Origin of the sequence: Bacillus sp. YBsi01 (assembly GCF_038406745.1) — a bacterium.
In the GTDB taxonomy this organism is placed as follows: Bacteria; Bacillota; Bacilli; order Bacillales; family Bacillaceae; genus Bacillus; species Bacillus siamensis.
Map to the genome: position 1 here is coordinate 3,202,672 of NZ_CP151679.1, position 461,373 is coordinate 3,664,044.

Annotated in this window: 418 protein-coding genes, 11 tRNA genes, 3 rRNA genes, 25 pseudogenes, 4 riboswitches and 1 other annotated feature (1 of these 462 only partly in view); of the genes and pseudogenes, 318 read left to right on the top strand and 139 right to left on the bottom strand. The window is 46.1% G+C overall.

Annotated features, from left to right (window positions below):
• Nucleotides 1–1,856, bottom strand: the 5' portion of a protein-coding gene (locus AADZ70_RS16230; RefSeq protein WP_016936888.1) for a glycoside hydrolase domain-containing protein. Its footprint begins 319 nt before the window's first position; the window shows 1,856 of its 2,175 coding nt (coding positions 1–1,856); its start codon is at nt 1,854–1,856; its stop codon lies beyond the left edge, outside the window.
• Nucleotides 1,857–2,188: 332 nt separating this feature from the next.
• Nucleotides 2,189–2,491, bottom strand: a complete 303-nt coding sequence (locus tag AADZ70_RS16235) for a contact-dependent growth inhibition system immunity protein (RefSeq protein WP_045926325.1) — start codon at nt 2,489–2,491, stop codon at nt 2,189–2,191.
• A gap of 298 nt (nt 2,492–2,789) precedes the next feature.
• On the opposite strand from AADZ70_RS16235, the gene AADZ70_RS16240 reads away from it, so the two are divergent.
• The 8 genes from AADZ70_RS16240 to AADZ70_RS16275 all read left to right on the top strand — a co-directional run bounded on the left by AADZ70_RS16240 (nt 2,790) and on the right by AADZ70_RS16275 (nt 9,329).
• Nucleotides 2,790–3,260, top strand: coding sequence for a helix-turn-helix domain-containing protein (locus AADZ70_RS16240; RefSeq protein WP_049627823.1), 471 nt, complete (start codon nt 2,790–2,792; stop codon nt 3,258–3,260).
• Between the two features lie 72 nt (nt 3,261–3,332).
• Nucleotides 3,333–4,400: an iron-containing alcohol dehydrogenase family protein gene (locus tag AADZ70_RS16245; RefSeq protein ID WP_188154708.1), complete on the top strand. Its 1,068-nt coding sequence runs from the start codon at nt 3,333–3,335 to the stop codon at nt 4,398–4,400.
• A gap of 82 nt (nt 4,401–4,482) precedes the next feature.
• Entirely contained in the window at nt 4,483–5,637 is a 1,155-nt protein-coding gene (gene purT / locus AADZ70_RS16250; protein WP_188154709.1) for a phosphoribosylglycinamide formyltransferase 2, read from the top strand.
• 478 nt (nt 5,638–6,115) lie between these two features.
• On the top strand, nt 6,116–6,649 hold the full coding sequence (gene pssA / locus AADZ70_RS16255) for a CDP-diacylglycerol--serine O-phosphatidyltransferase (RefSeq protein WP_016936881.1): 534 nt from the start codon (nt 6,116–6,118) through the stop codon (nt 6,647–6,649).
• Nucleotides 6,640–7,128, top strand: a complete 489-nt coding sequence (locus AADZ70_RS16260; protein ID WP_016936880.1) for a DedA family protein — start codon at nt 6,640–6,642, stop codon at nt 7,126–7,128. The genes pssA and AADZ70_RS16260 overlap by 10 nt, the downstream gene beginning before the upstream one ends.
• Nucleotides 7,121–7,936, top strand: a complete 816-nt coding sequence (locus AADZ70_RS16265; RefSeq protein WP_342007324.1) for a phosphatidylserine decarboxylase — start codon at nt 7,121–7,123, stop codon at nt 7,934–7,936. Before AADZ70_RS16260 ends, AADZ70_RS16265 begins: the two co-directional genes overlap by 8 nt.
• Before the next feature lie 42 nt (nt 7,937–7,978).
• A complete protein-coding gene (locus tag AADZ70_RS16270) occupies nt 7,979–8,254 on the top strand; it encodes a hypothetical protein (RefSeq protein WP_099744527.1) in 276 nt (91 codons plus the stop codon).
• Nucleotides 8,255–8,360: 106 nt separating this feature from the next.
• Nucleotides 8,361–9,329 carry a rhodanese-related sulfurtransferase gene (locus AADZ70_RS16275; protein WP_016936877.1) on the top strand — a complete coding sequence of 323 codons (969 nt, stop codon included), beginning with the start codon at nt 8,361–8,363 and terminating at the stop codon, nt 9,327–9,329.
• 36 nt (nt 9,330–9,365) lie between these two features.
• Here AADZ70_RS16275 and gltP read toward each other — a convergent pair whose 3' ends face one another.
• A complete protein-coding gene (gene gltP / locus AADZ70_RS16280) occupies nt 9,366–10,616 on the bottom strand; it encodes a glutamate-aspartate/proton symporter GltP (protein WP_342007325.1) in 1,251 nt (416 codons plus the stop codon).
• Nucleotides 10,617–10,985: 369 nt separating this feature from the next.
• On the opposite strand from gltP, the gene AADZ70_RS16285 reads away from it, so the two are divergent.
• On the top strand, nt 10,986–12,053 hold the full coding sequence (locus AADZ70_RS16285; protein WP_016936875.1) for a branched-chain amino acid aminotransferase: 1,068 nt from the start codon (nt 10,986–10,988) through the stop codon (nt 12,051–12,053).
• Nucleotides 12,054–12,093: 40 nt separating this feature from the next.
• Here the strand turns inward: AADZ70_RS16285 and AADZ70_RS16290 are convergent, their stop codons facing one another.
• The 4 genes from AADZ70_RS16290 to AADZ70_RS16305 all read right to left on the bottom strand — a co-directional run bounded on the left by AADZ70_RS16290 (nt 12,094) and on the right by AADZ70_RS16305 (nt 17,118).
• Complete coding sequence (locus AADZ70_RS16290; RefSeq protein ID WP_342007326.1) at nt 12,094–13,497, bottom strand: amino acid permease; 1,404 nt, start codon at nt 13,495–13,497, stop codon at nt 12,094–12,096.
• Between the two features lie 113 nt (nt 13,498–13,610).
• Nucleotides 13,611–14,558: a homocysteine S-methyltransferase gene (mmuM, locus tag AADZ70_RS16295; RefSeq protein WP_342007327.1), complete on the bottom strand. Its 948-nt coding sequence runs from the start codon at nt 14,556–14,558 to the stop codon at nt 13,611–13,613.
• Between the two features lie 115 nt (nt 14,559–14,673).
• Nucleotides 14,674–16,110, bottom strand: a complete 1,437-nt coding sequence (locus tag AADZ70_RS16300) for an alanine/glycine:cation symporter family protein (RefSeq protein WP_016936872.1) — start codon at nt 16,108–16,110, stop codon at nt 14,674–14,676.
• Between the two features lie 24 nt (nt 16,111–16,134).
• Nucleotides 16,135–17,118 (bottom strand): glutaminase, encoded by a 984-nt coding sequence (locus AADZ70_RS16305; protein ID WP_064777987.1) that lies wholly within the window; start codon nt 17,116–17,118, stop codon nt 16,135–16,137.
• 244 nt (nt 17,119–17,362) lie between these two features.
• On the opposite strand from AADZ70_RS16305, the gene AADZ70_RS16310 reads away from it, so the two are divergent.
• The 4 genes from AADZ70_RS16310 (at nt 17,363) to AADZ70_RS16325 (ending at nt 21,368) form a co-directional block, all read left to right on the top strand.
• Nucleotides 17,363–18,655 carry a sensor histidine kinase gene (locus AADZ70_RS16310; protein ID WP_342007328.1) on the top strand — a complete coding sequence of 431 codons (1,293 nt, stop codon included), beginning with the start codon at nt 17,363–17,365 and terminating at the stop codon, nt 18,653–18,655.
• Nucleotides 18,655–19,602 (top strand): DNA-binding domain-containing protein, encoded by a 948-nt coding sequence (locus AADZ70_RS16315; RefSeq protein ID WP_049627830.1) that lies wholly within the window; start codon nt 18,655–18,657, stop codon nt 19,600–19,602. The genes AADZ70_RS16310 and AADZ70_RS16315 overlap by 1 nt, the downstream gene beginning before the upstream one ends.
• 294 nt (nt 19,603–19,896) lie before the next feature.
• Nucleotides 19,897–20,817 (top strand): macrolide 2'-phosphotransferase, encoded by a 921-nt coding sequence (locus AADZ70_RS16320; protein WP_342007329.1) that lies wholly within the window; start codon nt 19,897–19,899, stop codon nt 20,815–20,817.
• A gap of 48 nt (nt 20,818–20,865) precedes the next feature.
• Nucleotides 20,866–21,115 (top strand) — a binding site (T-box leader).
• Nucleotides 21,116–21,203: 88 nt separating this feature from the next.
• Nucleotides 21,204–21,368, top strand: coding sequence for a tryptophan RNA-binding attenuator protein inhibitory protein (locus AADZ70_RS16325; protein ID WP_016936867.1), 165 nt, complete (start codon nt 21,204–21,206; stop codon nt 21,366–21,368).
• Nucleotides 21,369–21,736: 368 nt separating this feature from the next.
• Here AADZ70_RS16325 and AADZ70_RS16330 read toward each other — a convergent pair whose 3' ends face one another.
• A complete protein-coding gene (locus AADZ70_RS16330) occupies nt 21,737–22,630 on the bottom strand; it encodes a cation diffusion facilitator family transporter (protein WP_198698325.1) in 894 nt (297 codons plus the stop codon).
• Nucleotides 22,631–23,059: 429 nt separating this feature from the next.
• Here AADZ70_RS16330 and AADZ70_RS16335 point away from each other — a divergent pair, with 429 nt between their 5' ends.
• The 4 genes from AADZ70_RS16335 (at nt 23,060) to AADZ70_RS16350 (ending at nt 25,682) form a co-directional block, all read left to right on the top strand.
• Nucleotides 23,060–23,680: a nitroreductase family protein gene (locus AADZ70_RS16335; protein WP_045926311.1), complete on the top strand. Its 621-nt coding sequence runs from the start codon at nt 23,060–23,062 to the stop codon at nt 23,678–23,680.
• 24 nt (nt 23,681–23,704) lie between these two features.
• Complete coding sequence (locus tag AADZ70_RS16340) at nt 23,705–24,643, top strand: ring-cleaving dioxygenase (RefSeq protein ID WP_045926310.1); 939 nt, start codon at nt 23,705–23,707, stop codon at nt 24,641–24,643.
• A 131-nt stretch (nt 24,644–24,774) separates the two neighbouring features.
• The gene (locus tag AADZ70_RS16345) at nt 24,775–25,164 is read left to right on the top strand and encodes a DoxX family protein (protein ID WP_045926309.1); all 390 of its coding nucleotides are present in this window, start codon (nt 24,775–24,777) and stop codon (nt 25,162–25,164) included.
• 179 nt (nt 25,165–25,343) lie between these two features.
• Nucleotides 25,344–25,682: a thioredoxin family protein gene (locus tag AADZ70_RS16350; protein ID WP_045926308.1), complete on the top strand. Its 339-nt coding sequence runs from the start codon at nt 25,344–25,346 to the stop codon at nt 25,680–25,682.
• 64 nt (nt 25,683–25,746) lie between these two features.
• Here AADZ70_RS16350 and AADZ70_RS16355 read toward each other — a convergent pair whose 3' ends face one another.
• A complete protein-coding gene (locus AADZ70_RS16355) occupies nt 25,747–26,130 on the bottom strand; it encodes a DUF2512 family protein (RefSeq protein WP_016936861.1) in 384 nt (127 codons plus the stop codon).
• Between the two features lie 151 nt (nt 26,131–26,281).
• Here AADZ70_RS16355 and AADZ70_RS16360 point away from each other — a divergent pair, with 151 nt between their 5' ends.
• The 4 genes from AADZ70_RS16360 (at nt 26,282) to tatC (AADZ70_RS16375) (ending at nt 29,723) form a co-directional block, all read left to right on the top strand.
• Nucleotides 26,282–26,710, top strand: coding sequence for a cell wall hydrolase (locus tag AADZ70_RS16360; protein WP_029575244.1), 429 nt, complete (start codon nt 26,282–26,284; stop codon nt 26,708–26,710).
• A gap of 261 nt (nt 26,711–26,971) precedes the next feature.
• Nucleotides 26,972–28,723, top strand: coding sequence for an alkaline phosphatase (locus AADZ70_RS16365; protein ID WP_342007330.1), 1,752 nt, complete (start codon nt 26,972–26,974; stop codon nt 28,721–28,723).
• 12 nt (nt 28,724–28,735) lie between these two features.
• Nucleotides 28,736–28,933, top strand: a complete 198-nt coding sequence (locus AADZ70_RS16370; protein WP_003156681.1) for a twin-arginine translocase TatA/TatE family subunit — start codon at nt 28,736–28,738, stop codon at nt 28,931–28,933.
• A 61-nt stretch (nt 28,934–28,994) separates the two neighbouring features.
• On the top strand, nt 28,995–29,723 hold the full coding sequence (gene tatC / locus AADZ70_RS16375; protein ID WP_049627833.1) for a twin-arginine translocase subunit TatC: 729 nt from the start codon (nt 28,995–28,997) through the stop codon (nt 29,721–29,723).
• Here tatC (AADZ70_RS16375) and pcp read toward each other — a convergent pair.
• Complete coding sequence (gene pcp, locus AADZ70_RS16380; protein WP_045926304.1) at nt 29,720–30,367, bottom strand: pyroglutamyl-peptidase I; 648 nt, start codon at nt 30,365–30,367, stop codon at nt 29,720–29,722. The two genes, tatC (AADZ70_RS16375) and pcp, sit on opposite strands and share 4 nt — an antisense overlap.
• Nucleotides 30,368–30,438: 71 nt before the next feature.
• Here pcp and AADZ70_RS16385 point away from each other — a divergent pair, with 71 nt between their 5' ends.
• Nucleotides 30,439–31,566: an aminotransferase class V-fold PLP-dependent enzyme gene (locus AADZ70_RS16385; protein WP_342007331.1), complete on the top strand. Its 1,128-nt coding sequence runs from the start codon at nt 30,439–30,441 to the stop codon at nt 31,564–31,566.
• Between the two features lie 34 nt (nt 31,567–31,600).
• Here AADZ70_RS16385 and lmr(B) read toward each other — a convergent pair whose 3' ends face one another.
• Together lmr(B) and AADZ70_RS16395 are read right to left on the bottom strand one after the other, a co-directional pair.
• A complete protein-coding gene (gene lmr(B), locus AADZ70_RS16390) occupies nt 31,601–33,040 on the bottom strand; it encodes a lincomycin efflux MFS transporter Lmr(B) (RefSeq protein ID WP_032864767.1) in 1,440 nt (479 codons plus the stop codon).
• Nucleotides 33,041–33,077: 37 nt separating this feature from the next.
• The gene (locus tag AADZ70_RS16395) at nt 33,078–33,644 is read right to left on the bottom strand and encodes a TetR/AcrR family transcriptional regulator (RefSeq protein ID WP_016936853.1); all 567 of its coding nucleotides are present in this window, start codon (nt 33,642–33,644) and stop codon (nt 33,078–33,080) included.
• Nucleotides 33,645–33,820: 176 nt separating this feature from the next.
• Between AADZ70_RS16395 and AADZ70_RS16400 the strand changes: the two genes are divergently transcribed.
• The 4 genes from AADZ70_RS16400 to AADZ70_RS16415 all read left to right on the top strand — a co-directional run bounded on the left by AADZ70_RS16400 (nt 33,821) and on the right by AADZ70_RS16415 (nt 38,045).
• On the top strand, nt 33,821–34,936 hold the full coding sequence (locus AADZ70_RS16400; protein ID WP_342007332.1) for a type II asparaginase: 1,116 nt from the start codon (nt 33,821–33,823) through the stop codon (nt 34,934–34,936).
• A gap of 195 nt (nt 34,937–35,131) precedes the next feature.
• On the top strand, nt 35,132–35,776 hold the full coding sequence (locus AADZ70_RS16405; protein WP_016936851.1) for a triacylglycerol lipase: 645 nt from the start codon (nt 35,132–35,134) through the stop codon (nt 35,774–35,776).
• Nucleotides 35,777–35,912: 136 nt separating this feature from the next.
• The gene (locus AADZ70_RS16410; protein WP_016936850.1) at nt 35,913–36,983 is read left to right on the top strand and encodes a helix-turn-helix domain-containing protein; all 1,071 of its coding nucleotides are present in this window, start codon (nt 35,913–35,915) and stop codon (nt 36,981–36,983) included.
• A gap of 129 nt (nt 36,984–37,112) precedes the next feature.
• Nucleotides 37,113–38,045 (top strand): aldo/keto reductase, encoded by a 933-nt coding sequence (locus AADZ70_RS16415; protein WP_188154720.1) that lies wholly within the window; start codon nt 37,113–37,115, stop codon nt 38,043–38,045.
• Between the two features lie 43 nt (nt 38,046–38,088).
• Here the strand turns inward: AADZ70_RS16415 and AADZ70_RS16420 are convergent, their stop codons facing one another.
• Entirely contained in the window at nt 38,089–39,084 is a 996-nt protein-coding gene (locus AADZ70_RS16420) for a DUF5105 domain-containing protein (RefSeq protein ID WP_342007333.1), read from the bottom strand.
• Between the two features lie 128 nt (nt 39,085–39,212).
• Here AADZ70_RS16420 and AADZ70_RS16425 point away from each other — a divergent pair, with 128 nt between their 5' ends.
• Nucleotides 39,213–40,613: a YcdB/YcdC domain-containing protein gene (locus AADZ70_RS16425; RefSeq protein ID WP_342007334.1), complete on the top strand. Its 1,401-nt coding sequence runs from the start codon at nt 39,213–39,215 to the stop codon at nt 40,611–40,613.
• Between the two features lie 200 nt (nt 40,614–40,813).
• Nucleotides 40,814–42,172, top strand: a complete 1,359-nt coding sequence (locus AADZ70_RS16430; protein ID WP_099744974.1) for a YcdB/YcdC domain-containing protein — start codon at nt 40,814–40,816, stop codon at nt 42,170–42,172.
• On the opposite strand, the gene AADZ70_RS16435 is transcribed toward AADZ70_RS16430, so the two are convergent.
• Nucleotides 42,169–42,672, bottom strand: a complete 504-nt coding sequence (locus AADZ70_RS16435; protein WP_016936845.1) for a M15 family metallopeptidase — start codon at nt 42,670–42,672, stop codon at nt 42,169–42,171. The genes AADZ70_RS16430 and AADZ70_RS16435 overlap by 4 nt on opposite strands.
• Nucleotides 42,673–42,782: 110 nt before the next feature.
• Between AADZ70_RS16435 and AADZ70_RS16440 the strand changes: the two genes are divergently transcribed.
• From AADZ70_RS16440 to AADZ70_RS16465, 6 genes are all read left to right on the top strand, one after another.
• Nucleotides 42,783–43,904: a tetratricopeptide repeat protein gene (locus tag AADZ70_RS16440; RefSeq protein ID WP_016936844.1), complete on the top strand. Its 1,122-nt coding sequence runs from the start codon at nt 42,783–42,785 to the stop codon at nt 43,902–43,904.
• Nucleotides 43,905–44,017: 113 nt separating this feature from the next.
• Entirely contained in the window at nt 44,018–44,797 is a 780-nt protein-coding gene (locus AADZ70_RS16445; protein WP_188154723.1) for a glucose 1-dehydrogenase, read from the top strand.
• 82 nt (nt 44,798–44,879) lie between these two features.
• Entirely contained in the window at nt 44,880–46,562 is a 1,683-nt protein-coding gene (locus AADZ70_RS16450; protein WP_342007335.1) for an alpha-glucosidase, read from the top strand.
• Between the two features lie 181 nt (nt 46,563–46,743).
• Nucleotides 46,744–47,697: a metal ABC transporter substrate-binding protein gene (locus AADZ70_RS16455; protein WP_064777970.1), complete on the top strand. Its 954-nt coding sequence runs from the start codon at nt 46,744–46,746 to the stop codon at nt 47,695–47,697.
• A 54-nt stretch (nt 47,698–47,751) separates the two neighbouring features.
• A complete protein-coding gene (locus tag AADZ70_RS16460; RefSeq protein WP_045926293.1) occupies nt 47,752–48,447 on the top strand; it encodes a metal ABC transporter ATP-binding protein in 696 nt (231 codons plus the stop codon).
• On the top strand, nt 48,405–49,244 hold the full coding sequence (locus AADZ70_RS16465; protein ID WP_016936837.1) for a metal ABC transporter permease: 840 nt from the start codon (nt 48,405–48,407) through the stop codon (nt 49,242–49,244). Before AADZ70_RS16460 ends, AADZ70_RS16465 begins: the two co-directional genes overlap by 43 nt.
• 44 nt (nt 49,245–49,288) lie before the next feature.
• Here the strand turns inward: AADZ70_RS16465 and AADZ70_RS16470 are convergent, their stop codons facing one another.
• On the bottom strand, nt 49,289–50,284 hold the full coding sequence (locus tag AADZ70_RS16470) for an LLM class flavin-dependent oxidoreductase (RefSeq protein WP_045926292.1): 996 nt from the start codon (nt 50,282–50,284) through the stop codon (nt 49,289–49,291).
• A gap of 275 nt (nt 50,285–50,559) precedes the next feature.
• Between AADZ70_RS16470 and AADZ70_RS16475 the strand changes: the two genes are divergently transcribed.
• From AADZ70_RS16475 to AADZ70_RS16520, 10 genes are all read left to right on the top strand, one after another.
• Nucleotides 50,560–51,156, top strand: a complete 597-nt coding sequence (locus AADZ70_RS16475; protein WP_003156649.1) for a TerD family protein — start codon at nt 50,560–50,562, stop codon at nt 51,154–51,156.
• 23 nt (nt 51,157–51,179) lie between these two features.
• A complete protein-coding gene (locus tag AADZ70_RS16480) occupies nt 51,180–51,761 on the top strand; it encodes a TerD family protein (protein ID WP_016936834.1) in 582 nt (193 codons plus the stop codon).
• Nucleotides 51,762–51,793: 32 nt separating this feature from the next.
• Nucleotides 51,794–52,372, top strand: coding sequence for a TerD family protein (locus AADZ70_RS16485; protein WP_003156645.1), 579 nt, complete (start codon nt 51,794–51,796; stop codon nt 52,370–52,372).
• Nucleotides 52,373–52,410: 38 nt separating this feature from the next.
• The gene (locus AADZ70_RS16490) at nt 52,411–53,184 is read left to right on the top strand and encodes a TerC family protein (protein ID WP_003156644.1); all 774 of its coding nucleotides are present in this window, start codon (nt 52,411–52,413) and stop codon (nt 53,182–53,184) included.
• A 73-nt stretch (nt 53,185–53,257) separates the two neighbouring features.
• Entirely contained in the window at nt 53,258–54,880 is a 1,623-nt protein-coding gene (locus tag AADZ70_RS16495) for a YceG family protein (protein ID WP_342007336.1), read from the top strand.
• Nucleotides 54,881–54,886: 6 nt separating this feature from the next.
• Nucleotides 54,887–55,975: a toxic anion resistance protein gene (locus AADZ70_RS16500; protein ID WP_064777966.1), complete on the top strand. Its 1,089-nt coding sequence runs from the start codon at nt 54,887–54,889 to the stop codon at nt 55,973–55,975.
• A gap of 114 nt (nt 55,976–56,089) precedes the next feature.
• Nucleotides 56,090–57,292 (top strand): MFS transporter, encoded by a 1,203-nt coding sequence (locus AADZ70_RS16505; protein WP_342007337.1) that lies wholly within the window; start codon nt 56,090–56,092, stop codon nt 57,290–57,292.
• A gap of 366 nt (nt 57,293–57,658) precedes the next feature.
• Nucleotides 57,659–58,915, top strand: a complete 1,257-nt coding sequence (gene opuAA / locus AADZ70_RS16510) for a glycine/proline betaine ABC transporter ATP-binding protein OpuAA (RefSeq protein WP_016936830.1) — start codon at nt 57,659–57,661, stop codon at nt 58,913–58,915.
• Complete coding sequence (opuAB, locus tag AADZ70_RS16515; protein ID WP_003156639.1) at nt 58,916–59,764, top strand: glycine/proline betaine ABC transporter permease subunit OpuAB; 849 nt, start codon at nt 58,916–58,918, stop codon at nt 59,762–59,764.
• Nucleotides 59,764–60,645: a glycine betaine ABC transporter substrate-binding protein gene (locus AADZ70_RS16520; RefSeq protein WP_045926289.1), complete on the top strand. Its 882-nt coding sequence runs from the start codon at nt 59,764–59,766 to the stop codon at nt 60,643–60,645. The genes opuAB and AADZ70_RS16520 overlap by 1 nt, the downstream gene beginning before the upstream one ends.
• Nucleotides 60,646–60,679: 34 nt before the next feature.
• Here the strand turns inward: AADZ70_RS16520 and AADZ70_RS16525 are convergent, their stop codons facing one another.
• Nucleotides 60,680–61,801 carry a M20 peptidase aminoacylase family protein gene (locus AADZ70_RS16525; protein ID WP_342007338.1) on the bottom strand — a complete coding sequence of 374 codons (1,122 nt, stop codon included), beginning with the start codon at nt 61,799–61,801 and terminating at the stop codon, nt 60,680–60,682.
• A gap of 133 nt (nt 61,802–61,934) precedes the next feature.
• Between AADZ70_RS16525 and AADZ70_RS16530 the strand changes: the two genes are divergently transcribed.
• The 4 genes from AADZ70_RS16530 to AADZ70_RS16545 all read left to right on the top strand — a co-directional run bounded on the left by AADZ70_RS16530 (nt 61,935) and on the right by AADZ70_RS16545 (nt 67,336).
• The gene (locus tag AADZ70_RS16530; RefSeq protein WP_016936827.1) at nt 61,935–63,368 is read left to right on the top strand and encodes a YfcC family protein; all 1,434 of its coding nucleotides are present in this window, start codon (nt 61,935–61,937) and stop codon (nt 63,366–63,368) included.
• Between the two features lie 92 nt (nt 63,369–63,460).
• A complete protein-coding gene (locus AADZ70_RS16535; RefSeq protein ID WP_016936826.1) occupies nt 63,461–63,949 on the top strand; it encodes a DUF6773 family protein in 489 nt (162 codons plus the stop codon).
• Between the two features lie 215 nt (nt 63,950–64,164).
• Entirely contained in the window at nt 64,165–66,144 is a 1,980-nt protein-coding gene (locus AADZ70_RS16540) for a starch-binding protein (protein WP_342007339.1), read from the top strand.
• Nucleotides 66,145–66,382: 238 nt separating this feature from the next.
• Nucleotides 66,383–67,336 (top strand): L-lactate dehydrogenase, encoded by a 954-nt coding sequence (locus AADZ70_RS16545; RefSeq protein ID WP_049627853.1) that lies wholly within the window; start codon nt 66,383–66,385, stop codon nt 67,334–67,336.
• Between the two features lie 41 nt (nt 67,337–67,377).
• Here the strand turns inward: AADZ70_RS16545 and AADZ70_RS16550 are convergent, their stop codons facing one another.
• Complete coding sequence (locus tag AADZ70_RS16550) at nt 67,378–68,910, bottom strand: MDR family MFS transporter (RefSeq protein WP_099744964.1); 1,533 nt, start codon at nt 68,908–68,910, stop codon at nt 67,378–67,380.
• A gap of 113 nt (nt 68,911–69,023) precedes the next feature.
• Between AADZ70_RS16550 and AADZ70_RS16555 the strand changes: the two genes are divergently transcribed.
• From AADZ70_RS16555 to AADZ70_RS16565, 3 genes are all read left to right on the top strand, one after another.
• Nucleotides 69,024–69,485 carry a MarR family transcriptional regulator gene (locus AADZ70_RS16555; protein ID WP_099744963.1) on the top strand — a complete coding sequence of 154 codons (462 nt, stop codon included), beginning with the start codon at nt 69,024–69,026 and terminating at the stop codon, nt 69,483–69,485.
• Nucleotides 69,486–69,548: 63 nt separating this feature from the next.
• Nucleotides 69,549–70,178, top strand: a complete 630-nt coding sequence (locus AADZ70_RS16560; protein WP_014469715.1) for a LysE family translocator — start codon at nt 69,549–69,551, stop codon at nt 70,176–70,178.
• A 67-nt stretch (nt 70,179–70,245) separates the two neighbouring features.
• Nucleotides 70,246–71,001: a YqcI/YcgG family protein gene (locus tag AADZ70_RS16565; RefSeq protein WP_047476161.1), complete on the top strand. Its 756-nt coding sequence runs from the start codon at nt 70,246–70,248 to the stop codon at nt 70,999–71,001.
• On the opposite strand, the gene AADZ70_RS16570 is transcribed toward AADZ70_RS16565, so the two are convergent.
• On the bottom strand, nt 70,996–72,324 hold the full coding sequence (locus AADZ70_RS16570; protein ID WP_342007340.1) for an amino acid permease: 1,329 nt from the start codon (nt 72,322–72,324) through the stop codon (nt 70,996–70,998). The two genes, AADZ70_RS16565 and AADZ70_RS16570, sit on opposite strands and share 6 nt — an antisense overlap.
• 123 nt (nt 72,325–72,447) lie before the next feature.
• Here AADZ70_RS16570 and AADZ70_RS16575 point away from each other — a divergent pair, with 123 nt between their 5' ends.
• Both AADZ70_RS16575 and nadE read left to right on the top strand, forming a co-directional pair.
• Nucleotides 72,448–73,044: a DUF1989 domain-containing protein gene (locus AADZ70_RS16575; protein ID WP_011996295.1), complete on the top strand. Its 597-nt coding sequence runs from the start codon at nt 72,448–72,450 to the stop codon at nt 73,042–73,044.
• Between the two features lie 134 nt (nt 73,045–73,178).
• A complete protein-coding gene (nadE, locus tag AADZ70_RS16580; RefSeq protein WP_342007341.1) occupies nt 73,179–73,997 on the top strand; it encodes an ammonia-dependent NAD(+) synthetase in 819 nt (272 codons plus the stop codon).
• A 36-nt stretch (nt 73,998–74,033) separates the two neighbouring features.
• Here the strand turns inward: nadE and AADZ70_RS16585 are convergent, their stop codons facing one another.
• Nucleotides 74,034–74,825, bottom strand: a complete 792-nt coding sequence (locus tag AADZ70_RS16585) for a sugar phosphate isomerase/epimerase family protein (RefSeq protein WP_342007342.1) — start codon at nt 74,823–74,825, stop codon at nt 74,034–74,036.
• 214 nt (nt 74,826–75,039) lie between these two features.
• Here AADZ70_RS16585 and AADZ70_RS16590 point away from each other — a divergent pair, with 214 nt between their 5' ends.
• From AADZ70_RS16590 to AADZ70_RS16630, 9 genes are all read left to right on the top strand, one after another.
• Nucleotides 75,040–76,350 carry an MFS transporter gene (locus AADZ70_RS16590; protein ID WP_342007343.1) on the top strand — a complete coding sequence of 437 codons (1,311 nt, stop codon included), beginning with the start codon at nt 75,040–75,042 and terminating at the stop codon, nt 76,348–76,350.
• 94 nt (nt 76,351–76,444) lie between these two features.
• The gene (locus AADZ70_RS16595) at nt 76,445–77,005 is read left to right on the top strand and encodes a shikimate kinase (protein ID WP_003156609.1); all 561 of its coding nucleotides are present in this window, start codon (nt 76,445–76,447) and stop codon (nt 77,003–77,005) included.
• A gap of 176 nt (nt 77,006–77,181) precedes the next feature.
• The gene (gene cah / locus AADZ70_RS16600; RefSeq protein WP_016936815.1) at nt 77,182–78,138 is read left to right on the top strand and encodes a cephalosporin C deacetylase; all 957 of its coding nucleotides are present in this window, start codon (nt 77,182–77,184) and stop codon (nt 78,136–78,138) included.
• 65 nt (nt 78,139–78,203) lie between these two features.
• On the top strand, nt 78,204–78,989 hold the full coding sequence (locus AADZ70_RS16605) for a nucleotidyltransferase domain-containing protein (protein WP_342007344.1): 786 nt from the start codon (nt 78,204–78,206) through the stop codon (nt 78,987–78,989).
• Between the two features lie 187 nt (nt 78,990–79,176).
• Nucleotides 79,177–80,088, top strand: a complete 912-nt coding sequence (locus tag AADZ70_RS16610; protein WP_099744976.1) for a proline dehydrogenase — start codon at nt 79,177–79,179, stop codon at nt 80,086–80,088.
• A gap of 17 nt (nt 80,089–80,105) precedes the next feature.
• A complete protein-coding gene (gene pruA, locus AADZ70_RS16615; RefSeq protein ID WP_064777953.1) occupies nt 80,106–81,653 on the top strand; it encodes an L-glutamate gamma-semialdehyde dehydrogenase in 1,548 nt (515 codons plus the stop codon).
• Nucleotides 81,654–81,777: 124 nt separating this feature from the next.
• Nucleotides 81,778–83,199: a sodium/proline symporter PutP gene (putP, locus tag AADZ70_RS16620; protein WP_231595073.1), complete on the top strand. Its 1,422-nt coding sequence runs from the start codon at nt 81,778–81,780 to the stop codon at nt 83,197–83,199.
• 157 nt (nt 83,200–83,356) lie between these two features.
• Nucleotides 83,357–84,592 carry a PucR family transcriptional regulator gene (locus tag AADZ70_RS16625; RefSeq protein WP_188154732.1) on the top strand — a complete coding sequence of 412 codons (1,236 nt, stop codon included), beginning with the start codon at nt 83,357–83,359 and terminating at the stop codon, nt 84,590–84,592.
• Nucleotides 84,593–84,797: 205 nt separating this feature from the next.
• The gene (locus tag AADZ70_RS16630; RefSeq protein ID WP_047476174.1) at nt 84,798–85,808 is read left to right on the top strand and encodes an NAD(P)/FAD-dependent oxidoreductase; all 1,011 of its coding nucleotides are present in this window, start codon (nt 84,798–84,800) and stop codon (nt 85,806–85,808) included.
• Nucleotides 85,809–85,842: 34 nt separating this feature from the next.
• Here AADZ70_RS16630 and cobA read toward each other — a convergent pair whose 3' ends face one another.
• The 4 genes and pseudogenes from cobA to AADZ70_RS16650 all read right to left on the bottom strand — a co-directional run.
• Nucleotides 85,843–87,282 carry a uroporphyrinogen-III C-methyltransferase gene (gene cobA, locus AADZ70_RS16635; protein WP_342007345.1) on the bottom strand — a complete coding sequence of 480 codons (1,440 nt, stop codon included), beginning with the start codon at nt 87,280–87,282 and terminating at the stop codon, nt 85,843–85,845.
• Nucleotides 87,283–87,329: 47 nt separating this feature from the next.
• Nucleotides 87,330–87,650: a nitrite reductase small subunit NirD gene (gene nirD, locus AADZ70_RS16640; protein ID WP_342007346.1), complete on the bottom strand. Its 321-nt coding sequence runs from the start codon at nt 87,648–87,650 to the stop codon at nt 87,330–87,332.
• A 20-nt stretch (nt 87,651–87,670) separates the two neighbouring features.
• On the bottom strand, nt 87,671–90,088 hold the full coding sequence (gene nasD, locus AADZ70_RS16645) for an NADPH-nitrite reductase (protein WP_342007347.1): 2,418 nt from the start codon (nt 90,086–90,088) through the stop codon (nt 87,671–87,673).
• A 109-nt stretch (nt 90,089–90,197) separates the two neighbouring features.
• Nucleotides 90,198–90,345 (bottom strand): annotated as a pseudogene (locus AADZ70_RS16650) (hypothetical protein); the annotation flags it as partial.
• Nucleotides 90,346–90,483: 138 nt separating this feature from the next.
• Here AADZ70_RS16650 and AADZ70_RS16655 point away from each other — a divergent pair.
• The 5 genes and pseudogenes from AADZ70_RS16655 to AADZ70_RS16675 form a co-directional block, all read left to right on the top strand.
• Nucleotides 90,484–91,686, top strand: a complete 1,203-nt coding sequence (locus AADZ70_RS16655; RefSeq protein WP_342007348.1) for a GTP-binding protein — start codon at nt 90,484–90,486, stop codon at nt 91,684–91,686.
• A 63-nt stretch (nt 91,687–91,749) separates the two neighbouring features.
• The gene (locus AADZ70_RS16660; RefSeq protein WP_029575240.1) at nt 91,750–92,886 is read left to right on the top strand and encodes a zinc-dependent alcohol dehydrogenase; all 1,137 of its coding nucleotides are present in this window, start codon (nt 91,750–91,752) and stop codon (nt 92,884–92,886) included.
• Nucleotides 92,887–92,902: 16 nt separating this feature from the next.
• Nucleotides 92,903–93,337: an RDD family protein gene (locus tag AADZ70_RS16665; RefSeq protein WP_016936803.1), complete on the top strand. Its 435-nt coding sequence runs from the start codon at nt 92,903–92,905 to the stop codon at nt 93,335–93,337.
• Nucleotides 93,338–93,409: 72 nt separating this feature from the next.
• Nucleotides 93,410–93,733, top strand: coding sequence for a YckD family protein (locus AADZ70_RS16670; protein WP_188154736.1), 324 nt, complete (start codon nt 93,410–93,412; stop codon nt 93,731–93,733).
• A 135-nt stretch (nt 93,734–93,868) separates the two neighbouring features.
• A pseudogene (locus tag AADZ70_RS16675) lies at nt 93,869–94,105 on the top strand (family 1 glycosylhydrolase); the annotation flags it as partial.
• A gap of 153 nt (nt 94,106–94,258) precedes the next feature.
• On the opposite strand, the gene comJ reads toward AADZ70_RS16675, so the two are convergent.
• From comJ to hxlA, 4 genes are all read right to left on the bottom strand, one after another.
• On the bottom strand, nt 94,259–94,657 hold the full coding sequence (gene comJ, locus AADZ70_RS16680) for a competence protein ComJ (protein ID WP_047476185.1): 399 nt from the start codon (nt 94,655–94,657) through the stop codon (nt 94,259–94,261).
• Nucleotides 94,658–94,678: 21 nt separating this feature from the next.
• A complete protein-coding gene (locus tag AADZ70_RS16685; protein ID WP_016936798.1) occupies nt 94,679–95,116 on the bottom strand; it encodes a NucA/NucB deoxyribonuclease domain-containing protein in 438 nt (145 codons plus the stop codon).
• A 356-nt stretch (nt 95,117–95,472) separates the two neighbouring features.
• A complete protein-coding gene (gene hxlB, locus AADZ70_RS16690) occupies nt 95,473–96,030 on the bottom strand; it encodes a 6-phospho-3-hexuloisomerase (protein WP_342007349.1) in 558 nt (185 codons plus the stop codon).
• Nucleotides 96,027–96,662, bottom strand: a complete 636-nt coding sequence (hxlA, locus tag AADZ70_RS16695; RefSeq protein ID WP_016936796.1) for a 3-hexulose-6-phosphate synthase — start codon at nt 96,660–96,662, stop codon at nt 96,027–96,029. Before hxlA ends, hxlB begins: the two co-directional genes overlap by 4 nt.
• 232 nt (nt 96,663–96,894) lie before the next feature.
• On the opposite strand from hxlA, the gene AADZ70_RS16700 reads away from it, so the two are divergent.
• From AADZ70_RS16700 to AADZ70_RS16735, 8 genes and pseudogenes are all read left to right on the top strand, one after another.
• Nucleotides 96,895–97,257 (top strand): helix-turn-helix domain-containing protein, encoded by a 363-nt coding sequence (locus AADZ70_RS16700; RefSeq protein WP_016936795.1) that lies wholly within the window; start codon nt 96,895–96,897, stop codon nt 97,255–97,257.
• A 591-nt stretch (nt 97,258–97,848) separates the two neighbouring features.
• Complete coding sequence (gene srfAA, locus AADZ70_RS16705; protein ID WP_342007350.1) at nt 97,849–108,603, top strand: surfactin non-ribosomal peptide synthetase SrfAA; 10,755 nt, start codon at nt 97,849–97,851, stop codon at nt 108,601–108,603.
• 75 nt (nt 108,604–108,678) lie between these two features.
• Nucleotides 108,679–111,669 (top strand): annotated as a pseudogene (srfAB, locus tag AADZ70_RS16710) (surfactin non-ribosomal peptide synthetase SrfAB); the annotation flags it as partial.
• A 64-nt stretch (nt 111,670–111,733) separates the two neighbouring features.
• Entirely contained in the window at nt 111,734–111,898 is a 165-nt protein-coding gene (comS, locus tag AADZ70_RS16715; RefSeq protein WP_277814035.1) for a competence protein ComS, read from the top strand.
• Nucleotides 111,844–119,385 (top strand): annotated as a pseudogene (gene srfAB, locus AADZ70_RS16720) (surfactin non-ribosomal peptide synthetase SrfAB); the annotation flags it as partial. The gene comS and the pseudogene srfAB (AADZ70_RS16720), both read left to right, overlap by 55 nt.
• Before the next feature lie 34 nt (nt 119,386–119,419).
• Nucleotides 119,420–123,256 (top strand): surfactin non-ribosomal peptide synthetase SrfAC, encoded by a 3,837-nt coding sequence (gene srfAC, locus AADZ70_RS16725; RefSeq protein WP_342007351.1) that lies wholly within the window; start codon nt 119,420–119,422, stop codon nt 123,254–123,256.
• Nucleotides 123,257–123,274: 18 nt separating this feature from the next.
• Nucleotides 123,275–124,006 carry a surfactin biosynthesis thioesterase SrfAD gene (srfAD, locus tag AADZ70_RS16730; protein ID WP_016937291.1) on the top strand — a complete coding sequence of 244 codons (732 nt, stop codon included), beginning with the start codon at nt 123,275–123,277 and terminating at the stop codon, nt 124,004–124,006.
• A 121-nt stretch (nt 124,007–124,127) separates the two neighbouring features.
• Nucleotides 124,128–125,438 (top strand): aminotransferase class I/II-fold pyridoxal phosphate-dependent enzyme, encoded by a 1,311-nt coding sequence (locus tag AADZ70_RS16735; protein ID WP_016937289.1) that lies wholly within the window; start codon nt 124,128–124,130, stop codon nt 125,436–125,438.
• A 35-nt stretch (nt 125,439–125,473) separates the two neighbouring features.
• On the opposite strand, the gene AADZ70_RS16740 is transcribed toward AADZ70_RS16735, so the two are convergent.
• The 6 genes from AADZ70_RS16740 to AADZ70_RS16765 form a co-directional block, all read right to left on the bottom strand.
• Nucleotides 125,474–126,148, bottom strand: coding sequence for a 4'-phosphopantetheinyl transferase superfamily protein (locus tag AADZ70_RS16740; RefSeq protein ID WP_047476200.1), 675 nt, complete (start codon nt 126,146–126,148; stop codon nt 125,474–125,476).
• A 98-nt stretch (nt 126,149–126,246) separates the two neighbouring features.
• Nucleotides 126,247–126,876 (bottom strand): YitT family protein, encoded by a 630-nt coding sequence (locus AADZ70_RS16745; protein ID WP_016937287.1) that lies wholly within the window; start codon nt 126,874–126,876, stop codon nt 126,247–126,249.
• Nucleotides 126,877–126,975: 99 nt separating this feature from the next.
• Nucleotides 126,976–127,719 (bottom strand): cystine ABC transporter ATP-binding protein TcyC, encoded by a 744-nt coding sequence (gene tcyC / locus AADZ70_RS16750; RefSeq protein ID WP_060963627.1) that lies wholly within the window; start codon nt 127,717–127,719, stop codon nt 126,976–126,978.
• A 12-nt stretch (nt 127,720–127,731) separates the two neighbouring features.
• Nucleotides 127,732–128,436, bottom strand: coding sequence for an amino acid ABC transporter permease (locus AADZ70_RS16755; RefSeq protein WP_016937285.1), 705 nt, complete (start codon nt 128,434–128,436; stop codon nt 127,732–127,734).
• Nucleotides 128,423–129,220 (bottom strand): cystine ABC transporter substrate-binding lipoprotein TcyA, encoded by a 798-nt coding sequence (tcyA, locus tag AADZ70_RS16760; RefSeq protein ID WP_016937284.1) that lies wholly within the window; start codon nt 129,218–129,220, stop codon nt 128,423–128,425. The genes AADZ70_RS16755 and tcyA overlap by 14 nt, the downstream gene beginning before the upstream one ends.
• A 129-nt stretch (nt 129,221–129,349) precedes the next feature.
• Entirely contained in the window at nt 129,350–130,222 is an 873-nt protein-coding gene (locus tag AADZ70_RS16765) for a LysR family transcriptional regulator (protein ID WP_045926264.1), read from the bottom strand.
• A gap of 90 nt (nt 130,223–130,312) precedes the next feature.
• Between AADZ70_RS16765 and AADZ70_RS16770 the strand changes: the two are divergent.
• From AADZ70_RS16770 to AADZ70_RS16785, 4 genes and pseudogenes are all read left to right on the top strand, one after another.
• Nucleotides 130,313–130,926, top strand: a pseudogene (locus AADZ70_RS16770) (non-oxidative hydroxyarylic acid decarboxylases subunit B).
• 2 nt (nt 130,927–130,928) lie between these two features.
• Entirely contained in the window at nt 130,929–132,350 is a 1,422-nt protein-coding gene (bsdC, locus tag AADZ70_RS16775; RefSeq protein ID WP_016937282.1) for a phenolic acid decarboxylase BsdC, read from the top strand.
• Between the two features lie 17 nt (nt 132,351–132,367).
• Nucleotides 132,368–132,595, top strand: coding sequence for a non-oxidative hydroxyarylic acid decarboxylases subunit D (locus tag AADZ70_RS16780; RefSeq protein WP_016937281.1), 228 nt, complete (start codon nt 132,368–132,370; stop codon nt 132,593–132,595).
• A complete protein-coding gene (locus tag AADZ70_RS16785) occupies nt 132,595–133,056 on the top strand; it encodes a hypothetical protein (RefSeq protein WP_016937280.1) in 462 nt (153 codons plus the stop codon). The genes AADZ70_RS16780 and AADZ70_RS16785 overlap by 1 nt, the downstream gene beginning before the upstream one ends.
• Nucleotides 133,057–133,100: 44 nt before the next feature.
• On the opposite strand, the gene AADZ70_RS16790 is transcribed toward AADZ70_RS16785, so the two are convergent.
• Nucleotides 133,101–134,579: a peptide MFS transporter gene (locus AADZ70_RS16790; RefSeq protein WP_095242023.1), complete on the bottom strand. Its 1,479-nt coding sequence runs from the start codon at nt 134,577–134,579 to the stop codon at nt 133,101–133,103.
• 277 nt (nt 134,580–134,856) lie between these two features.
• Between AADZ70_RS16790 and AADZ70_RS16795 the strand changes: the two genes are divergently transcribed.
• The gene (locus tag AADZ70_RS16795) at nt 134,857–136,602 is read left to right on the top strand and encodes a right-handed parallel beta-helix repeat-containing protein (protein WP_342007352.1); all 1,746 of its coding nucleotides are present in this window, start codon (nt 134,857–134,859) and stop codon (nt 136,600–136,602) included.
• Nucleotides 136,603–136,694: 92 nt separating this feature from the next.
• On the opposite strand, the gene AADZ70_RS16800 is transcribed toward AADZ70_RS16795, so the two are convergent.
• Nucleotides 136,695–136,916, bottom strand: coding sequence for a hypothetical protein (locus tag AADZ70_RS16800; RefSeq protein WP_047476210.1), 222 nt, complete (start codon nt 136,914–136,916; stop codon nt 136,695–136,697).
• 121 nt (nt 136,917–137,037) lie between these two features.
• Between AADZ70_RS16800 and gerKA the strand changes: the two genes are divergently transcribed.
• The 10 genes from gerKA to AADZ70_RS16850 all read left to right on the top strand — a co-directional run bounded on the left by gerKA (nt 137,038) and on the right by AADZ70_RS16850 (nt 147,824).
• On the top strand, nt 137,038–138,678 hold the full coding sequence (gerKA, locus tag AADZ70_RS16805) for a spore germination protein GerKA (RefSeq protein WP_327815956.1): 1,641 nt from the start codon (nt 137,038–137,040) through the stop codon (nt 138,676–138,678).
• Complete coding sequence (locus tag AADZ70_RS16810) at nt 138,665–139,891, top strand: Ger(x)C family spore germination protein (RefSeq protein WP_045926259.1); 1,227 nt, start codon at nt 138,665–138,667, stop codon at nt 139,889–139,891. The genes gerKA and AADZ70_RS16810 overlap by 14 nt, the downstream gene beginning before the upstream one ends.
• Nucleotides 139,892–139,915: 24 nt before the next feature.
• Complete coding sequence (locus tag AADZ70_RS16815) at nt 139,916–141,034, top strand: GerAB/ArcD/ProY family transporter (RefSeq protein WP_327815953.1); 1,119 nt, start codon at nt 139,916–139,918, stop codon at nt 141,032–141,034.
• A 170-nt stretch (nt 141,035–141,204) separates the two neighbouring features.
• Nucleotides 141,205–142,527, top strand: coding sequence for an LLM class flavin-dependent oxidoreductase (locus AADZ70_RS16820; RefSeq protein WP_342007353.1), 1,323 nt, complete (start codon nt 141,205–141,207; stop codon nt 142,525–142,527).
• Between the two features lie 13 nt (nt 142,528–142,540).
• The gene (locus AADZ70_RS16825) at nt 142,541–143,032 is read left to right on the top strand and encodes a GNAT family N-acetyltransferase (protein WP_016937272.1); all 492 of its coding nucleotides are present in this window, start codon (nt 142,541–142,543) and stop codon (nt 143,030–143,032) included.
• A 28-nt stretch (nt 143,033–143,060) separates the two neighbouring features.
• Complete coding sequence (locus AADZ70_RS16830; protein ID WP_047476220.1) at nt 143,061–143,852, top strand: amino acid ABC transporter substrate-binding protein; 792 nt, start codon at nt 143,061–143,063, stop codon at nt 143,850–143,852.
• A gap of 22 nt (nt 143,853–143,874) precedes the next feature.
• The gene (locus AADZ70_RS16835; protein WP_016937270.1) at nt 143,875–144,549 is read left to right on the top strand and encodes an amino acid ABC transporter permease; all 675 of its coding nucleotides are present in this window, start codon (nt 143,875–143,877) and stop codon (nt 144,547–144,549) included.
• Nucleotides 144,550–144,562: 13 nt separating this feature from the next.
• The gene (locus AADZ70_RS16840) at nt 144,563–145,312 is read left to right on the top strand and encodes an amino acid ABC transporter ATP-binding protein (RefSeq protein WP_269774566.1); all 750 of its coding nucleotides are present in this window, start codon (nt 144,563–144,565) and stop codon (nt 145,310–145,312) included.
• A 17-nt stretch (nt 145,313–145,329) separates the two neighbouring features.
• A complete protein-coding gene (locus AADZ70_RS16845; protein WP_342007354.1) occupies nt 145,330–146,481 on the top strand; it encodes a M20 peptidase aminoacylase family protein in 1,152 nt (383 codons plus the stop codon).
• The gene (locus tag AADZ70_RS16850; RefSeq protein WP_342007355.1) at nt 146,478–147,824 is read left to right on the top strand and encodes an MmgE/PrpD family protein; all 1,347 of its coding nucleotides are present in this window, start codon (nt 146,478–146,480) and stop codon (nt 147,822–147,824) included. Before AADZ70_RS16845 ends, AADZ70_RS16850 begins: the two co-directional genes overlap by 4 nt.
• Before the next feature lie 102 nt (nt 147,825–147,926).
• Here AADZ70_RS16850 and AADZ70_RS16855 read toward each other — a convergent pair whose 3' ends face one another.
• Nucleotides 147,927–148,610: an ABC transporter ATP-binding protein gene (locus AADZ70_RS16855; protein WP_064778214.1), complete on the bottom strand. Its 684-nt coding sequence runs from the start codon at nt 148,608–148,610 to the stop codon at nt 147,927–147,929.
• Nucleotides 148,611–148,624: 14 nt separating this feature from the next.
• On the bottom strand, nt 148,625–150,061 hold the full coding sequence (locus AADZ70_RS16860; RefSeq protein ID WP_045926252.1) for an ABC transporter permease: 1,437 nt from the start codon (nt 150,059–150,061) through the stop codon (nt 148,625–148,627).
• Between the two features lie 212 nt (nt 150,062–150,273).
• Here AADZ70_RS16860 and AADZ70_RS16865 point away from each other — a divergent pair, with 212 nt between their 5' ends.
• The 4 genes from AADZ70_RS16865 to AADZ70_RS16880 all read left to right on the top strand — a co-directional run bounded on the left by AADZ70_RS16865 (nt 150,274) and on the right by AADZ70_RS16880 (nt 153,782).
• Nucleotides 150,274–150,957 carry a response regulator transcription factor gene (locus AADZ70_RS16865; RefSeq protein WP_016937264.1) on the top strand — a complete coding sequence of 228 codons (684 nt, stop codon included), beginning with the start codon at nt 150,274–150,276 and terminating at the stop codon, nt 150,955–150,957.
• On the top strand, nt 150,944–152,377 hold the full coding sequence (locus AADZ70_RS16870) for a HAMP domain-containing sensor histidine kinase (protein WP_197083934.1): 1,434 nt from the start codon (nt 150,944–150,946) through the stop codon (nt 152,375–152,377). Before AADZ70_RS16865 ends, AADZ70_RS16870 begins: the two co-directional genes overlap by 14 nt.
• 153 nt (nt 152,378–152,530) lie before the next feature.
• Nucleotides 152,531–153,679: a tetratricopeptide repeat protein gene (locus AADZ70_RS16875; protein WP_045926250.1), complete on the top strand. Its 1,149-nt coding sequence runs from the start codon at nt 152,531–152,533 to the stop codon at nt 153,677–153,679.
• Nucleotides 153,663–153,782 carry a PhrC/PhrF family phosphatase-inhibitory pheromone gene (locus AADZ70_RS16880; RefSeq protein ID WP_016937261.1) on the top strand — a complete coding sequence of 40 codons (120 nt, stop codon included), beginning with the start codon at nt 153,663–153,665 and terminating at the stop codon, nt 153,780–153,782. Before AADZ70_RS16875 ends, AADZ70_RS16880 begins: the two co-directional genes overlap by 17 nt.
• Nucleotides 153,783–153,925: 143 nt before the next feature.
• On the opposite strand, the gene AADZ70_RS16885 is transcribed toward AADZ70_RS16880, so the two are convergent.
• Nucleotides 153,926–154,024 carry a YjcZ family sporulation protein gene (locus AADZ70_RS16885; RefSeq protein ID WP_016937260.1) on the bottom strand — a complete coding sequence of 33 codons (99 nt, stop codon included), beginning with the start codon at nt 154,022–154,024 and terminating at the stop codon, nt 153,926–153,928.
• Between the two features lie 95 nt (nt 154,025–154,119).
• The gene (locus tag AADZ70_RS16890) at nt 154,120–155,484 is read right to left on the bottom strand and encodes an aspartate kinase (RefSeq protein WP_064778211.1); all 1,365 of its coding nucleotides are present in this window, start codon (nt 155,482–155,484) and stop codon (nt 154,120–154,122) included.
• 414 nt (nt 155,485–155,898) lie between these two features.
• Between AADZ70_RS16890 and AADZ70_RS16895 the strand changes: the two genes are divergently transcribed.
• Genes AADZ70_RS16895 through AADZ70_RS16910 form a run of 4 tightly spaced genes read left to right on the top strand, consistent with a single transcriptional unit; the run spans nt 155,899 to nt 159,507 of the window.
• On the top strand, nt 155,899–156,852 hold the full coding sequence (locus AADZ70_RS16895) for an ABC transporter permease (RefSeq protein WP_016937258.1): 954 nt from the start codon (nt 155,899–155,901) through the stop codon (nt 156,850–156,852).
• A complete protein-coding gene (locus AADZ70_RS16900; RefSeq protein ID WP_016937257.1) occupies nt 156,842–157,789 on the top strand; it encodes an iron chelate uptake ABC transporter family permease subunit in 948 nt (315 codons plus the stop codon). Before AADZ70_RS16895 ends, AADZ70_RS16900 begins: the two co-directional genes overlap by 11 nt.
• Entirely contained in the window at nt 157,783–158,541 is a 759-nt protein-coding gene (locus AADZ70_RS16905) for an ABC transporter ATP-binding protein (protein WP_016937256.1), read from the top strand. The genes AADZ70_RS16900 and AADZ70_RS16905 overlap by 7 nt, the downstream gene beginning before the upstream one ends.
• 21 nt (nt 158,542–158,562) lie before the next feature.
• Nucleotides 158,563–159,507 (top strand): siderophore ABC transporter substrate-binding protein, encoded by a 945-nt coding sequence (locus tag AADZ70_RS16910; RefSeq protein WP_016937255.1) that lies wholly within the window; start codon nt 158,563–158,565, stop codon nt 159,505–159,507.
• Between the two features lie 41 nt (nt 159,508–159,548).
• On the opposite strand, the gene AADZ70_RS16915 is transcribed toward AADZ70_RS16910, so the two are convergent.
• From AADZ70_RS16915 to AADZ70_RS16925, 3 genes and pseudogenes are all read right to left on the bottom strand, one after another.
• Nucleotides 159,549–160,973: an MDR family MFS transporter gene (locus AADZ70_RS16915; RefSeq protein ID WP_342007356.1), complete on the bottom strand. Its 1,425-nt coding sequence runs from the start codon at nt 160,971–160,973 to the stop codon at nt 159,549–159,551.
• A gap of 17 nt (nt 160,974–160,990) precedes the next feature.
• Nucleotides 160,991–161,866, bottom strand: a complete 876-nt coding sequence (locus tag AADZ70_RS16920; RefSeq protein WP_064778208.1) for a TetR/AcrR family transcriptional regulator — start codon at nt 161,864–161,866, stop codon at nt 160,991–160,993.
• Between the two features lie 160 nt (nt 161,867–162,026).
• Nucleotides 162,027–162,632, bottom strand: a pseudogene (locus AADZ70_RS16925) (NADPH-dependent oxidoreductase); the annotation flags it as partial.
• An 861-nt stretch (nt 162,633–163,493) separates the two neighbouring features.
• Here AADZ70_RS16925 and AADZ70_RS16930 point away from each other — a divergent pair.
• On the top strand, nt 163,494–163,808 hold the full coding sequence (locus tag AADZ70_RS16930; protein WP_003156322.1) for a helix-turn-helix transcriptional regulator: 315 nt from the start codon (nt 163,494–163,496) through the stop codon (nt 163,806–163,808).
• 26 nt (nt 163,809–163,834) lie between these two features.
• Here AADZ70_RS16930 and AADZ70_RS16935 read toward each other — a convergent pair whose 3' ends face one another.
• A complete protein-coding gene (locus tag AADZ70_RS16935) occupies nt 163,835–165,244 on the bottom strand; it encodes a PLP-dependent aminotransferase family protein (protein ID WP_342007357.1) in 1,410 nt (469 codons plus the stop codon).
• Between the two features lie 108 nt (nt 165,245–165,352).
• Here AADZ70_RS16935 and gabT point away from each other — a divergent pair, with 108 nt between their 5' ends.
• The 4 genes from gabT (at nt 165,353) to gdh (ending at nt 169,980) form a co-directional block, all read left to right on the top strand.
• Entirely contained in the window at nt 165,353–166,660 is a 1,308-nt protein-coding gene (gabT, locus tag AADZ70_RS16940) for a 4-aminobutyrate--2-oxoglutarate transaminase (protein WP_342007358.1), read from the top strand.
• Between the two features lie 105 nt (nt 166,661–166,765).
• Complete coding sequence (gene gabD, locus AADZ70_RS16945) at nt 166,766–168,154, top strand: succinate-semialdehyde dehydrogenase (RefSeq protein ID WP_016937248.1); 1,389 nt, start codon at nt 166,766–166,768, stop codon at nt 168,152–168,154.
• Between the two features lie 155 nt (nt 168,155–168,309).
• Nucleotides 168,310–169,173: a RhaT/GlcU family sugar-proton symporter gene (locus AADZ70_RS16950; protein ID WP_016937246.1), complete on the top strand. Its 864-nt coding sequence runs from the start codon at nt 168,310–168,312 to the stop codon at nt 169,171–169,173.
• A 21-nt stretch (nt 169,174–169,194) separates the two neighbouring features.
• Entirely contained in the window at nt 169,195–169,980 is a 786-nt protein-coding gene (gdh, locus tag AADZ70_RS16955; protein WP_016937245.1) for a glucose 1-dehydrogenase, read from the top strand.
• A gap of 45 nt (nt 169,981–170,025) precedes the next feature.
• Here the strand turns inward: gdh and AADZ70_RS16960 are convergent, their stop codons facing one another.
• The 3 genes from AADZ70_RS16960 to AADZ70_RS16970 are packed head-to-tail and all read right to left on the bottom strand — an operon-like array spanning nt 170,026 to nt 172,880.
• Complete coding sequence (locus tag AADZ70_RS16960; protein ID WP_016937244.1) at nt 170,026–170,637, bottom strand: DUF1775 domain-containing protein; 612 nt, start codon at nt 170,635–170,637, stop codon at nt 170,026–170,028.
• A 12-nt stretch (nt 170,638–170,649) separates the two neighbouring features.
• A complete protein-coding gene (locus AADZ70_RS16965; RefSeq protein ID WP_029575272.1) occupies nt 170,650–172,275 on the bottom strand; it encodes a copper resistance CopC/CopD family protein in 1,626 nt (541 codons plus the stop codon).
• Between the two features lie 32 nt (nt 172,276–172,307).
• Complete coding sequence (locus AADZ70_RS16970) at nt 172,308–172,880, bottom strand: DeoR family transcriptional regulator (RefSeq protein ID WP_016937242.1); 573 nt, start codon at nt 172,878–172,880, stop codon at nt 172,308–172,310.
• Nucleotides 172,881–173,056: 176 nt separating this feature from the next.
• Here AADZ70_RS16970 and AADZ70_RS16975 point away from each other — a divergent pair, with 176 nt between their 5' ends.
• The 5 genes from AADZ70_RS16975 to AADZ70_RS16995 all read left to right on the top strand — a co-directional run bounded on the left by AADZ70_RS16975 (nt 173,057) and on the right by AADZ70_RS16995 (nt 177,059).
• Nucleotides 173,057–173,398, top strand: a complete 342-nt coding sequence (locus tag AADZ70_RS16975) for a hypothetical protein (protein WP_016937241.1) — start codon at nt 173,057–173,059, stop codon at nt 173,396–173,398.
• A gap of 182 nt (nt 173,399–173,580) precedes the next feature.
• Nucleotides 173,581–175,014, top strand: a complete 1,434-nt coding sequence (locus tag AADZ70_RS16980) for a PTS mannitol transporter subunit IICB (RefSeq protein WP_342007359.1) — start codon at nt 173,581–173,583, stop codon at nt 175,012–175,014.
• Nucleotides 175,015–175,039: 25 nt separating this feature from the next.
• Nucleotides 175,040–175,471 carry a PTS sugar transporter subunit IIA gene (locus AADZ70_RS16985; RefSeq protein ID WP_012116817.1) on the top strand — a complete coding sequence of 144 codons (432 nt, stop codon included), beginning with the start codon at nt 175,040–175,042 and terminating at the stop codon, nt 175,469–175,471.
• Nucleotide 175,472: 1 nt separating this feature from the next.
• Nucleotides 175,473–176,594, top strand: a complete 1,122-nt coding sequence (locus tag AADZ70_RS16990; RefSeq protein ID WP_342007360.1) for a mannitol-1-phosphate 5-dehydrogenase — start codon at nt 175,473–175,475, stop codon at nt 176,592–176,594.
• 69 nt (nt 176,595–176,663) lie between these two features.
• Nucleotides 176,664–177,059 carry a 3-hydroxyacyl-ACP dehydratase FabZ family protein gene (locus AADZ70_RS16995; RefSeq protein WP_016937238.1) on the top strand — a complete coding sequence of 132 codons (396 nt, stop codon included), beginning with the start codon at nt 176,664–176,666 and terminating at the stop codon, nt 177,057–177,059.
• 38 nt (nt 177,060–177,097) lie between these two features.
• Here the strand turns inward: AADZ70_RS16995 and AADZ70_RS17000 are convergent, their stop codons facing one another.
• Nucleotides 177,098–177,262 carry a hypothetical protein gene (locus AADZ70_RS17000; RefSeq protein ID WP_003156294.1) on the bottom strand — a complete coding sequence of 55 codons (165 nt, stop codon included), beginning with the start codon at nt 177,260–177,262 and terminating at the stop codon, nt 177,098–177,100.
• A 127-nt stretch (nt 177,263–177,389) separates the two neighbouring features.
• Here AADZ70_RS17000 and AADZ70_RS17005 point away from each other — a divergent pair, with 127 nt between their 5' ends.
• The 9 genes from AADZ70_RS17005 to AADZ70_RS17045 all read left to right on the top strand — a co-directional run bounded on the left by AADZ70_RS17005 (nt 177,390) and on the right by AADZ70_RS17045 (nt 184,797).
• Nucleotides 177,390–178,139: a Cof-type HAD-IIB family hydrolase gene (locus tag AADZ70_RS17005; protein WP_342007361.1), complete on the top strand. Its 750-nt coding sequence runs from the start codon at nt 177,390–177,392 to the stop codon at nt 178,137–178,139.
• Nucleotides 178,140–178,339: 200 nt separating this feature from the next.
• Entirely contained in the window at nt 178,340–179,104 is a 765-nt protein-coding gene (locus AADZ70_RS17010) for a 5-oxoprolinase subunit PxpA (protein ID WP_342007362.1), read from the top strand.
• Nucleotides 179,105–179,126: 22 nt separating this feature from the next.
• Nucleotides 179,127–180,341, top strand: coding sequence for an NRAMP family divalent metal transporter (locus AADZ70_RS17015; RefSeq protein ID WP_342007363.1), 1,215 nt, complete (start codon nt 179,127–179,129; stop codon nt 180,339–180,341).
• A gap of 25 nt (nt 180,342–180,366) precedes the next feature.
• Nucleotides 180,367–181,140, top strand: a complete 774-nt coding sequence (locus tag AADZ70_RS17020) for a putative hydro-lyase (RefSeq protein ID WP_342008070.1) — start codon at nt 180,367–180,369, stop codon at nt 181,138–181,140.
• Nucleotides 181,141–181,169: 29 nt separating this feature from the next.
• A complete protein-coding gene (gene pxpB / locus AADZ70_RS17025) occupies nt 181,170–181,901 on the top strand; it encodes a 5-oxoprolinase subunit PxpB (RefSeq protein ID WP_342007364.1) in 732 nt (243 codons plus the stop codon).
• A gap of 2 nt (nt 181,902–181,903) precedes the next feature.
• Nucleotides 181,904–182,911 (top strand): biotin-dependent carboxyltransferase family protein, encoded by a 1,008-nt coding sequence (locus tag AADZ70_RS17030; protein WP_342008071.1) that lies wholly within the window; start codon nt 181,904–181,906, stop codon nt 182,909–182,911.
• 18 nt (nt 182,912–182,929) lie between these two features.
• The gene (locus AADZ70_RS17035; protein WP_342007365.1) at nt 182,930–183,679 is read left to right on the top strand and encodes an IclR family transcriptional regulator; all 750 of its coding nucleotides are present in this window, start codon (nt 182,930–182,932) and stop codon (nt 183,677–183,679) included.
• A 64-nt stretch (nt 183,680–183,743) separates the two neighbouring features.
• On the top strand, nt 183,744–184,385 hold the full coding sequence (locus AADZ70_RS17040) for a GDSL-type esterase/lipase family protein (RefSeq protein ID WP_342007366.1): 642 nt from the start codon (nt 183,744–183,746) through the stop codon (nt 184,383–184,385).
• Between the two features lie 166 nt (nt 184,386–184,551).
• A complete protein-coding gene (locus AADZ70_RS17045; protein WP_047476264.1) occupies nt 184,552–184,797 on the top strand; it encodes a YczI family protein in 246 nt (81 codons plus the stop codon).
• Here AADZ70_RS17045 and AADZ70_RS17050 read toward each other — a convergent pair.
• Nucleotides 184,768–185,088: an antibiotic biosynthesis monooxygenase gene (locus tag AADZ70_RS17050; protein ID WP_016937227.1), complete on the bottom strand. Its 321-nt coding sequence runs from the start codon at nt 185,086–185,088 to the stop codon at nt 184,768–184,770. The two genes, AADZ70_RS17045 and AADZ70_RS17050, sit on opposite strands and share 30 nt — an antisense overlap.
• Before the next feature lie 155 nt (nt 185,089–185,243).
• On the opposite strand from AADZ70_RS17050, the gene AADZ70_RS17055 reads away from it, so the two are divergent.
• The 9 genes and pseudogenes from AADZ70_RS17055 (at nt 185,244) to AADZ70_RS17095 (ending at nt 196,366) form a co-directional block, all read left to right on the top strand.
• Nucleotides 185,244–187,247, top strand: coding sequence for a penicillin-binding transpeptidase domain-containing protein (locus AADZ70_RS17055; protein WP_342007367.1), 2,004 nt, complete (start codon nt 185,244–185,246; stop codon nt 187,245–187,247).
• A gap of 114 nt (nt 187,248–187,361) precedes the next feature.
• A complete protein-coding gene (locus AADZ70_RS17060; protein ID WP_049627901.1) occupies nt 187,362–188,264 on the top strand; it encodes an aldo/keto reductase family oxidoreductase in 903 nt (300 codons plus the stop codon).
• 297 nt (nt 188,265–188,561) lie between these two features.
• Nucleotides 188,562–190,646, top strand: coding sequence for a transcription antiterminator (locus AADZ70_RS17065; protein ID WP_327815897.1), 2,085 nt, complete (start codon nt 188,562–188,564; stop codon nt 190,644–190,646).
• A 221-nt stretch (nt 190,647–190,867) separates the two neighbouring features.
• The gene (locus AADZ70_RS17070) at nt 190,868–192,382 is read left to right on the top strand and encodes a class I adenylate-forming enzyme family protein (protein ID WP_342007368.1); all 1,515 of its coding nucleotides are present in this window, start codon (nt 190,868–190,870) and stop codon (nt 192,380–192,382) included.
• A 158-nt stretch (nt 192,383–192,540) separates the two neighbouring features.
• Nucleotides 192,541–193,402, top strand: a pseudogene (locus AADZ70_RS17075) (SDR family oxidoreductase).
• A gap of 12 nt (nt 193,403–193,414) precedes the next feature.
• Nucleotides 193,415–193,918 (top strand): D-lyxose/D-mannose family sugar isomerase, encoded by a 504-nt coding sequence (locus AADZ70_RS17080; protein ID WP_342007369.1) that lies wholly within the window; start codon nt 193,415–193,417, stop codon nt 193,916–193,918.
• An 87-nt stretch (nt 193,919–194,005) separates the two neighbouring features.
• Nucleotides 194,006–194,629 (top strand): GNAT family protein, encoded by a 624-nt coding sequence (locus tag AADZ70_RS17085; RefSeq protein WP_342007370.1) that lies wholly within the window; start codon nt 194,006–194,008, stop codon nt 194,627–194,629.
• A gap of 6 nt (nt 194,630–194,635) precedes the next feature.
• Entirely contained in the window at nt 194,636–195,058 is a 423-nt protein-coding gene (locus AADZ70_RS17090) for a pyridoxamine 5'-phosphate oxidase family protein (protein ID WP_045926226.1), read from the top strand.
• Between the two features lie 498 nt (nt 195,059–195,556).
• Entirely contained in the window at nt 195,557–196,366 is an 810-nt protein-coding gene (locus tag AADZ70_RS17095) for a lipid II flippase Amj family protein (RefSeq protein ID WP_064778194.1), read from the top strand.
• A 38-nt stretch (nt 196,367–196,404) separates the two neighbouring features.
• Here AADZ70_RS17095 and AADZ70_RS17100 read toward each other — a convergent pair whose 3' ends face one another.
• Nucleotides 196,405–196,695, bottom strand: coding sequence for a DUF3817 domain-containing protein (locus AADZ70_RS17100; protein ID WP_013351048.1), 291 nt, complete (start codon nt 196,693–196,695; stop codon nt 196,405–196,407).
• 176 nt (nt 196,696–196,871) lie between these two features.
• Between AADZ70_RS17100 and AADZ70_RS17105 the strand changes: the two genes are divergently transcribed.
• From AADZ70_RS17105 to AADZ70_RS17150, 10 genes are all read left to right on the top strand, one after another.
• On the top strand, nt 196,872–197,306 hold the full coding sequence (locus AADZ70_RS17105; protein ID WP_045926223.1) for an Lrp/AsnC family transcriptional regulator: 435 nt from the start codon (nt 196,872–196,874) through the stop codon (nt 197,304–197,306).
• 64 nt (nt 197,307–197,370) lie between these two features.
• Nucleotides 197,371–199,557, top strand: a complete 2,187-nt coding sequence (locus AADZ70_RS17110; RefSeq protein WP_049627906.1) for a DNA topoisomerase III — start codon at nt 197,371–197,373, stop codon at nt 199,555–199,557.
• Nucleotides 199,558–199,791: 234 nt separating this feature from the next.
• Nucleotides 199,792–200,877, top strand: coding sequence for a lipoprotein YdaJ (locus AADZ70_RS17115; protein ID WP_342007371.1), 1,086 nt, complete (start codon nt 199,792–199,794; stop codon nt 200,875–200,877).
• Nucleotides 200,858–201,706 (top strand): diguanylate cyclase, encoded by an 849-nt coding sequence (locus AADZ70_RS17120; RefSeq protein ID WP_342007372.1) that lies wholly within the window; start codon nt 200,858–200,860, stop codon nt 201,704–201,706. Before AADZ70_RS17115 ends, AADZ70_RS17120 begins: the two co-directional genes overlap by 20 nt.
• Nucleotides 201,696–203,423, top strand: coding sequence for a DUF2334 domain-containing protein (locus tag AADZ70_RS17125; RefSeq protein WP_342007373.1), 1,728 nt, complete (start codon nt 201,696–201,698; stop codon nt 203,421–203,423). The genes AADZ70_RS17120 and AADZ70_RS17125 overlap by 11 nt, the downstream gene beginning before the upstream one ends.
• A complete protein-coding gene (locus AADZ70_RS17130) occupies nt 203,416–204,678 on the top strand; it encodes a glycosyltransferase (RefSeq protein WP_016937212.1) in 1,263 nt (420 codons plus the stop codon). Before AADZ70_RS17125 ends, AADZ70_RS17130 begins: the two co-directional genes overlap by 8 nt.
• Nucleotides 204,679–204,683: 5 nt before the next feature.
• Nucleotides 204,684–206,798, top strand: a complete 2,115-nt coding sequence (locus tag AADZ70_RS17135; protein ID WP_342007374.1) for a cellulose biosynthesis cyclic di-GMP-binding regulatory protein BcsB — start codon at nt 204,684–204,686, stop codon at nt 206,796–206,798.
• Between the two features lie 134 nt (nt 206,799–206,932).
• Nucleotides 206,933–207,078: riboswitch (cyclic di-AMP (ydaO/yuaA leader) on the top strand.
• A 156-nt stretch (nt 207,079–207,234) separates the two neighbouring features.
• The gene (locus AADZ70_RS17140) at nt 207,235–209,055 is read left to right on the top strand and encodes an APC family permease (protein ID WP_049627912.1); all 1,821 of its coding nucleotides are present in this window, start codon (nt 207,235–207,237) and stop codon (nt 209,053–209,055) included.
• A 53-nt stretch (nt 209,056–209,108) separates the two neighbouring features.
• Nucleotides 209,109–209,555 carry an NUDIX hydrolase gene (locus AADZ70_RS17145; protein ID WP_342007375.1) on the top strand — a complete coding sequence of 149 codons (447 nt, stop codon included), beginning with the start codon at nt 209,109–209,111 and terminating at the stop codon, nt 209,553–209,555.
• A 58-nt stretch (nt 209,556–209,613) separates the two neighbouring features.
• Nucleotides 209,614–211,335, top strand: coding sequence for a pyruvate oxidase (locus AADZ70_RS17150; RefSeq protein ID WP_326351757.1), 1,722 nt, complete (start codon nt 209,614–209,616; stop codon nt 211,333–211,335).
• A 120-nt stretch (nt 211,336–211,455) separates the two neighbouring features.
• Here the strand turns inward: AADZ70_RS17150 and AADZ70_RS17155 are convergent, their stop codons facing one another.
• Entirely contained in the window at nt 211,456–211,893 is a 438-nt protein-coding gene (locus tag AADZ70_RS17155) for a GNAT family N-acetyltransferase (RefSeq protein WP_342007376.1), read from the bottom strand.
• A 247-nt stretch (nt 211,894–212,140) separates the two neighbouring features.
• On the opposite strand from AADZ70_RS17155, the pseudogene AADZ70_RS17160 reads away from it, so the two are divergent.
• Both AADZ70_RS17160 and AADZ70_RS17165 read left to right on the top strand, forming a co-directional pair.
• Nucleotides 212,141–212,347 (top strand): annotated as a pseudogene (locus AADZ70_RS17160) (ArpU family phage packaging/lysis transcriptional regulator); the annotation flags it as partial.
• A 177-nt stretch (nt 212,348–212,524) separates the two neighbouring features.
• Nucleotides 212,525–212,686, top strand: coding sequence for a hypothetical protein (locus tag AADZ70_RS17165; protein ID WP_014304372.1), 162 nt, complete (start codon nt 212,525–212,527; stop codon nt 212,684–212,686).
• A 737-nt stretch (nt 212,687–213,423) separates the two neighbouring features.
• Here the strand turns inward: AADZ70_RS17165 and AADZ70_RS17170 are convergent.
• The 4 genes from AADZ70_RS17170 to AADZ70_RS17185 form a co-directional block, all read right to left on the bottom strand.
• Nucleotides 213,424–213,981, bottom strand: a complete 558-nt coding sequence (locus AADZ70_RS17170) for a hypothetical protein (protein WP_342007377.1) — start codon at nt 213,979–213,981, stop codon at nt 213,424–213,426.
• 72 nt (nt 213,982–214,053) lie between these two features.
• On the bottom strand, nt 214,054–214,305 hold the full coding sequence (locus AADZ70_RS17175) for a hypothetical protein (protein ID WP_232904843.1): 252 nt from the start codon (nt 214,303–214,305) through the stop codon (nt 214,054–214,056).
• A gap of 548 nt (nt 214,306–214,853) precedes the next feature.
• Nucleotides 214,854–215,120 carry a hypothetical protein gene (locus tag AADZ70_RS17180; protein WP_029575267.1) on the bottom strand — a complete coding sequence of 89 codons (267 nt, stop codon included), beginning with the start codon at nt 215,118–215,120 and terminating at the stop codon, nt 214,854–214,856.
• Between the two features lie 107 nt (nt 215,121–215,227).
• Nucleotides 215,228–216,505, bottom strand: coding sequence for an Nramp family divalent metal transporter (locus AADZ70_RS17185; RefSeq protein WP_156187160.1), 1,278 nt, complete (start codon nt 216,503–216,505; stop codon nt 215,228–215,230).
• A 636-nt stretch (nt 216,506–217,141) separates the two neighbouring features.
• Between AADZ70_RS17185 and AADZ70_RS17190 the strand changes: the two genes are divergently transcribed.
• The gene (locus AADZ70_RS17190; protein ID WP_342007378.1) at nt 217,142–217,495 is read left to right on the top strand and encodes an SH3 domain-containing protein; all 354 of its coding nucleotides are present in this window, start codon (nt 217,142–217,144) and stop codon (nt 217,493–217,495) included.
• 58 nt (nt 217,496–217,553) lie between these two features.
• Here AADZ70_RS17190 and AADZ70_RS17195 read toward each other — a convergent pair.
• From AADZ70_RS17195 to AADZ70_RS17205, 3 genes and pseudogenes are all read right to left on the bottom strand, one after another.
• Nucleotides 217,554–217,769: pseudogene (locus AADZ70_RS17195) on the bottom strand (DUF2188 domain-containing protein); the annotation flags it as partial.
• Nucleotides 217,770–217,826: 57 nt separating this feature from the next.
• Nucleotides 217,827–218,234 carry a DUF5360 family protein gene (locus AADZ70_RS17200; RefSeq protein ID WP_342007379.1) on the bottom strand — a complete coding sequence of 136 codons (408 nt, stop codon included), beginning with the start codon at nt 218,232–218,234 and terminating at the stop codon, nt 217,827–217,829.
• A complete protein-coding gene (locus AADZ70_RS17205) occupies nt 218,231–218,596 on the bottom strand; it encodes a multidrug efflux SMR transporter (protein WP_016937196.1) in 366 nt (121 codons plus the stop codon). The genes AADZ70_RS17200 and AADZ70_RS17205 overlap by 4 nt, the downstream gene beginning before the upstream one ends.
• Before the next feature lie 162 nt (nt 218,597–218,758).
• On the opposite strand from AADZ70_RS17205, the gene AADZ70_RS17210 reads away from it, so the two are divergent.
• The 4 genes from AADZ70_RS17210 (at nt 218,759) to AADZ70_RS17225 (ending at nt 220,865) form a co-directional block, all read left to right on the top strand.
• A complete protein-coding gene (locus AADZ70_RS17210) occupies nt 218,759–219,565 on the top strand; it encodes an EcsC family protein (protein ID WP_342007380.1) in 807 nt (268 codons plus the stop codon).
• Between the two features lie 100 nt (nt 219,566–219,665).
• Nucleotides 219,666–220,037: a glucose starvation-inducible protein GsiB gene (gene gsiB / locus AADZ70_RS17215; protein WP_003156229.1), complete on the top strand. Its 372-nt coding sequence runs from the start codon at nt 219,666–219,668 to the stop codon at nt 220,035–220,037.
• Between the two features lie 133 nt (nt 220,038–220,170).
• Nucleotides 220,171–220,512: a cupin domain-containing protein gene (locus AADZ70_RS17220; protein ID WP_045927189.1), complete on the top strand. Its 342-nt coding sequence runs from the start codon at nt 220,171–220,173 to the stop codon at nt 220,510–220,512.
• Nucleotides 220,506–220,865, top strand: coding sequence for a YdbC family protein (locus AADZ70_RS17225; protein ID WP_342007381.1), 360 nt, complete (start codon nt 220,506–220,508; stop codon nt 220,863–220,865). Before AADZ70_RS17220 ends, AADZ70_RS17225 begins: the two co-directional genes overlap by 7 nt.
• A 24-nt stretch (nt 220,866–220,889) precedes the next feature.
• Here the strand turns inward: AADZ70_RS17225 and AADZ70_RS17230 are convergent, their stop codons facing one another.
• Together AADZ70_RS17230 and AADZ70_RS17235 are read right to left on the bottom strand one after the other, a co-directional pair.
• Nucleotides 220,890–221,711: a manganese catalase family protein gene (locus AADZ70_RS17230; protein WP_016937192.1), complete on the bottom strand. Its 822-nt coding sequence runs from the start codon at nt 221,709–221,711 to the stop codon at nt 220,890–220,892.
• 82 nt (nt 221,712–221,793) lie between these two features.
• Entirely contained in the window at nt 221,794–222,846 is a 1,053-nt protein-coding gene (locus AADZ70_RS17235; RefSeq protein WP_342007382.1) for a TRAP transporter substrate-binding protein, read from the bottom strand.
• Nucleotides 222,847–222,926: 80 nt separating this feature from the next.
• Here AADZ70_RS17235 and AADZ70_RS17240 point away from each other — a divergent pair, with 80 nt between their 5' ends.
• The 8 genes from AADZ70_RS17240 (at nt 222,927) to AADZ70_RS17275 (ending at nt 231,271) form a co-directional block, all read left to right on the top strand.
• Nucleotides 222,927–224,549: a sensor histidine kinase gene (locus AADZ70_RS17240; RefSeq protein WP_016937190.1), complete on the top strand. Its 1,623-nt coding sequence runs from the start codon at nt 222,927–222,929 to the stop codon at nt 224,547–224,549.
• Complete coding sequence (locus AADZ70_RS17245) at nt 224,524–225,195, top strand: response regulator (RefSeq protein ID WP_095242084.1); 672 nt, start codon at nt 224,524–224,526, stop codon at nt 225,193–225,195. The genes AADZ70_RS17240 and AADZ70_RS17245 overlap by 26 nt, the downstream gene beginning before the upstream one ends.
• Before the next feature lie 108 nt (nt 225,196–225,303).
• Entirely contained in the window at nt 225,304–226,560 is a 1,257-nt protein-coding gene (gene dctP, locus AADZ70_RS17250) for a C4-dicarboxylate transporter DctP (protein ID WP_012116859.1), read from the top strand.
• A 185-nt stretch (nt 226,561–226,745) separates the two neighbouring features.
• Nucleotides 226,746–227,795, top strand: coding sequence for an AI-2E family transporter (locus AADZ70_RS17255; protein WP_016937187.1), 1,050 nt, complete (start codon nt 226,746–226,748; stop codon nt 227,793–227,795).
• A gap of 99 nt (nt 227,796–227,894) precedes the next feature.
• A complete protein-coding gene (locus tag AADZ70_RS17260) occupies nt 227,895–228,821 on the top strand; it encodes an ABC transporter ATP-binding protein (protein ID WP_342007383.1) in 927 nt (308 codons plus the stop codon).
• Nucleotides 228,822–228,840: 19 nt separating this feature from the next.
• Nucleotides 228,841–229,581, top strand: a complete 741-nt coding sequence (locus tag AADZ70_RS17265; RefSeq protein WP_095242095.1) for an ABC transporter permease — start codon at nt 228,841–228,843, stop codon at nt 229,579–229,581.
• 94 nt (nt 229,582–229,675) lie between these two features.
• Complete coding sequence (locus AADZ70_RS17270; protein WP_003156210.1) at nt 229,676–230,011, top strand: hypothetical protein; 336 nt, start codon at nt 229,676–229,678, stop codon at nt 230,009–230,011.
• Between the two features lie 114 nt (nt 230,012–230,125).
• Nucleotides 230,126–231,271, top strand: coding sequence for an acyl-CoA dehydrogenase family protein (locus AADZ70_RS17275; RefSeq protein WP_095242087.1), 1,146 nt, complete (start codon nt 230,126–230,128; stop codon nt 231,269–231,271).
• 25 nt (nt 231,272–231,296) lie between these two features.
• On the opposite strand, the gene fbpB is transcribed toward AADZ70_RS17275, so the two are convergent.
• On the bottom strand, nt 231,297–231,443 hold the full coding sequence (fbpB, locus tag AADZ70_RS17280; protein WP_016937183.1) for a Fur-regulated basic protein FbpB: 147 nt from the start codon (nt 231,441–231,443) through the stop codon (nt 231,297–231,299).
• A gap of 10 nt (nt 231,444–231,453) precedes the next feature.
• Nucleotides 231,454–231,610 (bottom strand): annotated as a pseudogene (locus AADZ70_RS17285) (Fur-regulated basic protein FbpA); the annotation flags it as partial.
• Between the two features lie 216 nt (nt 231,611–231,826).
• Here AADZ70_RS17285 and AADZ70_RS17290 point away from each other — a divergent pair.
• Nucleotides 231,827–232,720, top strand: a complete 894-nt coding sequence (locus tag AADZ70_RS17290) for a cation diffusion facilitator family transporter (protein ID WP_016937181.1) — start codon at nt 231,827–231,829, stop codon at nt 232,718–232,720.
• Here the strand turns inward: AADZ70_RS17290 and AADZ70_RS17295 are convergent.
• Complete coding sequence (locus tag AADZ70_RS17295) at nt 232,717–233,034, bottom strand: thioredoxin family protein (protein WP_016937180.1); 318 nt, start codon at nt 233,032–233,034, stop codon at nt 232,717–232,719. The genes AADZ70_RS17290 and AADZ70_RS17295 overlap by 4 nt on opposite strands.
• A gap of 153 nt (nt 233,035–233,187) precedes the next feature.
• Between AADZ70_RS17295 and AADZ70_RS17300 the strand changes: the two genes are divergently transcribed.
• The 5 genes from AADZ70_RS17300 to AADZ70_RS17320 all read left to right on the top strand — a co-directional run bounded on the left by AADZ70_RS17300 (nt 233,188) and on the right by AADZ70_RS17320 (nt 239,589).
• A complete protein-coding gene (locus AADZ70_RS17300; RefSeq protein ID WP_013351087.1) occupies nt 233,188–234,273 on the top strand; it encodes a D-alanine--D-alanine ligase in 1,086 nt (361 codons plus the stop codon).
• A gap of 77 nt (nt 234,274–234,350) precedes the next feature.
• On the top strand, nt 234,351–235,721 hold the full coding sequence (gene murF, locus AADZ70_RS17305) for a UDP-N-acetylmuramoyl-tripeptide--D-alanyl-D-alanine ligase (protein WP_264819677.1): 1,371 nt from the start codon (nt 234,351–234,353) through the stop codon (nt 235,719–235,721).
• A gap of 329 nt (nt 235,722–236,050) precedes the next feature.
• A complete protein-coding gene (cshA, locus tag AADZ70_RS17310) occupies nt 236,051–237,538 on the top strand; it encodes an ATP-dependent RNA helicase CshA (RefSeq protein ID WP_047476319.1) in 1,488 nt (495 codons plus the stop codon).
• 115 nt (nt 237,539–237,653) lie between these two features.
• Nucleotides 237,654–238,133, top strand: a complete 480-nt coding sequence (locus AADZ70_RS17315; protein WP_029575265.1) for a PH domain-containing protein — start codon at nt 237,654–237,656, stop codon at nt 238,131–238,133.
• Entirely contained in the window at nt 238,123–239,589 is a 1,467-nt protein-coding gene (locus tag AADZ70_RS17320; RefSeq protein WP_342007384.1) for a PH domain-containing protein, read from the top strand. Before AADZ70_RS17315 ends, AADZ70_RS17320 begins: the two co-directional genes overlap by 11 nt.
• On the opposite strand, the gene AADZ70_RS17325 is transcribed toward AADZ70_RS17320, so the two are convergent.
• Complete coding sequence (locus tag AADZ70_RS17325) at nt 239,586–240,185, bottom strand: rhomboid family intramembrane serine protease (protein ID WP_342007385.1); 600 nt, start codon at nt 240,183–240,185, stop codon at nt 239,586–239,588. The genes AADZ70_RS17320 and AADZ70_RS17325 overlap by 4 nt on opposite strands.
• Nucleotides 240,186–240,277: 92 nt before the next feature.
• On the opposite strand from AADZ70_RS17325, the gene acpS reads away from it, so the two are divergent.
• The 14 genes from acpS (at nt 240,278) to AADZ70_RS17395 (ending at nt 251,053) form a co-directional block, all read left to right on the top strand.
• The gene (gene acpS, locus AADZ70_RS17330) at nt 240,278–240,643 is read left to right on the top strand and encodes a holo-ACP synthase (RefSeq protein ID WP_342007386.1); all 366 of its coding nucleotides are present in this window, start codon (nt 240,278–240,280) and stop codon (nt 240,641–240,643) included.
• A 164-nt stretch (nt 240,644–240,807) separates the two neighbouring features.
• Nucleotides 240,808–241,815 (top strand): outer membrane lipoprotein carrier protein LolA, encoded by a 1,008-nt coding sequence (locus AADZ70_RS17335; RefSeq protein ID WP_016937172.1) that lies wholly within the window; start codon nt 240,808–240,810, stop codon nt 241,813–241,815.
• Between the two features lie 116 nt (nt 241,816–241,931).
• The gene (gene alr / locus AADZ70_RS17340) at nt 241,932–243,101 is read left to right on the top strand and encodes an alanine racemase (protein ID WP_016937171.1); all 1,170 of its coding nucleotides are present in this window, start codon (nt 241,932–241,934) and stop codon (nt 243,099–243,101) included.
• Between the two features lie 119 nt (nt 243,102–243,220).
• Nucleotides 243,221–243,502 (top strand): type II toxin-antitoxin system antitoxin EndoAI, encoded by a 282-nt coding sequence (gene endB, locus AADZ70_RS17345; RefSeq protein WP_003156188.1) that lies wholly within the window; start codon nt 243,221–243,223, stop codon nt 243,500–243,502.
• A gap of 5 nt (nt 243,503–243,507) precedes the next feature.
• Nucleotides 243,508–243,858, top strand: a complete 351-nt coding sequence (gene ndoA, locus AADZ70_RS17350; RefSeq protein WP_003156187.1) for a type II toxin-antitoxin system endoribonuclease NdoA — start codon at nt 243,508–243,510, stop codon at nt 243,856–243,858.
• 120 nt (nt 243,859–243,978) lie between these two features.
• Complete coding sequence (locus tag AADZ70_RS17355) at nt 243,979–244,800, top strand: STAS domain-containing protein (protein ID WP_003156182.1); 822 nt, start codon at nt 243,979–243,981, stop codon at nt 244,798–244,800.
• A gap of 4 nt (nt 244,801–244,804) precedes the next feature.
• On the top strand, nt 244,805–245,170 hold the full coding sequence (gene rsbS / locus AADZ70_RS17360) for an RsbT antagonist protein RsbS (protein WP_003156180.1): 366 nt from the start codon (nt 244,805–244,807) through the stop codon (nt 245,168–245,170).
• Between the two features lie 2 nt (nt 245,171–245,172).
• Nucleotides 245,173–245,574 (top strand): anti-sigma regulatory factor, encoded by a 402-nt coding sequence (locus AADZ70_RS17365; RefSeq protein WP_003156178.1) that lies wholly within the window; start codon nt 245,173–245,175, stop codon nt 245,572–245,574.
• 11 nt (nt 245,575–245,585) lie between these two features.
• Nucleotides 245,586–246,593 (top strand): PP2C family protein-serine/threonine phosphatase, encoded by a 1,008-nt coding sequence (locus tag AADZ70_RS17370; protein WP_016937170.1) that lies wholly within the window; start codon nt 245,586–245,588, stop codon nt 246,591–246,593.
• 63 nt (nt 246,594–246,656) lie between these two features.
• Nucleotides 246,657–246,986 carry an anti-sigma factor antagonist gene (locus tag AADZ70_RS17375; RefSeq protein WP_016937169.1) on the top strand — a complete coding sequence of 110 codons (330 nt, stop codon included), beginning with the start codon at nt 246,657–246,659 and terminating at the stop codon, nt 246,984–246,986.
• Nucleotides 246,983–247,465: an anti-sigma B factor RsbW gene (gene rsbW / locus AADZ70_RS17380; protein ID WP_003156173.1), complete on the top strand. Its 483-nt coding sequence runs from the start codon at nt 246,983–246,985 to the stop codon at nt 247,463–247,465. Before AADZ70_RS17375 ends, rsbW begins: the two co-directional genes overlap by 4 nt.
• Complete coding sequence (gene sigB / locus AADZ70_RS17385; protein WP_016937168.1) at nt 247,431–248,219, top strand: RNA polymerase sigma factor SigB; 789 nt, start codon at nt 247,431–247,433, stop codon at nt 248,217–248,219. The genes rsbW and sigB overlap by 35 nt, the downstream gene beginning before the upstream one ends.
• On the top strand, nt 248,219–248,821 hold the full coding sequence (locus tag AADZ70_RS17390; RefSeq protein ID WP_049627930.1) for a PP2C family serine/threonine-protein phosphatase: 603 nt from the start codon (nt 248,219–248,221) through the stop codon (nt 248,819–248,821). Before sigB ends, AADZ70_RS17390 begins: the two co-directional genes overlap by 1 nt.
• Before the next feature lie 72 nt (nt 248,822–248,893).
• Complete coding sequence (locus tag AADZ70_RS17395; protein ID WP_342007387.1) at nt 248,894–251,053, top strand: Tex family protein; 2,160 nt, start codon at nt 248,894–248,896, stop codon at nt 251,051–251,053.
• Nucleotides 251,054–251,062: 9 nt separating this feature from the next.
• On the opposite strand, the gene cmpA is transcribed toward AADZ70_RS17395, so the two are convergent.
• A complete protein-coding gene (gene cmpA, locus AADZ70_RS17400; protein ID WP_003156164.1) occupies nt 251,063–251,176 on the bottom strand; it encodes a cortex morphogenetic protein CmpA in 114 nt (37 codons plus the stop codon).
• 98 nt (nt 251,177–251,274) lie between these two features.
• Here cmpA and AADZ70_RS17405 point away from each other — a divergent pair, with 98 nt between their 5' ends.
• From AADZ70_RS17405 to AADZ70_RS17440, 8 genes are all read left to right on the top strand, one after another.
• Entirely contained in the window at nt 251,275–251,724 is a 450-nt protein-coding gene (locus tag AADZ70_RS17405) for a SprT family protein (protein ID WP_049627932.1), read from the top strand.
• A gap of 134 nt (nt 251,725–251,858) precedes the next feature.
• Nucleotides 251,859–251,933 (top strand) — tRNA-Asn (locus tag AADZ70_RS17410).
• Nucleotides 251,934–251,936: 3 nt separating this feature from the next.
• A tRNA-Ser gene (locus AADZ70_RS17415) sits at nt 251,937–252,027 on the top strand.
• A 19-nt stretch (nt 252,028–252,046) separates the two neighbouring features.
• Nucleotides 252,047–252,121 (top strand) — tRNA-Glu (locus tag AADZ70_RS17420).
• Nucleotides 252,122–252,132: 11 nt separating this feature from the next.
• Nucleotides 252,133–252,207: transfer RNA gene (locus tag AADZ70_RS17425), tRNA-Gln, on the top strand.
• A 33-nt stretch (nt 252,208–252,240) separates the two neighbouring features.
• A tRNA-Lys gene (locus tag AADZ70_RS17430) sits at nt 252,241–252,316 on the top strand.
• An 8-nt stretch (nt 252,317–252,324) separates the two neighbouring features.
• Nucleotides 252,325–252,406, top strand: a tRNA-Leu gene (locus tag AADZ70_RS17435).
• Between the two features lie 62 nt (nt 252,407–252,468).
• Nucleotides 252,469–252,552: transfer RNA gene (locus AADZ70_RS17440), tRNA-Leu, on the top strand.
• Between the two features lie 95 nt (nt 252,553–252,647).
• On the opposite strand, the gene AADZ70_RS17445 is transcribed toward AADZ70_RS17440, so the two are convergent.
• Nucleotides 252,648–252,917 (bottom strand): tyrosine-type recombinase/integrase, encoded by a 270-nt coding sequence (locus AADZ70_RS17445; RefSeq protein WP_342007388.1) that lies wholly within the window; start codon nt 252,915–252,917, stop codon nt 252,648–252,650.
• Nucleotides 252,918–253,214: 297 nt separating this feature from the next.
• Between AADZ70_RS17445 and AADZ70_RS17450 the strand changes: the two are divergent.
• The 3 genes and pseudogenes from AADZ70_RS17450 to AADZ70_RS17460 form a co-directional block, all read left to right on the top strand.
• A pseudogene (locus AADZ70_RS17450) lies at nt 253,215–253,396 on the top strand (IS1595 family transposase); the annotation flags it as partial.
• Nucleotides 253,397–253,509: 113 nt separating this feature from the next.
• Complete coding sequence (locus tag AADZ70_RS17455; RefSeq protein ID WP_064778176.1) at nt 253,510–253,977, top strand: GNAT family N-acetyltransferase; 468 nt, start codon at nt 253,510–253,512, stop codon at nt 253,975–253,977.
• A gap of 340 nt (nt 253,978–254,317) precedes the next feature.
• Nucleotides 254,318–255,492: pseudogene (locus AADZ70_RS17460) on the top strand (Rap family tetratricopeptide repeat protein).
• 281 nt (nt 255,493–255,773) lie between these two features.
• On the opposite strand, the pseudogene AADZ70_RS17465 reads toward AADZ70_RS17460, so the two are convergent.
• The 5 genes and pseudogenes from AADZ70_RS17465 to AADZ70_RS17485 form a co-directional block, all read right to left on the bottom strand.
• A pseudogene (locus tag AADZ70_RS17465) lies at nt 255,774–256,223 on the bottom strand (SMI1/KNR4 family protein).
• A gap of 8 nt (nt 256,224–256,231) precedes the next feature.
• A complete protein-coding gene (locus AADZ70_RS17470) occupies nt 256,232–256,750 on the bottom strand; it encodes a hypothetical protein (protein WP_342007389.1) in 519 nt (172 codons plus the stop codon).
• 10 nt (nt 256,751–256,760) lie between these two features.
• Nucleotides 256,761–258,482 (bottom strand): T7SS effector LXG polymorphic toxin, encoded by a 1,722-nt coding sequence (locus AADZ70_RS17475; RefSeq protein WP_016937155.1) that lies wholly within the window; start codon nt 258,480–258,482, stop codon nt 256,761–256,763.
• 892 nt (nt 258,483–259,374) lie between these two features.
• Nucleotides 259,375–259,824 (bottom strand): hypothetical protein, encoded by a 450-nt coding sequence (locus AADZ70_RS17480; protein WP_198698396.1) that lies wholly within the window; start codon nt 259,822–259,824, stop codon nt 259,375–259,377.
• An 877-nt stretch (nt 259,825–260,701) separates the two neighbouring features.
• Nucleotides 260,702–261,205, bottom strand: a complete 504-nt coding sequence (locus tag AADZ70_RS17485) for an Rrf2 family transcriptional regulator (protein ID WP_342007390.1) — start codon at nt 261,203–261,205, stop codon at nt 260,702–260,704.
• 196 nt (nt 261,206–261,401) lie between these two features.
• On the opposite strand from AADZ70_RS17485, the gene AADZ70_RS17490 reads away from it, so the two are divergent.
• The 4 genes and pseudogenes from AADZ70_RS17490 to AADZ70_RS17505 all read left to right on the top strand — a co-directional run bounded on the left by AADZ70_RS17490 (nt 261,402) and on the right by AADZ70_RS17505 (nt 263,042).
• Complete coding sequence (locus AADZ70_RS17490) at nt 261,402–262,043, top strand: NAD(P)H-dependent oxidoreductase (protein WP_016937153.1); 642 nt, start codon at nt 261,402–261,404, stop codon at nt 262,041–262,043.
• 71 nt (nt 262,044–262,114) lie between these two features.
• A pseudogene (locus tag AADZ70_RS17495) lies at nt 262,115–262,243 on the top strand (tetratricopeptide repeat protein); the annotation flags it as partial.
• The gene (locus AADZ70_RS17500) at nt 262,200–262,319 is read left to right on the top strand and encodes a phosphatase (protein WP_342007391.1); all 120 of its coding nucleotides are present in this window, start codon (nt 262,200–262,202) and stop codon (nt 262,317–262,319) included. The pseudogene AADZ70_RS17495 and the gene AADZ70_RS17500, both read left to right, overlap by 44 nt.
• 198 nt (nt 262,320–262,517) lie before the next feature.
• A complete protein-coding gene (locus AADZ70_RS17505; protein ID WP_064778173.1) occupies nt 262,518–263,042 on the top strand; it encodes an NAD(P)H-dependent oxidoreductase in 525 nt (174 codons plus the stop codon).
• 448 nt (nt 263,043–263,490) lie between these two features.
• Here the strand turns inward: AADZ70_RS17505 and AADZ70_RS17510 are convergent, their stop codons facing one another.
• From AADZ70_RS17510 to AADZ70_RS17520, 3 genes are all read right to left on the bottom strand, one after another.
• Entirely contained in the window at nt 263,491–263,748 is a 258-nt protein-coding gene (locus tag AADZ70_RS17510; RefSeq protein WP_342007392.1) for a MarR family transcriptional regulator, read from the bottom strand.
• Nucleotides 263,749–263,895: 147 nt separating this feature from the next.
• A complete protein-coding gene (locus tag AADZ70_RS17515) occupies nt 263,896–264,843 on the bottom strand; it encodes an alpha/beta hydrolase (RefSeq protein WP_342007393.1) in 948 nt (315 codons plus the stop codon).
• Between the two features lie 75 nt (nt 264,844–264,918).
• Nucleotides 264,919–265,338: an organic hydroperoxide resistance protein gene (locus tag AADZ70_RS17520; RefSeq protein ID WP_029575264.1), complete on the bottom strand. Its 420-nt coding sequence runs from the start codon at nt 265,336–265,338 to the stop codon at nt 264,919–264,921.
• A 432-nt stretch (nt 265,339–265,770) separates the two neighbouring features.
• On the opposite strand from AADZ70_RS17520, the gene AADZ70_RS17525 reads away from it, so the two are divergent.
• Both AADZ70_RS17525 and AADZ70_RS17530 read left to right on the top strand, forming a co-directional pair.
• Nucleotides 265,771–266,211: a MarR family transcriptional regulator gene (locus AADZ70_RS17525; RefSeq protein ID WP_016937147.1), complete on the top strand. Its 441-nt coding sequence runs from the start codon at nt 265,771–265,773 to the stop codon at nt 266,209–266,211.
• Nucleotides 266,212–266,421: 210 nt separating this feature from the next.
• Nucleotides 266,422–266,589 (top strand): annotated as a pseudogene (locus AADZ70_RS17530) (cystatin-like fold lipoprotein); the annotation flags it as partial.
• A 109-nt stretch (nt 266,590–266,698) separates the two neighbouring features.
• On the opposite strand, the gene AADZ70_RS17535 reads toward AADZ70_RS17530, so the two are convergent.
• Complete coding sequence (locus AADZ70_RS17535; RefSeq protein WP_264819699.1) at nt 266,699–267,142, bottom strand: Rrf2 family transcriptional regulator; 444 nt, start codon at nt 267,140–267,142, stop codon at nt 266,699–266,701.
• Nucleotides 267,143–267,341: 199 nt separating this feature from the next.
• Here AADZ70_RS17535 and AADZ70_RS17540 point away from each other — a divergent pair, with 199 nt between their 5' ends.
• Nucleotides 267,342–267,980 (top strand): NAD(P)-dependent oxidoreductase, encoded by a 639-nt coding sequence (locus AADZ70_RS17540; protein WP_099744887.1) that lies wholly within the window; start codon nt 267,342–267,344, stop codon nt 267,978–267,980.
• 184 nt (nt 267,981–268,164) lie between these two features.
• Here the strand turns inward: AADZ70_RS17540 and AADZ70_RS17545 are convergent, their stop codons facing one another.
• Nucleotides 268,165–269,193: a fatty acid desaturase gene (locus tag AADZ70_RS17545; protein ID WP_342007394.1), complete on the bottom strand. Its 1,029-nt coding sequence runs from the start codon at nt 269,191–269,193 to the stop codon at nt 268,165–268,167.
• A 670-nt stretch (nt 269,194–269,863) separates the two neighbouring features.
• Here AADZ70_RS17545 and cspC point away from each other — a divergent pair.
• Nucleotides 269,864–270,067: a cold shock protein CspC gene (cspC, locus tag AADZ70_RS17550; RefSeq protein WP_003156143.1), complete on the top strand. Its 204-nt coding sequence runs from the start codon at nt 269,864–269,866 to the stop codon at nt 270,065–270,067.
• Nucleotides 270,068–270,687: 620 nt separating this feature from the next.
• Here cspC and AADZ70_RS17555 read toward each other — a convergent pair.
• Both AADZ70_RS17555 and AADZ70_RS17560 read right to left on the bottom strand, forming a co-directional pair.
• Entirely contained in the window at nt 270,688–271,149 is a 462-nt protein-coding gene (locus AADZ70_RS17555; RefSeq protein WP_016937143.1) for a CarD family transcriptional regulator, read from the bottom strand.
• 393 nt (nt 271,150–271,542) lie between these two features.
• Nucleotides 271,543–271,682 (bottom strand): annotated as a pseudogene (locus AADZ70_RS17560) (T7SS effector LXG polymorphic toxin); the annotation flags it as partial.
• A 742-nt stretch (nt 271,683–272,424) separates the two neighbouring features.
• Here AADZ70_RS17560 and AADZ70_RS17565 point away from each other — a divergent pair.
• From AADZ70_RS17565 to AADZ70_RS17580, 4 genes and pseudogenes are all read left to right on the top strand, one after another.
• Nucleotides 272,425–273,195, top strand: a complete 771-nt coding sequence (locus AADZ70_RS17565; protein ID WP_342007395.1) for a TSUP family transporter — start codon at nt 272,425–272,427, stop codon at nt 273,193–273,195.
• 464 nt (nt 273,196–273,659) lie between these two features.
• Nucleotides 273,660–274,045: pseudogene (locus AADZ70_RS17570) on the top strand (BCCT family transporter); the annotation flags it as partial.
• Between the two features lie 35 nt (nt 274,046–274,080).
• The gene (locus tag AADZ70_RS17575; protein WP_342007396.1) at nt 274,081–275,484 is read left to right on the top strand and encodes an MFS transporter; all 1,404 of its coding nucleotides are present in this window, start codon (nt 274,081–274,083) and stop codon (nt 275,482–275,484) included.
• Between the two features lie 241 nt (nt 275,485–275,725).
• Nucleotides 275,726–276,688, top strand: a pseudogene (locus tag AADZ70_RS17580) (PLP-dependent aminotransferase family protein); the annotation flags it as partial.
• A 358-nt stretch (nt 276,689–277,046) separates the two neighbouring features.
• Here the strand turns inward: AADZ70_RS17580 and AADZ70_RS17585 are convergent.
• Nucleotides 277,047–277,616, bottom strand: a complete 570-nt coding sequence (locus AADZ70_RS17585; protein WP_342007397.1) for a DUF2812 domain-containing protein — start codon at nt 277,614–277,616, stop codon at nt 277,047–277,049.
• Nucleotides 277,603–277,920 carry a helix-turn-helix transcriptional regulator gene (locus tag AADZ70_RS17590; RefSeq protein WP_015416893.1) on the bottom strand — a complete coding sequence of 106 codons (318 nt, stop codon included), beginning with the start codon at nt 277,918–277,920 and terminating at the stop codon, nt 277,603–277,605. Before AADZ70_RS17590 ends, AADZ70_RS17585 begins: the two co-directional genes overlap by 14 nt.
• Before the next feature lie 306 nt (nt 277,921–278,226).
• On the opposite strand from AADZ70_RS17590, the gene AADZ70_RS17595 reads away from it, so the two are divergent.
• Both AADZ70_RS17595 and AADZ70_RS17600 read left to right on the top strand, forming a co-directional pair.
• Nucleotides 278,227–279,132 carry a helix-turn-helix domain-containing GNAT family N-acetyltransferase gene (locus AADZ70_RS17595; protein WP_342007398.1) on the top strand — a complete coding sequence of 302 codons (906 nt, stop codon included), beginning with the start codon at nt 278,227–278,229 and terminating at the stop codon, nt 279,130–279,132.
• Between the two features lie 21 nt (nt 279,133–279,153).
• On the top strand, nt 279,154–280,416 hold the full coding sequence (locus tag AADZ70_RS17600) for an MFS transporter (RefSeq protein ID WP_342007399.1): 1,263 nt from the start codon (nt 279,154–279,156) through the stop codon (nt 280,414–280,416).
• Nucleotides 280,417–280,481: 65 nt separating this feature from the next.
• Here AADZ70_RS17600 and cotR read toward each other — a convergent pair whose 3' ends face one another.
• Nucleotides 280,482–281,444, bottom strand: coding sequence for a sporulation hydrolase CotR (cotR, locus tag AADZ70_RS17605; RefSeq protein WP_016937134.1), 963 nt, complete (start codon nt 281,442–281,444; stop codon nt 280,482–280,484).
• Nucleotides 281,445–281,622: 178 nt separating this feature from the next.
• Between cotR and AADZ70_RS17610 the strand changes: the two are divergent.
• The 5 genes and pseudogenes from AADZ70_RS17610 (at nt 281,623) to AADZ70_RS17630 (ending at nt 285,105) form a co-directional block, all read left to right on the top strand.
• Nucleotides 281,623–282,059, top strand: a pseudogene (locus tag AADZ70_RS17610) (DinB family protein).
• 65 nt (nt 282,060–282,124) lie between these two features.
• Complete coding sequence (locus AADZ70_RS17615; protein ID WP_342007400.1) at nt 282,125–282,490, top strand: cupin domain-containing protein; 366 nt, start codon at nt 282,125–282,127, stop codon at nt 282,488–282,490.
• Nucleotides 282,491–282,628: 138 nt separating this feature from the next.
• Nucleotides 282,629–282,814: a hypothetical protein gene (locus tag AADZ70_RS17620; protein WP_016937132.1), complete on the top strand. Its 186-nt coding sequence runs from the start codon at nt 282,629–282,631 to the stop codon at nt 282,812–282,814.
• Nucleotides 282,815–283,081: 267 nt separating this feature from the next.
• Nucleotides 283,082–283,414, top strand: coding sequence for a hypothetical protein (locus tag AADZ70_RS17625; protein ID WP_342007401.1), 333 nt, complete (start codon nt 283,082–283,084; stop codon nt 283,412–283,414).
• 344 nt (nt 283,415–283,758) lie between these two features.
• Nucleotides 283,759–285,105, top strand: coding sequence for an FAD-binding oxidoreductase (locus tag AADZ70_RS17630; RefSeq protein WP_045925201.1), 1,347 nt, complete (start codon nt 283,759–283,761; stop codon nt 285,103–285,105).
• A gap of 77 nt (nt 285,106–285,182) precedes the next feature.
• Here AADZ70_RS17630 and AADZ70_RS17635 read toward each other — a convergent pair whose 3' ends face one another.
• A complete protein-coding gene (locus tag AADZ70_RS17635; RefSeq protein WP_342007402.1) occupies nt 285,183–285,605 on the bottom strand; it encodes a VOC family protein in 423 nt (140 codons plus the stop codon).
• Nucleotides 285,606–285,811: 206 nt separating this feature from the next.
• Between AADZ70_RS17635 and AADZ70_RS17640 the strand changes: the two genes are divergently transcribed.
• From AADZ70_RS17640 to satA, 4 genes are all read left to right on the top strand, one after another.
• Nucleotides 285,812–286,753, top strand: a complete 942-nt coding sequence (locus AADZ70_RS17640; RefSeq protein ID WP_099744877.1) for a cation diffusion facilitator family transporter — start codon at nt 285,812–285,814, stop codon at nt 286,751–286,753.
• A gap of 63 nt (nt 286,754–286,816) precedes the next feature.
• Nucleotides 286,817–287,854: an NAD(P)/FAD-dependent oxidoreductase gene (locus tag AADZ70_RS17645; protein ID WP_342007403.1), complete on the top strand. Its 1,038-nt coding sequence runs from the start codon at nt 286,817–286,819 to the stop codon at nt 287,852–287,854.
• A 422-nt stretch (nt 287,855–288,276) separates the two neighbouring features.
• Nucleotides 288,277–288,837 (top strand): cupin domain-containing protein, encoded by a 561-nt coding sequence (locus AADZ70_RS17650; protein WP_342007404.1) that lies wholly within the window; start codon nt 288,277–288,279, stop codon nt 288,835–288,837.
• A gap of 342 nt (nt 288,838–289,179) precedes the next feature.
• Nucleotides 289,180–289,701: a streptothricin N-acetyltransferase SatA gene (gene satA, locus AADZ70_RS17655; RefSeq protein WP_342007405.1), complete on the top strand. Its 522-nt coding sequence runs from the start codon at nt 289,180–289,182 to the stop codon at nt 289,699–289,701.
• A 116-nt stretch (nt 289,702–289,817) separates the two neighbouring features.
• Here satA and AADZ70_RS17660 read toward each other — a convergent pair whose 3' ends face one another.
• Complete coding sequence (locus AADZ70_RS17660; protein ID WP_342007406.1) at nt 289,818–290,348, bottom strand: DinB family protein; 531 nt, start codon at nt 290,346–290,348, stop codon at nt 289,818–289,820.
• A 191-nt stretch (nt 290,349–290,539) separates the two neighbouring features.
• On the opposite strand from AADZ70_RS17660, the gene AADZ70_RS17665 reads away from it, so the two are divergent.
• The gene (locus tag AADZ70_RS17665; protein ID WP_045926967.1) at nt 290,540–290,926 is read left to right on the top strand and encodes a hypothetical protein; all 387 of its coding nucleotides are present in this window, start codon (nt 290,540–290,542) and stop codon (nt 290,924–290,926) included.
• Nucleotides 290,927–291,290: 364 nt separating this feature from the next.
• Entirely contained in the window at nt 291,291–292,253 is a 963-nt protein-coding gene (locus AADZ70_RS17670) for an arsenic resistance protein (RefSeq protein ID WP_342007407.1), read from the top strand.
• Between the two features lie 72 nt (nt 292,254–292,325).
• On the opposite strand, the gene AADZ70_RS17675 is transcribed toward AADZ70_RS17670, so the two are convergent.
• Nucleotides 292,326–293,375, bottom strand: coding sequence for an NAD(P)-dependent alcohol dehydrogenase (locus AADZ70_RS17675; protein WP_342007408.1), 1,050 nt, complete (start codon nt 293,373–293,375; stop codon nt 292,326–292,328).
• Nucleotides 293,376–293,534: 159 nt separating this feature from the next.
• On the opposite strand from AADZ70_RS17675, the gene AADZ70_RS17680 reads away from it, so the two are divergent.
• Together AADZ70_RS17680 and AADZ70_RS17685 are read left to right on the top strand one after the other, a co-directional pair.
• A complete protein-coding gene (locus AADZ70_RS17680) occupies nt 293,535–293,939 on the top strand; it encodes a MerR family transcriptional regulator (RefSeq protein ID WP_045926964.1) in 405 nt (134 codons plus the stop codon).
• Nucleotides 293,940–294,162: 223 nt separating this feature from the next.
• Nucleotides 294,163–295,452, top strand: a complete 1,290-nt coding sequence (locus AADZ70_RS17685) for a Na+/H+ antiporter NhaC family protein (protein WP_016937119.1) — start codon at nt 294,163–294,165, stop codon at nt 295,450–295,452.
• Between the two features lie 30 nt (nt 295,453–295,482).
• On the opposite strand, the gene AADZ70_RS17690 is transcribed toward AADZ70_RS17685, so the two are convergent.
• Nucleotides 295,483–296,865 (bottom strand): PLP-dependent aminotransferase family protein, encoded by a 1,383-nt coding sequence (locus AADZ70_RS17690; protein WP_045926963.1) that lies wholly within the window; start codon nt 296,863–296,865, stop codon nt 295,483–295,485.
• A gap of 117 nt (nt 296,866–296,982) precedes the next feature.
• On the opposite strand from AADZ70_RS17690, the gene AADZ70_RS17695 reads away from it, so the two are divergent.
• Entirely contained in the window at nt 296,983–297,603 is a 621-nt protein-coding gene (locus AADZ70_RS17695; RefSeq protein WP_342007409.1) for an FMN-binding negative transcriptional regulator, read from the top strand.
• Nucleotides 297,604–297,651: 48 nt separating this feature from the next.
• Here AADZ70_RS17695 and AADZ70_RS17700 read toward each other — a convergent pair whose 3' ends face one another.
• Nucleotides 297,652–298,014 (bottom strand): hypothetical protein, encoded by a 363-nt coding sequence (locus AADZ70_RS17700; protein ID WP_016937116.1) that lies wholly within the window; start codon nt 298,012–298,014, stop codon nt 297,652–297,654.
• 203 nt (nt 298,015–298,217) lie between these two features.
• Here AADZ70_RS17700 and AADZ70_RS17705 point away from each other — a divergent pair, with 203 nt between their 5' ends.
• The 4 genes from AADZ70_RS17705 to AADZ70_RS17720 all read left to right on the top strand — a co-directional run bounded on the left by AADZ70_RS17705 (nt 298,218) and on the right by AADZ70_RS17720 (nt 301,308).
• Nucleotides 298,218–298,826 (top strand): rRNA adenine N-6-methyltransferase family protein, encoded by a 609-nt coding sequence (locus tag AADZ70_RS17705; RefSeq protein ID WP_016937114.1) that lies wholly within the window; start codon nt 298,218–298,220, stop codon nt 298,824–298,826.
• Entirely contained in the window at nt 298,798–299,484 is a 687-nt protein-coding gene (locus AADZ70_RS17710; RefSeq protein ID WP_016937113.1) for a response regulator transcription factor, read from the top strand. Before AADZ70_RS17705 ends, AADZ70_RS17710 begins: the two co-directional genes overlap by 29 nt.
• Nucleotides 299,481–300,554 (top strand): HAMP domain-containing sensor histidine kinase, encoded by a 1,074-nt coding sequence (locus AADZ70_RS17715; protein WP_342007410.1) that lies wholly within the window; start codon nt 299,481–299,483, stop codon nt 300,552–300,554. Before AADZ70_RS17710 ends, AADZ70_RS17715 begins: the two co-directional genes overlap by 4 nt.
• A 118-nt stretch (nt 300,555–300,672) precedes the next feature.
• Entirely contained in the window at nt 300,673–301,308 is a 636-nt protein-coding gene (locus AADZ70_RS17720) for a VTT domain-containing protein (RefSeq protein WP_316936483.1), read from the top strand.
• An 89-nt stretch (nt 301,309–301,397) separates the two neighbouring features.
• Here the strand turns inward: AADZ70_RS17720 and AADZ70_RS17725 are convergent, their stop codons facing one another.
• Nucleotides 301,398–302,588: an MFS transporter gene (locus tag AADZ70_RS17725; RefSeq protein ID WP_342007411.1), complete on the bottom strand. Its 1,191-nt coding sequence runs from the start codon at nt 302,586–302,588 to the stop codon at nt 301,398–301,400.
• 243 nt (nt 302,589–302,831) lie between these two features.
• On the opposite strand from AADZ70_RS17725, the gene AADZ70_RS17730 reads away from it, so the two are divergent.
• Nucleotides 302,832–303,410, top strand: a complete 579-nt coding sequence (locus tag AADZ70_RS17730; protein ID WP_116746243.1) for a TetR/AcrR family transcriptional regulator — start codon at nt 302,832–302,834, stop codon at nt 303,408–303,410.
• A 41-nt stretch (nt 303,411–303,451) separates the two neighbouring features.
• Here AADZ70_RS17730 and AADZ70_RS17735 read toward each other — a convergent pair.
• The 6 genes and pseudogenes from AADZ70_RS17735 to AADZ70_RS17760 form a co-directional block, all read right to left on the bottom strand.
• A pseudogene (locus AADZ70_RS17735) lies at nt 303,452–303,607 on the bottom strand (EamA/RhaT family transporter); the annotation flags it as partial.
• A 90-nt stretch (nt 303,608–303,697) separates the two neighbouring features.
• Nucleotides 303,698–303,997: a spore coat protein gene (locus tag AADZ70_RS17740; RefSeq protein ID WP_016937108.1), complete on the bottom strand. Its 300-nt coding sequence runs from the start codon at nt 303,995–303,997 to the stop codon at nt 303,698–303,700.
• Nucleotides 303,998–304,011: 14 nt separating this feature from the next.
• Complete coding sequence (locus AADZ70_RS17745) at nt 304,012–304,209, bottom strand: hypothetical protein (protein ID WP_003156073.1); 198 nt, start codon at nt 304,207–304,209, stop codon at nt 304,012–304,014.
• An 18-nt stretch (nt 304,210–304,227) separates the two neighbouring features.
• Nucleotides 304,228–305,364 carry a zinc-dependent alcohol dehydrogenase gene (locus AADZ70_RS17750; RefSeq protein ID WP_095242151.1) on the bottom strand — a complete coding sequence of 379 codons (1,137 nt, stop codon included), beginning with the start codon at nt 305,362–305,364 and terminating at the stop codon, nt 304,228–304,230.
• Between the two features lie 18 nt (nt 305,365–305,382).
• Nucleotides 305,383–305,751, bottom strand: a complete 369-nt coding sequence (locus tag AADZ70_RS17755; protein ID WP_016937105.1) for a spore coat protein — start codon at nt 305,749–305,751, stop codon at nt 305,383–305,385.
• Between the two features lie 17 nt (nt 305,752–305,768).
• Nucleotides 305,769–306,014 carry a hypothetical protein gene (locus AADZ70_RS17760; RefSeq protein WP_016937104.1) on the bottom strand — a complete coding sequence of 82 codons (246 nt, stop codon included), beginning with the start codon at nt 306,012–306,014 and terminating at the stop codon, nt 305,769–305,771.
• A 383-nt stretch (nt 306,015–306,397) separates the two neighbouring features.
• On the opposite strand from AADZ70_RS17760, the gene AADZ70_RS17765 reads away from it, so the two are divergent.
• From AADZ70_RS17765 to AADZ70_RS17775, 3 genes are all read left to right on the top strand, one after another.
• The gene (locus tag AADZ70_RS17765) at nt 306,398–307,615 is read left to right on the top strand and encodes a sensor histidine kinase (protein WP_047478293.1); all 1,218 of its coding nucleotides are present in this window, start codon (nt 306,398–306,400) and stop codon (nt 307,613–307,615) included.
• Entirely contained in the window at nt 307,608–308,243 is a 636-nt protein-coding gene (locus AADZ70_RS17770) for a response regulator transcription factor (protein ID WP_198698411.1), read from the top strand. Before AADZ70_RS17765 ends, AADZ70_RS17770 begins: the two co-directional genes overlap by 8 nt.
• Nucleotides 308,244–308,341: 98 nt before the next feature.
• On the top strand, nt 308,342–310,495 hold the full coding sequence (locus AADZ70_RS17775; RefSeq protein WP_342007412.1) for an MMPL family transporter: 2,154 nt from the start codon (nt 308,342–308,344) through the stop codon (nt 310,493–310,495).
• 33 nt (nt 310,496–310,528) lie between these two features.
• Here the strand turns inward: AADZ70_RS17775 and AADZ70_RS17780 are convergent, their stop codons facing one another.
• The 4 genes from AADZ70_RS17780 to AADZ70_RS17795 form a co-directional block, all read right to left on the bottom strand.
• Complete coding sequence (locus AADZ70_RS17780; protein WP_016937100.1) at nt 310,529–311,251, bottom strand: gamma-glutamyl-gamma-aminobutyrate hydrolase family protein; 723 nt, start codon at nt 311,249–311,251, stop codon at nt 310,529–310,531.
• Between the two features lie 141 nt (nt 311,252–311,392).
• Nucleotides 311,393–313,021: an ABC-F type ribosomal protection protein gene (abc-f, locus tag AADZ70_RS17785; protein WP_342007413.1), complete on the bottom strand. Its 1,629-nt coding sequence runs from the start codon at nt 313,019–313,021 to the stop codon at nt 311,393–311,395.
• Nucleotides 313,022–313,297: 276 nt separating this feature from the next.
• Nucleotides 313,298–313,825: a GNAT family N-acetyltransferase gene (locus AADZ70_RS17790; RefSeq protein WP_342007414.1), complete on the bottom strand. Its 528-nt coding sequence runs from the start codon at nt 313,823–313,825 to the stop codon at nt 313,298–313,300.
• A gap of 112 nt (nt 313,826–313,937) precedes the next feature.
• Nucleotides 313,938–314,795, bottom strand: coding sequence for a YitT family protein (locus tag AADZ70_RS17795; RefSeq protein WP_003156057.1), 858 nt, complete (start codon nt 314,793–314,795; stop codon nt 313,938–313,940).
• 302 nt (nt 314,796–315,097) lie between these two features.
• Here AADZ70_RS17795 and AADZ70_RS17800 point away from each other — a divergent pair, with 302 nt between their 5' ends.
• Together AADZ70_RS17800 and AADZ70_RS17805 are read left to right on the top strand one after the other, a co-directional pair.
• Nucleotides 315,098–316,210, top strand: a complete 1,113-nt coding sequence (locus AADZ70_RS17800) for a glycerol dehydrogenase (protein ID WP_047478279.1) — start codon at nt 315,098–315,100, stop codon at nt 316,208–316,210.
• A gap of 155 nt (nt 316,211–316,365) precedes the next feature.
• The gene (locus AADZ70_RS17805; protein WP_045926951.1) at nt 316,366–317,577 is read left to right on the top strand and encodes a Bcr/CflA family efflux MFS transporter; all 1,212 of its coding nucleotides are present in this window, start codon (nt 316,366–316,368) and stop codon (nt 317,575–317,577) included.
• Nucleotides 317,578–317,604: 27 nt separating this feature from the next.
• Here the strand turns inward: AADZ70_RS17805 and fabF are convergent, their stop codons facing one another.
• Nucleotides 317,605–318,840 carry a beta-ketoacyl-ACP synthase II gene (gene fabF, locus AADZ70_RS17810; RefSeq protein ID WP_342007415.1) on the bottom strand — a complete coding sequence of 412 codons (1,236 nt, stop codon included), beginning with the start codon at nt 318,838–318,840 and terminating at the stop codon, nt 317,605–317,607.
• Between the two features lie 108 nt (nt 318,841–318,948).
• Between fabF and AADZ70_RS17815 the strand changes: the two genes are divergently transcribed.
• Entirely contained in the window at nt 318,949–319,788 is an 840-nt protein-coding gene (locus tag AADZ70_RS17815; protein WP_342007416.1) for a helix-turn-helix transcriptional regulator, read from the top strand.
• A 39-nt stretch (nt 319,789–319,827) separates the two neighbouring features.
• Here the strand turns inward: AADZ70_RS17815 and AADZ70_RS17820 are convergent, their stop codons facing one another.
• Nucleotides 319,828–320,571 (bottom strand): sulfite exporter TauE/SafE family protein, encoded by a 744-nt coding sequence (locus AADZ70_RS17820; RefSeq protein WP_342007417.1) that lies wholly within the window; start codon nt 320,569–320,571, stop codon nt 319,828–319,830.
• A 145-nt stretch (nt 320,572–320,716) separates the two neighbouring features.
• Nucleotides 320,717–321,187 carry a GNAT family N-acetyltransferase gene (locus AADZ70_RS17825; protein WP_342007418.1) on the bottom strand — a complete coding sequence of 157 codons (471 nt, stop codon included), beginning with the start codon at nt 321,185–321,187 and terminating at the stop codon, nt 320,717–320,719.
• 252 nt (nt 321,188–321,439) lie between these two features.
• On the opposite strand from AADZ70_RS17825, the gene AADZ70_RS17830 reads away from it, so the two are divergent.
• Nucleotides 321,440–322,057 (top strand): NUDIX hydrolase, encoded by a 618-nt coding sequence (locus tag AADZ70_RS17830; RefSeq protein WP_342007419.1) that lies wholly within the window; start codon nt 321,440–321,442, stop codon nt 322,055–322,057.
• Between the two features lie 130 nt (nt 322,058–322,187).
• On the opposite strand, the gene AADZ70_RS17835 is transcribed toward AADZ70_RS17830, so the two are convergent.
• Nucleotides 322,188–323,093: an alpha/beta hydrolase gene (locus tag AADZ70_RS17835; RefSeq protein WP_099744150.1), complete on the bottom strand. Its 906-nt coding sequence runs from the start codon at nt 323,091–323,093 to the stop codon at nt 322,188–322,190.
• Nucleotides 323,094–323,114: 21 nt separating this feature from the next.
• On the bottom strand, nt 323,115–324,170 hold the full coding sequence (locus AADZ70_RS17840) for a tartrate dehydrogenase (RefSeq protein ID WP_016937090.1): 1,056 nt from the start codon (nt 324,168–324,170) through the stop codon (nt 323,115–323,117).
• A 180-nt stretch (nt 324,171–324,350) separates the two neighbouring features.
• On the opposite strand from AADZ70_RS17840, the gene AADZ70_RS17845 reads away from it, so the two are divergent.
• Together AADZ70_RS17845 and AADZ70_RS17850 are read left to right on the top strand one after the other, a co-directional pair.
• A complete protein-coding gene (locus tag AADZ70_RS17845; RefSeq protein WP_029575258.1) occupies nt 324,351–325,037 on the top strand; it encodes a GntR family transcriptional regulator in 687 nt (228 codons plus the stop codon).
• Between the two features lie 139 nt (nt 325,038–325,176).
• Nucleotides 325,177–326,364, top strand: coding sequence for a macrolide family glycosyltransferase (locus AADZ70_RS17850; protein WP_016937089.1), 1,188 nt, complete (start codon nt 325,177–325,179; stop codon nt 326,362–326,364).
• A 58-nt stretch (nt 326,365–326,422) separates the two neighbouring features.
• Here the strand turns inward: AADZ70_RS17850 and AADZ70_RS17855 are convergent, their stop codons facing one another.
• Nucleotides 326,423–326,677: a hypothetical protein gene (locus tag AADZ70_RS17855; RefSeq protein ID WP_016937088.1), complete on the bottom strand. Its 255-nt coding sequence runs from the start codon at nt 326,675–326,677 to the stop codon at nt 326,423–326,425.
• Nucleotides 326,678–326,909: 232 nt separating this feature from the next.
• Here AADZ70_RS17855 and AADZ70_RS17860 point away from each other — a divergent pair, with 232 nt between their 5' ends.
• Together AADZ70_RS17860 and AADZ70_RS17865 are read left to right on the top strand one after the other, a co-directional pair.
• A complete protein-coding gene (locus tag AADZ70_RS17860; protein ID WP_342007420.1) occupies nt 326,910–327,179 on the top strand; it encodes a hypothetical protein in 270 nt (89 codons plus the stop codon).
• 138 nt (nt 327,180–327,317) lie between these two features.
• Nucleotides 327,318–328,676, top strand: a complete 1,359-nt coding sequence (locus AADZ70_RS17865) for a serine hydrolase (protein WP_342007421.1) — start codon at nt 327,318–327,320, stop codon at nt 328,674–328,676.
• Between the two features lie 50 nt (nt 328,677–328,726).
• On the opposite strand, the gene AADZ70_RS17870 is transcribed toward AADZ70_RS17865, so the two are convergent.
• Nucleotides 328,727–328,900: a hypothetical protein gene (locus AADZ70_RS17870; RefSeq protein WP_016937085.1), complete on the bottom strand. Its 174-nt coding sequence runs from the start codon at nt 328,898–328,900 to the stop codon at nt 328,727–328,729.
• A 203-nt stretch (nt 328,901–329,103) separates the two neighbouring features.
• Between AADZ70_RS17870 and AADZ70_RS17875 the strand changes: the two genes are divergently transcribed.
• On the top strand, nt 329,104–329,670 hold the full coding sequence (locus AADZ70_RS17875) for a YdhK family protein (protein ID WP_029575257.1): 567 nt from the start codon (nt 329,104–329,106) through the stop codon (nt 329,668–329,670).
• A 53-nt stretch (nt 329,671–329,723) separates the two neighbouring features.
• Here the strand turns inward: AADZ70_RS17875 and AADZ70_RS17880 are convergent, their stop codons facing one another.
• Nucleotides 329,724–330,884, bottom strand: a complete 1,161-nt coding sequence (locus tag AADZ70_RS17880) for an MFS transporter (protein ID WP_016937083.1) — start codon at nt 330,882–330,884, stop codon at nt 329,724–329,726.
• A 55-nt stretch (nt 330,885–330,939) separates the two neighbouring features.
• A riboswitch (purine riboswitch) is annotated at nt 330,940–331,039 on the bottom strand.
• Between the two features lie 357 nt (nt 331,040–331,396).
• Here AADZ70_RS17880 and AADZ70_RS17885 point away from each other — a divergent pair.
• Both AADZ70_RS17885 and AADZ70_RS17890 read left to right on the top strand, forming a co-directional pair.
• Nucleotides 331,397–332,083, top strand: coding sequence for a FadR/GntR family transcriptional regulator (locus AADZ70_RS17885; protein WP_016937082.1), 687 nt, complete (start codon nt 331,397–331,399; stop codon nt 332,081–332,083).
• Nucleotides 332,073–333,287: an MFS transporter gene (locus tag AADZ70_RS17890; RefSeq protein ID WP_188154809.1), complete on the top strand. Its 1,215-nt coding sequence runs from the start codon at nt 332,073–332,075 to the stop codon at nt 333,285–333,287. The genes AADZ70_RS17885 and AADZ70_RS17890 overlap by 11 nt, the downstream gene beginning before the upstream one ends.
• Nucleotides 333,288–333,346: 59 nt before the next feature.
• Here AADZ70_RS17890 and AADZ70_RS17895 read toward each other — a convergent pair whose 3' ends face one another.
• The 6 genes from AADZ70_RS17895 to AADZ70_RS17920 all read right to left on the bottom strand — a co-directional run bounded on the left by AADZ70_RS17895 (nt 333,347) and on the right by AADZ70_RS17920 (nt 337,988).
• Nucleotides 333,347–333,661 carry a multidrug efflux SMR transporter gene (locus tag AADZ70_RS17895; protein ID WP_007409295.1) on the bottom strand — a complete coding sequence of 105 codons (315 nt, stop codon included), beginning with the start codon at nt 333,659–333,661 and terminating at the stop codon, nt 333,347–333,349.
• Nucleotides 333,661–333,990 carry a multidrug efflux SMR transporter gene (locus AADZ70_RS17900; protein WP_016937080.1) on the bottom strand — a complete coding sequence of 110 codons (330 nt, stop codon included), beginning with the start codon at nt 333,988–333,990 and terminating at the stop codon, nt 333,661–333,663. The genes AADZ70_RS17895 and AADZ70_RS17900 overlap by 1 nt, the downstream gene beginning before the upstream one ends.
• A gap of 71 nt (nt 333,991–334,061) precedes the next feature.
• Nucleotides 334,062–334,643, bottom strand: a complete 582-nt coding sequence (locus tag AADZ70_RS17905) for a TetR family transcriptional regulator (RefSeq protein WP_016937079.1) — start codon at nt 334,641–334,643, stop codon at nt 334,062–334,064.
• Between the two features lie 107 nt (nt 334,644–334,750).
• Nucleotides 334,751–336,313, bottom strand: a complete 1,563-nt coding sequence (locus AADZ70_RS17910; RefSeq protein ID WP_342007422.1) for an APC family permease — start codon at nt 336,311–336,313, stop codon at nt 334,751–334,753.
• A 249-nt stretch (nt 336,314–336,562) separates the two neighbouring features.
• Nucleotides 336,563–337,408, bottom strand: coding sequence for a manganese catalase family protein (locus tag AADZ70_RS17915; RefSeq protein ID WP_342007423.1), 846 nt, complete (start codon nt 337,406–337,408; stop codon nt 336,563–336,565).
• Between the two features lie 112 nt (nt 337,409–337,520).
• Nucleotides 337,521–337,988 carry an SRPBCC domain-containing protein gene (locus tag AADZ70_RS17920; protein ID WP_016937076.1) on the bottom strand — a complete coding sequence of 156 codons (468 nt, stop codon included), beginning with the start codon at nt 337,986–337,988 and terminating at the stop codon, nt 337,521–337,523.
• A gap of 126 nt (nt 337,989–338,114) precedes the next feature.
• Between AADZ70_RS17920 and AADZ70_RS17925 the strand changes: the two genes are divergently transcribed.
• From AADZ70_RS17925 to tsaD, 14 genes are all read left to right on the top strand, one after another.
• The gene (locus AADZ70_RS17925) at nt 338,115–339,116 is read left to right on the top strand and encodes an acryloyl-CoA reductase (protein WP_342007424.1); all 1,002 of its coding nucleotides are present in this window, start codon (nt 338,115–338,117) and stop codon (nt 339,114–339,116) included.
• A gap of 427 nt (nt 339,117–339,543) precedes the next feature.
• Nucleotides 339,544–340,962 (top strand): sugar porter family MFS transporter, encoded by a 1,419-nt coding sequence (locus AADZ70_RS17930; RefSeq protein ID WP_016937074.1) that lies wholly within the window; start codon nt 339,544–339,546, stop codon nt 340,960–340,962.
• A 306-nt stretch (nt 340,963–341,268) separates the two neighbouring features.
• Nucleotides 341,269–341,345 (top strand) — tRNA-Arg (locus tag AADZ70_RS17935).
• A 9-nt stretch (nt 341,346–341,354) separates the two neighbouring features.
• Nucleotides 341,355–341,428, top strand: a tRNA-Gly gene (locus tag AADZ70_RS17940).
• 162 nt (nt 341,429–341,590) lie between these two features.
• Nucleotides 341,591–343,140, top strand: a 16S ribosomal RNA gene (locus tag AADZ70_RS17945).
• A 174-nt stretch (nt 343,141–343,314) separates the two neighbouring features.
• Nucleotides 343,315–346,243: ribosomal RNA gene (locus AADZ70_RS17950) — 23S ribosomal RNA — on the top strand.
• A 51-nt stretch (nt 346,244–346,294) separates the two neighbouring features.
• A 5S ribosomal RNA gene (gene rrf / locus AADZ70_RS17955) occupies nt 346,295–346,410 on the top strand.
• Together the 16S, 23S and 5S rRNA genes with 4 tRNA genes alongside form the textbook arrangement of a ribosomal RNA operon.
• Nucleotides 346,411–346,429: 19 nt before the next feature.
• A tRNA-Met gene (locus AADZ70_RS17960) sits at nt 346,430–346,506 on the top strand.
• 12 nt (nt 346,507–346,518) lie between these two features.
• A tRNA-Asp gene (locus AADZ70_RS17965) sits at nt 346,519–346,595 on the top strand.
• A 181-nt stretch (nt 346,596–346,776) separates the two neighbouring features.
• Nucleotides 346,777–347,754, top strand: a complete 978-nt coding sequence (gene thiL / locus AADZ70_RS17970) for a thiamine-phosphate kinase (protein WP_342007425.1) — start codon at nt 346,777–346,779, stop codon at nt 347,752–347,754.
• Nucleotides 347,755–347,769: 15 nt separating this feature from the next.
• Nucleotides 347,770–348,246, top strand: a complete 477-nt coding sequence (gene tsaE, locus AADZ70_RS17975; protein ID WP_045926870.1) for a tRNA (adenosine(37)-N6)-threonylcarbamoyltransferase complex ATPase subunit type 1 TsaE — start codon at nt 347,770–347,772, stop codon at nt 348,244–348,246.
• Nucleotides 348,227–348,916, top strand: a complete 690-nt coding sequence (gene tsaB / locus AADZ70_RS17980) for a tRNA (adenosine(37)-N6)-threonylcarbamoyltransferase complex dimerization subunit type 1 TsaB (RefSeq protein ID WP_342007426.1) — start codon at nt 348,227–348,229, stop codon at nt 348,914–348,916. The genes tsaE and tsaB overlap by 20 nt, the downstream gene beginning before the upstream one ends.
• A gap of 10 nt (nt 348,917–348,926) precedes the next feature.
• The gene (gene rimI, locus AADZ70_RS17985) at nt 348,927–349,382 is read left to right on the top strand and encodes a ribosomal protein S18-alanine N-acetyltransferase (protein ID WP_342007427.1); all 456 of its coding nucleotides are present in this window, start codon (nt 348,927–348,929) and stop codon (nt 349,380–349,382) included.
• Entirely contained in the window at nt 349,375–350,415 is a 1,041-nt protein-coding gene (tsaD, locus tag AADZ70_RS17990; protein ID WP_016937066.1) for a tRNA (adenosine(37)-N6)-threonylcarbamoyltransferase complex transferase subunit TsaD, read from the top strand. The genes rimI and tsaD overlap by 8 nt, the downstream gene beginning before the upstream one ends.
• A 223-nt stretch (nt 350,416–350,638) precedes the next feature.
• On the opposite strand, the gene AADZ70_RS17995 is transcribed toward tsaD, so the two are convergent.
• A complete protein-coding gene (locus AADZ70_RS17995; protein WP_342007428.1) occupies nt 350,639–352,567 on the bottom strand; it encodes an ABC-F family ATP-binding cassette domain-containing protein in 1,929 nt (642 codons plus the stop codon).
• Between the two features lie 139 nt (nt 352,568–352,706).
• Here AADZ70_RS17995 and moaC point away from each other — a divergent pair, with 139 nt between their 5' ends.
• From moaC to tatC (AADZ70_RS18015), 4 genes are read left to right on the top strand one after another with little or no spacing between them, the layout of a single operon-like run.
• Nucleotides 352,707–353,219, top strand: coding sequence for a cyclic pyranopterin monophosphate synthase MoaC (gene moaC, locus AADZ70_RS18000; RefSeq protein ID WP_003155986.1), 513 nt, complete (start codon nt 352,707–352,709; stop codon nt 353,217–353,219).
• Nucleotides 353,216–353,863 (top strand): redox-sensing transcriptional repressor Rex, encoded by a 648-nt coding sequence (locus AADZ70_RS18005; protein ID WP_016937064.1) that lies wholly within the window; start codon nt 353,216–353,218, stop codon nt 353,861–353,863. Before moaC ends, AADZ70_RS18005 begins: the two co-directional genes overlap by 4 nt.
• An 18-nt stretch (nt 353,864–353,881) precedes the next feature.
• Entirely contained in the window at nt 353,882–354,052 is a 171-nt protein-coding gene (locus tag AADZ70_RS18010; protein ID WP_003155981.1) for a twin-arginine translocase TatA/TatE family subunit, read from the top strand.
• A 6-nt stretch (nt 354,053–354,058) separates the two neighbouring features.
• A complete protein-coding gene (tatC, locus tag AADZ70_RS18015; RefSeq protein ID WP_095241917.1) occupies nt 354,059–354,820 on the top strand; it encodes a twin-arginine translocase subunit TatC in 762 nt (253 codons plus the stop codon).
• 38 nt (nt 354,821–354,858) lie between these two features.
• Here the strand turns inward: tatC (AADZ70_RS18015) and AADZ70_RS18020 are convergent, their stop codons facing one another.
• Both AADZ70_RS18020 and AADZ70_RS18025 read right to left on the bottom strand, forming a co-directional pair.
• On the bottom strand, nt 354,859–355,050 hold the full coding sequence (locus AADZ70_RS18020; RefSeq protein WP_003155975.1) for a YdiK family protein: 192 nt from the start codon (nt 355,048–355,050) through the stop codon (nt 354,859–354,861).
• On the bottom strand, nt 355,047–355,781 hold the full coding sequence (locus AADZ70_RS18025) for a type II CAAX endopeptidase family protein (protein WP_060963432.1): 735 nt from the start codon (nt 355,779–355,781) through the stop codon (nt 355,047–355,049). The genes AADZ70_RS18020 and AADZ70_RS18025 overlap by 4 nt, the downstream gene beginning before the upstream one ends.
• 236 nt (nt 355,782–356,017) lie before the next feature.
• Here AADZ70_RS18025 and groES point away from each other — a divergent pair, with 236 nt between their 5' ends.
• Nucleotides 356,018–356,302 carry a co-chaperone GroES gene (gene groES, locus AADZ70_RS18030; protein ID WP_003155970.1) on the top strand — a complete coding sequence of 95 codons (285 nt, stop codon included), beginning with the start codon at nt 356,018–356,020 and terminating at the stop codon, nt 356,300–356,302.
• Nucleotides 356,303–356,343: 41 nt separating this feature from the next.
• Nucleotides 356,344–357,981 carry a chaperonin GroEL gene (groL, locus tag AADZ70_RS18035; protein ID WP_095241919.1) on the top strand — a complete coding sequence of 546 codons (1,638 nt, stop codon included), beginning with the start codon at nt 356,344–356,346 and terminating at the stop codon, nt 357,979–357,981.
• 103 nt (nt 357,982–358,084) lie between these two features.
• Here groL and AADZ70_RS18040 read toward each other — a convergent pair.
• The 3 genes and pseudogenes from AADZ70_RS18040 to AADZ70_RS18050 form a co-directional block, all read right to left on the bottom strand.
• Nucleotides 358,085–358,388: pseudogene (locus tag AADZ70_RS18040) on the bottom strand (tyrosine-type recombinase/integrase); the annotation flags it as partial.
• A gap of 974 nt (nt 358,389–359,362) precedes the next feature.
• Complete coding sequence (locus AADZ70_RS18045) at nt 359,363–359,749, bottom strand: PLAT/LH2 domain-containing protein (protein WP_016937061.1); 387 nt, start codon at nt 359,747–359,749, stop codon at nt 359,363–359,365.
• A gap of 2 nt (nt 359,750–359,751) precedes the next feature.
• Nucleotides 359,752–360,165: a PLAT/LH2 domain-containing protein gene (locus tag AADZ70_RS18050; RefSeq protein WP_016937060.1), complete on the bottom strand. Its 414-nt coding sequence runs from the start codon at nt 360,163–360,165 to the stop codon at nt 359,752–359,754.
• A 224-nt stretch (nt 360,166–360,389) separates the two neighbouring features.
• On the opposite strand from AADZ70_RS18050, the gene AADZ70_RS18055 reads away from it, so the two are divergent.
• Complete coding sequence (locus tag AADZ70_RS18055; RefSeq protein ID WP_016937059.1) at nt 360,390–360,962, top strand: hypothetical protein; 573 nt, start codon at nt 360,390–360,392, stop codon at nt 360,960–360,962.
• A gap of 482 nt (nt 360,963–361,444) precedes the next feature.
• Nucleotides 361,445–361,834 (top strand): hypothetical protein, encoded by a 390-nt coding sequence (locus AADZ70_RS18060; RefSeq protein ID WP_016937058.1) that lies wholly within the window; start codon nt 361,445–361,447, stop codon nt 361,832–361,834.
• Nucleotides 361,835–362,031: 197 nt separating this feature from the next.
• Here AADZ70_RS18060 and AADZ70_RS18065 read toward each other — a convergent pair whose 3' ends face one another.
• Nucleotides 362,032–364,509, bottom strand: a complete 2,478-nt coding sequence (locus AADZ70_RS18065; RefSeq protein WP_342007429.1) for an NB-ARC domain-containing protein — start codon at nt 364,507–364,509, stop codon at nt 362,032–362,034.
• Nucleotides 364,510–364,709: 200 nt separating this feature from the next.
• Between AADZ70_RS18065 and gutB the strand changes: the two genes are divergently transcribed.
• From gutB to AADZ70_RS18105, 8 genes are all read left to right on the top strand, one after another.
• Nucleotides 364,710–365,771, top strand: coding sequence for a sorbitol dehydrogenase (gene gutB / locus AADZ70_RS18070; RefSeq protein WP_342007430.1), 1,062 nt, complete (start codon nt 364,710–364,712; stop codon nt 365,769–365,771).
• A 74-nt stretch (nt 365,772–365,845) separates the two neighbouring features.
• A complete protein-coding gene (locus AADZ70_RS18075) occupies nt 365,846–367,222 on the top strand; it encodes an MFS transporter (RefSeq protein WP_342007431.1) in 1,377 nt (458 codons plus the stop codon).
• A 101-nt stretch (nt 367,223–367,323) separates the two neighbouring features.
• The gene (locus tag AADZ70_RS18080; RefSeq protein ID WP_342007432.1) at nt 367,324–368,286 is read left to right on the top strand and encodes a carbohydrate kinase; all 963 of its coding nucleotides are present in this window, start codon (nt 367,324–367,326) and stop codon (nt 368,284–368,286) included.
• A 233-nt stretch (nt 368,287–368,519) separates the two neighbouring features.
• Entirely contained in the window at nt 368,520–368,834 is a 315-nt protein-coding gene (locus AADZ70_RS18085; RefSeq protein ID WP_342007433.1) for a DUF4306 domain-containing protein, read from the top strand.
• Between the two features lie 118 nt (nt 368,835–368,952).
• Nucleotides 368,953–369,639: a PspA/IM30 family protein gene (locus AADZ70_RS18090; RefSeq protein WP_016937052.1), complete on the top strand. Its 687-nt coding sequence runs from the start codon at nt 368,953–368,955 to the stop codon at nt 369,637–369,639.
• Nucleotides 369,640–369,689: 50 nt separating this feature from the next.
• Nucleotides 369,690–370,715 (top strand): TFIIB-type zinc ribbon-containing protein, encoded by a 1,026-nt coding sequence (locus AADZ70_RS18095; RefSeq protein ID WP_025649882.1) that lies wholly within the window; start codon nt 369,690–369,692, stop codon nt 370,713–370,715.
• Complete coding sequence (locus AADZ70_RS18100; protein ID WP_342007434.1) at nt 370,715–371,476, top strand: TPM domain-containing protein; 762 nt, start codon at nt 370,715–370,717, stop codon at nt 371,474–371,476. The genes AADZ70_RS18095 and AADZ70_RS18100 overlap by 1 nt, the downstream gene beginning before the upstream one ends.
• 26 nt (nt 371,477–371,502) lie before the next feature.
• Nucleotides 371,503–372,507, top strand: a complete 1,005-nt coding sequence (locus AADZ70_RS18105; protein ID WP_016937049.1) for an SPFH domain-containing protein — start codon at nt 371,503–371,505, stop codon at nt 372,505–372,507.
• 39 nt (nt 372,508–372,546) lie between these two features.
• On the opposite strand, the gene AADZ70_RS18110 is transcribed toward AADZ70_RS18105, so the two are convergent.
• The 4 genes from AADZ70_RS18110 to AADZ70_RS18125 all read right to left on the bottom strand — a co-directional run bounded on the left by AADZ70_RS18110 (nt 372,547) and on the right by AADZ70_RS18125 (nt 377,330).
• Nucleotides 372,547–374,478 carry an acyltransferase family protein gene (locus AADZ70_RS18110; protein ID WP_045926859.1) on the bottom strand — a complete coding sequence of 644 codons (1,932 nt, stop codon included), beginning with the start codon at nt 374,476–374,478 and terminating at the stop codon, nt 372,547–372,549.
• A gap of 265 nt (nt 374,479–374,743) precedes the next feature.
• On the bottom strand, nt 374,744–375,604 hold the full coding sequence (rsiV, locus tag AADZ70_RS18115) for an anti-sigma-V factor RsiV (protein ID WP_045926858.1): 861 nt from the start codon (nt 375,602–375,604) through the stop codon (nt 374,744–374,746).
• Nucleotides 375,604–376,101 carry an RNA polymerase sigma factor gene (locus tag AADZ70_RS18120; RefSeq protein ID WP_342007435.1) on the bottom strand — a complete coding sequence of 166 codons (498 nt, stop codon included), beginning with the start codon at nt 376,099–376,101 and terminating at the stop codon, nt 375,604–375,606. The genes rsiV and AADZ70_RS18120 overlap by 1 nt, the downstream gene beginning before the upstream one ends.
• Before the next feature lie 188 nt (nt 376,102–376,289).
• Nucleotides 376,290–377,330 (bottom strand): 2,3-butanediol dehydrogenase, encoded by a 1,041-nt coding sequence (locus AADZ70_RS18125; RefSeq protein WP_007408876.1) that lies wholly within the window; start codon nt 377,328–377,330, stop codon nt 376,290–376,292.
• 360 nt (nt 377,331–377,690) lie between these two features.
• Between AADZ70_RS18125 and AADZ70_RS18130 the strand changes: the two genes are divergently transcribed.
• Both AADZ70_RS18130 and AADZ70_RS18135 read left to right on the top strand, forming a co-directional pair.
• Nucleotides 377,691–378,059, top strand: coding sequence for an RlpA-like double-psi beta-barrel domain-containing protein (locus tag AADZ70_RS18130; RefSeq protein WP_016937044.1), 369 nt, complete (start codon nt 377,691–377,693; stop codon nt 378,057–378,059).
• Between the two features lie 65 nt (nt 378,060–378,124).
• The gene (locus AADZ70_RS18135) at nt 378,125–379,168 is read left to right on the top strand and encodes a hypothetical protein (RefSeq protein ID WP_342007436.1); all 1,044 of its coding nucleotides are present in this window, start codon (nt 378,125–378,127) and stop codon (nt 379,166–379,168) included.
• 33 nt (nt 379,169–379,201) lie between these two features.
• Here AADZ70_RS18135 and AADZ70_RS18140 read toward each other — a convergent pair whose 3' ends face one another.
• The 4 genes from AADZ70_RS18140 to gabP all read right to left on the bottom strand — a co-directional run bounded on the left by AADZ70_RS18140 (nt 379,202) and on the right by gabP (nt 382,913).
• Nucleotides 379,202–379,360 carry a hypothetical protein gene (locus AADZ70_RS18140; RefSeq protein ID WP_047476356.1) on the bottom strand — a complete coding sequence of 53 codons (159 nt, stop codon included), beginning with the start codon at nt 379,358–379,360 and terminating at the stop codon, nt 379,202–379,204.
• 98 nt (nt 379,361–379,458) lie between these two features.
• Nucleotides 379,459–379,674, bottom strand: coding sequence for a cold-shock protein (locus AADZ70_RS18145; protein ID WP_029575254.1), 216 nt, complete (start codon nt 379,672–379,674; stop codon nt 379,459–379,461).
• Between the two features lie 206 nt (nt 379,675–379,880).
• Nucleotides 379,881–381,419, bottom strand: coding sequence for an outer spore coat copper-dependent laccase CotA (gene cotA, locus AADZ70_RS18150; protein WP_016937040.1), 1,539 nt, complete (start codon nt 381,417–381,419; stop codon nt 379,881–379,883).
• 108 nt (nt 381,420–381,527) lie between these two features.
• Nucleotides 381,528–382,913, bottom strand: a complete 1,386-nt coding sequence (gene gabP / locus AADZ70_RS18155) for a GABA permease (protein ID WP_326351634.1) — start codon at nt 382,911–382,913, stop codon at nt 381,528–381,530.
• Nucleotides 382,914–383,123: 210 nt separating this feature from the next.
• On the opposite strand from gabP, the pseudogene AADZ70_RS18160 reads away from it, so the two are divergent.
• The 13 genes and pseudogenes from AADZ70_RS18160 to guaA form a co-directional block, all read left to right on the top strand.
• Nucleotides 383,124–383,525, top strand: a pseudogene (locus AADZ70_RS18160) (cation transporter); the annotation flags it as partial.
• A gap of 224 nt (nt 383,526–383,749) precedes the next feature.
• Entirely contained in the window at nt 383,750–384,793 is a 1,044-nt protein-coding gene (locus tag AADZ70_RS18165; RefSeq protein ID WP_016937038.1) for an amino acid--tRNA ligase-related protein, read from the top strand.
• A gap of 85 nt (nt 384,794–384,878) precedes the next feature.
• Nucleotides 384,879–386,141 carry an ATP-grasp domain-containing protein gene (locus AADZ70_RS18170; RefSeq protein WP_016937037.1) on the top strand — a complete coding sequence of 421 codons (1,263 nt, stop codon included), beginning with the start codon at nt 384,879–384,881 and terminating at the stop codon, nt 386,139–386,141.
• Nucleotides 386,128–387,375 carry an MFS transporter gene (locus tag AADZ70_RS18175; RefSeq protein WP_176465409.1) on the top strand — a complete coding sequence of 416 codons (1,248 nt, stop codon included), beginning with the start codon at nt 386,128–386,130 and terminating at the stop codon, nt 387,373–387,375. The genes AADZ70_RS18170 and AADZ70_RS18175 overlap by 14 nt, the downstream gene beginning before the upstream one ends.
• A 26-nt stretch (nt 387,376–387,401) precedes the next feature.
• Nucleotides 387,402–388,646, top strand: coding sequence for an ATP-grasp domain-containing protein (locus AADZ70_RS18180; protein WP_064778055.1), 1,245 nt, complete (start codon nt 387,402–387,404; stop codon nt 388,644–388,646).
• A 63-nt stretch (nt 388,647–388,709) separates the two neighbouring features.
• A complete protein-coding gene (locus tag AADZ70_RS18185; RefSeq protein ID WP_064778054.1) occupies nt 388,710–389,735 on the top strand; it encodes a TauD/TfdA family dioxygenase in 1,026 nt (341 codons plus the stop codon).
• A gap of 135 nt (nt 389,736–389,870) precedes the next feature.
• Complete coding sequence (locus AADZ70_RS18190) at nt 389,871–390,590, top strand: aspartate/glutamate racemase family protein (protein ID WP_342007437.1); 720 nt, start codon at nt 389,871–389,873, stop codon at nt 390,588–390,590.
• Nucleotides 390,583–392,067 carry an ABC transporter substrate-binding protein gene (locus AADZ70_RS18195; RefSeq protein WP_342008072.1) on the top strand — a complete coding sequence of 495 codons (1,485 nt, stop codon included), beginning with the start codon at nt 390,583–390,585 and terminating at the stop codon, nt 392,065–392,067. The genes AADZ70_RS18190 and AADZ70_RS18195 overlap by 8 nt, the downstream gene beginning before the upstream one ends.
• Nucleotides 392,068–392,104: 37 nt before the next feature.
• Nucleotides 392,105–392,430 (top strand): annotated as a pseudogene (locus AADZ70_RS18200) (cation transporter dimerization domain-containing protein); the annotation flags it as partial.
• Between the two features lie 138 nt (nt 392,431–392,568).
• Entirely contained in the window at nt 392,569–393,531 is a 963-nt protein-coding gene (locus tag AADZ70_RS18205; protein WP_342007438.1) for a MoxR family ATPase, read from the top strand.
• On the top strand, nt 393,531–394,715 hold the full coding sequence (locus AADZ70_RS18210; protein WP_342007439.1) for a DUF58 domain-containing protein: 1,185 nt from the start codon (nt 393,531–393,533) through the stop codon (nt 394,713–394,715). Before AADZ70_RS18205 ends, AADZ70_RS18210 begins: the two co-directional genes overlap by 1 nt.
• Before the next feature lie 18 nt (nt 394,716–394,733).
• Nucleotides 394,734–396,941 (top strand): transglutaminase domain-containing protein, encoded by a 2,208-nt coding sequence (locus AADZ70_RS18215; RefSeq protein WP_342007440.1) that lies wholly within the window; start codon nt 394,734–394,736, stop codon nt 396,939–396,941.
• Nucleotides 396,942–397,104: 163 nt separating this feature from the next.
• The gene (gene guaA, locus AADZ70_RS18220) at nt 397,105–398,646 is read left to right on the top strand and encodes a glutamine-hydrolyzing GMP synthase (RefSeq protein WP_007408887.1); all 1,542 of its coding nucleotides are present in this window, start codon (nt 397,105–397,107) and stop codon (nt 398,644–398,646) included.
• A 196-nt stretch (nt 398,647–398,842) separates the two neighbouring features.
• On the opposite strand, the gene AADZ70_RS18225 is transcribed toward guaA, so the two are convergent.
• Nucleotides 398,843–399,610, bottom strand: coding sequence for a GNAT family N-acetyltransferase (locus AADZ70_RS18225; RefSeq protein WP_342007441.1), 768 nt, complete (start codon nt 399,608–399,610; stop codon nt 398,843–398,845).
• A gap of 330 nt (nt 399,611–399,940) precedes the next feature.
• Here AADZ70_RS18225 and AADZ70_RS18230 point away from each other — a divergent pair, with 330 nt between their 5' ends.
• The 19 genes from AADZ70_RS18230 (at nt 399,941) to purD (ending at nt 418,839) form a co-directional block, all read left to right on the top strand.
• Nucleotides 399,941–400,474 carry a sigma-70 family RNA polymerase sigma factor gene (locus AADZ70_RS18230; RefSeq protein ID WP_342007442.1) on the top strand — a complete coding sequence of 178 codons (534 nt, stop codon included), beginning with the start codon at nt 399,941–399,943 and terminating at the stop codon, nt 400,472–400,474.
• On the top strand, nt 400,456–401,895 hold the full coding sequence (locus AADZ70_RS18235; protein ID WP_342007443.1) for a DUF4179 domain-containing protein: 1,440 nt from the start codon (nt 400,456–400,458) through the stop codon (nt 401,893–401,895). The genes AADZ70_RS18230 and AADZ70_RS18235 overlap by 19 nt, the downstream gene beginning before the upstream one ends.
• Before the next feature lie 122 nt (nt 401,896–402,017).
• Nucleotides 402,018–402,119, top strand: a riboswitch (purine riboswitch).
• Between the two features lie 131 nt (nt 402,120–402,250).
• Nucleotides 402,251–403,573: an NCS2 family permease gene (locus AADZ70_RS18240; protein WP_003155780.1), complete on the top strand. Its 1,323-nt coding sequence runs from the start codon at nt 402,251–402,253 to the stop codon at nt 403,571–403,573.
• A 197-nt stretch (nt 403,574–403,770) separates the two neighbouring features.
• Entirely contained in the window at nt 403,771–404,553 is a 783-nt protein-coding gene (locus AADZ70_RS18245) for a hypothetical protein (RefSeq protein WP_342007444.1), read from the top strand.
• Between the two features lie 137 nt (nt 404,554–404,690).
• The gene (locus AADZ70_RS18250) at nt 404,691–404,864 is read left to right on the top strand and encodes a Fur-regulated basic protein FbpA (RefSeq protein ID WP_188154839.1); all 174 of its coding nucleotides are present in this window, start codon (nt 404,691–404,693) and stop codon (nt 404,862–404,864) included.
• 117 nt (nt 404,865–404,981) lie between these two features.
• On the top strand, nt 404,982–405,536 hold the full coding sequence (locus tag AADZ70_RS18255; RefSeq protein WP_016937019.1) for a DUF5698 domain-containing protein: 555 nt from the start codon (nt 404,982–404,984) through the stop codon (nt 405,534–405,536).
• Entirely contained in the window at nt 405,533–405,730 is a 198-nt protein-coding gene (locus tag AADZ70_RS18260; RefSeq protein WP_003155772.1) for an NETI motif-containing protein, read from the top strand. Before AADZ70_RS18255 ends, AADZ70_RS18260 begins: the two co-directional genes overlap by 4 nt.
• A 78-nt stretch (nt 405,731–405,808) precedes the next feature.
• A riboswitch (purine riboswitch) is annotated at nt 405,809–405,910 on the top strand.
• A 132-nt stretch (nt 405,911–406,042) separates the two neighbouring features.
• Nucleotides 406,043–406,531: a 5-(carboxyamino)imidazole ribonucleotide mutase gene (gene purE, locus AADZ70_RS18265; RefSeq protein WP_003155768.1), complete on the top strand. Its 489-nt coding sequence runs from the start codon at nt 406,043–406,045 to the stop codon at nt 406,529–406,531.
• The gene (purK, locus tag AADZ70_RS18270) at nt 406,485–407,666 is read left to right on the top strand and encodes a 5-(carboxyamino)imidazole ribonucleotide synthase (protein ID WP_049628022.1); all 1,182 of its coding nucleotides are present in this window, start codon (nt 406,485–406,487) and stop codon (nt 407,664–407,666) included. Before purE ends, purK begins: the two co-directional genes overlap by 47 nt.
• Entirely contained in the window at nt 407,666–408,958 is a 1,293-nt protein-coding gene (purB, locus tag AADZ70_RS18275; RefSeq protein WP_007408896.1) for an adenylosuccinate lyase, read from the top strand. Before purK ends, purB begins: the two co-directional genes overlap by 1 nt.
• A 75-nt stretch (nt 408,959–409,033) precedes the next feature.
• Complete coding sequence (gene purC, locus AADZ70_RS18280) at nt 409,034–409,753, top strand: phosphoribosylaminoimidazolesuccinocarboxamide synthase (RefSeq protein ID WP_049628024.1); 720 nt, start codon at nt 409,034–409,036, stop codon at nt 409,751–409,753.
• On the top strand, nt 409,753–410,007 hold the full coding sequence (gene purS / locus AADZ70_RS18285) for a phosphoribosylformylglycinamidine synthase subunit PurS (protein ID WP_003155758.1): 255 nt from the start codon (nt 409,753–409,755) through the stop codon (nt 410,005–410,007). Before purC ends, purS begins: the two co-directional genes overlap by 1 nt.
• Entirely contained in the window at nt 410,004–410,687 is a 684-nt protein-coding gene (purQ, locus tag AADZ70_RS18290) for a phosphoribosylformylglycinamidine synthase subunit PurQ (RefSeq protein WP_016937015.1), read from the top strand. Before purS ends, purQ begins: the two co-directional genes overlap by 4 nt.
• Nucleotides 410,671–412,899 carry a phosphoribosylformylglycinamidine synthase subunit PurL gene (purL, locus tag AADZ70_RS18295; RefSeq protein ID WP_342007445.1) on the top strand — a complete coding sequence of 743 codons (2,229 nt, stop codon included), beginning with the start codon at nt 410,671–410,673 and terminating at the stop codon, nt 412,897–412,899. Before purQ ends, purL begins: the two co-directional genes overlap by 17 nt.
• Nucleotides 412,875–414,305 (top strand): amidophosphoribosyltransferase, encoded by a 1,431-nt coding sequence (purF, locus tag AADZ70_RS18300; protein ID WP_016937013.1) that lies wholly within the window; start codon nt 412,875–412,877, stop codon nt 414,303–414,305. Before purL ends, purF begins: the two co-directional genes overlap by 25 nt.
• A 90-nt stretch (nt 414,306–414,395) precedes the next feature.
• Nucleotides 414,396–415,436, top strand: coding sequence for a phosphoribosylformylglycinamidine cyclo-ligase (purM, locus tag AADZ70_RS18305; protein WP_016937012.1), 1,041 nt, complete (start codon nt 414,396–414,398; stop codon nt 415,434–415,436).
• Entirely contained in the window at nt 415,433–416,020 is a 588-nt protein-coding gene (purN, locus tag AADZ70_RS18310; RefSeq protein WP_049628026.1) for a phosphoribosylglycinamide formyltransferase, read from the top strand. Before purM ends, purN begins: the two co-directional genes overlap by 4 nt.
• Nucleotides 416,017–417,555 carry a bifunctional phosphoribosylaminoimidazolecarboxamide formyltransferase/IMP cyclohydrolase gene (gene purH, locus AADZ70_RS18315; RefSeq protein WP_316101377.1) on the top strand — a complete coding sequence of 513 codons (1,539 nt, stop codon included), beginning with the start codon at nt 416,017–416,019 and terminating at the stop codon, nt 417,553–417,555. Before purN ends, purH begins: the two co-directional genes overlap by 4 nt.
• Before the next feature lie 15 nt (nt 417,556–417,570).
• A complete protein-coding gene (purD, locus tag AADZ70_RS18320; RefSeq protein WP_264819795.1) occupies nt 417,571–418,839 on the top strand; it encodes a phosphoribosylamine--glycine ligase in 1,269 nt (422 codons plus the stop codon).
• 112 nt (nt 418,840–418,951) lie between these two features.
• Here purD and AADZ70_RS18325 read toward each other — a convergent pair whose 3' ends face one another.
• Nucleotides 418,952–419,182: a DUF2892 domain-containing protein gene (locus AADZ70_RS18325; protein WP_003155749.1), complete on the bottom strand. Its 231-nt coding sequence runs from the start codon at nt 419,180–419,182 to the stop codon at nt 418,952–418,954.
• A gap of 122 nt (nt 419,183–419,304) precedes the next feature.
• On the opposite strand from AADZ70_RS18325, the gene AADZ70_RS18330 reads away from it, so the two are divergent.
• From AADZ70_RS18330 to AADZ70_RS18340, 3 genes are read left to right on the top strand one after another with little or no spacing between them, the layout of a single operon-like run.
• Entirely contained in the window at nt 419,305–421,047 is a 1,743-nt protein-coding gene (locus AADZ70_RS18330) for an adenine deaminase (protein WP_095241964.1), read from the top strand.
• A gap of 24 nt (nt 421,048–421,071) precedes the next feature.
• Entirely contained in the window at nt 421,072–422,082 is a 1,011-nt protein-coding gene (locus AADZ70_RS18335) for a DUF3048 domain-containing protein (protein WP_198698485.1), read from the top strand.
• Nucleotides 422,069–422,380 carry a YerC/YecD family TrpR-related protein gene (locus tag AADZ70_RS18340; protein ID WP_003155745.1) on the top strand — a complete coding sequence of 104 codons (312 nt, stop codon included), beginning with the start codon at nt 422,069–422,071 and terminating at the stop codon, nt 422,378–422,380. The genes AADZ70_RS18335 and AADZ70_RS18340 overlap by 14 nt, the downstream gene beginning before the upstream one ends.
• Before the next feature lie 34 nt (nt 422,381–422,414).
• On the opposite strand, the gene AADZ70_RS18345 is transcribed toward AADZ70_RS18340, so the two are convergent.
• Nucleotides 422,415–423,989, bottom strand: a complete 1,575-nt coding sequence (locus tag AADZ70_RS18345) for an FMN-binding glutamate synthase family protein (RefSeq protein WP_342007446.1) — start codon at nt 423,987–423,989, stop codon at nt 422,415–422,417.
• 195 nt (nt 423,990–424,184) lie between these two features.
• Here AADZ70_RS18345 and AADZ70_RS18350 point away from each other — a divergent pair, with 195 nt between their 5' ends.
• The 5 genes from AADZ70_RS18350 (at nt 424,185) to AADZ70_RS18370 (ending at nt 431,624) form a co-directional block, all read left to right on the top strand.
• Nucleotides 424,185–424,874, top strand: coding sequence for a heptaprenylglyceryl phosphate synthase (locus AADZ70_RS18350; protein WP_045926641.1), 690 nt, complete (start codon nt 424,185–424,187; stop codon nt 424,872–424,874).
• Between the two features lie 57 nt (nt 424,875–424,931).
• A complete protein-coding gene (pcrA, locus tag AADZ70_RS18355) occupies nt 424,932–427,151 on the top strand; it encodes a DNA helicase PcrA (RefSeq protein WP_269773896.1) in 2,220 nt (739 codons plus the stop codon).
• A gap of 23 nt (nt 427,152–427,174) precedes the next feature.
• Nucleotides 427,175–429,181, top strand: coding sequence for an NAD-dependent DNA ligase LigA (ligA, locus tag AADZ70_RS18360; RefSeq protein ID WP_016937003.1), 2,007 nt, complete (start codon nt 427,175–427,177; stop codon nt 429,179–429,181).
• A gap of 15 nt (nt 429,182–429,196) precedes the next feature.
• A complete protein-coding gene (locus AADZ70_RS18365; RefSeq protein ID WP_016937002.1) occupies nt 429,197–430,393 on the top strand; it encodes a CamS family sex pheromone protein in 1,197 nt (398 codons plus the stop codon).
• 235 nt (nt 430,394–430,628) lie between these two features.
• Nucleotides 430,629–431,624, top strand: coding sequence for a phosphotransferase enzyme family protein (locus tag AADZ70_RS18370; RefSeq protein ID WP_342007447.1), 996 nt, complete (start codon nt 430,629–430,631; stop codon nt 431,622–431,624).
• Between the two features lie 37 nt (nt 431,625–431,661).
• On the opposite strand, the gene AADZ70_RS18375 is transcribed toward AADZ70_RS18370, so the two are convergent.
• On the bottom strand, nt 431,662–432,294 hold the full coding sequence (locus AADZ70_RS18375) for an MgtC/SapB family protein (protein ID WP_342008073.1): 633 nt from the start codon (nt 432,292–432,294) through the stop codon (nt 431,662–431,664).
• A gap of 180 nt (nt 432,295–432,474) precedes the next feature.
• Complete coding sequence (putP, locus tag AADZ70_RS18380; RefSeq protein ID WP_016936999.1) at nt 432,475–433,953, bottom strand: sodium/proline symporter PutP; 1,479 nt, start codon at nt 433,951–433,953, stop codon at nt 432,475–432,477.
• 421 nt (nt 433,954–434,374) lie between these two features.
• Between putP (AADZ70_RS18380) and gatC the strand changes: the two genes are divergently transcribed.
• Genes gatC through gatB form a run of 3 tightly spaced genes read left to right on the top strand, consistent with a single transcriptional unit; the run spans nt 434,375 to nt 437,581 of the window.
• Nucleotides 434,375–434,665 (top strand): Asp-tRNA(Asn)/Glu-tRNA(Gln) amidotransferase subunit GatC, encoded by a 291-nt coding sequence (gene gatC / locus AADZ70_RS18385; protein ID WP_003155732.1) that lies wholly within the window; start codon nt 434,375–434,377, stop codon nt 434,663–434,665.
• A 14-nt stretch (nt 434,666–434,679) separates the two neighbouring features.
• Nucleotides 434,680–436,137 carry an Asp-tRNA(Asn)/Glu-tRNA(Gln) amidotransferase subunit GatA gene (gene gatA / locus AADZ70_RS18390; RefSeq protein ID WP_016936998.1) on the top strand — a complete coding sequence of 486 codons (1,458 nt, stop codon included), beginning with the start codon at nt 434,680–434,682 and terminating at the stop codon, nt 436,135–436,137.
• A gap of 13 nt (nt 436,138–436,150) precedes the next feature.
• Complete coding sequence (gene gatB, locus AADZ70_RS18395; protein WP_016936997.1) at nt 436,151–437,581, top strand: Asp-tRNA(Asn)/Glu-tRNA(Gln) amidotransferase subunit GatB; 1,431 nt, start codon at nt 436,151–436,153, stop codon at nt 437,579–437,581.
• Between the two features lie 62 nt (nt 437,582–437,643).
• Here gatB and AADZ70_RS18400 read toward each other — a convergent pair whose 3' ends face one another.
• Nucleotides 437,644–438,492, bottom strand: coding sequence for a TetR/AcrR family transcriptional regulator (locus AADZ70_RS18400; RefSeq protein WP_099744449.1), 849 nt, complete (start codon nt 438,490–438,492; stop codon nt 437,644–437,646).
• Nucleotides 438,493–438,621: 129 nt separating this feature from the next.
• Here AADZ70_RS18400 and AADZ70_RS18405 point away from each other — a divergent pair, with 129 nt between their 5' ends.
• The 7 genes from AADZ70_RS18405 to AADZ70_RS18435 all read left to right on the top strand — a co-directional run bounded on the left by AADZ70_RS18405 (nt 438,622) and on the right by AADZ70_RS18435 (nt 452,338).
• Nucleotides 438,622–441,765: an efflux RND transporter permease subunit gene (locus AADZ70_RS18405; RefSeq protein WP_045926648.1), complete on the top strand. Its 3,144-nt coding sequence runs from the start codon at nt 438,622–438,624 to the stop codon at nt 441,763–441,765.
• Between the two features lie 152 nt (nt 441,766–441,917).
• Nucleotides 441,918–442,829 carry a diacylglycerol kinase gene (locus AADZ70_RS18410; protein WP_045926649.1) on the top strand — a complete coding sequence of 304 codons (912 nt, stop codon included), beginning with the start codon at nt 441,918–441,920 and terminating at the stop codon, nt 442,827–442,829.
• A gap of 159 nt (nt 442,830–442,988) precedes the next feature.
• Complete coding sequence (rlmD, locus tag AADZ70_RS18415) at nt 442,989–444,368, top strand: 23S rRNA (uracil(1939)-C(5))-methyltransferase RlmD (protein ID WP_342007448.1); 1,380 nt, start codon at nt 442,989–442,991, stop codon at nt 444,366–444,368.
• Nucleotides 444,369–445,268: 900 nt separating this feature from the next.
• Complete coding sequence (locus tag AADZ70_RS18420) at nt 445,269–447,281, top strand: class I SAM-dependent DNA methyltransferase (RefSeq protein WP_342007449.1); 2,013 nt, start codon at nt 445,269–445,271, stop codon at nt 447,279–447,281.
• Nucleotides 447,278–448,612 carry a restriction endonuclease subunit S gene (locus AADZ70_RS18425; protein ID WP_049628041.1) on the top strand — a complete coding sequence of 445 codons (1,335 nt, stop codon included), beginning with the start codon at nt 447,278–447,280 and terminating at the stop codon, nt 448,610–448,612. Before AADZ70_RS18420 ends, AADZ70_RS18425 begins: the two co-directional genes overlap by 4 nt.
• A gap of 6 nt (nt 448,613–448,618) precedes the next feature.
• Nucleotides 448,619–451,609 (top strand): type I restriction endonuclease, encoded by a 2,991-nt coding sequence (locus AADZ70_RS18430; RefSeq protein ID WP_342007450.1) that lies wholly within the window; start codon nt 448,619–448,621, stop codon nt 451,607–451,609.
• Between the two features lie 210 nt (nt 451,610–451,819).
• A complete protein-coding gene (locus tag AADZ70_RS18435; protein WP_342007451.1) occupies nt 451,820–452,338 on the top strand; it encodes a DUF1643 domain-containing protein in 519 nt (172 codons plus the stop codon).
• 81 nt (nt 452,339–452,419) lie between these two features.
• Here AADZ70_RS18435 and AADZ70_RS18440 read toward each other — a convergent pair whose 3' ends face one another.
• From AADZ70_RS18440 to AADZ70_RS18475, 8 genes and pseudogenes are all read right to left on the bottom strand, one after another.
• Complete coding sequence (locus AADZ70_RS18440; protein ID WP_342008074.1) at nt 452,420–452,875, bottom strand: TIGR01741 family protein; 456 nt, start codon at nt 452,873–452,875, stop codon at nt 452,420–452,422.
• Between the two features lie 91 nt (nt 452,876–452,966).
• Nucleotides 452,967–453,325 (bottom strand): annotated as a pseudogene (locus AADZ70_RS18445) (immunity protein YezG family protein).
• The gene (locus AADZ70_RS18450; protein ID WP_342007452.1) at nt 453,315–453,788 is read right to left on the bottom strand and encodes an antitoxin YezG family protein; all 474 of its coding nucleotides are present in this window, start codon (nt 453,786–453,788) and stop codon (nt 453,315–453,317) included. Before AADZ70_RS18450 ends, AADZ70_RS18445 begins: the two are co-directional and overlap by 11 nt.
• 33 nt (nt 453,789–453,821) lie before the next feature.
• Nucleotides 453,822–454,283: an antitoxin YezG family protein gene (locus AADZ70_RS18455; RefSeq protein ID WP_342007453.1), complete on the bottom strand. Its 462-nt coding sequence runs from the start codon at nt 454,281–454,283 to the stop codon at nt 453,822–453,824.
• Nucleotides 454,284–454,299: 16 nt separating this feature from the next.
• Nucleotides 454,300–454,788, bottom strand: coding sequence for an immunity protein YezG family protein (locus AADZ70_RS18460; protein ID WP_342007454.1), 489 nt, complete (start codon nt 454,786–454,788; stop codon nt 454,300–454,302).
• 83 nt (nt 454,789–454,871) lie between these two features.
• Nucleotides 454,872–455,348 carry an antitoxin YezG family protein gene (locus AADZ70_RS18465; RefSeq protein WP_342007455.1) on the bottom strand — a complete coding sequence of 159 codons (477 nt, stop codon included), beginning with the start codon at nt 455,346–455,348 and terminating at the stop codon, nt 454,872–454,874.
• Between the two features lie 197 nt (nt 455,349–455,545).
• Nucleotides 455,546–455,752 (bottom strand): bacteriocin immunity protein, encoded by a 207-nt coding sequence (locus tag AADZ70_RS18470; protein WP_014417133.1) that lies wholly within the window; start codon nt 455,750–455,752, stop codon nt 455,546–455,548.
• Nucleotides 455,753–455,774: 22 nt separating this feature from the next.
• Complete coding sequence (locus tag AADZ70_RS18475; RefSeq protein ID WP_342007456.1) at nt 455,775–457,643, bottom strand: T7SS effector LXG polymorphic toxin; 1,869 nt, start codon at nt 457,641–457,643, stop codon at nt 455,775–455,777.
• Between the two features lie 299 nt (nt 457,644–457,942).
• On the opposite strand from AADZ70_RS18475, the gene AADZ70_RS18480 reads away from it, so the two are divergent.
• From AADZ70_RS18480 to AADZ70_RS18510, 7 genes and pseudogenes are all read left to right on the top strand, one after another.
• Nucleotides 457,943–458,662, top strand: a complete 720-nt coding sequence (locus AADZ70_RS18480; protein ID WP_014469866.1) for a YebC/PmpR family DNA-binding transcriptional regulator — start codon at nt 457,943–457,945, stop codon at nt 458,660–458,662.
• 341 nt (nt 458,663–459,003) lie between these two features.
• Nucleotides 459,004–459,084, top strand: a pseudogene (locus AADZ70_RS18485) (spore coat protein); the annotation flags it as partial.
• Nucleotides 459,085–459,279: 195 nt separating this feature from the next.
• Complete coding sequence (cotJA, locus tag AADZ70_RS18490; protein ID WP_003155704.1) at nt 459,280–459,528, top strand: spore coat-associated protein CotJA; 249 nt, start codon at nt 459,280–459,282, stop codon at nt 459,526–459,528.
• On the top strand, nt 459,512–459,775 hold the full coding sequence (cotJB, locus tag AADZ70_RS18495; RefSeq protein WP_007408934.1) for a spore coat protein CotJB: 264 nt from the start codon (nt 459,512–459,514) through the stop codon (nt 459,773–459,775). The genes cotJA and cotJB overlap by 17 nt, the downstream gene beginning before the upstream one ends.
• Before the next feature lie 14 nt (nt 459,776–459,789).
• Nucleotides 459,790–460,359, top strand: coding sequence for a spore coat protein CotJC (gene cotJC, locus AADZ70_RS18500; RefSeq protein WP_013351314.1), 570 nt, complete (start codon nt 459,790–459,792; stop codon nt 460,357–460,359).
• 88 nt (nt 460,360–460,447) lie between these two features.
• Entirely contained in the window at nt 460,448–460,981 is a 534-nt protein-coding gene (locus tag AADZ70_RS18505; RefSeq protein WP_045927135.1) for a GNAT family N-acetyltransferase, read from the top strand.
• 30 nt (nt 460,982–461,011) lie between these two features.
• A complete protein-coding gene (locus AADZ70_RS18510; RefSeq protein WP_045927134.1) occupies nt 461,012–461,290 on the top strand; it encodes a YesK-like family protein in 279 nt (92 codons plus the stop codon).
• Nucleotides 461,291–461,373: the final 83 nt, after the last annotated feature.

Consider the following 461,373-nt stretch of genomic DNA (forward strand, 5'->3'; position numbering starts at 1 on the left):
CCGTTGCGGACTGACAAGCTCAGACTGTTAAGCAGGTTTTGATAGGAATCAATTTGTGATGCTGTAAAAGAGACTTGTGAATCTCCCATCAGACCGGTAATATAAGCTCCCGGTTTGCCATTTGTAATGGTAACTGTGTTGGGAGAACCTTCACTCGGCACTGTTGCCAAAAGTGAAGTTGATAAAAGAATATCCATTTCAGGTGATGCATAAATGGTTTCAGTCTTGTCGAATTCAAACATGGCATTCGCAAGATTCGGTACATTTTCTAAAGCGGGAATGGTTGTTAAAATGTCCGTCAGTGTACGCAGTCTTGCGTCATACACAGGATCAGAAGGCGGATGGACGCTGCTTACACCTGAGTCTTTTCCGGAGTAACCGTCTTTGTCAATGGCGACTTTTCCCGCTCCGCTTCCGATCGTTCCTTCATAAAATTGATCAAAAGCCCAGTTTTTCGGCATCGGGTATCCGAGGTTGCCGCTGAATCCGGTCGACATGTTAGCTGTAAAGCTATATTTGGTCAGACCTGCTTCTGACGTCCGGATACAAATGTTTCTCGGTCCGTATACCCCGATTTCATATTTCGGCGCAGTTGAAAACGCCTGCATTTTCATAAAAGCTGACTTGATTTCTTGAAAGTAAGGGATGATTTTATCTGTGACTTCATAATCATACGCATCGAAATCGACGGCAAAGTAGATGGTCGTGCCTGACGGAAAACCTAATCTTCGGGCGGCTGATGCAGCGCTGTACGCATCTCTCGTTCCTTGATCTTTTACAAAATAAGAAGATTCATAGCCGCCGTCCTGATAAATCGGAAAAACGCTTAAGCCGGCATCGAAAATAGTGGAAAGCTCTTTTGACGTCAAGGCTTTCGATGTCAGTCCGCTGCTTGTCCGCACATTCCCGGTCAAATATCTTCCCACGATTTTATAACCATTCTCACGCAAAGTTTTAGCCGTATCTGCCGTTATAATTGCAGCAGTGTCACAAGCCGAAGCAGCCCGCGTTGTGTCGCCTGAGCTTGATAATAAAGCTTTAATCGTCGGCATGTCCGCATAACCTGTTTGCGGCAGGCACATAAACTCTTGGAAAGCTTTCACTGCCGATACAACGCCGACGCCGTATTTTCCGTCGAATTCACCGGGGTCAAATGATTTCCCATTACAGTAAAGCGCGTATTGAACAATCAAAACAAAGCCTGTCCGTGAATCGCCGGGAGTCAGGGTAGGACATAAGCTGGTCGTTCCGTTCCCGAAAAATCCATTGGCGACGCTTGTGCTCATGCCTTCTTCTTTTTGGAGGGCATAAATGAGAGCCTTGTTTGTATCGCGGGCATATAAGCCGTCACAAGGCATCAAGCCGATGTAGTCATTGTAATCCCGGTTCAGGTTCTGCTGGATTTGGCGGATTTTTTTGTCTCCTCCCGCTACTAACCGAAATGCGCTCATATCCAGCAAGGCTTTCATAATGAGTGCCGTGACGATGCCGTCTTGCTTAGTGAGCCCGGCCGCTTTTTGAAACTCTTTTACAGCGCTTTCGGTATTTTCATAGAAAACGCCAGAAAATCCGCCCGGGTTAAATCCTTTACACCATAGCGCCCCTTGCAGAATGTAATTCATGTTTGTCGGCTTAGAATCGGGAGCCTGCTTTTTCAACGGTTTAAATAATCTTTGTGTCGTCGGTCCGAAGTTATCGGCAGGTTCAGAAATACCAAGCTCGATTTGAAGCGCCCGTGTCAGACCGTAAATGGTATCCCATCCCGTTTTTCCGTTTTCCGGCACTTTGTTGTACCCGTGTCTGCCTTTGTACGTCTCATTCAGCCATTGCTGTGTTTCCAGGACCATTTCGTCCATTGGAATCCCTCCATTACATGTAGTGTGCGTTCATTCATAGGTGGCAAACGTATGACAGCTTGTCCGCGCCTCTGAAACTTTGGAACGTCAGGACGGGCATAGGAGACATCTTCAAAAAAGGCAGCAAGCGATCCTGCATCAATGGGAATCGCTTGCTTTATTTACACGTTTTCAGTATTCTGCTTTGGATTTGGTTTCATTTCTGACCTATTAAATCCGCATAAAATGAGTGCCCCCGCAAGTAGCGATCCGAGTCTTTTTCCTGAAGAAATATCACAGATGGAGATTTTCATGCGCCATTCTGCTCTCATCTGAATTCGATTTCACATTGCTTATCGATTTAAGTATAGTTCAATTTTTTTTGTTACTTGTTTTAACCATTCCAAAGGTGATATTTCGTAGTAAGGAAAGTAAACTCCATCGGCACATTCATCTATGAGAGTATTTTTTTCTTCAATTGTCCAATCACTATTGATAAAGTTTCTCAGAAGAGGAACCAGAGATATTAAGTATTGTCTTGATTCTTCATTCAGCAATTCTTCGTATGCGGATTCCATTGAATCATAATCCTGATGAAAGTAACAAGATAAAAAATTGCTTACTTCCTCTAAACTCTCATTCTTTACCTTTTCCATTTTATCCACCTCTATTTAACCGGATAGCCAGTCAGTATAAAACTGCCATCTGTTTTTCTTTTTAATACAATTTTAGCGTTTGTCATTTCTATAATACGAGTTGACCCTTACAGTGTCCTTTCGCCTGATTTTCTCCGACCGTATTTTACCATGAGGATGCCAATTTCTGTTCGTGAATTGAGAAAAAGAGGAAAAGGGTACTTTTTTACCGCTTCTTTTGATTCATTTAAAAATGTACCGATATAAAAAAGGCGTCCCGCGGTGTAAAATGGCTATATTGATAAATATGGAGGTTGAGATGGATCAAGATTATATGACTGAGCTTGTCTCGGTCCAGCTGAAGAAAATCCGGTCGGAGAGAGGCTATACGCAAGAGAAAATGGCGGATGTGATCGGTCTTTCCAAAAAGGCGCTGGTGCAGATTGAGAAAGGGCGGGCGCTTGCGGAATGGCCGCATGTTGTGGCGGTTTGCGCGCTTTTCAGATCAAGTGAAACACTGCAATCCGTATTAGGAGATGATCCGCTGGAGGTCATTGAAGCGGTTGCCCATCGCACAATTGACAGGCCGAAGGGGAAGACGATGGGCGGCAAGGTGTGGTGGAAAACCATCGAGAAAAAAGGTGAGTTCCGCTTGCAGCAGCATTTGATTTCCCACCATTACCGCATCCTGGATTCTTATGATGATCTGTGGTTCAGCAGTTTTGAAAAGGCAGAGGCTTTGGAGCGGCTTGATGAGCTGTTTGTGGAGGCGGAGGAAGCGAAGCGCTGACGCACCTCCGGTTGATGTATTTTCTGATAAGTGAGAAAATATATATAAATTCCAGCCAGAGGAGAGATTCGAATGAAGCCTGAAGATATCGTGCGAAGCGGCCCGAATCAATATATATGTAAGGAAGGAATCGCAAAAGAGCTTCCGGGGCTGCTGGAGACATTCAGAAAACCCGTGATTGTGACCGGAATCAAATCCTATCAGGCGTTCTCCGATTACAGCGGCGGTTCTTCCTGGGATGTGATTCAGCATAAAGGATACTGTTCACCTGAGGCGGTGCGTAAGGTCTGTGAGCAGGCGAAAGATGCGGATGTGATCATCGGTATCGGAGGCGGCACGATGTTGGATTTGGCAAAAGCGGCGGCAGACCGGCTTGATATTGAGACTGTGATGGTTCCTTCCATCGCGGGAACGTGTGCGGCAAGTACGCCGTTAAGTGTCATGTATGATGAGAGCGGCAATTTTATCAGAGTGGATTATCATAAGCGTTCAAGCTATTTGACGCTTGTTGATCCGCTGTTTTTGCTTTCCTCTCCCATTGAATATATGAAAAGCGGGATCGGTGATACGCTGGCGAAATGGTATGAGGCCGAAGCGGTCATCAGAAATACGGGGACGGCGCCGCTGATGGCTCAGGCGGGGCTGAGGCAGGCGGAATATATTCGTGATCTGTTATTGCGTTACAGTGAAGCAGCCGTCGTAAGCATGGAGAAAGGCGAGCTGTCAGTACCGTTCATCCAGACGGCGGAAACGATTATTATGCTCGCGGGAACGGTCGGCGGCTATGGGGGCCGTTTGTGCAGGATGGCAGGGGCGCATGCGGTGCACAACGGACTCAGCTTTATTCAGGAGACACATCAGGTGCTGCACGGTCAGAAGGTTGCTTACGGCATATTGGTGCAGCTTGCGCTTGAAAATCGGAGACATGAGATTGAAGAGCTGCTTCCGTTTTACCGCCGGCTCGGATTTCCCGTCAGTCTCCAAGATCTCGGCATCCGTGACATGCATGAGGAAGCCAAGCGCCGCATCTCTTCTCACGCCTGCCGGGCGGAAGAATCGTTATGCTTAATGGGGCAATATGGCGAGAAGGACGTGTCAGCGGCGATTGAATCGCTCGAATCAGCGCAAAAGACAGGATAGAGCTTGGTTATCTGTCTTGTCTTTATTTTTTGAATATTTCCGTTATAATGAGGGAGGTATAGAAAGGGAGGGGCCAAAGGACATGTATCAGGCGAAAAAGATGTTGTTATTGGGATCAGGCGAGCTGGGGAAAGAAGTCGTCATTGAAGCGCAGCGGCTCGGGGTTGTCACTGTAGCCGTTGACAGCTATGAGCATGCCCCTGCCATGCAGACCGCGCACAAAAGCTATGTCATCGATATGCTCGATAAAGCGCAGGTCAGAGAAGTCATTGAAAAAGAAAAACCGGACTTGATCGTACCGGAAGTGGAAGCCATTGCGACGGATGAGCTGCTGAAGCTTGAGGAAGAAGGCTTTCACGTCATCCCGAATGCGCGTGCGGCGAAGCTGACGATGGACCGTGAAGGCATCAGACGGCTTGCGGCAGAGAAGCTGCACCTTCCGACTGCCGGCTATGAATTCGCGAATACATATGAAGAATTTAAAGAAGCGGCGGAAACAATCGGCTTTCCGTGCGTGGTGAAGCCGCTGATGAGCTCTTCCGGAAAAGGGCAAAGCGTGTGCCGCTCGGCTTCCGGGCTGGAAAGCTGCTGGAATATGGCGATGGAAGGCGGCCGGGTGAAAAACGGCCGGGTCATCGTTGAGGAATTCATTCCGTTTGAATCCGAAATCACTCTTTTGACAGTGCGCGCGGCGAACGGTACATCCTTTTGCGCACCGATCGGACATGAACAAAAAGACGGTGACTATATTGAATCGTGGCAGCCTCATCATATGACAGAACAGCAGATTGAAGAGGCGAAACACATTGCGAAAAGCATAACGGACTCACTCGGCGGATACGGTTTATTCGGGGTTGAGCTTTTCCTTACTAAAGATAAGGTATATTTCAGCGAAGTGTCTCCCCGTCCGCATGATACGGGCCTCGTCACACTTGTGACGCAAAATTTGTCAGAGTTCGCGCTGCATGTCCGTGCGATAATGGGATTCCCGATTCCGGAAATCACACTGCTGTCGCCGGGGGCAAGCCGTCCGCTGAAGGCGCCAAAAGAGCTTGCTGATTACGCGGTTGAAGGTGTGGAGAAGGCCTTGGCGGTAAAAAGCACTCAGGTCCGCATATTCGGAAAACCTGTCACGAAAGCCGGACGCCGGATGGCGGTTGCGCTTTCTGCAGCCGAGACGGTTGAAGAGGCGAGAGAAAGAGCGGCCGAAGCACTCAGTCATTTATCTGTTACATAAACCTATCTTAAGAGGCGTTTTTACCGTAATGGTAAGGCGCCTTTTTTGTGTGGGCAGACTATATACTGGAAAACGGGGTTGTGAGATAATGTATGAGGCCGTTTTGTGCCGGCTTTTTCATTCATGAAACTTTTTATGTCCGCAATCGTTATATGTAATGTTCTCATTTAACGGAGAAGGAAATAACTATACATCATACGGCTTTTCATTCGTGAAGCGCGGACAGACCGTATCATCGGCATGGAATATTTAAGCAGGGTAATCCGGAATAGAGATAACGCCGATTGCTTACCTTAATATGAACGGCGAAAAAACAAAAATCACCAGATTAGATTGTTCAAATAACACCAAATGCTGTATAATAAAAGAATTTGAATGATAGCATTGAAAGAATTTCATTTTATGTTTCCGTAAAATGGAGTCTTTATGCATACGCAGTCCGATTTGATATGGTTTTAATTGGAGGTTTGTGTAAACTGTGAATTATATACCTAGTATGATCACAATTGGAAATTTTATTTGCGGGCTTCTATCGATTCATTCCCTTTTGTATCATAATATTCACTCCGCGGTGATCTTTATTTTCATCGGGATGTTTCTCGATTTTTTTGACGGTTTGGCCGCCCGTAAGCTGAACGCGGTATCGGAGATGGGAAGGGAGCTTGACTCTTTTGCTGATCTCGTGACGTTCGGCGTGGCGCCGTCTATGCTTGCTTACACTGTTTCACTATATACGATTCCGTTCATCGGAATTTTAATCGCGCTTTCCTACAGCATCTGCGGAATGATCCGGCTCTCGAGATTTAATATCGGACAAAGCAAGCTGCCGACGTTTATCGGGATGCCGATTCCGTTTGCGGGGATGTGTCTTGTCATTTTGAGCTTCATCAATAACGCTTTTCTTCTGGGGGCAGGAACGATTGCGCTCGGTTATTTAATGGTCAGCAATATTAAATTTCCCCACTTTAAAAAACAGGCGCCTGAAAACCTGGAGAGCAGAAGATGGAATTAGTTCAGCAATTAATTTCCGATTACGGATATATCGCGATTTTTCTCATGCTGACACTTGGTATTATCGGATTGCCTATTCCGGATGAAGTCATGATGACGCTTGTGGGCTACTTCGCCCATATAAAAGTGCTGAATTATGAGCTCTCCATTCTGATCAGCTTTATCGGAGCTCTCCTGGGGATGATTATCAGCTACTTCATCGGCAGAAAAGCCGGCCGGCCGTTTATTAATAAGTTCGGAAAATGGGTCGGCCTGAAGGAAAAGAGGATGGAGAAAGTAGACAGGTGGATGAAAAAGTACGGGCCGTACACCATTATTTTGGGTTATTTCATCCCAGGCATCAGACACGTGACCTGCTACTTTTCCGGAATCGGCAGAATGGATTTCAAAACCTACTTATGCTTCGCCGCCATCGGAGCGTTTTTATGGTGTTTTATTTTTATTACTATAGGAAAATTCATAGGAGTAATCAATGTTTAATACTGCTGCTAAAGTTCTTTATCGTTCATTGATTGAACTGACTAATAATCGATTGACGTCCCATCTCATTAAAAACTTCTGTGAATCGAAACTGAGCAAGCCGATGATTCCGCTGTTTTCCAAACACTATCGCATCAACTGGAATGAAACGGAACGGACAGCCTCTGACTTTGATTCACTGACGTCATTTTTCATTCGTGATATTAATTTGAATCTCCGCCCCGTGGCAAAAGAGAAGAACGCCATCGTCAGTCCTGTGGACGGCGTCGTTCAGACGGTGGGCATGATTAATCCGAATCAAACCTTCATGGTAAAAGGGAAGGATTATTCGTTCGCTGAACTGACGGGGTTTAAAAGCGCCGATCACAAATACAACGGCGGCCGTTTTGCCGTGCTTTATCTGAGCCCGAGACATTACCACCGCTTCCATTCCCCCATCAGCTGCACGTATCAGAAGCTGGCCGAGCTGGGGAAACGCTCCTATCCCGTCAATACGATGGGATTGAAGTACGGGAAAGACGTGCTCTCAAAAAATTACCGTTATGTGTACGAGCTCACCCGTGGTGACCAGCAGATGCTCATGATTCCGGTAGGTGCGATGAATATTAATTCCATCGTTCAGACAAACACCGGAAACAGGCTTGAAACGGGTGAAGAGCTGGGCTATTTTTCATTTGGATCGACCGTTATTTTAGTATTTGAGAAGGATATGTTTACCCCTTCGGATAACCTCATTGAAGGCCGGGAATTACAGGTCGGCCAGATCATCGGTTATGCGGAGTCACAGGAGGAGGCGTCCGCTTTATAAAAGCTGCTCCTCTTTTTTATATGGTGTAAGGAAGTGAACAATATGGAAGAAAAGGATTTGGCAAAGCTGATAGAGCAATACCGGCTTACAGGCAATCAGCAAGCTCTGGAAGCCGCGTGGGATGTCTGCTGGCCTGTCATCGAATCGCTCATTTCGGAACTGGGTGAAGCCAGCGCCGATATCCTGCGGGAAAAAGGCCGTGATCGTTTTCCGTTTATCATCGGCAAGTATCAGACTGCCGCCGGCCTTTCACTTGAAACTTTTTTGCGCAATACGTATCGGTTTTATTTTCAGCAGGTAATAAAAGGAGAAGCATGACTGGAAGAAAGAGTCCGGACGGAAATGTTCATCTTTCGCCCGTTTTCCTGTATGATATAGTAGAGTGTGCGTGATCATTAATATAATTGAACAGGGTGTATAAATCATGGAAAAACAATATAGAGTTTTACTTTATTATAAATATGTAAAGATTGATGAGCCTGAAGAATTCACGGCTCAGCATTTGAAGTTTTGTAAGGAGCTCGGTCTGTTAGGCCGTATTTTGATTTCTGAGGAAGGCATTAACGGTACGGTGTCCGGAACGGTTGAACAGACGGATCAATACATGAATGCGCTGAAAGCTGATCCGCGATTTGCCGACATGCCGATCAAAATTGATGAGACTGACGGACATGCGTTCCGCAAAATGTTTGTCCGCCATAAAAAAGAGCTGGTGACGCTTCGTCTCGAAGATGATGTTGATCCGAATACCACGACAGGCAAACACTTGAAACCGAAAGACTTTTATGAGCAAATGCAGGATCCTGACACGATCGTGATTGACGCCAGAAACGACTATGAGTATGACCTCGGTCATTTCCGCGGAGCGGTCAGACCTGATATTGAGGCGTTCCGTGAGCTGCCGGACTGGATTGAAGAGCACAAAGACATGCTCGAAGGCAAAAAAATCCTCACGTACTGCACAGGCGGCGTACGCTGTGAGAAATTTTCCGGCTGGCTGCTGAAGCAGGGCTTTGAAGACGTGTCCCAGCTTGACGGCGGTATCGTCACTTACGGTAAAGATCCTGAAGTCCAAGGCAAACTGTGGGACGGACAGTGCTACGTATTTGACGAAAGAATCAGCGTACCGGTCAACCGCGTAGAGCATGTCATTATCGGAAAAGATTATTTCACGGGCGAGCCTTGCGAGCGTTATGTGAACTGCGCAAATCCGGCATGTAATAAAAAAATGATCTGCACACCTGAGAATGAATACAAGTACATGCGCAGCTGCAGTCACGAATGCCGTACAAACGAACGCAATATGTATGTGAAAGAGCACGAAATGACTCAAGAAGAAATCAATGAACGCCTTGCTTTGATTGAAAAAGAAGATCATGCGGCGATTGATTAATAGAAAAGACCACCAATGAGGTGGTCTTTTTTGTGTTTACATACTTTCTGTCCGGGCGGTCTGGTCCGCCGTGACGGACCCTTTATATGTGAAGGCTTTTTCCCACTTGGATACGACGATACAGGCGACCGCATGGCCGGGCACGTTGACGCCGGTTCTCGCCATGTCCATGACGCGGTCGACACCGGCAATGATGGCGACGCCTTCCGCGGGGAGACCGACGGCATTCGCTGTCGCCAGAAGCACGACGAGTGAGCCTGACGGGACGGCGGCAATGCCTTTGCTTGTCATGACGAGCACAAGCATCATCAGAAGCTGCTGAGAAAGCGGCATCTCCACATGAAAAGCCTGCGCCAGAAAAATACATGACACCGATAAATAGAGACTGGAGCCGTCACAATTCAGCGATAAGCCTGACGGAACCACAAAGGAGACGACCCGCTTCGGGCAGCCGTATTTCTCCATCCGATCCATCAGCTGAGGCAGAATGGTTTCTGTGCTTGTCGTGGAAAAAGCAATCAAAAACAGATCCCAAATCATTTTCAGCACTTCAAAGTACTTGATTTTAAAGATAAGCCCGACAATCGGAAACAGAATGAAGAGTATCAAAAACAGCCCGAGAAACACAGTGCCGATCAGCTTCAGCATCGGGAGCAAAAGCGCGATTCCGAATTGTCCGACTGAGGCGGCCATAAGGGCAAGAACGCCGATCGGAGCGGTGACCATCACCATTTGCGTCAGCTTGAACATAATATTTGCCGTTGATTCAAAGAAATTCATGACAGGTGCGGAGGCTTTGCCGATGCCGGCTGCGGCAACACCGAATAGGATCGCGAAAAAGATGACGGCGAGAAGATCGTTTTTCGCCATAACGTCAATGATATTAACGGGGATAATATCAAGAAGCATTTGTTTCAGGTCGACTACTTTTTCCGTATAGCCGGAAAGCTCGTGAATGTCTTTTTTAGCAAGGTGAGAGAGGTTAAGGCCGACTCCCGGCTTCAGCACGTTTGCCAATAGGAGGCCGAGCCCCAGAACAAGTGTCGTAATGACTTCAAACCAAATAATCGTTTTGATGCCGAGACTGCCCATCTTTTTCATACTGCCGCTTCCGGCGGCTCCGATGACAATGGTCGAGAACACGATCGGCACGACAATCATTTTAATCAGGCGGATAAATCCGTCTCCCACGGGCCGCAGCGCCATCCCGAAATCCGGGAAGAAATGGCCGATCAGTGCTCCGATGACTAAGGCGATCAAAATCTGAAATGCGATAAATTTTTTCAAGCGAATCCCCCTTTTACTTGCGCATTTCTTACGTAATTCGTGAAGCAGGCGGCAACCACCTTCCTCTCCGCCATAAATTTGTCACAAAATTGACTTTGCGAAAGAGAGGATTTCTTTACATTATGTAAGCGCAATCATTTAATATGACAGAAAGTCCTCATTGAAAAAAATGAAGGAGAATAAAATAAAGTCAGATTTTCGCTTGAAAATATCAAAAATTTTGATAATTATCCTCTTATAAGTGGTATATTTGATATGATACGGTCAACTGCATCCTTATATATCTGTGCATACACGATTCAGGCAGAGAAAACAGGCAGCTTATAAAAGACTGAAAATTTAAACAATTACAAGAAAGGTGTGCTTTTGTTGAATCAACTGATTGAAAGACGTAAGGTCACAGCTAGAAAAGAAAAACCGGATTCCGCTTCATTGGGATTTGGCAAGTACTTCACTGATTACATGTTTGTCTTGGATTACGAAGAAGAAAGAGGCTGGCATGATCCGAGAATCACACCATATGAACCGGTTCATCTTGATCCGTCCGCATCCGTTTTCCATTACGGGCAGGCCGTATTTGAAGGGCTGAAGGCTTACAGATCAGAAGACGGACGGGCATTGATGTTCCGTCCTGACCAAAATATAAAGCGGCTGAATAAATCGCTGCGGCGGATGAGCATGCCGCCTCTCGATGAGAAGCTTGCGCTGGAAGCATTGGTACAATTGGTGGAGCTGGAGCAGGAATGGATTCCGAAAGAAAAAGGAACTTCTTTATATATCCGTCCGTTTGTGATTGCGACCGAGCCTTCTTTAGGCGTCCGGCCTTCCAAGCGGTACAAATTCATGGTTGTCCTGACGCCGGTCGGTTCGTATTACGGCGATCAGCTGAAACCGATCCGTATTTATGTCGAGGATGAGTATGTGCGCGCCGTCACCGGCGGAGTGGGCGATGTTAAAACGTCCGGAAACTATGCGGCCAGCTTACAGGCTCAGCGGAAAGCCGAAGAACTGGGTTATGATCAGGTGCTTTGGCTCGACGGAGTGGAAAAGAAATATGCTGAAGAGGTAGGCAGTATGAATATCTTTTTCATTATAAACGGAGAGGCTGTAACGCCGGCGCTAAACGGAAGCATCCTCGGGGGCATCACCCGCGCATCTGTGATAGAGCTGTTAAAAAGCTGGGGCATCCGCGTCAGGGAAGAACGGGTTGCCATTGATGACATCTATCATGCCGCGATGAGAGGCGAGGTGTCAGAAGTATTCGGTACGGGAACCGCAGCTGTCATCTCACCGGTCGGCGAGCTGCACATTCACGGAGAAACAATTGAGCTGAATAACGGCTTGATCGGTGAAGTGTCAGAAAGGCTCTATGAAACCATTACCGGCATCCAGGTCGGGAAGGTGCCGGATTCGTTCAGATGGGTGGTTGAAGTATAAACAAAAAAAAGAACCCTTGCGCGGCAGGGTTCTTTTTTGTTTATTGAGATTTTGCGGCTTGAACACGGGTGCGGCTGTTCCGGTTTTTTAAGTAATAAACGCTGTAACAGACGGCCATAAAGGCAATTCCGCAATAAAGGGCGATGGCCTGGTTCGGATCAAAAGCAATGCCGATACAGGAGGCAAGGCAAAGGATAAAGGCCGCTATCGGCACGGCCGGATATCCCGGTGTCCTGTATGTTAAGTCTGAAAGCTGACGGCCTTCTTTAAGAAACCGCCTTCTGAACAAAAATTGCGATGCGGCAATGCTCATCCACACCGCCACTACCGCAAATCCTGAGACAGAGACGAGAACAAGATACACTGTATCCGCTGCAAACACGCTTGACAGCAGTGACAGAATGCCGCCGATCATACTGAAAATCAGGGCGTTAAAAGGGATGCCTTTAGACGTCAGCCTGGCAAAGGCGGGATGAAGCTCACCTTCTTTAGACAGGGACCACAGCATTCGTGATGAGGCGTACAGCCCCGAATTCGCCGCAGACAGAAGCGCCGTCAAAATGACGAAATTCATCAGATCGGCCGCATACGGCACGCCGATTCTGTCGAATACCGTGACGAACGGGCTTTCAATCACACCCGCTTCTTGGATGGAGATCATGCCCGACAGCACAAAAATCGTTCCGATAAAGAAAAGCGCCAGCCGCCAGACTGTAGTCTTAATGGCGCGCGGAACGGTTTTTTCCGGATCAGCGCTTTCCCCGGCGGCAATTCCGATCAATTCCGTCCCTGAAAAGGCGAAGTTTACTGACAGCATCGTCATCAGTATCGGAAAAAAACCATTTGGAAAAAGACTGCCGCCATCCGTAAAGTTCGACAGCATAGGTGCCGCCTCACCGCTTTTCATCGGGACGATGCCGAACATCGCCGCTCCGCCCAATAAGATAAACAGCAGGATGGCTAAGACTTTAATGCTTGAGAACCAAAACTCCGATTCAGCAAAAAATTTCACGGAGAAGGCGTTTAATAAAAAGATGAAAAGAGCGAATACGGCACTCCACATCCAAACCGAAGTATGCGGGAACCAGCGCTGCATGAAGAGCCCGGCCGCCGTGAATTCAGAGCCCAGCGCCACCGCCCACGTCAGCCAGTACAGCCATGCGACCGTAAAGCCCGTCGCGGGCCCGATATAGGTTTTCGCATAGGTGTGGAATGCGCCCGTCACCGGCATGGCCACTGACAGTTCACCGAGGCAAAGCATGACAAGATAGACGATGCCCGCGCCCAAAAGGTATGCAAAAATGGTACCCGCCGGACCCGCCTGATGAATGGTATACCCCGAGCTTAAAAACAGCCCCGTTCCGATTACACCTCCGAGTGAGAGCATAAAGAGGTGCCTGCTTTTCATACTTCTCTGAAAATTCGTCTCGTTCTTGTTGTTCATTGTTTTCCAACTTTCTGCGAGAGCCGTTCTAATAAAAAATCTCATGCCGGCGAACGGCACGAGATTCCGGCGAACCGGCTTTTTGATTAGAATATACAAACTATTCCGATTAGTCAAGTTGTTTTTATGGTTTTGGCCCAAGCGGCAATGGCCTGAATATCCGCGGGTTTCGTCCGGCAGCAGCCTCCGATCAGGCTTGCGCCGTTTTCGTACCAGCTTTGCGCGCTCTTTCCGAAATGTTTTGCGCACGCTTCACCTTTCCAGGTTTTTGTTTTCGGGTCATATTGTTCGCCTGAGTTCGGATAGACGATAATCGGCTTGGACGCTGCCCGTTTGATTTCTTTTATCAGCGGCGGAATATGTTCGATCGGTGTGCAGTTGATGCCGATCGCCGCGATCTGGCTGCAGGAGCCGAGCAGGGCCGCGCATTCGGAAATAGGCGTGCCTTCGCTGATATGCCGTCCGTCCTTGGCGCTGAAGCTCATCCACGCATAAGTGCCGGGGAATTCCTCCAGCAGCCTTATGATCGCTTTTGCCTCTGACAGGCACGGAATGGTCTCGCACGCCAAAAGATCGGCTCCGGATTCTATAAGGGCTTTCATCCGGGGGCGGTGAAAGCTGATCAGCTCATCCTCCGTCAGTCCGTAATGCCCGCGATATTCAGAGCCATCGGCAAGGCTCGCGCCGTAAGGTCCGATAGAAGCGGCGATCAAAGGTTTGGGACGGTCTGAACGGTTTTCTTCATGCGCCCAAAATTCATCGCGAGCTTGGACGGCGAGCTCAACTGATGTCTGAATCAGGCGGATCGCATCGGTTTCTGAGATGCCGCGTGCCGCAAATCCTTCAATCGTCGATTGATAGCTGGCGGTGATCGCGCAATCAGCGCCGGCGGCAAAATATTCTGCATGCACCTGTTTGATCAGTTCGGGTCTCTCCAAAAGAATTTTGGCCGACCACAGATCGTCATGTAAATCACAGCCCATCCGCTCAAGCTCGGTTGCCATCGCTCCGTCTATGATCATAACCGGGTATTCATCTAATATGTGTGTAATGGGGTTCATAGGCATTCCTTTCTGACTATACTGAAAATATATAAAAAGGGTAATGGACGCTTTCCTCTTTGTCAATGAATCGGCAGAAAAAAGATGTTCAGGACGCTGCCCGAACACCTTTTGTTTAGGAAATATGTTTGCCTTTCGCACTTTTCGCGATGTCTGAATACTCCCAGCAGTCGATCCCGTCATCATCAGGGAGCACATCTCTGTAAAAGACGGGGTCCTTTCCGGCTTTCTTTTGCCGGGCATAATCGCTCAAAGCGGCAAACGCTTTTTTCGACAGAAGGAAAATCGCAATTAAATTCACGACCACCATTAAGCCCATGAACAAGTCAGCCATATCCCACACAAGCTGGACTTTGGAAATGCACCCGAACAGAACCATTCCGAGTACACAGATGCGGTAAATGAACAGCCATTTTTTGTTCTGGCTTAAAAATCCGATATTGGTTTCTCCGTAATAATAGTTGCCCATCAGAGCGCTGAAGCCGAACAAAAGCATTAAGACGGCAAGGAAACCTGATGCCCACGCGCCGATATGGTCGCTCAAGGCAGCCTGAGAAAGCGCGATGCCGCTCAGTCCCGGCTGGTGATAAGCGTCTGAAAATAAAATGATAAGTGCCGTGCTTGTACAAATGACGAGCGTATCCGTCAGGACGCCGAATGCCTGAATGAGCCCCTGTTTCACCGGATGGCTCGTCGTAGCTGTCGCCGCCGCGTTCGGAGCGCTTCCCATTCCCGCTTCATTTGAGAAAATTCCGCGTCTCACACCTTGCATCAAAGCCGCACCTAAAGCGCCGCCCGCTGCCTGATCAATACCGAACGCATTTTTTACGATAAGCGACAGAACGCCGGGCAATTGGGTGATGTTCGTCAGAATGACAAAGAAAGCGACGCCGATATATAAAACGGCTAAGACGACTACGATGTATTCCGCCATTTTCGCAATTCGTTTGACGCCGCCGAAAATCACGCCGCCGAAAACCAAGATTAAAATAATGCCCAATGTAAGCCGGCTGGTGCCGAATGCGTTTTGAAAGGCGACGCTGATCGTATTGGACTGAACGGAATTAAAGACGACTCCGAATGACAGCGTGATTAAAACGGCGAACAGCGCGCCCATCCAGCGTTTCTTCAGGCCTTTTTCCATGTAATAGGCCGGGCCGCCGCGGAATCCGTTTTGATCTTTTACTTTATAAATTTGGGCCAGCGTGCTTTCAACAAAGCTTGAAGCCGAACCGATGACTGCGATAATCCACATCCAGAAAATAGCGCCCGGGCCGCCGAGTGCGATCGCAATGGCGATTCCGGTAATATTCCCGGTTCCGACACGCGCCGCCATGCTGATGCAAAATGCCTGAAACGGGGAAATGCTGTTTTTTGACCGGGCGGCTGCGCCTTCTTTCAAAACCCGGATCATTTCCCTCAGCATGCGGACTTGCAGACCCTTTGATCTGAACGTAAAAAACAGTCCCAGAGAAAGAAGCAGTACGATTAATAGTTTTGACCACAAAAAATCATTTGCCGAGCCGATTACATTTTCAAGGAATTCCTGCATCCAATCACCTCTTGGTTCGTTTGATTAAAAAATACTGAGCTCCCACTCCTGTGCGATATGTTTCAGCAGCATGCCGCCGGTCAGGCTGTTGCCATATTCATCAATGGCCGGACCGTAAATGCCGATGCCGCAGCCGTTATGAAAAGGCTGTTCTCTTCTGGCGCTTGGGGGAACCAATGCCATAATGCCGCCGGATACCCCGCTTTTGGCCGGGACGCCGACGAAAGCCGCATATTTGCCTGACGCATTGTACATCCCGCACGTCAGCATCAGGGCTTTGGCGAGTTTTGCGACATCTTTCGGAATGACCTGTTCCCGGCGGATCGGATGGTAGCCGTCATGCGCAAGAATCAATCCGATCAAAGCGATGTCCTCGGTTGTCCCCTCCATGGCGCATTGCTTTAAATACACTTCAAGCGTTTCTTCGACATCCGCCTCGAGAAAGTTCGTTTCTTTTAAATAGTAGGCGAGCGCTCTGTTTCGGTGTGCGGTCTGCCATTCAGAGCGGAAGACCTCCTCGTGTATGTGAGGCCGTTTTCCTATCAATTTTTCAAAAACGGAAAAGAGATATTCCAATTTCTCATGCGCCGTTTCACCGGGTAGAAGCGAGGCGACGGTAATGGCGCCGGCATTGATCATCGGGTTGAAGGGCTTCCCGGGTTTATGGATTTCAAGCCGGATGATAGAATTAAACGCATCACCTGTCGGCTCCACGTCGACACGATCGAGCACATAAGGTATGCCTCTGGACATGCAGGCGGCAATAAAGCTGATGACTTTTGAGATGCTCTGCAATGTGAACGGCACATTCCATTCACCGGCATGAATCATTGAGCCATCCGGCTCTAATATGCAAATGCCCAGCTGAGAGTCGTTGATTTCTCCGAGGGCGGGGATATAATTTGCGCTTTTTCCATTGACGGAAAACGGTCGGTAATGTTCGACCCAATCTTGTAAAAGTGAAGCCAGTTCCTCTTTTTCAAGGCGCTCTCTGACCATATCTTTCATAACATTCCTCCTCTATTACAAGCCTGTCCGCAAGCGGAAATCGGTCTTGGAAAACGTTTTCAAATATAGCGTGTTCCATGTTAATGTATAATGACATCTACAGAATCATATAAAATACGACAAAATCATTCTTAAAATAAGCCGATAGATTTATAAATCAGCAGGAGCGTCCCGCCATACGGGTCTAAAGAAATTTGCGGACTCACTCGGTCTTATTCAAAATAGATAGAAGAAGGAAGTGATTGTGATCAGGCTCGACTATTTACTAAAAAAAGACGGCTATTTATTCGCTCTTATGCTGATCACCGTGCCGCTGGCGGGGGAACTGAAATTTTACCCCCTGAATGAGGTGTACCGGATCAGCTTCGGCGCCCCGGCTTTTTTCTTTTTTCTGCTGCTGCTGCGGCATGTGCCGGCAGTATTGTCAGGGCTGTTGACAGGTGCAGCCGTTGTGGCATTCCGGATCGGCCTGTCGTGCTGGGGAGGAGAGCATGCCGGCTTTACGGAGGCTTTTTTCAGCCAATATCCCAGTTTCTTTTTTTACTTTACATATGCCTGCTTGTTTTATGTGCTGAGGGTCAGGTTCTTTCGGGATCGGCCGCTCATGATCGGATTCCTCGGCTTTCTTATTGAAATCGCTTCCGACACCGTTGAAATGGCGGTTCAGTTTTCAGGAGGCCGGCTGATTATGATGCCGGACAAACTGGCAGATATTGCGGTCATCGCCATTTCTCACACATTTATTGTGCTGAGTTTTTTCAACGTGATGAAGCTGCACGAATCCCAGGTCAGGGAAAAGCAAACGAGAAAGCAGCACGAGCACATGCTGATGATTGTGTCTAACTTATACGAAGAAACGATTCATTTGAAAAAAACGCTGAAAACGACGGAGCATGTGACGAAAGAATCCTATCAGCTGTATCGGGAAATGAGCGGGAACGACCGGGAGCTCGGAAGCCGAATGCTGCGCCTTGCGGGAGAAATCCATGAAGTGAAAAAAGACAATCAGCGGATATTCGCCGGCCTGTCGAAGCTGATTTCAAATGAGAGATTCCGGGATTACATGGATGCCGCCGCTCTGATCGGAATTGTCATCCGAATCAATGAAAAATACGCCGAATCTTTAGGCAAGGATATTCAGTTCCGGAGCGTGATTGAAGGAGATCATCCCGATTATCACGTCTTTACCGTCCTGTCGATCTTGAATAACCTGACCGCCAATGCCGTAGAGGCCATGGGGGACAGAGGTGAGATCCGCCTCACGCTGCGCAGGGCGGAGGGGGAGATGGCCGAATTTCAGGCGGAAGATGACGGTCCCGGCATTCCGGAAAAAATCGGAGAGGTAATCTATGATCCCGGATTTACGTCCAAATACGATGAATTCGGCACACCTTCAACGGGCATCGGGCTTTCATACGTGAAGGAAATCGTAACCGAACTTGAAGGCGGCATCTCCTTTCACAACAAGCCAAAAGGCGTCATATTTACGATTAAGCTGCCGGTGAGGCATTTAATTGCAGAAAGGGTGAGTTCATAATGCGCTTTTTTATAGCTGATGATGACCGGGCGATCCGTTCCATTTTAAGACAGATCATTGAAGATGAGGACTTAGGCGAAGTCGTCGGCGAGGCGGAGGACGGAAGCCAGATTGAAGGGCATTATCTCCATTTTAAACAAGTCGATATTTTATTAATTGACCTGCTGATGCCGGGGCGGGACGGGATTGAGACGATACGGCATCTTCAGGATTCGTACACCGGAAAAACGGTGATGATATCCCAGGTGGAAGCGAAGGAAATGGTGGGAGAAGCCTATTCTCTCGGTATTGAATATTTTATCCACAAACCGATCAACAAAATTGAAATCATCACCGTGCTCCGAAAAGTGAAAGAGCGGATCGAACTGGAAACCTCGATCGGCGACATCCAAAATTCGCTAAGACGGCTTGTTCAGCGCAATGAACCGCAGCAAAGCCGCTCTTTTAAATCCTGCGAAAAATCCGTGAAAGAGACCGGGAAATTTCTGTTATCAGAACTAGGGATTGTGGGAGAAAGCGGCGCGCACGACCTGATGGCCGTGCTGCATTTTTTATTTGAGGATGAGCAGGCGCAAAAAAGCGTTCCGTCGCTGAAGCGTGTGTTTACAAACGTCGCGCTGCGGAAACTGGGACCGGCGGCGTCGGAAGCAGACATCAGCAGGGAGACAAAAGCCTCCGAACAGCGGATCAGAAGAGCGATCATTCATTCGTTAAACCATTTCGCCTCATTGGGCACAACTGATTTTTCAAACCCCAAATTTGAATATTACGCCTCGAAATTCTTTGATTTCCCTGCTGTCAGCAAGAGAATGAAAGAAATGCAGGCGAAAGAAACCGTTCCGCTTTCTCCGGTTAAAGTGAATATGAAAAAATTTATTCACGTCTTCTTTTTGGAGGCGAAAGATTTACGCGAAGGATCGAAGTTTGTCAGCGGAGGGAGCAGGTAAGCTGATAAATGGGGTTTACTTATATAAGGTCTTTGTGTAAAATAATGTTAACTAAGAAGGAACGGAGGGATCCTGATGGCTGATCAAATTCCGGTTTTCGCACTAATGAAATAGTGTCAAAGTCTCTGCCTTGAGTGCGGAGGAAACCGGGATTGTCTGCCTGAATAAGGAACCTGACATAATAGTGAGGGGGCGGCGATTATGCCGCCCTCTTTTTGGCGTCTTCACATATCTCTTTCTCCTCCGCCTCAGGCGAAGCTCTGTGTCAGTAAATAAGGGAAATGGGGAAACAAGATGACAAAACAAAGGGAAATAGAATCCGTTCTGAACATCGCAAAGGAAAATGGCTTACGGTTAAAATATGAAGGGGCGGACATAAATGAAACGGGTATGGACTTCCAAGTCGTATTTGCTGAAGATGACAGCGGCGTGACATGGGTGCTCCGAAAGCCGCGCCGTCCCGATGTTATCGAAAGAGCGGCTGCAGAAAGCGATGTTCTCGCGTTTCTCCGCAGCCATGCCGCGGTATCAGTGCCCGATTGGCGGGTTCATACACCGGAACTGATCGCTTATCCGAAACTGGACGGAAAACCCGCTGCCGCAATTGATCTGGATAAGAAACAGTATGTCTGGAACATGGAACACGAGCCGCCTTCAGACGGTTTTGTCGGCTCGCTTGCCGCGGCATTAGCCGAGCTGCACGGAGCAGACCCGGATGCGGCCTCCAGATCCGGAATCGAAATCATAAAACCGGATGACGTCAGGCAAAGGGCGGCGGAATCAATGGATCATATAAAAAAAGAAATCGGGGTCTCAGAACAGCTTTGGCAAAGATGGCAAACATGGATTAATGACAGCTCGTACTGGCCTGATTTTTCCGCGCTGATCCATGGAGACTTGCATCCTCCGCATATTTTGATCGGCGAAAATCAGCGTGTGACGGGTCTCCTCGATTGGACGGAGGCAAAGGTTGCCGATCCGGCCAAGGATTTTGTTCTTTATCAAATGATATTAGGAGAAAAAGAAACGAAACGTTTGATGAAGAGCTACGAGGCTGAAGGCGGACGCGTCTGGCCGAAAATGCAGGAGCATGTAACAGAATGGCAGGCCGCCTATCCTGTGGAAACAGCGAAGTTCGCGCTTCAAACGGGGCAAGAAGAACATATGCAAATGGCGCGGGAAATGCTCGGCCTGTCCGATTCGAAAGGTTATTGACTTCGGCCGGAAGACAGCGTATGATACATTTTAAAATCATAGAACGGATGAACAATGCTGAGGAAGAGTAAGTACGCATCAGCGCGCGGGGTTCAGAGAGTCGGTGGCCGCTGTGAACCGATCCCCGTCCGGTGCCGAATGGGCTTCTGAATTGCTGCGCTGAAATGACAGTAGGCGGTGCCGGGATTCTTTCCCCGTTATCAAGAAAGGGGTATTGAAACCGTGTGTTTCTGTACTTTTTGAGTGAAGGCTTTACAGCCGTTAATAAAGGTGGCACCGCGAAAACCTCGTCCTTTGATGGACGGGGTTTTTTTGTATCGTTAAGGAGGTGATGGCCATGGAAAGTGACTGGAGACGGACAAACAATCAAAAAAGGAGGGATATTCATGGTGATCGCCACCGACGATCTTGAACTCACCTGTCCGCATTGTGAAGGAACCGGGGCGGAGAAGGAAGGCGCGCCCTGCCCGAAGTGCGGCGCGAAGGGAGTCATTTTGACGGCTCAGGGAAACACGCTGCTGTATTTTATCAAAAAGCATCTTGATCAGTGAAATCAAACGAAAAAGGCCGTTATCCGGCCTTCAGGCTGTCGAGAAAATCTCGACAGTCTTTATTTTTCCCTTAAAATATCCTGTCATAAAATAAAAGAAAGACTGAAAAGAACGGTGTCTTTCTCATGTTCCACACAAGAAATTCATTCGTTCTGCTTGACCAACTCGTCGAAGAGGATCATTTGCTTCGAAAAATTGATATAAAACATAATCTTTTTCATCGTTGAAAAGTTGCCACATACCCAGCTAAGCAAGGCCAGGCATGCGGGAGTGCTTTTTCTGCACCTGAAATCAAATGAATATGGAAAGAAACAGCACAAAAGAAAAAAGCTTGTAGAGAAACATCATTTTCTCTACAAGCTGCTTTTTCATTCTTCAAAATAAGGATTCACATGAATGAGCACTTCTTCAACATCTGAAAAGTGTCTTTTGATTTCATTTCGGATTTCGCGGGCTATATCGTGTCCCTGCTTAATCGTCAAATCATGATCCAAAGATAACCGGACATCAAGCAATTTATAGTGTCCGTGTTCTCTCGCTCTGATTTTATCGAGCCGTTTGACTTGAGGACAATGCAAAATAACCGCTTTATATTCCTCTATCAGCTCGGGATCGACACTTTTTTCCATGAGAACGTCAACAGACGGCCTGATTAATTCCATTGAAATCTTAAAAATGAGGTATGCCACGATGACACTGGCAATTGCATCGGCGTACAACAGATAGGACCATCCGCGTGTGTTCCCGATAATCGCCAATAGGACGCCGATAAAAGCGGCAAGAGAGGCAACGATATCGCCTTTATGATCGTATGCAATCGCTATAATCGCTTTACTGTTCCATTTTTCTCCTTGTTTGATCGAATAACGATATAAGATCTGCTTAGCCGCGTAGGATATCAGAGCCGCAAACAATGCGCTGTATTGCGGAACGCTTGGACCTTCAACAAAGGACGAAATCGCTTCTATTAGAATATACACGGAAACGAGCACTAATATGATTCCTACAATTGCTTCGCTGATGACCTCAGCTTTGCCATGCCCGAAAGGATGGTCTTGATCGGGCGGCTTATTAGAAATGCCGATGACGGCCAGGACAGCAATCGAAGCCACGACATCCGCTGCAGAGTGTATACCGTCGGCAAAAACGGCTTCACTATTGCCTATCAGTCCAAAAAAGATCTTTCCTGCCATTAAGATCAGATTGGCTATCAATGCAATCAAAGCGACCTTTTTGCTTATTTGTTCTCTTTCACTTGTCATTTTGTCCTCCTATAAAACTGCGCAAAAAAAGAGGAGCGCTTTTGATTCGCTCTCCGTATCCTTTCTTGTGTAATCACTTTGCTTATCATACCAATTCAGTTTCGAGTGGGTCTATAGCAAGGTTTTTTCCTGTTTACTAATAAATAAGGTGACAGAAAAAAAGTTGGAGCAGGGCTAAACAGTACATAGACAAAATGGCGCTGAATTTAAAAATGAACTGTTGACATTTAAGTATTTATCCTTTATTATTATCTCGAAGTCAAGATATTTTAATTCAAGATAATTTAATTAGAGTGCAGGATAAGAACCTGCCGATCGTTTGAATCACGAAAAGATCACTGAAAAGAACGTTTCGTTTTTTGTTCATATGTTATTTGATTTTTTATACGATGATATCTCGAATTCGAGATAAAAGGGAGTGCGAGAGAAATGGCTGAATTTGTACAGCTGGTGAATGAAAGAAGATCTGCAAGCAACTTTCTACCAGATCATCCAATCACAAGAGATGAACTCAACGAAATGTTTGAATTGGTTGCGTTGGCTCCATCAGCTTTTAATTTGCAGCATACAAAATATGTGACGGTTCTTGACCCGGATGTAAAAGAAAAGCTGAAGCAGGCCGCAAACGGACAATATAAAGTGTTTAGCTCATCAGCGGTTCTTTTGGTTTTAGGGGATAAGCAGGCATATCAGCAAGCGGCTGACATCTATGAAGGGTTGAAGATGCTGGGGGTATTAAATAAACAAGAGTATGATCACATGGTTCAAGACACCGTTTCGTTTTATGAAAACAGGGGAGAACCATTTAAGAGAGATGAGGCGATAAGAAATGCTTCACTTTCTGCGATGATGTTTATGCTGAGTGCTAAGGAAAAAGGCTGGGACACCTGTCCGATGATCGGGTTTGATGCTGAAGCCGTGAAAGAGATTTTGAATATAGATGATCAATTTGAGGTTGTCATGATGATTACAATCGGGAAAGAAAAAACAGAAAGCAGAAGGCCGCGCGGCTACCGAAAGCCTGTGAATGAGTTTGTGGAGTATATTTAACTATTTGTAAAGGGGCAGATAAAAATGGCTAAAAAAACGCTGGGAATCCATCATATTACAGCAATTGTCGGTCATCCTCAAGAGAATGCTGATTTCTACGCTGGAGTGCTGGGGCTGCGATTGGTCAAGCAAACGGTCAATTTTGATGATCCGGCTACGTATCACCTTTATTTTGGGGATGAAGGCGGGAAGCCGGGAACAATCATCACATTCTTTCCGTGGGCGGGCGCCCGTCAAGGCATCATTGGAGACGGACAGGTCGGCGTGACATCTTACGTCGTGCCGAGAGGTGCCATGGCATTTTGGGAAAAGAGACTTGAAAAGTTCAACGTGCCATACACCAAAATCGAGCGTTTTGGAGAACAATATATAGAATTTGATGACCCGCATGGCCTGCATTTAGAAATCGTGGAAAGAGAAGCAGGGGACGCCAATACGTGGACTTTCGGAGATGTAACCCCGGATGTTGCCATTAAAGGCTTTGGCGGTGCAACCCTGTTATCAGCACAGCCTGAAAAAACAGGTGAATTGTTAGAAAACATCATGGGGCTTGAGCGAGTCGGCAAAGAAGGAGACTTCGTTCGTTATCGTTCTGCCGGTGATATCGGAAATGTGATTGATCTGAAATTAACGCCTATCGGCCGCGGACAAATGGGTGTCGGCACGGTCCATCACATCGCTTGGCGGGCTCAGGATGATGAAGATCAATTAGATTGGCAAAGATTCATTGCTGCGCACGGATATGGTGTAACTCCTGTTCAGGATAGAAACTATTTTAATGCGGTTTACTTCAGAGAACATGGGGAAATCTTATTTGAGATCGCAACTGATCCGCCGGGCTTTGCCCATGATGAGTCACAAGAAACAATGGGCGGGAAATTGATGCTCCCTGAGCAGTATGAACCGCACCGGGCACAAATTGAACAAGGGCTGCTGCCGTTTGAAGTAAGGGAACTAGATTAGTCTTAATGACTGCTGACGCATGAAGAAAAAGAAAGAGACATACATTTAACAGATGTTTGCTGGAAGCGGCTGTTGGTAAACAAGCTGCATTGCAGCACATCATATAATATGAAAAATAAGGAGAGATAAAAATGGAAGATGTAGGACTATTACTTATTCGAATCATGATTGGTGTGGTGTTTCTGTTTTATGGATCACAAAAATTATTCGGCTGGTTTGGCGGATACGGGATTAAAGGAACCGGACAATGGTTCGAGTCAATTGGAGTTAAACCAGGCAATGCCGCGGCCGCTTTATCAGGTCTCGGGGAACTCGCAAGCGGAATTTTATTTATTTTAGGTGTATTCCTCCCGCTTGGAGCTGCTATCATAACAATCATCATGTTAGGTGCCATCGTAAAAGTCCATGGAGCGAAAGGGTTTGCGAACGGTGCCGGCGGCTTTGAATATAACTTGGTGCTGATTGCAGTTTCCATCGGAGTTGCACTCATCGGTTCAGGAGCTTACGCTTTGCATTTTTAATATAAGGATCTAAGAACAGTTACTGAAAAGCGGTAACTGTTCTTTTATTTTTCAAGCACAACGTTAAGGTGCTCTGAATAGCAAAAAAGCGGATATGTTCAATATAAATGTGTATAGTGAATGTACGAGTATTGATGGGCTTGGTCATGAAAGACGAGCCGATTTGAAGGAGGGTTTTGATGAAAGAGCTGACAGACTTACATTCATTAGATTCTATCGAGAATTTTATTAAACAGCATCAATTCAGTTTTATCTACATTTCAAGACCCGCCTGTACAGTATGTCACGCTGTTCTGCCGCAGCTCAGAAAGGTATTGGATCAGTTTCCGAATATCAAATTGGGGCATATCAATGCTGACGAGGCAGAAGAGGTTGCCGGCAGATTTTCAGTCTTCACTGTCCCCGTGCTTCTTTTGTTCATTGATGGGACTGAGTTTCTGAGAGAAGCCCGCTTTGTTCATTTTGAACAGCTTGAAGAAAGGCTGAAAAGGGTTTATCAGTTATATCAAGATGTATAAAGCGTTTATACCTTTACAAATAAAAAGCCCCCTTTAAGGGGGCTGTTATCCGGCCTTTTTTGCGTTATTCGGACCGAGGCTCTAAAAATCGGGACCCGCCCAAGTCTTTTCTCATCAGATAAATATGGAAAAAATATTCTCCGACCGCGATGATGATGGCGGAAATAAGAGCGGCAAACGCCAGTCTTCCTCCTGAAATGCCCATGGACAGCGGCATTCCCATCAGCCAGACAACAAGAAACGCGATTCCGAAATCAGCGGACGCCGCCGTGATATTATTCCATCTCGGCAGCACGTACAGATCGCCCGTAAAGTAGGAAACAGCTCCCAACACAATGGTCATCAGCAACACGTCGCCGAATGTAAAGCGAAAACCTAAGCCGAGTACGAGATACAGAATGATGATGGTCATGATGCCTTTAATGGCAAGCGCTTTAATATGTTCCATGCGAATTCCTCCTTATGGAAATCATGTTAGTATGTTTCCTCATCCCGTGAAATATAAACCTTTTTTTGTGAACATTTGTTTTCTGGCTTTTGGCTGTCATCACTGGGCCGCGGCTGAATATGATGAAGGGAGAAAAACGGGAGGTGTCATGATGGCAGTCGTAAAAGCGTCGAGCGCCGATGTCGATCTAATGGCAAGGCTGCTCAGGGCGGAAGCGGAAGGCGAAGGAAAGCAGGGAATGCTTTTGGTCGGCAATGTAGGAATCAATCGGGTGCGGGCGAATTGTTCTGATTTTAAAGGCCTGCGCACCATCAGGCAGATGGTGTTTCAGCCGCACGCGTTTGAAGCGGTGACTCACGGATATTTTTACCAAAGGCCGCGCGAATCTGAGCGGAGGCTTGCCCGACGTAATATTAGCGGAGAACGGTTTTGGCCGGCTAAATTCAGCCTGTGGTATTTTAAGCCGCCGGGAAACTGCCCGCCGACATGGTACAATCAGCCGTTTGTCGCCAGATTCAAATCCCACTGCTTCTATCAGCCGACAGGGGAAACGTGCGAAAACGTGTACAATACATTTTAATCCCGGAGCACCGTTCTCAGAATGAACGGTGTTTTTGAATTTCTTGTGAAGAAAAATAGGAACAAAGTGCGCTTGACGGGTGAAAAGCCAAACAGAAACAGAGGGGGTTTTCTCCCGGACGGGAAAGATTTGTCGAAACAATGTGAAAAATGTCTCCCGCCGTTCACTTTCCCCCCTTACAAATCCTTCACACTTCTTCATAACGGTTTAACATTTCTTTTCTATAATGGGGGCGATCAATGAGACGAAAGGGGAACTGACATGACACATGACGGCCGTTTAGATGAATGGATCAAGGAATTGGAGAACAAAAGCTTTCAAAACAATACGTTTGACCGCCGCGCATTTATACAGGGCGCCGGGAAAATCGCAGGCCTTTCCCTCGGGCTGGCGATCGCGCAATCCATCGGCGCGTTTGAAGTGAATGCCGCTCCGACATTTTCAAACTATCCGTTCACCCTCGGCGTGGCCTCCGGTGATCCGCTGTCTGACAGCGTTATTCTCTGGACACGTCTTGCCCCGGACCCGCTGAATGGGGGAGGAATGCCGAATCAGGCCGTTCCGGTTAAATGGGAAATCGCCACTGATGAACATTTCCGCCATGTCGTCAAACGCGGAACGGAAATGGCTAAACCGAATCTCGGACACTCCGTCCATGTTGAAGCGGACGGGCTTAAGCCCAATAAAGTGTACTATTACCGGTTTAAAAGCGGGCATGAGCTCAGCCCCGTCGGCCGGACGAAAACGCTGCCCGCTCCCGGCGCTGACGTATCCGCCATGACGTTTGCGTTTGCCTCATGCCAGCAGTATGAACACGGCTATTATACGGCATATAAACATATGGCGAAGGAAAAGCTTGATCTCGTATTCCATCTCGGAGATTACATTTATGAATACGGGCCGAACGAATATGTGGCAAAGACGGGGAATGTCAGGACGCACAGCAGCGCCGAAGTATACACGCTGTCAGATTACCGCAACCGTCACGCCCAATACCGCTCAGATGCCAATCTGAAAGCCGCCCACGCCGCATTTCCGTGGGTCGTGACTTGGGACGATCATGAGGTGGAGAACAATTATGCCAATGTCATTCCCGAAAAAGGCCAATCAGTTGAAGCGTTTGTGCTCAGAAGGGCTGCGGCTTATCAGGCTTATTATGAACACATGCCGCTCAGACGCATGTCGCTCCCGAACGGCCCTGATATGCGGCTGTACAGGCAATTTTCTTATGGCAATTTAGCGTCGTTCAATGTGCTTGATACAAGACAGTACAGAGATGATCAGGCCAACGGCGACGGGAACAAACCGCCTTCTGATGAGTGGAGAGATCCGAAGCGCACATTGATGGGGACAGAGCAGGAGCAATGGCTCTTCGACAACTTAGCCGCTTCAAAAGCGAAGTGGAATGTGCTGGCCCAGCAAATCTTTTTCGCGCAATGGAATTTCGGAACAACCGACAAGCCGATATTCAGCATGGATTCATGGGACGGCTACCCGGTGCAGCGGGAGCGGGTCATCAATTTTATAAAAAGCCAAAACCTGAACAATGTCATCGTGCTGACGGGTGATGTTCATGCAAACTGGGCGTCAAACCTGCATACCGATTTTAATCAAACGAATTCAAAGATCTTCGGAGCCGAATTCGTCGGGACTTCTATCACATCGGGAGGAAACGGGGCGGATAAACGGGCGGATACGGATCAAATCTTAAAACAAAACCCGCATATTAAGTTTTTTAACGACTACCGGGGCTATGTCCGCTGTACGGTGACGCCTGCCCAATGGAGGGCGGATTACAGAGTGGTGCCTTATGTGACGGAGCCGGGGGCTGAGGTTTCCACGCGGGCTTCATTCATTTATCAAAAAGACCAGACGGGGATTCGGAAGGTCTCACAGGCAGCGGTTGCAGGCGGATTAAAGCAGTCAAATGAGGTGGAAGAGGATCGTTTCTTCGCTCATAACAGTGCGCATGAAAAGCAAATGAGAAAGAAACGGGCCAAAATTTCACAATAAGGGGGCATACTTATGTTTTCAAATATCGGCATTCCCGGGTTAATCTTAATTTTTGTCATCGCTTTGATCATTTTCGGGCCTTCAAAGCTTCCGGAAATCGGCCGTGCCGCCGGCCGCACGCTGCTTGAATTTAAAAGCGCCGCAAAAACACTGGTCTCAAATGAAGAGCCGGACAAGCAGACGGCTGAGAAAGACAAAACGGCAGGCTGAATCCTGACACGGGGGCAGAGATCCGTTTCTGCCCCTTCTTTGATATAAGGAGGATGTACGATTGGATAAAAAAGAAACCCACTTGATCGGGCATTTAGAGGAAGTCCGGCAGCGTCTCATTAAAACCGTTATCGCCTTTCTCGTGTTTTTTATCGGCGCATGCTGGTTTGTGCAGGATATTTATGACTGGCTGATCAAGGATTTGCATGGAAGGCTGGCCGTTTTAGGGCCGAGCGAGATTTTATGGGTGTATATGATGATTGCGGGAATATGCGCCATTACGGCAGCGATTCCGGTTGCGGCCTTTCAGCTCTGGCGTTTTACGGCGCCGGCTTTGACCCCGTTTGAACGCCGCGCCGCTTTGCTTTACATTCCGGGGCTTTCGGTTTTGTTTATTATCGGAATTTCCTTCGGGTATTTTGTACTGTTTCCGATTGTGCTCGGATTTTTAACACAATTATCCGCCGGCCATTTTGACATAGTATTTACGGCGGACAAGTATTTTACTTTTATGCTTAACATGACATTGCCGTTCGGGTTTTTGTTTGAAATGCCTCTGGCCGTCATGTTTCTGACGCGGATCGGGATTGTGAACCCATCCCGGCTGGCAAAGGCGAGGAAGCTTTCGTATTTCGTGCTGATCGTCGTCTCGGTGCTGATTACGCCGCCGGATTTTATGTCTGACTTTCTCGTCATGATTCCGCTGCTCGTCCTCTATGAAATCAGTGTGACGCTGTCCCGTATCGTTTACCGAAAGAAGAAATGGGCCGAGGCGGCGTCTGCCGCTTAGTGAAGCTCGCCTCCGCCGGTTTCAATATCGTCCTCATGCGCCGCGGCGGTCACCGCGGCGATTTTGAGCGCTTTAGTGATGTGATCCAGGCTGAGGCTCGGCGCGGACTTCTGCAAGGTTTGCTCCGGAATGTAAGGGATGTGAATAAACCCGCCCCGGATGTGCGGATGATGGCGGCTGATTTCATCCATCAGCCCGTAAAAGAGATGATTGCATACAAACGTCCCCGCCGTGTAGGATACAGCCGCGGGAATGCCTTCCTTTTTTATTTCTTCAACGATCCGTTTGATCGGAAGGCCGGTCCAGTAGGCCGCGGGACCGCTTTGAGAAATGTCTTCCCCGACAGGCTGATTCCCTTCGTTATCCGGTATGCGCGCCTCATTCAGGTTGATCGCGACCCGTTCCGGCGTGACCTGCATTCTGCCGCCTGCCTGTCCGGCACAGATGATAATGTCGGGCTGATGTTTCTTGATTGCCTCCCGCAGCACGGCAAGGGACTTATAAAAAACGGTCGGCACTTGTTCAGATACGATAGCAGCGGGGCCTTCAGCGGCACCGTCCAGCCGTTTGACCGCTTCCCATGAAGGATTGACCGTTTCCCCGCCGAAGGGGTCAAAGCCTGTCAGCAATACTTTTTTCTCCATCAAAAACCCTCCTTTTCTTTTTACCATACTCTATAATGGACATATATTCCTGCCGAAGGGGGAAACATGCCTTGAATTCGTCTTTGGTGCCATACCGATCTTTATTTCCGGCGCTCCGCACACATACGATGCTCGCCAGCTGCGCCCAAAGCGCTCTTGCCCGGCCGGTTTCAAAAGCGATCAATGACTACCAGGAAAGCCTGCTTCAGAACGGCGGAAACTGGGATGAAGCCATGGGCCGCACGGAGCAGGCAAGGTGTGAATTTGCGAAATTAATCGGCGCTAAGCCTGAAGAAATCGCCATTTTACCTTCAGTAACGGCTGCCGCCTCTGCCGTCGTCTCAGCTTTACCGGATTGCCGAAAGAAGCAGGCGGTGTATACGGAATTGGATTTTCCGGCAATCGCCCACATTCTGAAGGCGCAGACTGGGATGGAGCTTTCAGTCATCCCGTCTGAAGAAGGAATGATCCCGTTAGAGCGTTATGAGACGTATATCACGGAGCAGACGCGTATCACCTGTGTTCCGCATGTGTCCTATACATCCGGTTTTGTCCAGGATATGAAGCGCATTGCCGAGATATCCGCAAAGAAGGGATCGCTTCTTTTTGTCGATGCTTATCAATCGGCTGGGCACATCCCGATTGATGTAAAAGAATGGGGAGTTGATATGCTCGCCGCGGGCGCGAGGAAGTATATGCTCGGCATACCGGGAATAGCGTTTCTCTATGTCAGAAAGGAACTTGCCGAACGGCTGAAGCCGAAGGTCACCGGGTGGTTCGGACAGCAGCGGGAGTCGATGCTGGATTTGACCCGTTTTTCTTATGCGGACGGAGCCAAACGCTTTGAAACCGGAACTCCGGCATTTATCAGCATATATGCGGCACAGGCGGCTTTATCCCTTTTAAACGATGTCGGCACAGACCGCATTCATCGGGAAGTAAAAAAACTCAGCGCATTTGCGTATGAATACGCTTCTGAAAAAGGACTGACTCTCACAGGCCCCCCGTCTGCCGATGACAGACCCGGCATGATTTCTATACGGGATGAAAAAGCGGCGGAGACCGCTGCGCTTTTGAAGCGAAAAAACATCATATGCGCACCCAGCGGACAACTCATCCGGCTGGCGCCTCATTTCTATAACACGGCCGATGACCTTATCTGTGCGATTGATGAATTGGCTGAAGCGCTCATGATATAAAAAACAGCAGACCCGCGGGGAGTCTGCTGTTTTCTTATGAGTGATTCACTTTGACCCGTTTCATAAAGAAAGCGCTGATCAGACCGATAACGGCGACAATCATCGCGAAGATAAAGGCGTGCTGGACGCCCGCAATCAGCGCGTGAGAGTATGCGGAAGGATCATTCGGGTTTTTCGCGGTGCTCATATAATTCTTCTGGCCGGCAGCCATGATGCTGACTGCCACCGCAGTGCCGATTGCGCCGGCCATCTGCTGGAGCGTATTCATAATGGCTGTTCCGTCCGGATAAAATTCCGGCGGCAGCTGATTTAAGCCGTTCGTTTGCGCCGGCATCATGATCATGGAAATTCCGATCATCAGGCATGTATGAAGCGCGACAATCAGAAGCGCCGTTGAAGCGCCGTTAATGTTTGAGAAAAACGAAAGCACGGTGGCCGTGATGACAAACCCGGGAATGACAAGCCACTTCGGTCCGTATTTATCAAACAGACGTCCCGTTATCGGAGACATAAATCCGTTTAAAATACCGCCCGGAAGCAGGATGAGTCCGGACGTAAATGCCGTCAGCAGCAATCCGCTTTGTAAATACATAGGCAAGAGAAGCATTGTTGATAAGATAACCATCATACAGATAAATACAATCACGACACCGAGAATAAACATCGGATAGCGGAAAGCGCGCAGATTCATCATCGGCTGCTTCATTTTCAGCTGCCTGATGGAGAATAAAATGAGCGCGATCGCACCGACAGTAAGCGAACCGATAACCGTCGGGCTTGACCAGCCGCCTGATCCTTCGCCCGCATTGCTGAAACCGAAGACGATGCCGCCGAATCCGATCGTAGACAGAATAATGGAAAGCACGTCAATTTTCGGCTTTGTAATGTCGGATACATTCTGCATGTAGGCGATGCCGAATAAAAGAGCCAAGACGAGAAACGGCAGGGAGATCCAGAAAATCCAATGCCAGTTCAAGTGTTCTAACACAAGCCCTGAAAACGTCGGACCGATCGCAGGAGCGAACATGATGACAAGCCCGATCGTCCCCATCGCCGCTCCGCGCTTATGCGGCGGGAAGATGACGAGGATCGTATTAAACATCAGCGGCAGCAGCAGTCCGGTTCCTAAAGCCTGCACGATTCTTGCCGCCAAAAGAAACGGAAAGCTCGGTGCAAGCGCTGCAATCAGCGTGCCGATAATGGAAAAAGCGAGTGAAACGATAAACAGCTGTCTCGTCGTAAACCATTGCAAAAGCAGACCTGAAACCGGGACAAGAATACCGAGAACGAGCAGATAGCCCGTCGTCAGCCACTGGACGGTCGCGGGAGTGATATGCAGCTCCTTCATCAGGTCGGTCAGGGCAATATTCAGCGCCGTTTCACTGAACATGCCGATAAATCCTGCCATCAGCAAAGAAATCATGATCGGCATAACTTTATATTGTTTGGAAGGCTGAGCGTTTTCCAAAAACATTCTCCTCTCTTTCTATACGTAACATGTCTCTTGTATTTTATGTCTTCAGCAGGTTGGGGATTTGTTTGGAAATATGGATGATCGGCATTTTGTCTTTTTTTGCTAAAGACAAAATGATGCCGCCTTCTATCATGGCATTTAAAACAGTGCTGATTTCCGCCGCTTTCTCATCGGAAAAACCGGCTGATCTCAATTTGCCGGCGAACAGATTCTCCCATTCCTGATAAGCGCATTGACAGGCCTGCTGGAGCTTTTCGCTCGTTAAAGCCGTCTCAGCAGCCAGTAAACCGACAGGAAACCCTTCAAAATTCTCCGGACATGTGAATTGGCTTGATAAGTCCTGTAAAAACGCTTGAATGCTTTCCGCAGGGTCAGGATAGGCATCAAGGCTTTCTTTTATTTTCATACGGATATAATGGCTCATTTCTTTGACAGCCTCAATGGCGAGCTGCTCTTTGCCGTCCGGAAAATGATAGTAAAGAGAACCTTTCGGCGCGCCGCTTTCTTTAATGATCTGATTCAGTCCCGTGCCGTAATACCCCTGAAGCTGAAACAGCCTGGTTGCCGCAGCGAGGATTTTTTCACGAGAATCTCCATAACTCATAATGTTCCCACCTTACTGATTGATGACAAATTTAACATATAGTGACTGGTCTATTATCTTGATTTCCCATGACGGTGTCAAGGATTTTTACAGTTATTTTCTTCGGAAGATTGCCTGACAAGCGCGTTGACCGATGAGAGGGAAATCTTCATAAATAAAGAAAAGGAGAGAAAAGAATGAAAAAACAATTCATGCCATTCATTACATTTATCACGGCTCTATTCTTCATAGCGGCCGGCTGCTCCCAATCTCCTCAGGCGAAAGAAACACCGCACCAGATGGCAGCCGCAGCCTCAGCAAAAAAAGACGGACTGCCGAATATTAAAATTCTTGCCACCGGCGGCACAATTGCAGGCGCTGCTCCTTCAAAGACGTCCGCCACGGAGTACACCGCAGGGGCAATCGGAGTTGATGCCCTGATTCAGGCCGTTCCTGAGATGAAGGAGATCGCGCATGTCAGCGGAGAACAGATTGTGAATATCGGCAGCCAGAATATGAATAACGAGACCCTGCTGAAACTTTCAAAACGGGTAAACAAGCTGCTCAAGTCTGATGATACAGACGGCATTGTCATTACACATGGAACAGATACACTTGAGGAAACCGCCTATTTTCTCAATCTGACGGTCAAAAGTGACAAACCCGTCGTGGTCGCCGGGTCAATGAGGCCGTCCACGGCGATCGGAGCTGACGGGCCGTCCAACTTATATAACGCGGTAAAAACCGCGGCTGCGCCTGATGCGAAAGGCAAGGGGACGCTTGTCGTATTAAATGACAGAATTGCTTCGGCGCGATATGTGACAAAAACCAATACAACCGCGACCGACACATTCAAATCGGAAGAAATGGGTTATATCGGTACGATTGCTGATGACATCTATTTTAATAACATCATGACCCGAAAGCATACGAAAGATACAGATTTCCAGATCGATAAACTTGATAAACTGCCGCAGGTCGATATTATATACGGCTATCAAAATGACGGAAGCTATCTCTTTGAAGCCGCCGCAAAATCAGGAGCGCAAGGCATTATTTTTGCAGGCCCCGGAAACGGCTCAATGTCTGATGCGGCGCTGAAAGGCGCCGTAAAGTCGGTCAAAAGCGGGCTGGCGGTCGTCCGCTCCACAAGGACGGGAAACGGGGCGGTAACACCTAATCGAGAGTATGAAAAAGACCATCTGACAGCTTCAAACTCTCTCAACCCTCAAAAAGCGCGGATTCTGCTGATGCTCGCGCTGACAAAAACGCATGACCCTAAGCGGATTCAAACCTATTTCAATGAGTACTAGGAGAAGAGAACCAGGTGTTCTCTCCTTTTTTTGTTTGCCGTATTAAAGTATAAGTGTGCTTTCGGGAAAGGGGCGTCTTCCTCATTTTTCCGCCTCTTTTTCAATTGTTGAAAACAGGAAAAAATACTCTATTTTTTCCTTTTCTTCTCTAATAGAATGAAAATTGCAAAAAATTACATAACAGGAGGAAAGTTCATGAAACAAATCAAAAGCAAAATCCTAGCGATTCTTACAGTCTGCATGCTGTCCGTCATTTCCGTATTTGCCTTCCAGCCGACCGTATCGAAAGCCTCCTCAGAGCATAACCCGGTTGTCATGGTCCACGGAATCGGCGGGGCGTCCTTTAATTTCGCGGGAATCAAAACGTACTTGGCATCCCAAGGCTGGTCAAGAAATGAGATGTACGCCATTGATTTTCTGGACAAAACCGGAAACAACAGACACAATGCACCGAGACTGTCAAATTACGTGAAAAAAGTGCTCAGCGAAACAGGCGCGAAAAAAGTCGATATCGTCGCGCACAGCATGGGCGGCGCCAACACGCTCTATTACATTAAAAATCTTGACGGCGGGGACAAAATCGCAAACGTCGTCACACTCGGCGGAGCGAACGGTCTTGTGACCAACAGAGCGCTTCCGGGAACTGATCCGAACCAAAAGATTTTGTATACATCGATTTACAGCTCAGCGGACTTAATCGTCATGAACCCGCTGTCACGGCTGATCGGCGGGAAAAACGTGCAGATTCACGGTGTCGGGCACATCGGACTTTTAATGAACAGCCAAGTAAACGGGCTGATTAAAGAAGGTCTGAACGGCGGCGGACAAAATACAAATTAACCGTTTCAAAGCCCCGGAGAAAGAGAATCTCCCGGGGCCTTTTTTTCTTCCAAATTCTTTTTTAGCCGTAAACCAAGCCCTCTGAAGTTATTTTTGTTAAAATAATAAAGTTATATCAGAATTCGGAGGGTTTATTGTGGGAAAAGTGAAAAGAAATGCCCCTTGCCCATGCGGCAGCGGGAAGAAATATAAAAAATGCTGCGGAAGTAAAGCAGCTGCCATTCCGGCAGACATCGCGGCAAAAGAAGCGAAACAGATTCAGGAAAGCCTAATGGAGTACGCCTTTACAGCACATAGAGACGGCATATCATCATTTATTAACCAGCACGAGTTCATTGCGGAGCTGGACAGACAGACAAAAGACATCGGAGTCTTCAACCTCGGCATCTGGGGCATTTTCTTCCGACCGCTGGCAGGCGGCAAGACGATTTTTGAAGAATACCTTCAGAAAAAAGCCGGCGGCATCAACCGTCCGAAAACACGAGAAATCGTTGAATCATGGAAAAGCATGACACCAGCGGTTATGGTGCTTGAAGATGTGAAAGAAGGAATGATTCACTTTGAAGATGTGATGACGAAAAAACAATTCAAAGTGGAAATGGACGTCAGCCAGCAGGATCTTCCGCCGGAGGGAAGCCTGATTCTCGGCTATCCGATCCACGAAGCGGAAAAAGCGGAGTTCTTCATGCAATTTACGATCTTCCCTGTGAAGCGGACTGAAGCTTTGATCAGCAAAGTGAAAAAAGCGGCGGCCCCGGCCCTTGCGGAAGGAAAATCGCCTGAGCGCTTTATGGAGGAAAACTTCGACACTGTGCTGGCCGCTCTTTTAGGAACTGCGGAAGAGCCTGAGCAGGCTGCTGAAGAAAAACAGACAGAGTGGGCCAACGACATGGAGAAGGAAACGGCAGACGCCATTGAAAAAGGCCTGAGCGGGGATGAATACCCGGCTGAGCTGGTTCCGGCCGTTATTGATCTGTGGAAAACGTTCTGTGTCAAAAAAGCACCGACGATCAGAAAGCCGGAAGCTTTCGCGGCGGCGGTCGAATATTATGTGAACAGCATTTCTCTGAACGGCGCGTCCGTTTCTCAAGCGAAGCTGGCGAAGAAGTACGGCGTCAGCGCCTCAACGATTTCCAGCCGCTATAAGGAAATCGAGGGTGCTCTCACGGATGAAGCCGAACGCTTCGCCGCAGCTCTGACATCTTAATACACGGCAAAAAAACCTTGAAGGGCAAACGCTTTTCAAGGTTTTTTCTGTAGATAGGCTCTCAGGCAGGATAATTCTTACCGTCTATCTAATACTAAACAGAGGTATAAAAGGAAGGGGACCTGAGCCATGGAGGAAACACGTACGCTGGGCAGGACGGATTTACGGGTAAAGCGTATCGGTTTTGGCGCAAATGCGGTCGGAGGACATAATCTGTTTCCTAATCTCAATGATGAAACGGGAAAAGAACTCATCCGCACAGCATTGGATGGCGGCGTCAATTTTATTGATACGGCGTTTATATACGGTTTGGGGCGGTCAGAAGAGTTAATCGGTGAAGTTGTCGCAGAGCGCGGCGTGCGGGACAGCCTCGTCATTGCCTCAAAGGGCGCGCCCAAAGAAGTCAACGGGCAGATCGAACTGGACAACAGCCGTGAATTTCTTCGAAGTGAGGCGGAAAAAAGCCTGAAGCGGCTGAAAACAGATGTGATTGATCTGTACTACGTTCACTTCCCTGACGGAAAAACACCGCTGTCCGAGGTGGCGGGTACGTTAAAAGAACTGAAGGACGAAGGGAAAATCAGAGCAATCGGCGCGTCCAATCTCAGCTTCGGACAACTGCAGGAGTTTAACGCGGACGGCTATTTAGAGGTTTTTCAGTCGGAATATTCACTGATTCAGCGTGAGGCGGAGCGCGATCTGCTGCCTTACTGTGAAAAGAACGGCATTTCCTTTATTCCTTATTTTCCGCTTGCTTCCGGCTTGCTGACGGGAAAGTTTACAAAAGACACAGTCTTTGAGGACAGCCGAAAGAACAGGCCGCCGTTTCAGGGAGAAGCTTTTCACCAAAACCTGGAGAGAGTGGATAAGATGCGGGCCGTTGCTGAAGAAAAAGGCGTGCAGACAGCGCATATCGCACTCGCGTGGCTTCTGTCACAGCCTGCGGTGGATGCGATCATTCCCGGAGCCAAACGCCCCGGCCAGCTGAAACACAATCTGGACGCGCTTGATGTGCAGTTAACCGAGGACGAAGTTCAATATATCAGTGATATCTTTAAGTGAAAATAAAAAAAGGAAATAGCCTGCGCTATTTCCTTTCTTGTTGTCAGGACGTTTTCAAAAACGCTTCCGTCAATCCTTCCAGATCGGCATCTGTATCCAGATACCACTGGCCGCGGGAGTTTTTCTTCATTTCAATTTCTTTTGTCACTGAAGAAGAAGCCGGTTTCAGGCGCATAAACTCTTCTGGGTAGACAGAAAGCAGGTGGCTGACAATTTCGTTTTCATCAGCATCGGGGTGCTTTCCGGCATAGTCTTGCACGCGGTCTTGCAGCCGGCCCGCAAGCGGAGACATATCAAGCGGCGTCACATTGGCTTCAAGGACGGCTTTTTTGCCTGACATGGATTTGGTATGCACCTTGAGCTCTGTATTATCCCGCAGCGCTGATGACATGGCGTCAATAATAGCGGAAATGGCTTTTGAATCCGCCTGCTCCTGTGAAATGCCTGCTGAAGCGATAAAGCTGGCTTTCGCTGATTCCTGATAGGCGGCGGCCGTCATTTTTTCATTTACACCGGTCAGGCGGGTGAAATCTTTATTGTGCTTGCCGTACAGCATCACATCAATGTATGCGGATAATGCGTCCGCCGGTTCAGGTTTTGCTTTTGAGGCTGTGCCTTTGACTTTCAGTTTATAAGATAAAGGCTTCGCGTCTTTTGTCTGCGGCTGATATACCAATTCATATGATTTGCCTTCGTCAGCCGTGAAGTACAGGTTGCCCGTCACTGTCTTGCCCGCATGAAGCGTGCCGCTCTGCATCTGGTCTTCCTTATCGGCCGCCGCTGTTTTCGCGTCATCCTGGTAAAGCGAGAAGTCGCTGCTTTTGACGGTAAGCGGGTCTTTGCCCGTATTTTTGACAGTGACCGTTACTTTAAGCGCGGCCGGATGTTCGGTATCGTCTGAAGCGGCCCACGCCGTATCTTTTATATTCACTTTCGCCGTGCCGCTTTCCTGGCCGCTGCTCGTTTCGCTGCTGCATGCGGCAGTAAATGCCGTGAGAAGCAAAATGAAAAACACGGCGCTCATTTTTTTGATGGACATCTGGTTAACCCCCTGTTGTTGTAATGGTTGATTCAATAGTCATGAATAAAGGCAGGTTAATTATACTAGATTTGTTTAAAAGAGTCTTGGTAATCATTAATCTTTTTGGAAGAAAAGGAAGTGTTATGATGAAAAAAGAAGAATTGAAACAGCTGGCTCTCAGAATCGGAAACGTACCTGCAGGCTACGAGAGTAAGGTGGAAGAATACCAGGAAGATGAGGTTCTGTTTTGGTGGGAAGACAAGAATGATCCGGAAGCCGGCATCATGGTCGAATTGGACGGGGACGGAAAACCGAAATCCTTATCCCGTCCGGCTTTTCGGACTGATCTGCCGCCTCTTTCGGAATCGGACATAGAAGAACGGATGCGGGCGTTTGCAGAAACCCACCGTCCGGGGGCATTGGCTGAGTTCGAATGGGAGAAAAAAAGCTCCGTAAATGATGGTGATGTAAGATATTCCTATGTTCAGATGGCTGACGGTCTGCCGCTTCCGATGACCGGTTTTTACATCGACCTGGCTGTGACAGGGGAGGTAACCGGCTTTTCTTATTATGGGAGGGCGGATGAGCTGTTAAGACCCGGGACAATTGCGGACAAGCAGGATGCATTGGCTCACTTTGTCAAACAAATAGAAGCAGAGCTATTGTTCACCGTACTGCATCAGTCCGTCTATGTGCAGGGGGATGACAAGCCCCATCTCGTCTATGAAATCGTGTCTCCGACGCGGCCGATATCGGCTGACCTGAAGGAAGAGAATAAAGAAATAGAAGAGTATGAAGAGCTGGAAGACGACACGCGTCCGTATGTCCCGATTTCACACCCTGCACCTGAAGCGGAAAAGATGAGCATCAATGACATGATCGGGCTGCATGACGGTTTTTATAAAGAGAGGGAAAGCGATCTTGGAGAGGGCAGTATCGGCATAGCGTGGCGTTCTGAAAAAACAAAATCCGTACGGGAAGATAAAAGCATAGAAAGTCTGTTCAAAGAGCGGAGTGAACATGTATTGAAAACAAGGTATGATAAAGAATCGGGCCGGCTCACCGGGGTGATGTCATTTATACAAAGTGAAGGCGAACCGGAGTTTTCCGAGGAAGAATGCCATCACATGGCCATCCGCTTTTTATTTGCCATGTTTCCGGAAGCGGATCAGTATTTCCGGGTTCAATATGATGAGCCGGATGATGAAGGAGAAAACGTGGGACTTACATATAAGGCTTGTTCGGGCGGCGTTGATTTGCGATTCGGAGAGGGGAGAATCTGTGTCAGCAAAATGACGGGTCTTGTCACTGTATATATGCCGCCGGAAATTGATCCGAAAGAGCTTGATCATATCGATCCGGTTCCTTCATTGACAATGGAAGAGGCGAAGGACGCGATCCGCCGGAATATCAAAGCCGCGCTCGCTTGGGATCGCTGTTACGATGACGACAGCTGCCGAAAAGTGTACAGGCTCGTATACAAGCCGGTTTTCCCGCGGTTTATTGAGGCTCATACGGGAGAAGCGATTATGAGTTTAATAGGCTGAAGGGCATAGGCATTCGTCCCGGGGCTTTCGCGGGAAGTGTGCCATTTGTATGAAAAACAGCCGCTCTGAATACGGCTGTTTTCCCTCTTTGCTAAAAATAGACACATAAAAGGCACTTTCTTCCCTTTAAAAGGATAAGGACGTTTTTATATAATAAAAAACAGTTCTTTTTTATACACTCTTCTGAAAGGATGACCCCATTGCTGAAAGAACATCTGAGAAAAAAAGCGCTGGAGATCGGGAACATACCGCCGCACTATGAGCTTGAAATAGAAGATTTTGATGAAAAACAAAAAACGAGAGCCTATTATATATGGAAAGATCGCAACCATCCGGACAAAACGGTAACGATTGAGCTGGGCGGCGACGGATCTTTGCTTGCATATTCGCGCAATGACCGTCCGGATTCAGACATTCAGCTGTCAGATGCCGAATTAAAGCTGACGGCTCTTCGGTTTGCGGCCAGACACCGCCCGCTAACTTTTATGAACTTCACTTTTCAGGCGAGGGAAGAACGCAATGGGTGCATCCGTTTTAACTATACAAAAAAAGTGTTCGGCAGGCCGCTTCCCGATTCGGGTTTTTTCGTTGATGTAACCGAGAGCGGCTTCGTCGTGCAGTTTATCTATTATGGGGATAGGGGTGAAGCGCCCGTCCCGGAAACATTCGTCGATCAGGAGAAAGTGATCTCGCATTATATGAGCGGGCTGTCATTCAGTCTCGTCTATGACGTTGTCAATTTTGAGAAAACGCCGCGTCTCGTCTATGAACCGATCCTGCCGGCCTACAGCTATCCTGCCGGAGAAGATGAAATCGTTCCGGATCAGCCGCTTTGCGAAGACAGAAACGAACCGGCAAAACCGCTTCCCGCGCTTAAATATAAAGGGGAAGCCAGTATCTATGAATTGATGGGGTTTACCGCGGATATGATTCAGACACGCCGCCGCGGCCTCGGAGATGAGATCGGAACGACATGGCGGAAAGGGTCAGTTCCGGAACGGAAAGATTTGAGTATAGAAAGCTATTTTGAAAGCAGCAACAAAAATACAATGAAGATGAAAACGGACAAAAAGACAGGGAAAATGACGGCCTTTAAATCTTTTATTGAGCATGCGGGCCCGGCCGTTTATTCAGCAGAAGAGTGTGAGGAAGTCGCACTTCAGTTTTTATACAAGCTTTATCCGAGAGCGGACGAGTTTTTTAAAATGAATCCGCTGAAAACGGACGGCAGGGGACGGTTCCGCTTCCATTTTTCCGTATGGTATCGGGATATTCCGCTCCGTTTCGGCGCTGCGAGGATCATTGTCAGTCCCGTAACCGGGCTTGTGGAAGCTTACATGGCGCCTGATATTGATCCGGAGCAGCTGGAGCGGATCAATCCGGTGCCGGCCGTTACCCTTGAAGAAGCAAAGGCCGCTTTTTTATCTGATTTCCATCTGCAGCTGGAATGGCAGCGCGATTTTACGCCGTCCGGCAGTGAAGGGTATAAGCTTGTGTACAGGCCTGTATATCCTCCGTATATTGATGCGCAAAAGCGAAAAAAGAAAAGGTTTTATTAGCCAGGGATCATTTGTAAATGAGGATAATCTTTAAAGCCTCTCCAATCGCCTCCCCAATCAAAACCGAGCGTTTTGGCAATCGATACGACCTCAAGCCAATCGGGCGTGCCGTTTCGGTTTCCGTCGTACGTCATATCCCAAATCAGGCTGCCATCCTTTTTCTGCAGGGCGAAGTCGATGGCAAGGCCGTAATTGTGGTATGATTCTCCGCCTTTTGCGTAGGTGACGATGTTTCCTTTTTTTGAACGTCCTTGACGGTACAATTCGTTTTGTTCCTCAATTGATCTGAAACCCTCTGTGATAACGACGGTGATGCCTTTTTTCAGTGCGGCCGTCTGCAATAACTGCGCATTCTGTTTAACGAGCGGATGAAGATCGCTTGGTATATCTCTTTCCTGTAATGCCGTTTGCAGCCTCAGTTCTTTCTGCACATAGGAAAAACATAGGTCTGCGGAAAAGAAGAGGATGAAAAGCAGCGCTATTCTGGCTGGTAATCTCATGGCGGAATACTCTCTTTCTTTAATTGGTTAAAATCTTTGTTTGCTCACTGTTATAAATTTGCTATGATAAAATATAACATAATTAGTAGCCGGAGGAAGGAGGCAAATCTATGAAATCCAAGATTCCATCTGAAGAAGTAGCCGTAAAGATGAATGAATGGTATAAGCTGATCCGCGCGTTTGAAGCCGATAAAGCTGAAGCGCTGAAGCGGGAGATTCAATATGAACTCGAAGATATGGAAGAGAACCAGGACTTATTATTGTATTTTTCATTGATGGAATTTCGGCACCGCATCATGCTGGATAAATTAAAACCCATGAAAGACTGCGACGGCCGGCCTCCGTTCTCTGAAATGCTCACTGAGATTGAGATGAACCAGCAAAAGCTGACCGGTTTACTGGAATACTATTTTTACTATTTCAGAGGAATGTATGAATTTAAGCAGAAAAACTTCATCTCAGCGATTTCTCATTACAAACGGGCTGAGGAAAAGCTTGAATATGTGGAAGATGACATAGAGAAAGCCGAGTTTTTGTATAAAATTTCTGAAGTGTACTATCATATCAAGCAGACTTTCTTTTCGATGAATTACGCGGGACAGGCGCTTGATATTTACAAGAAATATGAATTATACGGAATGAGAAGGGTGCAGTGCAAGTTTATCATTGCCGGAAATTTGATGGACGCCCAGCAGCATAAAAAAGCGCTGGAATACCTCGAATGCGCCTTGGAGCACGCGGAGCGGCTTGATGATCAATATATGATAGCTGCGGCCTATTATAATATCGGGCACTGTATGTACAGTCTGGGTGACTTTTGCAAGGCGGCCGATGACTTTGAACGTGCGGCTGCCGGCTTTGAAGCGCACAGCTTCCAACAGGTCATTCAGGCTGTTTTTTCACTCACACATATATACTTTAAAATGGAAAAATACAGTGAAGCCGCCGCCAGCTGCGCACGGGGCATGAAAAGCGCGGCGGAGTGGGAAGATGAGATCTATATGACAAAATTCCGTCTGATTAAAGAGCTTTATCAGGGGGAAGGCGGGCAGGACTCGCTCAAAGAGTATTTTGATATTCTGGAATCTAAGGAACTGTTGGCTGACACGGAGGAGCTGCTTCAGGATGCGGCCCATTTCTTTCATAAACGGGGGAACTACAAAGCGGCATCTTATTTTTTCAGCCGGCTTGTCGGCGTGCAAAAAAGGCTGCAGATGAACAACTACGCATAATGAAAATGAACGGTGGAGCTTCGGTCTCATCGTTCTTTTTATGATTCCTTCTGTTTTCAGCCGATCAAAACCGGGTACATGCCCTGTATCAACATCAGGGAGGAAAAGAGACAATGTATCAGGATTTACAGGAAAAAACGGCGATTGTAACAGGTTCTTCGAAAGGAATCGGAAAAGCCATTGCCGAACGCTTCGGCAAGGAGCGGATGAATGTGGTTGTAAACTACCTCGGTGATGCTGCCGGAGCAGATGAAACAGCGGCCATGATTGAGAAAGCGGGAGGCAGAGCCGTCACCGTAAAAGCCGATGTATCCTCAGAGAATGAGATTCAGGCGCTGTTTGATGCCGCACAGGAGCATTTCGGCGGAGTGGACGTGATGGTCAACAATTCCGGCTTTAACGGTGCCGAAGCGATGCCCCATGAAATGAGCCTGGAGGATTGGCAAAAGGTCATCGACGTCAACGTGACCGGCACCTTTTTGGGGGCGAAAGCGGCCCTTAAACATATGCTCGATCGCGGGAAAAAAGGAACGGTCTTAAACATATCGAGCGTCCATCAGCAAATACCCCGCCCTGAAAACGTGCAGTACTCAGCATCCAAAGGCGGGATCAAAATGATGACGGAAACGATGGCGCTCAATTATGCATCCAAAGGCATCCGGGTCAATGCCATCGCTCCCGGCACGATCGCCACGGAGTCTAATAAGGACCTGGAAGATGAAACACATAAACAGGCCCAGCTGAAAAAAATTCCGATGAACGCCTTCGGAAAACCGGAAGAAGTCGCAGCCGCCGCCGCATGGATGGTGTCGGAGGAAGCAAGTTACGTGACCGGAACGACACTTTTCGTCGACGGAGGCATGACGCTTTATCCGTCTCAGCTGGAAAGATAAAAGAGGAGGGGAAACCTTCTCTTTTTTGTTTAGGTAAGGATCATAAAGGAAATGGTTCTCTAAAAAACAGGAGGACTCCAAGATGCCGAATGACTGGTGGAAAGACGCCGTTGTCTACCAAATCTACCCGCGGAGCTTTCAAGACACGAACGGTGACGGCATAGGCGACTTGCGGGGAATTATCGCGCGTCTCGATTATATAAAAGAGCTTGGCGCCGATGTGATATGGATCTGCCCGATTTACCCGTCGCCAAACGTTGACAACGGCTACGATGTGACAGATCACCAAGCGATTATGGAATCATACGGAACGATGGAGGATTTTCACGATCTATTGAGGGAATGCCGCAGCCGAGGATTAAAGCTTGTGATGGACTTCGTCTTAAATCATACATCCACAGAGCATCCTTGGTTCAAAGAGGCGGAAATGAATCCCGACAGCAAATACCGCGATTATTATATTTGGCGGCCGGGCACCGCGGACGGCCCGCCGACCGATTGGGTGTCGGCTTACGGACAATCCGTCTGGCAGTACGAAGAACATACGGGCGAATATTATCTGCATATGAACGCCGTCAAACAAGCCGATCTGAATTGGGAAAATCCCGAAATGCGGCAATCCGTGTACGAGATGATGAGATTCTGGCTCGATAAAGGCGTGGACGGCTTGCGTATAGACCAGCTCCATTTTCTGTCCAAAAAAGAATACTTGCCGCCGTATGAAGATTATATCGCTCGCCGGGCCGATCCGAAGCCTTTCCGGCCAAACGGAGCACGGATACATGATTATTTAAAAGAAATGACGAAAGAGGTATTTTCCAAATATGACGTAATGTCGGTCGGCGAGGCCGGATCAGTGACGCCTGAGGAGGGGCTCGATTATACGGGAACCGATGAGCATGAGCTGAATATGATTTTTCATTTTCAGCATATGGAGCTTGACCAGAAGCCGGGCCAAGAGCATTGGGATGTAAAGCCGCTTGAGCTGACCGATTTGAAGAAAGTGCTTACAGACTGGCAGAAAACACTTGAACATCAGGGCTGGAATACGCTGTATTGGTGCAATCATGACCAGCCCCGGATCGTATCCCGCTTCGGAGACGAAGGCAAATACCGAAAGGCATCAGCCAAAATGCTTGCCGCCCTGCTTTATTTCATGAAAGGCACGCCGTACATTTATCAGGGAGAAGAACTCGGCATGACAAACGCCCTGTTTGACAGAATTGAGGATTATCAGGATATTCAGACCGTCAATATGTATCACAAAAGGGTATTTGAAATGGGCCGTGACAGAGAAGAAGTCATGGCGTCCATTATGGCGAAAAGCCGTGACCATGCCCGTACACCGATGCAGTGGGACGGCAGCAAGAATGCCGGATTTACAAAGGGAGAACCGTGGCTGAAAGTCAATCCCAATTACAAAACCGTCAATGCAGCCGAGGCTCAGGATGATCCCGATTCTGTATTGAACTTTTACAAAAAACTGATCCGCCTGCGAAAACAGTATGCTGATGTCATAAAAGGCAGCTACACGCTGCTGCTTCCTGATGACCCGCAGCTGTTTGTGTATGAAAGACAGGCAAACGGACAAAAACTCATCTCCATCAGCAACGTATCGAAAGAAGAAGCCGTTTTTTATTGGCCGGATGGCTCCAAACCTGAAAGCGCCGAGCTTCTTCTCAGCAACTATGAAAATGGCGGCGGCGCGGAATCCCGCATCACATTCCGCCCTTATGAAACAAGAGTCTATCTGCTGGCCTGCTAAGAGTCAGACCCCCCCTGTCCTTACCTGACGGGGGCTTTATAGGTAAATCGGATATCAATTTAGAAAAAATACCTTGCAAAACGTAATTACTTCGTTTTATTATGGTAAAGGTAACAAATGAGCGAGAAAGTACGATTCGGAAATCGTCATCATTCTGATTTGCAGAACAGGGGGAAACGGCTTGTTTAAAAAATGGAGCGGAATCATCGTCATTGCGGCATGCTTTTTAATCGCGGCGGGCTGCGGCAATTCATCTTCAAAAGGTTCGTCAGGTTCTTCGAAAAACGGCAAACTGCACGTCGTGACGACCTTTTATCCTATGTACGAATTCACAAAACAAATTGTAAAAGACAAAGGCGATGTAGACATTCTCATCCCGTCTTCGGTCGAACCCCATGATTGGGAGCCGACGCCGAAGGATATCGCCGGCATTCAAAACGCCGATCTTTTCGTATACAACAGCGAATATATGGAGACATGGGTTCCGTCAGCGGAAAAAAGCATGAGCTCTGATCATGCGAAGTTTGTAAAGGCGTCAAAAGGGATTGACCTGCTCAAAGGCTCGGATGAAGAGGAAGAAGAGCATGAACACGGCGGTCATGACCACAGCATGGACCCTCACGTCTGGCTGAGCCCGGTTCTTGCGCAAAAAGAGGTCAAAACCATTACGGAGCAGATCGTAAAACAGGACCCGAAGAATAAGGCATACTATGAGAAAAATAGTAAAGAATATATTGCAAAACTGAAGGATCTTGATAAACTATACCGTACAACATTAAATAAAGCGGCGAAAAAAGAATTGATCACACAGCATGCGGCGTTCAGCTATCTCGCTAAAGAGTACGGCTTGAAACAGGTCGCGATTGCGGGCCTTTCTCCTGAAGAAGAGCCGAGTGCGGCCAAACTGGCAGATCTCAAAACGTTTGCCAAACAGCATGATGTGAAGATCATCTACTTTGAAGAAGTCGCATCGCCTAAAGTTGCAGATACACTTGCCGGTGAAATCGGCGCGAAAACGGAAGTGCTCAATACACTGGAAGGTTTAAGCCAAAAAGAACGGGATAAAGGCATCGGATATATCGACATTATGGAGAAAAACCTCGATGCACTGAAAGATTCGCTATTGGTTAAATAACATAGTGTGCGCCGCAGGGTGCACACTATTTCTATGCGGGAAAGGAAGGTCAGCATGAATCTCGTTACATTAAAAGATATCGTTTTTGGTTATTCGCATACACCGGTGCTTGACGGCGTGTCGCTGGAAATCAAAAGCGGCGAATTCGTCGGCATTACAGGGCCGAACGGCGCGTCAAAATCGACGCTCATGAAAGTCATGCTCGGCATGCTCAGACCTTGGGAAGGAACGGCCGAGATCAGTAAAAAAAACGCAGCCGGAAACCGCCTGACAATCGGCTATGTTCCGCAGCAGATTTCTTCATTTAACGCGGGGTTCCCGAGCACGGTTCTTGAGCTTGTGCAATCCGGCCGTTATACGAAGGGAAAATGGTTTAAACGATTGAACGAAACGGATCATCACGAAGTAGAAAACGCGCTGAAGATGGTGGAGATGTGGGATTTCCGCAATCGGAAAATCGGCGACTTATCCGGCGGACAGAAGCAGAAAATCTGCATTGCGAGAATGCTTGCGAGCAATCCGGATCTGCTGATGCTTGATGAGCCGACAACAGCGGTTGACTATGAAAGCAGACAGGGCTTCTACGAATTTATGCACCATCAGGTGAAAAATCACAACCGCACCGTCGTCATGGTGACACACGAACAAAACGAAGTACAGCAGTATTTGGATAAAGTCATACGGCTTGAGAGGGGGGAAAAAGGCGGATGGAAATGTTTGACTTGGAATTCATGCGACGAGCTTTTCTAGCGGGAAGCATGATCGGAATTATGGCGCCGATATTAGGCGTATATCTCGTGCTGAGAAGACAGGCGCTGATGGCGGATACGCTGTCTCATATTTCATTGTCGGGCGTCGCCATCGGTTTTTTTCTCAGTACCAATATTACGGCGGCGAGCATCGTTGTCGTCACGATCGGGGCCATCGGCATCGAATATATGCGGCGGGCATACCGTACATATTCTGAGGTATCCATCGCAATCTTAATGGCGGCCGGGCTGTCGTTTGCGATGTTTCTGATCAGCCTGTCAAAAGGCGGCGCGTCGATGAGCATCGATCAATATTTATTTGGATCGCTTGTGACGGTCAGCCAGCAGCAAGTCTATATTATCGGCGGAATTACCCTGCTGATCCTGCTTTATTTCATTATTTTAAACAGACCGCTCTATCTGCTTACCTTTGACGAAGCGACGGCGAAGACATCCGGCATTAACACCAATCTTCTGTCAATGTCTTTCAGCATCGTGACGGGGCTTGCGATTTCGGTCATTATTCCGATTATCGGCGTGCTGCTTGTTTCCGCGCTCCTCGTATTGCCCGCGGCTTTTGCGATCCGTATCGCCAAAGGATTTAAATGGGTGTTTACGGCAGCCATTGCCATATCTCTGTTCAGTGTGTTCACGGGGCTGACGTCTTCATACCAGCTCGGAACGCCTCCGGGGCCGTCAATCACTTTACTGTTAATCATTCTGCTTCTGCTCGGCTTTACGCTGCAGGGGATTTGGAATGCGTTTAAAAAAGGAAAAGAACGAAAAAACCGCCGTTAAGCGGTGCAGCAGGCTCATCTGCTGCTCCGTTTGGCGGCTTTTTTTTACAGAAATAAATCAGCGAGACGTTCATATGACTCTTTTTTTGCTTCGAAATCAAAGACGTTGCACAGCACCATCATCTCTTTTGTCTGATAACGTTCGGAAAGTTCAAGCAGACGGCGTTTGACTGCGGCGGGAGAGCCGATCACCATCCGCTTCCTGTTTTCTTCAATCTGCTTACGGTCCTCCGGCGAATACGGGTAAGCCTTTGCTTCTTCCACACTCGGCACGCGGCTGTCGGCACCTTTCCCGACACGAAGCAGCCATAAATCCTGGCTTAACGCGAGTTCTTCCGCTTTCTCATCCGTAGCCGCGCATATGACGAAAATGGCACAGAGCGAGGCGGGAGCGGAGAAATGGGCGGAGGCCCGGAAATGGTCCCGATAGATCTGAAAAGCTTTTTCCCCGCGTTCCGGATTAATGAAATGGCCGAAGACATAGCCCGCACCCTGAAGAGCGGCGCGCCTGGCGCTGTTTTCCCCGAGGCCGAGCACCCAAAGCTGCGGGGCTGTTTCAATCAAAGGCGCTGTTTTTATTCCGGCATAAGCATGGTCCGAGGGAACGGAATCTGTCAAAAAGGATGACAAATCCTGAAGCTGCCTGTTGAACTCGGTCATGCTTTTCTTTACCCCGTCTGTGAGGGCGAGCCGGATTTTCGTCGTGCCGCCCGGTGAGCGTCCGACCCCAAGATCAATCCGGTTCGGATGGAGCGCCTCAAGCTGGCGGAATGTTTCCGCGACTTTATAGGGGCTGTACTGCGGCAGCAGAACGCCGCCTGAGCCGACCCGGATAGTCGTTGTGGCTGCGGCGGTATGAGCGATCATAATTTCCGGCGAAACGCTTGCGAGCCCTCTTGTGCCGTGATGCTCGGCAAACCAGTACCGCTTATAGCCCCATCCTTCGCTGAGGCGGGCGAGCTCCGCGGAATGGCGGAGCGTCTCGTGCGGCCCTTTTCCTTTGGATACTGGCGCCTGATCAAGTATGCTTAAATCAATCACTCGTCTGCCCCTTTCCTGACATGTTTTGATACAAGGATAGGAAAAATGTTCAGTCCCCGTCAATTTCTTTGTTTTTTCTATTCTCTCCGGAACGAAGGAGAATATAGGAAGTGATTTTTCGCCGATTTTCGTCAAAAATTCTTATGTTTTATGAAACTTTGATATAATAAAAGACGTATATCTTAATAAATACCGGGATTCATGTCCCGACATTTTGTGAAAATGCGCACTTGCGGCGTGCTTAGCGGCACCCTTACAGAATAGGAGTGAATCATATGGCGATCTCTTTACAAAAAGGCCAGCGGATTGATTTAACAAAAGGAAAAGCCGGCCTGTCAAAACTGCTGGTCGGACTCGGCTGGGACCCTGTATCATCCGGAGGCTTTTTCGGAAAACTGTTCGGCGGAGGCGGTGCTAATATCGACTGTGACGCTTCCGTACTGATGCTTGAAAATGATAAAATGACAGACAGTAAAAACGTCATCTATTTCGGCAATCTGAAAAGCCGATGCGGCGGTGTCGTACACACGGGTGACAACCTGACGGGAGAAGGCGACGGCGATGATGAACAAATTCTCATCGATTTGGCGAAAGTGCCCGCTCAGATTAATAAACTTGTGTTTGTCGTCAATATTTACGACTGCGTCAGACGAAAACAGGACTTCGGCATGATTCAAAACGCGTTCATCCGCGTCGTTGATCAGGCTAACCGAGAAGAACTGGTGACTTACAATTTAAGAGATAACTATTCAGGCAGAACGAGCCTGATCGCGGCTGAAATCTACCGCGAGGACGGCGAGTGGAAATTCGCTGCGGTAGGTGAAGGCACAAACGATACGAAAATCGGCGATATCGTTAACCGATACGCCTAAACGAAAAAAAGGAGAGTGCACACATGGCAATTTCATTGGCAAAAGGACAAAAAGTAGATTTGACTAAAACAAATCCGGGGCTTACTAAAGTCGTTGTCGGCCTTGGCTGGGATACAAACAAATACGACGGCGGACATGATTTTGATTTAGATTCCAGCGTCTTTCTATTAAATGAAGCAGGAAGATGCGCGTCGCCCGATGATTTCATTTTCTACAATCAGCTTGAAGGCGGAAACGGCTCTGTCGCACATTCAGGCGACAACCTGACAGGCCAGGGCGAGGGGGATGACGAAAGCGTAAGAGTCAACCTGAGCGCAGTGCCTGCCGCTATTGATAAAATTTCATTTGTCATCACGATTCATGAAGCGGAAGCGCGCGGCCAAAACTTCGGACAAGTTTCCAACGCGTTTGTACGCATTGTCAATGAAGAAACAAATGAAGAGCTGATCCGCTATGATCTGGCTGAAGATTTCTCAATTGAAACAGCCATTATCGCAGGGGAGCTTTACAGACATAACGGCGAATGGAAATTTTCCGCGATCGGATCAGGCTATCAAGGCGGACTGGCCCGTATTGCGACAGATTACGGTCTGCAAATCGGCTGAACCATATCAAACACAGAAGGGAGAGACGGCACATGGCTATTCAATTGGCGAAAGGACAGCGTGTTGATCTGACAAAAACGAACCCCGGCCTTACAAAAGCGGTGATCGGCTTAGGCTGGGATACGAACAAGTACTCCGGAGGGCATGACTTTGACCTTGACGCGTCGGCTTTTCTGGTCGATGCCCATGACAACTGTGTAAATGATCTTGATTTTGTTTTCTACAATAACCTGGAACACCCGAGCGGCGGCGTCATCCATACGGGAGACAACCGGACGGGCGAGGGCGAGGGAGACGATGAACAAATTATCGTCGACTTCTCAAAAATACCCGCAAATATTGAAAAGATCGGTATTACCGTCACGATTCATGATGCGGAAGCGCGCGGCCAAAATTTCGGACAAGTTTCCAACGCGTTCGTGCGCGTCGTCGATGAAAACAGCCAGAATGAACTGCTTCGTTTCGATTTAGGGGAAGACTTCTCGATTGAAACGGCGGTTGTCGTTTGTGAGCTTTACCGCCATGGGGCTGAGTGGAAATTTAACGCCATCGGCAGCGGGTTTTCCGGCGGTCTGGCATCACTTTGCCGGAATTACGGCTTGCAGGTGTAAGCAGGAAATTACCGTTTTACTAAATAGGAGGAAAAAACTTGGATTTTCTACATCATATTATGTCGACCTACGCTTCCTTTTTTGATTGGAAAATGTGGGGTGAGGTGCTGACTGACCCTGTATCATGGGGGCTGATCGGTTCTCTGGTTCTGCTGGAAGGGCTGCTGTCGGCCGACAATGCGTTAGTGCTTGCGGTTATGGTAAGGCATCTGCCGGAAAAACAGCGGAAGAAAGCATTAACGTACGGATTGTTCGGAGCATATATTTTCCGTTTTATCTTTATCGGAATCGGAATGCTGCTCATTAAGTTCTGGTGGATCAAAGTGCTTGGCGCGCTGTACCTGGCTTGGCTCGTCATTAAGCATTTCTGGATCGGAGAAGGTGATGACGATACGGAAGGCATGAAGAAAAATTCATGGATGGTCCGTACGTTCGGGATTTTCTGGGCCACTGTCGTTTCAGTGGAACTGATGGACCTTGCTTTCTCTGTGGACAGCATTTTGGCCGCGTTTGCGGTATCGGAAAAAGTGTGGGTGCTTTTGATCGGCGGTATGCTCGGTATTCTCATGATGCGTACAGTCGCAAAAGTATTCCTTGTTTTAATTGATAAAATCCCTGAGCTTGAAAACACAGCTTTCGTGCTGATCGGGATTATCGCCGTGAAAATGGCGGCGAGCGCTTTTGATTATGAAATGCCGCACGTGGTGTTCTTCGGAATCATCATCGCTGCGTTTGTGGTGACGTTTATCATCCACTATTTCAACAAACAAAAGCAGGTTCAGGAGCAGACGGCTGCATCTAAAGAAGAATAAAACCAAAAAAGGAGGGAGAGTTGATTTCCTTCCTTTTTTGTACCGATTATCATGAAGAGAAAGGAGGAAGATCATGAGGCAGGAAGAATTGGTGATCCGAAAAGCCGAGCCGGAAAACGATGACTGGGAAACGTTTCTGATGCAGCCGCTTCCGGAACGCCCCGGTTACGAGCGGGAAAACGGGCTGGCGTTTACCCGTCTAGCCGTCCGGATTCTAGGCACTCCTTATGATGAGACGGAGTACTACAATAAGCTTTTCGAGCTGTCTTCTCATGAAAACATTCATGTGTTGAGCGAGACACTGGATAAGACCATCGCGCCGGAAACGTTTCAGGCGCTGCAGCACATTCATTCGGTCAATCAAAAGGAAAAAGGCCTTTCTGTTTCCAGATTTGTCGCGTTTCTTGATGGGGGCAGGCTGCTTGCCAAACATGCTGATCCGCTTATGCACCGCCGGCTGAGAACCGCGTTTATGAGGCTTTTGGAAACCTTTGCAGGCCGGCATGAAAACGGGCTGAATCATCCCGATTTCAGGCGGGTGCTCTTAGATGTGTCAAAGTTTTCGCTGAACCACCTGAATCCATGGCTCGAACAAGCCGATATAGAGCGTGAGATGCCGAAGGTGGTGTGGTATGGAGACGCGACCAAAAGCCAGCTCTATTTTCTCTATTATCTTATGCTGATCGGCTGTGATGTCCTATTGTTTCATCCGGCTGCGGAAGATCCGTTCAGCTTGATTGATCCGGATGAGGAGCTCAGTCTTGTGATAAAGCTCCCCGCAACAGGCGGCCTTCAGCCTTTTCCGAAAGAAAAGCCGGACAGAACGTCCACGACGGCCTATCGGTCAACGAAAGAAATTGAGCATGTGCTGAACCATGAGGAATCCATGATGTATAAGCCCTGGCAGTTTCGGGAGCACACCCCGCAGTCCGTAACCTTAAAAACGACGTATGATGAGTTATTTCTCATTGCGAAGGAGCGGGCGTTTATCCGGCCGCAATTTAAAGCGGACAGGGAGCGGGTGGCCGTTCCGAACCTTTTTGCGAAGGTGATGGGGGTTTCCAAAGATACGAAGGAATATTGGAACAGACTCCATACCGCCGCGGACTACCAGGAGACACATATGATCCGCAGTTTTCCGTTTACGGAAGAGCTGAAAGCCAACTACCAGTATCACTACAGTCAGGTTTTGAACGAAGAAGGAACGATTGACGCGGACAGGCTGAAAAGGAGCAACATCTGGCAGTACAAGCATCTGCCTTCAGGTGTGCAGAGCGCGATCGCCAATGTGATTTCTGACATGTGCAGAAACCCCGGACTGAAGGCTTTGCCCGGGGAGCAGGCAAGGGATGCCGCTATCTATTTGTTCCGCCAGGCGACGAACCTGCCCGCCTCGCTGCTGCAATTGATTCAGACGTTTGATTACGCCCAAACCGTTCCGAAACTCGTTTTATATCATACCGAACAAAATGGCGAACTCACACGTTCTGATGCTGCCGCTCTTTTGTTTTTAAATAAATTCGGCGTTGATATCATCTTGTATAATCCGCCGGGGCATCAAGACATTGAGCATTATATAGAAGAAAGCCAATTCGATGTCCATTGGCTGGAGGACATGGTGTTTCGGCAGGAATATAAAGAGCCGTCACTCGTAAGAAAGCTGTTTAGAACCATTACGCAAAAGCAGGGAGAGTAAATAAACATGACAGAAAATCAAAATCCGCTTGTTCTTGATAAAAATGAAGAGATTTCTGAACAAAAAGCAGATGACATCAGAGTGCAGCTGCGCCAAGACCCTGAGGTGCAGCGCATTGCGCAGCAGATTGACGTGAAAAACCAAATGGAACTGCTGGAGTACGGAAAAGAACCGGCAGTTGAGATCTCGAAGTTTTCCGACCGCATCTTAAATATGATGAAAACAACAAGTGTCACAGATTCAGGCACAATGCTGACGCAACTCGGGAAAATCATGGACCGTTTCGACAAAAATGATTTCGATGAACCAAAAGGATTCCTCGCTAAAATGTTCAAACGCGGCAACAGCATGATTGAAAAGATTTTTCAGAAGTACCGCACCCTGGGCGGAGAAATTGAAAAAATCCATGTTGAAATTTCGAAATACAAAGATGAAATGGCAAAGACGAACCATACACTTGAAGAGATGTACGAAAACAACATTAACTACTACATGGAGCTTGAAAAATATGTCGTTGCCGGGCAGATGAAGCTTGAGGAAATGCAGGCGCTTATTCCTTCTTATGAAGAAAAAGCGGCCGGCGGGAACCAGCTTGCGCAAATGCAGCTCGATACGCTGCGCGACGGGCTTCAAGCGCTTGAGGAACGTGTGTATGATTTAGATATGGCGCGGATGGTGGCGCTGCAAACGGCACCGCAGATCCGCCTCCTTCAGCGCGGGAACACGAAGCTCATCGGGAAAATCAATTCCGCATTCGTCATTACGATTCCGATTTTCAAAAACGGCATCATTCAGGCTGTCACCGTCAAACGCCAAAAGCTTGTGGCTGATTCAATGAGCGAACTGGACCGACGCACGAATGAAATGCTGAAGCGCAACGCTGAAAATATTTCAAACCAAAGCGTGGAGATCGCCCGTATGGCAGGCCGTCCGAGCATTGACATTGAAACGATCGAAACGTCTTGGAATACGATTGTCAGCGGTATGCAGGAAACAAAACAGATCGAGGAAGAGAACAGACGTATCAGAGAAGACGGAGCGAAACGGATTCAACAGCTCCAGGATAATATTAAAAACGCAGTCTTAAAGAACTAACTCACACCCCGCTTGCTTACGGCAAGCGGGATTTTTTTGTGAAAAAGATAATGACAATGTGTAAAGACAGATGTAAACTTATACGGTAATCATTTTCGATTTGAGGTGCTGCTTATGAACAAACAACCTGCCGTTACTCCGCGCAAACTTCTGGCCATCGCCGGAATGGGCTGGCTGTTTGATGCAATGGATGTCGGAATTTTATCGTTTATTATCGCCGCGCTTCACGCTGATTGGAATTTAACGCCTGATCAAATGAAATGGATCGGAAGCGTCAATTCCATCGGTATGGCAGCGGGCGCCTTTGTATTCGGAATGCTGGCTGACAGGATCAGCCGGAAAAAAGTGTTTATGATCACGCTGTTGCTCTTTTCTGTCGGAAGCGGCATATCCGCTTTCGCAACGGGATTGACGGTTTTTCTCATATTGCGTTTTCTGGTCGGAATGGGGCTTGGCGGGGAGCTGCCTGTCGCCTCGACGCTCGTGTCAGAAGCGTCCGCCCCTGAAAAGCGGGGGAGGATCATCGTGCTGCTTGAGAGCTTTTGGGCGGCGGGCTGGCTTCTTGCGGCGGTTATTTCTTACTTTGTCATACCGGCATTCGGGTGGCAGACCGCGCTGCTCTTAACGGCGCTGGCGGCGTTTTATGCGCTGTATTTGCGGAGAAGCCTTCCGGAATCACCCGCGCATCAGGCTTTATCGCAGAAAAAAAGTATACGCGGCCAGGCGGGAAGTGTCTGGGTGAAACCGTATATCCGGCCGACGGTGCTGCTGTCTGTCGTTTGGTTCTGCGTCGTCTTTTCCTATTACGGCATGTTTTTGTGGCTGCCGAGCGTGATGCTGATGAAAGGCTTCAGCATGATTGAGAGCTTTGAATACGTGCTGCTGATGACACTTGCTCAGCTTCCGGGCTATTTTTCCGCTGCATGGCTGATCGAAAAAGCGGGGCGGAAGACCATCTTAGTCATCTATTTGCTCGGAACGGCGGGCAGCGCTTATTTCTTCGGTGCCGCAGATTCATTGGGTATGTTATTGGCGGCCGGCATGCTGCTGTCCTTCTTCAATCTCGGCGCGTGGGGCGTGCTTTACGCCTATACACCGGAGCAGTATCCTGCGGCGATCCGTGCGACCGGCTCCGGGACAACGGCGGCCGTCGGCAGAATCGGCGGTATTTTCGGCCCGCTTCTCGTCGGATCTCTTGCAGCCCGGAACGTTTCGTTTACAGCTATTTTTGCCGTCTTTTGTGCGGCCATTCTGATTGCCGTCATCACCATTCTTATTCTCGGTAAAGAAACGAAACAGACTGAGCTTGCGCAATGAGCACCCTTTTGGGGTGCTTTTTTTTTGGAGACCTATATTTTTCCTTAATATTCCTTATTTTTAGGATGAGGAAACTCCTTTAACTAGGACAATGTCGCAAAGAAATTCTTGTAATTGTAAAAAAGGATAGGAAATCAGTTTGCATCAGATTCGATGGAAACGTTCTCAAGCCTGATAAAAGCCCGGTTTCCTTTGTAATTTATCCTCATTAAGGAGGATTAGAGAGTATTTAGAAGCATACCAGAGGAAAATCAGACACATGGATGTTTTTAAAGTAATGATACAAAATAACAGGGATTATGATGTTTGTTTGACTTATTACAAACGTGTTACGGTATTAAGGATTGCTTATTATGGAGGGAAAATATGAGTGTAGATGAGAAACCAATTAAGATAAAAGTCGAAAATGTATCTAAGGTTTTCGGAAAACAGACAAAAAAAGCCATTCAGATGCTGTCCAGCGGAAAAAACAAAAAAGAGATCCTGAAAGCGACCGGATCAACCGTTGGTGTCAATCAAGCAAACTTTGATGTTTATGATGGGGAGATATTTGTCATCATGGGTCTATCGGGGAGCGGTAAATCAACTTTAGTTCGGCTGTTAAACCGGCTTATTGAACCGACTGCCGGGAATATCTATATTGATGGTGACATGATAACAAATATGTCAAAAGACCAGCTCCGGGAAGTGCGCCGGAAAAAAATCAGCATGGTCTTTCAAAAATTTGCGCTGTTTCCGCACAGAACGATTCTTGAAAATACGGAATACGGTTTGGAGCTTCAAGGCGTTGACAAAAAAGAGCGTGAGCAAAAAGCGCTTGATTCGCTTAAGCTTGTCGGTCTTGAAGGCTTTGAACACCAATTCCCCGATCAGCTCAGCGGAGGAATGCAGCAGCGTGTCGGCCTTGCCCGCGCATTAACGAATGATCCTGACATTCTTCTGATGGATGAAGCTTTCAGTGCGCTTGATCCGCTGATCCGTAAAGATATGCAGGATGAGCTTTTAGACCTTCATGACTCTGTCGGCAAAACGATCATCTTCATCACGCATGACCTTGATGAAGCATTGCGCATCGGCGACAGAATCGTGCTGATGAAAGACGGAAATATCGTTCAGATCGGGACACCTGAAGAAATTCTGATGAGCCCGTCCAATGAATACGTTGAAAAATTCGTTGAAGATGTAGATTTATCAAAAGTTCTGACAGCGGGCCATATCATGAAGCGCGCTGAAACTGTGCGGATTGACAAAGGGCCTCGTGTAGCGCTGCAGCTGATGAAGAACTTGGGTATTTCTTCTATTTACGCCGTTGATAAACAGAAACAGCTTCTCGGCGTCATTCATGCGGCGGATGCGAAAAAAGCGGTGGAATCCGACTTATCGCTTCAGGATATTTTAAATACTGAATTTACGACTGTGCACGAAAGCACCTACTTGACGGAAATTTTCGATGTCGTGTCTGATGCGAATATTCCGATCGCCGTCACGGACGATAAGGACCGCATGAAAGGCATTGTCGTAAAAGGTGCATTAATCGGCGCGCTTTCAGGTAATAACGATTATATAAATGTTGAAGATTCTGCTGAACAAGCTCAGGATTCTTCTGTTCAGGGGGTGAAGTAAATGGACAGATTGCCTAGAATTCCGTTAGCAGATATCGTTGACCGGTTTGTTGACTGGCTTACCATGACGTTCGGAGGTTTCTTTGACGGAATTTCAAACGGTTTGGCCGCTTTCGTAAACGCGATTGTGAGCGGATTGGGTTTCATCCCGTCTATTTTATTGACTGTTATTTTTGCAGCTCTCGCTTGGTGGATCAGTACGAGAGGAATTGCACTCTTTACGTTAATCGGATTCCTTGTTATTGATTATTTGGGTTATTGGTCGCCGATGCTGCAAACGCTGGCGCTTGTCGTTACATCTGTTTTGATTTCCATTATTATCGGGGTTCCGATCGGCATATGGGCGTCTCAGAAAGAAACGGTCCGCCGCATTGTCACACCGATTCTGGATTTAATGCAGACCATGCCGGCTTTCGTATACCTGCTGCCTGCCATTTTCTTCTTTAATATCGGGGTTGTGCCAGGCGTTGTGGCATCTGTTATTTTCGCGATGCCTCCGACGATCCGCATGACGGTTCTCGGTATTAAACAAGTTCCGGCTGATCTGATTGAAGCGACGGAAGCATTCGGTTCAACGACGTCTCAGCGTCTGTTCAAGGTTCAGCTTCCGCTTGCCACCAAAACCATTCTTGCCGGTATTAACCAAAGCATCATGCTTGCTTTGTCAATGGTCGTTATCGCGGCCATGGTCGGAGCGCCGGGTCTCGGTTCTGAAGTATACAGCGCCGTGACACAATTGAAAACCGGCGTCGGAGTGGAAGCGGGTATCGCGATCGTCATCGTAGCGATTACACTCGACCGTATCACGCAAAACATTAAAGTGAAGAAAAAGAGCAGGGGGAATGCCTGATGCTTAAGAAAATCATCGGTGTCGGCGTTACCGCTGCGCTGGCTCTTTCTTTGGCTGCCTGCGGTTCGCAGACTGATGGTCAGGCAACGGCTGCGGATCAGGTGAACAAAACCATTATCGGCATTGATCCGGGCTCGGGAATCATGGCCCTGACGGATGAGGCCGTTAACGATTACGGATTGAAAGACTGGAATGTCGTCACAGCATCAAGCGCCGCCATGACGGCGACATTGAAAAAGTCATATGACCGGAAAAAGCCGATCATTGTAACGGGCTGGACGCCGCACTGGATGTTCTCCAGATATAAGCTGAAGTTCCTTGATGATCCGAAAAAAACGTACGGAACTGCCGAGCAGATTCATACGATTACAAGAACCGGATTCAGTAAGGAACAGCCTAACGCGGCCAAGGTTCTCAGCCAGTTCAACTGGACGCAGGACGATATGGGAGAAGTCATGATTGCCGTTGAAGAAGGCGAAAAGCCGGCCAAAGCCGCTGCTGAATATGTGAAAAAACATAAAGATCAAGTAGCTCAATGGACAAAAGGCGCTCATAAAGTAAAAGGTGATAAAATCAACCTGGCTTATGTGGCGTGGGACAGTGAAATCGCAAGTACGAACGTGGTCGGAAAAGTATTTCAAGACCTCGGCTATGACGTGAAGCTGACGCAAGTGGAGGCAGGCCCGATGTGGACTGCGATTGCGACAGGCAGCGCGGATGCGTCACTGTCTGCTTGGCTTCCGAACACTCATAAAGCATATGCGTCTAAATATAAAGGCAAATATGAAGATGTGGGAACGAGTCTGACAGGCGTCAAGATGGGTCTGGTCGTTCCTCAGTATATGAAAAACGTCAATTCAATTGAAGATTTGAAGAAATAACGAAGAAAAGCAGCCCTGTAACGGGCTGCTTTTTTTATGCTTCAAACGATGCGAGGACGGCGGCTGTTAATATCTCAACACCTGTAAAGATGGCGCTTCGATCAAATGTCATATGAGGATGGTGAAGCCCCGGCTGAAGCCCGCACCCAAGGCCGAGCATCGTCGTTTTCAAGTTCGGCACCTTCAGTCCGTAGAAATGAAAATCCTCTCCTCCGGTTGTCACGAGAGGCTCATCCACATGTTCTTCTCCGAGAATGCTGCTTATCGCAAACGCCATGATGGCTTCCGCTTCTTTGTTTCGCTCGGCTGCCGGGAGGCTGTGTTCTTTTTGCAGTTCGATTTTTGCGCCGAATGCGGCAGCCGCCGCCTCGCAGGCTCTTTCGGTTTCGGCGGTTAATTTCTCCATGGCGGCATTGGTTTGCGCGCGGAGATCAAGGCTGAAGGAGGCTTTTCCCGGGATGACATTGGAACTCTCTCCGCCTGCCTGAAGCTTTGTCATCTTCACCGAATGCGGAATGCCGGGATCGAGATGAATGAAGCTGAGTTTCTGCACGAGAAGGGCGGCGATTTCAATACTGTTAAGCCCGAGATGCGGTCTCGCGCCGTGGGCTTCTTCTCCGATAATCAGGCCTTCAATATGCTGGCTTGAGCCATGCAGAATGGAGGGGGCGCATCGGCCGTTTGCCGTTTCCTGTACGGGGCGTACGTGCACACCGTATAAGTAGTCAACATCATCAAGCACGCCTTTTTCAATCATTTTCAGCGCCCCGCCGCCTTTTTCTTCTGCCGGCTGAAAAATAAAGCGGATGGTTCCCTTCGGAAGCGTCGGCTGACTCTTTAAAAGCATCATCGTGCCGAGCGCCATCGTCATATGTGAATCATGTCCGCATGAATGGTTCGCCTGAAAAACACCGTCCACTTCCTGCCACAGCGCGTCAATATCCGCCCGGACAGCCACAACGGGGGAGCCCTCTCCGATTTCGCCGACAACTCCGGTACAATCATCAAACGTACGGGTCCGGCAGCCGGCTGCTTTCAGTTTTTCAGCCAGATATTCAGTCGTTTGATATTCTTTCCAGCTTACTTCGGGATGGGCGTGCAGGTGGTTAAAAATATCCATAATGACTTGTTTGTCATGCTCTGTGAGTCTGTTCATGCCGTAAGTCCTCCTTCAAAAGCTGTCTGTTTTTTATTTTTGATATTGAAAACAGGCAATCGGTCTGTATATAATATAGCACATATCTGTATTTTCTGAATAGTTTATAAATTTGAAGCGGGATGGTGATGTTATGGCTGTGCCGAAGACCGAACCTGTATTGAAAAAGAAAAAAATGTTTGTCATGCCCGATGCTTATGTGCTGCTGTTCATTGTCGCTTTACTTTGCGCGATAGCGTCGTACATCGTTCCCGCTGGAGAATTCGACAGGGTGACAAAGGGCAGTGTGACGTCTGCCGTCCCTGGAAGTTATCATTCTCTGGATCAGTCCCCTGTCAGCCCGATCGCCTTTTTTACCGCGATTCAGGAAGGGATGACAAGTTCCGCACCGATTATCTTTCTGATCCTGTTTACGGGCGGCACCATTGCGATTTTAGAGAAAACGGGCGCCATCAATGGATTGATTAATAACGTGATCAGTACATTCCGCACAAAACAGCTGCTGTTTATTGCGATTGTCGGATCTCTATTTTCGATTCTCGGCACAACCGGCATCGTCGTCAATTCCGTGATCGGTTTTATTCCGATCGGCCTGATCGTCGCCCGTTCGCTGAAATGGGATGCCGTGGCCGGAGCAGCCGTCATTTATATCGGCTGTTATGCGGGGTTTAACGCGACGATTCTATCACCTTCACCGCTCGGGTTATCACAAAGCATCGCGGAGCTGCCGATGTTTTCCGGCATCGGCCTGAGGATTGCCGTCTACATTTGTTTTCTGCTATCATCTATTTTATATATTTATCGGTATACGAGAAGACTCAGAAAAGCAAAGGACGCCAGTCTGCTGGGGAACGATTGGTTTCCGGCGGCAGGCTCAATCCGGCAGGTTTCTGATCAGGAGGACAAGCATGTCCCGTTTACTGTCCGCCATAAGCTGATTCTGGCTGTTGCGGCTTTGTCGCTTGCCGGCTTTTTGTACGGTGCGCTAACCCTTGGCTGGTCTGATTCAGAAATGGCCGCCGTGTTCATTTTCATCTCGATCGTCTCCGGACTGATTGCAGGGATGGCGGCAAATGATATCGCAAAAACGTTTATCACAGGCTGCCAGGGTCTCGTTTACGGCGCGCTGATCGTCGGAATGGCGAGAAGCATTTCCGTTATCCTGGAACACGGAAAGCTGCTTGATACGGTAGTCAATGGACTTGCGTCACTGCTCCACGGTTTCAGCCCGATGGCAGGCGCAATCGGAATGTATATTTCCAGTGCTCTGCTTCATTTTCTGATTTCATCAGGATCGGGGGAGGCGGTTGTATTTATACCGATTTTGGCTCCGCTTGCCGATCTGATGGGCATCACGAGACAGGTGGCGGTTGAAGCGGTCATGCTCGGAGAAGGCGTTGTAAACTGTGTCAATCCGACATCGGGCGTATTGATGGCCGTACTGGCCGCAAGCGGTATTCCGTACGTAAAGTGGCTGCGCTTTATGGTTCCGCTGGCGCTGATCTGGTTTGTGATCGGCCTGGTGTTTATCTGCATAGGCGTTTTGATCAAATGGGGTCCCTATTAAACGTTTTTGTCAATGATATTTCGGTTTATCATTATGAATCGGCAAGATATAATGGGAGTTGTAAGCCATTCTTAAAAGTACGGGAGGAAGTCATGAATCAGCATCGGAACCGACTTTCAAACGTGAATGGAAAGAGTGAGAGTGTGAAAGAGAAAGAACGAATGATTTGGTCAGAAGTCGGAATGCTTGTGGGCACATTGTCTTTGCTTGATATCATCGTACGCGGGCTTGTCCTGAACTGTCCGTTTAGGGAATGGGCCGGAAGCTTGGCGGTTTTCTTCATTATAATTGTTTATTATTGTATCAGAGCAGGAGCGGCGGGAATGCTCATGCCGAGAATAGACACCAAGGAAGAACTGCGAAAACGAGTGAAGCAGCAGCGGATCGATTCAATTGCGGTTGCTTTTGCGGCAGCTGCGCTTACGATGTACGACAGGGGGCTGCCCCATACATTCTTTGCTTGGCTGAAAATGATCTTTCTTTTTATCGTCTGCGGAGGCGTTCTGTTTTTGCTTCGGTATGTCATTGTGAAGCTGTCTTACAGAAGAGCGATAAAAGAAGTGAAAAAGAAATCATCTTGATAGGTGGTTTCTTTTTTTGTTGATCTGATAGGAATATAGATTTGATTTCACTCTGACACGTTGCTTTGATAGAGAGTGTGTGATAAGTTGAAATGAAAGCGTTAACAAAATTCTCCAGTCTTCACAACATTCGAAAGGAGGAAGCTGAAGAAAGGGTAAGAGGAATTTTTGACTCCGCAGTCAGTCTTCAAAAAATCAAATAAGGAGTGTCAAAAATGTTTGAAAAACGATTCAAAACCTCTTTACTGCCGTTATTCGCCGGATTTTTATTGCTGTTTCATTTGGTTTTGTCAGGGCCTGCGGCTGCAAACGCTGAAACCGCTGACAAATCAAATGAGGTGACCGCATCTTCAGTCAAAAGCGGAACCATCCTTCATGCCTGGAATTGGTCATTCAATACGTTAACACAAAATATGAAAGATATTCGTGATGCAGGCTATGCAGCCATTCAGACGTCTCCGATTAACCAAGTAAAGGAAGGGAACCAAGGAGATAAGAGCATGAGGAATTGGTACTGGCTGTATCAGCCGACATCGTACCAAATCGGCAACCGTTACTTAGGAACTGAACAAGAATTTAAGGACATGTGCGCAGCCGCAGAAAAATATGGCGTAAAAGTCATTGTCGATGCGGTCATCAATCATACGACCAGTGATTATGGCGCGATTTCTGACGAGATTAAGCGTATTCCAAACTGGACCCATGGAAACACACAAATTAAAAATTGGTCGGACAGATGGGATGTCACTCAAAATTCACTATTGGGGCTGTATGATTGGAATACTCAAAATACTGAGGTGCAAACCTATCTGAAACGCTTCTTGGAAAGAGCATTGAATGACGGAGCGGACGGATTCCGTTATGATGCCGCCAAGCATATAGAGCTTCCGGATGACGGGAATTACGGCAGCCGATTTTGGCCGAATATCACAAATACAGCGGCGGAATTCCAATACGGAGAAATCCTGCAAGACAGCGCGTCCAGAGATACTGCTTATGCGAATTATATGAATGTGACCGCTTCAAATTATGGGCATTCCATCAGGTCCGCCTTGAAGAACCGCAATCTGAGTGTGTCGAATATTTCCCATTATGCATCTGATGTGTCTGCGGACAAGTTGGTCACATGGGTGGAATCACATGATACGTATGCCAATGATGAGGAAGAGTCTACATGGATGAGCGATGACGATATCCGTTTAGGCTGGGCAGTGATCGGTTCCCGCTCAGGAAGTACACCTCTTTTCTTTTCCAGACCTGAGGGCGGAGGAAATGGTGTAAGATTTCCCGGAAAAAGTCAAATAGGCGATCGCGGGAGTGCCTTATTTAAAGATCAGGCGATCACTGCGGTCAATCAATTTCACAACGAAATGGCCGGGCAGCCTGAGGAACTCTCAAATCCGAATGGCAACAATCAAATCTTTATGAATCAGCGCGGCTCAAAAGGCGTTGTGCTGGCAAATGCAGGATCGTCTGCCGTTGCCGTCAATACGTCAACGAAATTACCTGACGGCAGGTATGATAATAGAGCCGGCACCGGTTCATTTCAAGTGACGAACGGTAAACTGACAGGCACGATCAATGCCAGATCCGTTGCTGTTCTTTATCCTGACGATATCGGAAATGCGCCTCATGTCTTCCTTGAGAATTATCAAACGGGGACAGTCCATTCTTTCAACGATCAGCTGACGGTCACCCTGCGTGCAAATGCGAAAACAACAAAAGCCGTTTATCAGATCAATAATGGGCAGCAGACGGTGTTTAAGGACGGGGACCGATTGACGATCGGAAAAGGAGATCCAATCGGCACGGCATACGACATCAAGTTAACCGGAACGAACAGCGAGGGTGCAGCAAGAACCCAAGAATACACGTTTGTCAAAAAAGACCCGTCTCAAGCCAACATCATTGGCTATCAGAATCCGGACCATTGGGGCCAGGTAAATGCTTATATCTATAAACATGATGGAGGCAGGGCCATAGAATTAACCGGATCGTGGCCGGGGAAAGCCATGACTAAGAATGCAGATGGAATTTACACGCTGACGCTGCCTGAGAATGCGGATACGGCCGACGCCAAAGTGATTTTTAACAATGGCAGCGCCCAAGTGCCCGGACAGAACCAGCCCGGCTTTGATTATGTGCAGAATGGTTTGTATAACAATTCTGGTTTGAATGGCTATCTTCGGCATTAATGAATAGAGAAATCAGGATTTCTCAGAATGCCTGACTAAGCGCCGCCTTCAATGATTTAATCAAGCTGAAAAGATGACAGAATCCTAAAACCCAACCGTTTTAGGATTCTGTCAAAAATCTGGGGGGTTTTCAAGACAAAACTTTTCTCTTGCAAAAGTTTGTGAAATAGTGCACAATATAAATGTGAAATACTTCACAATAAAACAGACACCACGAAACACTGGAGGATAAGCATACATGATGAACGAACGAGTGAACAAAGTAGCATTAATCGGAGCAGGTTTTGTTGGAAGCAGTTATGCATTTGCGTTAATTAACCAAGGGATCACAGATGAGCTTGTGATCATTGATCTAAATAAAGAAAAAGCCATGGGAGATGTCATGGATTTAAATCACGGAAAGGCATTTGCGCCTCATCCGGTGAAAACGTCTTACGGAACGTATGAAGATTGCAAGGATGCCGATATCGTGTGCATCTGTGCCGGAGCCAACCAAAAGCCGGGCGAAACGAGACTTGAGCTGGTCGAAAAAAATCTCGCCATTTTCAAAGGCATTGTCGGTGAAGTCATGGCAAGCGGATTTGACGGCATCTTCCTCGTTGCCACAAACCCGGTCGACATTCTCACTTATGCGACATGGAAATTCAGCGGTCTGCCGAAAGAACGCGTCATCGGCAGCGGCACGACACTGGATTCTGCGAGATTCCGTTATATGCTGAGTGAATATTTCGGAGCCGCTCCGCAAAACGTACACGCCCACATTATCGGCGAGCACGGCGATACCGAGCTTCCTGTATGGAGTCACGCCAATATCGGCGGAGTGCCGGTGCAGCAATTGCTGGAGAAAAATGCAGCTTACAAACAGGACGAGCTGGATCAGATCGTGGACGATGTGAAAAACGCCGCCTATCATATTATTGAGAAAAAAGGCGCGACATATTACGGAGTGGCGATGAGCCTCGCCCGCATCACAAAAGCGATTTTGCGTAATGAAAACAGTATTTTAACCGTCAGCACATATCTGGACGGGCAATACGGTGTAAACGACGTCTTTATCGGCATTCCGGCCGTCGTCAATCGGAACGGCATCGCCGGTGTGACGGAACTTGAACTGAACGAAACAGAACAGCGTCAATTCAGCCATAGCGCAAACGTGCTGAAAGACATTCTCGCTCCGCATTTCGCGGAGTAAACAAAAAAGCAGTACATGGCAAATGCCATGTACTGCTTTTTTTAATTCGCTTTTTTCGCCATTTCCTGAGAGGTTTTTACTCTCGCTTTTCCCATAAACAAAATGGTGATGGCTGCGATGACGATCGGCGCCAGAGCAAGCGTGAATACATACGTGATGCTCTGCGACATTGCGTCAATAATGCGATCCAGAATGTGCGGCGGAATATGAGCGCGCGTGCCGGCCTGGAAAATGTCCTGAGGATTTCCGATGTTCTGCATCGCGCCGCCCGCTCCTTTCATGCCGCTGAATGAATCGGTCATCTTGTTGGTAAACACATTCGTCTGGATGGTTCCGAAAATCGTCACACCGAGCGTCATGCCGAATGATCTCAAAAACGAGTTTGTTGAGTTGGCGCTCCCGCGGTAGCGCGGCTCGAGATCGTTCATGGACGCGGCCGGCAGCAGTGAAAAGTTGAAGCCGACGCCGAATCCTGAGATCAGCATGAATACCGTCAGCATCGTGCGCGCCGTATCCGGAGTCATATTGGAAAGCAGCAGCATTCCGATAAAGAAAGCGACCACGGAGATCAGCATCAAATTACGGAACCGTACTTTCGTCTGGAAAATTCCGCCGATCATACTTCCGATAACAGAACCGATCATCATCGGCGTCAAAATAAAGCCCGCGCTTGTCGCGGTGCTGCCGTACACAGCCTGAACGAAAATCGGGATAAATACCGCTAAAATCACAAATGTGGCTCCGTAAAGGAACGCCAGAATCTGTGCCGTAGCAAATAAACGGTTTTTAAACATCCAAAAAGAAATAATCGGTTCTTCCGCTTTTCTTTCTACAATGAAAAAGGCGATAAAGAACACGGCGAACACAGCGAACAGACCGATGATCTGAACGGAGTCCCAATCATACGTTTTTCCGCCGAGCTCAAGAGCGAACATCAGACCGACAATGGAAACCACCAGCGTAATCGCGCCGGCCCAGTCGATTTTCTGTTTCTTGTGCTCAAGTGATTCTTTATAATAACGAAGAATGAAAAATAACGATAGAATGCCGATGGGCACGTTGATGTAAAATACCCAGTGCCAGCTGATGGAGTCGGTAATAAGCGCGCCTAAAAGCGGCCCGAGAACGCTGGACAGGCCGAAAACGGCGCCGAACATCCCCGACATTTTTCCGCGTTTTTCCGGCGGAAATAAATCAAAAATGATGGTGAAAGCGATCGGCATCAGCGCGCCTCCGCCGATTCCCTGAATGACGCGGTAAATAATGAGCTGGTCCATTGTTTGGGCGATTCCGCATAATGCCGATCCGATTAAGAAAAGAATGAGACCGAATAAAAAGAAACGTTTCCGCCCGTACATATCGGACAGTTTGCCGTAAATCGGCATACCGGCCATTACGGCTACCATGTATGATGCCGTCACCCATGCGAACTTATCGAAACTTCCGAGGTCCGCCACGATATTTCCCATCGCGGTGGCAACGATTGTATTGTCCATAGCCGACATTAAAATGCCCAGCAAAAGGCCGATGACGACAAACTTCGTCGAGGCGTCCTTCGCGGCTGTTTGTTCCATGCTTTTTCCTCCTATACTTACTTTTGATCATCAAATTTGCTATGATCATAATAGATTTGCCGAAAATTATCTTGATCGTCAAGATAAATTGATTTTATAGGGAGGCCTGTCAGTTGTCAACAAGAAATACCAGAAGCGAGACGGAGGAAACCACGATACAGTTATTCCGGAAGATGGCCACAAGGACGATCCTGTTTCATCAGGCGGCCGCTCAATCTCTCGGTCTGTTTCCGACCGATTTGAAATCAGCTGATATTTTAAATGAAGCAGGCCCGATGACCGCGGGGGAGCTTGGGAAAAAAACCGGCCTCAGCACAGGTTCGGTAACGGCGCTCATTGACCGGCTCGAAAAAGCGGGATATGTCATGAGGAAAAAAGATCCTGAAGATAAACGGCGGGTGATCATTGTGCCGCTGACAGCCGGAAAAGCGAACGTGAAACAATTGTTCAGCTCCTTATCCCAGTCCACCATCAGCCTTTGCCGGCAATATAAAGAAGAAGAACTGCACCTGATATTCGATTTTCTCAAAAAAGTGACAGACATAATGGAAGATGAGCTTGAGAAATTAAAATAATATATCATAGCCCGGCCCATTCATGAATAATTTGTACAAGTTGCATGAATGAGGGGGAAGCCAATGAACATCTTTTTAAGCTACATCGTTCTCGGGCTGTCATTGTCAGCACCTGTCGGCCCGGTCAATGCGGCGCAAATTGACAAAGGCATCAAGAACGGCTTTTGGCATGCATGGATTTTCGGTCTTGGCGCCATGGCGGCAGACGGGCTGTATATGATTCTGATCTATTTCGGGCTGTCTCAATTTTTGACGGCGCCTTTCGTGAAAACGTTTTTGTGGCTTTTCGGTTTTTTCGTGCTGACCTACACGGGCGTCGAAACGTTAAAAAATATAAGGGAAGCCATGAACGTCAGAAGCGGAAAAGGAAAACCGGCTTTTTACAAAACATTCGGTGCGGGATTTTTTATTTCTCTTTCCAATCCGCTGAGCATTTTATTCTGGCTCGGCATATACGGCAGCATTCTCGCCAAAACCGCTGAATCCTTCGATGCAAACCAGCTTTTGATTTACAGCTCCGGCATTCTTCTCGGCATTTTGATCTGGGATTTCTGCATGGCGATTGCCGCAAGCACTTTCAGAAATCTTCTCCACGAAAAAGCGCTTCGCTGGCTGACGGGAGCGGCAGGTGTGTCTTTGATCGTTTTTGGTTTTTATTTCGGATGGCAGGGGATTCAAATGCTCATCTCATAAATAGAAGGACTGTCACCCATCGCCTATCCCCATCATAACGTATCATGACGATACTGGAGGTGGGACGATGGCCAGCGGGCTGTACACAAAAAGTTGCCTTGAGGAAAAGTTATTGGATCTGCCAAATTGGCAGAGAATCGCTTTTGAGCTTCTATCAGAAAAAGTAGGCGATGAAGCGGATACGTTTCCGTGCATACCCGGACGTCAGGGATTTCTGACAGATCAGCTTCGGATATCCTTTGCGGGTGATCCCCGTGAGCAGGGGACCCCGGAGGAAGTGGGGATGCTGCTGTCTGAATACGGAAAAATCTCAAGGGAAACCGGAAGATACGCGTCGCTGCTTGTGATTTTTGATACGCCTGAGGATTTAGCTGAGCATTATTCCATTGAGGCGTATGAAGAGATGTTCTGGTCTTTTTTAAACCGGCTGAGCGGCTGTGACCCGAAAGACTGGCCGGAAGATATGCCGGAAGATCCTGAACATTATAAATGGGAGTTCTGCTTTGACGGCGAGCCGTATTTTATTCTGTGCGCAACGCCTGCGCATGAAGCGAGACAAAGCAGAAGCTTCCCGTTTTTTATGCTGGCGTTTCAGCCGAGATGGGTTTTCGAAGGGTTAAATGATTCAACCGCGTTCGGACGCAATATGAGCCGGCTGATCAGAAAACGTTTAGAGGCATACGACGAAGCCCCTCTTCATCCCCGATTGGGGTGGTACGGAGGAAAAGACAATTTAGAATGGAAGCAATATTTCCTCCGTGATGATGAGACGCAAGTGTCAAAATGTCCTTTTTCCTATTTGAAAAGATTGTTTAAGCTATGATCCGGCAGGGCTGTGTCCCTGCTTTTTTTGTACGATCCATGTCACGATCGCAATGACGGCGAGAAAACAAAGGCTGACCAGAAAACCGGGCCGGCTCGATTTCTCAAACAGCGTCCCGGAGACGGCGGCCGCAATCAGCACCAGGGCGATAAAAATCTGTGCCGTTCCCGATTTTGTCGGTTCGATCAGTTTCTTGCCTGAGAACAAAATGAACACCCATGTATACAGAAGCATCAGGCCTGCCGCGGTGGTCATGTGTTCATATATATTTTTCGGCAGCACCAAAGACAGGATGATGGAGACGATGAGTCCGGCGAATGTCAATCCGAGCGCAGGCCAGCAGATTTTTTTATTTTCCTTCAATCTGAAGCATTTCGGCGCATCTCCGTCATCAGCCATCGTACAAAGCAATGTCGTCACGGCAAACAGCGAGGCGACGAGCGTAGAAAACCCCGCAATAATAAAAATCCCGTTAAAAATATCAAGAATGATATCTAAATGAAAGCCTTTCAGAGATGTAATAAACGGGCTGTCCTGTTCGGTGAATTTACCCAGCGGTACTAACAATAACGCCAGGCCGAGAGAAATGACGTAAATCACCGCAAGAACGATAAGCATCAGTCTGCCTGATTTTGAGGCTTCCTCCGGCTTTTTCAAATGTACGGTCATCAGCCCCAAGACTTCAATTCCCCCGAAAGCGTAAAACGCATAAATCAGCCCCGTCCACAAACCCATCGCTCCGTGCGGGAACAAATCCTTTGATTCATTCGGCACCTGGACATCCGGTTTATGAGAAAATATACCGCACAGCGCCAAAATGGCGATGACGATAAACATAAAAATGGCCGCCGTCTTGACAACAGCGAGCACATTCTCCGTTTTTTGAAAAACGGACAGCCCCGTAAAAATAATTAAAAGACCGAGCACCGCATAGATGGAGGCGAGGATCCACAGCGGCATATTCGGAAACCAATGCTTCGTAAACAGCGAGATGGCTGTCAGCTGGCTTCCCGTAATCAGCATTTCAGACGACCAGTACACCCAGCCGTTGCTGAAACCGGCCCAAGAGCCGAAAGCCTTTCTCGCATAAGCGCAAAAAGACCCTTTTTCGGGCTGCTTAGCCGAAAGCTTCGCGAGCTGCTCAAAGACAAAATAGGTGCCGAGCCCGGCAATAAGAAATGAGATCAGCGCGGAATATCCGCTTTTGACAATAGCGATACTGGACCCGAGAAAAAAGCCCGTCCCGATCGTGCAGCCGACGCCGATTAAAGAGAGCTGCCACCAAGCGAGATTTCCTTTAGGCTGGTCCTGTGATTTACCCATGTAATTCAACCCCTTTATCAAAGCTTAGATTGCGGCCGGCAGAACGGGAATATACATCCAATAAATTGCTTTACATGAAACAAACGACCGGGGTTCATAATAGAAGAAAAAAGGAGCAGTCTGATGACACAGCAATTTATCGTACCGCCGAAAAAAGGGCTCGGCCTGAAGGTTCACAAAGGGCAGATTATAAAAGTAGTCGATGTGGAAGGGCAGCAGGTGGCTGATTTTACGGCGTATCATGCCAAAGACTTTTATGAGCATCTTGATCAGGGCGCGACGATTGATGCCAATCAGTCCATTCATGTAAAAACAGGCGATCATATTTATTCAAATTTATATAAGCCGATGCTGACGCTGATTGAAGATACTGTCGGCAAGCATGACCTGCTGCTTCCAGCCTGCCGCCCGGATATGAACAGGCTTTTATACGGAAAGCATAAAGACGAGCTCCAGGATACGTGCTATGACAATATGAGCGGGGCGCTTGAACCATTCGGGGTGCCGCGGCCGCATATGCATTACCCGTTTGCCATCTTTATGAATACGGTGCTTGATGAGAAGGGGAACTTGTCAGTCGAAACGCCTCTGTCTGACGCGGGTGATTACGTACGGCTTCGTGCGGAAATGGATCTCGTCGTCGCGTTTTCATCCTGTCCGATCGAAAAAGGAAAATGCAACGGAGACAGCATTACGGCGCTGCGGGTGGAAATCAGCTGATCCCGGTGTATTTGATTCACTTAAAAACTGCACCTGTGCTATATTTAACAGAGAGTCGTACATAGTGGCATGATTCATTTTCAGCATGAACGGGAAATGAATCATAAAGAAACAATGCAGGAGGAGTGATTGGGATGAGCATCCAGAAACAAATTATGAATGATCTCCATGTAAAACCCTCAATTGATCCGAAACAAGAAATTGAGGACAGAGTGAACTTTCTGAAACAATATTTGAAAAAAACAGGTGCCAAAGGCTTTGTGCTCGGCATCAGCGGGGGGCAGGATTCCACGCTTGCGGGACGCCTCGCCCAATTGGCGGCTGAAAGCATCAGAGAGGATGGCGGAGACGCGGAGTTTATCGCCGTCCGTCTTCCGCACGGCGCACAGCAGGATGAGGATGACGCCCAATTGGCACTTAAATTCATTAAGCCTGATAAATCATGGACGTTTGATATTAAGTCCGCTGTCAGCGCGTTCGCCGATCAGTACAAAAAAGAAACGGGCGATCAGCTGACTGATTTTAACAAAGGAAATGTAAAAGCCAGAATGAGAATGATCGCGCAATATGCCATCGGCGGACAAGAGGGGCTGCTTGTCATCGGTACCGACCATGCGGCTGAAGCGGTGACCGGTTTCTTCACGAAATACGGTGACGGCGGAGCTGACCTGCTGCCGCTGACCGGATTAACGAAACGACAGGGCAGACGTTTATTAGAAGAGCTCGGCGCACCGGAACGTCTGTATTTGAAATTACCGACGGCCGATCTGCTCGATGAAAAGCCGCAGCAGACGGACGAGACAGAGCTCGGCATCACATACAATGACATTGATGATTATTTAGAAGGCAAGGACGTTTCTTCCGAAGTGATTGAGGCGCTGGAAAAACGCTATCTCAGTACGGAACATAAGCGTCAAGTGCCAGCATCAATGTTTGATGATTGGTGGAAATAAAAATAAAAAAACCTCCCTTTTGAAAGGGAGGTTTTTTTATTTCTTATGAAAGCAGTGCCTGATCTCATTCAGAGATTCTTTCATATGCGCTTCAGCATGACGACCGAAGTATTCGAGTGACACGAATCCGCCGTATTGCCTGTTCAACAGTTCTTTCAGAAAGGGTTCCTGCCGTAAATCGCCTTGCAGAACAGACACCGGCCTGCTGAGATACCAGTTGTCAAAATTCCAGTGATAGTTTTTCAGGTGGATATGGCTGACGGTATGATACAGTTTTTCTAAAGCGGGCATTTGATCCACGTGATTGACGTGAAGGTTGGAGCCGTCAAAAATAATGCGGACCCGCGGATGTCCGACATCCTCTAAAAATGCCAGCGCCGCTTCCGGTGTATCCGCGTACGTATCGTAATGAATCTCAAGCCCGATATCGACTTCATAGTCATCTGCGAGCCATGCCGCCTGCTGAAATTGATCAACCGCGCTCTGCCACTTTTCCGGTGACGTCCGGCGCGAAGCCAGGTTGCCCGCAAAGACCCTGATCAGGGGACTGTGAAGCTGCCGTGCCGCGCTTAATGCCCTTTGAACATCCTTTAACGCCTGCCTTTCATCCTGAGTGGCAAAGTCAGTGTACAAGCTGACAGCGGGCACCTCGAAGCCTTCCTCCTGAAGCTGTTGATCAAGCCTGTCGAGCGGGCCGATTTCTTTTATATATTGTTGGGCGTGGCCGTACCACAGTTCGATTCCGTCAAAGGAGTGCTCTTTTGCGAAAGAAATGACATCGAGAATATGCTTTTTTTTAAACCCTGTCGTGCAAAAGCTCAGTTTCATCGGTAATCCTCCCGTTAACTGTCTATCCTATATGTGTTTTTTCCCCGGATAAGCTGCGGATAAACAGACGAAAAGGGTAAACACTTTTTTTATGGAAGCGGTGCATCCGGTCAGTATTGAACACAAATTGTTTAGCGCTTTTTTGCGTCAAAGTATTAAATAATTGCTCGAAGTGTTGTACAATTAATTTCATTCGAGTAAGGGGGAGAAGCCATTGAAAAATGAAACGGAGCTGACGGACTTCAGGCCCGTCCGCAATAAACCGACTCGCGCTCGTTATGTGATACTGATTCTTTTGTTTTTTATCACTGCGATTAATTATATAGACCGTGCAAGTGTATCCATCGCCGCCCCGTCCATTCAGACTTCGCTGAACATAAGCCCCGCTCTTTTGGGCGTCGTATTTTCCGCATTCAGCTGGACCTATACGGGTATGCAGATTCCCGGCGGGCTCATTTTGGACAAATTCGGGTCAAAACGGACGTACGGAGTTTCTTTATTTGTCTGGTCGGTTTTCACCGGAGTGCAAGCTTTTGCGGCCAGTTTCGGATTTTTATTCGGCTGCCGCCTGATTATCGGACTGGCTGAATCGCCTGCCTTTCCCGCAAACAACCGGATTGTCACGACATGGTTTCCGAGGAGGGAACGCGCCTTTGCGACTGGGGTTTACACAGCGGGGGAATATGTCGGGCTGGCATTCGCCACACCGGTTTTATTTTGGGTGTTAACGGCATTCGACTGGCGAGCCGTCTTTATTTCCTCAGGGCTGCTCGGGCTTGTTTTCTCCGTTTTCTGGTTTAAGAAGTATCAGGAGCCGAACCGGTATCGAAAAGTGAACCGGGAAGAGCTTGAATATATTAAAGAAGGCGGCGGGCTGACAGAGGTGTCTGAATCAGCCGGCAGGATCACGTGGCGGGATTTCGTCCAGCTTCTTAAATACCGCAAGCTTGTCGGCTTGTATATCGGCCAATTCGCCGTAGCGTCCACGCTGTTCTTCTTTTTGACATGGTTTCCGACTTATCTGGCGGAGGCAAAGCACATGGCTTTCTTAAAAGTCGGCTTCGCCGCATCAATCCCGTATATCGCCGCCTTTTTCGGCGTATTGTTCGGCGGATTTTGGTCTGACGGCATGATGAAGCGGGGCGTATCGGTGAACGTTGCCCGAAAGACGCCCGTTATCCTCGGTCTTCTGCTGACGGGCTCCATCGTGCTCGCGAATGTTACGGACTCTTCCCCGGCGGTTTTGGTGATCTTATCCATTGCTTCTTTTGCGCAGGGCATGTCCAATATTTCCTGGACGATGCTGAGTGAAGTGGCGCCAAGCGAGACAATCGGATTGGCAGGGGGCGTGTTTAACTTTTTCGCCAATATGGCCGGTATTATTACGCCGCTTATCATCGGGTTTATCGTCTCTGCGACCGGTTCATACAACGGAGCGATTCTGTTTGTCGGCGCTGTCGCCTTTATCGGGGCGTTTTCTTATATTTTCATTGTCGGAAAGGTGGAACGCATTACGCTCCGGTAGATCGAAAAACTCATCGCATTATCTCTATATTTCAATATGGAGTTATCATATAATAAACATAACTTTTTCATTCCTTAGGAGGATTTCGCCGAAGATGAACGCAAAACGTGCCATTCCCGTAAGAGAAAGAAATATCGTACTGATCGGATTCATGGGTGTCGGTAAGACAACAATCGGCCAGCTGGTCGCTAAAAAATTATACAGAGACTTTATTGATATTGATTTGCAGATTGAGAAAGATTTCAACATGTCCATCCCGGAAATGTTTGAGAAAAAGGGTGAAGCCTTTTTCCGTCAGACTGAAAAGGACTATATATTAGATATTTGCCGCAATACGAAATTCAAGATCGTGTCTCTTGGGGGCGGTTCGTTTAAACAAGAGGAAATCAGACAATGCTGCCTGGAAAACTGTCTCGTGCTCCATCTTGATTTATCATGGGAGAATTGGAAGCAGCGGGCTGACCTGCTGATTGAAAGCCGTCCCGTGCTGCATAACCGTTCAATGGATGAAATGCAGCAGCTCTTTAACGAGCGCCAAAGCATCTATGATAAACATAATTCAAAAGTGGCAACGGATAATCTGGAACCTGAAGAAATTGCCGATTATATCGTTGAAACGTTAAAAATCGGCTGGGACCTGTATCAGCCGATGTAAAAGAGCTGTGCCGCTGTGAGCGCACAGCTCTTTTTTGTTTTCTGTTAAACAAACGTTTGATAAAAAGTGAAAGCGTCCGCCGATCATTTATAAAAATTTTTAGAAAATAAGTGTAAAATCGTGTTAAGATAGAGTCAGAAAATTAAATCTTATAAAACAAAGGAGAATAATCGGATATGCAATTATACGACTTGCCGCTTGACCAACTGCAGACCTATAAACCAAATAAAACCGCTCCTCATGACTTTGCGGATTTTTGGGCATCATCATTACATGAGCTTGCAAAGGAAGAGGCAAAGCCTGATTTGACGCCTGAAAGCTATCCGGCTGACGGCGTGAAAGTATTCCGGCTGAAATACCGAAGCTTCGGCAAGGCGGAAATTGAGGGATGGTACGCCGTTCCCGACCGAAAAGGCCCGCATCCGGCCATCGTGAAATACCACGGTTACAACGCAAGCTATGACGGGGACATACATGACATCGTCAATTGGGCGCTTCACGGATATGCCGCGTTCGGGATGCTTGTCCGCGGCCAGCACAGCAGCACAGATACAAGCGTCTCACCGCACGGACACGTTCCCGGCTGGATGACGAAAGGGATTTTAGACAAAGATACATATTATTACCGCGGTGTGTACTTAGACGCAGTAAGGGCTCTTGAAGTCATCAGCAGCTTTGATGAAGTGGATGAAACGAGAATCGCCGTCATCGGGGGGAGCCAGGGAGGCGGGCTTTCCATCGCCGCGGCGGCGCTTTCCGACATTCCGAGAGCGGTTGCGGCTGATTATCCGTACTTAAGCAATTTTGAGCGGGCGATTGACGTCGCACTTGATGAGCCGTATCTTGAGATTAACTCCTTTTTCAGAAAAAACGGCAGCCCTGAAACGGAGAAAGCCGCGATGAATACACTGGCCTATTTTGATATCATGAATCTGGCGGACCGCGTAAAGGTGCCGGTTCTCATGTCCATCGGGCTGATTGACCGGGTGACTCCGCCGTCGACGGTATTTGCCGCTTACAATCATCTGGAAACGGAAAAAGAATTGAAGGTTTACCGGTATTTCGGCCATGAATATATACCTTCTTTCCATACGGAGAAGCTGGCCTTTCTGAAAGCGCATCTGAAAGGCTGACAGCAGTGAAAAGCCCAAGTACTTGGGCTTTTTTCATGAATGATGACGGAAAAGGACGGATACAAATGAAACAAAGGATCATCGAAGAATTAAAACGAATTGAGGCAAAGCACGACGTTAAGGTGCTCTACGCCGTAGAATCGGGAAGCCGCGCATGGGGATTTCCGTCAAGCGAAAGCGACTACGATGTACGGTTTCTCTATGTGCCGAAAAAAGAATGGTACTTTTCCATTGAACCGCATAGGGATGTCATAGAGGAGCCGATCCATGACATGCTTGACATCAGCGGCTGGGAACTGAGAAAAGCCCTGCGGCTCTTTAAAAAATCAAATCCGCCTCTTTTGGAATGGCTTTCTTCTGAGATGATCTATTATGAGGCTTTCACAGCGGCTGAAAAGCTCCGAAAACTGAAAACCCGCGCCTTTTCGCCCGAAGCATGCCTCTATCATTATCTCAATATGGCAAAGCGGAATGAAAAAACGGAATTGCGGGGCAGTGCAGTGAAGATTAAAAAGTATTTTTATGTCCTGCGGCCTCTCCTTGCCTGCAAGTGGATTGAAACGTTCGGCACCGTACCGCCGATGTCATTTCCAGTAATGGCAGATGCCCTATTGACGGATGAAGCACTCATTTCTGAAATCAGCACACTGCTTACAAGGAAAAAAAGCGGACAGGAACTGGCTCCGGAACCCGGAAATACGATTATTCATGCCTTTATAGAAGAGGAAATAGAACGCATCGGACAGTATGCCAAAACGGTCAAAACACCGAAACCGGATATAACGGACGAACTGAATCAGCTTTTGATTCAGACCGTCGAAGAGGCTTGGGAAGAAAAAGGCGGGAATTGACGATTTCTGTCATTTCCGCCCGCCTTTTTTCGGCATGATCCGCCTGCTCTCTAAGAAGCTGATTGTGGAAAAACCACAAAAATTTATCAGAATCTTTGTATTTTTAGAATATTGTGAGAGGATGTTTTGTCCATTTACAATAGACTCATACAAATACTTCTTAGATTGCGGGGTGTTAAGGTTGGAAGTGATTACAAGAGATTTTTTCTTATTTTTATCCAAGAGCAGCTTTCTCAATAAGATGGCGCGAGGCTGGGGAAGCCGTGTGGCAGCCGGCAAAATCATCGGAGGAATGGATATCCGCAGTTCTATCCCGACAATCCGACATTTGAACAGCCAAGGGCTGTCAGTTACTGTCGATCATTTGGGTGAATTTGTCAACAGCGGTGATGTCGCGAAAGAACGCACCGAGGAGTGCATGCAGACCATCGCTTTAATCGCTGATGAACAGCTGAATTCCCAAGTGTCATTAAAAATGACGTCTTTAGGTCTTGATATAGATCTCGATCTCGTCTATGAAAATATGACGAAAATCCTCCAGACGGCGGAAAAACATAAAGTCATGGTGACGATTGACATGGAGGATGAGACGAGATGCCAGAAAACGCTGGATATCTTTAAAGACTTCCGAAGCCGGTATGAATACGTAAGCACCGTGGTGCAGGCTTATCTGTACAGAACGGAGAAGGACCTTGATGATCTTGACCCGCTGAATCCGTTTCTGCGCCTTGTCAAAGGAGCCTATAAAGAATCGGAAAAGGTGGCCTATCCTGAAAAAAGCGATGTAGATGAAAATTATAAAAAACTCATCCGCAAACAGCTTTTAAAAGGACATTATACGGCAATTGCCACGCATGACGACAAGATGATCGAGTTTACAAAGCAGCTTGTCAAAGAGCACGGCATTCCAAACGACCGCTTTGAGTTTCAGATGCTGTACGGTATGCGCTCGCAAACCCAGCTCAGCCTAGTGGAAGAAGGATACAACATGAGAGTCTACCTGCCTTACGGCGATGATTGGTACGGCTATTTCATGAGACGGCTCGCTGAACGCCCCTCAAATATCGCATTCGCCTTTAAAGGGATGACTAAGAAGTAAAAAAGGGAGAGATGACAATGACTACACCTTATAAACACGAACCATTCACGAATTTCCAAGATCAATCGAACGTTGAAGAATTCAAGAAAGCGCTTGCGAAGGTAAGCGAGTATCTGGGAAAAGATTATCCTCTTGTCATTAACGGTGAAAGAGTGGAAACAGAAGCGAAAATCGTTTCAATCAACCCGGCTGATAAAGAAGAAGTCGTCGGTAGAGTGTCAAAAGCTTCTCAAGAGCACGCTGAGCAAGCGATTGAAGCGGCTGCGAAAGCGTTCGAAGAGTGGAGATACACATCTCCTGAAGAAAGAGCGGCTGTCCTGTTCCGCGCGGCTGCCAAAGTCCGCAGAAGAAAACATGAATTCTCCGCTTTGCTTGTAAAAGAAGCAGGAAAGCCTTGGAACGAGGCGGATGCTGATACAGCTGAAGCGATCGACTTTATGGAATACTACGCGCGTCAGATGGTTGAATTGGCAAAAGGCAAGCCGGTCAACAGCCGCGAAGGCGAGAAGAACCAATATGTCTACACACCGACAGGCGTAACGGTCGTCATTCCGCCATGGAACTTCCTCTTTGCAATTATGGCAGGTACGACGGTGGCACCGATCGTAACGGGCAACACGGTCGTTCTAAAACCGGCCAGCGCGACACCGGTCATCGCGGCGAAATTCGTAGAAGTGCTTGAAGAATCAGGCCTTCCGAAGGGCGTTGTCAACTTTGTGCCGGGAAGCGGGGCGGAAGTAGGAGACTATCTCGTCGATCACCCGAAAACAAGCATCATTACATTTACGGGATCACGCGAAGTCGGTACGAGAATTTTTGAACGCGCGGCAAAAGTGCAGCCGGGACAGCAGCATCTGAAACGCGTCATTGCAGAAATGGGCGGTAAAGATACGGTTGTCGTTGACGAAGATGCGGACATTGAATTGGCGGCTCAATCCATCTTTACATCAGCATTCGGCTTCGCGGGACAAAAATGTTCTGCAGGTTCCCGCGCGGTTGTGCATGAAAAAGTATACGATGCCGTCTTGGAGCGCGTCATCGAAATCACTGAATCAAAAGTGACGGCAAGCCCTGACAGCGCTGACGTGTATATGGGGCCTGTCATCGACCAAGGCTCTTACGATAAAATCATGAGCTACATTGAAATCGGAAAAGAAGAAGGCCGTTTAGTAAGCGGCGGCACCGGAGATGATTCAAAAGGCTACTTTATCAAGCCGACGATCTTCGCTGACCTTGATCCGAAAGCCAGACTCATGCAGGAAGAAATTTTCGGGCCGGTCGTCGGGTTTTCTAAAGTATCAAACTTTGATGAAGCGCTGGAAGTGGCAAACAACACTGAATACGGTTTGACAGGAGCGGTCATTACAAATAACCGCAAACATATTGAACGGGCGAAACAGGAATTCCATGTCGGCAACCTGTACTTCAACCGCAACTGTACGGGAGCGATTGTCGGATACCATCCGTTCGGAGGCTTTAAAATGTCCGGCACTGATTCAAAAGCGGGCGGCCCGGATTATTTGGCCCTCCACATGCAGGCGAAAACAATCAGTGAAATGTTTTAAGAGGGACTGAATGGGCATCCTCCTCGCGGGGGGTGTCCATTTCACCATAAACATATAAAGCGGAGGAGGAAATGCCATAGCAAACATTCAGTTGATTATATCCATTTGTATTTATATGGCGGGCATGCTGTTTATCGGTTATTTCGCCTACAGACGGACGTCAAATCTGACGGATTACATGCTCGGGGGGCGTTCTTTAGGTCCTGCCGTCACAGCGCTCAGCGCGGGAGCGGCGGATATGAGCGGATGGCTCTTGATGGGGCTTCCAGGCGCCATGTTCTCGACGGGATTAAGCGGCGCTTGGATTGTCATCGGCCTTGTGCTCGGAGCATGGGCGAACTGGCTTTTCGTGGCGCCGAGACTGAGAACGTATACTGAAAAAGCGGGGAATTCCATCACCATTCCGGGTTTCCTTGAAAATCGTTTCGGTGATCATACGAAGCTTCTCAGACTATTTTCGGGTCTTGTCATTCTCGTCTTTTTCACATTTTACGTATCATCCGGCATGGTGTCAGGAGGCGTCCTATTCAACAGCATTTTAGGGTTGGACTATCACACCGGCCTGTGGGTTGTGACAGGCGTCGTTGTCGCCTACACCTTGTTCGGGGGCTTTTTGGCGGTAAGCTGGACCGACTTTGTCCAAGGGATCATCATGTTTGCGGCGCTTATTCTCGTGCCGATTGTGACGATTTTTCATACGGGCGGCCCGGGAGAAACCGTTGCCGATATCCGTTCCGTCAACCCGGAACTGTTTAACATGTTCAAAGGAACGACCGTCCTTGGCATTATTTCTTTATTTGCGTGGGGGCTCGGCTATTTCGGGCAGCCGCATATTATTGTGCGCTTTATGGCGATCACATCTGTGAAAGAAATCAAACGCGCCAGACGGATCGGCATGGGATGGATGATTTTGTCTGCACTAGGCGCGCTGTTTACGGGTCTTGCGGGAATCGCGTATTACCATCAGCACGGACTGAAGCTGGCTGATCCGGAAACCATTTTTATTCAGCTCGGCAACATTCTGTTCCACCCGATTATTACGGGATTTCTCATTTCTGCGATTTTAGCGGCCATTATGAGTACGATTTCGTCTCAGCTGCTCGTTACGTCCAGTTCTTTAGTAGAGGATTTGTATAAGTCCATGTTCAGACGTTCGGCTTCTGATAAGGAACTCGTATTTCTGGGGAGAATGGCAGTGCTTGCGGTGTCAATCATCGCCTTGGTGCTCGCCTGGGAGAAAAACAACACGATACTAGGTCTTGTCAGCTATGCATGGGCGGGATTCGGCGCGTCATTCGGGCCGGTCGTACTGCTCAGTTTATTTTGGAAACGGATGACGAAATGGGGGGCACTCGCCGGCATGATTGCGGGAGCGATTACCGTAATCATTTGGGCGAATGCCGGTCTTTCAGACTTTTTGTACGAAATCATTCCGGGGTTTGCTGTAAGCCTTGCCGCTGTATTTGTCGTCAGCTTATTGACACAGGCTCCGTCAAAAGATGTCACAGATCAGTTTCATGAGTACCGTGATACACTTTCTCAATAAAAGCAAGGAACGAGAGGAAGAAGGGACCGCCCTTTTTCCTCTTTTCACGATACAGAATTCCCGATTATGCCGTTTTGGGAATATATGAATTTTTTTCTATACAAAAAGTCACCCCTCAGAGTATGATAAAGATAAAAAGAGCATAGGAGAAATAGGTATGGAAGAGCTTTTAGAGAGAGTTTTTTCATTTACGGACATTGATAAATTAATTGATTTCATCAGTTACGAATTGCAGAAGCCCGTCATTTTGGAAAGTGCGGATTTCTTTTTGCTTGCCTATAATTCTTATTACATTAATCACTTCGACTCCGCCAACCAGCAGACGATATTTTCAAAAAAATGCCCCGTGCAGATTTTTGAGAGGTTTCTGAAGGACGGGGTGATCGAAAAACTGAAAACCGTTCCTGAACCGTTCCGTGTTGAAAAAATAGACAGTATCGGGCTGAATCAGAGAGTGGTCGTAAGCGCAAAACATAAAGGGGAAGTGATGGGCTACATCTGGATTCAGGAGCTCGACCGCGATTTGACGGAGGAGGAGCTCGACTTTTTATATGAAACCTCATTCCATGTCGGAAAAATCATCTATAAAACGAACCGGCTGAAACAGGAAAAGGAAGAGAGAGCGGAAGACCTGGTGAAACGGGCAATCTTTCAGCAATTCTCCTCTGAAAAGGAGTTCAGGCGGGAGGCGGAAAAGATGAACGCCGTGCTGCCGTCGGTTTTCTCGGTGGTTGTCCTGCATGCCGCAAATGGGGATGGGGAGGCAGTCGAAGATTTGAAGGAAAATATCAAATCGTACTTGAATTTGCGGGATAAAGTCAGTCACGTCTTAACCATTGATTCCAATATTGTCATCGTCGTCGCAAGCTTCTCGCAAAAAAGCTCCGGCACTTCGGCAGCATCTGAATTCATCCACAAACTGCTGACTCATTTTCACTTTCAGAAGATCCCCACTCCCATCTATATCGGAATCGGCAATGAATACAGCAGCATCCTGAAGCTCGGGAAAAGTTATATAGAAGCCCTTGAAGTCATAAAGGCCGCAGAAATTACCGGAAACCAGGAAAATATCCCGTACGAATACAGCAAACTCGGGATATACCGCTATCTTGAAAGTATCGAAGAAAAAAACGCCTCACTGGAATATGTAAACCATGATTTAGCTTTATTAAAAGCCAAGGATAGAGAAAGCAGCACCGAACTGCTGAAAACGTTAGAAATCTATCTCCTCAATAACTGCAAAACAAAACCAGCCGCAGAACAGCTTTTTATTCATCAAAACACATTGAACTACCGTATCAAACAGATTCTTGACATGACATCAATTAATTTAAACGACTTCAGGACAAGGTGCCAGCTGTATCTTGATATCATGCTGATGAAAAAGAAATAAAAAAGAAACCAGTCGCCGTACTGGTTTCAGCTTTAATACCCTCCTCAACTTCAACATCTCATTGGGCCGTGCTTCTTGAATCTCCATCCTTTTCCGCAAGATGAGAACTGAACAAACACTGTTTTCCGATGTATGGTATACTTTTATTGATATTGATTCTCAATTAAAAATGTTTGAAGTATAGATATAAACGGGAGGCAGAATAATGGCGGAAAATCATGAGGTGTATGACGTCACGATTATAGGCGGGGGCCCGATCGGCCTGTTTACGGCTTTTTATTGCGGGATGCGCGAGCTGAAAACGAAAGTGATTGAATTTTTGCCGCGGCTCGGGGGGAAAGTGTCTATGTTTTTCCCGGAAAAAATTATCCGTGATATCGGCGGAATTCCGGGGATCGCCGGGGAACAGCTGATTAAGCAGCTGAAGGAGCAGGCGGCGACATTTGAGCCGGATATCGTGTTGAATCAGCGGGTGACCGGATTTGAGCGGCTGAATGACGGGACCATTGTGCTGGAAAGTTCCGAAGGGGAAAAGCACTATACACGCACCGTGATTTTGGCTGTCGGCATGGGAACGCTTGAGGTCAATGAGCTCAACAGCGCGGATGCGAGCCGTTATTCAGGGAAAAACCTTCATTATAAAGTGGAGAAGCTGGATGCGTTTGAAGGTAAGCATATCGTGATCTCCGGAGGGGGAGATACCGCGGTTGACTGGGCGAATGAGCTGGAACCGATTGCGGCGTCTGTTACCGTCTTGCACCGCCGTGAGGAGTTCGGCGGTTTAGAAAGCAGCGTGGCGAAAATGAAGCGGTCTTCCGTGCGGGTGTTTGCGCCGTATCGTCTGAAGCATCTCAACGGCACCGGGGAACGGATCGAGAGCGTAACCGTTTGTCATACCGAGTCTGGCCATTCTGAAGACATCAAGGTTGATGAGCTCATTATCAATCACGGGTTTAAAATTGATCTCGGCCCGATGAAGGATTGGGGGCTTGAGATAGAAGAAGGCCGGATTAAAGCCGACAGACATATGCGGACGAATCTTCCGGGCGTGTTTGTTGCAGGTGACGCCGCCCATTATGAAAGCAAGCTCAGATTGATTGCCGGCGGTTTCACGGAGGGACCGACCGCCGTGAACAGCGCCAAAGCCTATTTGGACCCGCAGGCGGATCAGATGGCGATGTATTCGACTCATCATAAGAAATTGGTGACACAATAAAAAAGGGAATGGCCCCCGATGTTGAGCCGGGGGGTCAGCTGTGAACGAGCATGTCTTTCATTTCATTTTGTATAAACGCAAATAACTGTTCCTGATTTTTCACGGCGGTAAATCCGTAACCGGCGGGTATGTCTTCACCGATGCAGATGACGGGAGGGCGGTTTGCTGTCGGATTCGGTGATATACCGATCTGTTTTCCGGCGCTGAGCAAATGCTGAGCGGATTCTTTGCCCGGACAGATAATCATTTGCAGAGGAGACTCACTGATTGTGCGTTCGATCATCGAAGTGAACCGCTCATCTGCGATATGTTCATGAGTGATATAAAACGGGCATGATACTGAGTCTGGCATGTTTTCTGCCGCTTGACGGCTTCCGACAATGAGCGAATGCGGAGAATCACCTTGATGGCCGGATAGGCGGAAGCCCCGTTTTGTCAGTTCCGCCTTTGCCGCTTCAGTCGCTGCATTCAGGCTTGCTGTCACCCGGCGGATGTCAATCTGCTTGAGAGCCAGTGTGTCAAAGAATTCACAGACCGCATGGCGTGATGTGAAAAAGATCTGTTCAAAAGTGCTGATCCGCTTCAGGATGTTTTCGTTTGCGGGCATTTTTTTAACAATCCGCTTTGGCCATTCGATAACATCTGCGCCATACTCGCGCAGCCTGCCTATCAATGTATGTTCATCATCGCCATGAGTGACCACCATGATATGCCGCCCGATGAACGGTTTACTTTCAAACCAGCTGTATGTTTGAAGATTTACGATATCTCCGATGACGATAATGGCGGGGTTGGTGATGTTTTGGCTTTGTACTTTTTCATGGATATCCTGAAGCGTTCCTTTTACGCTGCGCTGCCGCCCCCATGTTCCCCATTGAATGACGAGTACGGGGACGGAGGGGAATTTCCCGTGCTCCATAAGCTGCCGGCATATAAATGACAGATTTTTAACCCCCATGTAAAACACAAGCGTTTGAACGCTTCGGGCCAGCGCTTTCCAATCGAGATTCGGCCTGCCTTGTAATGATGTATCATGAGCGGTGATCATGGCGAAGGACGAAGCGCAATCACGATGGGTGACGGGGACTCCCGCATACAGCGGCGCCGCGATTCCCGAGGTGATGCCGGGCACCATCTCGTAGCGGATGCCGTGCCGATGAAGCGCCTCCGCTTCTTCGCCGACTCTGCCGAACACGCTTGGATCTCCGCCTTTCAAGCGGACTACGGTGAAGCCTTCCGCCGCTTTTTCAATCAGCAGGGCATTTATCTCCGACTGTTTCATAAAATGGCGGTCGGGCAGTTTTCCGCAATAAATGAACCGGCAGTCTGGAGAGGCATATTCAAGAAACGTTGGGTTTGCAAGCCGGTCATACAAAATGATATCCGCTTTCTCCAGAACCTGTTTCCCTTTTACTGTCATCAGCCCCGGGTCTCCAGGTCCGGCACCGACAAAATATACAATTCCGTTTCTCATGATGACGTCATCCCTTCATCTGTTTAAAAAGTGATCCGACCCTTTGATCAATACAGGAGGTATACATTCTCTCCTTCGATCAGTGTTTCGTATGTTTTAATACAGCCATGATCCGGCTCTTGGACTTTTCCGTCTTCTAAGGAAATTTTCCAGTCATGCATCGGGCAGAAGACGTATTCTCCGCTGACGATGCCTTCAGCCAGGACGCCCCCTTTATGAGGGCAGCGGTTTTCGACGGCGCGGACGCTTCCGTCAGAAAGCTTAAATACAGCAAGCTCTTTCTCTTCTATATATACGGTTTTTCCTAACTCCTCAGGAAATTCGTTTAGCCTGCCTAAGCAAACCCTTGTCATATCTTTGTTAACCATGTCCGTTCCTCCTTACTGTTTTATGAAGTCGTGACGACATTTTCAAATAAATCTTTAGAAGCTTTTTTATCTTTAAGGAAATATTGCCACGGATCTTTGTGAACAGAGAGTGTTTCATTCATTCTGCCGTTGAGCTCCTGCCGTTTTTCCGGATCGTTCAACACAGATTGGACATGGGATAAACCGATGCGCTCAAGCCATGCGGATGTGCGCTCCAGATAGTTAGCCGTTTCTCTGTAGTACTGAAGGTAAGCGCCCGCGTATTCTAAGACTTCTTCATTCGTTTTCACTTTCATCAGCAAATCACCGGCTCGCAAATGAGTTCCGCCGTTCCCGCCGGCATAAAGCTCCCAGCCTCCGTCGATGCCGACAACACCAAGGTCTTTAATGCCGGACTCCGCACAGTTCCGCGGGCAGGCAGACACGGCCATTTTGACCTTATGAGGCGTATTGAGCCCTTCGAATTTTTTCTCAAGCGCAATGCCCAGTGCCATGGAGTCCTGCGTGCCGAAGCGGCAGAATTGTTCGCCTACGCACGTTTTTACCGTGCGGAGTGTTTTTCCGTACGCGTAGCCTGAAGGCATATCAAGCTCGGCCCATACTTTCGGCAGGTCTTCTTTTTTGACGCCGATGAGATCGATTCGCTGGCCGCCTGTCATTTTAACGAGCGGGATTTCATATTTGTCGACGACATCGGCGATCTTGCGGAGATCCTGAGAGTTGGTCACGCCGCCGTACATCCGGGGCACGACTGAGTATGTTCCGTCTTTTTGAATATTGGCGTGCATCCGTTCGTTCACAAAGCGGGATGTTCTGTCATCCTCGTATGTAGACGGATTGATCATGCCTAAGTAGTAGTTGAGGGCAGGCCGGCATTTGAAGCAGCCCTCCGGCGTTTTCCAGCCGAGCACGTTCATGATTTCTCTCGTATGTGATAGCCCTTTGGCTTTGATTTCTTCTACGACTTCATCTCTCGAAAGCGAGGTGCAGCCGCAAATCGCTTCTTTTTGCGCGGATGCGTCAAATTCTGAGCCCAGTGTATATTGAAGAATGTCTTCCACGAGCGGTTTACAGCCTCCGCAGGAACGGGATGCCCCAGTGCATGCTTTGATTTCGTCCGTTGATGTGCAGCCTTTTTCCTGAATGGCTTGAATAATCGCGCCTTTTGATACACCGTTGCAGCCGCAGATGATTTCATCGCCGCTCATCGCCGCGGTCATGCTTGCGCCTGCTTCCTGGTCAAGAGGCTGTAAGATGGATATCTTGGAAGTTTCGGAGATATCGGCTTCTTTTTGAATCATTGAAAACAGGCGGCTGCCCTCGCTGCTGTCTCCGAATAAAACAGCGCCGACAATTTGATTGCCTCTCAGGACGATTTTTTTATAGATGCCGTCCTGCTCATCGAAAACTTTAATCGCTTTTTTCTCCTCTGATTCGTTAAAGTCACCGGCAGAGAATACCTCGACGCCTGATACCTTTAATTGAGTGGAGAGAACGGAGCCTTCATACGGTTTTGTTTCAATGCCGCAAATATGTTTGGCCAGCACTTTTGCCTGTTCATAGAGCGGCGCCACAAGACCGTATGCGATTCCGCGGTGCTCGGCACATTCACCGACAGCGTAAATGTGCGGGATTTCAGTCTGCATATAATCGTTCACAATGATTCCGCGGTTAACCGGAATGCCGCTTTCCGCGCCAAGCTGTGTATTCGGGCGGATGCCGACCGCCATGACGACTAAATCAGCTTCGATGCTTGTGCCGTCTTTAAAGCGTACGCCTTCGACACGGTCAGTACCGACAATTTCTTCGGTTTGCTTTTCAAGTAAAAAGGTCATGCCTTGTTTTTCTAATTCGTTTTGCAGCAGGCGCCCTGCAGTTGGATCAAGCTGGCGTTCCATCAGGTATGGAGAGAGGTGGATGACAGACACGTCCATTCCGAGATTCAGCAGCCCGCGAGCGGCTTCCAAACCAAGCAGTCCTCCGCCGATGACGGCTGCTTTTTTATATTGTTTTGACGCGGCGAGCATCGTGTCGGTATCTTTTATGTCCCGGAATGCCGTGACGCCTTTTTTATCCGCGCCCGGAATCGGAAGGATAAAAGGGACAGAGCCTGTCGCCAGGATGAGTTCATCATAGGGCTGGATTCTGTCTGCATCTGTAATGACGGTTTTGCTATCCTGGTCCACTTTGATGACTGTTTCACCGGTATGCAGCTGAATGCTGTTTTCTTTGTACCAGTCCCAATCGTTTAATGTAATATCTTTAATATCTGTATCGCCTTGAAGCACTTTTGACAGAAGGATTCGGTTATAGTTGGGATGAGGTTCGGCCCCGAATATTGTAATCTCAAATTCGTCTTTTGAAACACGCAGTATTTCTTCAATCGCTCTTACCCCGGCCATTCCATTTCCAACAAGGACTAGCTGTTTTTTTCCCATCAGATGATCCGCTCCTTACCTGTGTTTTCTTTAGCGTAGCACAGCGAAAACAGATATTTAAGATACATGTTATGAGATGTAACAAAAAATACTAAAAAATCTAAAAATTTTATGAAAAATATATTGGTCTGATACGTGCAGCGCACATCTTTTAAACCGGTCATTTTACAGTCCGGATCCAAAGCTTCACCAATTAAATCGTTGACGTTTTGCGTGTCAGACCAATGGATGGGGACAAACAGTGTATGATGTCTGACTTTTACTTGATTTTAAATAGAGAATGCATCAGAATAAATAGTAACGATTACGATTTAATACACTGTACATATTATTTGAACAGAGACAGTCACAGATAATAAATCGTAATCATTCTATTTTGTTGGGAGGCTATTTTTATGGGAAAAATTCCGGTTACAGTATTGAGCGGCTATCTTGGTGCTGGAAAGACGACAGTTTTGAATCATATTTTACAAAACCGCAACGGTTTAAAAATTGCTGTCATCGTTAATGACATGAGCGAAGTAAACATAGACGCGGGCCTGGTGAAACAGGGAGGGGGCTTATCACGGACAGACGAAAAACTCGTAGAATTATCGAACGGCTGTATCTGCTGCACGCTGCGTGAGGATCTATTAGTCGAAGTTGAGAAACTCGCCAAAGACGGCAGATTTGATTATATCGTGATTGAATCAACAGGGATCAGTGAACCGATTCCCGTTGCCCAGACATTTTCTTATATAGATGAAGAAATGGGTATTGATCTGACAACATTCTGCAGGCTGGACACAATGGTTACCGTGGTAGATGCAAACCGATTCTGGCATGACTTCCAGTCCGGTGACAGACTCCTTGACCGGAAAGAAGCTGCGGGAGAAGAGGATGAACGGGAGATTGCCGACCTATTAATTGATCAAATTGAGTTTTGTGATGTGCTTATTTTAAATAAGTGCGACATGGTGGGCGAAAAAGAGCTTGAACAGCTTGAAACAGTTCTTCACGCATTACAGCCCCGTGCCAAGCTGATCCGATCCGTCCGCGGAGAAGTGCCTGCCGAATGCATTTTGAATACCGGTTTATTTGAGTTTGAAGAAGCGAGTTCATCAGCAGGATGGATAAAGGAGCTGACGGCAGGCCATGAAGCGCACACTCCGGAAACAGAAGAGTATGGAATCACTTCGTTTGTGTATTCACGGCGTCTGCCGTTTCATACCGTTCGTTTTGACAGCTGGCTGCATCACTCAATGCCTGACAGCATTGTGCGCGCAAAGGGAATTGCCTGGTGCGCAACCCACAACAGCTTCGCGCTGCTGATGTCTCAGGCGGGTCCGGCGGTCTCAGTTGAGCCTGTCTCTTATTGGGTGGCGGCGATGCCGAAACTTGAGCAGGAGCAGATCAAACAGCAGGAACCGGAGATTCTGGAGGATTGGGACGCTCAATTTGGAGACCGTCATACGAATCTGGTATTTATCGGGATTGATTTAGATGAAGCAGCCATTACAAAGGAATTAGATCAGTGTCTGCTCACGCCGTCTGAGTTCGATTCTGACTGGTCTCAATTTGAAGATCCTTTTCAATGGGACATTCAGCGGGCTGAATAACATACCAGCCAAGTTTAGAAGCATGTGAGAAGGGAAGGAGTGATGAAAAAGGAGCTGAACAATGTGAAAGCACTGACATACCAAGGAAAAGAACATATGGAAGTGAAAGAAGTCCCTGCACCCGTCATTCAAGATGAGAGGGATGTCATCGTTCGAATCACCGCAACCGGAATTTGCGGTTCAGACCTTCATTTATATAAAAACGGAATACCCGCTGATCCGGGTTACATCGTTGGACACGAGCCAATGGGAATTGTTGAAGAAACGGGCAGTCAAGTGAAAAAGCTGAAAAAAGGCGACCGGGTCGTGATTCCTTTTAACATCGGCTGCGGAGAATGTCATTATTGCAAGCACCAGATGGAAAGCCAGTGTGATGAATCAAATCCCAATCCTCATACAGATGCCGGCGGCTTATTCGGTTTCTCGGAGTTTAACGGTAATTATCCCGGCGGGCAGGCTGAATATTTACGAGTGCCCTATGCTGATTTCTCTTCTTTTCTGGTTCCGGCAGACAGCGAGCTAGAAGATGAACAGGTACTGCTTCTGTCAGATGTCATGCCGACCGCCTTTTGGAGCGTCCAGCACAGCGGAGTGAAAAAAGGAGACACAGTCGTTATTCTGGGCTCAGGTCCGATCGGTTTAATGGCGCAAAAATTCGCTTGGAAAAAAGGCGCAAAGCGGGTCATCGCAGTCGATCAAGTCCCGCACCGCCTTGAACATGCGAGACGCATAAACGGAGCAGAGACCTTCAATTTTTCAGAGCATGAAGAGATCGGGAAACTGCTGCATGAACAAACGTCAGGGGGCGCGGATGTTGTGATTGATTGTGTCGGAATGGACGGCACGCCGCTTTCAAAAGAAAAAGAAAAGCAAAAACCGAATCAGTTCGGAACCATCAGTCCGATTCTGACAGCGTCAGAAGCCGTTAAGAAGTTCGGTACTGTTCAGCTCACAGGCGCATATATTTCCGAAGCGGACGGTTTTCCGATCGGTGATTTTTTCACGCGCAACGTTTCTCTAAAAATGGGCCAGGCACCCGTTATCCATCTGATGCCGATGCTGTATCAAATGGTCGAACAAAATGAAATTGATCCGACGGATATTATTACGCACAAAATGAGTCTTGCGGAAGCCCCTGCTGCATATGATATATTTGACAAAAAAGAAGATGGCAACATTAAAGTGATTTTGAAGCCATAGAGCGAGGGGAAACACAATGAATATTTACAGACCGGCGGGATTTTGGATCAGATTGGGAGCCGCAGTACTCGACTATTTAATTATTTCAGTGCCTTTGGCGATTATTTATATGCTGGCAACGGGAAAAGATCCGGAGGAGAGCGCAATGATCAGCATCATTTTGACTCTTTATTCTATCTTGCTTCCTGTATACTGGAACGGTTATGTTATCGGCAAAAAGATCTGCGGTATCCGCATCGTCAAAAAAGACGGCACTCAGGTAGGCTTTCTCACTATGATTTTAAGAGTGCTTGTGGGCGCCTTAATTTATGGTGTGACGTTAGGAATCGGTGTGATCGTGAGCGCATTTATGGTCGGAATGAGAGAAGACAAACGGTCGATCCATGATTTTGTGGCAGGAACGTATGTTACATACGCATTGCCGGACGAATCGATTGAAAAGAGCGAATAATTTCGCTCTTTTTTTTGCATAAAAACTGGATGGAGGCACAACATATAACAAACGCTAAAGGAGGAAAAAGTCATGAAAAAAGCTGCGTTATCATTGGCTGCGTTTTTCATTACGGCAATGGTTTTCATAATGCCGGCACATGCAACTGAAACAAAAATGCCTTCAACAATGTCACTTACGGTACAGCAGAAAAAAGAAATTGAATCTCTTGAAAAGGAAATACTCGAAAAACGTAAACATGTCATTTCCAAATATGTTGAATACGGTGTCCTGCCGAAAGAAAAAGCAGAGCATATTAAACAGCATATGGACAGGCACTTTAACATGATGAAACAAAATGGCTTTATCCCCAAGCCTCCCCCTCATAAATTGGAGAAGCGGCATCATCATTCTTAAGCATCCGGCAAGATGGGTGCTTTTTTTTGTTTTAGCGGGATTGCTCTGGAACGCGTTTCATCACCTATGATATCAAATCAGACGCATCAGGAGGATGAAACACATGATACATGAAAAAACGGGTTTTTCCCGGATATATTTCTATGGGGATCGGCATCAACTGCCTATCGGGTTGCAGGGAGCCTGGAATACAGACGGTAAGGGTCCCTAGTCTGGGACCATTTCACAAAAATATCAGGTAAAACGTTTAAAGGCTCAAACGGCGATACAGCAGCCGGCCATTATGAACGTTATAAAGAAGATGTCGCCTTGATGGCAGAAATGGGTTTGAAAGCTTACGGCTTTTCTGTCAGCTGGCCGAGGATTTTTCCAAGCTTCGATTATTCACCGGCTTATCCGCTTACAAGTCACCCTGAAGACAAAATTGCATTTGAAGTTTTTACTGGTATCGGAACGTGATCGAAACAAACGGTAAGAGTTTATAAGAGTTCCCTGAGAGAAATATGTTTCTCTCAGGGAACTCTTTTACATTGCGGCCGCATCGATAATATACGTATCTGCATGCAAATCGGATAATTCGGCAGGCACTGAATAACAAGTAAGGCTGTATCGGCCTTTCGGAAGATCGAAGAAAAGCCGTTTTGACATCACGCTTTCAATCTCAATTCCATCTTTTACAGCTTCAAAGGAAACAGCCGCTTTTTTCTCATAGGATGGTACCGGTTCATTTGTATTAAGCCTGAGGACAATAAATGCCTTCGTATTTCTCCTTGCTTCAAATGAAACAGCTCCGTCAGCCTCCGCAAATCCTTTTTCAATGGCTTCATCCGTCCAATCGATAACAGGCGGTTCGGAATCTTTTTGGAAGATTGTAAATTGATGATAAGAAATGATAAGTTCTTGCGGTTTCCATGATTTAATCAATGCGCTGCTCCTCCTGTTTCGTTACTTGATTTTAAATAATACTCTCGTTCCGTCTGGATCATTGGTAAGCTGGTGTCCGACCCAAGAGCCGGCCCCGCGGTTGTCTGCCGGAGAAATATATTCTACGGAGGCATTGTTTCCGCCCTGTTTACAAACCGCCATGGGCCATTCATCTCTATCGTACCCCGTTTTTACAGGCACATGTTTAAGAGATTGCTCACGCCGCTTATGTACTCCGTCTCTGTCAATGGTGCATATGCTGGGATGTCCTTCTTTTATCGCGCCCTTAATATGCTTTGCTGTTTCCGGATATCGATCGGACGGAAATAGGATTACTTTGTCGTAATCGCTTTTCTGAACGGTCTGCTCGTTATCTGAGAAAATATCACCCTTGATCAGGGCCGCAACTGCTCCGGCAATGATGATAAGAACAAGCAGCAGTGCTTTTAATGTTTTCAAGAGTATCAATCACCTCCAGTTTTAAATTGCTGTAAAGCTGGTCCAAGAATAAAGCAGAATCGGCCCGCTGTAAAGCTGTTAAAAAATATTTTTCAACCTTAATTCAACTGAATATCTGTAAAACCGTCTGCACAAATCAGTTTTATCCAATAAAAAATCGGTCAGAAAGTCTTTTTCGCAGTTTCTCTATTCAGAAATGAATGATTGCGGCCGTCTGAATAATTGGCTATTATAGCGATAAGCTCACCGGCAAGGTATCTTCGTCAGCGAGTTTCCGGGTGAAGACTTGGCCGGGTGTAATCGAGCGCCGCAGGACGATAAAAAGACGGCCATCTGATAAGAAGGCCGCCAGTATATCATTCCAGATTTGCATGATTTGCAAACATGTCTGCCGAATTCAGTTCTTTTTTCTCCATGATTTTTAGAATAACCGCATCGTAAAACAGCAGGAGAGTCTGTTCAAATAAAGAGCCCATCGGCTGAATCGTCTTTCTGTCTCCGCCGGTCTCATCCTTAGGAGAGCCGGGAATTGTTATCGTGAGATCCGCAAGTCTGCCGAGACTCGAGTCAGGATTAATCGTTAATGCAGTGATGGTGCCATTAAGGCTTTTGGCTTTTTCAGCGGTATGAAGCAGGCTTTTTGTTTCGCCTGAGCCTGAGCCGATGATGACGAGACCGCCTTCTTTGAGGGGAGGGGCAAGCGTCTCACCGACGATGTAAGCGTTCAGCCCGATATGCATCATCCTCATGGCGAACGCTTTAGCCATAAAACCAGAACGGCCCGCTCCGGACGTGAAGGTCTGATCTGCAGCTAAAATCTGATCCGCAAGCTTGTCAGCTTCATTGTCGGCTATTAACGCTGCGGTACGGGATAATTCATTTATGATTTCATGTAAGTATTCCGTCGTTTTCATGATCCTTGTGTGATCAGCTGTTTCATTTTAGAAGCAGTATCCGCTTTATTGTCAGCTCCCGTAATGCCTCCGCCGACAATGATTAAATCTGGGTTTTGTTTGATGGCTTCAGGAAGCGTATCAAGTTTAATGCCTCCGGCAATTGCGGTTTTAGCGCTCTTGACTGCTTTTTTAATCGCCGTCAGTTCCTCGAATGAATTTTTTCCTTCTGCTTGAAGATCATAACCTGTGTGGACACAAATATAATCAACACCGAGTTGGTCAATTTCTTTTGCCCGTGTTTCAAGGTCTTTTACGTTGATCATATCGACGAGGATTTTTTTCTGTTGTTTTTTTGCTTCGGCAACCGCTCCTTTGATCGTCGAATCATCTGTCGCCCCTAAAACGGTGATGATGTCGGCGCCTGCTTCTGCCGCTTTCATAATCTCGTAACCGCCTGCATCCATGATTTTAAGATCGGCAAGCACTTTCAGGTGAGGAAAGGCTGTTTTCATTTCCTGCACGGCTTTCAGTCCTTCATTAATGACGACGGGAGTGCCGATTTCTACAACATCTATATATTGTTCGACCTCTTTCACAAGTTCAATTGCTTCAGGGATATTCACTAAGTCTAATGCCAGCTGTAATTCCACTGTATATTCACTCCTCTTCTTAATGTATCTACATTCTATAGAGTGCCCTGCATGTTGAAAAGTACGCACTTTAAAGTCTAATAGTTACTTTGAGGATACTGTCCCCCGCAGGCAATGTGTTTTGTCTCAGCAAAACTGCGTGGTAGTATAAATGGATGAAAGCTCTGTGAAAAAGTAAGCAAGTGTTTATAGATGATCAACGTACGAAAAGTAAGAGGAAGGAGAATAGCCCGTGAGCCGAATGGATAAGAAAACGTTTAATTGCGAAAAGGAATTGACGCTTGCCGTGATAGGCGGGAAGTGGAAAATGCTGATTATGTGGCACCTGGGAAAAGAAGGGACAAAACGATTTAATGAGCTGAAAGCTTTAATTCCTGATATTACGCACAAAATTCTTGTGAATCAGCTCAGGGAGCTGGAGCAGGATCTGATCGTTCATAGGGAAGTTTACCCTGTTGTTCCCCCGAAAGTGGAGTACTCATTAACGGAGCAAGGAGAGACCCTTATGCCGATTTTGGATGCTATGTATAAGTGGGGAAAAGAATATATGGAATTAATCAACATTGATAAAACTGCAATAAAGGAATCTTTTTGAAGCGCTCTATGGAAAATAGGGCGCTTTTTTTTGCGCGGTTTAATGAAATCATATTGCGAACGATTAAATCTCCTGTTTCGGTTCTTGCGCTGTTTTTTCCCCATCAGCTAATATATGAAAACTATTTTCATTCTGCCATAACTGGATATTCGAAAGATTTATACTATAGTTTAAAGATTTTTAATTTTACATAAATAATATTTTTAAAAATAAATTGCGGGATGCCGCAAAATACCCTCTGGAATTGTCGGAATTTTTTTCGGTGTGCCGCATGAAACTTTTCACCCATTTTTCGGTGATAAAAACAATAATTTCATATAAAGTGAACGTAAGTAGATATATAGTAATTCATGAAGAAATAGGTAAACCCTGTTGCTTACAAACATTGGATTCTTGTCTTGATTTCTCATAAATTTGAGCCGAATTTCGGACTGTGCGGGTGAATGGATTGCGGATTTCGGCGGTGGTTAAATCGGGATCGTTTTGGAGGTAAGTGGTTCTTTTGGCTTGATAATGAGTTAGGGACATTGAGGGAGGCTGTTTCTAAGGGAGAATTGACAAATTTATCTTAAAAAGGGGAGGCGCACACATATGGAAATAACTTTTTATCCTTTAACAAATGCACAAAAACGTATCTGGTATACAGAAAAATTCTATCCGAACACAAGTATTTCAAATCTTGCGGGTTTCGGAAAGCTCAATTCTGAGGACGGCGTACAAGCTCATATCGTTGAGAAAGCGATACAGGAATTCGTCCGTCGCCATGAGTCGATGAGAATCCGTCTTCGGCTTGATGATGAGGGAGAGCCCGTTCAATATGTGAGCGAATACCATCCGCTGACGATCGAGCATACAGACATCAGGCAAGCCGGCTGCTCTGCGGAAGAGCTGTCAAAATGGGGACGTGACGAGGCAAGCAAACCTCTGGCGTTATATGATCAGGATTTATTCCGTTTTTCCGTGTACACCATCAGCGAAAATGAGGTATGGTTCTACGTTAATGTGCATCACGTTATTTCAGACGGAATTTCCATGACGATTCTGGGCAATACGATTACTGATATTTATTTGGAGCTTTCGGGCGGAGCAAGTGAGAACGAGGCGGAGATTCCTTCCTTCATCGAGCATGTGCTGACAGAGCAGGAATATGTGCAGTCGAAGCGGTTTAAAAAGGATCGGGATTTTTGGAACGGACAGTTTGAGACCGTACCGGAGCTTGTGTCTTTAAAACGGAGCCAGGCAGATGCGGGTCTTGATGCGAAACGGTTTTCTCAAGAAATTCCTCATGACCTGTACGGCCGGATTCAAACATTTTGCGGGGAGCATAAAGTCAGCGTTCTTTCCTTGTTCCAGTCAGCTCTGATCGCTTATCTCTACAAAGTGACAGGCCGGGATGACGTCGTCACGGGTACGTTTATGGGAAACCGGACGAATGCGAAAGAAAAGCAGATGCTCGGGATGTTCGTATCCACGGTGCCTGTCCGGACAAGTGTTGACGGAAGCCAGCCGTTCTTGGAATTCGTCAAAGGCCGGATGAAGGATCTGATGAAAATTCTCCGCCACCAAAAGTATCCGTATAACCTGCTTGTCAATGATTTGCGTGCTTCAAAAAGTTCGCTGAGCAGATTGTTTACGGTGGCTTTGGAGTATCAAGTGATGCAGTGGCAGAAAAAAGAGAATCTGTCCTTCCTGACAGACCCGATCTTCAGCGGAAGCGGAACAAATGATATATCGATTCACGTGAAGGAACGATGGGACACTGGGAAATTGACGATTGATTTTGACTATCGCAGTGACATATTTAAGGCGGACGAAATTGCTTCTGTTTCTGAACGTTTGATCACGCTGATTGAAGATGCGATATCATCTCCTGACCGTGTAATTGATGAGCTCGCTCTTCTTTCAGAATCGGAGAAAGAGCTGCTTCTGAAGCGTGCCTCCGGCAATCCGGTCGCTTATCGCAAGGAGATGACGATTCCGGCGCTGTTTGAAGAGAAAGCGAAGGCACTGTCTGACAAACCCGCGGTGGTATATGAAGGCCGGACATTGTCCTATCACACATTGCATGAACAGTCAGGCCGTATCGCCGGACGCCTTCTTAAAGCCGGGATATCAGCCGATTCTCCTGTCGCTGTGCTGCTTGGCCGATCTGACCGTGTTATTGCGGCAATATTGGGAATTTTGAAAGCGGGCGGCGCCTATGTGCCGATTGATCCTGACTTTCCGGCGGATCGGATTCAGTACATCTTGGAGGACAGCGGAGCGAAGGCTGTTCTGACAGAGGCGGGAATACAGGCGCCTGAAACGAATGCCGAACAGATTGATTTTGATGAGGCCGTTCAATATGAGACAGCCGCTGACGGTGTCTGCACACAATCAGACCGGCTGGCTTACATTATCTATACGTCCGGTACAACTGGGCGGCCGAAAGGCGTGATGATTGAACACCGGCAAGTTCATCACCTGGTTCAATCACTGCAGCAGGAGATTTATCAGTGCGGTGAACAGACATTAAGAATGGCGCTTTTGGCCCCGTTTCATTTTGATGCGTCCGTTAAACAGATTTTCGCCTCGCTTCTTTTAGGTCAGACGCTTTATATCGTGCCGAAAACAACTGTTACAAACGGCTCGGCACTGCTGGACTATTATCGTCAAAACCGGATTGAAGCCACTGACGGAACGCCTGCTCATCTGCAGATGATGGTTGCGGCGGGAGATGTCAGCGGAATTGAACTGCGCCACATGCTCATTGGGGGAGAAGGCCTGTCCGCCGCTGTTGCTGAACAGCTGATGGCGCTCTTTCATCAATCGGGCAAAGCGCCGCGGCTGACAAATGTCTACGGGCCGACGGAAACGTGCGTAGATGCGTCCGTGCATGAGGTGTCACAAGATAACGGAATGAATCAGCAGGCGGCGTACGTTCCGATCGGAAAACCGCTCGGCAACGCCCGGCTGTATATATTGGATAAGCACAAACGGCTTCAGCCTGACGGTACGGCTGGTGAGCTGTATATCGCGGGAGACGGTGTAGGCCGCGGCTATTTAAATCTTCCGGATTTGACCGCAGAGAAGTTTTTGCAGGATCCGTTCAACGAGAGCGGCCGCATGTACCGCACGGGTGATATGGCGCGCTGGCTGCCGGACGGAACAATTGAATATATCGGCCGAGAAGACGATCAAGTGAAAGTCCGCGGCTACCGTATTGAGCTGGGAGAAATTGAAACGGTGCTCAGAAAAGCTCCGGGCGCGGCGGAGGCCGTCGTGCTGGCACGGCCGGATCAGCAGGGCAGCTTAGATGTTTGCGCATATATCGTTCAAGAAAAAGGAACCGAGTTTCATCCTGCCGAGTACCGGGAGTATGTGTCCAAACACCTTCCTGATTACATGGTGCCCGCTTACTTTACAAAAACGGATAAAATTCCGCTTACGCCGAGCGGGAAGGCAGACCGCAAAAAGCTGTTTGCACTTGATGTGCAGGCTGTCAGTTCGTCAGAGTATGCGGCGCCGAGAAATGAGACGGAGAAAACGCTCGCCGTCATCTGGCAGGAAGTCCTCGGAATGGACAAGGTGGGTATTTATGACCATTTCTTCGAGTCTGGCGGTCATTCCTTAAAGGCAATGACGCTTTTGACGAAAATTCATAAGCAAATGGGCGTGGAAATCCCGCTGCAATATTTGTTTGAGCATCCGACAATCGCGGCGCTTGCCGATTATGCGGTAAGCCGAAACGAAGGGCCGGATTACAGTGCGATTAAGCCGGCTGAGCAGCAGGCGAGCTATCCGCTTTCGCTCGCCCAGCAGCGCATCTACATCGCGAGTCAATTTGAAGATGCGGGGGTCGGGTATAACATGCCGGCAGCAGCCGTTATCGAAGGCGCTTTAGACCGTGAAAAACTTGAGCGTGCATTTTCTGTCTTAATCAGCAGGCATGAAGCGCTCAGAACATCGTTTCAATCAGAGGACGGCACGCCGAGACAGGTGATTCACGAGCATGTTCCGTTTCATATCGAAATGATCGAAGCGAGCGGGAGAACGAATGAACAGGTAATGAAGGATTTTGTGCGCCGTTTTGAGCTGGCGGAGGCGCCTTTGTTCAGAATCGGCCTGCAAACGCTCGGTCACAATCGCCATATGCTGCTGTTTGATATGCATCACCTGATTTCAGACGGAGTATCAATTTCCATCATGCTGAAGGAACTGGCAGAGATCTATAGCGGAAAACAGCTGCCTGACTTGCATATTCAATATAAAGATTACGCCGTCTGGCAAGCGGAACGGGCGGAAGAAGGCTACAAGAAAGAGCGGGCGTATTGGAAAGAAGTCTTTAGCGGCGAACTGCCGGTGCTTCAGCTGCTCCCTGATTACCCGCGGCCGCAGGTGCAAAGCTTTGAGGGTGACCGCGTATCAGTCAAGCTGCCGAAAGAGCTGCGGGACCGGCTGCAGAAGCTCGCCGGGAAAAACGGAGCCACCCTTTATATGGTGCTGTTATCGGCATATTATACGCTGCTTTCTAAGTATTCAGGACAGGAAGACATCATCGTGGGAACACCATCGGCGGGAAGAAATCATTCCGATACCGAGGGACTGATCGGGATGTTTGTCAACACGCTTGCGCTGCGAAGCTCCGTGAAGCAGGATCAGACATTTACAGACTTGTTAGGTCATGTTCGCAAGCAGGTGCTGGACGCGTTTTCTCACCAGGACTATCCGTTTGAGTGGCTGACCGAGGAGCTGAATGTGCCCCGGGATATGAGCAGGCATCCGATATTTGATACGATGTTCAGTCTGCAAAATGCTTCGAACGGAATTCCGGAAATCGGCAATCTTACGCTGTCTCTTCATGAAACCAACTTCAATATCGCCAAATTCGATCTGACAATGCAGGCCCGGGAAACAGCGGAAGGCATTGCGCTCGATTTGGATTATTGCACGAAGCTGTTTAAGCGTTCGACGGCGGATCGCCTGCTTGCGCACTATGTCCGCCTGCTGGAGAGTGCGGCAGCTCAGCCGGATGCGAAAATCAGAGAATATGATCTGCTTTCTGAACGGGAGGCTTTGAATCAATTACAGCGGTTCAATCCGGAACGCACAGTGTACCCGAAAGAGCAAACGATCGTGCAGATCTTTGAAGAACAGGCCCGAAAGAACCCTGACCGGACGGCTCTTCAGTTCGAAGGGGAAACCCTGTCGTATCAGCAGCTGAATGAACGCGCCAACAGGCTTGCGCGGCATATTCTTTCGGTCGGAGGCGGCGGGAAAACCGCGGCTGTTTTATGTGAACGGTCAATGGACATGATTGTTTCCATTATGGCTGTGTTAAAAGCGGGGTCTGCCTATGTGCCGATTGATCCTGAGCATCCGGTTCAGCGGATTCAGCATTTCTTCCGCGACAGCGGGGCGAATGTGCTCCTGACTCAGCAAAGCCTCAAGCCGCTTGCGGAAAAGGCCGGTTTTCAAGGCGTCATTGTGCTTGCTGATGATGAGGAAAGCTATGAAAAGGACTCTCATAATCCAGCATTGCCGTTTGACTCCAAGACGATTGCCAATCTCACTTATACATCAGGAACGACGGGAACGCCGAAAGGAAACATCGTCACACATGCCAACATTTTGCGGACGGTAAAGAACACGAACTATTTGACCGTTTCTGAAGAAGATACTGTGCTCGGACTGTCAAACTACGTCTTTGACGCCTTTATGTTTGATATGTTCGGTTCGCTGTTAAACGGTGCAAAGCTTGTGATCGTCCCGAAAGATACGGTGCTGGACATGACCCGTTTGTCCCGCGTGATCAAACGGGAGAATGTAAGCATTCTGATGATTACGACGGCCCTGTTCCACCTGCTTGTTGATATGGAGCCGTCCTGTCTGACGACGCTTCGGAAAATCATGTTCGGGGGCGAAAGGGCGTCTGTTGAGCATGTCAAAAAGGCGCTTGCGGCAGTCGGAAAAGGAAAGCTGCTTCATATGTACGGTCCGTCTGAGAGCACGGTGTTTGCGACATACCATCCGGTGGATGTGATTGAAGAGGATACGCTCTCTGTTCCGATCGGAAAACCGGTCAGCAATACGGAAATCTTCATCATGGACACGGCCGGACGAATGCAGCCGGCAGGTATCCCGGGCGAGCTGTGCGTCAGCGGGGAAGGTCTCGTGGAAGGCTATTACAACCGTCCTGAACTGACGGAAGAAAAATTTGTAAAGCATCCGTTTAAGGAAGGGGAACGGATGTATAAAACGGGCGACTTGGCCAGATGGCTGCCGAATGGCGATATTGAGTTTATCGGACGTATCGACCATCAGGTGAAAATCCGCGGCCAGCGGATTGAGCTTGGTGAAATTGAGCACCAGATCCAAAGCCATGACCAGATTCAGGAATGCATCGTGCTCGCTGTGGACCAGGGAGCGGGTGACAAACTTCTTTGCGCGTATTTTGTCGGCCTCCGAGAAATCTCTTCCCAGGAGCTGAGGGAGCATACGGCGAAGGATCTTCCGGCTTATATGATTCCGGCCGTCTTTATTCAAATGGATGAACTGCCTCTTACAGGAAACGGGAAGATCGACAGACGGGCGCTGCCGATGCCTGATGTGACTGCAGCGAATGCTGTGTCATATACGGCGCCGCGCAATGAAACAGAACAAAAACTGGCGGATATTTGGGCTGAGGTGCTGCAAATGGAGCGGGTCGGCGTGCACGATCAGTTCTTTGAGATCGGAGGCCATTCGTTAGCGGGAATGAAACTGCTTGCTCTCATCCAGAAGACCTTCAGCGTGCAGCTTACATTAAAGGATCTGTTCACTTCTCCGACGGTTGCGGGACTGACGCAGCTGATTGAAGGCGCTGAGCGGAAGACGGCTGAAAGCATCGTACCGGCGGCTGTGCAGGAAACGTATCCGGTTTCTTCACCGCAGAAGCGGATGTTCGTGCTTCAGCAGCTGGAAGGCGCTGAAACAAGCTATAACATGCCGTCTGTGCTCCGCTTAAAAGGGAAGCTAGATGCAGAAAAGCTGAAATCTGTCATGAAACAGCTGACAGAACGCCATGAAGCCTTCAGAACGACGTTTGACATAAAGGATGGAGAAACGGTTCAGCGTATATGGGCCGAAGCTGATATTGACATGGAATATTACGAAGCCTCTGAGGAAGACGCAGGACAAATTATTCAGAGCTTTATCCGGCCGTTCCGCCTGGATCAGCTTCCTCTCGTCAGAACGGGGCTGGTTAAGCTGGCTGAACATGATCACCTTCTGCTGTTTGACATGCACCATATCATTTCAGACGGCGCTTCAGTCGGCGTGCTGATAGATGAACTGTCCCGCCTGTATGGCGGCGAAACGCTTGAGCCGCCGCGGATTCATTATAAAGACTATGCGGTATGGCAGCAGAAATTTATTCAATCAGAGCAATACCGCAAGCAGGAGGAGCATTGGCTTCGGGAGCTTGACGGCGAGCTTCCGGTATTGACGCTGCCGGCTGATTACAGCCGTCCGGCTGTGCAAACCTTTGAAGGAGACAAGCTGGTCTTTTCACTGACTGAAGAACAGACGTCGGCTCTTCGCAGTCTTGCGAAACAAACGGATTCTACCATGTACATGGTGCTGCTGGCGTCATACAGCGCTTTTCTCTCAAAATTGAGCGGACAGCATGACATCATTGTCGGCTCTCCGGTTGCGGGACGGTCACATGCGGATCTCGCTAACGTCATCGGTGTGTTTGTGAATACACTCGCGCTTCGGTCGTATCCGGAAGCGGACAAAACGTTCACAGATTATCTTGAAGAAGTAAAACAAACCGCTTTACGTGCATTTGATGCGCAGGATTATCCGCTTGAGGACCTTCTGCAAAAGATTGAGGTGCAGCGTGATACGAGCCGAAATCCGCTGTTCGATGCGGTATTCTCCATGCAAAACGCAAATGCTGAAGATCTGGTCATGGAAGGAATTGAGCTGAAGCACCATCCGTTTGACAGAAAAACAGCCAAGTTTGATCTGACGATGACGGCTGATGACACAGACGGAGGCTTAACGTTTGTGCTTGAATATAACACTGCGCTGTTTAAACCGGAAACGGCAGAGACGTGGAAGCATTATTGGCTTCATCTGTTAGAAGCCGCTGCGGAAAATCCGGCAGCGAAGCTTTCTGAGCTTTCATTGGTGAATGAAACAGAAAAACAAGCCCTTCTTGACGCATGGAAAGGAAAAACACTTTCTGTGCCGCGGGACAAAACGGTTCACCGTCTCTTTGAAGAAACGGCCGCCCGCCACACAGACCGTCCGGCTGTGGCTTACAACGGCGCGAAATGGACGTACGGCGAGCTGAACGCAAGGGCGAACCGGATCGCGCGCATTCTCATGGACTGCGGCGTTACGGCTGACGAACGTGTCGGCATTTTGACGAAACCGTCCTTGGAAATGGCTGCGGGCGTACTCGGCGTCCTGAAAGCGGGCGCGGCATTTGTGCCGATTGACCCGGATTACCCGAAAGAGCGGATCAGCTACATTCTGCAGGACAGCGGCGCCAAGCTGCTTCTCACACAGGAAGCGCTCGACGTGCCGGAAAGCTACACAGGAGATACGATCCTGCTTGACGGCCGCCGCTCTATTCTGAGCCTGCCGCTTGATGAAAACGATGAAGCGAACCCGCAGACGGAAACAACGGCGGATCATCTCGCTTATATGATTTACACGTCAGGAACGACCGGACAGCCGAAGGGGGTCATGGTCGAACACCACGCGCTGGTGAACCTGTGCTTCTGGCATCACGACGCATTCGCCATGACGGCGGAGGATAAAAGCGCCAAATACGCGGGCTTCGGTTTTGACGCTTCCATCTGGGAGATGTTCCCGGCATGGACCATCGGCGCGGAGCTTCATGTCATTGATGAAGCGATCCGGCTGGATATCACCCGCTTAAATCACTATTTCGAAGAGCACGGCGTGACGATCACTTTCCTGCCGACGCAGCTGGCCGAACAATTTATGGAGCTGGAAAATACCTCTCTCCGCATGCTTCTCGTCGGAGGCGACAAGCTGAAGCGGGCGGTGAAGCAGCCGTACACGATCGTCAACAACTACGGCCCGACGGAGAACACCGTCGTCGCGACAAGCGGCGTCATCAATCCGGAGGAAGGATCGCTTTCGATCGGACGGGCGATTGCCAATACGAGAGCGTATATTCTCGGTGATGGCGATCAGGTGCAGCCGGAAGGCATTGCCGGTGAATTGTGCGTGGCAGGCCGCGGACTTGCGCGCGGATACCTGAACCGTGAGGAAGAAACGGCGAAGCGGTTTACCGCAGATCCGTTTGTGCCAGGCGAGCGCATGTACCGGACCGGGGACCTCGTCAAATGGAACGCGCAGTGCGGTATCGAATACATCGGCCGCATCGACCAGCAGGTCAAAGTGCGCGGCTACCGGATCGAGCTTTCAGAAATTGAAGTCCGCCTCGCGCAGCTTGCGGACGTTCATGACGCGGCGGTGACGGCGGTGGAAGACAAAGCGGGCAATACCGCGCTTTGCGCCTATGTCGCACCTCAGCAGGATGATATCGAAGCGCTCAAAGCCGCGCTGAAAAACACGCTTCCGGACTACATGGTCCCTGCGTTCTGGGTGGAGATGGACGAGCTTCCGGTCACCGCAAACGGCAAGATTGACAAAAAAGCCCTGCCGGCGCCGGACATTGAAGCGGGAAGCGCGGCGTACAAAGCGCCGGAAACAGAGATGGAGACGCTGCTTTCTGACATTTGGCAGGAAGTACTCGGACTGGATCAGATCGGCGTAAGCGATAATTTCTTCACGCTCGGCGGCGACTCGATCAAAGGCATTCAAATGGCGAGCCGCCTGAATCAGCACGGCTACAAGCTGGAGATGAAAGACCTCTTCCAGCACCCGACCATTGAAGAGCTCGTCTCTTACGTGGAGCGGACGGAAGGCAAGCAGGCCGACCAGGGACCTGTCGAAGGCGAAGCGGAATTAACGCCGATCCAGCGCTGGTTCTTTGAGAAAAACTTTACGGACAAACACCACTGGAACCAATCCGTCATGCTTCACGCAAAAGACGGCTTTGATCCGGTTCTGGCGGAAAGAACCCTGCAAGCATTGATGGAACACCATGATGCACTCCGTATGGTTTACCGTGAGCAAAAGCCATATTACAGAGGGATTGAGGAGGCGTCTGTTGAACTGAACGTCTTTGAGTTGAACGGACTCAGCGAAGATCATGAAGACCGTATCGAACGGGAAGCAGACCGTCTTCAAAGCAGTATTTCACTGGAAACAGGATCTCTGCTGAAGGCCGGGCTCTTCCGGGCGGAAGACGGAGACCACCTTCTCCTTGCGATCCATCACTTAGTCGTAGACGGTGTATCTTGGCGGATTTTACTGGAGGACTTCACCTCCGTTTATACACAGCTCAAGCAAGGCAATGACCCGGCGCTGCCGCCGAAAACACATTCATTCGCCGAATTTGCCGAGAGAATCAAAGAATACGCAAATACGAAGGCGTTTCTGAAAGAAGTTGATTACTGGAAAGAGCTTGAGGAGAAAGAGGTATGCACTCAGCTCCCGAAAGACAGGCAGTCTGGGGATCAACGCATGAGACATACAAGAACGGTCAGCTTCTCTCTGACGGCTGAACAAACTGAACAGCTGACCACAAACGTCCATGAAGCCTACCACACAGAAATGAATGATATTCTGCTGACGGCGCTCGGACTGGCGCTGAAGGAGTGGACGGGTGAAGACACGATCGGCGTTCATTTGGAAGGCCACGGACGTGAAGACATTCTTGACGGCTTGAATATCACCCGGACGGTCGGATGGTTTACGAGCATGTATCCGATGATCCTTGAGATGAAACACGCCGACGACCTTTCATATCAGCTGAAACAAATGAAAGAAGACATCAGGCATATCCCGAACAAAGGAGTCGGCTACGGCATTCTGCGTTATGTAACGGCGCCTGAGCATAAAGAGAATCTTTCGTTTGAGATTGATCCGGATATCAGTTTTAACTACTTAGGCCAGTTTAATGAGATGTCGGATTCCGGCTTATTTACAAGATCCGATATGCCGTCCGGACAATCGCTGAGCCCGGACACAGAGAAGCCGAATGCGCTTGATATTGTCGGATTTATAGAAAATGGGCAGATGACGATGACGTTTGCCTATCATTCTCTCGAATTTCATGAAAAAACCATCCAATCGTTCAGTGACAGCTTTAAAGGGCACCTCCTGAAAATCATAGATCATTGCCTGGCTCAAGACGGTCCTGAACTTACGCCTAGTGATCTTGGTGATGATGATCTGACGCTTGATGAACTTGATAAATTAATGGAAATTCTCTAACAGAAAAGACAGAGGTGACATATGAGCAAAAAATCGATTCAAAAGGTGTATGCACTCACACCGATGCAGGAGGGAATGCTGTATCATGCGCTGCTTGATCCGCATTCTTCCTCCTACTTCACACAATTAGAGCTTAGGATTCACGGAAGTTTTCAGCTCGAGCTTTTTGAAAAAAGCGTCAATGAGCTGATCCGGACATATGACATCCTGCGAACGGTATTCGTGCACCAGCAGCTTCAAAAACCGCGCCAAGTCGTATTGGCCGAACGGAAGACGAAAGTGCACTATGAAGATATCAGTCAATTAGATGAAGCTCGTCAAACCGAATATATTGAACGCTATAAACGCGACGTGCAGCAGCAGGGCTTTCATCTGGCGAAGGATATTCTTTTTAAAGCGGCGGTATTCAGACTCAGTGAGAAGGAGCTTTATCTCGTCTGGAGCAATCATCATATCGTCATGGACGGCTGGAGTATGGGCGTTTTGATGAAAAGCCTGTTTCAAAACTATGAAGCGCTTCGTGCCGGCCGGCCCGCCGGAGGAAGCCAGGGCAAACCTTACTCTGACTATATCAAATGGCTCGGAGGCCGGGATTATGATGAGGCGGAACAATATTGGAGCAGCCGCTTAGCGGATTTCGAACAGCCAAGCCTGCTCCCGGGCCGTCTGGCAGCGGAAAAGAAAGACTATCAAAATGAAGAATATTCTTTTGTCTGGGATGAAGAGCTGGTTTCGCAGATTCAGCAGACCGCCAACCGGCATCAAGTCACGGGGCCTAACCTGTTTCAAGCGGTGTGGGGCGCAGTGCTCAGCAAATACAACTATACAGACGATGTGGTGTTCGGCACTGTTGTATCAGGCCGTCCTTCAGAAATCAACGGCATAGAAACAATGGCCGGGCTGTTCATCAATACGATCCCTGTCAGAATCAAGATTGACAAAGAAGCAACCTTTTCTGACGTGATGACGGCAGTTCAGAAAAACGCCGTGGAAGCCGAGCGCTATGATTATGTGCCGCTCTATGACATTCAAAAGCGCTCTGCTCTGGACGGCAGCCTTTTGAATCATTTGGTCGCCTTTGAAAACTATCCGCTGGACAAAGAGCTGGAAAACGGGGGCATGGAGGAAAGACTCGGCTTTTCCATTAAAGTTGAACATGCTTTTGAGCAGACGAGCTTTGATTTCAATCTCATCGTGTATCCGGGAAAAACGTGGACTGTCAAAATCAAATACAACGGAGCGGCTTTTGCTCATGATGCCATCGAACGAACGGCGCACCATCTGACCCGCATGATGAAAGCGGCGGTCGGAACGCCTGACGCGCCCGTGCGGGATCTCGGCCTTGTTTCAGGCGAAGAAGAGCGGCAGATTGTTGACATATTCAATGATACGAAAACGGCGCTTCCGGAAGAGGAGGCCGTTCACCGTTTGTTTGAAGCACAGGCAAACCGGACGCCCGCAAGCATCGCGATAAAAGAAGAGGGGCGCGAATGGACGTACCGTGAAGTGAACGAAGCGGCCAACCGCCTGGCGAGACATCTTGTGAAGAACGGGCTGGAAAAAGGCCGGACCGCCGCTATTATGAACGACCGGTCTGCGGAAACCGTTATCGGCATGCTTGCCGTCCTAAAAGCAGGCGGCGCATATGTGCCGATTGATCCTGCTTTTCCGGAGGACCGTCTCCGCTTTATGGCGGAAGACAGTTCGATTCAGATCGTGCTGACAGTTCAGGACTATCTGGAGCAAGCGGGCGCATTGCAAGTCCCGGTCATCATGCTGGATGAAAGCGCGGATGAAACGGTAAGCGGAGCAAACTTGAGTCTCCCTGCCGGCGGAAACGACTTGGCGTATATTATGTATACATCCGGATCGACCGGCAAACCGAAAGGCGTCATGATTGAACACAGAAATATCATCAGGCTCGTCAAACATTCGAATTATGTGCCGGTTCATGAAGAAGACCGCATGGCGCAAACGGGAGCCGTCAGCTTTGATGCCGGAACCTTCGAAGTCTTCGGTGCATTGCTGAACGGAGCTGCGCTTTATCCTGTAAAAAAAGAGACGCTGCTTGACGCCGGACAATTCGCCCAATTTCTGAAAGAGCATCGGATCACGACTATGTGGCTGACGTCTCCGCTGTTTAACCAGCTTGCCCAAAAGGATGCCGGCATGTTTAACACGCTCCGGCACCTTATCATCGGCGGTGATGCGCTTGTGCCGCATATCGTCAGCAAGGTGAGAAAGGCGTCACCGGAGCTGTCTCTTTGGAACGGCTACGGCCCGACGGAGAATACGACGTTTTCGACGAGTTTTCTCATTGATCAGGACTACGACGGCTCGGTCCCGATCGGGAAGCCGATCGGAAATTCCACTGCGTACATTATGGACGAAAACCGCAACCTCCAGCCGATCGGCGCTCCCGGTGAGCTGTGCGTCGGCGGAAGCGGAGTGGCAAGAGGCTATGTGAATCTGCCTGAACTAACGGAGAAGCAATTTGTCCGCGATCCGTTCAGACCGGATGAAATGATATACCGGACGGGAGACTTGGCGAAGTGGCTTCCGGACGGCACGATCGAGTTTCTCGGCAGAATTGACAATCAAGTAAAGGTCCGCGGTTTCAGAATCGAGCTCGGCGAAATCGAGGCGAAAATCAGCCAGGTGCAGAATGTGACGGAATCTGCAGCTGTGATCCGGAAAAATAAAGCGGATGAAAATGAAATCTGCGCTTACTTTACCGCAGACCGGGATCTTTCACCGGAAGACCTGCGCAAAACACTTTCGGAATCACTTCCTGAATACATGATTCCCGCGCACTTCATACAGATGAGTCAGTTTCCGCTGACGGCGAACGGAAAAATTGATAAAAAGGCGCTGCCTGAACCGCAGACTGAAGCCGTTCAAAAAGAATACGAAGCGCCGAAAACGGAAGCGGAGCAGAAACTCGCGGACATTTGGGAAGGCATTCTCGGCGTAAAAGCGGGTGTGACTGACAATTTCTTCACGATTGGCGGACATTCTTTAAAAGCCATGATGATGACCGCTAAAATTCAGGAGCACTTTCAAAAAGAAGTGCCGATCAAAGTGTTATTTGAAAAGCCGACCATTCAGGAGCTTGCGCATTATTTGGAGCATGAGAGTGAGGAGGAGCAGCAGTTTGAACCGATCCGGCAAGCACCTCATCAGAAGCATTATCCTGTTTCCTCAGCACAGCGCAGGATGTATATCCTTAATCAGCTCGGACAGGCCAGCACGAGCTACAACGTCCCTGCTGTACTTCTGCTGGAAGGATCAGTAGACAAAAACCGCCTTGAAGAGGCCATGCAGGCATTAATCAACCGTCATGAGACACTTCGTACATCGTTTGACATGGCGGATGGAGAAGTCGTGCAGACCATTCATGAAAATGTGAGCTTTCAGCTGGAAACCGCCGAGGGCCGGGAAGAAGATGCGGAAGAGCTGACAAAAGCCTTTATCAGACCGTTTGCGCTCAACCGTGCGCCGCTCGTCCGTTCGAAGCTGATCCGGCTTGAAGCTGACCGTCATCTTCTGTTGATTGACATGCATCACATTATTACGGACGGAAGCTCTATGGGCATTTTCATCGGTGATCTGGCAAAGCTTTATCAAGGCACGGAGCTTGCGCTGCCAAAGATTCATTATAAGGATTTTTCAGTCTGGCAGCGTGAAAAAGCAAATCTGGATCAGCACGAGGCCTACTGGCTCGAAACGTTCAAAGGCGATCTGCCGGTGTTGGATCTGCCGCTTGATTTCCCGCGTCCTGCCGAGCGCAGTTTTGAAGGGGAACGCGTCATCTTCGGGCTTGATAAACAGGTGACGGCGCAGATTAAGACATTGCTGGCTGATACGGATACGACGATGTACATGTTCTTGTTAGCCGCTTTTCAAGTGCTGCTGTCCAAATATTCAGGGCAGGAAGACATCATAGTCGGATCTCCGGCAGCCGGAAGACAGCATCCTGATCTCCAAGAGGTGCCGGGCATGTTTGTCAACACAGTCGCGCTTCGGTCGCATCCTGCCGGCAAAAAAACGTTCAAGCAATTCCTGGACGAAGTGAAGACGGCGAGTCTTCAAGCTTTCGAGCATCAAAGCTATCCGCTTGAAGAATTAATTGAAAAACTGCCGTTAACGAGGGACACAAGCCGGAGTCCGCTGTTCAGCGTGTTATTTAATATGCAGAACATGGAGATCCCGTCTCTGCGGCTCGGAGATTTGGAGATTTCTTCTTACTCCATGCATCATCATGTCGCTAAATTTGATCTTTCCTTAGAAGCGGCTGAGCGCGGAGAAGAGGTCGGATTGAGCTTTGATTACGCGAAAGCCTTATTTGCGGACGAAACCATCCGCCGCTGGAGCGCTCATTTTGTCAATCTGATTAAAGCCTGCGCTGAAAATCCGGATATTCAGCTGGCCGAAGCAAGCCTGTTATCTGAACCTGAGCGGGAAGCGCTCCTCTCTGATGAAAAACGTACGGAAGCGGATCTCCCTGATGGCACTTTTGTTTCGCTGTTTGAACGGCAAGCGCAAAAAACGCCTGATCTCACGGCGGTTGCAGGCGGAACAAGTCTGACATATCGTGAGCTTGATGAACGCTCGAACCGGTTTGCGCGCCATCTTCAGGCCTGCGGAGCGGGCAGTGAGGACATCGTGGCTATTATGATGGATCGTTCGGCCGACTTGATTACCGCGATTCTCGGCGTCATGAAAGCCGGAGCGGCATTTCTCCCGATTGATCCGGAGACTCCTGAAGAGAGAATCCGCTATTCTCTTGAAGACAGCGGAACGAAGCTTCTGGTCGTCAATGAGAGAAACATGACCGCGGCGGCCGTTTATAAAGGAAAAACGGTCGTAATGGAAGGCGGAGAATGGCGGAACGAAAGCGCCGATCGGCTCGAAACGAATCCTGACGCCGACCAGCTTGCATATATCATTTATACCTCGGGAACAACGGGCAAACCGAAAGGCGTCCAGCTGGAGCACCGCAATCTAGTCAATTATGTCACGTGGTTCAGCCGTGAAGCCGGTTTGACCGAAGCTGACAAATCCGTGCTGCTGTCTTCTTACGCATTTGATCTCGGATATACGGCCATATTCCCGATTCTTCAGGCGGGCGGCGAGCTGCACATTGTGCCGAAAGAGACGTACACTTCGCCTGAACAGCTTGGTGAATATATACAGAAAAACGGCATTACGTATATGAAACTGACGCCGTCGTTGTTCCATATGATCGTCAATACTGCCCGTTTTACGGCAGAACGCCGTTTCAGCCCGCTTCGTTTAGTGGTGCTCGGCGGTGAAAAAATCATCACGTCCGATGTCCGCAAGTTTCATGACGTATACGCCCATACTGACTTCATCAATCACTACGGGCCGACAGAAACGACGATCGGCGCCATTGCCGGACGGATCAATATGGGACGGCTTGATCAATATGAGCAGCGTCCCGTCATCGGCCGCCCGATCGCAAATACCGGCGCCCTGGTGCTGGACGGATCAATGCAGCTCGTTCCTCCGGGCGCAAGCGGCGAGCTTTATATTACCGGGAAGGGGCTTGCCAGAGGATATCTTCACCGTCCGCAGCTGACGGCGGAGAAATTTCTCTCAAATCCTTTTTCACCGGACAGCCTGATGTACAAAACGGGAGATGTCGTCCGCAGGCTTTCTGACGGGACGATTGAATTTATCGGCCGCGCCGATGATCAGGTGAAAATCCGGGGCTACCGTATCGAATTAAAAGAGGTTGAAACTGTGCTGTTAAGCGTAAACGGCATTCAGGAGGCGGTCGTTCTCGCAGTCAGCGAAGGCGGACTGCCGGAACTGTGCGCGTACTATAAAGCCGACAGCGAGCTGAAAGGCTCTGAGCTTCGCAAACAGCTTTCCGAAACACTGCCGTCTCATATGCTTCCGGCCTATTTCGTGCAAGTAGACCGCATTCCGCTCACAGCCAACGGAAAAACAGATAAAAACGCCCTTCCGAAACCGGGCGCAAGCCAGACGGCGCAAACGGCTTCAGCCTTGCCGGAAACGGAATTGGAGGAAAAGCTGTGCCACATTTGGAAAAAGACTCTCGGTACGGATACGCTCGGCATCGACGATAATTTCTTCGATTACGGCGGGCACTCTTTAAAAGGCATGATGCTCCTTGCCAATATTCAGGCTGAACTGGACAAAACGGTTCCGTTAAAAGCGCTGTTCGAACAGCCGACGGTCCGTCAGCTTGCCGCATATATCGAGAATTCAGCGGTATCTGAGAAATATCGGATGATCTCACCGGCAGACAGCGCTGACGCATACCCTTTATCATCCGCCCAAAAACGGATGTACGTTCTGAACCAGCTTGACCGGGACACAATCAGCTACAATATGCCGTCTGTTCTTCTGATGGAGGGAGAAGTCGATATTTCAAGGCTTCAGGAAGCGCTCAATCAGATGATCAATCGTCACGAATCTTTGCGGACGTCCTTTATCGATCAAAATGGCCTGCCGATGCAGCGGATCACAGAACAGGCTGACATCGAACTTCACATCTTTGAAGCAGCGGATGAAGAGAAAGCCGATCTTATCATTCGGGCATTCATCAAGCCGTTTGATTTGAGTGAGGCTCCGCTCATTCGGGCCGCTCTTGTCAGACTGAATGAACAGAAACACCTCCTGCTGCTGGATATGCATCATATTATTGCCGACGGCGTGTCCAGAAGCATGCTGGTCAAAGAGCTCGCTCATCTTTACAAAGGCGGAAGTCTGCCGGCGCCGAGCCTGCATTATAAAGACTTCGCCGTCTGGCAGAATGAACCCGAGCAGGCCGAACGGATGAAAGAGCATGAGCAATATTGGCTCTCCGCGTTCTCCGGTGAGCTTCCTGAACTGAACTTGCCGACCGATTTTCCGCGTCCTCCGGTTCAAAGCTTTAAAGGACAGTCCGTCCGCTTCAGAGCGGGGCGTGAAACGGAAAAAGCGGTGCGTGAATTAATGGAGCAATCGGGAGCGACTCTTCATATGGTGCTTCATGCCGCGTTCCATGTTTTCTTAGGCAAAATCACGGGGCAGCGCGATATCATTATCGGCTCGGTAACTGCCGGAAGAACGAGCGCCGAAGTTCAGGAAATGCCGGGGATGTTTGTCAATACGCTTGCGCTTCGCAATGAAACGCGCAAAGAGCAGACCTTCGCCGGGCTGCTCGAACAGGTGAAACAAACCAATCTCGACGCGCTGGCGCATCAGGATTATCCGTTTGAAGATCTGATCGGAAAGCTTGACCTGCCGAGAGATATGAGCCGAAATCCATTGTTCCAAGTCATGGTGACGACAGAAGATCCGGATAAAGAAACACTGGAACTGGAGAAGCTGCGCATCACTCCGTATGAGTCGAACCAAGGCACGGCGAAATTCGATCTGACACTCGGCGGCTTTACGGATCAAGAAGGCCTCGGTCTTCAGTTTGAATATGCGACTGATCTGTTTAAAAAAGAAACAATTGAAAAGTGGAGCGCCGGGTTCCTGCGGATTCTGAAGCAAGCGGCAGAAAACCCGGACAGAAAGCTGCCGGAGATTTCCCTGATCAGCGATGCTGAAAAACAAGCCCTCCTTGACGCTTGGAAAGGAAAAACACTCTCCGTGCCGCGGGACAAAACGGTTCACCGTCTCTTTGAAGAAACGGCCGCCCGCTATGCAAACCGTCCGGCTGTGGCATACAACGGCGCGAAATGGACGTACGGCGAGCTGAACGCAAGGGCGAACCGCATCGCGCGCATTCTCATGGACTGCGGCGTTACGGCTGACGAACGTGTCGGCATTTTGACGAAACCGTCCTTGGAAATGGCCGCGGGCGTACTCGGCGTCTTGAAAGCGGGCGCGGCATTTGTGCCGATTGACCCGGATTACCCGAAAGAGCGGATCAGCTACATTCTGCAGGACAGCGGCGCTAAGCTGCTTCTCACGCAGGAAGCGCTCGACGTGCCGGAAAGCTACAAAGGAGACACGATCCTGCTTGACGGCAGCCGCTCCATTCTGAGCCTGCCGCTTGATGAAAACGATGAAGCGAACCCGCAGACGGAAACCACGGCGGATCATCTCGCTTATATGATTTACACGTCAGGAACGACCGGACAGCCGAAGGGTGTCATGGTCGAACACCACGCGCTGGTGAACCTGTGTTTCTGGCATCACGACGCATTCGCCATGACGGCCGAGGATAAAAGCGCCAAATACGCTGGCTTCGGTTTTGACGCCTCCATCTGGGAGATGTTCCCGACATGGACCATCGGTGCTGAGCTTCATGTCATTGACGAAGCGATCCGGCTGGATATCACCCGCTTAAATCACTATTTCGAAGAGCACGGCGTGACCATCACCTTCCTGCCGACACAGCTGGCCGAACAATTTATGGAGCTGGAAAATACCTCTCTCCGCATGCTTCTCGTCGGAGGCGACAAGCTGAAGCGGGCGGTGAAACAGCCGTACACGATCGTCAACAACTACGGCCCGACGGAGAACACCGTCGTCGCGACAAGCGGCGTCATCAATCCGGAGGAAGGATCGCTTTCGATCGGACGGGCGATTGCCAATACGAGAGCGTATATTCTCGGTGACGGCGATCAGGTGCAGCCGGAAGGCATTGCCGGTGAATTGTGCGTGGCAGGCCGCGGACTTGCGCGCGGATACCTGAACCGTGAGGAAGAAACGGCGAAGCGGTTTACCGCAGATCCGTTTGTGCCAGGCGAGCGCATGTACCGGACCGGGGACCTCGTCAAATGGAACGCGCAGTGCGGCATCGAATACATCGGCCGCATCGACCAGCAGGTCAAAGTGCGCGGCTACCGGATCGAGCTTTCAGAAATCGAAGTCCGCCTCGCCCAGCTTGCGGACGTTCATGACGCGGCGGTGACGGCGGTGGAAGACAAAGCGGGCAATACCGCCCTTTGCGCCTATGTCGCACCTCAGCAGGATGATACCGAAGCGCTCAAAGCCGCGCTGAAAGACACGCTTCCGGACTACATGGTCCCGGCGTTCTGGGTGGAGATGGACGAGCTTCCGGTCACCGCAAACGGCAAGATTGACAAAAAAGCCCTGCCGGCGCCGGACATTGAAGCGGGAAGCGCCGCGTACAAAGCGCCGGAAACGGAGATGGAGACGCTGCTTTCTGACATTTGGCAGGAAGTGCTCGGACTGGATCAGATCGGCGTAAGCGATAATTTCTTCACGCTCGGCGGCGACTCGATCAAAGGCATTCAAATGGCGAGCCGCCTGAACCAGCACGGCTACAAGCTGGAGATGAAAGACCTCTTCCAGCACCCGACCATCGAAGAGCTCGTCTCTTACGTGGAGCGGACGGAAGGCAAGCAGGCCGACCAGGGACCTGTCGAAGGCGAAGCAGAATTAACGCCGATCCAGCGCTGGTTCTTTGAGAAAAACTTTACGAACAAACACCATTGGAACCAATCCGTCATGCTTCACGCAAAAGACGGCTTTGATCCGGTTCTGGTGGAAAGAACCCTGCAAGCATTGATGGAACACCATGATGCACTGCGGATGGTTTATCGTGAAGAAAGGGAAGGCATCATTCAGACATACCTCCCTGTCAGTGAATGCAAGGCAAGCTTTGAAATCGTTGATCTGTACGGAACAGACGAAGACATGCTGAAAAGCCAGATTCAGCGGCTTGCCGATCAGCTTCAGGGCAGTCTTGATCTGAAGAACGGCCCGCTGTTAAAAGCAGAGCAATATCGGACAGAACAAGGCGATCATCTGTTAATTGCGGTTCACCATCTCGTCGTGGACGGGGTTTCATGGAGAATTTTGCTTGAGGATTTCGCTTCAGGTTATAAACAGGCGCAGCAGCAAAACAGCATCGTCCTTCCGCAGAAAACCCACTCCTTTAAGGATTGGGCAGAGGCGCTGAGCACGTTTGCGCAATCAGAAGAGCTGAAGAAGCAGGCGGATTATTGGGCGCAGGCAGATGCAGAAGAACTCCAGCCGCTGCCGAAAGACCATGAGCCGACAAAACGGCTCGTCAAACATACGGCGGCCGTGAAATGTGAACTAACCGAGGAAGAAACGGCGCAGCTGCTTACAGATGTTCATCATCCGTACGGAACGGAAATCAACGACATTCTGCTTAGCGCGCTCGGCTTAACAATCGGTGAATGGACGGAAAACGGTAAAGTCGGCATCAACTTAGAAGGGCACGGCCGGGAAGAAATCATACCGAATGTCAATATTTCACGGACGGTCGGCTGGTTTACGGCTCAATATCCGTTGATTCTGCAGATCAGCAAAGAAGACGGCGTCTCTTCCGTCATTAAAACGGTAAAAGAGACGGTGCGGCGCGTTCCTGATAAAGGCGTAGGATACGGGATTCTCCGGTATCTGTCATCCGATGAAACAGAAAAAGGCGTCACGCCTGAAATCAGTTTTAACTACCTAGGGCAGTTTGACAATGAAGTGAAAACTGAATGGTTTGAACCGTCACCATATGATATGGGGCGTCAAGTCAGCGAAGAGTCAGAAGCGTTATACGCACTGAGCTTCAGCGGGATGGTTACAGGCGGCCGCTTCGTCATTTCCTGCTCATACAATCAGGAAGAATATGAAAGAAGCACAGTCGAAGCACAGATGCAGCGGTTTAAAGACAACCTCTTAATGATCATCCGCCATTGCACGGCCAAAGAAGAGAAAGAATTTACGCCGAGCGACTTCAGCGCGCAGGATCTTGAGATGGATGAAATGGGAGACATCTTTGACATGCTTGAGGAGAATTTAACGTGATAAAAACAGTTAACAGAAGGGGGGAGCGGAGCAGATGAGCCAGTTCAAAAAAGATCAAGTTCAGGACATGTATTATTTGTCGCCGATGCAGGAGGGAATGCTGTTTCATACTCTCCTGAATCCCGGCCAAAGCTTTTATATCGAACAAATGACAATGAAAGTAAAAGGCAGCTTGAATATCAAATGCCTTGAAGAAAGCATGAATGTGATCATGGACCGGTACGATGTATTTCGTACCGTGTTCATTCACGAAAAAGTAAAAAGGCCGGTCCAAGTCGTATTGAAAAAACGGCAGTTTCAGATAGAAGAAATCGATCTGGCACACTTACCGGGCAGCGAGCAAGCAGCCAAAATCAATGAATACAAAGAACAGGATAAGATCAAGGGGTTTGATTTGACGCGGGATATCCCAATGCGTGCGGCTATTTTTAAAAAAGCTGAAGAAAGCTTTGAATGGGTGTGGAGCTATCATCACATGATTTTGGACGGCTGGTGCTTTGGCATCGTCGTGCAGGATCTGTTTAAGGTATACAATGCCCTGCGCGAACAAAAGCCATACAGCCTGCCGCCGGTCAAACCATATAAGGACTATATCAAGTGGCTTGAAAAGCAGGATAAACAAGCATCACTGCATTACTGGCGCGAGTACTTAGAGGAATTTGAAGGACAAACGACATTTGCGGAGCAAAGAAAGAAACAAAAGGACGGCTATGAGCCGAAAGAGCTGCTCTTCTCACTGCCGGAGGCGGACACAAAGGCGTTTAACGAGCTTGCAAAATCACAGCATACCACTTTGAGTACGGCGCTGCAGGCAGTGTGGAGTGTATTAATCAGCCGCTACCAGCAGTCCGGCGATTTGATCTTCGGCACAGTCGTTTCCGGGCGTCCCGCAGAAATCAAAGGCGTTGAACATATGGTCGGGCTGTTTATCAATGTTGTCCCGAGGCGGGTGAAACTGTCTGAGGATACCACATTTAACGGATTGCTCAAGCAGCTGCAGGAACAATCGCTGCAGTCTGAGCCGCATCAATACGTGCCGCTCTATGACATCCAAAGCCAGGCCGATCAGCCAAAGCTGATTGACCACATCATTGTGTTTGAAAATTATCCGCTTCAGGATGCAAAAAATGAAGAAAACAATGAAAACGGCTTTGAAATGGAGGATGTCCATGTTTTTGAGAAGTCGAATTATGATCTCAACCTGATGGCTTCCCCGGGAGACGAGATGCTGATCAAGCTTGCCTATAATGAGAATGTGTTTGATGAGGCATTTATCCAGCGCTTAAAATCACAGCTTCTCACAGCGATTCAGCAGCTCATCCAGAAGCCGGATCAGCCTGTTCATACGATCAGTCTTGTTGATGAAAAGGAAAGAGAGTTTCTGCTTACAGGCTTAAACCCGCCTGCTCAAAACCATCAGGCGAAGCCTCTGACGGATTGGTTCAAAGAGGCGGTGAATGTTCATCCTGATGCGCCGGCGCTTACGTATTCCGGCCAGACTCTTTCCTATCGCGAATTAGATGAGGAAGCGAACCGCCTTGCACGCCGTTTGCAAAAGCAAGGTGCGGGTAAAGGCTCCGTTGTCGCGTTGTACACGAAGCGCTCGCTTGAACTGGTGATCGGCATTCTCGGCGTATTAAAAGCAGGAGCGGCTTATCTCCCGGTTGATCCGAAGCTGCCGGAGGACCGAATCTCGTATATGCTGACTGACAGTGCGGCAGCCTGTCTGCTGACACATCAGGAGATGAAAGAAAAAGCGGATCAGCTGCCGTATCCAGGAACAACACTCTTCATTGATGATCCTGCACGGTTCGAAGAGCAGGCAAGCGACCCTGCAGCCGCAATTGAACCCGATGATCCGGCATATATTATGTATACGTCCGGCACAACCGGAAAGCCGAAGGGCAATATCACCACTCATGCCAATATTCAAGGATTGGTCAAGCATGTAGACTACATGGCATTTTCTGAAAAAGATACGTTCTTATCCGTTTCGAATTACGCCTTTGACGCATTTACCTTTGATTTCTACGCATCAATACTGAATGCGGCACGGCTCATTATCGCAGATGAACAGACACTGCTTGATACAGAACGGCTGACTGACCTGATCCGGCAGGAGAATGTCAATGTCATGTTTGCGACGACCGCACTTTTCAACCTTCTCACCGATGCGGGAGAGGATTGGCTGAGGGGGCTTCGCTGCGTGTTATTCGGAGGTGAGCGCGCGTCTGTGCCTCACGTCAGAAAAGCGCTTAAGATCATGGGGCCGGGCAAGCTCATTAATTGCTACGGGCCGACTGAGGGAACAGTGTTTGCGACAGCTCACGTCGTGCATGATTTACCGGATTCCATCTCTTCATTGCCGATCGGAAAGCCGATCAGCAATGCCAGTGTTTATATTCTTAACGAGCAAAATCAGCTTCAGCCATTCGGAGCTGTCGGTGAACTGTGCATCAGCGGAATGGGTGTATCAAAAGGGTATCTGAACCGTCATGATCTGACGGAGCAAATGTTTATCCCAAACCCGTTCAAGCCGGGAGAAACGCTTTACCGCACAGGGGATTTGGCACGCTGGCTGCCGGATGGAACGATTGAATACGCCGGCCGAATTGACGATCAGGTCAAAATACGCGGGCACCGGATCGAGCTTGAAGAAATTGAAAAGCAGCTGCAGGAATACCCGGGTGTGAAAGATGCGGTTGTTGTTGTTGACCGCCATGAGTCTGGAGATGCATCAATCAACGCCTACCTCGTGAACCGGGCGCAACTTTCAGCTGAAGACGTAAAAGGGCACCTGAAAAAACAGCTTCCTGCTTACATGGTGCCGCAAACCTTTACTTTCTTAGAGGAGCTTCCTTTAACGACAAACGGGAAGGTCAATAAACGGATGCTGCCAAAACCGGATTCCGCTCAGCTGGCGAAAGAATGGATCGGGCCCCGAAATGCGACGGAAGAAACGATTGCACACATCTGGTCCGAAATTCTTGGCAGACAGCAGATAGGCATTCATGATGATTTCTTTGCACTCGGCGGGCACTCTTTAAAAGCGATGACGGCTGCGTCCCGTATTAAAAAAGAGCTCGGTACGGATATCCCGGTGAAGCTGTTGTTCGAAGCGCCGACAATCGCAGGCATTGCCGATTATCTGATTCACGGTGAAGAAAAAGGGATGAAAGACCTCACCATCATGAATAAAAATCAGTCTGACACACTGTTTGCGTTCCCGCCTGTTCTCGGTTACGGGCTGATGTACCAGCCGCTGGCAAAACATCTGTCCGGCTATAGAATCTGCGCGTTCGATTTTATCGAGGAAGACAGCCGTATCGAACGCTACACAGAGCTGATCAATCAGCTGCAGCCGGAAGGCCCGGTCAAGCTGTTCGGATACTCGGCAGGATGCACGCTCGCCTTTGAAACCGCCAAACGGCTTGAAGCCCAAGGACGTAAAGTGGAGCGGCTGATCATGGTCGATTCCTATAAAAAACAAGGCGTCAGCGACTTGGAAGGCCGCACCGTAGAAAGTGATGTCGAGGCGCTGATGAAGGTAAACAGGGACAATGAAGCACTGAATAACGAAGCCGTCCAAGAAGGGCTCGCCAAAAAAACAAATGCATTTTATTCTTATTTCGTGCATGCCGTCAGCACCGGCACCGTCAATGCGGACATAGATCTATTAACGTCAGCACCGGACTTTGCGATGCCGCCGTGGCTCGCTTCGTGGGAGGAAGCTACGGCAGGTGAATACCGTGTGAAAAAAGGCTGCGGCACTCACGCAGAAATGCTTCAGGGTGAATGTCTCGAAAGGAATGCGGCATTTTTGCTCGAATTCCTAAGAAATGAACATCTGAAGCTGACAACTTCACGATAGAAAAGGAGGAAGCCGCTAATGGTCCAGCTCTTTAAATCGTTCGATACCACAGAAAAAACGCAGCTCATCTGTTTTCCGTTCGCAGGAGGCTATTCAGCATCATTCCGCCCGCTCCACACCTATCTCCAAGGTGAATGTGAGATGCTTGCCGCGGAACCGCCTGGACACGGGACAAATCAAATGTCCGCCGTTGAGGATTTTGAACAGCTCGTCAGCTTGTACAAGCAGGAGCTGAATCTCCGTCCTGACCGTCCGTTTGTGCTGTTCGGGCACAGTATGGGAGGCATGGTCGCTTTCAGGCTGGCGCAAAAGCTGGAGCGGGAAGGCATTTACCCTGAGGCCGTGATCATCTCAGCCATTCAGCCGCCGCATGCGGAAAGAAAAAAGGTTTCTCATCTTGATGATGAAAAATTTCTCGCCCATATTATCGAGCTTGGCGGAATGCCGCAGGAGTTAGTGGAAAATAAGGAGGTCATGTCATTTTTCCTGCCTTCTTTCAGATCCGACTACCGCGCGCTTGAAAGCTTCCGGCCGTCTGATCTTCATACCATTCAATCACCCGTCCATATTTTTAACGGGCGGAAGGATAAAAAATGTATCAAAGATGCGGACGGATGGAAAAAATGGGCCGCAAATCCCGTATTTCACGAGTTTTCGGACGGCCACATGTTCATATTAAGTGAAACTGCAAAAGTGGCGGAACGAATCTATGAGATTATTAACAGGAGCACTGCAGGCCAATTGTTATAGGTTATGACAGACAGCATTCGCTGTCTGTTTTTTGTAACAAAATCTGCCCGATCGTTTTCTCATTTATCAAAAATTTTATGTTATGATTTGATGGAATATAATTTTGAAGGGATTGTCGTACATGAATGATGCAGCAAAAGAGCTGAACAGAACATTATCTGAAGAAAACCCGCACGTGCTTCATATGCTTTCTGATTTGGGCAAAGATTTGTTTTATCCGAAAGGGGTGCTGACGCAATCAGCGGAAGCGAAAGCCAAGGCCGGAAAGTATAATGCCACGATCGGAATCGCCACCTCACAAGGGGAGTCCATGCACTTTTCCCATATTCAAGAGACATTGTCCGCCTATAACCCCGATGATATCTACGATTATGCTCCGCCGCAGGGAAAAGAGCCGCTCAGACAGGAATGGCTGAAAAAAATGCGTCTCGAAAATCCTTCATTAGCCGGCAAAGACATCAGCACGCCGATCGTGACAAACGCTTTGACACACGGGCTGAGCATTGCCGCCGACTTGTTCGTCAATGAAGGGGATACGCTCCTTCTCCCTGATAAATATTGGGGGAATTACAACTTCATTTTCGGTGTCCGGCGCAAGGCATCTATTGAGACGTACCCGCTCTTTCAGCACGATGGGCGTTTTAATGCGGCAGGGCTGTCTGAGCTGCTGAAAAAGCAGGAAGAGAAGGCGATTGTCGTGCTGAATTTCCCGAATAATCCGACAGGCTATACGCCGGGAGAAGAGGAAGCGTCAGAAATCGTCAGCGTGATCTTGGAAGCGGCGGAGGCCGGCAAAGAGATTGTCGTGCTCGTAGACGATGCGTATTACAATCTGTTTTACGATGAAACGGCCATTCAGGAATCCATCTTCAGCAAACTCGCCCAAGTGCACGACCGGGTGCTTTGCGTGAAAATAGACGGTGCGACGAAGGAAAATTACGCGTGGGGCTTCCGCGTCGGTTTTATTACGTACAGCACCAAAAGCGAAAAAGCGCTGCGCGTGCTCGAGGAAAAAACAAAAGGGATTATCAGAGGGACAATTTCAAGCGCCCCGCATCCTTCCCAAACGTTTATGCTGCGGGCAATGCAGTCACCGGAATACGAGAAAGAAAAATCGCTGAAATATAACATTATGAAAAAACGGGCTGACAAAGTAAAAGCCGTTCTTGCAGAAAACAAGCACTATGAAGACGTATGGACGCCTTATCCGTTTAACTCGGGCTATTTCATGTGTGTCCGGCTGAAAGATATAAACGCCGGCGAATTGAGAGTCTCATTGCTTGAAAAAAGAGGAATCGGGACGATATCCATCAATGAGACGGATTTGCGAATCGCATTTTCATGCGTCGAAGAAGAACACATCGCGGATCTGTTCGAAGAAATTTATCAAGAAGCAAAGCAGCTGCAGAAACAGGCGGAAATATCAGGCTGACAAAAAAGGAGGGGGACACCCTCCTTTTTCTATTTTTACCGCAGCTCTTCATACGTTTTCATCTCAATTCCGTCACAAAAATTGGGATGAGCGGCACAAACGGCAAGCTTATATTCCTCGTCCGCATCATATGTGCGGATGAAACAAGGCTCATGTCCGTCCGGAAGCTCAATGGACACATGGCCGTCGTCTTTGAGGCGGACGCTGAATGAATCAAGCGGCAGGGAAAGCCCTTTTCCGGCCTGTTTGATAAAGCTTTCTTTCATCGACCACAGATGGTAAAAATAATCGGTCTGCCGGTCAGGGTGTTTTGCTTGCAGATCACTGTATTCCGTCGGCGAAAAAAACCGTTTGGCGATATCAATCGTGCCGGGCTTCATTTTTTCGATATCAATGCCGATCGGTTTTGAATCAATGGCACACACGACCCAGCGCCCGGAGTGGGAAATGTTAAAGTGCATGTCCGGAAGCGCGGGGATATACGGTTTTCCGTATTCCTGGACGCTGAATGAAATCGCGGCCGGATCAAGTCCGTAAGCCTTCCCCGCGGCGGTGCGGATCAGCATATCGCCGATCAAGGTGCGGTGAGCATCCTCCTTATGGTAAAAGCGCCGGCATTTTTCCCGCTTATTGGCGGACACGGCCGCCATCATCCGATCTTCTTCTTCCGGAGAAAGCGGCCGGTCCATATATACTCCGTAAATCTTCATGTCCAGATCCTCCGTCTGCAAATATTGTCAAAACCATCCTATCATATCAGACGCAAGCTGTCCGAAAATAAAAAAACAAAACCATTTCGGCTTTGTTTTTAATGAACGGACGTTGCCCGCCCGGAGATCGCATATGTTAACAGTTTAGAGGACTGCGGCAAAGAAAAGCGCAGAATCAGCCCCGTCAAAACCGCCGTAATAATCGTTCCGGCTCCGATCGGTCCGCCCATCGTCCAGGCCGCGGCCAGAACCGTCAGCTCAATGCCGTTCCGCACCCATTGCACGTTCCAGCCCGTTTTTTCAGATATCAGCATCATCAGAGAGTCCCGGGGGCCCGCACCGAGCCCGGCTGATACGTAAACCCCGACGCCGCAGCCGATCAGCAGCAATCCGAAAGAGAAAAACACGGCTGCTAAGGAAAAAGCGTGCGCCTCAGGAAGCAGAAACGAAAAGAAATCAATAAACATTCCCATCAGCACCATATTCAAGATGGCGCCGATTTTCGGGAGCGTCCTCGTGAACAGGCAGGTTAAAACGACGATCACCGCGCCGACCAAGATGGACCATTGGCCGACGGAAAGCCCGAAATGCTGAAAAAGCCCATAATGAAAGGCATCCCAAGGGCTGATGCCGAGAGCTTTTCCTTTAATGGTTAAAGATACCCCGAAAGACAAAATCAACAGACCGGCAAAATAAAACGTCCAGCGCATCACGAATTCCCGCTTCAAAGAGGTCCCTTCTTTCATAACATTTCATTAATTGTCATTGTAGCATAAACGCCGAAAAAAAGAAGAAGCGAAATCAGTGTTTCGCTTCTTCTCCGGCTCCTACAAAGGATTCAGTATACGATTTAAGAACCGCTGCGTACGTTCTTCTTTCGGCGCGGAAAAAATTTGGGCCGGCGGTCCTTGTTCCACAATGACGCCGCCGTCAATGAAGATGACCTCATCGGCCACTTCCTGCGCGAATTTGATTTCATGCGTGACGACAACCATCGTCCACCCTTCGTTCGCCAAATCCTTAATGACTTTAAGCACCTCGCCGACCAGCTCCGGATCAAGCGCTGACGTCGGTTCGTCAAACAGCATCAGCTCGGGCTGAATCGCAAGCGCGCGGGCGATGCCGACACGCTGCTGCTGACCGCCGGAAAGCTGGAACGGGTATAAGTTCATTTTGTCTTTCAGCCCGACTTTTTCAAGAAGCTCCATCGCTTCTTTTCTGACTTGCTCCTTGTCGCGCTTTTGCACTTGAATGGGTCCTTCCATGACGTTTTCAAGCGCCGTGCGGTGAGGAAACAGATGATACGCCTGAAAGACCATGCCTGATTTGCGGCGGAGGCGGAGGATATCAGCCTGCTTCACTTTTTTAGAGAAATCTATAGAAAAATCGGAGAATGCCAGCTCGCCGCGGTTGGGGATCTCAAGCGCGTTCAGACAGCGCAGAAGCGTCGTTTTTCCTGAACCGGACGGTCCCAGAATGGCGATGACTTTCCCTTTTTCTATCTCCATATCTATCGTTTTTAAAATTTCATTCTGGCCGAATGATTTATTCAATCCTTTGACGGAAAGCATATCGAAACCTCCTTATTTGGCCACATAACGGTCGAGACGCCGTTCGATCACATGCTGTACGATAGACAGCAAGAAGCAGATGATCCAATAAATAAAGGCGGCTTCAATATAGATGACCAAGATTTGATCAAGGTTTTGCGCACCGATCTCCTGCGCTTTTCTGAACAGCTCCGCGACGAGAATCTGTGACGCGAGAGATGTATCCTTAATCAGGCTGATAAATGTATTTGATAATGGCGGAATGGACACGCGAAACGCCTGCGGCAGGATCACGCGGAACAATGTCTTGCGATAGGTCATGCCGATCGTATAACCGGCTTCCCATTGCCCTTTCGGCACGGATGAAATAGATGCCCGGATGATTTCAGAAGCATAGGCGCCCACATTTAATGAAAATGCGATGACTGCGCTTGGGAAAGGGTCCAGCGTAATATTAAAGGTCGGGAACAGATAAAAAATGATGAACAATTGAACGAGAAGAGGAGTGCCGCGCACTGCTGATACGTATACGCTGAACACCCATCTCAATGGTTTCATATTTGACATTCTGGCGAGCGCCGTAATCAGCGCGATGATCATTCCGAAAATAAAGGAAAGAATAGTAAGGGGAATCGAGTAATAGATTCCCCCGGAAAGAATCGGCCAGAATGACTGCTGCACCAGGTCCCAAGGAATGGCTGCCGCAATCACCGGCTCGGGCATGTTACTTAGAAACATCTTCGCCGAACCATTTTTTAGCTATTTTAGAAAGAGTCCCGTCCTCTTTCATGTCTTTTAACGCTTTGTTGACGTGAGTCACAAGTTCGCCGCTTCCTTTTCGGAATGCGAAATATGTCTGTTGCGGCTGGCCTGCTTCAAACGCGATTTTCACGTTTTTATTGCCGGACGTTTTTAAGTAGTTCAGTACGGCAAGTTTATCGTTGTAAGTCAGATCAGCGCGGCCCTGCTGAATGAGCTGAAGGGATTGCGCCATGCCTTCAACGCCTTCAACTTTCGCTCCGGCATCTTTCGCTAATTTATTGTAATTGCTTGTTAATGATTGAGCCGCTGTTTTTCCTTTGACATCAGCTTCTTTCGCAATCGTGCTGTCTTTTTTCGTCACGACGACAGCATTTGACGTTGTGTATTTATCAGAAAAATCATATTGGTTCTCACGGCCTGTTTTGCCGACTTGGTTGGCGACGACGTCAAACCGTTTCGAGTTTAAACCGGCAAACATGCTGTCCCATTGCGTTTCTTTGAAGTCAGCTTTCAGACCGAGACGTTTCGCGACTTCTTGAATCACTTCCACATCATATCCGGTCAGTTTATCAGTCTTTTTATCATGGAAGGTAAACGGTTCGTACGTTCCTTCTGTACCGACGGTCAGTACGCCTTTTTTCTTGACAGAAGCCCAAAGATCGCTGTCTTTTGACTTAGATCCGCTGCCCTGTGAGTTTCCGCAGGCTGCAAGCACCGCGATGCTGACCATCATGAATAAAGCGAACAATGCTTTTTTCATCTTCTTTATTCCCCACTTTTCTGAGTAGTTTTATTGAGAAAAAATAGCTCCCAATTGTAAAGGATAACTTTTTTTTAGTATGAGTCAAGTAATTGGTTTTCATGAGTGTGAAATCTCCGTGTTTCACGATCAAAATAATTCCAAAAACTGTCTGACCGGCTTCGGGAGATAGCTGTCTTTTCTCCAGATGACGGCCGGCGTCATGACAAACGGGTTGTCCTCGATGATAACCGTTTTGACATGCGAACGCATATGGACGGGAATCATCGTCAAAGGCAGAATCGTGGCGCCGAATCCTGATGATACGAGGCTCAAGAGCGTCGCGGAATCATGGCATTCACAGACAACCCGTAGGTCAAGATCGTACTGTTCACAAACATGGAGGACTTGATCATACACACCCCTTCCATTGACGGTGCGCAAAAGGATCAGAGGCAAAGAGGCGATATCATTCAGCTTAATCGTTTCACCGCACAGACGTTTCGTATGCTCGGACAGCACCAAGACGCACGGAATGTCTTCAAGTTCCTTCGATTCAATGCCATCGTTTTTAATTAAGGTGGTGGTGACGGCGGCGTCAATCTGTCTGGATTCCAATAGCTCCAGCAGTGAGACGGGTTCATCTTCCCAAATGTTAAAGGTGAGATGCGGATACCGTTCTTTCATCTGTGACACTTTTTCAAGCATGAGCGCGGCACAGTAAATGGTTGACCCTACGGCAAGCGTGCCGGCCACTTCCTCCTTCAGCTCTTGTACCTCGATAATGGCGTCCTCAAACTTATGAAGAATCTCTTTTGCTCTTTTCAAAAAGACATTTCCTTCATATGTAAGGGTCATTTGTTTCTTTTTATTGCGGTCAAACAGGATGACGCCCAATTCATCTTCCAGCTGTTTCAGCTGTCTGCTTAACGGCGGCTGCGCCATATGAAGCTTTTTGGCGGCCGTCGTGATTTTCTGCTCTTGGGCGATGGTGACGAAATAACGCAATTGCCTGATATCCATGAACAACGCTCCTTTATTTTATACCTTTAAAGTATGATACATAGATTTAACGAATATTTTTCATATGGATATATCAGGAGTATGATGGTTTTGACACCATATTTCAAGCGTAAAGGAGGGTCAATATGAAGCTCGTCATCGGAATGACCGGGGCTACGGGGGCCATATTCGGGATCAGGCTTTTAGAATATTTAAAAGCCGCGGAGATCGAAACCCATCTTGTCGTGTCACCTTGGGCAAATGTCACCATCACACATGAAACCGATTATACGTTAAAAGATGTCGAGAAACTGGCGTCCTATACGTATTCTCACAAAGACCAGGCGGCGGCGATTTCAAGCGGCTCGTTTGAAACGGACGGGATGATCATCGCTCCGTGCAGCATGAAATCACTTGCAAGCATCCGCACCGGAATGGCTGACAATCTGCTGACAAGAGCGGCAGACGTCATCCTGAAAGAGAGGAAAAAACTTGTGCTGCTGACAAGAGAAACGCCGCTCAGCCAAATTCATTTAGAAAATATGCTAGCGCTTACAAAAATGGGTTCCGTCATTCTTCCGCCGATGCCGGCCTTTTACAACAAGCCGGCTGACATGGACGAATTGATCGACCACATCGTGTTCCGGACGCTCGACCAGTTTGGGATCCGTCTGCCGGAAGCGAAACGGTGGTACGGAATTGAAAAACAAAAAGGAGGAATCTGATAATGGCCTATCAGGATTTTAGGGAATTTCTCGCCGCTCTTGAAAAAGAAGGGCAGCTGCTGACAGTCAACGAAGAGGTAAAACCGGAGCCGGATCTGGGCGCCGCCGCGCGTGCAGCCAGCAACCTCGGGGATAAAACCCCCGCGCTTTTGTTTAACAATATTTACGGACATCACCATGCGCAGGTCGCCCTGAATGTCATCGGCTCATGGCCGAATCACGCGATGATGCTGGGCATGCCGAAAGATACGCCTGTAAAAGAACAATTCTTTGAGTTCGCCAAACGGTACGATTCATTCCCGGTAGCGGTCAAACGTGAAGAAACCGCGCCGTTTCATGAAAATGAAATTACTGAGGACATCAACCTTTTTGACATCCTTCCGCTATTCAGAATCAACCAGGGGGACGGCGGGTATTACTTGGATAAAGCGTGCGTCATTTCCCGCGATCTTGAAGATCCGGACAATTTCGGCAAGCAGAATGTCGGCATTTACAGAATGCAGGTGAAGGGAAAAGACCGCCTCGGCATTCAGCCGGTGCCTCAGCATGATATTGCGATTCATCTTCGCCAGGCTGAAGAACGCGGCGTCAATCTTCCTGTTACAATCGCGCTCGGCTGTGAGCCGGTGATTACGACGGCCGCGTCAACTCCGCTGCTATACGATCAATCCGAGTATGAAATGGCCGGCGCGATTCAAGGGGAGCCCTACAGAATCGTCAAATCTAAGCTGTCCGATTTAGACATTCCTTGGGGCGCCGAAGTTGTTCTGGAAGGAGAGATCCTTGCGGGAGAACGGGAATACGAAGGCCCTTTCGGTGAGTTCACGGGCCATTATTCAGGCGGCCGCAGCATGCCGGTCATCAAAATCAAACGGGTATATCATAGAAACAATCCGATCTTTGAACATTTATACTTAGGCATGCCGTGGACGGAGTGCGATTATATGATCGGCATTAATACGTGCGTGCCGCTTTACCAGCAGCTGAAGGAAGCCTACCCGAACGAAATCGTCGCCGTCAACGCGATGTATACGCACGGCCTGATCGCCATCATTTCAACGAAAACACGCTACGGCGGCTTTGCCAAGGCGGTCGGCATGCGCGCCCTGACGACGCCGCACGGACTCGGCTACTGCAAAATGGTCATTGTCGTGGATGAGGATGTCGATCCGTTTAACCTCCCGCAAGTCATGTGGGCGCTCTCAACGAAAATGCATCCGAAACACGACGCAGTCATCATTCCTGACCTGTCCGTCCTTCCGCTTGACCCGGGATCCGATCCGGCTGGGATGACACACAAAATGATTCTTGACGCCACGACGCCTGTCGCGCCGGAAACAAGAGGCCATTATTCGCAGCCGCTTGATTCTCCGCTGACAACGAAAGAGTGGGAACAAAAACTGATGGACTTAATGAATCAATAAGAAAGGATGAGTTTGCTATGAAAACATGCCCGCGCTGTGAATCGAAAAAAGGAGAAACCGTCAGCCAATCGCCGGTCAAAGGCGCTTGGGAAATATACCAATGCCAAACCTGCTTTTTCACATGGAGATCCTGTGAACCGGAAAGCATCACCAATCCGGCGGCATTCAACCCAGCATTTAAAATTGATCCGAAAGAAACGGAGACGGCCACACATGTTCCCGCTGTCCCGGAAAGAAAAGCGTAATGCTGACGGAGCACTTGCCGGCGGCGCTTTACACGCTTTTAGACGGAACGGAGCTTGAAAAAAAACAGCACGACGCATTTGTGCTGCAATCCGTGACAAAAGAAGGCCGTCCGCACGCGGCCATGATCAGCGCCGGTGAAATAGTGGCTGTAAGCCGCACAAATCTCCGGCTCGCCTTATGGAAAAACACGACGACCGTAAACAGCCTGCTGCATTCGGGACAAGCTCTTTTCATCGCTTGGCACGGAGGAGCCGCATATTACGTGACATTGGAATGTGCGGCGCTTCCGCCGCTGAAAGAGGCGAAATACGAAAGGGAGCGGTTCAGCTGCCGCGTGATCACCGTCAAGGAAGATCGGGCGAAATACGCGGATCTGACATCCGGACCGGTCATCCGTCTTCACGAGCCGGAAGGTGTCCTGAAGAGGTGGAGCGAAACGCTTGAGGAATTAAAACGATAGACGCACAAAAAAAAGCCTGCGGACGGTTCCGCAGGCTTTTTTAGTTATTGTACGCCTTTCATCGCCCGTTTAATAACAGGAGAAAGAAGTACTAAAATAATACCGAGAATGATCGAAATAAGACCGATTGAGCCGAAGTAGGCCGCTTCAGAAACCTTATCAAACAAACCGACTACTTTTGCGTTCAAGGCTTGACCGCAGGCGTTTGTTAAGAACCACATGCTCATGGTCTGCGCTGAGAAGGCGGCAGGCGCGAGCTTCGTTGTGACGGATAAACCGACCGGTGAAAGACAAAGCTCGCCAAGCACAACCAAAAGGAAGCTGAGAACAAGCCAAAGCGGGCTCACAAGCTCGCCGCTTCCGCCCATAACCGGAAGCACCATGACTAAAAATGACAGTCCGGCAAGAATAATGCCGATCGCGAATTTAATCGGTGTTGAAGGCTGGCGTTTGCCGAGCTTCAGCCAGATCCAAGCGAACACCGGTGCGAAAATGACGATGAATAATGGGTTCAGAGACTGGAACCATGATGACTCAAGATGTATGCCCGCAAAAGAAAGTCTCGTGCGCTGATCGGCATATAAAGCAAGAATCGTCGCGCCCTGTTCCTGAATCGCCCAGAACATAACCGCCGCAATAAACAGCGGAATATAAGCTGCAAGCCGTGATTTTTCCGTTTTTGTCGCTTTTTTGCTCATGAACATCACAATAAAGTAAACAACCGGAATGGCAATGCCGAGGATACTGACGATGTCAATCACACGCTGGATCGTCAGCCAGCCGGTTTGAATCAGAACGATGATAATCGCTGCTGCGATGATTATTCCGATTCCCGTTCCGATCACTGATGATTTAGAAATCGGATTCGGTACATTGGAGCCTGCTTTGCCGAGGTATTTCTTTCTCGTAAGAGCGAAAACAATCAGTCCGAGGAACATACCGGCCGCGGCGCATCCGAAGCCTAAGTGGTAGTTGTACTTCTGTCCGAGTGTTCCGACAATTAGCGGCGCAAGCAATCCGCCGAGGTTGATCCCCATGTAAAAGATACTGAAACCTGAGTCGCGGCGCTCGTCTTCCTTCGTATATAAAGCTCCGACAACGCTGGATACGTTTGGTTTAAGCAGGCCGGTTCCGATAATGATCAGAGTCATGCTGGTAAAAAACGCCGCCGTGCTGCCAGGGAAGGCAAGAGCGATGTGCCCGAACATAATTAAAATTCCGCCGTAAAAAACGGTGTTTGCCGTACCGAATACCCGGTCGGCCAGCCACCCGCCGATGACGCTCGACATGTATACGAGAGATCCGTATATGGACATGATGGCAACTGCGGTGGTTTTATCAAATCCGAGACCGCCATGAGCGACTTCCGTGTATAAATAGTAAAGCAGTATAGCTCTCATACCATAGTAGGAGAAACGCTCCCAAAATTCAGTAAAAAACAGTGTGAACAGGCCGCGGGGATGACCGAAAAAGCCTCGTTGCGGCACAGTTTCTGTTATAGATTCCTTTTCAATAGATGCCACCTGAGCCAACCCTTTCTTAAAAAAGTGTATTACAAAAATCATATTCTTATATAATACTTGTGTCAATATAATTTATACTGAATTCAAAAAATTCCAGAATGAAAAGATATTAAAACGTTGAATATAGATGGATTTTCCTAATTCCAATGGCTTATTTTGTCATATAATCTGACTAAACTATCTATATAAACTTTTTTAATAAAATTTAAAGTATGTACAGGCGGAGCGGATTATGACGGAATAGGATGAAATAAGAGAGGAAGGAGGAGATTATTACTTGCCGAATCGTATTTTAGATATAACGGATTGCGGTGTGGCAGCAGACGGGACTGCCGATGTGACGGCCGCCATCAATCAATGCCTGGCCAAGGCCGTCAGCGAGGGCAGTCATACGGTGTTTTTTCCGCCCGGAACATATAAAATCAACGGCACGCTTGGCGGTGACAAAAGCCAGCCGTTTAGGAACGCGGGAATTAATGTGCCGAGCCATCTCTCCATCATCATGGATCCGGAATGCACGATTAAAGTGTCGCCGAACAGCTCCTGGGGTTATTCGGCTTTCTATATAGGCAGGCGGGAAAATGTCACCATCACCGGCGGCCGCATCATCGGGGAACGGGATGAACACACGTATACCAATGTTCCATTACGGTCGACTCATGAATGGGGGTTTGGCATCTGTATTGAAGGCAGCAGCAATGTGCTGATCGAAAATGTGAAAATATCGAATTTTACGGGAGACGGCATTATTGTCAGCCCGCTGGGTTTAAAAACAAACAGTGATTACGAAACATCAGAACGTGTGACCATCCGCCGCTGTGAGATCAGGCAGTCAAGACGGAACAACATTTCAATCACCGGCTGCAATACCATCACGGTGGAAGAATGCGTGATCGAAGACGCCGGGCAAGGGAACGGAACGGCTCCGAAATTCGGAATCGACATTGAATCGTACGGAGAAGGCGATGTTGATTATGAAGAGGCTCTTCACATCACCATCCGAAACAACTTCTTTTACGGAAACGCCGCAAGCTCAGTCACCAACTTTAACGGATATCATGTGTTAATTGAAGGAAATCATTCCGACAACACAATCAGCTACGGATACAGCGCACATACCGTCATTTCCGGGAATGTTCTCTTTTGGTCAAACGGCGGCTCAAGGACCGGAATCGCCGGACAAGGTGTCTCCCAAGGGCAGGACAGCAGCAATGCCGTCATTTCCAACAATCTGATTACCGGTTTTTCCACGGGAATAGATGTAAGAGGAAAAAGCGTCCTCGTCACTCACAACAAAATCAATCAATTTGAAAATGCGGGTATTTCCGTCTATCAGGCGGAAGATGTGACCGTTGACGGCAATATCATTGAAAACGGACGTTCCGAAACGAGACGAAGCACGGGGATGCGGGCGACGCTCTCGGACAACGCCGTCTTTATGAATAACACACTGAATCAGGTAACAGACGGAATCAGCATGTCAGCCGGCAATATCACCGTAAAACAGAATGTGCTGAAATCATTCAGCCGGGGCATATGGGTCACAGGCGGAAATGCCGTCATTGAAGGAAATACGCTCATCCCGAATGCGTTTCAGGGCGCCGCGGAGTCCTATGCCGTATCTGTTACAAATGACGCCAGGGCTGTCATCAAGGGAAATCTCTTCAAAAGCTACAAAAACTACCCCATTTTCAGTTCAACAACCTCAGGAACCTCTGTCATCGGCAACCGCTTTGAATCATCACCGCTTATCGTTACCGTGTATCTGAACTCAGGCACGCATGAAGTCATAGACAATACGATCACGATCAACCGAACGGCGGGCAGCCCGATCGGCATTTATTTGAACGGTGCCTCCAATTCCCTCATTTCGGGCAATACCATCAACAACCTTTCCGCCGCTTCTGCTTCCGCCATCCAAACCAGTTCCTCGGCAAGCACCAAAATCATCGGCAATCGCATTATCAAAGGCGTCATTGTGAAACACACGACAGATACGGAAATCGGAAATATCGTCATCTGAAAACAATCCCCGCCGGAAAAATAAAAAGAACACATGAACTCCGACAAAGGGAGGGATGTGTTCTTTTTTGACACCATACAGACGTGCGCCTGTCAGGCATCTTTTTTACCTGATTTATATAAAGCCAGCATTTCTTTCATTAAAAAGAGGGCGAAGAAAAACAGCATCAGCCATTCTGAGAAGGTCATCAATTTAAAAGCGGACAGGTTGTTTCGAACCGCTCCATAGAGACTGAATCCTTGCAGCATATCCATTCCTATCGAAATCATCAGACAGGAAGCCAGCAAAAAAATTGAAACTCCCAATATTTTCATGCGCATCACTCTCCCTTTTTATCCTTTTCGATTACGCAAAACTTATACAGACTATCCGCCGTGCATAATCTTTTGCCGTACAGGAAGAATATGAAAAAAACAAGGAAAGGTTTTTTGCGATATGCCGCCATTTTTTAAGCAGAAGAAACGAAAAAAAGACGATCAAAAGAACGGTGACAATGAAGACAGAAAAGAAGCGGAAACCAAATCAGACAAAGAGCGGGAAGAGCCGATCTCCATCAGCTTAAAGGAAAATATGAAGAAGCTGTCTGAGAGATTCGGCAACAGTGCCGATGTCGTCATCCGCCGGCTGAAAATCGGAAAAGAAGAGCTTCCGGCAGCGATCGTGTATATCGCCGGTTTGGTAGACGAGCAGCTTGTCAGCCAATCCCTGCTGGAGGATTTAATTGACATCCCGTCCGTTCAGCCGGAACAGGCGGTCTGCCTGATATATGAAAAAACGCTTGCGATCGGCGGAGTAAAAGAGGAAGAGAAATGGAAAAGCCTTTATGCCGGGCTGGTGGCGGGCAGCACGCTCATTTTTGTCGACGGGGCTGACAAGGCGCTGATCGCCAGCACGGAAGGAGGAGAGCAACGGTCCATTGAAGAACCGAGCACCCAGGTGTCCTTCCGCGGACCGCGGCAGGGATTCACTGAATCCCTGCAAACCAATATTTCCATGATCCGCAGATATGTAAAAAATCCTGATGTATGGGTGGAAAAAATGGAGATCGGGCACGAAACGAATACGGACGTCGCGCTGATGTATATTAACGGAATCTGCGAAAAAAAGCTGGTTAAGGAAGTCCGCAGACGGCTGAAGCACATTGACATCGACAGCATTCTGGAATCCGGCTACATTGAACAGCTTATTGAAGACGCGCCGTTTTCCGTATTTCCCACTGTGTATCATACGGAACGGCCGGACGTTGTGGCGGGGAATCTGCTGGAGGGAAGATTTGCGATTATTGTGGACGGAACGCCGTTTGTTCTCATCGCGCCAGCCTTATTCATTCAATTTTTTCAATCGGTTGAGGATTATTATTCCCGATTTGATATCGCTACGAGCATCCGGCTGCTTCGAGTTTTGATTTTCTTCATTTCACTGGTGGCGCCGGGGATTTACGTGGCGGCGACGACCTTTCATCAAGAAATGATTCCGACGCAGCTGCTGATCGTCATCGCGGCCCAGCGGGAGACCGTGCCGTTTCCGGCCGTAATTGAAGCGCTGACGATGGAAGTGGCCTTCGAGATTCTCAGGGAAGCGGGCGTCCGTCTTCCGAGAGTGGTCGGCTCCGCCGTTTCCATAGTCGGAGCGCTTGTCATCGGCCAGGCTGCTGTACAGGCCGGCATCGTCTCCCCGGCCATGGTGATCGTTGTCGCGCTGACGGCCATTGCCAGCTTTGCGACTCCGGCTTTTGACATGGCGATATCTGCGCGCCTGATCCGGTTTGTCTTTATTCTGATCGCGGCCGTCATGGGATTTTACGGGCTGATTCTGGGCATTATCATGATGTTTGTCCATCTGTGCGGACTGCGTTCGTTCGGTTTTCCGTATATGTCCCCGCTCGCTCCTTTGACCCCGGGCGGGCTGAAGGATTCCATTTTCCGCGCTCCGTTATGGGCGGATGAAAAAAGGCCGGGGCTGCTTGTGCAGAAAAACAACAGGCGCCAAGGAGAACATCAAAGACCGAAACCGGAGACATCCAGAGGAATGGTTAATAAAGATGTAGAAGAGGGCGGCGGCAATGAAAAGACGTAAATGGATACTCCTCCTTTGTACGATGGTTTCCCTTATGTTTGTATCAGGATGCTGGGATAAAAGAGAGCTGACCGATTTGGCCGTAATCTCCGCCATCGGTATTGACCGTACCGAATCGGGAAAATACGTCCTTCACTTTCAGATTATCAATCCGGGAAACGTAGCCGGCGGCCTGCAGGGCGGCGGAGCGGGAGACCGGCCGCCGGTTTCCGTCTATTCCGTGTCCGGAGACAATATGACGGAAGCTTTGAGAAAAGCCTCGATGAAGGTGTCCAGAAGGCTCTATTTTGCGCATACGAATCTTGTGGTGTTCAGTGAAAAGCTCGCGAAAGAGGAAGGACTCAATTTTATTCTGGACAATCTTGACCGTGATACCGAATTCAGAACAACCGCAACCGCGGTTATTGCGCATAATTGCAATGCTGAAGACATTATTAAAGTGCTGACGCCGATTGATAAAATCCCTTCCAATAAAGTGAACAAGACGCTCAGTTTCACACAGGAACAATACGGCAGAGTCGTGAAAACAAGCCTTCAGGACGTTCTGATTGATCTTGCTTCTCCGACCGGGTCGCCGTTTATTCCGGGTTATGAAATGCACGGAGACGATAAAGCCGGCCCTACGATGGAAAATACGCAGACGACTGAACCGAAAGCGGTGCTGTCAGCGGACGGACTGGCAGTGTTCAAAAAGGATGGGAGACTGGATTATTGGATTGAGGATGACGACAGTGTCGGCGCGGTATGGCTGCTGAACAAAATCAAGCATACGTTTATCAATGCGGATTGGAAGAACGTGAAGCATGCAATCAGTCTGCAGGTCACCCGTCAGAATACAAAGGTGACGGCTACTTTTCAGGACGGAAAACCGCATATTCACGTTCGTGCTCAGGTTGAAGGGCTGGTGGACGCTGTCAGATACCCTTTCCATCTGTCTGATCCGAAAGTGATCATGGTCATGCAAAAGGCGCTCAGCACGCAGCTTGATAGAGATATCACCAAATCACTTGAAGATATTAAAGCCCATAAGAATGATTTCGTCGGGTTCGGAGACCTGATCTATCGGAAACATCCGGACAAATGGAAAAAGCTCGAAGGGAAATGGGATGAAGAAATTTTCCCCAACATCCCCGTGGACGTAAAAACGGAAGTCATTATCAGAAGAACGGGCTTGCGGAATAACCCTCTCTCAGACAAGCTTGATCACGATTGATTTGAGGAGAAAGGAGCGAAGCGTATGGAAAATGCGAAAATCGGCACACGCCAGCTGTTTGTGATGATCATTTTGTTTGAATTGGGCAGTTCGTTATTGATCCCGCCGGGCACGATGGCGGGGCGGGATGCATGGCTGTCCGTGCTTCTCGGGTGCGTTACCGGTCTCGGACTTTTCTACGTATATCAGGCGCTGTATCAATATTTTCCTGAGTCCTCTCCGAGAGATTACATGACCGAACTGATCGGCAGGCATCTGAGCTGGGCGGTCTCTCTTCTTTATATTCTCTATTTTGCTTACATCGCCGCCCGCATATTGAGGGATTTTGGCGAAATGCTTGTCACCTTCGCATATCAGGACACGCCCCTTCTAATTGTGAATGGCATGCTGATGCTCGCCGCGATATTTGCGGTCAGAAAGGGAATTGAAGTCATAGCGAGAGCCGGCGAGCTGCTGTTTAGCATTATGTATTTCCTGACGGCCATCGGGCTGATCCTCATTATCAGCTCCGGTACGATAAACCTGAGATTTCTCCAGCCTGTTTTAGCGGACGGGATGGGGACGGTCATTTATTCCGTATTTAAACAGACCATGTTCATCCCTTTCGGTGAATTGATCGTGTTTGTCATGATATTCCCCTACTTAAAAGATCGGAAAAAGGTGAAGAAAACAGGGTTTCTTGCAATTATCATCAGCGGTCTGTTTTTGGCGATGTCAGTGGCGATTAATATTTGTGTGCTTGACGTCAACTTAATGCTCCGCTCTCAATTTCCGCTGCTGAGCACCATACAGACGATTAAAGTGGAAGAGTTTTTAGACCGGCTGGATGTCTTTTTCATGCTCGTGCTCGTCATCGGCGGTTTTTTCAAAGTCAGCCTCTTTACATATGCGGTAGTCGTGGGCGTGTCCACGCTGTTTAAAGAAAAAAATCCGTCCCAGCTGGCCTTCCCGGTCGGGTTGGGGGTGCTGATTCTCTCCATCAGCATCGCAAGCAATTTGTCGGAACACATGAACGAAGGGTTAAAAATTGTCCCGATCTATATTCATCTTCCTTTTCAAGTGCTGTTCCCCGTCTTGCTGCTTATCATTGCCGTCATCAAGAAAAAAGTCAAAGGGAGCGTCTATACAGTTTCGAAGAAATAACCCGGCCGGTGCGCCGGGTTATTTTTAAAATCATGATTTTTTTCTTAATGCATTGACAAACTTGCCTGACAATTGTACATTTTGATTTATTCTTATAAATTTAATAGGAAATATAGGTTTAGTGGTGTTAATATGTTCCGCACCGTATTTCATTATAGAAGGAGATCGTCATGACAAAGAAAAAAGAAATCAAACTCGGTGTGTTTCTCGCAGGCACCGGCCATCATGTCGCCTCTTGGAGACATCCTGAGGCGCCGGCGGACGCGAGCATGAATTTGGATTATTTCAAAGAACTGGCGAAAACAGCGGAGCGGGGGAAATTGGACATGCTGTTTTTGGCGGACAGTTTATCAATAGACAGCAAATCGCATCCGAATGTGCTGACGCGCTTTGAGCCGTTTACCCTGCTGTCGGCGCTGGCTCAGGTCACATCCCGCATCGGTCTGACGGCGACCGCGTCTACCACATACAGCGAACCGTTCCATATCGCGAGACAATTTGCATCGCTGGATCATCTTTCCAACGGCCGCGCGGGCTGGAATGTCGTCACATCATCAATTGAAGCGACCGCGCTTAATTTCAGCGGCGAAACGCATCTTGAGCATCATCTCAGATATCAGCGCGCGGAAGAATTCGTGGAAGTCGTCAAAGGATTATGGGATTCGTGGGAGGAAGACGCCTTTATCCGCGACAAAGAGTCAGGGACATTTTTCGAAAAAGACAAAATGCATGAATTGAATCATAAAGGAACCTATTTTTCAGTGAGAGGGCCGTTGAATGTCGCCCGCACACCTCAAGGACGCCCGGTCATTATTCAGGCTGGCTCATCAGGAGACGGAAAGGCGCTGGCAGCCAAAACCGCGGAGGTCATTTTTACCGCGCAAAATCATCTGGAATCCGCGCAGGAATTCTATCAATCTATTAAAGAACAAGCGGCTTCTTACGGCCGGGATCCTGAAAAAATCGCGATTATGCCGGGGATTTTTCCCGTTATCGCCGATACCGAAAAAGAAGCGCGGGCCAAATATGAAGAGCTTCAAGACCTCATCATTCCGTCTGTCGGCCTGAACATTCTGCAAAACTATCTGGGCGGCGTCGATCTTTCCGCCTACCCGCTTGACGGCCCGCTGCCTGAATTGGATGCGGAAGCATCAAATGCCGTTAAAAGTCGGTTCAAGCTCGTTCAGGAGATGGCCAAACGCGATAACATGACCATCCGCGAATTGTACAAATACGTGGCGGGTTCAAGAGGCCATCACATCTTTGTCGGAACGCCTGAACAGCTTGCCGATAAGATGGAGGAATGGGTCGAAAAACAAGCTTGTGACGGCTTCAACATCATGCCTCCGTTGCTGCCTGAAGGTCTCACTCTTTTTGTAGACAAAGTGATTCCGATTTTACAAGAGCGGGGCGTGTTCAGAAAAGAGTATGAAGGAACGACGCTGAGAGAACATTTCGGACTGGAAAAACCGGCAAACCGATATGCCGATTAAAGGAGGGCTCATCATGTCAAAACGATACCGGCTCGCAACGGAAGCGGACGCTGATGAACTGCTTTCACTGACACTGAGGGCATATGAACCGATCCGCAAGCTCGGCATCAACTTTGCCGCGGCAACGGCGGATAAAGAGCTCGTTTTGAATAACATACAAAAAAACGCCTGTTACGTTCTGGAGGAAGACGGACGTATCGTGGCGACGATTTCTTTGCGGATGCCGTGGGGGCCGAATCCCGGTCCGTACGGTGTCCCTCATATTTGGTGGTTCGCCGTCGACCCTGAAACCGGAAAAAAAGGGACGGGCTCAGACATGCTGGAGTGGCTGGAGAATACAGTGCTCCGCGATACACTAAAAGCGCCCTTCGTATCATTGGGCACAGCGGACAAGCATCCGTGGCTGATCGGCATGTACGAGCGGAAAGGCTACGTCCGCGCAGGCGAAAAGGATTTAGGAAAAGGGCACATCACCATCTATTTAAAAAAACAATTGCACGATTAACATATGAATAGGAAAAGGCGGGATTTCAATGAAGAAGAAAACATGGGCTTTGCTGCTGTCTGCCGCTCTTCTGGCGGTCTTATCAGCATGCGGTAACGGCAAAGAAAGCGAAGGCGGCGATAACGTGCTGCATGTCGGCGCCACGGGGCAAAGCTATCCGTTCGCATATAAAGAAAACGGCAAGCTGACCGGCTTTGACGTGGATGTCATGGAAGCCGTTGCGAAAAAAATCAACATGAAACTGGACTGGAAGCTGCTTGAATTCAGCGGCCTGATGGGAGAGCTCCAGACCGGCAAACTCGACACCATCTCAAACCAGGTCGCTGTCACGGACGAACGCAAGAAAACGTATAACTTCACAGAACCGTATTCGTATGCGGGCACTCAAATCGTCGTCAAAAACGATAACAAAGACATCAAATCAGTCAATGATCTAAAAGGAAAAACAGTGGCGGCCGTTCTTGGCTCAAACCACGCGAAAAACCTTGAGAGCAAGGACCCGGATAAAAAAATCAACATTAAAACGTATGAAACACAAGAAGGCACGCTGAAAGACGTGGCTTACGGGCGCGTTGACGCTTACGTAAACAGCCGCAGCGTCCTGATCGCCCAGATCAAAAAGACCGGCCTGCCTCTGAAATTAGCAGGAGATCCGATTGTCTATGAAAAAGTCGCTTTCCCGTTTGCGAAGGATGCGGCTCACGATAAAATCCGCAAAAAAGTAGACAAAGCCATTGAAGAACTGCGGAAAGACGGCACGCTGAAAAAGCTGTCTGAAAAGTACTTTAAAGAAGATATCACAACGGAAGCAAAGCATTAAGAAACGGCGGTGAAAATCGAGAATGAACAGCATTGATTGGGGATTTATGTTTTCAGCTTTTCCCGCGTTAATCGAAGCCCTGCCGATCACATTACTAATGGCCGTCGCGGCCATGGTATTTGCCGTGATCGGCGGCCTTATATTAGCGCTTATCACAAAAAATCGTATTCCTGTGCTTCACCAGCTGTCAAAGGTGTATATTTCATTTTTCCGGGGCGTGCCGACGCTCGTCCAGCTTTTCTTAATTTATTACGGCCTGCCTCAGCTGTTCCCAGGAATGAGCAAGATGACGGCGTTAACGGCGGCGATTATCGGGCTAAGCCTGAAAAATGCCGCCTACCTCGCTGAAATTTTCCGCGCCGCGCTCAACTCAGTCGATGAGGGGCAGCTTGAAGCCTGCCTGTCCGTCGGAATGACAAAATCACAGGCGTACAGACGGATCATTTTCCCGCAGGCCGTCAGAAACGCGCTTCCCGCAACGGGAAATACGTTTATCGGCCTGTTAAAAGAAACATCGCTCGCCTTTACATTAGGAGTGATGGAGATGTTCGCCCAAGGAAAAATGTACGCATCAGGCAACCTCAAATATTTTGAGACGTATTTAGCCGTTGCGATCATGTACTGGATTCTTACGATTATTTACAGCGTGCTGCAGGATCTGCTCGAACGGGCGATCAGCAAGCCTTATCGCACATAGGAGGAGGCTCAGGATGATACAAGTCAGACATATTCGAAAAGCATTTAAAGACCTTACCGTACTTGACGGGATCGATCTTGAGATCAAAAGCGGCGAAGTCACGGCCATTATCGGCCCGTCCGGCTCGGGAAAATCAACGCTCCTCCGCTGCCTGAATCTGCTGGAGCGCCCGGATGACGGCATCATTGAAATCGGTGATGCCAAGCTGAATGCAGCGTCCTATTCGCGCAAAGACGTACACAAGCTTCGCCAGCAGACGGCGATGGTGTTTCAGAATTACAACCTGTTCAAAAACAAAACCGCGCTGCAAAACGTGACAGAAGCGCTGATCACCGCGCAAAAGAAACCGAAAAAAGAAGCGGAACAGATCGGTATGGATCTATTGCGGCAAGTCGGTTTAGAGCAAAAAGCGGACAGCTACCCGATTACGATGTCAGGCGGGCAGCAGCAGCGGATCGGCATTGCTCGCGCTTTGGCCGTTGATCCTCACGCGATTTTACTGGATGAACCGACTTCGGCCCTTGACCCGGAGCTTGTAGCCGGTGTGCTTCAAGTCATCAAATCAATTGCCGAAAAACAGACAACCATGGTCATCGTCACACATGAGATGGCTTTTGCGCGTGAAGTGGCCGACCAGGTCATCTTTATGGCGGACGGACGCATCATCGAGCAGGGAACACCGGAAGAGCTGTTTGACAATCCGCAGAACGAACGGACGAAAAAATTCATAAAGCAAGTGGGAGAGCCTGCTGAGCTTGTATAGGAAGGGACGAAGAAGAAATGGCAAGAGAAACGTATGAATCATTAAACAAACGTTTAATCAATATCCGCCGCGACCTTCATGAACACCCTGAGCTGTCAGGCGAGGAATACGAAACGACGAATAAAATCCGCCGCTGGCTGGAGGAAGAGGGTATCACGGTTGTTGATGTTCCGAAACTTCAAACCGGAGTGATCGCCGAAATCAAAGGAGACAAAACCGGCCCCGTCATCGCCGTCAGAGCGGACATTGACGCATTGCCGATCGAAGAGAAAACAAACCTTCCGTTTGCTTCGCGAAACAGCGGCGTCATGCATGCCTGCGGCCACGACTTCCATACGGCATCTATTCTCGGCACGGCTTTCTTATTAAATGAGAGAAAGCACGAGCTGAAAGGAACGGTGCGGTTTATTTTTCAGCCCGCGGAAGAAATCGCCGCCGGAGCGAGACAGGTCATTGAAGCCGGCGCGCTTGACGGTGTATCGGCAATATTCGGCATGCATAACAAACCCGACCTCCCCGTCGGCACGGTCGGCCTGAAAGAAGGCCCGCTGATGGCGAGTGTGGACCGCTTTGAAATCACTGTTAAAGGAAAAGGCGGCCACGCCGGAATCCCTGATAACAGCATTGACCCGATTCAGGCGGCAGGGCAGATCATCGGCGGCCTGCAATCGGTTGTCAGCAGAAACATCAGCTCGCTTCACAATGCCGTCGTCAGCATCACAAGAGTTCAAGGCGGCAGCTCTTGGAATGTCATCCCGGACCATGTTGAAATGGAAGGCACCGTCCGGACGTTTCAAAAAGAAGCGCGTGACGCTGTTCCGGAACATATGAAGCGGGTTGCCGAAGGAATCGCGGCCGGATTCGGAGCAGAAGCCGAATTCCGCTGGTATCCTTACCTTCCGTCAGTGATGAACGACGCCCGTTTCATCCATGCGGCGGAACAGACGGCTGAAGATCTCGGGCTTCAAACGGTTCGGGCAGAACAGTCTCCCGGCGGGGAAGACTTCGCGTTATATCAAGAAAAAATCCCCGGCTTCTTCGTCTGGATGGGAACAAACGGAACGGAAGAATGGCACCATCCGGCCTTCACACTCGACGAAAAAGCACTCCCGCAAGCGGCTGAGTTTTTCGCCCGGCTGGCCGTCAATGTATTGGAGCAGACGGAATGAATACGGAACATCTGACGGCCGGGCTTGCTCAGGCCGTCATGTCGTCTGTACCGGAAACATCCGCCGAAGCGATGAAAGAAGCGCGCAAAGGCCTGCTTGATTTTACAGCGGCAGCCTTTGCCGGGAGACGGGATAAAGGCATTGAGAAGCTGATAAAACTGGCCGAAGAAGAAGGCGGGACGCCGACAGCTCCGCTTATCGGCAGAAATCAAAAAGCAACGCCGTCCCAATCCGCGCTGATTAACGGATTCATCGCTCATGCGCTTGATTTTGACGATGTTCATTCTGATGTAAGAGGACATCCGAGCGCGGTCATCCTTCCGGCTCTAATCGCAGCGGCATCATCCGGCCATATAGACGAAAGCCGTTTTCTCGGTGCTTACGTGACAGGCATCGAAGTGATGGCGCGGCTCGGTCAGTCAGCGGGAAGACACCATTACGAGAAAGGCTGGCACAATACGGGAACGTTAGGCGCGATTGCGGCGGCCTGCGCCGTCGGTTTCGCGGAGAACCTCAATCAAAACGAATTGCAAAAAGCGATCGGATTTGCGGCCGCCCGTTCCGGAGGCATGCGGGTGCAGTTCGGGACAGAAATGAAGCCGCTTCATGCCGGACTGGCCGCTCAAGCCGGGTTGTTCGCCGTAAAGCTTGCGAAGGCCGGTTTTGGCGGGTCGGATCATGCGCTTGACGGGGAGAAAGGCTTCTTCGGGCTGTACGGCGATCTTGCACGGGCAGAAACCGTGCTTTTAAACGGGTGGGGAAAACCTTGGCGGATTGTGAGCCCGGGGCTTTGGTTTAAGGTTTATCCGTTTTGTTCGGCGGCCCATCACGCGGCGGACGCCATTCTCAAGCTGAAGGCGGAGCACGGTCTCACTTTCGGCCAAATGGAACGGACCGACGTTATTTATCCGCCGGGCGGGGATGCCGCATTGACAGAACGGCGCCCGAAAACAGGCGAAGCGGGGCGCTTCAGTGTGGAATATGTGATTGCCCTGGCTCTGCACGGTAAAGATTTTTCAGCAAAACACTTCACCTCAGAGCCGATTCCCGAATCCCTTCAAAAGGGGTTTGCGAGAATTCACCGAAGCTATGATGATCAAATTCAGCCGGCTGACAACGCCGTTCCGAAGGGCCGTTTTACAATTGTACGGGTCACGGCTTCCGGCAATCATGTCTATGAAACACGTATCGACTGTCCGAAGGGAGCACCGGGAAACGGTCTTTCTGAAAAAGACATTGAAGACAAACTCCGGCTCGCTTTGCCGGGGGAAGAGGAAAAGGCGGAAGAATTGATCAAAGCAGCCGATCAATCAAATATTGAACGCTATTTACAGCTGATATAAATAAAAAAGCGAGGGGATGCAGCCCTCGCTTTTTTTACGTTCACTTCTATTGAATAGGGGGATATAGGGTGCGCCCCTGTCTGCGCTGGCAGGGGCGCGGTATCAGGACACGGCCGTGCCGTTTTCTTTTACTGTGAAACTTCCTCTTGATAAGCGGATGTTGATATCAGACACTTTGGCAATTTGTTCGTCGTGCGTAACCATGATGACGCATTTGCCGCCTTTATGCGCCAGATCCTGAAAGAGCCGGACGATTTCCTTTGACGTATCTTCGTCGAGGTTTCCCGTCGGCTCGTCCGCGCAAATCAAATCCGTGTCACAGCAGAAAGCCCGCGCAATTGAAACGCGCTGCTGCTGTCCGCCGCTTAATGTCAGCACCCGCTGACGGGCCTGCTGTTCGGTGATGCCGACTTTATCCAGCATGCTGAGCGCGAACGCATCTTTGTTTTTCTCCTTAGATCCGGTAATCTCCATCGCCGTTGTGACGTTCTGGAGCGCCGTCATATACGGAATCAGATTATAAGATTGAAAGACGATAGAGACATATTGATTTCTGAATTTGGTTAATCCGATTTTGGAGATGTCTTCGCCGTTATAAAGGATGCTTCCCTCTTTAGGTGTGTCAAGGCCGCCCGCCAGAGACAGAAACGTGGTTTTTCCCGTTCCGGAGGCGCCGGCAATTGTATAAAACTTCCCTTTTTCAAAGCTGATCGTTATATCCTGAAACAGCGGCTGTGATTTATCTTGGTACCAGTAGCCAGTCTGTTGAAAGGTTAATAGGCTCATTATGCTGCCTCCTCTTATTCCTGCTTGGTCAGGATCGTTTTAGGGTGAAGCCGCATGACTGATACAGACGGCAGTAATGTGGCGATGACGGCAATTGCGACGCCGATCCCGCCGAGAATCAGAAGGTCATTCAGCGAAACGTTTACCTGCATTGTACTGATGACATCTGCACCGGATGAATGCTGACCGAACATGCCGCCTCCCCGCGGCATTTCTCCGCTGCCCCAGCCGCTTGTTTGCTGCTGTGAATTATCGGCTGAGCTGACCTGCTGGGAAAGAAGCTGATTTCCCAGCTGATTCGCCACAAGGCTGCCCGTGACGGATGCGATCCCGATGGCGATAACCGCGACAATCAGAATTTCCGTTAAGAATTGTCCGATGAGCTTCCGGCGCTTTTCGCCGATCGCCATCAAGACACCCATTTCATACTTGCGTTCCCTGATCGACATCATCACGATCAACCCGAGAATGACCGCGCCCGCGATGGATACAAGGTACACCACATTTTTAGAAAATGACGCGACATTTTCAATCGGGCCGACCATTTGCTGATACACCTGATCATTTGTCGTCAGCGTGTAGGTTTTATCATCTATAGATGTTTTTTTCGCAGCCGCAACGAATGAATCAATATATTTTGCATCATCCATATAATAAACGGCTGAGCTGATTTTGTTTTTGTTATCAGACCCTTTTAACGCCGCCGCGGCGGTGTAAGGCGTATAGATTTTATTGTCAGGATTTAAGAATGAAAAATGCTCTGCCTGATCGTCTCCTGATGATGTTGTTTTATAGATTCCCACAATTTTAAGCTTCGTTTTCACAGAATCATCCGTTGCTGAGGAAACCGTAATGGAGCCGCCGACCTTCAGCTTGTTTTGATCTGCCAGCGTTTCATTAATCACGGCGACTTTTGCGTCCGCATCTGCTTTTGTGATGGCGCGGCCGTCAGTGATTTTTGAGCTCCCGCCTGTGAAATCATCAAGCAACACCGTAGAGAGCACGCCTTCGACCGAAATGTCCGCTGAAATCATCTGTCTTCCGCCGCCTTGAAAACGTCTTCCGCCGGAACTGTTATCGGCTGAGTCGCCTGAGCTTTTTATCGCGTCAAAGCTTTCTGCGTTTGCTGACGCTGTCGTGAGAAAGTTGTAATTTTTAACATGCTGTAAGGATGTAAGCTTCTTGGCATCCGAAACGGAAATCGGCGTTGATTCAAACGTCCTCTTTTCACCGTCTTTTTGCTGCTGCGTCATTTGCTTTTGGCGGTCAGCCTGGAGTGTGACACTCCCGCCGAGCTGCTGCCTTGCCAGTTCGCTTGATTTCTTTGCCGCTGATTGGATCGTAAGACCGGACAGGACAAAAATGCAAATCACTGAAAACACAACCAGCTGCATAAACGTTTTTCCCTTTTTTGCCTTCATGCTCCAAAAGGCTCTTTTAATAAAGTTCATGTCTGTTCCCCCATGCGGGTGTCATATATTGTAAAAACACCCTTCTTTAGAACCGGTTATCCGATATGTATATAGTAGGGGAAATGTATGAAAAAAATATGAACAAACTATTTCCGGGTGATGAAATAAAAACTAACAATTGTGAAACGCGAAAATATCCGGGTAAAATGGTGCTATTATAAGTAAAAGCGTCAAGATAAGCGGAGGAAGCAATGAAGATATTAATGATAGAAGACAATATAAGCGTATGCACCATGACGGAAATGTTCTTTTTTAAAGAAGGATTTGAAGCCGAATTTGTCCATGACGGAGTGGAAGGCTATCAGCGGTTCACAGAAGAGGAGTGGGATTTGGTCATCTTGGACATTATGCTTCCGTCTATGGATGGAGTGACGATCTGCCGAAAAATAAGAGAGACGAGCAGTGTGCCGATTATTATGCTGACCGCAAAGGACACGGAGTCTGATCAGGTGATCGGGTTTGAGATGGGGGCTGACGACTATGTCACCAAGCCGTTCAGCCCGCTGACGCTTGTAGCGCGAATTAAAGCGGTGATCAGAAGATACCGGGCGACGGGGCAGGCCGTAAAAAGCGATGACTTGATCGAAACAGCGTGTTTTTCAATCAATAAGAAGACGCGGGAAGTGTTTCTGCACGGAAAACCTGTCGAGAATCTGACGCCGAAGGAATTTGATCTGCTCTTTTATCTCGCGCAGAACCCGCGCCAGGTTTTTTCAAGAGAGCAGCTGCTTGAGCAGGTGTGGGGCTATCAATTTTACGGCGATGAACGTACGGTTGATGTTCATATTAAACGGCTGCGCAAAAAACTGTCCAGTGACGAAAAAACGTTTTTATACACGGTGTGGGGGGTAGGATATAAATTTGATGAGGATTAAATACTTATATCAGCTGCTGCTGAGCCATGTCAGCATTTTGATTTTGGCCTTTTTCATCATCATTTCCCTGTTTTCGCATTTTGTAAAAGATTTTGCGTATCAAAATAAAGTGGATGAGCTGTCTTCTTACGCCCAGCAGATCACAAGTGAGCTGAACGGACGCGATCTTGATCTGCGCCGCCTGTATCCGTATCAGGACATGTTAAAAACGCGCGAGACAAGGTTTATTATTTTTGATGAACATCAGCGGCCTTACTTTTTTCCTGACGATATGCCGCCGCGCGAGAAGCTGAAAAGTAAAGAGTGGCACATGCTGAAGCAAGGGAAAACCGTTCAGATCAGAGCGGAGGTGAATCGTTTTAATACGGAAGGCTTAGAAGTATCGCTCGTCGCAAAACCGCTTTTTATCAACGGTCAATTTAAAGGCGCGGTGCTGCTCGTGTCTCCCGTCAAGGGGGTCGAGCAGATGATCAGCCAGGTCAACCGCTATATGATTTACGCGATTATCAGCACCCTTATCATCACGATTTTGTTAAGCTGGCTTTTATCTAAGTTTCACGTCAAGCGGATTCAGACATTGCGGGATGCGACGGGAAAAGTGGCTTCCGGTGATTACGATATTTCGCTCAAGAACAGCGGCGGCGATGAAATCGGCATGCTGGCGTCCGATTTCAATACGATGGCTAAAAATCTGAAGCAATCGAGAGAGCAGATTGACCGCCTTGAAAAGCGGAGGCGCCAATTTATCGCCGATGTTTCCCATGAGCTGAGAACGCCTCTGACGACCATTAACGGGCTGGTGGAGGGCCTTAACAGCAACACCATCCCGGAAAAAGATAAAGAGAAATGCTTCTCGCTGATCAGCGAAGAAACGAAGCGGATGCTCAGGCTCGTGAAAGAAAACCTGGATTATGAAAAAATCAGATCCCAGCAGATCAAGCTGGACAAGCTGAGTCTGCCGCTCATCGAGGTGTTTGAGATTATTAAAGAGCATCTCAATCAGCAGGCCGAGGAAAAACAAAACCGGCTCCGGATTGAAGCGGAGGACGGCGTCAAAGTGTTCGCCGATTATGACAGGCTGATCCAGATTCTCGTCAACATTACGAAAAACAGCATTCAATTCACGCAAAACGGAGACATTACGCTGCGCGGGTATGAAGGCTATAAGGAAACGGTTATTGAAATTGAAGACACCGGAATCGGTATTTCGAAAGAAGAAATCGAGCACATATGGGAGCGTTTTTATAAGGCGGATGTGTCCCGAACGAATACGGCATACGGCGAATACGGACTCGGCCTGTCCATCGTCAGGCAGCTCGTCGAAATGCACAAAGGCACGATAGACATTGAAAGCGACAAGGGAAAAGGCACAACCTTTACAATCCGCCTTCCGCTGAATACGAAACATGAATCATGTTAAAACCGGCAGTCCTGTTTGGCTGCCGGCTGTTTCATCTTCACTGCGCAAAATTGCGCTCTGCCGAAACAAAGTTTGCGTGTTTTTCGGGATGGAAAGACACGGAAACGTGATAAAATAACTGGTAAACAGGTCTTGGATGGGGAGGGTGAAGGAATGAAGAGCGGGTTAATTCCTTCTTCAGCAGTCGGGCAGAAGATTAACGAGTGGTATCGATACATAAGAACATTCAGCGTGCCGGATGCGGAGATCTTGAAGGCCGAGATCAAACAAGAGCTTGACCATATGGAGCCTGATTCGAACTTGGTGCTTTATTATTCCCTCATGGAATTTCGCCATCAGCTGATGCTGGACTACTTGGAGCCGCTGGAAAAACTGAAGATAGAAGACCAGCCGACCCTGTCGGAAATTCTTGATAACATTGATAACAGCCAGGCCGGCCTCAAAGGGCTTCTCGATTATTACGTCAACTTTTTCAAAGGCATGTTTGAATTTGATAAAAGAGAATTTATATCAGCAATTACGTATTATAAACAGGCTGAGAAAAAACTGGCCTTCGTATCGGACCACGTGGAGCGGGCAGAGTTTTATTTTAAGGTGGCCGAAGCTTATTATCATATGAAACAAACGTATTTTTCTTTGATACATATAAAGAATGCTTATGAAATTTACGTAGAGCAGGACACATACAACGTCCGGATCATTCAATGCCATTTTGTGTTCGGCGTCAATTTAATGGATGAAAGACGTTTTGAACAGGCGGCCAAACATTTTCAGCACGCTCTGCAAATGGCTGAAAAAGAACAAAAAGCGCAGCTTGTCGGGAGGGCGCTGTATAACCTCGGACTGTGCTACTACAATCAGGACCGCACCGACGAAGCGATTCCGTACTTTGAACGGGCGGTTGATACATTTGAATCACAAAGAATCGTCAATTCTCTTCCTCAAGCATATTTTCTAATCACACTCATTTACTTTAAACTCGGAAAAAAAGATAAAGCGTCGGAATATCACAGGCGGGGATATGAATATGCTAAAGAAACAGACGATCCCGTTTACACGGTAAAATTCGAATGGCTGCAGGCTCTGTATCAGGCGAAACCGGATGAGGAAAAAATCAGCGCATGTTTCCGTTACCTGGAGAATAAAAATTTGTACGCCGATATAGAGGATTTAGCACTAGAAGCAGCTAAATATTACTATGAACAAAATTGCTTTAAAATTTCTTCTGACTATTTTCTGAAAGTCGAAGAGGCAAGAAAACAAATACAAAGGAGTGAGGGTTTGTATGAAATTGAAATCTAAATGGTTTGTTATTTGTTTAGCAGCCGCCGCGATTTTTACAGTTGCAGGTGCAGGCCAGACAGATCAGGCTGACTTCCATGTAACTGAAAGAGGAATGACGTGAGAAGAAAATAACCTGAACAAAGGAAAAGACTGCCTGAGAATGTTCTCGGCAGTCTTTTTTTGCGTGCATGGAAGCGGCTCAAAGAAAAAAAGAAAACGCCGCAGGTCAAAACCCGCAGCGTCCTCATATAGACGGAGTGATGCTTAGAAACCGCCAACAAAGGCAGTACCTACAATTACTAACAGGATAAATAAAACAACGATCAAAGCGAAAGAGCTAATTCCTTCTCCTGAGTATCCCATTATGCTTCACCTCCATATTGTCTATACCATACAATATGTTTCAGAAGCTGTTTTGTAAGGGATAGTAGTGGACAAGAGAAAAAAGAGGCTGTGCCCTATGAGAGTAAGACCCCGGCAAAAAATTCGTCATACAGCGCCCGCACCGCATGTTTTTCCTGTTCTTCTTTCACCCCGAACATCATGCTGACTTCCGATGATCCCTGATTGATCATCTCGATGTTGACGCCGGCTCCCGACAGTGCTTTGGATGCCCTGGCGGTTGTGCCGACATTTTGGCGCATCGCTTCGCCCACTACCATAATCAGCGCCAGATTGTGCCTGACGGTGACTTCATCTGCTTGAAGTTCCTGCTTCAGACGGGTGACGAGCTTCTGTTCCAGCTCTAAGTCCATCTGATTGTGCCGAAGGATGATTGTGATATCGTCAATCCCAGATGGAACGTGCTCATACGTCAATCCTTCTTCCTCCAAAATGTGAAGGGCTTTGCGGCCGAAGCCGATTTCCCGGTTCATTAAATATTTGCTTATGTAGATGCTGCAAAAGCCCGTGTCGCTTGCGATGCCGATGACAGGCCCGTTCGTATTGTCACGGCTGCTGACGACGCGCGTTCCTTTCGCATCAGGGTTATTCGTGTTTTTAATCTGAACGGGGATGCCGGCCCGAAAAGCGGGAATCAGCGCTTCATCATGAAAAACGGAAAACCCGGCATAGGAGAGCTCACGCATTTCCCGATACGTCAGTTCGTTAATTTCTTTCGGGTGCTGCACGATCGACGGGTTGACGGAATAGACGGCGTCCACATCGGTAAAGTTTTCGTACAGGTCGGCCTTTAAGCCGTTGGCGAGAATGGAGCCGGTAATATCTGAACCGCTCCGGGAAAACGTCACAATCTCATGCTCCTTCGTATAGCCGAAAAAACCAGGAAAAATGATCAAGCCTTCACGGTTTCTCAGACGGTACAAATGATCATAAGACTCAGGGAGCACCTGTGCGCTGCCGGGTTCATTCGTTACAAACAGCCCCGCTTCTTTCGGGCTTACGTATTCGGCTTTCACGCCCTGCCTGCGGAAGTAGGCCGCGATCAGCTTCGCGTTATTATCCTCGCCGCTCGCTTTCACCGCATCCATATACTGATCGGGATTGGCTTTGCTGCTGTTTAAGAGAGCGAATAAGTCACGGCGGATTCTTTCTATAATAGAGGGATCGAGATCCAGCTCGCGCGCGATGGCGGCGTACCGCTCAATGACCGCTTCGGCAAGCTCAGGCGCCGCTCCTTTTTGCAAATAATGCTCCGCACACCGGATTAACAGATCCGTCACCTTTGTATCGTCCGAGAAGCGTTTTCCCGGCGCCGATACAACGACGGCTTTCCGCGCGGGATCGGCCGTCACGATTTGAAACACTTTCTCAAGCTGGGCTCCTGACGCAAGGGAGCTGCCTCCGAATTTTACAACTTTCATGATTTACATCCCCTAATATTTAAATTTTCTCACAAATTTAAATTTTATTATCTCTCTTTCAAAGAGGTAAATCAAGGGTTTTTTCTACTTGGTAAGAACATTTGTATTCTCCGGGAGGAATTTCGTCGCTGTTTGTCAGATTTGCTTCCTTAAAGTGTGTCATCCTGTGCAAAAAATGATAAGCAGCCAAATGAAGGTTATAGTAAATCCTGAAAATTCTTGATAGACTGATTGTAAAAGAATTTAGTGTACGGCCCGCGGATGACCGCTTTGAAAAGCAAAACCGTATTGACTGCGCTTGGAAAGATGATAAGATTATAATTGTCGTTGATAATGATAATCATTACGAGTGGGGATATATGGGAGTTGTTTGGCAATGAGTCATACCGTTTGTGATGGGTGCGGGGAGGCAGCATGAAGCTACGTTACTTACTTTTGCTACTGGCGGTATTGGCGTGTACTTCTATTTTTATCGGTGTAGAAGACTTGTCGCCGCTGGATATTTTTCATTTAAATAAAGAACAGGCAAGTACATTATTTGACAGCCGGCTGCCGCGTTTGGTGAGCATTATCATTGCCGGCATGAGCCTGAGCATCTGCGGATTAATCATGCAGCAGATCAGCCGAAATAAATTTGTATCGCCGACGACTGCGGGAACGATGGACTGGGCAAGGCTCGGGATTTTGATTTCATTAATGCTTTTTACGTCAGCGAGTCCGCTTGTGAAAATGTCTATCGCTTTTATTTTCGCATTGGCGGGAAATTTCCTGTTCATGAAAATCCTCGAGAGAATCAAGTTCAATGATGCGATTTTTATTCCTCTCGTCGGTTTAATGCTTGGGAATATCGTCAGTTCAGTCGCCACGTTTATCGCGTATAAATACGATCTGATCCAAAACCTGTCGTCCTGGCTGCAGGGGGATTTCTCATTGGTCGTCAAAGGCCGGTACGAGCTTTTATATCTGAGTATCCCGCTGGTGATCATCGCTTATGTCTATGCGGATAAATTTACGGTGGCGGGAATGGGAGAGAGCTTTTCCGTCAATCTCGGCCTGAAATACAAACGCGTCGTCAATATCGGTCTGATTATCGTGTCGCTCATCGCGTCACTTGTGATTCTGACCGTCGGGATGCTGCCGTTTCTCGGTCTGATCATTCCCAATATCGTGTCGATCTACAAAGGGGACAACCTGAGGAGCAGTCTGCCCCACACAGCTCTCCTGGGCGCTGTTTTTGTGCTGTTTTGCGACATTTTGGGAAGGGTGATCATCTTCCCTTACGAAATTTCCATCGGCCTGATGGTCGGTGTTATCGGCAGCGGCATCTTCCTGTATATGCTGCTAAGGAGAAAAGCATATGAGTCATAATAAAAAAATTACGCTGCTGGCGGCACTCGCCATGATATGTATCGGATTCTTTTTGTTCTACGGGCTGGGCAACTGGGAATACTCCCTGCCGAGACGGTGCTTCAAAGTGCTCGCCATGATGCTCACCGGGGGAGCGATCGCATTTTCAACGGTCATCTTCCAGACGATTACAAATAACCGCATACTGACACCGGGCATTCTAGGCCTCGATTCCCTGTATATGCTCATTCAGACCGTTATCGTGTTCCTGTTCGGTTCAATGAATATCGTCATGATGAACAAAAACCTTAATTTCGTCATTTCCGTCGGGCTGATGGTGCTCTTGTCACTCGTATTGTATCAGCTCATGTTTAAAGGCGAGGGGCGGAACGTGTTTTTCCTTCTGCTTGTCGGCGTCGTGTTCGGCACGCTGTTCAACAGTCTGTCATCATTTATGCAGATGCTGATTGATCCGAATGAGTTTCAGGTTGTTCAGGACAAAATGTTTGCCAGCTTTAACAATATCAACACCGATCTTTTAGGATTTGCCGGTGCCGTCTTTCTTCTGACAGGCTTTTATGTCTGGCGGTTCACACGGTTTTTTGACGTGCTGTCGCTTGGCAGGGAACACGCCGTCAACCTTGGGATTGATTACGATAAGCTTGTGAAGCAGATGCTCATTGTTGTCGCTGTTCTTGTGTCTGTCTCTACGGCTCTTGTCGGGCCGATTATGTTTTTAGGGCTGCTTGTCGTCAATCTGGCGAGAGAGTTTTTAAAAACCTTCAGGCACACGTATTTAATCGCGGGGTCTGTTCTGATCAGCATCATTGCGCTTGTCGGAGGCCAGTTCGTCGTGGAAAAAGTGTTCACGTTTTCCACGACGCTGAGCGTCATCATTAATTTTGCCGGCGGGATTTATTTTATCTATCTGCTGTTAAAGGAGAATAAATCATGGTAGAGGTCAAAAATGTAAGCAAACAATACGGCGGGAAAGTCGTCCTTGAGAAAACGTCTCTTTCCATTCAAAAGGGCAGGCTGACCTCGTTTATCGGTCCGAACGGCGCGGGAAAAAGCACGCTGCTGTCTATCATGAGCCGGCTGATTAAGACGGATTCCGGAGAAATCACGGTTGACGGGCAAGAGATCGGTTCCTGCAAAAGCAATGAGCTGGCGAAAAAAATCAGCATCCTGAAACAGACGAACCAAATCAATATCAGGCTGACGATTAAAGACTTGGTCAGCTTCGGCCGATTTCCGTATTCCCAGGGGAAACTGACGGATGAGGATTGGGTGCACATCAACCAGGCTCTCAGTTATATGAAGCTTGACGACTTAAAGGATAAATATCTCGATCAGCTCAGCGGAGGACAGTGCCAGAGGGCGTTTATCGCGATGATTATCGCTCAGGATACGGATTATATTTTTCTCGATGAGCCGCTGAACAATTTAGATATGAAGCATTCCGTTGAAATGATGAAGCTGTTGAAGCGGCTTGTGGAAGACTTCGGAAAAACGGTCGTCGTAGTGATTCACGATATCAACTTCGCTTCCGTATACTCAGACCATATCGTTGCTCTGAAAAACGGCCGGATCGTCAAAGAAGGGCCGGCGGAGGAGATTATTGACACTTCCGTGCTTGAAGACATTTATGATATGACCATTCCGATTCAAGAGATTGACAGTCAGCGGATCGGTGTGTATTTTTCTTAAAAACCAGATGAGGTGAGAGACATGAAAAAATTCGCATTGCTATTCATTGCGCTAGTTACGATTTTTGTTGTTTCTGCATGCGGAAACGGGGACAAAACATCCGGCAAATCAAAAGAAATGATCACGATTAAGGACGACATGAACAAAGAAGGAGTCAAAGTGCCGAAGAACCCGAAAAAAGTCGTCGTATTCAACTTCGGAATGCTGGACACGATGGATGAACTCGGTTTACAGGACCATGTGGCGGGACTTCCGAAACAAAACCTTCCAAAATACTTATCTTCATACAATAGTGATAAATACGCCAATACAGGCGGTTTAAAAGAACCGGATTTTGAAAAAGTCGCAGATATTGATCCGGATTTAATCATTATCGCCCACAGACAATCTGATTCTTATAAAGAGTTCTCAAAAATCGCGCCGACGATTTATCTTGATGATGACTATACAAACTACGTTGACAGATTCAAACACAACACCGAAGTGATCGGCAAAATCTTTAACAAAGAAAATGAAGTGAAAGATAAGCTTGCGAAAATTGACAAGTCCATTGCCGATCTGAAGAAAAAGACAAGCAGCACGGATAAAAACGGTTTAGTGGTGATGGCGAACGACGGCAAAATCAGCGCGTTCGGATCTAAATCAAGATACGGCTTCATTCATGATGTGTTCGGCGTTAAACCGGCTGACAAAAACATCGAAGCCTCACTGCACGGACAAAGCATTTCCTATGAATATATCGCCAAAACAAACCCTGATTACATGTTTGTCGTTGACCGCGGAACAGCGATCGGCACAAAATCTTCAACAAAACAAGTGGTTGAAAATGATTATGTGAAATCGGTGAAAGCCGTGAAAAACAACCATGTTGTCTACCTTGACTCAGCTACATGGTATTTATCAGGAGGCGGCCTGGAATCCATGGCGCAAATGGTGAAAGAAGTAAAAGACGGAATCGAGAAGTAAAAAAAGAACCCGGTCACATACGTGATCGGGTTCTTTTTGGTTTAACGCGTGACGGCCTGCTGCCGCTCAGGCTGACGCGGTTTTTTCTTCAAAGTGAAAGATAGCAGGAAGCCGGCCAGCGCGATGCAGGCGGCTACGACAAATGCCGCATTCATGCCGTGCAGGGCGGCGTTTGCCGGAGCTGACGTATTTGCGTGCGCAGCCTGGCTGCTCATAATGGAAACAAGCAGCGCCGTACCGATGGAACCGCCGATTTGGCGGACGGTATTGTTCATGGCTGTGCCGTGCGGAATTAAGTGGCGCGGCAGGGCGTTGATTCCCGCTGTCGTCACCGGCATCATAATCATGGCTGTTCCCAAAAGCCGCGCGGTATAAACGACGACAATCCAAATGAGAGAAGTCGAGTCCGTCAGATTCATAAACGGCAGGGACGTGAGCAGGATGATAAAGAATCCGGTCATCGCAAGGCCCTTTCCGCCGATTTTGTCAAAAATCCGGCCGATAAACGGAGACATCATCCCCATCACAACCGCGCCCGGCAAAAGCATTAATCCGGTATCAAACGCGGATACGCCCCGGACCTTCTGCGTGTAGAGCGGGAGAATGGTTTCCGTTCCGATCAGCAGCGCGAAAACAAGCGTGCCGAGCAGGGTGGTCAGGCTGAAAATCCCGAAGGAAAACACGCGGAATTCCAGCATCGGTTTTTTGAGCTTCATCTGTCTTGAGATAAAGAAAATCAGCGCGACCGCTCCGACAAGCAGCGAGGTCAGCACTTCAGTACTGGTCCACCCTGATGAACCGGCGCTTGAGAAGCCGTAAAGCAGGCCGCCGAATCCGAGGGTCGATAAGATCACGGATAAAATATCAATCTGTGTTTCTCGTAATGTCGTGACGTTTTTCATCAGAATAATCGCTAAAAGCAAATCGATGACCGCGATCGGAAAGATGATATAAAACAAAGAGCGCCAAGAGAATGCTTCGACCGCCCATCCGGAAAGCGTCGGGCCGATTGCCGGCGCGAACGAGATCACCAAGCCGACCATACCCATTGCGCGGCCGCGCTTTTCAATCGGGAAAATCGTGAGAAATACCGTCTGCATGAGCGGCAGCATGATTCCGGCGCCGGCCGCCTGGATAATCCGGGCCGTTAACAATACCGGAAAGTTCGGAGCGAATGCACCGACAATGGTTCCGGCCGTGAAAATACTCATGGCGGAAATCAAGAGGGTACGGCTCGTAAATTTCTCTATTAAAAACGCGGTAATCGGGATTAAAATCCCGTTCGTCAGCATAAACGATGTTGTCAGCCATTGCGCTTTGTTGGCGTCTATATTGAAGTCATTCATGATGTGCGGCAGCGCCGTAATAAGCAGCGTCTGGTTCAAAATGGCGACGAACGCTCCCGCCAAAAGAATCCCGACAATGACAGAGCGGTTGTATGGTGCAGTTTCAATACTCTTATTCAAGCTGATTCCTTCTTTCTTTATAGTTTGAGCAATGTTTTAACGGCTGCAAGCGGCTGGTGCAGCGGTCCGGCCTGTTCCAAATAACCGATGAGCGCTTTTATGAGAAAATCCCGCGGCTGTTTGTCCGCTGATTCTTTCTCCAGCATGGCCGCCGCGGAAGTGAGACCCGCGGCATCATATTTCTCCTCAGGAAGGGCTGAGACGGCTTCTTTCAGCTCCTTCAGGCTTTCAGCCAGCAATACGGTTTTGTCTTTCGGCTCAAATGAGGAAGCGGAGGCGATATAAAGGTCAATCATCTCCTGCGGCAAAGCGGTTTCGGTTTTCCTGTTTTCGACGATGAGATTGAGATGGCGGATGATAAACTCCGTGAGAGGTTCCAGGTCGAGCGGTTCTTTTTCCAGCTTAATCAGCGTGATGCATTCTCTCAGGAGCCCCTGCAGGACAATCACCAGCTCCCATACATAAGGAATGATGTCTTCGCCGTACGTCTGAATCAGTGAATCGCGATGCCAGCAGATAAAAGTGGAACGGGCCCTGTGAATATGCCGTTTTACCCGGTCATTAATAGAGGAAGGGCTTCCGTACATCAGCATATTAAAAAACTGCTGATTGCGCCTGAAGCCTTCAAGCTCAGCCATCAGTTTTTTGGCAAACCGTTCCTCAGGAGACAGGCTTGTTTCTTCATTCAATAGTGAAGCGGCCGCTACCATCTGTTTCTGGTTAAAATCGAGCAGCTCCAGAAGCAGGTCTTCCTTCGATTCAAACAGCTTATATAAAGATGCTTTGGAGACTTTGCACTCCTCAGCAATCGCCTGCATCGATACCGACGAAAAGCTTTTCCCCGAAAAAAGCTTTCTTGCCGCCAGCAGAATATCCGTTTTCTTATCATTCATAAGCCCAGATTCCTTCTTTCGTCACAATAGAAAACCCATCGGTTCACAGAAAACCAATGAGTATATGATGAAAATATTAACAAAAATTTTTGCGCAGTGTCAACGCTTTTGTTTGAGAAATAGAAAAAACCTGCCGGAGTGTTCCGGCAGGCTGATACGTTTATTTATCCGTCTTAAATCCTTGTTTTTCAAGCATTTCACGAATGTGAGGATAATAAACCTGCTTATAGTAGGAAGTGATGCCTTGTGACCAGTTTCTTGTTTCCTGTCCGTCGGTGCGTTTTTTCATGTATTCGGACATCTGCTTGTCATAGGCCTCGATATGGGTTCTTAAATCTTCTTCTTGATACGTTTCATGATGCAGAACGGCTGCTTGCGGCAGACGCGGTTTTTTCGCGGAGCGGTCTGCCGGATGGCCGATGACGAGACCGGAAACCGGGAAAACGTATTTCGGAAGTTTCAGCAATTCAATGAGTTCGTCAGGCTTGCCGCGCACGGCGCCGATCGGCACAGTGCCGAGTCCCATTGATTCAGCCGCAGCCGTTGCCGTACCGAGCGCAATCCCGACATCTACGGCTCCGACTAGAACGGACTCTAAACCGTTCGTGATCTCAAGCGGTGTATCATTATATTCTTCAAGCGCAATTTTGGCGCGGTTAAAATCAGCGCAGAATAAAAGGAAAACAGGCGCTTGGTCAATCCACGGCTGGCCGCCGGCCAATTCGGATATTTTTTTCTTCCGCTCCTTATCTTTCACCAAAACTACTACAATTCATTCCTAACATCCTACTTCTCATCCATATAATCAATTCATCACTAACCCTATCACACCTAAACTTTAACCACATATACTCATCTATTACCTTATTACATAACCAAAATACTTCCAACTAACCATACACCCAACCACCAAACTAACCACATCCCTAACATATCTTCCTCTCTACACTCTTCTCCACCTCACCAACAAAATCCAATCAAACTCCCCTCACCAATTCACATTACCTATTCTAATATTTCAAACCACTCAACACTTGTCTCACACACCCCAATCACCATACCTAATCCTCCCTAATAAAACCACCCCTCTCCAAAAACTCCCCTTACTATCAATCCCCCAAACAAAACCTCTCTATCCATCATCTATCAATCTCAACACCACCCCCACCCACTCTAAACACCTCAAAACAAACATACCTCATACCTCCTGCACCAATAACAACACCTTCAATTTAAACAAACTAACACTAACCTCTCAACACCTCCCACCCATACCATAAACCTCCATCCATACACCTCACCCTCACACCAATACCCCCCCCTCCCCCCAAACACCAACCCCAAATAAAAAAAAAAACCCAAAACCCCAAAAAAAAAATAAAAAAAAAAAAAAAAAACCTCAATAAACAAAAAAAAATAATATAATAAAATATTATATATATATATATAATACAAACAACAAAAACACAACCAACACTAAATCCCCCCCACCCCCCACCCCCCCCCCCCTTAACACACCACACACACAACACACACAAAAACACAATTCCCCCCCCCCAAATTTTTTTTTTTTTTTTCTTCAACACCACACACACACAACACAAACACACAACACACAAAACTACTCATGAACATTCCAAATCATCCTGAAACCGACCGCTTACAGCTGACAAAGGTTCTTCATGCTCTGAGTGATCCGCTCCGCTTAGAGCTGGTCAAACAATTGGCGGAAACAACTGAAAAAACGTGCGGCACATGTGCGGATGTCCGGGTCGCCAAATCAACGCTGTCCCATCACTTTAAAGTGCTCCGGGAAGCGGGGATCGCCCAAGTGCGCATAGACGGGAAGCACCGTTATTATTCCCTGCGCAAAGATGATTTACAAGCGGCGTTTCCCGGCCTGCTGGAGGCGATTTTGCAGACAGAGCCGGACCGCTGGTAAATAGTCCCCGAATTCCGGGGTTTTTTTTATGCGCCGAAAACCGTCCGGTAAAGCCTTGCGACGCCTTCCTGAATATCGCTCTCCTTCAGGCGGGCGAAGCCGAGAATGAGCTGCGGCTTATTTGAATCGCCTCCCGTTTTCAGGCGGAACCGGCTCATCGCAAACAGATCAAGCTGTTCTGCATCCGCCCGCGCCAACATTTCTTTTTCTGAACGGGCGCAGTCAAACTCCGTGACAAAATGAAGCCCGGCATTGGCGCCCTTTACATTGATTCTTTCCCCGAAGGTTTCTTCCAAAGCCGAAATAAGGCGCTCCCGCATGTTCTTATAATGCTGCTTCATCTTTTTTATATGTTTCTGATATTCACCTGAATCGATAAATTCTTTAAGCGCCAGCTGAGCAAGTGTGCTGCACGTATTAAGGTCATACGTTCTCTCTTTAAACGTCCGCAAAAGCCCGGGCGGCAGAACCATGTAGCTGATGCGCAGGCCGGGGAAAAGGGACTTTGAAAAGGTCCCCATGTAGATGACATTTTGAAACCGGTCAAGGCTTTGAAGCGCAGGGATCGTGTCGGCGTCATATTTAAATTCACTGTCATAGTCATCCTCAATAATGAAGCGGCCGTTCTGTTCGGCGGCCCAGTTTAAAAGCTGAATCCGCCGGGAAGCGGGCATGATTACGCCTGAGGGAAATTGATGGGACGGCGTGGTGATCAATACACTGGGCCGGCGCTTTTCGATTTCGGCCATGGACATGCCTTTTTCATCGAGGCTGATCGTGGCCGTCTTTTTCCCGAGGTTTTGCAGCAGCCGGTACATCCTCATATATCCCGGGTTCTCCATCGCGTACAGCGCGTCTTTTGGCAGCAGTTCCGTCAGCAGCTGCATCAGCATTTGCGTGCCCGCCCCGAGCACGATTTGTTCCGGACGGCATGTAACGCCCCTTGTCAGGGAAATAAGCCTCGAAATTGTTTCTCGGACTTCGTATAAGCCTTGCGGATGGACGAGTTCTCCGAGTGTATGAAATGAACGGGCGGCTGCTTTATGCTCACAGCGGAACCAGCTTTTCAGGGGGAAATGCGCCGTATCCACGCTCATATGCGAAAATGAAATCCAGCCGCTTTTATCCGTCTCCCGCTCTTTTAAATCTTCAGGCAATAAGAGCGAAGGCGTTTCTTCATGATATACCGTATCAATTTCCTCAACGAAAAAACCTTTTCTTTCGACTGCATATAAATAACCTTCCGAAAGCAGCTGCTGATAAGCCGTATTCACTGAATTCACGCTGACCTTCAGTGTCTCGGCAAGCTCCCGTTTAGACGGCACCTTTGTGTGAGGCATCAGGCTGCGCTTCAAAACGGCCGCTTTTATGTGCTGATAGATCTGCTGGTATATATAATCCGCCGTTTCCGAATGATCAATGGAAATTGTCAGCATAAAGTCCATCCCCCCTTTCTGGTACCATAGATAAATTAATTTTGGTACTTTTCATCATACCAAAAAGAAGTCAGAATGATAAGAAAACAATGCAGGGGGATGAAATCTATGAGTCAAACAGCATCAACGGAAGTGACAACTGCCCAGTGGCAGCAAAAACGGGATCAATTCGTTTCCAAAGGGGTCGGCAACGGAAACCGCAGCATGGCGGTAAAAGGGGAAGGGGCGCTTTTATACGATTTGGACGGCAGACGATTCATTGATTTTGCCGGCGCGATCGGAACGCTGAATGTCGGCCATTCCCATCCGAAAGTGGTGGAGGCGGTGAAGAAACAGGCTGAGGATCTGATTCACCCGGGATTTAACGTCATGATGTATCCGTCTTATATTGAGCTTGCCGAAAAACTTTGCGCCCTTGCGCCGGGAGATCATGCGAAAAAAGCGATTTTTCTCAACTCCGGAGCGGAAGCGGTCGAAAACGCCGTGAAAATCGCCAGAAAATATACGAAGCGCCAGGCTGTCGTGTCATTTACAAGAGGGTTTCACGGCCGTACGAACATGACGATGAGCATGACAAGCAAGGTGAAACCTTATAAATACGGATTCGGCCCGTTTGCCCCGGAAGTGTATCAGGCGCCGTTTCCTTACTATTATCAAAAGCCGGCCGGCATGACTGACGAGCAGTATGACGACTTTATCATCAGCGCTTTTGAGGATTTCTTTATCGCCGCAGTTGCACCGGAAACCGTCGCCTGTGTCGTAATGGAACCGGTTCAGGGAGAAGGCGGCTTTATCATTCCTTCAAAACGTTTCGTGCAGCACGTCGCCGCTTTTTGTAAAAAACACGGCATCGTTTTCGTGGCAGATGAGATTCAGACCGGATTTGCGAGAACGGGAACGTATTTTGCAATCGAGCATTTCGGGGCCGTCCCTGATTTGATCACCGTGTCCAAATCACTTGCGGCCGGATTGCCGCTGAGCGGCGTCATCGGCCGGGCGGAAATGCTTGATGCCGCTGCGCCGGGGGAACTTGGAGGCACATATGCGGGTAGCCCTCTCGGCTGTGCGGCTGCGCTTGCCGTCCTGGATATTATTGAAGAGGAAGGGCTTAATCAGCGTTCCGAAGAGATCGGCCGCATCATCGAGCATCAAGCGCTCGAGTGGAAAAAAGAGCATGCGTGTATCGGAGAAGTGCGCAGGCTCGGCGCGATGGCGGCCATCGAAATTGTCAAAGACGAGGCCACCCGTGAACCGGACAAAGCAAAAGCCGCGGCGGTCGCTAAAACGGCGAACGAGAACGGACTGCTGCTGCTGACGGCAGGGATTAACGGCAATATTATCAGATTTCTGACGCCGCTTGTCGTGACGGATGAACAGCTCAAAGAAGGCCTTTCCATTATCGAAGCAGCTCTGTGAGTTCAATTATTGGTATGCCTGCGGATGGGTCTGCTATCATGAAAGTGTGAGATATATCAACAAGCATTCAATGGCTTTACTATAGCAGAGAAAGGAATGTTCAATATGCCAGAACAATTAACAGTGTACAACCCGGCAACGGGAGAGGCGATCGAAAGCATCCCCCAGCAGACGGCCGAAGAAGTTGAAAAAGCGATTGAACGTTCACATCAAGCGTTTCAATCATGGTCCAAAACATCAGCGGGAGAACGTGCCTCACTTTTGAGAAAATGGTATGAGCTGATTGTTGAAAATAAAGAAGAACTGGCGGAATTAATTACGAAGGAAAACGGTAAACCGTACGAAGAAGCGGTCGGAGAAGTTTTATACGGCGCCGGCTATATTGAATGGTTTGCCGAGGAAGCAAAACGGATTTACGGCAGAACCGTACCTGCGCCGACAACGGGCAAACGGATCATCGTCACCCGCCAGGCGGTCGGCCCGGTAGCCGCGATCACGCCGTGGAATTTCCCGAATGCGATGATTACAAGAAAAGCCGCGCCCGCTTTGGCCGCAGGCTGTACGTTCATCATCAAACCCGCGGAGGATACGCCGCTTTCCGCTTACGCCCTTGCGCGTCTCGCATATGAAGCGGGAATTCCGAAGGACGTGCTGCAAGTGGTGATCGGTGACGGAGCCGAAATCGGAAACGTTTTTACCAGCAGCCCGAAAATCCGCAAAATTACCTTTACCGGTTCAACGCCTGTCGGCAAAATCCTGATGAAAAACAGCGCCGACACCGTAAAACATATGTCAATGGAGCTTGGCGGACATGCGCCGCTGATCGTAGATGAAGACGCTGATCTTGATCTGGCGGTAGCCCAAACAATGGCCTCTAAATTCAGAAATGCCGGCCAAACCTGCGTCTGTGCGAACCGTCTGATCGTACACGAATCCGTGAAAGACGAGTTTGCGAAAAAACTGAGTGAAGAAGCTGCGAAACTCAAAGTCGGAAACGGTCTTGAAAAAGGCGTAAACGTCGGTCCTGTCATCAACAAAAAAGGCTTCGATAAAATCGTCGCTCAAATTAATGACGCCGTGGAAAAAGGCGCAGAAGTGCTGACAGGCGGAACATATGACCAAAACGATGAAAAAGGATGCTATTTCGTGACGCCGACCGTGCTGTCAAACGTAGATACATCCATGAACATCATGCATGAAGAAACATTCGGCCCGGTTGCGCCGATCGTTACGTTCTCAGATATCGATGAAGCGATCAAGCTTGCGAACGATACGCCGTTCGGGCTTGCGGCTTATTTCTTTACAGAAAACTACCGCCGCGGCATCTATATTTCAGAACAGCTTGAATACGGCATCATCGGCTGGAATGACGGCGGCCCGTCAGCGGTTCAAGCGCCGTTCGGCGGAATGAAAGAAAGTGGCATCGGCCGTGAAGGCGGTACGGAGGGCATTGAGCCGTATCTGGAAACCAAATACATGTCAATCGGACTTTAATAGCCAAAAAAAGAGCCCCTGCTTCTGAGCGGGGCTTTTTTTAATGGGCAGCCTGCCGGTAAAATCGCCGGCAGGCTTTTTTGTTCTGATTTGAGAATAATCGGTTCAATTCCAGACAAAATAACAGCAAATACGATTGAAAGAAGGTCGCCATCATGGATATATTACTGGCTCTTCTCCCGGCTTTGTTTTGGGGGAGCATCGTGTTATTTAACGTCAAATTAGGCGGCGGGCCTTACAGCCAGACGCTGGGTACGACAATCGGGGCGCTCATCGTTTCGTTTGTGCTGTATCTGTTTGTCCATCCGGTGCTGTCTGGGCGCATTTTTATTGTCGGCATCATATCCGGGCTGTTTTGGTCGCTCGGCCAAAGCAATCAGCTAAAAAGCATCCAGCTGATGGGCGTTTCAAAAACGATGCCGATATCAACGGGAATGCAGCTCGTCTCGACTTCTTTGTTCGGGGTGATCGTATTCAAAGAATGGTCAACCCCCATTGCGATTACGCTGGGTATTCTCGCCCTTATTTTAATCATCGTCGGTATAGTGCTCACATCTTTAGAAGATAAAAAAGGGCGGGCGGACGGAGAACCGGGAAACTTAAAAAAAGGCATTGTCATCCTGCTGATCTCTACGCTCGGTTATTTGGTCTATGTCGTCGTGGCCCGGCTGTTCGGCGTATCCGGCTGGTCAGCGCTTCTGCCGCAGGCGATCGGGATGGTTATCGGCGGGCTGCTCCTGACGTACAAGCATAAACCGTTTAATAAGTACGCGCTCAAGAACATTCTGCCGGGAATCATCTGGGCGCTCGGGAATATGTTTCTGTTCATCTCACAGCCGCGCGTCGGTGTTGCGACAAGTTTTTCCCTGTCTCAAATGGGGATCGTCATCAGCACGCTCGGCGGAATCTTCATCCTCCGTGAGAGCAAAACGAAGCGCCAGCTGGTCGCCATTGCCATCGGGATTATCCTGATCATCGTGGCCGCAATATTCTTAGGCATTGCAAAATCAAATTCATAACAACATGCAGGAGGTTTGAACATGTACACGGATTTAAAAGGAAAAGTCGTAGCCATTACGGGAGCATCATCAGGGTTAGGAAAAGCGATGGCGCTCCGCTTCGGACAGGAGCAGGCGAAAGTCGTCATTAACTACTACAGTAATGAAAAAGAGGCCCAAACCGTAAAAGAAGAGGTTCAAAAAGCGGGCGGTGAAGCAGTCATCATTCAAGGTGACGTCACAAAAGAAGAAGATGTGAAAAACATCGTCCAGACCGCGGTGAAAGAATTCGGCACATTGGATATCATGATCAATAACGCCGGCATGGAAAACCCGGTTCAGTCGCATGAAATGCCGTTAAAAGACTGGAACAAAGTCATCAATACCAATCTGACCGGCGCTTTTCTGGGAAGCCGCGAAGCCATTAAATATTACGTAGAAAATGATATTCAAGGAAACGTCATTAACATGTCGAGCGTGCACGAAATGATTCCGTGGCCGCTGTTTGTCCACTACGCGGCAAGTAAAGGCGGCATTAAATTGATGACGGAAACGCTGGCGCTTGAGTACGCGCCGAAGCGCATCCGTGTTAACAATATCGGACCGGGCGCGATCAATACGCCGATCAATGCGGAAAAATTCGCGGATCCCGTCCAGAAAAAAGATGTGGAAAGCATGATTCCGATGGGATATATCGGTGAGCCGGAAGAAATCGCGGCCGTCGCCGTCTGGCTCGCTTCAAAGGAATCAAGCTACGTGACCGGCATTACGCTGTTTGCTGACGGCGGAATGACCAAATATCCATCATTCCAGGCAGGCCGCGGATAAGAAAAAAAGCGATCTCAGGCTCTTTAGAGCCGGATCGCTTTTTGCTTACGCGCGTTTTTTCTTTACAAGCGCTGCGATAGAAAGGATAATCGCCGCAGCTGACAGAACGATGGCCGCAATATCAAGCGCAGATACACCGGATTTGCTTTCTTCATTTGACTGTTCAGCTCCGTGCGCATCCGTCACGTTCGCCGCTTTTGTGATTTTCGTAATCGAGTGAGGCGTGTCGGCGTTCTCATCACCCGTCCATTCTACAATGCTGCCGTCTTTGTAGTATTGGTAGGCGTCCCAAGCCGCATCCGCGGTCTTTTCAGGGTTTTTCGCAACGAATGTGAACTGCTGGAATTGGCCGGGCTGAATGCCGCCGTCCTTTGCTTCCCAAGTGACGGAGACCGCCTTGTCATCATGCTTTGCTACAGACGTTTTCCAGCCCGGAATCGGCTGATACTGCTGGAATTCAACGCCAGCGGGCATTTTCAGCACGACTTTCGTTGTCGGCTCATTTTTTTCCACAGGCACTTTCATTGTGTACGTTTCCCAAGAACCCGCCGCGGATTCCGCGGGTTTGACGGAGACATGGGCGCTTGCTGCAGCCGTAAAACCGATGAGTGACAGGGTCACGGCAAATATGAATACGAAAGCCTTTTTTTTCAACATGAGATACACTCCTTAGTTTGTCGTTGAGAATACTTGGTTGATTTCATTGAAATCGCTTGTCAGTCCGTGGACTTTGATCTTCCAGTTTCCCTTTTCGGTGATGGACAGGTTTGCGGCTTCGAATGTGCCTTCCTTCGTCTTTTTCAAATCAAAGGTGCTTTCATGCTGTTTGCCGCTGAAGCCCGTCTGATAAACAGTCACCGTAAATTGCTGAATGTCTTTTACCAAGCCGCCGTTATGATCAGTGACAATGACTTGAAATTCATTTTTACCCGGCTGGTTCGGCGTAATATGCAGGGACAGGGTTTCCCCGTTTCCGATCATTTCTGAGCCGTTAAAAGGCAATGGCGCGGGCGGCGGCGGGCTGGGCAGGCTTGTGAAGACAGCGGTTGTAAATAACACCGCAATGCCGATTGCCCATTCGGCCTTTATCGTTGCGCTGATGCTCCTTTTTCTGCGGAACTTCGTCATCCATACGTGAATGGCGCCGAGCGCAAGCATGATGACAAACAGCCCGATTTTCAAAAGGAGCGTCTTGCCGTAAGCGGTGTGAAAGAGTGGATCAAACGAACGGATAATGAAAAATCCGTTCAGCACACCTGAAAATAAAAGCACGCCGACAGAGGCGAACGCCCAAGGAGAAAAGCGTCTGACCGTTTCCCAGGCGGCGGTTTTATCTGTTGTTCTCCACTCTGATGAAAGAAAGAGCACAAGCGCGGCTATACCGCCGATCCATACAGACGCGGCTGATAAATGGAGAAAATCCATCGTGATGCCGACCGCTTTTTCGTCAATAACCGCCGCATGTCCGGCGAATGCTTTTGCCAAAAGCGAAGCGAAAAAGAACAGCAGCGGCGCCGTCCAGTATGCAAATGACCGGAAAGCTTTCTTCTTCAAAAGCGGGATCATGGACAGGGCAAGCAGGATAAATAGGCTGATCTGGATTATCCAGACGCTCCCGCCTGCCGTTTTCAGAAGCGTTTCTTTTACATAGTCCGGCTGAAACGCAGCACTCCAAGCGCCGCCCGCGTTTTCTTTCGTCTGGATCGGGAGCTGGCAGACAAGCGCAAGCCCCGTTAAACATAAGGAAATCACGAGCAGCTTTACAGTTCGTTTTGCTTTTGATGAATCGTTTTTTCTGTACCAAAACAGATGAAAAAACGCCGTGCCGATAAACAGGGAGAGAGCGGTATACAAAATACCGCGGTCGATGGCCGCTTCGGGATGAAGCGCCGCTTGCGATGATGTTTGCTCCTGAAGTTCACCGCCGGCTTTCCCGATACTGAAAGGAATGACGCCGGATACCGGGTGACCGTCGGCCGACACCGCGTTCCATTCCGCTCTGTAAATATCATGCGGCAGATTTTTTTTCAAGGCTGCGGTCATGATGCGGGCATCACTTTTTTGAATCACCGTTTTGCCGGCATCGACCCGTTCACCGGATGAATTATAGACCTTAATGGAGTGGAAGCCTTCTTCAACCTGTTCATTAAACGTAATTTCAATCTGCTTCGGCGCTTGTTTTAATTCGCTGTTCTCACCCGGATTTGAGTTTGTGATGTAGGCGTGGGCGAAGCTTGTTTTCGGAATCAAAACAAGGAACAGCAAAAAGATGAGCCAGCGTTTGTTCTGTCTCATGGCTTGTGACACCGCCTTCCGGTTGGTTGTTGTTATGTCTTGCTGCAGGTGCATCCCTTCTGCCTGTCGTGTAAGATGATGTCCGCCGCCTCGTCAAAGGTGCAAATGACCCCGCCGAATCCTTTTTGAAACCGTTCTGCGTAATCACGCGTTGAGAAGGGAATCGCCTGAGGCCGGCAGCAGTGAAGGTCAATATCGGCATGGACTAAAAAGTAAGCAGAAGCGGCCGTCAGCGTCGTCTGGAGAAGAAAATCCTTACAAATGACATGAGACACTTCTTCCTTTTTATCCTCATACCGCAAAATCGCGCAATGAATGCAGCACATCTGCTCAACGGCTTGTGAAACAGTAATGAGCTGGACAGAATATGAATGCTGAATCGGCCGCAGGCAATAGCCGCATTGATTGGCGCCTTTTTCTGAAGCGGGCGGGAGCGTAATGCCGCCGGGTGTCCGGATAATCCGGTTTGCATCCGCCAGCTGATTGACGTCTCTGTACACGGTCATCTCGGAGACGCCGAATCTCTCGCTTATGTCAGAGATTTTCAGCGCGCCCTCCTCTTTCAGCCATTCAAGCAAGGTTTGCTGTCTGTTAATCGGAAGCAATTCTGCATCCTCCTTTTTATGCGAATGAGTGATGAACCTCCTTTTAAGAGTAGATGTTTTCACAAATGTGCACAAGAGCCTGATGATAAAATGTGTGAAAATATGTTGAACAATCACAAATGTAAAACGCGGAGACAGACTCTGTTATAATAGAAGAGTTGAATGGAGGAATAAATATGAAAGAAACGACCTGCCCGAACTGCGGCAAGCCGATTACAGGCGACATGGTCAGATCATCCATGATCCCGTGCCAGTTTCAGTGCGGACATTGCCATGTGAAATTGCGTGAATATAAAGTATCAGCTCCGATTATGGCTGTAGCCATTGCGATAACCGTGCTTTTGATTTATCTTGTGCAGATGGCCAGAACCGCCGTCATGCCGATGTTTCCGGCTGCGCGGTATGTGCCGGCCGCCATTTTTGCGCTCGTATGTGCGTATCCGGTGTTTATTGTCAGTGAGCGGATCATTGCCAAACTCGTCGTTACAAAAGGACACATTATATACAGGAAGCGGTAAGACACCTTTGATGAGGTGTCTTTTTTTAGTTAAGGATTTGTCACAGTCTCTGTGCCAAACTCCTCTTTACTTTTCATTGAATGAGGATTGTAAGCGTTTTATGATGAAGGCACAGGGGCGAAAGAAAACCCCGTGTCTTATTTATTTTCATCTTAAGGCAGGCAAACAGGGAGGGAAATGGTATGCAGCAAGAACAGCAAGCTGGCATGAAAGTAAAGATACAGCGGTTCGGCAGTTATTTAAGCGGTATGATCATGCCGAATATCGGCGCATTTATCGCATGGGGAATTATCACCGCGCTGTTTATTCCTGCGGGATGGTTTCCGAATCCGCAGCTGAATACATTGGTAAGCCCGATGATTACGTATCTTCTGCCGCTTTTAATCGCATATACGGGCGGAAAAATGATCTATGATCACCGCGGGGGAGTCGTCGGAGCGACAGCGGCCATCGGGGTCATTGTCGGGGCGGACATACCGATGTTCTTAGGGGCAATGATTATGGGGCCTTTGGGCGGTTATCTCATTAAACAATTAGACCGTGTGTTTAAAGATAAAGTCAGACAGGGTTTTGAAATGCTGATCAACAACTTCACGGCGGGAATTATCGGCGCGGTGCTGACGATTATCGCGTTTTATGCGATCGGCCCGGTCGTCCTGTCTCTTAACAAATTGCTGGCGGCGGGTGTGGAAGTCATTGTCCACGCGAATTTGCTGCCGATTGCAAGCGTTTTCGTAGAACCGGCGAAAGTCCTGTTCCTGAATAACGCGATCAACCACGGCATTTTAAGTCCGATCGGAATCGAGCAGGCCGCAAAAGCGGGTAAATCCATTTTGTTCTTAGTGGAAGCGAACCCCGGGCCGGGACTCGGTATTTTACTGGCATACATGTTCTTTGGGAAAGGTTCTTCAAGATCGACGGCTCCGGGAGCGGCGATCATTCATTTCTTCGGGGGGATTCATGAAATCTATTTCCCTTACATTTTAATGAAACCGATGCTGATCCTCGCGGCGATCGCCGGGGGAGCGAGCGGGCTGCTCACATTCTCGATTTTTAATGCGGGTCTTGTCGCGGCATCATCTCCGGGCAGCATCATCGCCATTTTGGCGCTGACACCGAAGGGAAGCTATCTCGGCGTGCTGGCGGGCGTCATCGTTGCCGCGGCCGTATCGTTTATCGTCTCGGCGCTTATTCTGAAATCGTCTAAAGCGGGAGAAGAAGATCTGACAGCCGCTGCGGAAAAAATGCAGGAAATGAAAGGCAGGAAAAGCGAAGCGGCGGCCGCATTGGCGGACAAAGAGGAAGAGCCGGAAAACAGTGCCGCTGATATTTCCGCTGACAAAGTCAGCCGCATTATCTTCGCGTGTGATGCAGGAATGGGATCGAGCGCAATGGGCGCCTCCATTTTAAGAAACAAAGTGAAAAAAGCAGAACTTGACATTGATGTGACAAATACATCAATCAATAATCTTCCGAATGACGCGGATATCGTCATTACTCATAAGGATTTGACTGACCGCGCGAAAGCGAAGCTGCCGCAGGCGGTGCACATGTCGGTTGATAATTTCTTGAACAGCCCGAAATACGATGAACTGATTGAAAAGCTTAAAAACTAATCAAACAGAAAGAGGGATCTTCATCATGGAAGTATTGGCTAAAGCGAACATCAAACTGAACCAGACAGTGAACTCAAAAGAGGATGCCATCCGCCTGGCGGGACAGACGTTGATTGATAACGGTTACGTGAAGAACGGCTACGTGGAAAAAATGTTCGAACGTGAAGAAACATCATCCACGTTCATGGGGAATTTCATTGCGATCCCGCACGGCACGGAAGATGCGAAGGATGAGGTGCTTCATTCAGGCATTTCCGTCATCCAGATTCCGGACGGGGTGGAATACGGTGAAGGCAATACGGCAAAGGTCGTTTTCGGTATTGCCGGAAAAAACAATGAACACTTAGACATTCTGTCAAACATCGCCATCATCTGCTCAGAGGAAGAAAACATCGAGCGGCTGATCAGTGCAAAGACGGAAGAAGAACTGGCCGCGATTTTCAGCGAGGTGAACTGACATGATTGCCCTTCATTTCGGAGCGGGAAACATCGGGCGGGGCTTTATCGGCGCTTTGCTCCATCATTCCGGCTGTGAGGTTGTTTTTGCAGATGTGAATGAAACGATGGTCGGCCTTCTCAATGATAAGAAGGAATATACCGTGGAGCTTGCCGACGGCGGCCGGCAGACAGAAATTATCGGCCCCGTTTCAGCCATCAACAGCGCGGCGCAGGAACAAGAGCTGTACAGGCTGATCAATGACGCGGCGATCATTACGACGGCAGTGGGCCCGAACGTTCTCAGACTCATCGCCCCGTCCATCGCGGAAGGGCTGAAGCGCAGAACGTCCTCTGAGCCTCTCAATATCATTGCCTGTGAAAATATGATCGGCGGCAGCCGTTTTCTGAAAAAAGAAGTTTTCGGACATTTGACGGAAGCGGAGCGGGAACTCGTGAACCGGACGGTCGGCTTCCCTGATTCTGCGGTGGATCGGATCGTGCCGATTCAGCACCATGAAGACCCGCTGAAAGTATCCGTAGAGCCGTTTTTTGAATGGGTCATAGACAGAACCGGCTTTGCCGGCGGTCAGCCGGCACTTAAAGGTGCGATATTTACGGATGATCTTACACCTTTCATCGAGAGAAAGCTGTTTACTGTCAATACCGGCCATGCCGTTACAGCGTACGTCGGCTATCAGCGCGGATTAAAAACCGTCAAAGAGGCCATCGACCATCCTGAAATCCGGCGTGTCGTGTACGATGCACTTTCAGAAACGGGCGAGTACTTGGTGAAAGCGTACGGCTTTAAGCAAGCCGAACACGAGCAGTACATGAAGAAAATCATCGGCCGTTTTGAAAATGAATACATCACGGATGATGTGACAAGAGTCGCCAGATCACCGCTCAGAAAACTCGGAGCGAATGATAGATTAGTAGGGCCCGCCAAAAAAATAAAAGAACCGAACGCGCTGGCGGAAGGCATCGCCGCCGCCCTGCGCTTTGACTATCAGGATGATCCGGAAGCGGTTGAGCTGCAGAAGCTTATCGCGGAAAAAGGAACGAGCGGTGTTCTGCAAGACATTTGCGGTATTCAGCCGCATGAGCCGCTGCACGGCATCGTGCTCAAAAAACTCAATCAATAAGATGAATCCGCGTCGGGGGACGCGGCTTTTTTTTCTTCTGTTATAATGTTGGGGAAGGGAGGCTGTATGATGACTCAAAAGCTTTTACCCCACCGTTTTCCGTTTCTTTTGATTGACGGCACGACAAACAGCGAAGCCGGAAAATGGGCGGCCGCTTACAAAAACATCAGTGAAAATGACTGGTTTATAACCGAATCACAAAGAGAGATGCCGTTTTCACTCGTCATTGAAGCGATGGCCCAAACGGCGGCTTGCGCGGGAATTACCGGCGGTGACAGCCTCGGTCTTTTATCCGCGGTGAAGAAAGCGGAAAGATTAGGCGCCGCTTTGCCGGGAGACCGTCTGGATCTGCTGTTTGAAGTCACGCGAACAAGGCGCGGGTTTGTGTTCGGCCGGGCGAAAGCGTCCGTTGCCGGGAATCCGGTAGCGGAAGCTGAGATCAGCATATTTATCGCACCATCGTAAAAAAAGCCGCCTCCAGCGGCGGCTTTCGGACAAGTCTGTTATTTTGTATCATAATCTCTTTCACTCTGTGAATTGTCTCTTTGGTCGTGTTTGTGTTTTTCATCATTGGCGTTTTCCTTCAGCTCTTCCAGCGGAATCGGATCGGTTAAATCATGATGTTCAGGATTTTCATTCGGTTTGTTTTTCTGTTTTCTTTCTTTCATCCTCCATCACCTCAATATTTCTTTTCCTCAACGTTCTCCCCGCCAAACGTCAGGAGCGGTTTTTTGTTCCTGTGGGTCATATGTATTAAAATAGAGACGACTACATTATAAAAAGTGAGGTACATATATGCCGATACAAAGAGAAGACGCAGATATTAAACTGATCGCGATTGATATGGACGGAACCCTGCTCAATGACGAGCAGCTCATCCCGGATGAAAACCGGCGGGCGATCAAGGAAGCGGAGGCGAAAGGAATTCACGTCGTCATCAGCACCGGACGCACGCTGATGACATGCCGCGAACTGGCTGAGTCTCTCGAGCTGTCATCCTTTTTAATTACGGCAAACGGCAGCGAAATCTGGGATTCTAACTTTGAGCTGGTTGAGCGCAAGGTTCTTCATACCGATCATATTCAAAAATTATGGGATCTGAGAAATAAGCACAATACGAATTTCTGGGCCTCTACCGTCGATAAAGTATGGAGAGGGGAATTCCCGGAAACGATTACGGATCACCAGTGGCTCAAGTTCGGATTTGAAATCGAGGATGACGATGTGCGGAATGAGGTGCTGAAAGAGCTGAAAGAAAACAAGGAGCTCGAAGTCACAAACTCAAGTCCGATCAATATCGAAGTCAATGCCCTCGGCATCAATAAAGCGGCGGCGCTGGCGAAGGTATCGGAAAAACTCGGCTTTACGATGAAAAATGTGATGGCTATGGGTGACAGTCTGAATGACATTGCGATGATTGAAAAAGCGGGTGTCGGCGTCGCCATGGGAAATGCGCAGGATATCGTAAAAGAAACCGCTGACTGGGTGACTGATGTCAACACGGAAAACGGAGTCGCCAAAGCGATCCGCCACTGGGTATTATAATAGAAAAAAGAGAGCCTCTGGATGAGGCTCTCTTTTTTGTTTGTCACATTAGTGACTAGGTCCATGGTAGGTTTTCTGACAAAGGTATGTTCAAACGTGTCAGAATTGATATAATTGAGTGAAATCCAACAATTCGGAATAGTCGTTCCGAATAACGGAATGATAATCATATAAAACGCTTACAATACAGGAGGGAGCTTATGTTTCAGATTGACATCAATTGTGATTTAGGAGAAAGTTTCGGTGCATATAAGATCGGGATGGATGAAGAGATTTTGGATTATGTGACATCTGCAAACATCGCCTGCGGCTTTCATGCGGGTGATCCCAGCGTGATGCGCAAAACGGTTGCGCTTGCGGCGGAAAAGGGCGTGAAAATCGGCGCTCATCCCGGGCTGTTCGATCTTCAGGGATTCGGGCGGCGGCAGATCGCGATTACGCCCGAGGAAGCGTATGATCTGACACTGTACCAAATCGGCGCGCTGTCAGGTTTTTTAAAAGCAGAAGGTGTCGCGATGCAGCATGTAAAGCCGCACGGCGCTTTATATAATATGGCCGCCGTCAACCGCAGCCTGTCAGAGGCCATCGCTCAGGCGGTCTCTCATTTTGATCCCGGACTCATTCTTTTCGGGCTAGCCGGAAGCGAGCTGATTAAAGCGGGAGATCGAATCGGACTGCAGACGGCAAGCGAAGTGTTTGCAGACCGCACCTATCAGGAAGACGGCACGCTGACGCCGCGTTCACAGCCGGATGCGCTGATTCAGGATGACAAAAAAGCGGTCGGGCAAGTGATTCAAATGGTGAAAGACAACACGGTGACATCACGTAAAGGACAAGCTGTAAGCCTGAAAGCGGACACCGTCTGCATTCACGGAGACGGCGCCCACGCGCTGACATTCGCCAAAACAATCAGAAACGAATTAAAAGCGGCTGACATTCAAATCAGTGCGCTTTCAAAAGACTGAGCAGCAGAGGGAGGAAGACAGCATGGAGAAAAAGAAAAAAACAGCCGGAAAGGCTTCGGGCAAATGGTCGCTGCTTTTAGGCGCGACATTTCTGATGGCGACATCATCAATCGGGCCCGGCTTTCTGACGCAGACGGCCACGTTTACCAATACATTGGCGGCAAGCTTCGGCTTTATCATTTTAATCTCTATTATTTTGGACATTTTCGCGCAAACCAATGTATGGCGGATTATCGCGGTTTCCGGAAAGCGCGGCCAAGAGATTGCAAATATGGTGCTTCCGGGCGCCGGTTATGCCATTGCTTTTCTGGTGGTGCTCGGCGGACTGGCGTTTAATATCGGAAACATCGGCGGCGCGGGTCTCGGCCTTCAAGTATTATTCGGAATCAAACCGGAGATCGGCGCTTTAATCAGCGCTGCGATTGCGGTTTTGATTTTCGTCATAAAGGAAGCCGGAAAAGTCATGGACCGTTTTATGCAGATCGCCGGAATTGTCATGATCGTATTGACGGTGTATGTTGCCGTAACGACGGCTCCGCCGGTCGGACACGCCGTTGTGAAAACTTTTATGCCTGATCATATCAGTGTGCTGGCGATCGTGACGCTTGTCGGCGGCACGGTCGGCGGATACATTACATTTGCCGGCGGCCACCGTTTGCTTGATTCAGGCATTCAAGGGAAGGAAGTCATTCCTCAAGTCACGAAAAGCTCTGTCACAGGCGTATTGATTACATCTGTTATGCGGATTGCCCTGTTTCTCGCCGTTCTCGGCGTCGTCTCAAAGGGCCTGCGCATTGATCCTGATAATCCCGCGGCTTCTGTGTTCAAGCTTGCGGCGGGAAATGTCGGCTATAAAATTTTTGGTGTCATCATGTGGTCTGCGGCTATTACGTCTGTCATCGGCGCCGCATATACGTCAGTGTCTTTCTTCAAATCGTTCTCGGCAAAAATCGAAAAGCATTCGAACGGCGTAATTATAGCTTTTATCATCGTATCCACTCTCATTTTTGTCACGATCGGCCAGCCTGCCAAAATTCTGGTCGCGGTCGGTTCGCTTAACGGTTTAATTCTGCCGCTTGCATTAGCGATGATTTTGTTGGGCGCTTATAAGAAAAAAGTCGTCGGCGACTACAAGCATCCGATCTGGCTGACGATCGCCGGGGCAATCGTAGTCGTTGTCATGGCGATTATGGGCATCTATACATTATTCTCGCAAATGCCGCAGCTATGGGGCTGATGACATGAAAAAACATATGAGTGACATGAGTCCCGAAGAAGTCAGGCAGCTTATCAGAAAAGGGCGGATGACCGGACCGACGGCGGGGTTGGCCGCTTCTTACGCACAAGCCAATCTCGTCGTTTTGCAAAAGGATCTTGCCTTTGATTTTCTCTTATTCTGCCAGCGCAATCAAAAGCCTTGTCCGGTGCTTGACGTGACGGATGCAGGTTCACCCGTTCCGGCAATAGCGGCGCCGGGAGCTGATATCCGGACGGACTTTCCGAAATACAGAATCTATCGGCATGGCGTGCTTACTGAAGAGGTAACGGATCTCACGCCATATTGGAAGGAAGATTTTGTCGGCTTTTTGATCGGCTGCAGTTTTTCATTCGAGCAAGCCCTTATCAATCAGCACATTCCAATCAGGCATATTGATGAAGGCGTGAACGTTCCCATGTATAAAACAAATATTGACTGTGTTCCGGCGGGCCCGTTTTCAGGAAAGATGGTCGTCAGCATGAGGCCGATTCCGGAAAGACTGGCAGTCCGCGCGGCACAAGTCACGTCACGTTTTCCCGCTGTGCACGGCGCCCCCGTCCGCATCGGGAATCCGAAAAGCATCGGCATCAGCGATCTGAATCAGCCGGACTTCGGAGATGCCGTAACGGTGCAAGAAGGCGAAGTTCCCGTATTCTGGGCGTGCGGCGTTACACCGCAGGCGGTGATCATGGAAACAAAGCCCGATATCGTGATAACCCATTCACCTGGGCACATGCTGATCACTGATATACGGAACGAATCGCTTGCTGTTCTGTAAGTGAGAAAGAAAACAACGAGGTGATGACAATGAAGCAGTATAGCGGCAATACAGCGCTTGATATACAGCCGCACGGTGATTCCGCCGTTATCATCCGCTTTGGCGGGCACATCAGCGAAGAAGTCAACAGCCGGGTTCATGCGGCGGCCGCCTGTATTGAAGAACGGCCGTTTCCGGGCTTCGTTGAATGTATTCCGGCATTCACAAGCTTAACGATCTTTTATGATGTGTATGCCGTCTCACAAATAAAAAAAGGCGTCTCTCCTTTTGCTTTGGTCAAGAAAGAAGTGACAGAACGCCTCAGCCATATAAAGGCCGGCCGGCAGGAAGAGCGCCGGGTGATGGAAATCCCCGTTTGCTACGGCGGTGATTTCGGTCCTGATTTAGAAGACGTCGCTGAGATGAACAATGTGACGCCGGAAGACGTCATCCGCATTCATACCGAAGGCGAATATCTCGTTTATATGCTCGGATTTGCGCCGGGATTTCCGTTTTTAGGAGGAATGTCTGAGCGGATCAGAGCGCCGAGAAAGGCGTCGCCAAGGCCGTCGATCCCGGCCGGTTCAGTAGGAATCGCAGGGATGCAGACCGGTGTGTATCCGATATCCACCCCCGGCGGCTGGCAGCTGATCGGCAGCACTCCGCTTCGGCTTTTCAGGCCTGAAGAACAACCGCCGAGCCTGTTGAGAGCGGGCGATACTGTGAAATTCGTCCGGATCTCAGCGGAAGAATACAGCCGCACCAAGGAGGGAGCCGAATGAGCATGAAAGTGATGAAGCCCGGTCTTCTGACGACGATTCAGGATACGGGCCGAACAGGGTATCAGAAATACGGCGTACTGGGCAGCGGCGCAATGGATACAATTTCTCTGCGCATCGCCAATCTTCTTGCCGGAAATAAAGAAACAGAGGCGGGGCTGGAAATTACGCTCATGGGACCCGGGCCTTCCTTTGAGTTTTCAGAACCGGCGGTCATTGCCGTCACGGGGGCCGATTTCGCCTTTCATATTAATGGAGAACCGGCTCCTCTGTGGAAACCGATTTTGATAAAGGAAACAAGCGTCGTCTCATTCGGGCCGTGCAAAATGGGGAGCCGCGCTTATCTTGCCGTTGCGGGGGGATTTGACGTGCCCGCCGTCATGGAAAGCAAAAGCACGTATGTCAGAGCGGGGATCGGAGGCTTTTGCGGAAGAGCGCTGCAAAAAGATGATGAACTGCCGCTCGGCGGTATGACGCAGTGCTCGGAAGGGATCGCTGCCCGTCTGAGCGAATCTCCCGGGCAGCATGGTTTCTCAGCGCCTGATTGGTCTGTCAGCAGCAGAGGATTTCTGCCGCTGAAAAGAAATCCGGTCATTCGCGTGCTTGAAGGCGCTCAATTTCATGCGTTTACAGAAGAAGCAAAACGGCGTTTTTACCAAGAATCGTATACGGTCACGCCGCAATCCGACCGAATGGGCTACCGCCTGAAGGGCGCCCCGCTTGAATTGCGGGAGCCGCTTGAAATGGTATCTGAGGCTGTGACATTCGGGACGGTGCAGGTGCCGCCGGACGGCAATCCGATTATACTGCTGGCTGACAGACAGACGACGGGGGGCTACCCGCGAATGGCGCATATCATATCCGCCGATCTTCCTCTTGCCGCCCAAACGATGCCGGGGGAACATATCACGTTCGCTGCTGTTTCGCTGGAGGAGGCGGAAATGCTGCTGTTGGAGAAGGAACAGCAGCTGAAGGAGCTGAAAGCAAGACTCAAAATGGAATGGCTGATCTGACAAAGGGGATGAAAGGTCATGGAAAACAAAAACAAAACCGTCATCAAATCAATGGAGCTGCTTCATATATTCCTGACCGAACCGAGCCTGAGCTTAAATGAGCTGGTTTCTCTATCGGAAATGCCGAAGACCTCGGTTCACCGGATGGCAAGTTCACTGGAGGAAATGGGATTTCTCACCCGGACAGCGGACGGACGTTATCAGCTTGGTCTGATCTTTTTACAATTCGGCCAGCTCGTCTCTGCCCGTCTGGACATCAGGAAAATAGCCAAGCCAGTGATGGAAAAGCTGTGCGGTGAAGTGGATGAGGCCGTTCAGCTGATTATGAGGGACGGCGATGAAGCCATTTACGTCGATAAAATTGAGGGAACGCAAACCGTACGGCTGTATACTGCAATCGGCCGCCGGTCGCCGCTGTATGCGGGAGCGTGCGCCAGAAGCATTTTATCGTTTCTGCCGCGAGAGGAGATTGACACATACATTCAGAAAACAAAGCTTGCCGCAATCGCTTCAGGCACGATGACGAATCCGGCTGAACTGCTTCAATCCATTGAAACGTCAATACAATCAGGATATACGATCAGCTATTCGGAATTAGAGGATTACACGGCGGCGATCGGGGCGCCGATTTTCAATCACGAAGGTAAGGTGGCTGCGGGAATCAGCATCGCCGGCTTTGAAGCCAGATTTTCAGAGGACAGGCTGCCGTACTTAACCGAAAAAGTCAAAAACGCCGCTCGGCATATTTCTGAGAAATTGGGTTATTGACCGAGCCAATTTTTCTTCACTCGCGTACATTACAATATCGATAGTAACGAGTGGAGGAAAGAAAATGGGACTTGTTTATACGGCGCTTGGGGATTCTTTGACGACGGGAAGGGGATCCGGCCCGTTTTCCGCCGGTTTTGTTCAGCGGTTCGGACGTATGATGGCAGAAGATTTACAGACAAAAACCGACGTATCCATCTTTGCCAAATCTGGCCTTGAGACGGGAGAAATTCTCGGGCTTATGTCCTGGCCGTACATTCAGAGGCGGCTTCAGGCTGCTGATATGATTACCATTACAGGCTGCGGCAACGATTTGATCGATTCGGTTCGGGAATATCAGCAAACATCTGACGCTTCGGTGTTCACCAGTGTGTCCAGTCACTGTCACGAGAACTTTGAAAAGATGATAGCCAAGATCACAGCCTTAAAAGGGCCGCATCCGTCTCCTTATGAGATCCGCGTCTTCAATTTATACAACCCTTTCCCGGGTATTTCCATTGCAGAGAAATGGATATCTTCTTATAATGCGCACCTCAGCACACTCGCATCGGCGCCGCACGTCAAAATCGCCGATGTCCACAGCGCTTTCAAAGGTAAGCTGAACGAATATCTCTCTCATGACCGCGTACACCCCAACGGCAGAGGATATGAAGTCATGGCATGCGTTCTCAGAGGACTCGGATACGGAAGCCTCGCCCGCTCATAAACCGCGCGCTCCTTTTCATCGGGAGCGCGCTTTTTGTTCTCCTTAAAACAAACTTAAAATTGTCCGACTTTCGTTCTATCCGCGTAAAAAGTACGCTAGAATAATGGGGGATAAAGACAGAAATAGAATTGTGTTCAAAAAATGCTAACAGAAAGGATGGATTTTTTTGCTGCGCGTTTTAAAACTGTCACTCGCGATGCTGATTATTATACTTGCTGCTGCCGCATTTACGTATGCAGAACATACATCTGTCATACAGCCGATTATGCTCGTGTTTCTCGGTGCGGTCATGTTCATTCAGGGGCTGGAAGAAAAACGGAAAGAAAACGACGGCTCCGGGAAATTCAATATATATACCGCCGTTTTTGTATGGTCGATCTCTTTAATCGGTTTTACGCTTCACGTAATCTGAGTTTGATAGATCCTGAAAATGCTCTACAACGGGAAATGGTGAATAAAAACGGTGCAGTAAGGCTTTCCATTCCTGATATTTCGGCGATCCGCGAAAGCCTTTTGTATGATCCTCTAATGTTTCCCATTCCACCAGCAGCAAATATTTATGCGTTTCCTCCATACATTTGGACAAGGAATGGGACAGATAACCTTTCATCCCCGCTATAATCGGCTCCGCCCGGCGAAATGCCGCTTCGAATTCTCCTTCAAGACCTTCTTTTACATGCAGCATGGCTGCTTCTCTGATCATTCGGAACTCCCCCTTTTATTAATAGATACATTGTATAAAAATATGGACAAAAATAGCTGAAAAACATAAAAATTTAAAACACTATAAATAAAAAATCCTTGCAAGCCTCATTTGGTTTAGGAGAAAATAACAATTGGAAGGCAGGGGAATAGACAGTGAAAAAAGGATTATACCTATTACTTTTACTCGCAGGAATCATAGGTTTAATCGGCTGCTCGAAATCGGAGTCAGCCGAAGACAGAATGAAAGATTTCGTAAAAGACTGGAATGGCGGTCATTACGATAAAATGTACCAAAGCCTCACCCAGGATGAAAAGAAAAAACTATCCAAAAAGGATTTTGTAAAACGATATGAAACCATTTATGAACAAGCAGGGGTCAAAAATCTGAAAGTCACTGCCGAAAAACAGGACGAAGACGATAAGAAAAAAGATGACCTTCAGCACATCGATTATAAAGTCAGCATGGATACAAAAGCAGGGAAGGTCGCCTTTGACAACACGGCCGTCCTGAAAAAAGAAAAAACAGACGATGGAGAATCATGGAACATCGACTGGAATCCTTCTTTTATTTTCAAACAGCTTTCCGATGACAAAACCGTGCAGATCGCAAATGAAGAACCGAAGCGCGGGCAAATCTACGACAAAAACGGCAAAGGCCTGGCCGTGAATACGGAGGTGCCGGAAATCGGCATTATCCCTGGAAAACTCGGCAAGGATAAAGACAGCGTGATCAAAAAACTGTCTGAAAAACTGGACCTTTCTGAAGACGATATCAAAAGCAAGCTGAATCAGGGCTGGGTAAAAGATGACTCCTATGTTCCGATTCAAAAAATCAGACCGGATGATGAAAGCAAGGTCAAAAGCCTGCTCGCATTAGATGGCGTGACGAAAACGAAAGTCAGCTCCCGCTACTATCCGTACGGTGAAAAAGCGGCCCATCTGACCGGATATATTAAAACAATCACAGCGGAGCAACTGAAAAAAGCGAAGGAAGGCCAATACAGCGACACCTCCAAAATCGGCACCGCCGGCCTTGAAAATGTATACGAAGACAAGCTGCGCGGCACGACCGGCTGGAAAATTTACGTCCCGCAAACGGGAGAGGTCATTGCTGAAAAGAAAGCCGAAAACGGGCAGGATATTCATGTAACGATTGATATGAAAACGCAGACGAAGCTGTATGATTCCATGAAAGATGACAGCGGAGCGGCAGTCGCCCTTGAACCGCAAACGGGAGAGACCCTCGCGCTTGTCAGCGCACCGTCTTATGACCCGAACGGCTTTATTTTCGGCTGGAGCGGCAAAGAATGGAAAAAGCTGAATGAAAATAAAGACAATCCGTTTTCAGCGAAATTCAACAAGCTGTATGCACCGGGATCAACGATTAAACCGATTGCCGCGGCAGTCGGCCTGACAAACGGCACATTGAAAGCGTCGGAAAAGAAAAAAATCACCGGAAAAGAGTGGCAGAAAGATTCAAGCTGGGGCGGTTACCACGTCACACGCGTATCAGAGCGCCTGAATGAAGTGGATCTCGAAAACGCGCTGATTACATCGGACAACATCTACTTTGCGCAAAATGCCATAGACGCCGGAGCGGACGCGTTTACAAAAGGATTAAAAACATTTGGCTTTGACGAAGACATTCCGTACCAATTCCCGATTGAAAAGTCGTCAATCGCAAATGGCAAGCTTGATTCCGAGATTCTTCTCGGGGATACGGGCTACGGCCAAGGACAGATGCTGATGTCTCCGCTGCACTTAGCGGCTGATTATACCGCATTTGTAACAGACGGAAATCTCGTCAAACCAACATTAATCAAAGACGGAGAAAAAACACCGCAAATCTGGCATAAGCAAGTGGTATCCAAAGCCAATGCCGAAGAAATCACAAAAGGGCTGAGAGGCGTCGTTGAAGATCCGCGCGGCTCTGCATATCAGCCGGCCGTAAGCGGCATTACTGTAGCCGGAAAAACCGGCACAGCCGAGCTGAAAACGTCAAAAGAAGATAAAGACGGCAAAGAAAACGGCTGGTTTGTCGGCTACGATTATAAAAAGAAAGACCTCTTGATCGCGATGATGATTCAAGACGTCAAAAAACGCGGCGGAAGCCATTACGTCGTTGAAAAAGCGAAAAAGCAGTTTCAGAATCATTAAATGACGATTTTTGCGGGCTGAAAGGAAAATCAGCCGCCGAAGCAGAATGAAACAGCATGGGCAATTCCTGAAAACAGAGAGACAAGGGCTCACTAAGAAAAAGGGGGATTTCACATGCAGCGTATTCAAATGGCTGAAGACCTGGAATTTTCAAGAGTGATACACGGACTTTGGCGCCTGAACGAATGGAATTATTCGGACACAGAGCTGCTGGATCTGATTGAATGGTGTATCAGCCAAGGCATTACCACCTTCGACCATGCCGATATATACGGCAGTTATACATGTGAAAAGCTGTTCGGCGGTGCTTTGTCCCTTTCACCTTCGATAAGGGAGCAAATCGAAATCGTCACAAAATGCGGGATCGTCATTGAGTCACCGGAACGGCCCGGCAACAAGCCGCACCATTATAATACGTCGAAATCTCACATCTTAGCGTCGGCTGAGCAGTCGCTCTTGAATCTGAATACGGATTATCTCGATGTGCTGCTCATTCACAGACCCGACCCGCTTATGGACCCGGAAGCTGTGGCTGAAGCGTTTCATGCGCTGAAAAGCTCGGGCAAGGTCAGATATTTTGGAGTGTCAAACTTTAAAGCGCACCAGTACAGAATGCTCGAATCCTATTTGGACGATCCGCTCATCACGAACCAAATTGAAATTTCTGCTTACGAGCTGGAAAATATTCATGACGGCACGCTGGATTTCTGTCAGGAAAAACGCATCCCGCCGATGGCGTGGTCACCGCTTGCGGGCGGAAGCGTTTTTACAGGCCAATCAGATAAGGACGTCCGGATCCGCGCGGCGCTTCGTTCCGTACAGGAAGAAATCGGCGCTGCGTCCATTGACGAAGTCATGTACGCATGGCTGTTCACCCATCCGGCGGACATCATGCCGATTGTCGGCAGCGGAAAACAGAGCCGCATTTCCGCCGCGGTGCGTGCATCAGCTAACACACTCAGCCATGATCAATGGTTTCGGGTTTATACAAGTGTCCAAGGTTATGATATTCCATAAACAAAACGCCCGGAAGGTATCTTCCCGGGCGTTTGTTTATGTGGTGTGCAATGTCTAAAAACAAGTAAGGTCACTTTGAAGTATAGCCGTTCAGATGAAAGGAACCAAGCGTCATGGGCATATTATCTGACACATTTTTCTTATTCAATACTGTCACACGGACCAGTGCCAAATTGCCATTAGAAAATGGTTGAATAATCATTGAAAGCGTTTTATATTTTTAATTACAACACTTTCCCCGGAAGCACCCCCCATGTGCCGCATCCCCCACAACTAGAAAATCTGGAGGCGCGTTTCATGTATATGACAGCGAGAGAACAAAAATTAATGAAACATCTTTTACTGCAGAACCGGTACGAAACAGTGCATGAACTGGCGGAAGCTTTACAAGTCAGCACAAGAACCGTTCACCGCGAATTAAAAACAATCAAACCGCTGATGGAATCATTCGGTCTGGCACTTGATAAACAGCCCGGCAAAGGACTGAAAGCGGTGGGAAACCCGGAGGATAAACAGAAACTCCTGTCAGACCTGTCCTATGAACAGCAAGAATACAGCGCTGAGGAGCGGAAACTTTTAATCCTATGTTCACTATTAGAGTCCCAAGATCCGATCAAGCTCTACAGTCTGGCGAACGAACTCCAAGTGACAAACGCGACGATCAGTTATGATCTTGATGAGCTGGAGACTTGGATTGCGCCCTTCGGCTTGACGCTGATCCGAAAAAGAGGTTTCGGCATTCAGCTGACGGGACCGGAAAATGCGAAACGGAAAATCGTCGGCAATCTCATGGTCAACCGCCTTGATATTCAAAGCTTTTTGGAAGCGGTTGAATTGAATATTAAAGGAAAACCCGACGCTGCTGATAAAATGTTCGGCGTCGTAAATAAAGCGGAACTTTTGAAAATGGACCGGCTCTTGATTCAGCTCAAGGAAAAAATTTCGATCGCCTTATCTGACAGCTCCTATATGGCGCTGGCGGTTCATTTAACCTTTGCGATGGAGCGGATCAGACTCGGAGAAACCATCACGATGGAGGCTTCTGAACTAAAAGCGCTGCAGCAGACGAAGGAATACGGCTCCGCGCTCGAAATGGCAAAAGAGCTTGAAAAAGCCTTCGGCGTTTCGATACCGGAGGCTGAGATCGGCTATATCACCATCCATTTACGGAGCGCCAACCGCCAATACAAAACCGAATTCAAGCCCGAGAACATTGAAGTTGAAACGGCTTTGCAAACAAAGCAGCTGATCGGCTTCATTTCAGAAAAAATTAAAATAGATCTGAGGGAAAACGGCTCTTTATACGACGGTTTAATCGCTCATCTCGAGCCAGCCATCAACCGGGTAAAAGAGAGTATCGACATGTACAACCCGATGACTCAGCAAATTAAACGCGACTACTTCCTGCTGTATATGGCCGTAGAAGAAGGAATGGAAAAATTCTTTCCGGGGCTTCATTTCCCTGATGATGAGATCGCTTTCATCGTTCTGCACTTCGGCTCCGCCCTGGAAATCAAACGGGAAGAAGCGAAAATCAAAGCGCTGATCGTCTGTTCAAGCGGCATCGGGTCGTCCAAAATGCTCGCATCCAGACTGAAAAAAGAGCTCCCGGAAATCCGTTCCTTTGATATGTCTTCCCTTATTGAACTGAAGGACCGTGATACCGCCGCATACGACATGATTGTGTCCACTGTGCCGATCCCGTATGAAAACATTGATTATGTCATGGTCAGTCCGCTTTTAAATGAAGAAGACGCCGATCAGGTCAAGCAGTACATCAAAAGAAAGATTCCGCTGATTCTTGACAAGAAAAGAAACGGCAGAAGAGAAGAGAACCAGCCGGAGACGCCTGATATGCTGGAAGCGGCCGGGCGTATAGCGCATTATGCGGCGGTTATCCAAAGCGTGCTGCGGAACTTTTCGATCAAATCCATTGATTCAAACATGGCGTATGAGCTGTTTTTGAACCGTATGTTTGCCATGCTGGAGGAAGAAGGATTGGTTCATCATGCCCGAAAAATCGCACAGCGCCTTGCAGAGCGTGAAGAACAGGGCGGGCTCGGCATTCCGGGAACGGCAATGGCGCTGTACCATCTCAAAAATGAAGATATTGTCACACCTTTTTTCAAAATTTATGATTTGACAGCTCCATGCAGTGTCAAAGGCATGGACGGAAATTCCCTGACCGTCAGCCGCGCTTTAGTGATGATGGCGCCGGCTGATATGCCCGCTGAAGGGTCGGAAATATTAAGTGCGGTCAGCTCGGCCATCATTGAGTCCGAAGCCAGTATAAAAGCCTTCCAGACTGAGGATGAAGCTGATTTATACAAACGTTTAAACAGGCTGTTTTATCATTTCATTCAGGAGAAAGGACAGCGCTGAACAGATGGCGCACACCTCATATGGGGTGTGTTTTTTTCTGTATGTATGAGGGTAAGGGGAAGGGAAGAAACTAAAAACATAGGACTATTGTATCATTCACGAATGGAATAGTTCTAAAACAAAATAGTTTTACAAGTTATATTTTTTGGTTTAAAATGGGTTGCGTGAGGAAGAAAATCTGACAGAGTTTTTTGTGATTTATGATTATGGGAGATGAAAATATGGAGACATTACAGCATCTGATTCTGCACGACATTTCAAATAGCGAAGAGATCGAAGCTGTAAAAAGCGGTGCGCATACCCTGACTTACGCGGAATATCGAAAACGAATCAACCAGCTTGCGCAATCGCTTCTTGATAAAGGAATAAAAAAAGACGACAGAGTGGCGATGCTTTGTAAAAACGGCCACGCGGCATCTATCGTCATGTTTGCGGCACTTGAAATCGGAGCGGTGGTTGTGCCGGTCAGCTGGCAATTAACACCGTATGAAATGAAAGGCATTTTAGCAGCCTGTGAACCGAAAGCTGTTTTTTACGGCACTGAATTTAAAGAGATTATGGAAGAAGTGCTTCCTGCGCTTGCATCTTCTCTTAAACTGAAGGTCGTGACCGGAACAGCTGCGGAGACAACACCTGAGTTTGACGCTTTATTGACAGGCGCCGGCGATACACCGGACGTCGAAACCGTGTCCGAAAATGATACGGCATTGCTGATGTTTACTTCGGGTACTACTGGCAATCCGAAACGCTGCATGATCACTCACGGCGGCATATACAACTACGTAAAAGCGACATTGGCATACACGGGGAGAATGCAGAATGTCCGCTTCTTAGCATGCCATCCGAATTACCATACGAGCGCGATTATCTGCCAGATGGTCGGCACGATGAGCGGAACGACATTCATTATGACAGACAATCAGGACCCTGTGGAAAACTTGAAGCTCATCGAAAAAGAGAAAATTCAAACCATCATGGCGCTGCCAGTCTATTTCACATATCTGCTGAAAGCATGGGAAACGCACCAGACTGACATGTCTTCTATCGTTTATTTGATGACTGGAGGAACAAAGGTGCCAAGCAGCCTGATCCAGCAGTATCGCGACATCGGCATTCCGCTCATGCACGGATACGGAAGCACTGAAGCGTGGGGCATCAGCTCTTGGAATCCGCAAATGGGAATGGATAAAGCCGCTTCTGCGGGTAAACCGATGGAAGAAGTGGACGTCCGCATTGTAGATCCGGAAACAGGCGAAGTCCTTCCGCAAGGCTCAATCGGAGAAGTCGTTGTGACAAATCCGTTTTTATTCAAAGGATACGAAGGTAACGAAGAAGCGACACGAAAAGTGCTGAAAGACGGCTGGTTCCATACGGGCGATTCCGGATATGTGGATGAAGACGGATTTATCTTTATCACCGGACGTTATAAAGATGTCATCATCTACGGAGGCGACAATATTTATCCTGACCAGATTGAAGAGGTCATTCAGCAAGTGCCGGGAATTCTCGAAACAGCGGTTGTCGGTATCCCTGATCCGCTTTACGGTGAAAAACCGAAAGCGTTCATCGTGACAAACGGCAGAGAAGACCTGACAGAAGAAGAAGTGACCCGATTCCTTCAAGAACGTCTTGCTGCCTTTAAAATCCCGGAGATTGAGTTCGTCAGCGAACTTCCGAAAAACAACCTTGGAAAAGTGAGAAAAGACGTTCTCCGCAAACAAGCGGTACGTTCATAATTGAAAACAAAAACCCGGCTGCCAGCCGGGTTTTTTTCTTGCGTTTCATGTGAAACATTTTTCTCCGAAAACATTTTGAACTGTCTCATTCATGTTTATCCAAAAGCCAGCAGAGGTAGACAAGAAATATGACAACGAACAATAAGGAGGAACTTGACATGGAAAACTATCCGAAGGAATTCCCTGCAAAATCACAAAACCGCCAGCCGGGGATTGAGAACGAAATGAATCCGGCGCCTGTTTACGAATACAAAGAATATAAAGGCGCTGATAAACTAAAAGGGAAAACCGCGCTTATCACAGGGGGCGACAGCGGTATCGGACGCGCCGTAGCGGTCGCTTACGCAAAGGAAGGCGCAAATGTCGCGATCGTCTATTTTGATGAAAACGGAGATGCGGAGGATACAAAAAAAACGAGTGGAAGAAGAAGGCGTAAAATGTCTGTTAATCTCCGGCGATGTCGGTGAGGAAGACTTTTGCAATGAAGCCGTTGAAAAAACGGTTGAAGAATTCGGACGTCTTGATATTCTCGTGAATAACGCCGGGGAACAGCATCCGAAAGAAAGCATTAAGGACATTACAAGCGAGCAGCTTCACAGAACCTTTAAGACAAACTTTTACTCACAATTTTATTTGACTAAAAAAGCAATTGATTACATGAAGCCGGGCAGCGCGATCATCAATACGACATCCATTAATCCATACACAGGCAATCCGCAGCTGATTGACTACACGGCTACGAAAGGCGCGATTAACGGTTTTACGAGATCCATGGCGCAAGCGCTCGTCAACGACGGTATCCGTGTCAACGCCGTGGCGCCGGGACCGATCTGGACACCGCTTATTCCGGCGACATTCTCGGAAGAAACCGTCGCTTCCTTCGGTCAGGATACGCCGATGGGCCGGGCAGGCCAGCCTGTTGAGCATGTCGGCTGCTATGTGCTATTGGCCTCAGATGAATCATCTTATATGACCGGACAGACGCTGCATGTCAACGGCGGCAGATTTGTGACCACATAAGGAGGCTGAAGCATGACAATATCGAAGCAAGACGTAAATGCATACTATCAAAAAGCGGGAATCGTTCTGACTGATGATGAAGTCGAAGATATTCAAATCATGGATTACGGCTTAGGCAAGCTTGAGGAAACCGGGCTTCAGCTGTTTATTTATGTGAATACCGACCGCTACTGTTCAAAAGAATTGGTGCTCTTCCCGCGCCAGACGTGTCCGGAACACCGTCATCCGCCGGTCGGCGGCGAAAAGGGAAAACAAGAGACATTCCGCTGCCGCTGGGGGAAGGTGTATCTCTACGTGGAAGGCGAAAAGGCAGAGAACCCAAGCGTCCTTCCGCCGGAAGAAGATAAGGAATACTACACCGTCTGGAATGAAATTGTGCTGGAACCGGGCGGACAATACACCATTCTGCCGGATACGAAACATTGGTTCCAAGCAGGAGAGGAAGGGGCCGTCGTTACGGAAATGTCATCGCCAAGCACGGATGATCATGACATTTTTACCGACCCGCGCATTTAAAGATGAGGCTGCACGCCTCATCTTTTTTTGTATGGAAAAAAATGAATTTACCTGTATAATGGCTAATAAAGGAAAGAAGGTGTGATCGTGTTTTCCTGTCAAATCCGGGAACATCTGACGATCAGATTGCTTACCAAAGAAGATACGGACGAATTGTATTCTGTTATGAAGCGAAATCAAAACCATCTCAGCGAATGGCTCAGCTGGGCGGAAGAACTGGCTGATATCGATACGTACCGCGATGTGATCATTCCGGAATGGCGCTATAAATACGCGGAAGAGAATGGTTTCGACGCCGGAATTTTTGTAAAGGGCCGGTTTTGCGGCATGATCAGCATCCATAATGTCGATTCAGTCAATCAAAAAGCAGAGATCGGCTACTGGCTGGATCGGGAGCATGAAGGATTCGGCATCATCACTGCAAGCTGCCGGGCGGTTATCACCCATGCATTTCAGGACCTCGGGCTGAACCGCATCATGATCAGCGCCGCTGAAAAAAACACGAAAAGCAGGGCGGTGGCGGAACGGCTCGGATTTCAGAAAGAAGGACTGACGAGAGAAGGCATTTTCGTACAGGGCGCATACCATGACACGGTGAATTACAGCATGCTGAAGCGGGAATGGAGCGAAGAACGGCAGAAGAGCACATTTCTTGGTTTAAATGTCTCCCCAATGTGGAAAAGTAACAGCGGAGACGTTAAAAAGGAGTGATTCTTCATGAATCAAAATGAAATCAAAGAAAAAGTGCTTGAAGTACTGGATCATCATAAAGTCGGTTCGCTTGCGACAGTAGAGCAAGGCAAGCCGCATTCACGCTACATGACATTTTTCCATGACGGCTTAACCATTTATACGCCGACGAGCAAAGACACTCATAAAGCGGAAGAAATTGAAAACAATCCGAATGTTCATATCTTGTTAGGGTATGACTGTGACGGATTCGGTGACGCTTATGTGGAAGTGGCCGGAACCGCCAAATTGAACAACTCAGCAGATTTAAAAGAAAAGCTGTGGGATTCGAAACTGGAACGCTGGTTCGAAGGAAAAGACGATCCGAACCTGGTGATTCTTGAAATTGAACCGAAGCAGATCAAGCTCATGAACGCGGGTGAAAAAACGCCGGCCGAGCTGGAACTTTAATAAATCATTTGATCATTCGGGGGCAATCTGTTATAATTAACTGCTAAGTGACAACATGCAAATAAAAAAGAAAGTAAACTTCTTTTTTCTGTTTTGATATAGAAGCTTCAGGCTTCAACGGACAGCTTGAAAAAAAGCTGAGCTTATTCTTTTCCTTCTGACTATTCGCCCCTAACGAAGAGATGGAAAAAAGACTTTTTGTTTTACAATTCACACCGGCGCGGCTTCGGAGCCGCAGTGACGATTGAGAGGTAGGGCTTTCGTTGTCTTGTGTTCAAGAACTTCCATGGTGTTTACTTTCGAAGAATGATTCTCGGAACTGTAATTTACGAATCACCCGCGGGCTAAGGCGGGAAACCATATATTATTTATTTGCGTAAGAAAAGAATAAGACAAAACCGCACCGGACATCCGGGCGGTTTTTTTATTTGATCGGCCGAAACCTCGCCGCTTTCTGCAGAGTCTAATCAGTATGAAAAGATTTGGAGGAATCATACATTGCACGTTATGACTTCACAAGTACTGTTTATCTTCTGTTTTCTGCTCTTAATACATTCGATTGAAACACTTGCTTATGCAACACGGCTTTCCGGCGCGAGAGTCGGATTTATCGCGTCCGCGCTGTCATTATTTAATGTCATGGTCATCGTATCGCGCATGTCAAACATGGTCCAGCAGCCGTTTACCGGACATCTGATTGATGCCGCCGGATCAAACGCCCTGTCTGTTGTGGGCGCTCAGTTTCGGTTTTTAATATTCGGCTCCACGGTCGGAACGATACTCGGCATCTGTCTTTTGCCGACATTCGTCGCGTTATTCACCAGGGCGATTATACACTTGGCGGACGGAGGAGGCTCCGTCATGCAGGTATTTAAAAAAGGGTTTTCACTGAACGGGCTGAAGCATGCGCGTTCTTATATCAGACGTCCGTCCGTCTCCTATTTAAAAGGGCTTCAATTCCGAATGATCCCGAAACGCTTGTTTGTCATTAATATGGTCATTACGTCCATTTACACGATCGGCGTCCTGTCCGCTCTGTACGCCGGCCTTCTGGCGCCTGAGCACAGCACGACGGCGGTGATGGCATCAGGTTTAATCAACGGGGTTGCGACCATGCTGTTGGCCGTGTTTGTTGATCCGAAAGTATCCGTACTGGCAGACGATGTGGCGAAGGGCAAGCGCAGCTATGTCTCCTTAAAATGGACATCATTGACGATGGTGACTTCAAGGGTCGCGGGCACGCTTCTCGCCCAGCTCGTATTCCTCCCCGGGGCTTATTATATCGCCTGGGTGACGAAATGGATGTAACGCATAAAAAAAGCTCCTCTGTAAAAAAGAGGAGCTTTTCATTTATAATTTCTCAGGCCGCGATCATAAATAAAATTGCCGAACGGGATAAAGGCCGCGATAAAACCGGCGGCTGACCATTTCACGTGCCATTTGACGGTAAACGCCGCATACGCCAGCACTGCCAAATAAATGATAAACAAACCGCCGTGAATGGAGCCGGCAATGGTGACGGCGAGCGGATGATGAGCCCAATACTTCAGCGGCATCGCGATAAACAGCAGCACCAAAAGCGACATGCCTTCAATAAAACCCATCGTGCGAAGCCTGCCGATCGGCGTGTGTAACATACAATTCCCTCCTGTCAGACATCTTTTTTCCTCTATACTATAAGCAATGGGCAGTCCTAATATGACCATTTCTCGTCTGTTCCTGAAAAAACCTTCCTCATTTCAGATTGTTATTCTTGTTATTTTTCGGATTTCTCTTGATAATATAGCCAAAAAGGTAAGGAAGGACTACAGTCATGAAACTAGATAATGTTGATCTGAGCATCATAAAAGAGCTGCAGCGGGACAGCCGCCTGTCCATGCGGGAGCTGGGCAGAAAAATCAAATTGTCAGCCCCGTCGGTCACAGAGCGTGTCAGGCAGCTTGAATCTTTCGGCGTTATTAAGCGCTATACGCTGGACATTGATCAAAAAAAGATCGGGCTTCCCGTTTCCTGTATTGTCGAAGCAACAGTGAAAAACGGAAAATACGATCAATTTAAAACCTACATTCAATCCATTCCCAACATTGAATTTTGTTTTCGGATTGCCGGCGCGGCGTGTTATATGCTGAAGATGAACGCGGACAGCCTGGAAACGATCGAACACTTCATCGACCGCACCTCTCCGTATGCCCAAACCGTGACCCACGTCATTTTCTCAGAAATTGACACAAAAAACGTCCTCGATTAGAGAGAGCGTGAGGAAGTCTGTTATAATAACAGGATGAGTGTGAAAGAAAGAGAAGTGAAAAAGCATGTCAAAAACAGTTGTATTAGCTGAAAAACCTTCAGTCGGCCGGGACTTGGCCCGCGTTCTGAAGTGTCATAAAAAAGGAAACGGATATCTTGAAGGCGACCGCTACATCGTCACATGGGCGCTCGGCCATTTGGTAACGCTCGCTGATCCTGAAGGGTACGGCAAAGAATATCAATCATGGCGGCTTGAGGATCTGCCGATTATTCCGGAGCCTTTGAAGCTCGTCGTCATCAAAAAAACAGGAAAGCAGTTCAATGCGGTCAAAGCCCAGCTTGTCCGGAAAGACGTCAGCCAGATCGTAATCGCAACAGACGCAGGGCGGGAAGGGGAGCTTGTGGCCCGCTGGATTATCGAAAAGGCAAATGTCCGCAAACCGATTCAGCGGCTGTGGATTTCCTCTGTAACAGACAAGGCGATTAAAGAAGGATTCCAAAAGCTCCGCAGCGGCAAAGAGTACGAAAATCTGTATCATTCCGCCGTCGCCAGAGCGGAAGCGGATTGGATCGTCGGCATCAATGCGACCCGCGCCCTGACGACAAAATTTAACGCGCAGCTGTCATGCGGACGCGTCCAGACTCCGACTTTGGCGATGATCGCCAAGCGTGAAGCGGACATTCAGGCGTTCACACCCGTCCCATATTACGGTCTCCGCGCGGCGGCTGATCAGTTGACGCTGACATGGCAGGATAAAAAAACAAAGCAGACAAGAACGTTCGACCAGACGGTGACCGGCCGTTTGGCAAAAGACCTCCAAGGAAAGCCGGCAGTCATTTCAGAATTGAAAAAAACGGCGAAGAAAAGCTTTGCTCCCGGTCTTTACGACTTGACGGAATTGCAGCGGGACGCTCATAAGCGCTTCGGTTTTTCCGCAAAAGAGACGCTGTCCGTGCTTCAAAAGCTGTATGAACAGCACAAGCTTGTCACTTACCCGCGGACGGATTCCAGATTCCTTTCCGCCGATATCGTGCCGACTTTAAAAGACCGTTTAAACGGCATGGAAGTCAAGCCGTACGCACAATACGTCAATCAAATACTGAAGCGCGGCGTCAAAGCGCATAAAGGATTCGTCAATGATGCGAAAGTATCGGATCACCATGCCATCATTCCGACAGAGGAGCCGCTGATTCTTTCAAGCCTCAGCGACAAAGAACGCAAGCTTTACGATCTGATCGCCAAACGTTTTCTCGCCGTGTTAATGCCGGCGTTCGAATACGAAGAAACAAAGGTCACAGCCGATATCGGCGGCGAAACATTTACCGCAAAAGGGAAAATCGTTCAATCGCCGGGCTGGAAAGCCGTGTACGATATGTATGAGGATGACGACGATCATGAGGAAGATAAAGATCAGACGCTCCCGGCCCTTCAGCAGGGTCAGCGCCTGTCCGTCTCGTCGCTGAAAGAAACGAGCGGACAGACGAAACCGCCGGCGCGTTTTAATGAAGGCACGCTGTTATCCGCGATGGAGAACCCAAGCGCCTTTATGCAGGGAGAAGAGAAGAACCTTGTGAAAACATTGGGTGAAACCGGAGGACTCGGAACAGTCGCCACCCGCGCTGATATTATTGAAAAACTGTTCAACAGTTTCTTAATCGAGAAAAAAGAAAAAGATATTTTCATCACGTCAAAAGGGAAGCAGCTCTTACAGCTCGTCCCGGAAGATTTAAAATCGCCGGCGTTAACCGCCGAGTGGGAGCAAAAGCTCTCCGCCATCGCAGCGGGCAAACTGAAATCCGCCGTGTTTATTAAAGACATGAAAACATATGCGGACAAAACGGTGAAGGAAATCAAAAACAGCAGCCAAACCTTCAGACATGACAACATTTCAGGCACCGCCTGCCCTGATTGCGGCAAGATGATGCTTAAAGTCAACGGCAAACGCGGCACGATGCTCGTGTGTCAGGATCGGGAATGCGGCAGCCGAAAAACGGTGGCGAGAAAAACCAACGCCCGCTGTCCGAACTGCCATAAGAAAATGGAGCTTCGCGGCCAGGGTGAAGGCCAAACCTTCGCATGTGTATGCGGCCACCGGGAGAAACTGTCCGTCTTTGAAAAGCGCAAGGCGAAAGATAAATCCGGACGCGCATCCAAGCGGGACATCAACTCTTATATGAAAACCCAAAATAAAGAGGAGCCGCTGAACAACGCGCTGGCAGAACAGCTGAAAAAACTCGGCCTGGATAAATAAATCAGAGAAAGGCAGCATTTTTAAAGAAATGCTGCCTTTTGTCGTGTTTTTTACTGTATTGGGAATGAAATCCAAACAAACAGGGAAAAGGAGAACCGGCGGCGTCCCTATTTTAAAATTTCCCAATGTGAAAATATGCTAGTATTCTTTTATCGTTTCTTATATAGTAAAAATTGCTTTGTGAAAAATAAGATATAGGTATAAAAAAGGAATTACAAAATAGGAGGATGGTACGTGAAACGATTCGGTTTTAGTCTGATGATCCTTTTGATTTCAATCGTGCTGACGGCGGGATGCGCAGAGGCCGGCACCGAAAAACAGACGGCTGCTGAACCGTCCGGACCGCTTCAGCCCGCAGAGCATTTTATTTATCATAAATTGATGAACGGGCGGGGAATGATTCAGACGAACATATCCGGTGAGCCGGAATATTTATCTGAGTCTCTCGGACTATGGATGGAATTTTTGCTCGGCAGGAAAGATGAACGGCAGTTTCAAGCCCAATATCAGCTTCTTATCGATTCATTTTTGACGGACAACGGCCTCGTCTCGTGGAAAATTGCCGGGAATAAAGCGAGCGGCACCAATGCCTTGATTGACGATTTCAGAATCATGAACTGTCTGAATGAGGCCGGAACCCTGTGGGGAAACAGTGAATACGGGAAAACAGCGGTGCAGATCGGGAAGGCGCTGAAAAAATACAATATGAATGAAGGGTATTTTACGGATTACTACGATGCCGCTTCAAATGCCGCATCAAAGACCGTGACGTTGTCCTATGTCGGCCCCGGCGCCTTACAGATGCTCAGAGAACAGGGGATTATCGATGAGAAAACGGAAAACCGGAACCTTGATGTTCTCAATCTTGCGCCCTTGAAAAATGGTTTTCTGCCGAAATCGTTCAATACCGAAACTAAGGAATACAAATATGACAGCGAAGTCAATGTCATCGACCAGCTGTATGCTGCCGTGAATCTGAAGCGGGGCGATGACAAAGCCGCCGCGCTCTCAAAATGGATGATAGAAGAATGGAAGTCGCGCGGACAGCTGTACGGACGGTACATCGCAGACACGAAGGAGCCGGCGGTTCAGTACGAATCACCATCCGTTTACGCTCTCGCCGTTCTTTTTTTAACAGAGCAAAAAGCTGATCCAGCTGTCATCAGATCGCTTTATGAAAGAATGACTTCATTTGAAACGCTGGACACGCTGAAACCTGATTACGGCGGCTATATGAGCGGGAGCGATACACATTCTTTCGATAACCTGCTGCCGCTTTTGGCTGAAAGGAAATTGTTTAATGAACATATCATTCAATGAATCACAAAAACTGTGCAGCTACACAGCAGTTATGTTAGCGCTGCTGTCTCTTTTTATTTACTATGTGTCACAGCAATCCGCAGGGCTTCTGATAACCTGCATCACATTGCTTGTCGCGGGTGCCGGCTTATGGTTCGGGGCGATCTACGCGCTCGTTATCACCTTACTCGTCTTATTTGTTCTCGGCAGCCTGCTCCTGTGGTTTCAGACCGGGAGCTTTATGGTGTCTGCCGGTGCCGAAGGTCTGCAGATGCTGGCCGTTTGGGGGAATGCGCTCCTCGTCTTTTCCTACATATCGGGAAGAATACACGATTTGGCCAAGGGGCTTGAGCGCTCAGTGAAGCAGCTGCGGGAAGAGATCACGAGCTTTGTCGCCGTCGACAGGGTGACGGGCTTTGACAACCATCTCCGGATGAAGCTGGAACTGTCAGAGGAAATCAAGCGGGCGGAACGCTACGGCAATTCCTTTGTCTTTTTGCTGCTGCACATGCATTATTTCAAGGAATTCAAATCCCTCTACGGAGAAAAAGAGACCGACCGCCTGCTGGCATTTATCAGCCGTCAAATCCGGTCAAGCGTACGGGAAACAGATAAAAAATTCAGGCCGTCCGCCGAACGGTTCGGCATCGTGCTGACCCATACGCCTGAAGAAAACATGCCGGCCGTTCTGGCGAAGCTGAAAAAGGAATTGGATACGTACCGGCTGCAAAACGGTAAATACGTCTCCATCACCTTCCGTGTATGTTACTTGGCGTACCGAAAGGATTTACAGACGGCTGAGCGATTTTTAAATGAACTGGAAAACGAGATGATGATGAATGAACTCTAAATGGATACGTCTCTTACTCTCAGCAATCTTCATGATTTCGGCGGTTTATATTCCCCGTACGGCGGGAGCAACAGACAAAAAGGACGGCATTCTCATTATTTATACAAGCGCGGACGGCGAAGAAACCGCTGAAGTCAAAATGCTTGATTTGATCGCGGGCCATTTCTCATCCGCCGTGACCGTGAAAAGCGACGGAGATATCACAGCCGCCGACCTCGAAAAGAATCGGCGCGTCATCTATTACGGCGTCACGAAGAAAAAGCTCAGCAAACCATTTGTGTCGCTGATCGGCAGCATGCCGCAGCAGCTTATCAGCATCGGGTATAACGCCGGACAGTTTAACCGATTTGCGGGGTTGTCCCTCACAGAAAAAGAAACGGTATACCGCATTTACAGTAAGAAAGAAAAAACAGATATGCCGCTTGAAAAAGGAATGTCCGTGCTCGGTGCAGCGGGAGTAAAAGGGGAGCCCCTTTATACATACCGGTCCGGTGACGGCAGCACCCGCCCTTTTATATGGAAAACGGGGCGCTCTGACTATTATTTCGGTGTGACCAGCCTGTTAAATGATTCGTTTCTGACCGCGAAAGAACTGCGCAAGGCGTTTGGAGAATCAGAGGGCGGCACCCTCCTTTATTTGCGGCTTGAAGACATCAGTCCGATGTCAGATGAAACATTGCTTTACGAAGCGGGCGCTTACCTGCATAAACGACACATACCGTTTATTCTGGCGGTGATTCCCGTCTACCTCAATCCGGAAAACGGAGAAAAAGTATATCTGGCGGACAAGCCGAAAATGGTCAGCGTCCTGAAAAAACTTCAGCAAATGGGCGGCAGCATCATTATCCACGGCTATACGCACGCATACCGGTACAGCGAAACGGGAGAAGGCTTTGAATTTTGGGATGCCAAAACGGATCAGCCGATTACGTCAGAAAATGCGGACGATGCTCCGGTCAAGCTTGAAAAGGAACAGGATTTTCCGAATGAAAAAGCGTACCGGGCGTATGTGAAGCCTTTCCGTGAAAAAGAAAAAATCTACACGAGAACGAAGCTGGAGCAGGCGATTGATGACCTGACAGAGCTCGGCCTTTATCCGCTGTCATTCGAAGCGCCGCACTATACGATGTCTGAAGAAGGGTACAAAATCGCATCTTCTTATTTCTCCAGCATTTTCGGCCAAGTGCAGCTCAGCGGCACGACGTGGAAAACTTCGGGCGCCCCTCCGTTCGTCTCAAAGCCGGCTATGCTGGACGGGATGACGCTGTACCCTGAAACCATCGGTTATGCCGATAACTCAAAGGAAAATCCGCTCGGAGATATGGAGGATCATATCTCGCAGATGATTGACTTCGGCGGCGGAGTGGCGGGAGGTTTCTATCATCCGTATCTCGGCATGAAATACCTCCCTGAGCTCGTCAATCAGATGGAACGAATCCCCGGCGGCGAGTGGCTCGATCTGAAGAAAACGAAGCAGACGGTAACGTCGGACAGCGTCAGAATCAAAACGAACGGAGACGGAATCATTCATGTGGAAAACAAGATTCACCCGATAACATCCTTTTTCAATCACCACCAGCAGACGCCTCTGGAAAAAGCGCTTTGGATTCTCTCCGGCGTGGTGTTATTGTTCATCATCATGTTCGCATGCTACGTCCTTTATTTGCGCGCCACATTAAAAAAACGAATCTTTAAGGAGAGAAGAACCCTTGAGTAACATTCTGTTTTTTATCTCATTAAGTTTAATATGGGTGATGCTTCTCTATCACATGTTTCTGATGCAGGGCGGATTCAGGCATTATATGACCTTCGAACAAAACATTCCGAAATGGCGGGCAAAGGCGGGGGAGCTCCCGAAGGTCAGCGTCCTGATTCCCGCGCATAATGAGGAAGTTGTTATCAGGCAGACGCTGAAGGCGATGGTGAATCTGTATTATCCGAAAGACAGGCTTGAGATCATTGTCGTTAACGATAATTCCTCCGATCGGACGGGAGACATCGTCAATGAATTTTCCCGTCAGTATGATTTCATTAAAATGGTTGTCACAAAGCCCCCGAACGCCGGAAAAGGAAAATCCTCGGCGCTGAACTCAGGGTTTGCCGAATCGAACGGAGACGTGATCTGCGTATATGATGCGGACAATACGCCGGAAAAAATGGCGGTGTACTACCTCGTTCTCGGTCTGATGAATGATGAGAAAGCAGGAGCGGTTGTCGGGAAATTCCGTGTCATCAACGCGGCCAAAACGCTCCTGACGAAGTTTATCAATATTGAAACCATCTGCTTTCAATGGATGGCGCAGGGCGGCAGATGGAAATGGTTCAAAATCGCCACCATCCCGGGAACAAACTTCGCGATCAGGCGGAGCATTATCGAACGGCTTGGCGGCTGGGATGATAAGGCGCTGGCGGAGGACACCGAGCTGACGATCCGCGTCTATAATCTCGGGTACCATATCCGCTTTTTCCCGGCGGCTGTGACATGGGAGCAGGAGCCTGAGACATGGAAGGTCTGGTGGCGCCAGCGGACAAGATGGGCGCGCGGCAATCAATACGTCGTTCTCAAGTTTTTATCCCAATTTTTTAAGCTGAAACGCAAGCGGATCATCTTCGATCTGTTTTATTTCTTTTTTACGTATTTTTTGTTTTTCTTCGGTGTGATCATGTCAAACACGATTTTTATTATCAATCTTTTTTACGACCTGCATCTGGCAGTCGGGTTTTTGGCGATGATTTTGTGGATACTGGCCTTTTTCCTGTTTATGACCGAGGTCATGATTACCTTAAGCATTGAAAAAACAGAAATGAACAAACAAAACTTCTTTATCGTATTTCTCATGTACTTCACATACTCCCAGGCTTGGATCGTGCTTGTCATCTGGTCATTATTCACAGAGATCAAGCACCGCTTGTTCAAGCAGGAAGTCAAGTGGTACAAAACGGAGCGATACAATCAAAATAAAAGCGGGTGACCTTTTTGAAAAAAGCGATCATATTGATAACTGGCCTTTTGCTGCTGATATATAACGGGCAGACGGCCGCGGCCCAGGAACTGAAAACGGACGGTTCCGCCCTCAGAACAAGCGCCGGCGCAAAAGAGCAGCAGGCGCTGACGGGCGATCTGATTACTCTTTACGGGGCGAAAGACAGCTCGGAGCTGACTTATCAGATTCCTGCGGGAGCTTCGAATGCCAATCAGTCGCTTCTGATTGATTACGAGGCGTCAAACTTATTAATAGCTCCGTCTTCTTTAACGATTGCCATTGATAATGAACCGGTCAAATCCCTAAAGCTTGACGGCAGCTCTAAGCGGAAAACAGTAAAGCTCAATCTCAGCAAAAGCCAAGCCGCCCAAGGCTATCACAACGTCTCATTGCAATTTTACGGCGTATTAAAAGAGGGCGTTTGCGTCAGGCAGGATACGTCAGGGAACTGGATAAAGATTTATCCGGACAGCCGCCTTGTGCTTTCAGAAGCAAGCAAGTCAAAGGGGGCGGATCTGAGCCATTTCCCGTATCCGTTTGCCCAATCAGGCAATACGGGTGAAGAAACCGATATTATCCTTCCTGACAAACCGACCTCTGCGGAAGCTGAAGCCGCAGTCAAAACAGAAGGATTTCTGAAAACGGCTGACAGCAGGCTAAAAGTGTCGTACGTAAAAGAATCCGCCGCCGGCAAAATCAGCAATCCGTCAATTGTCATCGGCGCCGGGCAGCATTGGAACGGCAAAATAAAAGAGCTTTTCGATCGCGGGAACATCAAAGCGGAACACAACAAACTCCTTCTCGCTGAACGGGTGCTGACCGCCGGGGATAAACGGCAGCCCGTCCTGTTTGTCACGGCACAATCAGACAAAACGCTGGCAGAAAAAATCCGCGTCATGACAGACAGCGCTTATTCAGGCCAGCTGAGCGGAGACTCACTGATGATCGGCCGTCTTCAGCCCGCTGCTGAAAAGACAGGCAATAAACTGACTTTAGACGATTTCGGCGCGGGAAATGTAACGGTCGGATCAAACAAAACGGCGTCGGAGCATTTCTTTTACCCTGCGGCGGCCGCTGTTGATAAAGACGGGAAGGTCAAGTTTTCGCTTACATTAAAGACGTCGGAATCGGTCCGGACGAAAGCGGATTCTGGTGATGACGCCGAGAGAGCGGAACTGAACGTCATGGTCAACGGACAGCCGAATGCGGTGCGTCTTGATGATCTCGGCAATAAGGATAAAGACGGCTTTTACCACGTCTCCATCCCGATTGATCCGAAACTTTTGCGCAGCAGCAGATACATTGATCTGCAATTTGTCACCTCAGGTTTGAAACATAACAATCCGTGTATCGACCGTGACGAAAACAAATGGGTCTATATTGATAAAAGCAGCACGCTGACGTATCCGGTAAGCGATGCGGCGCAGAAAGCGGATTTCGGGCAATGGCCGCTCCCGTTTGCGGGTAGCGTGAATAAAACTGTGATCGTCATCCCGGATGACGTGACTATGCAGACACTTAAAGAGCTTTCTTTAGTGGCCGATTCATTTGGAAACGGCGCCCGGCAGTCATTTACCGTGAAGACGGCATCAGACATGAAGGAAGCGGACGCCAAAGGCCGGAATGTTGTGTTTATCGGAAGTCTTGCGCAAATTCCGCTTTTGAAGTCAAACGCTTCTAAGCTTCTCGTGCCGTCAGACCGCAGCGGCGCTTACGATGTTTCATCGTTTCAGATGCTGAATGAGACGACGAAACAAGTCGCGTTTACACAGAAATCACCTTGGGACTCAGACAGCAGTATTGCTGTTTTTGCTCCGTTATCAGGAAGCGGCGCGGCCGTCACAAAAGAGCTGATCAGCTTTTTAGACAGCACAAGCGACGCCGCAACCGTCGTCAACGAAACGGGCGGCAAGCAGCTGTTTTCGAACCATCAGCAAATCAAATCCGACGACAGCAGTCCATCGGCTGATACGAAAAGCCGTTCCGCAGCATTGAACGTCACGTATATCGCTGTTTTCGCGGCGCTTATAATCATTGCGGCCGGTCTGATCTGGCTGACGGCAAGAAGGAAAAAAAGAAAAGCGGATAATGAAAAAAGTGAAGAGTAATGAAAGCAAAAGAGGCTGTTAACAGGCCTCTTTTTTTGTATTTTTATTTCCATTTTTGGCGGTAATTTTTTTATTTTTGAAACAGCATAAAAGCCCCTTTACAACCGGACGGGACGGGAGTATGATCTCTTTTATAATCTATATCGCTTAATCTGTATCCAGAGCGGGGGAACCAATTTGCGGCGCGTCATGCCGCTTGGGGTGAATCCTTTTTAGGTAGGGCCAACTCTCATAAGCCCGAATCCGACAGCTAACCTCGTAAGCGTTCATGAGAGGAGATGAATGAAACCTGTGCACGATTATGGCGCAGGGGCATCCGTTTGCCTCTGTGTCTTTTTGCTGTCCTGAAATAAGGCATGCAATCAGCATTCGGAGACATCATAGCAGTAAGGGTTTGTAAATCAAACGGAAAATGAAAAAAAGGGGAAGACAACAAATGTATCATTCAATCAAAAGATTTTTGATTGGGAAACCGCTGAAATCACAGGCTGCCGGAGAGCAGAAACTGACGAAACTCAAGGCGCTTGCCATGCTTTCTTCAGACGCGCTTTCATCAGTTGCTTACGGAACGGAACAGATTCTGATCATTTTGGCTGCGGTAAGCGCGGCCGCGTTTTGGTATTCCATTCCGATCGCAGCCGGTGTTCTTATTTTGCTGCTTGCTTTGATTCTGTCATACAGACAGATTATTTACGCTTATCCGCAAGGCGGAGGCGCTTATATGGTTTCTAAAGAAAACCTTGGTGAGAAGCCCGGCCTGATTGCGGGCGGCTCATTGCTTGTTGATTATATTCTGACGGTGGCGGTAAGCATTTCTGCCGGAACTGACGCCATTACATCGGCATTTCCGGCTTTGCACCCGCATCATTTGCTCATTGCTGTTTTGCTTGTGATTCTGATTATGATTTTAAATTTGAGAGGGCTGTCAGAATCGGCGTCCATTTTGGCGTATCCCGTCTATCTATTTGTGGCGGCGCTTGTCCTTTTGATCGTCGTCGGGCTGTTTAAGCTCATGACAGGCCAGGTTCATCCGGCCGAGCATACACCGATCGGCACGCCCGTAGCGGGCATCACGCTGTTTTTGCTGCTGAAGGCCTTTTCTTCAGGGTGTTCGGCGCTGACCGGTGTTGAAGCCATTTCAAATGCGATCCCGGCCTTTAAAAATCCTCCGGCGAAAAACGCGGCCCGCACTCTGGCCATGATGGGGATTCTGCTGGCGATCTTATTTACGGGGATTACGGTGCTGGCGTACGGCTACGGCACGGGTCCGAAGCCTAACGAGACCGTTATTTCACAAATCGCCGCGGAAACCTTCGGACGCCATACGGTGTATTATTTCATTCAAGGCGTTACATCATTGATTCTCGTGCTTGCGGCGAATACGGGCTTTTCCGCATTTCCGCAGCTGGCGTTTAATTTAGCGCGCGATCAGTATATGCCGAGAATGTTTACGGTTCGCGGCGACCGATTAGGTTTTTCAAACGGAATTATCTTTCTCGGTATCGCGTCCATCCTGCTTATTCTTTTATTCGGCGGTCGCACGGAACATCTCATTCCGCTTTATGCCGTCGGTGTGTTCATTCCGTTTACGCTGTCGCAGACGGGAATGTGCATCAAGTGGATCAGGCAGAAGCCGAAGGGCTGGGCTGTAAAAATGCTGATCAACTCATGCGGCGCCGCCATTTCATTTATGGTGCTGTGCATTTTATTCGCGACAAAATTCAATCTTGTCTGGCCCGTGCTGTTATTCATGCCGGCTGTCGTCTTTTTGTTTTTCGTTATTAAAAATCACTACACCGCGGTCGGCGAACAGCTGCGGGTTGTTGATCAGCAGCCTGAGGAAATTAAGGGAACCGTCGTCATTGTGCCTGTCGCCGGTGTCACCACGGTCGTCCAAAAATCGATTCAGTATGCGAAATCATTATCGGATCAGGTCATTGCGGTTCATGTTTCCTTTGACAGGGAAAACGAAAAGAAGGTGGAAAAGCGCTGGGAAGAGCTTCATAACGGCGTCCGCCTCGTCACCCTGCATTCCTCATACCGCAGTCTGGTTCATCCGTTTGATAAGTTTTTAGAGACGGTCGAACAAAAAGCGAAAAAAGAACAGTTCTCCGTGATGGTGCTGTTTCCGCAATTCATTACGAAAAAACGCTGGCAGACCATCCTTCACAACCAATCAGCCTTCTTGCTCCGCGTCCGGCTGTTTTGGAAGAAGGACATAATCGTCGCCACACTGCCGTATCATTTTAAAAAGTAACGGTAAAGACCGCAGGCCTTAGTGCCGCGGTCTTTTTTGTAAAGGAGGACGACATGGCTCAAGGCGCTTTTGTCATCATTCAAAATGACGGGCGGGACATAATGCTCGTAAAACGAAAAGACGTTCCCTTATGGGATTTGCCCGGCGGCGGGATCGCAGAAGGTGAAACACCTGAAGCCGCAGCTATCAGAGAGGCCTTCGAAGAAACCGGTTATAATGTGACCATCCGGCAAAAAGCCGGTGAGTATGAAAGGCCTGCATTTGAAGATACACAGCACGTGTTCATCGGAGCCGTTACTGGCGGAACCCCGCTGATGGACGGGCCGGAAACCGCCGCATTACGCTGGTTTTCCCCAAACCAGCTGCCGCTGTTCATGGTGCCGAACAGGAAACGCCAAGTAAAAGACGGAATCAATGGTGCGGCAAATATGAAGGTAACGCTGAAAGACCGGCATCTATTATCCATCCTTGATCTGCTGAGAAAAAAGTCAGGCAGATAGCCCCGTGTTTCAACCCGTTTTAAAAAGGGGATGAATACAGGTAAAAGGAGGATGCAGTATGCCAAGTAAAACAGCAGGACACGTAATGACAGAGCTGCTTGAACAATGGGGAGTCGGACATATATACGGCATTCCCGGAGACAGCATTAATGAATTTATCGAAGAATTGAGACATGAACGAAACAACCTGACATTCATCCAAACCAGGCACGAGGAAGTCGCAGCCCTGGCCGCCGCGGCTGAGGCAAAACTGACCGGGCAGATCGGTGTCTGCCTTTCAATCGCAGGGCCGGGAGCCGTTCATCTGCTGAACGGTTTATACGATGCCAAAGCGGACGGTGTTCCGGTTTTGGCGATTGCTGGACAGGTTGCCTCAGATGAAATCGGCCGTGACAGCTTTCAGGAAATCAAATTAGAGCAAATGTTTGAGGACGTGGCGGTATTCAACCAGCAAGTACATACAGCAGAAGCGCTGCCCGATCTTCTGAACCAGGCGATCCGTACGGCTTACAGTAAAAAAGGCGTTGCCGTTTTAACCGTATCTGATGATTTATTTGCGCAAAAAATCAAACGGGAGCCGGTCTACACGTCGCCGATATACTTAAAAGCCGATATCGAGCCGAAAAAAGAACATCTCGTGACATGCGCGCAATATATTAACAACGCAAAAAAACCGGTCATTCTCGCCGGCCAAGGGTTAAAGTCAGCAAAAGAGGAGCTGCTCGCATTCGCCGATAAAGCGGCCGCTCCGATTGTCATTACCCTGCCGGCAAAAGGGGTCATACCTGACAGCCATCCCCATTTTCTCGGAAATCTCGGGCAAATCGGCACAAAGCCCGCCTACGAAGCGATGGAGGAATGCGATCTGCTGATCATGCTCGGCACATCGTTCCCATACAGGGATTATCTCCCGGAGGATACGCCTGCCATCCAGCTTGATTCGGATCCGGCCAAAATCGGCAAGCGCTATCCCGTCAATGCGGGAATCGTCAGTGATGCGGCTCTGGGCCTGAAAGAGCTGACGGATTACATTGAATATAAAGAAGACAGAAGATTTTTAGACGCCTGCACCGAGCACATGAAGCATTGGTGGAAGGAAATCGAAAAAGATGAAACCGAGGCGACTCATCCGCTCAAGCCGCAGCAGGTCATCGCCCGGCTCCAGGATGCGGCCGCAGAGGATGCCGTCCTGTCAGTGGATGTCGGAACAGTTACGGTATGGATGGCCCGCCATTTTAAAATGAAAAAGCAGGACTTTATCGTCTCAAGCTGGCTCGCCACGATGGGATGCGGGCTTCCGGGAGCGATTGCCGCAAGCCTTGCCGAACCTGAGCGGCAGTCCATCGCCATTTGCGGAGACGGCGGATTTTCAATGGTCATGCAGGATCTGCCGACGGCTGTTAAATATAAACTGCCGATTACGGTTGTCATTTTAAACAACGAAAATTTAGGCATGATTGAATATGAACAGCAAGTCAAAGGCAACATTGACTACGTCACCCATCTGCAAAATGTGGATTATGCCGCTTTTGCAAAAAGCTGCGGGGCAAAAGGGATCAAAGTGACGAAACACGAAGAATTGGCTCCCGCTTTTCATGAAGCGCTCAACTCAAATGAACCGGTCGTCATTGACGCCGTCATTGGCGACGAGCCGCCGCTTCCGGGAAAAATCACTTACGGCCAAGCGAAAGGCTTCAGCAAATACATGCTGAAAAACTTCTTTGAAAACCAAAAAATCGAAATGCCGTCGCTCAAGAAAAGCTTGAAACGGCTGTTTTAAAAAGCGGCGCTTATAAAAAAATAAACAGGCAGCATGCCTGTTTATTTTTTTGTCGTGCAGCTTGTTTGCATATAGGCTCTTCTATTTACTCAGGTGAGCCGTATGATCATTTTTCTTCAGTTAAATGGAATAGGTCAGCCAATTTCCAAGGGAGCCGCCCATCTTTTCATAGAATTTTTGTGCACGGTAATTATCGGATGCTGTTATCCATGACATATGCGCATACCCGTTTTCTTTTGTAAAAGCCTCACAACTTTTAAACAGTTCTTGGGCTGCTCCTGTGCCTCTTGCTTTTTCTGCCACGAATAAATCATACATTATTGTTATTTTATCTGCTTTCGTCGTGCTAAAACTAAAATATAATGTTGCAAAGCCAATAAGTTCCCCATCTTGTTCAGCAACGAATTGAATACCTCTGTCCTTTTCAAATAGCATTTCAATCAAACGATGTATATGTTCAATCGGTGGTTTAGGCCGTTGATAAAAATCCACGATATATAAATACATTAAGTCGGTCAATTGGTTTACGTCATAAGGTTCCGCGCTCCTGATGATCATATGTTTCCCCCCCTCACTCTTTGTTAATTTTTGTTATACAAAACTTACATGAATATTCCGAATGATGCAATATTTCAAAATGGTTTTGAACCGGTTTGTTGTTTAAGAAGGCGGAATCATTCTCATGAATCGCTTAACTCAAATGAGCCGCCGCTTCCCGGAAAAATCACTTACGGCCAAGCAAAAGGCTTCAGCCAGTATTCGCTGTCTGCCTTGATTGATTCAGGTGATTAGTTCAAAAACAGTTAATGAGTTGAAGGTCAAGCAGATGGATAGGGCGCTAGAGAACTGTCTTGATGAAGATGAGCGCAGTATTCTTGAAAAGAAATATTTGTCATCAAGAAAAATAAAGGATTTAGAAATTATGATTGAGCTCGGCCTGAAAAGAGATAAGTTTTATCAGGTGAAAAGGCAGGCCATTTGCAATATCGCGACAGCGCTCGGAATCATCTGAGGGCTGTTTTTAATCCGTTAAATTAAATTCACCTTTTAGAGTCTCAGCTGTGCGAGAAGGCTTTATGGTCAAGGCTTTTTTCACTGGTGTACTTATTTGTTGCGCGATAAAATGGCAGTAACTGAAAGGAGGGGTGCAAGTGATAAAAAGAAAAAAGGACTCAGAGGAGTTTAGATAATGGATGATAAAAAGAAAGAGGTTCAAAGAAAATATAGAGAAGAGATTAAGAGAAAGAAACAGCAAAAAGAAGATGATAAAAACTTCACAAGAGAAGCCTTTATTGTTGTGACGATCATCGTGCTGTTTATTTTTTTGAATTTCATGTTCAAAAGTTTTTAACAAAAAATCCCTGCCCCCACTTCAGTTCACTTTTGATGAAGCATCCCTCCTTAAAGATGGGAAGTACATCGTGAATGAGCAATTAGTCTTTGGGAAATTCGTTCCTGAGTTCCGAACACTGACAGTGATTTCCCAACAGCATCTTATATGGGTTGCTTAAAACAAAAAATTATTGACTTTATTTCCGGAGGTCTGCAAAAATTACTTGAAAAAATGTGGATAGAAGCGGCTATTCCATCTTAAAAATCGTCGGGGAAAATGCAGTTAGATGTGGAGTTGTTGGTTTAGCCGCGAAGCATATTAGGCCAAGTGTTTGTGAGCTTTACACAAGATAATTAATGAGCATTTTTGTCCCTCCGTAAATGCGGGGGATTTGCATTTACATTCGATAAAAGTATCGGCCGTATGATGAATGAAGCTCTTTTCATGACGAAGAGGGTTTTTTGTTTTTTAAGTCAATGTATGGTCTGGCTGCTGGCGGAATTTACAGACCGAAAATGAAAGCGAAGCTGAAGGAATGTTAAAATAAAAAAGCAGGCTCTATTTTGCCCGCTTTTCTTTAAAAATGTGATCCAAGATGAACATAAAGAGAGTGAATAAAAAGGACATCGTCATTATATCTATTAGAGATATATTAGAGGTTTCTTTTATTAGCAGCAGCCATACCACCTGCAAAACGAAAGAAATAGAAAAATAAGATATATATTTAATGCTCTTCATACCCAATTCCCCCTTTATTAGCCTAATTTCTCTTTTGCGATCTTATCCAAATGAGTAAAAAGGATATCCAGGCCCGAAAATAAGAAAGTTATAAAGAATGAAAGAAGAATTTCTCCACCTTGAAATATAGCTATGTTCTCAATGATATGATTGGAAACGTATTTAATTGAGAAGTAAACAGCAGCCCATGCAAAAATGAATTCAAGGATATAGGCTAACCAAGCAGGTAATTTAAAAACATGAGTCATTCCTTTTACAATTACCATAAGGATTAGCATATAAATGAAAGCTAAAATACTGACGACGACAGAAAATATGTATAAGTCTGAAAGTGAACCATAGAAGATATATTCTCCGAAAAAATGATTTACAGTTATAGTTGCAAAATAAATAACTAGGCTGGGTACAGTTACAGCGAAGCACAGGGAGAATCCAATAAGCCCTATGAATGCTGCATGAGCTAAGTGGTTGGGTGGTGTATCCAGTATTTCCTTTTTTAATAGAATCATAAAAATAAGAGATGAAATAACAAGGCAGCATAAGAGAGTGAGTAAAACAGTAAAAAAGATAGTCATGTGAAATCTCCAATGAAAAAGTGCTATTAGAGTGAATCTAACAGCACTTTGCATGATCATTTATGAATCAGTTTAAAATGTTTTCATTGCTAAAGTTGTCAAATGAGCGAGGTTTTTAGCCTGGCTGTCAGAAAGTCCGGACTTTTTAAGTGAAAGATAAAGATTCTTTTCCACGTCAGTCCAGCTTAAGGCGACATACTCGTTCAGCATTTTCTTTAAAACCGGTTCTATGTGTTCATTGAAAACAGATTCAAGTTCATTTCTTATTTTCTTTCCTGCTAATCTTTCAACAAGATTAAATAATTTTGTTTTATTTTTCAGCACTTCTCTGATTGCATCTTTGACTGGTTTTGACACAGATGCATCGCTTTGTGCTTTTAGTCCGTAGGAAAATTGTGTATCAGTCTGATAAAAAAATGATTTGGCCGTTCCAGCGGCATTGGCAGTATTATTATGATTTTCTTTAGCTAAGGATGCGGGGACAAAAGAAGTAGTTACAAGGGCTAAAGATGCGGCAAACAGAATGCCTTTAGCTGCGTGTCTAATGGGAAATCCTCCTTTAGAAATGTAGTGTAGAGAGAAATAAAAGACTATGTATTTAGGCGGGACCTATATGATCCGCTTTGAACATTTTTCCCTCTCAGATACCATTCTATCAATAGGTATTTTTGGGGTAAATAGGATTTTTATACAGTATTTCTCTTATCATCCAAAATCTTCTTTAGCGGAATTCATTTTAGCTGCAGTTTCGTGAAATAGAACATGGGCTAAAGCCTATATAACACATGTATAGGCTGATTGAGGCGGAACCACATGATCGGAGCGGTTTTATAATTTGGGTTAATAAAAAAATAAACAGGCAGCATGCCTGTTTATTTTTTTTTGCGTGAAAGAGCGAAGAAAAACGGGAAGGCGGAACCGGCCAATAACGTACCGAATAAAAACATGCCCCCGATGAACACATGATAGTTCACTCCGCCGATCCAAAGCCCCGTGATTAAGGAAACGATGCTCAATGCGACCATCACAAAACCGGGAATCAGGCGTTTCTTGCCCGTTGTCCGATAAGCAATAAGAGAACAGAAGATGCCGATGACAATCGGCACGATCCACAGATAAAAAAGGATAAATACTGACATAAGCAAAACTCCGATTTTTTCTTCTATCATACCAAAAACCCCCGGAAAAAGATACGAACGAGAGCCGGCGCCAAAAGAAAAAAACCGGCCAATAGCGGCCGGTTTTTTTAACGGAAAGAATCGTAAATCACAAACAGATTAAGCGCGATCACCAAAACCGCAATCAGCCAGGCGAGAGCCGTCACCCATTTACGGTTCGTCAGGGCGCCCATCAGGCGTCTGTTGCTCGTAAACATAATCAGCGGCACGAGCGCAAAGGAGATGCCGAATGAAAGAACGACCTGGCTCCATACAAGCGCTTCTGTGGCGTTGACCCCTGAGATAATGATGACCATCGGCGGAATAATGGTAATGAAACGCCGCAAATAAAGCGGGATACGGTAACGGATGAAGCCCTGCATGATAATGTCGCCTGACAATGTGCCGACAGAAGAGCTCGAAAGCCCCGCGGCCAGCAGCCCGATTCCAAAGAGAGCGGCTGATGCCGGCCCGATATAGTGGCCGAATTGCTGATAAGCCACGTCTAAATCTTCTACATACAGCCCGTTCTTGAAGAAAAGCGCCGCCGCTACAATCAGCATGCTTGCGTTAATCGCCCCTGCGATCACCATCGCGATGAGAATGTCAATCGTCTCGAATTTAAAAATCTTTTTCCGCTCGTTATCCGTTTTTCCGACGACACGGCGCTGTGTCAGTGCGGAATGTAAGTAAATGGCGTGCGGCATCACGGTTGCGCCGAGTATCCCGGTTGCCAGAAGCACACTGTCCATTCCGTCAATTTTCGGGATGAACAGCCCTTCGAGAACGGAAGCGGCGTCAGGCTTGGCGAAGAAGGTTTGCAGGGCGAAGGCGATCACCACCACAAACAGAAGTCCGGCAATGCCCGCTTCCAGCGCCCGGTAACCGCGGCGCTGCAGCTCTAAAATCGCGAATGAGCCGATCGCCGCGATAATGGCCGCTTCCATCATCGGTATGCCGAACAGCAGATTGAGTCCGAGGGCCGCTCCGATAAACTCGGCCAGATCAGTCGCCATAATCACCAATTCACCCTGTATCCACAACCCGGCGGATACCCATTTCGGATACCGGTCTCTGGCGATTTCCGGCAGGTTTTTACCCGTGGCGATGCCGAGCTTCGCGGAAAGAACCTGAATTAAAAAAGCCATCAAGTTTGAAAAGAGGATGACCCACAACAGCATATACCCGAATTTCGAACCAGCTGAGATATTCGTAGCGAAGTTTCCCGGATCAATGTAGGCAATCGCCGCGATAAATGCGGGACCTAAAAAAGGCAGAAGCCGCTTGAATCCCTTGCTTTTGCCGTCAAGTGCATCCTGAATGGCTTTTGCTTGCAATGATTGTGCTGAGATGTCTTTGCTCATTATGTCTCACCTAAATTCCGATAGATTTTTAGCTAAATAACAAAAAGTTTCCTAGATGCAAATTATTTTATCTACATCATAAATCCGCTAATATGAGATGTCAAGCTCTTTATGTTCAATAAACCAGTACATGTATGCCCTGTTTTATCTATGATATGTATCCCGCCCGAGAAAGGTCCGAAAATGAAAAAGACATCGTATTCGGAAAGAAACGATGCCGTTCTCAACGATGTTTCCGCACGGGTTCTCCATTTTAAAAAGGGTGAAAGAGTACACTGTCCCATAAATCGTCAGAACCTTCCGTCCGCCAGCACAGATTTGAAAAAAGACGGCACATTTCCTCCATTTTGCCGGGTAAATAGAATAATAATGAACCTTTCCATTGGAAGATAAAACCTTCCTGTACCATTCAAATGACCTCCGGAAAAACTCCGGACGCTCTGAATAAATGTTTGAATCAACGATATATCAGTGATTCAAGTCCAATAAACCGCTGTTATTTATCGAAACAAAGAAAGCGCTTTATCATTCGCGCAGAAAAGAAGTTGGAGCATTAGACTTATTTCAGTCTTCCGGGCGAAAACGTATAATAACCTCAGGAAAGCTTTCCAGACATATGATAAAAGAGGGGGAATTTTCTTGGTACGTCGTTTGTCGGTCTTTTCTCTAGCCATGATGTTTGTTGTTTCTTTATTCGCTTTTGGCGGCTCTGCATCAGCTGCAATTTTTACACCTAAAGCTGAACCGGACGTTTCCATTTTAGCCAGCGGGGGAACAGTCGGTATTTACGGAGCTAATATGCGCTCATGCTCTAAGGTCAGCTGTTCAACAATTACAACATTCTCAAGCGGTAAAAAAATTACAGGTTCTTGGGTAACCGGTGAATATGTTCAAGGCCACTACACCAATTCTAATAAATGGCTGAAAGTCACGTATGCCGGAGCGACAGGCTACGTGTCAGTCACCACTCTTTCTTATTATTACGGTTTATAATCAGAAAACCCCGTTCTCTTTAGAGCGGGGTTTTTCCATATATAACGGATCAATTTCCGCGCTTCGTTTCATCATCGTGCTTCATCAGCTGATCGATTTCTTCCTTAGAGGCATTTTCTTTCCACTCTTTCGCCTGACTTGTCGCAATGGGAATGGCCCGTCCTTCTTCATATCCCTCATCCACCATCGCATTCGCGATTTCGATCGCTTTTTTCTTCACAGGTTCCTCGAGATTCTTCAATGATTGCGGATAATCCTTCATTGACCAAGGCATGTCTATCACTCCTTTATAAAAAGTGTTTCCCGCCTGAAGAAAAAGAAAACCGCCTCATCAAAAAGAATGACAGCTATTTTTATGAGAGGCCAGCAATTTCCGAATAAAATATAAAGGATAAAGAAGCAAGTACAGGTTGAATGCCCACCACATAAGATCAAAATCACCGATAAATACCCAAAAGGCAATCGCCTGCAGGCCTGAACAAAAGGTCAGCACAAGTGATATTAATGCGAAAGGGCGCCATAATGCATGTTTCTGTCTATAAAGAAACATGCTGTACAGCCCGGTTATCGAAATGAAAATATCTAAGGGAAAGAATGACCAGTTCCAAGCCATGATCATGGCGTTATCATAATCTTTAAACACCATATTTTTTGGAATCCACTCAAAAAAAGTAACAATCCAATAAATGATAAATCCAATATCTGTAATGAGGAAGAGAACCTTTAAGCCTTTCATCATCTGTTTCTGTCCGTATGAACGCTGATGCCGTTTGATGACGTTTCACTTTCAGAAATAAAGTTTAAGGAAACGACACCGATGATGATCAGAAGAACAGAGACAGCTTTTATGACAGAGAACTGTTCATGGAAGAAAAAAATTCCGATCAAGGAAATCAGTACGATCCCCATTCCCGACCAGACCGCATACGCGATGGAGACACTTATATATTTCAAAGTCAAAGTAAGAAAACAAAGGCTGCCGATATAAAACAATAATAATAAAATACTGGGGACAAGTTTTGTAAAACCATTTGATAATTTCATGCTGACCGTACCCAATACTTCAAAAATGATCGCTAAACTCAAATAAATCCAATGCATTCAACCTTCTCCTTCATTCGTATTATTCAAAATTATACAATATATAGAATTTAAAGAAAATTAAATAATGGAATGCCCTTCCGAATAAAAAACCCGGTCGGGTAAGAAAACACCATAAAGGTATACTATGAAGAAAGAATTCAGAAAGGACGTGCAGGACGGGTGACAGAAGAGCGGACAGACCTGGAAAAACAATTGAGAGACATTCAAAAATGGGAAAAGGCGCAGCAGAGGGTGATGTTCTGGCAAACATTCACCCGCTTGCCGTTTCAGCTTTTGGACAAGCTGACACCGCAATTTATTCAGCGGAAAATCGGACGCATACTCGATGAAACGGGAACGTTTATTCAGTCAGGCGGACAGTATCTTACATCAGAAAAGCGCATCATGAAAAAGTTTCAAAAACGGCTTCCGCACGGAACATGTCAAACGCTTCACGACATTCGCAATGCGCCGCTTGCCGTCATGGACGAAATCGCAGAAGCCATGGCGCGCACAAGTGTAAAGGCCGCGACGGTGCAGGGAGCCGCAACGGGAGTCGGCGGCGTGTTTACGCTTGCGGCAGACATCCCGGCGATGCTCGGTCTGTCTTTAAAGACACTGCAGGATATCGCGATCGCCTACGGCTTTGACCCGAAAGACAAAAAAGAACGCGTGTTTATCGTCAAATTGCTTCAGCTGGTATCGAGTGACGTCATCGGAAAAAAAGCGATCCTGCAGGATTTACGGCAATATGATCAAAACGATCGCACCTATCAGCGCGTTGCCTCGCAGATACAGGGCTGGCGGGAAGTCGTTTACAGCTACCGCGATACGTTCGCTGCGAAAAAACTGCTGCAAATGGTTCCGGCCGCAGGCATCATCTTCGGCGCATCCGCCAACCGTTCAGCTTTAGAAAGCATCGCGGAAACAGGCATCATGCTTTATAAAAAGCGCCGGATTCTAAGCCGGCTGCAGGATGCAGAATGATAAAAAACCACCCGAAAACACATTCAATGTGTTTTCTTTGTTTAGCAGTTCTGAAATCGGGAAACCAACAACCAACACCAATTAAAGGAGGAATTCAAAAATGGCACAAGATAATAACAAAATGAGCAGAGAAGAAGCAGGTAAAAAAGGCGGAGAAGCTACAAGCAATAACCATGACAAAGAATTCTATCAGGAAATTGGTCAAAAAGGCGGAGAAGCCACAAGCAAAAATCACGACAAAGAATTCTATCAGGAAATCGGTGAAAAAGGCGGAGAAGCCACAAGCAAAAATCACGACAAAGAATTCTATCAGGAAATCGGTGAAAAAGGCGGAGAAGCCACAAGCAATAACCATGACAAGGAATTCTATCAGGAAATCGGCCAAAAAGGCGGAGAAGCTACAAGCAAAAATCATGACAAAGAGTTTTATAAAGAAATCGGCCAAAAAGGCGGAAACAGACGAAGCAGCTAATAAAAGCATAAAAGGCAGACAACTTGCAGATCAAAAGCGATCCGGCGCATCAGCTGGATCGCTTTTTGTTTTGGAAAAATCTTGATCTGGGCCGGCGTTGCAGTACAATAAATGAAAAAAGGAGTTTTTACTTGTGTCTGAAATGCAACATTTACTCGCCATCGCCAATAAAGTCAAAGAAAAACACGATAATTTTTCAATCGCGGAGATCAATGACCACTGTGTGCGCCTCGCAGTGTTTACGGGAGAATATGACTGGCACCATCACCCTGACTCAGATGAATGGTTCATTGTTCTTGAAGGTGAGCTGCTGATCGATTTTAAGGACAAAGAAACTGCAGTGCTCAAAGCAAATGACAGCCTGCTCATCCCGAAAGGCACGATTCACCGTACACGCTCATACGTCAGAACCGTGAATCTTTGTGTCGAGCATACGCATGCGAAAACAGTCATCACAGAGGAACTGCCGTGCTGATCAAAAAGATTGTATGTGAAACAGACGCTGCAAACGCTGAAGCATTTTCGCAAGCACAGTCACGGTGGGGAGCATTATCACGTGTAAATGGCTTCGTCAAACAGGCCGGCGGCTGGCGGAAAAACGCAGACGGTCTGTTCATCGCAGAGATCATCAGCGTTTGGGAGAACAGACAGGCCTATGATCATTTTATGGAGAACGAACATGACCGCATATACGAAGAAAACGAGCAGAAGGCTGCGATTCTTTCAATAAAAGTGATGCTGTACGAAGAGGATGCACCTTTCATTCACGAGCTGTTACATCACCCGGACATCCGATACGAACCGGATTGGACAGTTGTGCGCACATAAAAAAAGCCCCTTTAGAGGGCTTTTTTATTTTCGTCCGGGAAGCGTGTTGTGGACATAAGGCGGGACGGGATCCAGCTTCGCTATTTCGCCGTGCGCTTTCGGTTCCTTTTCGTATTCAAAAGGTTCGCCGTCCGGCGCTTTTTCTTTCAGCCAATTTTGTTCAGCGCTTTCTGCTCCATCTGAGAAATGGATAAGTTTATGCGAGAATGACTGCTTTTCCAGCGCCTTCGGGAAAGTGGAAGGAACGATCGGGCCTTCCTGTGCTTCTAATTCTTTAATTGCCGCAAGCCATTGGTTTTGATGCATGGTGTCGCGGGCCAATAAAAAGCTGAGCATATCTTTCACGCCTTTATCATCGGTCATTTCATACAGGCGTGCGACTTGAAGCCTTCCTTGTGATTCGGCGTTCAGATTAGCGCGGAAGTCTGCCAGGAGGTTTCCGCTTGCGACGATATAGCCTGCGCTCCAAGGAACGCCCGTGCTGCTCTCCGGCATGGCGCCCAGTCCTGAGACGATCGCATGATGCGGATTCATGCCGCCTAAAATGGACCCGATGACCGGATCATCAGCTGCTTTCTCCTGCTCCGCCAGCGGGGCATCTTCTAACAGTCTCGCAATCATTGTCGCGATCATTTCGACATGGCCGATTTCTTCCGTCGCGGTATCCATCAGGAGATCCTTATATTTTTCATTGCCCCGTGTATTCCAGCCTTGAAATAAATATTGCATGGCGACGGATATTTCCCCGTATTGTCCGCCCAAGATTTCCTGCATCTTTTTTGCGAACAGCGGGTCAGGACGATCCGGTTTAGCCGGATGCTGCAGTTTTTTCGTATGTGTAAACATGTTTCCATCTCCTTTTTTATTTGTCCCTATTTACTTCCCCATCAGGAAAAGGGATGAAACGGAGATGGGCGTATCGGTCCTGCTAAGGATCGCGCCGCAAAGATAACAAGTCTTGCACAAGCCCCCGGCCGATCACCTGTTCATATTGTCCGTAAACCGGATCGAGGCGTTTCATCCACTTTTTCTTTTCCGCTTTCGTCAGCACGTGAATATTGATGGATGAATTCTTCTTGATTTCTTGAAGCTGGTCTTTATTCATTTTCTCAGCGGAGGCTTCGTTCCATTCCGTTGTTTCTTTCATCGCCTCCGTTAAGATGGTTCTCGTTTTTTCCGTCTGTGAATTCCAGAAATGTTCGTCGGTCATCACGGCATAACCGAGATATCCGTGATTGCTGATTGTCAAATAATCTTGAACATTATAAAATTTTTTAGAATAGATATTTGAAATCGTATTTTCCTCTCCGTCTACGAGATTGCTTTCCAAGAGCTGAAACGTGGAATTAAAGGAATCCTGCCGCGGGTGCGCGCCGAGCAGGCGGTATTGGTCCTCGATCACGCTGCTCGGCATGATCCTGAGCGCCTGTCCTTTCAAGTCGTCCGGAGTGAAGATAGGCCCTTTGTTCGACGTGAGCTGCTTAAATCCGTTCGTCCAGTATGCCAGGCCTTTCAAATGATGCTTTTCTAAAGAAGCGAACAGGCGAGTCCCGATTTTGCCGTTTAGGCCTTCTTGTACGGCTTTATAGTTTGTAAACGCGTACGGCAGATCTAAAACACCCCATTCGGGCGACAGTAATCCGAGCTTTGAGGTGGAGGGAGCGATGAATTGCACGTCCCCGTTTTGGAGGGCGTTTATTTCTTCATTATCTGAATAGAGGCTCCCGTTTGGAAACACCTCTACTTTAATGGTCCCGCCTGACTTTTGATAGACCAGATCGGCGAATTTATTCGCCGCCCGCCCTTTAGGCGTGTTTTCAGCAACGACATGGCTGAATTTGAACACCATTTGATCTTTCAGGCCTTCCTGTTCGTCATCATAATACGGTTCATCCGTTGGGAAACGATCATGAAAGCCGATGAATAAAGCGGTTCCGATACCGAGTACCATCAGGCTGAGACACGTCAGCAAGCTTTTCATCGAAAACCCCCTCCGCCATTTTCTATAACAAGCATAATCGGGCGGGCCGTTTTCGTAAAGAGACGGAAAGGAAGAGGCCAATGACGAAAAAAAAGCTCACCATCCGCTGGAAAATCACCATACTTTCTTATATCGTCGTGCTTTTTACCTTTTTGATCGTCGGCATCGTGCTGATCGGAAATATTCAGCATACAGAGGAGCGCGAGCTGAAAAAACGGCTGATGAATACCGCACGGACGGTATCTGAGATGACCGATGTCAAACGCGCCCTGGAGCAGAAAAAGCAGAGGGAAGACGTGCGCCATGCGGTCGAAGAAATAAGGATCATCAATGAAGCGGACTACATCGTCGTCATGGATATGGACCATATCCGTTATTCACATCCCGTCAGCACGATGATCGGGAAGCGTTCAAGAGGTGAAGACGAAGCGGCAGCGTTTGCCGAGCACATTTATTTTTCCGAAGCAAAGGGAGAAATCGGCACTGCCGTCCGCGCTTTTTATCCGATAAAAGATCGGGATCTGAATCAGATCGGTGTCGTCCTTGCCGGTAAAACGCTGCCCGGCTTTGGTGAAATCCTTCTTCAGCTGAAACATGACATTCTCTTTATCGTTCTGCTGGCGCTCGGGTTCGGACTGGCCGGCTCCTTTTTGCTGGCCCGCCACATCAAAAAACAAATGTTTTGGCTGGAGCCCCATGAGATCGTGAGAATGTATGAGGAACGGACCGCTACGTTTCATTCGATGAATGAGGGCGTCATCGCGATCGATAATCAGCATCACATCACCATTTTTAATGAAAAAGCGAAGCAGATATTCAATGTCAGACAAGAGACCGATGGCAGGCTGATCTGGGACGTGTTAAAAGATTCGCGGCTCCCGGAGATCGTCGAGCGGAACCGGGCTGTATATAACGAAGAAATCCAAGTCAGCGGAAAGGTGATCATGAGCAGCAGAATTCCGATCGTCATGAAAAAGAAGGTCATCGGCGCCGTCGCCATATTCCAGGACAGGACGGAAGCGGCGAAAATGGCTGAAGAGCTGACGGGCGTGAAAAATTTTGTCGATGCGCTCAGAGTCCAAAATCACGAACACATGAACAAGCTTCACACCATCGCGGGACTGATTCAGCTCGGAAAATCAGAAAAAGCGCTCCAGCTTGCTTTCAAGGCATCATCAGAACAAGAAAGCGTCACAGAATTCCTTCATCAGGCCATTCAGAATGACGCCGCGGCGGGGCTTCTGTTGAGCAAAATCAAAAGAGGCAAAGAGCTCGGCATTTCTGTGAAAATTGATGAAAACAGCAGCTTTTCACAATTTCCGGTGCATGTGGACCAGCATGATATCGTCGTCCTGCTCGGCAATTTAATCGAAAACGCGTTCGGCGCATTCGAAACAGCCGACACGGAGGACAAACACATTGACATCAGTATCGAGCAAAATGAAGAAGTGCTTGCGATATTAATAGAAGACAATGGAAGCGGGATTTCAGATGAGCATATCCCGCACATTTATGAAAAAGGGTTTACCGTCAATAAAACGGGCGGCACGGGATACGGCTTGTACCTCGTCAAACAGATCGTCGACAAAGGGATGGGCATCATTGAAGTCGACACACGGCAGGGACAGGGAACGGCATTTTCTATTTTATTTCCGATGAAGGGGGAGGAATCGATAGATGGACATCAAGGTGCTGCTTATTGAAGATGATCCGATGGTGCAGGAGGTGAATAAAGAATTTATCACCGGCGTTTCAGGATTCAGCGTCATTGCCACGGCAGCTGACGGAGACGAGGGAATCAGGCTTATAAAAGATCTTCGGCCCGAACTCGTGGTATTAGACGTGTACATGCCGAAAAAAGACGGAATTAAAACGCTTCAGGAAATCAGAAAACAAAAGCTCGAAGTGGACGTCATCATCGTCTCGGCTGCAAAAGACAAAGAAACGATCCAGCTTATGCTGCAAAACGGCGCGGCCGACTATATTTTGAAGCCGTTTAAGCTGGAGCGGATGAGACAGGCGCTCGAAAACTTTAAACAATATAAACGGAAAATGGAACAGCATGACACCATGTCGCAAGACCAGCTTGACGCGCTGCTTAAAATTCCGCAAAATCCGTCCCGGGATCTGCCGAAGGGGTTAAATCATTTTACGATGAATGAAATTATAACCTATATGAAACGGCAGACGGAGCCGCTTTCAGCTGAAGAAGCCGCCAAAGCGCTCGGAATCGCCAGAGTGACGGCGCGGCGCTATCTTGATTTTCTTGAGAAAGACGGTCAGATTAAGCTCGACATTCAGTACGGGGGAGTGGGCCGGCCGATTAACCGCTACAAATTCGTCCGTTAGCCGAGACCAAAAAGACCAAAATGTCCGTTATGAACATAAGCTTCCCCTCTTCATTTGAAAACGCTATCATTTCAGCATAGACACAGCGAGAGGCAAGGGGGAGCAGGGATGAAAATATTCAAAAATCTCACGGTGCAAGTCATCACGGCGGTCATCATCGGCGTCATCGTCGGGCTTGTATGGCCTGAGGCCGGGAAACAGATGAAACCGCTCGGCGATACATTTATCAATGCGGTAAAAATGATTATCGCACCGATCATATTCCTGACGATCGTGCTTGGCATCGCCAAGATGGGAGATATGAAAAAAGTCGGCAAAGTCGGGGGAAAAGCATTTATTTATTTTGAAGTCGTGACCACCATTGCCCTTATTATCGGACTTCTGGTCGTCAATATCATGAAACCCGGTGAGGGGCTTGATTACAGCAAGCTTGAAAAAGGGGATGTCTCTCAGTACACGCAAAACGGGGGACAGGGAATTGATTGGATTGAATTTATCACTCACATCGTTCCGTCAAACATGGTTGACGCTTTTGCGAAAGGTGACATTCTTCAGGTCTTATTCTTTTCTGTTTTATTCGGAGTCGGCTTGGCAGCGCTCGGTGAAAGAGGCAAAAGCATTATTGATTTCTTCGATAAACTGTCGCACGTCTTTTTCAAGATCATCGGCTACATCATGCGCGCGGCGCCGATCGGCGCATTTGGGGCCATGGCCTATACGATCGGGCACTTCGGACTTGATTCCATCAAGCCGCTGGCGAGTCTGATGCTGTCTGTATACGTTACAATGTTCCTGTTTGTATTTGTCGCTTTGAATATCATTTGCAAGCTTTTCGGTTTCAGTTTGTGGAACTATCTCCGGTTTATTAAAGATGAACTGCTCATCGTTCTCGGCACAAGCTCTTCTGAGTCCGTCCTGCCGCGGATGATGGATAAAATGGAGCGCTACGGCTGTTCCAAATCGGTTGTCGGTCTTGTGATTCCGACGGGGTATTCCTTTAATCTGGACGGCACCTCGATTTACCTTTCCATGGCAACGGTTTTTCTGGCGCAGGTGTTCGGCGTTGACCTTACCATCGGTCAGCAGGTTACAATCATTCTCGTGTTAATGCTGACATCAAAAGGCGCGGCGGGCGTAACCGGAAGCGGATTTATCGTGCTCGCCTCCACTTTGTCGGCACTCCAGGTAATCCCGCTGGAGGGGCTTGCGCTGCTCCTCGGTGTTGACCGCTTTATGAGTGAAGGAAGGGCGATCGTCAATCTGATCGGAAACGGAATCGCCACGATCATCGTAGCCAAGAGCGAAAATGAGTTTGACGAAGCAAAAAGCACACAGGCCGTAAAAGAAATGAAAACGGCGGTATAAAATGGGAGGAACGGCATGCATCCGGCATGCCGTTCTTTTTTTTGTCTGCCATGAGTAAAAAAGATAAATTTGTTTAAATTTATTAGGAGGTGGACAAAGACCTTAGCGTCATTTTGTTATATAATTTACAATTAGAGAGTGAAAGATGAAATCTAAGGGCTTTTTGTCCTAGCAGGAGTGTATAAATGGCGGCTATTTTTAAATTTTTTCAGCATCCGGGTGTCAGACGTTTTTCCGTTTTTCTTGTTTTGACTGGGGTGTTAGTTGTATTCCGAAGTATGATTAATTTGATTTTGCTTACGTTTATTTTTACTTTTCTGATGGATCGGCTGGAGACTGTCATCCGGCACGTGTTGAACCATTTTTTCCGTATCAGTCAGAGGGTGGTCATCACCATTTTATATATTGCGCTGGCTGTCGGAGCGACTGTGGGAGGTTTTGTCTTCTACCCGATTGTTGCCAAGCAGATTGAACAGCTGATTAAGCAGATCAAGCATATCGCGTATCATCCCGATGTCATCCCGTTTTATGATGAAATATCGAGCGTGTTCGGTGACATTAATATCGGTTCTTATGTAAAAGAAGGATTTAATGTACTGTATACATACTTGGCCGATATCAGCACTTTCGGTTTGCAGGTCGTGATGTCACTGATTCTCAGCATGTTTTTCCTGTTCGAGAAAAAGCGGCTCACGGAATTCATGAAAAAATTTCAGCACAGCAAGCTGTCTGTCTTTTACTATGAACTTGCTTTTTTCGGCAGCAAGTTTGCGAGAACATTCGGCAAAGTGATTGAAGCACAATTTATTATCGCGCTGGTGAACTGTATCCTCACCTTCATCGCATTGGCCATTCTGCATTTTCCGCAGCTGTTCGGCCTGTCCATCATGGTCTTTTTCCTCGGGCTCATTCCCGTGGCAGGTGTGGTGATTTCGCTCATCCCGCTCAGTATCATCGCGTATACGACGGGCGGCGCTGCGTACGTCATCTACATCGTATTGGTCATTTTCGTCATTCACGCGATTGAGACGTATTTCCTCAATCCGAAACTGATGTCAGCGAAAACGGAACTTCCGATCTTTTTTACCTTTACGGTTTTGATTTTCTCGGAACATTTCTTCGGCATTTGGGGCTTGATTATCGGGATTCCGATTTTTGTGTTCCTTCTGGATATTCTGGATGTCGTCAATAATGAAGAGAAAGAAAAATCCGGACCGGGGCCGGAGAAGACGTAACAGCCCCGGCTCTTCACGAATAAATGACAAATGTTATAATGCAGACAGTGCCTTATGTACGGGCACTGTTTATTTTTTTTGAAAAAGGAGGAAGGCTGTATGACTGAGCCGATTTTACATATTGAAGGCCTTGACAAAACAATAGGCAAAAAGCACATTTTGAAAAACATCAGCATGGATGTCAGGCAGGGCGAGATCATCGGTTTGCTCGGTCCGAACGGGTCGGGAAAAACTACATTGATCCGCATCATCGTCGGTCTTTTAAAGAAAAACAGCGGCACGATTACAATTAACGGCTTTCAGCACGATACTGAGTTCGAAAAAGCGTTGGAATCCGTCGGCGCGATCGTGGAAAACCCTGAATTCTACCCGTATCTGACGGGATGGGAAAACCTGAAGCACTTTGCCAACATGCACAAAAACATCAAAGAGGACAGGCTTCAGGAAGTCATCGAGCGGGTCGGGCTCGCAAATGCCGTTCACGACAAAGTTAAAACGTATTCCCTCGGCATGCGTCAGCGTCTCGGGATTGCACAGGCCATTCTTCACCGTCCGAATCTGCTCATTTTAGATGAACCGACAAACGGGCTTGATCCCGGCGGAATGAAAGATTTTCGCGATCACTTAAAAGAGCTCGCGGAACTTGAAGGGACGAGCATCCTTTTTGCGACGCATTTATTGCGTGAAGTGGAGGACCTTTGCGACCGTGTCATCATCATTCAAAAAGGTGAAATCAAAACAGAGGTCGTTCTGCGAGGCGCAGCGGAAAAAGAAGAAAAAGCCGTCCTCGACATACAGCCTGCTGACGAAGCATTCGAATGGCTGTCCCAACAGCAGTTTGCTCTGGAGAAAAACGGCGGGGGCATTACCGTCACCGTAGCGAAGAAGGACATCCCGGAATTAAACCGGGCGCTCGTCGGACAAGACTTTCTCGTGTATTCCATCATGCCGTATGCGGAATCGCTTGAGGATGAATTCATGAAAGTGACGGCGGCACTTCAAGAGGAGGGGGAGACGAATGTTTAAATTGACAGCGAATGAGCATATGAAACTCTTTAATCGTAAAGTCTCATTAGTGGCGCTGATTTTAATGGCCGTTCTTCAGTTTATTATGGCGCTCGTCATTAAACGGCTTGTCATCAGCTCCGGAACGGACGAGAATTTCATCGGCTATATGGCGTACGCGCCCGGGCTCAATATTCTGCTTGAAGCATTAACGATCGTCATTGCGGCGACGATCATTTCAGCTGAATTTGATAAGAAAACGATTAAATTTTTGTTAATCCGTCCGGTAAAGCGGGAGCGGATTTTTATATCTAAACTCATTACCGTATTTTTGGTCAGCTTGTACCTGTATGCGGCGTACTATATTCTGTCTCTGCTGTTCGGCATGGCTTTCTTCGGAGTGTCGGTGACATCTGAATCAGGGACGCTTCTTGTAAACACACTGAAAGTAATCGGCACGAACTGGGTCGAGGCATTTGCGATGGCATGCTTCGGATTGCTGTGCTCTTCCTTATTCCGTAACAGCGCCACGGCCGTCATTCTGTCATTTATCGTCCTGTACGGCGCAAAATCACTTGTGACGATTATGTCAGTCTTCCAAAACAAATGGGGAAGCTTCCTGCTGTTCGCGAATACGGACCTGACGCAATACATGAGCGGGGCGAAACCGCTGTTTGCGGGAATGACGCCGTTATTTTCGACAGGCATTATCATTATCCATATCGTCTTCTTCTTAGCCGTCGCTTGGTGGAGCTTTTGCAAACGCGATGTTCGGGTATAAAGTAAAGGAATGACATTTTTGTGAAAAAGATCACGATAAATCAATAATTTATGCTATTTTGATTTATAATAAAGGTAATGACGGAGGTGCTCACTTGAGAAATTTTATTACCGCATTACCGATTGTGTTATTGCTTGGTTTTTCCTTTGTGTCATTCATGTTCCAATTCGAACATCTTGTTTATTTCAGGCTTGCGCTGGGATTGTTTTCTACAGTGGGTCTGTTTCTCTTATATAAAATGAAGACGGGATTCCGTTATTTCATCATCTACCTGTATGCAAGCTGGATCGTGCTTGCGGCGGTTACCGCGTTTGAAGAGCCGATATTCTCAAGCTTTTTCTTTGGCGGACTTGTGATGACGATGGGTTACCTCACATATATGCTGATTTATCTCGGGCTCAAGCAGGACCGCGGCCCGGAAGCAGTCTGAACACGCTATTCTATGGAATAGCGTGTTTTTTTGTACAGCCTTACAGTTGCGAAACGGGACTTGAATCTCTATAATACTTATTAACTTTATCGGAATTATAATGGGGGGATTCCAGTGTCTTTATGGATACAGAACGAACGGCAGAGAGAATGGATTGAAAAAATCGGCCTGCTTGCAGACGAATTTCAAAAAACAGCCGCGCTTGATGACGAAGAGGGCCGTTTTCCCGCGGAGAAAATTGAAAGACTGCGGGACGCGGGATATACGGCGTTAACGGTACCTGAGGCCTTCGGCGGTGCAGGCATTTCCGTTTATGATATGGTGCTGTTTCAGGAACGGCTGGCCCGGGGAGACGCGGCTGTTGCTCTCGGAATCGGCTGGCATTTATCTGTCATGGGAGAGCTCGGAGAAGAAAACAGCTGGAATGAAGATGTCTTTTCTTTTATCACAGAAGAGGTGAAAAAGGGAGCCGTCCTGAACAGGGCAGCGACTGAACGGCAGACCGGCAGTCCGACGAGGGGAGGAAGACCCGGCACTTCCGCTGTCAAAAAAGACGGAAAATGGGTGCTGAGCGGCCGGAAAACTTTTACAACCCTTTCACTGACTTTGGATTATATGCTTGTGACGGCATGGATTGAAGAAAAACAAACGACCGGTGTTTTTCTCATCCATAAAGACCAGGAGGGCGTCTCGGTCGAAGAAACGTGGGATATGATCGCCATGAAGGCGACCGGAAGCCACGACCTCATTTTAGATGATGTCACGGTCAGTGACGAGCGGCTCGTGGAGCTTATCAGCGGGCCGAGAGCGGCGAAAGTGAATGGCTGGCTGCTTCACATTCCCGCTGCTTATTTGGGTATCGCTCAAGCAGCAAGGGACTATGCCGTCCGGTTTGCATCCGAATATTCGCCAAACAGCCTGAACGGACCGATTAAAGACGTGCCGGCCGTTCAGCAGCGTGTCGGGGAAATGGAGCTTGAATTATTAAAAGCGAGACAGTTTCTTTTCACGGCGGCGCAAATGTATGATGACCCGAAACGCCGCCCTTTCATCAAAAGCGAACTCGGCGCGGCAAAACATATTGTGACAAATGCCGTCCTTTCCGTTGTTGATAAAGCCATGAGAATCACCGGCGCGAAAAGCCTGGAGCGAAACAACCCGCTTCAGCGGTATTACCGGGACGCCCGCGCCGGCCTTCACAACCCGCCGATGGACGATGCGGTGATCGGCAAATTAGCGGCGGAAGCCTTTGAGCAATAAAAAAAGAGCCTGAAATAGGCTCTTTTTATGTATGGCTGTTGTGCCGGAGCAATTTTTGATGCTTGCGGTCGATTCTGTCATAAATGACATTCATCAGCTTTTGACTGTTCATAATGGCCGCCTTGTTTTCTTTTATCAGCTGTTCGTATGTTTTTATTTTCCGTTTCGCCATGAGCCCGCACCTTCCTTACATATTTGATATTCGCTTTCTAACTCTCCAAGCGATAATTCATATAAGTGCCGTTCTGACTTCTTGTATATTCCGTTACTGATCAGCAAATGGATCAGATGTTTTTTACGTCCTTCGAATGATGGTCTGAGTTGAGGAGAAGATCTCATGATTACCCTCCTAATCAAATGATATTGAGAATCATTATCAGTTAATGAAAGTATACAATGAGCCTATTCATATGTAAAGAGAAAATACCGCCAATTTTTCGACAAAAAGTTTCCCGGGGAATAATGCTGTCGAATTGATTGCATTTCCGGCATATCAAAGCTGCTATTTTTCTGCTTTTCCATCCATACTATGAATGAGAATGGAGGAGTCCTTACATGAATGATCAAACGGCAAATTTAAAACGGGGCGAGAAAGGCGCGATTCTGAATATCGCCGCATACCTCATCCTTGCCGCCGTCAAATTGGCGATCGGTCTTATTTATCATTCCGAAGCGCTTAGAGCGGACGGGTTAAATAATGCCACGGATATTGTCGCATCTCTTGCTGTGCTGATCGGGCTCCGGATTTCCCAGCGCCCCGCGGACAGCGATCATGCCTACGGACATTATCGGGCTGAAACAATTTCTTCACTAATTGCGTCTTTTATTATGATGGCGGTCGGGATTGAAGTGCTGATCGGGGGAGCGAAGGCGGTTATCAGCGGAACGGAGGCCGAACCGAGCTACATTGCGGCATGGACGGCGCTCGGAGGCGCGATCGTCATGTACGGCATGTATGTATATAACAGCCGTCTTGCAAATCGGATCAAAAGTTCGGCGCTTCATGCGGCGGCGAAAGACAGCCGATCTGACGCATATGTCAGTATTGGGGCGTTTATAGGTGTCATAACGGCCCGCTTTCATCTGCCGTGGATTGATCCGGTCATTGCTTTTCTGATCGGGATTATCATCTGTAAGACGGCATGGGACATCTTCAAAGATGCTTCCCACTCATTGACGGACGGATTTGACTTGAAAGATTTGGAACCGTACAAACATACGGTGAAAGAAATAAAAGAAGTCAGCAGGCTGAAGGATGTGAAAGCAAGGTATTTGGGAAGCACGGTTCATGTGGAAATGGTCATTACGGTAGATCCGGGACTGTCTGTGAAAGAAGGTCATGAAGTAGCCGATGAGGTCGAATGTGCAATAAAACATGAACATGATGTGACTCATGTCCATGTTCATGTAGAGCCTGAAGTCATAAACAAAGATCACGAAACGAATTAAATATGCTGTGATAAAAACTCTGTGACTTCTTCCGGAGTTTTCGCGTTTGCGCTGTGCAGATGCGCTTTCTTTTCACCGTCTTTAAAGACCAGAAGGCTCGGGATGCCCATCACTTGATATTTGTCGGCAAGCTCAGGGAGTTCGTCTCTGTTCAGCTCATACCAATCATTTTGATTATATTCTTCCAAAATATCGCCGATGAACATATTCATGCGCGTGCAGTCAGGGCACCAGTCAGCGAAAAATTTCACGATGATTTCCTTGTCGGATTGAATAAGTTCATTAAATTGTTCTGTTGTACTGATTTTTTTCATATGACACATCTCCTTTTCCATGCCATTTTAATATAAAATAAAAAGGAATTACATACAAATGCTTTCATATTCAGAATGCCCAAAAATAATTAGATCATTTTCTGATGAAAATGATAAGATAGTAAAGATGAATTGCTGTGGGGGGAATATCCATTGAAAACAAGTCTAGGATTGGTGTACGGCGGAAAGTCAGCCGAACACAATGTATCGCTGCAGACAGCACTGGCTGTAACAAAAGCGCTTAATACTGATAAGTTTGATATACATCCGATTTACATCACTGAAAAAGGAGAGTGGCAAAGAGGCCCGCTTCTGACTGAACCGGTTTCCAACGTGAAAATGCTCCAGCTGGAACAAAATGGTGAAAGCTTTGCTCTTTCAGCATTGAACCGGGAAATGTTTCCTGAAGCGTCGGCTGACGAGAAGGCGCCGATTGACGTCGTATTTCCGCTTCTCCACGGACCGAACGGTGAAGACGGCACGATTCAAGGACTGCTGGAGCTGCTGAATGTTCCTTATGTCGGCAACGGAGTGCTTGCATCATCAGCTGGCATGGATAAAGTCATCATGAAGCATTTGTTTGCTCAAGCGGGGCTTCCGCAGGCGAAGTATGCCGCTTTCTTAAAAAAGGATTGGAAACAGACGCCGGACAGCTGCTTACAGCAGGTTGAAGAGGAGCTGGGGTATCCGTGCTTTGTCAAACCGGCGAACCTCGGATCAAGTGTCGGAATCAGTAAATGCCGAAACCGTGAAGAGCTTGAAAAAGCCTTCGAACTGGCTTTTGAGTATGACCGGAAAATTGTTGTGGAAGAAGGAATCGCCGGCAGAGAAATCGAAATCGGCGTGCTTGGAAATGACGAACCGAAATGTTCCGCCGTCGGTGAAATCGCTCCGAAGACCGACTTTTACGACTATAAAGCGAAATACGAAGATGGCGACACTGATTTAATGATTCCCGCGCAAGTGACGGATGAACAGTACGCGGAAATCAGCGAGATGGCGATTAAAGCCTTCAAAGCGATTGATGGCTCAGGCCTCGTCCGCGCCGATTTCTTCCTGACCAATGACGGTCAAGTGCTCATTAACGAAGTGAACACAATGCCGGGCTTTACGCCATTCAGCATGTTCCCGCTGCTGTGGAAAGAAGCCGGCGTAGATTACAGCGATCTGATCGAGCAGCTGGTTGAGCTGGCAAAAGAACGCCATGCCGAAAAACAGCTGATTAAACATACATTTTAATGAAGACGGACACTGCCTGAAGAGGGCAGTGTCTTTTCCCGTAACAGACAACATTTTCAGAAAGCGAGGTGCCACCTTTGATAAAGCGAACTGTAAAACGAATCGCCGATATGGTCAAAGGCACACTGACAAATCCTGTATTTGAACAAACGATGATTGAGGGCGCCGCAACCGATACGCGGACTTTGGAAAAAAATCAGCTGTTCATTCCTTTAAAAGGAGAGCATTTTAACGGCCATACCTTTGTGCCGCAAGCATTCGAAAAAGGCGTCTCCGCGGTATTGTGGGACCGCTCTGAGCCGAATCCGCCGCAAGAGCGTGCCGTGATCCTTGTCGATGACACGCTGGAGGCGCTGCAAACATTGGCAAAAGCTTACTTAAAAGAGCTCGGCACACGGGTTATCGGGGTGACCGGAAGCAACGGAAAAACGACAACAAAAGACATGCTTCACGCCGTCCTCGGCACTCAATACCGCGTTCACAAAACCGCAGGCAATTTCAACAACCATATCGGCCTGCCGCTGACCGTGCTTGCCATGCCCGAAGATACAGAAATCGCCGTTTTAGAAATGGGGATGAGCGCGAGAGGCGAAATTGATTTTCTGAGCCGTCTCGCGGAACCGGAAGCTGCCGTCATTACCAATATCGGCGAATCCCATATGCAGGATTTAGGCTCAAGAGAAGGAATTGCGGAGGCGAAACTAGAAATTATAAACGGACTTCGGGAAGACGGCGTTCTGTTTTATTTCGGGGATGAGCCGCTGCTTCGCGAAAGGGCGTACACTTGCCGGACAACGACATACGGCGCAGGCGCGGACAATGATCTCCGCCTGAAAGAATTGAAACAGGCGGAAGAAGGCACTTATTTCAATATCGACGGTATTAATCGTTCTTTCTTTGTTCCCGTGCTCGGCAGACATAATGTCATGAATGCCATGGCCGCATACGCCGCGGGCATCTATTTCGGCATTACGCCCGAAAATGCCGCTCTGGGACTGAGCCGCCTGAAAGTGACGGGAATGAGATTGGAATTGGTCAAAACGGATAACGGCATCTCAATCGTTAACGACGCGTATAATGCAAGTCCGACGTCAATGAAAGCGGCGGTCGAATTAATCGAAACGATGAAAGGCTACCGGAAGAAAATGCTCGTGCTCGGTGATATGCTTGAACTCGGTGATCATGAAAAAGCATTCCACGAAGAATGCGGGGCCGCGATCAATCCGGAGGAGATCGACCATGTATTTACGTACGGCACTCTCGGCGCGTTCATCGCTGACGGAGCACGCCGGCATTTTGAAGAAGGCCGCGTCAGCCATTATCTCGAAAAAAAAGAACTGCTTCACGCTATACAGGAAAAGGCCGCTTCCGGCGATCTCCTTCTGTTTAAAGCATCAAGAGGTATGAAGCTTGAAGAAATCGTTAAAGATTTATTAGAGGAGAACTGAAGAAATACTGATCAGCCTCATAAAAATTTATAAAAATGAAGAAACTAAATCCGGGTGAAATAATTCTGTCCGTATGAAAAAGAAAGACCGCCGGCTGGAAAATCCCGCCCGGCGCGGGGGCCGGCGTCATTTGCGGGAAGAATCCGGTCAGGCCGCTTCCGGCAGCTTGAACATCTCGCCTTATTGAAAAACACATAGTGTAATGGTAAGATTAAACGTAAAGTAATTCGGGCTTTGTATACGTATGATCCTGTCCTTTGATGAAAGGGCAGTTTTTAGTGGTAAATCACGACATTACTGAAACAGCAATCAGAAGGAGTTTGAATAATTTGACTATAACGTTTCAAGATTTCCAATTAAGTTCTGATCTCATGAAGTCAATCAACCGTATGGGATTTGAAGAAGCAACACCGATTCAGGCACAAACGATTCCGCTCGGACTTTTAAATAAAGATGTCATCGGACAAGCGCAAACAGGTACAGGTAAAACAGCTGCGTTCGGTATACCCCTTGTTGAAAAAATGAACCCCGAGTCTCCTAATATTCAAGCAATCGTAATCGCGCCAACCCGTGAATTAGCCATTCAAGTATCTGAAGAGTTATATAAAATCGGACAAGATAAGCGCGCGAAAGTGCTGCCTATTTACGGCGGCCAGGATATCGGGCGTCAGATCCGCGCATTGAAGAAAAACCCGCATATCATCGTAGGTACGCCGGGGCGTCTTCTTGACCATATCAACCGCCGCACGATCCGTCTTAACAACGTGAATACGGTTGTCATGGATGAGGCCGATGAAATGCTGAACATGGGATTCATTGATGATATCGAATCAATTCTCTCAAACGTGCCGAGCGAGCATCAGACGCTTCTATTCTCAGCAACAATGCCTGCTCCGATCAAACGGATCGCAGAGCGTTTCATGACTGAGCCTGAGCATGTAAAAGTAAAAGCGAAAGAAATGACTGTTTCTAACATTCAGCAGTTCTACTTGGAAGTGCAAGAGCGTAAAAAGTTCGATACGCTGACTCGTCTTCTTGACATTCAGTCTCCGGAACTTGCGATCGTATTCGGACGTACAAAACGCCGTGTTGATGAGCTGGCTGAAGCCTTGAACCTGCGCGGATATGCAGCTGAAGGAATTCACGGCGACTTAACGCAAGCGAAGCGTATGGTTGCGCTTCGCAAATTTAAAGAAGGTGCAATCGAAGTGCTTGTAGCGACTGATGTTGCCGCCCGCGGACTTGATATCTCAGGCGTAACACACGTGTACAACTTTGACGTGCCTCAAGATCCTGAAAGCTACGTTCACCGTATCGGAAGAACGGGCCGTGCAGGAAAAACGGGTATGGCGATGACGTTTATCACACCGCGTGAGAAAAGCATGCTTCGCGCGATTGAACAAACGACAAAACGCAAAATGGACCGCATGAAAGAGCCGACGCTTGACGAAGCATTAGAAGGACAGCAGCAGGTGACGGTTGACCGTCTGCGCACGGCGATCAGCGAAAACAACCTGAACTTCTACATGACGGCAGCTGCGGAATTGTTAGAAGATCATGATGCAGTGACAGTTGTGGCTGCAGCCATCAAAATGGCGACAAAAGAGCCGGACAGCACGCCTGTACGCCTCACTGATGAAGCGCCGATGGTCAGCAAACGCTATAAAAACCAGCGTACTTCTAAGCGCAGAGACGGCCAAGGCGGCGGCTACCGCGGCGGCGGCAAAGGGAAAAACACCAACCGTTCTTCCTACGATAAAAAACGTTCAACTGACCGCCGTTCTTCAGGTGACAGACGCCAGAAAAAATCATACTAAAACACAGGAAGCGGACCCTTTTACAGGGTCCGCTTTTTTTGATATGCCGGAAAGTGAATCTTTTTTGCAAATCAGCCGTATTTGTATGTATGATAAAAAATGGGAGGTAGGTATGTTGAGAGCACAGCCAAAAAATCGAATCAGTCCAAGCGGCTTAAAAGTCTGGCGTCTTCAGGAAATCATCCTGTCCGCCGTTTGTCTTCTGGCCGTTATAGCAGCAGCTGTTTTAAGCCATTTTTTCCATTGGCCGTATTGGATCACCGGAGTCCTCGGCATCATTTGGATCATCGGCTCAGTGATATCCATCTATGCCATACCGAAAATCAGGCACAGGATCTGGCGCTATGAAGTCCATGAAAATGAAATAGATATTCAATCCGGCATTTTTATTGTCAAACGGGTCATTGTGCCGATGGTGAGGGTGCAGCACGTAGATACTTCACAAGGCCCGCTTCTCAGAAGATACCGCCTGGCCTCAGTCAAAATCTCCACGGCGGCGACCGTTCATTCCATTCCGGCGCTTGATATGGAGGAAGCTGACCGGCTGAGGGATTCCATTTCCCGTCTGGCAAGGGTGACGGAAGATGATGTCTGAGCCGAAACGTCTGCACCCGGCGGCCGTGATTTTGAACTTATTCCATATTATTATCGAAACCATTAAAAACATTATTCTGCCATTTTTTCTTGTCTATATTGTTAATTCCAACCATTTCATCCGCTTTTACGGAGGCATTGCGCTCGCCGTTTTGCTTATCTGGCTGATTGCAGCAAGCGTGATCGAATGGAGAAAGTTTACATATCGCATTGAAGACGGGGAATTCAGAATAGAAGAAGGCTTATTTTTTACAAAAAAAAGATACATCTCCATTGACCGGATTCAATCAATGAATACGAGTGCAGGCGTCATTCAGCAGCTTTTTAAGCTGGTTAAGCTGCAAATCGAAACGGCCGGCGACGGAAAAAATGCCGAGGCCGTCTTATCCGCCATTACCGTGGAAGAGGCGGAACGGATCAGAGCGGCGGTTTTTCAGCAAAAAGCCGAGCTGGAAGAACACCGAGAGACAGCGGCGGAGCAGGAGCCGATGCCTAGGGGTGATGTACAATCCGTCTACCGGCTGTCTTTAGGCGAGCTGCTTATGGCGGCTTCAACATCCGGGGGAATCGGTGTCATCATCTCAGCGGTATTCGCCCTCTTTTCTCAGATTGATGAAGTATTTCCGATGGACTGGCTCTATGACAGGTTCTCTTTTCTCAAGCATGCGAGCATTGGCATTTACGCCGTGATCATTTTCATAGGATTGTTCATCGCCTGGCTGTTAAGCATCGCCGGTATGATGATCAAGCATGCCAACTTCAAAATAGAGAAAAAGGAACACGAATTGGTCATTACACGAGGAATTATTGAAAAGCATCAAGTGACGATCCCGCTCCGTAAAATTCAGGCCATTAAAATTAAAGAAAATGTCATCAGACAGCTATTCGGATACGCGACGGTTGCGATTGTCAGTGCAGGCAGGGCGGGGAATGAGAAAGAAGGCGCTCAAACGATTCTGTTTCCGATCATTCGCAGATCAAAGCTCGGTGTGATGCTGAACGGTTTCACACCGGATTACGTGCTGGAAGAAAACCGGAATCATTTGCCGAAAAGGGCGCTGCGGCGGTATTTATTCCGATCCGTTATCTTTTCGGTTTTCGTGATCATCCCGCTTTGTATTCTGTTTAAACCGTGGGGATATGCATCGCTGCTTGTGCTTCCTGCCGAACTGGTGCTTGGATATGCCTCGTTTAGGACAGCGTCATGGTGCATAAACGGCGGCAGGCTTCAGATCACCACGAGGCTGATCGGGAAGACGACCACGATTATGCTGAGAAGAAGAATGCAGATGCTGGAAGTCAGCCGGTCTATTCTGCAAAAAAGAAGACGGCTCGCATCCGTGGCTACCGCAGTGAAATCAGCTCACCACATGGAGCATGTCATGCTGAAGGATGTCAGTGAGGAAGATGCCGAACGCATCGGGCGTTGGTATTCATATAAAAAAGCGGACGGTTAATACCGCCGCTTTTTTTGCTGCACGCATAAAAAAGAAAGCAAAAATCCGCCTGCCAGTCCGAACAAATGCGCCATAATGTTAATATTAGAATTGATAAAGGTCGACAGCACCGCGATGACAAGCAGCGTCATAATCATTTTTGACTGGTCCCGGCCGATCAGCTCTTTCCGGAAGACAGTCAGAAACACATACACGCCGAAAAGTCCGAAGATCGCCCCTGATGCGCCGACATGCACATAATTAAGCGGCTCGACAAGATACGTGCCGATATTGCCGATGATGCCTGACGCGATGTACACAATCAGAAAACGGACTTTTCCGAGCATCTGCTCAAGCGGGGGCGCGAATAAAAACAGAGACATGGAGTTAAACAGGAGATGGGTGAAATTCGCGTGTAAAAACATTGGTGTCACCAGCCGCCACCATTCTCCCTCGAAAACACCGTAATTATAGCCGGTCACTGCATCTGACCACATCATGACGGAATGAAGCGGCAGGCTGAAAAACAGCCATAAAAACGCCTGAAGCGCCAAAATACAGCTGACGGCGGGATAACGTCTGATAAAAGTCTGGAAATTTTCCGTTCGTATAAACATCGCAAGCCCCTTTGCACTTGATTTGTTACATATATAGTAACACGTTTATGACACAAACCGTTTTTTAGTACGGACTTTTAGGAGGAATTCACATGATTTTCGGAATCGGAATCGACATCGTTGAACTGCACAGAATTGAAAACATGCTCAGCCGGCAGACGAGATTTCCGCAAAGAATATTGACGGACGGTGAATACGTCCGTTTTACACAGCTGTCGGACAAAAGGAAAATTGAATTTCTCGCGGGAAGATTCGCGGCAAAAGAAGCCTTTTCGAAAGCGTACGGCACGGGTATCGGCAAAGAGCTCAGCTTTCAGGATATTGAAACCGGAAAGGACACGGCCGGAAAGCCAGTGCTGACCTGCGCCAAGCTTGACGGCGCGGCAATTCACGTCTCTATTACCCATACAAAAGAATACGCCGCGGCGCAGGTCGTGATTGAAAGGTTGTCACGCTAGTCTGCATATTAGCCGAAACCCCTTCATATATTTGATAGTGCATTAAGGGAGACAAGTTGTTTGAGGCTTTTATGGTACGCGTCCGGCCGTTCAGGGCGTACCGTTAAAGTCAAACAAGCGATTTCTTCCCTTTACATCAATTGAGAAGAAGGGGTTGGAAAAAGGTGAGAAAAAGCTTTGTTTTGCTTTTAACGGGACTGCTTGCCGTCCTTATTCTTTCGGCCTGCGGCCAAAAATCACAGGAAGATATCGTGACCGGTTTAGATAAGAAGGCGAAAGAATATACCTCGTACAAAGCAAAAGCCAAAATGACCATTGAAACGGGGAGTGATCCGCAAGTATACAATGTGGAAATCTGGCATAAAAAACCTTCCCTGTACCGGGTCTATCTGGAAAATCCGAAAAAAGACCAAAATCAAGTCATTTTACGGAACGCCAACGGAGTCTTTGTCCTCACGCCGTCTTTAAATAAGAGCTTCCGCTTCCAAAGCGACTGGCCGAATAACAGCAGCCAAGTATATTTGTTTGAGTCACTTGTAAAAGACGTGCAAAATGACAAAGACGCCGTCTATTCCGCCAAAGATAAAAAGTACACGTTTGAAACAAAAACAAACTATCAGCATAACAAAATGCTGCCGACGCAAGAAATCACTTTCAACAAAAAGGACATGAGCCCGTCGCTCGTCAAAGTCATGGATACAGACCGGAAAGTGATGGTGAAAGTCGAATTCAAAAGCTTTGAATTCAACAAACCGTTTGACAAAGACTCTTTTGACGAGAAGAAAAACATGACGCTTTCCCAGATGGACGTCGCCACAAGCGCCAAGCCGTCTGATTCATTTGCCGTCAAAACACCGCTTCAAGTGCCGGCCGGCGTCAAAAAGCTTGAAGAGAAAGATATTTCAACCGCGGACGGCAAACGGGTCGTCATGACATACGGCGGGGAAAAATCATTCACCCTCATTCAAGAAAAAGCCCAAATCGCAAAAGCAGCCTCTGCCGTCACGCTGAAAGGCGAACCGGTTAATCTCGGCTTCACGGTCGCCGCACTATCCGATACGTCTTTAACGTGGACATATGACGGAGTGGATTACCTCCTGTCATCGAAGGATCTTACTAAAGACGAAATGGTGGCCGCCGCCAAAAGCATGCAGGGACAGTCTTCAAAATAACGTCAAAAAGAGGCCGCCGCTGCCGGCCTCTTTTTTTGATTCCATTTCACTTTGCAGAATAATTTTAGTATGATAATAACAATATGGTTTGAAAATAATGCTAGGAAGTGTATCGAGTGAACACAGCATCCTTTTACAGAGAAACGTGGGCGGAAATCAACCTGTCTGCGATTAAAGAAAATGTCACACATATGAAAAAACACATCGGCGAAAACGTCCATCTCATGGCGGTTGTAAAGGCGAACGCTTACGGCCACGGAGATTTGGAAGTCGGGAAAGCCGCGCTTGAAGCGGGTGCCTCGTGTCTTGCCGTAGCGATACTGGATGAGGCGATCTCCTTGAGAAAACGGGGCATTACAGCGCCGATTCTCGTCCTTGGCGCCGTGCCCCCTGAATATGTACAAGCCGCTGCCGAATATGACGTCACACTGACGGGATATTCTGTTGAATGGCTTCAGGAAGCTGCGCGCCACCTCGGAAGTGAAACAGTGCCGTTTCACCTGAAAGTCGATACCGGCATGAACAGACTCGGAGTCAAAACGGAGGAAGAAATCCAAAGCGTGTTAAAAATCCTCGGCCAAAATCCCGGTTTAGTCTGTAAAGGCGTATTCACCCATTTTGCAACCGCGGATGAAAAAAACAGAGATTATTTCCTCTTCCAATTTGAACGCTTTAAAAAATTGATCGCTCCGCTTCCTTTAAAAGAATTGATGGTTCACTGCGCGAACAGCGCTGCCGGACTTCGTCTTAAAAAAGGCTTCTTTAACGCGGTTCGTTTCGGCATCAGTATGTACGGGCTCCGTCCTTCCGCTGACATCCAAAACGAAATTCCGTTTCAATTAAAGCCGGCTTTTGCACTGCACTCTGTTTTATCCCATGTGAAAAAAATCCGCAAAGGGGAAAGCGTCAGCTACGGTGCAACATATACGGCAGAGAAGGATCAATGGATCGGAACCGTTCCCATCGGCTATGCAGACGGATGGCTCCGCAAGCTGAGCGGCACGGCTGTGCTGATCGGCGGCAGACGGATGAACATTGCCGGAAGGATCTGCATGGATCAATTGATGGTCGAATTAGACCAATCTTATCCGCCGGGCACCAAAGTCACCCTGATCGGCAGCCAGAAAGAAGAAACGATCACGATGGACGAAATCGCCGGGCGGCTTGAGACGATTAATTACGAGGTCCCTTGTACCATTAGTTCCCGCGTTCCCCGTATGTTTTTGGAAAATGAGAGTATAATGGAAGTAAGAAATCCTTTACTGCAAGAAAATACAAGCAAGTAGCCGTCATCCGGAAAAAGAGAATTTATAAAACAGCTTTGCTTGACGTTTGAATAATGGTATCATTATGTCTGGATGGATGAATTGGTCGTATCCGTAAGTTTGGTGGAGGTGTATGTTTTTTGTCTGAATCCAGCGCAAGAACCGAAATGAAAATCAGCTTGCCTGAAAACTTAGTAGCTGAATTGGATGGTGTAGCGATGCGGGAGAAACGAAGCAGAAACGAACTGATATCACAAGCAGTGAGAGCGTATGTCAGCGAACGGACAACTCGCCACAACCGTGATTTGATGAGACGCGGGTATATGGAAATGGCGAAAATCAACTTGAACATTTCTTCTGAGGCTCACTATGCTGAGTGCGAAGCAGAAACGACCGTTGAGCGCTTAGTCAGCGGAGGATAATCATTTTGATTGTAAAGCGCGGCGATGTTTATTTTGCTGATTTATCTCCTGTTGTTGGCTCAGAGCAAGGCGGCGTACGCCCGGTTTTAGTGATCCAGAATGATATCGGAAATCGCTTTAGCCCGACTGCTATTGTTGCAGCCATAACAGCCCAAATACAGAAAGCGAAATTACCAACCCACGTCGAAATTGATGCAAAACGCTACGGTTTTGAAAGAGATTCCGTTATTTTGCTGGAGCAAATTCGGACGATTGACAAGCAAAGATTAACGGATAAAATAACTCATCTGGATGATGAAATGATGGATAAGGTTGATGAAGCCCTGCAAATCAGTTTGGCACTCATTGATTTTTAGTCATATTTTTCTGGTTGCTCATAAAGAGCAACTTTTTTTGTTTTCGAAAAACATAAGCGCTATAATAAAGAGATAATCAAACAAAATTTGTTGTTTTGTGTCGGGAGGTCAGTGAAACCCATGTCGAATCAGAAAGTGTATCAGTTCATTATTGATCAGCATGATGAACTGCTTGATACTTGGACAGCCAAACTAAAAGAAGTAGGCAATCAGGAAGACTATCAGCTTACGAATCACATATGTGAAAATATTTGTAAAGATTATATAGACATTCTTTTATTATCGACTAAAAATGACGAGGCTACCGAAGAGCAGATCAGTGAACTCGCACTGCGCGCCGTTCAGCTCGGCCTGTCACTGAAACTTCTTTCAGCCACCCTGTCAGAGTTTTGGAAACTGCTTTACGAAACGATGGTCGACCTTAATATGGCCGATCAGGACAGAGCGGATTTGATTTTGGAAATAGACAGCTTTTTCAATCCGATCAACACGGAAATCTTAAATCAGTATTCTATCTCCTGGGAAAAAACAGTTACTTTGCAAAAAATCGCGCTTCAGGAACTGTCGGCTCCGCTGATCCCGGTATTTGAGCATGTAACGGTCATGCCGCTTGTCGGGACGATTGATACGGAGCGTGCAAAGCACATTATGGAAAATCTGTTAAACGGCGTCGTGAAGCACCGTTCACAGGTTGTATTGATTGATATTACGGGCGTGCCGGTCGTTGATACGATGGTGGCGCACCATATTATCCAGGCATCGGAAGCGGTGCGGCTTGTCGGCGCGAAATGCCTGCTCGTCGGAATCCGTCCGGAAATCGCGCAGACGATCGTTAATCTGGGAATTGATTTGTCACAGGTTATTACGAAGAATACCCTTCAAAAAGGAATTCAAACAGCGCTTGAAATGACAAATCGAAAAATCGTTTCATTGGGGGAATAACATTGTGAGACATCCAAAAATCCCGATCTTGAAACTGTATAACTGCTTATTGGTATCCATTCAATGGGAACTTGACGATCAGACTGCTTTGCATTTTCAAGAAGACCTGCTGAACAAAATCTATGAAACCGGCGCGAACGGGGTCGTCATCGACCTGACATCCGTTGATATGATCGATTCATTTATCGCGAAAGTGCTCGGCGATGTCATTACCATGTCAAAATTAATGGGCGCAAAAGTCGTGTTGACGGGAATTCAGCCGGCTGTGGCGGTCACATTGATTGAACTCGGAATCTCACTTGAGGAAATCGAAACAGCGCTCGACTTAGAGCAAGGGCTTGAGACATTGAAGCGGGAATTGGGGGAATAGCGATGAACGACCAATCCTGTGTGAAAATCATGACAGAATGGGATATCGTAGCCGCCAGACAGCTTGGCCGCAACGTTGCGAAGGAATTAGGCTTCGGCACGGTGGACCAGGCCAGAATCACGACGGCTATCTCAGAATTGGCCAGAAATATCTACTTATATGCCGGCAAGGGCCAGGTCAGCATAGAACAAGTAAACGACAGAGGTAAAAAAGGCCTTAAAATCATAGCAGAAGACAAAGGACCCGGAATCCCCGACATCCGTAAAGTGATGGAAGACGGCTTTTCAACGTCTGGCGGACTGGGAGCGGGGCTTCCGGGCGTCAAAAGGCTGATGGATGAATTCAGCCTGCAATCTGTTGCAGAGGAAGGAACAGAGATTCAAGCCGTGAAATGGCTTCGGTAGGAGGTTAGAACGTGGATTTCAGGGAGGTTATAGAGCAGCGGTACCATCAGCTGCTTAGCCGATATATAGCCGAATTAACAGAAACATCTTTATATCAAGCCCAAAAATTCAGCCGAAAAACGATTGAACATCAGGTTCCTCCGGAGGAAATTATCAGCATCCACCGAAAAGTAATAAAGGAACTGTATCCGGATCTGCCGGAAGATGTTTTTCATTCGCTGGATTTTTTAATAGAAGTCATGATTGGCTACGGGATGGCTTATCAGGAACATCAAAGTCTGAGAGATATCCAGCAGGAGCTTCGTTCAGAAATTGAAATTGCCGCAAATGTCCAGCAGACGCTGCTGGGCACAAAAATTCCTGAAGAAGAAGAGCTGGATATCGGGGCGATCAGCGTTCCCGCCAAGCAGATGAGCGGGGACTATTATCACTTTGTCAAAGACAAGGAATCGATTAACATCGCGATAGCCGATGTCATCGGAAAAGGAATCCCCGCCGCATTGTGCATGTCGATGATCAAGTATGCCATGGACTCTCTTCCAGAGATCGGCATTCACCCCTCCCAAGTGTTGAAAAACCTTAACCGCGTTGTAGAACAGAATGTGGACTCAAGCATGTTTATCACCATGTTTTACGCAAACTACAATACGAAAAATCACCAATTTACGTATGCTTCTGCGGGGCATGAACCGGGCTTCTACTACTCTGAAAAAGAAAAGAAGTTTTATGATCTGGAGGCAAAAGGATTGGTGCTGGGAATTTCTCAGGATTTTGATTACAGCCAATACGAACAGCACATGGACGAAGGAGACATGATCGTTCTTTTTTCTGACGGCGTCACCGAATGCCGTACGGAAAACGGTTTCTTGGAGCGCAGCGACATTCAGCGCATGCTGGAAGAACATATGGAATGCTCGGCGCAGGATATGGTCAAAAATATTTACGACAGCCTGCTGAGACTCCAGGACTTTCAGCTTCATGACGATTTTACGTTAATAGTTTTGAAAAGAAAGGTTTAACAAGACGGCAGCACGGGTAAAAAGCCATTAGCACGAGTAAGGATAACTTTCAGAGGTGATACGATGAATTTAACGGTAGATATGAAGGAGAATCTTTCAGATATACAAATCAATATCGCTGGAGAAATCGATGTATACTCAGCTCCGGTGGTTCGTGAAAAGCTGATGCCCTTGGCAAACGAGGGGAAAAACATGAGAATCTGCTTAAAAGATGTAAACTATATGGACAGTACGGGTTTAGGCGTTTTTGTAGGCGTGTTTAAAACGGTGAGCAAGGAAGGCGGTTCTTTGAAGCTTGAGAATCTTTCCGATCGGCTCGTCCGTCTGTTTGAAATTACGGGGCTTAAGGATATCATCGACATTTCGGCAAAGTCAGAAGGTGGCGTGCAATGAGTACATCAGTTGATTATATTGAGATGAAAATTCCGGCCGAACCGGAATACGTAGGGATCGTCAGGCTTACATTATCAGGTGTCGCCAGCAGAATGGGCTATACCTACGATGACATTGAAGATTTGAAAATTGCTGTCAGCGAAGCTTGTACAAACGCTGTCCAGCATGCATACAAAGATGAAAACAAGGGAGAAGTATCCGTGCGGTTCGGTGTGTTTGAGGATCGGCTGGAGGTCATTGTCGCCGATCAGGGAGACAGCTTTGATTTTGATCAGAAGCAGCAGGATCTCGGGCCGTACACGCCTTCGCACACAGTCGATCAATTGTCAGAAGGAGGACTCGGTCTATATTTAATGGAAACGCTCATGGATGAAGTCAAAGTTCAAAGCAACTCTGGCGTAACCGTGGCGATGACAAAGTATTTAAATGGGGAGCGAGTTGATCATGGCACAACCATCAAAAACTACGAAACTAACTAAAGATGAAGTTGATCGGCTCATACGCGACTTTCAAATACATGATAATAAAAAAGCCCAGGAGACACTCGTCGAGGTGTATACCAATCTCGTCGAAATGCTGGCAAAGAAATATTCAAAAGGAAAAAGCTTTCACGAGGATCTCCGCCAGGTCGGGATGATCGGGCTTCTCGGCGCCATTAAACGCTATGATCCGGAGGTCGGCAAATCCTTTGAGGCATTTGCGATTCCTACCATTATCGGCGAGATCAAACGCTTCCTCCGAGATAAAACATGGAGCGTACACGTCCCGAGACGGATTAAAGAACTCGGGCCGCGCATTAAAATGGCGGTGGATCAGCTGACGACAGAGACACAGCGGTCGCCGAAAGTCGAAGAAATCGCAGCCTTTCTCGATGTGTCAGAAGAGGAAGTGCTTGAAACGATGGAGATGGGAAAAAGCTATCAGGCGCTTTCTGTCGATCACAGCATCGAAGCGGATGCAGACGGAAGCACCGTCACGATCCTTGATATCGTCGGTTCGCACGAGGAAGGATACGAACGCGTCAACCAGCAGATGATGATCCAAAGCGTGCTTCATGTGCTGTCTGACCGCGAAAAACAGATTATCGATCTAACATTTGTGCAAAATAAAAGCCAAAAAGAAACAGGGGACATTCTCGGAATATCTCAAATGCACGTCTCGCGCCTTCAGCGGAAAGCGGTGAAAAAACTGAGAGAGGCCTTGATTGGAGATCCCTCCATGGAGCTAATGTAATGATTCAGGTTGAAGAAAACGAACATGTTCAAACTCTTGTATACCAATTAAATAAAGAAGGCAAGTCCATATGCGGGGACAGCTTTTTCATGAAGGCGGATGAAGAGGAATTGGTTTGCGCGGTAGCCGACGGTCTCGGCAGCGGATCCCTTGCCAACGAATCCTCCTCAGCTATTAAAGACATCGTGGAAACGTATGCGGATGAGGATGTGGAAAGCATCATTGAGCGCTGTAACCAAGCGATGAAAAACAAAAGAGGGGCGACTGCCTCCATCTTAAAAATCAATTTCACCAAAAGAGAACTGACATACTGTTCGATCGGGAATGTCCGTTTCTTTCTGCACTCCCCATCAGGCGAAGTCTTTCATCCGCTCCCGATTTCGGGTTACCTCTCAGGCAAACCGCAAAAATACAAAACGTATACGTCATCATACGAAAAAGGGGCGACATTCATCATCTACACGGATGGGCTGGAGGTTCCGCATATCCGCACCTGCTTAAAGCAGGGACACTCAATAGAAGATATATCAAAATCAATTCATCCGTACACAACATCCAGACGTGATGATTTGACCTATATTCTCGGGCAGCTTTTATCGTAAGGCTGCTTTTTTTATGTTCCGCCGTTTTTTGATACACTAGAGAAAGAATGAAGAGATGGAGGCTTTGGTGAGATGGAAACATTAGCCCTTTTGAAAAAACAAATTGCTGAAGAAACAGCGTTATCCCAAAAACATGTCGAAAGTGTCATCCGCCTGCTTGAAGACGGCAATACCGTTCCGTTTATTGCGCGGTACCGAAAAGAGCAGACCGGCTCAATGGACGAGGTGCAGATTCAGGCAATCTCCGAGCGGTGGCAGTACATACAAAACCTGACGCAGCGGAAAGAAGAAGTCATCAGATTGATCGCCGAACAGGACAAGCTGACGGACGGACTGAAGCAAAAAATCGAACAAGCGGCCAAGCTTCAGGAAGTCGAGGATTTATACCGTCCCTTCAAACAAAAACGGAAAACAAAAGCGACCGTCGCCAAAAGCAAAGGGCTTGAACCGCTTGCGGACTATATTCTTTCACTCCCGAAAGACAACCGCCTTCAAGAAACCGCTGATCAATATATCAATGCAGAAAAGGAAGTCGCCACAAGGGAAGAAGCCATTGAAGGCGCGAAGCACATCATAGCCGAACAAATCTCGGATGATCCTCATTTCAGAAAGTGGATCCGCCAGGAAACGTATAAAAAAGGAATTCTCACATCCGCGGCAGGCAAGTCAGCCGCAGACGATGAGAAAAACGTCTATGAAATGTACTATGAGTACGAAGAGCCGATCCAAAAGGTCGTTCCTCACAGAGTGCTCGCGATGAACCGCGGTGAAAAAGAAGGCATTTTAAAGATTGCGATCGAACCGCCCGCCGATCAGATAAAAGCTTATTTAGAAAAGCAAATCATCAAACACCGTGAAACGCCTGTGAAAGAAACGCTGAAAGATGCCATTGAGGACAGTTACAAACGCCTGATTCAGCCGGCTATTGAGCGTGACATCCGCAAAGAGCTGTCAGAAAAAGCAGACGCGCAGGCGATCCATATTTTCGCTGAAAACCTGCGTAAGCTCCTGCTGCAGCCGCCGATGAAGGGAAAAGTCGTGCTCGGCGTCGATCCGGCCTTCCGTACGGGATGCAAACTGGCAGTCGTTGACGAGACGGGAAAAGTACTGAAAATCGACGTCATTTATCCGCACGCTCCCGTCAAAAAGACAGCGGAAGCCCGGAAAAAAATCAAAGAATTGCTGGACCGGTACGAAGTCGAGGTTGTGGCGATCGGAAACGGCACGGCATCAAGGGAGACAGAGCAATTCGTCGTTGATGTGTTAAAAGAAACAGAGCGGGACATTTATTACGTCATCGTCAATGAGGCCGGAGCAAGCGTGTATTCCGCGTCAGAAATCGCCCGTGAGGAATTTCCGGATTTTCAAGTCGAAGAGCGCAGCGCCGTCTCCATCGCGCGGAGATTGCAGGATCCGCTGGCCGAGCTTGTAAAAATTGATCCTAAATCCGTCGGTGTCGGGCAATACCAGCATGATGTCAGCCAAAAGCAATTAAACGAATCTCTCCGTTTTGTCGTAGAAACCGTCGTCAACCAAGTCGGGGTAAATGTCAACACAGCATCCGCCGCGCTGCTTCAATATGTAGCCGGATTATCCAAAACCGTCGCCGGCAATATCGTCAAAAAAAGGGAAGAACTCGGCAAATTTACAAATCGTAAAGAGCTGAAAGGAATCCCGCGCCTCGGCGCAAAAACATATGAACAATGCATCGGCTTCTTGAGAGTGCCCGGAGGCCAGGAGCCGCTTGACCGCACCGGGATACACCCGGAAAGCTATAAAGAGACAAAGGCGCTGCTCAAAAAACTGCAGCTCACTGCAGATCAGATCGGAAGCGCGGACGTAAAAGAGAAAATCAGCGCACTGCCGCTGTCTGAGACGGCTGAGGAGCTCGGTATAGGGGAAATTACGCTTGCAGATATTTGCGGACAGCTGACAAGGCCGGAACGCGATCCCCGTGACGAAGTGCCGAAGCCTTTGCTGAAAAAAGACGTTCTGCAGCTTGAGGATTTAAAGGAAGGAATGGAATTGCAGGGCACCGTCCGCAACGTTGTGGATTTCGGCGCTTTCGTCGATATCGGCGTCAAGCAAGACGGGCTTGTGCATATCTCAAAACTGAGCAATCAGTTCGTCAAACATCCTCTCGACATCGTATCGGTCGGAGACATTGTCACCGTATGGGTCGAAGGGGTGGACGTGCAAAAGGGCAGAGTGTCGCTGTCTATGGTAAAATAAAAGCACTGCTTACGAGCAGTGTTTTTTTCTGTAGAAATACCAGCACTGGTTCAGCAGTTTGATTTGATAATTGTCCTTTTCTAAAAACGCTTTTTGCATTTGTTTCATCAGCCAATTCGGCATGGCTCATTCCTCCTCAGCTTTTAGTTAGAGGGCGGTTTTAACATATTGTATGCGAACGGTAAATTGTCCCGTTCGATGTTTTTAAGCGGGGTGCACATATGGATAACGAACAACTTCAAAAGCTGACGGAAGACATCTCTGCACAGGATTTCGGGAAGCCGTTCCGTCACCGGGCCTTTTTCAATGACCGGCTGAAAACGACAGGCGGCCGGTACATGCTGTCTTCCCATAACATCGAATTAAACCGCAAATATCTGCTCGAACACGGCCGGAGCGAGCTTGTAGGCATCATCAAACACGAGCTTTGCCATTATCACCTTCACCTTGAAGGAAAAGGGTACAAGCACAGAGACAAAGACTTCAGAGACCTGCTTCAGAAAGTCGGAGCGCCGAGATTCTGCACGCCGCTCCAAACAAAAAAGACACAAAAGAAAACATATATGTATAGATGCACAGCCTGCGGCCAACAGTATATAAAGAAGCGGGCAATGAATCCGGAAAGATATGCCTGCGGAAAGTGCAGAGGAAAAATCAAAAGAATTTTTTAAAAAGGCTTGACTCATTTTAATGTTCTATGTTAAATTATAAAAGTCGTTGAGAGACAACGACACTTTCTCAAAAAATAAATGTTGCTTCTTGACACAATATGTCGCATCATTTATAATGAAGAAAGTCTGATTATTCCACAGTAGCTCAGTGGTAGAGCTATCGGCTGTTAACCGATCGGTCGCAGGTTCGAATCCTGCCTGTGGAGCCATATGGAGAAGTACTCAAGTGGCTGAAGAGGCGCCCCTGCTAAGGGTGTAGGTCGCGTAAGCGGCGCGAGGGTTCAAATCCCTCCTTCTCCGCCAGATAAGTTCTCAACCAGACGGCCCGTTGGTCAAGCGGTTAAGACACCGCCCTTTCACGGCGGTAACACGGGTTCGAATCCCGTACGGGTCACCATTTACCTTCGTTGGGCTATAGCCAAGCGGTAAGGCAACGGACTTTGACTCCGTCATGCGTTGGTTCGAATCCAGCTAGCCCAGCCATTTTATTTTAAAATTTTGAATCACTTTTAGAGCGAGCCATTAGCTCAGTTGGTAGAGCATCTGACTTTTAATCAGAGGGTCGAAGGTTCGAGTCCTTCATGGCTCACCACTTGTCACGCGGGTGTGGCGGAATTGGCAGACGCGCTAGACTTAGGATCTAGTGTCTTACGACGTGGGGGTTCGAGTCCCTTCACCCGCACTTTATTTTCAAAGTGCTGATCACTAGCTTACATGCTTAGTGGAAAAACAGCTTCATAACACGCGGTCGTGGCGGAATGGCAGACGCGCTAGGTTGAGGGCCTAGTGGGTGAATAACCCGTGGAGGTTCAAGTCCTCTCGGCCGCATCTCAATGATACCAAGGGTTTAACCACCTTTGGTATTATTTTTTTATGCTGAAAATACGGCCTTGAAAAAGGACTTGCTCACCAAAACTCACCAGTTACTTAAAGTAAGTCGTCCAAACGGTCGGCAGTTTCCTTCTGTTTATTAGGAAGAGGTGTCCGTAAGTATTCATAGTAAAAGAAACAGAACTATGTCCTAATCGTTCTTTTATTACTAAATAACCTTCCCCTTGATGGATAAGCAAAGCTACATGTGAATGCTTCAAGTCATGGAAACGGATAGCCTCCACATTTCCTCTTTGACATATCTGTTTTATTTTTCTGCTGAAAATATCCTTTGTAGGCGGTCTATCTTTGTACTGAAACATATAGGATTCCTCTGTTTGTTTAATTCCTAATCCATCAAAAAAATTTCTTTTTGGTTTGCTTCCACTGATCTAGCAGTGCTATAAGTTTTGAGTTGATACTTATTCTGCGAATGGAGTTTTTGGTCTTTGGCGGAGTAATAATGTATCTTGGTTGATGTACGTTATTGCTTTGTATACATTGATTTCTCTTCTAAAATTGTCTAAGTCTTTCCATTTAGAGCTAAAATCTCACCTAAACGCATTCCTGTTAAATAATCAGTAGTATAAAACACTTTGAATGAGTAGACTTTATGTCTGCGTTTTAACGGTGTGGCGACCAAATATCTGAACAATTACCTTGCGTGGGCGTGATTTCAAGTATTAGAAAGCATCCATCATCAGAGAAATGAAGTTACGGTGAACGATATGATAAAAAAGAGAATTTAATTCCAAATATAGAAACGTATAATACACTTAGATTATCTAAGTTTACTGTTTAAGGTTATTTCTTTTATCAACTAACGGGCAGTTTAGTGAAAGAATTATCTTCTATTTACTTCAATTCACAAAACGTAAGTTCTTATTGTATTATGAAATTAAGGGGGAATGACAAATGAATAAAACTGAGTTAGTATACTTTTCGGAAGAATATAGTGATATTTTGGATTCTTTTGAACTTCCTAAAGTGCAAGTTCAATTTACTTCGTTACCGGGCAATTATAAAGAAGTAACAGAAGGACAGTATCGGATTGTTATACTTAATGATAGAGAACCAGTTGGGTTTTTTTTATTACACGCAACTGACGAAGTGAAGGACTATTCGGATAACCCGCAGGCTATGTTGCTAACAGCATTATCAATTAATCAAGTCAAACAAGGAAAAGGCTACGCTAAGCAAGCTTTGTTATTACTAAGGAAATTCGTTGCTGAGGAATTCCCCGACTGTAATGAAATTGTTTTAGCTGTTAATCATAAAAATATAGCTGCTCAAAAACTGTATCTAAAAGTTGGGTTTCAAGATACAGGAATTAGAAAAATGGGCATAATCGGTGAGCAGTACATTATGAGTTTAAAGTTATAAAAATAACATAACAATACAGGTATCAAATATGCTGTTGTAGAAAGGGGATAATGGGAGATATGGTATGGGGAACCAAATATGTTAAGGGTCATTTTACGGGTGAGAATAAGAGGATTAAGTTATATGGGAATAGCATGACATTTAAAGGAGCAAACTTGCGTTTTCTTCCTAATTATCCTGGTGTCTATGCTGATATTGACGGATTGGATTGGTAAGGATTTGGAGCAGACATAGAAGTCTGCTCTTTTTTTATGTTTAAAATCTGTCAAGAAATGTTCGATCTGCCATAATACAATTAATCTAAATATTACAACAATTTAGTGGAGATGGGGGAGCTTTCTTGCAGCAGGGTTTTTTAAAGAGAAGCAAAATTCCATATGATTTGGTGACAAAAAAACTAAATGCTTGGTACATGGCGATAAAGAGTGATTTGGTTGAAGAAGCAGAAAGAATTAAAGTGGAAGCTGAAGCTGAACTAGCTAATATGGAAGAAAATCAAGATGCTCTATTATATTATCAGCTGCTAGAATTCAGACATGAAATCATGTTGAGCTATATGAAGTCAAAGAATATGGATAGCTTGGAAAATGCATATGAGACGCTAAGGGAAATTGAATCCCAAGGTCAATTAACCGGTATGTTGGAGTATTATTTTTATTTCTTTATGGGGATGTATGAATTTAGAAGGAAAGAACTGACTACAGCAATAAGTGCTTATCGAATCGCGGAGAAAAAGTTGTTTGAGGTGGAAGATGAAATTGAAAGGGCGGAGTTCTTCTTCAAAGTCGCCCATGTGTATTACTATATGAAACAAACTTATTTTTCTTTAAATTATGCCAATCGGGCGCTTAAAATTTTCAAACAGTACGATGCGTATGCAGTTCAAACCATAAGATGTCAAAATATAATTGCTGGTAATTTAATTGACTCTTTGGATTATGAAAGAGCACTAGATGTGTTTAGAGACACATTGCGTATAGCTGAATCAGTTGGAGTGGATTACTTGATTGGTATGTCTCGATGAATATTGGTATTTGTTATGATTATATAGGTGAATATGATAAAGCAGCTGAGTATTTACAAACGTCATTAGAATTTTTTGAAAAGACTGAACACGTCTTTTTGACAAAAACATTGTTCAATATTGTAAATGTTAAAACGAAACAGAAAGCTCTGGCTGAAGCCTTACTTTATTTAAAAAAGGGGCAATCTGTCGCAAAGAAATACGGAGATTCAGAATATGAAGCAAAGTTTAAGATTATAGAAGGACTTTATTTTCGTGATGATGAATATTCTTTAATTGAAGAGGCCTTTTCGTATCTGAATGAAAAAAGAATGTTCGGAGACATTGAAAATTTTGCAATTAGAGTAGCGGATTATTTTTATGAAGAAGGGGATTTATCACGTTCCAATGAGTATTATCGACTGAGTATTGAAGCAAGACGAAAAATAAAAAAAGGGGAGATTATTAATGAAAATCAGCCGGACTTTGTTTACAGTCATTTTATTCGGTAGCATTGCAGGAGTGATTTTAACAAATGATGTCCCTGTTATCAAAGCTCCTTTTCACGTTGCTGATGACAGAGTAGGTGCTTAGTGAGTTAGATCAAAAAAACAAATTTGTAGACAGAGCAGATTCCATAACAAAAGGGACAGTTCATTCTCACTACTTGTTATCCCTTTTGATTACTCTATTGGAACCTATCTAAGAAAACCATACCAATATGTTCTGGTATGGTTTTTTTTGATGTAATTATTCAATTCCGAAGATACCTTTATTTTGATAATTGCAAAGATTAATCTTCCCAATCCTGATCTTCGTCTAAGTCCTCTTTACCTTTTTCTAATCGCTGAAGAAAAAATTCAAGAAAGGTATTTGCAGCAGTAAAGCCACATCCTTCATGGTTATCCCAAAGAATAACTGGACACTCTCCATCTACCATCCTGTTTGTATCAAGACAATAAGAGAATTCATCAATATACTCAATAACAACAAGACCTGGTATAAGATCGTAAAATGTTCTGTATTCTTTTGTTTGCTCTACAACTTCAGCGCCATAACCAAGGATCATTGTTCAGTATGCACCACCAGAACCATACTCTTTCAAAAACCATTTATAACTTTCTGGGAGGGTTGCTTTGAGGTCTTCTTCTATCTCTTTAATTTGTTTATCAGTAACGCCTCCAGTAAGAATTGAATATTCTTTATTCTCATCAAAGAATTTTTTCACTCTAGAGTAATTCACATTTAACCTCACATACATTTAATTTTGGTTTGCAATTCATCGATCTTATTGAGTTCGTACTCATAATCACAGTTTTCTTCTAAAACAGAAATCATAGTTTCAAAGAAACTTCTCGCATTCTTTAAGAGTGATTCAAAAAAATCAAGTTTCGGCAGTAATACTTTTTGTTTTTGGTCAATTTCAAATAACAACATATCATTCGATATTGATTTCATTTTCAATAGAAGGGGTTGATCTGGAAAATAAGTTTCGCTTTTTCCTGTTTCAATAGCTTCTTCAATTAGATTTAAAAAATAAGCCCACAATTGGTCAATCAGGTCCCACATCGTGGCATCAAGCAAATCTTGTTCACCATATTTTAAAATAATCGCCCCAGATAAATAGTAAGAGTCTAACTGTGGTTTTATGTTCTTTAATCCCTCTATATTGCTAAGTGGAACAAAGTAATCGTCAATATTATTTTTTAAGATTGAAAGATCGTTTATCTTCTTATTTGGCCTAAGAATTAATGATTGAATATAAAACATTTTACCTCTCCTATTTTTCCGGATAGAATTGACCTACTCTTCCTTTTTGAAAGCCTACAACATATTGCTGACCCTTATACGTTCCTCTAATTTGATAACTGAATTTTGTTCCTTTTTGTACTAACTCTTCACGGTTTTGTTTCATGATTGATTCTATCGCATCTGCAACATCGCTAACAGTCATCTCTTTATTGAGAAAAGATTGACGAGACTTAACTGAACCATCCCATAAACTAGGATGATGGCGCTCTAAAATATGCTTCATTCCACGTTTATCAATGAGAAATGACTGTCCTCCAAAAATGTATTTTCTGCTTTGAAAAGTCTCTAATTCGTTTACAACTTCATGCGGCTTTGCTTTTTTTATACCATGTGTAGCAGACTGGTTCTTAAAAACTTCAAGTGCAGAGTTTTTATAACTCTGTCCATCAATTGTGTTGAAAGGAAAAGTTCCTGAACCGCCAGCCATTGCATATTGTTGTTCAAAAACATTTGGTATTTTAACGTATTCAATACCTTTTTTTATTCCTGCTTTTGAAACTTCGAGCGTCTTAATTGCAGCAACTTTTGAACCGGCTTTTGCAACTTTGGATACTTTATCAATACCCTTCGGACCAGCTATTGCAAGAACAACAGTGCTGCCGACATAGGACACCCATTTTGCCCTGCTGTAGCTATCTCCATTAATCATATCACGTTGGAAAGTGTCTTCTATGTCTTTTGCTATGATCTTATAAGTATCGATTGGATGTAAGAAGGCGTTCACCGTTCCAGAAAGCGTTTCAATAGGGTGCATTGCAAGTTGATAGAGACCCATCACGGTATCTTTACCGGCTTCATACATTCCAACTGCAATACCTTTTCCGATATCGGCTTTTTGTTGAAGTTCTTCGAGCTGGCGGAAATAAACTTTTTGGTCAGGCTCCAAATTCTCGTATCCAATTTTTTCAGCAATTTTTAAATACTCGTCAGGATCTGTTACATTTACAAGCTGTTTTTTCAAATCTTTAATTTCACGTTTTTTAGCTTCTTCTTTTTTGATCTTTAAATAAGCTTTAGATTGCTTTTCGATATCGCCTTTTTTCTTATGTATGTCACTCTCGCGATAAGCCTTGGCATTATAATGTATGGGTGAAGCGTTTTTGCCCTTACCTGTTGATTCCTGTAACTTTTGAAAGTCTGCTTTAATAAATTGTTCGTTAGGTTCAGTCATTGCATATTCAGTTTTTAAGTGTTCGTCCACATCGTCTATTTTATCAATAGTCTTTTTCCGTTTGTTTTCGGCGGAAGAGAGCTCATCCTTAAAAGTCTCTGTTGAAAATAAATCAAGTGGAAGAATGTCATCAATATCAATCAGGATATCTTTCATTGCTTTCTTCTGCTCGGACATCATTGCTTGTGATTTTCTATATGCGTTTGCCAATTCGTGTTCTAAGAAGGATTCTTCGATATATGCATCTGATAGGCTGGCATCTTCCAGAATACCGGAGATACTAGTAAGGAAAGCGATTTTCATATCAATGAAATCAATCCATTGATCAGCCACACCGGTGTGATCGTGAAAAAATGCTTTAATATTGTTTGCTCCCTTCCCAGAGAACTCACTATCATCAAGATCAGCAACAGCCTTAAATGCTTTTTTCAAATTAATCATTTGATTTTTCAATTCTTTATAATCTTTTGCTCGGTTTTCAGCTTCAGATAACAAAGACCTTGCTTCAAATACCTTCATTGTCCAATCCTTTCAGCAAGTTTATATCTAAATATTACCATGGATAGGATGTGAAGTTCGAAAAAAATGTTGAAGAAGAGGTAATGAATTGAACGTAATGAGATTTGGAGAAGTGGGGAATTAAGGGTGTTTTTTACTCGCCAATTATTAACCATAATTCATTCAAACCTATAGAAATGATGTAATGTGGTGTAGAAAGTGTAATGAAAACAAGCTTTCATAACCAGTGATACGGATTCACAATGTTGAGGACCTAGTGGGTGAATAACCCGTGGAGGTTCAAGTCCTCTCGGCCGCATCTCAATGATACCAAGGGTTTAGATACCCTTGGTATTTTTTGTTTATAGACATTCATCTGTTACTGTCCACTTATTTATAGTAGGTCAGTAATGGTGTTAAGTAGCTTTTTAGCATTTTCCCACTTTGTGTGTGGGTGATGAGGCTTTAAACGAAGGATTTAAAATAGCGGCCGACCGAGTTGGAGCATAAAAAAAACGGAGGATTCCCTTCGTTTTTTTTATGCTTATCTTCGTGAGGGGGTCAAGGTTTCTTTACTCCCATTTACTGTCCAGAAAATATGAAAAAACATCAAAAAAGGTGTAAATAATGATAATGAGCGCTGTATAACCCTTAAATATAGGACATGTTAATATTTCATAGGATTGAGGGAAAAGAACAGGAAAAGCAGGAGCAGGGAGAAAAGTAATTACTAATGGATTTGATTTGCATCATATAGGATTTAACACAAAAACCTTTTATTTCTAGAAAAAGAGAAGATGAAAAGCCTGGAGTGAATTTATCTCCAAAGTATAGAAAGTAAGGAATCTTTTAAAAAACTAAAAAAATGATGAAATTACGGAAAGGTAATGAGTGATTACCTTTCCGTAATTCGTTAATTATTTCTTTGAGCAATTTTATATTCCATCTTAACAGTACCACCTTGAGCCGTTGGTGAAGCTGTAAATGTGTAATTGTATGTCCAACCAAACCAACCATTTTTAACCTCGGCAGAAATGTTGCCTTGCTTGCCTGGTGCGATGGTTCTTGAAACTTTTCCATCAATTGATATTTTTATATCATTACTTCCGTTGTTTGAAATCCAGAAGTTTACTTGTGCTCCGTCATTCTCATCTAATTCGAACTCCCGACTCCAGCTTGATTGATCAACAGAGCCCTCTGAAACCTCCCTGTCTAGAGCTTTGAATACTCCACTTGTAACTGCATAATTTTTCGACGATACACTTGTAGTCGACTCCGCAAAAGCAGGCATAGTATAAGTCCCAACAATTACACCAGCTATCAGAGTCGATGATACTCCTTTGAAAATGGACTTAAGATTCACGATCAAGCACTCCTTTTAATTTCATTTATTATATATACATATTTCGTATTTGTAATACAAATAATACCATGTAAAATAATTACAGTAAACATTCTTTTGAATGATAATGTTTGTAACTCAACTTTTGTACCCCAAACATCCCAAATCAGACATGTAAGTCTTATAGCTAGGTAAGTAGAAATTGCGATCTTCTTATTGAGGTACTGCTACTAGCAAAGATTTTCCGATACCCGCAAAACGAAAAAACACTATCCTTTCTCTAAAGTAACGAAAAGGGTAGTGTTTTTTGTGCTATTCAAGATTAATACGTATTCTTTTTTACTCTGTCTATCTACACTGAATTACAAAATCGGACAAGTCAAGATACTACCAAAAGAAAAAACTATCACACCCATTGGGCGAGACCACATTACGCTTGTTTTCAAACCAATGATCAAAAGTATTCCTAAGATGGTTTCAAAAATAGTTGCTATCCATCCTGCTATCGGTACAAGAGCATCTGGTATAAAAGGAGTTAAGGCAGCAACATCATCCGTGTGATTTTCAATATTTCCCCATACGACATTAGGCTTGCCAGGTGTCCCCCATATTCCGAATCGATCGGCTGCAGAAGATAAAAAGCTAATTCCTCAAGCGAGCCTAAGATACAGTGTCATTCATGCTTTCATTTTACATTTCTCCTTCCTTTTTTGAAATTAGTCCGTTAAATAAGAAGATTGTTATTCTTGTTTATAAGAGACTATATAAACCGACGATTAATGCAGTCTTTAATATAAGTAAAACATTTGCGCTTTCTTATGCAAGAGAAACGAAAAAACATAATATGACTTGTAATTTAAAGGCATCTTTAAGCACAAAAAAGCTCTAACTAATTAATTTAGTCAGAGCTTTTTTTTATGAAGTATTCCCGAGTATCTATCCTGGTTTTTTTAGGCAATACTGCGTCCAATTCTTTATTTAACCATGCGAGCGTTTTATTACGAAGATACTTACGCATGTGTTCTTCTGCTTCAAGCATTACCAAGTTAATTGTACAAGAGGAATTGCTGGATTCACAGGAGTCGCATTTGTCTCGATAGAGCAGACCATTGCTTACAATATTTTTACATTGAAAAATGGGTTTTGGTCCTTCAACAGCCTCTATTACATCCCAAAAGGAAATATCTTCTGGGTTTTTTGCTAACCTATATCCTCCCTTTACACCAGGGACAGAATTTACAATACCAGCTTTAGATAATTTACCGAAAACTTTTGAAAGAAATGTTTCTGAAAGTCCTTGGAACTCTGCAAGGTCCCGAATCCCGACACTTTCCTTGGAGGGAACATCTATTAAATAAACCAGGCAATGTAAAGCATATTCAACCCCAACACTATACTGCATATCAACTCACCTGCTTTTGATTTTAAGGGTTATCACATTGTATCTTAGGAGTATTTTTGGTGATAGTCAATCATAAAACCCTCTTTAGGTATATTATTTGTTCCGTTTGACAAAAAAAAATACAGGGTTTATATTAGAGACCGAGTTAATCGTCGATTAAATTAGTCTTTAATATAAATTAAAAGGAGAGTTTCAAATGAGCAAAACACTTATCATTAACGCACATCCAAAAGTAGATGATACATCGTCATACAGTTTAGGGGTAATGAACCACTTTTTAGAGGCTTACAAAGAATTAATTCCAGAGAGTGAAGAGCTTGAGCAAATTAACTTATATAGTGATGAAGTGCCTATGATTGATAAAACAGTTTTAAGCGCATGGGAAAAGGCAGGCAAGGGCGAAGAACTGACAAGCGAGGAACAAAAAGTAACAGAACGCATGACAGAAGTATTGGAACAATTCAAAAGTGCAAAAACATATGTCATCGTTTTACCTTTGCATAATTTCAATATTCCATCAAAATTAAAAGACTATATGGACAATATCATGATCGCACGTGAAACATTTAAATATACGGACACTGGCTCAGTGGGTCTGCTTAAAGACGGACGAAGAATGCTTGTCATCCAAGCAAGCGGAGGAATCTATACAAATAATGATTGGTATACAGAAGTTGAATACTCTCATAAATACCTGAAATCAATGTTCAATTTCTTAGGTATTGAGGATTATCAAACTATCCGAGTGCAAGGAACAGATGTACTAAATCCGGAGGGTGTATTACAAAAAGCAAATAAAGAAGTTGAAGAAGCTGCTTCAAGATTAGCAGGTAAATAAGAAATAGTATGAAGATCATTGTTGCTGGGGGGACTGGAGTAATTGGCCGAGCCCTCCTTCCTGCATTAATACAAAAAGGAAATTTAATGCTCTCTAATGAATATTATCGTATGAGTATTGAAGCAAGACGAAAAATTAAACAAGGGGAGATTATTAATGAAAATCAGGCGGATTCTTTTGACAGCGGAGATTTTAAGTAGTGTATTTTCAATAACTTATTTGCAAGATGATCAAAGTACAGAAGTCAAAGTTGCTGCAGATAGGGTAGGGGCATGAGGGTCCTAAAAAGGCTTAATCTTTTTTAAAAGGTTAAGCCTTTTTTGGGCTATAAATGTAATCGGTGCCCAATTAGTTGCCCTGAATTTATGAAAAAGGATAAAATAGGTGTAATAAAGTTGCTATTTTAAAATTAGAATCAATTCATTATCGCAAAAGCAATAATAACTAATCGGCGAAGAAAGGATAATCAGTCAAATGAAAACATTAGTTATCGTTATACACCCTAATTTGGAAACTTCCGCTGTCAACAAAACCTGGATGAATCGTTTAAAGCAAGAGAATGACATTACGGTTCATGACCTGTACGGTGAATACCCTAATTTTATCATTGATGTAGAAAAAGAGCAGCAGCTCCTGTTAGATCATGAGCGTATCGTTTTTCAGTTCCCAATGTATTGGTACAGCAGTCCCGCGTTACTCAAACAATGGGAAGATGATGTGTTAACACATGGCTGGGCTTATGGAACTGGAGGAACTAAATTGCATGGAAAAGAACTACTCTTAGCTATCTCCTTAGGCGCACCGGAATCTGATTATCAAGCAGGCGGAGAATATAATATCACGATCAGCGAGCTTATCAGACCGTTTCAAGTCACTGCTAACTATATAGGAATGCGTTTTCTTCCTGCCTTTACACAATATGGGACACTTCACCTTTCAAAAGAAGATGTTAAGAACAGTGCGGAGAAATTGGTTGGCTATCTTAAAGCTGAGCATTGATCCGGTATTCGCGAGGGAAGCTGAAATAAATTATGTGTTGTGAAAATAAGGGTTTGTGATAGATTTTAATAAACTTAATTTCAAAGTTTTACATCGAATACTGAATTCAGGGGAGCATAGAGCGAGGGCTTAAAATTAATTACAGCAGGGCAATGAGTACATATTGCTTGATGAAATGTAGAGTTCCTTGGTCTCTAATAGGTGCCCAATTTATGCTCAGAATTCATGAAAAATGATGAAAATAGCTGTCAATAAAATAAACAGATGCTTTGAATAGAGGCTTTTGTAAATGACGACATGTTTTTACTAGGTTGAGGGCTCAGCGGGTGAATAACCCGTCGAGGTTCAAGCCCTCTCGGCCGCATCAATGATACCAAGGTTTAGACGCCCTTGGTATTTTTTAATGTGTTTTGTGACCAAAAGTGTCCACTAACTTATAGGAAGTCATCTAATTTGTCAGCCATCTCTTTTTGTTTATTAAGATGGTCATATACATGTCAAGAGGTCTATCCAGCAGCTCGGTTGCATACAGACATACATTCTTGGCGTTTCCGCCTTCTTTTTTTCTTATAATCAAATCGCGTTTTTCCAGTTTAGAGATAATCTGTGATACAGCACCCCTTGTTCGGTTCCGCTTCAACGCTGCCTCAGTAACTGTAATTCCTGGGTTCTCTTCAATAACAGTGAGAGTGTGTACTTCAACCATATGAAAGATCTCACCGGTACCAAAATCACGTGCTGTTTTTATATAATCATTGTATGAATAAATATACGATCCACTCAATTATTTGAGTGGATCTGTTTGTTTTTTATTTATTTGCAGCAGTCTCTATGTGACGAAACAATAGATGAATTAAAACCCTTTACGCAACCAGGCTGTGGCAAGATCAATTGCCCCGCGCGCAGCTTTAGTTTTAGCTAAGGCGTTGAGCATCACGAAATCGTGAATGATACCTTGGAAACGTACGGCAGTGACCGGAACACCGGCTTCACGAAGTTTATTGGCATATGCTTCTCCCTCGTCACGAAGTACATCAGCTTCAGCTGTGATAATCAATGCAGGCGGAAGCCCTTGAAGCTGCTCAGTAGTTGCACGTAGAGGTGATGCTGTAATTTCAGCACGCTCATTCGAATTGGTTGTGTACTGATCCCAAAACCACATCATCGCGTCCTTGCGTAAAAAGTATCCTGTAGCAAACTGGTGATAGGATTCCGTATCGAAAGAAGCGTCTGTTACCGGATAGAAAAGTAATTGTTGTCGGATGTTCAAGTCACCGCGTGCTTTGGCCATTAGCGTGACAGCAGCAGTCATATTGCCGCCAACACTATCACCTGCAATTGTTAGACTCTCGGGAATCATGCCGTTCTCACGGCCATTTTCAGCTGCCCACTTCACTACTGCATAGATTTCTTCAATGGCTGTCGGATATTTTGCTTCTGGAGATAAGGTGTAATTTGGAAAGACAATAGCAGCTTGTGCTCCAACTGCTAGCTCACGGATGAGCCGATCATGTGTATGCTCATTACCAAATACCCAGCCGGCCCCATGAATGTACACGATGACAGGAAGGTGCGCAGGCGCATTCTGTGGGCGCATTATTCTTACTGATACCTGTCCGCTCGGCCCTCCTGAAATCATAATGTCTTCAATATCAACTGGCAGTTTATCAATTGGGTCAGATTGAACCTCATCTACAGCTTCTCGTCCTTTCTCAGGTCCAAGGTCGAATAGATAAGGCGGGTTCGCGGTTGCTTCTGCAAATTCTTGAGCTGCTTTTTCTAATTGGACTTTCTTTAACATAGATATCTCTCCTTATATATGTTTTAATCATTATTTTTTTTATTCTATTATCTATTGATCTTGACATCTTTCGTCTTACATTGCTGTTGTAATGATTTGTACATCAATATTTCCGCGAGTAGCTTTAGAATATGGACATACTTGATGAGCTGCATGTGTTAATTCTTCCGCTTGCTCTTGAGATACCCCTTGAATTTCCACCTCCAAAACAACTCCAAGTTTATAACCATTATCACTTTCATCTTTTAATAAACTTACTTTACCAGTAACTGCTGATTCGATTTTTAATCGTTTTCTTTGGGCTGCTAAATGAAGAGCACTGTCATAACAAGCTGAATAGCCTGCTGCAAATAATTGTTCTGGATTTGTCGCCGTGGATACTTGATTTGGTTTTGGCATAGCTAAATCCAAATCAATAATAAGATCATTAGATTTTACATGACCTTCTCTTCCGCCTTTTGTTGTAGCTTCTGCTGTAAAATATACTGTCATCATCAAACACCCCTATAAATTAAATTTAACACAATTGAATTTTAACCAATCTAAATAGCATTGTCAATTAAATTTTTAAAAATTAAATTGTTCTCAATTGAAATTCGCGATTAAAATCCTCTAAATTATTGATTAGGCTAAAATAAAGACCAGTTTTCGGCAGTTTAAAGTTAGTGTACATAATAACCATATTGAGAAAATAGGAGATCATATTATTGGCGGCTCAATAAATCGAGTGGGTCTAAACAATATAGTAGAAGTATCTATATCGGTAATAATAAGAATGCACCTCAAACACATTATGGTTATAAATAAAGATGATTTTCCATGTATATAAGTTATGATTAATTAAATTGTTAGTCATTCAATTTTACTTAATGTAATTCTTGTGCTATTATGTGTAACAATGAATATAAATATTGTGAGGGATTTAACATGAAGAATGATGATAAATTACTGTTAAGTAATCATCTATGTTTTGCGATTTATGCAGCTTCCCGTGAAATGATAAAGTTATACCATCCTCTCTTAAAAGAATTAGGAATTACTTATCCGCAGTATTTGGTTCTTCTTGTTTTATGGGAGAAGGAAAAAATATCTGTTAAAGGTTTAGGCGAAGAATTATATCTAGACTCCGGAACATTAACTCCAGTTTTAAAACGACTTGAGGAGCGAGGTCTTATTATAAGAGAGCGTTCAAAAGAGGATGAACGAAGTGTAATTATTACGTTAACAACTGAAGGGAATGAGTTTAAAGAAAAAGTCACATTAATTCCTAATGCAGTATTTGATAAAACCGGTTGTAATGAAGAAGAAATTAAAAGTTATAACAAGGAAATTCGTAATTTACTTAACATGCTGACAACTGAGCAATAGTTTTATGAATATAGCTGGTGGGCCCAGCGGGTGAATAACCTGTGGAGATTCAAGTCTTCTCGGCCGCATCTCAATGATACCAAGGGTTTTGATACCCTTGGTATTTTTTGTTTATAAAAATTTATCTGTTACTGTCCACTTACTTATAGTAGGTCGTATGATTTATCAGTCACCTTCATCCTTCTGCTGACTGGTGCGGCGGTAGTAAATATGATAATGATTAATGAAGTGATGAAGCAGGAGAAGAAAGTCAGAAAAGTAATGTGAGGATTCAGATGAGTACAAGAGAGATAACGCTATAATTTGTGTATATATGACGGGAAGTATATTCAGCTTGCGTTTTATCAGCCAGAAGAAAGTTCTCGCAAGCTTACTACTTAAAAAGCTATTTTTTCAATCAAAAAATCAATATCAATACGGGGCTGGATTCAATATGATCCAGTCCCTTTTTGTTTTCAGTCTGATAAAAGATTTTCCAGGGAGTTATTTAACAATTATTGATCGATTTTTCTTTTTCAATAATATCCTTTACCACATCTTCAATTGTGATATGCCCAAGAGCCTTTTCCAAGGCAGATTGGGCGATTTCAAATATTGGACCAATTGTACTTTGAATGTTCCGGCCTACAGGACATTGAGGATTGGGATTTTCATGTATACTAAACAATTCTTTATCTTGAACAACATTAACTGCTCTATAAACATCAAGTAAGGTGATATCAGTTAAATCCTTCGCTAATTCGGCTCCTGCAATACCTGGCCGTACATTTACTAAACCTGCTTTTTTCAGCATCCCCATAATTTTTCTTATTAAGGCGGGATTTGTATTTACACTCCCAGCTAAAAATTCAGAAGTGCTAATTCCGTCTTCATTTATTTCAACAAGAGCCAATATATGAATTCCTACAGCAAAACGGCTGCTAATAGACATGATTTCTTCACCATCCTAATTACTTTACACTCTTTATAGTACACTTGTAACTGAATGTATTACAAGTTTATTTTACTCTAATATGCTCAATTAACAAGATGATAAACGTATTGACAAATAAACATGATGTAACTAAAATGATTACATGTAATCAATATGGTTACATTTAAAAATGTTGAATTATTAGGAGGACTGGAAATTGAAAATTGGAATCATTGGTGCAACCGGAAAAGCTGGAAGTCTCATCTTGAAAGAAGCGGTAAGCAGGGGACATGAAGTAACTGCAATTGTAAGAGATGCTGCAAAACTTAAAGAGGATAAGATTTCAATCATTGAAAAAAATATAATTGATCTTACATCGGATGATCTAAAAAAGTTAGATGTAGCAGTTAATGCCTTCGGTGCTCCATTAGGAGAAGAACAGGCACATGTAGATGCTGGCCGGGCATTAATTAGGGCATTAAAAGGAACGGGTACAAGAGCTGTAATTGTAGGTGGAGCAGGGAGTCTTTATGTAGACGAAAATAAAACTGTCAGTGTAATGGATACACCTGATTTCCCTGAGATTTTTATTCCAACAGCTAAAGGGCAAGGTCGTAACTTGCAAGAACTAAAGGAAACTTCTGATATTAACTGGACATTTATCAGTCCTTCAGCGGTATTTGACCCAGACGGGAAAAGAACTGGATTTTATCAGTCAGGAAAAGATCATCTTCTTGTGAATTCGAAAGGCGAAAGTTATATCAGCTATGCAGACTATGCAATTGCAGTATTGGATGAAATCGAAAATCCAAAACATATAAATGAACGCTTTACAGTTGTTGGAGAAGCTGAATAAGTTATTGAGCAGAAACAAAGGCTCTCAGCCGTCATCTCAATGATACCAGGGGTTTTGACACCCTTGGTATTTTTTGTTGTAAGTGCATTTGGCATTAAAAAAGTGCTGATCTCTGCACAAAATCTTTGCGCGAGTCTGCACTTTTATTCTGCAAGATACACTGCCCATTATCATCGATTAGTTTTTAATCCGTTCTTAGCCGAGCTGATACTTGGCTTTTAGAAGTTTTTTTTAAGTGTTTAAAACCAACAAATTTTTTGCCTTCTTCATCCCATAGGCGGAACTTTAACGACTTAAGACTTGTTGCCAGTGTGATGGTCGGAACGTTTTGCAATGGTTCAGTGTTGTTATGTGCGATTTCAAGCTTATAGTTTGGGACTCTTGGGCTTAAATGATGAACATGATGGAAACCGATATTGCCTGTTAACCATTGCATGACTTTTGGAAGCTTATAAAAAGAGCTTCCTTCAACGGCTGCTTTTACATATTCCCACTGCTCATCTTCTTCGAAATATGAATCCTCAAACGTATGCTGAATATAAAACATCCAAATTCCGAGGGATCCCGATATCATAAAAATTGGCGTCTGGACCAGCAGAAAGTTTTTCCAGCCGATAGCCCAACATAAAAGTGCTGCCAAAGCGACGATCCCCAGGTTGGTTACATATGTATTCATCCGTTCTTTGCGTTTTGCCTCTTTTCGATTAAAACGATTGGTTATCCCGAAGACGTAAATCGGTCCGATAATAAACATAACAAACGGATTTCTGTACAAACGGTACATTATTTTTGTCTTAGTTGAGGCTTCTTTATATTCCTCAACAGTCAGTACCCAAATATCGCCCGTACCGCGTTTGTCCAGGTTGCTGCTTGTCGCATGATGGACAGAATGATCGTGTGCCCAATGATCAAACGGATGCAGAGTCAGAATTCCTGTAATTGTTCCAAGGATTCGATTCGCCTTTCGGTTCTTAAAAAAGGAATAGTGGCAGCAATCATGAAAGATAATGAAGGTTCTCACTAAAAAACCTGCTGCAACGACAGAAATCGCTAATGTAAGGATATAAGAAATCGACAAGCTCTTATAGGCCAAACACCATAACAGGAAAAATGGCACCAATGTGTTAATGATTTGATAAATGCTTTTTTGTGAATCGGACTTTTCGTAAGGGGTAACCAGTTTTCTCAAAGTCCTTAGGTTTTGTTCATTCATTTTTAAAAGTTTCCCCTTCCCTGATGTTCTTAATCTAAGTATAGAAAACGTTTTAGGCCTTTGAAGTCCCAGCTGTCATCCTCCCTGTATAATAAGTATCTTTCCTCATCCTATGTAAAATGATTGAAGGTCAGAAAATGATCTCCATCTCGATTAAATCTTTATGAGCAATGGCCAGCCGGGATACAAAAAGCGTATGAAGATTATACCCAGCTCTTTATCGGGCCAAACTCTCTCCATGCTCCCCTATGGGGATCGGTTTATTTAGACCGTAAACATTCATTGTTTGAAGAACAAACATTACAGTATACCTGAGTGATCGTTTGGAAACATCTGCAGAAACAAAGCTATACCAGTGAACAGCCCTGCTTTTAAAAGAATATCTTGTACTTGAACAAGAAACAGCTGAGCTTTTTTGAAGACACTCGTGATCCATTTTCACGGTGTTTTCAAACCATCGTTATTAGTAGGCATCTTATTTTGCACTCGTATCGACACGTTTAACAAAATGAAACATGATATTAATTTGCAGTTATTTCCGTTTCGTGTTATGATAAAGGAGAATTATTTTTGTTCGTGTAAAGGATAGTATGAATATCGACTTTTCGTCTTGATGATACTTTGGGCAAGGATAGTAATACAATGTGTAACACACTAGGAGGCAACAAAAATGGAACAAGGTACAGTTAAATGGTTTAATGCAGAAAAAGGTTTTGGATTTATCGAACGTGAAAATGGAGACGATGTATTCGTACACTTTTCTGCAATCCAAAGTGACGGATTCAAATCTTTAGACGAAGGTCAAAAAGTAACGTTTGACGTTGAGCAAGGTGCTCGTGGAGCCCAAGCTGCTAACGTTCAAAAAACTGCTTAATCTTCAATCGTTTATACAAACAGGCTCTTTTATAGGGCCTGTTTTTTTATGTTCTCTGTATAATACTGAATAAAAAACCCTACTCAACGTTCGAGTAGGGACAGATGCTACAAGGTAAAAAAAAAGGTTTAAAACCTCAAAGGATTGTTTACAGTATAACATAACGGATTGACGATATGTGGAATATATATAAATGATTTGTAACGGTATGTTATTCTTTGTTACAATTCGCATATCTCTTTTATGAAAAGAAGATAAACAATTGCTATTCACTGTGGAAGCAGTTATAAGAAATTCTTAAAGATAAAGAGGAGAGGGGTTGTTTTTTCTTCTGGAAATAATCACTTAGACCTAAAACAATGAAAACCCTGCCTCTCTTCCATCTTTACGGCTCCTTGTCCGTGCCAGTGTGAATCAGGATTACAAAAATCAAGTGACTATTCCATCGAGTTTTTGATAAAAATTAAAATGTTCATTGAAGAAATTTAAAAATAAAACAGATTAGATTGCAGGAGTAATAAAAGAGGTTAATGTTCTAAAAGTAAGTTGAAGAAATTAAACGTCTAATCGTAATTTTCCGAAAACTTAAGGATGTTTTGGAAAGCAAACATTATCTAACCTTAACAGAAACTTTTTATTTGATTTTCAGTGATTCCTTTAATAACTTCCAGTTCACTAATCAAAAATTCATATGCACTATCCAACATTTTTTTTTCGCTTGCATTAAGTGCTTTTTCTTTCTTCATACGCATTAAATCACGTACAACTTCAGCACCTTCTTGGATTTTACCCGTTTTTATTTTGTCTGTGTTTACTTTATATCTTTGTTTCCACGGCAGCAACTTATCTGATTCTCCATGCTGAAAAATGTGGATAATGTGTTTTAATGCAAGTATATCAGTAACTGGTCGTATATTTAAACTCATTATTTTACGCGTTGGAATCATAACTGTCATATGACTGATTGACATTTTTATGACATAATAATGTTCTTTTTCCTCTAAGAATTCTTTTTCTTCTATGGCTTCAATTATACCTGCTCCGTGCATTGGATAAACAATGTTATCGCCAATTTGAAACATATCATCCACCTCCATATATGGTAACTCAACTTAAGGTTAACATATATGGAAAGCGATATCAAATTTATAATAATAACATGATAATTTTTTGGTGTCAATAACTTTTTTTAAAAAAACAACATCAAAACAAGAGGGAACCATTGGGATTTCGAAAAAAGGGAAGGACGATTGGTCCGTGTATATCTTAGAATCTTGACTAATGATCAGAGTTCAGTTTTTCATTGAAAATGAGTTATTAAATATCCATTAGGAGTTCATGACTTGACATTAATGACATGTTTGCAATCTATATGGGCACAATTTAATCACCGATTTTTAACCATTACAAGCTGTTTCTTCAAATCTTTTATTTCACGTTTTTTAGCTTCTTCTTTTTTGATCTTTAATGCTTTAAATATTGTTTGCTCCCGTCCCAGAGAACTCACAATCATCAAGATCAGCAACAGCCTTAAATGCTTTTTTAAATTAATCATTTGATTTTTCAATTCTTTATAATCTTTTTGGCGACTTAATAACCAAATATCACCATAGATAAGTTATGGGCTTCCCAAAAAATTGTTGAAGGATAGGTAATAAATTGAACGTAATGGGAATAGAAGTGGGAAAGTAAGGGTGGTTTTTGTTAACTAATTATGGTTAACCCAACTTATCCAAACATATAGAAATGATGAATGTGGAGTTAGAAAGTGCAATGCAACAAACCTTCATTACAAGTGAAATGGATTTACAATTTTGAGTGCCTTTTTGCAACACACTTGAATTTTTGGTGTGTTTTTGAACGTATCCATACGTGTCACCTAAAGGAAATGAATAAGATGTGGAATTTTTAAAAAATTTTTTATATACTGGAATTAAATCATTAAGGGATTGAAATGAAAAAGATTTATTAAACCGGACTTATGTATTCATGGTTCCTTAATGGAAGGATTAAATGATGAAGCCAGATGGGCATTAGAAGAGCTGAAAAAGCACTATCGGAAGTGTCTTCAGGAGTAGTTCTAAAACCTGGTGACCTTATTATATTAGACAACCATTTAGCGGCACATGCTCGAACGGCCTTTAAACCAAAATATGGGGAAAGACAGATGGTTACAAAGAATGTTTGCTGTAGCTGATAGTAATAAATCAAGTGCAAGTCGTTCTATTAAAAGTCATGTATGTATGCTTTTAAAAATCGAACTTGAATTGCAAAAATAATGGACAGAGTGATCAAACTATTTATTGAAAAATAGTTTGATCACTCTTATTATTTACCATTATGGGGGGATTTTATAAGTGGAGGATATTAATTTTTATACACTATTAATAGTAGTATGTTTCGGATTTCTTGCTTCTTTTATTGATTCAGTAGTGGGAGGAGGAGGACTGATCTCTATACCAGCTTTGTTATTTTCAGGTCTCCCGCCTTCAGTTGCTATCGCTACAAATAAGTTAGCCAGTACAATGGGTACATTAACGAGTACGATTTCCTTTATAAGATCAGGAAAAGTTAATTTTCAGTTAGTATCTAAATTGTTTCCGATTGTTTTTATAGGGTCCTTATTGGGTGCTTTAGTTGTCAATTTTATTTCATCTGAATTATTAAAACCATTAATATTAATTCTTTTAGTAGGTGTAGCTATTTACACTATTTTGAAGAAAAACTGGGGTAATGAATCTACTTATAAAAAACTGACTTGGAAAAAAGCCATTCTTTTTTCTTTAGTAATATTCGCTATTGGTTTTTATGATGGATTTTTAGGTGCAGGAACGGGTTCATTTATTTTATTTGCCTTTTTGATTATAGGCTTCGATTTTTTACAATCTGCAGGAAATGCAAAATTTCTTAATTTCGGCAGTAACATTGCAGCTCTAATTATGTTTCTTTTTCTTCATAAAATTAATTTTTTATATGGTGTACCAATGGGTATATCAATGATATTAGGAGCGCTTGTGGGATCTAACTTCGCAATTAAAAAAGGTGTAACCTATGTGAGAATGTTATTTATTTTAGTTACTGTTATCTTAATAGGAAAAAATATCTTTGATTTTATAATGCATTATTGATGATGGCGATATGAGTATTTCTGTTTGCAGTCTGCATACTAATTAATAGGTAAAGAAGTCGAAAAGGTTTACGAAATTCGTCATACAAATTAAAGTTTTGAATGAAAGAGCAGGATTACTCCTGCTCTTTTTCTTTCTGATTGGGCTAGATTAAACGCAGACGGTTATTCCTTGGGAAAAACAAAAAAAATTTCTTCTATCCATTGATTAGCTTGGCTTTAGCCGGGTTTCTATCACCCTGTTGGGCTTGTCAGATTTTAAAAAGGTATGCTACGTTTATAATGTTTTGTTTCACCTGATTGCGGGGTAATAAAGATAGGATCAGTAAATAATACTTAGGAATGACCTCAATCTTTCTGCAACACATAATAAACATATTGGAAGACGTAATGGAAGAACTAAAATAAAGGTTTAGGATACTTTGAAGAAATAAAAGTTTTTTTTCGATTGTGATAATATTCACAATGGAGCTTATGAAGGGGAATCATTTCTCCAAATAGTCTGCAGAAAATACCAACCACAGCCCAAGGATATATCACTAACCACTTTGGCTGGCATTATCTGTTGGTTGTTTCTCTTTTTGTTGCTGTTTGTATTATTTTTAGTCCAATCGGCAAAAATAAGTTAAGAAAACCATCGGAAAAGCTGAATTTCATCCTTCTTTCCTGGTTTACAATGTTATTTGGCGCTGAGATGGATATTGGTCCAGTCTTTTAAGGTCCAGTTGAACTAATCAGCCACTATGCCATTAGCTCTCCATCAGGTGAAACAGAAACCCCCAGACTTTTAGAGAAGCATTACGCTATACATTCTGGGACTGCACGCTTGGACCGTTTATCCGCTTGTATCATGTGGATTTGATCATTAAGGAGTTGATATTATTAAATGAAGTTCAACAAGAAAAAAATTAACGTTGTAGACATTCAAAAAGCGAAGAAAAGCGTGTTTGCTACAGGGATAGGAAACGCGATGGAATGGTTTGATTTTGCTTTATATTCTTATTTGGCAGTTATTATTAGTAAAAACTTTTTCAGTCCGGTTCAAAACGATGAATTAAAGTTAATATTTACTTTTGCTACATTTGCAATTGCCTTTTTACTTAGACCGGTAGGCGGAATTATTTTTGGTAAAATGGGTGATAAATTTGGCCGGAAAATGGTATTAACAATTACTATTTTAATGATGGCTTTATCTACTTTAATAATTGGTGTACTTCCTACCTATGATCAGATTGGTGTATGGGCCCCTATATTATTACTCTTAGCTCGTATTCTGCAAGGTTTTTCTGTGGGTGGAGAGTACGCTGGTGCAATGGTATATATCGCAGAATCTTCTCCAGATAATAAACGTATAAGGTTAGGCAGTGGTTTAGAAATCGGTACATTATCTGGCTATATAGTAGCTTCTGTTTTAGTTACAGTACTTTTCTGGGCTTTATCTGATGTTCAAATGAATAGTTGGGGATGGAGGATTCCTTTCTTCTTAAGTATTCCAATTGGATTATTTGGTTTGTATTTGAGAAGTCATTTAGATGAATCACCAATCTTTGAAAATGACATCTCTGAAAACCAAGAACAACAACCAGGTTTATTAGAAGTAATTAAAACATATAAAAAAGATATCTTTTTATGTATCGTATTTGTGGCGTTTTTCAATATAACCAATTACCTATTGTTAGGTTATATGCCTTCTTATTTAGATGAGAACCTTGGTATAAGTGATAATATAAGTACACCGGTTACAGCAATTGTATTGATTATTATGGTACCGTTCGCTTTAACTTTTGGTAAACTGGGAGATAAATTAGGAAATAAAAAAGTTATAACAATTGGATTAGTATTAGGAATTGTATTTTCGATTATCTCTTTCCAATTTCTTAATATGGGGAATATAATATTCTTATTTATAGGACTTTTATTGTTAGGTATTGTATTATCTGTATATGAAGGTACTATGCCAGGATCTTTACCTACGTTGTTCCATACTGACATTAGATATCGTACATTATCCTGGACATTCAACTTATCGGTTTCTATTTTTGGCGGAACAACACCTTTAGTTGCTTCTTGGTTAACCCATGTGACAAGAAACAATTTGGCGCCAGGTTTCTATTTATTAGCAGTCAGTTTAATTGGCTTAATAGTGGTGTTAACCTTATTTAAAGATACTTCAGGTAAATCTTTAAAAGGTTCTTACCCAACAGTTGCTTCTAAAGCTGAGTTTCAAGAAGCTGTTGAAAATCCAAAAGATTCACTGTGGTGGAAAATGGAGCAAACAGAAAAGGAATGAAAAAAGCATCCATATAAGCGGGATTATCCCAGCAGCAATGACTGCAGCTTCTCGATCGTCATTATTTAATTGGTTGTGTCCTAATAATAAAACATTGACGCAAGAACGAAGAGAAATTAAAAGGTCCGAGCAATACAGCAAAATAAGAAGCAAGAAGCTTTGGTATGCCAGTTCTTCTCCCGAAGGAGAGCTGGCTTTTTATTTTCTATATGGGGAACTTGTACGCTAACTAATAATCCTATTAAGGCATGTCCTTTCAAGGTATCTTAGAAGAACAAGAGGGGTTCATTGTCATCCTGACCAAATTGTCATCACTTCAGGTGCAACCCAAGGACTTTCCCTTATAGCAAAATTGTTATTGTCACCGGGTGATGAAGTCATTATTGAAGATCCTATTACACATGAAATTCAAACTATTTTTTCATCACCCGGCAGCTCGCTTTACCCTATACCAGTAGATCATAATGGGATGCGAACGGAGCTGCTGCCCCACGATAAAAAACCAAGTTTTGTATTTGTCACTCCGTCTCATCAATTCCCAATCGGCGGTACATTAACAATTCAACGCCGTATTCAATTAATACAGTTTGCGCGTCAATCAAATTGTTATATCGTAGAGGATGATTACGATAGTGAATTTCGATATAAGGGATCACCTATAAGTTCTCTTCAGGGGTTAGACCCGTCAAGAGTTATTTATATCGGTACATTCAGTAAGATCTTATCACCGGCACTGCGTCTTGGATATTTAGTTCTTCCGCCGTCCCTCGTTGAGAAGTGTAAGAATCTAAAATGGTTTACAGATCTTCATACCTCTTCCTTGGAGCAGCTTACACTTGCAAACTTTATTGAGGATCGTTATCTAGAACACCATATTAGTAAAATGAAAAAAGTGTATAAGAAACGTCGTGAGGCTTTAAAACAAAGCCTGAACCGTGAATTTGGAGATGAGGTCAAGATATTTGGAGATTCGACAGGTCTCCATTTAATAGCCAGTTTTGAAAATGTCATTTTTTCAGAACAGGTGCTGAAAAAGTTAGATCAGCATAAAATTAAAATTTACCCGGTTGAACTCCATACGATCCAGAAAGGGGTCCATAAAAACAAAATTATTTTAGGTTACGGAAATTTAGCTGAGAAAGAATTAGAAGAAGGGATACGAAGATTGAAAGCTGCTTTGTCTGCAAAAGCATTAACATTATAGGCGCTGTACTTCAACAGCTTAACTTTCTGAAAATTTCAATTGAAGATCAGTCTAACATGCAACATTCTATGATATATTTCCAAAAGCCTCGAATGAAAAAAATCCCCGCTAAACAGGGGAGGATCATTTCGGGATGAAACGAGTAGAAGAGCTGGTTTTAAGAATGTTTTGCTTCATCTGTTTTAAAAATGTCACGCCGTCTCGGCCGCACTCCAATGATACCAAGGGTTTTAACGCCCTTGGTATTTTTTGTTTTAAAATAAGCTGTCTGATCTGTCAGTGAATTTAGGGCTTAAAAGCGCCCAACTGTGGCAGGTACATGATCCTTCATTACTTTTTTGAATGTAACTTCCCCGCATTATTCTTCTTTTAACATTGAATACTTTCGATACGCTTTATAGAAACTGATGCCGAAGATAACAGCCATAAGGGCGGGAAGCGACCTCAAAATGGCAAATGGAGTTTCAAATAAAAATGCTTTCCAAAACATTGAGCCTTCCATACTCCACAGGCCTTCAGCTAAATATAAACCTGAATCCTTGTAAAACATATAAGAAATAAACAAACACAGGAAACCAAAACTTGATGAATAACTCATTAATCTTTTATAATAATTACTCTTTGATTGGCGATCCGAGAAGATTTCATTTTGACCATCATCTTCTTTTTGCCAATATCGAGTTCCAACCCCCCAAGGGCCATTTATATAACTCCAGCCGAAGTCTTCATAAATTCCTTTGTAATCTTTGAACTTTTTCTTTGATAAATAATCTTGATAATCCACTCGCATCACATATCTCTTATCGGTTTTTTCGAAGGTGTATATTCCTAATCCGCTAATATTTGTACAACGATAGCCGTTTTGTAATTGCTCGTTCAGCCATTGCTCCTCTTTTTCAATATCAAAAAACATCTTAAATTTCTTCATTCGATTCACTTCCTTCGTACAGGGATAAAATATGCAATAACCTGTTTTGTTCCATTTTCAAAATGGCGCTTCCTTCCGCAGTTATCATATAGACTTTTCTCCGGCCCGACTCTCCGACAGGCTCAATCCAGCCATGCTTATTCAAGTTTTCAATCGCGCCGTATAATGTGCCGGCCGCTAAAATAACAGTACCGTTACTCATCTTTTCTATCTTCTGCATGGCGGCATAGCCATGAAGCGGCTCACGCAGAGCTAATAAAATGTAATGCATGGTTTCAGACAGCGGTAATAATTTATGTTTCATATCCTCACCCTCTATTCAGTTCGACTATATAGTTCAACTTTATAATAATGTAATACAGTTCAACTGAATAGTCAATGAGTTTTTCAAAATTTGTAAAAGGAACTTGAAGTAAAAAAGAATTTATGGCGGTGCGCAACGGTTCTCCGATGAAACAGTGCCGTTTATTTTCAATGTGTTTTTTAGAAATAAAAGGTGCTCATTACAAAAAAGGTAGAAGGATTGAAAAATATAGTTGACTTAAGCAACTGTCTCGATTACGATGGAAAAAAGTTGCTTAAGTCAATCTTTTGGAGGAGGTACATCAATTTGGAAACAAAACGTGTTTTGGCATTCAGACAATTTAATAGATTTTATACAGATATTTTGGGTTTTCTGAATGAACATATTTATGACAGTCCATTCTCTTTAACAGAAACCAGGATTTTATACGAAATTTATAATACGCCCGATTGTACAGCAAAAATTATTCAAGAAAGGTTAGACCTGGACAGAGGATATGTAAGCAGAATTATCAGAAAATTCGAAGGGGAAGGCTTTATATATAAGCAAAAATGTATAGAAGACGGACGTAATCATTTCCTTTATGTCACCGAGTCAGGGAAAAGTATTTATAAAAGTCTGGAGAAAAAAGCCAATCATCAAGTTGAATATATCCTTGAATGCATAGACAAAGAGGAACAAGAAAAACTTGTAGATTCAATGGAAACCATTCAAAACATTTTGCAGCATTCTTTTTATGATAAAGAATCTCCGATTTCAATAAGAGACTATTATACTTCAGAGGATGTCAAAAACATAATTGAAAAACAGCGATTATTTTATGCCAAATCCCATGGGTGGGATAACACATTCTTATCTTATCTTCGCGATACGTTTAAAGCTGATATTGAAAAAATATGGGTGGCGGAAAGCGGGAATACCTTTGCAGGTTGTATCGGCTTAGTGAATGACGATGAAAAAACAGGACAGTTAAGATGGTTTTTAGTCGATCCGTCTTTTCAAAGAAAAGGTGTCGGCAGCCGTCTGATGAAGGCACTTGTGCAATATTGTAAAGAAAATGGATACGAGCGCATATTTCTTTGGACGGTAAAAGACATGTCAACAGCCCGGCCATTGTATAAAAAAACCGGATTCGAAATTACAGAAGTTCATGAAGAGAAACCTTTATGGGGATCAAATTTAATAGAAGAGCGCTGGGATTTGGAATTATAAATAAAAGTGAGGGGGGATAGGATGCGAATAAAATATCACTACGCATGGATCATTGTTTTTGTCAGTTTTTTAACCTTATTAGCGGTTCAAGGCGCACGTCTTTCATTTGGAGCTTTTGTTGAACCGTGGGAAAAATATTTTTCTATGAACAGAGGAACAATCTCACTTATTTCTACTCTGAGTTTTATCATATATGGCATATCTCAGCCCATAATAGGGAGGCTGGTTGATAAACTAGGCCCCAAAATGATTTTGTCAGTCAGCACTTTCTTGGTCGGGCTTAGCTTTATTTTAACTTCTTTTGTGAATCATCCATGGCAATTATTTATCCTTTACGGAGTTGTTATCTCCATCGGTGTTGGAGGGGCATCTAATGTAGCCGCAACAGTTGTGGTTACAAATTGGTTTAATGAAAAACGCGGGCTTGCTTTTGGCATTATGGAGGCGGGGTTTGGCGCTGGTCAGATGCTTCTTGTTCCCGGCTCTCTCATTTTGATTCAATGGTTTGACTGGAAGTTAACTGTAGTGATTTTGGGTTTGCTTTTAATGGTTATTGTGTTTCCTGTCATCCTGTTATTTTTACGGAATCATCCCGGCGAGATGGGGTTATCTCCTATGGGCGGCTTTATGAAAGAAGAAGCTGCAAGTGGGCAGTATACGACCCGCATTTCTGTTTGGGAAGTATTTTGCAAGAAACAATTCTGGTTTTTAATATTACCCTTTGCGATATGCGGTTTTACAACTACAGGCCTGATGGATACTCACCTTATTCCTTTTTCTCATGACCATGGGTTTTCAACAAGTGTAACCAGTGCTGCAGTTAGTGTGTTGGCGGGATTTAATATTTTGGGGATAATCATTTCAGGGATTGCGGCAGACCGCTGGAGCAGTAAAAAGATGCTTATTCTTTTATATGTCATCCGCGCATTATCAATTTGCATCCTGTTATACAGTCATCATCCGGTTATATTACTTATTTTTGCCATTCTGTTTGGGCTGGTTGATTTTGCAACTGTAGCTCCTGCCCAAATGTTAGCCACGCAATATTTTAAGCAATATTCAGTTGGATTTATTTTAGGCTGGTTATTCCTGAGCCATCAGATAGGATCAGCACTGGGAGCTTATGTACCGGGTTTTCTTTATAGTGAATTGGGTAACTATGATCTTTCTTTTTATTTCTCAATTATTATTTTGTTGGGAGCGGCAATATTTACTTGCTTACTGCCTGAAACGGTGAAAATAAAAAAAGAGCAAAAGCCGGAGACCGATTCAGTTTCATATTAATCAGTCCTCTCCGGCCGCATCTAAAAATACCAAGGGTTTTTCCACCCTTGGTATGTTGTCTGTTCTTATTTGTTGTTCCAGTTTTTCTCTATGAATTCAATCGCAGGCTGTAAGTTGGTTTTGTTCGCAATTTCAATGACAGCGGGAACGACGGCAGGGTCCGTTTTGGAGAAGTTCGGAATCCGCGGATCTAATCGGAAAAAACGATCTCCCAGAAGATTCGCACTGACCATGGATTCATAGTAACCATTTCCGCCAGCAATTATCTGAAGAAATGGCAGTAAAGGTTCATTAGGCGACCTGTCCAAAAGGACTCCCCAATTTGGAGGAAGGTTCTTCAGATTTTCGGGACGTATGTTATCTGCACTTACCATTCCCCATCCCCTCGTATCTCTTCTTAAACGGGTCGGGGCTTCACCTGTTCCGATGGACAATACCGCAATTTGATCCAATGGCACGTTGGCTTTACCAACTGCAAACGCGATACTGGCTGTACTGGGATTCGTTGCTACTACATATCCGTCCACGTAGTTTTGATAGGCGCGTTGCGTCGCAGGGGCACCGCTGCTCCGCAGTATGACATCACTCACTTTCTCATTTAAATAGGGAGAGCCGGGAAAGTTGTGAAATAATACAGGAGTCCAACGATCCAGTTTTGGAGAGTATAATTTGAATGAAGGGACAACAATTCGCTTTCTTAAATCTTTGAGACGAAGATCTGCCGGGAAAAAATTCCGTACCGCTTTAATAAAACCGGAATATGGTAATTGTTGATTGAAAACGGGTCCGCCCGGCCGGGAAACGCTGAATGCGGGCAGGATTTTTTCCTTGAAATAGCGGAATGTCTCATGCGGCGATCTTCCGCTGGCTAATGCAAGGGCAGTGAATGAACCGATTGAATTTCCTGAAAACACGTGGGTTCGGCTTATTAAAGTCGGATTTTGTTTAACCAGTCTGTTCAATAGCTGTAAACTTAAAGCACCTAACGTACCTCCCCCATCAAAGGTCATGATCCGATATTTTGCCAAAGTTGATGTCTCCTTTCTGATGAAAACTATCATTCAGTATATGCTCAACCAGAGTCTATTGTATGGATGAATGAAGATCTCTTTATCTTAAAAATTTATCAATCCAGCGGGTTGGGAAAAAATATCTTCTTTATTTGAAGAGGTTTTTCCGAGAAGAAGGAGAATGGTTTAAAAATAAGTGAGACGGCGAAGCATCAAGTTATGGACAGCTATCCCTAAGGAAAGATTGACTGGCGCCCGGATTCCGAAGCCATGTCGTGTAAGGAAATGATAAAACATGTTTTAGAAGCAGAATTTCTTTACCATCAAATTTTACTAAAACATATGAATGGGCCTTCAGAGGAATCTCCTAATCCTTATGTATCAAAAACGTTTACCACAGCACCCGGAGAATTAGAATTTGCAAAACCGTTTCTGACCGAGTTTTTGACATTCATCAAATCTTTAAACGAAACAGATTTAACAAATATAAAGATTGATAGGTCTGATGTTGGGTACGTCCGTGAACTGGGGGACATGTTATTAAGGATTGCTTATCATGAGTCAGTACATACCGGTCAGCTTTTAGACTATCTCAGAACTGCTGAAGTGGAGCGGCCTTTCATTTGGGACTAGTTAAAATCAGGAGAAGAACAAAGGCGGACATATATGTCTTTAGTTTTACACGGGAAGGAGAAAGAATGAAATATAAACCGATTATTTTTCAAGAGAAATTAGCTGCATTCCAAGATCAATGGTCTCCAAAAGTAATTGCTGAAATGAATGATTATCAATTTAAACTTGTTAAAGTACAAGGGGACTTTGTTTGGCATAAGCATGAGGAAACAGATGAGGTCTTTATTGTGATTGAGGGGAATTTAATCATTGAATTTCGTGATGGAGAAGTAAAATTAAATGAAGGTGAAATGTTTGTCATTCCGAAAAATGCTGAACATAAACCTTATGCAGAATCAGAGTGTAAAATTTTGCTTGTAGAGCCTAAAGGTGTTGTGAATACCGGGGAAGAAATAACTGATCAAACAGCTGAAAATGATGTCTGGATCTAGCCTGTAATAATAACTGGCGATTAGAGAAAATGGTCAGGAAAACCAATTAAGAAAGATTTAAGGTTGAATATTGAAAAATTTTGTTAATATTATAATACATTGTTTGGAAATGTCATCCTTTGATAAGGAGTTTTCTAATTGCGTTGGAGTAAATGGTTCAATATTTTTTGTATAGTTGCATTGGGATCAATATATGGTTATAAATTATTGACTAACCAAGAAGTGAACACTACTCGTTTAATAATAGCTTCAGTAGTTGTCTTGTGGAACATTGTTGGACTTTTTAGCAAAGAACCGGTAAAACAAACACAGCAAGCAAATTAAAAGTCAAAAAAGTCGGTACAGAAGGAGGCTGCAGCGTGCAGCACTCTCAGCCTCACAAAAAACCAAGGGTTCAGCCCCTTGGTTTTTTTTTGTGGTTTTCGCAGCTTATTATTTTTCAAGTTTATTGCAGGCATCCAGAGTCTGTTGTATGGATAAATGAAAAAAGCGGCTGAAATGTGCTGGTTAACCAAATGAATAGTCCAAGCTGGAGTCTTTTATCTACATAGTATGAAGAGATTAAAAAAATATGAGAAGGAGTGGTAGTTCATGTATTATAACCCAGGTGAAAATCACGTTCAGAAAAAACCATACGACGAAGCCTGTGACCTCGGCCATGATTTTGATATGGCGGAAGACGAAGCGAGAGCAGAAGCAGCAAGAGAAGCAGAAGCGAGAGCAAGAGCGGAAGAGGCAATAGCAAGAGCGGAAGAAGCAAGAGCCAGAACAGCAGAAGCAGCAAGAGCAGCAGCAGAAGCAAAGGTAAAAGCGGCAAAAGCAGCAAAAGCAGCAGCAAAAGCAGCAGCAAAAGCGAAATGTAAAAAACATCATAAGAAAGAGAAAAAACATGATTGCAAACGGAAACACAAGAAGAAAAAATAGGAGAAATTCCGTCCCAAGGCTGCAAAAACGATAAAGAAAAAGATTCTTGTTGGAAGATCAAACAGGAAGATTACTCAGCTGGTGCGGCAAAAAGGGCGCATAGCAGGGCAAACAAAAACTTTCCTATGAGCTTCCATAGCCGGGTCAGTATATCACGCCAATCATATTAAAAAGATAGGAGAGACAAGAGTTTCGGCAACTTGCCGCTCTTGTCTTTTTTGTGTTTTTATATCATCTTCGCGTATTTGTATTTATTTTTAAGTTAGCAGATCATCCGTCTAAGAATTTGTCCAAATCCTGCATATACTGGAATCGGAATCAAATGTTTATGGGGAGTGAAACAGATGGGATCAACACAGTTAACAGGGCGCGTCATCTTCAAAGGGGACCCCGGCTATGCACAGGCGGTTAAGAATTGGAACCCTTATGTTGATGTCTGTCCGCTTGTCTTTGTTTTTGCACAAAATTCATACGATGTAAGTAATGCGATTAAATGGGCGCGTGAGAATAATGTGCCTTTGCGTGTCAGAAGCGGCCGCCATGCTCTGGATAGAAACCTTTCAGTCGTAAGTGATGGAATAGTTATTGATGTGAGTGATATGAATAAAGTTTTATTAGACGAAAAAAACGCGATTGCAACCGTTCAAACCGGCATTCACGTCGGCCCGCTTGTGAAAGGATTGGCCCGGGATGGTTTTATGGCTCCGTTTGGAGACAGTCCGACAGTGGGAATCGGAGGAATTACGATGGGCGGCGGGTTTGGAGTGCTTTCACGATCAATCGGCCTGATAAGTGATAACCTTCTCGCACTGAAAATGGTAGATGCAAAAGGCAGGATCATTCAAGCAAATCAATCTCACAATGAAGATTTACTATGGGCTTCCAGAGGCGGCGGGGGAGGCAACTTCGGATATAATACCCAATACACGTTCAAAGTTCACCGTGCTCCTAAAACCGCAACCGTCTTTAATATTATTTGGCCATGGGAGCAGTTGGAGACGGTCTTTAAAGCTTGGCAAAAGTGGGCGCCGTTTACAGACGAACGATTGGGGTGCTACCTTGAGATTTACAGCAAAGTAAATGGCTTGTGTCATGTGGAAGGATTGTTCCTCGGTTCAAAACCTGAGCTGATTCAATTATTAAAACCTTTATTAAATGCCGGAACCCCGACACGGACAATTATCAAAACATTATACTATCCGGATTGCATAGATTTCCTGGACCCTGATGAACCGATCCCGGGAAGATCTGATCAGAGTGTTAAATTCTCCTCGGCGTGGGCGCTAAATCTTTGGCCTGAAAAACCTATTTCAGTGATGAGACAATTTTTAGAAAAAGCCACCGGGACAGAAACAAATTTCTTTTTTATCAATTGGGGCGGTGCGATAAGCAGAGTTCCCAGCAGCGAAACAGCCTTCTTTTGGCGCCGGCCATTGTTTTATACGGAATGGACGGCCAGTTGGAAAAATAAATCACAAGAAGCCTCGAACCTTGCATCAGTTGAAAGAGTGCGTCAGCTGTTGAAACCATATGTAACAGGTTCATACGTCAATGTTCCGGATCAGAATATTGAAAATTTCGGAAAAGCATATTATGGCTCAAACTTTGCAAGGCTTCAAAGAATAAAGGCGAAATACGATCCCGAAAATGTATTTCATTTTCCGCAAAGCATCCCGCCATCGTATAAATAGTTTGATCGTTTTGGGAAACAAAATAAAAAACACACCAGAACATTCAGGTGTGTTTTTATTATTGCTATAAAATTTGGTTATTCACTTGCATCCCAGTGCGGATTCCAAACGATTTCCCATAAGTGCCCATCGGGGTCTTGGAAGTGACCGGAGTATCCGCCCCAAAAAGTATCATGAGCGGGATCAGTTATCGTCGCTCCTGCCTGTTTTGCCTGTTCCATGACTTTATCGACTTCAGCTTTACTCGTAACATTATGTCCTAATGTAAATTCTGCCGGGCTTGGTGCAGTTAAAGCAGCGTTTGTCTCATGTGCGATGTCTTTACGATTCCAAATGGCCAGTTTCAGTCCTGTTTGTAAGTCAAAAAAGGCAACGGCGCCATGTTCAAACTCTTTTCCGACTATTCCCTCAGCAGGCAGTCCGAGGCCGTCCCGATAGAAGCGAAGTGATCGTTCCAGATGATCTACGCCTAAAGTGATGACTGTAACCCGCGGTTTCATAAAAATATAACCTCCCAAGCTGATAATAAGAAAATGATATCAAGTTTCATTATTGCACTGCAGCACCATATAGAAAAGATTTTGACATTTCAGTAAAGAACCTATATATTCATATATGAGCACATAATCATATATGATTATTTTTGTGTACATGTTAGAATGCTTCATAACAGAAAAGGAATAATAAATACAGGAGGAGATTTTTTATGGGTCACAATCACAATCACGCCGGCGGGTCCAATAAGAAGGTTTTATTGATCTCTTTTATCGTGATTACAGGTTATATGATAATAGAAGCTATAGGCGGATTTGTAACCAATAGTTTAGCGCTTTTGTCAGATGCCGGTCATATGCTGAGTGATTCAATCTCATTAATGGTTGCTCTGATTGCTTTTAAATTGGCCGAAAAAAAGGCAAGTCATAATAAGACATTCGGCTATAAACGATTTGAGATTCTCGCAGCTGTGATAAACGGTGTTGCCTTAATATTGATTTCCCTTTATATCATTTATGAAGCAATCAAACGTTTCTCTCATCCGCCAGAAGTGGCAACAACCGGCATGCTTATCATTAGTATCATCGGGTTAGCTGTGAATATATTGGTCGCTTGGATTATGCTGAACGGCGGAGATACAAAGAATAACCTGAACATAAGGGGAGCTTATTTACATGTAATAAGTGATATGCTCGGCTCTGTAGGTGCCATTCTGGCTGCGGTGCTTATCATCTTCTTCGGGTGGGGCTGGGCAGACCCATTGGCCAGTGTCATTGTAGCTGTTCTTGTTTTAAGAAGCGGTTACCATGTGACGAAAGATTCCATTCACGTATTAATGGAAGGAACCCCGGAAAATATTGACGTGACTGACATCATCCATACGATTGAAGAGACAGAGGGCATTCAGCATATTCATGATTTACATATATGGTCTATCACAAGCGGGTTGAATGCTCTTTCCTGCCACGCTGTTGTTGATGATCAGCTGACCATTTCAGAAAGCGAAAGTATTTTACGCAAAATTGAACATGAGATTGGAGATAAAGGTATTACGCATGTAACGATTCAAATGGAAACAGCAGCGCATAATCACGACAATGCAATCCTTTGTCAGGCAAAAATTGAGCAGACGGACGGCCACCATCATCATTAAAGGAGGAGATAGGGACTCACTTTGTCTCTCTGACAATTAAGATAAAACCGGAGGGGGATTCAGATGTACGACACGATAGTAATCGGAGCCGGTCAGGCAGGAATCTCAGCAGGATATTATCTAAAGAAGTCGAAACAAAAGTTTATCATTTTAGATAAAAGTCATGAAGTGGGAGAAAGCTGGAAAAACCGGTATGACTCATTGGTTTTATTTACTTCTCGAATGTACAGCTCTTTGCCTGGAATGCATCTTGAGGGAGACAAGCATGGACTCCCTTCAAAAAATGAAATTGCTGCTTATCTGAAAAAATATGTTGAAAGATTTGAAATCCCGATCCAATTACGGACAGAAGTAATAAGTGTCCAAAAATTAAACAACTATTTCTTAATAAAAACAAACCGGGAAGATTATCAAACGAAGAATCTTGTGATGGCCGCAGGTCCTTTTCATACCCCTAACATTCCATCAATATCAAAGGATGTAGCCGGTCATATTCATCAATTACATTCTTCACAATATAAACATTCAAAACAACTGGCGCCTGGGAATGTACTGGTAGTCGGCGGCGGGAATAGCGGAGCTCAGATAGCTGTTGAATTATCCAAAGAAAGAGTTACATATTTGTCTTGCAGTAATAAACCGGTTTATTTCCCTTTATGGATTGGAAAAAGAAGCATCTTTTGGTGGTTTGATAAATTAGGAGTTTTACATGCAAGTCATACATCAATATTAGGCAAGTTCATTCAAAAGAAAGGCGACCCCATATTTGGGTATAAATTAAAACATGCAATAAGACAGAAGAAGATCATTTTAAAACAAAGAGTCATAGCCGGAAAGCAAAATGAAATCATTTTTAAAGATTCATCTTCATTAGAAGTTAACAATGTTATTTGGGCAACTGGTTTTAAGAATCCGCTTTGGTGGATGAAAATAGAAGGTGTTTTGGATAAGGAAGGCCGAATTATACATCACCGGGGTGTTTCAGCTGTGAAAGGATTGTACTTTATTGGTTTGCCTTGGCAGCATAGGCGAGGTTCAGCGCTGCTTCAAGGTGTAGGAAATGATGCTGAATACATTGTAAAACAAATGAACGGTGGATAGACTGAGGAGAGCAGTAACTTACGGGTTTACTGCTCTTTTTTGTATTGAATAAGTCCAGTTATGTGACTGTGTAAAGCCGAAAAAATCTTTTGACTTATTAAGTAAGAAGATCCCTGACTCACTGATTGTGCAACATTCTGACGTACTTCCCGAGCTAACTGCGCGGCACGTAAGGAAACCCGCCAAAAACGCTGTTTTAATCGGCTTGTTGAACAGAAAATACAATATCTCTTGGTTGTCGAAATGGTGAGTGCATACCCCGGGCAGATTCAAGTTTCCCGGCTGCAACAGTGTTACCAAGAGTTGCAGACCTTTGGTATTTTTTATGCAAACAGGTTTTTTGGCCGTTTCTGCTGTGGCACACTCTCATTACAAAAAGCATAGGATAACATCATAAAAATTTGAAATTGCGGGGATGAAAAATGTATTATATACCTTTTTCGCATCAATGTTATTATTATGTGAATGTACCGATGTATAACGACGGAAGATCTGTTTATTGGGCTTATCCAAGCGACATGGGGTATGCAGACCGAAATGATGATTTGCGATCTTCATACGAAGATAGAAACCTTCTCTTGAAAGATTACGGACCAAAACCATTTGTTGTGAATATCAATAAAGCCGCAAAACAAAATCACACGTTCCGTACTGCCTTATGGACAGGAAAACATTTTCAAATTACTTTGATGAGTATCGGCATTGGAGAAGATATCGGTTTGGAAATCCACCCCCACGTAGATCAATTCTTACGGATTGAGCAAGGCCGGGGAATCGTTAAAATGGGCAGGAGCAAGGAAAATTTAACTTTCCAAAGAAATGTCTATGATGACTTTGCCATTGTTGTACCTGCTGGCACTTGGCACAATGTGATTAATACGGGTAATACGCCGTTAAAACTATATTCAATTTATGCGCCTCCCAACCATCCATTTGGTACGGTTCATGCGACTAAGGCAGATGCAGAGGCTGCGGAAGGCTAGCATAAAGTATGCTGCAGAGGTTTGACAAACTGGGATTACGCCTTTCTGGCTGCCTAAGAGTACGGTAAATAAGGCCGATTTAATATGAATCGGCTTATTTTTTGTTGGACTTTTCCTTAAATCGGCCTTTGATCGCTGCGGGCAATGTATCGGTTTTAACGGTCTCAAGTTCTCCGGTATACCTCGGCACGAGTCCAATAGCCTTCTTGATTAGGCTTTTCAGCAAAGAAAGAGACCCTCTTTTTTTGCTTCTTCATTCATTTGGCAAACGTTATTGATTTATTTGTGAAGTAACATATAATGGAAATGGTGGAATGTAATCTCGTTGAGAAGGAGATTGAGATGATCATTAAAATGACTTCGTTTCATATGAAAGACTTCAATAAACCAAATGAACCTCTGGTTGTTTTCGGGAGAATTATACCCGCACTTGAAAACAATGTTTGGACATATACTGAGGAACGGTTTTCTAAGCCTTATGTTAAGAAATATGAAGATGACGAAATTGACGTCAGTTACGTTGAAGAAGAGGGGAAAGCAGTCTTTTTTTATTATGATGAAAATAACTGCATCGGCCGGATTAAAATACGTTCTAATTGGAATGGATATGCGCTGATAGAGGACATTGCGGTTGCAAAGGACTATCGAAACAGTGGTATTGGAACGGCATTATTAAATAAAGGGATTGAATGGGCAAAGGAGAATGATTTTTGCGGTCTCATGCTTGAAACACAAGATATTAATGTATCAGCTTGTCATTTTTATGCTAAACACGGCTTTGTAATAGGCGCAGTTGATACTATGCTTTATTCCAACTTTTCAACGGCAAATGAGATCGCGATTTTTTGGTATTATCAATTTTAACTGCCGCTTAAGGGTGATGAGAGGTTAATTGTTTGGCATTGATTCTAAATTGATCATCTAAAGGGAATTTGAGATAAATTCAGCTGCAGTTGGAGCAGGCCCTTGCTCAATCTCACTTAACTGCCAAGTTTCTGTTTTTCTTCTTCAAACCATTTGTGAAGTTGATTGATATGAGCTTGATGGTACCTATTATGATCTGCTATATGCCATATCCCCCACTGAATGGTTGCTTGTTTTCCAGCTTCATAATCTATTGTACGATTCAGTTGATCGTCAGTTAACTGATAACACACAGACTTAAACATGCTGAATATCTCATCATAATCAGAGAGAATTTGTTTTAATGACACACCGGAAATGAAAGGAATCTTATTGTTTTGATCTAACATTGGTCCATACTTTTCTTCCAGTTCCTTTGGTACAGGCTCACCCTTAATTCTAAATATCCAACAGAGATCAACATATGCTAAATGTTTTATTAGCTGAGCTGTACTGTTGTATTTTTGATTTGGTCCTTTAAAATCAATCTCCTCCTGTGACATGTCAGATACTATGGTTTTTAAGCGGCTGTAATTTTCATTAACGGCAGAATAGAGCATCCCCACAACATGATCCATGTGTGTTTCACCTTTTAAATCTAAAATCATTAACCCCACCTCATTAGTACAATTTTTATATTAAGTTTGCCTTATTACTCTTATTTGTCAAGTCATCCAGAGAATGACACGTTTTATTATGATTCATTCATCAATCGACTTCGTATTATTACATTTAATAACATAAAATGGTTATCGTAATTAAAAAAGGATACCCGTTTTTATAAAAAGGAGTTAAAACGTTGCTGAAAAGGTTTTTTCTTGTTTTTCTTACGCTGATAATGTCTGTATTTGCTGTATTCGCGGCTGCTGAAGAGTCTCCCGGTGATCATGTCATTTCATTTGACGAGCATATGATTTTATTGATCTCACTCGGAATCATTTTATGTTTATTCATTCCCCCATTAGTGATGTCCTTTTTTGGCAGCTTGATTGTGAGAATCATATCCGGAGTTTATCAATGTTTTATCGTTCTCACGTTTGCGGGGCTCATTCCAATTGGATTTCTTATCCCTAATGGCTTTTTGACAATTCTTGCTGCCGTTCTGGGGACTTTGGTCAGTTTAGCGAGTGTTGCCGTGACCTTATTCATTGGAAGGAATAAGGATGTTAAAACAAAACACGGCTAGAAGGTCTGATCATGCATAAGTAAAAAAACAAGCATATTGTTTCATGCTTGTTTTTTCTTCGGGAATTTTTAGTTATGCTGCCAGACATACAGCGCTGTAAAATGACAAAGCAGCCCCCAGTAATAAAACGATCCAACTTATAGGAACTGATAATTCAGCGGTCCGGCTGATATAAGCCAGAAATCCTGCAACTGATAACAGAACCAATAGAATAGGATTTTTAAGCAAGTTATCATATTCCCTATTTATTTTTATCTCGATAACCATTATTTTCAAAAAAGTCGAGGCAAAATATACTCATGCAGCCGGTAATAACAAGAGCATCAGAAAAGAAGGTATAATGGGCGGGAAGGGGTGCCGGTCAATGAAAATAACCAGAGAGACATTAGAAAATCAGCAAATTTGGATATATGGTGTGTTTCTTGTGATCGGAGGAATAGCGGGGATCGCCGGGAAGGATTCAGGACTCAGCTGGAGCTGGACGATATCACCGCTAATCGCTGTTCTCATGTATGCCATGTTTGCCCAAATCCCATTCTTGAAGCTGAGGGAAGCCATTTCAAACCTCAAGTTTATGGCGGCTTTACTGATCGGTAATTTCTTAGCTGTGCCTGTTGTTGTATGGGGGTTGACCGCCATTTTTCCTCAATCTCCTCCTATATTATTAGGAGTTTGTTTAGTATTGCTTACACCTTGCATTGATTACGTCATCGTCTTTACTCAGCTCGGGAAAGGTAATGAGAAATTAATACTGGCTTCCACACCGGTTTTGTTCGTTGTTCAGATGGTATTGCTTCCGTTATACTTGTGGCTGTTTATCGGGAAAGAAGTCATAGGGGCTGTTCATGCCGGGCCGTTTCTGGAAGCATTCTTATGTTTAATAGCGGGGCCGCTGCTGGCGGCAGTGATGACACAATTGTGGGCTGATAAGAAGCCGGCTGGAGAAAAGATGTTAGAGTGGACGGCCTGGCTGCCTGTTCCTTTTATGGCTCTCGTATTGCTGGCGGTCATTGCCACACAAATCGGCAAGGTATACAGTGATTTTGAGGTCATTATACGCGTAATTCCGATTTATCTGTTATTCCTGCTCATGATGCCGTTTGTTTCCCGGTTTATCGCATATGCGTTCCGTCTGGATACAGGCGAAGGAAGAGCATTGATCTTCAGCATGGGCACAAGAAATTCTCTCGCAGTCCTTCCGTTAGCGCTGGCTCTGCCGGATGCTTGGGCCTCATTAGCCGCAGCTGTTATCGTTACACAGACGATTGTTGAACTGATAGGCGAATTGATTTATATAAAAGCGGTGCCCAAATGGCTGCTGAAATAAAAAAATACCCGGCGGATTCCGTCTGAACTGAAAAAAACATACCAAGAGATATTGGTATGTTTTTTTTGATGATTATAAAGTTGAAATATCAATGACGAAACGGTAGCGGACATCGCTTCGAAGAACCCGTTCGTATGCTTCGTCGACTTGATTGGCCGGAATCACTTCAATTTTAGGAGCAATGCCGTGCTCGGCGGCGAAATCAAGCATTTCCTGAGTCTGCGGAATACCGCCGACAAGTGAACCCGCAATGCTGCGGCGGCCCGTGATTAAGGAGAACACACTGTATGAGTCCGGATCAGCAGGCGCTCCTACATTTACTAATGTACCGTCAATGCGTAGCAGGGATAAGTAGGCATCTACATCAAGGTTCGCGGATACCGTATTTAAAATGATATCAAAATGTCCGGCCAGCTCAGTGAATGTATCCGGATCGCTTGTCGCGAAGTAATGATCGGCTCCAAATTCAAGAGCTTCGTCTTTTTTGTTCATTGAGCGGCTGAGGACGGTGACCTCTGCGCCTAAAGCGTGCGCGAATTGAACGGCTAAGTGTCCGAGCCCTCCCATTCCGACGATCGCCACTTTTTTGCCGGGACCGGCATTCCAGTGTCTCAGCGGAGAATACGTGGTAATGCCCGCGCACAATAGCGGGCTGGCAGCATCCAAATCCAGCTGATCCGGAATCCGGACAACGAATCTGTCAGTGACAACTATTTTCTGGCTGTAGCCGCCGTACGTAGGATTTCCGTCGTAGTCCAGGTTATTGTAGGTCTGAACAACGCCTTTTGTGCAATATTGTTCGTCTCCGTTAAGGCAGTATTCACATTCCCCGCAGGAGTCTACAAAACAGCCGACACCCACACGGTCGCCGACGGCAAATGTGGTGACTTCTTCACCCACGGCTTCCACAACTCCGGCAATTTCATGCCCGGGAACCATCGGAAAGATTCCGCCGCCCCATTCATCGAATGCGCTGTGGATGTCTGAGTGACAAATCCCGCTGTACTTAATATCAATCAGGATATCGTGCGGCCGTAATGCTCTTCTCTCAATCGTCGTCCGCTCAAATTTAGCTTTTGCATGCGGAGCGCTTAATACACGAGTCGGATGATTATTGCACATGGTTATCTTCCTTTCCAAGATAAAGTGATGAATCCTCTGTTCGCTTTTACTTTAAATGTTAAAGCGGACTTTAAGTCAAGGGGTTTGGTTTATTTTTTTATGAAATGATATTCTATAATGGCACGCTTATGAAAGGGATGAAGGATGGGTGGTAAGAATATGAAGATTGCGCAGGCTGCAAAGCAGGTTGAGTTATCAGCCGCGACGCTTAGGTATTATGAAAGTATAGGACTGATTCCTCCGGTAAAACGCGATGAAAGCGGCATCCGCGATTATGACGAAGATGATGTGAATTGGATTCAATTTATAAAATGCATGAGAAGTGCCGGGCTGTCGATTGAGGCGCTGATTGAATATACCGCTTTATTTATTGAAGGAGCCGATCATACGATTGAACCCCGAAAAAACATCCTTATCAATGAAAGGAAAAGGCTGACGGAGAAACAGAGGGAAATTGATGAAACTATAAAACGATTAAACAGGAAGATTGAGGATTACGAAGACATCCTCGAAAATGAAGCGAAACTTAAAAACAGATTGAAAGCTGAATATATTTCTGAATGAAGAGTAGATGTCCCGGGCGCCGGGCCGCATGAAATGTACCAAGGGAAACGAACCTTGGTTTTTTTATTTTCTAAAGAGAGGAGACAAAACAGTTTTTCCTATCTTATCAATCTTTACTTATCCTTTTTTCAGCTTGACTTTTTTACTGCAGACTTTTAAAGTGTGAAATGTTGCTTAGACTGTGATTAGCGACTTTAATGCTGAAAAGAGGTGGTTTACCCAGATGAACAATAAAAAGAACCCTTGGGCGTTATTGCCTTTAGTCTTATTCGTAGGGCTTTTTGTCGGCTCTGGTCTGGTGACCGGAGATTTTTATAAATTGCCGATTCTGATTGCCGCGATCATTGCGTCAGCTTTTGCGCTGCTATTTAACCGGAAGAAATCGCTCAATCAAAAAATAGAATGGTTTGCTTCCGGCGCGGGACATCCTGATATTATCATTATGGTTATGATTTTTATATTGGCAGGTGCCTTTGCTTCAGCGGCAGAAGCGATGGGAGCGGTGCATTCAACTGTCAATCTTGCTTTGAGCATTATTCCGCAGCAGTTTTTGCTGCCGGGGCTGTTTATCATTGCTTGTTTCATTTCTATATCGATGGGAACATCAATGGGCACGATTGCGGCGGTTGCGCCGATCAGCGCCGGTTTGAGCGGCGAGCTTGGCATCTCCAGCGCGATACCGATTGCGGCTGTGGTCGGCGGAGCGATGTTCGGAGATAATCTTTCTTTTATTTCAGATACGACCATTGCGGCAGTCCGGACGCAAAAAACACAAATGAGGGATAAATTCAAAACGAACTTTCTGATTGTTTTGCCCGCTGCCATTGTGACTGTTATTATCTTATTTTTTATTCCGGCAGGCCACGCCCTCCATACGGGTGCTGCATCTTACAGCTGGATTAAGGTGCTTCCTTATGTCGCCGTGTTAGTTTTTGCGTTAATCGGTATTAATGTGATGGCTGTCATATTCGGCGGATTGGTTTTGACGGGAATCATAGGGTTAGCGAGCGGCAGCCTGACGTTTGATTCTTATTTTAAGGCGATTACGGATGGAGTTGCCGGAATGAGCGATCTGATCATCCTGTCCATGCTGATCGGCGGAATGGTCGGCGTGATGAAACAAAATGGCGGAATCGACTTTTTACTGGAGTTCATCACGAAACGAATCCGTTCGAAAAAAGGCGCCGAAGCCGGCATTGCCGGACTGGTCAGCGTGACGAATCTGGCTGCTGCCAATAATACGATCTCCATTATCGCAGCCGGTCCGATTGCGAAGAATATCGCTGATGAATTTAAGATCGACAACAGAAAATCGGCAAGTATTCTTGATATCTTTTCGTGCATGGTGCAAGGACTGATTCCGTACGGCGCGCAGCTGTTATCGGCCGGGAAATTCGGGAATATTTCCCCCGTCAGCATCCTGCCATACTCTTTTTACCCCGTTTTAATCGGAATTTGCGGCATCATCGCCATTATGTTTGGCCTGCCGAAATTCACAAGGAATACGAAATAAAAAAAGGCGCCGTTCGGCGCCTTTTTTCTTTCATCTCAGCCAAGCATGTTTCAAAAGCTGCACGCCCTGTGCGATCTGATCCGTATTGAGGTGGGCGAAACCTAACTTTATGATCGGCGGTTCAGGCTTTCCGGCAACGAAATAAACGGAGGTAGGGTATACTTTCACTCCGTACTGAAGAGCGCGCTCAATTAACGTTTCTTCTGTACAGTTCAAGTGAACTCTCACCAATATATACAATCCGGACTGCTCGCCGATGACCGTCACATGATCGCCGAACTGCTGCTTGATATGTGAAGTCAAGTGTTGCATCTTACGCTTGTAGACAGTGCGCATGCGCTTAATATGGCGGGTCCATTCCCCGGTCTTCATCAATTCAGCCATGGTCAGCTGGTTAAGCGAAGAAGCGGTGCTTTCGAAATGAATGAAATGTTTTTTATACCGATGCAAAATGCGCTGCGGCAAAACCATATAGCTTATGCGGATGCCCGGAAGAAAGGATTTTGAGAAATTCCCTAAATAAATCACCCGGTCTGACTGAATGGAAGCAAGGGCGGGAAACGGCTGCTGCGTATAACGAAATTCACTGTCATAATCATCTTCAAGAATATATCCCTCTCTTTTATTCACCCAATTGATCAGAGTTTGGCGCTGCTGAATGGACATGCTTACGCCGTAAGGGCTGTGGTGGGAAGGAGTCACGTAGATTAATTTTTCTTTCATTGCATGCAATTGAGAAAAATCAGCTCCGTTTTCATAGACGGGTATCGTTTCAAGAGAAAGCCCGTGAAATTGAAAAGCCTCTCTGGCACCGTCGAAGCCCGGGTTTTCTACTATAACTCCGGAAAAATCTTCTTTCAGAATCCGGCTGAGATAAATCAGCATCTGCTGTGTGCTGCTGCCGATGATAACCGAATCCGCATCTGTTTTCACCCCGCGTGATTCCAAGAGATAAGCGGCAATTTGTTCACGCAAGTTTCTCTCGCCGAACGGTTCACCGTACAGAAAGCTTTTCTCTGATGCCAAAACTTGATTGTATAATTTTCTCCATGTTTTCAGAGGGAAATGCTTTTGATCGACGGCTCCGGCGCGAAAATCAATCAGGGCCGGCTGAGTTGATTCGGTATTCTCTGCGTGAACAACATCGTTTTCTTGCTGAAATAAAGAGGGCTCTATTTCATTTACAAAATATCCTTTGCGCGTTTCGCCGCGAATGTATCCCTCCGCGAAAAGCAGATCATAGGCCATCAGTGTCGTATTGCGGCTTACACGCAGGGAATCTGCCAGCTCCCGAATGGATGGCAGCCGCTCATTTGCCTGAATCGTTCCCTGCTCAATCAATGTCTTAAATTGCTCGTAAATTTGTTTGTATTTCGGGGTGTCGCTTTTGAAAGCGAAAATCATATTTTTCATCAGATGTTCTCCTCTGACATGCGAAATTATTCGAAATTGTACCTTTTTAAATGTCAGTTGGTATTTTATTATAGCGGAAAGCGCTTTACCAATCCAGGTTCAGAGAGGAGAGTTTTTATGTATATTCCCGCTCCATTTCAGCTGAGTGAAGCTGAAGCGTGCAATGTTATTAAAGAGTATGGTTTCGCAGCACTGTTCTCAACGGCAGGAGGCATGCCGTATGCAACCCACCTGCCATTGATGATAAGCAAGGACAACGAATGCTTATACGGTCATTTTGCCTTGCCGAACCCCCAATGGAAAGAGATTGAAGGCCAAAGTGTATTAGCCGTTTTTCAAGGGCCTCATTGTTATATCTCGCCCAAATGGTATGAGACGAATCTGGCTGTTCCTACATGGAATTATGTGGCGGTTCATGTTTACGGAGAGGCAGAGCTCTTGGATGAGGAAGAAACCGTGCATTCGATGGGCGATCTCGTATTGAAATACGAAAGCCCCGACAGCCCGTACAAATTAGAGGATGTCGATGCAAAATTCCTGTCAGGCATGAACAAAGGGGTAAAAGGCTTTAAAATTAAAATCAGCAAAATAGAGGGGCAAGCGAAGCTGAGTCAAAATCATTCAGCTCAAAGACAGGAAATGGTCGTACAACAGCTCAAACAGATCCCGCACACAAACGAACAGCTCATTTCCAGCCTGATGGAAGAAAACATTAAGCGGATCACTGCAAAAAACTGATACGCATCTTAAAAACATACCGGCAGCATGCGGTATGTTTTTTTCTGATTATGAAGCTTTTCTCAGGATGAATAACGACTCAAACAGCAAATAAATCAACGGCGCCGATAAAACGAAGAAAGAACGGGAAATAGCATACGTTATGAGTAAATAAACGATAAGTTTCAATAGAATGGAAGACGTTTTATTCAATGTCCAGCGGTTCTTCAAGACATCAGTCATACATGCTGACAAAAGGCCGACCGTCAAATATCCGGCTGCTATGTACATATAAATAAAAAGGTAAAACGGATAAGAAGACAACGGCGGTGTGTCTTCTTGTGTCATTCTTAAACCAAAATAAAAGATCATTAAAAAGCAAACGGACGAAATCAGAGCCAGCAAAAGGTGTTTATATAAATACTTCTTCATGTGTTCACCTGCCTATAGCGCAATTATGTCTATCAATTATGACATGGTTTTACCGCTGCTGAAAGAATCGGCAGCTGAAAAAGACGGCAAATCCCGCCGTCTTTTTTATATCTTAAGATTTCTTAAGAACTTTCACCGCTTTTTCTTCAGGTTTTGAATGTAGAGTGTGTTTTATAAATTCAAAACAAATGGAGAGATTAAAGATGAAACGTCTGTTATTTTTATTTCAATATATTATGAATCCCAGATCTGTTGGCGCCGTTCTGCCCAGCTCGCGTTTTCTTGCTGAGAAGATGATGGGAAAAATTGATTTTCATAAAGCTGAATACATTGTTGAATACGGGCCCGGTACGGGAGTATTTACAAAAAAGCTGCTTGAAAAACGGCAACCCGGGACAATAATCTTATTGATAGAACAAAATGAAGAATTTTATGCTTTGCTGAAAGAACAATATAAAGATGAACAGAACCTATTCATTGTGCACGGATCAGCCGAACATATTGAGAGGCATATAAAAGAGCATGGAATCCCTTATGCCGACTATGTCGTTTCCGGACTTCCTTTTGCAAGCCTGCCAAAAAACGTTTCTGAAGATATTTTGACGGATACAGCTAAAATCTTAAGAAATCATGGAGAATTTATCACATTCCAATATACTCAATATAAGAAGGCATTGATTGAGCAATTCTTTCCCAAAACAGAAGTAAGGAGAGAATTCAGGAATATTCCGCCGGCTTATGTTTTCAGCTGTTCATTGCCGCCAAAAACGAGGGAGGATTCATATGGGGACAAGCATTCTTATCGTGGATGATGACAAAGATATCCGAAATCTTATTTCTGTATATTTGGAAAATGAAGGAATAAGCACGCGCAAGGCGGAAGATGCTGCTGAAGCCTTGAAATTATTGGAGCAAAAGGAGTTTGACCTGATTATTTTGGATATTATGATGCCCAATATGGATGGGATTGAGGCATGCATGAAGATCAGACAAGAACGAAATCTGCCCATCATCATGCTGTCCGCCAAATCAGAAGATATGGATAAAATTCAAGGGCTGGCTTCCGGTGCAGATGACTATTTAACGAAACCGTTTAATCCGTTGGAATTGATCGCCAGAGTGAAATCTCAGCTGAGAAGGTATAAAAAATACAATACAGATGCGGTCAGCACGGCAAACGTTATTGAAATCGGTGATTTGACCGTTAATACGGATACAAGGCAGGTGTGGGTGCGGGGAGAAGAAGTCAGGCTCACTCCGAAAGAGTTTGATATTCTGGAGCTTCTTTCGAGAAACAAAGGAATTGTCATGAGTGTTGAAAAAATATATGAGGCGGTATGGAAGGAAGACTTTTTTAAGTCGGACAATACTGTAATGGTCCATATCACAAAGATCAGAGACAAGATAGAAGAGGATTCTAAACATCCGATTTATATCAAAACGGTATGGGGAACGGGATATAAAATATGAGGAAGTTTGGAAATAAGCTGATTGTCAGGCTTCTGGTCGCGATCGCTATTAGTTATCTTGTTGCATTCGGTGTATTGATTCTTGTTATATTATCTATTTCATATTTGGATAAAATATACCATTTTACAAATATGAGCGTAGGCGGCGCCTATTTTAAGATATTGCTTCAGTTTACTGCAGCTATTTTGACCTTTATTGTGGTTTTTTGGTTATTGATACGAAAAAAAATAGGATATTTGAAGCTCATTACTGAGAGTGTTCACCATATTGCCAATGGAAATTTGGGCTTGACCATTAGGATGGAGAGTAGGGATGAATTGACTCAGCTTGCACAACATATCAATTATATGTCTGAAGAATTAGAGAGTAAATTTGAACATGAAAGACAATTGGAACGAGTGAAAAGTGAGCTGATCTCAAATGTATCGCACGATTTAAGAACCCCGTTAACATCGATTATCGGATATTTGGATCTGCTTAAAAAAGAACAATACAATAGTAAAGCACAATTTCAGGAATACCTTGAAACGATTTATTCAAAATCACAAAGACTGAAATATTTGATAGATGAACTGTTTGAATATACGCATTTATCGAGTCCGGATGTTATTTTGAACCGCAGCAAAACAGACTTGTCTGCTTTATTGGAACAAATCGTCGGAGAGTACTTTCCTATGTTTGAAAAGGAACAATTAACTGTCCGAAAATCAATTACGGAAGAACATGTACCTGTATGTATTGATATAGAAAAGATGGTTCGCGTTTATGATAATCTTTTTATGAATGCGTTAAAGTACAGTATCAAACCTTCTGAATTCTTTATAAACCTTGAGCTGAAAGATGAAAAAGCGATTTTGCAAGTATCAAACAAGGCCGAAAATGTTCCGGCTGACGATATAAATCAATTGTTTGAACGGTTTTTCAGAGGGGATAAGGCCAGGACGGGTCATCATGGCACCGGGCTCGGACTTGCCATTTCAAAAAGAATTGTTGAGCTTCACAGCGGCCGTATTCATGCGGATTACAGCGGCGGCTGGCTTCGTTTTACTGTAGAACACCAGATTGATTAGAGCTTGCGGCACAAACATTCCATAAGCTTTTTTTAGAATAACTTAAGAATCCTTAAGAATTTTACCGGCTGTTTCTTCATTTTCTTTGCTTATGATGTGATGGAAAGCGAGGAGAGCGGTGAAATTGAAAAATAAAATTGTTTTATTATGTATATGGTTTTTAGGCATTTATTGTTTGAAGGAACTGGACTTGCTGTCATTTGATATGAATGATGTAACGGATTTTATATCAGGGCATGCGGAATACGCGATGCTGCTGTTTTTGGCTTTGTGGGTCGTCAGGCTTCTCTTTTTTATTCCCGGCATGACGCTGATGTTTTTGGGCGGAATATGCTTTGATCCGATGGTCAGCATTTTATTATCATTGGCCGGTCTGTTTATAAGCGAAACATTGGTTTATCTTTTTTCGAGGAAATTCGCCAGCGAAAAAACGACTCAATTACTGGAAGATAAATATCCTGATTTGAAAGTGTTATTGGAGGCGTACAATTATAAGTTTTTGGCATTGGGGATGCTTTGCCCGGCAGCTCCTACGGATGTGATTTGTTTTTTATCCGCTGCAGCCGGGTTAAAGTATTCTGTCTACATGTTAACTGTATTGCTTTCAAATATTCCTGTCATCGTATTGTCCAGCTTTGTTGTTATCAATTTCAGTGAGTCTTTTGCAGGCATTGCACTTATTATTGTTTCATTTATATTGATTACGGTCTTAACGGTGAGAATATGGAACCGCATGAAGCAAAATTTTTCATGAATCCGTATTTTTTGTTCGGAAGGATTTAAAGAAGAATACACCAAAAAAGCTGTCAGCTTGGTCCTGACGGCTTATTTTTGGTGAAAGGCTTATTTCTCCGTGGTGAAATAAAGCAATGCTATGACCGGAAAAGCGATTCCAATCCATAATGTGATACTCCACCCGCCTGAAGCGTATGCCCATCCTCCGATTGATGAACCTACAGCACCGCCCAGAAAGAAGATTGCCATGAATAAACCGTTTAATCGACTGCGAAATTCAGGCGCCAACGAAAAAATGGCACGTTGACTGAGTACGAGATTGGCGGATACACCCACATCTAACAGGATAGCTGCGGCCACCAGAACTGCTATTCCGACGGGGGAGCTGCTCTGAATCATGAGCGGGAGTAATAAAGAAACGATGACAGCACCGAGAGCGATTCCGGTGGCAAGCCGGGTCAGGCCGCGATCAGCCAGACGGCCGCCTATCGGTGCAGCGGCTGCACCCGCAATGCCCGCCAGTGCGTATAGCGCGATTGCCTTCTGAGAAAAATGAAAAGCAGGACCGGACAATAATAAAGGTACAGTCGTCCAGAACAAGCTGAAAGCTCCAAATACAAACGCATGATAAATGGCGCGGCGGCGTAAGACCGGAGTCGTGCGCAACAGCTTCCACATTGAACCGAGTAAGACGGTATAGCGTGTGTTTGCTGTTGGTTTTCTGGCAGGAAGCACTTTTGCTAAGACGATGGCCAGGACAACACTTAACGCGGCGGAAAAAGCAAATATGGCATTCCACCCCCATATATCAGCGACCAGACTGGATATCGGGCGGGAAAGCATAATACCGAGCAATAGGCCGCTCATCACATTGCCGACAACCCGGCCGCGTGCGGCGTCCGGTGCAAGGTAGGATGTGAACGGAACAAGCACTTGGGCTGCGATCGATCCCAATCCGATGAAAAACGCAGCGGCTAAAAACAGTGTTCCATGCTTCACACATGCTGTCAGTGTCAAAGCGGCTGCGCTTAGAAGGAGCGATACAACGACTAGTTTTTTGTTTTCGATAATATCTCCCAAAGGGACGAGAAACAGTAAGCCGGCAACGTATCCGATCTGGGTCAGCGTGACAATCAACCCGGCACTGCTTGGCGAAAGCCCAATTGCCGCACTGATGAATCCTGCCAAGGGCTGTGCATAATAAAGATTAGCGACAATGATGCCGCATGCAGTTGCAAGAAGAAGGGTTAAACCAGTTGAGACCCCCTGATCTGCTTTTTGTTTGTTTAATGTAGCCATGTGAATGAACTCCTTTTTAATGATTTTATGATGCTTGATAAATATTTTGCTGATTCCTCTCCATAGATTTTTAATGCAAAGGTTAAGCGGAGTGTTGAACATTTTATAAACTGAACGTTCAGTTTTGTTTCTAAGTGAATGATATACTAAACGTTCAGTTTTGTAAATAGGTTTCTGTTTTATTTTTTTATCATGTTAAGTATACTGAACGTATCGTTTATATTTCGGGAAGGAATGATTTATGTGCAGAGTAAACGAGGGCGGCCGCGTGATGAAGGGACACATAAGGCGATTCTTTCTGCGGCCTATGACCTCTTGCTGGAAAAAGGCTTTGAGGCGGTGACAGTCGATAAAATTGCAGAGCGCGCAAAAGTGAGTAAAGCAACGATTTATAAATGGTGGGCAAACAAAGCTGCCGTTATCATGGACAGCTTTCTTTCGACCGCTACGGAAAGACTGCCTGTGCCTGATACGGGATCAACAGTACATGATGTATCGATCCACGCCGCGAATTTAGCAAGGTTTTTGACAAGCCGGGAAGGAACCGTGATTAAGGAATTAATAGGTGCGGGGCAGCTGGATGCCAAATTGGCAGAAGAATATCGCACACGATTTTTCCGGCCCCGCCGCCTCCAAGCGAAAGGCCTTCTGGAAAAGGGAATTCAGAAAGGTGAATTGAGAGAGGATCTTGATATTGAAGTAAGTATTGATCTCATTTACGGACCGATTTTCTATCGGCTGCTTGTAACAGGGGACGAGGTCAATGATGCCTATGTGCATGATTTGGTGATGAATGCGTTTAAGGGAGTTCAAGCTACCTGAATAATCGCCCGAGCGGAAAATAATGAAAAGGCAGAACAAGGTTATTGTTCTGCCTTTTCTGCTTTATTAGCGAACCGCCGGGCGGCTGCCGCGCACGCGATAACGCCGACATTCACCGCCGCAAGTCCCCACCCTGCTCTTTCGTGCAGAATCACGGCCGCCAATAACAGCCCGAAGAAAGGCTGGAGAAGCTGCAGAGCTGATTCGCGGGGGTATCGTTGCCTGGGCGCTGTAAAGGCAGTTCTCAGTTTGACATACTGAAGCTGCTGTCTCAGCAGCAAAACGATTTATAGGACGGGCAGGCGGAGCGCCGTATCAATATTTTGCAAATTAAACCGGACTTGTTCATCTGTGTTCCACGGATGATACCAGCCTTTTTCCATCATATAGCGTGAGATTTGCTCATGCATGTCGATGGCTTCTTCTAAGTGACGGGTGAGTATCGCTTTCACTTCAGGCGTTCCGGCTTCCGTCGCCGCCATCGCATAGTTTCTGACTCCGCTTTTTGCCGAATTCAATAAATCCATAGCGACAATTTGGTCTGTCAGTGCATCCATCCCCGTCAGGTATTCCATAATCGGATTCATTCGTTATTCATCTCCTATTCATGCTTTGCATCAGATAAAATCGAGGCAAACTCCTGCAATTGCCTTGTTGATGTATCCGCATCCTGCTGCATGATTTCTTTCAGCTGCGGATCGGATACGAGCGCTTTCATGGTTTTGGACTTCGTCAGACAAAGTGACTTAAAAGAAGCCATCTCCTGAATTTCGAGTAATTCATGTAAGGCGCTGGCCATTTCTGTAGCCTCCGTTCTCTAAGGTTTGAGTACAACTTTAATACAATCATCTGTTTTCGTGTCAAACATCTCATAGCCGTGCTTCGCTTCACTAAGCGGAATGACATGGCTTACAACATCGCCCGGATCAATTTTGCCGGTTGACACCAGTTCAAACATATACGGCATATAATGGATAACCGGAGCTTGTCCTGATCGGATATTGACGTTTCGCTGCATGATATCGCCAAGAGGAAAACCGTTATATCTGCCGCCGTACACACCCGTAATCTGGATCGTTCCGCCTTTGCGCACAGCTTGGGAGGCAATGACTAAAGCGCTCATCGCCCCGCCTTGAAGTTTTAATCCGCTGGCGAGGAACTCCAGATCCGTCATTTTTCCGTCCATGCCGACGGCGTCAATGACCACATCAGCGCCGCCTTTGGTGATTTCCTTCAGGTAGCTGCCCGTATTTTTGTGGTCTTCGAAGTTCACGATTTCCACTTTATTCGTCCGTTTCGCATGCTGGAGACGGTAGTTGACATAGTCTACAGCTATTACGCGTTTCGCTCCCTTTAACCAGCAGAATTTCTGAGCGAACAGACCCACAGGCCCGCAGCCGAGAACGATGACCGTATCGCCTGCTTTTACGCCGGCATTGTCAACGCTCCAAAAGCCGGTTGTCATCGCATCGGCAATAACACTCAATTTCTCATCCGGTTCTTCGCATGTTTCGGGGACTTTAAAATGAGTAAAGTTCGCAAAAGGGACGCGTAAATATTCGGCCTGGCCGCCCGGATAGCCGCCGTTACTCCCTGAATAGCCGAAATAAGCGCCCATATCGCCGTTATCATTTGATTGATCACATTGGCTTTCCAGGTGATTTTTACAATAAGTGCATTCTCCGCAGGCGATATTAAAAGGAATAATGACACGGTCCCCTTTTTTGACTTTCGTCACGCCGGGACCGACTTCTTCCACGATGCCCATCGGTTCATGCCCGATGATGTAGTCTTCCTGCAAGTTCGGGATGAGTCCGTGGATTAAATGTAAATCTGACCCGCAAATTGCCGTACTTGTGACTTTTATAATCATGTCATCATGTTTTTCAATCTTCGGATCAGGCACGTCTTTGACGACGACGTTTTTAACTCCTTGATACGTTACGGCCTTCATGCTGTAATACCTCCAGTGTTAGTGTTCATCAGGTGTGCGGTCAAACATCCCTTTTCTGTTCGTTTCAACGGGAAACAGATTCATGTTTCCGACCATGAGGGTATTTTTCGCAGAGAGCTGATCCAGTTTATACTGTTCGCTCAGATCATGCGGGTGAAACCACTTTTTGCTGACCATCAAGTCTGTAATTTCCTGATGCATCGCGATTCCTTGCATGAGCTGTTTGCGCAGCAAAGCTCTTACATCAGGTGAAGCGGTTTCTGTTAAAGCGACGGCGGTATTTCTGACGCCTTCTTTTGCCCGTAAAAGAAAATCCATTGCGAATGTCGTATCTGCGAGTTCAGGGACGTGTAATGAATTGATTGGATCTAAATAGTCATGATTCAATGATGCTTACCTTCCTTTCAATTGATGATCGAAGTCGGCCGGTTTTGAGGAACAGGAGCCTGAAAAGATGCACGTTCATAAACCGCCTGTAAATCAGCCAGGTCTTGAGAGGCTTGCTGAACATCTTTCTCCATTAACGTTTTCAGGTCCTGATCAAACACAAGCCCTTGCATGAGCTTGGACTTCGCTACACAAAGCGTCTTGAAGTTAATCATTTCATGTAAGTCAAGCGACTCGTGAGCCGCTAATTCACGCTTTTCCATAATTATCTTTAAACCTCCTCTTCTCAATTACGTAATTAATTTCCCCTGAGAAAAGGACTTTATTCTTGCACATTTTGTTTATAAAAAAAGCAGAGAAGAAGTCTGGGGGCCCATCAAAAAAGAGGAAGCATACCCCCTCCTATCACGATATACCTAATATGGTAAATACGTCCGAATGAGATGCTTTTTAAAGCGGCAGAAGCCTCTGTGCTGATAACAAACAGAACGCTGTCCAGGGCAACGAACCTGGTTCCGGCTGGCTGTTTTTTCTTTCACCCGTCATGCAGGACAGAAGGGGAAGGTGAGAGGCAGGCACTTATGGTATGATGACAAATAGAATAAAATCTCGTGAGGCCGGTCGGCTAAAAGGAAGTGGACAGAGATTGTTTGGTACAAAACATCAAGAAGACTATGTCTCCCGTGACAGACGCTCATTGCATATGCTCGCATTTCGGGTGCCCGGTCTGGCGTTTATTTTTATGGTATATGCCGCATCAGTCTCTTTGCAGTACATTTATGAAAGCTGGACGGTTTTTTTGCTGCTGTTATTCACGATATTGATCGTCACTTTTGCCGTGCTGCACTGGCATTCCTATCGCTGGGTCAAGAGAAAAACGTTTCTTTATTTCATCATACAGGGATTAATCATATATACATCGGCTAACTTGATGGCCGGCGGCTATATCGCGGTGGTCGTCGGTCTCTATGCCTTTTTAATCGGGCAGATTATCGGAATGACGGATAAGGGCAAAACGCTGCTCATACTCTATCTTTTCATTTTAATGTCCATAACAGCCTTGCACGAGGAGCATCCGCATCATCTGCTTCGTTTCATCGTTATCGCCGCTCCCATTATGATTGTGATTATCACGTATGCGGCAACATTTTTCGCGCAAGTTGATGAAAAAATAAAAACACAGATGACGCTTGAAAAATTAGAGCTCGCTCACCGGCAAGTGAAACAGCTGACGCTTCAAAACGAAAGGCAGCGGATGGCGAGAGACTTGCACGATACGCTTGCCCAAGGATTGGTCAGCTTGCATATGCAGCTTGAAGCGGTGCAAGTTCATCTTTCGAAAGATAACACTGACAGAGCGAAAGACATCATCAGCCAGTCAATGAAAAGAGTGAAGGGCACATTGGCTGATGCGCGCTCGGCCATTGATAACCTTCGCAGCAAATCAGAAGAGATCGGATTTTTAGAAGAAAGCATCACTGAACAAATCAATCATTTTACAGAAGCCTCCGGGCTGTCTTGTTTTTTAGAGTACAGCGTGCATCATGTGCTTGACGTTCATATGGCGGAGAACTGCCATTATATGATCGGAGAAGGCCTGACAAACGCCGCCAAGCATGCGGAAGCAGATAACGTCTGGGTATCCGTTCAGGAAGAAGAGGGACAGATCCGCATAACCGTCAAAGATGACGGGAAAGGCTTTGATGCCGGAACGGATATGAGAAAAAGCGGACATTACGGGCTGCTTGGGATACAAGAACGCGTCAATATGATGAACGGCACCTGCCGTATCACAAGCGCCAGATCAGCGGGAACTCAAATTGAGATCATCATACCAATTCAAGGAGAGGCGGAACATGTATAAAGTGTTAATAGCAGATGACCATCTTGTCGTCAGAGAAGGTCTGAAGCTTTTGATAGAAACAAATAACCATTACACCATAACGGGAGAAGCGGAAAACGGGAAAATCGCCGTCCGCCTCGCAGAGGAACTAAAGCCAGATGTCATTCTCATGGATCTGTACATGCCGGAAATGAGCGGGCTGGAAGCCATTAAACAGATAAAAGAGCATTCTGATGTGCCGATCATTATTTTGACGACCTATAATGAAGATCATCTGATGATAGAAGGCATCGAATCAGGCGCGAACGGTTATCTGCTGAAAGACACAAGCTCAGAAACCTTATTTCATACGATGGATGCGGCAGTCAGGGGAGAAGTGCTTCTGCAGCCGGACATCTTGCAGCGTTTCCGGAAAATGAAAATGGAACGGGCAAATGCCAATGAAACACAGCTGACGGAAAAGGAAATCACAGTTCTGGAAGCCGTGGCGAAAGGACATAAAAGCAAAGCAATCGCCTTCGATTTAGGAATCTCAGAGCGGACGGTAAAAGCGAGATTAACATCGATTTATAACAAATTAGGAGCGGATTCGCGGACTGAAGCCGTCACCATTGCCATGCAAAAAGGTATTTTGAAACTGAATATATAATAAAAAACTGCCCAAACGTACATGCCCCTATGTACGTTTTTTTTATGTGAATGTGAACTACAATTAGGCAGAAAGTAATGATTGGAGAGGAGTATTCGATGTCTGGATTTTTATATAAATTAGGGGGATGGTCTGCCCGCAACCGATTAAAAATGATCAGTGCGTGGCTTGTGATACTGATCGCTTCAATAGTGATCGCCATCTCGTTAAAACCTGCTTTTTCTGAGGATATGTCAATTCCCGACACACCTTCTGAAAAGGCGATGGATATCATTCAAAAAGAATTTTCAAAGGGGCCCGATAAAGGAAGCATACGGGTTATTTTCGGAGCTGAAGACGGGAAGAAATTGACGTCAAAACCGGAAAAACAAGCGATTGAAGAGACATTAAAGAAGATCAAAACAGATCATTCAGTCGCTTCGATTGCAAGTCCTTTTGAGACAGGAACCATTTCTAAAGACGGATCAGTGGCATATGCCGATATTACGTACAAAAAAGCGGCGGATGACATTACGGATGCGTCTGTTTCACATATTAAACACAGTCTGTCCGCCGCCGGAGACAAGGGCCTGCAGACGGAGCTCAGCGGTGATGTGCCGGGGGCCGGTGTTGAAGTCGGCGGTGTATCAGAAATTATCGGCATTGTGCTGGCATTCGTCGTACTGGCCATTACGTTTGGTTCATTAGTCATAGCGGGGCTGCCGATTGTCACGGCCCTGATTGGGTTAGGCGTAAGCGTCGCGCTGACGTTAATTGGGACACAGTTCTTTACGATCGCCTCAGTCAGTCTTTCATTATCCGGAATGATCGGACTGGCCGTCGGGATTGATTATGCGCTGTTTATCTTTACGAAGCATCGTCAGTTTTTGGGCGAAGGTGTACAAAAAAATGAATCGATCGCTAAAGCTGCGGGAACGGCTGGCAGCGCCGTCGTTTTTGCCGGACTGACTGTGATCGTGGCGCTTTGCGGATTAACTGTTGTCGGCATTCCGTTCATGTCTGCGATGGGGCTGACTGCGGCACTCAGTGTGCTGATGGCTGTATTGGCTTCTGTTACGCTGGTGCCTGCGGTGTTGTCAATTGCAGGAAAACGGATGATTCCGAAATCAAACAAGAAGAAAGAAAAGAAAAGCGCCGACACGAATGCCTGGGGGCGCTTCGTGACAAAGAGGCCTATTCTGTTAAGCATTTTCAGCATTATTCTTTTAGCCGTCATCAGTCTGCCGGCCATGCATTTAGAGCTGGGGCTGCCTGATGCAGGAATGAAAGCGAAAGACAGTCCGGATCGCCGTGCCTATGATCTTTTATCTAAAGGATTCGGCGAAGGCTTTAACGGCAAGCTGACAATTGTTGCCGATGCAAAAGATGTCAAGGGCAATAAAAATGAAGCATTCCAAGACGCCGTGAAAGAAATGAAGGACTTGCATAATGTGGCGAGCGTCACCCCTGCCATGCCGAACGAAAAAGGGGACTATGCCATTATTACGGCAGTGCCTGAAACCGGGCCGAATGATAAGGCAACGAAAGAGTTAGTGCAGGATATACGGAAACGATCAGACAAAAATGGCATCCGCCTGCTCGTCACCGGATCAACCGCGGTGAACATTGATATTTCAGACCGGTTAAACGATGCGATTCCGGAATTCGCCATTCTCATTGTCGGGTTTGCGTTTGTATTGCTGACCGTTGTTTTCCGTTCTCTTCTCGTGCCGCTGGCGGCCGTTCTTGGCTTTTTGCTGACGATGACCGCTACACTCGGATTATCGGTATTCGTCCTGCAGGATGGGAATTTTACCGGCTTGCTGAGCATTCCGGAAAAAGGCCCGATTCTCGCCTTCCTGCCTATTTTGGCGATCGGTATTCTTTTCGGACTGGCGATGGATTATCAAGTATTCCTTGTCAGCAGAATGAGAGAAGAATATGTCAAAACAAAAAACCCGGTACAAGCCGTCCATGCCGGATTGAAACATAGCGGGCCTGTCGTAACAGCGGCGGGGCTGATCATGATTTTCGTCTTTGCGGGATTCATCTTCGCAGGGGACTCTACGATCAAATCCATGGGATTGGCAATGACATTCGGTGTTCTTTTCGATGCGTTCATTGTAAGAATGACCATCATTCCGAGTGTCATGAAGCTGATGGGACATGCGGCCTGGTACCTGCCGAAGTGGCTGGATAAGATCATTCCGAACGTGGATATCGAAGGCCATAAGCTGACACAAAGCAAAACGCCGGAGAAACCGGAAGAATAAAATGAAAAAGCAGATCATAATGATCTGCTTTTTTTATGTGCTGACCGCATCCATAAAAAGAGAAAAAAGCTTTTTCATATCTTCATGTTTTTTTGTCAGCATTTCAGGATGCCATTGCACGCCGACGACAAATAATTCACCCGTCCGTTCAATCGCTTCAATGGCCCCGTCTTTCGCATAAGCCGCGGCCTTAAACGATGGCGCTGTCTCTTTTATGATTTGGTGATGGAACGAGTTCACAAGCGTTGAATCGCCAAACAAGGAATGAAGACGGGTTCCTTTTTCAAAAGAAACATGATGGGTTCTTAACGGGGGATCTTTTTCTTGATCGTGCTTAATTTCAGCAAACGAAGCGTGTGTCAGATCCTGGTATAAAGTCCCCCCGAAAGTGACGTTTAATATATGCATCCCCCGGCAGATTGCCAGTATCGGCTTCTCCAAAGCAACCGCCGTTTGGATCAGCTCCTTCTCGTAGGCGTCCCGGTCAGGAAAGGTCTTTCTTAAAGCCTGTAAAGGTTCTTCACCGTACATCAGCGGGTCTATATCCTGGCCGCCGGACAGAATAATGCCGTCAACATGAGAGACCTGTTCCTTTAAAAGCTCAGTTTCTTGAATTACCGGCAATATAAACGGCACACCGCCGGCCTCGGCAGCAGACTGAATATAATCATTGTTGACATACGCCCGATTATAACCCGGGAAAGGACCGGATTGATCAGCCATAATGTTTCCCGTAATACCAATGCGCTTGGCCATTCTTCGTTCACCTGAACCTTTCTTTCTGAGCCTGTTCATAACAAATCTGAACGTAGGTTGTACAAATCAGTTTGAAATTATTCTCTTTATACGTAAGCTTTCTAAAACAAAACCCGTGACAACAATCACGGGTCTTTACATTCATTTCAATTTCTTGATCTCTTCCGTCAGCTCTTTGAATTTTTGGTCAAGCTCACGATATTGTTTATCAGCCGGAGTCATGAAGCTGAGCTTTCCGAGGACTTCCTGCCGTTCGGTTTCAAGCTTTAACCGCAGCTCTTCAATATCATCTCTGGCGGCGGGGGATTCTTTCCATTGTTTTTGAACGCTGCCGTTCGTGATATCAAGCCGGATGTCTGTCGTCTTTTCGAGAAAGTAGCGATCGTGCGATACGATGATGAGCGTACCGTCGTATTGAGCCAATGTGTCTTCAAGCTGCTCGCGTGACGGCAGGTCAAGGTGGTTTGTCGGTTCATCCAGAATCAGCACATCTTTCTCCTCCAGAATAAACGCCATCAGCTTGCATTTGACCCGCTCTCCCATGCTCATCTTGCCGATGGGTTCCGTCCATTGCGCTGCGGTAAATCCTAAATGCTTCATGAGGGATTGAACATTTCCCCTTGCTTCGAACGTTTCTTTGTGAAAAAGCTGTTCGGGGGTTTTATCAAGCGGGAGGTCGAATACTTCCTGCGTTAAATATCCGACGTTTGCAGACGGAGATATCCATATGCTTCCCTGCGCTTTTTCCTGACCGAGAATGACCTTCAATAATGTTGTTTTCCCGCTCCCGTTCGGGCCTGTAATGGCAATCTTTTCGCCGTGCATAACAGTGAAATTCACGTTTTTGAACAGTGTTCGGCCGTCATACGATTTTGTGAGATCACGTACTTCTAAAAAACGCTTTCCCGCTTTTTTGCGGTGCTCAATGGAAAAACGGACTTCATACTCCGCCTCCACCGGTTCTGCTTTCGCTTTTTCAAGCTCTTTTTCAAGACGCTTCCGTTTTGATTTAATCTGGGCGTCCGTGCGTTTTGCTTTTACGCGATGGTATTCTTTAAAGCCTTCTATTTTCGTTGATTGGGCATGGGCTTTTGCTGACCAGGCGCTCAGCTCGTTCATTTGAGCTTCAATCCGTCTGATCATATGCTGCTGATTCTCATATTCCCGCTGCTGTGTCAGTCTTCTCTGTTTGCGGACCTCCATATAGCTTGAATAATTCCCTTTATGTTCAATGAGTTTCTTTCCTTCGATCGACCAGATTTTTGTCGCCGCCGCATCCAAAAATGCACGGTCATGTGATACGAAAATAATGGTGCCCTTATAGTTCTTGATCTGATTAAGCAATATGTCTAAACTTTGCTGATCGAGGTGGTTCGTCGGTTCATCTAATAACAAAAGACCGCTTGAGGAGGAGAATCCTTTGGCAAGCCGGGCTTTCAGTTTTTCTCCGCCGCTTAATTGTGAAAAGGTGCGGGCGGGCACGTTCCATTTTTCTAACAGGGCTGCTTCTGCAGGCTCCGGTTGGCCGGAATCATAAGCTTCCGTTTCTTGTTCCACCATATAGATGTTCACATCTTGCAGCATCTGAATCTGTCCTTGTGACGGCGCTGTTTTATTGCAGATCATTTGCAGCAATAAAGATTTGCCGGCGCCATTTTTGCCGATAACGCCGATGATGTCGCCCTGCTGAACGCTTGCGCTGATCTGTTGAAAAAGGGGCACACTGTTGATTTCATAACTGATGCCGCTTAATTTTAATATTTCTTTCATATGTCAATCCCTCGCTTTAAAGGGAGGACAAAAAAATCCTCCCAATTGATTTGGAAGGATTAGCCGTACCTGTGCATGATCAAATAAGCTATTTTCACATAGCTTTCGTATCGTATAGAAAATGGGCAGACTAATCCTATTTTTTCTGATTTGAAATATTTGATTTCAAACGGTCAAAATAAGATTAGTTAATCATTGTCCACCCATCGTCCCTTCGTATTTGTTACAAACAGTGTAGCACACACCTACCTGTAAGAGCAAAGGGTATTCGCCTTTTTATTCCAGATTCGAGGCTTCCCACTCTTCTTCTAACACGGCATAATAATATTCACCCCACCAGTCATTTTCATGGGGGATGCATTTTTTGAAGAAACCTTCCCGTCTCATTCCGATCTTTTCCATCACCCGGTGCGAAGCCGTATTTTCCGGCTGGCATGTCGCAATGATTCGGTGTAATTTCATCTCGTTAAACCCGAATGCCAGCACGGCGCGTGCAGCCTCTGAAGCATATCCTTTGCCCTGATATTCCGGGTGAAACACCCAGCCGATTTCATACGTATGGTCGCCAAAATACTTAAAAAAAGCAATGTGACCAATGACCGTTTTTTCATCCTTCAATAAAACGGGATACTTTTCAGCATGTTCACCGCTGTTTTCAATAACGAATTTCTTGGCGTCTTCTTCGGAAAAGACGCCCTCCGGTATATACTTCATGACCTCCGGATTTGACGTGTACTCATAAACGTCTTGCCAATCTTCACGTTCAAATGTCCGGATCACGAGTCTGTCGGTTTTGATCTTCATTTTACATTCTCCCATCCAAAAGGTTTCATCCTAATACTTCGATCGAAAAGATGCAAAAACCTTTGAGCGGGGAGGGCGATATAAAAAGCCTGCAGCTGTACACTGCAGGCGGTTATTTCTCATTGGCGGCGGCAGGCAGGTTAGTAAAGCCGAATTGCCCTCCGACAGCTTCTTTTACTTCATGAATAACGATAAATGATTTCGGATCAATTTTTTGAACGTGTTTTTTGATTTTCAGCAATTCGTTCTTCTTAATGACGACATAGATAATGCGCTTGTCTTTGCTTCCGTAATACCCGTATCCGTAAAAAATCGTCGCCGCGTTGCCGTATTCGGACGTGATGGCTTTGGCGATCTCTTCGTATTGGTCGGACATAATGGTGAGAGCTTTTTTATTATGGAAACCTTCAATGACAATATCGACGATTTTGGCGCACAGATAAACAAATATAAACGTATACAGCATATGATTGATGCCGATCGCTAGAACGGACGCGAAAATAATGACGCAATCCATATAAAACATGCTTTTGGAGATGTTAAAGCCCTTTGTATAATTCAATAAATAAGCCAAAAGCGTGGTTCCGCCGGTAGATCCGTCAGCGATAAAGATCAATGCCAGCCCCGCTCCCATCAGCAGAGCGCCGAATACAATCCCGAGCACCATGTCGTGCACGCCGAATGGAATAAAGCTGACGATGCTGAGAAAAACAGAAGTCATTCCCGTGCCGAGTATCGTATATAAAATTGTCTTTTTCGTTAAAAATTTATAAGCCAGCCCGATAAAAATCAAATTTACAACCAGAGTTGTAATGCTTGCAGGTATATGGAAAAGATAATATAAAACGAGAGCGATTCCCACGGTGCTGCCGTCCCCCAGATGATTCGGGATGACGAAAAATTCCACGGATGCCGCGATAAGAAAGGCTCCGGCCATAATCATCAGTATATCCTTGCAAATATTCTTCATGTGCAAACCTCCTCCGCAGTCAAAAATATATACAAAACAAAAACGCCTCAAAAATTATCCAGCAGAACTAAATAATTTTTAAGACGAATCATTCACAATCTCGTTTGTTCATTCAGTAAAGAATGATCAGCTTCAATATCGAAGATTATATAGACACCTTCACATCTTGTCAATGACGTAAAAATTGAATTTTCTATTGTATATATGAGGTTTGAATGAAATAAAAACAAGGAATTATATCAGAAGAGTTTTTATTCTCTAAACTATTGATTAGAGAAATGGAATAAAGCAGCAAAGAAGGGATGAGAACATTGGAACGAATTTTTATCAGTCCGGCTAAATATGTGCAGGGAAAAAACGCAATTGAAAAGATCGGCGGACACCTTGAGGGCGTTGGTGAAAAAGCAATCGTCATTGCAGACAAAACCGTATGGGATATCGCGGGTCACAAAGTGACGGCTGAATTAAAGAAAAGCAGCATTTCGGCTGAAGAGGCGGTTTTCAACGGGGAAGCCTCCCAAGAAGAAATGAAAAGAATTGCGGGCATCGCAGAGAAAGCGGGCGCGTCCATTGTAATCGGAGTCGGCGGCGGTAAAACGCTTGATACGGCCAAAGCGGTATCAGATGAAATAAACGGCTACACTGTTATCGTGCCGACGGCCGCTTCGACGGATGCCCCGACAAGCGGGCTGTCTGTCGTGTATTCTGAACAAGGCGCGTTTGAAAATTATCGTTTCTATCATAAAAATCCTGATCTGGTTCTGGTCGATACGAAAATCGTCGCAGAAGCTCCGCCGCGCTTTTTAGCATCAGGGATTGCCGATGCGATGGCGACGTGGATAGAGGCGCGCAGTGTCATCGCCAGCGGCGGAAAAACGATGGCAGGCGGAATTCCCACAATCGCCGGAGAGGCTATCGCGGAAAAATGTGAGGAAGTTCTGTTCAAATACGGCCGTCTCGCTTATGAGTCTGTAAAAGCGAAAGCCGTTACGCCCGCATTGGAAGCGGTGGTTGAAGCCAATACACTTCTGAGCGGACTGGGATTTGAAAGCGGCGGCTTGGCTGCGGCGCATGCCATTCACAACGGCTTCACCGCGCTTGAAGGAGAAATTCATCACTTAACCCACGGTGAAAAAGTGGCATTCGGCACGCTCGTTCAGTTGGCGCTGGAGAAACGTTCGCTTGAAGAAATTGAGCGGTATATTGCGTTTTATATCAGCTTGGGGCTGCCTGTCACACTTGAAGACATCAAATTAAAAGACGCTTCGAAAGAGGATATTATGAAAGTGGCAGAAGCCGCGACGATTGAGGAAGAAACGATTCATGCCGCTTTTGATGTGACGGCTGATGACGTGGCGGATGCTATCATAGCGGCCGACCAATACGCAAAAGCGTTTAAAGAAAAGCATGCGTAAACATTTTCATCGCGCGATTTGAAACCAAGGGCTGTGACGGCTCTTGGTTTTTTTATGTCTTCTTGCCCTGCTTGAAAACTTTTAAAAATAAAGAAAAAATTATGATACAATATACAAATGTTTTGAGAGACTAACAAAGGAAAGGTGGGAACGATATGCTGCATAATCCGACCGGCAAGGAGCGGCTTGCGCTGGCTTTTCTTCTCGGCATGCTTGCGATACTGGGGCCGCTGAATATAGATATGTATCTGCCGAGTTTCCCTGAAATCGCTGAAGATTTAAGCGCCCGCGCATCACTTGTCCAGCTCAGTTTAACCGCATGTCTGATCGGACTGACAATCGGACAGGTTGTTGTCGGCCCGTTAAGTGACGCGAAGGGAAGAAGAAAACCGTTATTACTATGTATTTTTTTATTTGCTTTGTTTTCTCTGTTTTGCGCGCTTGCACCGAACATTACAACATTAGTGATTGCCCGTTTTCTTCAAGGATTCACCGCTTCGGCGGGGCTCGTTCTGTCCCGTGCGATCGTCAGAGATGTGTTTACGGGAAGAGAGCTTTCTAAGTTTTTCTCGCTACTGATGGTCATTACCGCCGTCGCGCCGATGGTGGCGCCGATGACGGGAGGCGCGATTTTACTGCTCCCGTTTGCATCATGGCATACGATTTTTCTCTTTTTAACCGTTATCGGGTTTTTGCTTGTTCTCATCATTGCGCTCAAGCTGACAGAAACCCTCCCGCCGGAAAAGCGGATTCCGAGTTCCATCGGAAATTCCGTGCGGACAATGGGAAGCCTGCTGAAAGACCGGTCATTTATCGGCTATGCGCTGACGGTCGGCTTTATTCACGGCGGGAGCTTTGCGTATGTTTCCGGGACGCCTTTTGTGTATCAGGATATTTACGGAGTCTCGCCGCAGGTATTCAGTATTTTATTCGGCATAAACGGTCTGGCGATCATTTCCGGAAGTTTTATCATCGGGCGTTTCGGCGGAATCATTCATGAAAAAAGCCTGCTGAGAATCGGCGTGATTACAGCGATGACGGCGACTGCCGTTCTGCTCGTCATGACGATCATTCACGGGCCGCTGGCGGCACTGGTGATTTCAATTTTTATTTATATGATTACGATCGGCATGACGCTGACAAGCACCTTTACATTGGCGATGGAAAAGCAGGGACACCGCGCGGGAAGCGCAAGCGCACTGCTCGGCATGCTTCCGCTTCTTCTCGGTTCCATCGTGTCGCCGCTTGTCGGAATGAATGAAGCGACGGCCGTCCCGATGGGGGCGATTATGTTTACGACATCCGTTATCGGTTCCATCGCGTTTTTCACCTTAACAACTAAACCGGAGAAAGCAAAAAAGGAGTGAAATGATTCACTCCTTTTTTTTGTTCCGTTATTCATATGTCTTGAGCACGATCGCTGAATTGTGCCCGCCAAAGCCGAATGAGTTGGAAAGGCCGATCGTTAACGATTGATGTCGCGGACCGTCTGATACATAGTCCAAATCACACGCCGAATCAGGGTTTTGCAGATTGATCGTCGGCGGGATGATGCCGTGTCTCAAGCTTTCTGTCAAAGCGATGGCTTCAACTCCGCCTGCCGCGCCAAGCATGTGGCCGAGCATTGATTTGTTTGCCGTGACCGGAATGTCATAGGCAAGCTCTCCGAATAATTTCTTGATGGCCAACGTTTCAGAGAGATCTCCGGCTTTTGTGCTTGTCGCATGGGCGCTTACGACATCAATGTCTTCCGCTGAAACGTTCGCCTTCTTCAAAGCATTTTTCATCGCCAGGTAAGCGCCCGTTCCTTCCGGATGAGAGGCCACCATATGATAGGCATCCGAGCTCGCGCCGTAGCCGAGCACCTCACAGAGGATCGGGGCGTTTCGGCTGATTGCGCTATCCAATGATTCTAATACTAAGATGCCTGCGCCTTCACTCATGACAAATCCATCACGATCCGCGTCAAACGGCCGGCTTGCCGCGGCGGGATCTTCGTTTCTTGCTGAAAGGGCGTGGGCATTGCCGAAGCTGGCCAGTGACAGATTGGTAATCGCCGCCTCCGCGCCCCCGGCAAACATGATATCCGCGTCATCATTCCGAATGGCGTTGAATGCTTCCCCGATCGACGTATTGCCGATGGAACACGCGGTCACCGGAGAAAGTGAGGGGCCGAGCGCGCCTAATCTGATGCTGATTTGAGCGGCTGCCGCATTTGAGATCATCATAGGGACAAGGCTCGGGCTCACTTTTCGCGCTCCCCGTTCATTTAAAGTATGAACATTCTCAATCAAAGTCGTGATGCCGCCGATTCCGGAGCCGACGTACACGCCGAGGCGTTCACGGTCAATCTGATCGAGCTGAATTTCGGAGCTTTCCAGCGCCTGTTCCGCTGCCGCTAAAGCAAACTGGCTGAAACGGTCAAGCCGTCTCGCTTCTTTTCTGCCCCATCTTTCTTCTGCGTCAAAATCGCGGACGGTGCCGGCTATTTTTGTCTTGGAGCCGGAGACATCAAAAGAATCTATGAAAGAAATTCCCGATTTTCCTTCCGTCAGGTGTTTCCAAAATGTATTTACATCATTGCCGAGAGGTGAAATCACTCCCATTCCGGTGATTACAACTCTTTTCATGGTCATTCCTCCTTCGGTATGTATTTATTGTAACTCGCAATTATCCTATTACAAGTTGTTGTTTATCCTAGTATAATAAATACTAGGGTAGGAGAGGAGAGATTCGGAATGATATCAGAAGGAAGACTGCAGGCTCTTTCAGAGTTTTTAAAAACGCAGCGGGCCAAAATTTCTCCGCAGATGGCCGGCCTGCCGACGGGCACGCGAAGAAGAACGCCGGGACTCAGAAGAGAAGAGGTCGCGCAATTAGCCGGCGTAAGCACCACGTGGTATACGTGGCTGGAGCAGGGCAGAGACATTAAAGTGTCGGCAGGTGTATTGGACGCCGTTTCCGATGCGCTGCAGCTGAATAAAGATGAAAGAAATTATTTGTACGCGCTTGCCATTGATGAGGGTGTGAAACAGCCGTTTACCGCGGAGGAAGAAGCGGTCATCAGCCCGTCCCTTTCGAAAATCCTGCAGGAGCTCCGTTATTGTCCCACCATTATCTCGGACAGGCGGTGTCATATCGTAGGGTGGAACCAGGCGGCGGCTCACGTGTTTTTAGATTTTGAACAAATTCCCCCCGAAAAACGGAATCTCATAGAGCTATTGTTTTCAAGAAAAGAATTAAGAAGTCTAGCCGTGAACTGGGAGCATTTTGTGAAAGGTTTCATTGCCATTTTCAGAACGTATTACGGCCAGTATGTAGCGGATACGTGGTATTCTCAGTTTATAGAGGAAATGGAGAAGACATATTCAGAGTTTCATACGCTGTGGAATGAGAGCGAAGTCAGCTCGGCTCCCGAAGTATTAATTGAGTTCCGCCACGCGAAGGCGGGAAAAATGGTCTTTAATCTGACTTCTTTTCAGGTTCAGGGAAACAGTGACCTGCGCTGCAGCGTGTATACGCCGGTAGATCATACCGAAACGGAAGCAAAGCTGAAAAAGCTCTTCGAAAACAGGTGAAAACAGAAAAAAACGGGAGGCCGCCGCCTTCCGTTCAGTTTAAAATAAAAGCATCAGACCGGCGATGGCCGGTGTTAAAAAGATAGCTGATTTCAGAATGACTTTCGGCACGAGATTGGTGAATTTCGCTCCGACATATGCGCCGCACATCGTTCCGATCAGCACTTTGACCAACAGCATATAGTCGACAAACCCTTCCGTCACATAACCGAGACCTCCGCCGACTGCAAGCGGGATAATGACTAGCATGGTTGTGCCGACCGACTGGCGGATGGATAAGCGCAAAAGAATCATTAAGCCGATTTGGATGATAGGGGCGGAGCCGATGCCGAATGTTCCGGACAAGATTCCTGCGATGATACCGAGAACAACGGCTTTCACCCATATGTTCAGATTGCTTTGCGGTCCGGTGTCCTCTTGTGTTTCTTTTAAAATAAATAACCGGACTAAAATCAATAGAGCAGATAAAAACAGCATGCCCGCCGTCAAGTAATGCAGCAAATCTGCGGGGATAAGAGAAGTAAGTCTGGCCCCGAAAAATGAACCGAATGCCGCAAAAACGCCGACGATGAGACCGATTTTCATCTGAATATTGCCTTCACGGTAGTGGCTGAAAGCCCCGGACAAACTTGTGAAAGCCATTCCGGCTAAGGAAGTGCCCAAAGCCGTGTGAATCGGTACGTGAAAAAGTATGGTTAAAAGTGCAATGACAAAGCCGGCTCCCCCCGCGCCGATAAACCCGAGAATAATCCCGAGCAGAAACATAACGAGTATAATAAGCACAATCTTCTCCTCCATTTAGATGGCTGATGACAATGTTTCGATCCGCTGTACCAGATGTTTTGCGATCGACCGTTGTCCGTCGACCGTCGTTCAATATCTTTATGTTACCTCAAATTTAAAGTATTGGCAAGAAGCCGGAATGCTTTTATACAGCGCTCTGCAGCTCTTTGACCATCACTTTTTCCCCGTTTGAGTCCAGCTCTCCATTGAATCTAAAGCCGAATTTTTGATAAAGGCGCAGTGCGTGCACGTTATCTTCAAACAGGCTTAAATAAATCCGTCTGCAACCATATAATTGAGCGAGATGATGGATAAGGGCATCAAGCATCAGTCTGCCTAATCCCCGTCCCTGGTATCGTTCATCAATGAAAAAACGGTCAAGCCACACTCTGCCGTTTTTATTTTCTTCATCATATTCCGGAAACCAGCCGTACATGGCAAAGCCGACCAACTCCCCGTCAACATAAAGGCCGGCCGGCTGATAATGCCGGCAATCCTCAGCATCTTGTAAACACTCTTCCGCGGTTTCAATAAATAAAGCCTGGCTTTCACTTACATGAAGCGCCAGTATATCGGCACGGTTTTCTTCCGTCACTGCTCTGATTTCAATCGTCATCCTTCATACTCCTCTTCCGCTTTTTCTGAAGATCATCCAATGATCATCATAAAGGATATGGTTGCCATATCGTCAAGGAGGTATTATGAGCGAAGACGTCAAAAAATACTTCCTAACGGTTGAATTCCAAAACTCTTTCATCCGGCAGGGGGGAGAACCGGCCCCAGTCTCATCGGCGGAAAAACTGGGGTTTAATGAACCGGCAGCATTTTCTGTATTCGTGAAAACATAAAGATCGGCAGGTGATTGAAAATGGAGCCAAAATGGCTTGAATGGGCAAAACAGCTTCAATCCGCGGCGCAAGCGGGGCTGGCTTATTCCAAAGACATATATGATATTGAGAGATTTGAAGAAATAAGAAAAATAAGCGTGGATATCATGGCGCATCATACCGGCATCGACAAAAGGATCATCAAAGACGTATTCGCCGATGACACGGGCTATCCCACTCCGAAAGTTGATATCAGAGCGGCAGTTTTTAAAGATCAGAGCATATTAATGGTAAGAGAGAAAAGCGACGGCAGATGGGCGCTGCCGGGCGGGTGGGCCGATATCGGGATCTCTCCGGGCGAAGCAGCTGTCAAGGAAGTAAAAGAGGAATCGGGCATTGACGTAAAGCCGGTCAAACTGTTAGCTGTAATGGATAAGAAATGCCATTCCCATCCGCCGTCCGCTGCCCACGTTTACAAAGTGTTTATCAAATGTGAGATCATCGGCGGACAGCTCAGGGAGGGAACGGAAACCAGCGCGGCCGCTTTTTTTGCAGAAACGGAGCTGCCGCCGCTGTCTGAAGCCCGCAATACGGAAAGTCAGATTGAAAGGATGTTTGCATATCTCAAACATCCGGACGAACCCGTTTATTTTGATTAAGGCAGCAAGCAGGAAAAAGAGAGGAACTGGTTCAGAACCATTTCACTTATGAATGATCCGGCCTGTGATAGAGATGGTAAATCATCAGGCCGGGTTTTAAGAGTCTGCCTGTTTCGGTGTGGTGCGCCCCTTAAAAAACCGTTTTTGAAAAATCGATAATCCTGCGGGCAATTTCTGTCGGTTTTTCCTCGGGGACGTAATGGCCGCAGCCTTTTACCTCATATCCGCTGACTTCACGAATTGATTCTCTCCATGTGTCAAGCACGGGAAGGCCGGCTAAGTTCCCTTTTTCTCCCCACAGCAAAAGCGTGGGAACATCCAGTTTTTTCTGTGCTTCCTTTTCTGAACGATATCTCGGCAAATCAATGTGATAAGCGGCTCTGTAGTCGTTAAGCGCAGCTTGGACAGCGCCGGGCTGCTTCCAGGCGGCTAAGTACCGGTCCCAGGCGCCGTCTGATGTCAGCAGGTCAAAAAGCCCGTCACCTCTGCTTAATAAAAATCTAAGATATTCCTCTTCTTTTCCTCTTATTAATTCTTCCGGCAGATGGGGAACGACTTGAAATGTCCAGTGCCAGTATTTTTTTGCCGCTTCAGCTGCCGTCAGAGAATCATAGACGTATTCAGTCGGCATAATGTCAATGAGCACAAGGCCTGCCGCCAGCTCCGGAGCATCTAAAGCGAGCCGCCTTGCTACCCTGGCGCCTCTGTCATGCCCGGCAATTAACGCTTTTTGTATATGCAGGCGGCGCATCAGACCTTGTATATCGCTTGCCATCGTTTTGTTATCATAGCCGTTTATGCCGCCCGGCTTTTCAGAATCGCCGTAGCCCCTCAGATCAACAGCGATGACTCTATGAGAAGCGGCAAGCGTCGGAATTACATAACGCCACGTCACCCAGCTTTGCGGAAAGCCGTGCAGGAGAATGACGGGGGGAGCCTCCTCCTTTCCCGCAAAGACGTAATGAAGGCGGATGCCATTTACCTCAATTGAATCATGGGTCACATGCTTTTCAAATTGTTCACGAAAAGAATCCATTTTCTCTCTCCTTATAAAATGTTATTTTTTTATTTGAGAAATAATAGCGGAAGTGACGTCTTCCGTTGAATGTTTTCCGCCGACGTCCGGGGTCAGGACGCCGCTGTTTGTGACCGTTTCAATTGATTGCAGGAGGAGATTGCCCAGCTCCTCTTCTCCGAATGAATCGAGCATTAATTTAGCCGTCCATATTTGGCCGATAGGGTTGGCAATCCCTTTTCCGACAATATCCGGAGCGGAGCCGTGAACAGGCTCAAACATGGAAGGGTATTTGCCGTTTACATTGATGTTGGCGGCGGGAGCGATCCCGATGCTTCCCATAATCGCCGCGCCGATATCTGTCAGCACATCTCCGAACAGGTTTGAAGCGACAATGACATCGAAGCGCTCTGGGTGAGTGACAAAAAAGGCCGCCAGTGCGTCAATATGCTGCGAGTCCGTTTCAATCCCGGCATACTCCTGGCTGACCTCTTTAAAGATGTCATCCCAAAACGGCATCGAGTGAACAATACCGTTGGATTTCGTCGCGCTTGTGACGTGTTTTTTCCGATTTGCCGCCAGTTCAAAGGCATACCGCATCACTCTTTCCGTTCCTCTGCGGGAAAAGACCGCGTTTTGAATGGCGATTTCGTCTTCGCCCTGATACATTCTGCCGCCGACAGAGCTGTACTCGCCCTCACTGTTTTCCCGGACGACCAGCAGATCAAAATCCTTAGGGTTAACGAGAGGGGACGTGATGCCCGGCAGCAGCTTCGCCGGCCGCACATTGATCACCTGTTCAAATTCCCGGCGTATCTTGATGAGCAGCCCCCACAGCGAAACATGGTCGGGGACGAGCTTTTGATTCCCTACCGCTCCTAAAAACAAAGCATCAAAGTGCTGTAACGTTTCTAATCCATCATCCGGCATCATGGTTCCGTGCTCCAAGTAATACTCGCAGCTCCACGGAAAAGAAGTAAAATCGAATGCCATGCCCCCATGTAATTCGGCGATTGCGTTCAACACCCGCTCCGCTTGCGGAACGACTTCTTTTCCCACACCGTCCCCCGGTATGCTGGCAATCTTGTATGTTTTCATATTCCATCCCCCCTGAATGAATTGTTTCGGTTTACGGCAGACCGTCGACCGTCGTTTGTTATAATTCCATATTACGCCACATTCGCTATGCTGACAAGCTCGGGAATGTTGCTTCCATAGATAAACTGTTATATGATCTTGGTAACAATAAGGCCTAAATTGTATGAAGAGGTAGGAAAGATGGATAACTTTAAATTAGATAAGCCAACCCCGTATTATCTGCAATTTTATTCCCAATTGAAAAAAATGATATTTGACGGGATTTTTAAACCGGGAGAACGGCTGAATGAAACACAGCTGGCCAAGGATTTCGGAGTCAGCCGGTCGCCGGTCAGAGAAGCGATGCGGCTCCTTGAAAAGGACGGACTTCTGACGGCAGACGATCGAAACGGCTTTGTCATCTATTCTTTATCCGTAAAGGATGTTGAAGAGATTTATCAAATCAGAATGTCACTTGAATCACTGGCGGTCGAACTCGTCATTGATGAAGCGGCTGAGAGTGAAATTGAACTCATCGAAAAACAGCTGCGGGAGACGGAAGAAGCCATCCATAAAGGCGTCAAAGAGACGGAGATTATTTCCTTGAATGAAACGTTTCATCAGCTCCTTGTGGAGTTCAGCCATAACAGTCAGCTGGCCAAGCTGCTTGAGCATGTCAATGTGCTGATTCATTTTTGCAGAGTCCTTAATTTTAAAGGGGATGACCGTGCGGAAGTGATCTTACATGAGCACCGGAAAGTCTTTGAAGAAATAAAAAAAGGCGACAAAACAAAAGCTGTGCACTATATGACGGAACATCTCAAGCACGATGCAGAACATCTGAAAGGCGTGCTGAAAGCACAAGAAACAGACGAATCATCACGATAGACAAGGCGAAAAGCCTTGTCCTTTTTTTTGCGGTGTCATCAAACTGCAATAAAGACCTGACTGATGTTTCTTGCATGATTTTTTCTGCTCATTTATGATGGATATGGAAAAAGCGCAAAAAAGGCAAAGGAGTTTGAAAATGGCAAAACATATTCTCATGGTCAATTTTCCCGCAGAAGGACACGTAAACCCGACCCTCGGTATGACAAAGGCCTTCAGTGAACGGGGCGATCACGTTCATTATATCTCAACGGAAAAATACAAAAGCAGGCTGGAAGGAGTAGGGGCGGAGGTTCACCTTCACCGCGATCTGCTCAGAATGACACCCATTGATCCAGACAGCCCGTCCGGCATACTGCCATTCTTAAAAATTCATATCAAAACGTCACTGGAGATTTTACATATTGTGCAGCGTCTGGCTGAGGACATTCAATTCGACGCCGTCTATTATGATAAATTCGGTGCGGGAGAGCTGGTGAGAGATTATCTCAACATTCCCGGCATCTCTTCTTCAGCATCCTTCCTGCTCAACGAAGACGGCCTGAAAACCCTCCCGCTCCATCCGGAATCGGGCGTGCCGTTTCAGCCGGATAGGGAATGTGAAGAGCTGTTGGCTGAGATGAAAGACAAATACGGCGTTGCTCCTGACAGCCTGCTCCAATTTATGAACAACACGGGTGAACTGAACGTCGTCTATACAAGCAGATATTTTCAGCCCGAAAGCGAGACGTTCGGAGATGAGTATTTATTTATCAGTCCAAGTTTTCCGAAGAGAAAGGGGCACGCCGACTTCCCGATTGATTCTTTAAAGGATGAAAAAGTCATTTATATTTCAATGGGGACGGTACTCTGGGACACGGAAGCGTTTTTCAATCTGTGCATAGACGCGTTCTCAGATTTTGAAGGCAAGGTTGTCATCGCCGCCGGAGAAATAGCCGATCTGTCGAAAATCAAACAGGCGCCGGAAAACTTTATCATCGCTCCATACGTGCCGCAGCTTGAGGTGCTGGAGCAGGCTGACCTATTTGTTACACATGGCGGAATGAACAGTGTAAATGAAGGCATTCATTATCAAGTGCCGCTGGTTGTCATCCCGCATGATAAAGATCAGCCGATGATTGCACGCCGCCTGACTGAACTGAATGCCGGCTATACAGTGCAAAAAGATGAATTAAGCGCTGAAAAGTTAAAGCTTGCTGCAGAAGAAGTGCTGCATAACCGGAAATATAAACAAGGCATTCAAGCCATTAACGAAAGCTTTAAAGAATGCATGGACATGAAAGATGTTCTGGCCCGGATCGACCGGTTTATTGAACAAAAAAAATAATACACGAAAAAAGCCTGTTTCCGCTGTAAAAAGGGAAACAGGCTTTTTATAAAGACTCTTAGATGATGTGATGCTCTTCATTTGCGAGTTTGATAAGAGTCAGAAGAGATTCTGCCTCACGTGCGCCGAGTGTTTTTTCCAGACGGTCTTTTTCAAAGATCTGCTGGCCGAAAACATTCACGGACGCCTGATCTACTGTCGCGTGCCAGTCCTTTTGTGAATGATTCTCAGAAAAAGAGAAGACAAACACAGCAAAGACCGCTATAAGCATCGCCTTGACCCAAAATTTTTGCCGGTTTCCTGCTGTTGACATAGGCCGCCTCCTAAACGATCATTTTACAGTATTAGATCATATATGAGCTGTTTTTAATAGAGTAAAGAAGTATTATTTTCAGGTAGTTCGAATGGTATGGAGCACCGCCGGATGCACGCGGGTCAGGCAGATGCGCCAATTCATAGTTTGTTCATATTTTATTAAAAGTTTATCCAACCCTGTCCTTTACAGTAGGTATAACCACAAACCTACTGCTGAAAGGGGCCTGAAAATGCATATTCATTTGATGAACAAAAACCAGTTTGTGAGTGATTTGGAGGCGGCAGGATTCAGCCGTCAGGCAGATGATATTATCGGCAAAATGAAAGAGTACGTAACGGAATGCGCGGCTTCATCCGAACGGTTCCTGATTGAAATTCAAACCGTCATGAACGAATACAAAGCTGTCGTCTGTGCGATGTTTTCAACTATGGAAATTGCCGGGGCAAAAAAAGATGAGAAGCATGTTGAATTCGAAGCCTGTACTGTATTGTGTGAATAAAAGATCGTCATAAAAACACCGCGGCTTCTGATTATCATCGTATATTTACCAACATGTGCCTTTTTAGGAATAATATTGAAACCCATATAAAAGCCATTCGTATAAAAGAGAAATACAGTTTTTATATGGGGGATAATAATGAAGGATAAGAAAAAACAAGCTTTTGAACAGCTTTTCAGCACTTTAGACGGAAGGCATGAAATAAACGGAGCTGTTTTAGCGGCAGAAAACGGCCGCATTTTATATCAGGGTTCATTCGGAACTGCAGAACTGGAAACAAACAGGATGCTGAATGACCGCTCTGTCTTTGAATTAGCCTCAGTATCGAAGCCGTTTACTGCTCTCGGGATTATGAAGTTAGAGCAGCAGGGGAAGCTGCGGTATGACGATATGATAGAGCGGTGGCTTCCTGATTTTCCTTATCCGGGCATTACCATTCGGCATTTACTTCATCATACGTCAGGATTGCCGGATTATATGGAGCTGTTCTTAACACATTGGGACCGGGACAGAATTGCCGTTAATCAAGATGTGATTGATATGCTTAAGCAGCATAAACCGGATGCTTATTTCCCGCCGGGTAAGGGGTGGCTTTACAGTAATACGGGGTATGTTGTGTTAGCGGTTATGATTGAAATTGTATCAGGCATGAGTTTTGCTGAATTTATGCAGCAAGCTGTATTTCATCCGCTCCGTATGAACGATACGCGGGTTTATAACAGAAGGCTGAGTAAAGAAAACATCCCGAACTATGCATATGGCTATGTCTATGATGTGCATTCCGGAGAGTATGTCCTGCCTGATGAACTTGAGGAAACCAATTATGTCGTCTTCCTTGACGGCATTCAAGGTGACGGAACCGTTAACTCCGCGATAAGAGATTTATATCTGTTTGATCAGGCTCTTTATACGGAAGAAATCATCAGCAAAGAGACGAAAGACCAAGCTTTTACACCTGGCTATTGGAATGAAGAAGAGCACTTCGGGTATGGATTTGGCTGGATGATTCAAAACAGCCCCCAAAAAGGGAAGGTTGTCAGTCACGACGGAGGCTGGCCGGGCTATTCAACTCTGATGATCCGTTATATTGACCACAATAAAACACTGATCTATCTCAGCAATATGGAACAACCGTATCAATTTGAACAAGCTGTGATTTCCGCGGCTGTAAAGATCTTATTTGATCAGCCATACGAGATTCCGAAACGTCCGGCGGATCAGAAAAAAGCAGATATCGATCCTGCGATTTACAGCAGATTTATCGGTGATTACTCATTTCAGGATGATACCCATGCATCGGTGGCGGTAAAAGAAAATCGATTGTATCTTACTATAGACGGGCAGACACCATTCGAATTATTCCCAATGACGGAAACCCGTTATTTTGTCCGGGCGCTGCCGCTTGAAATTGAATTTGCCGGCGATAAAGACCAAGCGGCCTCACATTTCGTTTTATATCAAGACGGCACAGAAGAAACCGCTCTGCGAATAGACTGAGTGACATACAAAAAAACCGCCGTCCTGAGAAGACGGCGGTAATAGAAAAGTCAAACCCCTTTGATGACGCGAAATTTCCTTTTCGGCTCTGACATGAATATAGAAGAGAAAATCATAGCTCCGAGCATGGTGATGTATTCCATATAAAGTGAAACCTCTGCCAAAATCAAACCTGCAACCATTAAAACAGCGCCCAATACCACCGCAAAAACCTTCGTTTTCATGATGAGTTCCCCCTATTATCTGATAATTGAATTATACTGCATTTCCATTAATGTGTACATTTTGTGAACAATTTCACCTGACGAAAGGCAATGAAGAGAGATTTGAAGAATTAGGAGAGGTGACCGGCTGCAATTCATCTTTTGTTTTACTGACGAACCGAAAGGGAAAAGTAAAAAATCAAAAAGGCAAAGGAGTTCTTGAAATGAAAGCAAGATTATTTTTATTCAGCATGTTTCTCCTCATTCCCGTCCTGGCGCTTGCCGGATGCAACAGCCAATCTTCAGGAGGAAGCGAAAAAGCGAAAGACAAAGAAACGCACGCTCACGAAGACATGAATCACTCAGGTTCATCCGAGGTGCCGAAAGGTTTAAAGAAGGCCGAAAATCCGACTTATAAAGTCGGCAGTGACGTCATGATTTTAGCTTCTCATATGAAGGGCATGAAAAATGCGCAAGGAACGGTAACAGGTGCTTATGATACAACGGTTTACAGTGTATCTTACACGCCGACAACTGGAGGAAAGCGCGTTAAAGATCATAAATGGGTCATTCAGGAAGAATTAAAGGGCGCCGGTGATAAGACGTTAAAGCCGGGTGACAAGGCCGTCATCGAGGCATCCCATATGAAAGGCATGAAGGGCGCCGAAGCCGTTATTGATTCAGCCAAAAAGACAACCGTTTATATGGTCGACTATACACCGACGGACGGCGGCCAAAAAGTAACGAACCATAAATGGGTGACAGAAGACGAGCTTTCCGCCGCAAAATAAAAAAAGACCGCAAAAGCCGAAGGAACTCCTTTGGCTTTTTTGCGGTCTCACACTTATGCGGATTTTCTTTTCAAAGCGGGTCTCGTTAAAGAAAACACAGCTAACGCGACAGCGATAATGACAATCAAACCGCCGCACCAGGCGGTTGCTGTGACAGAACCCGTTTGTCTGATCACGCCGCCGCCGATGGCTGACCCGAGCGCAATGCCGATTTGCAAAGCGGATGTATTGAAGCTTTGCTGAATATCGGAAGACTCAGGCGCAATTTTAATCAAATAACTTTGCTGCGCCGGCGCAAGGCTCCAGCTGAGCAATCCCCAGATCACCATCGCAGGCAGGAAAATGATTAAAGAAACCGTTGACAGCGGAAGGATAAACAGGATCAAAGCGAAAGAAACAGTCACAAGCATGATGCTTTTAAATGATCCCAAACGGTCATACAGCCAGCCGCCGAACGGTCCGCCGCATACCGCTGACAGGCCGAACAAAAAGTAGCATACACTGACCCAAACGGAACTCAAATGAAGCGTTGTTTCCAAAAAAGGCGCAAAGTAGGCATAGAGTGTGTAATGCCCAGCCAGTGTAAACAAGGTGACAAGATGTGCGCTGGCAATTTTGGCGTTCCAGACCGTCTTGATCTGCTCACGAAACGGAATCATTTTTTCAGCAGGTATTTTTTCAAAAAAGACGCTGATAATCAGCATGGAAACAAGAGATAATACGCCGATTCCCAAAAACAGAACGCGCCATCCGAAAGCATTGCTGATGATAATGCCGACAGGCACGCCTAAAGCGATTGCGGAGCTGAAGCCCATGAAAATGATGCCGATCGCCCGCGCTCTGTATTCCGGCGCTACGATTTTAGGGGCAATCGTTAAAGAAAGGACGACAATCAGTCCCGTACTCATGGAAGCGAGCACCCGTGACACCATCAGCACGGCGAAATTAGGACTGAAATAAGCGACCAGATTACTCAGGAAGAAAACAAAAAGTGCGATTAAATAAAGCCGCTTTCGTTCAGCTTTTGCCGTCACTGCCAAAAGCAGCGGGCCGGATACCGCGTAACCGAGCGCAAATACGCTGATCAGCTGCCCCGCGCTGACGATGGATATATCTAAGTCGGAAGCGATTTGCGGGAGAATACCGCCCACAATTAATTCAACCAATCCGACTGCAATAGTAGATGCTGCAAGCAGAAATACTTTGAAATTCATGTACAGATACTCCTTTTTTTATTTTTTAGAAAATAAAAAATCCTGATTACAAAAAGTGTGCGGGACAATTTTTTGTAATCAGGATTTTACGGTTCCTGGTAGACACCCTCAAACCATATCATTGAGGTTATACAATGTATACAATATTCGTTTGTGTCCGTTTCTGCAAAGAATTCTACCATAATAGTGAGAGAGATTCCATAGAAAATTCGAGGAAATCCTTTCAATTTCAACAGCGGGTCATTGATGAAGCAGAAAAAAATTTATGATAACCATAAGGAGTCTATACAGATCAAACATTACACAGCCGGAGGAAACCGATGAATAAATACGAAAAAATCGCCGCCGCCATGACAAGTTCGTCGTGACGTCAGTCAATTTAAAACGTTCATAAAGCGCCGAAGTGTGAGAGAAATCTCACTTTTTTTCGTTGCGGCTGATTTACATCTTCGCTTCATTTATGTTATATTACCCAATGATAGAATCATCCTACAAATTACAGAGGTGTTTTGATGGAGATATCCAAAACAAGCAGACTGTCGCTCGTAGAACAAGTGGTGGCGCAAATTGAATCGTTAATACAATCGGATAAATGGCCGGTCGGGACGCGCATTCCCCCTGAGCTGGATTTAATGAAGCAATTTGATGTGAGCCGAAACACATTACGTGAGGCCATTCGGGCGCTCGTACATGCCGGCCTTCTTCAGACTAGGCAGGGGAGCGGTACGTATGTCAGCTCATCCAGTGTCCTCGGCGCGGCATTTTACCGCCATATTAAAAAATCAAATTTGCTTGAAACATTAGAAGTCAGATACGCACTTGAGAGAGAAGCTGCACGATTGGCGGCCCAAAGGCGTAATGACGAAGACCTGAAAGCACTGAAGGCATGCTTAGATGAATGTGAAGCGGCCTTGCAAAATGAAGATCGAAAACGGTATGCCGAAGCTGACATTAAACTGCACAAAACAATTGTACAGGCGGCCCATAACAATATGCTTTCTGATCTATACGAGCATATGACGGATGCGCTTTGTGCGTCAGTCCATAATCTCTTGGAAATTACGCCTGCTATCCGGATCCACACCCAGCTTGCCGCTGCGATTGCCGGACAGAAACCGGATGAGGCCATGGAGGCCGTCAACCAATACATCACAGTATTTAAAGATACAATACACATGGAGGATGAACATGAAAATTGAAGACGAACATCAAATTCTGCAAGCAAGTCAGCGTAAAAAACTGATATTGCTGGTTATCGGAGTCATATTGATAGGGGCCAACCTCAGAGCGCCTCTGACATCGGTCGGACCGCTCGTTTCCTCAATTCGGGACAGCCTCGGAATGACCAATGCGGCTGCCGGCACCATTACGACAGTGCCGCTTTTGGCCTTTGCATGTCTGTCGCCGTTTGTTCCTTTATTGTCCCGGCGCTTCGGGACCGAGATTGTCTTACTGTCATCATTAATTGTCCTGACAGCCGGAACTCTGCTGCGCTCCATCGCAGGGATCGGCACTCTCTTTTTCGGAACGATCCTGTTAGGATTGTCGATCGCCGTATGCAACGTCCTGCTGCCGAGTCTCATTAAACATAAGTTTCCCGGAAATTTAGGCGTCATGACCGGCGTCTACTCGGTTTCTATGAATCTGTGCGGCGCGATTGCATCCGGCATCAGCGTTCCGATCGCCTCCTCAGCGGGGTTAGGCTGGAAAGGCGCGCTCGGCTGCTGGGCTATCCTTTCTTTCATTGCGCTTATCATGTGGATTCCGCAAATGAAAGGACGCGAACTGCCCGTCCGCACGACTGGGACAAATGGAGAGAAGAAAAGCAGTCTGCTGCGGTCTCCTCTGGCTTGGAAGGTGACGTTGTTCATGGGGCTGCAATCCCTTATTTTTTACACCATCATCGCTTGGCTGCCGGAAATTCTTCAGCAGAATGGACTCAGCTCAAGTAAGGCGGGATGGATGCTTTCATTAATGCAATTCTCAGTCCTGCCGATTACTTTTATCGTGCCGATCGCTGCCGCTAAAATGAAAAACCAGCGCGCACTCGCCGGACTGACGGCTTTATTTTTCCTTATCGGCATTGCCGGCGTTCTTTTCGGAAGCCCGGCTCTCACTCCGCTATGGGTCATTTTGATCGGAATTGCGGGAGGCTGTGCGTTCAGTCTGGCAATGATGTTCTTCAGCCTGCGGACCCGCCATGTCCATGAAGCCGCGGCGCTTTCGGGAATGGCCCAGTCATTCGGATATTTGCTTGCCGCGTTCGGACCGCTCGTATTCGGCCTGCTGCATGATATCACGCACGGCTGGACGGTTCCGTTATTCATGCTGATCGCGGTCTCCGTTCTGATTTTCATTTTCGGTGTCGGGGCCGGAAAAGCAGAACAGATTAAAACTGCATAAAAAAACAAAGGGTCTGCTTAGGGCCCTTTGTTTTTTATTTAAAAAGCTGTCTCCGGACATCACGTTGTCAGTTTCAAACCGATGACCCCGATGAGGATAAGCCCCAGAGACACCAATTGTGACAGATTGAATTTTTCTTTAAACCAAAGTATACCCACGGCTGATACGCCGATGCTTCCCATCCCGGTCCAAGCCGCATACGCGACACCTGTGGGAAGAACCTGCATCGCTCCGGAAAGGCAAAAGAATGAAAGCATAAAGCCTGTTACCATGACAATCAGCGGCCACTTTTTTTTAAAACCGTCAATATGTTTCATGGCAACGGCCGCTACAACTTCCTCCGCTCCGGCAATAAATAACAGCAGCCAAGCCATTAATGTTCACCCCTTGTTTCAGTTTCTTTCGTAAATACCTTCATTCCTAAAATACCGGACAACAGCAGAGCCAAAAAGAAGATTTGCCCGATTGAAAAAGGTTCTCCTAAAATGACGCCCGTTACATATGTGCCGACGGTGCCTATTCCGACAAAAACGGTGTATGCGGCAGCCATCGGTATTTTTTTATAAGAACGAATCAACATCAGGAAGCTGACGGCAATCAGCAGGAAAATACCGATCCAATCAATGAGCGAGTCCGCATGTTTCAGAGCGGACGCCCAAACCACTTCTAACAGTCCGGCTATCAGTACAAGCAGCCAATACATTTACAGTCACCTCAATTATGAATGAATGTCAGTCATTTTTATGGCGGTCAAAAATGATCGGTCTCTGCCAATCATTTCTGTAAGCTTCTTTTGAGAAAGCTGAATATTTCTTTTTTATATACTTCGAGATCGACATCCTGTTCACAGCCGATATAAAACCGTTCAGCCGCGTTCTCGACAACATTGATAATCGTTCTGGCCGTCCATCTGACATGAATGCCGCTGATGACCTCACCCTGCTCAATGGCCGTATTGATGACGCCTTCCAGCCAGGAATAATAAGGCTGATAAATGGCCTCCCATTTTTCCATTGAGTGATCGATGGCAAGACCGGAATAACAGAGGACGATAATATCTTTATGAAGCCGGGTGATGTGAAATGTCTCATCAACCAAAATGTCCAGCACCGTCCAAAAATCTTCAGTGCCGTCCGTTTTCCCTTTGATTCTGTCCAGCGTATGATCAAGCAGGTTTTCTGCAATCGCTGATATGAGGGCGTTTTTAGAAGAAAAATATAAGTAAAACGTCCCTTGGGCCGTTCCGGCTTTTTTGACGATTTCTGAAATGGATGCTTTGTCTAATCCTTTTTCAGAAATGACTTCAATCGCGGCTTGCAGGATCTTTTCATATTTTCCCGAGCTTTGTTTTGCCAATAGAGGGGTTCCTCCTTTTATGAATGACTGTCATTCATTTTATCGTATTTTCGCTTTTTTGTAAATAAAAAGGCCGGAAAGAAGATCATGCTTCTTTCCGGCGTTCATCATTTATCACTGTCGATCATAGCCTTCGGCAGTCCCGTATATTTTGCCCAGTAATAAATACCGAGCGAACCGATGGCGATCAGAATCAGGTCAAGCGGATTGCTGATAATGCCCAATCCGTGGCCGAACGAGCCGAGATAGGAGAAAATCAGCATCATCACATAAAAGCCGACGATCCACCATGCTGATTTCAGCTGCTGCCGTATGCTGACATCATCTTTGGGAGCATATTTACTGAAACAGAGGTAGATCAGAAACATGACAATTTGGGAACCGAGAAGCCAGGATACGGTGCGCCATCCGGACCAATATACAATATAAGAAGTGAAAATAAACGACAGCGGCCCGATGATGCTCATCCCTTTTAAATAAAACGGTCTGTTAATATCCTTCGCGTTCACCCTCAGCGCCGCTGAAGAAATCGGCGCAATCGCATAAGACAGAATCAATGCGACGGAGCACACGTTCACAAGAGCGTTCCAAGAAGGGAACGGCAGCGTCCAAAAAACAGCCAGACCGAACGAAAGCCAAAGGGAGGCACGCGGTGTCCCGGTTTCTTTATTGACTTTAGAAAAGATGCTGAATAAAGTTCCGTTTCTGGCCCAGGCGTAGACGAGACGTGAAGTCGTATTCATAAAGATATTACCGTTACCGCCCGGTGATAAAATCGCATCTAAAATAACCAATGTCGCCAGCCACCCTAATCCGAGCAAAACGGCGATATCTTTAAACGGAAGAGAGAATTCCTTCCCGATAGCCGGCCATCCGTGCTTCAGGGTATCCGCCGGAATCGCCCCGATAAAAGTGAGCTGCAGCACGGTGTAAATAATAGTAGAAACGATAATACAGACAATCAATGCGATCGGAATGTTCCGCTTCGGATTCTGCACTTCACTTGCGACAGCCACAATCGGGTGCAGCCCAAGATAGGCGAACATGACACCGCCGGTAGAAATCGCGGCCTGAATTCCGGTGAAACCAAAAGGCGCAAATCCGTGAACGGTCATATTGCCCGGGTGAAAATGAAAAATCAGTACTATAATAACCGTAATCGGAACGACATATTTAAAAATCGAAATAATAAAGTTTGCTTTTGCAAAGGTTTTGACACTCCAGTAATTGAGGAGGAAGAACATGCAGAGCAGCGCAAATTGCAATATCCACCCGGCAATTGTCGGCGAGTCAGAACCTTTCACGGTCAACCCTGGAAACCAATACGCCACGTATTGGCGGACTGCCGTGACTTCTATAGAAATAAGGCTCGTGTAGGCCACAATGGTGACAAAGGAAATTAAATATCCGACCAGGTGTCCGTGTGAATATACGGGATACCGGATAATTCCCCCGGTCCGCGGCAGCGCGGCGCCCAGTTCCGCATAAACTAAGCCGATCAATAAGATGATTCCCCCGCCGATCAGCCAGGAAAAAATGCCTGATGGGCCCGCTTTAGAGGCGACGTTACTGACGGCAAACAGCCATGCTGAACCGAATATGGCTCCCATGCCGATTAAAATAAGATCAAAAAGTGACATAGATTTCTGGAAGTTTCCTTGCTTAGACATTCGCTGCCTCCTTATAAGACATGTTCTATTTACATAATTCCCATTATCATTCGAACATACCCAGCCGGCCGGCTGGAAAATTAGGACAGCTTTATATGCTGAAGTATGTACAGCAGTATGCTCAAATCATAATGGAGTGACTTGATACGGCCGCATGTCAAGATCTCCCCGCTTATATTCCCCGTTTTGCTCACGTTCAAACCTTACATCTATAAAAATAAAAAAACGCCCGAAGCAGGCGTTTTTTTATTACAAGTTCATATCTTTCAGTCCGGGGCTGTGCTCATTCGGAAGCTCAGGAAGTTCCGGCACAGGGAACCCTTTAGGCGGCTCAGACACACTTAATTCGCCGCCGTTTCGGCTCGGCGTCTGTCCTTGCAGAATTTCTCCGATCCGTGTCGGATCCAGTCTGAAATTAAATTGGGTATTATGATATCCCATCTCAACGAATTTACGGCACTCCGGATATTTCTCAATGTCATAATTCGGCACGGGGAATAATTTGCCCCATTCAACACCCAGTGTTTCCAGCGCTTTTGTAAAAGCATTTTGATGGGCATTGTCACGGACAATCAGGAAACCAAGTGTTTCTCTGAACGTCTGATTAGAACTCATTTCATAAATGCGCGTTTTTTGCAGCACGCCGGTTGATTCCAGCACGACATTGTCCAATAAGTCGGCAATCAGATTCCCGTGATTGTAGACCCAAGAGCCACTCCATGGATTGCCGCTTGCATCTGCAGGCAGAGAACTTTGCGCCCCAATAATATAATGGTGCGGATTGGCATGCTTCACCGCTTCGTCAATCGGCGCCTGATCTGAAGCCTGATTTCCGGGGCCCTCAGCCCCGCTTTCATCGAGCAGCGCATTAATCGTATGCTGGACGAGCTCAACGTGTGCAATTTCTTCTAAAAATACGCCGCGAAGCAGGTCGCGGAACTGCTTTTCTTTTCCCCTGAAATTAGAGCTTTGGAAAAAGTATTGCATCATCGTCCGCATTTCTCCGTAGTGCCCGCCTAAAATTTCCTGAAGCACCTTGGCGGCGGCCGGATCCGGCTTAATGATATTGATCAGTTCTTCTTTGTAATAGTACATGAACAGCGCCCGCTGAAAACAGTTTTCGGTTCTTCTGTTAGTGTCTTAGCAAAGTCGGTTTTTATGTATCGGCAGCAAAAAAAGGACGGAAAGTGTGTCCCGTCCTTTTGCATTAAGCCTCGACCGCCCCGCGGAGCTTCGTGTTCACAAGCCCGTTCCATCCTTGGTCCATCGTACTGTGAATCTCCGAGCTTTTCCGATTGACTTTATTGATGACGGCATCCGGCTCTTTCCATCCGCCGTGAATGAGAGTGAATTCCGTATCTCCGCTTTCCGTTTCTTTCAAGATAAAAGAAACGATCCAGCCTTCCGTATCCCATGAAAAAGAAAGGCGGTACGGCGCTTCGATATCCAGCACCTTGCACGGAGACGGACCGAATGGAGATTCCAGCTGAAAATCACTGTCTTCTTGAGGCGTGAAATCATTCGGCATAAACCAGAGAGACAGTCCGTCCGCAGTGGAGACCGTATCCCAGACCACTTGCAGCGGCGCCTTGAAAACGGCGGTATGAATAATGTCCGGTAATGTTTGATTACTGCTGTTGTTATTTTTGTTATCATTGTTTTGTTTATCAGACATGCTGCTAACCACTCTTTCGCTGTTTTTTCTTTTGATCATACTACACGGGGCAGGACATTTGAAAACAAATCAAACTTAGTTTATGCTTTTTCAAAGCCATTCAATACATTTTAAGGAGACGTAGTGATGACAGATCAATTTAAAGCGTTAGTAGTCGATCAACGTGAAGACCGGTTTTCAGTCAGCGTACAGGAGCTCGCAGTTCAGGACCTTCCCGAGGGTGAAGTGCTGATTAAGGTTTGCTATTCAGGCGTGAATTACAAAGACAGCTTGGCTGCCATTCCTGACGGCAAGATCGTAACCTCGTATCCTTTCGTGCCGGGAATTGATTTAGCGGGAATCGTCGTTTCCTCAGATGACGCCCGTTTTAAAGAAGGGGACAAAGTCATTGCGACAAGCTACGGCATAGGTGTTTCCCACTTTGGCGGCTATAGCGGGATGGCCCGCATTCCGGCAGATTGGATCGTGCCGCTGCCTGATGGTCTGACTCTTAAAGAAGCCATGACGATCGGAACCGCCGGCTTTACGGCCGCATTGTCCGTTCAGCGTCTTGAGGAAAACCATGCCGCCCCTGAAAAAGGGAAAGTGCTGGTGACGGGAGCAACAGGAGGCGTCGGAAGCTTTGCGGTTTCCATTCTTTCTGCATTAGGCTATGACGTAGAGGCCAGTACGGGAAAAGAAGAAGAAAGCGGCTATCTGAAGAGTCTCGGTGCGAAATCGGTTATTCACCGTGACGAAGTTTACAACGGCACGTTAAAACCGATGCAAAAACAAAAATGGGCCGCAGCCGTCGATCCGGTCGGAGGTGAGCCGCTTGCTTCAGTTCTCAGCCAGATTCAGTACGGCGGAGCAGTTGCAGTGAGCGGACTGACAGCGGGAACGAAACTCCCGGCTACGGTCTTTCCGTTTATATTGCGCGGCGTCAGCCTCCTGGGAATTGATTCCGTATCCTGTCCGATGGAGACAAGAAAGAAAACATGGCAGCGTCTGGCTGAAGATTTCAAGCCAGCGGATCTCGAGACCTTTATTCAAAAGGAAATTACACTTGAGGAACTGCCGGACACGCTTCCTGCTCTCTTAAAAGGAAAAGCGAGAGGGAGAACGATCGTTAAACTGAACGAAGAATAAACAAAAACCCCCGATCAGCAGTTGGGGGTTTTTTCATTATATAATCATTTATTGATTAAAACTGAGATGATTATTGAGTATATTCTGAAAGTGAGCTGATTTTAAATAAATATTGATTATGTGTAGATCATATTTAGAAGATTTTTGAAATTATCTGAAATATTTATTGACTGAAAGCGCTTTTAAAATTAAGATAATAACATAAGTGCTAATAATATAATTACAACTTAACTAAAAAATAACTATAAAGTAACAATTCGACGAAAGGAGAGAGCAAATATAAATGATAAATGATGACACTTTCGAGTGATTTTTTATATAAAAGCTGTTTTGAATTGTCGAAACGTGGGTAAGTCATTATAGGCGTAAATATAGATAACTGAATATTCGGTTTATATCTCTGTATAAAAACTGGGAGGATTTGAAGATGAATAAAAATAGCAGCCAGTATTCATTTTTGAGAACCATCATTTTAGTATCGACGTTCGGGGGGCTTCTTTTCGGTTACGATACAGGTGTAATTAATGGAGCGCTTCCTTTTATGGCGAAAGCTGACCAGCTTAATCTTACGGCCCTGACTGAAGGCATGGTGGCAAGCTCCCTTCTCTTGGGGGCTGCGATCGGCGCAGTTTTCGGAGGGCGGCTGTCAGACTATAACGGCAGACGTAAAAATATCCTTTTCCTTGCCGTTTTGTTCTTTGCGGCGACGCTGGGATGTACACTGGCGCCTAACGTATCGGTTATGATTATCTCTCGTTTTCTGCTGGGGCTTGCTGTCGGGGGAGCTTCCGTAACCGTTCCGGCATACTTGGCTGAAATGTCGCCGGCGGAAAGCCGGGGGAGAATGGTTACCCAAAATGAACTGATGATTGTAACGGGCCAGCTGCTTGCCTTCACGTGTAATGCCATCATCGGCAATGTGCTCGGTGATACGTCTCACGCTTGGCGTTACATGCTCGTTATCGCGGCTCTTCCGGCGGTATTCTTGTTTTTCGGTATGCTGAAAGTTCCCGAAAGTCCGCGCTGGTTGGTTTCTAAAGGAAGAAAAGAAGATGCTTTGCGCGTTCTCCGGCGAATACGGAATGACGAGAAAGCAAAGTCAGAACTCGCCGAGATTGAATCTGCTTTTCATAAGGAAGCGGAGATGGAGCAGGCGACATTTAAGGACCTTGCCGTTCCGTGGGTGCGCCGCATTGTGTTTATCGGAATCGGAATTGCTGTAGTGCAGCAGCTCACCGGCGTAAATTCAATTATGTACTATGGAACTCAAATACTAAAAGATGCCGGCTTCGAAACAAAAGCTGCATTGATCGGCAATATCGCTAACGGTGTGATTTCCGTGCTTGCGACTTTTGTGGGCATATGGCTTCTCGGCAGAGTCGGCCGGCGCCCGATGCTGATGACGGGGCTGATCGGAACGACTGCCGTGCTGCTGCTGATCGGCATTTTATCTGTCGTGCTGAAAGGATCCCCTTCACTTCCTTATGTAGTTCTTGGGTTAACCGTCACTTTCCTTGCGTTTCAGCAGGGAGCGGTTTCTCCTGTGACCTGGCTGATGCTGTCGGAGATATTCCCGCTTCGATTGCGGGGGCTTGGTATGGGAGTCACTGTCTTCTGCCTTTGGATCGCGAACTTCCTTGTCGGTTTAACTTTCCCGGTTCTGCTCGCAAACATCGGATTGTCTGCAACCTTCTTTATTTTTGTTCTGTTAGGAATAGCGTCCGTCATATTCGTGAAAAGGTTCCTGCCGGAAACAAAAGGTCTGTCGCTTGAACAGCTTGAACAAAACTTCCGTACTTATGAAAAACCAGAGCGAAAAAGTGCAGAGGTCAAGGTGAGCGGGTAATCAAGAGAGATGCAGGGTTCTTAGGAATCCTGTTTTTTATTTTCTATATATATAGAAGGAAGTAATAAGCGAGAAAAAACTTTTGTAAAAGTGTTGACGCGATTTAAGGGGGCATGGTATATTATTAAACGTCGCTGATGAACAAAGCGATCACGCTAAAAGAGAAAATGAGCTTTTGAAAAAAGACTTTACAAATTCTCAGAAACGTGTATAATAAATGAGGTTGAGAAAACAACTTCAAAAAGAAATAAAAAAACACTTGACATCATCACTGATTGATAGTATGATAGTTAAGTCGCCTGATAAGCGCCCGTAGCTCAATTGGATAGAGCGTTTGACTACGGATCAAAAGGTTAGGGGTTCGACTCCTCTCGGGCGCGCCAATTTAAAATGCGGGTGTAGTTTAGTGGTAAAACCTCAGCCTTCCAAGCTGATGTCGTGAGTTCGATTCTCATCACCCGCTCCATTATAATGATCTTTGAAAACTAAACAAGACAAAACGTACCTGTTAATTCAAAGTTTTAAATAAATCGCACAGCGATGTGCGTAGTCAGTCAAACTAAGGTCTGCACGATGCAGATCACACAGACGTTACTGCAGGATGCAGTGAACTTAGTCTGTGATCCATTTATCGGAGAGTTTGATCCTGGCTCAGGACGAACGCTGGCGGCGTGCCTAATACATGCAAGTCGAGCGGACAGATGGGAGCTTGCTCCCTGATGTTAGCGGCGGACGGGTGAGTAACACGTGGGTAACCTGCCTGTAAGACTGGGATAACTCCGGGAAACCGGGGCTAATACCGGATGGTTGTTTGAACCGCATGGTTCAGACATAAAAGGTGGCTTCGGCTACCACTTACAGATGGACCCGCGGCGCATTAGCTAGTTGGTGAGGTAACGGCTCACCAAGGCGACGATGCGTAGCCGACCTGAGAGGGTGATCGGCCACACTGGGACTGAGACACGGCCCAGACTCCTACGGGAGGCAGCAGTAGGGAATCTTCCGCAATGGACGAAAGTCTGACGGAGCAACGCCGCGTGAGTGATGAAGGTTTTCGGATCGTAAAGCTCTGTTGTTAGGGAAGAACAAGTGCCGTTCAAATAGGGCGGCACCTTGACGGTACCTAACCAGAAAGCCACGGCTAACTACGTGCCAGCAGCCGCGGTAATACGTAGGTGGCAAGCGTTGTCCGGAATTATTGGGCGTAAAGGGCTCGCAGGCGGTTTCTTAAGTCTGATGTGAAAGCCCCCGGCTCAACCGGGGAGGGTCATTGGAAACTGGGGAACTTGAGTGCAGAAGAGGAGAGTGGAATTCCACGTGTAGCGGTGAAATGCGTAGAGATGTGGAGGAACACCAGTGGCGAAGGCGACTCTCTGGTCTGTAACTGACGCTGAGGAGCGAAAGCGTGGGGAGCGAACAGGATTAGATACCCTGGTAGTCCACGCCGTAAACGATGAGTGCTAAGTGTTAGGGGGTTTCCGCCCCTTAGTGCTGCAGCTAACGCATTAAGCACTCCGCCTGGGGAGTACGGTCGCAAGACTGAAACTCAAAGGAATTGACGGGGGCCCGCACAAGCGGTGGAGCATGTGGTTTAATTCGAAGCAACGCGAAGAACCTTACCAGGTCTTGACATCCTCTGACAATCCTAGAGATAGGACGTCCCCTTCGGGGGCAGAGTGACAGGTGGTGCATGGTTGTCGTCAGCTCGTGTCGTGAGATGTTGGGTTAAGTCCCGCAACGAGCGCAACCCTTGATCTTAGTTGCCAGCATTCAGTTGGGCACTCTAAGGTGACTGCCGGTGACAAACCGGAGGAAGGTGGGGATGACGTCAAATCATCATGCCCCTTATGACCTGGGCTACACACGTGCTACAATGGGCAGAACAAAGGGCAGCGAAACCGCGAGGTTAAGCCAATCCCACAAATCTGTTCTCAGTTCGGATCGCAGTCTGCAACTCGACTGCGTGAAGCTGGAATCGCTAGTAATCGCGGATCAGCATGCCGCGGTGAATACGTTCCCGGGCCTTGTACACACCGCCCGTCACACCACGAGAGTTTGTAACACCCGAAGTCGGTGAGGTAACCTTTATGGAGCCAGCCGCCGAAGGTGGGACAGATGATTGGGGTGAAGTCGTAACAAGGTAGCCGTATCGGAAGGTGCGGCTGGATCACCTCCTTTCTAAGGATTTTAACGGAATATAAGACCGTGGGTCTTATAAACAGAACGTTCCCTGTCTTGTTTAGTTTTGAAGGATCATTCGATTCTTCGAGATAATGTTCTTTGAAAACTAGATAACAGAAGTAATTCACATTCAATTGTAATGCAAGATATCACGTAGTGATTCTTTTTAACGGTTAAGTTAGAAAGGGCGCACGGTGGATGCCTTGGCACTAGGAGCCGATGAAGGACGGGACGAACACCGATATGCTTCGGGGAGCTGTAAGCAAGCTTTGATCCGGAGATTTCCGAATGGGGAAACCCACCACTCGTAATGGAGTGGTATCCATATCTGAATACATAGGATATGAGAAGGCAGACCCGGGGAACTGAAACATCTAAGTACCCGGAGGAAGAGAAAGCAAATGCGATTCCCTGAGTAGCGGCGAGCGAAACGGGATCAGCCCAAACCAAGAGGCTTGCCTCTTGGGGTTGTAGGACACTCTGTACGGAGTTACAAAGGAACGAGGTAGATGAAGAGGTCTGGAAAGGCCCGCCATAGGAGGTAACAGCCCTGTAGTCAAAACTTCGTTCTCTCCTGAGTGGATCCTGAGTACGGCGGAACACGTGAAATTCCGTCGGAATCCGGGAGGACCATCTCCCAAGGCTAAATACTCCCTAGTGACCGATAGTGAACCAGTACCGTGAGGGAAAGGTGAAAAGCACCCCGGAAGGGGAGTGAAAGAGATCCTGAAACCGTGTGCCTACAAGTAGTCAGAGCCCGTTAACGGGTGATGGCGTGCCTTTTGTAGAATGAACCGGCGAGTTACGATCCCGTGCAAGGTTAAGCAGAAGATGCGGAGCCGCAGCGAAAGCGAGTCTGAATAGGGCGCATGAGTACGTGGTCGTAGACCCGAAACCAGGTGATCTACCCATGTCCAGGGTGAAGTTCAGGTAACACTGAATGGAGGCCCGAACCCACGCACGTTGAAAAGTGCGGGGATGAGGTGTGGGTAGGGGTGAAATGCCAATCGAACCTGGAGATAGCTGGTTCTCTCCGAAATAGCTTTAGGGCTAGCCTCAAGGTAAGAGTCTCGGAGGTAGAGCACTGATTGGACTAGGGGCCCCTACCGGGTTACCGAATTCAGTCAAACTCCGAATGCCGATGACTTATCCTTGGGAGTCAGACTGCGAGTGATAAGATCCGTAGTCGAAAGGGAAACAGCCCAGACCGCCAGCTAAGGTCCCAAAGTATACGTTAAGTGGAAAAGGATGTGGAGTTGCTTAGACAACCAGGATGTTGGCTTAGAAGCAGCCACCATTTAAAGAGTGCGTAATAGCTCACTGGTCGAGTGACTCTGCGCCGAAAATGTACCGGGGCTAAACGTATCACCGAAGCTGCGGACTGTTCTTCGAACAGTGGTAGGAGAGCGTTCTAAGGGCTGTGAAGCAAGACCGGAAGGACTTGTGGAGCGCTTAGAAGTGAGAATGCCGGTATGAGTAGCGAAAGAGGGGTGAGAATCCCCTCCACCGAATGCCTAAGGTTTCCTGAGGAAGGCTCGTCCGCTCAGGGTTAGTCGGGACCTAAGCCGAGGCCGAAAGGCGTAGGCGATGGATAACAGGTTGATATTCCTGTACCACCTCCTCACCATTTGAGCAATGGGGGGACGCAGGAGGATAGGGTAAGCGCGGTATTGGATATCCGCGTCCAAGCAGTTAGGCTGGGAAATAGGCAAATCCGTTTCCCGTGAAGGCTGAGCTGTGATGGCGAGCGAATTATAGTAGCGAAGTTCCTGATTCCACACTGCCAAGAAAAGCCTCTAGCGAGGTGAGAGGTGCCCGTACCGCAAACCGACACAGGTAGGCGAGGAGAGAATCCTAAGGTGATCGAGAGAACTCTCGTTAAGGAACTCGGCAAAATGACCCCGTAACTTCGGGAGAAGGGGTGCTCTGTTAGGGTGCAAGCCCGAGAGAGCCGCAGTGAATAGGCCCAGGCGACTGTTTAGCAAAAACACAGGTCTCTGCGAAGCCGTAAGGCGAAGTATAGGGGCTGACGCCTGCCCGGTGCTGGAAGGTTAAGAGGAGCGCTTAGCGTAAGCGAAGGTGCGAATTGAAGCCCCAGTAAACGGCGGCCGTAACTATAACGGTCCTAAGGTAGCGAAATTCCTTGTCGGGTAAGTTCCGACCCGCACGAAAGGCGCAACGATCTGGGCACTGTCTCAACGAGAGACTCGGTGAAATTATAGTACCTGTGAAGATGCAGGTTACCCGCGACAGGACGGAAAGACCCCGTGGAGCTTTACTGCAGCCTGATATTGAATGTTGGTACAGCTTGTACAGGATAGGTAGGAGCCTTGGAAACCGGAGCGCCAGCTTCGGTGGAGGCATCGGTGGGATACTACCCTGGCTGTATTGACCTTCTAACCCGCCGCCCTTATCGGGCGGGGAGACAGTGTCAGGTGGGCAGTTTGACTGGGGCGGTCGCCTCCTAAAAGGTAACGGAGGCGCCCAAAGGTTCCCTCAGAATGGTTGGAAATCATTCGCAGAGTGTAAAGGCACAAGGGAGCTTGACTGCGAGACCTACAAGTCGAGCAGGGACGAAAGTCGGGCTTAGTGATCCGGTGGTTCCGCATGGAAGGGCCATCGCTCAACGGATAAAAGCTACCCCGGGGATAACAGGCTTATCTCCCCCAAGAGTCCACATCGACGGGGAGGTTTGGCACCTCGATGTCGGCTCATCGCATCCTGGGGCTGTAGTCGGTCCCAAGGGTTGGGCTGTTCGCCCATTAAAGCGGTACGCGAGCTGGGTTCAGAACGTCGTGAGACAGTTCGGTCCCTATCCGTCGCGGGCGCAGGAAATTTGAGAGGAGCTGTCCTTAGTACGAGAGGACCGGGATGGACGCACCGCTGGTGTACCAGTTGTTCTGCCAAGGGCATCGCTGGGTAGCTATGTGCGGACGGGATAAGTGCTGAAAGCATCTAAGCATGAAGCCCCCCTCAAGATGAGATTTCCCATTCCGCAAGGAAGTAAGATCCCTGAAAGATGATCAGGTTGATAGGTCTGAGGTGGAAGTGTGGCGACACATGGAGCTGACAGATACTAATCGATCGAGGACTTAACCATTTTTGAATGTATGCTTACTGTTATCTAGTTTTGAGAGAACACTCTCAATGGTTTGGTGGCGATAGCGAAGAGGTCACACCCGTTCCCATGCCGAACACGGAAGTTAAGCTCTTCAGCGCCGATGGTAGTCGGGGGTTTCCCCCTGTGAGAGTAGGACGCCGCCAAGCTTTTCTAAAATTTTATCATCGCGGGGTGGAGCAGTTCGGTAGCTCGTCGGGCTCATAACCCGAAGGTCGCAGGTTCAAATCCTGCCCCCGCAACCAAAAAATAAAAATGGTCCGGTAGTTCAGTTGGTTAGAATGCCTGCCTGTCACGCAGGAGGTCGCGGGTTCGAGTCCCGTCCGGACCGCCATTTTCATTGTAAACGAAACGATCATGTTTTCGTTTTTTTTGTGTTTTCTTTTAATACTTTCAGCTTGGTTTCTAACCAAGCTTTCTTTTATACCGTTAAAGTCTTGGATATTGAAACATAATCCGATACACTAGAAAGAGCTGTATTTCACAAGAGCGTCAGAAAGGGAGACGGGAGAAACATGGACGAGTTTGATTTGATTCACAGTATTACTCCGCATTCGCATTATCATCCTTCCGTCGATGTTGGGATCGGTGATGATGGTGCGGTATATACAGCGTCATCTCACATGCAGCAAATTGTCTGTTTAGACACGATGGTGGAGGGTGTCCATTTTAAATCAGAGTACTCCTCTCCTCAAGATATCGGTTATAAGGCGCTCGCTGTTAACATTAGTGATGTGGCGGCGATGGGAGGCATTCCGAAGTTTTATCTGGTGTCCCTTGCTGTTCCCTCCTGCTGGCAGAAAGCTGATGTCCAGGCAATGTATGAAGGGATGGCGGAACTGGCGAAACTATACCGGATGGACTTGATCGGGGGAGATACCGTTTCCGCTTCCGGTCAAGCCGTTATTACCGTTACGGTCATCGGAGAAGTCGAAAAGAATCGAGCTTGTCTGCGAAGTTCGGCAAGACCCGGGGATGTTGTGTTTGTTACGGGAGAAATCGGCTCGTCCGCAGCGGGGCTGTCTCTTTTATTAGGAGAAACGCCTCCTTCTGCTTTTCATACGGGTGATTATTTTATCGAAAAACATAAACGGCCCGTGCCGAGGGTTCAGGTCGGCCGATTCTGCTCTCAGCTTCAACGCGCCGCTCTGAATGATATCAGTGACGGATTGGCCAGTGAACTGTATGAAATAGCTGAGTCAAGCTCAGTTACGATAGAAATTGAAGAACAGCTTCTGCCGGTGCATCCGGATTTGCCTGAGGCAGATCCTCAGTGGAAGAGATGGGTGTTATTCGGCGGAGAAGATTATGAATTGGCTGGAACGGTCTCTCAGCAGGAGTGGATCTCTTTGCTTGATTACTGCACGCAGTCAGGCATTCCGATTGCGAAGATCGGAGCGGTGTCTGAACGGAAGGAAGCAAGTGTTCTTTTGACAGCCAATGATCAGAGACAAATCGTCCTTGAGAAAAAAGGATACAATCATTTTAAATAAGACGGGTGACTCACTTTGAAGACATTACAATGGAGAACGAAAAACCCTGAAGAAACGAAAGCCGTAGCCAAGCTTGCCGCTTCATTGGCAAAGCCGGGAGACATTCTGACACTGGAAGGCGACTTGGGAGCGGGAAAAACGACTTTCACAAAAGGGTTTGCCGAAGGACTGGGGATCACAAGAGTGGTAAACAGCCCGACCTTTACAATTATAAAAGAATACCATGATGGTTCGCTTCCTCTATATCATATGGATGTGTATCGCATGGAGGATGAAAGCGAAGACTTGGGCCTTGAAGAATATTTTGAAGGACAAGGCGTCTGTTTAATTGAATGGGCTCACTTAATTCAGGATCAGCTGCCCGCCGAACGGCTGCAGATCGTCATCAAGAGAGCCGGTGATGAGGAAAGGGACATTACCTTTACGGCTTGCGGAACACGGTATGAAACGCTTTGTGAGGAGATTAATAAACATGACAATACTGGCAATTGATACGTCAAATTACACGCTGGGTGCCGCGCTCGTTCGTGAGAAAACGGTGATGGCGGAGTATATTACATATTTAAAAAAGAATCATTCCGTGCGGGCGATGCCTGCTGTCAATTCATTGCTGGAGGATTGCGGCCTAAAACCGCAGGACCTCACGAAAATAGCGGTGGCGAAAGGACCGGGATCGTACACTGGTGTCAGAATCGGTGTGACGCTGGCGAAGACATTGGCCTGGTCGCTGAAGCTTCCGATTTCCGCTGTGTCGAGCCTTGAGGTGCTGGCGGCGAACGGACGGCATTTTCAAGGTCTGATCTGCCCGTTATTTGATGCCAGGCGCGGACAGGTGTATACGGGACTTTATGAATATCAGGACGGCCGATTACAATCCGTTCTTCCTGATCAGAATGTGCTTTTGACGGATTGGCTCGGCATGCTGAAAGAAAAAGCGTCTCCGGTTTTATTTTTAGGGCATGATACAGCCATTCATGAAGAAACCATTCTGCAAGAACTGACATCTCAAGCAGTGATGGGAACGGCTGCACAGCATAATCCGCGGCCGTCAGAGCTGGCGTTTTTAGGCTTGGAAAAAGAAGAAGCGGATGTCCACAGCCTTGTTCCGGATTATTTGCGTCTGGCAGAGGCTGAAGCGAAATGGATGGAATCTCAAAAATAGGGTGATGGGGATGAAAACGAAAACGGCGATTCGAAGCATGCGGCCGGAAGATATTGATCAAATTTATGAAATTGAAACAGCATCCTTCACTTCTCCGTGGACGAAGGATTCATTTTATCATGAGCTTTTGGAAAATCCGTATGCGCACTACCTTGTCATTGAAAAGGACGGCTGTCTGGCGGGGTACTGCGGAATCTGGATTATTATAGATGACGCGCAGATTACGAACATAGCCATTAAGCCGGAATACCGGAGCCAATCATTGGGAGAAGCGCTGTTTCGAGCTGCGGTAGAATTGTGCAGAGAAAAAAAGGCAAGGAGGCTCTCTCTCGAAGTCAGGGTCTCGAATCATCCCGCCCAATCCTTATATAAAAAATTCGGTCTTCAGGCCAGAGGAATCAGAAAACAATACTATACAGATAACGGGGAAGATGCGTTATTAATGTGGGTGACATTACATGAGTGAAAAACAAGATATTTATGTATTAGGAATTGAAACAAGCTGTGATGAAACAGCGGCTTCAGTCGTAAAAAACGGTAAAGAAATCGTTTCTAACGTAGTCGCTTCTCAAATTGAAAGCCATAAACGGTTCGGCGGGGTCGTGCCTGAAATTGCGTCCAGACATCATGTGGAGCAGATTACCCTAGTGATTGAGGAAGCTCTTTTAAAAGCGGAGATGGGCTTTGACGATCTTGATGCGATTGCCGTAACGGAAGGACCCGGACTTGTCGGAGCCCTGTTAATCGGAGTCAATGCGGCAAAGGCGTTAAGTTTTGCCCATCAAATACCGTTAGTCGGCGTCCATCACATTGCGGGCCATATTTATGCAAACAGACTGGTAGGGGAGCTTCAGTTCCCGGCGCTTGCTTTGGTTGTGTCGGGCGGACATACGGAATTGGTTTATATGGAAGAGCACGGTTCATTCGAGGTTATCGGAGAAACGCTGGACGATGCCGCAGGCGAAGCTTACGACAAAGTGGCGAGAACGATGGGGCTTCCTTATCCGGGAGGGCCGCAGATTGATAAGCTGGCTGCTGTGGGAACGGATTCCATTCCGCTTCCGCGTGCGTGGCTGGATGAGGGATCTTACAATTTCAGCTTCAGCGGGCTGAAATCAGCCGTGATTAACACGCTCCATAACGCCTCGCAAAAAAATGAGGTGATTCCTCCTGAGGATCTTGCCGCGAGCTTTCAGCAGAGTGTCATTGATGTACTGACGGCAAAAACCTCTAAGGCCGCGAAAGAATATGGGGTTAAACAAGTGCTGCTTGCGGGAGGCGTAGCCGCCAACAAAGGGCTGAGAGCCGCTCTGCAGCAGGAATTCAGCCATCCGGGAGATCCTGAGCTTGTTATCCCGCCGCTTTCTTTATGTACGGACAATGCAGCGATGATTGCGGCTGCCGGAACCGTTGCTTTTGAAAAGGGAATCCGGGGTTCATATGATATGAATGGACAGCCCGGCTTGGAATTAACATCTTTTGATCGTCTCACGTTGTAAAACGTGAGGCTTTTTTTAATTTATTAACAGATAATTCTAACATATCCACAGGATTGTGAATATATTCAGAAATCCAGGCTGGATAAGGGTCTATAAGTTGTTAGTAAAGTGGATAAAGTCAGAAAATTTTGTGGATAGTGTGTATAAAGCGCTTACTTAAATAGCAGGCAAGGAGAAAAGCTGTGGATAAAAAAGCACCCCTTAAAGAGGTGCTTGACTTTTTCTATTCTTCTGAGGAGAGTTCTTCCCACTCCGCTAATAATCGTTCCAGCTCTTGATTCAGAGCTTCGTTCTCTGTGTGAATGGTCTGTACCTTTTCATGATCCTGATACACGTCAGGGTCGCACAGCAGCTCCTCATTGGCGCTGATTTTCTCTTCGGCGGATGAGACGGCTGCTTCGATTTCTTCAATGCGTCTCAGGCGCTGACGTTCTTTCTTTTTCCATTCTTTTTCTTCCTCGTATGTTCTTTTCGTGTCCTGTTTGACCTTGCCGGCAGGCTGTGCTTGCTCTTTTTCCTGCCGTTTCATTTCTTCCAATTCCAGCTGCTGGGCTTTTTTCTCGGTGTAATAGTCATAGTCACCCAAATATTCTTCGGCATGATCCGGAGACAGCTCCAGCACCCTTGTGGCGATCCTGTTAATAAAGTAGCGGTCATGCGATACAAATAACAGCGTTCCCGGATAGTCGATCAGGGCGTTTTCCAGCACTTCTTTACTGTCCAGATCAAGGTGGTTTGTCGGTTCATCAAGGATGAGAAAGTTTGCTTTTTGCAGCATCAGCTTGGCAAGCGCGACTCTTGCTTTCTCACCGCCGCTTAGAGAACGGACAGGTTTCAGGACATCGTCTCCGCTGAACAGAAAGTTGCCGAGGCATGTCCTGATCTCTTTTTCCGGCATGTCCGGATATTCATCCCACAGCTCGTCCAAGACGCGTTTGGACGACGTCAGTTCGGCCTGTTCCTGATCATAATAGCCGATTGTGACATTGGAACCGTACGTGATCGACCCGGATTTCGGACTGAGCGTATTGATTATGGCTTTCAGCAGGGTTGACTTGCCGATCCCGTTCGGTCCGACGAGGGCGGCGCTTTCCCCTCTTGTAATGCCGAAGGTCAGGTTTTTCAAAAGCGGCGGCTGGCCGTCATAGCTGATGGAAACATCCTGTACGCGAAGGACGTCGTTCCCGCTCTGTTTTGTAATGTCAAAACGGAAGGCGGCTGATTTTTCATCACCGAGCGGCTTTGCCATGACGTCCATCCGTTCAAGCTGCTTTCGTCTGCTCTGGGCTCTTTTCGTTGTTGATGCTCTGGCCAGATTGCGGTCGACAAAATCTTGGAGCTTGGCGATTTCGTCCTGCTGTTTTTCATACAGCTTCAGGTCTTTCTCATACTGCTCAGCTTTTTGTTCTAAATAGGCGCTGTAGTTGCCGAGGTATTTTTTGCTTTCTGTCCGTGAGACCTCGTACACTTGACTGACGACTTTATCAAGGAAATATCTGTCGTGGGAAACGATCAGGATGGCGCCTGAATATCCCTGTAAATAATGCTCAAGCCATGTAAGCGTGTCGATGTCGAGATGGTTCGTCGGTTCATCCAAAATAAGCAGATCAGGCTGGGTCAGAAGCAGCTTGCCGAGTGCAAGCCTTGTTTTCTGGCCGCCGCTCAGGCTTTGCACTTTCACGGAATCGTCAAATTTCCCGAAACCGAGGCCGTGAAGGATGGATCGGACGTCCGCTTCATACTGATAGCCGCCTTTATCCTTGAAGTCCTGCTGAAGCCTGTCATAGGTTTTCATCAGCGTCTCAAGCTCCGCGGGGGCGGCTGTGGCCATCTTTTCTTCAATAGAGCGCATTTCTTTTTCCATTGCTTTCAGGAAATCAAAAACACTCAGCAGTTCTTCTTTTATGGTAAGCTGGGATTCCAAGCCTGTGTGTTGGGCAAGATATCCCATCGTTAATTCTTTCGGTTTGATTAATTCACCCTTTTCATATGAAAGGTGACCTGCGATAATTTTAAGGAGAGTTGATTTGCCGGCTCCGTTTCTGCCTACAATGGCGATGCGATCCCGAGATCTGACTTCAAGCTTTATATTGTTTAAAATAGGATCAGCGCCAAAAGATTTGGACAGCTGATTAATTTGTAAGATCATCATATTATTTCACCTCTGTTATAATAAGTTAAGTGTAGCTTATCAACCTGCTGTCAGCAAACAATACATCAGAATTGGAACATTATAGGATAAGACATCAGGGAGAAAATAGTGTATGATCAGAAGTAAGGAGAGTTTAAATATGAATGGATTTTCTCATTTTAATGAAGAAGGCCGTGCCCGCATGGTGGATATAAGCGATAAATCTTCAACAGTCCGTACTGCCGCTGCAATATCCAGCGTACACATGAAGCATGACGTGTACAGCAGAATCAAAAACCGAGAGATCGGAAAAGGAGACGTACTGGCTGTCGCACAGGTGGCCGGAATCATGGCTGCAAAGCAGACCTCAGCGATTATCCCGATGTGCCACCCGCTTTCTTTAAGCAGCGTCGACATTTCATTCGGCTGGGAGGAAAAGGATTCCGAAGCCGTTCTTCATATACAGGCAAGCGTAAAAACGAAAGGGAGTACAGGTGTGGAAATGGAAGCGCTAACTTCCGCTTCAGTCTGTGCTTTGACCGTTTACGACATGTGCAAGGCACTGGATAAAGGAATGGTCATCGGCCCGACCTGCCTCATGGAAAAAACGGGAGGCAAAAACGGTGATTTTAAAAGAGATGCATCTGAGTATAAAGTGGAGGACCAATCATGAACAAGGATCAATCAAAAATTCCGCAGGCGACAGCAAAACGGCTGCCGCTTTATTACCGCTTTTTAAAGAATTTACACGCGTCAGGAAAGCAGCGCGTTTCATCTGCTGAACTGAGCGATGCGGTAAAAGTCGATTCGGCCACGATCCGCCGGGATTTTTCCTATTTCGGGGCGCTCGGCAAAAAAGGATACGGCTATAATGTGGATTACCTGCTGTCATTTTTCAGAAAAACACTGGATCAGGATGAAACGACAAACGTCATTTTGATCGGTGTCGGGAATTTAGGGACGGCGTTTCTTCACTATAATTTCACAAAAAATAATAACACAAAAATATCTATGGCTTTTGATGTGAATCAGAGTAAAATAGGAACTGAGGTAGGCGGTGTGCCTGTCTATGATCTTAATGATTTAGAACTTCACATTAAGGATGAACCCGTGGCGATTCTTACCGTTCCGGCGGTTGCCGCGCAGTCAATCACCGATCGGCTCGTGTCGCTCGGAATCAAGGGAATCCTTAACTTTACGCCGGCCCGTTTGAATGTGCCGGATCACATTCGAATTCATCATATAGATTTAGCTGTAGAGCTTCAATCATTGGTTTATTTCTTAAAGCATTATTCTGTTTTGGAAGAAATTGAATAACGAAAGGAGGAGCTGCACATGATCGGTCCTGGAAGCCTGGCTGTTATCGGTGTGGTGGCGGTGATTATTTTCGGTCCGAAGAAGCTTCCCGAGTTAGGAAAAGCCGCGGGGGACACGCTTCGTGAATTTAAGAACGCCACTAAGGGATTAGCCGGTGAAGAAGAGGAAAAAAAGAAAGAAGAACAGTAAGATAGGATGACACGTATGAGAGTGAATCAAATGACGCTTGTGGAGCATATTGCCGAACTTCGGAAACGATTGCTGATTGTGGCGTTATCCTTTACGGTTTTCTTTATTGCCGGCTTTTTTCTGGCAAAACCTATCATTGTGTATCTTCAAAAAGCCGATGAAGTAAAAGAGCTCACCCTTAATGCTTTTAACCTGACGGATCCGCTGTTTATCTTTTTGCAGTTCGCGTTTATTATCGGCATCATTTTGACTTCGCCGATTATTCTCTATCAGATTTGGGCGTTTGTCAGCCCGGGGCTGTATGAGAAGGAGCGCAAAGTAACACTCAGCTATATTCCGATTTCGATCGTGCTGTTTGTCGGCGGTGTGTCATTTTCTTATTATATTTTATTTCCGCTGGTCGTTGATTTTATGAAGCGGGTCTCGAATGACTTGGATGTCAATCAGGTGATCGGAATCAGCGAGTACTTTCATTTTCTGCTGCAGCTGACGATTCCGTTCGGGCTGCTGTTTCAGATGCCGGTGCTGATCATGTTTTTAACGAGGCTCGGGGTTGTCACACCGATGTTTTTATCGAAGATCAGGAAGTACGCGTATTTTGTGCTGCTCGTGATCGCCGCGATGATTGCGCCGCCTGAGCTGCTGTCTCACTTGATGATTACGATTCCGCTTTGCATTTTATATGAGATCAGTATCCTTATCTCAAAAGCGGCGTACCGGAAAAGGCAGACCGGCAGCAGTGAATCCGATCAGGACGTATCAGCATAAAAAAAGCCATTTCTCCAAGATGAGAAATGGCTTTTCTTTTATTTTTGATTTTTCTTCACTTTAAATGAGAAAGCGAACATTTTAAACGAGATGCTGATATTATAAGCGGCGAAAACCATCAGCAGTATGGAATAAAAAGACCACATGCTTCCCGGCGAGCTTGCGGCCAAATACGTAAAGATACAGCCGACTGCGAAATAAATCAAGCCCCAAGTCATTGGGTTCCTCATACAAACAATCCTCCAATAATTAATTGCATTTGTTCACTATGCTGTTCAATATATTTTTGGGCGGGGCCGAGCTGCATGACCACGACAATGGTATTCATCATGACATGGGCGAATATCGGCACAATAATCCGTTTCGTCTGCACATACAAGAACGCAAAGGTAAAGCCCATGGCCGTATATAGCAGCAGGTGTGTGAGGTCCTGGTGCACAATGCCGAAAATGACGGAACTGATCAGTCCGGCGAAAAAGAAATTCGTTTTTTCATATAATACACCGAAGATGATCTTCCGGAAAATGATTTCTTCAAGAATCGGCCCGACGATAGAAGAAACGATAATCATGAGCGGCATGGCTTTAATAATGTTGAGAATGGCTTTCGTGTTTTCAGAACCGCTGTTCACGTGAAAGACATACTGCTCAATCATTCCGGCGATACCCTGAGAAAATAAAGCGAGCCATATTCCCGCGACCGCCCAGAGAACGGACATGCCGGCGGATGCTTTCTTCCCGTTTCTTAATGTCTGCTTCGGCGCGGTTCTCAAAATCAAGAGAACGATAATCAGGCAGATAAAAAAGCTTACGACGGAATAAATCCCTTGAGCCATGGTGAGATTCGCATTCGTAGGATGCCCGCCCGCATAGCCGAATTTGTACATTAAAGGAATGCCGATCAATGCGGAAAGCTGCATGATAACGTATGTCAAAATGATATACCAATACTGTTTTCTCAAATGATATGTACTCCTTTATCCTATAAAATCAACTTATTTGTTCTTATTGTAACACAAGTGAACCAGACGTGAAAAAAGGAGAAAATCGGTGTAAGAGAGAATGATGTAAGCGTGAAAATTTTTTATTCTTATGACTTGAAATTGGAAGTGAGATTCTTTATTATAATAATTGTGTTAGCACTCTTTAGAGCTGAGTGCTAAAATTACATATTCATACTATTGAGGAGGTTATTACATTGTTAAAGCCATTAGGTGATCGCGTTGTCATTGAACTCGTAGAATCTGAAGAAAAAACTGCCAGCGGAATCGTATTACCGGATTCTGCAAAAGAAAAGCCGCAAGAAGGCAAAATCGTGGCAGCCGGTTCAGGTCGCGTGTTGGAAAGCGGAGAGCGCGTTGCTTTAGAAGTAAAAGAGGGCGACCGCATTATCTTCTCAAAATACGCCGGTACTGAAGTGAAATACGAAGGTACTGAATACTTAATCTTACGTGAAAGCGACATTTTAGCTGTTATCGGCTAAGCAAATAAATACTTTTAAAAATTCGAGGAGGTTTCGTTAACATGGCAAAAGATATTAAGTTTAGTGAAGAAGCACGCCGCGCTATGCTTCGCGGTGTCGATGCGCTTGCTGACGCTGTAAAAGTAACTTTAGGGCCAAAAGGACGCAACGTGGTTCTGGAGAAAAAATTCGGTTCTCCGTTAATTACAAATGACGGTGTGACAATCGCAAAAGAAATTGAACTTGAAGACGCGTTTGAAAACATGGGTGCGAAGCTTGTAGCTGAAGTAGCCAGCAAAACAAACGACGTTGCCGGTGACGGTACAACAACTGCAACAGTTCTTGCGCAGGCTATGATCCGTGAAGGCCTGAAAAACGTAACTGCAGGAGCAAACCCTGTCGGCGTGCGTAAAGGTATGGAACAAGCCGTAACTGTTGCAATCGAAAACTTAAAAGAAATTTCTAAGCCGATCGAAGGCAAAGAGTCTATCGCTCAGGTTGCTGCGATCTCTGCTGCTGATGAGGAAGTCGGAAGCCTTATCGCTGAAGCAATGGAGCGCGTAGGAAACGACGGCGTCATCACAATCGAAGAGTCTAAAGGCTTCACAACTGAGCTTGAAGTTGTGGAAGGTATGCAATTCGACCGCGGATATGCATCTCCTTACATGGTGACTGACTCTGATAAGATGGAAGCGGTTCTTGATAATCCTTACATCTTAATCACAGACAAAAAAATCACAAACATCCAAGAAATCCTTCCTGTGCTTGAGCAAGTTGTACAGCAAGGCAAACCATTGCTTCTGATCGCTGAAGATGTTGAAGGTGAAGCTCTTGCTACACTCGTTGTCAACAAACTTCGCGGCACATTCAACGCTGTTGCCGTTAAAGCTCCTGGCTTCGGTGACCGCCGTAAAGCAATGCTTGAAGACATTTCCGTTCTTACAGGCGGAGAAGTAATCACAGAAGATTTAGGCCTTGACCTGAAATCTACTGAAATCGGACAATTGGGACGCGCTTCTAAAGTTGTGGTAACGAAAGAAAACACAACAATCGTAGAAGGCGCCGGCGACACTGAAAAAATCGCTGCACGCGTCAACCAAATCCGCGCTCAAGTGGAAGAAACTACTTCTGAATTCGACAGAGAAAAATTACAAGAGCGTCTGGCGAAACTTGCCGGCGGCGTAGCTGTCATCAAAGTCGGCGCTGCGACTGAAACTGAGCTGAAAGAGCGTAAACTTCGCATCGAAGACGCCCTGAACTCAACGCGCGCAGCTGTTGAAGAAGGCATCGTATCCGGCGGTGGTACAGCGCTTGTAAACGTATATAACAAAGTCGCTGCAGTTGAAGCTGAAGGCGATGCGCAAACAGGTATCAACATCGTGCTTCGCGCGCTTGAAGAGCCAATTCGCCAAATCGCACACAATGCAGGTCTTGAAGGATCTGTCATCGTTGAGCGCCTCAAAAACGAAAAAATCGGCGTAGGCTTCAACGCTGCAACCGGCGAATGGGTAAACATGATCGAAAAAGGTATCGTTGACCCGACAAAAGTTACGCGTTCTGCTCTGCAAAACGCAGCGTCTGTAGCAGCAATGCTCTTAACAACTGAAGCCGTTGTCGCTGACAAACCGGAAGAAAACGCCGGCGGCGGTGCTGGTATGCCTGATATGGGCGGCATGGGCGGTATGGGCGGCATGATGTAATCATCGCCTATAACCCTTGATCGTAGAGGGTTTATGAGGTTTTGAAACATGATTTGCTAACTTTTTGTTAACTTCGGTTATTTTTATAACTGAATATCACTCATTAGAGAAGGCCTTTTGTAAGTTCACTGAACTTATGAGAGGTCTTTTCTTCTATATTTTTGGTCATGTGAGCATAGATATTCATGGTTGTATTAATGTCTGAATGACCCAAGTCGTTCTTGAGTCTCTCTCAAGCCGGCTCCGGCTTCTAAAAGAAGAGAGGTGTGCATGTGTCGGAAGCTATGAGGAGTAATATGCTTATTAATCTCAAGCTTTCTAAGTAACCTTTGGAGTCGGATCGCTACTAGTTTCATCACTATCGGATAACCAATGTTGTCTGCAAAGATAAAACCTGAATCCTGATATTAACACTCGCTGTTTCATCTTTAAGAGAGAAAGTATGCTCATTAGAAATCTGGCGCGAATATCTATTAAACAAAAGCAATATGTCTAAAAAATTCTCCTGAAACCAATCATATTCTACGACAAATCCCAGGCTTAAGAGAAACAAGGACAACTTTTGGTATATGCATACGGAAGAGGGATTTCATTGCGAAAAAGTGATTGGAATAAAATATAACTTTTTCACATTAAATGATTATTCGTTAAATAAATGTATATTTTTAGATGAATCGATATGACGATCATGTCAAAGTTTTGTCATATATTAAAAAGTTAATTATGATCACGTTTTATAGGTTTTCATGACAAAATGACATTTAAACTTATATATTTATTTAAGTTTAGATAATATCCAAAAAGCCCCAATGAGTCTGCAAACTCAGTGGCTTTTTTGAGCAATTTCTGCAATTTGCCCAAGTTGAAAAGATCTAAGGACACCATATTTTTACCTTAAATTTTGAAATGATGTTTCAAATGTGTGACAATAGGGGAACTGATTCTGTTATGAAAAACTCAGGAATATGTAGACAAATTCAACTGAAACGCGTTGGGGTCATCCACATGAAGTTATGGTCTGAAGATATTTAAGATTAAAAAAAGCTCTCATCGTTTAAATTTTGGCGGTTATATTTAGAAGTAGATGAGTTATTGGACATCTAAATAGGAGGGAAACGTTTATATCCTTTAGCGACAAGGTGTTCAGAAACTCAAGATCTTCTAAACAAAATCTTAGAGTGAATTTTTCGCGTTTTGATACCTGGACCCTTGGATGAAAATGTCTTGAATTGGGATCGATAAGAATGTTGAGCAGATAAGGTAGATGTCGTTCTTCCAATATGTCGGTGGGATTAGGAAAACAATCCAAGCGTCAGGTACAAGATCTAGAAATATAAAAAGGATATTTAAAATAAGTGTACTTATTAAATTATTATTAATTTTAGGTAATTGGAAATTCTTTAATATCACCAGATGTCTTAATTCCACATGATATTGGTGTTATTGTAGTTGATTTTTCAAGCCAATCATAATGCGGAAATAACCAAAAACTAGAATCTGTTCGAATGCTAACAAATTCTAAATTCCAATAAGGATTGGTTCCTGTTTGATCATGCCAAATTTTAATCAAAGGAATTGAACCTAAATCATTAATAGTTTCAATTTCAAAACTTGTAAAACTTCCTGATTCAAAATAGTTACCTTTGGGATCAAAAAGTTTAAACCAATGTGGTTTATGTTGTTCATCATGTATGATAAGAGTTATGGGAGCATCAGTACCAGAATCTTTTACTGTACTAGTTCTAAAATCAACATAATATAGTCCCATTATTATGAAAGTCCTTCCTCTTTTGGTTTTGGTATTTCTTTAATTATAGTATTAGAGGATAAAGGTAATGGGAATTTTTCGAGTGAAATGGAAAGAGATGTATTTTGAGAAATCCAACCTGAATAAGGGAATGACCAATATTCACCATCTTTTCGAATGATAACAAATTCTAGATACCAGCCGGGATTCGTTCCAGTATTATCATGTGAAACGTTAATTGTATTAATGTTACCTAAATCATTGGCAGGGTGAAGTGAAAAACTAGTATAACTCCCTGATTCAAAACAGTTACCATTGGTATCAGAAATTTCAAAACGATGTGGTTTATTTTGTTCGTCCTGTATGACAAGAGTTACAGTAGCATCAGTACCAGAATCTTTTACTGTACCGGTTTTAAAATCAACATAATATCCCATTATTATCATTTCCTCCAATACATAAATGTTATAATTTTAGTATGTACTTTTTTTAAAGTATATATACAAATGTTCCCCTTGGTTTATGAGGGTTTGTCAGGTGTAACACTATATTAAGGCCTCCTCACAAGTTTAATGAACTTGTGAGAGGCCCCTTTTTTATTTTTATCATTTATTTTCAAGGCAAAAGCGTTATAAGGCATGCTATGGGGGCGCATATCATTGTGATACAGTTAAAGATTATATATAAGGGAGTATTAGTAATTTTAATAAGTGCCTGTTTTTTATTGTTTAATGGATGGTATTTTCATAAATGTATTATTGATCCGCATTACTACCAATTAACAGATTTTTCGGAAGAAGATATTCAAATTTTTGAGCATTTTTATAATATTGATCTACCTTCAAACACGAAGCTTATTAAAGCAGAGCAATTTGAAACTGGGGTAGGTAATTATTCTGCGATTTTGTACGTAGCATTACCTGCCAAAAAGGTAAAGCCTTTAGTTTCTGACTATTCTTATATGCCTATCTTTTATAACAATAGGTATACAGTATTTTATGGTGTTAATATTACAAACAGCAATAAGGAAACAGCACAAATTACATTTGGAGCAGACGATAGTTCGCTGAATGGTTCTTTATGGAGTAAGCAAGTAAGGAATCTCTTAGAATCGAAAGGGAAGTATATTGGCGTTTCAGATGAAACTTATGTTATTTCTGCGTTTATAATTAACATCATTTTTATTGCATTACTTGTTTGGATTTTGAAAAAGAGCAGAAGAACTAGAGTTTGAATTAAGAAATATTTGAACTCACCAGCATAATGTTGATTAGGAATACTTAAGGGTATATCGGACAGAAAGAGTTTTCATTGCACAGATCTTTATTAAATAATAACACTAAGCCAATTTTAAATGCAGTTCAAGGGTATTAGAATAGTCTTGTTTAATAGTATGGAAGGAAAGAGAAAGGGGGGAAACATGAGGAAATATTTAGGGATAGTGTCACTTATCATGCTGTTATTCACATTGTGTTTTCTACCCCATATTCATTGGGCGCTTGGAAGGGCACCTTGGCAAAGGTTTTATAGATCTGATACTTCAAATTTTAAGCTTCATTTCACAAGAACCTTAAATTTGCATTATTATTAATAAATTTCTATCATACTTATTCACTTCTTAGAAGAAAGATATGGAAAAGCCTCTGTTTTTTTTAGGAAAATATGTTATTATAATTGTGGATTTAAAATATTAAAAAGAAAAGAGGAATTCTAAAGATGAAAAAGTTAGTAATGACCCTGTTTACAGCAGTGCTTTTGGGTGTTGCCATTTTCGCAGGCGGGTCAGAAGCCTTAGCTATGGATTCGAAAGGTACAATCAAATTTAAAACAGATGCTAATACATATACGAAAAGTGCCACTTCCATTGTGGTTACGGGTACTTTGGCTAGGGACTTAGAGAATGGCTTTTCAGTAATTATATTAAATAATAAAGGTAAAGTATTTGCCAGAAAAGATATTTCGCATAGTATTGGTTCACGTAATTTTCGTGTGAGTTTTTCAACGAAAAATCTTCCTGCAGGTAAGTATGATGTGCAAGTTGGACAGGATTGGGGAGGAAGATATTGGTCAGGTGAACTAAAACATTATATTACAGTACAGCATTAATACGGCTGTATAAGTATTAACCTCTTGTTGTTAAAAAGTTTAACTTTAGAAATTTGTTTTCTGTGAAATATTAATTTTTCAATCAAGGTATCTTAATCAATTTACTGTATTGATTAAGATACCTTTTTATCTTTAAAAACAACAAGGTCATGAGTGTTTTTCAAAGCTCGTACCGCTAGCCGCAATGTAGTTGTCTTTTAAATGAGAATATCCATTTGCCCCACCTCACCCCGAATCCCAATCCCAGGCTCCCACGAATCAATCAGACGAATGGCTTTCTGATTCGATTCTATTGCTTTCGTTTTCTCTCCTTTTCGGTACAACAGCTGTGCCATTCCGTAATGATAGTAGATCAATTCAACTTGATTGGCGTTGTGTTTGTCATAGAGCATCTGTTTAAAGGCTTTTTCCGCTTTTTCGAGTTGATCACACTTGACGTAAGCCATGCCCAGGTTAAAATAGGCTTCTATCGTTTTTTCGCCGCCGTATGCGGCGCTGGTTGTGTTTGCCGCTTCGTATAATGTGATGGCTTCTTCATAGTGAGAGCGGGCGAAACTCAGGTCGCCGCGGACCAGAAGAACCCTGTGCCGGATAATGGGCGAGACGGGCTGATCTTTGATGCCGTCCAGCATTGCTGCCGCTTTGTCCGGTTCTCCGGTTTTTAACAGCAGCCTCGATTGCAGGGCAGTTCCCCATACTTTTAAGTCATCGTGATCCGGCGCGCCTGATTGTTCGAGTATCTTCAGGCCGGCTTCTATTTGCCTGAGAGCTCCGTCTGAATCGTTGACTTCCATCAGCGCCCAGCCTGCCGTGTCGATCCTGAAGTAGGCTTCCCGTGTGTGTTCGCCTGATTGATGGGCGGCATCGGCGGCTTTTAATCCGTATTCGATTCGCAGGGGCAGGCTGATTCTGCTTAGAAAATGGCTGATACGGATGATGAGCTCGATTAGAATTTCATGTTGTCCGGTTATGCTCGACCATTCGATGACCTTTAGGATATTCGGCCATTCTTTTTTCATTAGCTCTAAATTCCGTCCCAGCAGATAGCTCCAATAGATGGAATTCGGCTGTTCCCGTTTTATATGGGTTTCCGCATAATCCATATAATAATGCGCCCAGCGGCTTCGGGCTTCTTTTGCAAAATCATGATTTTCGGATAAGTGCTGTTCTCCGTAAGCGACAACGGTTTGATGGGCTGCGTATTGAATTCTTCCTTCGCTTCGTTCCGGCTGTATTAAAGCATATGATCGCATTTGCTCAATCGCGTAATGAAAACGGCGGGCGTCTAATCCGGCCGCTTGAGCCAAGCTTTTTTCGTCAGGGGGCTTAGCGAAAAAGCAAAGCGTCTGCCATAGTTTCCGTGTGTCTTCATGACATCTGTCCCATGTGCGGCCAAAGAGAACCTCAAACAATTCCAATAATGAGTAACCCGCTTGTTTAAGCTCTTGAATGAGCTGGGGAGCGGGGATGTCGTCGTCTGACATGTATGCAATGCTGAGTGCCATGGCCTTCGGGTTGCCGGCGGCTGCCGAGACAAATTCATTCTTAAGGTCAGGCGATAGCTGCAACAGCTGCTCCAGCTTTTCCCGTTTATGCGGGAGATTGCATGTTTGCAGACAGCGGTGCACTTCTTGATGGAAAAAATCAAGGGCATCCGTTTGTTCAAGACCGCTCAGCTGGATGGCCGCCAGTTCTCCGAGGCCGTCCCGGTATGTCTGTTTTACGTTTTCCCGTGCCGTAAGGAGGACTTTTACGCCTTGCGGAAGGCCGATGATAAATTCGTGAATGTCACGTTCCGCTGTATCAATGCCGTCAACGATCAGCAGCACGGGTTTTTCATTTGAATGAGCGGCTAATGCATTGCGGACGACGAACCTTTTTTCGTTGATGGATTTGTCGATTTGTTCGGTGCGTCCGAGCTGGTAGGCAATCGTGTTTAAAAAATCGCTGAAGCTTAATCCTTTCCAGTCAGCGCTGATCCAGATGATGCTGTTGAATGCCGGCCAATTTGGTGAACCGCCGGCACAAAGGCAGGCTGCTTCAAGAGCGATCGTTGTTTTTCCCATGCCGGCCCAGCCTGTGATTAAACAGACAGGTGACGGAGAAAGCATCCATTGCCGGATCGCTTCTATATCAAAGCCGCGGCCGATAAAGTTCCCGGTCCGGCGTGACGGTAAGTTATGCGTGACGGACTGTTCTGTAAGCGCATTCGTTTCATGGCTTGGTCTGTCATGAAACAGCCGCTTCACTGCTTTTTCAACATCTTCATCAGTCGGCGCTCCGAATGATCCGTCTTTCCGGCGTATTTTTGCTTTTTTTAGACAAGACGCCGTCCAAACGGGCAATGCGGGTTTGATGACGGGAATGGTGGTGGTTTCCAGGAGGCCGGTCAGCCATTCAGGATCCATGTCGGTCTTTTCTATAATAATCCAGATCATGCCGAACAGCTTACCGTCGTCAATTCGTCCGGGAATGTAGTTTGCGCCCATCTGTCCGATCCAGCTTTTGATCGTGTTAGAGGATACGCCTAATCGGAGTGCAATTTTGTCTATATAAGACTGTCCTGTTTTTACGTTCTTTGTCCTTTTGATTTTGTAATCAGGATGAAGTTTCAGTGATTTGACGGCAGGCGCCAGCAGTTCTGCAAATTGTGTCCGGTTTTCAAGTTCAGCCATTAGCCTGCACCTCCTATTAGTACTATTTTATCAATTCAGTGTTTTTTGTATATGAAAAAATAAAAAGTACAGTGCCGCTGTCCTTTTATACAGCAGGAAAGGCTTTTGCACGTCTTGAAAAGCAGATAAAATGGAGGCAGTAACAGAGAAAACAAAAATGTATGCACTTACATTTCAGAGCAGAGAAAGGATTTTGCCAAATGACTCACACAGTGCCTCAAAACATGAAAGCGGCGGTTATGCATAACACGAGAGAAATCAAAATCGAAACATTGCCCGTGCCTGAGATCAATCAGGATGAAGTATTGATAAAGGTGATGGCTGTCGGAATTTGCGGATCTGATCTGCATTACTATACAAATGGCAGAATCGGCAATTATGTAGTGGAAAAACCATTTATCCTCGGTCATGAATGCGCGGGAGAAATTGCCGCCGTCGGATCGTCTGTCGATCAATTTAACATAGGAGACCGGGTCGCTGTCGAACCGGGTGTCACATGCGGACGCTGTGAGGCGTGCAAGGAGGGGCGTTATAACCTTTGTCCGGATGTACAGTTTTTGGCGACGCCGCCGGTAGACGGCGCGTTTGTCCAATATATCAAAATGCGTCAGGACTTTGTTTTTTCGATTCCGGATTCACTTTCCTATGAAGATGCGGCTTTGATTGAACCGTTTTCTGTCGGCATTCATGCAGCCGCGAGAACGAAGCTTCAGCCCGGATCAACAATTGCGATTATGGGAATGGGGCCTGTTGGATTAATGGCTGTTGCGGCAGCGAAAGCATACGGGGCAGGCACAATTATCGTGACTGACTTAGAGCCGCTGCGCTTAGAAGCTGCGAAAAAAATGGGTGCGACTCATGTCATCAATATTCGTGCACAGGATGCCCTTGAAGAGATTAAAACGATCACAAATGGAAGAGGAGTTGATGCTGCCTGGGAAACAGCGGGGAATCCGGCGGCATTGCAATCCGCACTGGCTTCCGTGCGCCGGGGCGGAAAACTGGCGATTGTCGGTTTGCCTTCTCAGAACGAGATTCCGCTCAATGTGCCGTTTATTGCAGATAACGAGATTGATATATACGGAATCTTCCGTTATGCGAATACGTATCCGAAGGGAATTGAATTTCTTGCTTCCGGCATTGTGGACACGAAGCACCTTGTAACGGACCAATATCCGCTTGAGAAGACGCAGGAGGCGATGGAACGCGCCTTTCAATACAAAAATGAATGCTTAAAAGTGATGGTATATCCAAATCGCTGATTGAACAGGGAGGATCTTTGCATTCTCCCTCTTGCTTATCAAAAAATGAAAACGGATTCTTGGGGTGGGATATGATGATTGAAACAGAAAAAGCAGCGGCAATAAAGACAAAACATCGCGGCCTGTCCTGGATGGAACGGATCGGATACGGGTTCGGCGATATGTCGTACAATGTGATCTTTCAGTTTGTAAACGCATACTTATTATTCTACTATACAGACGTCGGCGGCATTAAGCCTGCGGTTATTGCAGCTTTGTTTCTGATCGTAAGGGTGCTCGACGCTATTTTTGATCCGATTATGGGCGTGATTTTAGACAAGACGAATACTAGATGGGGAAAGGCAAGGCCGTATCTGCTGTGGGTGGCGTTTCCTTTTGCGCTATTTACGTTCTTATGCTTCACGACCCCTCATTTCGGCGAGACGGGAAATATGGTATACGCGTATATCACCTATATTCTGCTTGGGATGTCCTTCAGCATGCAGACGATTCCGGTCAACAGCTTAACGGGGCGGATGACGAATTCCGTGGAGGAACGGACGGTTCTGACGACGACACGGATGATTTTGGTTTATATCGGAATTCTGTTATCGATTTCCTGTGCGGCACCGCTTGCGGACGCCATCGGCGGGGAAAACCAGGCGTTTGGTTTCCAGATGACGGCGCTTATTTATGCGGCGGTGAGCATCGCGTTGAATCTGTTCAGTTTCTTTACTGTTCGTGAGCGGGTTCAGCCTGAAAAAAGAAAAAAACAAGGAATGAAAAAAACGTTATCTGTTTTGTTCAGTAATAAGCCTTTGCTTATTTTGGTCTCTTCATTTTTAGCGTTTGCGATCGGGTTTAACATTAAGCTCAGCACGATGGTGTACTATTTTACGTATAACGTCAGCCATAAGGAATTTGTGTTTTTAGGAACCGTATTGTTTTTCGGAGCGGCGCTGATCAGCAATCTGTTTATTCCTTTCTTTGCTGAGAAGCGGGGCCGGAAGCAGGTCATGATCATTACGGCGGCGCTATCGCTGATTTCTTATGCGGGCCTTCAGTTTACATCGTATTCCTCGATTCCGCTTATTTTCTTTTGGCTTTTCGTTTCTGGATTTTTCACGACGCCTTTGAATACCCTTGCTTGGGGAATGGTTGCCGATTGTGTCGATTATGCGGAATGGAAAACCGGGGTCCGGGCTGATGGTGTGGTGATATCGAGCATGAGTTTTATCAATAAGCTCGGAGTTGCGTTAGCCGGGTCATTTTCGGCCATTTATCTCGGAATCGCCGGGTATGCCGCGAATACCGAACAGGCGGCATCGTCATTGAATGCGATTAAAAATATGAATGCGCTCATTCCGGGATTGTTCATTCTGCTGTCCATTATTCTTATTTCTTTTTATCCTTTAACTGAAAAAAAATATCAGCAGATGATGTCTGATCTGGAGCAAAGAGCTGCAAGATAAGTATATGTAAAATTTAAAATATTCAATGTAAACGGTTGTATTTATGACAGAAAGCACTATACTGAAACTATAATCGAGAATTGATAAATGAGTGTGATAATGTGGGAAGCCAATCTGTTATTTGTATTGGAGAATTATTAATTGATTTCTTTTGTACCGATGTGGATGTTGATTTGACGGAAGGGCGCAATTTCTTAAAAAGTGCCGGCGGGGCACCGGCGAATGTGTCGGCAGCGATTGCCAAACTGGGCGGAGACGCGGCTTTCAGCGGAAAAACAGGCAAGGATCCGTTCGGGTATTTTTTGAAGCAGACATTAGACGCCGTACACGTCGACACCTCTATGCTCGTCATGGATGAGAAAGCGCCTACAACGCTGGCGTTTGTTTCATTAAAACAAAATGGGGAGCGCGACTTTGTGTTTAACAGAGGAGCCGACGCTTTGTTGACGCTTGAGGATATTGATCAGGAAAAGGTAAACGATGCGAAAATCCTTCATTTCGGCTCAGCGACGGCACTGTTATCAGATCCGTTTTGCTCAGCCTATTTACGGCTGATGTCGATTGCGAAAGACAATGGACAGTTTGTTTCCTTCGATCCTAACTACCGGGAGGATTTATGGAAGGGAAGAGTTTCAGAGTTTATAAACACCGCAAAAAAAGCAATTGCCGTAAGTGATTTTGTGAAAGTCAGTGATGAGGAGCTTGAGATCATCAGCGGTGCGAAGGATCATAAAGAAGGTGTTGCGATCCTTCACGAGATCGGGGCCGGCATTGTGGCGGTGACACTCGGAAAAAGCGGAACCCTTCTTTCAAATGGAAAGGACCTTGACATCATTCCGAGTATTCAGGTGACATCAATAGATTCAACGGGAGCGGGAGATGCGTTTGTCGGAGCGGCGCTGTATCAGCTGGCGCGCATTGATGAGATTCAGACGGCAGCCGCTGATTTTGCGAAGCTGCGTGATATTGTCTCATTTGCCAATAAGGCAGGGGCGCTCGTGTGCACCAAAATCGGTGCGATCGATGCTTTGCCGAGCTTAAAAGAGGTTGAAGTATCACTTTAAAATATGGAGGGTGTTTCTTGAAAGTCATCGGACTTCCGGGAAGCATCCTTTTTTATTTAGGACTGAAACCCTTTTCGATATACGGTATACTCTATAGAGATATCCAGTAAATTGAACCATTGTGAAGTACATACAATAACGTTTTTATCAGATCCCGAGTAAAACCAAGTTTCTGCTGCTGCCGTCATGTACAGGGTGACGGTCTTTAAATATTGGACTGCGGAGGAATATTCATGAAACAAATTTTTCTTATTGTGCAATGCGCGTTTTCTGTTTTTTGTTTTTTCTGTCTCGCTGCTGTGAATTGGTATCAGGGGAGTGAGCTTGTTACTGATTCGTTTGATTGGAATTATACGGCTAAATTTTCAAAGCTGCTGAATGGGACGGATACAATTACAAGGCCCGAGCAGATATCACAGCTGGATTTCTTTGTGTATTCTGCTAAGCATTATCCGTTAGTGAGCGGATTGATGATCGGGCTGTTTATTTATTTTTTGTTTTCACTGTATTTGGTTATGAAGAATATCCGCCGGCAAAAATGGGTTTAATAAGACTATTTTCATATAAAAATACATAAATTCATGAGAAAATGAAACTTTTTTCGAAAAAAATCAGTATATATAACTGTGAACTTGTTACTATTTAACTTTAGGAGGAAAATGAAAAATGAGTATTTTAGGAAGATTTAAAGACATTATGTCAAGCAATATCAATGCGTTGCTGGATAAAGCTGAAAACCCTGAGAAAATGGTTGATCAATATTTGCGGAATCTGAACAGTGATTTAGGAAAAGTGAAGGCGGAGACGGCTTCTGTCATGGCTGAGGAACAGCGGGCAAAAAGAGCGTTGACGGAATGTCAGGCCGATGCCGAAAAGATGGAAAGCTACGCGATGAAAGCTTTACAGGCAGGAAATGAAACCGATGCGCGGACATTTTTGGAAAGGAAAGCGGCTGTTGAATCAAGACTGACTGAGCTGCAAACGGCTTATCAGCTCGCTTCTTCCAACGCGTCTCAAATGCGCAAGATGCATGACAAGCTTGTTGCTGATATCGGTGAGCTTGAGTCGCGGCGAAATGCCATCAAAGCGAAGTGGTCTGTGGCGAAAACACAGGAAAGAATGAATAAACTGGGGTCCTCTGTGTCAAATGCGGGCCAATCGCTGACCGCTTTCGGCAGAATGGAAGACAAGGTCAACCGGGCGCTTGATCATGCCAATGCGATGGCTGAGCTGAACGCGTCTCCGAAAGACGATATTGACGAGCTGACAGCTAAATATGACAGCAATCAAAGCAGTGTTGATGATGAACTGGCGGCGCTCAAGCAGAAAATGCTTTTCAGTAAAGACCAATAGAAAGCGGGCTCCAGCTTTGTCCGATATAAAGAGAAAGTGAGAGAAACAGAATGATCATTTCTTATAAATGCCCGAACTGCGGAGATGATATGGTCTTTGACAGTTCATCCGGCATGCTGACATGTCACAGCTGCGGGCGGCAGGATCAGATTGAAAGCCTGCCAAAGGAGTATATTACGACGAGATTTTCCGAAAATGAGGCGAACGAGTACCGCTGTGAGAACTGCGGCGCGGTTCTGATGACTGAGGCGGAAACGACGGCCACGACGTGCGGATTTTGCGGAGGAGCCGCCGTTCTCGCCGACCGGTTATCGGGAAATCTCGCGCCTTCCATGGTGATTCCTTTTACGATCAGTAAAGAAGAGGCCATGAGCGCTTTTAAAAAGTGGTGCCGAAACGGCCGGCTGACACCGAGGGGATTTATGACTGCCGATCGGGTGAAGAGCATAACCGGTATGTATGTGCCGTTTTGGATGTTTGACTTAAACAGCAAGGTTCAGGTCAATGCCGTTTGTACGAGAGTGCATCATTATGATGATGGAGAATACCGGGTGACGGAGACCGAATATTACAACGCGTATCGTGATATCAATCTCGATTATCTCAAAATTCCGGTCGACGCTTCAGAAAAAATGAATGATGAATTAATGGACAAATTGGAGCCTTACGCTTACAGTGAGCTGAAGGAGTTTAATACGGCTTATTTAGCTGGCTATATAGCGGAAAAGTACAATTATACCGATGACGATCTCTTTCCGCGGGCGAAGGATAAAATCAGCCATTATATTGATTCTTATATCAGATCCACCTTCTCCGGCTATACGACGGCTGACATAACGGATGAACAGATTCAGACGGATAAGATCAGCAGCTTTTACGTGCTGCTTCCGGTCTGGATGGTCAGCTACGATTATGAGCGGACTGAGCACATTTTTGCGATGAACGGGCAGACGGGCAAGGTTGTCGGCAAACCGCCGATCAGTGCCGGAAAAGTGGCTGCGTGGTTCGGCGGCATTACTGCCGGTGCGTTTTTAGCATTAAGACTCGTCTCACTTATGATAGGAGGCGGTTTTTGATGAGAGGATCAATAAAAAAAGCGTGTCTCTTGTGCTTCGTCCTTTTTCTGATGCTGTCTTTTTCTTTACATACAACAGCGTCTGCTGCGGAACAGAAGCAATATGTTTATGACAATGCTCATTTATTAACGAAGGATGAAACGAAGAAACTTGAGGAATTGGCGGGGAAGCTCGGGGCAAAGCGCCATACCGATTTTATCATTCTTACCGCAAACGGAACGGGCGGTAAGGACATCGAGCAGTATGCCGGTGATTTTTATGACAGTCATTTTAGCGGAAGCACGGCGATATTGACCATTGATATGAAGGATCGGGAAGTATTTATCTCCGGGTATAAAAAGGCTGAGACGTATTTGAACAGCAGCCGGCTGAATACGATCAGGAATACGATTTCGTCAGACATTTCCGCAGGTCATTATGAAAAGGCATTTAAGACCTACATTAAAATGTCTTATAAAGATATGGGGAAAAGCCCGGACAGCAAGTCTGACAATCTGCTGCTCACATGGTGGTTTCAGCTGATTATCGCCGCAGCCGCAGCCGGTATCGCCGTCACCGTGATGGTGTACAATTCCGGCGGCAGGGTCACCGTCACCGGAAGCACGTATATGGATCACGATACGTCTGAAGTGCTGGACCAGCACGACACATATATCCGAACGGACGTGACAAGGGAAAGAAAGCCTGACAAAGATAATGACAATGACGGCGGAGTCACGAGGGGCGGCACGTCTTACAGCGGAAGCAAGGGAAGCTTTTAAATTTAACGTAAAGGATTTGAACATACATGGGCTTTTTCAGAAATCAGTTAGCAAATGTGGTGGAATGGGAAGAATTCAGAGACGACATGGTTTTCTATAAATGGAACAACCGTGAAATTAAAAAAGGCAGCCGTCTGATCATCCGGCCGGGACAGGATGCCATCTTTTTATACAACGGGAAGATTGAAGGGATTTTCCGTGATGACGGCGATTATGATATCGAATCAGAAATCATTCCGTTTCTATCGACATTAAAAGGATTTAAGTTTGGCTTTAACAGCGGCATGCGGGCTGAAGTGCTGTTTGTGAATACGAAGGAGTTCACCGTGAAGTGGGGCACGAAAAACGCCATTAACATTCCGGCGGCGGGAATGCCTGGCGGTATGCCCATCCGCGCAAACGGCACATTTAACTTCAAGGTCATTGACTACATCGGATTGATTGATAAGATTGCGGGTGTCAAGGACAGCTATTTAGTGGATGACATTAAAATCCGGATTACGTCTATTCTCGACCAGCTTTTGATGAAATGGATCACAAAAGAAGGAAAAGACATGTTCAATCTGCAGTCGAATTCATTTGAAATCGGAAAAGGGATTCAAGAAGATCTTGATATGCAGCTGATCGGAGACGGGATGTCGATTACGGGCTTCAATATTATGAGCTTTAACTATCCGCAGGAAGTTCAGGATATGATTACGAAAAACGCTTCTTACGGTATGGTGGGCGATGTGAACCGCTATCAGCAGATTTCCATGACGGACGGAATGTCATCCGGCAAAATGAGCGGAAGCGGTGCTGCCTCTGACATGGCGGGCATGATGATGGGAATGAATATGGCCAATCAAATGATGAACCAAATGAATCAAAATCAGCAGAACCAGCCGCAGCAGAATCAAAGTCAGCAAAATCAGGGGACGGCGCAGGCAAACGGCTCAGAAGGGGCGGCTAAGCCGAAATTTTGTCCGAACTGCGGAACGAAAACGGAAGGCGCGAATTTTTGCCCGAATTGCGGACAGAAGCTTGCCTGACATATACGAAAAAGAGGCCTTTTTTGGCCTCTTTTTTTGTCATGATTTCATTGTTTGGACGATGAGGGATGTCAGCGCTTTTGATCCCTCAGGTATGAGATGGACGCCGTCCGGTGTGAAGTATTCAGGGTGCTGCAATGCTTTTGCGTGCCAATCGACAAGGGTCACATTTTTGCGTGACTCGGCCTGCTGGCGCAATGATTCGTTTACTTTGCTTTCCCACTGCCGCGGTACACGCGTGTTGACAAGATAGATATCGGCTTTTGAGAAGGAGCTGATCAGTGATTCAATTTGGCTGTTTGTGAAATAGCCGTTCGTCCCTAACTCGATGATGACCGCTTTATTCGGCTGATTAAATGACGCATATTCCGAAGTGAGCCGGAGTGCTTGAGAGACTTGTCTTCCTACCTTTCCGTCGATGGTGACATGAGGAAGGGACTGCCGCAGGTATGACGCAATGTCCAGCATCACCGAGTCACCGATGGCCAGCACGTCTTGCTGAGGCTGTGCTTGTTTTGGGTCAGCCGTTTTTTGAGATGACTGTTCCTTTTTGTCTTTCGTCTTCTTCGTATCTGATTTGCCTGTTGGTTTTTTCTTGTTGTTGTCTGATGCGGTATCCGTTTTTTCGCCGCCGTGTTTTTTCTTGCTGTCCTCTTCTTTAGCAGGCTGATCGTGATCGGCCGTTTTGTGCGAAGAGGCGGCTGTTTCTTGCTGCTCGCTTTGCGCGTACGTCCATTGCGGCTGTTTTTTCTCTTCGGCTATCCCTGACAGCCCGCCCGCAAATACGAGAATGGCGGCAAGAATGAGGCCGAGCGACATTCTGCTGATGACAGAGGACGTCTTCCATTCCAAAAAGCGGTTCAGAAACACGCGGCGTAAAAATGGCCGGAAGCCTGCAGAGCGGATCGGCTTCTCAATGAAATGATAAGAAAGCTCGGCCAAAATGAAAGTGGCGCCGATTCTGACGGCGCAATGCCAATAAACCGGATTTCCGATTTCCTGCACCGGGGTGCTCAGCACGATAACCGGGTAATGCCAAAGATAGATTCCGTATGATCTCGTTCCGATCCAGCGAAGCGGCTTCCATGAAAGGACATATCCTATAAAGCTGCTCGGATGGCATATACATGCGACAAGAACCGCTGCGGTGATGCTGATCAAAAGCATGCCGCCTTTGTACAGGAAGGGTTCATATTCATCCGTGTAAAAGACGCAAAGCACCAGTGCGGCAAAGGCGGCAAGCTCTGCCCCGTGAAGCAGATGTTTCATGCTGCTCGGCAGCCGTTTGGAAGATAATCGTTTCATCGGCCATACTAAAGCTAAAGCGCAGCCGATCAGCAATTCAAATGAACGGGTGTCCGTCCCGTAATAAACGCGGCTCGGATCTCCGCCGGGCACATACATCATACTCATTACGACTGCTGAGCATAAGGCGAGGAACATGACCGCGGCTGCAAGCCGGGCCCGTGTTTTACATATGTACATTCCCGCAAGCAGCAAAAAGGGCCATAAGATATAAAACTGTTCTTCAATCGCCAGCGACCACAGGTTTTTTAATGGCGAAGGGGAGCCGAAGCTGTCGAAATAAGAAAGTTTATGAAAGATAAACCACCAATTGCTTATGTAAAAAAGTGAGGAGACCGCATCTCCTCGTACGGTATGCAGGAGCTCGCTGTTAAACAGTACGACCCAAATGACTGTCGTGATAATCATGAGATAAGCCGCCGGCAGAAGCCGTCTGATCCGGCGCACCCAAAAATCACGCAAATCAAGGGTGATGTTATTGCCTTGGGCAGGCAATATAATGGATGTAATTAAATATCCCGATAAAACAAAAAAGATATCAACACCAATGAAACCGCCGTCTGCCCAATTAAAATTCAGGTGATAGGCGATCACGGCGAGGACGGCAAAGGCGCGAAGTCCATCCAGTCCGGGAATATAGCGGTGGTGCAGTGACTTGTCTGACATGGTATTCCTCCAATAATGTGTGCGGAAATTCTCGCTGTTTTGCGGTTGGCTATGGCAGATTTCTGTACAGTCTTCCATTTGTTCCGTTAAATAGACGCATTCCGAAGGGGATTTTGTTTCAGAAAAAATGAATGAAATGTTCTGATTCTCTTAAACTTTTCTGCCCCTGTCCGGCGTCTGTTATATGAAAGGGTTCCCTTGCGCAATGGCTGTTGCGGGAAAAAGAAAAAATCCATGATCTGCGGATATCATGGATTTTTTTCTTTTACCGGATGTAGCGGTCTCCGACAAGCAGTTTTGAGATGACAGAGGTCGGTATTGTAAACTCTGTAACGCCCATATATCCGGGTGCCGCTTCATATTCATCAAATGAGATGACAAGTTTGTGCTGATCTGTAATATAAAAGTTTTGGTCAGCGCGGATGGATTTGAAAGGCTCCGCCATATCATCATCTTCGACCCAGTAGATTTTATTCGGGTCTTCTTTCATCTGCTTTTTCATTTGTTCTTTAATATTTTGGCTGATGACTTTGATATAACGGTCATCTTTGAATAAACTCTTTAACGTAAGCACGGCCTCATTTTTTTTATCAATCGTGATGTATCGGCTTTGCGTATAAGCGGAAGCTTGTGTTTTTTCGATATCACGGCGGACTGAGATCAGATCCGCTGTATCAGTCACGGTTTCATAATCGCTGTAGATGCTGAGGTGGCCTTTTTTGCTTTTTGAGGTCGCCTTCATAAATTCCTGATACAGCTCTTTGCTTTCTTTCATATAATGCCGGTTGATGCTGTCTTCAAGTTTATGATTGGAAAGGCCGGACAGTGCGGGTGTTTTCACATCAATGTTTGATTGGTTCTTTTCTTCTTTCATCTCCACGAACGTGATGGCTTGGACGACTTTGCCGATGACGGGGATTTTGGACATGGCCTGTGCGGCATCCGGATTGATATTGACAACGGCGGTAAATAAGACGGCCGCAGCGACTGCCGCAGATGTCGGCCACATCACGATTCGTTTTTTCTTCGGTTTTGGCTGAAGGGCTTTTTCGACAATGCTGTCCAATTCCTTAGGAATGGGCACACTTTTGTACTCTTCCCTTAATTGCTCTAATCTCTTTTCCATTAAGAAAGATCCTCCTTCGTCAGCTGAATGCGCATAAGCTTCAGCCCCCTGTAAAGGCGAGTTTTAACAGTGTTGATGTTTTCCCCCGTGATGTCTGCGATTTCTTCTAATTTCAGGTCTTCAAAGAAACGCAGAATGATAATGGTTTTATATGGATGCGGCAGGTCATCAAGCGCTTCGTGAAGGTCTGTGTCTTTGTAGTGATCTTCCTTTCCGCGGCTTAAAAACTCGATCGTTTCATCGTCCATCACTTTAAGTTTTTTCTGTTTGCGGAGAAAATCAATGGCCGTGCGCACTAAAATTTTATAAAACCAGCTTTTGATTACATCGGGGTTTTTGACGGATTCGACCGATGTCAACGCTTTTTGAATTGATTCCTGAACAATATCTAACGCGTCATCCTTGTTCTTTACATAACTGTATGCAAGCCGGAAAAAGTCTTCTTTGCGCTCAGTTATGCACGTCACAAGCGACGCTTTGGCTGTTTCGTTCTTCATTGCTTCAAAGGGCTCCTTTTTAAAAAATACGTATCATAGGCTGCTGCCTAAGGATAGACGGGACAGGGTGAAAAATAGTTTGCGCAGAGCGGATCATTTTTAAAAGGAAAAGGAAGGGAAGAGGAAGAGACGAAAAAAAGAGCCTGAGCGGCTCTTTTTCGGATGTGTCTGGTATTTTGCCGAACGGCTTAGTTCGGTTTGACTAAGATTTTCACTTGGTTTTTCTCTTTGATTAAAGCGCCGAAGCCTTCTTCAATCAAATCGTCGAGCACGATTTTTTTCGTGACGAGCTTATCTGCTGAGAAGTAGCCTTCTTTCATCAGTGCGAGAACGGAAGGGAAGATATCACGGTATCCGATAATTCCTTTTACGGTCCGTTCTTTGATGACGATGTCGTTCGGATGGATTTCCGCTCCTTTTTCCCAGATGCTGACGATAACCGTTTCACCGGCAATATTTGTTGACTGGATCGCCTGGCGGAGAACGACAGGAACGCCTGTCACTTCATAAGAAACGTCAACGCCGCCGTTTGTGCGTTTAGCGATTTCTTCAACGACATCATCCGTTTTTGACGGATCAATGATGATAGCGCCGAGTTCTTTCGCTTTTTCCTGGCGTTCCGGTGAAAGTTCGACCGCGTAAATATCCGTTGCGCCGGCAGCTTTCAGGGCTTCAATCACAAGCAGCCCGATCGGTCCGCAGCCAAAAACGGCTGCCTTGTCGCCCGCTTTTAATTTGCTTTGGCGGACGGCGTAAAGCGCTACCGCTGACGGCTCAACAAGCGCGCCCTGTTCGTAAGAAAGCTCTTCAGGAAGCTTAAACAGCAATTCTTCGTCAACGGACACATATTCAGAAAATCCGCCGCCGCCTCCGGCTAAGCCTAAGAATCCCATTTGTTCATCAAGGTTATAGGCTCCCTGATGTCCGTGTGTGGCAAAAATCGGTTCCACGACGACACGGTCGCCGACGCTGTAATTTTTGACGCCTTCTCCTACTTCCACGACTTCTCCTGAGAATTCGTGACCCATCGTGACGGGCGCCATTTCGTTTGTTAACGGATGAGGTTTGCCGACCGGAATAAAGATCGGGCCTCCCAGATATTCATGAAGGTCGCTTCCGCAAATCCCGCACCATTTGACTTTAATTTTGACTTTTCCCGGTTCTGCTTTAGGTTCATCAATGTTTTCGATTCGAATGTCTTTTTGATTGTGCCATCTTGCCGCTTTCATTGATTATCACTCCTAGTCTGATAGAAACGAGTATAGGTACATGATCAATATGAACCACGGTTAAAAGGAAGAAATGCTTCCTGAAGCCTGATTTCTCAAACTATATCATATGACGCAACTATCAATAGGCCTTATAAAAAGTCCATATTGAATGCAGAAATACTCTATGAATATTATAACGCTAATGTATTAAATTTTGTAGTATAATTTACCATGGAATTATATAGAACAGAAGTTTGTGTCATCAATTGAGTGCGTGTCTCCGTCACGTTGTAATGAACATGTAAAGTGATTGAAATATTATAAACGTCTTCTTGGTGTATAATTTTGCCTAGAATAAAGAATCAGGAGGATGAAAGCTTGAAGAAGTTATTCTTAGCCTTATTGATTTTAGCAGGAAGCACGCTGGGAGCGATCAGTTTCTCTTCTGATGCAAGTGCTAAAAAAGTGAACGGAAATATTACATGGTATAATGGAGTCGGTAAAAAAGGATCGTCCGGTAAAAAACTGGGACACTGGGATTGCGCGACAAAATTAGGATTTGACGTTCCGAGAAATGGAACGAAAATCAGAGCTTATGCGAAATCAAAACCGAAAAAGGTTATCACAGTATACAAAAATGATGTAGGCCGTCTGCCGAATGCCGTATTGGATGTCAGCCCGAAAGCGTTCAAAGCGCTCGGATATCCGTTAAGCAAAGGAAGAGTATCCGGACATTACAGCTATTAAAATAGACCATCTTAAAAAGCAAGGAGAATGATTCTTGCTTTTTCTGATTGACGGAGAGATTGATAATGAAGAAGAAACGATGGATTTGGATCCTCGCAGCTGCTGTTTTGGCGGCGGCGGTCATCGGAGCCGTTCTGCTGATCAAAGGAAAAAGCGGCAGCGGCGGAAAAGCCGTTGTTTCCGGCGGCCATGACAAGCTGCTTGTTTCGCTTACAGACAAAGATCTGATGACGAAATATTACGAAGACAGCCGCATGCTGTACGAGGAAAAGCTTTCGGCATATCCGGCGTTTGCGCTGGATGACGCCCACCAGGCGCTCTATTTTGTCGGTAATAATGATCAAAATGAAATGCGTCTGTATAAGCTTGATCTGAAGACGAAAAAGAAGACGGTGCTTTATAAAGGATCGGCGAGCGCTGACAGTCTGTTTTTATCAAAGGACCTGACGCACATTTATTTCCGTCTCGGTAAAGCGGATGAAGATATTTTCCGTCTCGCATCTTTTGATTTGAAAACGAAGCGTTATCAAAATCTGTATCCGGCGGCGGATGAGAAAGACGACAGTGTGAGCAGCTTCTTTTATAACCGCAGCCAAAACGATTTTGCGCTTCTGCATTATTCCATTAAAGAGGATTATAAAAAAACGGATGAGGCAAATGAGAAGGGGATTGACCCTGAACCGACGAATATCCGGTTTGCAGCAGGGGCGGGCAAAAACCTTCAGGATCTGACCAATCTTGAACAGTTTATCAGCGACGTCGCGATGTCACCGGACGGAAAGAACCTTGTCTTTACATCTTATACACAAAAAGGGACGGAACAAAAAGCGTCCATCCGTCTGATGAATGTCAAAACGAAAAAAGATGAAACGATTATTACAAACGGGAAGGATTTCTCTCCGCTGATAGATGCCCAGCCGCAGTTTTCTAAAGACGGCAGCATCATTTATTTCATGGCGGAAGCCAAAGGCGCTAAGCGCTTGAAGGATGAAACGGGGCGGAACGCGAAGGTCCGGACTATTTATGCTTATCATTTGGATACGAAAAAATGTGAAAAAGTCTGGGAAAATGACAGCGGCATTATCAACAGCTTTTCCGTTATCCAATAATGAAAAAAACACTCAGCGCCAGCTGGGTGTTTTTTAATAAACAAAGCTGGCTGCGGCTGAGGCGAGCCATTTGAAAAAACGGAGAATCGGAACGGCAAAATGGAGTGTTTCGATGAATGACTGTGCGGCAAGGTTCTTTTTCTTCCGTTTCGCCATTTCCTTCAGGTCTTTTTGCTGCTGATCGTTTTTCATGTTCATTGCTCCTTTGCATCATAAAAGGACATGATAACGCAAAGGCCTCTCATGGGACATGGAGGCCTTCTCTATGTTGAGACTCGTAAAAGGGAGGTCTAACTTGATGCCGTTTGATTGTTGTTTTGGAGATTCACCAACGAACGGACGCCGTCGATCATTTTACTGCCGCAAAGGGGGCAAGTCGGGGTATCACTGCCGGTGCCGGCAAAATTCTTTCTGCTCCAGCCGATACAGTCCTCTTTCGTGCATTCCCACGTACTGACATCTTCTTTAGGCAGCGGTTCCTGATTACGTTTGTTGTAGTAAGACATAAAGTCACTTCTTCCCTTATGAATTTTCGTGCACTCCTTCATTGTCTCATACTTTTCCCTAATCTCCTAATTCCTTTTTCTATCCATATTTCCAATGAGGGTGCATCGTCTTCCTGTTATTACAGTATATGCAAATAAACGGCTTCTTATTTTTTCTTTTTGATAAATAAAAAAAGCCCCTTCCGGAAAAAGGGGGTGATTCTTGTTTACTGCTTATCCGTGACGTCCATCGGTCTCATCATGTCGTAATCTTCATGCTCTAAAATATGACAGTGCCATACGTAGCGTCCGCTGTAAGGAGCGAATGTCGCCGCGATTCTGATGACTTCTCCCGAGTGCGCCTGCACGGTGTCTTTCCAGCCTTTTTCACTTGGAGGAGGAGGGACGGCGGGGCCCGTATACACAATGTCGCCGAATTTGTTATAACGTTCTAAGTCAAAAGGACGCCGGTCAAGAACCTGGAAGGAAACAAGGTGCAGGTGTATCGGATGGGTTCCCCCCATCGGATTGATAATCGACCAGATTTCCGTTGTGCCGAGCTTCGGCGCTTCTGTCACAGGGTCATGCCAGCGCTTGTTATTAAGCGTCAAAACCGGCCGGCCGTATTTGTCCTGCGTATTTGTGAGTTTAAGCGTCCTGATATTGTGTATTCGTTTTGAGGTCATATCAGGCATGGCTGAAAGATATTTAGGCTTCCGGCTTGTGTCTTCTCCCTTCAGCGGTTTTGTGACGCGGAACTGCATGACATTGGCGTCTGTATCCGGATCGACGTCGCCCCCGCAGCCGGTGCCGTTCGTCAGAATGATATGTTCTCCGTCAAAAGCGGAGAAATCAATCAGCACATCATACCGCTCTGCCGGGGCTAAGCTGATGGTCTGTGTTCTGACAGAGCGGGGGAGCAGTCCGCCGTCAGAACCGATTTGGATAAACCGGCCGCCGTTATTGAGCGAGAGAGTAAATGATCTCATATTTGAGGCGTTAAGGATGCGGAAACGGTATGTCCGGGGTTCGACTTCCATATACGGCCATGCTTTTCCGTTGACGAGAATGGTATTTCCGCAAAGAAACGGGACGATTGAAGGGGTGGGCAGCGTTTCGGAAGGGTTATCCGGCCCGCTCGGATAAGACAAGGAACCGTCGTCATTTAACGTGCGGTCCAAAATCATAAGCGGTACGTCATACTCTCCGGCGGGAAGCTTCAGCTGCTTTTCTTTTCGCTCACGGATGATATACATCCCGGCAAGTCCGGCGTACACATTGAGCCTCGTGGCCGCCATGGCATGGTCGTGATACCATAAGAGCGCCCCGCGCTGTTTGTTTGGATAATGGTATACCTCTTTTTCAAAATAAGGACCCGTTTCCTTAAAATCCCGTGTGAACCAGGCTTCCGGATAGCCGTCGCTGTCAGGCGGCGTTTCTCCTCCGTGTAAATGGACGACGGTTCTGACATCAGGTTCCTGATGGCCGCTTTCTGAATGGTGAATGGTATGGTCTACGGGCAGAAAGTGCTTATCCGGCAAGTCATTCATCCATTTAACATAAATGCTTTCACCTTGGTTGACGTCGATCGTCGGGCCCGGAAACAAACCGTTATACCCCCACAGCCGGGTCGGCGGGAGATCGCGGTGCAGCTTGTGAAAGCATTCCTTCATCGTGACTTCATAATACGTGCTGCCGTCTGATTTCTTCTGCGGCTTCAGTGTTTCGATAATCGGCAGTTCATCTGCAAATTTTTCAAGTGCCATTATTCATCCTGTCCTTATCATTTATTGAATTCCTGTACTATAGATAATGCTGCCTGGAACAAGTTGGTTAAAAAAACACCCGCCCTTTTTTGAGGACGGGTGTTTCTGTTATTGCGCAACCCGGTTTGCGGAAGCGCTCTCTTTCGGTTTTTGTTTTTTGCGGAATACATATGAGGCAAGCACCAGCAGAGTAATAAATCCTGTCAGCAGAAATTCAGACCGCATTGAACTGATAAACAGCATAGATAACAAGATGGCGCAAATGGCGATGATCGTCAGGTAGGTTAAGTACGGATAAAACCACATTTTGATTTTAAGAGATTCAGGGTTTGTCCGTTCGATTTTCTTTCTCATTCTCAGATGTGAGACGGCGATGACGAGATAGACGAGCAGTGCGATCGCCCCTGATGCATTGACCAGAAATAAGAATACGGAGTCGGGAGAAAAGTAGTTCATGACAACGGCAATATAGGAGAAAAAGGTGCCGGCGATAATGGCTTGGACCGGTACGCCTCTTTTACTCAGTTTCATAAAACGCCGCGGCGCTTCATTTCGCGCCGCCAGTGAATACAGCATCCGTGACGTCGTATAAAGCCCGGAGTTCAGGCAGGACAGAACGGCTGTCAGGACGATGAAATTCATGATCTGAGCGGCTGCGGGAACCCCGATATGTCCCAAAACGGCAACGAAGGGGCTTTCCAAAATATTGGCTGAATCCCACGGAAGCAGCGTGACCACAACCGTAATGGAACCGACGTAAAAAATAATGATCCTCCAGACGACTGAGCGGGTCGCCTTTGTGACGGATTCGACCGGGTTTGACGTTTCTCCCGCTGCGATTGCGACGATTTCAGATCCCATGAAAGAGAAAATGACGACGACGATTCCGAGCAGAACGGAACTTGGGCCATTAGGGAGAAATCCGCCGTTGCCCGTCAGATTTTCCAGCCCGACCGGTTTGCTGCCGGGGACGATTCCGAAAATGAAAGCAAATCCCGCGATTAAGAAGACAACGATTGTCGCTACCTTCACTAAGGAAAGCCAGTATTCAAATTCACCGAACGATTTAACTGAATAAATATTCGTCAGTGTTAATAGCACGGTCAGAAGCAGACTCGTCAGCCATAACGGAATCCCGGGGAACCAGTACTGTATGATTCCGGCGCCCGCAATGGCTTCAATGGCAATGACGATGACCCAGAAAAACCAATACAGCCATCCGATGGTATAACCGGCCCACGGTCCGATGGCGTCATGCGCGTACTGTGAAAACGAACCGCTTGTCGGGTTGACGGAGGACATTTCCCCCAGCATCCTCATAATAAAAATCACTAATAGTCCTGCTAATGCGTAGGAGACAATCGCTCCGGGTCCGGTGGAATGAATGACGGATCCGCTTCCGACAAATAATCCGGCGCCGATCACGCCGGCAATTGAAATCATGGTCATATGCCGGGTTTTTAATCCCTTCGATAAAGAATTAGGCTGATTCATTCTTTGCCTCCTTTTGGGTTGTTTTATGCTGAATATTCCGACAAATATTATTCTATCATAAATGCATGAGACATTTGTTAATGATGTTAGAAAATGTGACTTCTTTTCTCATCCGTACACAGAAAATGACGCAAGGTGTTTCTATAGACCCACTGTGGTTCAGTGATGTATCTCAATAATAGGAAAATGCGAGTAGAGGAGTTTTTTAATATGAAGAGAAATGATGAACTGAAAAAGGGAGAATCCGGGACAATGGTGTTCTATCTGTAATGAAGCTGATCATCGGTTATGTTTTTCACTCAGAAGCACTTACTGCAGAGGTTTAATAATAACTGACATTATTGTTTCGGTGGCTGTAATAATCGTCCTGCCATCTCTCAAAAACCTCCTGAAGTAGATCATCCATTCACGGCCGCTTTCGGGCGGAAACGATCGCATCGCTTATCGAATCTTTTATTATGAGAGTTGTCGGACTGCAAGTGCTGTTGGAATTTATTTTTTCTGCTAAACAAGAGATGCCAAAAGCTTGGACGACAGCAGGCCTGCCAGTACAATATTAGGCCGGTCAAAAAAGTGAAGAGCCAGGCGCTCCTTGCAGCTGGTAATAATAAATGTCGAGGCATTCGTCAGTATCAGCACGTTATCGGAATTACAGGAGAGAACAGATAATTTGTACTATTTCATATATTTTTAATTGACAGAATCATTTCGTTATAATAATCTGTTTTCTGTAAATGTATTTAATTACAAATATACAATTTATTCTTATTTTTGTAATTAAATTAAAAGATTATTTATATCTATTTACTAATATTCAGAATAGGAAGGTGTAACAAATGAAGGTTGAAATTGAAAATTTAGACACTAGACAACTTGCTTATAATGAAACTTATGCATGGACTTCAACTCTTTTAAAGTCGCTGAGAAATTCAATGGATTTATTTAAGTTTGACGAAATTGTTCCAACTCCCTTTTCTAGAAGATATGAGCCAGGTGCCAAGCATTCAGTAATCGTACTAGGGGATAAAACTTTACCTGACATTAGAGAAAATGGGGATCATGACTCCTCCTCTAACTCAAAAGTTGAGGTGGCAGGTGAACAGTATTACTATATGAGTGTTAGTCATGTTGTAGAAAAACAGATGGCAACGGAATATTTACCTAAGGTTTATTGCCTTGCCCCATGCCTTCGATTATTGATGGAAGGGGAAGAGCTGTCTGCAAAACATATTTATTCCTTCTTTCAATTTGAAATTGAATGGAGAACTGAGAGAATGGAAGATGTTTTCGATTTAGGGGAGAAGATTCTCTATGAAGCAGGCAATAAGATTTTATCTCTAATTGATAATAATGATAATTTGACGTTAACTCCTTTAGCAAAACGCAACACAGAGAGCTTGGTAAAAGGCTCATATCCTAGAATAACATTTGAAGAAGCCTTAGAAAGAGTAGGACGATCTAAAGATTCAGAAGGGGATCTTACTTCTGAAGAAGACGCACTTCTCTCTAACCAATTTGACACACCTTTTTGGATTTATAACTATCCAGCAGGAGTCAGAGATTCAATTTATCATGAAAGTCCAAAAGGTGTTTTTCAAACTTACGATTTAATGTTACCTTTTGGCTACGGTGAACTGACTACCGGGGGTATCCGTCCAACTAGCGGAGAGGAGATTATTAACCAATCAAAAACTCTCGGCAATTCTTATCATCCGGAATATGCTCAATGGAAAGATAAATCACAAGTACAAACAGCTGGATTTGGAATTGGACTGGAGAGATTGTTAAAGTTTATCTCTGGCGCAGAAAGTATTTTAGATTTCATTCAATATCATGATGCAGGTCCAAACACGACGATTACACGTCCTATTCAAAAATAATAACTTCTAATAGGGGAGAGGGTAAGGAATTAAATTCTGACCCTTTTCTTTCTTTTGAGTGTATAGAAGGGAGAATTAGAAAAACGTGAAAACCTTATTTGTTATTGATTCTTCTGTTATTGGGCCAGAGTATATTGTAAAAGCGGCAAAGGAAATGAATCTGAATGTTCTGTTCTTGACAAACTTAAATAGTCAGGAAGGAGATGCACTCTCTCAACTTACATCTTATAAGTTTATTAATTGTAATACTAATTCTTTTGAAGAACTGTATGAAATTATAAAAACTTTTCCAAAAGAGGACATTGCAGGAGTGATCTCTTTTTTAGATAGTAAATTAGAAATTTGCACTAAATTATGCAGCGCTTTAGATATAAAGGGAATTGATCCAAAAATTGAATTACTTAAGGATAAGGCTTATGTCAATGACATTATCCCAGAATTTACGCCGCTATCACTTTCTTTCACTACAGGGGCGATTCCTTATTCAGAGATAAAAAAAATGTTATCAGCTTCACAGAATGGATTGATACTAAAACCATCCTTTGCAGCTGGTGCTAAAGGTATAAGTGTATTAGAGGATGAAAATGATATCGAGAATATAGAAAAATTATTTGATAAAACCTTACCTAAGCATCTGCACCCTGACGAATATGTCGTTCAAGAAATAATAGACGGAGAACTTGTAAGCTTAGAGGGATACGTTTTAGAAAGTAAAGTAATTCCAATTGGAGTAACTGGCAGAAGGAAGACGGAAAATGCAGAATCGGTATTCATATTCCCTTATCATTCTATAGCTCAGAAAGAATTGTGCAAGATTGTTCAAACTCTAGTGGAGAGGAGCGGGTATAGCAGAGGATTTTTCCATACTGAATTTATTGTTTCAGAAAATCAAGTTAAACTAATAGATTGTAACTTTGGAAGGCCTGGCGGAGCAAATATTACTGAGATTATAGCTTGTTCATACGGAATTGAACCGCATAGTATTTACCGACAATCAATGGAGTTAGTTCTAAATGAAAAAGAGATCATTCCTGCGGCCTTTTGGGGAGAAGAATGTAAGGAGAGCTTAGGGATAGCATACGGAATTCCTAATCAAGATAGAGTACTTGAAATTAAGTATGCAGAAAATATGAAATCTAAGCATACACAGGCCCAAAATTTAGGGGACACCGTTTCCGCTATGGGAAGCAGTAATTGGAGTTGGCTTGGAATGCTCTCTGGACTAAGGGAAGACGTAATTAAAGATGTAGATTCTATAAGAGTAAAAACTCTACATAACGGATGGATAAAACCTGTGTACTATAATATGGAATTAAAGGAGCCTTTAGACTATCTTGAAAAAGTCTAATAGTATCTATACATCTAAATTGATTTGGTTCCTTGGGTGCAGATTTGTATCAACAGTATCCGAACAACTTCTGCTATTTGCTATCCCTTTATTAATTTTTCAATACACCGGAGAAGCGTCCAAATCAGGATTAGCATTTCTTATAGAGTGGTTGCCGGCAGTATTATTACTCCCCTTCATAGGAGTGCTTGTAGATACTTATAAAGAAAAGAAACTTTATATTATTGGCGATAGCCTGCGAGCATTGGTTTCCATATCAGGCTTCTTATTATTAATCTATATGCCAAGCCAAACATTTATTATACTTTCAGTTGCTGCATCTTTGTTCGCTATTTTAAACTCATTAAACTTTGTCACATTAGAAACAACTATCGGGAGGAACTTTGATAATAACGATATTCCCCGCATCCAATCGTTAATCCAAGGATTGGAGCTTAGTTCTCAAGTGATAGGACCGGCTTTGGCAAGTATATTGGTTCTATTTATAAAAGAGATGGATTTTCTTATTATTACTGGTATTGCATTTGCAGTGACAGGTTTCGGAGTACTGGGTCTTCCCAATAAGGCTAAAAATCTGGTTGTTAGGGAAACGAAGTCCATTAAACGAGTTCTAGGAACAATTGGGGATGGGTTTAAGTTTATAGCTAAAAATTTCTTTCTTCGGCTGTTGGTACTGGCAACAATGCTTATTAATCTTGTGATGGGGACTGTAATGGCTTTAAATCCAGCTGTAGCCCAAGGGGTTCTTGGTGCAACATCTAGAGAGTATTCATTTTTGGCGATGTTTGGCGGGATCACGGGATCTATAGTGGTTTTGTTAATTCCTGTATTTTTGAAAAAAAGTAAGAGTATTAATAATATAGGCATAGCATCTATTGTGTTATTAACATTATCCGGCATCATTTTGGGAATAGCCAATCAATTTTACATTTATGTTATCGGCTACGCCCTTTTGGTTTGTGGAATAGGGATTTTTAATGTATTTCTAAGAACAGAACGAGTTAAGTTAATACCGAAACATCAATTAGGTAAGAGTATGGGAACTATTGTTTTCTTTAATCGTCTAAGCCTGCCCCTTGCTGGATTAATAACTTCTACCTTTACTAAAATTACAGGACCTCAAGAAGTAATATTAGGAGTTTCGATTTTTTGGATTGTAGTCAACTCCACAATATTTACTTATTATTTTTATAATAAACGTCATGCTGCCCAAAAAGATGTTTTAGAATTATAATATGAAGGATAAAGGGGACTAGTATAATGACTAAACACATATGTATTATTAATCGCTGGTCAGTAGGATGGGATTCTGAAAAACCTGATTATGAAAAGATAATGAATCATAACGAATATAAAGTAAGTTATATTGTTGACGCTGAAGGCAATAAAGGTTTATCTCAAAATATTTTAGAAAATTCTATCATAGAGCTTGTTGAGGATATTAACTCTTTGGATAACATTCGTACAGCATTTGAAAAGATTGAAAAAAAAGGAGGAAGTATAGATCGGTTAATAGCTCTGAGTGAATGGGATATATTGAATTCAGGGAAATTAAGAGATGAAAAGGGATTAGAGGGTCTATCTTTTGAACAGGCTCTAAATGCCAGAGATAAGGTAAAGATGAAAGAGATTGTCAGCCAATCCGGCTTAAGAACTCCTAAATTTAGTAAATGTGACAGTGTAGAGGAGTTAGAACAATTTATTAACCAAGCAGGCTTTCCTATTGTCATAAAGCCTAGGAGAATGGCTGCTAGTAAAGGAGTTCATATTCTTCATAATCAAGAGGAGTATGAAGAAATATTGCCACACATAGAATTTAAGGACTTGGAATGCGAGGAATATTGTGAGGGAACAGTATTTCACGTTGATGGATTAGTAAAGGATAATCAATTAAAATTTTGTATTCCGTTTCGGTATATCAATCCACCAATAAAATTCTTTCAACAAAGTCCATTGGGAGCGGTTTCTGTAGATAAGAATGAGACTATGCTATATGAGGGGCTCATCGACTTTACCCAAAAGACCGTTAATGCCTTGGGAATAAACAATACTATGTTCCATCTTGAACTAATTGTAGATGAGAAAAGTGACAAGCCCGAACCTATTTTTATGGAAATTGGAGCCCGTATGGGAGGAGCAGATATACCAAGATGTGTAAGCCTATTGATTGGCAGAGATGCTGTAACTGATCAGTTAAAAGTTGAATTAGGGGAAGAAGTTTCAGATGTGCGGCTGGATGAAGGAGTATCTTCAGGCTATCTCTTAATTCCTTTTCCAGCAGAACTGCCTTGTTTAATGGAAAAAAACACTTCATTTAAAGGGAAATTGTCAACTTTAGTAGAAGAGTATTTACGGAGTAAAGGAGACGTACTGGATGGAAGCGGCGGATATTTGAAGATTCCGGCCAGATACATCTTTAAAGGGGAAACAAATCAAGTTTATAAAGATGTAATGAATGCTATCAAAGAACATCAGTATGAATATAAAAGCTTTGTAAAACAGTAATATTATAATAAAAAATAATTTTATAAGATTCATTAACTTGAGTTTTGGAAGGGGAAGATTAAATTGTCAACCTTGCTTACCGAAGGAAAAAGTTCGTCTCTAGGTATGAGTGAAGGTGTAGTTTTAGAAATATCACAGGCTGAAAAAGAATTAATTGAGAACTTAATAAAGGATATTAATTTCAATCCAAATGCTATTAATAATTCTGCCCTAAATAGATTACAATTTGTTTCGCATAATCTTCCAGACAGAGTAAAGAGTGCTCTAATTAATTTCAAGCGAAATTCTAACAGAGAAGGAACGATTTTATTTAAAAACTTGCCTACAGACGATATTTTACCTCAGACTCCTGATGATGGCAATCCTTCTTTGGATAAGATCTCCTTTGTCAGTGAATTATGTCTAGTGCTATTCATGCTGTATATGGGTGAGCCGATTGGGTATGCTGATGAAAAAAATGGACAGCTCATTCATGATATTTGTCCGATTAAGGGGAAAGAAAGCGGTTTGGAAAACTCTGGTTCCAAAGTCTTTTTTACTTATCATACTGAAGACGCTATACATCCTTACAGACCTGATCACCTTGCTTTATATTGCTTACGATCAGACCATAAAAACGAAGCACAAACAGAAACTGCTTCTATAGTTAATGCTTTAGAATTACTGCCAAGTTCAGTAGTATTAACATTAAGGGAGCCTCTGTATAAATTAAGCCCGCCTGCTTCATTTAATTCGGATGACTTATCAAAGATCATACCCGTGCTTTCAGGCAGCATTCAAGCACCAGAAATGGTTATACATTGTTCCTTAATGGAAGGAATAACTGAAGAAGCAAAATGGGCATTGGAATTATTAAAAGAAGCATTAAGTAAGGTTTCTATAAAAGTACCTCTCTGTCCTGGGGACCTTATTATTATCGACAACAGATTAGCAGCGCACGCTCGCTCATCCTTTACCCCACAATACGATGGGAATGATCGTTGGCTTCAAAGAATGTTTACGGTGAATGATCTAGGCCGATCTAGTTTTAGCAGAAGCCCTGGCAGTCATGTTTGCATACCTCTAAAATATGAACTTAAACTAAAGTAAATGATAGTCGTTTTATGCAGTTAGCTTAATATAAATTTCTTAAATCATACACTTAGAATAAATTTTATCGTTTAACTAAGTGTATGGTTTATTTTAATTGTTAACCTCTAAGATATTAACAAGGAGAGAACCAGAATGAATAATAGTGAGGTTTATAAAATTGGAATTCTTGCAGGGATGGGACCAAGATCAACAGGTCCATTTTTAGAATCTGTTCTGGACTGCTGTGAAAATTTATATGGAGCAAAGTTCGATGATGATTTTCCCCACATGATAATATATTCGCTGCCAACACCTTTTCATCCTAAAAAAGCGATTGATGACAGCGAGATGTTAAAGGCATTAAAAGTCGGAATTGACTCACTAAACAATTCTAATTGTTCGATTATAGCAATACCTTGTAACGTGGTTCATTCATATTATAAAGAATTGTGCCAAATGACACATATACCTATATTAAATATAATTGATGAAACAGTAAACGAATTAGAAAATGAAGGAAATGAAGTCGGCTTACTTGCTACAAGAGGGACTGTGGAAAGCAATTTATATCAAGAAAAACTAAAGTTAAAAGGTAAAAATGTATTTTGGAATGATGAGTATCAAAAAAGAGTTGATGAATTAATTTTAAAAACTAAAACATTAGGAGTTTGTTCAAAAGTAACGGATGAATGGAAAACGATAGAAGATATTCTTTTAACAGAAGGGATAAATGAAGTAGTTTGTGCTTGTACTGATTTATTTTTTTGTACGAATCATACTAAACTCAAGATATATGATTCTTCTCAGATACTAGCGAGAAGACTAGTAGAAAGATATATAAAAGAGGGCTTGGAGAGTGGGAAGAATGAATAGTACCTTGAAAGTGGGGGTTTCGGCTATTTCTAAAAATATCTCTCCTTTTAATATTTATTCATGTGATTATGAAATATGCAGAGCTCTTTTTCCTCCATTATTTAAGATGTCCAAAGAAGGGCATTTATTGCCTAACATTATTGAACAATGGGAAATTAATGATTGTGATAATGAATACCTCCTTGTACTTAGAAAAGATATTTACTTTCACAATGGCAGAAAGGCTTTAGCGCGAGATATTGAGTTTTCTTTATGCAGAGGAATGATGAAGGGGGCAAGATCCACCTTTTCAGAATTACTATCCGATATAGAAGGTTATGAAGAGGTTAGTCAGACAAATAGATATGTTCCGAATATGTGTTCCGGCATAGAGGTTTTTGATGATTACAGACTAAAAATAAAATTGAAACATCTAAATTTGCTTTTTTTAAAATACTTTACTCGAAGTGCCTTAAGTATTGTTCCGCGAGAAGAGTTTTTAGAAAATAATCTCTGGGTGTGGAAAGACAACCCTATAGGAGTAGGAGCTTACTGCTATGAAAGCCTAAGTGAAGACTCTAAGGTTTTGACTTTAAAAAAGAATGAGGATTACTTTGAGGAAAGAATCGATTCTTTTGAAAAATTACAGTTTGTGGTATATACAGACGTAAGTCAAGTTGATTTATTATCCGAAGCAGAAAACCAAACAGAAAACGAGTTCGAAATTTTGAAAAGCCCTATAAGCGTCACAATAGCTATAGAATATTTTGTGTTACATGATAAAGATAAAATGTGGAAGGAATTAAGAAGTTTAATTAACTTAGCATTAAACAAAGAAGATCTATTATCCAGCATACCGAAATCAGAGAGATCAATATATTCGCCTGCTCATAGTTTTTTACCTGAAACTATATTAGATATGCCTGATAATGAGGAAGAATTAACAAATTTTAATTTTCAAGCTGCTAAGGAAAATTATCTTTTGAAATGGGGGTATATTCCTCAATTAAGTATCATTGTTTACAATAACTATAGTGAACACTCTCATTTGCGAGAAATGCAGAACAAGCTATATCAATTATTGAGTGCCAAAGGCTTCGACGTAGTTAAAACAGAACTTTCTTCTTTAAATGAAAGCCTTTTAGATACTCAGCAGCATATATTAGTCAGTTCCTCAAGTTTTAACTATAATGATCCGGAAGATTTATCTTTATTTTTCAGCAGTGATAAAGAAATCTATCGTGCGAATACTGAAACTCTTATTCATATTAGAGGTCTCCTCAAAGATGCGAAAAAAGAAATTAATATTAATAAGAGAAATAACATGTATAGAAAAGTAGAAGAATTAGTTATAGAAAACAGCTTAGTGTTTCCTATAGCTTTAACCTATGAATCTTATCTATTTCGTAAATCCAAAATGGATGGAAAAAGTTTTTTTGATCAATTTTATCAGCCTGCATATGAATACATAAAACCATTAACATTGGAAACGATGTAATCCTAAGGTGAACTTAACCATTGAGTTGCAAATCTGCCTTGCTTGGATTGATACAGTCACGGCGTGTGATCGGTCTCCTTAGTTTTTGAAAAGAATCATCCCACTCTTTGACAGATGGCTTCGATGTAACGGACATTTCAGCTTATAAACAGACGATCGAAACATCTTGGCGTCAGCCGTTTAAAAGGTATTAAAGCGGGATATCTTGGCAGCTGCGTTTATATTGATGTCGTCATTGAAGTGCCGTCTGATCTGAATATTAAAGAGAGCCATGATATCGCCAATGAGGTAGAACGCAGGATGAAAGAGGAACACGCCATCGACCATTCACACGTTCATATGGAGCCTCTTCAGCTGAAATAAAGCTTCCTTTCTAAAGGGAGCTTTTTTGTCTTTTCGGACTGAACACAATTCGCTGAAACGTTTTTTTATACTAATTATATTTTGTGGTAAAGTTAGGTTACAATAATTGAAATTTGAGAGATGACTAGGAGGAGAAGAATGGCTTATAAAGAAGAGCTGCATCCGCTGCTGGAGAAAGCCGTTGAGCATATTGAAAACATCATCATAGGAAAACGGGACATCGCCATACTCAGCCTGGCCGCTATTCTCGCAAAAGGGCATGTACTGCTGGAAGACGTGCCGGGAGTCGGAAAAACGATGATGGTCCGCGCTTTGGCCAAGCTGATCGGAGCTGACTTTAAGAGGATTCAATTCACGCCGGATCTTCTGCCGTCAGATGTGACGGGTGTCTCTATTTATAATACGAAAACGATGGAATTTGAGTACCGCCCCGGACCGATTATGGGGAACATCGTGCTGGCCGATGAAATTAACAGAACCTCGCCGAAAACGCAGTCTTCTTTGCTTGAGGCGATGGAAGAGGGAAATGTCACGATTGACGGAAAGACAATGCGGCTGGCTGAGCCGTTTTTCGTCATGGCGACACAAAACCCGGTTGAATATGAAGGAACGTATCCGCTTCCTGAAGCGCAGCTTGACCGGTTTTTATTTAAACTGCGCATGGGCTATCCGACTGCCGAGGAGGAGCTTCGGGTTCTGTCTTTGCAGGAAGGGCGCAATCCGCTCGAAACAATCGAGCCCGTCATTTCTAAAGAACAGTTCATCACCCTCCAGCAACAACTTGAGCAGGTGCGGGTAGATGATGGAATTAAAGCGTATATCGTCGGCATCACTCAGCATACCCGCCGGCATTCGTCCGTACATTTGGGCGTAAGTCCGCGCGGTTCGATCTCATTAATGAAAGCCGCGCAGGCGTACGCGCTGCTTCATGACCGCGATTACGTCATTCCTGATGATGTCCAGTATTTGGCTCCGTATACGCTGCCGCACAGAATGATCTTGACTGCCGATGCGAAATTTAATGATGTCACGCCGGAAGCGGTTATTGAAGACATCATGCAAACGGAAAAAGTTCCCGTTCAAAGGATGTCGGTCCGCTAATGAGAAAGAAAGTGCATTGGCTGTTATACGGCTGGAAGCTGCTTATTCTGGCCGTGCTGACGGCGGCGGTCTTTTCTTATGCCATGTTCCAGGGCGGATTTGTGAGCTGGTTTTTATTTTATGCGTTTTTGCCGTTTATCGTTTACGCCGGGCTGGTCGCCGTGTATCCGCTGCGGGCGTTTCAGGCGGCGCGTGAGATTTCTTCCGCCCGGTTAACTTCTGGTGACAGACTGTCTGTCACCATCAGGCTGACGAGGCGCCTGCCGTTCCCGCTGACATATATGGTCATTGAAGACGTGATGCCGGAAACGCTCGGCGAGAGGCGCAGTGCAAAACAGCTCGTGTGTCCGTGGTTTCAGAAGAAGCTGACGTTACAATATGAGCTGCCGCAGGCGCCGCGCGGGGAGCATCATTTCCATACGATAAGAGTGCGGACGGGAGATGTTCTCGGACTCTTGGACAAGACGGCTTCATTTTCCGTAACGGATACGGTCTTAGTATTCCCGGCGTACGGGTCTGTTCATGATAAGCAGCAGGCTGCATCAGGCGAAGAAGGTGCGGGTGCCGGCACGCCGTTTCAGGTTCACCGCTCCGCAATAGCCGCGGGCGTCAGAAATTATCAGCCGGGCGACCGGTTTTCCGCTCTCGACTGGAAAACGTCCGCGCGCCGCAATGAACTGATGACGAAGGAATTTGACCCGCTGCAGAGCACGGACATGATTTTCCTTTTGGACTGCAGGCCGTCTCCTTCATTTGAAGCCGCTGTGTCAGCCTCAGCATCCCTGTTTTACACGGCGCTTGTGAAGGGCTCTCCCGCAGGATTTATTTCATTAGGGAGCGACCGGACTGTTTTTCCCGTCCGGGAGGGAGAAGAGCATTTCAGAAATGTGCTGCGTTACCTGGCGTCAGCTTCTGAATCGGAAGAAGCTGGTGCAGGCGGGCGTTTAGGAAAAGAGCTGGCGGATCCGCGTGGCCGCAAAGCTTTTATTGCCGTCGTGACGGGCAGTCTTACAGAAGATCTCCTCAAACAGGCTGAGTCCGTCCGCACTGACATGACGGTGTTTTTGGCGAAAGAAACGAATGCCGTGCTTTCGGAAAAAGAACGGAATCTCGCTCTCATCTTCGCTCAAAAGAATATCAAGGTGCAAATGATCAGGGACAAACGGGTGTCCCATGTTGTTTAGAAAGAGAGGTGGCGCGCCATGCCGCATGACGAGAACCAGGGAAGCAGGCTGAGTCTGCTGCTGTTTTATTTTCTCGCTTTTTTATTGTTGTGGGAATGGCTCAGGCCGCTGCACAATTTTACGGATACAAAGCATACCGGTTTTTTCATCGTCTTTATCGGTTTGGCATTTCTGCTGTCATTCTTCCGGATGAGGTGGTACGTCACCGTGCCGTCCTGCATTCTGTTTACGTTGATCAGTATTCACATGCTGTTTTATAAAGGGTCGGTTTTTCAGCCGGAATGGCTTGCTTCTTTTTTGCGGGACGTGATGCTGAATGTCCGGCACATCGGAACCGGAAGATGGAATGATATGAACCCGTCATTCCGCACACTGCTGTTTTTTGTGCTTTTATGGCTGCTTGTGTATTTGCTGCATTATTGGGTGATCTATCAGCGGAAAATCTTATTCTTTTTTATCATGACGGTGGCGTATATTACCGTACTTGATACATTTACTCCTTATGATGCCGCATACGCCGTCATCCGGATCGTCTTTATCGGCTTTTTGATGATGGGGCTTTTGTATATGGAGCGCATCCGCCTGACAGAACACATAGCATTTAAAAAAAGATTGATTTTCAAATGGTTTCTGCCGCTGGCGCTGTTTATCTGCGCTTCCGTCGTGTTCGGTCTGGCGGCTCCGAAATCAGATCCGAATTGGCCGGACCCCGTGCCGTTTCTGAAAAAAATAACACATCACAAAGAAGTGCCCGCCGCTGAAAGCAAAATCGGCTACGGCAATCATGATGAAACATTGGGCGGCCCTTTTCAGCAGGACGATACCCCGGTTTTTACATGGAAGGGAAAAGAGCGGTCGTACTTCCGGGTGGAAACGAAAGATACATATACGGGAAAAGGCTGGGTGGAGACCGACCAGGGCATGTCCTATAAGCTGAACGGCGGCAATGTGGAAGACATATGGTTTGACCGGAGTGTGCAGACGAGACGCTATACGGCACAGGTGTCCATTGATGAAAGTTATCTTTATAATCACGTCATGTATCCGATCGGCCTCTCCAATATTAAACCGAAGCACTCGATTCAGCTTGAAATGAACGGAAACACCGAGCAAATCACGCCGATCAGTGAACAAGTGGGCAACATCCGCAATATGGGACGGTACACGGTGACTTTTCACGCGCCCGTCTTTAAGCTGAATGATCTCAGAAAAGTGAAAGTGAAACGATACCGTGAGCAGAACCAATTCAATGATCGGTATTTACAGCTTCCGGACAGCGTTCCGGAAAGAGTGAGACAGCTTGCGGACAGGCTGACGCGGGATCATCATAATATGTTTGATAAAGCGAAGGCTGTCGAGGACTATCTGGGATCTTCCGCATTTTCGTATGATACGCAGGATGTCGCCATTCCGGAGCACAATCAGGATTATGTGGATCAATTTCTGTTTGAAACGAAAAGAGGTTATTGTGATAACTTTTCATCGGCTATGGCTGTGCTGCTCCGATCTTCGGGTATTCCCGCCCGCTGGGTGAAGGGTTATACATCCGGCGAGTATAAAGGCGCAGGCGACCATAACGGCCAGATTTATGAAGTCACAAACAACAACGCCCATTCATGGGTTGAAGTGTATTTTCCCGATCAGGGCTGGGTGACGTTTGAGCCGACGAAAGGCTTCACCAATCCGACGGAGTTTACGTCAGAGCAGAATCAAACAGCGGGAAAAGACAGCGGGGGCTCAGCGGGGAATTCGGATACACCGTCTGACAAGCAGCGTCAGGAAACAAAGCCCGGAAAAGAAGAAGCACCGAAAAAGCGGGAGCACAGTGCGGCACCGCATCCTGTGATCCGCAACAAAACCGCGGCACAGCTGTGGCCGTATGCAGCCGTCATCATCGTGATTTCAGTCGCGGCGGTGCTCGCCTGGCTGCTCCGCGCGCGCTGGATTCCGTACGCTGCAGCAGCCAGACTGAAGCGGCGCACGGATGAAGACGTCTTTTTCGACGCATATGCCGCGCTGCTCCGCCAGCTGAAACGAAAAGGATTCAGCAGAGGAGACGGAGAAACGCTGCGCGATTTTGCCGCGAGGATTGACGAGGCATACGGTACAAACGACATGTCCGAGCTGACGCTGCGCTATGAGCGGGCCTTATACCGCAGGGATAATGCCGCGGAGCTTTGGAATGAATCGGGACAGTTGTGGGAAAATATAATTAAAACAAGATAGTCTTGACCGCATATCGTCCTGTTGTTAGAATAAATGAATGTTAAATGGGAGCCCGGGAGCGTTAAAAAGCCGGGCTTCCGTACAAGTCTTGCGCGACAGAGGGCTGAACGTTTGTCCTCCGTTTTTTCTGTGTCAAAAACTTAGAGGAGATTAGGTGACAACCATGACGAAGTTAGTGAATGAAATGATTCTTGTTCTTGATTTCGGCAGTCAGTATAACCAGCTGATTACCCGCCGGATCCGTGAATTTGGCGTATATAGCGAGCTGCATCCCCATACGTTGACAGCTGAGGAAATCAAAGAAATGAATCCAAAAGGAATTATCCTTTCAGGCGGACCGAACAGTGTATATGATGAAGGATCTTTCCGCTGTGACGAAAAAATCTTTGAACTCGATATTCCTGTATTAGGCATCTGCTACGGCATGCAGCTGATGACTCATTATCTCGGAGGAAAAGTCGAGGCGGCAAGCCAGCGCGAATACGGAAAAGCGAACATTCAGATTCAAGGAACTCCTGACCTGTTCAAAGATCTTCCGGAAGAACAGGTTGTGTGGATGAGCCACGGCGATTTGGTTGTAGAAGTTCCTGAAGGCTTCACTGTTGACGCAACAAGCCATCACTGCCCGAATTCAGCGATGAGCAAAGCGGACAAGAATTGGTACGGTGTTCAGTTCCACCCGGAAGTGCGCCACTCTGAATACGGCAATGATCTTCTGAAAAACTTTGTCTTCGGCGTTTGCGATTGTGAAGGCAAATGGTCAATGGAAAACTTTATCGAAATCGAAATGCAAAAAATCCGCGAAACAGTCGGAGACAAGCAGGTTCTTTGCGCGCTAAGCGGCGGTGTTGATTCCTCTGTTGTGGCTGCTTTGATTCATAAAGCGATCGGCGACCAGCTGACTTGTATTTTCGTCGATCACGGCCTGCTTCGTAAAGGCGAAGCGGAAGGCGTCATGAAAACGTTCAGCGAAGGCTTTAATATGAATGTCATTAAAGTTGATGCGAAAGACAGATTCTTAAACAAGCTGAAAGGTGTTTCTGATCCTGAGCAAAAACGCAAAATCATCGGCAACGAATTCATTTACGTGTTTGATGATGAAGCGGACAAGCTTAAAGGCATCGATTACCTTGCGCAAGGAACGCTTTACACGGATATTATCGAGAGCGGTACTGCAACGGCGCAAACGATCAAATCTCACCACAATGTCGGCGGACTTCCTGAAGATATGCAGTTTGAACTGATCGAGCCGTTAAACACGCTCTTCAAAGATGAAGTGCGCGCGCTTGGCACAGAGCTCGGCCTTCCGGATGATATCGTATGGCGTCAGCCGTTCCCTGGCCCTGGCCTTGGCATCCGCGTACTTGGCGAAGTAACGGAAGAAAAACTTGAAATCGTTCGTGAATCAGATGCGATTCTGCGTGAAGAAGTGGCGAACCACGGCCTAGAGCGCGACATCTGGCAGTACTTCACGGTTCTTCCTGACATCCGCAGCGTCGGCGTCATGGGAGATGCGAGAACGTATGATTACACAATCGGTATCCGTGCCGTAACATCAATCGACGGCATGACATCTGACTGGGCGCGTATCCCTTGGGATGTGCTTGAAGTGATTTCAACACGGATCGTCAACGAAGTGAAACACATCAACCGCGTCGTGTATGACATTACGAGCAAGCCGCCTGCAACGATTGAGTGGGAATAGTCAAAAGAAGCTTAGAATCCTTGGTTTATAAGGGTTCTAAGCTCTTTTTTTCTTTTATAGCAACAATTGATCCAATATTATTAATTGAACCGTGAATTTTAAAAACTCTCTTGGAACAAGTATTCCTTAATGAGATAATAATTAATGTTGTTTTAGAATAAGGTTTGTTCAAATTAAGCAAATTAAAGGAACCTCCTTATTCAAATACAACCATTTCACCGACATCTGTAAATCCAAATCGCTTATAGATATTTTTTCCATCATCTGAAGCCTGTAATACCACTGGTTTTTGTTTATCCTTTGTTTGATTTAGAAGAAATTGAAACATTTCACTGCCAATTCCTTTACCTCTAAATGTTTCTTTTGTCATCACATCATAAATACCATAGCTATCTTTGGTTTCTATTAATAAACCAGTAGTTACAGGCATTTCATCTATGCATCCAATAAACATTTGAACTTCTGAACCTAATTTTACTTGTGAAAACCTATTAAAATAACTTTCTAATGCATCTTTTTCTGGTGTTCCCTCAAATAAGCTCATGAATACGTCTATATATTTTAAAAGTTCTTCATCATTTTTCATAGCAGTAATCATAAGCTGATGGGAAATTCTTTGCCCGGCATTAAGAGTATTTTCAAGTTTCATCATTACATTACGTTCCGCTTCTTTTAGATCATATTCTTGTATAAGTTTAGTCCAATCCTCAGTTAAATACTGAGCATCAATCCAAATACTAAAGGGATATTTTTTATATGAAAAATTATCGATTCCATGTCTGATCTTAACTGTATTTTTGATATTTGGAGATTTCGGCAATATTACATTGAATGTATCAGTAGGAATTTTTGTATTTGCTATGATGAAATCTTCTTCCTTTGTAAGCTCTCCGCTAACTGTATGAGTAAATGATTTTAATTTTTCTTCCAAATTGTTTATGACTAATTGTTGATTTGTAATCATGTTTTTGCACCTTTCAATTTGATTTAGTGCGCTTTTTTTATTATAAGGTCAACTAAAACACTAAAAATACAGTGTTCACAGTATTTCCCCCCTCCCATAATATTCAGAATACGGGGGGAGCAATATTTTTATGGTAACTTCTAAATGAAGGAACTGCAAACCCCCAAAAGGCTTGATATTCAATAAATTAATTCTTATAATGTTTAGATACCATTGAGTGGGAATAAATCAAGATAAAAAACGTCTCTTTTTAAAAAAGAGGCGTTTTTTTTCATCTTTTTGAAACCGTTTAGCACCGATTCATATCTAACAGCATAGGAGGTGGATAAGGTGAAGGAAGAACGATTGATCAAAAAGGCGAAAAAAGGTGATGCCTCAGCCTTTGAAAAACTGATCACAACCCACCAGGATACTTTATATAAAACAGCTTATCTCTATTTGCATCACAAAGAAGATACGCTGGACGCAGTACAGGAAACGGCTTACAAGGCTTTTCTTCATATCGCGCAGCTGAAGGAGCCGAAATATTTTAAAACGTGGCTGATCCGGATTTTGCTTCATACGATTTTTGCAATGAGGAAAAAGAACGGAGACGTTATCCCGTTTGAGCCGCAACATGATACACGCGCGGAGAATCAGAACATTGAAGAATACATAGATCTTCGGAATGCCCTGGAAACGCTTGACGAACATATACAGCTGACCATTCAGCTTTATTATTTTCAAGATTTCTCGATTGCCATGATCGCTGAACAGACCGGTATGGCGGAAGGCACTGTAAAAACGCATCTCCACAGGGCGAGAAAAGCATTGAAGCAGGAGCTGGAAAAGGAGGATAAACAAATATGGAAAAGCATCAAATGAAGCAATTGTATCAGGACATTGACGTGCCGAAAGCTGAATTGAAAAACGTGATACATAGCGCCGCTGTCCGTGCCGGAAAAGAAGGCGCCGTCAGACGGAGATGGGGACGAAAAGTGATAAACGGCCTCGCGGTTGCTGCTGCTTTGTTTATTCTGTATCTGTCCTCAGGCTTGTTCATGCCCTCCGTTAATACGGCTATGGGAAACATCCCTGTTGCCGGGCAGATTTACAGGGTATTTCAGGATAAGGCAGGTTCTGCGCTGTTTAAAAGCAATTTGGTGACAAAACTGAACGAGAAAGCGGAATCGCGCGGGATTACGGTGACAGTGAAAAGTGTGTATTACGACAGCGGACAGCTCGTTTACAATTTTACCGTTGACAATTTGAAATCTGATGAGGAGGATATTCCTTTTGAAGTCGATTATAAAGACAGCCGGAATATATTATCTGAGGATTATGACAGTCAGGGCATGAAAAAAATGAAAGACGGGCAGTACGGGGGGCAGTTTCGCTTGTTCACAGACGGTTCAAAGCTGAAAGACGGTGATAAGCTTCCGCTTGTCATTACAAAAATCAAGGACATCCCCGGAAACTGGCGCTTTACACTCCCGATTAAAAAACAAAAGTCCGTTTCTCTTGAAGGAACGAAAGCTGTGAATGTAAACGGGTTATACCGCTTTTTCGATATCCGGGCGGAAAACGGAACGATGGGATCGGCTCTCCTGTATTCAGTCGACTTTCAAGATGCAGCTAAAAATGATGCCATCTCGATTGACGAAGCAACGGATGATGCAGGAAACCATTATGAAATGACAATGGCGGCTATTGAACTTGGCAGCAGGAAGAACCTTCCCGGCGGCGGGAAAAGAGTACGCGGCCAAACTCAATTCAGCAAACCGATAGACCCGAAAGCGAAAACACTTTTCATAACGGGTGATGTAAAATCAGAATCAGAGCCGGGAGAAATCGTGCCTCTGAAAACAAAACTGCCCGTCAGTTATAAAACGAAACATCATCATGTCGGCATCACCATCAAAAAGATCAAACAGCAAGGCAGACGGGTAATTGTCGATTATCAATTCAGCGGAATTGATGTAAGCAAAACGGATAAAGATCAGCTGATGAATGTCGGTGAATCAATCGGTCTCGGCAATACGAAAAAAATGAAAACCTGGCCATCGCTTCATGAGTATGAAAAAGGCTATTATCTGAAAGGGAATAAGGCGAAAGTCACGAATCTTAAAACGGGTGAAATGGAATCTGTTTTTGAATTGGATGATTCATCCGATAAAGACCATTCATTGCGCGATTTTTCATTCGGTTCGTATGCTTTGTACGTCAATCAAACGGTTATGAACTCGCTGGCGGATGACAAGGGGATCACATTCGCGGTGCCGGTCCGGCCTGCTGACGGAAAATGATGTCAGGAAGGCGGCTTTTGCCGTCTTCCATTATTGGTCAATTAACGAATAAACTAATTTTTTTAAACAAGATTGTTCGTTTTTTTATTGAGTTTTCAAAATTGAATTGATACAATAGACTCAGAAATCAAATATGCAGATATCGTATAATGGCGGGGATATGGCCCGCAAGTTTCTACCAAGCTACCGTAAATGGCTTGACTACGGATCAATCTCAATCGTTTGATATAAATAATCCATTCTTATTTATTCAGACTGAACGTATGTAGTCAAGCGTCCCAAATGTATTTGGGGCGTTTTTTATTTGGCGGATAACGGGCAGAATAAATGGGAGAGAATGAAGGAGGCAATTGGCTTGAAGCAATTTTTTCAGTTTGATGAGCTGGGGACAAGCTATCGTAATGAAATCATCGGCGGTTTAACGACCTTTTTGTCAATGGCGTACATTCTGTTCGTCAATCCGCTCACATTGTCTTTAAACGGTGTGAAAGGATTTCCGGAAGCATTAAAAATTGATCAGGGCGCGGTGTTCACCGCTACAGCTCTTGCATCTGCGGCCGGGTGTATTTTAATGGGGCTCATTGCAAAGTATCCGATCGCGATTGCGCCGGGTATGGGATTAAACGCGTTTTTTGCTTTCTCTGTCGTACTCGGCATGGGGATTTCATGGCAGGCTGCGCTTTCCGGCGTCTTGATTTCCGGAATTATCTTCGTAGCGCTTTCGCTGACGGGATTGCGGGAAAAAATCATTAATGCGATTCCGCCTGAGCTGAAATTGGCGGTCGGCGCGGGTATCGGTTTATTCATTACATTTGTCGGTTTGCAGGGTTCGGGCATTATTGAAGCGAACTCATCGACTTTGGTATCTATCGGCAATATTCACAGCGGGCCTGTGCTGCTGACGGTTTTCGGTGTTATTGTGACGGTCATTCTGATGGTGCTTCGCGTAAACGGCGGCGTATTTATCGGAATGCTTCTGACGGCGGTTGCCGGTATGATCTGCGGGCTGATTCCGGTTCCGACACACATTGTCGGCAGCGTGCCGAGTCTTGCGCCGACTTTCGGACAGGCGTGGATGCACCTTCCGGATATCTTTTCCGTACAAATGCTGATTGTCATTTTAACTTTCCTGTTCGTCGGATTTTTCGATACGGCCGGTACACTGGTAGCTGTAGCGACACAGGCCGGACTGATGAAGGAAAACAAACTTCCGCGTGCGGGAAGAGCGCTTTTGGCAGATTCAACTTCAATCGTTATCGGAGCCGTGCTCGGTACGTCTACAACGACTTCTTATGTGGAATCCAGCTCAGGCGTAGCGGCGGGAGCGCGCTCCGGCTTCGCGGCTGTTGTGACGGGCATTCTCTTTTTGCTGGCGATGTTTTTCTCACCGCTTCTGTCAGTAGTCACCACGAATGTGACGGCTCCGGCTTTAATTATCGTCGGCGCGCTGATGGTGGCGCCGCTCGGTAAGATCGCCTGGGATAAATTTGAGGTGGCTGTGCCGGCATTTTTAACGATGATTATGATGCCGCTGACGTACAGCATTGCGACGGGGATTGCGATCGGTTTTATTTTCTACCCGATTACAATGATCTGCAAAGGAAAAGGAAAAAGCGTCCACCCGATTATGTACGGGCTGTTCGTCATCTTTATCCTGTATTTCATCTTCTTGAAATAACGGAAAAACCGGCTGAGGACAGCCGGTTTTTTGTTTTTGTCCTATTCCGTAAAACCAATACATAATATAAAACGTCATGTGGGTGTCCGGGTGAAGAAAACCGCTTGACTGATGAAGGACGCTTCGGTACCTTATATAAGTGTTTTATTTTCTTGCTTAACAAATTCCGCCGTATTTTTTTGATAGGAGTTGCTGACATGACGGAAGAAAGAAAAGAAACGTTGGAAGAAGAAAAACAGCATCAGGGAACTGATGAAGAACCGCTCTCGAGAATGTCCAGAAAAGCGGGACGTTATCAAAAACAAAAGAAGAAAGAAAAGGAACGGCGCCCGGCTCCGGCTTTTACGGAAAAACTCGCTTCTGTATGGGCCGCGGTCAAACGTTATTGCCGTTTCGCATTGCGCATTTTGACATCACCGGTGAAGGTCGTTGGAGAAGACGGCTTTTCCCGCTTTAAATATGCTCTTATTTCAATGCTTGTATTCAGTATTTTTTTCTCAATCGGAAATTGGTTTCAGCTGAGGGCGAGCCAGCAGAGACCGCTCGGATACGGGGAACGGCATCACACGTTTTTTGACGGCTTTACCGTCGTTCTCGTGTATTCGCTCGTCTTTTTTGCCGCTGCGGCCGGCGCGGTCTGGCTTGTATCACGCTATCTGCTGAAACAGAAAATTACGATGCGGGATGCGGCCGCGGGAGTCGGTTCACTTCTTGTTCCGGCTGTCGTCTGCTCTATCGTGTGGATGATTTTCGCGATATTGAATCTGCCGGTTATCACCGTGGTGTTTACGGCGCTGACCTTATTTCTGGCTGCATCGGCGATGGTGCAGTTTGTGCAGATTCTGTACAAATCGGCTGAGGATCCTGCCGTCGACGTGATGTACTGTATTTCTGCGGCGGTCATCATCATGCTCGTCTTTACGGCTGTGACATGGCCGCTTATTTCAGAGTACTTTACTGCCTCGCTGATCCCTTTATAAGTCGAAATTTGTCTTTCACAATGTTTACAAATATTTCTAATAAAGCGTGTTGTTTTGAAAAGCCGTCCGATATATGATGGGAGCAACAGAAATTGGAAAGCGGCATTAATCTTTATGATTCGGAAAGGATGATGAGGATGGCCCCGTTGTTGCGAGAAGCCATTAATCGGAAAAAACAGCATCTGAGGACCGAGCTGATCCGCTCAGGGTTATACCAAAACCATGTTCAGGAACTGTCCGGATACACGCTGAGCGAGCTTGAAAAGGAATATGAAGCGGTCAAACGATTGAAGAAAGCTGAGCTTCACTGAAAAGAGTTTGAAAGTCTGCCTTGGGGCGGGCTTTTTTTTCTTTTGAAAATGATCAAAAGAGGGTAAACTATCCTTAATTGAAAGATTGGCTTTTCAAAGTCAGAGGAGGGGGAATCAATGATGCAGACGATTTTATCCAACAGTATAGGTATGGTTCTCATTATTCTCATCATTAATATTATATATGTCTCTTTCTTTACGATCAGGATGATCCTTACATTAAAGGGGCAACGCTATTTCGCAGCAGGCATCAGTACGGTTGAAATCCTTGTGTATGTGACCGGCTTGAGTCTCGTACTCGGCAATCTGAATCAGATTCAAAACGTCATTGCCTACGCGCTCGGCTACGGCCTCGGCGTCATAGTGGGAATGAAAATTGAAGAAAAACTGGCGCTCGGCTACATAACAGTCAACGTCATTACGAAAGAGCTTGATCTGGACCTGCCGAAACAGCTTCGGGAAAAAGGATACGGAGTCACAAGCTGGGTCGCGGGCGGCCTTGAAGGGGACCGGACCGCCATGCAGATTCTGACGCCGCGCAAATATGAGCTTCAGCTGTATGATACGATTAAAACGCTCGATGAAAAAGCGTTTATCATCGCTTTTGAGCCGAAAGCGATCCACGGCGGATTCTGGGTGAAAGCAGTGAAGAAGAGGAGAATTAAGGAATGACAAAACCAAAGAAGAAACGGTTTGAAGTAACGGAACATGAAACGATCGACACCATTCTCACTTTAATGAAGGAAGAGGGCTATATGCCCGTCCGGCGGATGGAAGAGCCGATCTTTACAGAAAAGAAAGAAAATGGATCAATTCAAGTTGTTCCTTGCGGGAAAAAAATCGTATTTGAAGGGAAATTGATCTAAACACGAACATTAAAAGAAAGAATTTTTATATCGTTCGATAATGTCGTTGACATTATCCAAGTCCGTTGTTAAGATAAACATGAAATCAAAACACGACCTCATATAATCTTGGGAATATGGCCCATAAGTTTCTACCCGGCTGCCGTAAACGGCCGGACTATGCAGGAAAGTGATAAACAGCTGACATGGATATCGCAGAAGCGAACGACTGACGATACGCGCGCCATGCCCGGTTTGTATTGCTTCCTCATAGTTGCAATATAAGCCGGGCTTTTTTTTCTGAAAAACAAAGCATGAGAAGGTGGGAACAGAATGCAGCCGCTAGCAGGAATCATCATGGGAAGCACCTCCGATTGGGAGACAATGAAACATGCATGCGACATACTTGACGAACTTCACATTCCTTATGAAAAACAGGTAGTATCCGCGCATCGGACGCCTGATTTGATGTTTGAATATGCAGAAAGCGCAAGAGACAGGGGCTTAAAAGTTATTATTGCCGGAGCCGGGGGAGCGGCGCATCTGCCGGGAATGACGGCGGCCAAAACGACGCTGCCGGTGATCGGCGTACCGGTTCAGACGAAATCGCTTAACGGGCTTGATTCTCTTCTGTCTATCGTACAGATGCCCGGCGGCGTGCCGGTCGCGACGACGGCGATCGGGAAAGCGGGCGCAGTGAACGCGGGTCTGTTAGCCGCGCAAATTTTGTCGGCATTTGACGGTGATATTGCGGATAAACTAGAGGCGAGAAGAAATGCGACAAAACAAACGGTGCTGGAAAGCAGTGATCAGCTTGTCTGATAAAAAAACGATTTTTCCCGGCGCCGTCATCGGCATTATCGGAGGCGGACAGCTCGGAAAAATGATGGCTGTCGCCGCAAAACAGATGGGCTATAAAGTCGCAGTTGTCGATCCCGTGAAAGACTCGCCATGCGGACAGATCGCCGATATTGAGATTACCGCCCAGTATAATGACCGTGAAGCGATTCAAAAATTGGCCGGAGTCAGCGATATCATTACGTACGAATTTGAAAATATCGATTACGAGGCGCTCAACTGGCTCAAAGAACATGCATACCTTCCCCAAGGAAGCGAGCTGCTGCTTATCACCCAAAACAGGGAAACGGAAAAAAAGGCGATCCAGTCAGCCGGATGTCAGGTCGCTCCTTATCGGATCGTAAACAGCAGACGGGAGCTTGAGGAAGCCGTTCAGTCATTGGGGCTTCCGGCGGTGCTGAAAACATGCCGCGGCGGATATGACGGCAAAGGCCAATTTGTCATTAAGGAAGAAGGACAGACAGATGAAGCGGCCGCGCTGCTGGAAAACGGCACGTGCATACTGGAAAGCTGGGTGTCATTCCGGATGGAGCTTTCCGTTATCGTGACAAGATCGGTGCACGGAGAGATTTCAACCTTTCCGGCTGCTGAAAATATCCACAAAAATAATATTCTGTTCCAAAGCATCGTGCCCGCGAGAGCGGAGGAAACGGTTCAAAAGCGGGCAGAGGCGCTTGCCGTTCAGCTCGCGGAGAAATTGGAGCTTGTCGGGCCGCTTGCGGTAGAAATGTTCGTCACAGAAGACGGAGACCTTTTGATCAATGAACTGGCGCCGCGTCCTCACAATTCGGGGCATTATACACTCGACCTTTGTGAAACGAGCCAGTTCGAACAGCACATCAGAGCGGTCTGCGGACTTCCTCTCGGCCGAACTGATCTGCTCAAACCGGGAATGATGGTGAATCTTCTCGGTGATGAAGTGAAGCTGGCGGAGGAGCATACGGAGCTTTTAAGAGAAGCCAAACTGTATTTGTACGGAAAACATGAAATTAAAAAAGGCCGCAAAATGGGGCATATAACGTTTTTGCGGGAGCCTGATGAAAAATGGATTCAGGACATCACGAACATATGGATGAAAAGAGACGGAGGACGAGCATAATGATCGAACGTTATTCAAGACCTGAAATGTCCGCGATCTGGACGGACGAAAACAGATACCAGGCATGGCTGGAAGTCGAGATTTTAGCCTGTGAAGCCTGGGCTGAGCTTGGCGTCATTCCGAAAGAAGATGTTAAAGTCATGCGCGAAAACGCGTCTTTCGACATTAACCGCATTTTGGAAATCGAGCAGGATACCCGCCATGACGTCGTGGCATTCACCCGCGCGGTTTCAGAATCATTAGGCGAAGAAAGAAAATGGGTTCACTACGGCCTGACGTCAACAGATGTCGTGGATACCGCTCTTTCCTATCTATTAAAACAGGCGAATGAGATTTTGCTCAAGGACATTGAGAGATTTGTTGACATTATAAAAGAAAAAGCGAAAGAACATAAATACACGGTCATGATGGGCCGCACGCACGGCGTACACGCGGAACCGACGACATTCGGTCTGAAGCTCGCGCTTTGGCACGAAGAAATGAAACGCAACCTTGAACGTTTCAAGCAGGCAAAAGAAGGGATCGAAGTCGGGAAGCTTTCCGGCGCGGTCGGCACGTATGCAAATATTGATCCGTTCGTAGAGCAGTATGTCTGTGAAAAACTCGGCCTGAAAGCGGCGCCGATTTCCACTCAGACATTGCAGCGGGACCGTCATGCGGATTATATGGCGGCACTGGCTTTGATTGCGACGAGCATTGAAAAATTCGCAGTGGAAATCCGCGGTCTTCAAAAGAGTGAAACACGTGAAGTGGAAGAGTTTTTTGCAAAAGGACAAAAAGGTTCATCGGCTATGCCTCATAAACGGAATCCGATCGGCTCGGAAAATATGACGGGCATGGCGCGTGTGATCCGCGGGTACATGCTGACGGCATACGAAAATGTTCCGTTATGGCATGAGCGTGACATTTCTCATTCATCGGCTGAACGCATCATTCTTCCTGACGCGACAATTGCGCTGAATTACATGCTGAACCGTTTCAGCAATATCGTCAAAAACTTAACGGTATTCCCGGAAAATATGAAACGCAACATGGACCGCACACTCGGTTTAATCTATTCTCAGCGCGTGCTGCTCGCTTTAATCGACACGGGGCTGCCTCGTGAAGAAGCATATGACACGGTTCAGCCGAAAGCGATGGAAGCGTGGGAAAAACAAGTGCCGTTCCGCCAGCTTGTCGAGGCGGAGGAAAAAATCACCTCCCGTCTTACACCGGAACAGATTGCTGATTGCTTTGACTACAATTATCATTTGAAAAACGTCGACTTGATCTTTGAGCGTTTAGGTTTATAGAAGAAGCCAGCCGGAGGCGGCTTCTTCAGCCGCCATAGATTGAATATTCCCAAGATTCGGGTTAGGAGGCCTTCCGTGAATATTAAGAACAATAATCTTCTTTATGAAGGAAAAGCGAAACGAATTTATCAAACAGAAGACGAACAGATTCTCCGCGTGGTCTACAAGGATTCCGCAACAGCCTTTAACGGTGAGAAGAAAGCGGAGATCAGCGGAAAGGGCCGTCTGAACAATGAAATTTCAAGCCTGATTTTCAAACATCTGCATGCTAAAGGAATTGACAATCACTTTGTAGAGCGCCTTTCAGAATCAGAGCAGCTTATCAAAAAGGTAAGCATCATTCCAATTGAAGTCGTGGTCAGAAACTTTGCCGCCGGAAGCATGTCGAAACGCCTCGGCATCCCGGAAGGAACTGAGCTTCCGCAGCCGATTATCGAATTTTACTATAAAGACGACGCACTCGGTGATCCGCTCATTACCGAAGACCATATCTGGCTCTTGAAAGCGGCGGTTCCTGAGCAGGTCGAAACGATCAAATCAATTACAAATCAAGTGAATCCAGAACTTCAGCATATTTTTGAAGACTGCGGTGTCAGATTAATAGATTTTAAGCTGGAATTCGGCTTAGACGCAGAGGGGCGGGTGCTTTTAGCAGATGAAATTTCTCCTGACACGTGCCGTCTCTGGGATAAAGACACGAACGAAAAGCTTGATAAAGATTTGTTCAGACAGAACCTGGGAAGCTTAACCGACGGATATGAAGAGATTTTCAAAAGACTGGGAGGCATTTCATAATGTATAAAGTGAAAGTTTATGTCAGCTTAAAAGAAAGTGTGCTCGATCCTCAAGGAAGCGCGGTGCAGCATGCATTGCACAGCATGACCTACAATGAAGTGCAGGATGTGCGAATCGGAAAATACATGGAGCTGACGATCGAAAAATCTGACCGTGATCTTGACGCGCTCGTGAAAGAAATGTGTGAGAAGCTCCTAGCCAATACAGTCATTGAAGACTACCGATATGAAGTTGAGGAGGTTGTCGCACAGTGAAATTTGCGGTGATTGTGTTACCCGGCTCCAACTGTGATATTGATATGTTCCACGCCGTGAAGGACGAACTCGGCGAAGAAGTCGAGTATGTCTGGCACGAGGAAACAAGCCTTGACGGATTTGACGGCGTGCTCATCCCCGGCGGCTTCTCTTACGGCGATTACCTGAGATGCGGCGCCATCGCCAGATTCGCAAACATCATGCCGGCGGTGAAAAAAGCGGCTGCTGAAGGCAAACCGGTTCTCGGCGTCTGCAACGGATTCCAGATTTTGCAGGAGCTCGGACTTCTGCCCGGCGCAATGAGACGCAACAAAGATTTAAAATTCATCTGCCGCCCGGTTGAATTAATCGTGCAGAACGGCGAAACAATGTTCACATCTTCTTATAAAGAGGGACAATCGATTACGATTCCGGTTGCCCACGGCGAAGGCAATTTCTACTGTGATGACGAAACGCTTGAAAGATTAAAAGAAAACAATCAAATCGCCTTCACATACGGCAGCGATATTAACGGAAGCGTAAGCGGCATTGCCGGCGTCGTGAATGAGAAAGGCAACGTATTAGGCATGATGCCTCACCCGGAGCGTGCGGTCGATGAACTGCTCGGCAGCGCAGACGGTCTTGCATTGTTCCAGTCTATTGTGAAAAATTGGAGGGAAACTCATGTCGCTACTGCTTGAACCAAGTAAAGAACAAATAAAAGAAGAGAAACTCTATCAGCAAATGGGTGTCAGTGATGACGAGTTCGCACTCATTGAATCGATTATCGGAAGATTGCCGAACTATACGGAAATCGGGATTTTTTCCGTAATGTGGTCAGAGCACTGCAGCTATAAAAATTCAAAACCGGTTTTACGCAAATTCCCGACTAGCGGCGAACGCGTGCTGCAGGGTCCCGGAGAAGGCGCAGGAATCGTTGACATCGGTGACAATCAGGCGGTCGTGTTCAAAATTGAATCGCATAACCACCCGTCAGCGCTTGAGCCATACCAAGGTGCTGCGACGGGAGTGGGCGGCATCATCCGTGACGTTTTCTCAATGGGCGCCCGTCCGATAGCTGTATTAAACTCTCTTCGATTTGGTGAACTCACTTCACCTCGAGTGAAGTACTTGTTTGAAGAAGTAGTGGCGGGAATCGCGGGATACGGAAACTGTATCGGCATTCCGACCGTCGGCGGAGAAGTGCAGTTTGACGCAAGCTATGAGGGCAACCCGCTTGTCAATGCAATGTGCGTCGGCTTAATCGATCATAAGGATATTAAAAAAGGCCAGGCGAAAGGTGTCGGCAACACGGTCATGTACGTCGGCGCTAAGACGGGGCGCGACGGCATCCACGGCGCTACTTTCGCATCAGAAGAAATGTCTGATTCGTCTGAAGAAAAACGATCCGCGGTGCAGGTCGGCGATCCTTTCATGGAAAAACTTCTCTTGGAAGCCTGCCTTGAAGTCATCCAATGCGACGCCTTAGTCGGCATTCAGGATATGGGGGCGGCCGGCCTGACAAGTTCAAGTGCGGAAATGGCAAGCAAAGCCGGCTCCGGCATTGAAATGAACCTTGATCTCATTCCGCAGCGGGAAACGGGTATGACCGCTTACGAAATGATGCTTTCCGAGTCTCAGGAACGCATGCTTCTCGTCATTGAACGCGGACGTGAACAGGAAATTGTCGATATTTTTAATAAATATGATCTTGAAGCGGTTTCCGTGGGTCATGTCACGGATGATAAAATGCTCCGCCTCCGCCATAACGGAGAGGTTGTATGCGAACTTCCGGTCGACGCACTGGCGGAAGAAGCACCTGTATACCACAAGCCGTCAGCGGAACCCGCGTACTACCGCGAGTTTCAGGAAACTGAAGTCCCCGCGCCAGAAGTGAAAGATGCGACAGAGACGCTTTTTGCCCTGCTGCAGCAGCCGACAATCGCCAGCAAAGAGTGGGTGTACGATCAGTATGACTACATGGTGCGTACAAACACGGTGGTCGCTCCGGGATCTGATGCGGGAGTGCTCAGAATCCGCGGCACAAAAAAAGCGCTGGCGATGACGACGGATTGCAACGCCCGCTATTTATATCTTGATCCGGAAGAAGGCGGGAAAATCGCTGTTGCCGAAGCGGCGCGCAACATCATTTGCTCAGGTGCAGAACCGCTTGCGGTCACAGACAACCTTAACTTCGGAAATCCGGAGAAACCGGAAATCTTCTGGCAGATCGAAAAAGCGGCTGACGGGATCAGCGAGGCGTGCAATGTGCTCAGCACTCCGGTCATCGGCGGTAACGTATCACTTTATAATGAATCGAACGGAACGGCCATCTATCCGACGCCTGTTATCGGCATGGTCGGCTTAATTGAAGATACAGCACATATTACGACACAGGATGTCAAAGCGGCCGGAGACTTGATTTACGTCATCGGTGAAACGAAGCCTGAGTATGCAGGCAGTGAACTTCAGAAAATGACCGAAGGAAAAATCTATGGCCGAGCGCCTGAAATTGATCTGGACGTTGAAAAAGCCCGCCAAACATCACTTCTTAACGCCATTAAACAAGGTCTGATCGAATCCGCGCATGACGTGTCAGAAGGCGGCTTGGGCGTGGCGATAGCAGAAATCGTCATGACGACGGAACACCTTGGCGCGAACGTGACTGTAGAAGGGGAAGCGGCGTTATTATTCTCTGAGTCTCAATCCCGCTTTGTCGTTTCCGTGAAGAAAGAAAACAAGGCGGCGTTTGAAGCGGCTGCGGCAGATGCCGTTCATATCGGTGAAGTGACAGGAGACGGACAGCTGACGATCCGAAGTCAAGAAGGACAACAATTGGTTCACGCGCAAACGAAAGAACTTGAGCGCGCGTGGAAAGGAGCTATTCCATGCTTGCTGAAATCAAAGGCCTGAATGAAGAATGCGGTGTGTTTGGCATCTGGGGTCACGAAGAGGCTCCGCAGATTACGTATTACGGCCTGCACAGTCTGCAGCACAGAGGACAGGAAGGCGCCGGCATCGTGGCGACCGACGGCGAAAAACTGACGGCGCATAAAGGGCAGGGGCTTATTACCGAGGTTTTTCAAAACGGCGAACTGAGCAAAGTGAAGGGAAAAGGCGCGATCGGCCACGTCCGCTATGCGACGGCCGGCGGAGGCGGATATGAAAATGTCCAGCCGCTCCTGTTCCATTCGCAAAACAACGGCAGCCTCGCGCTCGCCCATAACGGCAACTTGGTCAACGCCACACAATTGAAGCAGCAGCTTGAAAACCAAGGGAGCATCTTTCAGACTTCCTCCGATACGGAAGTGCTGGCTCATCTGATTAAACGCAGCGGCCACTTTTCACTGAAGGATCAGATCAAAAATTCGCTGTCCATGCTGAAAGGCGCTTACGCCTTTTTAATCATGACAGAAACAGAGATGATTGCAGCGCTTGACCCGAACGGACTCAGACCGCTCTCGCTCGGCATGCTCGGCGACGCTTACGTCGTGGCATCAGAAACATGCGCATTCGATGTGGTCGGCGCGACATACCTCCGCGAGGTAGAGCCGGGCGAAATGCTGATCATCAATGATGAAGGCATGAAATCAGAGCGTTTCTCCATGAATATCAATCGTTCCATCTGCAGCATGGAGTACATTTATTTCTCAAGACCTGACAGCAATATCGACGGCATTAACGTGCACAGCGCCCGGAAAAACCTCGGGAAAATGCTTGCTCAGGAGTCCGCGGTTGAAGCGGATGTCGTCACAGGCGTGCCTGATTCCAGTATTTCTGCTGCCATCGGCTATGCCGAGGCAACGGGCATTCCGTATGAACTCGGTCTCATTAAAAACCGTTATGTCGGCAGAACGTTTATCCAGCCGTCACAGGCTCTCCGTGAGCAAGGCGTGAGAATGAAGCTGTCGGCCGTACGCGGTGTTGTTGAAGGAAAACGGGTCGTCATGGTTGATGATTCTATCGTGCGCGGAACGACAAGCCGCCGGATTGTTACAATGCTCAGAGAAGCGGGAGCGACAGAGGTGCACGTCAAGATCAGTTCACCGCCGATCGCCCATCCGTGCTTCTACGGCATTGACACATCAACCCATGAGGAGCTGATCGCTTCCTCCCATTCCGTGGAAGAAATCCGCCAGATCATCGGTGCCGACACGCTGTCTTTCTTAAGTGTAGACGGATTGTTAAAAGGAGTCGGCCGAAAATTTGAAGACACCAATTGCGGACAATGCCTCGCTTGTTTTACAGGCAAATATCCGACGGAAATTTATCAGGATACAGTGCTTCCTCACGTAAAAGAAGCGGTGCTGACAAAATAAAATTTGAAAATGATATAAAGGCAGCGCGAGTTCAGGCTGCCTTTCTCTTTCTGCCTTTAAGGAGAAACGAATTAACAAGGAGTGATAGGGATGTCTGATGCTTATAAAAATGCCGGAGTCGACATCGAAGCCGGATATGAAGCCGTCAAACGAATGAAAAAACACGTGGAGCGCACGAAAAGGCTCGGCGTTATGGGAAGCTTGGGCGGTTTTGGCGGAATGTTTGATCTGTCAGAGCTCCCGTATCAAAAGCCTGTTTTAATTTCAGGAACAGACGGTGTCGGCACCAAGCTGAAACTCGCATTTTCAATGGATAAGCATGACACGATCGGCGTCGATGCGGTCGCGATGTGTGTAAACGATGTGCTCGCCCAGGGAGCGGAGCCGCTGTTTTTCCTTGATTATTTGGCAGTCGGCAAGGCCGATCCGGTGAAAATTGAGCAGATCGTTCAAGGTGTGGCAGACGGCTGCGAGCAGTCAGGATCAGCGCTTATCGGCGGTGAGACGGCGGAAATGCCGGGGCTGTATACAGCTGATGAATACGATATTGCCGGATTTTCAGTCGGTGTCGCGGAAAAAGACGAAATTGTCACCGGTGAACATATCGAAGAAGGGCATCTCTTAATCGGACTTTCCTCAAGCGGCCTTCACAGCAACGGTTTTTCCCTTGTGAGAAAAGTGCTTCTTGATGATGGCGGGCTTGATTTGGATACTGTCTATGAACCGTTTGCGCGGCCTCTCGGAGAAGAATTGCTGGAACCGACAAGAATATATGTGAAACCGGTGCTTGAGGCGGTGAAAAGCGGTAAGGTGGACGGCATGGCGCATGTGACAGGCGGAGGATTCATCGAGAACATCCCGCGGATGCTGCCGGACGGATTGAGCGCGGAAATTGATCACGGATCATGGCCGATCCCGCCGATTTTTCCGTTTTTACAGGAGCACGGCAAGCTGAAAGAAGAAGACATGTTCAATGTCTTTAACATGGGCATCGGTTTTGTCCTTGCCGTTAAAGAAGAGGACCTGACAGACGTTATCGAAACGCTTGAAGCTCAAGGCGAAAAGGCTTATTTGATCGGACGGGTCAAACGCGGCGAAGGCATTTCTTTCGGCGGTGCAGCTCTTTCATGAAGAAATTTGCGGTATTTGCTTCAGGAAACGGATCGAACTTTGAGGCCATTGCCAAACGTATGAGAGAAGAGAAGTGGGACGCGGAGCTCTCCCTTCTCGTGACGGATAAGCCCCAGGCAAAGGCTGCGGAAAGGGCGGAGGCTTTACATATCCCGTCATTCGCCTTTGAGCCGTCAGCTTTTGCAAACAAGGCTGCCTTTGAACGGGCCATTATTGAACAGCTTCGTCTGCACGGAGCGGAACTAATCGTTCTCGCCGGCTATATGAGACTGATCGGAAATACGCTTCTTGAAGCTTACGGGGGCCGCATTGTTAATATACATCCTTCGCTTCTGCCGGCATTTCCGGGAATTGACGCTGTCGGACAGGCGTATCGGGCCGGTGTGAAAGTGGCCGGCATTACCGTTCATTACGTCGACGAAGGCATGGACACCGGACCGATTATCGCGCAAAAAGCATTCGAGATACAGGAAAACGATACGCTTGAAGATATAGAACATACGATACACGAGCTTGAGCACAAATGGTATCCAAGCGTTGTGAAACAGCTGCTGGGACTAAATAACAGAGGTGAAAAGGCATGACAATCAAACGCGCACTAATCAGTGTTTCTGATAAAACAAATCTCGTACCTTTCGTAAAGGAACTGACAGAGCTCGGCGTCGAAGTCATTTCGACCGGAGGAACAAAAAAACTTCTCCAGGAAAACGGTGTGGATGTCATCGGCATTTCGGAAGTGACCGGATTTCCTGAAATCATGGACGGACGGTTAAAAACGCTCCATCCTAATATTCACGGCGGACTGCTTGCCGTAAGAGACAATGAAGAGCATATGGCGCAGATCAATGAGCACGGCATTGCCCCCATTGATCTTGTGGTCGTCAACCTTTATCCGTTTAAAGAAACGATTTCAAAAGAAGACGTAACATATGATGAAGCGATAGAAAACATTGATATCGGAGGCCCCGGTATGCTGCGCGCCGCATCGAAAAACCATCAGGATGTGACGGTCATCACAGATCCGGCCGATTACAGCTCAGTGCTCAATGAGATCAAAGAACACGGCGGCGTTTCGCTTAAAAGAAAACGCGAGCTTGCGGCCAAAGTATTCCGCCACACCGCGGCATACGACGCATTAATCGCTGATTACTTAACACGCGAGGCCGGTGAGAAAGACCCTGAGCAATTCACCGTTACATTTGAAAAAAAACAATCGCTCCGCTACGGCGAAAACCCTCACCAAGAGGCTGTTTTCTATCAAAGCGCACTGCCTGTCTCCGGTTCCATCGCGGCGGCAAAACAGCTTCACGGCAAAGAGCTTTCTTACAATAATATTAAGGACGCGGATGCGGCCGTTCAAATCGTCCGGGAGTTTGCAGAACCCGCGGCTGTTGCCGTTAAACATATGAACCCGTGCGGAGTCGGTACGGGAGCTTCAATTGAGGAAGCATTCAATAAAGCGTATGAAGCTGATAAAACGTCCATTTTCGGCGGCATCATCGCGCTGAACCGTGAAGTTGATCAGGCAACGGCTGAAGCTCTTCACGGCATCTTTTTAGAAATCATTATCGCCCCTTCTTTCAGTGAAGAAGCGCTGAACGTACTGACGGCGAAGAAAAATCTTCGTCTGCTCACGCTTGATGTGAACGCATCAGGAAAGAAAGAAAAACAGCTGACTTCCGTACAGGGCGGCCTTTTGATTCAAGATTTAGACGTGCACGGATTTGATGACGCCGACATCAGCATTCCGACAAAAAGAGAGCCGAACGAGCAGGAGTGGGAAGATCTGAAGCTCGCCTGGAAAGTCGTCAAACACGTGAAATCCAACGCAATCGTTCTTGCAAAAGACCATATGACGGTCGGTGTGGGCGCAGGACAGATGAATCGCGTCGGTTCAGCCAAAATCGCCATTGAGCAGGCCGGAGAAAAAGCAAAAGGCAGCGCGCTCGGTTCAGACGCGTTTTTCCCGATGCCGGATACAGTCGAAGAAGCCGCAAAAGCGGGCGTCACGGCAATTATCCAGCCCGGCGGATCGGTCCGCGACGAAGATTCAATTAAAAAAGCGGATGAATACGGCATCGCCATGGTATTCACCGGCATCAGACATTTCAAACATTAAGGGGAGGAACGAAGCGTGAATGTATTGATTATCGGTAAAGGCGGCAGAGAGCACACACTGGCTTGGAAAGCGGCGCAAAGCCCGCTTGTTGACACGGTGTACGCCGCGCCCGGAAATGACGGTATGGCGGATTGCGCGACGCTGGTCAGCATCGAAGAAAGCGATCATGCCGCACTCATCGCCTTTGCGAAAGAACATCATGTCGGCCTGACGATTATCGGCCCCGAAGTTCCTCTGATCGAAGGGATAGCGGATGAGTTTGAAAAAGCCGGACTGCTTGTTTTCGGACCGTCCGAAAAAGCGGCAATCATTGAGGGAAGCAAACAGTTTGCCAAGGATTTAATGAAAAAATACAGCATTCCGACGGCGGAGTATGAGACATTTACTTCATTTGAAGAGGCGAAAGCTTATGTGCGGCAAAAAGGTGCGCCGATTGTCATTAAAGCTGACGGGCTTGCGGCCGGAAAAGGTGTAACGGTCGCGATGACGGAAGAAGAAGCGATTGAATGCCTGCACGATTTTCTTGAGGATGAGAAATTCGGCGAGGCGAGCGCATCTGTTGTCATTGAAGAGTTCCTCGCCGGCGAAGAATTTTCCTTAATGGCGTTTGTGAAGGGGGAGACCGTCTATCCGATGGTGATCGCCCAAGACCATAAGCGCGCCTTCGACGGAGACAAAGGGCCGAACACGGGCGGAATGGGCGCCTATTCACCGGTGCCGCACATTTCCGATGATATCGTCAAAAGCGCCGTCGAAACGATTGTGAAGCCGGCGGCAAAAGCAATGGTGAAGGAGGGACGCTCCTTCACGGGCGTGCTGTACGCGGGGCTGATTCTGACGGAAAACGGATCAAAAGTCATTGAATTCAACGCGCGCTTCGGAGATCCGGAAACACAGGTCGTCGTGCCGAGAATGGAATCAGACCTTATTCAGGTGCTTTTGGATCTGCTGCATGAGAAAGATGTTGACCTAAGATGGAAGGATACGGCCGCCGTCAGCGTTGTGCTGGCTTCTGAGGGCTATCCTGAAAGCTATGCGAAAGGCACACCGATCGGCGGTTTGACGGCCGCTGAAGACGGGATCGCCGTTTTTCATGCCGGAACGAAAAAAGCCGGCGGCCAATTTGTCACAAACGGCGGCCGGGTCGCCAATGTCACAGCATTTGCTGAAACATTTGAAGCGGCGAGGGATAAAGTGTACAGCGCCGTTTCAGGGCTGACAAAACCCGGACTGTTTTACAGAAGCGACATCGGCGCCCGTGCGCTGAAAGCTTCGCAGCGATAAAGAGGGAAACCCGCGTCATGTAACACGCGGGTTTTCTTCTGAAAGGACGACTAATTTTGTCGATTTACTGTGAGAGATGATTCTTCTCGGAATAACAAGCCGTTGCGGCTTGTTATTTTTCTTGCTGATGGCTGTCATCCTGATTCATTCCGGCCTGGAACATATATGTCACCGGACAGAAGCGGAGGATGCCGGACGCCGCTTTCATCGCGCCCATCATCATACAGAAGAGATGCATCTTGCACCAAGGTTTCCTCGTATATTTCGCTGACGCAGCAGACAAAATGGTGAGGCCGCAAGTGATGCGCATAACGGCGTTCAATAAACTGATATTCGGTTTCATCATTTCAGCTCCCTTAGAAAAAGTTTTTTCATTCATCTTCAATAATTTGTAACGTTTCAGCCGTGCGATAATTGTGCGGATGTGATACGATGGGTCTAATATAAGCGAAGGAGAGTATGTGAATGTCCGAACGTACCTTTAACTGGAAAAATAAAGACATCAGATCACAGGCGGATGTTGTAGACTCAAAGCTGCTTCCAACGCTGCTTTTACGGGATGCTCTCGTATTAAATCCTTTTTTAAAACAATGGCTGAAAAAGAACGTCTGGATTTACGGAGACCGAATTGTATATGTTGGTGATGAGATTCCTGATGCAGCAGAGCACATTCATACCATAAATTGTGAAGGAAAATACATTGTGCCAGGTTACATTGAACCGCATACACATCCTTTTCAAATATATAATCCCCAAACGCTCGCCGAATATGTGTCTCAATTCGGAACAACGACGTTTGTTAATGATAACTTGTTTTTTCTTTTGAACAGCGGCAAAAAGAAAGCGCTTACTATATTAGAGGAACTGAAAAAACAGCCGGTGCAATATTTCTGGTGGTCCAGATACGACCTGCAGACAGAAGTGCTGAATGAGGATCAGCTGCTTTCTTATGATGTCCGTAAACAATGGATTGAGCACCCGGATGTCATTCAAGGCGGAGAATTGACCGGGTGGCCGCGCCTGATGGATGGCGATGACTTAATGCTTCATTGCATGCAGGCGACGAAAAAACTGCGCAAGCGGATTGAAGGGCATTTTCCCGGCGCTTCTGAGAAAACATTGACGAAGATGAAATTATTCGGAGCTGATTCCGACCACGAGGCCATGAATGGTGACGAGGTGATGAGACGGCTTGAATTGGGCTACTATGTTTCACTCAGACATTCATCCATCCGCCCTGATTTGAGAACGATATTGCAGGATCTCCATCAAAAAGGCTTCCGGCATTATGATCATTTCTTTTACACGACGGATGGGGCGGCGCCGCATTTTTATAAAGGCGGCATGACGAATGAATTGATCAAAATCGCTTTGGAGGAAGGGGTTCCGGCGATTGACGCCTACAATATGGCGTCTTTTAATATCGCGAAGTATTATCAGATGGATGACTTTCTCGGTGTGGTCGGTCCGGGACGGCTTGCCTCATTGAACATTCTCGACGACCCGATGAATCCGGACCCGGTCACGGTGATCTCCAAAGGCATCCTGCTGAAAGAAGACGGCCGAAATATGAAGGCGTTTACAAAAATGGATTGGAAAAGAGGCGGTCTTGTCCCTCTTGAGCTTTCATATGATATGACGATGGATGATTTACAGTTTTCAATGCCGATGGGTGTGAAAATGCGCAACGCGGTCATTATGGAGCCGTATATGATTGCGATTGATAATTCTGTTGACCAGCTTTCTTTTGATCATGATGAAAGTTACCTCACGCTTCTCGATAAGCATGGAAAATGGCGGGTCAATACAATGCTGAAAGGTTTTGCCGAGCGGGTGCAGGGCTTTGTCAGTTCTTACACGACAACCGGAGATATTATCGCTGCGGGAAAAAATAAGGAAGATATCCTGCTTGCTTTCTCACGGATGAAAGAAATCGGCGGCGGAATCGTGCTTGCCGAAAACGGGAAGATTCTTCATGAAATTCCCCTTGCCTTGAACGGTTCTGCATCTGCGGAGAGTTTTGAAGACGTGCTTGAAAAAGAGCAAAAGCTGAGGACTTTGCTTGAGGAGCGGGGCTACCGATTCTGCGATCCGATCTATACGCTGCTCTTTTTGCAGAGCACACATCTGCCTTATATTCGCATTACGCCGAGAGGAATATTCGACGTGATGAAAAAAACTGTACTCTTTCCATCGATAATGCGTTAAAATATAAAAGCAGGGAGCCGACATATGAAAAGATGGAAAACCGTTTGTATGCTTTGTTTTGCGTTTTTGCTGCTTGCCGCCTGCCGGCAGAATGATGCCGATCAGGTGAAGCCGAAAGAGGCGGAAGCTCCTTTAACGGGGTTAAAAACTGAGCGGAAGCTTGCAGAACGCCGTCCGATTGCAGTTATAGTGAACAATCATCCGAAGGCGAGGCCCCAATCCGGGCTGTCAAAGGCGGATGTTGTCATCGAAGCGCTCGCGGAAGGCAGGATTACGCGGTTTCTCGCGATTTTTCAGAGTGAGATGCCAGAAACGGTCGGGCCTGTGCGGAGCGCGAGGGAATACTTTGTCACCCTCAGCAGCGGGTTTAACAGCATATTTATCCATCATGGCTGGAGTCCCGGCGCTAAAAAGCAGCTGGAGTCCGGTGCTTACGATTATATAAACGGTTTGGATTTTGACGGAAGCCTGTTTTGGCGGGCCGATTTCAGCAAGCCGCCCCACAATTCCTATACGTCTTATGACAATATCAGAAAGGCGGCGGAACAAAAAGGATACAAGCTGAACGGAAAAACAAAACCGCTTCCATTTCAGACATCAGAAGCAAAACCAGGAAACGAAACCTACAATATTCGGATAGATTATGGAACACAAAACGTTACAAATCTTGTCGAATACGATTATGATAAAAAAGCTGATACTTATACAAGAAGCTCTGATGGTGTGAAAGCGACAGACCGGGAGACCGGAAAGCCTTTAGCCATGCGCAACATTTTTATTGTTGAAGCCGGCCATCGCATGACAGACAAAGATGGAAGGCGGGCCATCGATATTCAATCAGGCGGGAAAGGCCTCCTGATTCAGCACGGCGATGTTATTGAGTCAGACTGGGAATACAAAGACGGCCGTATTCTGCCCGTTAAAGGCGGTGAGATTCTTCCGTTTGTGCCGGGAAAGACATGGATTAATATCGTTCCTGATCTCGATGCAGCTTCCATTAGTAAAGGAGAAGTGTTTGACGATGCAAATCGATAAATTACGCGGAAAAGAACTGGACCAGTTATTTTTATCTATTTTATCGCTTAAAGATCTGGAGGAATGCTATCGTTTCTTTGACGATCTTTGTACGATTAATGAAATTCAATCGCTGGCGCAGCGTTTGGAAGTGGCAAGAATGCTCCGCGAAGGAAATACGTATCACAAAATTGAAAGCGAAACGGGTGCTTCCACAGCGACGATTTCCCGAGTGAAGCGCTGCTTAAATTACGGAAATGACGCCTATGAAATGGCGCTTGACCGTGTAAACAAAGGGGAATCTTCCTCAGCAACGTAAAAAACCGACCTGCCGGTGACGGCAGGCGGTTTTTTTATGCGTGCTGATCCATAAGGCCGGGAAGTTCCCTCAGGCTTCCGTCTTTCTCCCGGTATACGATGTGTTCAGCTGAGAAATGAATCGGCGAGCTGAGGCCCGCCGCCGCGGCAAGGTGAAACAGCCCTTCACGCAGGGAAAGCACGTAGTTGCAGACGCGGTGCTGTTTGTCTTCGATACTGAGCGCGCGCTGAAGTTTTGGATCGGTTGTCGCCACTCCGACAGGACAATGATTGGTGTGGCATACTTGAGCACGGATACAGCCGACTGAAAACATCATTCCCCGGGCAATATTGACAAAATCCGCGCCTAGCGCGAGGGCGACGGCAATCTTATCCGGAGTGAGCAGCTTTCCGGATGCGAAAATTTTCAGCTTATCCCTTATACCGTATGTCTTCAAAAGGCTGTCAACAAGGGGGAGGCCGGTCAGAATCGGCAGGCCGACGGAATCCGCCAGCTCATGGAAAGAAGCCCCGGTTCCCCCTTCACTGCCGTCAATCGTAATAAAGTCGGGATGTTTGCCTGATGAACTCATGCAGGAAATAAGATCTTCAAGGTCTTTGCGGCTGCCGGGGACAATTTTAATGCCGACCGGTTTTTCACCTACAGTCCTTAATTTCTCAATGAAATCAAGCATGTCCGGTACATTTGAAAATTCGTTGAAGCGGTTGGGACTGTCAATGGATTGTCCGGGCTGCACATTCCTGATGGCGGCAATTTCTTCGGTCACCTTTGAGCCGTCAATATGCCCGCCTCTTGCTTTCGCCCCTTGCGCAAGCTTTAATTCAAAGGCTTTAATCTGCTCGAGACGGCTTTTTTTCTTAAATTCTTCCCAGGAAAATTCTCCTTCTTCGGTGCGGACGCCGAACAGCCCCGGGCCGATTTGGCAGATAATATCCGCGCCGCCTTTCAGGTGATACTCTGACAGGCCGCCTTCGCCTGTATTCATCCATGTGCCTCCGGCTTGGTGCAGCCCTTTTGACAGGGCGGTAATTGCCCGGTCGCCAAGTGAGCCGTAGCTCATCGCTGATTGTCCGATTAATCCTTTTACATAAAACGGCTTCTTACATGTGTCACGGCCGATTACTTGCACATCGTCCGGATGCAGGTAATAAGGGTCTGCTTTCGCTTTTTCACGGTGCTCGCTGCGTTTCAGCAGATTGTCTTTGTCAATCTTGTATACCATCGTCTCGATCTTCGGCGTCTGATCTGTGCGCAGTTCCTCCCTTTGTTTCGGGAAGAGGGCGTTACGGATATAATAGCCCGGCTGATCGAAATCCCGTTCCGATCCGAAGCCCATCATTCTGCTTTTATACTTTCCCGACATGACTGTCTGTTCATATTCTCTCCGGGAAAACGGCTGTTCTTCGTTATCATTGCTGAACAAATACTGCCGCAGCTCAGGCCCGATTTTTTCAAATATATAACGCAGCTTTCCCGTTACGGGATAATTGCGCAGCACTGAATGCTCTTCCTGCTTTTCGTCTCTTATGTATATCCAAAGAAACAATGCGGCGGGAACTAAAATAATCAAAATTAATATACAAATCAGTACGATAATGGCTTGTTCCATTGAAATCAGACTCCTTGCCTTTTTTCTCTTTGACATTCCACATTTTGTCTTTTTTGAAACATAGGCGTATCCCAGCAGGCGGAGCGCAATCTTTTTTTGTGAATCAGGTGAATGACGTCTTTTTCCGTTTTTCCGGGCCAAATGAATTTGTTATAATGTTTAAATGGCAAGAAACGAATGGAGGAACGAAAACGCATGTACGATGTTAACGAGTGGAAGCACGTTTTTAAACTCGATCCGAATAAAGATTTACCGGATGAACAGCTGGAACGGCTTTGTGAATCAGGGACTGACGCCATTGTGATCGGAGGAAGCGACAATGTCACCGAGGACAATGTGCTGAGGCTGATGTCAAAGGTGCGGCGGTTTTTAGTGCCGTGCGTACTTGAGGTGTCAACGATTGATTCCATTGTGCCCGGGTTTGATCTTTATTTCATTCCGAGTGTGCTTAACAGCAAAAATGCGGACTGGATTGTCGGCATGCACCACCAGGCGATGAAAGAATACGGCGAGCTCATGTCAATGGAGGAAATCGTGACGGAGGGCTATTGCATCGTCAACCCTGATTGTAAGGCGGCCGCTTTGACGGAGGCGGATACACATATAGAAACAGAAGATATTCTCGCCTATGCGCGGGTCGCGGAGAATTTGCTTCATCTCCCGATTTTTTATCTGGAATACAGCGGGATGCTGGCGGACATAGAAACAGTGGAGAAAACGAAGGCTGTGCTGGACAAGTCCGTCCTGTTTTACGGCGGCGGCATTAAAGACGCGGAAACAGCGGAACGGTTCAGCCGTCATGCCGATGTCATCGTTGTGGGAAATGCCGTATATGAAGATTTTGATCAGGCGCTCAAAACGGTGGCGGCTGTAAAGACAAAGTAGCCAAGCGGACGAATTTGATTTATGATAGAACATATGTTTGATAGGCGGTGAACGGATATGAATTACATTAGCAATCAATTATTAAGCGGATTAAATCCCGTTCAGCAGGAAGCGGTCAAGACGACGGACGGTCCGCTGCTTCTGATGGCAGGTGCGGGAAGCGGAAAAACACGGGTGCTGACGCACAGAATCGCATACTTAATGGCGGAAAAACACGTGGCGCCGTGGAATATTCTGGCGATTACATTTACAAATAAAGCCGCCAGAGAAATGAAGGAGCGGGTGGAGAGCATTCTCGGCCCCGGCGCGGATGAAATCTGGATATCCACCTTCCACAGCATGTGCGTGCGGATTCTGCGCAGGGACATTGACAGAATCGGCATCAACCGAAACTTCTCCATTCTTGATACGGCTGATCAGCTTTCCGTTATTAAAGGGATTCTGAAAGAGCGGAATATCGACCCGAAAAAGTTTGATCCGAGAAGTATTTTAGGCTCGATCAGCAGCGCCAAAAACGAGCTGATCGAACCTGAGGAATTCGCAAAAACGGCCGGCGGCTACTACGATCAGGTCACGAGTGACGTGTATACCGATTATCAGAAAAAACTGCTGAAAAACCAATCGCTCGATTTTGATGATTTAATCATGACGACGATCAAGCTTTTCGAGCGTGTGCCGGAAGTGCTTGAGTTTTATCAGCGCAAATTCCAGTACATTCACGTAGACGAGTATCAGGATACGAACAGAGCGCAATACCTGCTCGTTAAGCAGCTTGCGGCCCGTCTTGAAAATATCTGCGTCGTCGGTGATTCCGACCAGTCCATTTACAGATGGCGCGGGGCGGATATCGCGAATATCCTTTCCTTTGAAAAAGATTATCCGAGCGCAAACGTGATTCTGCTCGAACAAAACTACCGCTCAACAAAGCGGATTCTGCAGGCGGCCAACGAAGTGATCAAAAACAACTCAAACCGCAAGCCGAAAAACCTGTGGACGGAGAATGACGAAGGCGTCAAGCTTTCTTATTACAGCGGCGACAATGAATTCGGCGAAGGCCAATTCGTCGCGGGCAAAATTTATGAGCTGAACAGCTCAGGCCGGCGGAAGCTTTCCGATATCGCGATTTTATACCGGACAAACGCCCAGTCGCGCGTTATCGAGGAAACCCTTTTAAAAGCCGGTCTGAACTACAATATCGTCGGCGGAACCAAGTTCTACGACAGAAAAGAAATTAAAGACATTCTCGCGTATCTGCGCCTTGTGTCAAACCCGGACGATGACATCAGTTTTACACGGATCGTCAATGTGCCGAAACGGGGCGTCGGCGCCACTTCGCTTGAAAAAATCGCTTCATACGCGGCGATGAACGGCATGTCAATGTTCCAGGCGATCAAACAGATTGATTTCATCGGCGTCAGCGCGAAAGCGGCAAACGCGCTTGACGGCTTTGGCGCGATGATTGAAAATCTGACCAATATGCAGGATTACCTGTCCATTACGGAACTCACGGAAGAAATTCTCGATAAAACGGAATACAGAGAAATGCTGAAGGCTGAAAAGTCTATTGAGGCCCAGAGCCGTCTTGAAAATATCGACGAGTTTCTTTCTGTCACGAAAAACTTCGAACAAAAAAGCGAAGATAAGTCTCTCGTCGCGTTTCTGACCGATCTGGCGCTGATTGCGGATATTGACCAGCTCGACCAGAAGGAAGAGGAAACGGGCGGAAAGGATGCCGTCACGTTAATGACGCTGCACGCCGCTAAGGGGCTTGAATTTCCTGTCGTGTTCTTAATGGGCATGGAGGAAGGCGTATTCCCGCACAGCCGCTCCCTGATGGAAGAAGCCGAGATGGAAGAAGAGCGCAGGCTCGCATATGTAGGCATTACGAGGGCGGAAGAAGAACTGTACTTAACGAATGCCAAAATGCGCACCTTGTTCGGGCGCACCAATATGAATCCGGAATCCCGCTTTATCAGGGAAATACCTGACGATTTATTGGAGAACCTAAATGAGAAGAAAACCCCGCGCATGCAGCCGGGAAGAAAAATGCAGCCGAAACGCGGACCCGTATCCCGTCCTGTTTCCTACGCGAACAAAACAGGCGGCGACTCGCTCAGCTGGGCGGTCGGCGATAAAGCGGGCCATAAAAAATGGGGCACCGGAACGGTTGTCAGCGTAAAAGGAGAAGGCGAAAGCACGGAGCTTGATATCGCATTCCCGAGCCCAGTCGGCGTGAAACGTCTGCTGGCCGCCTTTGCCCCGATTGAAAAGCAGTAACCTGAAGAGAAAGGAAGAACATGATGGACAAAGAAACAGCGAAACACCGGGCAGAAGAATTGCGCCGCACCATCGATCAGTACAGTTACGAATACTACACCCTAGATGAACCGAGCGTGCCGGATTCCGAGTACGACAGACTGATGCAGGAGCTGATGGCCATAGAAGAAGAGCACCCGGAGCTCAGAACGCCTGATTCGCCCACACAGCGGGTCGGAGGAGCGGTGCTTGAGTCGTTTCAAAAGGTGCAGCACGGCACGCCGATGCTCAGTCTCGGCAACGCATTTAACGATGACGATCTTCGCGATTTTGACCGCCGCGTCCGTCAGGCTGTCGGCGACGGCGTCGCTTACAATGTGGAGCTGAAAATAGACGGTCTTGCTGTTTCTCTCCGTTATGAAGACGGCTATTTCGTCAGAGGCGCGACAAGAGGAGACGGAACGACGGGCGAAGATATTACGGAAAACTTAAAAACGATCCGAAACATTCCACTGAAAATGAAACGGAACCTCTCCATAGAAGTGCGCGGAGAGGCGTACATGCCGAAACAGTCATTCGAAGCACTCAACGAAGAACGGCTGAAACATGAAGAAGAGCCGTTTGCCAATCCCCGGAATGCGGCTGCGGGCTCACTCCGGCAGCTCGATCCGAAAATTGCAGCGAAACGAAATCTTGACATTTTCGTCTACAGTATAGCGGAGCTTGACGAAATGGGTGTGGAAACACAGAGTCAAGGCCTGGATTTTCTGGATGAGCTCGGTTTTAAAACAAACCAGGAACGGAAAAAATGCGCCACGATAGATGAAGTGATTGAAATGATCGAAGAGCTGCAGGCGAAGCGGGCCGATCTTCCGTATGAAATTGACGGAATCGTCATCAAGGTGGATTCGCTCGATCAGCAGGAAGAGCTCGGGTATACGGCAAAAAGCCCGCGCTGGGCGATTGCTTATAAATTCCCAGCAGAAGAAGTCGTGACAAAACTGCTCGATATCGAGCTGAATGTCGGAAGAACGGGCGTCATTACGCCGACTGCCGTCCTGGAACCGGTAAAAGTCGCGGGGACGACGGTCTCAAGAGCATCCCTTCATAACGAAGATTTAATTAAAGAGAAGGATATCCGCATTCTCGATAAAGTGGTCGTCAAAAAAGCGGGCGATATCATCCCTGAGGTCGTCAATGTCTTAGTTGAACAGCGGACCGGAGAAGAAAAAGAATTCAATATGCCGACCAGCTGCCCTGAGTGCGGAAGCGAACTTGTCCGCATTGAAGGAGAGGTCGCGCTGCGCTGTATCAACCCGGAATGCCCGGCGCAGATCAGAGAAGGCCTGATTCACTTTGTCTCACGCAACGCGATGAATATTGACGGACTCGGAGAACGTGTCATCACACAGCTTTTCCGTGAACATCTCGTCCGTAATGTCGCTGATTTGTATAAGCTGACGAAAGAACAGGTCATCCGGCTTGAGCGGATGGGGGAAAAATCAACTGACAATCTGATCAGCTCCATCCAAAAGTCGAAAGAGAATTCGCTGGAACGGCTGCTGTTCGGTCTCGGCATCCGTTTTATCGGCTCAAAAGCGGCCAAAACACTGGCCATGCATTTTGAAAGCCTGGAAAATCTGAAACAAGCCACAGAGGAAGAGCTGCTTGCAGTAGACGAAATCGGTGAAAAGATGGCTGATGCCGTCATCACCTACTTCCGAAAAGAAGAAATGCTTGAGCTTTTGAATGAACTGGAAGAGCTCGGTGTGAACACACTCTATAAAGGCCCGAAAAAAGTAAAAGCGGAGGACAGCGACTCTTATTTTGCCGGAAAAACCATCGTGTTAACCGGAAAGCTTGAAGAGCTGTCCAGAAATGAAGCCAAAGCGCAGATCGAAGCGCTCGGCGGAAAGCTGACGGGATCTGTCAGCAAAAAAACAGACTTGGTGATCGCCGGAGAAGCAGCCGGAAGCAAGCTGGAAAAAGCGCAGGAATTAAACATTGAAGTATGGAATGAAGCACAGCTATTGGGAGAGCTAAAGAAATAAGAGGAGTGTTTTCTATTGAAAAAGATGTTGGCATTGGCGGCGACGGCGACCGCGGCAGTATTGATGCTGTCAGCCTGTTCGCCGAGTTTCGGAGGAAAAAAAGAGGAAGAGATCACGCAGAAAACCGCAAAGTCTTCTGAAAAAGCGATCATACCGAAATATAATATCTCTGATTCCTACTATAAGATGGTGCTTCCGTTTAAGGCCGGAAAAGCGCGCGGCCTCACCGCGGACCGGCTGAATACGAGGCTGGACATCGATGAATTCGAGACGGGGCTGATGCGGCTCGCCCAAGACACGTTCCCGACGGATGATTATTTGTATCAGGAAGGCCAGTATTTAGATGAGGATACGGTACTCAGCTGGCTTGACCGCAAAAAAGAAGGCAGTGATCTGAAAAAGGCGAAAAAAGCAGACGCCAATTTCCAGAATCTCGGCTTAAACCCGGTGCTGCCAAGTTCGGGATCGGCAAAAGAGAAAAACGAAAACAGCCCGATTTACTTAGCGTCTATGCTTGAACAGGATTACTTAGTAAGAAAAGATAAAAATTCCATCCAGCTTGGCGGTGTCATGATCGGTCTCGCTCTCAACTCTGTTTACTATTACCGCGAAAAAACCGGTGATCCGCAGCAGGAAGTAGAGCTCAGCGACAAAACGATCCGCAGCCACGGGGAAGAAATCGCCCAGGAAGTCGTTAACCGTCTCCGGAAAATGGATAACCTGAAAAATGTGCCGATTACCGTCGCCCTTTATAAACAAGCGCCGAAAACATCAATCGTACCGGGAAATTACATTGCAAAAACAGAAGTCAAAGCCGGCTCATCCACCATTTCAAACTGGGATGATGTCAAAGAAAAATACGTGTTCTATCCGGCGGATACAGACACGGCAAAGAAATACCCTGACGATTCCGAAGTGTTTAAACGCTTCAAAAACGCGATCGACAGCTACTTCCCGAACTACACCGGAGTAGTCGGAACGGCGATGTACGAAAATGATGAAATGAGAAAAATGAAAATAGAAATCCCGATGCAATTTTACGGAAAAAGCGAAGTCATCGCCTTTACCCAATACTTAACGGGTGAGCTCATGGATTATTATTCAAAAGGCTCAGTCGATGTTGAAATCAATATCACCTCGTCAGACGGCCAGGAAGCGCTGATCGTCCGAAATGCGGGTGACAAAGAACCGACCGTCCATATTTACGATTAATTAAGCGCCCTTGTTCATTTGTTTATGAGCAAGGGTTTTTCTTGTATATATCGTTGGTGAGAGCAGTGACGTATGTTAAGATATTTGTATAAATAAGGATTAACAGGAAAAACTTTTTTGTTTATAGGCGGATGTTACTAATCTGTTAGGAACAAAAAGAAGGGCGGGATGTTGATGAATGACTTATGCTGAGTACACATATCACTGCCAAAAGATATGAAGAGGGTGAATCAGCATGCATAAAGATATTAAAGCGGTTTTTGAGGAAGATAAGGTGCTCGCTAAAGCCGGTGAAATATACGGCTTTACCAAATTTCAATTTATCGCAGACGCAGAGAACTACGTATATGAAATTGTGAAAGATAACGAACCTTATATTTTAAAAATTACGCATACGATCCGCAGAACACCGGAATATATTCTGGGAGAAATGGAATGGCTTCATCATCTCACAAAGGGAGGGCTTTCAGCAGCAAAACCGATTCCTTCATTAAATGGCAGAGATGTCGAAAAAGTGCCGGATGGAAAAGGCGGAGCGTTTTTATTAAGAGTCTATGAAAAAGCGCCGGGCCATAAAGTAGAAGAATCAGACTGGAACGGAACTCTGTTTTATGAGCTTGGCAAGTATACGGGGAACATGCATCGGCTGACGAAAAGCTACCGTCTGAGCGACCCGAAATATAAAAGGCAGGAATGGGACGAAGAGGAGCAGCTGAAGCTGAGAAAATACGTGCCCGCAGATCAGCATCTCGTATTCGAGCGGGCGGATGCTTTAATGGAGGAACTGCGGAAATTGCCGAAGAACCCGGAAAGCTACGGTTTGGTGCACGCCGATTTGCACCATGGCAATTTCAACTGGGACAACGGAAAAATTACTGCCTTTGATTTTGATGATATCGGCTACAATTGGTTTGTGAATGATATCAGTATTTTGCTGTACAACATGTTGTGGTATCCGGTCATCCCGTATGAAGACAAGGCCGCGTTCACGGGTGAATTCATGACACACTTTATGAAAGGCTACAGGGAAGAAAATGACCTTGATCCCGCCTGGCTTGAAAAAATCCCGGATTTCCTCCGGCTGCGCCATATGCTGATCTACGGATTATTGCATCAGGCGTTTGACCTAGACTCACTCGGAGATGAAGAGCTTGAGATGCTGAAAGGCTTCAGACGCGATATTGAAAACGAAACACCGATTACTGAATATCATTTTTCTGCATTAGCATAAATAGAAAAACGCCGGCTGACATCAGTCCGGCGTTTTTTTATAACGTATCGCATTTCACTCCGACGACACCCTGAATTTCTTTAATATCATAATACACGTCCGTTGTGTAGCGGTTTTTATGAACGCTGATTTTCACTTCCATAATCGGAAATTCTTTTTCATGCAGATCATCTATCCGGACGGAGTGAATGCGGAGCTGTTTGCTTTTCATTTCCTTTAAAATCTCGGTCATTTTGTCTTTGTCGGAAAGAGACATCCTCACGCGGATATCTTTCTCTTTCAAGCGGTTGGGGCCGACTTTTCTGATCAGCCACGGAAGAAACTCGACGCTGATCAGGATAAACAAGAGGCTTGCGAACGCCTCCTTATAAAAGCCGGCGCCTGTGGCCAGACCCAGTCCGGCTGCACCCCAGATGATAGCCGATGTCGTCAGGCCGGAAATGACGTCATTGCTTTTACGCAGAATCACGCCCGCACCGATAAAGCCGACGCCGGAAATGATTTGGGCGGGGAGACGGAGCGGATCCATCATGATACGGTAATATTTCGGAAAATAATAGGCCGCATTAATGCTGACGATCGTCAGCATACAGGAGCTGACGGCGATGACGATACAGGTTTTCAGTCCGAGCGGTTTATTTTTCAGCTCGCGCTCAAGACCGATGATCATCCCGATCAGCGTGGCAATGCCCAGTTTTAATAAAATGTCCGGATCGATAGGCCAGCTCAATTTGCACAGCACCTCCGCAGTTTTTCTTATAGTAAATTGATATGATTTTCTCACAGTATTTATAGCAGGACAAGTGCGGAAGAAAAAAGCCGTCAGGGATAAAATCTGACGGCTTTTTGTCTATTTCTTCTTTTTCAAAAGAGTTTCCATCCGGCTGAAAAGCTGATAAGAAGCATCGGCCGGTTTTTTGGTCAGCAGGCTGACGGCAATACCGGCAATCAGACTGAGGAAGAACCCCGGAATGATTTCGTATATGCCTGTTGAAGCGGCAAGCCCCGTCGTAATCCAGATTAGAACGGCCGCAGCTCCGGTAATCATCGCCGCAAGCGCTCCCCATTCATTCATCCGTTTCCAGTACAGACTGAGAAGGAGCGCCGGACCGATGGCCGAACCGAAGCCTGCCCACGCATATCCGACCAGATCAAGAATGGTGCTGTTCGGATTCATGGAAAGCAGGATGGCAATTACGGCCACGATTAATACCGACAGGCGTCCGGTCATGACCAATTCTTTATCGCTCGCTTCCCGTCTGAAAAAGGCGCGGTATAAATCTTCCGTAATGGCGCTTGCCGTTACGAGAAGCTGTGAGGAGATGGAACTCATAATCGCCGCTAAAATTGCAGACAGCAGGAAGCCCGTAATCAGCGGATGGAACAAGATTTTAGAAAAAATAATGAAAATCGTTTCCGGATCTTTTACGGAGACCCCGAAGTGATGAGAATACGCAACCCCGATAATCCCGGTAAGCAGTGAACCGACAACTGAAATAACCATCCAGCTCATCCCGATTCTGCGGGCGGGTTTTAAATCCTTCACTTCTTTAATCGCCATAAATCGTACGATGATATGAGGCTGGCCGTAATAGCCGAGTCCCCATGCCAAGTAAGAAATAATGCTAATGACGCTCGCGCCTTTAAAGATATCCAATAGTTTCGGGTTAACGGCGTTGATCGAATCAATCGTCGTTGAAACGCTCCCGAGCTGGGTAAAAGCAACGATCGGCACAAGCACTAATGCCGCAAACATGATCGCTCCCTGTACGAAGTCAGTCAGACTGACAGCAAGGAAACCGCCAAACAGCGTGTAAAGCACAACAACACCGGCCGTTAAAAACAAACCGAATTTGTAGTCGGCGCCGAATGCCGATTCAAATAACCTGCCTCCGGATACCATTCCGGACGATGTGTACAGTGTGAAAAAGATCATAATAATCACGGCGGAAACAATTTTCAGCAATGATGACGAATGGCGGAACCGTTTATCGAAGAAATCGGGAATCGTAATCGCATCATCCGCAACTTCCGTATAGGCGCGCAGCCTCGGAGCAAGCAGCAGATAATTTGAATATGCGCCGATCGTCAAACCGAGCGCCAGCCATAAGGTCGATAATCCCGTTGCGAACATTGCGCCGGGAACCCCCATCAGCATCCATGCGCTCATGTCCGCCGCACCTGCGGACAGCGCCGTTACGAACGGGCCGAGTCCTCTTCCGCCCAGCATGTAATCATTAATATTCGTTGTCTTTCTGAATGCGTACCAGCCGATCAACAGCATGGCAGCAAAGTAAATGCCAAGAGATATAATTAATTCAATACTCACGTTTCTGGACCCTCTCTTCTTTTAAGTAAATGTTGCATCACCTCTGCAGATTAGTAGTGCCGGACTTTTGCGCCGGCGGCCAGCCTTTAGTCATCATGACATGCCGAATGCATGATTTTGTGCAGGCTATGGTTACTAAACCTAACAAAGTATCCCCGATCAATCAACTCTCGAAACCTGGCCCATTCAAGGAAAAAATCCCCGGCAACATAGAACAGCTTAAAGATGAAAACGCTACCAATAAATTATAAAAGTAAAAATTTTCTGACATATAATTCGTTTCTCTTTCTCCCCGATTTAGGATAAAATAGAGAGGGTTTCATCATGCCTCAGGAGGCGGCGTTTTGTTGCTTTAGAGGGCTCGTTTTTGATATGATCTGTATTATATGACGAAACGGAGAATTATGCGGAGGTGGATCTTATGTCACGAATTTCTATAGAAGAAGTAAAACATGTCGCTCATTTGGCGAGACTCGCCATTACGGATGAAGAAGCTGAAATGTTCACAGAACAGCTTGACAGCATCATCTCGTTTGCCGAGGAGCTTAATGAAGTGGACACGGATAACGTGGAACCGACAACACACGTACTGAAAATGAAAAACGTAATGAGAGAAGATGAAGCGGGTAAAGGCCTTCCGGTCGAGGATGTCATGAAGAATGCTCCCGATCATAAAGACGGCTATGTCCGTGTGCCATCTATTCTGGATTAAAGGAGGGAGACAGTATGTCATTATTTGATCACAAAATCACAGAACTGAAACAAATGATACATAATAAAGACATCAAGATTTCCGATCTTGTTGACGAATCTTACAAACGGATCGCATCCGTGGATGATAAGGTGCAGGCGTTTTTGCAGCTTGACGAAGAAAGAGCCCGCGCTTACGCGAAAGAGCTTGACGAAGCGGTTGACGGCCGGTCTGAACACGGTCTTCTTTTCGGAATGCCGATCGGCGTCAAAGACAACATCGTGACAAAAGGGCTTCGCACAACATGCTCAAGCAAAATCCTCGAAAACTTCGATCCGATTTACGATGCGACGGTAGTAGAGCGCCTTCAGGCCGCTGAAGCCGTCACGATCGGAAAGCTGAATATGGACGAGTTCGCGATGGGTTCTTCTACTGAAAACTCCGCGTACAAAGCGACGAAAAACCCTTGGAATCTTGATACGGTTCCCGGCGGATCAAGCGGCGGTTCCGCAGCTGCGGTTGCAGCCGGCGAAGTGCCGTTTTCACTCGGATCTGATACGGGCGGTTCCATCCGTCAGCCAGCTTCTTTCTGCGGCGTCGTCGGATTAAAGCCTACATACGGACGCGTGTCACGTTACGGTTTGGTCGCTTTTGCGTCTTCATTAGACCAGATCGGACCGATCACAAGAAACGTAGAAGATAACGCATTCCTGCTTCAGGCGATTTCAGGCGCGGACAAAATGGACTCTACGAGCGCCAATGTCGAAGTGCCGGACTTTCTTTCTTCATTAACGGGCGACATTAAAGGCTTAAAAATCGCCGTACCGAAAGAATATCTCGGAGAAGGCGTCGGCAAAGAAGCGAAAGAATCGGTTTTAGCCGCTTTAAAAGTGCTTGAAGACCTTGGAGCGACATGGGAAGAAGTATCTCTGCCGCACAGCAAATACGCGCTTGCGACGTATTATCTGCTGTCATCTTCCGAAGCGTCTGCGAACCTTGCGCGCTTTGACGGCATCCGCTACGGATACCGCTCAGACAATGCGGACAACCTGATCGACCTTTATAAACAGACACGCTCAGAAGGCTTCGGCAACGAAGTGAAGCGCCGCATCATGCTCGGCACCTTCGCGCTCAGCTCCGGCTACTATGACGCGTATTACAAAAAAGCGCAAAAAGTGCGCACGCTCATTAAAAAAGATTTTGAAGACGTCTTTGAGAAATACGATGTCATCGTCGGACCGACAACGCCGACACCGGCTTTCAAAATCGGCGAAAAAACCAGCGATCCGCTCACAATGTACGCCAACGATATTTTAACGATCCCTGTCAATCTCGCGGGTGTGCCGGGAATCAGCGTGCCGTGCGGATTTGCGGACGGACTGCCGCTCGGACTGCAAATCATCGGAAAACACTTCGATGAAGGCACTGTATACCGCGTCGCTCATGCTTTTGAGCAGGCAACAGATCATCATAAAGCGAAACCTGAACTGTAAGGGGTGAAATGAAGTGAACTTTGAAACGGTAATCGGACTTGAAGTCCATGTGGAATTAAAAACAAAATCTAAAATTTTCTCAAGCTCACCGACGCCATTCGGAGCGGAAGCCAATACCCAAACGAGCGTCATTGACCTTGGGTATCCCGGCGTGCTGCCCGTTTTAAACAAAGAAGCGGTCGAATTCGCGATGAAAGCCGCAATGGCTTTGAACTGCGAAATCGCAACGGATACGAAGTTTGACCGGAAAAACTATTTCTACCCGGACAACCCGAAGGCATATCAAATTTCTCAATTTGACAAGCCGATCGGCGAAAATGGCTGGATTGAAATCGAAGTCGGCGGAAAAACGAAAAAAATCGGCATTACCCGTCTTCACCTTGAAGAAGATGCGGGAAAACTGACGCATACGGGCGACGGCTATTCCCTCGTTGACTTCAACCGCCAGGGCACGCCGCTTGTCGAGATTGTATCTGAGCCGGATATCCGCACACCGGAGGAAGCTTACGCATATCTCGAAAAGCTGAAATCAATTATCCAATACACAGGCGTGTCTGACTGTAAAATGGAAGAAGGTTCACTGCGCTGTGACGCCAACATTTCTCTCCGTCCGATCGGCCAGGAGAAATTCGGTACAAAAACGGAGCTGAAAAACCTAAACTCCTTCGCATTCGTGCAAAAAGGCCTTGAGCATGAAGAAAAACGCCAGGAGCAGGTGCTTCTGTCAGGCGGCGTCATTCAGCAGGAGACGCGCCGCTACGATGAAGCGACGAAAAAAACCATTTTGATGCGTATCAAAGAAGGTTCGGATGACTATCGTTATTTCCCAGAGCCTGACCTTGTCGAGCTCTACATTGATGACGAATGGAAAGAACGCGTAAGAGCAACCATTCCTGAGCTTCCGGATGAGCGCCGCAAACGTTATATCGAAGAGCTCGGCCTGCCGGCTTATGACGCAATGGTTCTGACGCTGACGAAAGAAATGGCTGATTTCTTCGAAGAAACGGTCAATAAAGGCGCAGAAGCCAAGCAGGCATCAAACTGGCTGATGGGTGAAGTGTCAGCTTACCTGAACGCCGAACAAAAAGAGCTTGAGGATGTCGCACTGACTCCTGAAGGCCTTGCCGGCATGATTAAGCTGATTGAAAAAGGGACCATTTCGTCTAAAATCGCGAAGAAAGTCTTCAAAGAATTAATTGAAAAAGGCGGAGACGCTGAAAAAATCGTCAAAGAAAAAGGCCTCGTGCAGATTTCTGACGAAAGCGTGCTTCTGAAGCTGGTGACAGATGCGCTTGACAGCAACCCGCAGTCAATTGAAGACTTCAAAAACGGAAAAGACCGCGCGATCGGCTTCCTTGTCGGGCAGATCATGAAAGCCTCAAAAGGACAGGCCAACCCGCCGATGGTCAACAAAATCTTACTTGAAGAAATCAAAAAACGATAAAAAAAGCAGCCGCCTGTAAGGGCGCTGCTGACACGGAGACCGGTATGCGCCGGTCTCTTTTTTTATAAGCTGAAATAGGTTTCAATGGAAGCACGCAGCGTTTCAATCTGTTTATTTCCGCTGCCTGCCAAATTGGACAGCATTCCTTTAATAATCGGTTTGCGCGGCTCTTCCTTTGCGCTTTCCTCTTCAATGACTTCCAGCGAAACGAGAACGTCCTCAGGCAGCCCCTGCTGAGCTTTTGCCATTTGAATATCCGCGATCAGTCTCTTTCTGTCCGCCGCGGGCTGAGTGAAAATATCCTCAGGCAAAAGCGGATCGGGATTGTCTTTTATCAGTCCGGTAATCAGATCATCGATCCTGGCGATCAGAAAGGGGGCCACGTTTTCCGTCCGGAATGCGGTATTTTCATTGAAAATCAAGAAATGGATATAAGAACTCACAATCCCTTGGGCCATAACGGATGCGTCCGCTAAAAACGGTATGACGGCATCTCCGTAAACGGACAGCAAAGCATCCCGGTACAGCATGTTAAATTGAATATTCGCCTCATGAAAGTATTGTTTTACCTTTTGATTTTCTGGGATGACCTTTTCGCTCAGCAAGAGAATGATAAAGTCCTTATGCTCCATAAATTCCTGGAATTGATATGCGATTTGTTTTTGGAATACGTCCTTAGGCGGTTTATGCAGATGTTCTGTTTTGATCTTCTTTATTTCTTCCATAGACATGCCGATGTAATACTCACATGCGGACAGCAAAAGGTCTTCTTTTGATTTGAAATGGAGATAGAAGGCGCCTTTTGAAATTCCGCACTCGCCGGCGATTTCCTGAATCGTTGTTGAAGAAAATCCTTTTTTAGCAAATAAATGGATGCCTGTTTTTATGATTTTCTCTTTTTTTTCGTTCATGACGTGCTTCCCCTTAATCCTTGAAAAATTTAGAAAAATTTACTGCCTTATTGGTTGACGATGTTGAGTTATACCGTTTAGTATTATATAGAATGACCAGTCAGTCAATAAAAAATAACGGAGGACATGATGAACCACATTATTAACTTTGTACTGAAGAACAAATTCGCAGTTTGGCTGATGACGATTATCGTTACTGTAGCAGGGCTGTATGCCGGTCTGAATATGAAACAGGAATCCATACCGGACGTCAACATGCCTTATCTCTCAGTAAATACGACTTATCCCGGAGCTGCTCCGAGTCAAGTTGCGGATGACGTAACGAAACCAATTGAGCAGGCGGTGCAGAATTTAGAAGGAGTGAGCGTCGTATCGTCCACATCCTCTGAAAACGTCTCATCGGTTACGATTGAATATGATTACAGCAAGGATATGGACAAGGCGAAAACTGAAGTCGCTGAAGCGCTGGACAGTGTCAGCCTTCCTGACGACGCGAAAAAACCTGACATTTCCCGTTACAGTCTCAACTCTTTCCCGATTTTGACGCTCAGTGTGACAAGCGGCAAAAGCTCGCTTGAAGATCTGACCAAAAATGTGGAAAACACTCTCGTTCCTAAGCTCAAAGGCATCCAGGGCGTTGCGTCCGTGCAAGTTTCCGGACAGCAGGAAGAGCAGGTGGAATTCTCTTTCAAAGACAAAAAAATGAAAGAGTACGGACTTGATGAAGATACCGTCAAGAAAGTGATCCAAGGCTCTGACGTCAATACGCCGCTTGGATTGTACACGTTCGGCAACAAAGAAAAATCAGTTGTCGTTAACGGAAATATTACGTCAATTAAAGATCTGAAAGATATGAGAATCCCGGTCACATCTTCTTCTGCCGCTCAAGGTCAAGCGGGCGGAGCTGGTGCGGCATCTGCGGCGGACGCTCAGGCTGCGCAGCAGGCACAGCAAAGCGCATCAGCAGGGGTGCCGACAGTCAAGCTTTCTGACATTGCCGACATTAAAGATGTGAAAAAAGCAGAATCCATTTCCCGCACGAACGGAAAGGACAGCATCGGAATTAATATCGTAAAGGCCAATGACGCCAACACGGTGGAAGTGGCCGATGCGATTAAAGATGAACTGAATCAATACAAAAAAGACCACAAAGGGTTCAAGTACAGCTCGACTCTTGATATGGCAAAGCCGATTACAGAGTCAGTGGAGACGATGTTAAGCAAAGCGATTTTCGGCGCGATTTTTGCGGTCGTGATTATTCTCTTATTCTTAAGAGATATTAAATCAACGATGATTTCTATCGTTTCCATCCCGCTGTCACTGCTGATTGCGCTTCTGGTGCTGAATCAGCTCGATGTCACATTGAACATTATGACACTCGGCGCGATGACGGTCGCCATCGGACGGGTAGTCGATGATTCCATTGTCGTTATCGAAAACATTTACCGCCGCATGAGGCTGAAAGATGAGCCTTTACGCGGGAAGCAATTGGTGCGTGAAGCGACAAAAGAAATGTTTAAACCGATCATGTCATCAACGATCGTAACCATTGCCGTATTCCTGCCGCTTGCCATGGTCGGCGGACAGATCGGCGAACTGTTTATGCCGTTTGCCTTAACAATCGTTTTCGCGCTTGCCGCATCATTGTTGATTTCCATCACACTGGTGCCGATGCTTGCGCACAGTTTATTCAAAAAATCGCTCACAGGCGCGCCTGTTAAAGCGAAAGAGCATAAGCCGGGCAGATTGGCCAATTTCTATAAAAAAGTGCTGAATTGGTCATTAAGCCATAAATGGATTACATCTATTATCGCGGTTCTGATGCTTGCCGGCAGTTTGTTCCTCGTACCTCTGATCGGCGCGAGCTACCTGCCTGCGCAAGCGGACAAAACGATGCAGCTCACATACACGCCTGAACCGGGCGAAACGAAAAGCGAAGCTGAAAAAGCTGCGCAAAAAGCGGAAGACATGCTGCTTAAACGCAAACATGTCGATACCGTCCAGTATTCATTAGGCTCGCAAAGCCCGCTCGGCGGAAGCTCAAACGGGGCATTGTTCTACGTGAAATACGAGGATGACACGCCTGATTTTGACAAAGAAAAAGACAATGTCTTAAAAGAAGTCAAAAAAACATCCAGCCGCGGCGAATGGAAATCACAAAATTTCAGCTCGTCAGGCAATAACAACGAATTAACGTACTATGTGTACGGAGATTCAGAGTCTGATATTAAAGGCACGGTCAAAGACATCGAAGGCATCATGAAAAAGCAGAAGGATCTGAAAGACGTCAACTCAGGCCTTTCCAGCACATATGATGAGTACACGTTCACCGCTGACCAGGAGAAGCTCAGCAAGCTGGGCCTGACGGCTTCGCAAATCTCCCAAGCCTTGATGCCGCAAACGTCACAGTCTCCTTTGACAACGGTGAAAAAAGACGGCAAAGAGCTTGACGTAAACATCAAAACAGAAAAAGACCAGTATAAGAGTGTAAAAGAATTAGAGGATAAAACCATCACATCGCCTGCAGGCCAAGAAGTAAAAATCGGCGATGTGGCGAAAGTGAAAAACGGCACGACATCTGATACCATTTCCAGACGCGACGGCAAAGTGTACGCTGACGTAACGGCAACCGTCACTTCTGACAACATCACGAAGGTGTCATCAGCCGTTCAAAAGAAAGTAGACAAACTGGATAAGCCGGACAATGTATCCATTGATACCGGCGGTGTATCAGCCGATATTGCTGATTCCTTTACGAAACTCGGTTTAGCGATGCTTGCCGCAATCGCCATCGTATACCTCGTGCTTGTGATTACGTTCGGCGGAGCATTAGCGCCGTTTGCGATTCTGTTCTCGCTTCCGTTTACAATCATCGGCGCATTAGCCGGACTGTATGTATCCGGAGAGACGATCAGTCTGAACGCCATGATAGGTATGCTGATGCTGATCGGAATCGTCGTTACAAACGCGATTGTCTTAATTGACCGCGTCATTCATAAAGAAGCGGAAGGCTTATCGACGAGAGAAGCGCTCCTTGAAGCCGGCTCTACGAGATTGCGTCCGATTCTGATGACGGCGATCGCGACAATCGGCGCCCTGCTTCCATTGGCATTGGGCTTCGAAGGCGGAAGCCAGGTCATTTCTAAAGGACTCGGTGTCACCGTTATCGGCGGTTTAATCAGTTCGACTCTGCTTACCCTTCTGATTGTGCCGATCGTATATGAAGTATTGGCGAAATTCCGTAAGAAAAAACCAGGAACAGAAGAAGAGTAAGACAGCGGGCCTTGGCTCCTTAAAAGGAGCCGGGGCCTTTTTTCTTCTGGCAATTCCTGTACATATTGTTGCGATTTTCTCAAGTCATAGTATAATTAAAGGTTGTTAGTGTTAATAATGGATCGGATACTCTTAAGTAGGATGATGAGATAATGAAACGTGCACGCATAATATACAATCCGACTTCAGGACGGGAGCTTTTTAAGAAAAATCTTGCCCAGGTCCTGCAAAAATTTGAACAAGCCGGTTATGAAACCTCCACCCATGCCACCACATGCGCGGGGGATGCCACTCACGCCGCAACAGAAGCCGCTTTGCGGGAGTTTGACCTGATTATCGCAGCCGGCGGAGACGGAACGATTAATGAAGTCGTCAACGGCCTTGCGCCGTTAGACAAACGCCCGACACTCGGCATCATTCCGGTCGGCACGACAAATGACTTCGCCAGAGCGCTGGGCATTCCGAGAGAGAGTATACTGAATGCCGCTGATACCGTCATTAACGGCGCAGCCCGCCCGATCGACATCGGTCAGGTGAACGGTCAGTACTTCATCAACATCGCCGGCGGAGGCCGTCTGACGGAGCTGACGTATGATGTGCCGAGCAAACTGAAAACGATGCTCGGCCAGCTTGCTTATTATTTAAAGGGAATGGAAATGCTGCCTTCACTTCGACCGACAGAAGTCGAGATTGAATATGACGGCAAGCTGTTTCAAGGCGAAATTATGCTGTTTTTAGTGACGTTGACCAACTCGGTCGGCGGATTCGAGAAGCTGGCCCCTGATTCCAGCCTGAATGACGGCATGTTTGATTTAATTATTTTGAAAAAAGCCAACCTCGCGGAGTTTATCAGAGTCGCGAGCATGGCGCTCAGAGGCGATCATATTAACGATCAGCACATTATTTACACAAAAGCGAACCGTGTAAAAGTCAATGTATCAGAAAAGATGCAGCTGAACCTGGATGGCGAATACGGCGGCATGCTGCCCGGCGAATTCGTGAATCTGTATCGGCATATTCACGTCATCATGCCGAAGGAGAAAGCGGAACAGCTGGATGATTAATACGCGGACAAAATCCTAAAACAGTATTCGTTTTAGGATTTTGTCATCTTTTCAGCGTGATCGGAAACCTTTGAAGGCCTGAATTTGAAGGTTTGCCAGCACGCTGAAACAAGGCTTTTGGCCGAGTTTTCTTTCGCTTAAAACTAGAGGTGATTATAGATGAAAATGAAACCCCCGATAGAAAAAAATGAATACTATGACGTGACATTTGAGGATTTGACGCACGAAGGAGCGGGCGTCGCAAAGGTTGAGGGCTTCCCGATCTTCGTGCCGAACGCCCTGCCTGAGGAAAAAGCGCAAATCAAAGTGACACGCGTCAAAAAAGGCTTCGCTTTCGGCCGCTTAATCGAGCTGAAGGAAGAAAGCCCGCACAGAACGGATGCCCCGTGCCCAATCTACAAGCAATGCGGCGGCTGCCAGCTCCAGCACATGACCTATGAAGGCCAGCTCTTGTTTAAACAGAAACAAGTCAAAGACGTCTTAGAACGGATCGGCAAGCTGGATCTCTCTAAAGTCACCGTGCACCCGACGCTCGGCATGGAAGACCCGTGGAACTACAGAAACAAAGCACAGGTGCCTGTCGGTGAAAGAGAAGGCGGACTCGTCGCCGGATTTTATCAGCAAAGAAGCCATGACATCATCGACATGAGCGCCTGCCTGATCCAGCAATCCAAAAACGACGAAGCCGTCAAAGCCGTCAAAGATATCTGCGCAAACTACGGTGTCAAAGCCTACAACGAAGAACGCCACAAAGGCTGGCTCCGCCATATCATGGTCAGATACGGCGTCGTCACGGGCGAAATGATGATCGTCTTCATCACAAGAACAAACGACTTCCCGCACAAAGCGAAGATCATCGAAGACATTACGGCGCAATTCCCGCACGTTAAATCAATCGTGCAAAACATCAACCCAAATAAAACAAACGTGATTTTTGGGGACGAAACAAACGTCATCTGGGGCGAAGAATACATCTACGACCTCATCGGAGACGTCAAATTCGCCATCTCCGCCAGATCGTTCTATCAGGTTAACCCGGAACAGACAAAAGTGCTCTACGACAAAGCGCTTGAGTACGCGGAGCTGCAAGGGGAAGAAACCGTCATCGACGCCTACTGCGGCATCGGGACGATTTCTCTATTTCTGGCGAAGCAGGCGAAAAAAGTGTACGGCGTCGAAATCGTGCCGGAAGCCATCGAGGATGCGAAACGCAATGCTGAGCTGAATGGCATCAAAAACGCAGAATTCGCAGTCGGAGAAGCAGAAACCGTCATTCCAAAGTGGTACGAAGAAGGCATCACGGCAGATACACTAGTCGTCGATCCGCCAAGAAAGGGCTGTGACGAAGCGCTGTTGCGCACAATCATCGACATGAAACCGAAGCGGGTGGTGTACGTGTCCTGCAATCCAGGAACGCTTGCAAGAGACCTGCGGGTGCTTAAGGATGGCGGGTATCAGACGCTCGAAGTGCAGCCTGTGGATATGTTTCCCCATACGAATCATGTGGAGTGTGTGGCTGTGCTGGAATTAATTAAATAAGGAAGCAGGTGGGTTCGAGAATCGAATAAAAAAATTCTCGAACTTCATCTGCTTTTATTTCAAGAATTAACTCAAGAAAGCGATGAAGTATTTCTTGAGTTAATTCTTGAAATTCCATAAAAGCATCTAACTGTTGTTTAATTTCATTGATATTGGTTTCAAGAGAAGACTTCAATTGCTCGGTTTTAGAATTGATAATGTACGTGTGGTTATTGATATCGATGACACTCCATCATAATCTGCTTTGGATATTTTTTCGTCAATAAACAAATTGAGTGACTTCTTTTTCTGTTGAGTAGATTGTTTTCAAGGATATGCAAAATTTCCTGATTGTCCAAATTGATGCTAGATGTTTTAAGTCATTTAGAATGACTTGTAGTGATCACAACTGATTTCTAATATTAATATTTAAGAGTAGAAATAGGCACTATTTCGCTCAGGATTGATGATGTGTGTAGTAACACAATTTGAATACATAAATTTTTCTCTATTATTCTTTAATAATCTAAATAGTTAGTATAATAAGCGGATTTTTTCAAGAAGTCAGAATGTTTGTATCGTTTGACCTCTCATCAGATAAAGGGGTTTTGTGCCCCACCCCTTTACTTTATAGGGAGATTCCATAAAATTTGGATGCTTACTAAGAAAAAGAAACATATAGTAGCAAATGAGAGGGAGATTTCTATATGGTATTACTTTTTTTGTGCAAACTCCTATAATAGTAGGTAATGATATCTATTTTGATGAATCAGTGAATAGTAGGTCGTCAATAGGTGATATGAGAGAAAAAATGCTCAGTTATTACAATGAGATAAGCATCCTAAAAACTTCTCAAATTATCTCAATCTAGCTATACATGAAAAGTAGATTCGAAAAAAATTATTAAATGAGGTATATAACATGATTAACTTCCAAGATAAAGTAAGCTTCATTTGGTCAATTGCTGAGATTTTACGTGGACCATATAAGCCGGAAGACTACGGTGAAATTATATTGCCATTAGCTGTATTACGTCGTTTTGACTGCGTATTAGAAAGTACAAAAGAAGAAGTGTTAGCGAAAGCAGAGCAGTATCCAAATATGACATATGAAGCACGTGAGCAGATTTTAAATCGTGTTTCTAAGCAAAACTTCCACAACACAAGTAAATATGACTTTAACAAGCTATTAACAGACGCTGATAATATCGCTGATAACTTACGTGACTATATAAATGGTTTCTCAAAAGTGGCTCGTGATATCATGGAGCACTTCGACTTCGATCGCCAAATCGATAAACTTGATCAAAATGACTTATTATACTTAACGATTAAACGCTTTAGTAAAATTGATTTACATCCAGAAACAGTTTCAAACATTGAGATGGGTTATGTATTTGAGGAACTAATTCGTCGGTTCAATGAGTATGCAGAAGCAGGGGACCATTACACGCCGCGTGAAGTTATTCGTTTAATGACACATTTATTATTCTTACATGATGATGCAAGCATATTAACGAAGCCAGGTTTAACACAAACATTGTATGACTGTGCAGCTGGTACAGGTGGTATGGGTTCAGTTGCGCAAGAATATTTACTTAATCAAAATCCAACAGCCCATTTAGAATTTTTTGGTCAGGAAATTAACCCTGAATCCTATGCCATTTGTAAGGCAGACTTACTTATTAAAGGTGAAGATGCACGTAATATCCGTTTAGGGAATACGTTATCAAACGATCAATTCCCACACGATACATTCGATTACTTAATTTCAAATCCACCGTACGGAGTGGACTGGAAATCATATGAAAAGGCGATTAAAAACGAACATGAGAAACAAGGTTTTGATGGCCGTTTCGGACCTGGTACGCCTCGTACAAGTGACGGGCAGCTATTATTCCTCATGCACTTAATATCAAAAATGAAGCCAGTCACAGCAGAAAATCCACAAGGCTCTCGTTTAGCCATTATTATGAATGGTTCGCCGTTATTTACAGGTGATGCAGGTTCTGGTGAAAGCGAAATTCGTAAGTATGTGCTTGAAAACGATTTAGTAGAAGGTATTGTGGCATTGCCGAACGATCTTTTCTACAACACAGGCATTGCAACGTACATTTGGATTTTAACGAACAATAAAGCACCTCTTTATAAAGGGAAAGTACGGTTAGTCAATGCTGTAGACTTTTCGAAAAAAATGAAAAAGTCGATGGGGAGCAAGCGTAACGAAATTACGGAAGAGCAAATTAATGAGATTGTTCGTTTATACGGTGATGCACAGTCAAATGAGTACGTGAAGGTTTTTGAGAATGAAGCCTTTGGCTATGCGAAAATTACAGTAGAACGTCCGTTACGTTTAAACTTCCAAGTAAATGAAGAGCGCTTGGCACGTGTAGTAGAGCAAAAAGGCTTTATGAACTTAGCAACATCTAAGAAAAAAGGTGATGCAGGTCACTTTGAAATTGAAGAGGGTAAGAAGCTGCAAACGCAAATTTTATATGTTCTACGCACGTTAGAAAGCGATACAGAATATAAAAATCGTGACGAGTTCACGAAAATAGTAAAAGACGCATTGAAGCAAGCGGGCATTACTATCGGAGCACCTGTATTAAAAGCAATTTTAGCTGGTCTATCTGAAAAAGATGAAACAGCCGATGTATGTATGAAAAATAAAACAGACATCGAACCGGATACGGATTTACGTGATACTGAAAATGTACCTTTAAAAGAGAACATTCATGACTACTTTGCACGTGAAGTGTTACCACATGTACCAGATGCATGGATTGATGAATCAAAAACAAAAATCGGCTATGAAATTCCATTTACCCGTCAGTTCTACAAATACACGGCATTACGCAGCTCAGCAGAAATTATGGACGAGATTCGTACATTAGAAGCGGAGATTGCTGAGCAGTTGAAGAGGGTGATGGAATGAAACCTTTATTTGAATTAGAGAAAACGCCAATTAATATTGATTGGAAGGTATTAAAAATAAAGCGAGTATTAGATACGCCTATTACTGATGGACCCCATGAAACACCAGAACTCTTGGATGAAGGTATCCCTTTCTTATCAGCAGAGTCTGTAAAAAATGGAAAGTTAGATTTTAATTTTAAGCGAGGATATATTTCTCAAGAAGACCATGAAAAATATATAAAGAAGTGTAAGCCACAACGAGATGATATTTTTATGATTAAGTCGGGTGCTACTACTGGTAACGTAGCTATGGTTGAAACTGAGGAAGAGTTTAGTATTTGGTCTCCACTTGCATTAATTAGAGCGGATAAAAAGAAAATACTCCCGAAATATTTATATTATTTCATTGGTTCAGTTGCATTTAGAGAACAAGTAGAAATTAGTTGGAGCTTTGGTACACAGCAAAATATAGGAATGAAGGTAATTGAGAATTTATTTATTTCAGTACCACCTATACATTTTCAAGAAAAGCTAGTTCAGTATATGGAAAGCAAAGTAGTGCAGATTGATAAACTAATTGAGATGAAGGAAAAAAAAATTAGTTTACTTGAACAACAACGCCAATCAATCATCACAGAAGCTGTTACAAAAGGTTTGAATCCGAATGTGAAAATGAAAGATTCAGGGGTTGAATGGGTTGGTGAGATTCCTGAGCATTGGGAAGTTACAAAAATTAAGTACACTACTTATGTAAAAGGACGAATAGGGTGGCAAGGTTTAAAGTCGGATGAATTTATTGATGAAGGTCCTTTTTTAGTAACAGGGACAGACTTTACACAGGGATTTGTAAATTGGGATACATGTTATCATATTAGTGAAGAACGATATAATGAAGCGCCTCCTATTCAATTACAGGAAAATGATTTATTGATAACCAAAGACGGTACTATTGGTAAATTGGCTATTGTGAAAGAAATGCCATATAAAGCAATCTTGAACAGCGGTGTGTTCGTTACAAGACCTTTCCATAATAAATATTTATCTAAATATATGTATTGGCTATTAAGTTCAACTATTTTTGATAAATATATTAAATTTATGGAAACTGGTTCAACAATTAAACATTTATACCAAGAAACATTTGTTAATTTTTCTTACCCAATACCATCAATAGTTGAACAAACCGAAATATTAAATTACTTAGATATTAAAATTGGTGAAATAGATAGTATTAAATCAAATCTAGTGAAGCAAATTGAAAAATTAAAAGAATACCGCCAATCCCTTATCTACGAAGCAGTAACAGGCAAAATCGACGTACGTGATATGGAACTTGATGAAGTGAGGTGAATGGTAATGGCGATCGATACTACAGAAACAGGTTTTGAGACAAATATTGAATTAGCGTTAATCACTAGTGGCTATAAAAAGCGTGTGCTAGAAGGAGAGGGAAGTGCATCTTTTAAGCAGCATGCGATTGATGTTGAGGAGCTATTTGCATTTTTAGAAGATACGCAGGAAAAGCGGATGCGTACGTTAGAGAAATCGTATGGTCCTTCTTATAAGGAAGAAGTTTTAAAACGTATTAAAGCCCAGTTGTATAAACAAGGTTTGGTCGAATGTTTGCGTAAAGGCATCAAAGACCGTGGTATAACATTGCAGCTTGCGTATAATAAGCCACCTACGGATATGAATAAAACATTAAATGAGCAGTATAGGAAAAACCGCTTTAATGTTGCTCGCCAAGTGTATTACAGTGATAAGCATAATAATAGCTTAGATATGGTCCTGTTTTTAAACGGTTTGCCGCTTGTTGTGATGGAGCTGAAAAATCCATTAACAAATCAAACAGTTGAAGATGCGATGAAGCAATTAAAGATGGACCGTGATCCACGTGAGCAGCTGTTCAAATTTAATGAGCGTGTAGCTGTCTACTTTGCAGTTGACTCAGATGAAGTATTTATGACAACAAAGCTTGATAAAGGCAAAACATACTTCCTACCCTTTAACAAAGGCAATAATGGTGGGAAAGGTAATCCGTTGACTTACGGAGATAATTATCGTACGCATTATTTATGGGAAGAAATTTTAGCCCCAGATAGCTTGCTTGACATTTTATACCGCTTCATCTTTATTAAGAAAGACGACATTAAAGATTCAAACGGTGAAACAATAGGCGAGCGTCAAATGCTCATTTTCCCCCGTTTCCATCAGCTTGATGTTGTACGTAAGTTAGAAGCAGATGCTGCACAAAAGCTTGTCGGTCATAATTATTTAATCCAGCACTCTGCGGGATCGGGTAAGACGAACTCGATTTCGTGGCTTGCACACCGTTTAGCGAAGCTACATAACGAGGACAATGAATCAATTTTTAGTAGTGTAATCGTAATTACCGATCGCCGAGTATTAGATAAGCAATTGCAAGATGCAGTATATCAGCTGGAGCATAAAGCAGGGATGGTAGAGCCGATTGATAAAGATTCAGAGCAATTAGCACGTGCCATAAATAATGAGACACGTATTATTATTACGACGCTTCAAAAGTTCCCATTCATTTTAGAGAAAGTAGCGGGCTTAGAGCGTAAAAAGTATGCGGTCATTATTGATGAGGCGCACTCATCCCAGGGTGGTAAAGCTTCAACTGCATTAACCAATGTGTTATCAGATAAAACGTTAGAAGCAGCTTATGAGGAAGATCGTATTGCGGAAGAAAACTTAGGTGATGTGGACGAAAAGATCGTTGAAGCCATCATGAAAAGTGGTAAACAAGATAACGTATCTTTCTTTGCGTTTACGGCGACACCAAAGCCAAAGACATTAGAGAAGTTCGGTACAATTGGCATAGATGGCAAGCCGGCTGCATTCCATCAATACACAATGCGCCAAGCGATTGAAGAAGGCTTTATTTTAGACGTACTTGAAAATTATACGACCTATAAAACGTTCTGGAAAATTGCAAAGACAGTTGAAGATGATCCAGAGGTATCAAAAAAACAAGCTACTAAAAAGCTAGCACAATACGTGTCACTACATCCACATAGCATCGCACAAAAAACAGAAATTATTATCGATCATTATCGCAATTTCGTACAGCGCAAAATTGGCGGCCGTGCAAAGGCAATGGTTGTTACAGCAAGCCGTTTACACGCAGTACGTTACAAAATGGCTTTCGATAAGTATATTAATGAAATGGGCTACGATGATTTAAAAACAGTAGTTGCTTTCTCCGGTACTGTGAAAGATGGTGAGATTCATTATACTGAGTCAGAAATGAATAAGTTCTCTGAAAAAGAGCTACCTGAAAAATTTAATTCTGATGAATACAAAGTGCTACTTGTTGCAGAGAAATATCAAACTGGATTTGATGAACCACTGTTGCACACAATGTATGTAGATAAGCCATTAAGCGGTATTAAGGCAGTGCAAACACTATCTCGTTTAAATCGCACATGCCCTGGTAAGGACGATACATTTGTTTTGGATTTTGTAAATGATCCAGAAGATATAAAAGCGTCTTTCCAGCCTTATTATGAATCGACAAGTCTAACAAAAATTTCTGATCCGAATATCCTTTATGATATGCAGGCCGAGCTAGAGCCATATCAAGTATTTACTGAGGAAGAGGTGCAAAAGGTAAATGAGCTTGAAGTAACGGGTGGTGTGAAGAAGTCTACGAAGGCGCAAGCCGAGTTAAATGCGCTTCTCGATAAAGGTGTGGAGCGTTTTAAAAAACTTTCGGGAGAAGAACAATTCGCATTTAAACAAGTGGCTACGAAATTTACACGTACTTATGGCTTTGTGCTACAAGTTGTAACATTTATTGATTTAGATCTACACAAGCAATATATTTACCTGACGTACTTGTTACGTAAATTGCCACGGGGTCGAGGAGATAAGGACGTTTACTTGGCGGATGATGTAGCACTTGAATACTACCGCAATCAAAAAGTATTTGAAGGCAGCATTGAGCTTGAGAAAACGGGCGGCTACGACCTAGATCCTCAGGAACATGGTGCTGGGGGGGCGGCTGAAGATGAGAAGGTTCGTTTATCGAGCGTGTTAGAAAAGTTAAATGACCGCTTTGGCACGCAATTCACAGAAACAGATTTCCTTTCTCGTGAGCAAGTTAAAGAGGATATGTTAAATGACGAAGACATTCGCCAAAAAGCAAAAAATAACACAAAAGAAAATTTTAAATTCGCCTTTGAAAAATCCTTTATGGATTTCGTTATTGACCGCATGAGCAGCAATCAAGAGTTCTTTATAAAGATTTTAGAGAACGACGAGTTTAAGGCTTATATTATGGAAGATATGATGAATGAAGTTTATGGAAAAGTGAATGGTTAGCTTTTTAGTTTGGACGGAGTTATGATTTTAATCTTTTAAGGTTAGTCTTGGCTCCGTTACTTATATTATTTACAAAAAGGAAGTTTTTTAATAACGCATTATTACGATCCTAATAAGGTAGATATTTCGTCTATTACTATTGATGATAGGCAAAATATTATACCAGGTGTAAATTTAAGATATAGCTTATCAATTCCTTTTAAAAATCGAATGGAAGGTATTACTGTAACAGTAATATTAATGAATCCATCGGAAGCTGATTCAAATATTCCAGATAGAACTGTAAATAAATTAATTGATTTTTTCTATTGTTATGCCCATGAGAAAATTCAAGTGAAAAAACTTTACGTAGGAAATGTTATACCTATCTATGCTCCAAATCCAGCAGACACCTCAACAAAATTGAAAAGTATTCACGGTGCAAATCTATTAAATCATGTTCAAAAGAATAATATTAATACAGTTAGATCAATGATAAATGTTTCAAATATAGTTGTCCTTGCATGGGGGAAACCAAATGTGGGAACTGTACACAACCTTTATTACTATTCTCAAGTATATAAAATCATAGAGGTAATTTCAAATACTGATAAAGATACTTTTGTATTTAATATGGGAAATACAAACACAATCTTAACAGAACATGGCGACCCGAGACATGCTGGACGGTCAGCAACTTTAATTGATTTAATCAAAATAGATATTAATGAATTATTGGGGTTAGTGTGAAGGAGGGGAATTCGTGGATACAATCGAAAAGACTTTGATATCAAAAAAAGCCCAGCAGAGTAGGGCTGATCTATTTTTTAATTATAGACCGAGGTAACTAATTACAAATTCTTTATCATCCTCATCTTCAGGCAAAATACCAAGGTTTTTATATTCCCATATTGCGCTTCTTTCATATCCATCTAATTCTGATGCTAAAATATCATCATAATTATAATCTAATTGGAATTCTCCGCTACGATCCAATGTTAGTGTAAGGTTAGTCCAAACATCATTGTTATTATTTCTGTGTTCAGTTTTTAATTCTTCAAAAAGTTCTCTTAATTCTCTTAACAACGTCTTGAAAATATCCTTGCTTACGTTGTAATGGCTAGGTATATCTTGTGAATAAATAATTTGATTATTTTCTGGTGTTCTGAAGTAAAAAAGAACCATGGTAGAGTCATTTAATACTTCTGCATAAAGGTAAACTTTTGCCCATTCACAAGGTATGATGTCATTTAATTTCTCACAAATAAACTGGTACAAATCTTGCATTTTTTTAGTTTCCAACCTTTTAAACTCCTATTGTCGAGAGATCTTAGTTATAAAAAATAGCCCAGCAGTAAAGCGCTGATCCATTATTGATTTATAGACCGAAGTAGTTTATTACAAATTCTTTTTCGTCCTCATCTTTAGGCAATATCCATATTTCCAAACATCTCGTCTTTGAAGGTCATCAAGTTCAGACGATAAAACATCATCATAATTATAATCAATTGAAAACTTTCCGGTGTTTTGTAATTTTAAAGTGAGATTTGTTCAAATATCTTGATTGCCTAGCTTAAATTCTTCTTTTAGTTTATCAAATAGCTAATAAAAGTATATATCTGCTGAGTCATCAAGTATTTCAGCATATAAAACGATCTTTTCCCATTGAGATGGAATCATTTCATTTAGATGTTCAGCAATCTTTTGATATAATTCACCCATTTTTTCATTGTTCATTTAGATATTGTTCAAGGAACTTTCTGCTGCTCTCGCTTATTGGCGTAATTCCCAAGTGCTTATATTCCCAAATTACTTGTCGCTCAGTATCAGTATATTTTGAAGCGAGTACATCTTCATAATCATAATCAATTGAGAATTCACCGTTTCTATCTAAATTTAGTGTGAGGTTAGTCCAAATATCTGAGGATTGCTTTTTAAATTCATCCCTTAATTCATCAAATAAATCTTGAAGGTCTAGCAGCATATTTTTGTAAATTCGATTACTTACTTGAAAATGTTCTGGAATATCGTGTGAATAAATATATTCTTCGTCTTCATGTGTGTTAAAGAAAAAATAAACTTCTCTGGAGTCATCTGAAATTTCGGCGTATAGAGTAACCCTCATCCATTCGGAGGGAATCATATCATTTATTTTTTCAGCAATCTTTTGATAGAGTTGTTCCATTTTTTCAGTTTCCATTGATGATCCTCTACCTTTGAATTGTTGAACCCATTATTTAATATTTAGATAATCCTTAACAAATTCTTTGTCCTCTTCATCTTCAGGGAAAATACCCAAGTTATTGTACTCCCAAATCATTTGTCTTTCGTATTCGTCCAAATCAGACTCAATAACATCTTCATAATCATAATAAATTGAGAACGTTCCAGTGCTTTCAAGATTCAGTGTCAAATTTGTCCATGCTTCAGGATTATTTTCTTTAAATTCATCGTGTAACTGTTTAAATAACTCTTGAAGATCTAATAATAGTTCTGTATAAATTTTTTTACTAACTTGAAATTGTTCTGGAATGTCATGAGAGTATATATATTCATCGTTTTCTGGTGTTTGAAAGAAAAAATACACTTCTCGTGAGTCGTCTAGTATTTCCGCATAAAGAACAACTTTGCACCATTCAGAAGGGATCATTCTTCTTATGACATCAGCTATTTGCAGATAAATGTTTTCTAACATTGTTTTCCCAACTTTATTAGATTGGATTTTCAGGATAGTCTTCTAAGTATTTTTTTATTAATTTTTGTAATGATGGATCCTTAGGTTCTTCCCCTAAATATTTGAATTTCCAGATGATAAGCTGATCACTGAAACTATAATCTGTCTTAAACCAATCTGTATAATCAAAGTTGACAGTTAATTTTCCTGATCTTTCTAGGCTAAGAGTGAAAGAATAAAATAATTCTTGGTCATGATCTTTGAAAACATCTCTCATTTTTTCGCTTAGTTTAAATAATTCCATCTCATACTGATCGAATTCATTTTCGTCAATATCAAATTCAAACGGAATTTCAAGACTGTACTTAAAATGATTAGGTTCATTTTGAGAATTGTAAAAAAAGTAAGTGCCTCCGCCTGTCTCTGAAATCTGAGCATAGAACAAAAATTTCTCCCATGGTTCTGGTATCATTTCGTTAACGGTTTCAGCTATGTTTCTATATAATGCATTTAATTCATTTTCCAACAAGGATCAGCCTCCAGCTTTATAATTGGTAATTTGTAAGGATCATTTGTATCAAAAAACCCCCAAATAAAGGAGGGGGTTTTTTAATTTTGAGAATTTAGGTACTGCTCTAAAAAGGATTTTAAAGGTTTACTCTTAGGATAAATTCCTACATTTTTATAAGTCCAGATTGTTTGTCTTTGAGAGAGGGTATATGGAGATTGAATAACGTCTTCATAATTATAATCTATCGAAAATTCTCCGCTTATCCCCAGATTAAGTGTTAGATTAGTCCATATATCTTGATTGTTTTCTTTAAATTCATCTCGTAATTCCTCGAATAAGTCATGCAAGTCAAATAGTAGCTCCTCATAAATCAACTCACTGACATGATAGTGTTCAGGGGTATTATGAGAATATATAAAATCTTCACTATGTGGAGTATTGAAATAAAAGAAAACTTCAGATGAATCGTCGAGAATTTCAGCATAAAGAATAACTTTTTTCCATTCTTCTGGAATCATTTCATTAATTTGTTCTGCTATTTTTTGATATAATAAATCCATTTTTTGAGTCTCCATAAAATCATCTCCAGAAACAAAAATAGCCCAGTAGAGAAGAGCTATTTTTGTTTTGTAGATTCCAATACCAATAGACGGTGGGGGTACTATTTAAGTCCATCGGTGTAAATTATATGAGAACTTTAAAATTTCACCCCTAGAGTCCTAATTGGACAAAACATCTTGATTGTTATTGAAGGTTACGGGCTATAGTGTGATTACTCTTCTTTATAGTTTAGAGCAATCTCCACAATTTGCTCAGCTGTGTATTCTTCATCGCTCCAAAAAATTAAATCACTTGGTGCAGGATGAGGGACATTTTCTTCTAATAAATCGATGTATTTGCCAATTACCTCATCTTCTAATTCAGGATTCATAATTTTTTTCACCAATGAGACTAATTCTTCTTTTGACATTTTATTCAAGGCTAATTCTTCCTTTCTACATTTAATTTTTACTTCCTTTTTTTCCGAAATGATAAGCCGGATCTAGAATCTCTTGATGCATTTTGGGAGAAGTAATAATTAGGTTATCTAAATTATACACATCCCCACCTTTATCAATAGGTTGTTTATGGTGTAAAATATATGACTTATGTTTACCGTAATGCTCTTTTTTTGGCGCGATAGGGGAATTCCCGTTTTTCATTCTTGCTATGTTATTTTTATTAAATTCATTTGCATATTCAGTGTTTGCTATTGATTTCCAGAATTCTTTTCTGAACTCATCAAATGATTTGAACTCCTTCCCAAGGAGCTGTTTACGTACTTCTTGAGGTATAACCCCTAATTTACCATTATTGTACATTAGTCTTTCTTGAAGCTGAAGCCCTCTGCTTGGAATTGCTTTACCAGTTGCAACACCTGGAATGTTTCTTTTGGTGAACAGAATGCTAGATTCTTTAGTTTCTTCTATAATTTTCTTTAACAAAGGCGTATTCTTCACATTGTGAGTATTTTCAATATCCTGTGCTATTCCGGCAAGCGCGGGTTCGTACTTGTTTTTCGAAACGGAATTGATATAGCCTTTTCCTTTTTCAATCCCGGTTTTTACATGTTTTGCAGCCGCTTTTTCTCCGGCTTCCAAGACGTTATCAACTTTGGCGGCGCCTGTTTTCGCGAGCTTGCTTGTTACTTTTACAGCTGATCCGGAACCTTTTAGTCCGACGATGCTCCCGATGGCGTAGGTGATGTAATGTGATCTTGAATACGCATCCCCGTTAACCATTTTATCATTCCATGAATCCGCCAGGTTTGTCCATATGATTTTTGCGTAAGAGGGCGTGTTCAGTACAGCCGATATGGTTTTAGCGACTTTTTGTTCATCAGAGAGATGGTAAAAATCCCATGCGCCGACAGCCAGATCTTTGACGCCGGTTACGGTGTCTTTTCCGACATCATAAAGGCCGACGCCTATTCCTTTGACGATATCCCAAGCCGTTTCGCCGACTTCTTCGAGCTGTTTTGCTTGTTCAAGCTGCATCACATATTGCACCTGAGCGGGTTCAAGGTTTTCATAGCCGATCTTCTTCGCGATTTCCAAATACTCATCCGGATCGGTGACACCATCAGCCAGCTTTTTCTTCAGATCCTTGATTTCCCGCTCTTTCGCTTCTTCCTTTTTAATCGTCAAATAAGCATCCGAATGTCTTGCGATATCACCTTTTTTCTTATGGGTGTCGCTTTCTCGGTACGCTTGGGCATTGTAGTGAAGCGGCGTGGCGCTTTTTCCTTTGCCTGTGGCGTTTTGGAGCTGCTGAAAGTCGGCTTGAATGAACTGTTCGTTCGCTTCAGTTTCTGCGTATTCTTTCGTTAGATCGTGATCAAGTTTGCCGAGCTTATGTATGGTTTCGTTTCTTTTTTTGTCAGCTGAAGAAAGCTTCTGATCTGTGCTTTCCGTTGAAAACAGATCAAGCGAGATGATGTCTTCGATCTCACCGAGGATGGAGCGCATGTCCTTTTTCTGCGCTTCCATAATCGCCTTTGATTTACTGAGAGCGTGGGTGAGCTCATGCTCCAGAAATGATTCCTCCACATGCGAATTGGAAAGTCCGGCATCTTCGACCTTGCCGGGAAGGCTTGTGAGAAATGCGATTTTCATGTCGATCAGATCAAGCCAGCTGTCTGTGACGCCGGCGTGATCCTGGAAAAAGGCTTTGATGTTGTCGGCGCCCCGGCCTGAGAAATCATTGTCACCAAGATCAGCCATGCCTTGAAACGCTTTTTTCAGGTTGACCATCTGACCGCGCAGTTTTTTATATTCACCCGCGCGCTGTTTGGCAGCGGCCAGCAGGCTGTTTGCTTCGAAAACTTTCATGACCATATCCTTTCTTTTGTTCGATATCAAAATTTTACCACGTGAATCGGGGTATACAGTGTAGGAAATAGGTAATAAGAATAAAATGAATCTTTTGACTTGCGACTTCCTTCCTTTATGAAGGGAGGCTTTTTATGTTTTGTACAATAACCCTCAAATACGGCTTAGTGCGCCGCGGTGATTTTAAGCGTGCCTGTTTTTTCTAATGTCTTACACTCGAAACAACCTAATCGCTGAGGTATAATAGAAACAGAGTATTAAATCATACAGATTCAATTCGTGAAAGAGAGTGGAACAAAATGGGCCGTAAGTGGAACAATATTAAAGAAAAGAAAGCATCAAAGGACGCAAATACGAGCCGGATTTACGCGAAGTTCGGCCGTGAGATTTATGTGGCGGCAAAACAAGGCGAGCCAGATCCGGAATCGAACCAGGCGTTAAAAGTGGTGCTTGAGCGCGCAAAGACGTACAGTGTGCCGAAAAATATTATTGAGCGTGCGATTGAAAAGGCGAAAGGCGGCGCGGAGGAGAACTTTGACGAGCTGCGTTACGAAGGTTTCGGGCCGAACGGTTCAATGATCATCGTTGATGCGTTAACGAATAATGTAAACCGCACGGCGCCTGAAGTTCGTGCCGCATTCGGGAAAAACGGAGGAAATATGGGTGTGAGCGGGTCTGTCGCTTACATGTTCGATGCGACTGCCGTTATCGGCGTTGAAGGCAAGACGGCGGATGAAGCGCTGGAATTGCTGATGGAAGCTGACGTGGACGTGCGCGATATCTTAGAAGAGGATGACAGTGTTATCGTGTATGCTGAGCCTGATCAATTCCATGCCGTACAAGAGGCATTCAAAAATGCCGGTGTTGAAGAGTTCACAGTTGCGGAGCTGACGATGCTTGCGCAAAATGAAATCGAGCTTCCCGAAGATGCGAAAGCTCAATTTGAAAAGCTGATCGATGTGCTGGAAGACCTGGAAGACGTACAGCAGGTTTATCACAATGTAGATTTAGGCGAATAAAGACAAAAAGGCCGGGGCGGCATAAGTTCCGGCCTTTTTATTTTGCTTATGCGGCCGGCCTGTATCGTATTTCTCCGTAAGCAATTATTGATTATTTCACCAAAACTGGGCGGATGCCCATACGTTTCCTTCCGCATGTCATAAACTGGACTGTAACCTATGTGAAGGAGCGATAAATCATGGATGAAAGAAGACCGATTTACGGCGGCGGCTTTGGCGGCGGCTATGGAGGGTTTGGAGGCTACGGCGGCTACCCGGGATACGGTTTTGGCGGTTACGGAGGCTACGGCGGCTTCGGAGGATATCCGGGATACGGTTTCGGCGGAGGCTACGGCTACCCGGGATACGGTTTTGGCGGTTACGGCGGCTATGGCGGAGGCTACCCGGGATACGGTTTTGGCGGCTATGGCGGAGGCTACGGCGGCTACCCGTTCCATCATCATCATCATCGGGACAGTCAATATATCTGACCATTCGGGAAAAAGCACTCTTGGACAGCAAGAGTGTTTTTTTGTGACCGTTTCTAAGCGCCGGGCTTTTTTCATTTCTTGCGGGGCATAAATGCCGTTACGGGTTCATACCTATTAAGGTCATGTGTTTAGGAAAGGAGGATCGTAATGAAAGAAAATCAGCCGTTTACACCGGTTAAATCTTATAAGCCCTTCCACAGCCGGTTTGATCCCTGCCCGCCGATCGGGAGAAAATACTACAGAACGCCGCCGCATCTTTATATGCGGTTTCAGCCGTATCACTTGGAGCAGTTTTCTCCGATGGAGGCATTGAGAAAAGGGACCCTTTGGAAGGATCTTTACGATTTCTATGATAATCCTTATCGGGGGGGAATCGAATATGGCGAAAAAGATTGATGATGAATACTATCGGCTGCTGGAACAAATCCAGGCGGCGGACTTTGTCTTGGTGGAGCTGACGCTTTATCTGGATACGCATCCCCATGACCGTCTCGCGCTTCAGCAGTTTCATGAATATTCCCGGTACTCAAGGCAGCTGAGAAAACGGTTTGAACCTGAGTACGGACCGCTTCTGCAATTTGGCGTGAGTCAGGTTGGCGCGCAGTGGGATTGGGGCCGCGGTCCTTGGCCGTGGCAAGTATAAGGAGGGATCTGTAAATGTGGGTATATGAAAAAAAGCTGCAGTATCCGGTTAAAGTGAGCACATGCAACCCGATGCTGGCTAAGTTTTTGATTGAACAATACGGCGGGGCTGACGGCGAATTAGCCGCCGCGCTCCGGTATTTAAACCAGCGCTACACGATTCCTGATAAGGTGATCGGCCTGCTGACGGATATCGGCACGGAGGAGTTTGCCCATTTGGAAATGATTGCGACGATGATTTATAAGCTGACAAAAGATGCGACCCCGCAGCAGCTGCGTGATGCAGGGCTCAGCGACCATTACGTCAATCATGACAGCGCGCTGTTTTATCATAATGCGGCCGGAGTTCCGTTCACGGCGTCTTACATACAGGCGAAGGGAGACCCGATCGCTGATTTATATGAAGATATCGCGGCTGAAGAGAAGGCGAGAGCGACGTATCAATGGATTATTGATATTTCCGATGACCCTGACCTGAATGATTCACTCCGTTTTCTGCGTGAGCGTGAAATCGTTCACTCCATGCGTTTCAGGGAAGCGGTTGAGATTTTAAAAGAAGAACGTGATAAGAAGAAAATTTTTTAAACGGCCCTCAAACATGACGGCTGTTTTTTTCCTTTCTGCGTTTGGTCTATAATGAAGGTGTCGAATATTCTGATTACGGGAGGATTTTATGACACCATTTACGATTACGGAAGAGATGGCGGGAGCCTTCCGGGTCACCCCCGCCCGGAAGGATGATACAAAAGAGGTGATGGAGCTGCTCGTGTCAGCGGCGGAATGGCTTCGGGATAAAGGGTCAAACCAGTGGAGCGGGCTTTTGCAAGGGGAAGATACCCACAATATGCGGGAGGCAATCGCCAAAGGACATGTTTTTCTATTCAGGCAGAAAGCTGAGCTGGCCGGTGTCGTCATGCTGCTCCCCGAAGCAAGCGAGTGGGACAGACATCTATGGGGCAATCAGGGACATGGAGAATCCGTATATCTGCATCGGCTGGCGATTAACAGGCGGTATGCAGGCGCGGGACTCGGCCGGACGATCATGACTTGGGCGGAGACGGGGGTGTCTTGTCCGGAAAAAACGAAAATCCGGCTCGATTGCGTGTCTGATAACAAGGCGCTTCAGTCGTTTTACAGCGGGATGGGATACGAATCAAAAGGATTTGCATCAGATTATCATTTGTTTGAAAAAGAGATGAGCAAATAAAAAGCTCCTCATGACGGAGGTGCAAGAGACATGGGATATTTTTATCTGATCTGTCTGGCCGCGTTTTGTCTTAATTTTGCCGTATCGGCTGTTCTCCGTAAAAAATGGCCGAAAAAGATGTGGCCTGAATGCCTTTTGGCGGTACTGGGCCTTGCTGCATTCGGTACGGTTGTTTACAGCATTTTCGGTGTCGGCGGCTGGGAAGGGATGGGCCTGGGCCTTGCTGCGATGTTTGCCGGTTTCGGAGCGGCCGTCGGTTATGTCGCTGAGACGTGCGTTCGGGTCGTGAAATCGAATCAAAAACATTAAACTGAGAAACGCGGCTGCGGCTGCGTTTTTTGTGTTTTCGGCCGCTGTATAGAAAACAGGCGGATGTCCATAATGGTAATGAC

Excerpts from the sequence above, each read along its gene's own strand:
- AADZ70_RS16345 (WP_045926309.1), top strand. The coding sequence starts at position 24,775 with ATGGAAGATGTAGGACTATTACTTATTCGAATCATGATTGGTGTGGTG.
- AADZ70_RS17865 (WP_342007421.1), top strand. The coding sequence starts at position 327,318 with ATGAAGGATAAGAAAAAACAAGCTTTTGAACAGCTTTTCAGCACTTTA.
- AADZ70_RS18335 (WP_198698485.1), top strand. The coding sequence starts at position 421,072 with ATGAAAAGATGGAAAACCGTTTGTATGCTTTGTTTTGCGTTTTTGCTG.
- AADZ70_RS17040 (WP_342007366.1), top strand. The coding sequence starts at position 183,744 with ATGGGACTTGTTTATACGGCGCTTGGGGATTCTTTGACGACGGGAAGG.
- AADZ70_RS17710 (WP_016937113.1), top strand. The coding sequence starts at position 298,798 with ATGGGGACAAGCATTCTTATCGTGGATGATGACAAAGATATCCGAAAT.
- purK (WP_049628022.1), top strand. The coding sequence starts at position 406,485 with ATGCGACAAAACAAACGGTGCTGGAAAGCAGTGATCAGCTTGTCTGAT.
- AADZ70_RS18020 (WP_003155975.1), bottom strand. The coding sequence starts at position 355,050 with ATGAGGAACCCAATGACTTGGGGCTTGATTTATTTCGCAGTCGGCTGT.
- AADZ70_RS17890 (WP_188154809.1), top strand. The coding sequence starts at position 332,073 with ATGAAAATTGAAGACGAACATCAAATTCTGCAAGCAAGTCAGCGTAAA.
- AADZ70_RS16445 (WP_188154723.1), top strand. The coding sequence starts at position 44,018 with ATGTATCAGGATTTACAGGAAAAAACGGCGATTGTAACAGGTTCTTCG.
- AADZ70_RS16920 (WP_064778208.1), bottom strand. The coding sequence starts at position 161,866 with ATGAATGATAAGAAAACGGATATTCTGCTGGCGGCAAGAAAGCTTTTT.
- AADZ70_RS18125 (WP_007408876.1), bottom strand. The coding sequence starts at position 377,330 with ATGAAAGCGGCAAGATGGCACAATCAAAAAGACATTCGAATCGAAAAC.
- rsbW (WP_003156173.1), top strand. The coding sequence starts at position 246,983 with ATGAGTACATCAGTTGATTATATTGAGATGAAAATTCCGGCCGAACCG.
- AADZ70_RS18195 (WP_342008072.1), top strand. The coding sequence starts at position 390,583 with ATGAATAGTACCTTGAAAGTGGGGGTTTCGGCTATTTCTAAAAATATC.
- AADZ70_RS17180 (WP_029575267.1), bottom strand. The coding sequence starts at position 215,120 with ATGTCAGTATTTATCCTTTTTTATCTGTGGATCGTGCCGATTGTCATC.
- AADZ70_RS18135 (WP_342007436.1), top strand. The coding sequence starts at position 378,125 with ATGAAGAAGAAACGATGGATTTGGATCCTCGCAGCTGCTGTTTTGGCG.
- AADZ70_RS17150 (WP_326351757.1), top strand. The coding sequence starts at position 209,614 with ATGCCAAGTAAAACAGCAGGACACGTAATGACAGAGCTGCTTGAACAA.
- AADZ70_RS17165 (WP_014304372.1), top strand. The coding sequence starts at position 212,525 with ATGGATGATAAAAAGAAAGAGGTTCAAAGAAAATATAGAGAAGAGATT.
- pcp (WP_045926304.1), bottom strand. The coding sequence starts at position 30,367 with ATGGAGAAAAAAGTATTGCTGACAGGCTTTGACCCCTTCGGCGGGGAA.
- AADZ70_RS17575 (WP_342007396.1), top strand. The coding sequence starts at position 274,081 with ATGAAGTTCAACAAGAAAAAAATTAACGTTGTAGACATTCAAAAAGCG.
- AADZ70_RS16825 (WP_016937272.1), top strand. The coding sequence starts at position 142,541 with ATGTCAAAACGATACCGGCTCGCAACGGAAGCGGACGCTGATGAACTG.
- AADZ70_RS17855 (WP_016937088.1), bottom strand. The coding sequence starts at position 326,677 with ATGTCAACAGCAGGAAACCGGCAAAAATTTTGGGTCAAGGCGATGCTT.
- AADZ70_RS18250 (WP_188154839.1), top strand. The coding sequence starts at position 404,691 with ATGGCCCCGTTGTTGCGAGAAGCCATTAATCGGAAAAAACAGCATCTG.
- srfAC (WP_342007351.1), top strand. The coding sequence starts at position 119,420 with ATGAGCCAGTTCAAAAAAGATCAAGTTCAGGACATGTATTATTTGTCG.
- AADZ70_RS16965 (WP_029575272.1), bottom strand. The coding sequence starts at position 172,275 with ATGAGACAGAACAAACGCTGGCTCATCTTTTTGCTGTTCCTTGTTTTG.
- AADZ70_RS17265 (WP_095242095.1), top strand. The coding sequence starts at position 228,841 with ATGAAACTCTTTAATCGTAAAGTCTCATTAGTGGCGCTGATTTTAATG.
- fbpB (WP_016937183.1), bottom strand. The coding sequence starts at position 231,443 with ATGGCGAAACGGAAAATAAAAACATACGAACAGCTGATAAAAGAAAAC.
- AADZ70_RS17445 (WP_342007388.1), bottom strand. The coding sequence starts at position 252,917 with ATGTTTCAGTACAAAGATAGACCGCCTACAAAGGATATTTTCAGCAGA.
- AADZ70_RS16895 (WP_016937258.1), top strand. The coding sequence starts at position 155,899 with ATGAAGCTACGTTACTTACTTTTGCTACTGGCGGTATTGGCGTGTACT.
- purN (WP_049628026.1), top strand. The coding sequence starts at position 415,433 with ATGAAGAAATTTGCGGTATTTGCTTCAGGAAACGGATCGAACTTTGAG.
- gatC (WP_003155732.1), top strand. The coding sequence starts at position 434,375 with ATGTCACGAATTTCTATAGAAGAAGTAAAACATGTCGCTCATTTGGCG.
- AADZ70_RS17375 (WP_016937169.1), top strand. The coding sequence starts at position 246,657 with ATGAATTTAACGGTAGATATGAAGGAGAATCTTTCAGATATACAAATC.
- AADZ70_RS17920 (WP_016937076.1), bottom strand. The coding sequence starts at position 337,988 with ATGTCTGATAAACAAAACAATGATAACAAAAATAACAACAGCAGTAAT.
- thiL (WP_342007425.1), top strand. The coding sequence starts at position 346,777 with ATGGACGAGTTTGATTTGATTCACAGTATTACTCCGCATTCGCATTAT.
- AADZ70_RS18110 (WP_045926859.1), bottom strand. The coding sequence starts at position 374,478 with ATGTCAGACAAGTCACTGCACCACCGCTATATTCCCGGACTGGATGGA.
- AADZ70_RS16980 (WP_342007359.1), top strand. The coding sequence starts at position 173,581 with ATGCAGCAAGAACAGCAAGCTGGCATGAAAGTAAAGATACAGCGGTTC.
- AADZ70_RS16330 (WP_198698325.1), bottom strand. The coding sequence starts at position 22,630 with ATGACAAGTGAAAGAGAACAAATAAGCAAAAAGGTCGCTTTGATTGCA.
- AADZ70_RS16735 (WP_016937289.1), top strand. The coding sequence starts at position 124,128 with ATGAATGATGCAGCAAAAGAGCTGAACAGAACATTATCTGAAGAAAAC.
- tsaD (WP_016937066.1), top strand. The coding sequence starts at position 349,375 with ATGAGTGAAAAACAAGATATTTATGTATTAGGAATTGAAACAAGCTGT.
- AADZ70_RS17660 (WP_342007406.1), bottom strand. The coding sequence starts at position 290,348 with ATGATTTTAGATTTAAAAGGTGAAACACACATGGATCATGTTGTGGGG.
- AADZ70_RS16865 (WP_016937264.1), top strand. The coding sequence starts at position 150,274 with ATGAAGATATTAATGATAGAAGACAATATAAGCGTATGCACCATGACG.
- AADZ70_RS17240 (WP_016937190.1), top strand. The coding sequence starts at position 222,927 with ATGACGAAAAAAAAGCTCACCATCCGCTGGAAAATCACCATACTTTCT.
- AADZ70_RS18425 (WP_049628041.1), top strand. The coding sequence starts at position 447,278 with ATGAAACCTTTATTTGAATTAGAGAAAACGCCAATTAATATTGATTGG.
- AADZ70_RS18145 (WP_029575254.1), bottom strand. The coding sequence starts at position 379,674 with ATGTCTTACTACAACAAACGTAATCAGGAACCGCTGCCTAAAGAAGAT.
- srfAD (WP_016937291.1), top strand. The coding sequence starts at position 123,275 with ATGGTCCAGCTCTTTAAATCGTTCGATACCACAGAAAAAACGCAGCTC.
- AADZ70_RS18345 (WP_342007446.1), bottom strand. The coding sequence starts at position 423,989 with ATGGAACAAGCCATTATCGTACTGATTTGTATATTAATTTTGATTATT.
- AADZ70_RS18465 (WP_342007455.1), bottom strand. The coding sequence starts at position 455,348 with ATGGAGACTCAAAAAATGGATTTATTATATCAAAAAATAGCAGAACAA.
- AADZ70_RS18235 (WP_342007443.1), top strand. The coding sequence starts at position 400,456 with ATGGAAAAGCATCAAATGAAGCAATTGTATCAGGACATTGACGTGCCG.
- AADZ70_RS16850 (WP_342007355.1), top strand. The coding sequence starts at position 146,478 with ATGAATACGGAACATCTGACGGCCGGGCTTGCTCAGGCCGTCATGTCG.
- AADZ70_RS17680 (WP_045926964.1), top strand. The coding sequence starts at position 293,535 with ATGAAGATTGCGCAGGCTGCAAAGCAGGTTGAGTTATCAGCCGCGACG.
- AADZ70_RS16475 (WP_003156649.1), top strand. The coding sequence starts at position 50,560 with ATGGCGATCTCTTTACAAAAAGGCCAGCGGATTGATTTAACAAAAGGA.
- AADZ70_RS16340 (WP_045926310.1), top strand. The coding sequence starts at position 23,705 with ATGGCTAAAAAAACGCTGGGAATCCATCATATTACAGCAATTGTCGGT.
- AADZ70_RS18440 (WP_342008074.1), bottom strand. The coding sequence starts at position 452,875 with ATGCAAGATTTGTACCAGTTTATTTGTGAGAAATTAAATGACATCATA.
- moaC (WP_003155986.1), top strand. The coding sequence starts at position 352,707 with ATGAATGGATTTTCTCATTTTAATGAAGAAGGCCGTGCCCGCATGGTG.
- AADZ70_RS17470 (WP_342007389.1), bottom strand. The coding sequence starts at position 256,750 with ATGTTTTATATTCAATCATTAATTCTTAGGCCAAATAAGAAGATAAAC.
- cah (WP_016936815.1), top strand. The coding sequence starts at position 77,182 with ATGCAATTATACGACTTGCCGCTTGACCAACTGCAGACCTATAAACCA.
- rsiV (WP_045926858.1), bottom strand. The coding sequence starts at position 375,604 with ATGGAAAAGAGATTAGAGCAATTAAGGGAAGAGTACAAAAGTGTGCCC.
- AADZ70_RS16655 (WP_342007348.1), top strand. The coding sequence starts at position 90,484 with ATGGGAAAAATTCCGGTTACAGTATTGAGCGGCTATCTTGGTGCTGGA.
- AADZ70_RS17770 (WP_198698411.1), top strand. The coding sequence starts at position 307,608 with ATGTATAAAGTGTTAATAGCAGATGACCATCTTGTCGTCAGAGAAGGT.
- opuAA (WP_016936830.1), top strand. The coding sequence starts at position 57,659 with ATGAGTGTAGATGAGAAACCAATTAAGATAAAAGTCGAAAATGTATCT.
- AADZ70_RS18325 (WP_003155749.1), bottom strand. The coding sequence starts at position 419,182 with ATGAAACCGAATATCAGTTTATTGAACGCCGTTATGCGCATCACTTGC.
- AADZ70_RS16985 (WP_012116817.1), top strand. The coding sequence starts at position 175,040 with ATGGAAGTATTGGCTAAAGCGAACATCAAACTGAACCAGACAGTGAAC.
- AADZ70_RS18140 (WP_047476356.1), bottom strand. The coding sequence starts at position 379,360 with ATGAAAAACGATCAGCAGCAAAAAGACCTGAAGGAAATGGCGAAACGG.
- bsdC (WP_016937282.1), top strand. The coding sequence starts at position 130,929 with ATGGCCTATCAGGATTTTAGGGAATTTCTCGCCGCTCTTGAAAAAGAA.
- AADZ70_RS17520 (WP_029575264.1), bottom strand. The coding sequence starts at position 265,338 with ATGATGACAGTATATTTTACAGCAGAAGCTACAACAAAAGGCGGAAGA.
- AADZ70_RS17805 (WP_045926951.1), top strand. The coding sequence starts at position 316,366 with ATGCTGCATAATCCGACCGGCAAGGAGCGGCTTGCGCTGGCTTTTCTT.
- AADZ70_RS17700 (WP_016937116.1), bottom strand. The coding sequence starts at position 298,014 with ATGAAGAAGTATTTATATAAACACCTTTTGCTGGCTCTGATTTCGTCC.
- nasD (WP_342007347.1), bottom strand. The coding sequence starts at position 90,088 with ATGGGAAAAAAACAGCTAGTCCTTGTTGGAAATGGAATGGCCGGGGTA.
- AADZ70_RS16300 (WP_016936872.1), bottom strand. The coding sequence starts at position 16,110 with ATGCAGGAATTCCTTGAAAATGTAATCGGCTCGGCAAATGATTTTTTG.
- AADZ70_RS17145 (WP_342007375.1), top strand. The coding sequence starts at position 209,109 with ATGGCTCAAGGCGCTTTTGTCATCATTCAAAATGACGGGCGGGACATA.
- AADZ70_RS17845 (WP_029575258.1), top strand. The coding sequence starts at position 324,351 with ATGGATAACTTTAAATTAGATAAGCCAACCCCGTATTATCTGCAATTT.
- AADZ70_RS17320 (WP_342007384.1), top strand. The coding sequence starts at position 238,123 with ATGATGTCTGAGCCGAAACGTCTGCACCCGGCGGCCGTGATTTTGAAC.
- satA (WP_342007405.1), top strand. The coding sequence starts at position 289,180 with ATGATCATTAAAATGACTTCGTTTCATATGAAAGACTTCAATAAACCA.
- AADZ70_RS18510 (WP_045927134.1), top strand. The coding sequence starts at position 461,012 with ATGGGATATTTTTATCTGATCTGTCTGGCCGCGTTTTGTCTTAATTTT.
- AADZ70_RS16560 (WP_014469715.1), top strand. The coding sequence starts at position 69,549 with ATGAACATCTTTTTAAGCTACATCGTTCTCGGGCTGTCATTGTCAGCA.
- AADZ70_RS17545 (WP_342007394.1), bottom strand. The coding sequence starts at position 269,193 with ATGAATGAACAAAACCTAAGGACTTTGAGAAAACTGGTTACCCCTTAC.
- cobA (WP_342007345.1), bottom strand. The coding sequence starts at position 87,282 with ATGAGAAACGGAATTGTATATTTTGTCGGTGCCGGACCTGGAGACCCG.
- AADZ70_RS18095 (WP_025649882.1), top strand. The coding sequence starts at position 369,690 with ATGATCATTTCTTATAAATGCCCGAACTGCGGAGATGATATGGTCTTT.
- AADZ70_RS16860 (WP_045926252.1), bottom strand. The coding sequence starts at position 150,061 with ATGAACTTTATTAAAAGAGCCTTTTGGAGCATGAAGGCAAAAAAGGGA.
- AADZ70_RS18190 (WP_342007437.1), top strand. The coding sequence starts at position 389,871 with ATGAATAATAGTGAGGTTTATAAAATTGGAATTCTTGCAGGGATGGGA.
- AADZ70_RS18180 (WP_064778055.1), top strand. The coding sequence starts at position 387,402 with ATGACTAAACACATATGTATTATTAATCGCTGGTCAGTAGGATGGGAT.
- AADZ70_RS18475 (WP_342007456.1), bottom strand. The coding sequence starts at position 457,643 with ATGAAAGTTTTCGAAGCAAACAGCCTGCTGGCCGCTGCCAAACAGCGC.
- AADZ70_RS17780 (WP_016937100.1), bottom strand. The coding sequence starts at position 311,251 with ATGGCCAAGCGCATTGGTATTACGGGAAACATTATGGCTGATCAATCC.
- AADZ70_RS17070 (WP_342007368.1), top strand. The coding sequence starts at position 190,868 with ATGGAGACATTACAGCATCTGATTCTGCACGACATTTCAAATAGCGAA.
- AADZ70_RS16270 (WP_099744527.1), top strand. The coding sequence starts at position 7,979 with ATGGAAGAAAAGGATTTGGCAAAGCTGATAGAGCAATACCGGCTTACA.
- AADZ70_RS16365 (WP_342007330.1), top strand. The coding sequence starts at position 26,972 with ATGACACATGACGGCCGTTTAGATGAATGGATCAAGGAATTGGAGAAC.
- AADZ70_RS17125 (WP_342007373.1), top strand. The coding sequence starts at position 201,696 with ATGAACTCTAAATGGATACGTCTCTTACTCTCAGCAATCTTCATGATT.
- AADZ70_RS16325 (WP_016936867.1), top strand. The coding sequence starts at position 21,204 with ATGGTGATCGCCACCGACGATCTTGAACTCACCTGTCCGCATTGTGAA.
- tcyC (WP_060963627.1), bottom strand. The coding sequence starts at position 127,719 with ATGCTTTCCGTCAAAGGATTGAATAAATCATTCGGCCAGAATGAAATT.
- AADZ70_RS17490 (WP_016937153.1), top strand. The coding sequence starts at position 261,402 with ATGAGCAAAACACTTATCATTAACGCACATCCAAAAGTAGATGATACA.
- cspC (WP_003156143.1), top strand. The coding sequence starts at position 269,864 with ATGGAACAAGGTACAGTTAAATGGTTTAATGCAGAAAAAGGTTTTGGA.
- AADZ70_RS17060 (WP_049627901.1), top strand. The coding sequence starts at position 187,362 with ATGCAGCGTATTCAAATGGCTGAAGACCTGGAATTTTCAAGAGTGATA.
- AADZ70_RS17860 (WP_342007420.1), top strand. The coding sequence starts at position 326,910 with ATGCATATTCATTTGATGAACAAAAACCAGTTTGTGAGTGATTTGGAG.
- AADZ70_RS16625 (WP_188154732.1), top strand. The coding sequence starts at position 83,357 with ATGGAAGAGCTTTTAGAGAGAGTTTTTTCATTTACGGACATTGATAAA.
- AADZ70_RS17395 (WP_342007387.1), top strand. The coding sequence starts at position 248,894 with ATGGAAACATTAGCCCTTTTGAAAAAACAAATTGCTGAAGAAACAGCG.
- AADZ70_RS16975 (WP_016937241.1), top strand. The coding sequence starts at position 173,057 with ATGAAAGAAACGACCTGCCCGAACTGCGGCAAGCCGATTACAGGCGAC.
- acpS (WP_342007386.1), top strand. The coding sequence starts at position 240,278 with ATGATTTTCGGAATCGGAATCGACATCGTTGAACTGCACAGAATTGAA.
- AADZ70_RS17485 (WP_342007390.1), bottom strand. The coding sequence starts at position 261,205 with ATGCAGTATAGTGTTGGGGTTGAATATGCTTTACATTGCCTGGTTTAT.
- AADZ70_RS17615 (WP_342007400.1), top strand. The coding sequence starts at position 282,125 with ATGAAATATAAACCGATTATTTTTCAAGAGAAATTAGCTGCATTCCAA.
- AADZ70_RS16545 (WP_049627853.1), top strand. The coding sequence starts at position 66,383 with ATGATGAACGAACGAGTGAACAAAGTAGCATTAATCGGAGCAGGTTTT.
- AADZ70_RS17525 (WP_016937147.1), top strand. The coding sequence starts at position 265,771 with ATGAAGAATGATGATAAATTACTGTTAAGTAATCATCTATGTTTTGCG.
- sigB (WP_016937168.1), top strand. The coding sequence starts at position 247,431 with ATGGCACAACCATCAAAAACTACGAAACTAACTAAAGATGAAGTTGAT.
- AADZ70_RS16875 (WP_045926250.1), top strand. The coding sequence starts at position 152,531 with ATGAAGAGCGGGTTAATTCCTTCTTCAGCAGTCGGGCAGAAGATTAAC.
- AADZ70_RS17995 (WP_342007428.1), bottom strand. The coding sequence starts at position 352,567 with ATGATGATCTTACAAATTAATCAGCTGTCCAAATCTTTTGGCGCTGAT.
- AADZ70_RS18105 (WP_016937049.1), top strand. The coding sequence starts at position 371,503 with ATGGGCTTTTTCAGAAATCAGTTAGCAAATGTGGTGGAATGGGAAGAA.
- AADZ70_RS16905 (WP_016937256.1), top strand. The coding sequence starts at position 157,783 with ATGGTAGAGGTCAAAAATGTAAGCAAACAATACGGCGGGAAAGTCGTC.
- cotA (WP_016937040.1), bottom strand. The coding sequence starts at position 381,419 with ATGGCACTTGAAAAATTTGCAGATGAACTGCCGATTATCGAAACACTG.
- AADZ70_RS17205 (WP_016937196.1), bottom strand. The coding sequence starts at position 218,596 with ATGCATTGGATTTATTTGAGTTTAGCGATCATTTTTGAAGTATTGGGT.
- AADZ70_RS18005 (WP_016937064.1), top strand. The coding sequence starts at position 353,216 with ATGAACAAGGATCAATCAAAAATTCCGCAGGCGACAGCAAAACGGCTG.
- gatA (WP_016936998.1), top strand. The coding sequence starts at position 434,680 with ATGTCATTATTTGATCACAAAATCACAGAACTGAAACAAATGATACAT.
- cmpA (WP_003156164.1), bottom strand. The coding sequence starts at position 251,176 with ATGCCGAATTGGCTGATGAAACAAATGCAAAAAGCGTTTTTAGAAAAG.
- AADZ70_RS16570 (WP_342007340.1), bottom strand. The coding sequence starts at position 72,324 with ATGGGTAAATCACAGGACCAGCCTAAAGGAAATCTCGCTTGGTGGCAG.
- AADZ70_RS16810 (WP_045926259.1), top strand. The coding sequence starts at position 138,665 with ATGAAAAGACGTAAATGGATACTCCTCCTTTGTACGATGGTTTCCCTT.
- AADZ70_RS16525 (WP_342007338.1), bottom strand. The coding sequence starts at position 61,801 with ATGAACAGACTCACAGAGCATGACAAACAAGTCATTATGGATATTTTT.
- AADZ70_RS16350 (WP_045926308.1), top strand. The coding sequence starts at position 25,344 with ATGAAAGAGCTGACAGACTTACATTCATTAGATTCTATCGAGAATTTT.
- AADZ70_RS16315 (WP_049627830.1), top strand. The coding sequence starts at position 18,655 with ATGCGCTTTTTTATAGCTGATGATGACCGGGCGATCCGTTCCATTTTA.
- AADZ70_RS17725 (WP_342007411.1), bottom strand. The coding sequence starts at position 302,588 with ATGGCTACATTAAACAAACAAAAAGCAGATCAGGGGGTCTCAACTGGT.
- AADZ70_RS17230 (WP_016937192.1), bottom strand. The coding sequence starts at position 221,711 with ATGTTTACACATACGAAAAAACTGCAGCATCCGGCTAAACCGGATCGT.
- AADZ70_RS16420 (WP_342007333.1), bottom strand. The coding sequence starts at position 39,084 with ATGTCCATCAAAAAAATGAGCGCCGTGTTTTTCATTTTGCTTCTCACG.
- purM (WP_016937012.1), top strand. The coding sequence starts at position 414,396 with ATGTCTGATGCTTATAAAAATGCCGGAGTCGACATCGAAGCCGGATAT.
- AADZ70_RS16245 (WP_188154708.1), top strand. The coding sequence starts at position 3,333 with ATGAAGCCTGAAGATATCGTGCGAAGCGGCCCGAATCAATATATATGT.
- srfAA (WP_342007350.1), top strand. The coding sequence starts at position 97,849 with ATGGAAATAACTTTTTATCCTTTAACAAATGCACAAAAACGTATCTGG.
- AADZ70_RS18090 (WP_016937052.1), top strand. The coding sequence starts at position 368,953 with ATGAGTATTTTAGGAAGATTTAAAGACATTATGTCAAGCAATATCAAT.
- AADZ70_RS16890 (WP_064778211.1), bottom strand. The coding sequence starts at position 155,484 with ATGAAAGTTGTAAAATTCGGAGGCAGCTCCCTTGCGTCAGGAGCCCAG.
- AADZ70_RS16370 (WP_003156681.1), top strand. The coding sequence starts at position 28,736 with ATGTTTTCAAATATCGGCATTCCCGGGTTAATCTTAATTTTTGTCATC.
- AADZ70_RS16740 (WP_047476200.1), bottom strand. The coding sequence starts at position 126,148 with ATGAAGATTTACGGAGTATATATGGACCGGCCGCTTTCTCCGGAAGAA.
- AADZ70_RS16335 (WP_045926311.1), top strand. The coding sequence starts at position 23,060 with ATGGCTGAATTTGTACAGCTGGTGAATGAAAGAAGATCTGCAAGCAAC.
- AADZ70_RS17650 (WP_342007404.1), top strand. The coding sequence starts at position 288,277 with ATGTATTATATACCTTTTTCGCATCAATGTTATTATTATGTGAATGTA.
- AADZ70_RS17585 (WP_342007397.1), bottom strand. The coding sequence starts at position 277,616 with ATGAAGAAATTTAAGATGTTTTTTGATATTGAAAAAGAGGAGCAATGG.
- AADZ70_RS17795 (WP_003156057.1), bottom strand. The coding sequence starts at position 314,795 with ATGAAGAATATTTGCAAGGATATACTGATGATTATGGCCGGAGCCTTT.
- AADZ70_RS16995 (WP_016937238.1), top strand. The coding sequence starts at position 176,664 with ATGACTCAAAAGCTTTTACCCCACCGTTTTCCGTTTCTTTTGATTGAC.
- AADZ70_RS18330 (WP_095241964.1), top strand. The coding sequence starts at position 419,305 with ATGTCCGAACGTACCTTTAACTGGAAAAATAAAGACATCAGATCACAG.
- AADZ70_RS17510 (WP_342007392.1), bottom strand. The coding sequence starts at position 263,748 with ATGGTTGAAGTACACACTCTCACTGTTATTGAAGAGAACCCAGGAATT.
- AADZ70_RS16400 (WP_342007332.1), top strand. The coding sequence starts at position 33,821 with ATGAAAAAACAATTCATGCCATTCATTACATTTATCACGGCTCTATTC.
- AADZ70_RS16320 (WP_342007329.1), top strand. The coding sequence starts at position 19,897 with ATGACAAAACAAAGGGAAATAGAATCCGTTCTGAACATCGCAAAGGAA.
- gsiB (WP_003156229.1), top strand. The coding sequence starts at position 219,666 with ATGGCACAAGATAATAACAAAATGAGCAGAGAAGAAGCAGGTAAAAAA.
- AADZ70_RS16780 (WP_016937281.1), top strand. The coding sequence starts at position 132,368 with ATGAAAACATGCCCGCGCTGTGAATCGAAAAAAGGAGAAACCGTCAGC.
- AADZ70_RS17015 (WP_342007363.1), top strand. The coding sequence starts at position 179,127 with ATGGAGAAAAAGAAAAAAACAGCCGGAAAGGCTTCGGGCAAATGGTCG.
- AADZ70_RS18100 (WP_342007434.1), top strand. The coding sequence starts at position 370,715 with ATGAGAGGATCAATAAAAAAAGCGTGTCTCTTGTGCTTCGTCCTTTTT.
- AADZ70_RS17670 (WP_342007407.1), top strand. The coding sequence starts at position 291,291 with ATGAAAATAACCAGAGAGACATTAGAAAATCAGCAAATTTGGATATAT.
- AADZ70_RS18050 (WP_016937060.1), bottom strand. The coding sequence starts at position 360,165 with ATGGGATATTATGTTGATTTTAAAACCGGTACAGTAAAAGATTCTGGT.
- AADZ70_RS17815 (WP_342007416.1), top strand. The coding sequence starts at position 318,949 with ATGATATCAGAAGGAAGACTGCAGGCTCTTTCAGAGTTTTTAAAAACG.
- AADZ70_RS17390 (WP_049627930.1), top strand. The coding sequence starts at position 248,219 with ATGATTCAGGTTGAAGAAAACGAACATGTTCAAACTCTTGTATACCAA.
- gabT (WP_342007358.1), top strand. The coding sequence starts at position 165,353 with ATGAGTCAAACAGCATCAACGGAAGTGACAACTGCCCAGTGGCAGCAA.
- AADZ70_RS17695 (WP_342007409.1), top strand. The coding sequence starts at position 296,983 with ATGTATATTCCCGCTCCATTTCAGCTGAGTGAAGCTGAAGCGTGCAAT.
- AADZ70_RS17110 (WP_049627906.1), top strand. The coding sequence starts at position 197,371 with ATGTCAAAAACAGTTGTATTAGCTGAAAAACCTTCAGTCGGCCGGGAC.
- AADZ70_RS18165 (WP_016937038.1), top strand. The coding sequence starts at position 383,750 with ATGAAGGTTGAAATTGAAAATTTAGACACTAGACAACTTGCTTATAAT.
- AADZ70_RS17825 (WP_342007418.1), bottom strand. The coding sequence starts at position 321,187 with ATGACGATTGAAATCAGAGCAGTGACGGAAGAAAACCGTGCCGATATA.
- AADZ70_RS16630 (WP_047476174.1), top strand. The coding sequence starts at position 84,798 with ATGGCGGAAAATCATGAGGTGTATGACGTCACGATTATAGGCGGGGGC.
- AADZ70_RS17500 (WP_342007391.1), top strand. The coding sequence starts at position 262,200 with ATGAAAATCAGGCGGATTCTTTTGACAGCGGAGATTTTAAGTAGTGTA.
- comS (WP_277814035.1), top strand. The coding sequence starts at position 111,734 with ATGAGAGTGAGGAGGAGCAGCAGTTTGAACCGATCCGGCAAGCACCTC.
- groL (WP_095241919.1), top strand. The coding sequence starts at position 356,344 with ATGGCAAAAGATATTAAGTTTAGTGAAGAAGCACGCCGCGCTATGCTT.
- AADZ70_RS16305 (WP_064777987.1), bottom strand. The coding sequence starts at position 17,118 with ATGAAAGATATGGTCAGAGAGCGCCTTGAAAAAGAGGAACTGGCTTCA.
- AADZ70_RS17105 (WP_045926223.1), top strand. The coding sequence starts at position 196,872 with ATGAAACTAGATAATGTTGATCTGAGCATCATAAAAGAGCTGCAGCGG.
- purT (WP_188154709.1), top strand. The coding sequence starts at position 4,483 with ATGTATCAGGCGAAAAAGATGTTGTTATTGGGATCAGGCGAGCTGGGG.
- AADZ70_RS16670 (WP_188154736.1), top strand. The coding sequence starts at position 93,410 with ATGAAAAAAGCTGCGTTATCATTGGCTGCGTTTTTCATTACGGCAATG.
- opuAB (WP_003156639.1), top strand. The coding sequence starts at position 58,916 with ATGGACAGATTGCCTAGAATTCCGTTAGCAGATATCGTTGACCGGTTT.
- rimI (WP_342007427.1), top strand. The coding sequence starts at position 348,927 with ATGAAAACGAAAACGGCGATTCGAAGCATGCGGCCGGAAGATATTGAT.
- AADZ70_RS16815 (WP_327815953.1), top strand. The coding sequence starts at position 139,916 with ATGGAAAATGCGAAAATCGGCACACGCCAGCTGTTTGTGATGATCATT.
- abc-f (WP_342007413.1), bottom strand. The coding sequence starts at position 313,021 with ATGAAAGAAATATTAAAATTAAGCGGCATCAGTTATGAAATCAACAGT.
- AADZ70_RS17690 (WP_045926963.1), bottom strand. The coding sequence starts at position 296,865 with ATGAAAAATATGATTTTCGCTTTCAAAAGCGACACCCCGAAATACAAA.
- AADZ70_RS17255 (WP_016937187.1), top strand. The coding sequence starts at position 226,746 with ATGGCGGCTATTTTTAAATTTTTTCAGCATCCGGGTGTCAGACGTTTT.
- AADZ70_RS17600 (WP_342007399.1), top strand. The coding sequence starts at position 279,154 with ATGCGAATAAAATATCACTACGCATGGATCATTGTTTTTGTCAGTTTT.
- AADZ70_RS17625 (WP_342007401.1), top strand. The coding sequence starts at position 283,082 with ATGTATTATAACCCAGGTGAAAATCACGTTCAGAAAAAACCATACGAC.
- AADZ70_RS16755 (WP_016937285.1), bottom strand. The coding sequence starts at position 128,436 with ATGTTTCTAAGTAACATGCCCGAGCCGGTGATTGCGGCAGCCATTCCT.
- AADZ70_RS16260 (WP_016936880.1), top strand. The coding sequence starts at position 6,640 with ATGGAATTAGTTCAGCAATTAATTTCCGATTACGGATATATCGCGATT.
- AADZ70_RS17295 (WP_016937180.1), bottom strand. The coding sequence starts at position 233,034 with ATGAAAAAAATCAGTACAACAGAACAATTTAATGAACTTATTCAATCC.
- AADZ70_RS16665 (WP_016936803.1), top strand. The coding sequence starts at position 92,903 with ATGAATATTTACAGACCGGCGGGATTTTGGATCAGATTGGGAGCCGCA.
- AADZ70_RS17090 (WP_045926226.1), top strand. The coding sequence starts at position 194,636 with ATGAATCAAAATGAAATCAAAGAAAAAGTGCTTGAAGTACTGGATCAT.
- hxlB (WP_342007349.1), bottom strand. The coding sequence starts at position 96,030 with ATGAAAACGACGGAATACTTACATGAAATCATAAATGAATTATCCCGT.
- AADZ70_RS17685 (WP_016937119.1), top strand. The coding sequence starts at position 294,163 with ATGAACAATAAAAAGAACCCTTGGGCGTTATTGCCTTTAGTCTTATTC.
- AADZ70_RS17750 (WP_095242151.1), bottom strand. The coding sequence starts at position 305,364 with ATGAAGGCCGTAACGTATCAAGGAGTTAAAAACGTCGTCGTCAAAGAC.
- AADZ70_RS17000 (WP_003156294.1), bottom strand. The coding sequence starts at position 177,262 with ATGAAAGAAAGAAAACAGAAAAACAAACCGAATGAAAATCCTGAACAT.
- AADZ70_RS16505 (WP_342007337.1), top strand. The coding sequence starts at position 56,090 with ATGAACAAACAACCTGCCGTTACTCCGCGCAAACTTCTGGCCATCGCC.
- AADZ70_RS16960 (WP_016937244.1), bottom strand. The coding sequence starts at position 170,637 with ATGTTGAAAAAAAAGGCTTTCGTATTCATATTTGCCGTGACCCTGTCA.
- dctP (WP_012116859.1), top strand. The coding sequence starts at position 225,304 with ATGAAAATATTCAAAAATCTCACGGTGCAAGTCATCACGGCGGTCATC.
- AADZ70_RS17630 (WP_045925201.1), top strand. The coding sequence starts at position 283,759 with ATGGGATCAACACAGTTAACAGGGCGCGTCATCTTCAAAGGGGACCCC.
- AADZ70_RS16460 (WP_045926293.1), top strand. The coding sequence starts at position 47,752 with ATGAATCTCGTTACATTAAAAGATATCGTTTTTGGTTATTCGCATACA.
- AADZ70_RS17800 (WP_047478279.1), top strand. The coding sequence starts at position 315,098 with ATGAGAACATTGGAACGAATTTTTATCAGTCCGGCTAAATATGTGCAG.
- AADZ70_RS18255 (WP_016937019.1), top strand. The coding sequence starts at position 404,982 with ATGATGCAGACGATTTTATCCAACAGTATAGGTATGGTTCTCATTATT.
- AADZ70_RS18480 (WP_014469866.1), top strand. The coding sequence starts at position 457,943 with ATGGGCCGTAAGTGGAACAATATTAAAGAAAAGAAAGCATCAAAGGAC.
- AADZ70_RS17290 (WP_016937181.1), top strand. The coding sequence starts at position 231,827 with ATGAATGATCAAACGGCAAATTTAAAACGGGGCGAGAAAGGCGCGATT.
- AADZ70_RS18215 (WP_342007440.1), top strand. The coding sequence starts at position 394,734 with ATGCCGCATGACGAGAACCAGGGAAGCAGGCTGAGTCTGCTGCTGTTT.
- AADZ70_RS17840 (WP_016937090.1), bottom strand. The coding sequence starts at position 324,170 with ATGAAAACATACAAGATTGCCAGCATACCGGGGGACGGTGTGGGAAAA.
- AADZ70_RS18260 (WP_003155772.1), top strand. The coding sequence starts at position 405,533 with ATGACAAAACCAAAGAAGAAACGGTTTGAAGTAACGGAACATGAAACG.
- AADZ70_RS17080 (WP_342007369.1), top strand. The coding sequence starts at position 193,415 with ATGACAATATCGAAGCAAGACGTAAATGCATACTATCAAAAAGCGGGA.
- AADZ70_RS17925 (WP_342007424.1), top strand. The coding sequence starts at position 338,115 with ATGACAGATCAATTTAAAGCGTTAGTAGTCGATCAACGTGAAGACCGG.
- AADZ70_RS16880 (WP_016937261.1), top strand. The coding sequence starts at position 153,663 with ATGAAATTGAAATCTAAATGGTTTGTTATTTGTTTAGCAGCCGCCGCG.
- AADZ70_RS18410 (WP_045926649.1), top strand. The coding sequence starts at position 441,918 with ATGAAACGTGCACGCATAATATACAATCCGACTTCAGGACGGGAGCTT.
- purF (WP_016937013.1), top strand. The coding sequence starts at position 412,875 with ATGCTTGCTGAAATCAAAGGCCTGAATGAAGAATGCGGTGTGTTTGGC.
- guaA (WP_007408887.1), top strand. The coding sequence starts at position 397,105 with ATGACGAAGTTAGTGAATGAAATGATTCTTGTTCTTGATTTCGGCAGT.
- tcyA (WP_016937284.1), bottom strand. The coding sequence starts at position 129,220 with ATGAAAAAAGCATTGTTCGCTTTATTCATGATGGTCAGCATCGCGGTG.
- AADZ70_RS18340 (WP_003155745.1), top strand. The coding sequence starts at position 422,069 with ATGCAAATCGATAAATTACGCGGAAAAGAACTGGACCAGTTATTTTTA.
- AADZ70_RS16550 (WP_099744964.1), bottom strand. The coding sequence starts at position 68,910 with ATGGAACAAACAGCCGCGAAGGACGCCTCGACGAAGTTTGTCGTCATC.
- AADZ70_RS16440 (WP_016936844.1), top strand. The coding sequence starts at position 42,783 with ATGAAATCCAAGATTCCATCTGAAGAAGTAGCCGTAAAGATGAATGAA.
- AADZ70_RS16415 (WP_188154720.1), top strand. The coding sequence starts at position 37,113 with ATGGAGGAAACACGTACGCTGGGCAGGACGGATTTACGGGTAAAGCGT.
- AADZ70_RS17745 (WP_003156073.1), bottom strand. The coding sequence starts at position 304,209 with ATGGCCAGCGCCTTACATGAATTACTCGAAATTCAGGAGATGGCTTCT.
- AADZ70_RS16765 (WP_045926264.1), bottom strand. The coding sequence starts at position 130,222 with ATGGATATCAGGCAATTGCGTTATTTCGTCACCATCGCCCAAGAGCAG.
- rlmD (WP_342007448.1), top strand. The coding sequence starts at position 442,989 with ATGAAAATGAAACCCCCGATAGAAAAAAATGAATACTATGACGTGACA.
- AADZ70_RS18205 (WP_342007438.1), top strand. The coding sequence starts at position 392,569 with ATGGCTTATAAAGAAGAGCTGCATCCGCTGCTGGAGAAAGCCGTTGAG.
- AADZ70_RS18010 (WP_003155981.1), top strand. The coding sequence starts at position 353,882 with ATGATCGGTCCTGGAAGCCTGGCTGTTATCGGTGTGGTGGCGGTGATT.
- AADZ70_RS16935 (WP_342007357.1), bottom strand. The coding sequence starts at position 165,244 with ATGCTGACAATTTCCATTGATCATTCGGAAACGGCGGATTATATATAC.
- AADZ70_RS16395 (WP_016936853.1), bottom strand. The coding sequence starts at position 33,644 with ATGAGTTATGGAGATTCTCGTGAAAAAATCCTCGCTGCGGCAACCAGG.
- pcrA (WP_269773896.1), top strand. The coding sequence starts at position 424,932 with ATGAATTACATTAGCAATCAATTATTAAGCGGATTAAATCCCGTTCAG.
- AADZ70_RS16355 (WP_016936861.1), bottom strand. The coding sequence starts at position 26,130 with ATGGAACATATTAAAGCGCTTGCCATTAAAGGCATCATGACCATCATC.
- AADZ70_RS16450 (WP_342007335.1), top strand. The coding sequence starts at position 44,880 with ATGCCGAATGACTGGTGGAAAGACGCCGTTGTCTACCAAATCTACCCG.
- AADZ70_RS18450 (WP_342007452.1), bottom strand. The coding sequence starts at position 453,788 with ATGGAAACTGAAAAAATGGAACAACTCTATCAAAAGATTGCTGAAAAA.
- AADZ70_RS17455 (WP_064778176.1), top strand. The coding sequence starts at position 253,510 with ATGAATAAAACTGAGTTAGTATACTTTTCGGAAGAATATAGTGATATT.
- AADZ70_RS17245 (WP_095242084.1), top strand. The coding sequence starts at position 224,524 with ATGGACATCAAGGTGCTGCTTATTGAAGATGATCCGATGGTGCAGGAG.
- fabF (WP_342007415.1), bottom strand. The coding sequence starts at position 318,840 with ATGAAAAGAGTTGTAATCACCGGAATGGGAGTGATTTCACCTCTCGGC.
- AADZ70_RS17325 (WP_342007385.1), bottom strand. The coding sequence starts at position 240,185 with ATGTTTATACGAACGGAAAATTTCCAGACTTTTATCAGACGTTATCCC.
- AADZ70_RS16885 (WP_016937260.1), bottom strand. The coding sequence starts at position 154,024 with ATGGGATACTCAGGAGAAGGAATTAGCTCTTTCGCTTTGATCGTTGTT.
- AADZ70_RS16485 (WP_003156645.1), top strand. The coding sequence starts at position 51,794 with ATGGCTATTCAATTGGCGAAAGGACAGCGTGTTGATCTGACAAAAACG.
- AADZ70_RS17930 (WP_016937074.1), top strand. The coding sequence starts at position 339,544 with ATGAATAAAAATAGCAGCCAGTATTCATTTTTGAGAACCATCATTTTA.
- AADZ70_RS17715 (WP_342007410.1), top strand. The coding sequence starts at position 299,481 with ATGAGGAAGTTTGGAAATAAGCTGATTGTCAGGCTTCTGGTCGCGATC.
- AADZ70_RS17030 (WP_342008071.1), top strand. The coding sequence starts at position 181,904 with ATGAAAGTGATGAAGCCCGGTCTTCTGACGACGATTCAGGATACGGGC.
- AADZ70_RS16530 (WP_016936827.1), top strand. The coding sequence starts at position 61,935 with ATGGCTGTGCCGAAGACCGAACCTGTATTGAAAAAGAAAAAAATGTTT.
- AADZ70_RS18245 (WP_342007444.1), top strand. The coding sequence starts at position 403,771 with ATGACGGAAGAAAGAAAAGAAACGTTGGAAGAAGAAAAACAGCATCAG.
- AADZ70_RS16575 (WP_011996295.1), top strand. The coding sequence starts at position 72,448 with ATGACACAGCAATTTATCGTACCGCCGAAAAAAGGGCTCGGCCTGAAG.
- AADZ70_RS16855 (WP_064778214.1), bottom strand. The coding sequence starts at position 148,610 with ATGAGCCTATTAACCTTTCAACAGACTGGCTACTGGTACCAAGATAAA.
- gdh (WP_016937245.1), top strand. The coding sequence starts at position 169,195 with ATGTACACGGATTTAAAAGGAAAAGTCGTAGCCATTACGGGAGCATCA.
- tatC (WP_095241917.1), top strand. The coding sequence starts at position 354,059 with ATGACACGTATGAGAGTGAATCAAATGACGCTTGTGGAGCATATTGCC.
- AADZ70_RS17705 (WP_016937114.1), top strand. The coding sequence starts at position 298,218 with ATGAAACGTCTGTTATTTTTATTTCAATATATTATGAATCCCAGATCT.
- AADZ70_RS16520 (WP_045926289.1), top strand. The coding sequence starts at position 59,764 with ATGCTTAAGAAAATCATCGGTGTCGGCGTTACCGCTGCGCTGGCTCTT.
- AADZ70_RS18120 (WP_342007435.1), bottom strand. The coding sequence starts at position 376,101 with ATGAAGAACGAAACAGCCAAAGCGTCGCTTGTGACGTGCATAACTGAG.
- AADZ70_RS17590 (WP_015416893.1), bottom strand. The coding sequence starts at position 277,920 with ATGAAACATAAATTATTACCGCTGTCTGAAACCATGCATTACATTTTA.
- putP (WP_231595073.1), top strand. The coding sequence starts at position 81,778 with ATGCTGTTTATCGGTTATTTCGCCTACAGACGGACGTCAAATCTGACG.
- AADZ70_RS17895 (WP_007409295.1), bottom strand. The coding sequence starts at position 333,661 with ATGGCTTGGCTGCTGTTATTTATTGCCGGAGCGGAGGAAGTTGTAGCG.
- AADZ70_RS16240 (WP_049627823.1), top strand. The coding sequence starts at position 2,790 with ATGGATCAAGATTATATGACTGAGCTTGTCTCGGTCCAGCTGAAGAAA.
- mmuM (WP_342007327.1), bottom strand. The coding sequence starts at position 14,558 with ATGAACCCCATTACACACATATTAGATGAATACCCGGTTATGATCATA.
- tsaB (WP_342007426.1), top strand. The coding sequence starts at position 348,227 with ATGACAATACTGGCAATTGATACGTCAAATTACACGCTGGGTGCCGCG.
- gabP (WP_326351634.1), bottom strand. The coding sequence starts at position 382,913 with ATGAATCAGCCTAATTCTTTATCGAAGGGATTAAAAACCCGGCATATG.
- AADZ70_RS17365 (WP_003156178.1), top strand. The coding sequence starts at position 245,173 with ATGAACGACCAATCCTGTGTGAAAATCATGACAGAATGGGATATCGTA.
- AADZ70_RS17675 (WP_342007408.1), bottom strand. The coding sequence starts at position 293,375 with ATGTGCAATAATCATCCGACTCGTGTATTAAGCGCTCCGCATGCAAAA.
- AADZ70_RS16235 (WP_045926325.1), bottom strand. The coding sequence starts at position 2,491 with ATGGAAAAGGTAAAGAATGAGAGTTTAGAGGAAGTAAGCAATTTTTTA.
- AADZ70_RS16585 (WP_342007342.1), bottom strand. The coding sequence starts at position 74,825 with ATGAAACTGAGCTTTTGCACGACAGGGTTTAAAAAAAAGCATATTCTC.
- pxpB (WP_342007364.1), top strand. The coding sequence starts at position 181,170 with ATGAAGCAGTATAGCGGCAATACAGCGCTTGATATACAGCCGCACGGT.
- AADZ70_RS16990 (WP_342007360.1), top strand. The coding sequence starts at position 175,473 with ATGATTGCCCTTCATTTCGGAGCGGGAAACATCGGGCGGGGCTTTATC.
- AADZ70_RS17200 (WP_342007379.1), bottom strand. The coding sequence starts at position 218,234 with ATGATGAAAGGCTTAAAGGTTCTCTTCCTCATTACAGATATTGGATTT.
- AADZ70_RS17170 (WP_342007377.1), bottom strand. The coding sequence starts at position 213,981 with ATGACTATCTTTTTTACTGTTTTACTCACTCTCTTATGCTGCCTTGTT.
- AADZ70_RS17505 (WP_064778173.1), top strand. The coding sequence starts at position 262,518 with ATGAAAACATTAGTTATCGTTATACACCCTAATTTGGAAACTTCCGCT.
- AADZ70_RS17140 (WP_049627912.1), top strand. The coding sequence starts at position 207,235 with ATGTATCATTCAATCAAAAGATTTTTGATTGGGAAACCGCTGAAATCA.
- AADZ70_RS16605 (WP_342007344.1), top strand. The coding sequence starts at position 78,204 with ATGAAACAAAGGATCATCGAAGAATTAAAACGAATTGAGGCAAAGCAC.
- AADZ70_RS18085 (WP_342007433.1), top strand. The coding sequence starts at position 368,520 with ATGAAACAAATTTTTCTTATTGTGCAATGCGCGTTTTCTGTTTTTTGT.
- AADZ70_RS17850 (WP_016937089.1), top strand. The coding sequence starts at position 325,177 with ATGGCAAAACATATTCTCATGGTCAATTTTCCCGCAGAAGGACACGTA.
- AADZ70_RS16565 (WP_047476161.1), top strand. The coding sequence starts at position 70,246 with ATGGCCAGCGGGCTGTACACAAAAAGTTGCCTTGAGGAAAAGTTATTG.
- AADZ70_RS17640 (WP_099744877.1), top strand. The coding sequence starts at position 285,812 with ATGGGTCACAATCACAATCACGCCGGCGGGTCCAATAAGAAGGTTTTA.
- pruA (WP_064777953.1), top strand. The coding sequence starts at position 80,106 with ATGACTACACCTTATAAACACGAACCATTCACGAATTTCCAAGATCAA.
- AADZ70_RS17645 (WP_342007403.1), top strand. The coding sequence starts at position 286,817 with ATGTACGACACGATAGTAATCGGAGCCGGTCAGGCAGGAATCTCAGCA.
- AADZ70_RS18210 (WP_342007439.1), top strand. The coding sequence starts at position 393,531 with ATGAGAAAGAAAGTGCATTGGCTGTTATACGGCTGGAAGCTGCTTATT.
- cotJC (WP_013351314.1), top strand. The coding sequence starts at position 459,790 with ATGTGGGTATATGAAAAAAAGCTGCAGTATCCGGTTAAAGTGAGCACA.
- AADZ70_RS16290 (WP_342007326.1), bottom strand. The coding sequence starts at position 13,497 with ATGAACAACAAGAACGAGACGAATTTTCAGAGAAGTATGAAAAGCAGG.
- AADZ70_RS17635 (WP_342007402.1), bottom strand. The coding sequence starts at position 285,605 with ATGAAACCGCGGGTTACAGTCATCACTTTAGGCGTAGATCATCTGGAA.
- AADZ70_RS17355 (WP_003156182.1), top strand. The coding sequence starts at position 243,979 with ATGTCGAATCAGAAAGTGTATCAGTTCATTATTGATCAGCATGATGAA.
- AADZ70_RS17790 (WP_342007414.1), bottom strand. The coding sequence starts at position 313,825 with ATGAAGATCAAAACCGACAGACTCGTGATCCGGACATTTGAACGTGAA.
- AADZ70_RS17155 (WP_342007376.1), bottom strand. The coding sequence starts at position 211,893 with ATGATCATCAGGAGCGCGGAACCTTATGACGTAAACCAATTGACCGAC.
- AADZ70_RS17235 (WP_342007382.1), bottom strand. The coding sequence starts at position 222,846 with ATGAAAAGCTTGCTGACGTGTCTCAGCCTGATGGTACTCGGTATCGGA.
- AADZ70_RS17875 (WP_029575257.1), top strand. The coding sequence starts at position 329,104 with ATGAAAGCAAGATTATTTTTATTCAGCATGTTTCTCCTCATTCCCGTC.
- AADZ70_RS16535 (WP_016936826.1), top strand. The coding sequence starts at position 63,461 with ATGAATCAGCATCGGAACCGACTTTCAAACGTGAATGGAAAGAGTGAG.
- AADZ70_RS16500 (WP_064777966.1), top strand. The coding sequence starts at position 54,887 with ATGACAGAAAATCAAAATCCGCTTGTTCTTGATAAAAATGAAGAGATT.
- AADZ70_RS17260 (WP_342007383.1), top strand. The coding sequence starts at position 227,895 with ATGACTGAGCCGATTTTACATATTGAAGGCCTTGACAAAACAATAGGC.
- gerKA (WP_327815956.1), top strand. The coding sequence starts at position 137,038 with ATGCCGCCATTTTTTAAGCAGAAGAAACGAAAAAAAGACGATCAAAAG.
- AADZ70_RS17100 (WP_013351048.1), bottom strand. The coding sequence starts at position 196,695 with ATGTTACACACGCCGATCGGCAGGCTTCGCACGATGGGTTTTATTGAA.
- cotJA (WP_003155704.1), top strand. The coding sequence starts at position 459,280 with ATGAAAGAAAATCAGCCGTTTACACCGGTTAAATCTTATAAGCCCTTC.
- AADZ70_RS17065 (WP_327815897.1), top strand. The coding sequence starts at position 188,562 with ATGTATATGACAGCGAGAGAACAAAAATTAATGAAACATCTTTTACTG.
- purB (WP_007408896.1), top strand. The coding sequence starts at position 407,666 with ATGATCGAACGTTATTCAAGACCTGAAATGTCCGCGATCTGGACGGAC.
- AADZ70_RS18405 (WP_045926648.1), top strand. The coding sequence starts at position 438,622 with ATGAACCACATTATTAACTTTGTACTGAAGAACAAATTCGCAGTTTGG.
- AADZ70_RS16275 (WP_016936877.1), top strand. The coding sequence starts at position 8,361 with ATGGAAAAACAATATAGAGTTTTACTTTATTATAAATATGTAAAGATT.
- AADZ70_RS17775 (WP_342007412.1), top strand. The coding sequence starts at position 308,342 with ATGTCTGGATTTTTATATAAATTAGGGGGATGGTCTGCCCGCAACCGA.
- AADZ70_RS16840 (WP_269774566.1), top strand. The coding sequence starts at position 144,563 with ATGATACAAGTCAGACATATTCGAAAAGCATTTAAAGACCTTACCGTA.
- AADZ70_RS17120 (WP_342007372.1), top strand. The coding sequence starts at position 200,858 with ATGAACATATCATTCAATGAATCACAAAAACTGTGCAGCTACACAGCA.
- AADZ70_RS17050 (WP_016937227.1), bottom strand. The coding sequence starts at position 185,088 with ATGATCAGAGAAGCAGCCATGCTGCATGTAAAAGAAGGTCTTGAAGGA.
- AADZ70_RS18225 (WP_342007441.1), bottom strand. The coding sequence starts at position 399,610 with ATGATTACAAATCAACAATTAGTCATAAACAATTTGGAAGAAAAATTA.
- AADZ70_RS16910 (WP_016937255.1), top strand. The coding sequence starts at position 158,563 with ATGAAAAAATTCGCATTGCTATTCATTGCGCTAGTTACGATTTTTGTT.
- AADZ70_RS17915 (WP_342007423.1), bottom strand. The coding sequence starts at position 337,408 with ATGTACTATTACAAAGAAGAACTGATCAATATCATTAAGCCGGATCCG.
- AADZ70_RS16820 (WP_342007353.1), top strand. The coding sequence starts at position 141,205 with ATGACAAAGAAAAAAGAAATCAAACTCGGTGTGTTTCTCGCAGGCACC.
- AADZ70_RS18505 (WP_045927135.1), top strand. The coding sequence starts at position 460,448 with ATGACACCATTTACGATTACGGAAGAGATGGCGGGAGCCTTCCGGGTC.
- AADZ70_RS18075 (WP_342007431.1), top strand. The coding sequence starts at position 365,846 with ATGATTGAAACAGAAAAAGCAGCGGCAATAAAGACAAAACATCGCGGC.
- AADZ70_RS18455 (WP_342007453.1), bottom strand. The coding sequence starts at position 454,283 with ATGTTAGAAAACATTTATCTGCAAATAGCTGATGTCATAAGAAGAATG.
- AADZ70_RS16495 (WP_342007336.1), top strand. The coding sequence starts at position 53,258 with ATGAGGCAGGAAGAATTGGTGATCCGAAAAGCCGAGCCGGAAAACGAT.
- gutB (WP_342007430.1), top strand. The coding sequence starts at position 364,710 with ATGACTCACACAGTGCCTCAAAACATGAAAGCGGCGGTTATGCATAAC.
- AADZ70_RS18065 (WP_342007429.1), bottom strand. The coding sequence starts at position 364,509 with ATGGCTGAACTTGAAAACCGGACACAATTTGCAGAACTGCTGGCGCCT.
- nadE (WP_342007341.1), top strand. The coding sequence starts at position 73,179 with ATGAGCATCCAGAAACAAATTATGAATGATCTCCATGTAAAACCCTCA.
- AADZ70_RS16540 (WP_342007339.1), top strand. The coding sequence starts at position 64,165 with ATGTTTGAAAAACGATTCAAAACCTCTTTACTGCCGTTATTCGCCGGA.
- AADZ70_RS17515 (WP_342007393.1), bottom strand. The coding sequence starts at position 264,843 with ATGTTAAAGAAAGTCCAATTAGAAAAAGCAGCTCAAGAATTTGCAGAA.
- AADZ70_RS18370 (WP_342007447.1), top strand. The coding sequence starts at position 430,629 with ATGCATAAAGATATTAAAGCGGTTTTTGAGGAAGATAAGGTGCTCGCT.
- AADZ70_RS16930 (WP_003156322.1), top strand. The coding sequence starts at position 163,494 with ATGAACATTCCAAATCATCCTGAAACCGACCGCTTACAGCTGACAAAG.
- AADZ70_RS16900 (WP_016937257.1), top strand. The coding sequence starts at position 156,842 with ATGAGTCATAATAAAAAAATTACGCTGCTGGCGGCACTCGCCATGATA.
- AADZ70_RS18430 (WP_342007450.1), top strand. The coding sequence starts at position 448,619 with ATGGCGATCGATACTACAGAAACAGGTTTTGAGACAAATATTGAATTA.
- cotJB (WP_007408934.1), top strand. The coding sequence starts at position 459,512 with ATGGCGAAAAAGATTGATGATGAATACTATCGGCTGCTGGAACAAATC.
- purL (WP_342007445.1), top strand. The coding sequence starts at position 410,671 with ATGTCGCTACTGCTTGAACCAAGTAAAGAACAAATAAAAGAAGAGAAA.
- ligA (WP_016937003.1), top strand. The coding sequence starts at position 427,175 with ATGGACAAAGAAACAGCGAAACACCGGGCAGAAGAATTGCGCCGCACC.
- AADZ70_RS17900 (WP_016937080.1), bottom strand. The coding sequence starts at position 333,990 with ATGTATTGGCTGCTTGTACTGATAGCCGGACTGTTAGAAGTGGTTTGG.
- AADZ70_RS17830 (WP_342007419.1), top strand. The coding sequence starts at position 321,440 with ATGGAGCCAAAATGGCTTGAATGGGCAAAACAGCTTCAATCCGCGGCG.
- AADZ70_RS17870 (WP_016937085.1), bottom strand. The coding sequence starts at position 328,900 with ATGAAAACGAAGGTTTTTGCGGTGGTATTGGGCGCTGTTTTAATGGTT.
- AADZ70_RS16845 (WP_342007354.1), top strand. The coding sequence starts at position 145,330 with ATGGCAAGAGAAACGTATGAATCATTAAACAAACGTTTAATCAATATC.
- AADZ70_RS18060 (WP_016937058.1), top strand. The coding sequence starts at position 361,445 with ATGAAAAAGTTAGTAATGACCCTGTTTACAGCAGTGCTTTTGGGTGTT.
- AADZ70_RS16360 (WP_029575244.1), top strand. The coding sequence starts at position 26,282 with ATGGCAGTCGTAAAAGCGTCGAGCGCCGATGTCGATCTAATGGCAAGG.
- AADZ70_RS16425 (WP_342007334.1), top strand. The coding sequence starts at position 39,213 with ATGAAAAAAGAAGAATTGAAACAGCTGGCTCTCAGAATCGGAAACGTA.
- AADZ70_RS18435 (WP_342007451.1), top strand. The coding sequence starts at position 451,820 with ATGGAAGGTATTACTGTAACAGTAATATTAATGAATCCATCGGAAGCT.
- AADZ70_RS16480 (WP_016936834.1), top strand. The coding sequence starts at position 51,180 with ATGGCAATTTCATTGGCAAAAGGACAAAAAGTAGATTTGACTAAAACA.
- AADZ70_RS17910 (WP_342007422.1), bottom strand. The coding sequence starts at position 336,313 with ATGTCTAAGCAAGGAAACTTCCAGAAATCTATGTCACTTTTTGATCTT.
- AADZ70_RS18375 (WP_342008073.1), bottom strand. The coding sequence starts at position 432,294 with ATGATCATCGGTCTTGAGCGCGAGCTGAAAAATAAACCGCTCGGACTG.
- AADZ70_RS18420 (WP_342007449.1), top strand. The coding sequence starts at position 445,269 with ATGATTAACTTCCAAGATAAAGTAAGCTTCATTTGGTCAATTGCTGAG.
- gabD (WP_016937248.1), top strand. The coding sequence starts at position 166,766 with ATGCCAGAACAATTAACAGTGTACAACCCGGCAACGGGAGAGGCGATC.
- AADZ70_RS17535 (WP_264819699.1), bottom strand. The coding sequence starts at position 267,142 with ATGTCTATTAGCAGCCGTTTTGCTGTAGGAATTCATATATTGGCTCTT.
- AADZ70_RS16405 (WP_016936851.1), top strand. The coding sequence starts at position 35,132 with ATGAAACAAATCAAAAGCAAAATCCTAGCGATTCTTACAGTCTGCATG.
- AADZ70_RS17405 (WP_049627932.1), top strand. The coding sequence starts at position 251,275 with ATGGATAACGAACAACTTCAAAAGCTGACGGAAGACATCTCTGCACAG.
- AADZ70_RS16835 (WP_016937270.1), top strand. The coding sequence starts at position 143,875 with ATGAACAGCATTGATTGGGGATTTATGTTTTCAGCTTTTCCCGCGTTA.
- AADZ70_RS16435 (WP_016936845.1), bottom strand. The coding sequence starts at position 42,672 with ATGAGATTACCAGCCAGAATAGCGCTGCTTTTCATCCTCTTCTTTTCC.
- AADZ70_RS17740 (WP_016937108.1), bottom strand. The coding sequence starts at position 303,997 with ATGAATCCGATTATGGAATACCTGACGGGGATGGATGCACTGACAGAC.
- AADZ70_RS17760 (WP_016937104.1), bottom strand. The coding sequence starts at position 306,014 with ATGGAAAAGCGTGAATTAGCGGCTCACGAGTCGCTTGACTTACATGAA.
- AADZ70_RS18350 (WP_045926641.1), top strand. The coding sequence starts at position 424,185 with ATGTACGATGTTAACGAGTGGAAGCACGTTTTTAAACTCGATCCGAAT.
- AADZ70_RS17835 (WP_099744150.1), bottom strand. The coding sequence starts at position 323,093 with ATGGATTCTTTTCGTGAACAATTTGAAAAGCATGTGACCCATGATTCA.
- purH (WP_316101377.1), top strand. The coding sequence starts at position 416,017 with ATGACAATCAAACGCGCACTAATCAGTGTTTCTGATAAAACAAATCTC.
- AADZ70_RS17005 (WP_342007361.1), top strand. The coding sequence starts at position 177,390 with ATGCCGATACAAAGAGAAGACGCAGATATTAAACTGATCGCGATTGAT.
- AADZ70_RS17035 (WP_342007365.1), top strand. The coding sequence starts at position 182,930 with ATGGAAAACAAAAACAAAACCGTCATCAAATCAATGGAGCTGCTTCAT.
- AADZ70_RS17475 (WP_016937155.1), bottom strand. The coding sequence starts at position 258,482 with ATGAAGGTATTTGAAGCAAGGTCTTTGTTATCTGAAGCTGAAAACCGA.
- nirD (WP_342007346.1), bottom strand. The coding sequence starts at position 87,650 with ATGGTTAACAAAGATATGACAAGGGTTTGCTTAGGCAGGCTAAACGAA.
- AADZ70_RS18045 (WP_016937061.1), bottom strand. The coding sequence starts at position 359,749 with ATGGGACTATATTATGTTGATTTTAGAACTAGTACAGTAAAAGATTCT.
- AADZ70_RS17020 (WP_342008070.1), top strand. The coding sequence starts at position 180,367 with ATGAGTCCCGAAGAAGTCAGGCAGCTTATCAGAAAAGGGCGGATGACC.
- AADZ70_RS16465 (WP_016936837.1), top strand. The coding sequence starts at position 48,405 with ATGGAAATGTTTGACTTGGAATTCATGCGACGAGCTTTTCTAGCGGGA.
- AADZ70_RS16830 (WP_047476220.1), top strand. The coding sequence starts at position 143,061 with ATGAAGAAGAAAACATGGGCTTTGCTGCTGTCTGCCGCTCTTCTGGCG.
- AADZ70_RS17555 (WP_016937143.1), bottom strand. The coding sequence starts at position 271,149 with ATGTTTCAAATTGGCGATAACATTGTTTATCCAATGCACGGAGCAGGT.
- AADZ70_RS16785 (WP_016937280.1), top strand. The coding sequence starts at position 132,595 with ATGCTGACGGAGCACTTGCCGGCGGCGCTTTACACGCTTTTAGACGGA.
- AADZ70_RS16595 (WP_003156609.1), top strand. The coding sequence starts at position 76,445 with ATGAACGCAAAACGTGCCATTCCCGTAAGAGAAAGAAATATCGTACTG.
- AADZ70_RS16800 (WP_047476210.1), bottom strand. The coding sequence starts at position 136,916 with ATGAAAATATTGGGAGTTTCAATTTTTTTGCTGGCTTCCTGTCTGATG.
- AADZ70_RS17010 (WP_342007362.1), top strand. The coding sequence starts at position 178,340 with ATGTTTCAGATTGACATCAATTGTGATTTAGGAGAAAGTTTCGGTGCA.
- AADZ70_RS17880 (WP_016937083.1), bottom strand. The coding sequence starts at position 330,884 with ATGAATTTCAAAGTATTTCTGCTTGCAGCATCTACTATTGCAGTCGGA.
- purS (WP_003155758.1), top strand. The coding sequence starts at position 409,753 with ATGTATAAAGTGAAAGTTTATGTCAGCTTAAAAGAAAGTGTGCTCGAT.
- AADZ70_RS17885 (WP_016937082.1), top strand. The coding sequence starts at position 331,397 with ATGGAGATATCCAAAACAAGCAGACTGTCGCTCGTAGAACAAGTGGTG.
- AADZ70_RS16265 (WP_342007324.1), top strand. The coding sequence starts at position 7,121 with ATGTTTAATACTGCTGCTAAAGTTCTTTATCGTTCATTGATTGAACTG.
- AADZ70_RS18400 (WP_099744449.1), bottom strand. The coding sequence starts at position 438,492 with ATGAACGAAAAAAAAGAGAAAATCATAAAAACAGGCATCCATTTATTT.
- AADZ70_RS16950 (WP_016937246.1), top strand. The coding sequence starts at position 168,310 with ATGGATATATTACTGGCTCTTCTCCCGGCTTTGTTTTGGGGGAGCATC.
- purE (WP_003155768.1), top strand. The coding sequence starts at position 406,043 with ATGCAGCCGCTAGCAGGAATCATCATGGGAAGCACCTCCGATTGGGAG.